This window comes from Mesorhizobium sp. RSR380A, assembly GCF_054719385.1.
Window position 1 is genome coordinate 4,905,806 of the sequence record NZ_JBTTIB010000001.1, and the last position, 445,736, is coordinate 5,351,541.

Sequence of the window (445,736 nt, forward strand, 5' to 3'; positions counted from 1 at the left end):
TTGAAGAGCAGTTCCTTGTCGTTCGAATATTTCACCAGCAACGGAATGCTGGCGCCGCCGATAACGGGGCCGAGATGGCCAAACGTCCCCTCGATGACGGAGAACGGCTCGGGGCGATCGACAAGGATCCGTGCCAGCTTTCTGCGCATGGCCTTGGCGATCTCCTTGCGCACGCCATTCGGTATGGCGCCGTCGATCACCACATTGTCGATGTCGAGCAAGGCAACGGCACTGCGGGCGGCATAGGCAAGCCCGTCCGAAACCTCATCGATCCACGCGGTGAGCGGCTCTCCAAGGTCGCCCCAGTCGTCGGGCGACGACCAGATGCGGCCGGCGCCCTCGTCCCCATTGTCCTGGTCGTTGAGCTTGCCGGCCAGCGAATGCAGCGAAGCGACGCGCAGCAACGGGGTCATCCCGTCGCCCTTGCGCCCCGGCGCGGGCACCGGCATGTCGCCCAGCGCCCCGGCCAGCTTGTTGCGGCCGGGGAACAAGTGATGATCGAGCACCAGGCCGCCGCCGATGAAGTGCCCGACATAGGCATAGAGAAAGTCGGCGCGCGATCCGCCGGCGCCAAACATCAGTTCGGCCGCGGCCGACACCGTGGCGTCGTTGTAGAGGAACACCGGCCAGTCGAACGCCCGGTCCAGTTCGGCGCGAATGTCGATTTCCTTCCAGGCATCCAGCCTGCCCGCCGGCACCGCGCCCTCTTCGCTTAGGTTCCACTGATGGAATGGCGAGGCGATGCCAAGACCCGCGATGCGGTCTTTTTCTATCGATCTGTGCTTGCGGCACATGCGCGCGATGGCGCCCTTGGCGAATTTCATCACCTCGACGGGCGTCGGATAGTCGAACAGCGTGCGTTCGAACGCCATCACGTTGCCGACGAAATTGACCAGGGCGACATCGGCGCTGCGATGGTCGACCTTGAGGCCGAAGGCGTACGCGGCTTTCGGGTTCAACGCATAGGGAACCGAGGGTTGCCCCAGCCGTCCGCGCAAAGGCTCCAGGCGCAGCAGCAGCTTGTTGTCGGCGGCGCGGTTGACGATGGTGGTGATGGTTTGCGCGGCCAGCCCGGTCAGCCGCGTCAAATCGGTCTTGGCCAGCTGGCCGTGCCGGCGGATCAGCGAGACGATCAGGCGTTCGTTGTAAATGCGGCTCTCGGCCTGCGTGGTTCCGCCGCTGCGCCCCTCGGCGATCTTTTCGAGACTGAAGAAGCTGGTGCCGGTCACGCTTTCCCCTGCGCAAGGAGTTTGGCCGCAAGGCGAGCCGATCAAAGCGCTGACGTAGCAATGCGGGCCTGGCAAGGCAACACTTAAATCCACCCGATGGAAAAATGTAGTTGACGCCAGCCGGCCTGCTGTCGTTCAAAGTATGCAAGCCTGGAGGAGCAATGCCGTGACGCAGACCCGGACCATCATGTGCTTTGGCGATTCCAATACCTATGGCGCCATTCCCACCCTGGCCCGCGTCGGACGGCACCGCTTCACGCCCGACCGCCGCTGGCCGGGCATCATGCGCCGCCAGCTCGGCAACGGATGGGATGTGATCGAAGAAGGGCAGGGCGGGCGCACCACCGTGCACGACGATCCGATCGAAGGTCTCCACAAGAACGGGCTCAAATCGCTCCCGGTGTGCCTGGAAACGCATATGCCGCTCGACCTCGTCATCCTGATGCTCGGCACCAACGATCTCAAGCATAGGTTCTCGGTAACGCCGAATGACGTCGCTGATTCCATTGAGATCTTGGCCAGAATTGTCCTGCGCAGCGAAGCTGGCCCCGCGGGCGTGGCGCCCGCGGTCCTGATAGTAGCGCCGCCGCCGATGCTGGAGGTCGACTGGTTCGGCCAGATGTTCCTGGGCGGCGCCGCAAAGTCGATGCACTTTGCCGGCCTGTTCCGCGATGCGGCCCGGCGCGCCGGCGCCGCGTTCTTCAACGCCGGCGATGTCGTCGAGTCGAGCGCGGTAGACGGCATTCACCTCGACAGCGACGCGCATCGCGTGCTCGGCACGGAATTGGCCAAAGTCGTCCAGTCGCTGATCGCCAAGGCGTGATCGCGTGGGCGAGTCACCCGACTATCTCTGATTAATTAATTCCACTGGAAAAAGTTTTGACTTGCGAGCGGGAAGGTGGGTATCTGGGGAGACTGGGAAGAGTAGCGACCGCGAGGCTTGCGATGCGCGGCAACAATCAACGACAGGGAGGAAGTAAAATGCGATCTGACAGGAACATGATGCTGGCGACGCTGCTCGGCGTTGCCGGTGTGCTCGCGGGCGGTACCATTCTGGCAAGCGCGCAGGACGGCCCGGCCGGGCTCACCAAGCCGGCGGTATTTGCGCCGTTCGATCCGAAGGCGCCGGCCTGCAGCCCACCGCCCGGCCTGAGCAAGGTGCTGGCCTTCGCGCAGGACAACGAGCGTGAATTCATGCAGGGCGTCGACCGCGGCCTGGCCGCCGCCGCCAAGGATCGCGGCCTGGAATATCGCCGCGCGCTTGCCAACAATGACGCCGCCAAGGGGGTCGAGCAGGTGCAATTGTTTCTCGCCTCCAAGATCGGCGGTCTGGTCGCAGCCCCCGTGGACCCGGCCTCGATGAGCCGCAGCCTGCAGGAGCTTATCTGGTCGGGCGCCTATGTCGGCACCATCGTGCCGCCGCCGGCGACGTCGCTGCTCAACGCGCCGCAATACGAGACCGGCAAGGTGCTGGCCGAAGCGGCCGCGGCCTACATAAAGGACAAGCTCGGCGGCAAGGCCAATGTCGTCATCCTGTCGCATGACAGCATGGAATTCCTGGCGCCGCGCTTTGCCGCCATGCGCGACATCTTCAAGGCTATGCCAGGCGTCACCATCGTCGCCGACATCTCGCCCAATCCCGTCAACAAGGAAGGCGGCTTTGCCACGATGAGCACCATTCTCCAGGCCCATCCCGACGTCGATGTCGTGCTCGGCGCCGACACGGTCGTGCTCGGCGCGCTGGCTGCCCTGGAAGCGGCGGGCAAGGCGCGGCCGGACCAGTTCCTTGGCGGCATCGACGGCGAACCGGAGGCAGTCGCCGCGATCAAGAAAGGCGGCGGTCCCTACAAGGCAAGCATCAGCCTGGCGTCGCCGGTCTTCGCTTATGCCATGGGCCAGCATGCCGCCGACTGGCTGGAGGGCAAGAGCATCCCGCAGGCGATGGATATCCTGCCCGTGGCGCTGACCAGCGACTACATGGCCCAGTACGAGGCCGATGTCGCCGACCCGGCCGCGGTCTACAAGGACCCGAAGCGCCGCGACATCTATCTCAGGATGTACGGCAACATCTGCTACGACACGCGCGACCAGTATGTGAATTTCCCCTGGTCATCCGAGGCAAAGTAGCGCCTGTTTTTCCCGCGCGATACGGGCGGGTCAGCCTGACCTGAAACCGCCCGCTTCAGTCAGAGGCTAGCATGAGCACAGACAGCCTTCGAACGGGGACGACACCGCTGCAAACGGGCCGGTTTTCATCCTTGCTGCCGGGCGTCAAGGCGCCGGGCGAAGCGTCTGGCCGCATCGGGCTGGCGCTGGTCGCGCTGGGCTTGATCATCGCCTTCTCGCTGTTGAACAAATCCTTCTTCAGCCTCGACAATTTCGTCGTCATTGGCGTCAACTCGACCTCGATCCTGATCGCCGTGCTCGGCACCTCCGCGCTGCTGATCGCCGGCTATGTCGACCTCTCCATCGGCAGCATGGTCGCCTTGATCGGCATCATCACTGCCAAGGTTGCGGTGGCGACGCAGAGCGCGCCGCTGGCAATCTGCGTCGGCCTGGGTCTGGGCCTTTTGCTCGGTCTGCTCAACGGTCTGCTGGTGCGCAGGCTGAGCATCTCGCCGTTGATCGTCACGCTGGCGATGCTGGCGCTCTATGGCGGCCTTGCCTTCGTCGTCTCCAGCACCGCGGTCTATGGTTTTCCCGAGGCTCTGCTCGAATTGGGGCGGGGCAAGATCTTCGGCATCCAGTACACCGTGATCATCGCCGCATCTGTCTTTGTCATCGGAGCCTTTGTCTTGACCAGCACGGTCACCGGCTTGAGGCTCTACGCCATAGGCGGCGACCCGCGCGCAGCCGAACTCTGCGGCATTCCGGTGGGGCGCACGGTGGTTGGCCTCTACGCCGCCAATGGCTTGCTGATCGGCCTGGTCTCGGTTCTGATCGCCGGTCGTCTCGGCAGCATCACGCCGACCATCGGCGTTCGCTTCGAGCTCGACGTGCTCACCGCTGCAATTCTCGGCGGCGTTGCGTTTTCCGGCGGCTCCGGCAGGCCGCTCGGCATCGCCATCGGTGTTGCCACCATCGGCATCCTAAATGCAGGATTGATCTTCGTCGGCCTGCAATCATGGTGGCAATCCATTTCGGTGGGAAGCATGCTGTTGCTGGCGTTGGTGGCCGACCAGGCTGCGATCGGTTTTCGCGGCCGGCGCGCTCGGGCCGCCGCGACCAACTTCACGGTGGCGGACAATGGTGCCGTCGCCTCGGCCGGCCCTGCCGTGACGGCGGGCAATGCAGAAGCCCCGCAAGGTCCGGCATTCTCGATTGCCGGCGCCCGCAAATCCTACGGCGCGCTGACGGCATTGGAAGAGGCGAGTTTCACGGTCGGCAAAGGCGAGATCGTCTGTCTGCTCGGCGACAATGGCGCCGGCAAGTCGACGCTGGTGAAGATTATTTCGGGCGCCATCCAGCCCGATGCCGGCGCGATGACCCTCGAGGGCCAGCCGATTTCCTTCAGGAGCCCGCAGGATGCACGCGGCGCCGGCCTGGAGACGGTCTATCAGGATTTGGCGCTCTGCCCGAACCTCAGCGTCGCCCACAATATGATCCTCGGGCGTGAGGAAACGCGGCGTTGGCTCGGTGTCTTCCCGGTTCGCGACGACCGAAAGGCCGCCGAGCAGTGTCGTGCCCGGCTTGCCGCGCTGGGCGTCACGCTTCGCGACGAAAACGTTCTGGTGCGCTCGCTGTCGGGCGGCCAGCGGCAGTCCATCGCCATTGCCCGCGCGCTTGCCGATCACGTCAAGCTGATCTGCCTCGACGAGCCTACCGCCGCGCTCGGCGTCAAGCAGACCGCGCAGGTCGTCAAGCTGATCCGTTCGATCGCCGCCAGCGGCACCGGCGTCATCCTGGTCACGCACGACCTGTCGACGGTCAGGGCGCTGGCCGACAGGATCGTCGTGCTCAGCCTCGGCAGGGTGGCTTACGACGGCTCGGCCAAACAGCTGACCGCCGATCAGCTCTGGGGCCTGATGGCAAGCGGGACGCTGGCGCCGGCCGCTGGGTAGGAATGCCGATCGCAGGATCTAAAGCTCGAGGCAGACCTTGCCGAAATGCCTTTGCGCTTCGTAGTGCCTGAAGGCGGCGGCGATATCCTGCAGTGGAAAGCTGCTGTCGATGACAGGCTTCAGGCGGTTGACCTCTATCGCACGGATCATGTCCTGCTGGTCGGCTTTGCTGCCGATGGAAATTCCGCTGATGCGGATCTGGTTTGAAAACAGCGCCGGGATTGAAACTTCTGCTGCAAAGCCGGTCAGGACGCCGATGAGTGCGATATGCCCGCCTGTCCGGCAGGCCGCTATCGACTGCGCCAGCGTCGCCGGTCCGCCGACCTCGATCACATGATCGACGCCGCGTCCGTCCGTCAGTTCCCTGGCCCTGCCGCCCCACTGCGGCACCGCCTTGTAGTTGATGACGCTGTCGGCCCCGAGTCGTCTGAGCTTCTCCAGCTTCCCTTCATCGGACGAGGTGGCGATGACCCTTGCGCCGGCGGCCTTGGCAAATTGCAGCGCAGACAATGACACGCTGCCGGTGCCAAGGATCAGCACCGTGTCGCCGGGCTTTACCTTGCCGCATGTCACCAGCCCGCGCCAGGCGGTGACGCCCGTGCAGGTCAGCGTTGCCGCCTCGAGATGCGTATAGCCCGCCGGCGCCCTGGTGAATGCGTGCGCCGGCATGCACACATACTCGCTGGCGAAGCCGTCGAAACTGTCTCCGGGAATGTCGCGGCTTGTATCGGATCTCATGTCGCCGGCCAGCCACCAGGGGTAGAAAACACTGACGACGCTGTCGCCCGGCTTGAACGTGTCGACGCCGTCGCCGATGGCGATCACCTCGCCGGCGCCATCCGACAGCGGCACGCGGCCTTCGGCGAGCGGCACCTTGCCTTGTACGGCGAAATCGTCGCGCATGTTCAGCGCGCAGGCGCGAATCCTGACCAGCATTTCTCCCGGCCCAGGCCGGGGCTGATCCACCTCGACCAGGTCGAGCTTGTCCAACCCGCCCGGCGCTCTCAGCCTGACCAGCTTCATAGTCTCTCTCCGACGTAAAGAGCGTTAGCATGGCGGCGGCGGTCCAGCCTATCGCCGGACCGGCCGGCCGGAAATCACGCGCAGCCAAGGCGCCAGATGGACGGCGCTCATCAAGAGATACATCAGCGGCATGCCGGTGAGCGGGGAGGCATCGGCCCCCAGGCACGACATGACGCCGTCGCCAGCGTGAATGCAGGTAAGCAGCGCCATCACGGCGAAAACAGGGGCCGCGGCGAGGCACAGCCAGTCGGCGGTGCGGAGAGAAACTGCATCGGAGCGTTTAGGGACCTCACTGTCGGTCCCTGTGCCGATATCGCTCATGGTCGTAATCCCTTGATGATCAATGCCCGGGTTTCCTGTCCCGTGAGGGACAGGAAACCAAGCTGGATGGGCGCCGCTCCAGGTCCTTACTTGCCGTCCTTGTTGCGGAACGCGGCTTCGCCGGCCGCCGACACTTCCTCCCACGTCTTGTCGGGTGCGGCGTCGTAATTGTCGTGCCAGTTCCACCAGCTGTAGAGCTCGGTCTGCGGATAGCCTTCGGGCGAATCCTCCCAGATTTCCTGGCGGCCGAGCGGCGTTGCGTCGAGGTAGCTCCAGACCGTGCCCATCTGCTCGTCGCCGCGGTTGTTGATGAAGTAGGTGCGATACACTTTCTTGCCGTCCTGGATGAACACGTTGTGGCCGTGCCATTCGTCGACGCCGAAATCCTTGTCGAAACTGTCGGTGATTGTGTACCAGGGCATCTCCCAACCCATCCGCTGCTTCAAGCTGGCAATGTCGGCCTGCGGCGCGCGGGAGGCATAGGCAAGCGTGGTGTTGCGGGCGTTGAGATGGGCGAGATGGCCGACCTGGTCGGCGCCGAGCGAACAGCCGCGGCAGGCATGTTCGGGCCAGCCGTGGACGCCGGGTTCGTAGAAGGCGCGGTAGACGATCAACTGGCGCCGGCCCTCGAACAAATCGAGCAGGCTCGCTTTGCCGTTGGGACCTTCAAACACATAGGCCTTGTCTACTTCCATCCATGGCATGCGCCGGCGCTCGGCCGACAGCGCGTCCCTGGCGCGCATCGTTGCCTTTTCCTTCACCAGCATCTTTTCGCGCTCGGCTTCCCATTCTTGCCTTGAAACGACCGGTGGGGTCTTCATTGCCACGTGCTTGGTCATTGCTTGTTTCCTTTGCCAGTTGTTGAGCCGTTGTGGCTTGTCGTTGCCTGTTGATCGTGAGGCAGGCTAGGGCCGCGAGGCGGCGAGGGCGGAGTTACAAATGTGACGGCATTTGCAGGCGGGCCACCGCAGCAGGGGTGGCGAGGCCGCACGGTGGGCTCGAAGTCCTCGGAAGCAGGCATGGTCGGTTTTTCCTTATTGAGAAGCTTAACGCGGCTGTCTGAGATGCTCAGGCTAGCGAATGCGAATATTGCCGTCAACGCAGGCCTGGGCGTCTTCAACCAGTCCAGATGGCTAGGTCGCCGTCCGCGGCTTGCTGCTTGGCGGTGGTGACTTAAGTTAGGGCCGATAAGGGGAGCGGTGGGAGTTACAAATGTGACGGGATTTGCATGGACTCGCTGATCACCGCGGCAGGGCTGGCGCTGGCGGCGGGCAATCCGCTGGCGGCACTCGACCGCGTCGCCTTGCGCGAGGATGCCCCGGCGCTGGCGTTGCGCGGCATTGCCATGGCGCAGCTCGGCGATTTCGATCGCGCCAAAGTACTGTTGCGTAGGGCCGGCCGTGCCTTCGGTCCAAAGGAGGCGGTGGCGCGCGCCAGGTGCGTTGTCGCCGAAGCCGAGATCGCACTTGTTTCGCGTGATCTCGGCTGGCCGTCCAAGGCGCTCGACGCGGCGCGGTCGACATTGGAAAAGCATGGCGACCGGCTGAACGCGGCGCATGCCGGGCATCTCAAAGTGCGCCGCCTGCTGCTGATCGGCCGCCTCGACGAGGCTGAAGACGTGCTGGCTGGGCTCGATCCGTCGCCGCTTCCGCCGGCCTCACGCGCCGCGCATGAACTCGCGGTTGCCGGCATCGCCATGCGGCGCCTGAAGACGAAGGCCGCGCGCGCAGCCCTTGAGTGGGCGCGCCATGCCGCCCGCCGGGCCGGCATTCCGGGTCTCATGGCGGAGGTCGACAGCGCCTTCCTGGCGCTGGAGACGCCGGCGGCGCGGCTGATCGCAGGCGGCGAGGAGCATCCGCTGTTGCTCGAAGAGGTCGAGGCGCTGCAGGCGTCGCGCGCGCTGGTCGTCGATACGTTCCGCTATATCGTGCACAAGCAGGAAACAACGATCTCGCTGGCAACGCGGCCGGTGCTGTTTGCGCTGGCGCGCGCGCTTGCCGAAGCCTGGCCGGCGGATGTGCCGAGGGCGACGCTGATTGCCCGCGCCTTTGGCGGCCGGCATGCCGATGAATCGCATCGCGCCAGGCTGCGGGTCGAGATCGGCCGGCTGCGCGCCGAATTGCGGCCGCTGGCGGGCATCGGCGCGACCAGCCAGGGCTTTGCGCTAAAGCCGCGCGAAGCAGGCTCCGTGGCGGTGCTGGCGCGGCCGATCGAGGAGCGGCACGCCGCGGTGCTGGCCTTCCTGGCCGATGGTGAATCCTGGGCCAGCTCGGCGTTGGCGCTGGCGCTGGGCGCCGGACAGCGCAGCGTACAGCGGGCGCTCGAGCAGTTGGCCGAGACCGGCAAAGTGCAGTCCTTCGGCCACGGCCGGGCGCGGCGCTGGATGACGCCCCCGGTCGCTGGTTTCACGACCACCTTGTTACTCCCGTCGCCGCTGCCGAACGGCTAGGAAAGGTGACCATGATCGAGGACCAGGACATGAAACATTCAGCAGCGGAAATCCTGCGCGAATACGGGCCCTTTCCTGATGTCGACACCGTGCACGGCGTGAGCTTCGACGGACAGAATGTCTGGTTTGCGACGGGCGAGCGGCTGACCGCCTTCGATCCGGCAAGCGGCGAGACGCTGCGCTCGATCGATGTCGCGGCACATGCCGGCACCGCCTATGACGGCCGGCATCTGTTCCAGCTCGCCGGGGACCGCATCCAGAAGATCGACCCCGATACCGGCAAGGTGCTCTCCACCATCCCGGCGCCCGGCGGCGGCCGCGATTCCGGCATGACCTGGGCCGAGGGCACGCTCTGGGTGGGGCAGAACCGGGAGCGCAAGATCCACCAGATCGATCCCGAGACCGGGAAAATCCTGCGCACCATCGACTCAAACCGCTTGGTCACCGGAGTCACCTGGGTCGATGGCGAGCTCTGGCACGGCACCTGGGAAGGCGACCAGAGCGATGTCCGGCGCGTCGATCCGCAAACTGGCAAGGTGCTGGAACGGCTCGACATGCCGGCGGGGGCGGGCGTTTCCGGGCTCGAATCCGACGGCGGCGACCGCTTCTTTTGCGGCAGCGGCCCCGGCGGCATGGTGCGATCGGTGCGTCGGCCGAAGTAAGGCCGTCAAGTATTGGGCCGGCAGCGTATTTCCTACGGTCATCCCGCCGAGATCATATCCCGGAGCCGTCGAGCAGCGGGACGTCTTCGCCTTGCCACGGACTTGGCATTGAAGCCCGGCTCAGATTGGCCGTCGGCAGCGGCATCCAGCATTTCAACTCCGGTTCGGGGTATTCGATCACCCGTCCTGGCGACGAATCGGAAGAGCGCCAGCCCTCCGTGCCGAACTGGTCGGCGCGCGACCAGTAAGCGAGGTCGACCTCGGCCGGCCCCTGCTCCGATGGCCTGACCGTGACCAGGATGCGGCTGCCGTCCTTGGGCGCGCTCGCCATGTGCCGCCAGCGATCGGGTTCGTCCATTCTCATGTCCTCCTGCACGTTGCAGGGATAGTCGCCGCGCTCTTGGCAGCGGTCAACCCGAACTTTGCCCAAGCACGAGATCTGTTTAGTACTCCCGCGCCGTCGGCCGAAACTGGATCTGGTTCATGTCGACCTCGTCGGGCTGGCTCACGGCGAACGCCCACATGGCGAAAGAATCCGGGTGCCGGGCCGCAACAAGAAAATCGAAGCCGGATGTGAACGGGCTCACATGCCGCCACTGCAAGGAACGCTATGGGACGTCCGGCCATGACAGGGGTTTCGGATGACACTTGCTGATCTGTCTTTTTATCTCTTCACTATTTTCAATGGCTTGCGCGTGGTGTCCTACCTGCCGCAGATCGTGCGGGTGGCCCGGGACAGGCACGGGGCGTCGGCGATTTCCTACGCGACCTGGCTGTTGTGGACAGGCGCCAACGCCACGACGGGACTCTACGCCCACATCAATCTGAACGATCCCGCGCTGGCGGCGATCAACTGGCTGAACGCCGTATGCTGCGTGCTGGTCATCGCGCTCACCGCCTACAAGCGCCATCGCGCACGGCTTCCGGTTGAGGAAGCCGCAAGCCGGTCGGAAGCGACCGCTCTGATGGTCGACAATGTCTGCTGAAGATCACCGCGGCAGATTGCGCTTTTCGAGGCCGCTCTCAGACATGCACGGTGCCATGCGAAAGCTCGCCCTCGTCGCTTGAGATGAGGAAAGCGGCTGCGAGTAGGCCGACATAGAACAGCCCGACCATGCACACGACATAGATGCCTGGAACCGGGCCGAGCTGCGCCACGCGCGCGGCGTCGAGAAATGACGCGCCCAAGCCTATCGGCGACCCTTCGCGCTGCAGACTGGGCGTCGTGATCTTCAGCACCCACGCCAGCATCAGGATCGTGTACATGAAAATGTAGTTGCGGCGCAGCCGGCGCACCAACGCCGCGCGTTGCGAGATCAGGAAGCGCGGCGAACGCAGGCCTTCGCCGACGATGGCCAGCCAGTTGGAGGCGTAGTCGGGCTGCGGCGAGAAGATCTGCGCGAAATAATAGCGCTCGAACTGGCGCACCCTGGCCCGGTAGACATCGAAGAAACGATAGCGCCGCGCCTCGATCCATAGCAGCAGCGTGGTCAGCAGCATGGCAAAGAGCAGCACCCCGTGATGGGCGCTGGGCGTCGAGAGTGAGACTGAGAGCATGGCGGCGACGACAGTAATCGCCCAGTTGCTGGTACGGTCCAGCCGGTCGCGCCAGCCGGCCATGCGGGCGATTTCGGCGCGGTGGAAATGCGACATGGTGGCCACGAATTCCGATGAGGTGAGCTTCAGCGCGAACGCATCAGAGGCCCGCGGCGCTGCAGCCGCTTCGTCGGTTTTCACGGTCTTGACCTGGGACATCCCTTGCCACGCGCCTCCCAACGCCATGGCCGGCCGAAACGACGCCGGTCATCCCCATCTGCGCAACGCGCAATCGGTTGAAAATGTTCCGTCGCCGGCCCGGGTCTCGGCGGTTTATCCGCAGTCAGATAGGCCCGTTATGCGATTCAGGTAAGGAGGAACCTGCGGCTAAGGAGGAACCTGCGGCGCGCCAAGGGAGCGTGGCGTGCAACCGATCTCGCCCGCAAACGTTATACCGGGCACAATGAGGGGGTGCATGTCCTTCGTGGTCAACCGGCGCCGGTCGGTCGCGCTTGCCGTGGCAGCTTTGGCATTCATGCCGGCCGCATCGTTGGCAGCCGAAAAGACCGGCATGTCCAGCGAGGGCATTTTCGTTCTCGAAATCCTCCTTCTGCTTCTCGTCGGCCGCGGCATCGGCGAGTTGCTGGAGCGTCTCGGCCAGCCGGCGGTGATGGGTCAGCTCATCGGCGGCATCCTGCTCGGGCCATCGCTGCTCGGCTGGCTATTGCCGGAAGCAGAACGCGTGATCTTTTCAGGCGACGCCACCCAAAAGAGCATGATCAGCGCCATCGCCCAGCTCGGCGTGTTGATGCTTCTGTTGCTCACCGGGATGGAGACGGATCTGCGGCTGGTGCGCAGGGTCGGCCGTGCGTGCTTTTCCATCTCCGCCGCGGGCGTCGCCGTGCCTTTCGCGCTCGGCTTCACCGCCGCGCAGTTCATGCCGGCCTCGCTGCTGGCCGACGGAACCGAGCGCATTGTCGCCGGTCTCTTCCTCGGCACGGCGCTGTCGATCTCCTCGGTCAAGATCGTCGCCATGGTGGTGCGCGAGATGAACTTCATGCGCCGCGATCTCGGTCAGACCATCGTCTCGTCGGCCATCATCGAGGACACGATCGGCTGGGTGATCATCGCCATCACCATCGGCATCGCCACCAAGGGGCGCATCGAGCTCGGCAGCCTTGCCTTCACCATTGTCGGCGTCGCCGCCTTCATGGGGTTTTCCTTCACGATTGGCCGCCGCATCGTCTTCGACGCCATCCGCTGGACCAACGATACGTTCCGCAGCGAATACGCCGTCGTCACCGTCATTCTCGCCATCATGGGCGCAATGGCGCTGATCACCGATCTGATCGGCGTCCACACCGTGCTCGGCGCCTTCGTCGCCGGCATACTGGTTGGGGAATCGCCGATCCTGTCGCGTCATATCGAAGGGCAATTGCGCGGCGTCATCATGGCGCTGTTCATGCCGGTTTTCTTCGGCGTCGCCGGTCTTTCGGCGGATCTCACCGTGCTTGTCGACCACGAGCTTGCGCTACTCACGGCCGCTTTGGTGCTGATCGCCAGCTTCGGCAAATTCGCCGGCGCCTTCATCGGCGCCGAGCTTGCCGGCATGAGCCGCAAGGAAGGCATCGCCGTCGGTTGCGGCATGAACGCGCGCGGCTCGACCGAAGTCATCGTCGCCTCGATTGGCCTGTCGATCGGCGTTCTGTCGCACAATCTTTTCACCATGATCGTGACCATGGCCGTCATCACCACGCTCGCCATGCCGCCGACCTTGCGTTGGGCACTCGGCCGCTTGCCGATGGGCGAGAACGAGAAGAAGCGTCTGGAGCGCGAGGAGATCGACCAACGCGGCTTCATCGCCAATCTGGAACGACTGCTGGTGGTGACCGATGAGGGCGTTGTCGGCCGCTTTGCTGCTTACCTCGCCGGAGTCGTGGGCGCCGGCAGGCCGACGACGGTGCTGCATGCCCGAGGCGAGGGGGAGGAGGCCGAGCCCGGCACGGATGCGAAGCTCGAGCCGATCGAAAAGGGTGCCGAGGACAGCCGCGAGGCCGCCAGGAGTTCGGACGAGGAGCTGGCCCGCGCGGCGCCTGTCACGCGGCGCCACGAGGCCGAGCTTTCGGCCGAAACGGTTGCCAAGGAGGCGCGCAAAGGCTATGGGCTGCTGCTGATCGGGCTCGGCCGCGCGGTCACGTCGAAAGGTGGGTTTGCCCGCCGCATCAACGAGATCGCCGGCGCCTTCGAGGGCCCGCTATGCCTGGTGCTGAAGGCGACCGGCGCCGGCCGCCAGATGCCAAGGCTAGGACCTGAAGGCGGGAAGATTCTGGTTCCGGTCAACGGCACCGCGATCGCCCGCCGGGGTGCCGAAATGGCACTGGCGATTGCAGCGGTCACGGGTGCGCGGGTCAAGATACTTTATGTCGCGCGCGTCGGCCGCGACGAACCGCGCGACACTGTCTCGCATCGCCGCAGGGAGGCGGTGCTGAAGGATACCGTCGCACTAGCCGACCGCTATGGCGTCGAGATCGAGACGGCCATCCGCAGCCGGGCCGCCGCCGCCGATGCCATTGCCCGCCAGGCCGGCAGGGGGGCGGCGCTGATCGTCATGGGCGTGGCGCGGCGCCCTGGCGAGGAACTCTTCTTCGGCGAGACGACCACCGGCGTGCTGCAGCGCTGCCAATGCCCGGTGGTGCTGATCTCGAACGCCAGGCTCAGCCGCGACGACGAGGGCAGGGAAGAGCTGCGCTCGGGAACGGGGACAGGGTGATGAGTATTTCCCCTCGAGGGGAAATTTCGCTCATGCCGCCTGCAGCCTCTCTCGGCCGGGCTGCGGCGGGAAGGCGATGGCGATGCCGGCAGCACCGAGGCCGATCAGCGCCGAGCCGATGAATAGCCAGGAATAGCTGGCATAGGCGTCGAAGATCATGCCGCCGGCGAGCGGGCCGAACGACATGCCGAGGCTGGACAACAGGGTCGCGGCGCCAAGTATCGTGCCGATGATGCGCGGCCCGAAATAGTCGCGCGCCAGAACCGCATAGAGCGGCATGACGCCGCCATAGGTGGCGCCGAAGATGATCGCCAGGAGATAGAACTGCTCGAGATTGCCGACGGCGAGATAGGCGGCGATCACCACCGCCTGGATGGCGAGGCCCACGATCAGCACCGGCTTGGCGCCCAGCCTGTCGCCGAGCACGCCGTAGAGCACGCGCCCGCCAAGGCCGGCAAGGCCCTCGACGCTGTAGATCGACACGGCTGCCATCGGCGCCACGCCGCACGACATGGCATAGCTCACCATGTGGAAGATCGGCCCCGAATGCGCCGCGCAACAGGCGAAGAAGGTCATGCCCAGCACCAGGAATTGCGGCGAGCGCAACGCCTGGCCGACTGACATGCCGGGGGCCGCGGCAGGCGCGGGCGCGCTGCCATCCGCTGCCGCGACCGCCGCCGACGGCTGGCGCACCAGGAAGACGGCCGGCAGCAACAGCACCCAGGCCATGATCCCGATGTCGAACATGGCGGTACGCCAGTCATAGGCCGTGATCAGCCAGCGTGCGAAGGGCGAAATGGTCATCGGCGCCACGCCCATGCCGGCCGAGACCAGCGACACGGCCAGGCTGCGATGGGTCTCGAACCAGGCGGTGGTCAGCGCGATCATCGGCGCGAAGAAGGCGCTGGCCGCCAGCCCGACGATGACGCCATAGCTCAGCTGGAAGACTAGCAGCGATTGGGCTCGGCTCGCCACCACCAGCGACAGGCCGAGCAGCACCGCGCCGGCAAAAACCACCGGGCGGGCGCCGACACGGTCATAGATGGCGCCCCAGGCGAAACCGCCTGCGCCCATCACCAAGAAATTCAGCGTCATGGCGCTGGAAATGCCGGTTCGCGACCAGTTGGTGTCGAGCGCCATCGGCTCGAGAAAGATCGCCAGCGAAAACATCGCGCCGAGCGCCACACAGGTCATCAGCGCGCCGCACGCGACGATCACCCAACGGTAGGAACTGTTCATGCTCTTCTCCCGAGATCGGTTTCGATGCGGCGCCACTCGCTCCAGCTCCGTTGCGCCGCTTGCGTCCGAAGGACGTTGGCGGGATTTCGAATCCGACAATCCGGTTGCATTTTTTATCCGGTCTGCGTGGAAGTCCATCCGGATATGACAAAAGCAGGTGTAAGGCTGCCAAGCGCGCCGACAAATAGACTGCCGAATTGACGAGCCGCTCCGCGGCGCTAGCTTTGTGGTCTCGCGACGGGAGATATCGCTCATGGAACTGCATCGCGGCCGCCTCATCGACCACGTCCAGCTGGTGGTCAGGGACCTCAAGGCGAGCCGGCGCTTCTATGAAGCCGTCTTCAAGGTGCTCGGCATTCCGATCGGCGGCGAGGCCGAGGACTATTTCTGGGCCGACGAACTGTTCATCTCAAGCCTCGACAGCCGGGCGGCGAGGGGACAACTGACCGGGCGCCATCATCTGGCCTTCCAGGCCAGGGATAACGCCATGGTCGATGCCTTCTACAGGGCCGGCCTCGATGCCGGCGGGGCCGACAATGGCGCGCCGGGTGAGCGGCCCTACCACCCCGGCTATTACGCCGCCTTCCTGCTCGACCCCGACGGCAACAACATCGAGGCGGTGTTTCACGGGCCGGCAAAGCGAAGTGCCGCTTCGGTCGAGATCAATTTCTAGCGCAGGTTCACGAGGAGCGGGTTGCGGTGATCCGTCCGGAGTTCTCGTAAAAACAAAGAGTTGAAGCGGTCCACGGATTCAATCGCTGAACTACTTCACATTGCCGGCGCGTAGCGGTTCACCACCATTCCGCAGGCATAGGCTTTAGAGCCGAGCAGGCGCAATTTCAGGAAGCCGCCACAGTCGAAAATCCGCTCGCCGTCGCCCAGCGCGGCCGGATTGATGAACAGCTGGAACTCATCGACCAGTCCCGCTGCAATCAGCGCCGAGGCAAAGCCGGCGCCGCCGAATACCGCCATGTCGCCTTCACCTTCAGCTTTCAGCGCCTTGACCTCGCGCGGCAGGTCGCCGCTGGCAAGCGTCGTGCGCTCCCACCGCGATGCCGCGAGCTTGTCGCTCAGCACCACCTTGCGCGCCTCGACGATGCGCTGCGCAAAGGCGTAGAAGGGATCGCGCGGATAGTTTTTTGCCGCATTGCCCCAATGGGTTAGATAGCCTTCTTCGGCCATCTTGCGGCTGAGCAGAATGGTATCGATGCCGGCGAACACCGCGTTGAAATCCTGCTTCAAGTCGTCGTCCCACGGGCAGTTGGCGCCCCATTCCCAGAGCTGCCAGTGCTCATCGCCGGCCGCGCCGACAAAACCGTCGACCGACATCTGCATCTGCAGGATCAGTTTTCTCATCGTTGTTCTCCTGATTGAGCTCTGGTGTCACCAGCGCCAGGTCAGGCGGCGTTGGTGATTGCTTTACTTTCGGAACCATTGACACGAGAGAAAAATGATGTCAATAGTAAAGTGATTTAGAAATGGAAGCATTGAGAATGTCGACCAGGGAAAGATCCGGCTGCCCCATCAGCCTGTCGCTCGAATTGCTCGGTGACCGCTGGACGCTGCTGATCATCCGCGACATGATTTTCGCGGGAAAAAGGCACTTCCGGGAGTTTCTGCTATCAGGCGAAGGCATCTCGTCGCGCACGCTGGCCGAGCGGCTGCAGACCTTGCAGGATGAGGGCATTGTCACCAGAAGCGACGACCCCACGCACAAGCTCAAGGCGATCTATAAGCTGACCGAGGCGGGCATCGACCTGTTGCCGGTGCTGGCGACGCTCGGCGCCTGGGGCAGCAAATACCGCAACGCCGATGACAAGCTGGCAAGGATCGCCGATGAACTGGCGACGGGCGGCGAGGCAGGCCTGGAGCAGATAAAGAAGAAGCTGCGCGCCGAGCATATCGGCTAGCGAGCAAGGCCAGCCCTCCCTTCGGGCCGATGGCGGGCTAGATCGACACGACGTCGCGCAGCCTCACCCTTCCCATCCCGCAAATCGCTGTGGCCGGAGCCATGTCTGCTTCGGATTGCCATCGCCCGAACCACGGCCTCTTCCAGCCAGCGCGCGGTGGCGGGGGCGGCATGCATGCCGATTGGGCCCATGCCGCCATGCACGTAGAGCTCTTCGACCGCGGTGCGGCCGGCGACAGGCAGCCCGTCCGACAGCATGGGCGATTGCCGGGATAGACATTCGTCACCGGGGGTGAGCCGAGACCGGCCAGGATGCGCAGCGTGCGCGCCGCGATGCGAAGGCGTCTCGGCGCTAGCGCGCCGATCCACCTTCTCCAACAAGGGGAGAAGGTGAGGCGCGCCTTGTCCCGCCAGCGCTTCTACGCGTAGCCTAAGGAGCTAGCGGGAGGAGAATCGCTTGGACACCACTGTCGTTATTGTCGGCGCCGGGCCCGCCGGCCTTGCGGTCGGTGCCTGCCTGAAGCGGGCAGGAGTGGATTTCATCCTGCTCGAAAAATCGCAGGAGATCGCGCCCGCCTGGCGGCGGCACTATCGGCGGCTGCATCTGCATACGGTCAAGTCGTTCTCGTCGCTGCCGTTCCTGCCCTTTCCCAAAAATTATCCGCGCTACGTGCCGCGCGAAATGGTGGTCCGCTATCTCGACGACTACGCGGAAAAATTCGATCTGCGCCCGCGCTTCGGTGTGACGGTGAAAGCCATTCGCCTCGGGGACGGCGGTTTTCTGGTCGAGACAGGATCGGACAACCTCAAGGCGCGCCATGTCGTTATCGCCAGCGGTAACAATGCCGAGCCGATCATCCCCCGGCTCCCTGCCATCGAGGCTTTCAAGGGCGAGGTGCTGCACAGCGCCGACTATAAGCAAGCGGCGCCCTTTGCCGGCCGCTCGGTGCTGATCGTCGGCATGGGCAACACCGGCGCCGAGATCGCGCTCGACTTGGCGGAAAGTGGCGCGCGTCCGACCATTTCGGTGCGCAAGGGCGTCCACATCGTGCCGCGCCAGCTGTTTGGCGTGCCGATCCAGATGGTCGGCATCGCCAGCCGGCCAATGCCGCAGGCGCTGAACGACTGGATGTTTCCGATCATCCTCGATTTCGCGCTGGGCAAGCTCGAGAAATACGGCATCGTCAGGCCGAAACAGGGCATCCTGCAACAGATCGACGAAGTCGGCCGCATCCCGGTCATCGACGTCGGCACGGTCGACGCCATCACCAAAGGCGCCATCAAGATCGCGCCCGACATAGCGGGCTTCACCGAGCGCGGCGCTGCGTTCACCGACGGCAGGCAGGAAAATTTCGACGCCGTCATCCTCGCCACCGGCTATCGCCCGGGCTACGAAAAGTTTCTGCCCGTGGAATTGCAGCCGGAGCGCAGTGGCGTCAACGCCCGCGCCTCGCAACTCGGCCTCTACCTCGTCGGCTTCTACAATCCGGTCACCGGTCTGCTCAGGGAAATTGGACGCGAGGCGAAGGCAGTGGCGGCCGACATTGCTCGGCGAGGCTGAAAGGGGCGGCGTCGGCCAAGCTGCGGATCTCCCGCCTTGCGGGGAGATCGGCTATCCATCACAGCCCCGCCGCGTCGCCCTCATCGAGCAGCCATTGCCGCACGGCTTGCGTCGGTTCTGGGTGCCGTTGCTTGCGCGGCATCACGACATAGAAATCGTGCGTCCCACGCATCTCTGCGTTGATCGGCTGCACCAGCCGGCCGGCGGCAATGTCGGCAGCGACGAGAAACCGGCTGGCCAGCGCGATGCCCTGGCCGGCAATGGCGGCGTCGATCGCGAGGCCTGTCTGGTTGAAGCGCATGCGTTTGGCCTCGGTGGCCATCTTCAGCCCGAGCGCTCTCTCCATGAATTCCGGCCACAGATTGTGCGCGTCGTGCAACAGGACATGATGCTGGATATCGGCCGTCGCGATCTCGTTCGCCTCGGTTGGCAGCAGGGCAGGGCTGCAGATGGCGACGATCTGCTGTGGGAACAACAGGTCGACCATCAGGCCGGCGCCGAAGGGCGGGCGGCCTTGCCTGACCGCAATGTCGACGCCGTCGGCCTGAAAACTCGACAGGCTTTGGCTGGCCAGGATGCGCAAATCGACGAGCGGGTTGTGGGCGACGAACTCCGGCAGTTTGGGGATCAGCCATTTGGTGGCAAAGCTCGGCGTGACGCTGATCGTCAGCCGCGCCGGCTCGGGCCGCAACAGCAGCGTTGCCTCGGAGATCAGCTCGAAGGCGCGGCGAATGTTCGGCGCATAGGCACGTCCCTCATCGGTCAGCGCCAGGCCGCGCGGCAGCCGGTCGAACAGCTTTGCGCCGAGATCCGCCTCCAGCCCGCGTATATGCTGCGCCACCGCCCCTTGCGTCACGTTCAGCTCCTGCGCGGCGATGCGGAAGTTGAGATGACGCGCGGCGGCTTCGAAGGCACGCAGCGCATTCAACGGCGGCAGGCTCAGGAAGGCTTCGGGCATGCAGGAGTTTTTCTACAGCTTGATTTCAGGCTTTCTGGTTCGAACCAGATGGCAAGACCGGCTATATCATCCTTTGAAGTCGCGAGACACACGCCGCAAAACCCCAAGGAGAGAAAAATGAGTGTAGAAAAAGTGGCAGTCGTCGTCGCGGGTGGCAGCGGTATGGGCGCGGCGGCGGCCAAGCGGCTGGCGGCGGACGGGTTCAAGGTCGCGATCCTGTCGTCCTCCGGTAAGGGCGAGGCTCTGGCCAAGGAGATTGGCGGCCTCGGCGTCACCGGCTCCAACCAGTCGAATGACGATCTGCAGCGGCTCGCCGACCTGACGCTCGAGCGCTTCGGCCGCATCGACGTGCTGGTCAACAGCGGCGGCCACGGGCCACGCGCGCCGATCCTCGAAATCACCGACGAGCAGTGGCACACCGGTCTCGACGTCTATCTGATGAACGTCATCCGGCCGGTGCGCATCGTGGCGCCGCAGATGGTCAAGCAGAAGGCCGGCGCCATCATCAACATCTCGACCGCCTGGGTGGTCGAGCCGAGCCCGATGTTCCCGACATCCGCCGTGTTCCGCGCCGGTCTTGCCGCCTACACCAAGATCTTCGCCAACACCTACGCCGCCGACAATGTGCGCATGAACAATGTGCTGCCCGGCTGGATCGACAGCCTGCCGGCCACCGAGGAGCGCCGCGACAGCGTGCCGATGCAGCGCTACGGCACCTCGGAGGAAATTGCCGCGACCATCGCCTTCCTCGCTTCCGAAGGTGCGGGCTACATTACCGGCCAGAACATCCGCGTCGACGGCGGCATCATCGGCGCGATCTGACCGCGCCGGTCGCCTCGCGTGAGCCGGCTCGTCACTCCTTCACCGCGCCGGTCATCGACGAGACATAGTGCTCGACGAAGAACGAATAGAGCACCACCACCGGCAGCGAGCCGATCAGCGCTCCCGCCATCAGCGCCCCCCATTCGTAGACGTCGGAGCGCACCAACTCGGTCAGCACACCCACCGGCACGGTCTTGTTTTCCGAGGACTGGATGAATGTCAGCGCATAGATGAACTCGTTCCATGACAGGGTGAAGGCGAATATGCCGGCGGAGATCAGGCCGGGCACCGACAGCGGCAGCACGATCTTGGTGAGGATCTGCCACCGGCTCGCTCCGTCTATCAGCGCGCATTCTTCCAGTTCGAACGGGATGGAGCGGAAGTAACCCATCAACAGCCACGTGCAGAACGGCACCAGGAAGGTCGGATAGGTAAGGATGAGCGCGAAGGGCGTGTCGTAGAGCCCGAGGTTGAACACCATCACCGACAGCGGAATGAACAGGATCGAGGGCGGCACCAGATAGGCGAGGAAGATGCCGAGGCCGACCTGCCGCGCCCCGGAGAAGCGCAACCGCTCGATCGCATAGGCGGCGAACACCGACGCCAGCAGCGACAGGAACGTGGCGGCGGTCGAGATGATGATCGTGTTGAGCAGCCAGCCCGGATAGGAGGTCTCGAACAGGAGATAGCGGATGTGCTCCAATGTCGGATGCACCACCCAGAACGGATTGAACTGCGCATAGTCGGTCATCTCGAGATTGGGCTTAACCGCCGTGATCGTCATCCAGTAAAACGGAAACAACAGCACGAAGACGAACACCAGCAGCGGCAGATAGACCGTCACCACGCGGCGCGGCAGGCTCTGCAGGTAGCCCATGCCGCCTTCGTCGATATCCCCACGTTTCGCCTTCCTTGTCGCGGCCGTCTTGACCATGTCAGTCTCCGCCGCCTTGTTGCCATTTGCGGCGTTGCAGGCCGAAATAGCTGAACAGGATCGCCGCCAGCAGGAACGGGATCATGGCCACCGCGATGGCCGCGCCCTCGCCAAGCTGGCCGCCGGAAATGCCGCGCTGGAAAGACAATGTCGCCATCAGATGCGTGGCATTCACCGGTCCGCCCCGGGTCAGCACGTAGATCAGCTGGAAATCGGTGAAAGTGAACAGCACCGAGAAGGTCATGGTGATGGCGATGATCGGCGTCAGCAGCGGCAGAGTCACATAACGAAACAACTGCCAGCGACTGGCGCCGTCGAGCGTGGCCGCCTCGTAGAGCGACTGCGGAATGGTCTGCAGGCCGGCGAGCAGCGTGATGGCGACGAAAGGAATGCCGCGCCAGACGTTGGCGGCGATAACCGAAGCGCGCGCATTCTCCGGATCGCCGAGGAAATTGATGCGGTGGTCGATCAGGCCCATTTGCTGCAGCGCCCAGGACAGGATGGAGAACTGCGAATCGTAGATCCACCAGAAGGCGATGGCTGACAGTACGGTGGGCACCACCCAAGGCAGCAGGACTATCGCGCGGAAGAACGATTTGAACGGCAGGTTTTCATTGAGAATGAGCGCCAGCCACAGGCCGAGCACGAACTTCAGGATCGAGGCGCTGACCGTGTAGAGCAAGGTGTTGAAGACGGACAGCCAGAAGACGGCGTCACTCCACAGATACTGATAGTTCTCGGTGCCAATGAAGATGCCGGGGCGGCCGATACGGGCATCGGTGAAGCCGAGCCAGACGCCCAGCCCGAGCGGATAGGTCAGGAAGACCAGCAGCAGCGCCGCCGCCGGCAGCATGAAGCCGAAGCCCAGCGCGTTGCGGCTTTCGGAGATCCGCGAAAGCATCGACGGACGCGGCTGGGCGGCAACGGACGGCACGGCCATGGACAGCTTCCTCAGGAGGTCTCCTTGGTCGGTGCGGGCGACCGCCAAGCTATTTCGGGCAAGCGATTTCAGGAACCGGACCGGGCAGCGCAATGGCTGCTGCCCGGCTCAGCTGTGCTCTTAAACGCGGTAGTAACGGTTGGCGCGCTTCTCCGCCTCCTCCATCGCCTCCTGCGGCGTCGCCTGGCCGGTCACCGCCTTGGCGAACATGTCGACCAGCACATAGTCGGCCATGGTCGCCGCCGAGGCATAGCCGAGCGGCCCGGCATAGCCGTTGGGGCGCAGCGTCGCCGAGGCCTTGGCATAGGCGGCATTGTTCGGGTCGGCCGTCCACACTGGATTGTTGTCGAAGGCCTTCAGCGTCTGGCAGCAATAGCCCGCCGAGGAGGTGATCCAGTCGGTCATCTGCGGATCCTCGAACATGAACTGCAGATAGGCCTTGGCCGCATTGGGGTAGGGCGTGTAGTTGAAGATGACGGCGGTGGTCACCTGGAACAGTTCGACCGATTTCCCGACGGGACCGATCGGCAGGTTGGTGGTGCGGATGTCCTTGGCGATCTCAGCCAGCTTCGGATCGTTGTCCTTGTTGATCTTGGCCGTATTGTAGGCGGAAATGCCGTTGGCGATGACGCCGAGTTCGCCGGCCAGGAAGGCGCGGTTGTTATTGACGTCGAGCCAGCTTTCGGTCCCGGGAATGAAGGTCTTGTAGAGTTCCTGCGCGTATCCGATCGCCTTTAGCGTCTCGGGGCTGTTGATCGCCACCTTGCCGCTCTCGTCGACCATCTGGCCGCCATGGCTCCACAGCAGCCAGTGCGCGTAATTGTTGCCGTCGCCGACGCCGTGGCCGTGCGTGAAGCCGGCCGGATGTCCCTTCGCCTGCAACGCCTTGCAAAGCTCGAGGAAGCCTGCCGTGTCCTTCGGAAATTCGGAGAAGCCGGCCTCCTTCACCCAGCTTTCGCGATAGACGATGGCATTGCCGATCGTGGCCAGCGGCAGGCCGACGAACTTGCCGTCCCGCGTCGCATATTGCTTTGGTCCGTCGTGCCAGCCGCCATATTTCGAGCCCAGATACTCGCCGAGCTCGGTCACGTCGTGCAGCTTGTCGGGATATTGATGCGGGTCGTCGAACCAGACGAACATGAGGTCCGGGCCGGAACCGACATTGGCGGCGACCGCTGCCTTGGGGCGAATGTCCTCCCAGCTTTCCTTGTCGACACGAACCTCGACACCTGTCGCCTCGGTGAAGCGCTTGGTGTTGGCCAGCCATTGATCCTCATCGCCCTTGACGAAGGGCGACCAGCGCAGCAGCCGCAGCTTTGCGCCTTCCTCGGGCTTGTATTTCAAGCCCTCCTGGGCAAAAGCCGGCGAGCCGACGAACCGGCTTCCCAGAGCTCCCGCCGCGGCACCTGCGGTCGTGCGGATTACATCGCGTCTCGTGAATTTCATGGTCGTCTCCTCCGGTTTATCTTCCTTGCTATGCGGTCCTTACCATCCGTTACGCGTTTCAAATCGTGTTCCGGTCTTGCCGTCAAAGAGATGAATCAGGCCAGGCGCGGCAGAGAGCCGTATGGATTCGCCCGGTGTTAAGGCATGGCGTTCGCGGAAATTGGCGACGATCTCGTCGCCGCCGGCGGTGCGGCCGATGATCTGCACTTCCGACCCGGTCGGCTCGACCACCGCGACGGTGACTGGAATGCCTTGGTCTGACGATAGCCGCAAATGCTCGGGCCGTATTCCCAGCACCACCGGATGACCGTTGCCAACGGCCGGCGCGCCGGCCAGCGGCACGGAAATTCCCCCGGCGCCGCGAAAGGACGGAGACCCGTCGGTGACGATCTCGCCCTTGATCAGGTTCATGGCGGGCGAGCCGATGAAACTGGCGACGAAGAGATTGTTTGGCCTGTCGTAGAGCTCCAGCGGCGGTCCGATCTGTTCGACGATGCCGTCATGCATGACGACGATCTTGTCGGCCATGGTCATGGCCTCGATCTGGTCGTGGGTGACATAGACTGTGGTCGTCTTGAGCCGCTGGTGCAGTTCCTTGATCTCGGCGCGCATCTGCACCCTGAGCTTGGCGTCGAGATTGGAGAGCGGTTCGTCGAACAGGAAAACCTGTGGATCGCGCACGATCGCCCGGCCCATGGCGACGCGCTGGCGCTGGCCGCCGGAAAGCTGGCGCGGATATCGCGTCAGCAATGGCACCAGCCCGAGGATTTCGGCGGCGCGCTGAATGCTGGTAGCGCAATCGGCCTTCGAAACACCTTTGAGCATGAGCGAGAACGCCATGTTCTCGGCGACCGTCATGTGCGGGTAGAGCGCGTAGTTCTGGAACACCATGGCAACGTCGCGCTCTTTCGGCGCAACGTTGTTGACGACCCGATCCCCGATCGCGATCTCGCCCCGAGAAATCTTTTCCAGGCCGGCGATCATCCTGAGAAGGGTCGATTTTCCGCAACCCGACGGGCCGACCAGCGTGACGAATTCGCCGTCGTCGATATCCACACTGACGCCATGCAGGACCTCGACGGTCCCGAACGATTTGTAAACATCGCCGATCGCGACAGACGCCATCGATCTCCTCCCGAATGCTTCTTGCGACGCCCCGAAGGAAACCGCTCCTCTCCCGCCTCGCGACCGTCTCCCATTCCCCCAACAGGTCGCGTGACGATCAGACGGTAGCGCTACCAAGCCTGCCTGTAAAGCGGCCATGCGGCCGGTGCTCTTGTCATTCGGAACACCGGCGCAATGACCGGTTCGCCGGCAAACTACCCCCCATTCACAAAAGCCAGCACCAGCTTCTGCAGGTTTCCGCCGGGGCCGAATTCGACCCGGTCGAAGTCGCGGCTCGCCTGCCGCTGAGCCAGCGAGATCTGGGCGAGTTGCCTCGTCAGCTCGGTTCTGATCTTGCTGCAGGCGGGGTCATCAGTAACGGTCAGGCCGACGCTCACCGCCTCGATCTTGCGCACCATCTCGGCGATGGCTGCGCCATGCACTCTCTCGTGGGCGGCGAGCCCGGCGATGAACACCGTCCAGTTCTTCTGGACGGAAGCCGGCAACGGTTCGGCCGGCTTCGGCAAGGTGTAGGTGATGATCAGTTTCGGGCGCGCCGATTTGAGCACGCAGGCGTCGCCTTGCGGCCTGTAGTCCCTGGTCCAGGTCAGCTTGAAATTGGTGTGCGCAATGACCCGACCCTTGCCGAGCAAGGGGCCGGCTTCGCCGATCGCGGCATAGAGTTCCGGGCCGGTCCGCCCTGCGATGGCGTAGGTCTCGACCTTTTCGACCGGCTTCCAGTCGGCGCGTGCCGGCGACGCCAGCAGGGAGGCCGCGAACAGGAGAAAGAACATGGCTGGTTTCATGGAAACGTCAGAGACACTGGGCTGAGGCAAAGATCAACCCGGCGCAATGCACTCAGGTCCCACGGCAGGCCGCGTCATAGTCGGCCAGCACCTGATCGACAGCTTCGAGAAGGATAGCCTCGGGATTGCCCGCCGGCCCGAGTTCGGCCGGCAGCGCCGGCAGGAATTGCCGCATCAGCGTTTCGGGAATGGCAACGTCGTCCAGCGCCTTGCGCAGGCGCTCGACGGCCGCGACAGCGGTGGGGTTGCTCCAATAATAGCGGATGCGGTCGCTGTAGCTGTAATGCCGCTGCACATAGAGCTCTGCTTCATTGCCATGATAGTGGCTGTGCCAATGGCCGGGGGCTGCCAGCATCGCGCTTTCCATGGTCCGGGCGAGCGACCGGTCGCCATAGTCCCTGGCCATTTCGGAGGCGATCAGGTCGAGCCCGTAAAGCGCCTCGCGCAAGACGAAGGTCAGGCCGGGGCCGACCTTGAGGATAGGAAAGCCGTTTGCGACCAGCGCGGTCAAAGCCGCACGGGTCTGGTAGTCGGTCGAATGCGCCTCGTAGACGAGCGACGGCTGCTCATCGAGCAAGCCGGTCAGGCCCTTGGATTTTTCGGGCGCGTAGGCGACGACATTTTGGCTGCCGAATTCCATGCCCGGCTGCACCACCACGGCCATGACGCGGCCGAACGCCTCGGTCAGGCCTTCGCGGGCAAAGATCTCCCGGTGAACCTCGATCGTGCGCCGCGCCGCCGCCGCCTCGGTCGGCTTCAACTCGCTGATCGCATGGTCGACGCCGCCGGGGGCGGGAACTTCGGTGCCGATGATGTAGACCGGCAAGGTGCTGCCTGCGGCGTGCGCGCCCGTTTCGGCCGCCTTTGCCAGCCGCGCCGCCCGGGTGGCGATGGTCTCGTCGTCAAGCGCCGCCGGCTCGCCGGCGCAGCCCATCGATGCGTCGAGATGGATCTTGGTGAAGCCGGCCGCGATATAGGCGCCGACCATGGCCTCGGCCTTGTCCATCGCCTGCGCCGCCGGCTCTGCGCGCCACGGGTTCGGTCCCAGATGGTCGCCGCCGAAGATGATACGCGAGGCTTCCAGCCCCTCGCGGCAGGCGATCTCCAGCACGAAGGCGACGAACAGCGCCGGGGTCATTCCGGTATAGCCGCCGAACTGGTTGACCTGATTGCAGGTTGCCTCAATCAGCAGGTTTTTCTCCCTGTCGGCAACGGCGCGCCTGATCGCCGTCTGGATCACCAGCGGATGCGCGGAGCAGATCGAGGTGATGCCGTAGGGCGAGCCGTTTTTGCGCGCGCTGGCGAGGCCTGCAAGCGGGTTGGCGCTCATGTCCGTCTCGCTGTTCCCTTGATGAATTGATCGAGTCCGTCGAAGCTGGTGACGCCCTCCATCGGGCCGCGCCGGGTGACGTTGCGGGCGCCGGCCGCATTGGCATAAAGCAGCGCCTTGCCGGGCTCCATCCCCTGGCGGCGGCAGGTCAGGTAGGTGGCGCCGAAACAATCGCCGGCGCCCGTGGGGTCGACTTCCTCGACCTGAAAACCGGCGCAGTCGATCCTGGCGCCGTCGGCGCCGAACCAGGAAGAGCCGCCAGCACCGCGCTTCAGCACGATCTCGCCGACGCCCCTGGCAAACAGCGCCGCCACCGCCCGGTGCTCGTCATCGACGCCCGCCGTAGCGAGCAATTCGTCGCCGGACGGCAGCAGCAGGTCGGCATCGTCGATGAGTGCGGAAAACAGTGCGCCGTCGGAGCCGTCGATCAGCTCCTTGCGCACATTCGGGTCGAATGAGGTCGAGCCGCCGCGGGCACGAACCGCCTGCACTGCGTAGCTGACGATCTCCTTCAGCCCTGCCACCGACAGCGTCGATCCCATGATATGCAGATGGCCGGCCCTGTCCGCCAGCAGGCGCGCAGCAGTGGTCAGGTGTATCTGCCCGGCGGCGGATTCGGCGATGTTGTAGACGAAGTCCCTGATACCATCGGGCCGGTAGCGCACGAAGGCGCATCCCGTCGGGAAGCGGTCGCTGATATCGACGGCTGAGACGTCGACGCCGTCGCGCTCCAGCCTGTCCAGGTTGAGCGTGCCGAAATCGTCGCGGCCGACGCAGCCGATAATGCCGGCGCCGCCTCCCAGCCGGGCGACCTGATCGATGAAGATCGCCGGCGCACCGCTGGGGAATGGCCCGACAAGCGATTGCGGCTCGAGGAAGCCGAAACCCCGTTCCGTCGCCATGATCTCGACCAGGATTTCGCCGGCGACAATCGTTGGCCCCACGGCCTCGGCGGCGATCTCGCTTCGGCGCGAAAGGCTCATGCTTGCGATTCCTCTCACACGCAAACTGATTGCTTGCCCGCGCAGTTATCCGACGCAAGTGTTTATCGGGTAAATCGCACATACAGCGAAGTCAATAAAACTCTACATGCGTATAGTTTATCTGTTTCCGCGCGTACACATTGCAGGATTCGGGTGGCTGGTATCGTGGCACCGTGCAAATCAGGCGTCGACCGCAGCGAAAGGACAGCCATGCTCACGCTTCATGATTATTTGCCGTCGCAAAACGGTTGGAAGGCGAGGGTCGTGCTCGGCCTGCTCAACATTCCCTATGAAAGCCGCCTGGTGTCGATTTTCGAGGGCGAGAGCCACACCGACGCCTTCCTGAAGCTCAACCCGGCCGGCGCCGTTCCTGTGCTCGAACTCGAGGATGGCCGTGCTATCGCCGAATCGAATGCGATCCTCATTTATCTCGCCGAAGGCACGCCCTTGCTGCCGGCGGATCGCTATGTCAGCGCGAAAGTTATGCAATGGCTGTTCTTCGAACAGTACCATGTCGAGCCGGTCATCGGCTCCCTGCGCTTCTGGACGCTGGCCGGAAGGCTGGAGCGCAACCAGGCGACGCTTCCGGCCAAGCGCGAAGCCGGCGCCCGCACGCTGGCAGCGCTGGAGCGCAGCCTGAACGACACGCCGTTCCTTGTCGGCGACATGCTCACCATCGCCGACATTGCTGTCTATGCCTACGGCCACCGTGCCGAAGATTGCGGCTTTGCGCTGGCGGCTTATCCGGCGGTTCGTGCCTGGACGGGCCGGGTACGCGACGCCATCGGTCCCGGCTATCCCGTGCATCTCTACAGCATCGATCGGCATTCGGCTGCTTGAAGGCAAAAGGCGCGTTCACCTTGCTTAGTCGAAAAGAAGACCCAGATTCTGCTTTGTCGGCGGCTTTCGCTCGCAATCCGTTGACTGGATGGCCGGATCCCGGCGTCAACTCGACGACCTGCCGGCACTTAGCATGGAGGTGACCATGACACGCGACGACATCATTTCGGTGTTGGGGCCGGTAGACGAGGCGGTCATAGCCGACATCGCGCTGACCGGCGCCACCCTTCAAGAACTGCGCGAGGCGTTCGCCTGGCTCGGTGCCGACGAGGCGCTGGTCAACGAGGGCCGCCCCTTGCCGGGAACGAAGGTGGCGCGGCTGATCGAAATTCTCGATATGCCGGACGACGAGGACGGCCGGCAAGCGGCGGCGCAGTAGGCTGTAGGCGTAGGGTATCGGTCTGCGCCACCTTATTCCCTATTCCCTACGGCCTATTCCCTCCCCTTACGCCCTCGACAGCAGCCGGCGCATGATCAGCGAGGCGTGGCCGCCAACGCCGTGCGCGGCCGTGCGGCGCTCGACCACTTCGAAACCGTGCTTGCGATAGAAGGCGATCGCCCGGTCGTTGCCCTCGATCACTTCCAGCGCAATGCTGGGGATGCCGGCATGCGCGACAAGCACCGCGTGCAGCAGGTCGGTGGCGAGCCCGCTGCCGAACTCTGTCTTGTCGATGTGCAGCCGGTCGAGCAGGACATCGCCACGATCGTCCATCGCCGCCATCGCGTAGCCGGCGATCGAACCGTCCGGCCGTTCGGCCACGAACGACATCTTGTTGTCGTCCGCAAGTTCCTCGGCCAGCCGCTCGGGCGCATGCTTGTCGTCCGAGAGCCGCGCAGTGGTCTCTGGCCCCATAATCGCCGAATAGGTGCGCCGCCAGGATTCCCCCAACAGCCGCGACACCGCCGCTATATCTTTCTCGGTCATCGCCCTGATCTGAACCATGGCCTAAATCCTCACCGCCTCACCCGCGACTTCAGCCAACGATCGAAGGCCACGGCGAGGATCAGGATCAGGCCGATGACGATGCTTTGTGTGTAGGACGAGACATTGTTGAACTGCAGCCCGTTCTGCAGCACGCCGATCAGTGCTGCGCCCACCACCGTGCCGCCGACTGAGCCGATGCCGCCGAATAGCGAGGTGCCGCCGATGACCACGGCCGAAATCACCGTAAGCTCGTAGCCGATGCCGGCCACGGCTTCGGAGGAGTTGAGCCGTGCTGACAAAACGAAGGCGGCCAGCCCGGCGAAGAAGCCGACGATGACATAGACCGAGATCAGAATGCGGTCGACGCGCAGGCCCGACAGGCGTGCGGCCTCGGCATTGCCGCCGACGGCATAGACGGCGCGGCCATAGCGCGTATAGCGCAGCACGATGTGGCACAGGATGGCCGCCGCCGCGAAGATGATCGCCGGCACCGGCACCGGTCCGATGAGCCCGGTGCCGAACCAGCGCATCGAGGCGTCGAAACCGGAGATCGGTCCGCCATTGGAGATGGTCAGCGTCAGGCCGCGAAACACGGTGAGCCCACCCAGCGTGACGACGAAGGGCGGTACTTTCAGCCGGGTGATGGCAAAGCCCTGGACGCCGCCGGCCAGCGCCCCGACGATGACGGCGGCAAGCAAGGCGGCGAACCAGCCATAGCCTTGCGTGCCCGTGGTCGACAGCGACAGCGTGTTGGCGGTGCCGCCCTTGGCCACCACCGCGGCCACCATGCCGCAGAAGGCGAGCAGTGAGCCGACCGACAGGTCGATGCCGGCAGTGAGGATGACGAAAGTCATGCCAAGCGCGATCAGCCCGGTGATCGAGATCTGCCGCAAAATGTTGAACAGGTTGATTGGATCGATGAAGCTCGGCTTCAGCACGGTGAAGATGACGATCAACACCGCCAGGAACATCAGCGGCCCAAAACTCATCAGAAGCCGCGCGATGCTGATGCCGCTGCGCCGGGTCTGTTCGGTGGTGCTGGTCATTGCGTTGCGTCCTGCTTGCGGTCGAGCGCCATCAGTTCCATCAGTTTTTCCTCGGTCGCTTCGATGCCCGGCATTTCGCCAGTGATACGGCCGCGCCGCATCGTAACGATGCGATCCGACACTGCCAGCACCTCCGGCAGCTCCGACGAGATCATCATGATGGCGATGCCGCGTGCGGCAAGCTGCACCAGGATCTGGTGCACTTCGGCCTTGGCGCCGACATCGACGCCGCGCGTCGGCTCGTCGACGATAAGTACTTTCGGGTCGCGCGCCAGCCAGCGGGCCAGGATCACCTTTTGCTGATTGCCGCCGGACAGGCCCTCGATCGCCTGCTCGGGCGAGGCCATGCGGATCGACAGTGCCTTGCGATAGCCGGCCAGCGCCTCGCGCTCGCGCCGTTCGGCCATGAAGCCGGCCCCATTGCTGTAGCGGCCGAGCGAGGCGATGGAGAAATTGTTGAGAATGCCAAGTGCTGCAAAAATCGCCTGGTGCTTGCGGTCTTCCGGCACCAACCCGATGCCGAGTTTGATGGCGTCGGCGGGGGAGGCCGGGGCGATCGGCTTGCCGTCGAGCGAAATCGTGCCGGCCGCGATGCGGTCGGCGCCGAAAATGGCGCGGGCAAGCTCGGTGCGGCCGGAACCGACGAGACCGGCAACGCCGAGGATTTCGCCGGCCTTCAGATCGAGGTTGACACCTTCGAGTACGATGGCATGCGGCGCCAACGGGTCGCGTACGGTCCGCAGCCCGCGCACCGAGAGCCTGACCTCGCCGGCGACATCGCGCTGCGTCGGCCGCGCGTAGAGCTCGGAGGCGGCGCGGCCGACCATCTTCTCGATGATCTTCGGGACCTGGATCGGCTGGCCGTCACGGTCGAGATGACCGGCCAGCCTGCCATCCCGCAGCACGGTCATGCGGTCGCAAATGGCGGACGCTTCCTCCAGCCGGTGGGTGACGAACATGATGGCGACACCGTCCTTGCGCAGCCTGTCCATGATCGACATCAGTTTCTGCACCTCGGTCTCGGTCAGCGCCGAGGTCGGCTCGTCCATGATGATCAGGCGGCTTTCCAGCGACAGAGCGCGGGCGATTTCGACCAGCTGCTGTTCGGCTACCGACAGCGAGGACACCGGCGTCGCCGGATCGATGTCGAGACCGACGCGGGCGATGATCGCGCGCGAGGCGTCCTCCATCCTGCGCCAGCTGACCAGCCCGAGCGGCCCGAGCGGCGCGCGGCCGATGAAAATGTTTTCCGCAACCGTCAGCGTCGGGATCAGGCTCAGTTCCTGATAGATGGTGACGATGCCATGCCGCTTCGCATCCTGCGGACTGGACGGCGCGTAGTCGGCGCCGTCGAAGACGATGCGGCCGCTTGACGGCGGCATCACGCCGGACAGGATTTTCAACAGCGTCGACTTGCCGGCGCCGTTCTCGCCGAGCAGGCCAAGGATCTCACTGGGCCGCACCTCGAGCGAAACGTCGATGAGCGCGGTGACGCCGGAAAAATGCTTGGTCACGCCTTCGACGGAAAGGAGCGGGGGCGATGATGCGGTGGGTTCAACGGCGGACAAGCATTGCTCCCGGATTGCGATAGGCAGCGGGACAGCGCCCCCCTCTGTCCTGCCGGACATCTCCCCCACACGGGGGGAGATCAGCAGTTTTGCCGGCAGCACTATTTCTATAACGTTGGCGATTGGCGAAAGCAGACGTGACGGCCAATCTCCCCCCAAGTGAGGGCGATGTCCGGCAGGACAGAGGGGGGCGCGACAGAGCGCGACCTCCACCCGTCATGGGCCCTACTTTCACTTCGTCTCGTTCAACCTCTCCGCCTTGTCGAGATTGTCCTTGCCGATGACGATCGGCGTCAACAGCACCAGCTTCTCCTTCGGCTCGGTCTTGTCCCTGGCGAAGGCGACCGCGATCTGCACCGCCTTGCGCGACTGTTCGCCGGGGAACTGCTCGACCGTGCCGGCGAGCTTGCCGTCGCGCACGGCGACCAGCGCTTCCGGCAGCGCGTCGAAGCCGTAGATCTTGACGTCGGTGAAGTTGCGCGCGGCACAGGCTTCGAGCGCGCCGAGCGCCATGTCGTCATTGGCGCAGATGATGGCGTCCGGCTTGCCGTTGGCGGCAAGCCCGGCCTCGGTCACCGACAACGCTTCGGCGCGGGCGAAATTAGCGGTCTGCTCGAAGATGATCTGGTACTTGTCCTTGAGCGGATCGAGCACATTGTGGACGCCTTTGTTGCGGTCGATCGCGGGCCCGGCACCCGGCTGGCCCTGCAAATGGAACAGCTTGGCGCCGTTCGGGAACGCCGCCACCATGGCCTGCGCCTCGGCTTCGCCACCCTTGACGTTGTCGGCGCCGACATGGGCGAGAATGCCCTCGACGCCGTCGACGCGGCGGTCGATCGTCACCACCGGAACGCCGGCCTTGACCGCTTCCTCGATCGCCGGCGCCAGCGCGTTGACGTCAAGCGGCGAAATCACGATGGCGTTGACCTTCTGCACAAGTGCGGCCTCGATGTCGGCGGTCTGCTTCGGCGCCGAGTTCTGGCCGTCGCTCTCGGTCAGATTGACGCCTTGCGCCTGCGCCTCCGCCTTGATCTCGTTCAGCATGTGCACAAAGAACGGAAAGCCGAGATTGGGCACCGAGCCCAATATGGTCAATTTGTCGGCGGCAAAGGCCATGGGCGCGGCCAGCGCCATGGCACCGGTCGCCACGGTCGACAACAGGAATTCGCGTCTGTTCATCAGATATCCTCCACATGAACGCAGGAGCCCGAAACCGGGAGCGGCTCGGGACGGTCCTTGCGTCAATTCAAAAATGGAGTGTCCTGTGACCGCCCCGAGGGGACGCGAGGCGCTCCAGCCGGTCCGCGGCAACGTTCTCCTCCGCACGGCGCCGACCCGAGGATGCTAGCCAAGGAAAATCGATTACGCAAGGTGAGGCGAGGGGCTGAAACTGCTAATCTCCCCCCTTGTGGGGGAGATGTCCGGCAGGACAGAGGGGGGCGCTGTCCCGCCGACATTGGCCAATTTCACTTACATCTTTGAGCTAACCTCTACGCAGAATACTTGATGCGGGCGATCCTTCGCGCCCCCCTCTGCCTTGCCAGGCATCTCCCCCACGAGGGGGGAGATTGGCAGCTTAGACGCCTCTACCTGTCGATCGTTGTCATCACCCGCTCATTGTAGCGCGGCCCTGAGACCTTGCCCGGCGCAAGGGCTGCGTCGAGCGCAGCTATCTCGGCCGCGTCGAGCGTGATCGCGGCCGCAGCAACATTTTCTTCGAGATACTTGCGCCGCTTTGTCCCCGGGATCGGCACGATGTCAATGCCGAAACCGTCGCCCTTGCCGAGCACCCAGGCCAGCGCGATCTGTGCGGGCTTTGCCCCTTTGGCCGCGGCCACCTCCTGCACCGCAGCCGCAGCCGCGACATTGGCGTCGTAGTTGGCGCCCTGATAGCGGGGGTCGCCGCGGCGGAAATCGCCTTCCGGATAATCCTCGGCGCGCTTGACGTCGCCGGCGAGGAAACCGCGGCCGAGCGGCGCGAACGGCACCAGGCCGATGCCGAGCTTTTTGAGCAGCGGGATGATCTCCGGCTCCAGATTGCGCTCCCAAAGCGAATACTCGCTCTGCAGCGCCGAGACAGGGTGCACGGCATGCGCACGGCCGATATTCGCCGCGCCCGCTTCCGACAGGCCGAAGAAGCGCACCTTGCCATCGGCAACCAGCCGGCCGACCGTGCCGGCGACGTCTTCCATCGGCACCGCCGGATCGACGCGATGCTGGTAGTAAAGGTCGATATGGTCGGTGCCGAGCCGCTTCAGCGAGCCCTCCAGCGCCTCGCGGATATGGTCGGGCCGGCTGTCACGCTCCGTGCCGACCTGTCTGCCGTTTTCGATGCGGAAGCCGAATTTGGTGGCAAGGGTCACCTCATCGCGCCGGCCCTTCAGCGCCCGCCCGAGCAGTTCTTCATTGGCATAAGCGCCGTAGACTTCCGCCGTGTCGAGGAAGGTACAGCCGAGTTCGATGGCTCGGTGCAGGGTGGCGATCGATTCCGCCTCGTCGGCAGGGCCGTAGGACTGGCTCATGCCCATGCAGCCGAGGCCGATCACCGAGACCTGCAGCCCCTGGCTGCCGAGTTTGCGGGTGCTGAGGGTCATTGCCGTTCTCCTTGGGGCTGAGGAAAACTATAGCGGCCGCTCCTCCAGTTTCCATAGCTGTTCGGCGGAAGAACAGCGCTTCCCTTGACAAAACCCAGCCGCAAGCGCCTTTGCTGGCGGCCATTGGGGGCCATGGGGATACCAATGAAGTAGATCTACGAGAAGCCGACGCGGAACCGGCGTCAGCAGCTCTCGCGCGTCACCGCGCTCATAATTCCTTCGGACCACTAACCGAATATTGTCGTCGCCATTGCAAAGCCCACTGCCGAGGCGCAGCGGTTTTTTGCTGCCGCCGGATCGTAGCGCTGCCAGAAGCAGGCGGTCAAAATTGACAGAGCAGCCGATCTCCAGCATCCTTATGCCGCCGCCATGTCTTGCGGTCTTGTGTATGAGTGAGCCATGGCCAGTTCCGTCACCAGCCAGAATTCCAAGCGCGCCGCGGTGCGCAAGGCGCTCGACCGCCACAAGGTCTACGTCACCGCGCAAAGCTTTTCCGGCGGCGTCTACTCGGCCCGCGTGCTGGTCGACGGCGAGGCCTACTGGGTCGACGAGTTCCGGCTGAGCCAGCTCCAGCAAGGGCTGTCCCCGGCCGAGCTAGACCTGACGCCGGCCACCGACGATTGAGTGTGAACGCCGTTCCTTCGCACCGCGCTGGGAAATTTGAAATGTTGGCGGGACAGCACTGTGCAGGAACGCTGCGCAGGGAAGGTTCGTCCGCCGCCGCCGCTCCCGCCTGACCCATGCCAACCCCGCCAACACTCAAGGCCTATCGCGCCAAGCGCGAATTTACGAAGACGCCGGAACCGGCGGGCGGGGTCATTTCAGGCGACGGCAACCGCTTCGTCGTCCACAAGCATCACGCCACCGCCGACCATTACGATTTGCGCCTGCAGGTCGGCGGCGTGCTGAAAAGCTGGGCGGTGCCGCGCGGGCCCTCGCTCAACCCGGCCGACAAGCGGCTCGCAGTCGAGACCGAGGACCATCCGCTCGAATATATCGACTTCGAGGGCGTCATTCCCGAAGGCGAATATGGCGGCGGGCCGATGATCGTCTGGGACACCGGCACCTGGGCACCGATGGACGATGTCGACAAGAGCCTGCGCACCGGCGCCTTCAAGTTCCGGCTGGCCGGCGACAAGTTGAATGGCGGCTGGATGCTGACCCGTCTGAAGCCCAAGCCCGGCGAAGACAGCGAGAAGAAAAACTGGCTGCTGTTCAAGGAGCGCGATCTCGCCGCCGATACCGGCCTCGACATCCTGGAAGCGCGGCCGGAAAGCGTGAAGTCCGGCAAGCGGATCGAGGAGCTGGTGGCGCCGCCGAGGAAGCCGGCCCGCCTGCCGCCCAAGCCCGGCGCGCTGAAACCCGGCGCGTTGTCCGGTGCGGTCAGGGGCGATCCGCCGTCGCGCATCGAGCCGCAGCTCGCCACGCAGGTGCCGAAACCGCCGGGCGGGCCGGTGGAAGACACAGGTGAACTCTGGCTGCATGAAATAAAATTCGACGGCTATCGTACCATGGCGCATGTCGGAGATGGCGAGGTCAGGTTGATCACCCGCGGCGGCATCGACTGGACGAAGCGTTACGGCGACCTGCCGCAAGCCTTTTCCCGGCTACCGCTCAGCCAGGCGATCATCGACGGCGAGATCATGGTGCTGGACGAGAAGGGCATCTCGCGTTTCGCGCTGCTGCAGGATGCGCTGTCGGCGGGTGCGGGCAGCAAGCTCCATTTCTATGCCTTCGACCTGCTGCATCTCGACGGCTGGGACCTCCGCAAGGCGCCGCTCGCAAGACGCAAGGCCTTGCTCGCCGAACTGCTAGCCGGGCAGGGCGCCAACTCCGCCATCCAGCTGAGCGACCATGTCGAAGGCGACGGGCAGGGGCTTTACGATCAGGCCTCGATCCTTGGGCTGGAAGGCGTCGTCTCCAAGCGCGCCAACGCCATCTACCAGAGCGGCCGCACCAAGACCTGGACCAAGGTCAAGGCGCTGGAGACCGGCGATTTCATCATCGCCGGCTACACCGTTTCCGACGCGGCCGAAGGACTGGCGGCAATCGGCATGGCTGAATTCGCGGATGGTGAACTGCACTATCGCGGCAAGGTTGGCACCGGCTTCGATGCCGCGACGGCGGGCGACTTGCTGGCCCGGCTGCAGCCGCTGCGCGACGGCGCGACAGCACCCGAGGGTGTGCCGCGCGAGATCATGCGCGAGATGAAATGGGTGCGGCCGATGCTGTCGGCCCGCATCCACTACGCCAACCGCACGGCGGACAATTCGCTGCGCCACGGTGTATTTCGCGGCCTCAGGGATGTCGGCCTGTCGACGCCGGTGTCGCCGAAGCGCAAGCGGCTGATCGCCGAAGCCGATCTCGCCACCATCTGGGTGACCAATCCGGAGCGGCGGCTGTTCGGCAAGACCGGACCGACCAAACTCGACATCGCCGTCTATTACGCGCTGGTCGGCGATTTCATGCTGCCGCATATCATGGGCCGCCCGGTGTCGCTGGTGCGCTGCCCGACGGGCCTGCCGAAGGACTGCTTCTTCCAGCGCCACGCCTTCACCGGCATGCCGCCGTCGGTGGTCACTTTTGATGCCACCAACTCCGAAGGTGAAACCAAATCCTATCTGTCGGTCGAGGGAGCAAAAGGTTATCTGGCACTGGCGCAGTTCGGCGTCGTCGAGTTCCACACCTGGGGCACGCATCGCTTGAGCCTCGACAAGCCCGACCAGATCGTTTTCGATCTCGATCCGGGTGAGGGCATCGCCTGGCGCGAAGTGGTCGAGGCCGCCGTCCACATAAAGGGCGAACTGGAACGGCTCGGCCTGGTGCCGTTCGCCAAGACATCCGGCGGCAGCGGCATCCACATAACCGTGCCGGTGACGCAAAAGCAGAACTGGAAGAAGCTGCACCAGGCGACCAGCGCCATCTCCACGCTTCTGGCGGCCACCGCGCCCGACACTTTCACCACCACAATGGGCAAGGAAAGCCGCAAGCGCCGCATCTTCATCGACTATCACCGCAACGCCCGCGGCCACACCTCCGCGGCGCCTTATTCGCTGCGCGCTCGCACCAACCTGCCGGCCTCGACGCCGGTGAGTTGGGCAGACCTTGAGACGATCGATGCGCCGCAGGATCTGAACTATTCGTCCTTGCCGGGGCTGTTGGCGACGTCGGGCGATCCCTGGGCGGACATGGAGGATTTCGCGAGAGATTTGCCGGTGTTTAAATAAGGTTCCTCGCCCCATTTCATGGGGGCGAGGAACCCAAGTCCATCGACGCTTCGGACAATTTGAATTATTCTCGACCTTGGACCTCCAAGGCGACTGGAAGATTTCGCTAGGGATTTGCCTGTATCGTGCGGGGTCGGTGTAGGATTTCCGCAGCACCATTCGTCCTTTGGACGAAGCGCTGCAGTAAGCATGATCCCGAACGTGGGAACCGGTTTTCGGATAAGATCATGCTCAGTCTGAAATGTCAGTGCGTGGCCGCGTAGGAGAGTATCATGGCGCCCAGGGCAAGTTGGAAAGGTTACCTCAAGCTCAGCCTCGTCAGCTGTCCGGTCCGGCTCTATCCGGCAACGACGACCAGCGAGCGCATATCGTTCAACCAATTGCACAAGAAGACCCACAACCGCATCAACATGAAGCCGGTCGACCCTGAACTCGGCCTCGTCGAGCGCGCGGACTTGGTCAAGGGTTACGAATACGAGGACAAGCAGTACATCATCATCGATGAGGCCGACCTCGAAGCAGTGCGCATCGAATCCAATCACACGATGAACATCGAGGCCTTCGTCGACGAAGACGAGGTCGACGTCATTTATCAGGATGCGCCGTACTACATGGCGCCGGATGGCGCCATGGCGGAAGAAACCTTCGCCGTGCTGCGCGAGGCCATGCGCAAATCCGGCAAGCTGGCCATTGCCCGCCTTGTCCTGTCCAGCCGAGAGCGCGTGGTGACGATCGGCGCGCGCGAGAACGGCATGTTCGTCTGCACCTTGAGGAACCCGAACGAAGTGCGCGGCACGGCTGAATATTTCGGCAACATCCCTGCCGGCAAGCCCGATCCCGAAATGCTGCAATTGGCCGAAGCGCTGATCAAGCAGAAGGAAACCACCTTCGATCCGAAGAATTATGAGGACCGCTACGAGATCGCGCTGATGACGATGATCCGCGAGAAACTGAAGGGCCATAAGCCGATCATTGCGGCGGCGCCCGAGCGTGGCAATGTCATCAACCTCATGGACGCGTTGAAGGCGAGCCTGTCGCAATCAGCCAAGCCGCCGGCCAAGTCGAAGAGCAAGGCCGACGACGCTGAAAAACCTGCCGCCAAGGGTAAGGCGGGTGCGGCCAAGGAAAACCCGTTGAAGGCCAATCTGCTCAAGGCCGTCGGCAAGAGCAAGGGGTGACGGCGCCTACCGGTATAATCCTGGGCGCCGTCTTCGGCGCCATCGGCGCGCTGGCGGCATTTCCGCTGCGGCTCGCGGCCCGTGAGGTGGAGCGTCAGCACGGCCAGTTGCGGCGCGGCGTCACCAGGCGCACCAGCCATGTTGTGTTCGGCCGAACGCTGATCGCCAAGGCCGGCACGGCGAAGGGCGGCGATGCCGAGATCGAGCGCCGCGTTGCAGCCGAGGGCTCCGCTGGCCGAACACTCCTTAGCGAAAATGGCTTCCTGCGCCTGCTTGGTCTGATGAAGGCGCCGGAGGCGTCTTCGCTGTCCAGGCAGTCTCTCGTCGACCAGTCCAGACTGTCCGGTGCCGACCTCGACCTGCTCAGCCTGTTCGACGCCTTCGAGCACGATTGTGAACCCTACTCGTTCCGCGATCTGATCCTTGCCCGCAAATATGCCGGGCTGGTCGCCGGCGGTGCATCCTGGGGCGCGATCGCGCGCTCCGTGCATCGCTCCGGTCCGGTCGCTTCGCTCACCGCCAAATCGCTCAATGTCGGCTCGCAGCATGGCCGGCCCGGTGCGATCTATCTCGAAGGCGGCCAGAGCGAACTCGACGGCCAGCTGCTGTTTGATCTCGGCAGTGCAGCCGGCGACGACACGCTGGAGGACCTGTTCGCCGAGGCTGAAAGCGCGGAGGAACAGGGCGATCACGAGCAGGCGGCGGCCCTTTACCAGCGCTGCCTTGCCATCGATCCGAGCGACGCCATCGCCGCCTTCAACCGCGCCAACTGCCTGCGCGGCGCAGGGCGTGTCAGTGAGGCCGCGCACGACTACGCCCGCGCGATCAAGCTAGATCCCGCATTCGTCGAGGCCTGGTTCAACCTCGCCGGCCTGATGAGTGAGCAGGGCAAGGTGCCTTCTGCGCGCCGCCATCTGCAAAAGGCGATCACGCTCGACAGGACTTATGCCGATCCAGTGTTCAACCTCGCCCGACTGGAATTCGACGCCGGGGATCTACTGGAGGCGCGGCGGAACTGGGTGCGCTATCTCAAACTCGATGCTGAGTCCGAGTGGGCGCGGATGGCGCAAAAGGGGATACAGTTCGTGGATCTGCAGACGGCGCGGACGGCGGGGTGAGATGTTGGCGCGCGAGCACCCCCCTCTGGCCTGCCGGCCATCTCCCCCTCAAGGGGGGAGATTGGGTGTCGCCATCGCTTTCGCCAATCACTATCGTCGCGAGGTCCGTGAGGCGCTGAAACTGCCAATCTCCCCCCTTGAGGGGGAGATGTCCGGCAGGACAGAGGGGGGCGCGAAGGAACTCGGCCTTTACCGGCAGCGCACCCCATGACCACCTTCCTCTTCGACGGCAATTACACCGCCCCCCTCACCATCCTGCTGGCCCACGGCGCCGGCGCGTCGATGGATTCCCCCTCGATGACCGACACCGCCAAGGCGCTCGCCACAGCCGGCTTCCAGGTTGCGCGCTTCGAATTCCACTATATGGCGGCGCGACGCTATGGCCAGCGCAAGCCGCCGCCGCGCGCCGAGACGGTCAACCCGGAATACATCAAGGCCATCGCCGATCTGAGGGCGAGGGGCGTCGCTGGTCCGCTCATCATCGGCGGCAAGTCGATGGGCGGGCGCGTCGCCTCGATGGTCGCCGACGAGATGTTCGCCAAGGGCGAGATTTCGGGCCTCGTCTGCCTCGGCTATCCCTTTCATCGGCCGGCCAAGCCCGAGCAACTCAGGACAAAACATCTCGCCGACCTCAAGACGCCGACGCTGATCTTCCAGGGCACCCGCGACGAGTTCGGCACGAAAGAAGAGGTCGCGACCTACGGCCTTTCCAAAGCCATCGAGGTGATCTGGCTGGAGGATGGCGACCACGACCTGAAGCCGCGCAAGAGCGTGTCGGGGTTTTCGACCGCCGATCATTTGAAGACGCTGGCCGGGACGGTGAAGGCGTGGACAGGGCGGATCGTTTCCTGATCGCCAAATGAAAATCGCCACCTTCAATATCAACAACATCAACAGCCGGCTGCAAAACCTGCTGGCGTGGCTGGCGGCAGCCAAGCCCGATGTCGTCTGCCTGCAGGAGCTGAAGACGCGCGACCTGCAGTTTCCGCGCACGGCACTGGCCGACGCCGGCTATGGCGCGGTGTGGAAGGGCGAGCCGACCTGGAACGGCGTAGCCATACTGGCGCGAGGAGCCGAGCCGGTGCTGACCCGTGACGAACTGCCCGGCGATACCGCCGACAAGCAGAGCCGCTACATCGAGGCGGCGGTGTCGGGCGTCGTCATCGCCTGTCTCTACGCGCCCAACGGTAACCCGCAGCCGGGGCCGAAATTCCAGTACAAGCTGGCGTGGCACGCGCGGCTGGAGGCGCATGCCGCAGAACTGTTCGACACCGGCCTGCCGGTGGCGCTGGTCGGCGACTACAACATCGTGCCCGAGCCGCGCGACATCTACGCCACCCGCTCCTATGACGACAACGCGCTGGTGCAGCCGGAAAGCCGGGCGTCATTCCAGCGTCTGCTCGAGCAGGGCTGGACCGATGCGCTGCGCAAGAAGCATCCGAAGGAAACGCTCTACACATTCTGGGACTACCGCCGCAACCGCTGGCCGCGCGATGCCGGGCTGCGGCTCGACCACATCTTGCTGTCGAAGAAACTGGCGCGCCGCCTCACTGCTGCCGGCATCGACCGCGATGTCAGAGGTGAGGACGGCGCCAGCGACCACGCGCCGGTATGGGTCGAATTGAAGTGAATTTGGCTGCGTGATCGCGCCCACTTTCGTGGGCGCAGTTTTGCGCTATTTGTTTCGCTGCGGCGGCCGCATGATGAGCAAGGTGCGGCACCGGAGGGGAGTCCGATGGACAGGTTGGCCGAAAGGCTGTTTGCGCTTCCGCTGCTGGCGGCCGCTTTGGCTTGTCTGGTGCGGGCGTATCTGCTGCTCGGCGACAGAGATTTCAGCTGGAGCGGGATCGACCACATGCTGCACGGCCCAGCCACGCTGCGACCGGTGGTGTTCCTGACCGTCGGCGGGCTTTGCCTGCTTGGCGCCCTGTTGTTCTGGGCCGGACTGCTGCCGGGTCGGCGAAGCCAGCCTGCTGGAACGCCGCTTTTTGGCCGCGACGCCGAGATGGAATCCAAGGGTCGCCCAGGCTGGCGGCGCGCCTTCCTCATGTTGCCGGTGCTCGCCGTGTTGGCGCTGCTGGCCGACCACTTCCCTTGGGCGCGTGACGCCGGCCCGGGCGCTGAGGTCGTCGCCCCGAGGGAGCCCAAAGCCGAGCCGAAGGGCCAGGATATCGCCGGCGTCCCACCGGACCTGGCGACGCCGGCGGTTCCACCGAGTTCGCCGCCGCTCGCCACGCCTCCCGAGCCAACCCCGCCTGAGCAGGCTGCCAAACCGCCGGAACCGGCGCAGCCTACGCCTCCGGCTGCTCCCCCTCGGCCGCCACAAGTCGCAGTCGCTCCGGCGACACCGCCACCGGAGACTGCTCCACCGCCGGCTCCGGCGACACCGCCACCGCAAACCGTCGCGCCGTTGCCGCCGCCTCCGCCGGCGCTGCCGACCGAGCCCGACGGCCATCGCGACGCCGTCGTCTGGCTCGCCGTCTCGGCCGATGGCCGCGACATCATGAGCGCCAGCACCGACCATATGATCAAGCTCTGGGACATCGCCGGCAAGCGGCTGATCCGCAACCTTGGTGAACACAAGGACATGGCGCGCACGGCGCTGTTCATGCCCGACGGCGCAACCGCGCTGACCGCCGGCGACGATGGCGAGATCGTGCTGCGAAAGCTTGCCGACGGCGCGGTGCTGCATGTCTTCTCGTCGGGCGCGAATGGCGGCGTGCGTAAGCTGGCGATCAGCCCGGACGGCAAGCGCGCCGTCAGTGGCCACGACACCGGCAACGTCATCGTCTGGGATCTCGTCAACAAATCGGTGCTGCATGTGATGACCGGACATGACTGGCCGATCAGCACGGTCGCAATCTCGCCCGACGGCACGCGCGCGCTGAGCGGCTCCATCGACGGCACGCTGAAATTCTGGGACGTCGAAAGCGGCAAGCAATTGCGAAGCTGGCACGGCCACGAGCAGGGCACTTACGGCGCTGTCTTCACCGCCGACGGCCATCATGTCGTCACCGGCAGCGGCGACTACACGATCAAGCTCTGGGACCTCGACACGTTTAGGGAATTGCGCCGCTTCGAGGGTCACGAAGGCACCGTCTATACGCTGGCGCTGTCGGCCGACGGCAAGCGCTTGGCCTCCGGCTCGCTCGACGGCACGGCGCGGCTGTGGGATGTCGGCACCGGCGGCCAGACCGCCATGTTCGACAGCCGCACCGGCCCGATCTACGCCGTTGCCTTCGCCACCGACGGCACGCTGCTCACCGGCGGCGACGATCGCACCATCAGGGATTGGCCGGCGGCTGGCGGCGATGGCGAAATCCTGTTCGCCGGCGCACCGCAGTAGCGACATCAAATGCTTTGGATATTCCAGAACAGCCTGGCTTGCGCTATGGATTACTGGTGGCTGCAAATGGATTGGGGACGGTGAGCAACAACGACTGGGCGCCCAAAGTGGATACACCTGTCTACAGCCCGCCCAAGTCGCGTCGCCGAGGGGTCCTTACCGTCGTTCTGGTGTTGCTGGCGGCTTTTGTGCTGCTCGGTCCTGGCCGAAATTACTATGTGCAGTGGTCAGCCATTAAGAAGATTCAAGCGGCTGTCCTGGCAAAGGATTATCGCGAGCAATTCGATCAGATCTCCGTGCTGGCCGACATGGGAAATGCTGACGCACAGTACAATCTGGGATTATTGTACTGGCGTGGCCAGGGTATTGCCCAAAATGACAGGCAGGCGACCTACTGGTGGGGCAAAGCAGCCGAGCAAGGAAATTCAGATGCGGCATCCTTGCTCGCTCAGGCCTATTCCCATGGCCGAGGTGTCGAAAGAAACGACCAACTGGCGTTAAAATTTGCCACACAGTCGGCCGACAAGAGCAACGCGAATGGTTACTATGCCATCGGCACCCTGTACGCGCAGGGCCAAGGTGTTCCGCAAAGCTATGAGCAAGCTCTCTCCTGGTGGCGCAAGGCAGCCGATGGCGGCAGTACCGAAGCTGCCTACTGCATCGGTCGATCCTATTATCTCGGTGAAGGCGTCGAGAAGGACGATCAGCTCGCCGTGATGTGGGTGCGAAAGGCGGTCGACATGGGTGAGCCGAATGCCCAGTCTTTGTTGGGCACGCTGTATTCGCTTGGTCACGGCGTCGGTCAGGATGACCGCCTGGCCTTCGAATGGTGGATGAAAGCCGCGATCGCCGGTGTGCCGGAAGCGCAATACTCATTAGCAAATGCGTATGAATTGGGAAAAGGCATCGGCAAGGACGACGCCCAGTCGTTCGCCTGGTTGGTCAAGGCGGCGGAACAGGACAATGTCCGGGCGCAGTCTGCGCTGGCCTTTGCCTATGCTACGGGCAAGGGCATTGCCACAAGTGATGCCGAAGCATCGTCCTGGTGGCTGAAGGCGGCGAGCCGGGGAGACGCCTATGCGCAGGCGAACCTCGGCCTTGCATATTGGACGGGCGCCGGACTGACTCAGAGCGACGCTGATGCCGTTTCGTGGTGGCTCAAGGCCGCAAAGCAGGGGGACGTTTCGTCTGAACTGTACCTGGCTGTTGCCTATGCCCGCGGCAGAGGGATAGCCAAGGATGAAAAATCCGCCGAATTCTGGTTGCTGGAGGCAGCCAAGGCGGGAAATGTCGAAGCAGAACTCAACCTTGGCAAGCTTTATTACACCGGGATCGGCGGCAAGCCGAACTATCCGGAATCTGCCAAGTGGTTTTCCACATCGGCAAGCCACGGAAACGCCGAGGCCAGGACCTTCCTCGAAATGATGAAGGAAAAAGGCCAGTTCGACAGCAAGACGCTGTGAGCTCAGGGTCAGGCAACGCCGATGATGTCGGTGAGGTCGTGTCATACAATGGACATCGGCAGCGGATACCAAAACTGTCTTTCATCAGTCAATTTCGGAGGCCACTTATGCCTGCCGGCCATCTCCCCACTTGGGGGAGATCAGCAGCGTCGCCGTCACACCTTCCGTTTGAGGCGTGACACTCGCATCGCACGATGCGAAGACTCATTTGCTGCTGCATCTCGAGAATCCCATGCCCCTCCACATCGTCGAAGCCTCGATCGCCGACCTGCGCCGGGCGCTGGAGGCCGGCACCGTCACCAGCGTCGAGCTGGTGGGCGCTTATCTCAGGCGCATCGCGCATTACGACCGCCATGGCATCGCGCTCAATGCCGTGCCGGTGCTTAACCCGGCAATGTTCGAGGAGGCGGCGGCGTCCGACCTGCGGCGGCGCAATGGTGCCACCCTCGGGCCGCTCGACGGCATCCCCTACACCGCCAAGGACAGCTATAAGGTGAAGGGCCTGACGGTGGCCGCCGGCTCGCCCGCCTTCGAGCATCTCGTCGCCAACGAGGACGCTTTCACCATTGCCAGGCTGAGGGCCGGTGGTGCTGTGCTGATCGGGCTGACCAACATGCCGCCTATGGCCAATGGCGGCATGCAGCGTGGCGTCTATGGCCGCGCCGAGAGCCCCTACAATGCCGACTATTTGACCGCCGCCTTCGCTTCCGGCTCGTCCAACGGCTCGGGCACGGCCACCGCCGCCAGCTTCGCCGCCTTCGGGCTGGGCGAGGAGACATGGTCTTCCGGCCGCGCGCCGGCGTCCAACAATGCACTTGTCGCCTACACGCCGTCGCGCGGCGTCATTTCGGTCAGGGGCAACTGGCCGCTGGTGCCGACCATGGATGTGGTGGTGCCGCACACGCGCGGCATCGCCGACATGCTGGAACTGCTCGACGTGATCGTCGCCGACGATACCGAGACGCGCGGCGATTTCTGGCGCGCGCAGCCCTGGGTCTCGATCGCGAAAAGCGCTGCTCTCGGGCCGCCAAGCTACACTACACTCGCCTTGGAGGGCTCGTTGAAAGGCAAACGCCTCGGCGTGCCGAAAATGTATATCGGCCGCGACGGCGGCGCGCCCAAACCCATCGAGACCCGCGCCCCGGTGCTCGACCTCTGGCGGCAGGCGGCGCGTGACCTGGAAAAGCTCGGCGCGGAGGTGGTCGAGGTCGATTTCCCCGTCGTCTCGAACTATGAGCGCGACCGTCCGGGCACAAAAACCATGGTCGAACGCGGGCTGGTGCCGGAAGCCTTTGCAGAGCGCGAAATCTGGGATCTCTGCATCTGGGGCTGGGACGATTTCCTGCGCGCAAATGCCGATCCGGTGGTCCCCGACCTGGCTGCGGTCGACGGCCCAAAGATTTTCCCGCAGCCGCCGGGCGCGCTGCCGGACCGCTATGGCGATGACGGTTTCGATCTGGCGGACTATGTCACACGCGCCAAACAGGGCGTGACGCCATTGCTGGATATTCCAATGCTGGCGGAGGGTCTGAAGGGATTGGAGGCGACGCGGCGCATCGACTTCGAGGACTGGCTGGACGCGAACCGGCTCGACGCCGTCGTGCTGCCGGCGGTCGCCGATGTCGGCGATGCCGACGTCAACGAGACCTCTGCAGCAATCGCCTGGCGCAACGGCACCTGGGTTGCCAACGGCAATCTGGTGTGGCGTCATCTCGGCATTCCGACCGTCACCGTGCCTATGGGAACGATGGCCGATATCGGCATGCCGGTCGGGCTGACCTTTGCGGGCAAGGCCTATGCTGATGCGGAGTTGCTGCGGCTCGCCGGCGATTACGAGCGCGCCACCCAACGCCGCACCAGCCCGCCGCGCACGCCGGAATTGCCGGACGATGTGTTTGCGGGGCGGCCTGGTGGATTGCGGGCCAGCGATGCGCCGGCGCCGAGGCTTACGCTTGTTGCCGAGACGACGCGGCGAGGAGACCAGGCCGAGATCGCCGTGACGGTTGAACTCGATGCGGAGACCGCTGGCGTCAAGGTTCACGTCAATGGCGAACCGGTCGCTCTGCGGCGCAGCGGCACAAGCTTTCACGGTCGCATCCTGGTGCCCGCCGGCGAGCACGAAAGAATGCACAGTGTGTGGCGAGGCGCTTACGGCTCGATCGTTACGGCCGTCATACGGCTGGAGGATGGACGCACGGCTGGTGCTTACGTGGTCGCGGGTGGAATCGGGTGAGGTACATGTAATCTCCCCAAGGGGGAGATCAGCAGCTTCGCCGTCTTGACCCTCCCATCGCCCGCGTTATCTTCTCGCCATGCCAAACCTCGCTCCCCTCATCGTCATCGATCTCCAGACCAACATGTTCGACGGGCGCGTCGAGCCGCCGATCCATGATGCGCCGGGCATAGCCGAGCGTACCCGCTCATTGATCGACTGGGCACGGCGCAGCGGGCGAAAAATCGCGTTCGTGCGGCATGACGGGCCGGCCGGCGATCCGCTGGCGCCGGGCGAGCCGGGTTGGCCGGTATGGCCGGAACTCGGCCAGGCCAAGGACGAGCCGACATTCTCCAAGACCGTCCGCAACGCATTCTCGAATGCCGAGCTTGGCGCCTGGGTGGCCGGGCAGGGGGCCGGCGAAGTCGTGCTCGCCGGAGCGCAAACCGATTTCTGCATCGCCGGCACCGTCAAGGGCGCCCTGGCCGAGGGCCTCGGCGTCACTGTCGTTTCCGATGCGCACTCGACGCTGGACACTGAAGGCGAAACCGCGACCGAGATCATCGCCCGGTACAATGCTGATTTCACCGATGCCGGCGTCACGCTGGTGACGACGAAGGCGCTGACCGGCGACTGAAGCACCGCGCTTCGAAGAGTGGGAGACTGCCGTGCCAACCCTGAAATTGCCGGCCGAAGGCGGATGCCGCTGCGGACGCGTGCGGCTCAAGATTTCCGCAAAGCCGCTTTTGACCATGGCTTGTCATTGCACCGGCTGCCAGACCATGTCGGCCAGCGCCTATTCGCTAAGCGCCGCCATTCGCTCCGACGGCTTCGAGATCACGCTAGGCGAGCCGGTGATCGGCGGGCTGCACGGCGCCTCGAAACATTTCTTCTGCCCACATTGCATGAGCTGGATGTTCACGCGCCCCGAAGGGCTCGACTGGTTCGTCAATCTGCGTCCGACCATGCTCGACGAGCCCGGCTGGTTCACGCCGTTCATCGAGACATGGACCAGCGAGAAGCTGCCCTGGGCGACGACGCCTGCGGTGCACAGTTATGAGGCGCTGCCGGCCTTTGAGGAATATGAGGGGCTGGTGGCGGAGTTTGCTGAAACCGCGAGTCTCCCCACTTGAGGGGAGATGGCGGCAGGCCAGAGGGGGTCGGTGCGACTGGGCTCGACGTCCTTGCTGCAGATGGAAGGTTGGCGCTTCACGCGCGGCGACCCCCTCTGTCGCCTTCGGCGACATCTCCCCCTCGAGGGGGGAGATAAGCCCCGCTAAAAATTTGCATCGAATCGATTGCGCAAACGTTTCGATGGCCCTAAACTCCCTCAAAATCCGCCATCAGAGCGGACGGGAAACGCATAGGGAGGAGCGCTTGCAGGCGCTTATTTGTCTTGCCGACAATGGCTGAAGTGGCGCGGCGCGCCGGTGTGTCGGTGTCGACCGTCTCGCATGTCGTCAACAACACGCGCTTCGTTTCGCTGGAAAAGGCGAGGCTGATCAACGACGCCATTGCCGCCATGGGCTACCAGCCCAACGAGCTGGCGCGCTCACTGAAGGCCTCGACCACCAACAGCGTCGGCCTGGCGATCTCGGCGATCTCCAACCCTTATTTCACCGACATCATCTGCGCGGTCGAGGCCGAATGCGCGCGGCTCGGGCTGATGGTCTTCCTGTCGGACACCCAGGAAGATCCCGACCGCGAACTGCAGGTGGTGCGCGCTTTTCATCAGCGCCGCGTCGACGGCGTCATCCTGGCGCCGTCGGGCTCGCCGCAGCGGGCCATCGACTATCTCGCCGACAAGAAGATGCCATGCGTTCTGATCGACCGTTTCGCCGACGAGCGCTTCGATCAGATCGGCGTCGAGAACGAAACGTCGATGCGCGCGCTGATCGACCATGTCGCCTCCTTCGGCCACAAGCGCATCGGCTATATCGCCGGACAGCCCGGCCTGACGACGACGCGCGAGCGCATCGAGGCGTTCCAGGCTTCGCTCGCCGCCAATGGACTTGAGTGCGTGACGCGCTATCTCTCGGCCGAGAATGTCGACACGGCGGCGGCGACCGCATCCACCCACGCCATCCTGTCGCTGCCGTCGCCACCAACCGCATTGGTCACCGGCAACAACATGACGACGATCGGAGCCGTCCGCGCCATCCGCGAAAAAGGCCTCACCATTCCGGGCGATCTGTCGCTGGCCGGCTTCGACGATTTCGAATGGGCCGATTGTTTCGAGCCGCGCCTGACGCTGGTGGCGCAGCCCTGCACCGAGATCGGCCGCCAGGCGGCAGCGCTGCTCAGTGCCCGTATAGCCGCGACCGCTTCAGCGCCGCGTTCGGTGCGGCTGCAGGCGACGCTGCGGGCGCGCGCCTCCTGCGGAAGGCCGACCCACAGGAGGCTAACATGAGCGCGCCGCTGCTGATAATGACCGGCGCCGTCAAACGCTTCGGCGGCGTGCAGGCGCTGCGCGGCGTCGACTTCGACCTCAAGGCGGGCGAAATCCACGCGCTGCTCGGCGAAAACGGCGCCGGCAAGTCGACGCTGATGAACCTTCTGTCGGGCGTCTACACGCCGGACGAAGGCACGATCGAGATCGACGGCAAACCGGTGCGCTTCAACAACCCGCGCGAGGCGCAAGCGGCAGGCATCGCCACCATTTTCCAGGAGCTCGACCTGGTGCCGTCGCTCGATGTCGCCGCCAACCTGTTCCTCGGCCGCGAATTGATGCGTCCGGGCGGCTTCCTCGACGTGCCGGCAATGCGCCGCGAGGCCAAGAAGCGGCTGGAAGCCATCGAGATCGCAATCGATCCGGCCGCCATGGTGGCGGACCTGTCGATCGGCCAGCGCCAGGTGGTGGCGATCGTCAAGGCGCTGTCCTACGCCTCGCGCGTGCTGATCATGGACGAGCCGACGGCCGCACTTACCGTCGGCGAAGTCGAGCGGCTGTTCGACATCATGAGAAAACTCGCAGCCACCGGCGTCGGCATCGTCTATATCTCGCATCGGCTGGAGGAAGTGCCAGGGATTGCCGACCGGGTGACGGTGATGCGCGACGGCCGCGTCGCCGGCATCACCGAGCCGCACGCGCCGCAGGCGGAGCTGGTCAGGCTGCTGGTCGGACGTCCCCTGGACGAGCTCTATCCGCAACGCGCCAAGGCCGCGGGCAAGCCGCTGCTCAGCCTGAGGAACGCCAGCTTCAAACTCGCCCGCGACAGCGCCGGCTGGCAGGCGCCGCAAGGCGTTTCGCTCGATGTCCATGAAGGCGAGATCGTCGGTCTTGCCGGCATCATGGGGGCAGGGCGCACCGAACTCTTGTCCGCGCTCTACGGCACCGGCCTGTCGGGCCGCTGGGAGGGCGAGGTCGCCATATCGGGCAAGCCGGTAAAACTGGATTCGATCAGCGCTGCCCGCCACGCCGGCATCGCCTTCGTCACCGACGACCGCAGGGGGTCGGGCCTGATGCTGCGCATGGCCGTCGGCCTCAACCTGGTGATGTCGGTCATATCCAGGATCTCGCCGAACTGGCTGGTCTCGCCGCGCCGCCAGGCCGAGGCGGTGAAGGAATCCTTCGGTCAGTTCGATATCCGGCCGAAGAACCCCGATATCGCCGTCGGCGCGCTGTCTGGCGGCAACCAGCAGAAGGTGGTGCTGGCCAAGGAGATCCTCGGCAATCCGCGCCTGTTGCTGCTCGACGAGCCGACACGCGGCGTCGATGTCGGCGCCAAGGGCGAGATCTACCAGCGGCTCAGGGCACTCGCGGCGCAAGGGCTGGGCATTCTGGTGGCGTCCAGCGAGATGCCGGAGCTGATCGGTCTGTGCGACCGCATCGTGGTGCTGCGCCAGGGGCGCAATGTGGCGGAATTTTTGGGCGGCGTCGACGAGCACACTGTGCTGGCCGCGGCTAACGGCAGGGAGGCCTGATGTCTCAGGACAACAATCCAGTGGCAGCGAGCCCAGTGACGGCGGCGCCTCAAAAGCATCGCGACCCGCTGGCGCTGATCGTGCGCTTCCAGAGCCTGATCGGCCTCGTGCTGGTGGCGATCGGCGGCATCATCTTCTCGCCGCGCCGCCACGGCGAGATCCTGTTCCTCAACCCCGACAACATCGCCAACATCGTGCGCGCGGTGTCGGAGACCGGCATCATCGCCATCGGCATGACCTTCGTCATCATCACCGCCGGCATCGACCTCTCCGTCGGCGCGGTGCTTGGCCTGTCCAGCGTCGTCACCGCATCGATGATGATCTCCGGCGGCTTCGGCCTGATCCCCACCATCCTCGCCGTGCTCGCTTTGGGCATCGTCTTCGGCGCCATCCAGGGTACCATCTCCACCCGTTTTAGGCTGGAACCATTCATCGTCACGCTGGCCGGCCTGCAGGCCGCGCGCGGCCTGGCGCTGGTCGTCTCCGGCAACCAGTACATCAACATTTCCTATGGCGAAGGGCCGGGCCTGGCGCCGCCGGTGTTCGCCGTGCTGGGCGAGCGGCTGTTCAACAACACCGTGCCGGTGGCGACGCTTGTGTTCGTCGTCTTTGCCGCGATCGCCACCATCGTCCTCAACACCACGCGCTTCGGCCGCTATGTCTTTGCCGTCGGCGGCAATGAGCGCGCCGCGCGCATATCCGGCGTGCCGGTGTCGATGGTGAAAATCTCGGTCTATGCCATCACCGGCTTTGCCGCCGCCCTTGCCGGCATCGTGCATGCCGGCCAGTTCAATTTCGGCAGCGCCAATGACGGCATGGGCTATGAGCTGACGGCCATCGCCGCCGTGGTCATCGGCGGCACCAGCCTGTTCGGCGGCGCCGGCTCGATGGTCGGCACCGTTGCCGGCACCATCATGCTGGGCGCACTCGCCAACATCCTGCAGCTCAACAACATCACGCCCGCCATGCAGCTGCTCGCGACCGCCGCGATCATCGTCCTGGCGGCAGTGCTTCAATCCCTCGTTCGCCGCCGCGAGGGGTTGGGTCGTTAGTGCATGTCGCGCAAAAGGTTTTGCGATGACGACATGCACAAACAAACAAGGAGGAGACGGCAACACGTGAACGTCAAACCAAGGTCTGGCCCCCCGGCCGGACGAGGAGGAGAGTGAGTTATGAAAACGACACTAAGAGGATCGACCCTCAAGGCCGTGCTGCTGGCCGGCGCCGGCCTGTGCATTGCAGGCTCCGCTTACGCCGCCGAGCCGCTGGTGAAAGCCTGCGCCAAGGACGGCCAGTTCGTCATCGGCTTTTCGCAGGCCAACAATGCCGAGCCCTACCGCCAGCACGTCAATGACGAGCTGGAGGCGGCCGCCAAGGAAGTGCCCGGTTTCACGCTGCAGATCGCCGACGGCGCCGGCAACGTCAACACGCAGACCTCGCAGGTCGACAATTTCATCACCCAGAAGGTCGATATCCTTTTGATCTCGCCCTTCGAGGCCGCACCGCTGACGCCGGCGGTGAAGCGCGCCATGGATGCCGGCATCCCGGTCATCGAGCTTGACCGCAAGACGGTCGGCGACCCCGGCAAGGACTACACCGCCTTCATCGGCGGCGACAATTTCAAGATCGCCGAGGAAGCCGGAAAGTACACCGCCAAGACGCTGCTGCCCGATGGCGGCGAGGCGGCGGTGCTGCAAGGCCTGCCGAGCTCGACGCCGGCGGTGGAGCGCCTCAACGGCTTCAAGGAAGGCGTGAAAGGCAACCCGAAGGTCCAGATCGTCGCCGAGCAGGCCGCCGACTGGGTGCCGGACAAGGCGCAGGTCGCCTTCGCCGCCATGCTGCAGGCGCACCCTGACATCAAGGTACTCTACGCCTCCAACGACATGATGGCCGCCGGCGCGCTGCTTGCCGCCAAGGGCGCGGGCAAGGACGTCAAGATCATCGGCACCGACGGCCTGCCAGGCCCGGCCGGCGGCATCGAAGCCGTCGCCAAGGGCGACTGGGTCGCAACCTTCACCTACCCGACGGGCGCCAAGGAAGCGATCGAGATGTCGAAAAAGATCCTGCTCGATTGCGCGACCGAGGTGGACAAGACGGTGACGGTGGAAACCACCGCGATCACGGCCGAGAATGCCAAGCAGATGATGGGGAAGTGAGGGCGGAAGAGCCCGGCACTGAGGTTTGTGAGCAAGGCCCCGGACGGGGCCTTGTTTGTTTGGGGGGAGCGCTGGCCCTGCCGAAGAAATGGCAGCGTCGCGCCTCATCTCGGTCGCGATGACCTGCGTTGCCATACCTGTTCGTTCGCCCCCCTTGGTCGCATGCTCGTCAACGAGTTCGTCAAAGCTCGTGGCGGTCTTGAACGGGCGATATGGTCGAGGCCAGAAAACAACTGAGGGAGGTACACGCTAGGATGCCGAAATACGTCCCCATTGTGGAGCCAGCCACTGCGAGAAGATCGGACTCTTGTTTATTCTCAACTTGGATCACCGTTCCGAGCGATCACCATGTGCCTCTTCATGGGATCGCTTGCTTAGCTGCTGCAAATGGAGTGTTCTGACCAGCATATGGCTCATTCTTTACGGCCGCTGACGATGAAGAGTCCTGCTCAAGCAATTCAGCTCGCTGGCGAGCGGCGCCAGGTAACTGCGCTCTTCTACGACGTCGTTGGATCGACAGAGCTGCTGCAGCGCAGTGATCCGGAAGAATTTTCCCGTTTACTGGCAGATTTTCACCGTGTTTCCGAAAAGATCATCCAGCGTCATGGCGGTTTGCTCCACCAGAAGCTGGGCGATGGGGGATGCAGCTACTTTGGCTATCCTGAGCAAGCGGAGGACGCCGCAGAAAAGGCCGTTCGGGCCTCGCTCGACCTGATCGATGGGTCGGTCAGACTTCAGAAGGCTCAGCATCATCCATTCAAAATCCGAGTGGGGGTGGCTACCAGCCTGGTCGTAATTTCCTCCGACGGCAGCGGGATCATCGGAACAGCACCAGTGGTGGCCGCTCGACTCCAGGCAGAGGCGGAGCCGAATTCGGTTGTTGTCGCCGACTCGACCTATCTACTGACGCGTAATCGATTTGACTACCATTTCCTCCGCGGTGCCCATCTCAAGGGCTTTGCCGACCCGATGCCAATCTGGCGCCCGCTTTCGACAATTGCCACGGCCCAGAGATTCTCGCCCAACCCGGAGCAGCGCACGCCAATGCGCGGCCGCGACGAAGAACTTGGCAAGCTGCGGGCAGCATGGCGTGCTGCCCGCGAGGGAAAGGGCCGGTCAATGGTGGTTCTGGGCGATGCGGGGATAGGTAAATCCAGGCTTGTGAGCGAACTTCGCCGTCAACTCCAACCCGAAAACGACTCCGCTTTCGCTTTGCAATGCCACGCGCGTCTCACCAGCCAGCCTTTACATCCATTCATCGGCTTTCTTGAGACGACCCTTGGGACGTTGGCACTTCAGAGTCGCGACGGCAGTGCGTTACGCAAGGCCCTGCGACAGGCGGGAATAGCGGTTGATGCCAACGCTGCAACAGTGATCGCCGACTTTGTGGGTGAACAACGAAGAGCGACGTCTGGGAGCATCTGGTTGGCCGATATGTCCGGCCAGCAACGCAGGAAAGAAGTGATTGACGCAGCCGCCCAACTGCTTTGCAGCAGGGCATCCAAGGGCCCACTCCTTGTTGCCGTCGAGGATGTTCATTGGGCCGACAATATGACCTTAGAGCTGCTCGACGTGCTGACAGCACACGTGCGGGAGCTGCCTATGCTCCTTGTCCAAACGTCCCGGTCGGCGGTCTCAGGTACAGGGCGTGAGACATTGACGCTTTCGGGTCTCGATCACACAGCGATGAGTCACTTGGTGGCCTCGATTTGGGGAGAAGCGCCGCCACCTGATCTGACTTCGTTTGTTCTGCAAAAATGCGATGGAATGCCCTTGTATGCTGAGGAACTTACCCTTTTCATGCGGACCCGGCACGCCTTGGCACAAGGGTCGTCAAGCTGGACGAAATTACTGAGTGAGAGCGGGGTCTCTACGCTGAATGATCTCCTTTCGGCCAGGCTTGCCGACGTCGGGCATGCCCGTCGAATCGCTCAGCTCGCAAGTGTCATCGGAAGGGAATTCAGCGCTGCTCTCCTGCGTGACCTTCTCGACGGCATTGACGTCTCTACGCTGGAGACCGATCTAAACGCCCTTACGTCGAGCCGCGTCATTGAGCGAAAGGAAACTAACGGCGATATTTATCGCTTTCGCCATGCCCTTCTGCACGAAGCGGCCTACGGGAGCCTTCTCAAGAGTGATCGACGCGACATCCACAAACGCATCGGACGTCTTCTGATTGAAGAAGACGTGCCGAGTCTGCCTGCAAGCGTCGCCGCTTGGCAGTGCGCGCAAGGGGGTATGCATGTCGAGGCTGTGCGCTTCGCTCTGAGCGCCGGCGAAGCATGCGTGCTGCATTCGGCGATGCAAGAGGCGGACCAATTGCTGGAGCTTGCAACTGAACAAATCGATGCGATGCCTCGGCAGCCCGCTCGCACCGTGCTCTTGCTAGACTTGCTACAGCTTCAAGGGGTCGTATCAGTTTCCCTCGAAGGAGAAGGATCTGAGAAAGCGCGCAAGATCTACGCGCGGGCCGTGTCACTCATGCGCCGGCAGCCCGTGGCTAACAGGGCCGAACGTTTTTCGCTGTATTGGGGGTGGTGGTTTACTGCATCGAACATTCGCACACAGCAATCGCGCGCACATTTGCTGGTCGACGAGATGAGGAGCGCCGAAGATGTCGAAACGCGTCTTCAGTCCTACCATTGCGCATGGGCGACAAGTTTTCAGGCGGCGCAACACGATTTCTGCTTGGACTGCGTCGCAAGAGGCCTCGCACTGTATGATCCTGACCGTGCCATCAGAGACCGCGCCTTCTACGGCGGGCATGATGCCAAGGTATGCGGATTGGGGGAGCGCGCCCTCTGCAACCTCCTTACGGGCGAGCATGCCTCCAGTGAGGTGGCAATCAGCCAGTGCTTGGAATGGGCAGCAGCGACCGACCACGTCGGCAGCATCGTGCACGCTCTACATTATACGATCGTGCTGCGTCGCTGTCAGGGCAGGTACCACGACGTGGCCAGTTTGGCGGAGCGTATGCGCTCGATATCCGAGCAACATGGATTAGCCGCGAGCCTCGCACGCGCCGACATCTATGGAGGGTGGGCTGAGGCCATGTCTTCCTCACTCGAGCGCGGCGCCAACCAGTTCGAGTCCGGACTCGACTTGCAGCAGAAGATAGGGACCGGGGACAATATGTCTATCCATATCGACATGCAGTCCGAGATCTTGCAGCGCTCGGGTAGGCCGGCTGAGGCGTCAGCGCTCGTCGACAAGGCGATCCTGCTCGGGCGGAAAGAGGGCCAATGGTTCTGGCTTTCGGAGCTGTATCGTCGCAGAGCGCAATTGCGGCAAGTATTGGGAGACAAGCCGCAGCGTGTCGTGAGCGACCTCCGTCGGGCCATCCAGACGGCAGAGAGCCAAGGCGCCAAATGGCTCGCGGTGCGAGCCGAGGATGACCTGCGCCTTCATGGGGGCTGAGGTGAGTGATCGGGCGAGGTGGATTCCGTCTGAGGAGGCACTTGATACTCTGCTGCAAGGGCCGTTCCCGGCCGCGGATGAGACGTGGGTTACGGTCAACCGGATTCTGGAGCGCAAGCGTGAATTCGGCATTACCAGGCTCGGGTCCATTACCGGACTGGACTGGATCGGTATCCCGGTTGTCCAGGTTGTCCGACCGGATTCGCGCTCGGTTGCCGTCAACCAGGGGAAGGGCCTGACTTACGCCCATGCTGCCATCTCGGGCCTCATGGAATCACTTGAGGGCTGGGCGTCAGAACGCATTTCGGCTGAGAAGACGTGGCAAGCTGGCCTTGCATCGGTTGACGGGGATGGCGCCTGGTCCCACTTGCTTGACCAACTCCTGCCGGCCGAACGCCATTCGCCACTGGGTTGGATCGAAGGTTGGGATCTCATGGCAGCCAGGCCATGCCCGGTGCCGCTTGCTCTGGTCGACACCGCGTACACCATTCCTTCACCGCATCCGCGCTGGTTGCTAAGGAATTCAGCCGGCCTCGCTGCTGGAACCAGTCTCCAGCAGGCTATGGCGCACGCCTGCTTGGAGATACTGGAACGCCATGCGCGTTGTATCGCGATGAGAACGCCGCATTTCTTTGACCGCTTCCAAGTCGAAACAGGAACCATCCATAACGGCACGGCAGCCGAGATCATCGAACGTCTGGCTCATGCTGGCTTTGCAGTCGGTGTTTGGTTACTCCCCTCCGCCCATGGGCTGCCTGTCTACTGGTGCCATGTCATGGAGGGAACCGGGCGACCTCCACTAGCACCACTCCCTGCTGCCGGTTTCGGCTGTGACGTTACTGATGACCGAGCGCTAGCCAAGGCACTTCTCGAAGCCTGCCAGTCGCGCCTCGGGGTCATTTCTGCTGCCCGTGAAGACGTAACTGGCAAGTTCTACGCGGCGCCCGCCGAGCGCGAACTTTCCGCGTGGCGTGAAATGCTGACAAGGTCCGGATCTCGCTATCCCGACGCTCGATCGCGTCCTGAGACCGCCAACCCGTTGAGAGCGGGCCTTGACGCCTTGCGGGTGGCGGGGGCCCGCGCGGTAGTGGCGGTGATCCTATTCTCGGACGAAAGCATTCCCGTTCATGTCGTTCGGGTCGTTGCCCCGCCTTTGCAGTCAAACCCGGAGTTTGAGGATGAGGTCTGATGTCGTTGTGTTTGTCGGGCCAACAATCGGGCCGATTGAAGCTCGGGCGCATCTTAATGCAATCTACTTGCCTCCAGTTAGCCAAGGCGACGTTGTGCGGGCCGTCCTCAAGCATCGGCCCGCTGCGATTGCCATCGTTGACGGTGAATTTGCGCAGCGACCTGCGGTTCGCCATAAGGAGATTCTGTGGGCTATGGCCGTCGGCGTGCAGGTCTATGGGGCGTCCAGCATGGGAGCAATCCGGGCGGCCGAATTGACCGACCAGGGGATGGTCGGGCACGGTTTTGTTTTCAGATGGTATCTACGCACCGTCATGGCCGATGACGCCGAAGTTGCCGTGGCCATGGCGCCGCCAGAGTTTGGCTCGTTTGCCTTGGGCGACGCGCTGCTGGACATAAGGCTGACACTCCGGAGAGCTGAACGCGAGCGCATCATCGGAAGGGAGTGTCGCCTTTACCTGGAGTATGAGGCGCAGTTACTCCATTTCACCGGCCGCAGCTATGACCAGATCCTCTCCATCGCCCTTTTGGGCTGTCGATATGACACGCAATTAAAAGACCTCAAAGGTTGGATCGCTCTCAATAAAGTCAGGCGAAAGCGAGCCGACGCGATTGGATTGCTTCGCCTCTTGGCGAACTTGTCCTTCCCTAGTGACGGTGTAGCGCCCCGCAGCCGCCCGTTTGAAGTCACGGAGGCGTTCCTTTTTGACCTTGAATATTCAGGCCTCTTGCAAGAATTCGTGACTTATCGGCCCCACTGAATATTGGCGTGACATTCGTACAAAGCCATGAGACATTCAAGGCAAGGGGTGGCTTGCATGGATGTGCACGCTGGACAGAAACTTGGCTTGGCCCTGGGCTCTGAGCGGGCGCTCGGCACTCGGTTTCTTATCTTTCCGCAAGCGCCGTTTGTGAAAGGGTATGAAAAGCCCGAGGTAGTTTGGTTGGCTCCGCCCGCTGGGTCTATCCTTGCCGGGCCTGCTGACGAGCGCATGTACGTTGTTGACCCGATCGAGCGGAAACGGCCGTATGCTTTCCCGGTCCTGCCGCCGTATATTGGCAATCAACGGCCGCCGGCAGTGCCAGGACCCGACGGACACTTTGATCACATAATTCCCAGCGCGCCGGCCTTTCTTTCAGCCCACAGCTACGCATGCGCACGCCATGTTCTGGACGTGTGCCAGGGCTATATCGGCCGCGATATAGTGTGGTTCTTTGAGCCGAACCTCAGCCGTCTTGAGATTGTTCCTTACATCCCTGACTGGGACAATGCGCATTCCGGTTTCGGGTTTCTCGAGTTGGGTGAGAACGATCCGGTCAGCCGGGCGTCCTGCTTCGCATTGAACTTTGATTCAATGGCGCATGAGATGGGACATCTCATCCTGCTGAGCGAGCTTGGTGTGCTGGAGGGAGACGGCGCAAATACCGATTTCTTCGCCTATCATGAGGCTGTTGCCGATTTTGTTTCTCTGCTTGGGCTTCTGCAATTCGATACAGCCGTCGATCGAATCCTTCGTCGCACAAGCGGCAATCTTCTTATCAACAATGAACTCGATCGCTTCGCCGAACTGAACGATGAAAAGCAGATCCGTTTGTTCAACAACTCGCTGCGAATTGGTGATGTAAGCGACGAAGTCCATGATCGTTCGAAGCCATTTGCGGCTGGCCTTTTTGACTGTCTGGTTGAGGTCTATCAGACACTTCTCTTCCAACGCGGACTGTCGGATGTCGATCCGCGGCGATATAGCCATCTGCGCCAGCAAATGGCTCCTTCAGTCATCGAAAAGAGCCTTCGCGACTCAAAAGCGGACTATGCAAACAAGCATTTCGCCAGCAAGGCCGCGCTGCAGGAAGCGCGGGATATCATCGGCGAATCGGTGGTCCGTTCCTGGTCTTACCTGGAGCCCGATAGCCTCACCTTCAGGACAGCAGCGCTGGCTTTCCTGGAGATGGCCGACCGCGGCCGGGGCCATCCTTACATGGATCAGCTCGAAGACTGCATGAAGTGGCGAAACATACTTTGACATCGAGGGAGCATCGAAATGATTGACTCGAACATACCAGCACCGCCGAGACCCGGCATCTACTACGCGGATTCTCTTCTACTATACGGAGCAAAAATGAACCAAAGGGAGGAGTATGGGCGGTTCAATGTGGGCCAAGGCGGCGACACGGAGCTGAGAGTCCAGATATTCAAGGCCAGGCAGGCTCAGACCAGCAAGGATTATTCGATCGTTCTCGCCTATGGCTATGCCTTCGAGGGGCATTGCTACAGACTGGATTCCAATCGCATTTTTATTGTCACCGGCCCCCCCGATGAAGACCCTGTTGGCTGCGGCTTCGAACCCCAGGTAGGCACTCCTGCACTCTATCGGATGTGGCGTATCAGAGCATCGACAGAACTGCTGGAGATCGCGACCAACTTTAGCGACGCCAAGACGCTCATTCTTGATGCCAATCTGCCTGGAAGGAAATCGCCGACCTCGTATGCCATCAATCAGACAATGGCACATCGAGACGGGCGCCTGACGCGCGACTAGGCTGAATAACGGTACGAAGGGAGAACAGTATGCCGATCACCGCGACAGTCAAATTCTGTGTTGATTTGACAAAGGTATCTATCACCGATGAAGTCTATGGTGGATATTGCAACGATACCACAGGTAAGCCGATTGATAATATAGATGCCCAGAGTGACAACCCTATCAGCTTCAGAGCTGTGCCGGACGACGATACTGACATGGGTTCGGTATCAATCGTTGGAACTGATGCCGCCAATGTAGAGTATAACGACACCTATACATTCAATGACGGCAACTGGTTCTTCTTTCCGAAATCGAAAGCGCCACCGGCCTTGGAAGTTATTACGCAAATGAAGAATTTCCAAGTATTCTCGGATCAATTTATTGTAAAAAAGTAGGCGCGTCGGCCAGCAACTGACGACGCCAACCTAGTGCCGAAATTCCCGAAGACCACAACTCGCGCTCGACCCGTTCTGCGAGGCCACAGACGACGTTGCTCTAGTTCCGCCATGTAGGCATTCGCAGCCCCAAGGGCCGCACGCCAACGTAAGACAAGCACGAACTGGCCCGGTTTGGCGCACCCAACTGAGCGCGCCAGCCCAGCCCCCCACTCACGGCGCAGCCGTGAACCCGCACTGCTTCTGTTCCATGTCGATCTGCTTGGTGATCCGGATGGCGTTCTGGGCGTAGGCTTCGGTCACCGAGCCGCTGTTGACGGTCTTGTCCTTCAGCGGGCTGACGGCCGCGCAGAGGTGGAAGACGTGCTCGGTGTCGGACTTCGCGGCGCCGTTTTCCGGCGCGATCCAGTAGACGATATCCTGGCCATTGGGGTGCGCCGCGTCCTTCGTCGCCGCGGCCACCGTGGTGGAGTCGGTGGCGATCGCCTGCGCCTGGGCGGCGACTTCGGGCGAACAGGCCGTGGTCGGCTGCCCCGCCTTGATCTGTTCCGCGCAGGTGTTCATGTCCTGCGTGTACTGCTCGACCGATGGCGGCTGGTAGCTGACCCCGATCAGCGTCGCCAGCACGGCCAGCACGGCGCCGATACCGCCGGCCACCTTCTTGCTCTTCGGGTCCATGTTCTTGTCGTTGAGGATCAGGATAACCAGCGGCAGGAAGGCAATCAGCGTGATGATCGCGCCGAGCTGGTTCTGGACGAAGAACCTGAACGTGTCGGATTCGCGGGCCGGGTCCTTCCGGTTGGCCGCCTTCCAGAGCAGGCTGCCGGCGATGGCGAAGATCGCGATGCCGACCAGGATGCCGATCAGCAGCGGCAGGTTTCCCTGGTCGAACTTGTGCTTGTAGAGCAGTACGATCCCGGCGATCTCGCCGCCAATGGCGATGACCCACGACAGCACGGCGAACAGGCGCAGCCGCGTGGCCCCGGACTTCTGGCCCTGTGTTGCTTGCCAGTCCTTGGTAACGTCTACGGTCGGCTTGTTGTCGGTCATGACCAGATCCCCCGGTATCGACACTTTTGCGGGGCGTCAAAGGCGCCCGGCGCAGCGTCATTGATCGAACGTCGCCTGCCCCGGCGCGAAAGCGCCACGGCAGACCCCATCCTTATTGCGCATGATGGGATTCGTCCATAGCCGAGGGGGCGGACGACGATGCCGGCGATGGCGCGGAGGAGGGCAGGGCAATCGCATAAGGGGCTGGCGCAATCCCATGCGATTGCCCGGGAAGAGGGAGTCACCCCTTGGCCTACACGAACCGGCCCAGCGCATCGACGATCAGATCACAGAGCTTCGCATGGTCGAGCTTCATCGCCACGCTATGGCGGAAGTCGGTCTGCTCGCTCGCCGTACCGCCGAAATGGTGCATCGCGCCCATTTTCTCGAAATTGCAGACCGTCATGCCCTTGGTCCAGCGTCCCGCAAGCTCGACGCGGATGTCGGCCCTTTGGACGCGGGCAGTCTGGCGCGGCCTCCTTAGCGACTCTCCCGTTCCCTGAATTGATTTGTATACAAATGTTTCTGGCGGGCATCGGTTTGTGAAGCGCTTCACCGTTGCCGCGCAATCGATCGGTTACAGAGGCCGTGCAAGAGCGGGCCTGAGGCAGCGCTCTGCTGCTGCATGGAGGTAACCGATGTTTGAAAGTCTCAGCAGAATTCGCGCTGCCCTGGCGCGCGCCAGCAAGCACAGGAAGACCGTGCGCGCACTGAATGCGCTGCCGACGGAGATCCAGAAGGACATTGGCTGGACGGAGTCGAGGTCGATCGATGAGATAAGGCTGCCGTTCTAGGGCCGCATCCAGCGTCGCTAATATATCGCTCGCCATCGATTGTTCGGAAGCGTACAGTGCAGCATCGTCGGCCACATCAATGGGCGCTGACGCTTGGGAGCGACCATCGCACTCCTGCCCCGACAGGAGGCATTGGAGCCATGGCGGAGCAACCGAGACAGTCCGGTCTGAGCGCCGAGGCGCTCGCGGCCTTGGCGCGGGAAACCGGGGCCTCCGAGCAGCAGATACAAGAGATCGCATCGCTGATCGGCAACGATCGCTCGTCCATCGTGCGCGAAGCGCGCATGGTTGCGGCTGACCGCCCGAAGCGCTGATCCAGGAAAAGCTGCTGGATTGATCCATGGGGCGTCGCCCCTGATTTGTCGGTTTTGTACGAAGTACAATGGCTGAATCCGAGTCAGCTATCGTCCAATGACCGTTTGCATTTGGGCAGGGCGCCGACGGCTGGGAGATTACATGTGCTCTTGCCCTTCGGGAGAGAGCGATGGACCAGTCGGTCAGCAAGGAGAAAAGCGGCCTCTTGCGCCGCATGAACCCGGCCGACTTCGCACTGCTTGCGCCGCATTTGCACCATCGTGTGCTCGATCTCAAAGCCCCGCTCGAAATGGCGGGCGAGCCGGTCGTCTCGGTATGCTTCCTGGAAAGCGGCCTGGCCTCGGTGGTGGCGAGGAACCGGCCGGGCCTGGACACCGAGGTCGGCATCATCGGCCACGAAGGCATGTCGGGCTCCGCTTTGGTGATGGGCGCCGACTGGGCGCCCCATGACTGCTACATGCAGATGCCGGGCGAGGCGGTGTGCATCGATTCCGAGCCGTTCAAGGCAGCGCTGCAGAAAAGCCCGACGCTTCGCGCCTTCCTGCTGCGCTATGCCCATTATCTGCACGGCCAGACCAAATCCACGGCGCTGAGCAATGCCCGCGCCAAGCTCGAGGATCGGCTGGCCAGATGGCTCCTGATGTGTGACGACAGGGTGGTCGGCCATCAGATCCAGATCACGCATGAGTTCCTGTCCGTCATGCTCGGCGTCAGGCGTCCGGGCGTCACCATCGGCCTGCAGATCCTGGAAGGGCGCGGCCTGATCCGGTCGCGGCGCGGCGAGATCGTCATCCGCGACCGGGATGGCCTGATCGCCGTCGCCGACGGCTTCTACGGCCAGGCCGAGGCCGAATACGAACGCCTGCTGGGCTGAGCCTGGCACGGGCTGGAAATGGCCGACGCGAATGCCGGTGAAAGCATGTTGCCAGAGCCGCGCCGGCCATTTGCGGCCATCTGGGGAGAGGCCGCCCGGCAAATCTAGCATCGGCGCAAAAGCGGGCAACGAACCGCAATGGCTTGGTAAAAAGCGTACATTCGAATTGTGTTGAACCTTGGTTCGGCAAGAGTATGAATCCGCTGTCGTCGACCATTGTATGGGGCGCTGGCGCCTGAGACTTCGACAGGCTCGCGCGCCCGATGTGAACGGGGAAAACCGAAATGGCAGAACTGCCTTTTCGATGTATCCGCCTTCGATTGCGCCATCCTGCGCGCCGCCTTCATCAAATCGGTGATGGAAGACAATGTCCCGGAAAAGCGGTGGCGCGCGCTCGCCGCCTCCCTGGTTCGCGACCTGACCGACCACGAAGACGTCGAGCCGGATCTGCTCGGCTGGATCACGCGCAAGTAGCGGTATCCTGACGGTCCGGCGGCTACCCCAGCCACCACCACAGCGCCGCGACCGCCGCAAGCACCGCCGCCACCGACAGCCCCAGCATGAAGTAGCTGCCCTTGATGATGTCGCCGATGATCTTCTTCACGCTTTCGCGGTCGTTGAGGTTGGGGAAAGGCTCGTTGGGCAGCGCCACGCCGAGGAAGCCGCAGAGCGGCGCCCAGCCATCGCTGACCTTGAACACCAGAAGCTTCTCCGGCGGCACGGCCGCTATCACCTCCTCGGTATAGGCGTTGTAGCGCGCCACCGCCTTGGCGCGGTCGTCCATCACGCCGGCAAGCGTGCGGCCCCAGATCAGTCTGTGCGACATGTCGCCGAATTTGCGGCCGAACGGCGTCAGCCATTCCAGCACCTTGAACTGCCACAATGTCTCGGTGAAGTGGATTGTGTCGATGGTGCTGTCGTACCAGGCCTCGGCGCCGCGCGGATGCAGGGTGAGCAGCACCTTGGCGTCGGGATAGGCGGCCATCAATTCGCGCCACACGCAGCATCCCGGATTGTCGACCGTCGCCTTGTAATTGGCAAAGACTCTGGTCCAGTCGTGCTGGCTGCCGGGCGGGCTGTTGGCCACCTTGCGCCAGAAGTCGAGATGGCCCTTGTTGGCCTTGTTGAGGATGACTTCCTGCATGTGATAGCTGGGAAGGCCCAGCCTGTTCAGCGCGGCAAAGGTCGACCATGTGCCGGTGCGGCCGAATCCGGCCCCGATGAGCTCAAGCGTCATTTTAACCCCCCTGGTTGAGACCGCTTTTCTTTTTATGCCGGTCCGCTCGGAATGAGGTTGCATCCGCGCCCCTCGGCGCGCAACAATTTTCCCTGTGCAGCGGCCAAAATGTGTTTGCTTTTTCGTCTGGGCCACGCGGAATGAGGGTCTGGCTATTCCAGCGGGTGAGGGAGCCTGATAATAGGTCAGTCAGATTGACCTAAATCGCATGGCCGGAACGGTCATGCTGGACCAGATGCCGTATCCCGGGAGGTGGGCTCGTGAGTTTGATGGACCTGTTGGCGTCGCGCGCCTCACGCATGAAGGCGTCGGAAATCCGCGAGCTGCTCAAACTGCTCGACCAGCCCGACATCATCTCCTTTGCCGGCGGCATCCCCGATCCGGCCTTGTTTCCGGCGCAGGCGATCGCCGATGCCTATGCCTCGGTGCTGGGCGGCGCGGAGGCGAGCGCAGCACTTCAGTATCAGGTCTCCGAAGGCTATCTGCCGCTCAGAAAATGGCTGGCCGGCCAGATGGGCAAGCTCGGCATTGCCTGCGACGAGCACAACATCTTCATCACCTCCGGCTCGCAGCAGGCGCTGGACTATCTCGGCAAGCTTTTCCTGTCGCCCGGCGACACAGCACTGGTAACATGGCCGACCTATCTCGGCGCGCTGCAGGCCTTCAACGCCTACGAACCGCGCTACGACCGGCTGACGCCGGACGGCGGCAACATGACGCCTGCCGCCTACCAGGCCGCTGCTGCCGCTGCAGGCGGCAAGGTGAAATTCGCCTATCTGGTGCCCGATTTCGCCAACCCGACCGGCGAGACGCTGAACCGCCAGCAGCGCGAGGCGGTGCTCGACCTCGCCGACGAGCTCGACATTGCCGTCATCGAGGACGCCGCCTATCGCGCGCTGCGCTATGACGGCGAGGGCCAGCCGCCGATCCTGGCGCTCGACTGCGAACGCTCAGGCGGCATCGAAAACGCCCGCACGCTATATTGCGGCTCGTTCTCCAAAATCCTGTCGCCGGGCATGCGCGTCGGCTGGGTCTGCGCGCCGCGCCGTGTCGTCGAGCGGCTGGTGCTGATGAAGCAGGCGTCGGACCTGCACAGCCCGTCGATCAACCAGCTGGTCATGCACCGCGTCTCCGAGGCCGTGTATGACGGCCAGGTGGAAAAGCTGATCGGCGCCTATCGCCAGCGCCGCGACGGCTTGCTTGCGGCACTCGAAGCGGAAATGCCGGATGGCGTCAGCTGGAGCCGACCGGAAGGCGGCATGTTCGTTTGGCTGACGTTGCCCGAAGGTGCGGACGCCACCGCGCTGCTCGCCCGCTCGGTCAAGGAAGCCCGCGTCGCCTTCGTGCCGGGCAACGCATTCTACGCCGACGGTTCGGGACGCAACACGATGCGGATGAGCTTTACGCTCGCAGATGAACGCGCCGTGGGTGAAGGCGTGCCGAGGCTGGCGAAATTGATGGGCTAATCTCCCCCCTCGAGGGGGAGATGTCGCCGAAGGCGACAGAGGGGGTCGCCGCGCGTGGAGCGCTAACCTTCATCAGTCGCAGGAGGTCGCGCCCAGTCGAGCCGACCCCCTCTGGCCTGCCGGCCATCTCCCCCTCAAGGGGGGAGATTAGCTCACTCCGCCACCACCAATTTATCCTGCGTCTTCGTCTCGAAATCGCTGGCGTCGTGGCGCTCGTGCAGTTGCATGGCGGGGTCGCCGAAGGCGCGGTTGACCATGCGGCCGCGTTGCACGGTCGGGCGGGCGTCGATCTCCCTGGCCCAGCGTTGTACGTGCTCGTAGTCCTGCACCGACAGGAACTCGGCGGAATCATTGTACATGCGGCCGAGCGCCAGGCCGCCATACCAGGGCCATACCGCCATGTCGGCGATCGAATAGAAGGCGCCGCCGAGATATTCGGTCTCTGCCAGCCGCCGGTCGAGCACGTCGAGCTGGCGCTTGGTCTCCATGGCGAAGCGGTCGATGGCGTATTCGAACTTTTCCGGCGCATAGGCGTAGAAATGGCCGAAGCCGCCGCCGAGATAGGGCGCCGAACCCATCTGCCAAAACAGCCACGACAAGGTTTCCGCGCGCGCCGGCTGTTCGGTCGGCAGGAACTCGCCGAACTTTTCCGCGAGATAAAGCAGGATCGAGCCGGACTCGAAGACGCGGACAGGCGTCTTGCCGCTGCGGTCGAGCAGCGCCGGGATCTTGGAGTTGGGATTGACCTCGACAAAGCCCGAGCCGAACTGGTCGCCATCGTTGATGCGGATCAGCCAGGCGTCGTATTCGGCGCCCTTGTGGCCGAGCGCCAGAAGCTCCTCCAGCATGACAGTCACTTTGACCCCATTCGGCGTCGCCAGCGAATAGAGCTGCAGCGGATGCTTGCCGACCGGCAGCACCTTGTCATGCGTCGGACCGGCAATAGGCCGGTTGATGCTGGCGAACGTACCGCCATTGGCTTTCTTCCAGCTCCAGACTTTCGGCGGGGTGTATTCGGTCATGCGGGAAATTCCTTGGGTTTGGCGGGCGAAACGACTTGCGCGACGGCGCGAGACTGATGGCGGAAAAGTCGGCGGAACCTAGATACGGGAACACATAGGTGCAATTCAGAAAGGTTCAACTTGTGTTGAACTATTATCGATGTCGGCGCCGCCCCTCATCGCCCTGCCGGGCACTTCTCCCCGTATAGTGACGGGGAGAAGGACGCTGTCGCCTACTGATTTCCCCAATTGCCAGCGTTGCCAAGAGCGCCGATGTTGCGGCCATCTCCCTTCTCCCCGTCACTATACGGGGAGAAGGTGGCGGTGTCCGAACCGGATAGATAGGTAACAGAATGGACCGATAGCATGGGTGACAGTTTTCTTGTCCGCCGGAGGACCGGCGATGGTTTGGCGAGAGACTGGCATCATGGACGAGCGGCTACGGTTTGTTGTGGAGTGTCTTTCTGGGGATGAGACGATGGTTGCGCTTTGTGCGGCCTACGGGATCTCACGCAAGAACGGCTACAATGGCTAGGACGCTATCGGACGTTTGGGCCTGAGGGTTTGCACGACCTGCCGCGAGCCCCGCTCAATCATGGCCGGGCGACAGCTCAGGATCTGGTTGAGCGGATTGTGGCGGCCAAGGAGCTGCATCCGCTCTGGGGTCCAAAGAAGATCGTGGCACGGCTCAGGCGCACGGCTCCCGAGTTCATGTGGCCTTCAGCCTCGACGGTCGGCGCGATCCTTGCGCGGCATGGGCTTGTCCGCGCCCGCAAGCGACCCCGCCTGCGGGCCTGCGGCAATGGACCCTGGCCACAGCCGCAAGAACCGAACGCGGTGTGGACTGGCGATCACAGGGCTGGTTCCGGACCCGCGACGGCTGGCGTTGCGAACCCTTGACGGTGATGGATGCGTCGAGCCGCTATCTTCTGGCGCTCGAAGCGACGGGGTCGACGGCCGATAGCGAAGCCTGGCCGGTGTTCGAACGGCTGTTTGAAGAGCATGGCCTGCCGGATCGCTTCAGAAGCGACAATGGCCCGCCCTTCGCATCGGCCGGCGTCACCGGGCTGACGCCGCTTGTCGTGCGCTTCATCAAGCTCGGCATCACCTTGGAGCGGATCGCACCCGGCAGGCCACAGCAGAACGGACGTCACGAGCGCTTTCACCTGACCATGCTGCCGATGGCCGAGGCACCGGAAGCCGACCGAACGGCACAGGGCCAGGCCTTCGAGACCTTCCGCCACAGCTACAATGAGGAACGTCCCCATGAGGCGCTGGGCATGGATACGCCCGCCCAGCACTACCGGTCCTCACAGCGCGCCATGCCCAGGACACCACCCGAGCCCGTCTATCCGGCCGAGGCCTCGGTCCGCCGCGTGCGCCACAATGGCGAGATCCGATGGAATGGCGGCTTCATATATGTCTCGCAAGCGCTGGCGGGCGAACCGGTCGCTGCGTTGGAGACCGAAGACGGACAATGGACACTCTCATTCCATGCCCACCCGCTCGGCATCATCGACACACGGCACATGAAGCTTGTCCGCCGCAGCGCCGCGCCAACCAATCCGCTTGGCGCTGCGGCGGACGCATAGGGGGAGAGAAGTGTCACCTATGTATCCGGTTCAAAGTGTTACCCATCTATCGGCTGGACACCGGCAGGCGGATGAGGGGCAGCGCCAGCCTCTGAAATGATTGCCTTGTTGCCTAAGCCCTTGCGCCCTGTGCAGCTCGGCATACCTATAGAGGATACTGCCCACGCATATCGGCCAGGATGAAAGCATGCCCATCGATCCCGTTTCCCCGCTCTTGCGCTCCGTCGTTGGCGTGCGCGCCATGGTTCCCGACGATGCCTTCACGGCCAATGCCTTGGGCACGCGCCGGGAAGGCAGCGGCGTCGTCATCCGCGGCGACGGGCTGGTGCTCACCATCGGCTATCTCATCACCGAGGCCGAGGAGGTCTGGCTGACCGACCAGGACGGCCGCGTCGTGCCGGCACATGCGCTGGCCTATGACCAGGAGACAGGCTTCGGCCTGGTGCAGGCGCTGGCGCCGCTCGGCCTGCCGGCGGTGGCGCTGGGTGACGCGTCAAAGGCCAAGATCGGCGACCCCGTGGTGTTTGCCGACGGCACCGGCCGCTCGGTCAAGGCACACATCGTCACCAAGCAGGAATTCGCCGGCTATTGGGAATATCTGCTCGACGAGGCGATCTTCATTGCCCCGGCGCACCCGTCCTGGGGCGGCGCGGCGCTCATCGGCCAGGATGGCAGCCTGCTCGGCATCGGTTCGCTGCTTTTGCAGATGAGCCGCAACGGCGAGGTCGCCGACATCAACATGGTCGTGCCGATCAACCTTCTGACCCCGATCCTCGACGATCTGCTGACGCGCGGCCAGGTGGCGAAGCCGCCACGCCCATGGCTCGGCGCCTTCTCGGCCGAGTCGAACGGCGCGGTCGTGGTGATGAGCGTCGCCGAAGGCGGCCCCGCCGCCAAGGCCGGCCTGCGCCAGGGTGACATCATCTCCGACGTTCGCGATGGCGAGGTCGACGGGCTCGCCGATTTCTACCGCAAGCTATGGCAGAATCCGGCGGGTTCGGAGATTCCTCTCAGGGTCGTACGCGACGGCCGCGAAACCTGGCTCAGGGTAAAATCCGCCGACCGCAACAGTTTCTTGAAGAAACCGCATCTGCAGTGAAAGCCAATCTCCCCCCAAGTGGGGGAGATTGGCTGCCCCCTCAATCTCCGCATACCCTAAAAGGCGTCCCTGTGTCCCACTCCGCGAAGGGCACGACCCGGCCTTCGACCGACACGACACTGTCCACCTTGCTGCCATCCTCCTGCGTCTTCATGCTTTTGCCTTTGCCGGTAAGCACATCGTAGTCGCAGCTGCTATCGATTATGTCGGTCTGGTATTTGTAACTGTCATAGGCCACGCCTGCGACGACGAAGGCTTCGTTGCGCCAGGCGATGGTCAGCGTCATGTCGGTCCGCTCGCCGGGGCCGATCAGCCCCGGCAGATAGATCTTGATCGAGCCGTTGGGCAGCAAGGTCAACTCAGGTTCGATGCCGGAACCCTCATAATGCGGCTGGTCGTAGTCGTTCCATTCGCCGTAGACCTGCTCATGCACGATGCCGGCGGGTTTCAGAAAATTGTACTTTTTGTCCCTGAGGAAGAAATGCATGTCCATGGTGCCATCTTCGGGCTCGGTCTCGACGATCATCGCCAGATCGGCGACGCCGTCGCCGTTGAAGTCGCCGGTCAGCGCGGTGATGATCTTCTGGGTTTCGATGGGTTCAGCGAGCGCCGAGGCCGGCAGCAGAAGGATGAGGCCGAGTAACATTGATCGCATGGCATTTCCCCCGAATGCAGTCTGCCTTGCCCGGCTCGACCAGCCGGGAAACTGCCATGAGCGCCGGCTTGGGCGCAAGCCGGCTCGCAATAGGCTAGGGGGTATCGACGCCGCTGACGGAAACTGGCATCGACAGCCGATACAGCCGGCCCGGCAACAACGAGGTGATGATGGCGCCGTTCAAGGTCGATCCCGACAAGGTTCATGAATTCCCCGATCCCGACAGTTTTTACGCCTGGCTGCGCGAAAATCATGCCGGCGAGAGCGAGGTCTGGATCAAGGTCCACAAGGTCGGCTCGGGCCTCGCCTCGATCACGCCGAAGCAGGCCATCGACGTGGCGCTGTGCTTCGGCTGGATCGACGCCATACGCAAGCCGCTCGACGACAAGAGCTTTCTGCAGCGCTACACGCCGCGCGGCAAGAAGAGCATCTGGAGCAAGATCAACATCGACAATGTCGCCCGCCTGGTCGAGGAGGGCCGCATGACCGAACACGGGCTGAAACAGGTCGAGGCGGCCAAGGCCGACGGCCGCTGGGACCGTGCCTACGGCTCAGCCATGAAAATTCCCGACGATCTCCGGGCCGCCATCGATGCCGAACCCGCGGCAAAAGAGATGCTGGCGAAGCTTTCCGCCCAAAACCGCTTCGCGCTCGCCTTCCGCACCCACAACATGAAGACGGAGGCGGGGCGCAGGAAGAAGATCGAGGCTTTCGTCGCGATGCTGAAGCGCGGCGAGACGATCTATCCGCAGAAGCGGTGAGGCGACGGCAAGCGGCTGCCATGGTGCGCGCAGCTAAAAACCCGCTTGTGAGGTTCTGGCCTCCCTTGCTCGGACATAACCTATTGTTTTTACGGTATTTTCCACTCCTCGTTCGGGTGATAGCTGCGATAGTGGAAAAAACATAACAACATGTTGTTAATTAAGAGTTTTCCACTATGTTGACTTGATCCTGACTTAAGAGTGGAAACCGATGCTGAGAGAGTTGACCGGCGAGCAGCGGCGCCAACTCATAGATACGCAACAGGTCTACGAGGCCTGGCAGCATGCTGATGACCAGCGCCAAAGGCGCTTTGCAGGCAGCATGCGCTGGGTTGAGCGCAACGGTGCTGAATACCTGCTGCGGAAGGTCCGGCAGGTCGAGAATTCACTCGGGCCAAAAAGCAGCCAGACGGAGAAGGCGTTCGCTGCGTTTTCCGAGGGCAGGGTGCAGAACAAGGATCTGCTGGCAGGTCTGGCCGATCGCCTGAACGGCCTGGCGAAAGTCAATGTGGCAATGGGGTTGGGCAGGGTACCGGCCATCGCCGCACGGATATTGCGGCGGTGCGCCGAAACAGACCTGCTGGGCAAGCAGTTGCTGGTCGTCGGCACGAATGCGCTGTTCGCTTACGAGGCTCTGGCGGGCGTCCAGATCACCAGCGGTCTCACGGCAACCGGCGACATCGACCTGCTCTTCGATTCCCGACGCCGCATCAGCTTCGTGACCGGCGAGAGGGTAAGCCAGTCCGGCCTGATAGGCGTGTTGCGTAAAGTGGACAGGTCCTTCAAGCCGCTCCAGCCCCGGGCCTTCAGGGCAGCGAACCGTGATGGCTATCTGGTCGACCTGATCCGTCCGCAGGCAAGACATGTCCTCAAGGACAACGCCACTACCTCGATTACACAGCTTGCCGACGATCTCGACAGCGCACCCATGGAGGGGCTGCAATGGCTCATCAACGCTCCAAAGGTGGAGGCTGTGGCGATCGATGAGCGTGGCTATCCCGTAAGCATGCCGACGGTCGACCCTCGAATGTTCGCTCTGCACAAGGCTTGGCTGGCCACGCTGCCTGATCGGTCTGCGGTCAAGGCAATGAGAGATCGTGAACAGGCGGAAGCGGCTGCACGCATTGCCACGGGCTATCTTGCGCTTCCGCTGGACAGCGAGCATCTCAAAGGGCTTCCGGGGGCACTGCTGGACGCTTCGGCCGCAACGCTCTCTCTGCCTGGCCCGAGCGGCTTTTCCGAAGACTCTCCAATTGAGCCCGACTGGTAGCGGCCGCGCTAGCACGCCATGCTACGAAAATAGCATTCTCGCCTCGCGAAATGTGATGCTACGGTTCCCGGCGCACCCAGGGCGGAGGGGTTGCCAAGAGGAGAAGTGGCGGGCGCTGGCCCGGATTTCAGCGAGAACCGGACGGAACTGTTGAACCATTGCAAGGCCGCCGCGTTTTCCAGCGTCGGCCACAAGGGAGGAACCACCTGTGAAAGCATCCTATCTCGTCTCAGCCGCGCTGCTTGCGGCGACTGCGATGCCGGCGGCGGCCGGCGAAATTTCCGACGGCAAGGTCAAGATCGGCATCCTCAACGACCAGTCGGGCGTCTATGCCGATTTCGGCGGCAAATGGTCGGTCGAGGCCGCCAAGATGGCGGTCGAGGATTTTGGCGGCAAGGTGCAGGGCGCGCCGATCGAGATCGTCAACGCCGATCACCAGAACAAGCCCGACATTGCCTCCAACATTGCGCGCCAGTGGTACGACACCGAGCAGGTCGACGCGATCATGGAACTGACGACATCCTCGGTGGCGCTCGCCGTCCAGGGGTTGTCCAAGGAAAAGAAGAAGATCGACATCGTTACCGGAGCGGCATCGGCCGACCTGACCGGCAAGCAATGCTCGCCCTACGGTTTCCACTGGGCTTACGATACCCACTCGCAGGCGGTCGGCACCGGCGGCGCGCTGGTGCAGCAGGGCGGCGACAGCTGGTATTTCATCACCGTCGACTATGCCTTCGGCTATTCGCTGAAGGAGCAGACCTCAAAGGTTGTTGAGGCAAGCGGCGGCAAAGTGCTGGGCGAGGTGCGTTACCCCTTGGGATCGACGGATTATTCCTCCTTCCTGCTGCAGGCGCAGTCCTCCGGCGCCAAGGTTATCGGCCTTGCCAATGCCGGCCTCGACACCTCCAATACCATCAAGCAGGCGGCCGAGTTCGGCATTGTCGCCGGCGGCCAGCGGCTGGCAGCCCTTCTGTTCACCCTTGCCGAGGTGCACGGCCTCGGCCTGCAGGCGGCGCAGGGCGTGGTGCTCACCGAAGGGTTTTACTGGGACCGCGACGACAAGAGCCGCGACTTCGCCGGGCGCTTCTTCAAGCGCACCAACCGCATGCCCAACATGATCCAGGCCGGCACCTATTCGGCGGTGCTGCAATATCTCAAGGCCATCGACAAGGCCGGCACCGACGAGACCGAGGCGGTCGCCAAGCAACTCCATGAAATGCCCGTCGACGACATCATCAACGCCAACGGCAAGGTACAGGCCGACGGGTCGATGGTGCACGACATGTATCTCTATCAGGTCAAGAAGCCCGAGGAGTCGAAGAAGGACTGGGACTACTACACCTACCTTGCGACCATTCCGGGCGACAAGGCCTTCATCAAGGCCGAAGACAGCGGCTGCCCGCTCGTCACCAAGTGACGCTGGCGCAAGCCGTGGCCGTCCAGCCGGACGGTGCCGAAATCAAGCCGCGGGTGGTGCTCTCCGCCCGCGGCCTGCGGCGCGATTTTGCCGGTTTCGTCGCCGTCAACAATGTCGACCTCGACGCCCATCACGGCCAGATCCATGCGCTGATCGGGCCGAACGGCGCCGGCAAGACGACGATCTTCAACCTCTTGACCAAGTTCCTGCAGCCGAGCAGCGGCAGGATCGAACTGTTGGGCAACGACATCACCCGCACCGCGCCGGCCAGGGTGGCGCGCATGGGTCTCGTCCGCTCGTTCCAGATATCGGCGATCTTTCCGCATCTGAGCGTGCTCGACAATGTCCGCGTCGCCTTGCAGCGGCCGAGCGGGCTCGGCTTCCAGTTCTGGCGCTCGCTGGCCGCGCTTGACCAACTGACTCCACGGGCGCGCGAACTGCTTGCCGTCGTCGGTCTCGACGATGTCGCGCATCGTCCGGCCGGCGATCTCTCCTATGGCAGGAAGCGCGTGCTCGAGATCGCCACCACGCTGGCGCTCGACCCGAAAGTGCTGCTGCTCGACGAGCCGATGGCCGGCATGGGGCACGAGGATGTCGGCGTCATTTCCGGCATCATCCGCTCGCTGGCAACGGACCGCGCCGTGCTGATGGTCGAGCACAATCTCACCGTCGTCGCCGACCTCTGCGACTGGATCACCGTCATGCAGCGCGGCCAGGTGCTCGCCGCCGGCGACTACGCGACGGTGAGCAACGATGAGCGCGTCAGGGTCGCCTACATGGGGACCGAGCAGGGGGACCGAGCATGAGTGAGCCGCTGCTTGCCGTGCGCGATCTCCATGCCTGGTATGGCGAGGGCCATGCGCTGCATGGCGTCAACCTCGACGTTTTTCGCGGTGAGACCGTGACGCTGCTCGGCCGCAACGGCGTCGGCAAGACCACAACGCTGCGCGCCATCATGGGGCTGGTCCGCAAGCGCAGCGGCAGCGTCGCGTTCGACGGCAGCGACCTGATGCGCCTGCCGCTGCATCGTGTTGCCCATCGCGGCATCGGCTTCGTGCCGGAGGAACGCGGCATCTTCGCCACGCTCACCGTCGACGAGAACCTGATCCTGCCGCCGGTGGTGGCCAAGGGCGGCATGAGCGTCGACGAGATCTTCGATCTCTTTCCCAACCTCAAGGAGCGCCGCAACAGCCCCGGCACCAAACTCTCCGGCGGCGAACAGCAGATGCTGGCCATCGCCCGCATCCTGCGGACGGGCGTGCAGATGCTGCTGCTCGACGAGCCGACCGAGGGCTTGGCGCCGGTCATCGTCCAGCGCATCGGCGAACTGCTGGCGACCTTGAAAAAGCGCGGCATGACCATCCTGCTCGTCGAGCAGAATTTCCGCTTCGCCGCCCGCATCGCCGACCGCTTCTACCTGATGGAGCACGGCAAGGTGGTGGAGGGTTTTGCCGTAAGCGAGCTTGCCGCTCACACGCAACAGCTGCACGAGGTGTTGGGGGTATGATGACGACAGCCCACGGCAGTACCCCCACCCCGCTGCTGCGCAGCGACCCTCCCCACAAGGGGGAGGGTGGAGAGCCACCGCCCTACCTCCCCCTTGTGGGGAGGTCGGACCGAAGGTCCGGGTGGGGGTACGTGCCGCACAGACGCATCCCGCTTGCAACACCCTCGGTGACGCCATGACCATGATCTTCGGCATCCCCGTCCAGGCCTTGCTCGGCCAGATGCTGGTCGGGCTGATCAACGGCTCCTTCTACGCCATGCTGAGCCTCGGCCTGGCCGTCATCTTCGGCCTGCTGCGGATCATCAATTTCGCCCATGGCGCACTCTATATGCTCGGCGCCTTCATCGGTTACCTGCTGCTCGTCCATCTCGGCATCGGCTACTGGCCGGCGCTGCTCCTGGTTCCGATCATCGTCGGCGTCTTCGGCATGGCGGTCGAGCGCGTGGCGCTGTCGCGGCTCTACCGCCTGGATCCGCTCTACGGGCTGCTGTTCACCTTCGGACTGGCGCTGGTCATCGAAGGCGTGTTCCGTTTCTACTACGGCGTGTCGGGCAACCCTTATGCCGTTCCGGCGCAGCTTGCCGGCGGCACCAATCTCGGCTTCATGTTCCTGCCCAACTATCGCGGCTGGGTGGTGGTGGCCTCGCTCATTATCTGCATCGGCACCTGGCTCCTGATCGAAAAGACCAGGCTCGGCTCCTATCTGCGCGCCGCGACCGAAAATCCCGAGCTGGTGCAGGCCTTCGGCGTCAACGTGCCGCTGCTGCTGACGCTCACCTATGGGCTCGGCGCGGCGCTCGCCGGCCTTGCCGGTATTCTCGCCGCGCCCGTCTACCAAGTCAGTCCGCTGATGGGCTCCGATATCATCATCGTCGTCTTTGCCGTCGTCGTGGTCGGCGGCATGGGTTCGATCCTCGGGGCCATCGTCACCGGCTATATGCTTGGCCTCGCCGAGGGCCTGACCAAGGTGTTCTATCCCGAGGCGTCGAACCTCGTCGTCTTCGTCATCATGGCGGTCGTGCTGCTCCTGCGCCCCGCCGGCCTGTTCGGAAGGGACGCCTGAGATGAGCGAGGCAACCCTTCACCAACAGCGCACCGCCGCCTCCGTGCGGCTGGAGCGGGTATTGCTGGCATTGGCCATACTGGCGCTGATAGCCGCGCCCTTCTTCGTCTATCCGATCTTCCTGATGAAGATGCTGTGCTTCGCGCTGTTTGCCTGCGCCTTCAACCTGCTGCTCGGCTACACCGGGCTGTTGTCGTTCGGCCACGCCACCTTCTACGGCGCCGCCGCCTATTTCTGCGCCTACGCCGTCAAGGCATGGGGCTGGCCGCCCGAGGCCGGCATCCTGCTCGGCACCGCCGGAGCGGCCGTGCTCGGCCTGGTCATGGGCTTCCTCGCCATCCGCCGGCAAGGCATCTATTTCTCGATGATCACGCTGGCGCTGGCGCAGATGTTTTATTTCTTCTGTGTCCAGGCGCCGTTCACCGAAGGCGAGGACGGCATACAGGGCGTGCCGCGCGGGCATCTGTTCGGCATCGTCGATCTCAACGTCACGCTCAACATGTATTTCGTCGTGCTTGCCGTCTTCCTCATCGGCGTCTTCGCCGTCTGGCGCATCGTCAACTCGCCCTTCGGCATGATCCTGCGTTCGATCCGCGAGAACGAGAACCGCGCCATCTCGCTGGGCTATTCGGTCGGCCGCTACAAGCTCGCCGCCTTCGTCATGTCGGCAGCCCTTGCTGGGCTTGCCGGCGCCACCAAGGCGATCGTCTTCCAGTTCGCGACGCTGACCGATGTCACCTGGCAGATGTCGGGCGAGGTGATCCTGATGACACTGCTCGGCGGCATCGGCACCATGGTCGGTCCTGTAGTCGGCGCCGGCCTGGTAGTCGGGCTGGAAAACACCCTCGCCACCTCCGGCTTCCCGGTGACCATCGCCACCGGCCTGATCTTCATGATCTGCGTGCTGGTCTTTCGCCGCGGCATCGTCGGCGAGATTTACGCGCGCTGGCTGGCGCCGGCCAACGGCGAGGAGGCCCGCGATCAATAGGTGATGGTCACCACCACCGTGTCGGTGTAGACGCCGGCCGAGGGCGTCGTCTGCGGCGGCACGCGGCCATAGACGGTGAGCGCCTGGGCGGTACCGGTTCCGGTGCCGGCCACCGTGCTTCCCGGCGTTCCGGCATCACCCCAGGGCTGCGCGCGCGCAATGTCCTTGTAGAGGCCGTAGGTGACCCGCTCGGCCCCCTTCGACATCTTGCGGTTGGTCGGCGTGCCCCCTGTCGTGCCGCCATTGAGGGAAACCGTGTACGCGGTCGACGGGGTGCAGGTGACCGTAACCTGGCCGGTGGCATCGGCATTGGCGTCGAGCACGCCCTTGGAGCCGAAATCGATGTTCTGGGTGGCGACCAGGCAGTTTGCCGCGACCGTGGCGTTGATGGTGAAGGTCGGACTGGTGCCCAAGTTGCCCGCGCCGGTGTCGCAGCTGCTGCTCAACAGGGTTGTCCGGGAGCGGAACTCGAGTTGCCCGCCCGAAAATGTCGACAGATAGGTGCCCGGCGGGACGGTCGCCTGGCCGCCGGGAACCCGGCCATAGAGCGTCAGGGTGTCGATTGAGTTGCCGAAGAGATTGGGGCTCAGCAGCAGCGGTGGCGGGCGCGAGGCATAGGCCCAGTTATAGGTGCCCCAGACAACGCTCATTGCGGGGTCCGAATAGAGTTGATAGTTGAGGCTGTTGACGCCGCTCGCCATCTGCCGGGCCGCCGCCGAGGTTGCACCGCCGGTGCCGGCGGCAATATGCGGACAGACCAGGACGGGCAGCAGCAATGGCAAACTGCCGCTGCAAGTCGCGGTGAAGGTGGCTGTCGATGTCGCCGCGGTGCCCGACAGCGTGTCGATGAGGCCGAAATTCAAACTGGTGACGGTGTAACTGCAGCTCTGCGCCCGGGCGAGCGACGGGAGCAGCACCAGCAGCAGGGCGATGATTACGGCGCGCAGCATTTTTCCTCCAGCTCTCATTGGCACACCACGTTCCCGATCACCACTTGCCGGCCGCGCGCCGCCTCGAAGGGAAACTCTGCCCGGCATGAACCGCCGTCAGCGCGCTCGACCTGCACTGAATTCTGCTTGCCGAGGCCCTTGATGTAGGCCTGCCCGTCATAGCCGACGACAAAGTCTTCAGTGCCGCCATCGACGCGTCCCGAGAGTCCGGCTTCGAGTGGCGTTCCGCTCGAGTCGACCAGCGTCACCAGCGCGGCCTGCGCCGCCTCGGACACGCCGAACTTCAGCACGACGCCGTTGCGGTCGGCTGGGACGACGGTCTCCTTGGTAGCCGGGACATCCGCGTCGACTGGTAGATTCTTCGGGTCGATGGAGACCGTGTTCAGCTCATAAGAGTTGAGCCCGGTGACCAGGATGCGGCCTTTGCTGTCGGTCCTGCCTACCGGCCGGTTCTGATGCAAGACCTCGACATCAGGCGTGCCGACATCGACGACGGCAAAGGCATCGTCGATGCGGTTGGTGGCGAACACCCCGCCGCCTGCGACCGCAATGGCGCCGTCCATCTGGCCGGTCACGCGAAAGTCCTTGTCGAATTGCTGGGCGCCGGCCTCGAAACGCGCAAACGGCGCGCGGTAGCTGACCGCTGCCGAACGATTGGGTACCTCGCCCTCCGAGGTGCGCAGCCGCCAGCCGATGCTGCCGTCCTCGGCCCGCTCCGATTTGGCGAGGTCGGCAGTGACATTGAGGCCGTCAGGGCCTTGCTCGACGCCTGTCGACGCCGAGATCTCGTCGTTGAACGGGATCGAAATCCCGGCGAACACGCCATAGCTGCTGTCGTCGTCGAGATCGGCGAAGGCGGTGGCATAGAGCGTGCTGCGCTTGAAGATCGCCTGGCTGTAGGACAGGCCGACGATCTGGCTGCTTTCGCCCTCGGCGCTCTTCAAATGCGTATAGGACAGGTTGAGGCTGGAGAAATCGATCGGCATCGGCACGCTGAGTGTCACCTGGTCGACCGCGCGCGGCACGCCGGCGCTGAAACGGGTGAAGTCGTCGGGGTCGAGAACCGGCTCCGCCGTCACCGAGGCGATGTCTTCATAGCCGCCAAAGGCCCGCTGCATGTGGGCGTTGATCGCCCAGCCGTCATAGCCGAATTCGACACTGGCATCGACCAGCGAGCCGGTGCGCCGGTCATGATGGCTGCCGGCGACCGCCAGCGAAGCTGCGCCATATGCCCCGAGCGGGAAGGCAGCACCTATGCCGCCATTGATCAGATCGGCGCCGCCCTCGGCATGGGCTTCCAATGTCAGCCGGTCGGTCACGCCGTAACGCGCGCTGGCGACCCCCATGACGCGGCCGTCATAATCGTCGGATGAGATGCCGAAATTGCGCCGCGCCATCCCTGCCTCGACGGAAAAGTCGAGCAGTCCCTGGCGCAGCAGCATGCTGGAGGCATAGAACGGCAAGGTGGCCGTGGTCTCGCGGCCGAGGCTGTCGCGCAGCACCACCTGCGCCTGTCCGGCGCCCGTGAACACCGGCAGATTGGTGACCTGGAACGGCCCGGGCTGGATGTCGCCGGAATAGGTGCGCACGTTCTGCGTATAGACCTCGAGCGTCGACGGCACCGCCGCCGTGCCGCCGAAGGACGGCAGAGGTAGCGTCACCAGGTCCGATCGCAGGTGGAAGTTGCGTTGCGCCTGGATGCCGCCGAGATAGATCGGACGCGTCCACGACAATCCACCGGAGATGAAGTCGCCGGCGCGGTAGGTCATCAGCCGGTCGGGGTCGGAATAGCTCCATGTCGTGTTGAGCCGCGTGAAGCCGCCCAGCCTGCCGTCGGAATAGCCGGCGATGAAGGATTGGCTGAGCGTTCCATAGGGGCTGAACGCGCGCGCATCGAAGCCGCCGGAAACGCCTTGGAACAGCTCGACGTCCTTGTCGAACAATGTGTTGGAGCTGGCAAACAGCGAATAGTTGAGAACCGCGCCCAAGCCCGATTGCGGCGCCGGCCGGTCCTGCAAGCGCAAGCCGAGATCGACCATGCGCGCCTCGCGGCTGTCATTGGCGGCGGTGACGTAGAGGCGCTGGGCTACCTCATCGATCCGAAACGAAACGTCGGCCAACTGGTCGAGCCTGACCAGGCCGCCGGCGTCGGCTATGTCCTCCGGCGGTTTCAGGCCGACCTCCTTCAGCTCTTGGGGCGCCGCCGCCAGCCCACCATCCGGCATCTCGATAAAATTGCCGACCAGCTTGGTCGAAACGTCGTTGATGAACACCTCGAGATAGAGGCTGCGGCCCGCTGGTAAAACGGAAGCCGGCTGTTCGAGGTTCGTCACGGCCGGAAATTCCTGCGAACGCACCGCCAAGCAAGGTGTGAAAGTCGCAACCGCGACGATGACAGCGACGCTACTTGCCCTTGACGGCAACGTTGGCATCGAAGGGTCCAAGATCGCTCTGTGCCTTCAAAAGCACGGAGCCCGCGGACAGTGATTTGCCGCTGCCGATCGGCCACTGCATGGTCGCGCCGCCCAGGACATAACCGACGAGCCCGTTTCGGTTGCCGAGCTTTTTGCCGTTCTGGGTCAGGGATAGGTTGGACAAGCGGAGACGACTTTCACCGGTATTGCTGGCTGTCAGCACAAGACTGCCGCCCTTGCGCGAAACACTCCAGGCGACTGCCGGCGCGGCCGCATCGGCGTCGCGGAAAAACACCGGCACGGAGTAGCGCAGCGCGAGCGCGACCGTACCGGCCTTCTTGCGCGACGGGTCGGGTAACTCGTCGACGATGACGCGGTAGCTTTCCTCGGCCCGCACCGGCGCCTTGCTGACGCGCACGACGCGAACCACGTATTGGGCATTGGGTCCGAGTTTGGTCGATGGCGGGCTGGCGACGACGTCGGTAGTCGGCGTCAGCGTCTCGATCCCGCCAGCCTGGCTCCAGGCGAAGACGCGTATCTGCACATTGATCGGCCGCTTGGGGTCATCGTTGCTGAGGTTGAGAACCGCCGAGGCGTCGGGCGAGATCAGCTCGAGACCTGTCGGCGCCACCCTGAGCGAAGCGGCTTGTGAGAGACCGGCGCACAGCAACAGAACAGCCGTGGCTCCGATGCGTGAAAGCATGGATCGCATGATCGTCCTCGTGTTGGTATCGATTGTCAGTACGTTATGGTGATCGCAACGGTGTCGGTGTAGAGGCCCGCCGCCGGTGTCGTCTGCGGTGGAACACGCCCGTAGACCGTCAGCGGCTGAATGGCGCCGTTGCCGGTTCCGCCGACCGTGTCGGTGGGGATCGTGGTGCCCCAAAGCTGCGTCCGGGTGCTTTCCCTGTAGATGGTGTAGTCGATCGTCGCCGACGCCGGCCCGGTCATCTTGCGAACAGCAACCGTTGCGCCCGCGCCCGCTCCGGCGCTCAGACCAACATTGTAGGACTTGCCGGTCGTGCATTGCACGTTGATGGTGCTGGTCTGGTCGACATTCGCATCAATGACACCGTGCGAGCCGAAATCGAGATCGCTCGCCGTCTGCACCTTGCATTCGTCGGTAATCGTGATGCGGACATTCATGCTGCCCGTCGCGGTCGCGGCGATCGCGGGCAGGATGGGAAGCAGCGACGCTCCCGCCAGCAGCGCATATTTCAGCAATCTCATGCGTGTTTCCTCCGTCGGGCAGACCGTTCCTCGCAACACAGTCTTGACCCGGATTTCACTCCTACAGCTCCTCCGTTGCATGCTTCGCAAGACATCAACGATACAGTAATGTCATAAGCGAACTGTGCAATGATTATTACAACTTAGATTCGGATTGCGACAGCGAATAACTTCGGTATGTATCGGATAATTTTGGTTAATATTTGGTTAACAGAGATGAAATGGACATTTTTCCGAAGTGAAAGTTTGTCTGTCGAAAATTTATTTTGCTTCTCGTGCCGAAAAGGCGAAATATCTGGCAAATCATCTTGATTTTGTAGAGTCTCACCTGTCGTCCTTTATTATCGATATTTCGCGGCGTGCACCGGCGCCAAGCAGCCATCGCCATAGCCGCGCCGGTAGCTGTTCGCGCCTGTCCAAGCCTTGCGGTCGTGCTGACAGGGCCGCATTCGCCAAAACCGTGTTCCGCCCGGCCCAAGCATGGCCGTCCCGGCTGAGATAAATCCACCGCCGTCGGATCGCGGCGAAACACATGCGAATCGTTCTTGCCACGCTGGCCCGGATTTCCTTCGGCGGCGCATCGGCCGGACGGGAGATGCGCCTGTTGTCCCTTGGAGCCATGATCCACGACCGGCAGCCGCGCGGACCGGCTGCCAGACGTCAGAAAAGGAAGAACGATGAAGAAGACCTATGAAAAGCCACAGCTCGAAAAGCGCCAGAAGCTGTCGCGTGTGACCGCTGTCGCCGGCCCATCAGTGACCAGTGAGAGCTGACGCCGTCGACCGGCATCGAACCACCAGCGGACAAGGAGAGCAGTCATGGATCAGCATGCGAACCCGTCACCCGGCTTCAGGCGCAATCCGGGCAAGGTGATCACCGTCGAGCCCTTCACCGGGCGTGTCGTCGTGTTTGCAAACGGCACCATCATCGCTTCCTCGGCAAAAGCCAAAATGGTGACCGAGCCGCCCCATCCCTTCTCCTTCTACATCCCGTTCGAGGACATCGACTTCCGCAAGCTCAAGAAGACGGAGCGGTCGACGCTGTGCCCCTACAAGGGTGACGCCAGCTACTGGAACGTGCTGCCGGCGGGTGAAACCGGCAACGACGCGATGTGGGCCTATGAGCAGCCTTTCGACGAGATGACTGAAATTCGCGACCACGGCGCCTTCTACCCACACCGGGTCACCATCGACGCCGCGCCGCGCTGAGCGCGTCATGCCTGTCGCCCAAAAGTGCCCAGCGTTTTTGGAGCCGACGACAGGCATGAACAGAGGAATTTTTCAGATCAGCCAAAGCTGTCCTCACCCGGGGGCGCAGCGGTTTTGCGGCAACGGCATGCCGAAACGAAGACAAAAGGTCATGGACGAAAAGCAGAGAGCAATTCTCGACGAAATCCCGCGCCTGCGCCGCTATGCGCGCTCGCTGCTGCGCGACCGCGATTCCGCCGACGATCTCGTCCAGGACTGCCTGGAGCGGGCGCTGCTGCGGCTGGACAACTGGCAGACGGGAGAGAGCCCGCGAAAATGGCTGTTCACGATCATGCATCATCTGTTCATCGACCAGATGCGCAAGGTGAACCGGCGAGGCGAGGCCTCGATGCTGCCGCTGGAGGCCGGCGAGGTGCAGGCCTCTCCCGCCGACCAGCTGGAGAATGTCGCGGCCCGCGAGATCATCGACGCGCTGCAGGCGATCAGCCCCGACCGCCGTGCCGCGCTGACCATGGTCGCCATCGAGGGCTTCTCCTATGCCGAGGCCGCCGAGATGCTCGGCGTGCCGGCCGGCACGCTGATGTCGCGCATCGCGCGCGGCCGTGAGGAACTGCGCGGCCTGCTCGAGGACAATGCGCGCCGCCGCGCGATAAGGATCGTCGAGCCAGGCCCGGGCAGGGCGGTTCCAATCAGGGCGCCAATGGCATGACGAGCCCCAATCGCATGATGACGCCTTACGGCATGGTCCGGCACGATTGCAGGCCTTGTCCGCACTGTGGGCGCGGCGCACCCGGTAACGCTTTCTTCTCTGCTTGCGTGCATAGTGGCGGCGACGGAGTGAGCGAAACCAGGGCATGGCTGAAGAGAAAATACGCAACGGCGAATTCTGGGCGCTTGCGCTCGAACGCGCTCATCTCGGCGTATGGGACTGGGATATTTTGAGCGGCGACTGTTTCTATTCGCCAACCTGGTCGCACATGCTGGGTTATGAGGATGGCGAGCTTGCCAACAGCGACGACCTCTGGCTGAAGCTGACGCATCCCGACGACCGCCAGCGGGCGCTGGCCAGCGGAGAGCGGCACATTTCCGGCCTGACCGCCTCGATCGAGACCGAGCTACGCCTCAAGCACAAGGACGGCCACTGGATCTGGGTGCTGGACCGCGGCGGCATTGTCGAGCGTGACGAGACGGGCAGGCCGGTCAGGCTGATGGGCGTACAGACCGACATCAGCCGGCAGAAAGAGGCGGAAGCCGAACTGGAGCGGGTCAATGTGCGCTTTCGCCTGGCGCTGGCGGCCAGCGGCACCGGCATCTGGCATCACGATATCGACGCCAACAAGAGCTATTGGGACGCCCGCACCAGGGAGATATTCGGCCTGGTCGCCGACACCGACGAGGTGGCCGCCGACCTCTGGCATTCCTATCTGCACCCCGACGACAAGGATGCCGCAGAGCGCGCCCATCTGGCGCCGCTTTCGACCGACGGCGTCGTCGCCGCGCAATACCGCATCGTCAGGCGCGACGGCGAAATCCGCCATGTCGAATCGCTGGTGCGCTTCATCGCGGCGCCTGAGACAGCGGGCCAGATTCTCGGCACCGTGCGCGATATCACCGAGGACAAGAAACGCGAGCGGGAACTCGCCTACGCCGCTCACCACGATGCGCTGACGGGCCTCTTGAACCGTGCCGCCTTCGACCGGCTGCTGGCCGTGCACATCGCCACCGAGCGGGCTTTGCCGCTGGCGGTGTTTTACGTCGATCTCGACTACTTCAAGGCGCTCAACGACTTCGCCGGCCACGCCGCCGGCGACCTGGCGCTGAAGGGTGTGGCCGCCGGTATTCTGGGCTGCCTGCCGGCATCGGCGCGTGCCGCGCGCCTCGGTGGCGACGAGTTCGCGCTGCTGGTGCCCAATTGCCAATCGGCCAAGGCCGAGGCGCTGGCCGGCGCGATTCTTGCGGCGGTCCGTGACGCCGACCTCGGACTGCCGGCGACCTCGCGAAAACTCGCGGCCAGCATCGGCATCGCCTTCGTCGAGGACACCACCACCACGGTTGCCGATGCGTTGGCCTGCGCCGACGACGCCTGCTATGCCGCCAAGGCGGCCGGGCGCAATCGCTTCGCGGTGTTTTCGGCCGATGCGGCGTCGGGCTCCGGCGGCCTCAACGCTGCGCGTGTCGCCGCCGACACGGTCGACGCCATGGATGAAGGGCGGCTGAAACTGTTCGGCCAGGAAATCCATCTGCTCGGCCAGCCCTGGCAGGAGAGCCGCCATGTCGAGGTGCTGGCGCGGCTTGCCGGGCGCAATGGCAAGCTGATCCCGCCCAACGAATTCATTCCGGTCGCCGAGCGCTTCGGCATTGCCTCGCGGCTGGACCGCTGGATCATCAGGACAGCGCTTTCGCAGCATGGCGAGGCGATGCGCTCAGGCGCCATCTTGCTCGGCTTCAACCTGTCGGCGCAGACGCTGAGCGATCCGCTGCTGTGGGATTTCGTCGACGCCGTCATCGCCGAGACCGGGGCGCCGCATTCCGGCATCGGCTTCGAGATCACCGAGACCGCGGCCGTAACCAATTTCGACGCCGCCGAGCAGTTCGTGCGCAAGGCGCGCGAGCGGCAATGCCGTGTCAGCCTCGACGATTTCGGCGCCGGCATGAGCTCGTTCGAATATTTGCGGCGCTTTCCGGTCGATCAGATCAAGATCGACGGCTCGTTCATCGAGAATATCGCGGAAAGCCGTTTCGACCGCGAGATCGTCTCGGCCATAGCGGGCATCGCCAAAAGTCTCGGCTGCGCGGTGGTGGCCGAAAAGATCGAGCAGCAGGAAGCGCTCGACATTCTGCGCGGCATGGGCGTGGCCTATGGCCAGGGTTTTCTGCTGCACCGGCCGGAGCCGCTTGAGGCGATCGTCGCGCGGGCCGGCGAACAGTCACCATCCAGCGGACAGTCACCGGAAAAGCGCTTCGGCTGACGGCTTGTCATCGCCCGAGCTGGCGACTTGTCCGGCTAACCGGCGTCGGCCTTTTCCTGCTTTCGCTGCGCCGCCTCCTTCTTGCGGCGCAACACCTCGTCGGTGCCGACAAGGTCCTTCGAGCCGCCGGAAATGGCGGTCGAGACGACGGCGGGCGGATCGCTGGCCGGAAAACTGTCTTCGAGGCCTGATTGCAACTGCTCCTCGAGCGTCTGCGGGTTCTCGGAGCGGCCTTCGGCGCGGCGCTCGCCAACGGCTTCGACATCGCTCTTGGTGTCGGGGTGAGCGCGGGCTTCCGATATCGTCGACACCACCAGCTCGATGGCGAACTCTTTCATCGCCTCGGCTTGCGGCCCATCGACATCGGAGTCTTCGATCAGGCGGATGAGCGACTTTTCCAGGGCGCCCAATTCCTTGACGCCCTGACACCGCGCCAGACGCTTGGTGAGCCAACCGATCAGCGCCGGGGCAAAGGTCGAATAGGCAAGCCTGCGTGTGTCGTCGACCTGCTCGGGATGAAGCTTTTGCAAGGACATAGATGCCTCCAGTCAATCAGCCGGGCAGCTTCTGCCGCTGGCCCCTCCTTAGGAAACAGAGGGGAGGGCAAGAGGTTCCATACAGTCCTCGACAGGGTCGACGAGTTCAACTCCACAGCGACGCCATGGTCAGCGACGCTTCGAATATCTGCTCCCTGTTCTCGTTCAGCATCTTGACGGTGATCCGCCGGTGGTCGCCCTCCGGTATCTCGTCGCGCGCCACATCGTGCAATATGCGCAGCGCTTCGGCTCCCGCACGCTCCCGGCTGGGAAAAAGCTGCCCCTCTTCGTCAATCTGGGTCTCGGCGTTGTACAAGTCGAAGTAGAACCGTTCCATATGTGCAAGTCCCTGCTGGAGAACGCTAAAGCGCGTCGCGGTTGAAAGGGCGCAGGCGACGCGCTTCAGGTCTGTGTTTTTGTGCATGTCGTTGTCTCAAAATCAGGGCCATTTTTGAGCGACATGGATTAAATCCCAACCCGCACCCATGGTTCCATGCGACTGTGTCCTGAGCAGATTTCCTGCCAGGAGCCGTCGCCGTGCCGGCCGATTGCAACCGCACCCGATCTCCGGCGTTTGGCTAGGCCACCAATGTCCATGAAATCTCGAACTGGATCCTCGATGCTAGAACCGCTTTATCTCAACCTTGGCCAGCATGACGCTTTGTCCGAGCAGGAAAAGGGGCTGCTGGCCGCCGCCATGACCATCGAGATGGATTTTGCCACTGGCCAGGACATCGTTTCCGAGGGGTCGAGGCCAGGCTACAGCACGCTCATCATCGAGGGATTGGCGGCGCGCTACAAAGTGCTGGAGGATGGCGGCCGCCAGTTCACCTCGTTGCAGGTGCCCGGCGATTTTGTCGATCTGCACGCCTTTCTGCTCAAGACAATGGACCATGGCATCATCGCATTGTCGCCATGCCGGGTGATCGCCGCCGACCACAGTCGGCTAAGGACGATCACCGAACAGGCGCCTCATCTCAGCCGCTTGCTGTGGCTGGACACGCTCGTCGATGGCGCCATTCACCGGGAATGGATCGTGGCCATGGGCCGGCGGTCCAAGACTTCGCATTTGGCGCATCTTGTGTGCGAGCTGTTCGTCCGGCTGCAGGTGGTCAAGCAGACCAACGGCATGAGTTTCCGGCTTCCCCTGTCGCAGGCGGAACTGGCCGATGTGCTTGGGCTTTCGGTGGTCCACATGAACCGGGTCATCGGCGCGCTGCGCAAGATCGGTGTGATCGGCTGGGCAAATTACATGGTGACCATTCTGGACTGGCAGCAGCTGGTGGAAATCGCCGAGTTCGACCCGACTTATCTCAGCATGAACCGCGAGCCGAGATAGGCTATCCGGCGTTCGCCATGACAGCGCAGGCAATCCGTCAGCCGGTCTTTCAACGATGCCCATCCAGCGACGCCAATTCGTCGAGCATGGCAAGGGCGGCACTTGGCTTGGCCGGCTTCAGCAAGCCCTGTTGGGCGGCGGCATTCTGGAAAGCGGCAAAGGCGATGTCCGGGCGGCAAATGCCGTTCAACGCGTCGTCCACCAGCCTGTCGGCCACCTTGTAGGCCGCCGTCTGCTTGTTCTTCCATGTTCCGCCGAGCGCCCTCCTGGCGTCGGCGATCGACGACACCGTCATCGCGCTTCCGTCCACGAATCTGATCGTCAGGGGCAGAAAACGGCTCATGCGCTCACCATCCAAACCATTCGCGTCTCGCCCGGATCGATCTCATCACTTGCCTCCTTGAAAACGGGATCGCCATAAACGAGGAAATCACAAACTGGTTGCAGCGCGAGCTACATGTTGCTTGCCGGCCAGATCGGCCGATGCGGACGATAAGGCGGCCGCGGCGCCGGCTTCAACGGGATGTCGGCGAGCGAGTTGCGGATCGGCCTGAACAGTATCGGCGAAGACGCGGCGCGGCGGTGCAATACCGCGGCCGACAGTTTGGCAATCAGATTTCGAACGTCCATGGGACACCTCGAGCGCGTTGAGAGTCCCCCCATCGCGATCACCTACCACCTCACGCCCAGCATCCGCATTTAACTTTGATATAGGCCGGACGAATACGCGCCGCGCGCAATGTCTGCCGCCACCTTTGCTGGTCACCCGTCCGACAAGCAGGCGGCGATGTCTCGCAATTCGGCGCCAAGAACCCCGATGAAGCGCCCGGCCCAGCCGGAGGAGATCGCGCCCGCCTATGTGTTCCTGGCCGCAATGTTCAAGCTACATCACCGGCGAGAGTCTGCCGATCGTCGGCGGCTGTTGAGCGGCGTCGCCAGGCTGGCGGTCACGCATCCCAGCAGCGACGTCGCAGACGCTGCTGCAACCGGATGAATTTTCGTGCATTCTTGTGCATGGCCACAATGCTTCGAACCGACACGCCGGCAAAATGCTGCTCCTATTGCGGTTCGCGAGAGCATGACTACGAGGATTGTCCGAAGCGCAAAGCAGAGGCGGAGCGGCAGTGGGAAGGCCAGGCAAAGCCCGGCGCCGAATCCGAGGCGACGGCCGAAGTCTAGCTTGGCTCGAACAGCTCGATCACGTTGCCGGACGGGTCTTCACAAAGAATCTGTCGCCCGCCCGGACCTTCGACGATCTGGTTGCGGAACCCCACGCCGGCCTCGCCCATCTTAGTCACGATTGACGGCAATTGCTCGACCTCGAGCACGAAGCGGTTCCATCCGCCCGGCTCGGGTGTCCGGCCGTCCGGCATCGGCCTGGCTGCCGACGCCAAGGGACCGGCGAGCCAGAGCGAGAGGTCGCCGCGCGTCAGGATGGCCATCGCCGGACCGAATTGCTGCTTCAGCGCGAAGCCCAGATGGCTCGTATAAAACGCGATGGACAGATCGACATCGCGGACCAGATATCGGACGGACACCATTCGCAGGCTCCCTCACAAACGCCCTCCCGAGAGATAGCTGGCGGGACAAGCTGGGGCAAGCCCGCGGCGCACGCTTCGGGCGCCTACGGTGCGATTGCGTGGTCGGCCTGTCTGTCTCTCACGAAGGCCGTCAGCAGCTCCACTCCCGCCGGCCAGTCGCCCAGCCCGCTATTGCTGTTGATGTGACCAAGCGGCCCGGCGATGTGCAGTTCGCTGCCCCATTGTGTGGCTTTCTCACCGGCATAGCCGTTCGGATCATAGGGATCGTCGGTGCTGGCCACGATCAGCGAGGGGAAGCGAAGCGGCCCGCGCGGCGTATCGGCGAAGGGAATTCCGTAAGCGGGATAGACCGGCGAGGCCGGGTCGGGAACCGCAACCAGAAACGCCCCGCCGATCCGACGGCTCGACACCGCCTGCCAATGCGCGACCAGCAGGCAGCTGAGACTGTGGGCGACGAGCACCGGCGGGGTCTGTGCCTGTGACACCGCGACGTCCAGCGCCGCCACCCAGTCGTCCAAATCCGGCAGCTCCCAGCTTGCCGGGCTGAAGCGGCGCATCGCCGGGTCGGCCTGTTGCCAGCGTGTCTGCCAGTGGGCCTCGCCCGATCCGCCGCTGCCCGGCAGAATGATGAAGTCGGTCATGGAAAATCCTGTTTCTTCGCCGCAGATGATGTCCCAATCCTAGGGCTTCTCCTTGTTCGCGGAATGAGAGATCATCGGAAAGCGACGAAGAATTCCGATGGATTGAAGGTGTTCATGACAAACGGCGATTACCGGCCACGGCTCGACCCCACCGACATGGCAATCATCGAGATCATGCAGGAGGATGGCCGCATCGGCATTTCCGAACTCGGCCGCCGCGTCGGCCTGTCCCAGCCCGCGACGTCGGAGCGGGTGAAGCGGCTGGAGGAGCGCGGCATCATCGCCGGCTACCGGGCCGCGATCGATCCCACCGCCCTCGGTCTCGGCACCATGGCCATGATCCGCCTGCGCACCACGCATGAGCACATCCAGACCTGCCTGAAGAAATTCGCCGCCATGCCGCAGGTGCTCGAGGTACTGCGGGTGACCGGCGAGGATTGTTTTCTGGTCAAGGTGGTCGTGCCGTCGCCGCCCGACCTCGAAAGCATCGTCGACGCCATCGGCCGCTACGGCGCGGTGACGACCAATGTGGTGCTTCGGGCCGAGCCGCCGAAGCGGCTGGGGCGGGAGCTGATGGCGAAGCTCTGAGCGGCCACTCGCGGCAAGAGGATTGCAAGCGCCTCCTTTGCGAGGTTCGGCTTTGCCGCGAAAGAATTTCGCGGGCTGGTGTAGGATCGGCGGCGTGGCGCCCGTCCTTGGGGCGAAACCCGTTGCAACCCTTGGAGGACATCATGGAAGCCGTTCAATCGCCATGGCAGACCGCGGCCATTCTCATCGCCCGCCTGACCCTGGCCGCCATGTTCGCGATGGGGGCAGCCTTCAAGTTCATGGATATGAACATGACCGCCGGCTACATCGCCGCCGCCGGCTTCCCGTTCCCGCTGTTTCTGGCCTGGTGCGCCGCGATCCTCGAAACGCTGCTGGTGATCGCCTTGCTGACCGGAGCGTTCTTCACGCCGGCCGCCGTGGTCGCCGCCGTCTACGTGGTCTTCCTAGGCTTTGCCTTCCACGGTCCGTCGCACTGGGCCGGCAACCAGGCCGAGTTCGGCGCCTTCATGTCCCATTTCCCGTTCGCCGCCGGCCTGCTGTTTGCCGCCGTGCATGGACCGGGCAGCGTGCTTGCCTCGAAACTTGGCCGAGGGTGAGGCCCCGCGTCGGCAGACCGCCTCACATCTGGTCGTTGTAGGGTTCCTTCATCTGGCCGACCATGCGGGCCAGTTTCGAGAAGGACGGCATGTCCGCCTCCGGCTGGCATTGATTGGCCAGTTCCAGCAGTCTGATCGGAAAGTTGACGGCGTCGCGGTTGGACTCCGACATGCCGTCGGACCGCTCCTCGCCGGTTTCGATGGCCTCGGCCTTGCGCAGCGCAATGTCGATATCCTCCACCGTGAGCAGGCCCTTGCGCACCAGCACCTGATTGATCGAGGCGACGGCCATCAGCAGGCCTTCGAGTTGCAGATTGGCGACGTTCATGGCTGTTGCTCCCATTTGGCTCACGCTCAACGCATGAGCCGCTGTTACGATCCGGACGGGATGCAAGCGATAGGCGTCGGCCGATGGCCTGCGCTACTCTTCCATCCAGCGGCGGCCATATTCGGCCCACAGCGCCTTGACCTCCCGGCTGCCGAGGCGCGGGGCCGAGCCGTCGCCATAGGCGATCGAAACGCCGCTGATGTCGTAATGGGGATGGGCGTCGATGACGAAGCGGATCGCCTCGCCGAGCGGCCTTCTGCCGATGACCGGATCGGCCTGGCCTTGGCCGACGCTGCGAACGCCCGAAACAGTGGCTGGCGCTTGCCGCATCCTGAACACGGATGCCATGGCTGGTTTGTCCATCCCGCTCTCCCCCGAGTTGGAGTGGAATGATTCCATAAGAGCCAGCTAATGACCAGTCGCTAGACGGCCTGTCGAAGGCTGCGTCTTGTATCCTGCAGCCGGTCGAAGGACTGTTCAGGCCAGCGGATCCGCCGCCGGCGGCCTGGCGGGAAGGCCGAGCCTTGTCCGCTCGCCGTCGGCAAACTCCTCGGCCGCTTCCTGGGCCATGAACAGATGCTGGGTCACCGTGCCATTCTCGGCAACCAGCACCGCCCATTGGCGGCGGTCGACACGTTCCACGCGAACGTCATTGGGCTCTCCGGCCACCACGATCGTCCTCCAGCAGGCGTACGGCACGGAGGGGGCGTGCCTTTACGCCTTGGTCTTGCTCTTGGCCGGCGCCTTGGCGGCCGGGGCCTCGGGTGTCCTGATGCCGAGCCCGAACTCCTTTGCCAGCTCCGAGCGCTTGGCGGCGTAGCTGGGCGCCGTCATCGGATAGTCACCGGGCAGGTCCCATTTGGCGCGATAGGCTTCCGGCGTCATGCCATGGGCGGAGCCGAGATGACGCCGCAGCGACCTGAACTTCTTGCCATCCTCGAGGCAGTAAATGAAATTCGGCGTTACCGAGCGCTTGCGGTTGACCGCGGGCTCAGGCGCGGGTTGCGGCGGAGCAACGGGATTGTCCACGGCCGCGAGCGCTGCATTGACGCTCTCGATCAACGCCGGCAGGCTATCCGGAGGCACTGAATTGTTGCGCACGAATGCCGCGACGATGTCGGCGGTCAGATTTATATTTCGGATTTTGTCCTCAGACATGGCTTCTTTTGCCCCCTTGATGCCAAAGGGCAAATTATCAGACAACATCCGCCGACGGCATGGCACTTTAGAACATATGCATATGACTTGACGCCGGATGTGGTAGCGCTAGCATCGCCGAGTCTCCGATCGACACCGATGTAGGAATTCTTTCCTGACATATCTTGACCGGTGAGGGCAGCTATGCTATGATTTGCCCATGGTGCTGATTTGCGCCGCCGACCCGCTGCCGAGGCGGGTTTTGTTTTTCAGGCCGGCTTGGAAGCGATGACGGCCAGTGACGCGAGTTTTCCCTCGCTCAGGCTGCTTATGTAGTTTTTTCGCCGATGCACGAACTCGGCGCCGAGCACGATCTCATTGGCCTGCTGCTGGGCGGGCGAGGGCACGATGCCGGAATTTGCCCGTTTCAACGCCAGCTCGACGTGATCGCCGGTTTCGTCGATGACATCGTCGACCCGGAATCCGGCTGAAGCAAACACAGCCCTCAGGGTCTCGCCGTCGACAAGATGACTGGCCGCCGACGACACCGCCCAAGGCAAGGGATAGTAGGGCTCGCCGTCCGCCAGCACCGCCTCGGTCCAGACAAGCCTGGCTTTCGGCTTCAGCACGCGCCACGCTTGCCCGATGACCGCCGCCTTGTCAGCGATATTCATGCCGACATAGAAGCAGATTGCCGCGTCGAATGTGTCGTCCGCAAAAGGCAGCCTTGTCGCATCGGCCTCATGGAAACGCACTTTGTCGCCTAGGCCGCAGAGCTCCGTCAATCGGCGGGATGCTTCGACGAACGCCTGCGTCAGGTCGACGCCGTCGACGCTGCAACCATAGGTCTCGGCAAGGAACCGGGCCGGGCCGCCAATGCCGCTGCCGATGTCCAGAACCCGATCGCCGGCGGAGGGCGCAAGACGCGCGGCATGGTCCTGCGTGGCGATCAGCTCGCGGCCATGAAGCTGGTCGAACGGATAGAGTTGTCTGGCTGCGAGGCTGCCGGCCTTGGCATCCGGCACAGCCGCCAGGATGCGCTCGACGATGCCGCCGCTGCCATAGTGACTGGTCACATCGCTCATTGCGCTCTCCGACGAGACGCAGCATCCCATCGATGCTGCCCTTGCGCAATGCGCGGCCGCGCCAAGACGCGGCTTTGACCGGAGTAGGAATTATTTCCTAATTATATACTTGACGTACCAGGAACGAAAATGTCTACTGAGTCGCGACAGGCCGGTACTATTGAAGCGTATGACGGGCGCGGTGTTTGGGTGCCCGAAGGACTGACGGCGCGCGACATCATGGAAGGTGCGAAGGTACTAGAACGCGACTTTGATGTCGCGCCGTTCACTTCCCGTGAGATGGTATGCCGAGTGCTTTCCGCGTTGCAGCTGGCGGCCAATCCTTCGGCCATAGACGCCCGTTGAACATGTGGAGTTCTACAAGCATATCGCCAAGGCGTTCGGTTAGGATGAGAAGTTCGTAACTTGAATACCCGTAGGCTGGCATTCCCTTGTCATCCTGCTTTCTTGCGACTTGCACGGGTGGAATGATTAGGAACCAGAGACTGGACGGGCTCGCTAGAGGCAAGCGGGCTCGCCAAAAAGTAAACCTACTGACTTCCATGACTATTCCGTGCGCGAACTCATTGCGGCGGTCAGAGAAGCCGGTGACCGCCGTCATAAGACGATTGAATTCCCCCTCGAATTCTTGGTGCGAGTTCTGGACAAACCATCTTTCGGCAGCGCGCTTCAAGATGTCCGCTCTTTCGCGGAAAATTCGACCTTCGCCATACCCTTTTATGGACCCTAGGGTCGTGTCACCGACGAAGAAGCTGTAGAGTGTTGACAACGAAAATTCGATCCGCTCCCACTCATTGATTGCGCGCCCCAGCCATTCAAAGACGCGGGAATCGTCGGTGTCGGCGGTTAGCGGCAACGGGAGTTCCCAGGGATTGGGCATGACGATGGAAGATCCAAAAGACAAAGACCAGGAGAAGGGCGACGAGGTTTTGCGCCGCCTGTTGAAGACGCCTCCAACGCCCCACGAAAAGTCTGAGAAGAAACAGTCTTCAGCAACAAAGGCGGCGAAGACAGCCTCGTCCAAGTCACCCAAGCAGAACTGATTCGCAACTGCCGCGCCATCGTGCTTCTATGTTACACATACATAGGGGGTGACATGCGCATTTGGTTGGCGGGTGTATTGGTGTGCGGGATTGTTTGCCCGTCCTTGGCGGCAGAAACGAGTTTCAACGCGCTGTACATACCGCCAAAAGGCGGCGCGGCCCCGAAAATTCTCGACTACGACACTGGCATGATGAGTTCTGTCTTGGGGACGTTTGAAGCGCGGCCCGCCGACTGCCCCAATGAAGCCTATTGGGTGCTTCTGAAAGACAAGAGCCTCGTCAACTGTGGCGACGGAAGCGCCTACCGCTTGGTGAAGCCTCCCGTCGCTTATTCCGGCTTTGAAGATGCGTTCAAGCTAGAAAAGATAACAGGCGACGGCACTGACGATGGTGGCCCAATGGCGCCAAAGGAGCCTGCTAAGTGACGGATATCTCCGACGAGGATTACCAGAAAAATCGCGCGAAACTTATAGAGGACGGGAAGGCTGTTACGGGCCGGATTAGCGACGCCTGCCGGTTGGTCGGCTTTGGCCTGCTGGCGGTTTTCTATGGAATTAAGACGGATGAGGGCGCTTTTGCCACCAGTATCAAGAGCGGACACGGATGTCTTTTTATGACCATAGGAGCTCTGGGCGTCCTTGCCATCGTTCTGGATTATTTACAGTACATGTTCGCCAACTGGTCCATAGAGGATGCCAAGAAGCGACCTGACCAGCTCTACGGCGAGAAGACGTTTTCCCGATTGGCAAGGACTGTCTGTTTCTACGCCAAACAATTGGTCATCCTCGCTGGATCCATTTCATTGGTTTGGTTGGTTGTGGCTTCCTAGTCAGTGTAAAAGATCTTGTCGTCCTTAGAGCCCTTCACAAGCGATATACTGTGAGTGCAATCCGATCGGTTGACGTAGCTTTCACTGCTGCGCGCAATTTCCTCGCCGTTTTTCGCGTAATAAATCCAATACCAATCCCCACTTTTGTCTTCTTTCTGCCAGTAACATGGATAGGTGACATCAGCCATGGAACGCTCTCCGCTTCGGCCGTATGGCCTTTCATTTACGCACGATGGGAAAGAATATGTATCCCACATCCTTGCACAGTCAGCGGACGCCGCCGCCGACCAATTGTCAAGTATGAGGCAGGCTATTCTAGTGGGGGAGCTTATCGAAGACGTTTCTGATTCTTGCACATCAGCTTTCGTGCCTTCTGCTTAGGCGTGACTGGCTTCACCAATCCGCCGATAGGTAAGGCGCTTGTCGCGGGCCATGCGAAGCAAATCTTCGGCGCGCTCTGCATCCGAGACTTTCAACGCCGTGCGGCGATTGTAGCGGAAATCGAACTCGGCAAGGTAGCGGTGCAAGTGGGCTTCGCCGCAATGCTGATAGACGCCGACCATGCCGCGCTTGAACACGGAAAACACGCCTTCAATCGTATTGGAGTGGATCGTCTCTTCGCCTTCGTAGCGCACGTATTCGCCGGCGGCATGATTGGTCGTCTTATGCGAAGCGTATTCCTCGCCAGTGCGCGTGTAGAGGCGCGACGAGTCGGTATAGAGCGTTGTATCGCGAGACACGTTGCGGACCAGCACATCGCGCACGATGGAGGCCGTGGCGTCGTTCAAATGGAACATGCGGGCTTTACCGCCGCGCTCGACCAGACCGACGACAATGCGCTTATGCGCGCCGCCGCCCTTGCCCTTCTTGGTGAAGGGGCGACCCTTGCGCTGCTCTGAAACGCGCGGCGTCTCGCGCTGGCCGATATAGGTCTCGTCGGCTTCAACGGTCTTGCCTTCGCCGCCCAGCGGACCGGCGGACTTAACGTCTTCCTTCATGGCTTCGCGAATGCGGTGCGCCATAAACCAAGCGGTCTTGTAGGTGACGCCGAGCATACGGTGTAGCTGGTGAGCGGACATGCCTTTCTTGGATGAGGCATACAGATGCGAAGCCAGCACCCACTTGTGCAGGCCGATCTTGGAACGCTCGAATACAGTGCCGACCGTGACAGAGAACGGCGCGCGGCATTCGTTGCACTTGTAGACGCCGGGGCGCGTGGACTTGCCCGCCAGTTTGGTAATGCGCTCAGGATTGGCATTGCCGCAATGAGGGCAGAACGGGCCGTGGGGCCAATGGATAGCCTCCAAATGCTCGCGGGCCTTGTCGGCGTCGTGGTAAATGGCGTTGGTCAGATCGAACATTGCGGTAACTCCTTGGATTCGTTATCACAAAATCCGTCTGGTACGTCAAGTATATAATTAGGAATTATTTCTTATTTGCCTTGACGGGTGAGGGCAGCTTTGCTATGATTTACCCATGGTGCTGATTTGCGCCAGCGACCCGCCCACAAGGCGGGTTTTGTGTTCTGATGCCCACAACGTGCGGATATCGGATGTCGGCGGGACAGCACCCCCCCCTCTGGCCTGCCGGACGTTCGTCGTTCGGAAAGCCAAGCAATTGGCTTTCCGTCCGCTGCGCGGACCACTCCTCAACCCCCACACGGGGGGGAGATCGGACTGCCGCCTTGCTTTCGCCAATCGTCAGCGCTGCAAATTGGTCGCGACCCTGGAGCTGCCAATCTCCCCCCTTGAGGGGGAGATGTCCGGCAGGACAGAGGGGGGCGTGAAGGAACGCTATCCTCGGTTCATTCTGCCTTATCCGCGAGGCCTCCCTTGTCCAACCGCTATGCCACCATCATCACCGACGATGACGGCCGCGAGGTCGTCAGCGCCATTGGCGTGTTCGAGGGCGCTGCCCCGCAGGCGCGCATCGGCCGTATCGAGCCGGTCGTGCCGGGCGTGCTGATCGGCATGGTTCGCGGCGGTCCCGTCGATGCCATCGGCGGCTTCGGCTTTCCGCGCGGCGCGCACGACGCAAGGGCGATCGCCAGGGCAAGCCTGAAAGCCCCGTCTGCCGGAAAGCGCCACGCGCCGGCCGCTGATGCAGCCCGCAAGGCCGCCCCAAAACGGTCAAGGGCAAAATCGGCACGGCGCAAGTCCGGCAAGATCAAGTCCGGCAAGATCAAGTCCGGCAAGATCAAGCGGGCAAGGTCGGCAAAGCAGGCGAAGCAGGCAGCGACCGCCGAGCCCGCCGGGATCTCGGATCATGGCTGACCGGACGGCGCCGCGTTCTCGTCCTGGCCGCAAGGCGACTGCCGCCGCTGCCAAGCCGAAGCGGACGAAGAAGACGCTTGGCGATGATTTCCTCGACGCGGTTCGCGCCGATTTCCGCGCCCATGGCGCCGGCGTCATTGCCGCGGTCCGGGCCGACAAGCCCGACCAGTATCTGAAGATCGTGCAATCGGTGCTGCCCAAGGATCTGGCCAAGGATTTGCATGTTTCATCTGACCTGGAAGCCCTGAGCGATGACGAGATCCGCCGCCGCATCCGCGGCCTCGAAGCCGTCCTCGGGCCGTTTGGCGACCAGCCTGAAGGCGCGCCGCCACTATCTGGCGCTGCTGCAGGAGCTGGACCGCAGGCGCAGGACTAACCAGCTTGCCGCCTACCGGCCTTATCCCAGGCAGGCGCAGTTTCACGCCGCCGGCGCGCAGAACCGGGAACGTCTGTTCATGGCCGGCAACCAGCTCGGCAAGACCAAGGCCGGCGGCGCCGAATGGGCCATGCATCTCACCGGCCGCTACCCCGCGTGGTGGCAGGGCAAGACCTTCGACACCCCCGTCAGGCTATGGGCTGCCGGCGTGACGGGCGAGGGCACGCGCGACAACCCGCAGCGCGTGCTGGTCGGCCCGCCGCAGCAGCAGGCGGCATGGGGCACCGGCATGATCCCGGCCAACGCCATTTTGCACACGACCATGGGCCGCGGCGCCCCGGGCGCGCTCGACAGCATCGTGGTGCGCTGGGGCGGCGGCGGCGACGTGCAGGCCGATGAATCGGTGCTTTCGTTCAAGAGCTATGAGAAGGGCCGCGAAAAGTGGCAGGGCGAAACCCTGCATGGCGTCTGGTTCGACGAGGAGCCGCCGCTCGATATCTATTCCGAAGGCCTGACCCGCACCAACGCCACCGGCGGCATCACCATCGTGACGTTCACGCCGCTGCTGGGCATGAGCGACGTGGTGTTGCGGTTCTTGACGGCGCAGGAGGTTCTCCCTTCCCCCCTTGTGGGGTGAGCAGCTGGTTCGCGAAGCGAATTCGTCGTGCCAGTGGCACGACGAAAGGCCGGCGAACGCCGGGACGCTGCGGAGCAGCGGGGACCCGGCGGGTTGGATCGGCCACCACCCGGCCCTTCGCAGGCTCAGGGCGTTCGAAGCTCGAAAAGCCAAGCAATTGGCTTTTCGTCCGCCACGCGGACCGCTTCTCACCCCACAAGGGGAGAAGGTAAGAACCGCCACGCCCGGCGCAAATATCGTGCGCGACAACATCATACGACATTACTTTGAATCAGTTCGGCAGGCTCTACGTCCTGTCACGTCGCTATCTTGACCCCGAGATCAGCGGCGCCTCAGGCGATTGCCGGCAATGATGATTGCCATACGGCGTGGTGCGATATCTGGTTGTGCTCGATGCAATCGGTTGCCAGTTTGCTGATTTCAGTATCGGCGGACGCCTGCGCCCATTCGACGAACGCGTCAACAACGACCAACCTCGCCCGGCTGGCCAGCCCCAGGCCGTAACGTCGCACTACCGGCTCTGAATGGTCGAGCATCGCACGGATCATGCCTGATGCATCATCTCGCCATTGCCCGGAGATATCGGCGATCGCCGAAAACGGCGTTTGCGGCCTGAGCAACGCGGCGTGCTGACGCGCAAGCTTTAACTGCCAGTCTTTTGCAAAGCGCACAAATTTGACGGCTCCCATGCGTACACCATCGTGATAATCATCAAGGGCAAACAACGCCTGCGCGAGATGCTGACCATCGTTCCGCGTACTGCATCGCAAGATAGACTCCACGGCATCGAAGCGCGTGCGCGGGTTGCTGTCCCCAAGCAGCGCGGCCAGCTCACCCACCATCGAACTTATGTTCTGGTTTTGAAAGGTGGCAATAAACGCACCCGCCGCTCGCGTCTCAGCATTGGCAGATGTCAGCAGGAGACGAAGGCTTTCCAACGGCACCGTCTTGCCGAGCTCGCCGAGAAGGTCGTTGGCAAGCGCGCCATCGTCATCATGCGGGGACGACAGCAGCCGCTCCAGCATCTCCTGACCTGTCATGGCATTTGTCGATTTGCCGAGTGGCAGCAGGATCTTACCGCCTTCGCTGAAAAAAAGATGAGCAACCTCGCTGTCCTCGGCGGACAGGCGCATCGCCTCGAATAGATCTGTCATGGCAAAGAGTGGCTGTCCCACCCGCGTAGAGTACAGGCCGCGCAGAATGCACCAGCCCAGACGCATCGATGTCGCCGATGCACGGCAAGACCTACCGCATAAAGCGATAAAGGAAAAGATGAGAGCGAAGCTTTCCCGTTTCGGCGCGTTGCGGAATTGCGAACCGCGACTAGACTGGTGGCCAGGTTGTCGAGGAACCAAGTCCATGAACAGGCGGCAGGTATTGACAGGCGGTTTGTCGTCGCTTGTCGTGTCGCCGGCGGGTGGTGCTGAGGTGTCAAAGCCCCAGGTGCCCAAATGGCGACCCTCGTTTTCACAACCCATCGATCGCATCGAGGAACGGTTCGGCTATTACTTCGACAGAGGCCGTGACTTTGCCATCCTTGAAAACGGCACCTGCGTGCTGACGGAAGCCGGCCTGTCCGATGAGGCGGCAGCCATGGCCGCCATCCAGACGCTTGCCATGATTTACAACTATCACCCGGACATGAAGCCGTCTGACATGGATGATGGCAACGTGCTGGTCAGCTACAATCATCCAGCCTTCAATGTCGTGCTTTCCGACGTTGCGAATGCGCATTGGCAAGAGATCGAGGCCCGCCACCAGGATGGGCTGGCTACGGGCGAGGTGCTGATCACGCCGCTGGGGCAGAATGTGTTCGATGAGCTCGGCAAAAAGGCGCTGCTTGGCAGGTGCTACATGTTCATGGATGCGCAGGCGCCAAAGGTGATCCGCATCAAACCCAGTTGATAAGTCGAATCAGGGGTATTTGGTGCCGGCAAGTTGCCTGGCACGACCTTCGGCGGTTGGCGATTTGCGCGTTAATGGGCCGCACAATATTTTCTCTCGACCGGTATACTGATATATATAGAGCATACAGGATTGATTGGGAGTGTCGGGGACGCAGACCTCGCGTTTGAACCCTGTTCCTGGATCGGTACGGGTTCTGCAGATTTTTTTACTAGTATCGTAAGGAACATTCGCCTGGCTGGTGCATGCCGATGCACTGGCGGCAATGCCGACAACGATTGCAATCCGAATCATGTGTTCCCCCAAGTCTTGGGTCAGCTTCGCATTGATGAGCGCTGGTATCAATGGCCACACTCTATTGGAGCATGCTTGCATGACCCGTCACGTCACCTTCATGACCATAGACGACGTCGAACACTATTCGCCGGACGAGCGTGCCGCGATCATCGCCGCCTATCCCGAACATGAGCGCGAAGCGAGGGCCAAGGGCATTCCGGTGCTGGGCTCCGGCCGCATCTTTCCGATTGCGGAGGAGCTGATTGCCTGCGAGCCGTTCCGGCTGCCGCGCTACTGGCCGCGGATCGGCGCCCTCGATTTCGGCTGGGACCATCCGTCGGCCGCGGTCGAGCTGGCCTGGGATACGGAGGCCGATGTCGTCTATATCTCCAAGGCGGCGCGGGCCTCGCAGCAGACGCCGGCCATGCAGGTACTGGCCCTGAAGCCGTGGGGCGAGTGGCTGCCCTGGGCCTGGCCGCGCGACGGCCGCCGCGAGACGCTGGAAGGGGCGGGCACCGCACTTGCCAGACAATATTCCGCGCATGGGCTGAACATGCTGTCGGGCCACGCCCGCTTCGCCGACGGCTCGGTCTCGGTCGAGGCCGGGCTGATGGAGATGCTCGACCGCATGCAGTCCGGCCGCTTCAAGGTGTTCTCGTCGCTGCTGCCCTGGTTCGAGGAATTTCGGCTTTACCATCGCAAGGACGGCAAGGTGGTGAAACTGCGCGACGATTTGATGGCCGCGACGCGCTATGGCGTGATGATGCTGCGGGAAGCGGTGGTTGATCCCGCGGAGTTCAAGAGCGCGAGGCGGACGACCGGGCAGAGTGATCCGCTGGGGGCGTTTCGGTGAGGGGCAAGCGCCCTCGATCTTTCCAAGAGTCTTCGATCCGACAAAGCCCGCGAGGCGGGCGGGCGAACGCGTGTGGTCCGGCCCTGCTGTGGTCGCCAGCGCTGCGCGCCTTTGTTCAAAGCCAGGGAGCAGCCAACAATGGTACACATCATCCCACTCTCCGTTGGTCGGCGACGGCTCGATACGGGGAACGCAGTGCAGTATCCGCAAGGGTCGCCCATCGGCGGCGCCATGCAGGGTTTTGGCGACGAGCTTTCCGCACTGGCCGAGCACTACCGGAAGATGACAGAGCGACAGGAGGCCTTCGACGCCGAGATCGCACGCCGCCAATTCAACGGCCGGATCGCGTTGGCCGAAGACGAGCTGGCGGCGAAGGCGCCGGCCGACGGCGCGGGCATGCACGAGGCCATGTACGGCCAGCTGGACCCGTATGACGGCCGAGCGGTGAAGCCCGGTCTGTTCGACAAGATGTTCGGCGAGGTCTTGCCGAGCATGCCCGAAAGCCAACGCGCCAACTTTGCCAAGCAGAAGGAGGCGATGCGCATGGCAGGCGCGGTGCGCATGGCGCAGCGGCAGCTCCAGCGGCGCAAGGATTATGAACAGAACCAATGGTCCGGGGTCCAGCGCGCCGACCTTGACGCCATCGCTCAAAGCAATCCCAACGACACTGTGGCTTTTAACGCCGCTCGCCGGCGCGGCCTCGATGTTCCACTACCAGAGGACTACTATTCAGCTTGGCCGTAAAATAGATCCATATCGGTGCCGCTCAGAAAGGGCCACCTCTTTATTAGGCGGTGTCCTTTATTGTGAAAACAATCATCATCCGTTCAGCTACGGCGCGCAGCCAACATCAACAAAATTTAGTAGTGGTTCGACGCCTTCATCGTCCCGAACGGTATAGAATGCATCTGGGTAAGTTTCAGCGGACCTCCAATTGAAGTTCTTGACTGTATCCGGACCTACCGCAAACATATAGGAAGGCATCGGACCACTGATAAATCCGTGGTCGCCCTCTTTCGTCACCAGCTCCGCCGCCGTGGCCGGCTGCAAAAGCTTCTTATCCGCCGTGAAGGCGGCTTTACCGGAACCTTGTCTGATGACGGTCACGACAATCCCCGACTCGAGTTCCTTGAAGAGCACGCCCTTTGGGCAGCTTTGCCACAGAGTGTCCGTCTTATCCACGTCGTCCGACTGAGCCGCGCCAAATGGCAACGCAAACACCGCCATCGCGGCGAGAATGAGCGATCGCAACGATACCTCCTATGGTTGTATTTGGAACGTTATAGCCCTGTTATGGTTGTGGCAAGCGCTGCGAAAGCATCGACGTCATCTTCCGACGCCTTTGATGGCAGGATTCCGAGGGTCTTCGCAACGCTGCCTCGCGCGGGATGGGATATCCATGGCCGTCCGCATCATTCCCGCCACGCTGCGCGATCTCTCCTACATCGCCGCCAATCTGCGTGCCGAGGACCGGGCCGAGATCGACTGCCAGCTTGACCATTGGTCGCCGGCCCTGCTGGCGGTCACCGCGCTGCAGGGCTTTGCCTATGTTGCCGAGCTAGACGGCAATCCGGAGGCCGGCTTTGGCGCTGCCGAACAGCGCGGCGGGCTGTGGATCGCCTGGAGCTGGGGCACGCGCCGCATGAAGCGCTGTGTGCCTGGGATTACCGCGCATTTTCATGCTGTGCTGGGGCCGCAGGTCGCGGCGCGGGGCGCGTGGCGGGTCGAGGCGCGGGCGCTCGCCGCCAACGAACTGGCTCTGCGCTGGCTCGGCCGGCTCGGCGCCACCCAACGCTGCCGGTTGCCTGGATATGGCCGCAACGGCGAAGATTTTTTCCTCTACGACTGGACAAGAGAAGGCTGGAACCATGTGTCTCTTTCAAAAGCCGCCGGCGCTGAAGCCGCTGCCACCGACCCCGACCATTGAAGACAAGGACGTGCAGGCGCGCGAGGCCGCCCTGCGGACTGAACTCGAACAGCGCCAGGGCACGGCGGCGACGGTGAAAACCGACCTCGCGCCCGGCAACCTCACCGGCCAGCGCCGCGTTCTGCTGGGGGTATGACCATGACCGCGATGAAACGCAGTTTCAGCAAGCGCGTGCTGGCGTGGTGGTACTGGCGACGGCATGCCAGGCTGGTGAGAAGGCGGTGACGCATCTTACCCTCCCCCTTGTGGGGAGGGTCGTAGGCTGAGCCGCACGGTACGTGCGGTTCAGCCTGCGGGGTGGGGTCTGCGCTGCACCCCAACCCCGTCTCCCTCGCTTTGCTTTGCAAAGCGAACTCGCCGACCCTCCCCACAAGGGGGAGGGTGTAGCAATTCGTCATCTCTCAGCGGCTTGACAATCGCTCCTCAGGCGCCATGCTGCAGTGCAACATGGCTAGCTACGAAACCAGCGTCATCAAGTCGTCGCGCATCGAATGCCTGGACGGGCTTCGCGCGCTTGCGGCGATCTGGGTGCTGGTCGGGCACTGCATGCTTTTGACCGGCTGGCAAGTTCCGATCGTCGGCGAGCCGGATCTCGGCGTCGGCCTGTTCATCATGCTGTCCGGCTTCCTGATGGTGTTCCACTATCAGCTGCGCCAGGAAAAGGAGCCTTGGCAAAGACCGGAAACCTGGCTGAAATTCTGGACGCGCCGCTATTTCAGGATCGCGCCGCTGTTCTATGTCATGCTTTTCCTGGCGCTGGCGCTTGGCCCCTATCTCTACGATTGCAGGATCATCATCGACGAGTTCCTCTCCAGATCGCACCAGGCGCCGGAACGCTACCTCGACGGCAGCCTGAAAAACATCGTCGCTCATCTCACCTTCCTGTTTGGGCTGGTGCCGAACCTCGCCTATCGCACGCCGCTGCCTGACTGGAGCCTGGGGCTGGAGATGCAGTTCTATGCCATGTTCCCGGCCGTCATGCTGCTGGTGCGCAAGCTGGACTGGATCAGGAGCGCCCTTGTGGTCGCGGCGGCCGGCTGCGTCATTGTATTTGCGATGCGGCTGTTGTCGATCCATTTTCCGATGCCGTCCTTTCTGCCGCTCAAGATACAGATATTCCTGTGCGGGATGCTGCTGGCCGGAGTCGTGCATCAGAGCCAGCCGCGATCTATCCTGTACTTGGCACTGGCGCTGCTGCTGGCGGCGCTGCCCTTTGGCGGCGACCAGGGGCTGGGCAAGCTCCTGGTGCGCGAAGCGCTGGTGGCGGGCTTCTTTGCCTTGGTTCTCTACCGCATGCTGCCTGGAAGGGCGGGAACGCTGGCGCGAGCGATCGCCGTGACGCTCAGCAACCGGTTCTTCCACCTGATGGGCGAGCTTTCCTTCAGCATCTACCTGATCCATCTGCTGGTGCTGCAGCCCGTCGCGGCGTTCGTCATCAGTGAGTTCGGCCACCAATTGTCGGCGCCGCTGCGCTTCGCCATCGTCGTTGCCGTTGTGCTGCCGACGGTGACGTTGCTGTCCTGGATCACCTACACTTTGATCGAGGTCCCCGGCCAGAAGGCGGGCCGCTTCGTCGTCCAGCGCTTTGGCCGGAAAACTGCGCCGGTGCTCGAGGGCATCAAGCGCAGCGCGTAGTCGGCTGACTCTGCCGATCTCCCCCCTCGAGGGGGAGATGTCGCCGAAGGCGACAGAGGGGGTCGGTGCGACCGGACGCGACCTCCCAACACCGACAGATGACGCTAGCGCTCTACGCGAGACGACCTTCTGGCCTGCCAGCCATCTCCCCCTCAAGGCGGGAGATTAGCTGCTTCGCCGTCCATTCACATCCTACCCAGCGAGCCCCCTCATGACCGATTCCCGTGCCCGCGATATCCTGTCTCGCCAATCCGAGCTCGAGACCGAGCGCTCTCAGTACGAGGCGGTGTGGGAGCAGGTGGCGGAATTTTGCGATCCCGATGCGCCCGATGTCTGGAGCGGCCGCAGGAGCGGCGGACCGGATTCGCAGGCCGAGCGGCAGGAGCGGCGCGGTGCCCGCGTCTATGCCAACACCATCAACTCGGCCGCCAATCGCCTCGCCGCCGGGCTCGAAAGCCTGATCATCCCGCAGTCGGAAAAATGGCACGGGCTGACCACCGCAGAAATGAACGACGAGGAGACCGATGAGGAGAAGGAATGGGCGGAGGGCTTGCGCGACTTCCTGTTTGCGCTGCGCTATTCCGCCAACTCCAATTTCGTGCCGGCCACGCAGGCCTGCCTGCGCAATGTCGTGCGCTATGGCCCGGCCTATCTCTATGCCGAGGAAGGCTTTGGCGGCACGCTGATCCGCTATGCCTCGATCCCCGTGGTCGAGGGCTATCTCGACCGCAACCGCTGGGGCCAGGTCGACATTTTCCACCGCCGCTACGAGCGCACGGCAAGACAGGCGGCGCAGCTGCTCGGCTACGAAAAAATGCCGGCGCGGATCAAGATGCTGGTCGACGATCCCGCCAAATGCGAGACGAAAATCTCGCTGATCCAGTGCATCCAGCCGCGCGACGAGCGCAAGATGTACCGGCTTTCCGGCGACTACCAGTATCTCGACACGGCATTCGCCTCCTATCACGTCATCGAGGACGAGGAGGAGATCGTCAGGGAAAGCGGTTTCCGCTCCTTCCCGGTGTCGACATTCAACTGGCGCCGCTACGAGGGCGATCCCTATGGTATCTCGCCGACCATCGAGGCGCTGACGACGGTGCGCGAGGAAAACGCGGTGCGCCGCTCGGGCCTGCGCGCCCTGCAGCAGATCACCGATCCGGCAACCGCGTCCAAGGCCAGGCTCGATTATGTCCCGGTGCTCAACCCCGGTGAGAATTATCCCGGCCTCATCGACGACAATGGAAGGCCGCTGATCCAGCCGATCGCGACCGGACAGAACCCGACCTATGCCTTCAACTATGCGGCGAGCCGGGCGGAGGAAATCCGCGACATGATGTTCGTCAATTTGTTCCAGACGCTGGTGCAGAACCCGCAGATGACGGCGACGGAGGCGCTAATCCGCCAGGAGGAAAAGGGCGCGCTGCTCGGCCCCTCGGGCTCGATCATCCAGGCCGGGTTTGCCAGCAATCTCGACCGCGAGCTCGGCATTTTGGAAGACAAGGGCCTCTATGACGAGGACAGCCGCTTCGCGCCGCCGGAAAGCCTCGCCGGCAAGTCGGTGCGGCCGACCTTCACCGGCCCGCTCGATGTGCTCAGGCGCTCGGCCGAAGCGCGCGACACCATCCAGGTGGTGACGACGGCCATGCAGATGGCGCAGTTCGATCCCGGCATCATGGACAATATCGACGGCGACGAGGCGCTGAAGATCGTGCAGAGCGCCGGCCGCAGCCCGCAGCGCATCTTTCGGCGCAAGGAGGAGGTGGAGGGTCTGCGTGGAGCAAGAGCACAGGCCCAACAGGCACAGGCCGGCATGGCGGCGATCGCCTCCGCCGGCAAGGTCGCCAAGGACGCGGTGCCGGCAGCGGTGCAGGCGCGCGACAGCGGGTTACTCGATGCATTGATGCTGCAGGCGGGCGCCGGCGGGCAAGCGACGGCCGTGCCGGCCGCGCCGGGCGCTGGCGGGAAGGCGACGGCCGTTCCGGCCGCGCCGGGGCAGGGCGCATGAGCGCCAAACGCTTCGCCCGCGCCAGTCAGGCCGGCGGCCCCGCCAAGGCGCGCGACGCGCTGACCAAGGCCTATCTCAGGGTGTTCTCCGGCGAGGACGGCGAAATGGTGCTGGCCGACCTCGCGGCAACCGTCGGCTACTACCGCCGCCCGTCCTATGGCGAGTGGATGGCCAGGACGAGGACGCCCAACGGCTTCGAACTGCACAGCGCGCTCAGCAACGCGCGGGCAGAAGTCGTGCAGCACATAATGGGGTTTCTGACGCTGGACGAGACGCAGCTGGCTGCGCTGGAGAAGGCGGCACGGGCGGAAGGGTAGGCGGCATCCGCAAAGCTGCCAATCTCCCCCCGTGTGGGGGAGATGTCCGGCAGGACAGAGGGGGGGCGCTGTCCCGCTAGCGTTTGCCGTGATTGCAGCTGCTCCAGGCAATATTTCGGGATATGCCTCCGGACCTGGCCACAAATGCACATGTCGCAGACGGCATGCCGATCCCCTCGGCTGGCCGTTTCTGGCCTTTAGATCCGGCCGGGATCATTCTTTTTCATCCCTTCCTCGACCATTGCTCGTTTCGCACCGCTACCTCAACCAATCACGCCGCATGGCTGGAAGATCACCGTCGCCAGTCGAATGGCGGCAATGCCTTCGCATTGCTTGGTGGTGCGCTCAATCATTCTGTTAGCCGCGTATGGGCTGGGTACTGGCAAAGAGCGGAATAGTATTGCAGAAGAGGCGATTGTTGAGATTCTGCTGAATGTGCCCGCGTGAATAGCAAAATTGGCCGGCATCCCCGTCTACCTTGGCAGGCAGATGACCCACAGCTCATTCTTTCGCACTGTCGATGGAGCGAGTTGAAGGGAACCTATAAAAAATCGGCAAAGGAGGCGGCTAGAGGGACAGAGATATACGAGCGCGCCAAGAAGCAGTTTGACGAAAGCGCCGCCGCTGATTTGGTCGACCAATGCGTGCGTCAGACTGTGGTTGAGCAGATAATTGATCTTGTTCTCGCCAAGAAGAAACCCGCTCGGATAGTGATTCCTCACCCGGAATATGATCCTCACGATATGGACGAAGGAGGAAATGCCCTTCGCCCGACAAATGCGCTTCCATTTGCCTACGCCGCATATCTCGCCCAAGAAATGGACTGCCCCATCGATGACCAGATCATCGAAACGGCGCGTCCGGGTCGCACGAAATTGAAGCGGTTCCCACGGTTTTTGTGGCAACCAGCCTTCGCGGGAGAGGTGCGACAAGATTGCACCTATGTCCTGGCCGACGACAATTGTACCCTTGGCGGCACGTTGGCGACGCTGCGGAACTACATCCTTTCGAAGGGTGGAACCATCGCGGCAGTTACAGCTTTATCAACCAATGACGGCCTACACTGTCGTTTTCCCATTGCTGGGAATACGGTTGATGTGCTTAAGTCGACTTATTCTGTGGACATTTCGTCCCTCTGGATAGAGGAAATTGGCCATGACATTCGGTGTCTTACAGAGAGTGAAGGAACATTTCTGGCCGACTGGCCAAAAAGAAACCCAAGCTCCGATGGGGCCAGCCCATTTCAACGACTCAGAGATCGCCTCGCTGCGGCAGCAGCTAAAGGCGAATAGCGATTCTGCGCTTAAAATCCGCGCCGCGCGTGGCCACAAGGTTAACCCCCGAATCTTAGCGGCACGCAAAGCGGGCGCTAACGTCTAAACTCGTCTCTCGACGCGCTCTGTCTCCTTGGCCTTCCGCTTTCGCCGCACCTTCGCGGTATTGACGCACTGCCTGATCCGCTCGACTAGCGACGGCTCCCAGCCCCTCAGTTGAACAATGCGCCGGGCCGTCTCCTTGCTGCCTTCCGCCTCGCACTTCAGGATTATCCGTAAAGCTCGCCTTTCCGGAAGCGGCAGGGCTGCCGCCGCAATGGCGCGACCTCCGCGCGATTCGCCACAAGCGTGTTTATCGCGTGTTCGTATCGGGTCGAGCGAACGATGGGGGCAGCTCTTGGCATTCCCGGATTTTATGTGAAGCCACCAGGTAGCGGCAGTCGGAATGTTGGTGCGTTTGCTACATAAGACCGCAATTTCGCGGATTGAGCTTCGGCAACGCCAGCTTTTCAGATGGTGGCGCCGCCCCTCATCCGCCCTTCGGGCACCTTCTCCCCGTGAACGGGGAGAAGGTGGAGCCATTCCTCAATAATCGTTATTGTAATACCGGTCGTCGCAAGGCGCCGTGTAGATCCGGCCGTAGCGGTCCTGGTAGCGGCACAGCTGTTCGCCGCGGCGCTGCGGCGTGGTCGACTGGCCGATAACGGCGCCGAGCAGGGCGCCGCCGGCGGCGCCGATCACGGTGCTCTTGGTGTTGCCGCCCAGCGCCTGGCCGGCGAGCGCGCCGACGCCGCCGCCGATGAGCGCGCCGTTGGTTGCCCTCTGCTGCTGTTCGGTCTGGGTCGCGCAGCCTGCCAGGGCGGCAGTCATGAGCACGGCGGCAATGGCTTGTCTGATGATCATCGTGGAACTCCTTTGAAGCCCCAAACGCGGATTGGAGCGAATGGTTGCCAGTTGCTGGCGCATTGCGGCCAAACGGCGGCATGCTGGCTCACGAAATGCGACATGGTTTCTCAGGCCTTGAAGATGATGGTCGCCAAAGCGGAAACGCCTTGCGCGAACAGGGCGATAGCGCCTCGGTTGAATCGATACGCCAGCGCTGATCCGGCGCTTTTTGAATAACGTCCTTCCAGCAATTTCCCGAATAGAAATGGAGATACCAATGACCCGAGGTCTTCCCCGGACGCTGTCGCGCGCCGCCGCCCGCGAGGCCGGATCTGCCCCGCCCAAATTCGGCCTCAAGGCCGTCACCACGGGGCAGGGCGGCTCGTACCGCACCGTCTTCACCCTTGCCGGCATGCAGGTGCCGGTCGCCGACGCGCTGGCCTATGCCAGCCAGAAACTGCTCGATTTCGCCGACGGCAAGGTGCGCATCAAGGGCGGCACGGCCAGACTGCAATTTGCGGTACTGACCACCCGCGCGGCGACCATCAACGACAATGCGGCGCTGACCTGGTCGCTGGGCTCTGTGGCGGCATCGAGTGCGACGCTGGCCGGCGCCATGGTCAATGTGCTGGCTTCGACGGCCCGCACACTGGATGGCCTGGGCGCCGCGCTGTCGACGGCCTCGACCGCGGATGTCGCGGCAGCCGCCACGCTGGACGGCACGGTGACGCCGGTCGACCTCTATCTCAACCTGGCGTTTGCGACCGGCGCGGATATCGACGCCGATGGCACGCTGGCGGTGACGGGCACGATCACGCTGCTGTGGGAGAACTGGGGCGACAACGCGTAGGCGGCGACACAGCCAATCTCCCCCCTCGTGGGGGAGATGCCCGGCAGGGCAGAGGGGGGCGCTGTCCCGCCGGCCTGTCCTGTCGATTTACACTTGCGTTATTCGGAGAGGCTTCGGCTGACGAAGTGCCCGAACGCTGGCGTTCCTTCGCGCCCCCCTCTGTCCTGCCGGACATCTCCCCCACAGGTGGGGAGATTGGCAGTTTCGCCGCCGGCTCCTTCTAACAACAATCAAAGGAATCCACTCATGACAGATCTGGCAGACGCCGGGTCCGTGGCGGCGCGTGCGCAGCCGGCGGGCAACCCAGTACGGCCACCGGCAGGCGCGGATAACGGGTCCGCCGCGCTTGGCGCCAAAAGTTGGTTTGACGGTCTTTCCGAAGGCAACCGCAAGCTCGCTGAAGCCAAGGGCTGGACCAAGGCCGAAAACCTCGATCGGGTTTTCAATTCCTATGCGGAACTGGAGCGGCAGCAGGGTGAGAGCCTGCGCGTTCCAGCACCCGACGCATCCCCGGAAGACTGGCAGAAATTTCATGCCCGGCTGCCGGAGACCATGCGTCCGCTGACATCGCCCGACAAGGTCGAGTACAGGCGGCCCGACGGCCTGCCTGAAAACTTCGCTTATTCGGACGAGCTTGCCCAGGCGTCCAAGGCCTGGGCAGTCGAGGCCGGCGCCACGCCCAAAGTGGCGCAGGCCTATCATGACCGCTTCGTCGGCTACATGGCCGAACAGGCCGCGCGCCAGGACATCGCGCTTGCCCGCTCGGTCGAGGCCACGCATGACGATCTCGTGCGCGACTGGGGACCGACCGACAGCGATGGCTTTCGCCAGAAGCTGGAGGTCGCCAACCGGGCGATGAAGAAGCTCGGACTGGTCGACGCCTATAAGGCCAAGGGCATCCTTCTGCCGGACGGCGCATTGACCGATCCGCAGATCGCCAAGGCGTTCCATGCCGTCGGCGAGGCGATGTTCAGGGAAGACACGATCGACGGCGGCGCGGCTTTGAGCGGCGGCAATCCGTTCAAGCGCAACGCCGCCGGTGACCGCAACATTTCGGCGATTTCAGCCCTTGTCAAAAGCGACCCCGCCCGCGCCCGGCGGCTGGCACGCGAGGCCGGTGAAAACCCGGACCTCTGGATGCCCAACAATCCCCTTTAGTCCTCCAAAGCTTGCCGCCACATTAAACCTCAAAGGAAGTGAAAAATGGCAGACGCCTATACCCGTATCGCGGACGCGATCGTTCCGTCCGTTTATGCCCAGTACTCGTTCGAGGAGCATGTCCAGTCGCTGGAAATCTTCCAGGCTGGCATCCTGTTCAACGACCCGGCCACCACCGCCAAGCTGTCGATGGGCGGCCGTTCCGTCGACATGCCCGGCTGGAAGGATCTCGGCAACGATCCGTCGGAACCCGTCAATGACGATCCGGCCGATTCCATCGAGATGAAGAAGATCGGCGCCCGCCGCGAGGTCGCCGCCCGCAATGTTCGCGCCCAGGCCTGGGGCGTTCCGGACCTGACCTCGATCCTGGCCGGCGACGATCCGCAGAAGCTGATCGTCAAGCGCCAGACCGAGTACTGGCAGCGCGCCAACAAGCTGACCCTGCTCGGCATCCTGAAAGGGGTCGTGGCCGACAACATCGCCAACGACGGCAGCGACCTGGTGCGCCTCACCGGCGCCTCCATCGTCGACACCGACATCATCGAGGCCGCCTATCTGATGGGCGACCGCGCGGACAAGTTCAAGACGATCTGGATGCACTCCAAGCAGATGAAGGCACTGAAGCTCGCCGATCTCATCGACTATGTTCCGTCGTCAGAGCAGGGCGGGCCGCTCATCCCCTACTACATGGGGCTGCGTTGCGTGGTCGATGACGACATTCCGGTCGCGGCCGGCGTCTACACCGCCTTCATGTTCAAGGACAAGGCGATCCTGTGGAACGAGCTTCCGGTCAACACGGAAGGCGGCCCGCTGGAGTTCGACCGCAAGCCGCGCCAGGGCCATGGCGGCGGCGTCACCGAGATGGTCGGCCGCAGGCACTTCGTCCCGCACGTGCCCGGCACCCGCTTCCTCGACGCGTCTTCGGCCGGCGAGTTCGCCACCGACGCCGAGCTCGCGCTGGCGGCGAACTGGGACCGCACGGCGTCCAGCGTCAAGAACATGACCTTCATCGCGCTGAAGACGACCGAGGCGTAGTACCTTTCGTCCGGCCAGCGGGTCGCCGAAACTGCTGATCTCCCCCCTTGCGGGGGAGATGTCCGGCAGGACAGAGGGGGGTGTGAAGGATCGCCAACTTCCGGTCCCTTTCAACCCCCTTCAACCCACAACCGCTTCTCCAAATTACGTCAGGTCGGCGGGACAGCACCCCCCTCTGGCCTGCCGGCCATCTCCCCCGCAAGGGGGGAGATTGGCGCTCCGCCATATGCCCCTGCCCAATCAACCACCATCCACGAGGCGCTGATCCATGGCCATCACCCCGCTCGACATCGCCAATATGGCGCTCGCCGTCCTCGACGAGGCGCCGATCGACAGTCTCGACCAGGACGTCAAGGCGGCGCGCCTGCTCAACCTGCATTTCGACCTGACGCGGGAAGCCGAACTCGCCAGGCACGTCTGGGTGTTCGCCATCCTTGCCGCCAGCGTCGCCGGCGCCGACACCGGCAGCGGCAATTGCACCTTGAACTTCGCCTATGAACTGCCCGCCGATTGCCTGCGGCCGCTGCCGCTGACCGCAAATGGCGAGCCGGACGGCGTACCGATCTCCTGGCGCCAGGAAGCCGGGCTGATCTATTGCGGCCGGTCCGGTCCATTGATCATCCGTTACATCGCCAACCTTACCGACCCGAACGACTGGGACGCGCTGTTCACCGAAGTGCTGGTCTCCGCCCTTGCCATCAAGATCGCGCATCCCTTGACGCACAAGGCGGGCATGATCGACATCGCCCGCTCCGCCTATGACCGGGCGCTGGACGCGGCCTTTGCCGCCAACGCCATCCAGCGCGGCGGCCGGCTCTACACCTCATCCTGGGCGCAGCAGCGCGGCGACTTCAGGGTGTCTGCCCGATGACCGCGCTCTACCCTATCCAGGACGTTTTCACCCGTGGCGAAATCAGCCCGCGCCTGCACGCGCGCGCCTCACTCGATCTCTATCGTGCGGCGCTGTCCAAATGTGAGAACTTCGTCACGTTGCCGCATGGCGGTATCCGCGCCCGCGGCGGCAGCTATTTCGTCAACGAGGTGAAGAATTCGGCCAGGAAGACGCGCGCCATCCCCTTCATCTTCTCCTCCGAGCAGGCCTACTGCCTGGAGTTCGGCGACCTCTATATCCGCGTCTATGCCTATGGCGCCCGCGTCGGCACGGTCGAGGTGGCCTCGCCCTATCTGGAGGCCGATTTGTTCGACCTCGCCTATGTCCAGTCAGCCGACCAGATGTGGATCACCCACAAGAACTATGCGCCCAAAGTGCTGACCCGCACCGCCCACACGACATGGACGCTGGCAGGTTACGAGTTCCTCGACGGCCCTTACGATCCAATCAACACGACCGGCACCACGATGACGCCGGCCAGTTACGGCTCGTACGTGCCGAAGATGACAGGCTTGACGGCTCCGGCCGGAACGGCTTTGGCCAGCAACGGTTCCGCGTCGGCGTGGGCGATTTTCGACAAGGACAGCAGAACAGGTGCGGAGATCGGTGCCGGCACCAATGGCTGGGTCCAATATCGGCAGGCGAGCGGAGCGCAGAAGGTTTGCAACGCCTACTGGGTGCAAGCCATGAACAGCGCGTCGGAAGCAGAAAACATGCCGACGCAATGGGAAATCCAGGGCTCGAACGACGGATCGACATGGACAACCATCGACTCGCGGATTGGCCAGATAGGCTGGGGTAACTCCGAGCGTCGGTTCTTCGAATTCTTCAACAAGGCCGCCTTTGAATATCTGCGCATGGACATGGACGGTGGCGGCGGCTCTGACAGTACCAGAACCGACCTCGCCGAATGGGCGCCGAACGAGGACGGCGACCTGATGACGCCGTTCAATCTGACGGCGTCATCGGTCATCGGCATCAACGATGATACCGGGTTCCAGACATCGGATATTGGCCGCGCCATCCGGCTGCTCGGTTCGGATGGGCGGTGGCGCTGGGCCAAGATTGCAGCGCGCACGAGCGCGACAGTCGTTACCGTTCGTCTGTATGGCCATGCCTTGCCGGATCTCAGTCCGATCAGTCGCTGGCGGCTTGGCACCTTCGTGCCCGGAAAATATGTCGAGGCGGGCTCGCTCTATGAGGAGCGGTTGGCCTTCAGTCGAAAATTCTCGGTCTATGCATCGGCGACCGGCGACTTCGATAATTTCGCGCTCGGCGAGGAAGATGACGACGCGCTGGAATTCGTCCAGGCCGGCGGCGGCCAGGCCAACGACATCGTCTGGATCGCCGATTCCGATGGTGCGCTGCTGATCGGCACGTCGGGCGGTATCAGGGCACTGTCCGGCTCCGGCATCGACGAGGCACTCACCCCGTCCTCGTTCAAGAACCGCCGTTCGCGCACCTTTGGCTGCGCCCGCATCCGCCCGGTCGATGCCGGGCAGTCCTTCCTCTATGTCACCCGCTCGCGCAAATCGATCGCCGAGCTGACGCAGAGTTCTACAGCCAGATTCACCTCCGATGACATCGGCCAGATCTCGGAACATATCCCCAAGCAAGGCGTGGTCGAACTCGCCTTCCAGACCGACCCCGACCCGATGCTGTGGTTTCCGCTCGAAAATGGCGAACTTGGCGGCTACACCCACCAGCCGAGCCAGGAGGTGCGCGGCATGCACCGCCATCGCTTCGGCGGCAGCTTCGCTGGATCCGCCCCCGGTCAACCCACTTGGGCGGTCGTTGAAAGCGCCGTGGTGACGCCTGGCCAGAACGGCGTCGACGACATCTGGCTGATCGTCAAGCGCACCATTGGCGGGGTGACCAGGCGCTACATCGAAATCATGACCACGCCATTCGAATACGGCATGCTGGAGGATGCCTTTCAGGTCGATTGCGGACTGACCTATTCGGGTGCACCCGTCAACGTCGTCTCCGGGCTCGGCCATCTCAACGGCCAACTGGTCGACGTGCTGGCCGGCGGCAAGGTCTATCGCGGCCTGCCGGTTGCCTCCGGCCAGGTGGCGCTGCCCGCCGGCGCCACAGCTGGGAAGTGGCAGGTCGGGCTGCCCTTCCAGTCCGAGGCCAACACGCTGGAACTCGACGTCGGCGGCCAGGACGGTTCCGTCATCGGCCGCCGCAAGAAGGTGGCGAAAGTCATCCTGTCGCTGCTCGAGACCGACACCACCGGGCTGCAGGTGCAGTCCTTCCTCCGCGGCCGCTGGGAGAGCGTGCGCATGCCGAGCATCGTCGCACCCGACGGCAATGCGAAACTCTACACCGGCAATGTCGATGTACCGGTCGACGACAGCTGGGAAGGGCAGGGCAGGGTCCGCATCCGCCACCTCAACCCGACGCCCTGCACGATCCGGGCGTTTACGCCGGTATTCGACGCCGAGCCGTAGAAAAATTTGATGCGGCAATAGTCAACGCCGAGCTCCCGCCCACCCCCCTCTGGCCTGCCGGCCATCTCCCCCGCAAGGGGGGAGATCAACGGCATCTTTGCCTTCGCTAATCGCTGACGTAGCAAGACTGGCGAGCCTGCTCGAGCTGCCAATCTCCCCCCATGCGGGGGAGATGTCCGGCAGGACAGAGGGGGGTGCTGTCCCGCCGACGTCACCATTCTCGCACCATTCCCACCAAGGAACCCACCCCAATGACCCCCCATGCCGAGACCCTCGGCAAGGCGCGGACGGCTGCCGATTTCGCGGCCGTCATCGCCTTGCTCGACACCGACATTAACGACGCCGTCGTCCGCAGGCGCGCGCTGGAGCAGGCCGAGGACCGGGCCGTCTTTGGCGACGGCGACCTGGCCGCGGCGCGCGCCGCGCTCGATGCCTGCAACGACGTCATCACCTTGCTGGAAAAAACCATCTGCGTCGCCGACACGCGCCGCATCGACGCCGCCGAGAGCGAAGCCCGCGCCGACATTGCCGCTCTTGGCGACGAGATTGCGGCCAAAGCCGCCACCCTGACCGAGCGCTGGCGCAACGCTGCCCGGCTGGTCGAGCTGCTGCGCCAGGAACTGTTCGAGGCCGATGCGCTCGTCCGTGCCATCGCCACCGCCAATGGCCTGTTCGACGCCGCCAGCGTCGCCGAGCTGAAGATAAACCTCACCGCTGCCCGCCGCGCCGCCATGGCCGGCGCACGGGCAGCCGCACCCGCTCGCCTCAGCCGCGCCGGGCTGCAGGTCGACCGGCTGCTTTTGTCCCTGCTCGCTGCCGGCGGTCCACTCGACCCGCGCCCGCAGCTTGGCGCGCCGGTCGCCGGCGTCAAAAGCAAGTTCATTCCCGCAATCAAACCCATTCCCGCGAGAAAACCCATTCCTGCAATCAAACCCCTGGGCGAACGAGGCTGACCATGTGCACACTTGCCCTTCTCGGCACCGTTCTTTCCGTCGGCGGCGCGCTGGCCGAGGGCCAGCAGTCGAAGCAGATGGCCGACTATCAGGCCAAGGCCTATGAGCAGCAGGCGCAGGCGGATGCTCAAGCCGCCGCCTTCGAGCAAGGCCAGGAGCGCGACAAGCAGGACCTGCTGCAGGCGCAGGCGCGCGCCCAGGCCGGCGCGTCCGGCGTCGGCATAGCCGGCTCGCCGACCGAGGTGCTGGCGGCGAATGCCAGGCAGGGCCAGGCGGATCTCGGCGCGCTGCTGTACGGCTCGAAGCTGCGCCAGAACAATCTCAACAGCCAAGCCGCCATCTCGCGCTTCCAGGGCAAGCAGGCGGTGACGGCGTCAATCTTCAACGCCGGCAGCGCGCTCGTTGGCGGCCTCTCCAAAATCTACGACCCGACGAAAGCGGCAGCGTCAAGCGCTGCGGCCGCCGCTGTGCCGGGCCGCTCCGTGATCTTCGGCAGTGCGGCCCTCAGGGCTCCGTGGGCGGGGAACACCTAGATGGTACACATCATCCCCCTTTCCGTCGGCCAGCGCCGGCTCGATACCGGCAACGCCGTGCAATATCCCCAGGGGTCGCCGATCGGCGGCGCCATGCAAGGTTTCGGCGACCACCTTTCCGCTCTTGCCGAACGCTACCAGCAGATGAAGGACCAGCAGGACGCGTTCGACGCCGAGCTGGCGCGTCGCGGCTTCGACGCGCGGATCGCGCAGGCCGAAGATGAAGTGGCGGCGAACGCGCCGGCGGATGGCGCAGGCATGCATGAAGCCATGTATGGCGAGGTCGACCTGCGCGCCGGCCGGGTGGTGAAACCAGGCCTGTACGATACGCTGTTCGACGATGCGAAACGGACGATGCCCGAAAGCCAGCAAGCCGCTTTCGCAGGTGAGAAGGAAAACAAGCGCGTCGTTGGCGCATACCGCATGGCGCTGCGGCAAAAGACCAAACGCGACGACTACGAGAAGGCCACCGTCGACACGACGCTGACAACCAATGCCATCGCCATAGCAAAAGGCGACCCGAACGACACCGCGAACTTCGAGGCGATCCGGCAGAGCGGGCTCGACCTGATCGCCAAGATCGGCAACCCGCTTGCCAGGCAAGCGGCGGAAGCCGCCTGGCGCACCAACGCGGCCAAGGCGCTGGTTCAGGCGATGATCGCCACGGACCCGAAGCGCGCTGCTGAAATGTTGGGTGCGGTGCCGGTCGCCGGCGGCGAGACCGCTGGCGATAGCGCGCAGGCTGCGGGCAACTCCTTTGTGGACGGCCCAAGGATGGCGCCCGGGAAAGAAGACCGCGTCGGCACGCAGACGCCGGATGACCGCATCGCGCAGGCGTTCAGGGACGATCTTCCGCAGGAGGAACAGGATGCGCTGGCCTTAAAGGCAAAGGTCGCAAAATTCAGTCAGGACATCCAGACGCGCGTCGAGATCGGTCGCGCCGAGAGGGAAGCGCCGGACGAGATAGCACGCACGGGCGCCTACTCCGGCCCAATGCCGGGCAAGGACGCCTACAGGACCATCTATGGCCTCGATGAGGGCGACAGGCGCCGGCAGGGTCTCGAATGGCGTACCAATGTCGGCAAGAAGATTTTCGACATGGCGACCATGTCGAACCAGGAGATCAATGCCGCCGTTGTCAGTGCCGAGCCGGGGCCGAACGCTTCACCGGCGGATCAGGCGGGCCACGATTCAACCGCTGCCGCGGCAAATCTGGTCCTGGAAAGGAGGCGAGTCTATCCAGGTGACTATGTCGATGGATTGTCTTCAGAAATCTCGGAGGGTTGGAAAGCCGTATTTGGCACTGGGCCCTCTGATTCAGAGGCTTTCGACCAAGATACTTACGACAAAACACTAGCCTTGTCTGTCGCCCAGCAAAATGCATTGGGCATCGCTGATGAAAATCTCCAACCCGTGCCGTTCTCTTTTCTCCTCAAGCTTGCCGAGCAGCGCGACAGCGGAAGCATGTACTTCATGGACAACTACGCGAAGGCGAGCGAGTTGTTCGCGCGCACGAAGGGTCCTGTCGCACGAGCAGCTTTGGTTCGGGAATTGGATGAGGCCGGCCTGGGCGGGATTCTTCCTGGCGGCAAGCCTGGCCTTTCGGCGATCGAGGTATTTCGATCGGAGGCCAGAGGCCTTGGCAAGGCAGGTGCGAATGCGGGGATATTCGCAGGCAAATTGATGAAGGGGATTGGCTACGGGGCTTCCCTTGGAACAAGCGATCCTCCCGATTTCAGCCAAGGCTACTTCGAGCCTTCGAACAATGCCGAGAAGGTGATGATGCGTCAGGGAAATGACGCATTGAGCTGGGCGATACCTGGGCCGGGCATTGGGCGAACTGCTGTTGCCGCGAAAGGGATACCTCGCACACTTGAGCCGTTGAGTGCCATGGCGTCGGGGCGCGCCGAAGGTCTCATCGCCAAAGAGCTTCCCGGTGAGTTGTCTAAGGAAGGCGCGGGACTCGTCGAAGGTGGCAGCGGACACCCGGCCGTCGCTCTCGATCTCCCCTCGGGCAGTTTCTCAATGTCAGATTGGGCAGATTATCCGATAGCGGTTGTGCCCAAGCCAGATGGATTATTCATACGGCTAGAAGGTACACAGCAAAAAGCTGCTAGAAAAGCGGCTGATCAGGCCAATCGCATTATCCGCCAAGAGCGAGGCCTTGTCGGCCAGCCCGTGGATGTGCATGAAATTAAGCCAGTGAAGTTTGGCGGGAGTCCGACCGATCCGTCCAACAAGGTCATTCTGCCCCGAGAAGTTCATCAGCAGCAGGTTACGCCCTGGTGGAACAAATTACTAAAAGACATTGGAGAATAGCAGTGGGATATGCACTAACTAAGGGACGTTTCGACCCACCGGCTCAAGCTGCAGTTGTCGATGGCCTGCCCGCAAGCCTGGGAGTGACGTTGCCGAAGGATTACGCCAATTTCCTTAGGGAGCATAATGGAGGTGAAGGCTTCATCGGCGACAGCTATATAATTTTTTTCAAGGCTGAAGAGTTGGTAGACTTCAATCGAGAATATGAGGTTGAGAAATACGCACCAGGCATCCTCTTGTTTGCGTCGAATGGAGGAGGGGAAGCCTATGGCTTCGACACCCACGATGTGGAAATGCCGATCGTGCGCATCCCATTCATATTTATGGAACGGCAATCCGCCGAGACGATAGCGCGTGACCTCGCCGGTCTATTTGCTGCGTTGGAGGACTTGAAATGAGCGTCCAAGGTACAGATTCGCGTTCCAAAGGCATGGAATTGTTCGAGATCAAACCGGTAGCGGTTGGCGGCGATCCAGTTAGCATGGAGAACAAGATCTGGTTGACCAGGCAAGAGCATTTTCAAGTGGTGCGCTTTTGGAATCGAACTATCGAAGTTCAGCGTAAGGCGGCACTGGAAAAGGCGGGACGAAACGGGGAATAGAGTGCAAGGAGCACGAGCCATGACCAGCGTCGGACGATCATTTGCAAATCCACCGAACCGCCGGCGCAAGCAACTCGTCCCTAGATCCCAACATAATAATGGTACCATCTTCCAGGAGGTTTTGCATCCGAATCGTGGCGGAGGGTTTCTCTTTGGGGCAAGTAGGCAGGCTGATAGACATAGTTGCAAGGCTGTCGGAGTTTGACGAGTACGACACGATTTATGCGTCGGAGCCTTGGACCGAGGATTCCGATGCGATGGTTGCTACCGGGCTGGACACGGGAAGATCGCCACCGGAGGCCGTCGAAGCCGGTTTGGAATATTTTCTTGAGATACATATCTGTCGAGAAGTCATCGAGGGTTGGCTTGCCTCAATAAAAGAAAAACCTAGCCTAGCGGGGGTTTGTCCAAGGCTTATCGAATACGCCATCAATGACGCATAGGAGAGATAGAGTGGAACATAACCCGCGCTATGACGGAAAGCCGCTGCTTAAACTATTGGAATTTTATGTTTTGTGGGTAATTGGTGAGCTGCCCGAAGAGGTGGATAAGTCCTTGAAGGCGATAGCTCTCAAACTGCACACTCTCTATGGCGGCGATGGACAGTGGCAGGGCGCAATTGCCGCATCTGTTCATTTTTCCGAGGAATACCGGCGGAAATCCGGGGTCTATGGGCGAGGAACCTCGAAATCGCTCGCGACAACGACGTAACGCTTTCGCCTCAGAAATTTGCCGAGATGTTCGTAGATGAAAATTTCGAGAATGATGGATTACGGTGACAGCGTATTTCTAGAGGTCCGCACCAGTGCAGGTAGAGCGAAAACTCTAAACTTGACAAATTGAAAAGAGTGCACTGTCACCGTAATTCCGAAGCATTGAGACGCATAATTCAGCTGGACAGCCTGATCGTGGGCGTTGGAGGAACTGCCGAGTTATACTTGTCCAGCGGACAAAGTGGCTTCAGTATGGACGGACCCGTTGAGAAGAACAGCAATGTCTATTAGATTCGCTGCGCTAGCGCCCACTTACATCTGAAGGGCTGGCCAGCGGTCACTTTGAAAATCGCATGGGACGGCGGCCTTGGGTCGCCGCAATGAACATAGGCAGGAAGATACTTCTCGGTGGAACCGTTTCCTATGACGACGACATCGAACTGAACAAGCGGCGGCAACACCCGACCATAGCCTGGTTGTGGCGGCTGGAGACATGTGATCCTTCGGAATGGCCAGAGCTACTGGCCAAATACGAAGACATCGGTCGCACAGTCATGCAGAGGGCGACGCCGAGGCAATGGCGCTGAGGATCGAGCTTGGGCTGCCGGCTGAACCGGAGAAAGTGCCGACCGAAGAAGAGCGTATTATGGCGGAGGCCGGGGATGGCTATGTGACGCCTGCGCAGCGCAAGCGGCTGCGCTACCTGCGCAAGAGGAGGGGTGATGCGCCGCGTCTAACTCTTCGGCCTTCATCACAGCGCTGATCGTCGCGCACCAAATTGGAACTTCTTTCAAGCCTCGCTTTCGCGGGGCTTTTTTCATGGAGCAAGCCTTATGGCCCGACCTGCAACTGCCGCCGTTCGCCTGTTGACCGGCGAGCGTGAACCCGTGCGCCTGGCGACGACAAGCAACATCACCCTTTACGGCCTGCAGACCATCGACGGCGTGCCGGCCGAGGTCGGCGACCGCGTGCTGGTCAAGAACCAGGCCGATGCCCGCGACAACGGCATTTATTCCGCCAGCGAAGGCGCATGGTTCCGCGCCGCCGATGCCCGCACGGCCCGCACCTTGCAGAAGGGCACGACGGTGCATGTGCAGCAGGGGGCGGTCTCGGCAGACTTCGTCTATGTTTTCGAAACGTTCGACCCGGTGATCGGCACCGACGCGGTCACGATCGCCTTTTACCTGTCGGAGGACACGCTGGGCGATGCGGTGGGCGCGGCCAGCGCTGCTGCCGCCAGTGCCGCTGCGGCGCTCACCTCGAAGAACGCTGCCGCCACCAGCGCCACCAATGCCGGCACCTCGGCCGGCGCCGCCGCAGGTTCGGCCACGGCCGCCGCCGGCTCCGCCACAACAGCCGCGACCAGCGCCACCAATGCAGGCAATTCGGCAACGGCGGCTTCCGGCTCGGCATCGGGCGCGGCGACCAGCGCCACCAACGCAGGCAACTCGGCTACGGCTGCAGCCGGTTCAGCGAGCGCTGCCTCGGGCTCGGCAACCGCGGCTTCCACCTCAGCCACCAATGCCGCGACCTCCGCTTCCAATGCGACGGCCAGCGCTGCGGCGGCATCAACCTCGGTGGCAGCTCTCGGCTACACCTTTTCCACGATCATAGCCGACGCCGATCCTGGCAATGGCACCTTGCGGCTGAACAATGCGAGCGCCGCCTTGGTGACCGCGGCCTATATCGACAATCTCGATGCCGGCGGCTCCACGGTGAGTGGCATCCTCGATGCCTTTGACGACAGCACCAACCCCATCAAGGGCCAGTTGACCCTGCGCTCGAAAGCCTCCACCGCTATCTCCTATGTCTACAACGTCAGTGGCGCGGTGGTGGATGGTAGCGGCTATCGCAAGCTGACGCTCGCCTATGTCAGCGGCGCCGGCACTTTGCCGACGGCGGCCAACGGCATCTGGCTGATGTTCGACCGGGCCGGCGACAGAGGCGCCGACGGGACGGGAGTAGGAGATTTTTTGGGGCCTGCGTCTTCGGCAACCGACAATATTGTCACTTTCGCGGGCACGACGGGCAAGGTGGGGAAGGATAGTGGGATCGCGGTGTCCAGCCTGGCGCCGAAGGCCAGCCCGACATTTACCGGGACGCCAACGGGGCCGACCGCAGCGCCTGGAACGAATACCACGCAATTGGCTACAACGGGGTTCGTCAAGGCTGGGTTTGATCTGAAACTTGATAGCCGACCCAACCTCGGTGTCGTCGCGCAGACGATCACCGATTGGAACAACGCCCTGGACAACGGCTGGTATATGGCCTCGGCGGCGGCTAATGCGCCAGACGGCGTAAATTGGTTCCTGGGGTTTGTGGAAGCGCACGGAAGCACTGGCTACCGGACGCAGACGGTGCATGATTTCGTCAACGACACTACGGCGGCAGACCAAAAGCTATGGCGGCGCAGGCAGGCTGGCGGTGCCTGGGGAGGATGGATCAAGCTGCAATGGTCGCAGGCCGAACAGGATGCACGCTATGTCCAGTCGTCCACGGCGTTGCTTCAGAAGTTTTATGAAAGCGCGCAGCAGACCATCACGAATGCCGGATCACTGACGCTAGCGCATGGACTCGGCGTCAAGCCAAAAAACTACTTTGCCGTGCTGCAATGCACTACGGCAGATGCCGGGTATTCCATTGGAGACGAAGTACTGGCTAATCCGGGCGGCGGTACAGGCAACAAAGGTCTATCGCTGGTCCCGGACGCCACCAACATCAATGTGCGGTTTTCGTCCACCGCTGTTGATATCACCGCCAAAGGCACCGGCGCAGGCACCACAATTACCAACAGTAGCTGGAGGCTCGTCGTGCGAGCGTGGGCCTAATTATTAGCGGCTTCTCTCCTGGCCTGCAGCAGATCCTGCTGAGCGCAGTATTTCTCGTAGGGCGACCCCGTATACCGGGAAATGATGTCTACATTACCGATACAGGCAAAACAGCCAAAAAGAAGCCGCCTGTCGATAGCAGCCATCCGGCACCGCAACATAGGCGCCAAGAGCGACAAGTGCCACCAGTCCAATTTGCAGGGACTGATACCGGTACAGAAGCCACATCTAAAAAGCCCTTTCCAATTTTGAGGCGACACCATGACAAAATACTCGTTGACGGCAATGGCGCCTATCTCGGCGGCTTTGATGGTGAAGACCTCGAGCTTCTGAAAATGGCATCGAAGTGCCTGAAGCCCCGGAAGATGCGCGTCAAATATGGGATGGCTAGGCTTGGAGTGCTGCCCCGGCAGTCCGCCACATTGTGCTGAAATCCATAGTGCAAGCCCGCATCATCGGCGGCGGCAAGATGCCGCAGGCCTATGGCATGCTCACCGGCAACCCGATCTATTTCGCCCGCTGGTTCGCTCCGGACGATCCCTCTCTCTACAGCGACGATCCTGATGCTGTGAACTTGGTCCGAGGGCTCGGGCTCGATCCGGCGGTAATCCTCGCCCCTAGCTCACAACCCCAAAAGAGGCACAAAATGAACCGCAACTTCGCGCGGGCGCTTGCGCTCGTCCTCAAATCGGAAGGCGGCTGGTCCGACAATCCGGCCGATCCCGGCGGCGCAACCATGAAGGGCGTGACGCTGGCCAATTTCCGCCGCTACGTGAAGGCGGATGCGACGAAGGACGACCTTCGCCATATCACGGATGCTCAGGTGGCCACGGTCTATCGCCGCTTCTATTGGGATGCCGCTGCGGGCGCCGAGCTTCCCGGCGGTGTCGACTATGCCGTCTTCGACTTCGCCGTGAACAGTGGGCCGGGCAGGGCGGCTAAATATCTGCAGGCGGCAGTTGGCACCGCACAGGACGGCAGGATCGGCCCGGCCACGCTCAAAGCTGTCGGCGCCAGGCCACTGGGCGCAGTCATCGACGATCTTTGCGATGCCCGCCTGGCATTCCTGCGGCGGCTGCCGACCTGGCCGGTTTTCGGCAAGGGTTGGAGCGATCGCATCCGGTCGGTCCGTTCCCAGGCGCTGTTGATGTCGGCACTACAGCCCGCGGCACCTTTGCCGGGCACCCCGCCCCAGCCATCAGCGCTCTCGCCGAAGCCCGGCAGTGCGATGCCGCCGGTGTCTACCGGCGGGCGCGTCAGCCCCGTCGAACGCCTGCCGTTCTGGCGTGCGCTGCTTCAAATCCTGAAATCGATTTTCGCAAGGAGTTCGACATGATCGCCGTCTTCATCCGCATCGGCTTGCGTTACGGCGCCGGTGTTCTGGTCGCGCGTGGCCTGCTCGGCGCCGACGACGCGGCGGCATTTTCTTCCGACCCCGACATTCAAGCTGGTCTGGAGATCGCCGCCGGTCTCGCCATCGCCTGGGTCACCGAGACCTGGCACTGGCTGGCCCGCAAATCCGGCTGGGAGCACTGACATGGAAGGGTTTCAACAACTGCTCATCGCCTATCTCGAAGCCGCGAAACCCTATGCTATCGGCTTTGCCGCCGGGCTTGTCGCCGGGTGGCTGCTGTGAGCGCGCTCCTCGCCGTCCTGCTTGGCAACAAAGCGCTGCTGGGCTTCCTGGCATCGGTCATCGCCGCCCTTTGCTGGGGCGCTCACCAGCGGCTGGCCGGCGCCAGGGCCGAGCGCGGCAAACTGGCGGCCGCTGAGGCCGCGGCGCGCGCGGTCGCTGAGCAGGTGCAGAACGACGTCGGCGCATTGCCGGCGGACGCTGTTCGAAAGGAGCTGAAATCATGGGCAAGGGACTGATGCTTGCGCTGCTTGTGGCGCTTGCCGGGTGCACGACTGCTTCGGGCGGCTTCTGCGCGATTTCAAGCCCGCTGCGCCTGTCGGCCGAAGCCGTCGACGTCCTGTCGGACGCCGAGGCGAGAGCGCTCCTGGCGCACAACCGCAAGGGACAAAAGCTCTGCGGATGGAGGCCTTAGCCGATGCACGACCTCTTCGACATACTCGGCATCAAGGGGCCGGTCGTCGCCGCCGGGCTAGCCGGCGGCGTGCTGCGAGCACTGTCGCGCCATCGCTACAAGCTGCGCGAGATGATTGCCTCGCCGATCTGCGGGGCGCTGGCGGCTGCGTATCTGACGCTGCCTGCCGTCGCCTGGTTCAGGGCAACCGGCATGCCTATCCCCGATCCGGCCGACGATACCACGACGCTCGCCGCCGCCTTTTTGATCGGCGTCTCGGCCATGTGGATTTCCGACATCGTCTTCGAGGTCATCGTGCGGCGGTTCGGCTCGGCCGGCAACGAGTGATGCACTTGAGATGCTGGAAGAAGCCAGCGACAATGCCTACCTAAGGAGCAATCCAATGGAGGTATGATATGGCGACGTCCACCGAACGTGCAGTCCTTGCCGGCGGCTGTTTCTGGGGCATGCAGGATTTGATCCGGCGCTATCCCGGCGTGATCTCTACCCGCGTCGGCTATAGCGGTGGCGATGTGCCCAACGCCACGTATCGCAACCACGGCAGCCATGCCGAAGCCATCGAGATCGTTTTCGATCCGGCCAGGATCAGCTTTCGCACATTGCTCGAATCCTTTTTCCAGATCCACGATCCGACCACCAGGAACCGCCAGGGCAACGATGTCGGAATGAGCTATCGCTCGGCGATCTTCTACACCAGCGACGAGCAGAAGCGCGTCGCCGAAGACACCATCGCCGATGTCGATGCCTCTGGACTGTGGCCGGGCAAGGTCGTCACCGAGCTTGCGCCGGTGGGCGATTTCTGGGAGGCGGAGCCAGAGCATCAGGACTATCTCGAGAAATACCCCAACGGCTATACCTGCCACTTTGTCAGGCCGGGCTGGAAGCTTCCGGTCCGCGAAAAGGCTGTTTCGTAACGCAGCCGCTATCGTCTGCTTATCTGGCGGTCGAACTATTCTTCCGCGCGATCGGTATGCCGGCCGCCTTGTTGAAGTGGCCGTGCTCGGGCTGCCCATAGATGAACGCGCCGTGGACGGGTTTGCCGTCGACCTCAGAGCCTGAGAACGCGACGGCCTCGATCTTCTTTGTTCCGGTCAGGCTCTGGTTTCGAAGATAGGCGAAGGTTCGCACCGCTTCTCCGACAATTCGATCGAGAAACGGTTTTGGCCGCCTCCCGGGCCGTCGCACGAGGCTTGGAAGGCGCTCTCGTCCCGAAACAAAATGGTGCTGTGCGCAAAGCGCCGGCATGATCTGATAGATTCGGTTGACCGAGCAGGTCATGAATCCTGGGTGAAAAAGAACGAAGTCGACCTCTCCTCTCAGATGCATGGTCCTGCGCAGCAATCTTTGCGCTGCCGATCTGGAGATGACATAGCCTGCGGCGCCCGCGTGCAGGCCATAAAGTCTGGCAAGCGAAAACCCATCATCGAGAGCGACTTCCTTGCGTCCGACCCTCACTTTGGCAAAATGCGTTTCCAGCTTGATCACATCGGCATCGCGCGGCACCCATCGATCGGAAGCAAGCAGCGAGCCGGCGCCCGCGCCGAAAACGACGTCGTCCTCGAAAACCGCGCCATATTGATCCGCGCCGTTCGCAACGATCTCCCAACACGAGCGGTGGCTCAGGAAACAGCAAACCTCAGCAGCGCTTAGCGGGCTTTTGGCGACAGAGCAGCAATCGGGGCAATCGATGGCGGAGACACGCTCAAATGGTACTCCGATCCGGCCGAACTCGGACGCGACATGCGCCAGCCGATCGCGAGAACGATCAAGATTGATCACCAGACACCTCATCAGCGCCCCCTTGTCCGGTGATCAGTGAATATCACGTTCCCGTGATTGCACAAAATTTGCTTACGTGCGGGGCAGTGGGTAGCGGCGTACGGTGCCGCCGGTTGGTTTTGGAGGTTGGGTGGACATTGACGGCGTCCCCCGCGTGGCGCGAGCCTTTACCGTGCGCGCCTAGACGAGTCGCCCTAGAAGCCGAAGAATTGCCGACCGATCATGTATCCGAGCGCGACGACCACAAGGGGAAACAGGGCGGGCGTCAGCCCACCAAGAGCGGAGGTCTTTGGCTGTTGCCTGGAGATGGTCCTGGGTGCATTGCCGAGATTCTTGGTCATCCGGTATAGTAGCAAGCGCTGATTAACGATTCCGTAACCCGATCGAGGCCGCCGCGGCTTTTTGCGTTTCTGGCGCGACCTTGACAATGCCCAGCCCGTGACGCAACTGGGCCGTCTTTGAGAGCATTGTGAGGCAAGGTCAATGCGGGTGACGCTCGTTTTGAAGGGCGTAATACCCTGCCGAGGTTACGGTGGGATTCAGCGTCAGGTCGAATGGCTGGCCACGGAGATGGTTCGTCTCGGACACGAAGTCGTGGTGATCGCTGGCCCTGGCTCCAGCCACCCGCTCTTCGAAGTCCGGCACGCTTCGACCGATGCCGAATGCCGGGCAGCCATTCCGCGCGACACGCAAATCGTCCACACCCATAGTTGGCCCGTCGAGGTGCCATTTCCAACGCTGAATACGCAGCGCGGCTTTATGCCGGACCAGCCCATGCCAGTTGCGAACTGGAGCTTTATCAGCGCCAATCATGCCCGCCAGCATGGGCGCGAGACATTCGTCTACAATGGCTTTCCGGTGGACGCCTATCGTTTGTCGGCTGCAAAGGGCGACCGCCTGCTATTTCTCGCCGGCGTTGCACGATCAAGCAAAGGCCTCAACCGCGCCGTCGATCTCGCCAAAAAATTCGATTTCGGTCTCGATATCGCCGGTGGCTCGCGTTGGAAACTGCTGGGCCGAAGTCAGACCCGCCGCGAAGGGTTGTTTTTCAAGAGCCTTGGCAGGCGATACCGTTTCCACGGAATCGTTGACGGCGAGCCGAAGCTTCGCCTTCTCGGCGAAGCGCGAGCCTTCCTCAACCCCATCGCCTGGGAGGAGCCGTTCGGCAACGCACCGGTCGAAGCCATGTTGTGCGGCACTCCGGTGCTGACGACGACGCGAGGCGCATTGCCCGAGACGGTCGATGCCGACAGCGGGCGCTTCTTTGAGACCGATGAAGAATTTGCGGCCGCTTTCGAGGCCGTCGCCGACCTTACGCCTCAGCAATGCCGCGAATCGGCCGCGACGAGATTTCCCATCCAAAAAGCGGCGCGCGGCTATCTGGATCTCTATGCCCGCATCCTTGACGGCGAAGCGCTTCCTTGACGACCGGCGATCCAATCCTCTTCGTCGGCTTCCCCGCGGTCGGCGACTTCGTCCGTTGCCATTCTGCCATCCAGATCATCGCTGCGCGATTTCCTGATCGCCCCATAGATGTCGTCACCTCGCCTGTCGCAGCGCCGCTGGCGCGCCTGATGCCGCATGTCAGGAAGGGCTGGGCGCTTGCCAAGCGTCATCAGCGCCCCGGTTTTGGCGAGCGCAGCCGCCTGGTTGGCGAGTTGCGCAAGGAAAATTACCGTACGGCCTATCTGATGACCAGCAGCACCAAGGCGGCGCTGATGGCGTTCATGGCCGGAATAGAGGAGCGCATCGGCTATCCGCAGGAGTTGCAATTCGGCCTCCTCAATCGCTTCCCCGCCGGCTGGTTGGCGCATCTATGGGCCTTCGGACCCCGCAAGACGCGGCTCTTCGAGGAGGTCTGCTCGATTGCCTCGCTTGGCGAAAAGCCGGCTGCGGGCGCAGAGTGGCCGGCGCCCCGGCTTGTGGTCGATCCGGCCGAGTTGGACGATTGGCGCCAGCACAAGAAGATCGATGCCGGCCGACCGGCCCTGGCGCTCTATACTGCCGACATTGAGAATTTCCGCTCATGGCCCGTCGAGCGCTTCATTTCGATCGCCAGAGACCATCATGATCGCGGCTGGGCAATCTGGATTGTAGGCGGACCGCGCGAGCACGCCGGTGCCGCAAAAATCCGCGCCGCCATTCCTGAGGCAATCGACTTCACCTCGACCCCGTCGATTGCTGACGCGATGTGCCAGATCGCTGCGTCGACCATGTTCCTCGGGGTTGATGGCGGGATTTCCCACGCCGCCGCTGCCCTGAACGTCCCATGCGCGCTTATCTACGGGCTGAATCGCCCCTATGTGCATGGGCCCGTAAACAACCATGTTCGCTTTATCGAACCACCGCTTTCGACGCCCAGCTGGGTCAAGGACACGCGGGGCATCAGCGAAACTCGGGTGAGGGAGGCTCTGGCTGACATCTCAGCCGGTATCGCCAACTGACCAATGGTCTCGCCGGCCCCAGGCGTCTGGTTAAAAACGCCCCGTGGGGGCAACCGTCGCCGCGTTTCGGTTACCCCATGGCCCTGCGGCTTTCGGGCTCGTGATTGCCGACCCAATGTGCACGGATGCGGTCGCTGGCTTCAAGGTAGGCCATGTCGATGAGATAAGTCAGAAGCTTCTCGCCGTCGGCTTCGGCTTTTTGCCTAAGCTCCCGCAGTATCCCTTGCGCGAACTGCAGGTTCTCCATTTTGCTCGGCTGGTCCATCGGTGCTCCCCCAACGTCTGCGTATGAACTTTGCGCTGGCTATGCTTGCATGAAGATTGCCGTGAAGTGGATATTGCACGTGCGGACCGCGATCCTGCGAAGGCGCTGGCTGCATGAAAGCCGCCCCATCCGGCTTCAAGATTCGCTACACTATGTGACGGAAAGAAAATAAACAAAGCGTTCTTTTGTACAAGACAGGAAGATTCCTTCAGTTCACACCACGAGATACTTGGACAGCATAGTTGACGTAACGATATTGCGTGGCCTTAGGCTCTCGTTTCGAAACAAAACGTAGCATCGTTGCAACCACAAGACGAATTCCAGCTGACCGGGGCCGCTCCGTAGTCAATCGCCGGTTACAAACGGCACCGGGTCTCAGCGCAGGGCTTTGGCCAACCCATCGTTCCACGGCAGCGCAGGCCGGATGATCTACCGCCCGCCTTGGCTTGACGCCAAGGCGGGCTTTTTGCGTTTGGCTTCTACCGGGTGAAATGTTGTCGGACCCGGTCCTGTCGGCATCGGGCGGTTTCGAGAATGAATTTCCTGCCTGCCGGCTTTCTGCGCCGCTCGCGCTAGGCCGACTTGCGTTGCGGCAAGCTAGACGGCGTCTCGACACCGTCAGAAATCGGTTCGGCTGTCCGGTTTGTCGGCTCGTCATCGACCCGGTCGTGCTCGAATTGCCGGGCGGCAGGCAAGGGTTGCAACCAGTGCTCACGGCGATTGACCCAGAGTTCATAGCTGGGCTCCAGCCCTTCGGTGGGCACCTCATCGAGGCTGCCAATCGTCACTTCCACCTCATTCTCACGAACCAAAGGGACCCGGCCGCCGCAGGTGGGACAAAAACTTCTGTCGCCGTAGCTATTGACGATACCCGTCGTTTCGAACGCCTCGAGCGGCCACACTGCAAACGCCGAAAAAGCCGACCCGCTAGCCTTGCGGCAGTCCTTGCAATGGCAAAGGCCAATCCGAAAGGGATCTCCCGTCACCGAAAACTGGATGCCGCCGCACAGGCAGCTGCCGCTCCGCCTTGTATCATTGGGCATGACCGCTCCTCCATCTGGTTGGGCATCACACCGCTACATCTTGCAGCGCCATGCGCACAATCAATTCACGCGCGGCGCAACGGTTCCATGTCGCCTCGCGCAATGCATTGTCTGGACCCGGCAGCGCCATGGCGACGACCGCCGCAAGGCTGCTGGACATGTCAGTTCGGGAAATCGAATACCGGTTCCCGGCACCAATAGACACGGCACTGGCCATCACGTGTCGGAACGGAGGCAGCGACCGGCACCTCCGGCCAGTCGCACTCGTTGCCGTATTGGCGGACATAGCGATCGTAAGTATTCCGGCCGGTCGTCAACACCGCCGAGTGATGGCTCTGGATCAGGCGCTGCGTTTCCTCGCAGGTCATCGAACGCGTGTTGGGTCGGGCGTAGGCCGTGCTTGTCGCGACAAACAACGCCGTTAAGATGATCCCTGCGATTGCTTGTGATGTCATGGCGATCCATATCCTAAAATATTGCCAGGTATTTCAACAGCGAAATAATGCCGATAATGATGACAACGATCTGCGCGATCTGCCTCGTGCGGCCATCGAGCGGCAGACGCTGGACGAGATAGAGCACCAGGATGATCACCAGGAAAGTGATCAGAATGCCGATAAGTACCGATGAAGCCATGTCCCTCACTCCGTCTGGCTACGTCTGAGAAGAGTACGCAGCGGCAAACGCTCTGGCCATAGATTGGTTCCTGTCGATGCGAAGCCGCCGGCGCAACGTAAAGGCTGCGAAACAGCGTTCCGCGGCCTTTGAAGCTGAACGCCGATCAGGGCCTGTTTGCCGCACGGTTGTCGTTTACCGTCGGCGACACCGTTTCCAGGCGACTTGTTGCTGGCGTCAGGCGAGCTAACGGGAGAACCGCCTCGGGTTGACGGGGTTCCGACAAAAACGGCCTGAGTTGCGCTTCGTTGTCGACATTTGCGCGAGCCCTGAGATCCGGCGCCGCCCGGCGGGTGATCGCTTTTTCGCAGGAGAACAATTGCCGTCCCAAGGGGACGACGGGAACCGAAACCTCGCACGTGCATCTCAGCTACCGCGGAACGGGCAAATCGAGCAGGTGGGGAATTTGGGGTAGGGGAATACGTCATCCAAACATGCGGGGATTGGAATCCCTGGAATTTGGGGAACAAGGCGTTGTCTGGACGCTCAAGGCGCCGCTGCGCTCGGTCCAAATCTCTCTCGCGGATTTTTGTCGATTGAAAGAGCGGGTCGCGCCTTAGGACAATCCCAGCAGGGGAGCGGGTTGGCCGCCTGTGGTGTCGGAATTGCCGATGCCAGGCAGTTCGTGCTTATCGTCGGCAAGCGAAGTCAATCTCCCCGCCTCGACGGAGGTCAGTCCGTCCAACTCCATCACCGCGCCGTAGAGTTGGGCCGTCTGCATCACAAGCCGCTCGACGTCTTCAAGGGCGACGTTCTCGTCCAGGTTACGCAATCGTATGTCCTCGGCAACCACCGCAATATTGACCATTCCGCGCGAGCGCAGCGCGCCCAGGACCCGTGAATTGAGATCCTCCCGTAGCCGAGCCGAATATCCGTAGCGCATGGAAACCTTCCTTTCAGGAGCCGGTTGTCCCGTCGTGATCAAGATGCGCTAACGACCTTCAGATGGCAAGAAGAATATAAAATATTCTCAACTAAATCAAATAGTTAGAAGACTACACTGGTTGTGCTATCGGCGTATCTCCCTCATCGTTGGTCTTGTATGTGAGTCACCCATCAGCCTCTCTTGACGCGCTGCACGGGGACCCCTAGCTATACTGCAATTGAGGCACATACTAACTCACCATATTTTTTGGTCTTGACGGTTGGAGGCGCGAATGGCCGACCTGGAACGACCCGAGCGACTGCAGATCATGCTGACAGCCGAGGAATTGGCTGCCTTGGAAAACTGGCGCTTCGAAAAGCGCATGCCAAGCCGGTCCGCGGCAGTGCGGGAACTGCTGCGGCGCGGCCTGGATGCGGATGGATTCCTGACTGCGGGACAAGGAACTAAGTCTCAGGACTTTGGAATTCTGGGCAGCAGTGTGACTGGCGACGGCCAGTCGGGCGAGTAATTCGACGGCGGTTAGCCAACAATCGCTTTTTCTGGAAGTGCCGCTACCAATTTATTGCGGTGGCGGAAACGCAAAGCGGGTCGGCTCTCGGCAGGGTACTGGTCTCAGCAGGGTACTCTTGGCGTATGGTTGCAAAGCCCGCTCCGGTTCGCCGGAGCGGGCTTTTTGCGTTTTCCCAACAGGAAATAGTCGCGATCGCTTCAGACACGCTCAAGGTTCTCTTCGCACTCCATGCACGCGACGCTGTGACCGGGGCAACTGAGCCGGTGTGTTCCTCCGGGGCAGCAATGGCCGTTCGAGCTCGCCCACCGGGCACAGACAAACACCTTGCGGGTTCCGTGGCATTGTGGACATTCCATCGGGCGGGCCAGCAGAGCCTCGTTTTCCGAGACACGGCATTCCCTCTCAAGAACCTGGACCATCTGAAACCCCAAGGCCGAAATACGGCTAAGCTATCCATACCCGGAAAGCCTAAATTAGAATTTAATCACATAGATCACGAGCCTTCCGAGGGGGAAGTTTCGCGGATGGCGATCTCAGTCCGCCGCAGTCCGCCGCGCGTGTCTCATTCCCAATTTCGGCCGTCTCAAGATCAAGCTCCGGTTGCTCCCGGCATCGGTCGACCCGCGATTTTGCCCACCGATTTTCGCATTCGGATCGTTATAGGCTTTCGCTTTGCTGGAGCGGCGTTAAAGCTGCCCGGCAAATGCCTGAGCGGGAACAGACCGTTCCTGCGTCGGTTCGTTTGGACAAGGATGTCTGCCAATGACATTGATGGGCGCAGCGGCACTTTTGATCCTTGTCCTGACTTATGCCGGCGTCGCAGTCGGGCGTATTCCAGGCCTCCGTCTCGACCGGGCAGGGATCGCCTTGCTGGGGGGGGCGGCGATGATCGCCATCGGCGCACTCAGTATGGAAGATGCCTATCGCGCCATCAATTTCGACACCATTACGCTGCTGCTCGGCATGATGATCGTGGTGGCGCATCTGAAGGTGTCCGGCGCCTTCCGGGCGCTTGGCGCCTACGCTATCGAGCATGCGCACGCGCCTTTCGTGCTGCTGGTGATGGTGACGCTGTTGACCGGCGTGTTGTCGGCGTTCCTGGTCAACGACGCCATCTGCCTGGTCATGGCGCCGATCGTCGTCCACGTCACCCGTGTCATCAATCGCAATCCCATTCCCTATCTGATCGCCACCGCCACCGCGTCCAACTGCGGCAGCGTCGCCACCATCACCGGCAACCCGCAGAACATGGTCATCGGCGCGCTGTCGGGAATTTCCTACCCAGCCTTTTCGGCCGCCCTGGCGCCGGTTGCCCTCTTCGGCCTCGTCGCGGTCGTCGTCATCGTGCGCATCGTCTACCGCGCCGAATTCGCCCGCCCCGCCGATCTCAACCCGGAAGTCTATCGCGGCCGCATGCTGCCGGGACAGGTGCTGAAGGCGGTGGTTGTCTGCATTGGCCTGGCCATCGCCTTCTTCGCCGGCGTTCCGGTTGCCAAGGCAGCGCTCATCGGCGGGGCCATCCTGCTGCTCACCCGCGCCATCAAGCCGGCCCGCATCTACCGCGAGATCGACGGCCCGCTGCTGTTCATGTTCGCCGGCCTGTTCATCGTTGTCGCCGGCGCCGAAAAGACGCTGCTGACGCCCGACATCATCGCCTCGGCCAAGAACCTCGGGCTGGACGACGTCTGGCGTCTATCGGGCTTCACCGCGGTGCTCTCCAACATCATGAGCAATGTTCCGGCCGTGCTGGCGCTGCGGCCATTCATACCCGGCCTTGAAAACCCCGGGCGTGCCTGGCTGGTGGTGGCGATGAGCTCGACGCTGGCGGGCAACTTCACCTTGCTCGGCTCAGTCGCCAACCTGATCGTCGCCGAACAGGCGCGGGCGGCCGGCACGCAGCTGTCCTTCTCAGCCTTCTTCAAGGTCGGCCTGCCACTGACGCTGCTGACCCTTGCCGTCGGGACGGCATGGCTGGCGGCTGGATTCTAGAGCAATTCCAGGAAAAAGTGTGAAGCGGTTTTTCGGTCCGGAATTGCGTCAAAACAAAGAGATAGCGTGTTTCGCCGTCTTCATTAAACGATGAACGCTCTAGCGGATAGTCGCCGATCCTGACCTTGCCCGAACCAGCGTTGCAGCGGCATGTCCGGCCGCCTCGACATAGTCGGGGTTGCGGTGGATCAGCATGATCGAGAACGCGCCGTCCATCAAAAGCACGATTTCGCGCGCCAGGGTCTGCGGCTCGTCGACGCCGTGGCCTGTGAGTTCGCCGGCCAGCCAGGTCTCGAAATTCTGCTTATGCCGCGCCCCCGCTTTAACGGCCGGGTGTCCGGGCATGGAAGCGAGTTCGGCTGCCGTGCGCAGAAAGCCGCAGCCTCTCCATTTCGGGTGCTTCGCCACGCGCGCCAGATTGGTGAAAATCGCCTCGACCTTGCGCTCGACATCGCCTTCGGCCGTCTCGAACCAGCCGGCCACCTGCTTGAGGTTCGGCTGGTCGCGACCGTCGAGATAGGCCGCGATCAAATCGTCCTTGCTCTTGAAATGATAGTAGAGCGTGCGCTTGGTCAGCCCGGCTTTTTCCGCCACTGCATCGACGCTGACGCGGCCGATCCCCTCGGCATAGAACAGCTTCGTTGCGGCATCGACAATGCGTTTGCGGGTGGGGTTCGGTGCTTCGCTCATAGGGCAAGTATACCGACTAGTGAATATACATACAACCGAAAGCCTGATCCTCTCCGGTCGACAAACACAGGGAAGGAAAAGACATGACCGAGCTTGTGCTCACCGAGGCCCGCGACGGGATCGCCATCCTCACACTTAATCGGCCGGAAAAGCTCAACGCCTTGAACTATGCGCTGATTGATCGCCTGCTTGCGCTCCTCGATGCCGCCGAGACCGACGATGCCATCCGCGCCATCATCCTCACTGGAGCAGGAGCGCGCGCCTTCTCCGCCGGCGCCGACATCCTTGAATTCTCAGGCAGCGTGGCCATCGGCGTCGACGTTGCCCTGCGCGACTTCGTCATGCGCGGACAGCGGCTGACTGCAAGGCTGGAGGCATTCCGCAAGCCCGTCATCGCCGCCGTCAACGGCATCGCCTTCGGCGGCGGCTGCGAGATCACCGAAGCCGTGCCGCTCGCTATCGCCAGCGACCGCGCCTTGTTCGCCAAGCCTGAGATCAACCTTGCAATGCCGCCTGCTTTCGGCGGCACGCAGCGGCTTCCGAGGCTGGCAGGGCGCAAGCGGGCGCTCGAGCTGCTGTTGACCGGCGATTGGTTCCCGCCGCCGCGCGCCCTCGAACTCGGCCTCGTCAATCAGGTGGTGCCGCATGAGGAGCTGATGCCCGCCGCAATTGATCTCGCCCGGCGCGTGACCAGGCATTCTCCTGCAGCAATTGCCTCGATCCTCACAGCAGTGGCGCGCGGCCTGAACCAGAGCATCGCGGATGGCTTGGCTGTCGAGGCCGAGCAGTTCGCCCGCATGGCTCCGACCGCTGATCTGCGCGAAGGGCTGGATGCCTGGATCGCACGCCGCCAGCCGGGCTGTCACGGCTCGTGGACGCACATCACCCGGCCGGATGAAGCCAGGCGAGCCTCAACGCAGCAGGACGGGCTTGCGGACCGCGATCAAGGCGCCGTCACGGCCAGATGACCTTTCATGTTGGGGTGGAAGCGGCAGAAATAGTCGACCGCTTCCGCCTTCTGCAGGGTCAGGCTCGCTGTTGACTTCGGCGGGATCATCACTTCCCAGCCGCCCTTGACGGTAGCCGTGTGGGCGAACACGTCATTGTTCACCCACTTGATCGTGTCGCCGACCTTCGCCTCGACGGTGGTCGGCGAAAAGACAAGCTTGTCGATGGTGACCTGGATGGTTTCGGCCTGCACGGGTGAGGTCCCGAAGACCAGCGCCAGTGCAATCCATAGCAGCCGTTTCGACATGGCCTGGTCCTTACTTCAGCATACCTGCAACATGCTCGGCGTGCTGTTCATGGCCCTGGAAAATCTTCAGGCCGGTCTGCAGCAGGCTCTTCAACTCGGCATTGCTGGCCGATGGGATCAAAAGGGTTTCAAGCGCGCCGTCGACCTGTTTGTGGTAGGCGATCTCGTTGTCGACATAGGCTTTGTCAAAGGCTGCGCCGTCGAGTTTGGCGAGCTTCGCCCGCTCCTCGGCCGCAGCCTTGGTCAGCGCCTGGCTGGTTGCGTTGTCTTCCGGCGTCACCTTCAGCTTCTTTACCAGTTCCAGTGCCTGCGCGTTGACCGCTTCGTGGTCGCGCACCATGTCGTTGGCGAAATCCACGACCTCCTTGGTCTTCGATTTCTTGATCGCCTGCTTGGCGGCTTCCACATCGATGACGCCTGCCGTGTAGGCGATGTGGGCGATCTGCGGGTCCGTCGGCTTGTCGGCGGCTTGTGCGAGCGGGGCAGCGCCAAGCAGCAGCAAGGCAGCGAGGGCGGCGGTGTGTCGGGTAAGCATGGCATCTCCTTCGCCCGGACGCGGGATCGCGCCGGGCCATGTTTTTCAGTTGACGGTCATTGGATGCGCAGCGGCGGCAAACGTTCCCGGGGAAATCGGCCAAATCAGCCGATGATCAGCTCTCCAGGCCGAGCCGCTGCATGACGGCGCTGGTCAGCCTGTCGCAGCGCCGGCCGGCAAACGGGAAGGCGTCGAGCAGCACCGGCCCGATCTGGTCGTCGAGTGCCTTGCGTACCAAGGCGCGGGCGCGGTGTAGCCTTGTCTTGACGGTTTCCGGCCGCACGCCAAGCAGCTCGGCGGTCTCCTCGATACTGAGCCCCTCGATAACCCGCGCCACGAACACCGTCCGATAAACATCGGGCAGGCTGTCGGTCGCCCGTTCCACCAACTCGAGGATCTGCCGCTGCGCCATCGTCCGCTCCGGATCGTCGCTGGGATTGAGGGGGAACTGGATGATTTCGGCTTGCGGGTTTTTCGCCACCGTCCGCCGCCTTTTGCGCAGACGGCCGAGCGCCTCGTTGATGACGATGCGCGACAGCCAGGTGGCCAATGAGGACTCCCCGCGAAAGGCATCGAGATGGGCAAAGGCTCTGACATAGGCCTCCTGGACGATGTCCTCGGCTTCGGCATCGTTGCGCACCACCCCGCGAGCGATGCGATAGAGCCGCTGATTATGGGTCTTCATGATGATGCGGAAGGCGTTGCCTTCGCGTGCCAGCGCGCGGCGCACGAGAAGCATCTCGCTTGAAGCAGCTGTGGGCATTGGTACAGACATAGCAGGCATGGTCAGTTCCTCGATCCAATCCCCGTCCGAAACCTCGATCAAGACATTGGATGACATCGCCGGCAAAAGGTTCCCGGCCATTTTCGCCCGGCTCCGACGGCGCCTAGAATACTGCTTCCGCCAGCGGCTTGTCAGCAGCCTGCGCTCGCGCCGTGGCCGCAAGCAGGTCGGTCTGCGTGATCAGGCCAAGGATGCGGCTGTCCCCGTCCAAGATGATGACTGCATGGGTGCGGCCGTCGGTGAGCACCGGTAGCAGGGCCATGGCGGGCGTACCGGCGGCGGCGGTCGACGCTGTCGAGGTAACGCTTCCGACGGCTTCGTCGGCTCGCGCCAATTCCCTTAATCCAACGGTGCCGACCAGCCTGGCGTCCTTGTCGACAACCGGCAGCGTGCGGATATTGTGGTCGAGCAGCAGATGACGCGCCCGATCGGCGGACGCGTGTTCATCGACCGAAATCACGTCGCGGGACATGATGTCCTCGCACAACATGGTTCGGTGTGCGCGCATCGTCGCTTGCAGTTCGACCTGTCGCAGCAGCTGTTCGAGATCGTTGCGGTCGATGTCGAAGGTCTCGTCGAGCGCAGCCAGCGCGGCATCGATGTCCTCGGCCCGGAAGCCGATGCGCTCCTGAGCCGGCGGATCGATGGTTCCGTGCGTGCTTTTCGGGGCAGGGGCCGGCACATGCGGGTAGCTGCGTCGCGACAGCCTGTGGAAAGCATAGCCGAGCGCGACCAGCATCATGGAGTTCAGCGCCACCGGCACGAACGGAAACAGGAAGCCCGCACCGATCACGGCCGGCCCGCCGAGCACGGCGGTCAGTGCGGCGGCTCCGCCCGGCGGATGCAGGCAGCGCGAGAACGACATGGCGGCGATCGCCATCGCCACGGCAATGCCCGTGGCGAGAACGGGCTGATGGACGAAATGGGCCACGATCACGCCGACCAGCGCCGATATTGTATTGCCGCCGATGATCGACCATGGCTGCGCCAGCGGGCTTGCAGGCACCGCAAACAGCAGCACCGCCGACGCCCCCATCGGCGCCACCAGCAGCGGCACATGCGGGCCATTGCCAAGCACCAGCGCGCCGATCGCGCCGGTCAGCGCAATGCCGATCATCGCCCCGATGCAGGCGATGAGGCGCTCGCGCAGCGTCGCGCCGGCGAGAATGGGGACAAAGAGACGAAAGGCCATGGCAAGCTCAGTCCGGCTGGAATTGTGCGCGCAGCGCCTGCAATGGCGTTGGACCGACGATTTTGAAAGTCAAACCGATCCGAAAAAGCGCGCATTGGGGAAATAACATTGCGCTTGGTTGACCGATGAGCGGCTTTGCGACGTCGATCGCCTGCGAAAGTCGCTCGCCAATCCTTTCAACGGGTTGGGCGGACCAGCGGAATCAGCTTCGCAAGTTTGCTGGTGTCATGCCGCAGCGGCCGCTTCCAGCCCGCGCAGGATATCGGCCTTGAGGTCCTCGACATCCTCGAGCCCGATCTGCAGCCGGATCAGCGGGCCGTCATAGGGGCCCTTGGCAACGGTACGGTCGCCAAGGAAGACCGGCACGGCAAGGCTCTCATAGCCGCCCCAGGAATAGCCGAGACCGAAGATTTTCAACGCATCGAGGAAAGCGTGCTGCTGTCTCTGGCCGCCGCCTTTGAGCACGATGGAAAAGATGCCGCTCGAGCCGGAAAAATCACGCTTCCACACCGCGTGGTCGGGGTGGCTGGGGAGCGCCGGGTGCAGCACGCGGGCCACGCCGGGCTGGCCTTCAAGCCAGACGGCAATGGCAAGCGCGCTCTTTTGATGGTGATCCAGCCGAACGCCCATCGTGCGCAGGCCGCGCAGGACTTGGTAGACGTCGTCGGGGCCGGCGCAGCAGCCCATCGTGTAGAACGTCTCGCAAAGCTGCTTCCAGCAGTTGGCATTGGCAGACACTGTGCCCAGCAGCACATCCGAATGGCCGGCCGGATATTTCGTCGCCGCATGGATCGAGATATCCACGCCGTGGTCGAGCGGACGGAAATAGAGCGGCGTTGCCCAGGTGTTGTCCATCATGACGATGGCGCCCGTTTCATGCGCCGCCTTGGCGATCGCCGGAACGTCCTGCACCTCGAAGGTGTTGGAGGCCGGTGATTCCGTAAACACGACTTTGGTGTTCGGCTTGATCAAGCTGGCGATGCCGGCGCCGGCATGCGGATCGTAATACTCGACGTCGACACCCAGCCGCTTCAGCATCGTGTCGGCGAAATTGCGGGTCGGATGGTAGACGGAATCGACAATCAGGATGTGATCGCCTGCCGAGAGAAACGCCAGCAACGGGACGGTCACCGCCGCCAGGCCCGACGGCACGATTATGGTACCGGCGGAGCCTTCCAGCGCGTCGATCGCATGCGCCAACGCATCGGTGGTCGGCGTGCCGCGTGTGCCATAGGTGTATTTCTGGCTGCGCGCCGCCATCACCGACGCGTTGGGATAGAGCACGGTCGAGGCATGCACGATCGGCGGATTGACGAAGCCGAAATAGTCGTGCGGATTGTTGCCCGAATGGGCAAGCCGCGTGTTGATACCCATTTCGTTGCCGTCAGTCGCCATTGCTCTTCGCCTTGTGGTGAAAGCGCTAGCCATAGAGCGGCGGCATTGGCCGTGCAACAGCGGGCGCCCGCCAGACGGTGCCCTTTGCATAGGCCAATTCCCCCATGAATAGTCTGGAATGCGTGGCGATCCAGAGCCGCGGATTTCATGAGTGGATGTGGATTAGCGTCGACGGACTTTGCCGGTTTTATTTGCGGGGCTTGCTGCTTTCCTGATGATGTTGTCTGCAATTCAGGCATTTGCGGCAATTGGTTTTCAAAGCTGTCGTGAAACGGTCATTTCCCTTGACCTCACAGAGATAATCGCCTTCGATGCAGTTCGTGAATGGGAGGGGCCGGGCGTCGGTTACGACGCGGGGTTCCGGGAATGAGCCGGATGGGAGCCGGGTTCACGCGGGAAAAGATCAGGATTTGCCTGAGGATCAGGGTTTACCTGAAAACAGAAAAGGGTCTGTGGGTTATGAAACACATTGCAATTGGCATTCTCGGCGCCGCTGCGCTTGGATGGATGGCTTCGGCCGCGTCGGCGAGCACGCTCGACGACGTCAAGGCGAAAGGCTTCATCCAGTGCGGTACCAACACAGGTCTTGCCGGCTTCGCTGCGCCTGACGACAAGGGTGAATGGAAAGGCATCGATGTGGATTTCTGCCGCGCGGTCGCGGCCGCCGTCTTCGGCGACGGCACCAAGGTCAAGTTCACGCCGCTCAGCGCCAAGGAGCGCTTCACCGCACTGCAGTCGGGCGAAGTCGACATCCTGTCGCGCAACACCACCTGGACCATCAATCGCGATACGGCACTTGGCCTGAACTTCGTCGGCGTCACCTATTATGACGGCCAGGGCTTCATGATCAACGCCAAGAAGCTGCCGGGCGTCAATTCGGCGCTGCAGCTTTCGGGTGCGGCAGTCTGCGTGCAGAGCGGCACCACGACCGAGCTCAACCTCGCCGACTACTTCAAGGCGAACAAGATGGAGTACAACCCGGTCGTCTTCGAAAAGCTTGAAGAGGTCAACGCCGCCTACGACGCGGGCCGTTGCGATGTCTACACCACCGACCAGTCGGGTCTCTACGGCATCCGCCTGACGCTCAGCGCGCCGGCAGACCATGTCGTGTTGCCCGAGATCATCTCCAAGGAACCGCTCGGCCCGGCCGTGCGCCAGGGGGACGACCAGTGGTACCACATTGTCAAGTGGACCTATTTCGCGCTGCTGCAGGCAGAGGAACTGGGCATCACCCAGGCCAATGTCGACGAGATGAAGACCTCGGACAACCCGGAGATCAAGCGCGTGCTCGGCCAGGAACCCGAAACCAAGATCGGCACCGATCTCGGCGTTAGCAATGACTGGGTCGTCAACATCGTCAAGGCAGTCGGCAATTACGGTGAGATGTTCGAGCGCAATGTCGGCACCGGCAGCCCGCTGAAGATCGCGCGCGGCATCAATGCGCTGTGGACCAAGGGCGGCCTGCAATACGCGCCACCGATCCGCTGATCGAAATGCGATCCGGAAGGCAGATTGTCTGCCTTCCGGTTTCTCTTTGCAGGGGATGGGCAATGGCGTCGCAGGAAGTCCTACGCGAGGAGCCGAGCCGCGGTTCCTTCATCAACGATCCAAAAGTCCGTGGAGTTGTCTTCCAGGCGGTGGTTGTCGTCTTGCTGGTGGCGAGCGTCTGGTGGATTGTCCACAACGTCATCGACAATCTGCAGCGCCTGCACATTTCTTCCGGGTTCGGCTACCTGAAAAGCCGTGCCGGCTTCGATATCTCAGTCAGCGCCATCCCCTACAACTCGGACGATACCTATGGCAAAGCCATTGTCGTCGGGCTGATCAACACCCTCATCGTCGCCGTTGCCGGCATCATCACCGCAACCATCATCGGCTTCATCGTCGGCATCGGCCGCTTGTCGCACAACTGGCTGATCCGCAAGATCTGCACGGTCTATGTCGAGATTTTCCGCAACATCCCGCCGCTGCTGGTGATCTTCTTCTGGTATTCGGGCGTGCTGGCGGTCTTGCCCGTGGTGCGTGAAAGCATCAACCTGCCATTCGGCTCGTTTCTCAACCAGCGCGGCTTCTATCTTCCTCGTGCAATCTGGGGTGATGGCTCCTGGCTGATCTTTGTCGCCTTGCTTGTCGGCATCGCCATGGCATGGTTCGTCGCCCGCACGGCGCGCCAGCGGCAGATGGCGACCGGTCAGCAGTTTCCCGTATTCTGGACGTCCCTGGCGCTGATCGTCGGCCTGCCGATTCTGGCCTATGCGCTGAGCGGCTTTCCCCTGACCTTCGATTTTCCGAAGCAATCGACCTTCAACCTGGCCGGCGGTTTCCACATCGGGCCGGAATTCCTGTCGCTCTATCTGGCGCTGTCCTGCTACACAGCCTCCTTCATCGCCGAGATCGTGCGTGCCGGCATTCTCGGCGTCTCGAAGGGCCAGTCGGAAGCGGCTGGCGCTCTGGGGCTGCGGCCGGGATCGATCCTGCGGCTAGTCGTCGTGCCGCAAGCCATGCGCATCGTCATCCCGCCGCTGACCAGCCAGTATTTGAACCTGACCAAGAACTCGTCGCTGGCCATCGCTATTGCTTACCCGGACCTGACGGCGACCGCCGGCACAGTGCTCAACCAGACGGGGCAGGCGGTCGAAAACGTGCTGATCATGATGGTCGTCTATCTCGTCATCAGCCTGGTGACGTCGGCGGTCATGAATGTGGTCAACGCCAGGATGGCGCTGGTGGAGAGGTAAGGCCATGCAGGAACATGATACCGCTTGGGTGCGGACCGAAATGGCACTGGCGCAACAGGCGCCGGCCGGCGTGCGGGGGCCTATCGCCTGGGTCCGCAAGAACCTGATCGGTTCGGTGGGCGACACCATCCTGACCGTACTGGGCATCGCACTGGTGGTGATGATCCTGCCGCCAATCATCAACTGGGCCTTCATCAGCGCCCAGTGGGTAGGGTCCGATCGCTCGGTATGCGCCACGGCGGCGCAAGGCGGCGTTCAGCCGGATGGCTGGTCCGGCGCTTGCTGGGCGTTCGTCAACGCCAAGTTCGGCCAATTCATGCTCGGCCGCTATCCTATTGAGGAGCGCTGGCGGCCGATCCTGGTCGCCATACTGTTCGTGGCGCTGCTGGTGCCGCTGCTGATCCCGCGCGTGCCGCGCAAGGGGCTGAACGCGATCCTGCTTTTCCTGGTGCTGCCGATCGTCGCTTTCGTGCTGCTGGTCGGCGGCATGTTCGGCCTGCCGCATGTCGAGACGCAGCTATGGGGCGGCCTGCTGGTGACGCTCAGCCTGGCCTTTGTCGGCATTGCAGTGTCGCTGCCGTTCGGCATCGTGCTGGCGCTTGGTCGGCGCTCGAAGATGCCGATAGTCAAGATGCTGTGCGTCATCTTCATCGAATTCGTTCGCGGCATCCCGCTGATCACCGTTCTGTTCTTTGCCAGCGTCATGCTGCCGCTGTTCCTGCCCCCCGGCGTTTCCTTCGACAAGTTCCTCAGGGCGCTGATCGGCTTCTCGTTGTTTGCCGCCGCCTACATGGCGGAGGTGGTGCGCGGCGGTCTGCAGGCGATCCCCAAGGGCCAGTATGAGGGGGCGGATTCGCTTGGTCTCGGTTACTGGCAGAAGATGAACCTGATCGTGCTGCCGCAAGCGCTGAAGCTGGTCATACCCGGCATCGTCAACACCTTCATCGGCATGTTGAAAGACACAAGCCTGGTTATCATCATCTCGATGTTCGACCTACTCGGTGTCGTCAAGCAGAACTTCTCCGATCCCAACTGGGCGACGCCGCAGACCACCAAGTCCGGCCTGATTTTCGCTGCCTTCGTCTTCTGGCTGTTCTGCTTCGGCATGTCGCGCTATTCGATGTATACGGAACGCCGGCTCGACACCGGCCACAAACGTTAAAAACAAAAAAGGGGAACCTGCCATGGTCATAGAAAACGCCGTCAGCGCCGAAGAGATCAAGGTCGATGCCAAGAAGATGCACATCTCGACCACCGATGTCGCAATCGACATCATCGGCATGCACAAATGGTATGGCGAGTTCCATGTGCTGAAGGACATCAACCTCAAGGTGATGCGCGGCGAGCGCATCGTCATCTGCGGTCCTTCGGGCTCGGGCAAGTCGACCATGATCCGCTGCATCAACCGGCTGGAAGAGCACCAGAAGGGCAAGATCATCGTCGACGGCAAGGAACTCACCAACGATCTCAAGAAGATCGACGAGGTGCGCCGCGAGGTCGGCATGGTGTTCCAGCACTTCAACCTGTTCCCGCATCTGACCATCCTGGAGAACTGCACGCTGGCGCCGATCTGGGTGCGCAAGACGCCGAAGAAGCAGGCCGAGGAAATCGCCATGCACTTCCTCAAGCGCGTCAAGATCCCCGAACAGGCCAACAAATATCCGGGCCAACTGTCGGGCGGCCAGCAGCAGCGCGTAGCGATCGCGCGTTCGCTGTGCATGAACCCGCGCATCATGCTGTTCGATGAGCCGACCTCGGCGCTCGATCCCGAAATGATCAAGGAAGTGCTGGAGACGATGGTGGGCCTGGCCGAGGAAGGCATGACCATGCTGTGCGTCACTCACGAAATGGGCTTTGCCCGCAAGGTCGCCAACCGGGTGATCTTCATGGATCAGGGCCAGATCGTCGAACAGAACACGCCGGCCGAGTTCTTCGACCATCCGCGCCACGAGCGCACGAAGCTGTTTCTGTCGCAGATCCTGCACTGAGCATTTTCATGCGAACCAAAAGAGCCCGGCCGTAATGCGGCCGGGCTCTTTTGCTATCTGGGGTCGGGGTTGATCTTCTCCATTGAAACGCAAAGCCGCCGCCGCATGAGAAAAGCCCTGCGTTTCCTGGCCATGCTGATTATCGTGGTCGCGCTCGCTGCCACGCTCGGCACGCTGGTGCCGCGTCCGCTGTGGCCGGCGTCAGCGGCGGGTGAGGGCACGCGCCATATTCTGGTGCTGGAGAATCCGATCCACACCGACATCGCCATTCCCGTCGATGACGAGGTGCGCCGGCGCTTCCATTTCCTGGTCGCTGCCGGCATCCCTGTCGACGCCCCGGAAGTGCGCTACATCGTCTTTGGCTGGGGCGGCCGGGCCTTCTATCTGGAGACGCCGAGCTGGTCGCAGCTGAAGACAGTGCCCGTCCTCAAGGCGCTGACACTGGACGCCTCGGTCATGCACGTCGATATCGCCGGGGCCATCGCCGAGCCGCACCCTGCTGCCACCGGTTTCGACATCGATGAGGAACGTTTTGCAGCGCTGCTCGACTATATCGACGCGAGTTTCCAGCAAGGGCCGCACGGTCCGGTGGTCATCGAGAACGCCGCCCATTCCAGCTTCGACCGCTTCTTCGAGGCGAACGGCCATTTCAACGCGCTTGTCGGCTGCAACACCTGGACAGCCGCCGGCCTGCGCACCGCCGGCCTGCGCACCGGCTGGTGGAACCCGCTGCCGGCCTCGCTGGGCTTGTCGATGCGGTTTTATAACTAGCAGTCCTTCATCGCACCGCGACAGTGTTGGATCTTTTGAAGCCAGCGGGACAGCACCCCCCTCTGGCCTGCCGGCCATCTCCCCCGCAAGGGGGGAGATCAGCCGTTTTGCCCGCGGCGCTCCTGCTGCAACGCCGGCGATTTTGGCGAAGGCGGCGGCGACATCCAATCTCCCCCCTTGCGGGGGAGATGTCCGGCAGGACAGAGGGGGGTGGGAAGGATCGCTACGTCGACGATCTAGACTGCCGAGTGTCCGCTCGCCATCCATAGAGCCAGTCGAGGTCGGCGGCGAGCTTGTCGGGCGAGCGCATGGCCAGGAACAGATTGCGGGCGATCGCCACCGGGCCGGCAGCATGCCAGGCGAGGCGGTTTACGGCCCCACGACGCGCGGCCTTGGCGACACGCGGCCGCCGAAGATTTTCCCAGATTCGAAAACTTCTGGGCAGATCGCCAGGGAAATCGGCGATAGCGTCGGCAAGCGTGATGGCATCTTCGATCGCCATCGCGGCGCCCTGTGCGGCAAACGGCGTCATCGCGTGCGCGGCGTCGCCGATCAGCGCGATGCCCTGCGGGCTCGTCCACCGCTGTTGTTCGACGGTGTGGATCGGAAAGGCCGTCCATGGGCCGGCCAGTGCCAGAAGCTTCGTCAGGCCCGGCGCGGTGCCGCGCAGGGCAGCCGTGAGGATCGCGGGATCGGCATGACCCGACCAACCTTCGGCCATGCGCTCACCCTTGGTGAAGGCGGCGAGATTGAAGGCCCGGCCTTTGCTGACGGGATAGGCGACCATGTGGAAGCCTGGATGCAGGAACGTGGTGACGCAGTCGGCGGCGCCGATCGCGGCAAAGGCTTCGCAGGCGGCGCTCTCGGCCGCGATCGTGACTCGCCAGGCGAGTTCGCCCGAAAAACGGCTTTTGACGAAGTCCTCGCCTGCGAGTTGCGCCCGGACCGCCGACCAGACGCCGTCGGCGCCGACCAGCAGTTTGCCGCGTGCCTCGATCTCGCGGCCGTCCACTTCGGCGGTCACGGCGACATATTGCGCGTCTTTGACGATGCCGGTCACGCGGGCGCCAGTGATGAGCTCAATCTCCGGCCGTTCAGCCATTTGCGCCAACAGCGCTGCCTGCAGATCTGCGCGGTGAGCAACGAGATAAGGCGACTGCCAGCGCGCTTCGGCGGCGTGCCCGAGCGGTACCCGCGCCAGTTCGCGCAGCGTCCCGGCGTCCTTGAGCACGACCGCTTCCGGCCGCAACGCTGCGGGCAGCAGTCGGTCGAGCACGCCGAGTTTTCCAAGAATGCGTGTTGCGTTGGGCGAAAGCTGGATGCCGGCGCCGGCCGCTTCGAGGTGCTGTGCCTGTTCGATAAGCTTTACCGGATAACCCCGTCCGGCGAAGGCAAGGGCAGCGGTCAGCCCGGCGATGCCGGCCCCGGCGATTATGACCTGCCGGGACCTGATGTCTTCCATCGGGCTTGTCGCGGAAGGATCAGGCGGCCTGGTCGATATAAAGGCAACCAGCCGGCAGCGTTTCCGTCGCCCTCAGCTTCGCCGAATAGCGGTAGAGCGTCGAGCAGTAGGGACAGACCTTTTCATTGTCGTCGCCCATGTCGAGGAACACATGTGGGTGGTCGAAGGGCGGGTTGGCGCCGGTGCACATGAATTCCTTGACGCCGATGTCGATTGCCGGATGGCCCGCATCGTTCTGGAAATGGGGAATGGAACCGCCTGCCATCGTCGTCTCCTTGATCTCGTCGAAAAGCATCTGGAACATAACAGGCCTGTTTGCAAGATCGATGAAATGAAACTGTCGCAAAAGCCTGTCAGAGGATACGGTGAGCCGGTTAAGTGCACGTCCCTGAAATCGGAATGGTTTTCGCCGAAGGGCCATGCGTCACAAAAGCGTGTTAGAGGCATGGCACGTCCAGCGGCGCTCCAAGGGACGGTTGGCGGGGAAGAGCAGGAACCATGAACGAACTGAAGCCGGTGCAGAGCGAATTCATCAATGTCGAAGTGGCGAGCCCCGAGGGCGGCAACCCCGATCGGTTCGTCAACCGTGAGTTCTCCTGGCTGCAGTTCAACCGGCGTGTGCTCGAGGAATCACAGAACGAGCACCATCCGCTGCTCGAACGCGTCCGTTTCCTGTCGATTTCGGCCGCCAATCTCGATGAATTCTTCATGGTCCGCGTCGCCGGCCTTGCGGGCCAGGTGCGCGAAGGCATTGCGCTCAAGAGCCCCGACGGCCGCACGCCGGAGCAGCAGCTGGAACAATTGCTGCGCGAGGTCGAGCGGCTGCAGGAGGACCAGCAGAACAGCCTTTCGGCGCTGATGTTGCTGCTCAACAAGGAAGGCATTGAGAGCATCACCCGCGATGCACTGACCAAGGATGAAAAAGTCTGGCTGGAAGACCATTTCCAGGACCAGGTTTTCCCGGTGCTGACTCCACTGTCGATTGACCCGGCGCATCCGTTTCCGTTCATTCCCAATCTCGGCTTCTCGATGGCGCTGCAATTGCGCCATCGCAAGAATGGCGAGGAGATGAGCGCGCTTCTACGCCTGCCGGTGGCGCTGAAGCGCTTCATCCGTCTGCCCGACCGCAAGCAGCACGTTCGCTTCATTCCGTTGGAGGAGGCTGTCGGCCTCTATATCGGCAAGCTGTTCCCCGGCTATGAGGTCAAGGGTTCCGGCACCTTCCGCATCATCCGGGACAGCGATATCGAGGTCGAGGAAGAGTCGGAAGATCTCGTGCGCCTGTTCGAGACGGCGCTGAAGCGGCGCCGCCGCGGTTCGGTCATCCGCATCGAATTCGACAAGTCGATGCCCGGCGAATTGCGCGAGTTCGTCGCCGGCGAGCTTGGCGTCTCTTCGAGCCGCATCAGCGTTCTGACCGGCCCGCTGGCGCTCAGCCAGATTTCCGAGATCGTCGCCGTGCCACGCGACGACCTGAAGTTCACCCCCTACAATCCACGCTTTCCCGAGCGCATCCGCGAGCATGGCGGCGACTGTTTCGCGGCCATCCGCGAGAAGGACATCGTCGTTCACCACCCCTATGAATCCTTCGACGTGGTGGTCCAATTCCTGCGCCAGGCGATGGCCGACCCCGAGGTGGTGGCGATCAAGCAGACGCTCTACCGCACCTCCAACGACAGCCCGATCGTGCGCGCCTTGGTCGACGCGGCCGAGGCCGGCAAGTCGGTAACCGCCCTGGTCGAGCTCAAGGCGCGCTTCGACGAGGAAGCCAACATTCGCTGGGCGCGCGACCTCGAACGCGCCGGCGTCCAGGTCGTGTTCGGCTTCCTCGAACTCAAAACCCATGCGAAAATGTCGCTAGTAGTGCGGCGTGAGGACGGCAAGCTGCGCAACTATGTGCATCTCGGCACCGGCAACTACCATCCGGTGACCGCGCGCATCTACACCGACCTGTCCTTCTTCACCACCGATCCGACGATCGCGCGCGATGTCGCCCAGCTGTTCAACTTCATCACCGGCTATGCCGAGCCGACCGATGAGATGCGGATCGCCATCTCGCCGTTTACGCTGCGCAGCCGTATCCTCAAGCACATTGCCGACGAGGTCGCCTACGCGCTGGCTGGCCGTCCGGCGCGCATCTGGATGAAGATGAACGCGCTCGTCGATCCCAACATCATCGACGCGCTCTATGACGCCAGCCGTGCCGGCGTCGAGATCGATCTCGTCGTGCGCGGCATCTGCTGCCTGCGGCCGCAGGTGCCTGGCCTGTCGGAAAACATCAGGGTCAAGTCGATCGTCGGCCGCTTCCTCGAACACAGCCGCATCTACTGCTTCGGCAACGGCCATGGCCTGCCGTCGGACGAGGCGATCGTCTACATCGCCTCGGCCGACTTGATGCCACGCAATCTCGACCGCCGCGTCGAGACCATGGTGCCGATCACCAATCCGACGGTGCATGAACAGATCCTTGGCCAGATCATGCTGGGCAACATCATGGACAACCAGCAAAGTTTCGACGTATTGGCTGACGGAACCTCCCGGCGCGTCGTGCTGGAGGAGGGTGAGGAACCGTTCAACGCGCAGGAATATTTCATGACCAATCCGAGCCTGTCGGGACGGGGTGACGCGCTGAAGTCGCATGCGCCCAAGCGCATCGCGCAGTTCAAGCGTCGCAAGAAGAACAGCGGCTGATGATTTCAACGTCCCAAGGCCGGCTGCAGGATCGCCGGCCGCTGTCCATCATCGACATCGGCTCGAACTCGATCCGCCTTGTCGTCTATGAAGGATTGGCGCGCTCGCCGACCTTGCTGTTCAACGAAAAGATGCTGGCCGGCCTCGGCCGCGGCATCGTTTCGACCGGCAGGCTCGACCCCGAGGCGGTGACGCGCTCGATGGAGGAGTTCCGCCGTTTCCGCGCGCTCTCCGACCAGGCGGGTGCGGAGCACATGTTTGTGCTGGCAACGGCCGCGGCCCGCGAAGCGATCAACGGCCCCGATTTCATCCACCGGGCCCAGGATGTGCTCAAGACCGAGATCCGCGTGCTCACTGGCCGGCAGGAGGCGCATTATTCGGCGCTTGGCGTCATTTCGGGCTTCCACCCCGCCAATGGCATTGCCGGTGATCTTGGCGGCGGCAGCCTGGAGCTTATCGACATCAATGGCGAGGCGATCGGCGACGGCATCACGCTGCCGCTGGGTGGCCTGCGGCTGCAGGACATGGCCAGGAATTCGCTCGCCCAGGCGGCAAAGATCACCCGCGACGAACTGGCGCGCGCCAAATTGTTGAAGGGCGGGCTGGGACGGCCCTTTTACGCCGTTGGCGGCACCTGGCGAAACCTTGCCCGGCTGCACATGGAAATGACCAACTACCCGCTTGGCGTCATGCACCACTATGAGATCGGTGTCGAAAGCGCCGCCAATTTCCTGAAGCAGGTGGCGAAAGGCGAGATCGAGAAGGTCAAGGGCATCGAAGGCGTGTCGAAGAACCGCCGCTCACTGCTGCCCTATGGCGCGGTCGTGCTGCAGGAGATCATGGCGGCGATGCAGCCGTCGAAGATCATCGTCTCGGCATTGGGAGTGCGCGAAGGGTTTCTCTATTCGCTGCTCGACCCTGCCGAGCAGAAGGCCGATCCGCTGGTCTCCGCTTCGGAGGAACTGGCGCGGCTGCGGTCGCGCTCGGTCACCCATGCGCATGAGCTTGTCGAATGGACGGACAAGACCTTTGCCGCCTTCGGCATCGACGAGACGGAGGATGAGGCGCGCTATCGCCACGCTGCCTGTCTGCTGGCCGATATAGGCTGGCGCGCACACCCGGAATATCGCGGCAAGCAGTCGCTCAACATCATTGCCCACGCCTCCTTCATTGGCGTCGATCACCCCGGCCGTGCCTTCCTGGCGCTGGTCGGCCTGTTCCGCCACGAAGGCGTGTTCAACGATGCGGCGCCGGAAATCCGCGGCCTGGCGACGCCGCGCTATCTCGAGCGCGCCCGCATCCTGGCGGCGGTGCTGCGCGTCGTCTATCTGCTGACTGCGGCCATGCCCGGCGTCATGCCGCGGCTGAAATGGGAAAACCGCGGCAATGGCACGTTGGCGCTGGTGCTGCCGGCCTCACTTTCCGATCTTTACGGCGAACGCCCGGCCGGACGGCTGGCGCAACTGGCGCGGATCACCAACCGCCGGCTGGTGCTGGCGGTCGAGGGTGGGCAGAGCGTGTCGGTGAAGTAGGCGCGGCCTGACAGCAAAACCATGTCGTCGTCGGCCTCGCGTTCGAGGACCGGCTTCCTCAATCCGTCGCTGCTTCGCACCGCCACCTTCCCCCTCCGGAGGGAAAGGAAGGGAGCCTCGTTGGAAAGCGTTGGCGGCAATAGGCTCGCGCCCTTCCTATACCCCGTCGATCGGGGAGAGGTGGCTCGGCGAAGCCGAGACGGAGTGGGGGTCGACCTGCCTCGGCGAGGAATCAACCTGGGACGATATTTGACGATATCAGACCGCGGCGCGGCGCCCGTCGATCGACCAGGCCCCGGCGCCGGCCATGGCTAGCGCCAGGAATCCACCGGCGATAGCAATATCCTTCATCAGCATCTGCTGGTGCAGGAAGGTGAGCATCGGGTCATCGCCGCCCTGGCCGTAGTGGCCGATGGAGCCTGCAACGACGCAGAAAGCGGCAAGAAGTATCGCAACGACCGGCGTCTGAAAGCCGACCAGTACCAAGAGACCGGCAATCAACTCGAACAGCCCGGTGCCCCAGGCAGCAAGCGTCGGCAATGGCATGCCGAGGCCGGCGAAATAGCCGGTCGTCCCGGCAATGTCGGCGAGCGCGTGGTAGCCGGAGGGAACGAGCAGGGCGGCGAGCAGCAGCCGGGAAATCAGAAGCAATGCATCGCGGGGCATGGTCATCTCCGTTGTCTGTCCGCCGGCTGTTTCGAGACCGACCCTAGCAGGGATGGGACGAGCGTGCGCTTGGGCAGACAACGAAAAAGCGGCGTGGAAAATTCCACGCCGCTTTTTTCAGGCTTGGGGAGGGAAAGCTCAGCCGCGCTTGGCGTCGATCGAGTAGGCGCCAGGGCCCGAGGAAGCCAGCAGCAGGAAACCGCCGGTGATGGCGACGTTCTTCAGGAAATGGATCATCTGGTTCTGGTCGGCCCAGGCGGTATGGGCGACAAAGGCCGAGGCGATGGTGAAAACCGCGAGCACCCAGGCGGCGATGCGGGTCTGAAAGCCAACGAGCACGGCAAGGCCGCCGAGCAATTCGATCAGGCCGACGACAATGGCCGTTATGGTCGGCACCGGCAGGCCCATGGCGCCGAAATAGCCGGCGGTGCCGGAAATGGCGGTGAGCTTGCCGAAGCCGGAAAGCAGGAAGATGGCGGCGAGCAGGATGCGGCCGAGCAGGATGGTGGTGGAGCTGTTGGACGCGATGCCGGCGCCGGCAGCGGAAGTGTTGATGGACATGGTGGCTCTCCGAAAAGGGTTGATGTCCCGTCAGATAGACCAAGCCGACTGTTCACCAAAGCCGCCAGTCCGGCGACACATTGTTCACAGGACGTACATTTCGGGATCGTTCGACCGACGCAAAATTCTTGTCGCGGCCAGCAGCGGCGGGAGCAAATTGTCCCGCCACACAATTCGGATTTCTAGTTGACGCAATTCCAAAGAGGAAGGGCTGCGCGCTTCGAGGAAGGCACTTCCCCTGGAACCGCTTAACCCGGATGCGTCATGTCCTCCGGCCGCACCAGCCGGTCGTAGTCTGCCTCGCTGACCAGCCCGGTGGCCAGTGCTTCCTCGCGCAAGGTGGTGCCCTTCTTGTGCGCGGTCTTGGCGATCTTGGCGGCATTGTCGTACCCGATCGTCGGCGCCAGCGCTGTCACCAGCATCAGCGAGCGGTCGAGCGCGGCTTTGATGTTGTCTTCGCGAGCCTCGATGCCGACGACGCAATTGTCGGTGAAGGAGATCGAGGCGTCGGCCAACAACTGCACCGACTGCAGGAAGTTGTAGGCCATCAGCGGGTTGTAGACGTTGAGCTCGAAATGGCCCTGGCTGCCGGCGAAGGTCAGCGAGGCGTTGTTGCCGAACACCTGGACGCAGACCTGCGTCAGAGCCTCGCATTGGGTCGGGTTGACCTTGCCCGGCATGATCGAGGAACCCGGCTCGTTTTCCGGCAGCGACAGTTCGCCGAGGCCCGAGCGCGGGCCGGAGCCGAGGAAGCGGATGTCGTTGGCGATCTTGAAGAGGGCGGCGGCCGCCGCGTTGATGGCGCCATGCGAGAACACCATGGAATCGTGCGCGGCGAGCGCCTCGAACTTGTTCGGCGCGGTGACGAAGGCGATGCCGGTGATTTCGGCGATGCGCGCCGCCACCTTTTCCGCAAAGCCGACCGGCGCGTTGAGGCCGGTGCCGACGGCGGTGCCGCCCTGCGCCAGTTCCTGCAGGCCGGGCAGCGTCATCTCGACGCGCTTGATCGAAGAGGCCACCTGCGCGGCGTAGCCGGAAAATTCCTGGCCCAGCGTGAGGGGTGTCGCGTCCTGCGTATGGGTGCGGCCGATCTTGATGATGTGGGCGAAGGCCTTCGTCTTGACCTCGAGCGCAGCGTGGAGATGCTTCAGCGCCGGCAGCAGATCGTGCACGATGCGCTCGGCGCACGCGATGTGCATGGCTGTCGGGTAGGTGTCGTTCGACGACTGGCTCATATTGACGTGGTCGTTGGGGTGCACCGGCTTCTTCGAGCCCATGACGCCGCCCAGAAGTTCGATCGCCCGGTTGGAGATCACCTCGTTGGCGTTCATGTTGGACTGCGTGCCCGAGCCGGTCTGCCAGACGACCAGCGGGAAATGATCGTTCAGCTTGCCGTCGATCACCTCTTGCGCCGCCTCGATGATCGCCTTGCCGACTGCCGGATCGAGCCGCTTCAACTCCATATTGGCTTCCGCCGCCGCTCGCTTGACGATGCCGAGCGCACGCACGATCGAGGCCGGCTGCTTTTCCCAGCCTATCCTGAAATTGCCGAGGGAACGCTGCGCCTGCGCGCCCCAGTAACGGTCGGCGGCAACCTCGATGGGGCCGAACGTGTCGGTTTCGGTTCTGGTCCTGGCAGCGGTCACTTGTATCTCCGACGATCGAATTCGGCAACGGCGTATCGCGTTGCACAATGGCCTTCAAGCAGAGATTGCGGCCGGCAGGCAGTAAATCGGTTGAAGCGGTAGCGCCGGCCTTCGGGATCCTGCACCCTCCACTTTCGTGTGAAGGAAATTGCTCCTCAGTGCGGCTTGATCCCATAAAGTGGACGGAAACTTGCGGATTTAGCTCGATGAGATCATGTCGAGCTGGCGGATTGCTCTACGCAAACTTCCCCCAGGATCAGCAATGCGCAATTCACGTCTACCTACGAGCGACGCTGCCACACAAACTACCATCCGTGCCGGCGTCTCACTGGCAACAGCAGCGATGAGGTAGCTTATGCACTTGTCCTTCTGTTGGTAGTGTGCTGAGAGTTCTGCAAATTCGCTGAGAGGGGGCGGTCATGGCAGGCTGGTGATTGTTCACGTCACCTGATTCCCGCGAAGGAACGCCACCATGACCAAGACTGAAGTTAAGACCGCCAGCGCTGCCGTCAAAGACATTTTGCTTTCGAACCCGGATGGATTGCACGAAGTGCTCCGTGCGGTGATGCAGGAGGTGCTTGAGGCCGAGATGGACGAGGCGCTGGGTGCCTCGAAGAGCGAGCGCACGCCCGAACGGCTTGGCTATCGCTCGGGCTATTACGGCCGCACCCTTGTGACGCGGGTCGGCAAGCTCGAGCTGCGGGTTCCGCAGGACCGGGCCGGGCGCTTCTCCACCGAGCTGTTCGAGCGCTACCAGCGTTCCGAGCGGGCCTTGGTGGCGACACTGGCGGAGATGTATGTGCAGGGCGTGTCGACCCGCAAGGTGAAGGCGATCACGGAAGAACTGTGCGGCCATGCCTTCTCGGCCTCGTCGATCTCGGCCATCAACAAGCGGCTGGACGAGAGCCTCGCTGCCTTTGCCAGGCGCCCCCTTCAAGAGCCGTTTCCTTACCTCATCCTCGATGCGCGCTACGAGAAGGTGCGTGAAGCCGGTGTTGTCATGAGCCAGGCGGTGCTGATAGCGGTCGGTATCGACTGGGACGGAAGGCGCCAGATCCTGGCCGTGGAGATGGCCAATCGCGAGAGCCGCTCGGCCTGGAGGGACTTCCTCGTCGGCCTCAAGGCGCGCGGCCTCAAGGGCGTCGAGTTGGTTGTGTCCGACGATCACGCCGGCCTGGTGGCAGCGATCGGCGAGGTGATCCCCGAAGCCGCCTGGCAACGCTGCTACGTGCACTTCCTCAGGAACGCGCTCGATCATCTGCCGAGGAAGCACGGCGACGACTGCCTGCAGGAATTGCGCTGGCTCTACGACCGGCGCGATCTCGCAGAGGCCAGGGCTGATCTTGCCGCATGGCTTGCCAAATGGTCGGCACGCTATCCGCGCCTGACAGGCTGGGCCGAGGATGCCATCGAACAAACCCTGACCTTCTTCAGGCTGCCCAGACAGCACCACAAGCATCTCAAATCCACCAACATGCTGGAGCGGCTCAACGAGGAAATCCGCCGGCGCACCTATGTCGTGCGCATCTTCCCCAATACCGAAAGCTGCCTGCGCCTGGTCAGGGCGTTGGCCGTCGAGACCAATGAAAACTGGATGGAGGCCAACCGATACATCAATATGGACGACCTGCGCGAGCACAAGAAGCTCGCTCTGCGCCAAGCCGCATGACCAGCATCATGGCCGCCCCATTTTGCAGAACTTGACGCACACAACCCTTCTGTTCAGTTTCCCGACCAAAATCCGGCATCGCATCCGGATCGAGCTTCGGATCGCGAAGCCGAGAATTTCAAGTCCACCCTGGGAGCGCCTCCACATAGCCTCGGAGATTTCCAAGATGCATGGCGGCAAGGTCGAAGCCGTCTCGACGTCGCAAAGACGCTCTTTGTCCTCCGTATTTTGCTGAAAGCGCGCCTGATCGCGGACCGTCAGCTCGGAACCTTTTTCCTCCAACGGCGCAGCTTTGTCCTGAGATAGGATCTGTAGCCGAACGGAAGTGTTCGCCGTCCGGAAGGCGTGCTTGTCCGCGCCTCCAGACGCTGGCGCACGACGCTCATCAGTCTGCAGAACGCGGGTGTTTCCAATGATTGCACCCGTTTGACGAGATTGTCGGGCAATGGCTTTGAGCGCCAGTCGAAATAAGCCTCGTAGTCTTGCGGCGTTGCGATCAGGTGCTGGAGATAGGCTGCAAGATCGCTGGCGCTGGCGAAGGCACTGGCGTCAATAAAGGAGTGCTCCGGAACGAACTCGTCCACATTGGGAGCGCCAAGGTAGATCGGCACCGTGCCGGCCATGAACGCGTCATAGATTTTCTCGGTGACATAGTCGGCCTCGATCGAGTTCTCCATGGCCAGGCAGAATTTGTGCCGCGCAATGGTTTCGATCTTGGTCTTCGAGCCCAGATCGGGGCCAGAGACCGATCGGTTGTTGCGATATCGGCCATAAGAATCGATCTTGATGTGGCGCGCCAGTTCGTTCGCCAAATCGACACGGCCGCTATAATTCAGGCCGGCCGACTGGAAGAGTGCGACCGGCGCTTCTTCCGTTTTCGGCACGATTGGTCTGGCCAGCGCATCTTTCCACCACACCGCACGCGGAAGGTAGGGTACCCAGACATCGGACCGGGATTCATGCGTCATGATGATATCGAAGTGCCGCATGATTTTGGGGTCAGCAAGTCGCTTGTAGTTTTGGCCGCATTCCATCGACCAGGCGACCCAATATTGACCAGGGTATTTGTAGGCATCGCCAACTTCGCGAAAGTTCGGAATATGGAAGACGACTGCCGCGGCCTCGGAAATCCGTCGTTTGTCCAGTGTCCACCGCCCGGGCATTTCGCACTGTATCGACGCGATATCGACGGGTTTGCTGAAGAACGTTGTGTAGAAGAGGATCAGTGGATCGATAGACGGCATGGCACCACGAATGTCTGAAGCATTGCTCATCTGCAGACAGACGCGGTATCGCAAGTTTGGTCAAGTGCTCCGCTTGTTCGAGGCAGAGGGCCGTCCAAACGGTCACCCCGCCGTATACCCGCCATCGATCGCGAAAATGCCGCCGCTGGTCCACGCCGCCTCGTCGCTGGCCAGATAGACGGCGATGCCGGCAAGATCGCTGGTCTGGCCGATGCGGCCGAGCGGGTAGCTGCGCTCGACATAGGTTTTCAGCTCGGCCTGCGCTGCCGCCGGCAGGTTGTCGATCGACTTGCGCCGCATGGCGGTGTCGACCGTGCCGGGCGCAATCGCATTGACCCTGATGCCGCGCGGACCAAGCTCGAAGGCCAGCGACTTGGTCAGCGAATTCAGCGCGCCCTTGGACAAGGAATACAGGCTCGACGGCCGCTTCGGGATCATCTTGTCGGCGAAGTAGGACGAGATGTTGATGACGGAGGCGTTGGCGCCGAGATGCGGCAGCAGCCGCTGGGTAAGGAAGAACGCCGCCGTCACATTGAGCGCGAAGGATTGCTGGAATTGGTGCTCGGTGACGGTCTCGAAAGGCACCAGATAAGCGACGCCGGCATTGTTGACGAGGATGTCGAGTGGGCCGGTTGCTTTCGCGCGATCGACCACGGCATCGATGCCGGAAGAGGTCGAGAGATCGGCCGACTGGGTGCCGACGTTGCCCGCCGCCGCAAGTGTCTCGCGGGCGGTCTCGAGCTTGCTGGTGTCGCGACCGACGATCAGCACGTCGGCGCCCTCGCGCAAGAAAGCTTCCGATATCGCCAGGCCGATGCCGTCCGAGCCGCCGGTCGCCAGTGCTCGTTTGCCAGAAAGTCTCATTGAAGGCCAAGTCGCATCGAATGCTCTCGCTGTTGCCCGCGTCACGAAGGCAATGCCGATCGGCGAGGGCGGTCAAGCCGCCGGCCTATCGCTCAGTATGAACTTCGGTTGGCCGCGTGCCGATCCGGTTACGCAGCAGCGACTGCGACGTCGGCGTCAGGCGCAAGGTTTCGGTCCGCCAGGTCACGTCGGCCGCTTGCCATTGGGGCGAAGCGACAACTGCGGCTTCGTAACTGGCATGCGCCTCGGGACTGTCGAAACCCGTCACCGCGATAAAGACGTTTTCGCTCAAGCGCACCGGCAGGCGGGGAAAGCTGTTTTCAGCGTGCTCGGTGATGAAGGCGCCAAGCAACCGTCCGCCGGCGCCGATAAGGATCGGAACGGCGTCCGTTTCGAAATTGCCGGCGAAATCGGCTTCGGCGCCAGACCGCAGATGATGAATCTGGATGACAACAACACCGGTCAAGCGATTGTCTGCGCTAAACTTTCCATCCGCCGGCATGGCGCCTCGCTGCGCGCCTGACAGATCGAAGCCGGCGCCTGGCCATGCCGGCTTCAAGAGCAGCACATCGTCGGAATCGATCATCGTCGCATTGGCGGCGTCGCGGTGCGCCGTCCACACCGGCCCGTCATAGAAGGCGGTGAGCGCCTGCTTCCGCGCTTCCATGCCATCGAAGCCGCGCAGCCAGACGAACATGTCGGGGCGGTCGAGGTCGCGGAACTGTCCGATGATGGTCATGCCGGCGTGTTCCTGGCCTTCGATGAACCGACTGTCGAAGATGTCGATCAGCGTCTCGCGCCGTCCCGGCTTCAGCGTGTACTGCCGCAACTCGACGACAGGCGAAGCGAGCAGGCTTGCCGTCGCAGGCGCATTCAGGGGTACGGTCATTGTGTCGTCTCCAAAAACAGGATGATCATCCGGTTTATAAAACAGACCGGTTGTCCTGTTTTGTCAATCTGCTATCGTTGGCAAATGTCAGCAGAGATTGCTCGGGCTCCGAAAGGGCCGCCGCGAAAACGCACCAACGATCCCGAAGGGCTGCGCAACAAGGTGCTCGATATCGCCGAAGCGTCGTTCCAGGCGCGTGGCTATCATGCATCCGCTCTTGGCGAGTTGATGACGACCGCAGGCGTCAGCGGCGGCGCGCTGCATCATCATTTCCCGACGAAGAAGGCGCTCGCTCTGGCGGTGATCGAGGAGCGCGTGGCAGCGGCCCTCGATGAAACCTGGATCAACCCTGTACGGGCGGCAGGCTCGGCGCGCGAAGGCGTGCGCGCGGTGTTCGAGGCGGTGGCGACCGAGCTTGAGCAGCAAGGCTTCGTGCGCGGCTGTCCGCTCAACAATCTGGCGCATGAACTGTCGCTCGCTGACCCGGATTTCCGCGCCGCTCTGGACGATATCTTTGCCGGATGGCGTCAGGCGGTTGCCGACAAGGTGCGAGCCGACCAGCAGTCGGGGAGGGAGCAGGGCACCGACCCCGAGCGCTTTGCGGCACTCGCCATCGCCGCCTATTCCGGCGCCATGTCGATGGCCAAGGCGGCACAGGATGCCAGCGTGCTGCGCGATTGCCTGGCCGAACTTCAGGGCAGCTCAACGCCGCCATTCCCGAGCAGAGCGAAGCGGCGTCGCAGGATCCTGCTGCGGCCGGGAAAACCTTGAGGCCGGAACTGCGCTGTTCTAGTTGGAAAGCGGCTTGATCGTCTCGTAACCGTTCACCGATTCCGCGCTGGTCCCTTCGTCGTAACGCCGGGCGAGAGACGCTTGCAGATCGGGAGCATAAAGCGCGGTGAATGTGTCCAGCGTTTCGCCGGCGCCGTTCTTGAAGGTCTCCGTGACCGCCAGCACGTTGTATTTGCAGCCGCCGACGCTGAACGTCTCCTTGCCCTTGACGACCAGGCTCAGTGTCTTGGTGCTCTTCGGCTGCTTGTTCGGCGACAACTCGACGAATTCGATCGTGCTCTTGGCTCCCGTCTTCAGCGGAAACAGTTTTCGCAGATCGGAAAACGGAATCGTCGCCACCCGTCCGGTATCGCTGTCGCGAAACACTTCGACCAGGCCGGCAAACAGGAACTGTGTCTGCGGCGATTGCGATTCGTAGTTGTTGGCGACGGACACCATGCCGCCGGCCACCGGCCGAAACTCGCTGCGGACGCCAGGCATTTCCAGAACGAAGCCGGCCTTGGCCGATTTTGCGTCGACACAATCGGCGGCATGCACCGCAGCCGCCGGTAGCAACCCAGCCAGCACCACGCCTATCGAAACGACTCTCATGAAATCCTCCCCCTCTGCTTGTATTTGCTACGCGCCAGCATGACCCAAGAAATGCCAGAGCCACAGTGCCGTGTCGACCTGCCATTCCTGGCAACTGGACGGTGGGGCGCCGGCTGTGCTGAATTTCAGGTCATGAATCGCAAGCTCGTCCTCTCCCGTCGCAATTTCCTCGCACAGGCAGCCGGCCTTGCCATGGCTGGCATGCTGCCGCGCGCCGCGCTTGGCCAGACCGGCAAGCGCATCCAGCCCATCGACGCCACCTTTCTGTTCATCGCCGACGTCCATGCCTGCCGCATGTCGAGCGGCCTCAGCCCCAACTGCCTGGAGGAAGGCAAGACCGACGCCGCCTTGCTGCGCAATGTCGCCGCTCTCAACGGCCTCGCCGACCGGCAATGGCCGGCCGAGATCGACGGCGTCGCCACTGGCCTGCATTCGGCCGGCAGCCGCATCGGCGCGCCGCTCGGCCTCGTCGTCGGCGGCGACATCACCGACGATGGCGGCGGCCAGATCACCGAGCCCAGCGAAGGCACGCAGCTTTTGCAGTTCAGCCAGCGCTATCAACAGGGCGTCGGCCCCGATCGCGTGCACATGCCGGTCTATGTCGGGCTCGGCAATCACGATCTCGACCAGAACGGCTCGCCGCCCCATGTCGACTGGTACCGGCGTGAATTGCGCGACTATGTCGAGATCAACCACCGCCCCGGCGTGTTCTTCAAGCCGCCGGTGCCGGCCACCGAATACGATGTCGACACCGACTGCTATTCCTGGGACTGGGGCGGCCTGCATCTCGTCCAGACTCACCGCTTTGCCGGCGACACCGGCCATGGCGCGGTGAGCAGCCTGCCGTGGCTGAAGCAGGATCTGGCGATCTACGCGGCGGATGGCCGTCCCGTCATCCTGTTCCAGCACTATGGCTGGGACACTTTCTCGGTCGAGCGCTGGGATCCGGCCAAGCGCACCTATGACGATGACGGCGCAGGCGCGCCGCATTGGTGGAGCGAGGCCGACCGCCAGGCGCTGCTGGGGGCGCTGAAGGGCTACAATGTCATCGCCATCTTCCATGGCCATCAGCACGAAGTGCCGATGATCTACAAAAGCGATGGCCTCGACCTGTTCAAGCCGAAGGCCGCCTATATGGGCGGCTTCGCGCTGGTGAGGGTAACCGGGGACAGCATGGACGTAGTGCTGGGCGAGGCGGCCGGCGACCAGGGCGAGGTCAAGTTCACCAGCGCCTTCAGCAAGAGCCTCAGCCTCTGACAAGAAAAAGGCGGCCTTGAGCCGCCCTCCTCATTGCCTGCGAGATCGGGTCAGAGCGCCTTTTTGATCTTGTCCTTCACGTCGCCATAGACCTTCTGCACCTTGCCGGCGGTCTTGTCGGCCGTGCCTTCGGCCTGGGTCTGCCTGTTGCCGGTCGCCTTGCCGCCGGCCTCCTTGACCGAGCCCTTGACCTGCTTGGCCACGCCGGCAACCTGATCCTTGTTCACCATCTTTACATCTCCTGGGGTTTCCGGGGATCCTTCGCAAGAGGCAAACGGGCCGGCTTGGCTTAGGTTCCCTGGGCGGCCGATCATCGTCGCATATGGTCGCTTATATGGTCGCCGAAACGCTTTGCCGCGTCGTATCATGTGACTAGTGTGACGAAATTTTGGGGAGACCGCCTTGGCTGAATTTACGCTCATCATCGCCAACAAGTGCTTTTCGTCCTGGTCGCTGAGGCCATGGGTGGCGATGAAGCATCTGGACATCCCTTTCGAGGAAGGTTTCGTGCGCCTGCGCACGCCCGAAACCTTTGCCGCTCTGGCGAAAGTCTCGCCCACCGGCCTTGTGCCAGTGTTGAATCACAATGGCAGGATTGTCTGGGAAACCCTTGCCATCCTTGAATATCTGGCCGACCTGTTTCCGGAGAAAAAGCTTTGGCCTCAGGATATCGGCGCCCGAGCGCTGGCCCGCTCGGTAGCGACCGAGATGCATTCCGGCTTTCGCGAGGTGCGCTATGGCTGGCCGATGAATTTGCGCCGGCCGAAGGGCCACAAGCCGCTCGACGCCGAAGGCGAAATGCAGCGCGCGCGCATCGAAACGATCTGGCGCCAGTGCCGGGAACAATACGGCAAAGGCGGCCCCTTCCTGTTCGGTCATTTCACCGCGGCCGATGCCATGTATGCACCTGTCGTCACCCGCTTCGACACCTATGGCGGCAAGCTCGCGCCCGACACGCGCGCCTACGTCGACGCCGTGTTGGCAACGCCGGCGATGCGGCACTGGTATGCGGAAGCAGCGAAGGAGACTTGGCCGGAACCCGGCCCGGACGAATAGGACCACTAATGACATCACGGTGAGTGACCGATGGCCAGCAATGATGGACCGCGTGAGACTACCGCGCCAACAATCTTCCACTGCCGGCTGATCCCGCCTCGGCCGGACTTCGCCTTCACCCTGACGGAGGAGGAGAGGGAGTTGATGGGCCGGCATGCCGACTATCTGCGCGGCAAGCTTGCCGAGGGCACCATGATCCTGGCCGGGCCGGTCGCCGACCCGGCCGGCCCTTGGGGTCTGCTGATCCTGCGTGTCGGCAGCGAAGCCGAGGCAAGAGCGGTCACCGACGGCGATCCGGTGTCGAGCTCCGGCCGCGGTTTCCGCTACGAGATCCTGCCGCTGATCAGCGCGATCCTGTAGGCCGCCAGCGTGAGTTTAAGGAAAGTGTGAAACGGTTTTCCCTTGGGAATTGCGTCAGACAACGGCACTTACAAGAACGCCTCTCGCACCGTTTAATGTGCGGGAGGCGTTCTTTTGCCAGCATTACCGAGATTGCTCTCTGAATTGCTGACACCACGGAAATGCGCCGGCTTGCGTTTGGTTCCGGGGCGTGGAATATTTTTGGAACGCCTCGAGCTCCGCCACCTCGTCAGTTGAGGCTTATGCCTCAGGCACCCTCAGGTTGAATTTGGGCTCCGGCCAAACCAGAAATTGACTCGGCGCTAAAAGAAGTCTATAAGAAACATGTCGATATTTGTTTGACCGACTTTTGTTATCCGCGCATGATGCGCGCCTTTGACGAACTTCCCCATCAAAAATCGAGACAAAACGCTGTTGTGCAGTCGCACGATGGTGAACGAATATTTGCCAGGGAAAGGGTTCTTCATGGCCACCGGCACAGTGAAATGGTTCAACGCCACCAAAGGTTTTGGTTTTATTCAGCCTGACGACGGCTCCGCCGACGTTTTCGTCCACATCTCGGCCGTAGAGCGCGCCGGCATGCGTGACATCGTCGAGGGTCAGAAGCTCGGCTACGAGATGACCCGCGACAACAAGTCGGGCAAGATGTCCGCCGACCAGTTGAAGGCGGCCTGATAAGGAATTCGGCCTTCCGGTGACCACGGATGTACTGGCACCGATGAAAGGCTGAAAGGAGCGCCTTGCGCATCCAACTGGATGCGCGGCGCTTTCATGGAAGGTCAGGCGGTGCCTGGCCTTTTTCATTTTGTGCGTCATGCCGCTAAAAGTGCGCCGCACGCCGGCCGGAACGTGCTAAGGGACGATCCAGCAATCTGAACCGCCCATACTGCCCCGCTGCCGTATTGCTTTGGTCGTAATCGAAGACCGCTCTCGCTCTATCGGCACCAGGCCCCCGACAGGAGAAAGTTTTGACCACTCAATCCAAGACCGCCGAACAGGCCGGCTCGCTGTTCAGCAAGACGCAAACCCAGTCGATGTCACTCAACCGCATCCTGTCCGAGCGTGATGCCGTCAGCGAGGCGCGCGAAGCCAAGACCGCGCGCTTGCGCGAACTGCGCAAGGAAAAGGAAGCCGACGACATGGCAGCGGCCGCAGCCCATGCGGCGCTGCCGAAGCGGGCAGGCAAACGCTGATGGCCACCAAGCGCGTACCGCCGACGCCGATCGATGCCGATGCGACCATAGCGTCCATGGTCCCGGGCCTGGACAAGCCGGTCGAATATGTCCGCCGTGTGCTGGAAAAGCTCGAGCGCTGCAAGCGCGCGCATGGCGATGCCCAGGTGCGCGTCGGCGTGCGCGGCCGTGCCGAAGCCCCGAACTATCTGGTCGAATATGTCCGCGAGGACAAAAAGACCCAGGAGCGCGTGACCTACCAGGATGCCGCCTATAGCGGCAGCACGCATCGCGAACTGGCGGCGCACCACATTGCCGAGGCGAGGAACTGGTCGCCCGAGGAAATGAACATCACAGCGGTCTCGGCGCTGATCGGCCGCTTGCGCAATCCGCGCGCACCATCATCCCGCTTTTCCGACGAGGACTGACATGGCCATAAAGTTTTCCACCAAGGACCAGCCGGCAGCGCCGGCTGCTGCCACTGCAAAGCAGGCCAAGCCCGCTGCCGCGCCGAAGGCCGCCGAACCGTCGGCAACCGATCTGTTCGAGGCGCCAGCCGCCACGCCCAAGGGCAAGGCAGGCAAGAAGAAATAGCGCCTTGCCGCACCAAGCCGATCGCAATCTCGCAGCACCTGGGCTGGTCGCGTTGGCCGCCAGGGATATCCGGTCGTCAAAACAGGACGACCAGCCGGTTTTCGATTGCCAGAGCTGCGGCGCCTGCTGTTCCTACTCGGCCGAATGGCCGCGCTTCTCGACCGAGGACGATGCGCAACTTGACCGGATTCCGGAAAAGTTCGTGTCCGCCGACCTGTCCGGGATGCGCTGCGAGGGCGTGCGCTGTTCGGCGCTTACGGGCGAGATCGGCAAGCACACAGCCTGCGGCATCTACGAGATCCGCCCGGACGTCTGCCACGCCTGCATGCCTGGCGGCGACGATTGCCTGATGGCGCGCAAGGCGCACGGGATGCCAACGATCTAGCCGACGCCCACCTTGCCTCATCCCACATCCCCCGATAGCTTCCACTACGGGCAGGGCGTTGGAGGAACCATGAGCATCGAATTCCTGTTGACGTCGCTGATCGTCGTGGCTTCGCCCGGCACCGGCGTTCTCTACACGCTGAGCGCCGGGCTTTCGCGAGGCGCGCGCGCCTCGATCACTGCTGCATTCGGCTGCACGCTTGGCATCATCCCGCATATGGCCGCCGCCATCACCGGCCTGGCGGCGCTGCTGCACACAAGTGCTGTCGCCTTCGAGACGCTGAAATATCTCGGCGTCGCCTATCTCCTCTACATGGCCTGGAACACGCTGAAGGAGAAGGGCGGCCTGAGCGTCGATGAAAACGCGGCACCCCGCTCGGCAGCCAAGGTCATCACCTCCGGCATCCTGATCAACATCCTTAACCCGAAGCTGTCGATCTTCTTCTTTGCCTTCCTGCCGCAATTCGTCAGCACGACCGAACCGAACGCATTTGCCAAGATGCTGGAGCTCTCGAGCGTCTTCATGCTGCTGACCTTCGTCGTCTTCGTCGCTTACGGCATCTTTGCCGCCTCGATCCGCAGCCATGTCGTGTCGCGGCCGATGGTGCTGACCTGGATGCGCCGCACCTTCGCCGGCGCCTTTGTCATGCTTGGGGCCAAGCTGGCGCTTGCTGATCGATAGAACAGGATCTGGCAGGCATCGGCCTACTCTTCGTCGGTTCCGGATCCGGTCCGGATGCCTAGACGCCAGGCGGAGGGCGGAAGGCCGATCATCTTCTTGAAGGCGCGGCTGAACGCTGCCTCGGATTCGTATCCGATTTCAGCGGCGATGCTGGCCATGTTGCTGGAGCCGGCGCTGAGCAGCTCCGAGGCGATCTGCATGCGCCATTTGGCGAGATAATGCATTGGCGGCATGCCGACCAGCCTGGTGAAGCGTTCGGCGAGCACGCTGCGCGACAGCGCGGAGTCCTTCGCCAGCGCCTCCACCGTCCAGTTATGCGCCGGTCCGGTCGTGGATCAGCGCCAGTGCCCTCGCCAGGTGCGGATCGCGCAGGCCAGCCAGCCATCCCGTGGTTTGTGGCGGCAGCGATTCCAAGTAGCGGCGCAACACGTCGACAAACATCAGTTCGCTCAGTTTGGTGAGCACCGTTTCACTGCCTGCGCGCTTTTGCGCCACCTCCGTGACAGCCAGGTTGATGAACTGGCTGAGCCAGCCGCCATCGCCTTTGGCATCTCCGGCCTTGATCACCGACGGCAAAGCCTCGAGCAGTGGATTGAAAGGCTGTGCATCACAGGCGAGATAGCCGCAAACCAGCCTGGCCGAGGCCGCGCCGTCGCCGGCGCAGTTGATGTAAAACGGCATCCGGCCGGCTGTTGCGATGTCGAGAACGTCGGCTGTCGGCGGATCGGCGCGCAACGCCGGATTGCTGGACATAATGTGCGGGTCGCTCCTGGTGAAGACGACGACTTCGCCGGCCTCCAGCGCGATCGCTTCCTGGCCGACGATGCGCGCGAAGCAGCGACCGGCCGTTACCACATGGTAGGAGATCAGATGGTCCGCACCGGGCAGGATCTTCGGCCGGATGGACGATGGCGCCGGCGAGCAGACGGCCCACGGCTCGTGGCCCTCAATGTCAAAAAACGTCGCGCCGGTAAGGCGTACCGTCCTCAACAGGTCAGACAGAGCATCCCCGGCCATTCCGTTTCGTCCCGCACCCGGCTAGCCGGTGAGCCATCCCTTTCGAGTTCCGGACGCGCTGTCAAGCGAGGCGGACGCCGTATCATTCAGTTCGCGGCCAGAACTCCTAAACCTGCACCGGTGCTCAAGCGCTGCCGAGAGTGGGCGCTGAGTGCTGTCGAAACCAACCAGGGACAAAAGTCAGGACGGTACATAAGGGCGGGTGTTTTTGCGGCGCCGTGGAAATCGAAGTGCACGGAGCCGCCGAGGCAATGGGCTATTGCCATTGCGGTTCTTGTCGATCGTGGTCGGCGTCTCCCGTGAACGCATTCACGCTGTGGAAGCCTCAGAACGTCAAGGTCACCGGGGGCGCGGAGTTCCTGTCCGGGTTCGAGAAGACCGAAATGAGCGATCGCCAGTTCTGCACGAAATGCGGTGGTCATCTGATGACCGTTCATCCGCCGCTCGGCCTGGTCGATGTCTATGCGGCAACGATACCAGGCGTGAAATTCACGCCTGGGGTTCACGTCAACTACGCTGAGACCGTGCTGCCGATGAAAGACGGGCTGCCCAAGCTCAGGGACTTTCCGGCTGAGCTCGGCGGCTCCGGCATCGCGGTGCCGGAATAAGGGCCCGGCCACTGCTCGCCATTTTTGACAACGACAATTCAAGACAGGAGATTGTTCATGGAAATCGCAACATTTCGCGCCACGCAGGAGCCGATCAAGGATCTCTATCGCAGGGATGCGAAGGCCGCGTTCCTCACCTTGAAGGCCAAAGGCGTCGCCGACGCGTCCACCGTCACCTGCCAGGTCGAGACCGGACGCGGGCTGGCGCTTGCCGGCATCCATCCGATGGCCGGGGGCAGCGGCCAGGAACTATGCTCCGGCGACATGCTGCTGGAGGCGCTGATCGCATGCGCCGGTGTCTCGATGCGCGCGGCGGCGGCCGTGCTCGAAATTCCGATCAGGTCCGCCGAAGTTTCCGCGGAAGGTGACGTTGATCTTCGCGGCACGCTCGGCGTGACTGCGGGTGTTCCAGTGGGCTTCAAGGAAATCCGCTTGCGGTTCGACATCGACACCGACGCTCCCCAAAGTCAGCTCGACCAACTGCTCGAACTCACGGATCGCTATTGCGTGATCTTCCAGACCATCCAGAACAGTCCCAGCACCACGGTGAAGCTGCACCGCGTCATCCAGTGACCAGAAAACCGGCCCGGAAACTCGACTTGAGCGAGATTCCGGGCTGGGAACGGTAGTGCCGTATCGGGCAACGCTTCTATCCCTTGACGTAACCCATCGCCTCGACGATCAGCCCGTCCGCGACACGCATCAGGTTGACGCCGCGGATGGAGTTGCCGTCGGCCATGAAGTAGCGCCAGCGGATCGTCGCCCGTTCGCCGGCGACGAAGGTTTCCTCGAGGTCGAAGCGCGTGCCGGGCTGGGTAGCGATCGCCGACCATAGGTCAATGCACGCCTCTTTGCCGGCATGGCGGGCGCCGTCCGGCGCCGGCACGGTGTTTTCGATAACGCAATCCTGCGCCACCAACTCGGCAAGCGCGGACGGATCGTGCAGCTGGAACACATCGTTGAAGCGATGCATGATCTCGGCCGTCTGCCGGGACAAATCATTCCCGGCTGCGTCCATGATAAGCTCCTGTTTCATCATATTCTCCCGGTTTCATTGATCTTTGACGGCTTTGACCAGCACGGCCTTTAGGGTGATCTGAGGCACGCCGGCCAAGGCGCGCGAGACGAGGCAAGTCGCCTTGGCCGACTGCGCCAGGCGTTCGAACTCGTCTTCGGCGAGATCCGTGACCTCCGCCTCCGTTTCGAGCTCGATGCGGGTGATCGTCGGCCCGGCGGCGGTCGCGCCGAGATGCACCTTGGCGACGGTGCGGATGGTGCGGGCGACGTGGCCTTCCTGGCCGAGGATGAAGGTCAGCGCCATCGAGAAGCAGCCGGCATGTGCTGCCCCGATCAGCTCTTCGGGATTGGTGCCCGGACCGTTCTCGAACCGCGACGGAAAGGAATAGGCGCCTTCGAAGACGCCGCTGCCAAGCCGCAGACGACCGCCGCCTTCCTTCAGCGTGCCTTGCCATTCTGCGGAAGCTTCACGGATGGTCATGGTCGTTCTCCTGGTTCGGGGTTGAAAAGCGGGCAATTGGGTCAGGCGCAGTCGATGACAACCTTCCCGAACACGTCGCCCTGCTGGAAGTGGCGGTACGCTTCGGGGGCTTCGGCAAAGGGGAAGACCCTGTCGACAACGGGCTTGAGGCGATGCTGCGACACGGCGCGCAGCATGGCCTCGAGATTGCTGCGGCTGCCGACGAACAGGCGGCTGATGGTGGCGAGGCTGCGCTGATAAAGCGCTGCCGGCATCTCGATCGATCTGCCACTGGCGTCCTGCAGCGTCAGCAGCACGATGTGTCCATAAAGCGTGCTGGCAATCAGCGACTGCGCGAAGGTGGCCGGGCCGCCGGTTTCGACGACGAGGTCGATGCCGCCTGTCTGCTCGCGCGCCCAGCCGCCCCATTCCGGTATGTCGGTGCTGGAGACAACGAGGTCGGCGCCCAGCGCCCGCAGCCTGTCGGCCTTCTCCGCGCGCGATGTGATGGCGACAACCCGGCAGCCGAGCAACTTGGCGAACTGCAGAGCAAACAGCGAAACGCCACCCGAACCGATGGTGAGAACCCATTGACCAGGCTTCGGAATCCGGGTCCCGGTCACCGCGTTCCAGGCCGTCACGCCGGCGCAGGTCAGCGTCGCCGCTTCGTGCCAGCTCAGATGATCGGGCAGTCGCGCCGCCCATTGTTCGTCGAGCACGGCAAACTCAGTCAGCATGCCGTCAAGCGTACAGCCGAGCTGGTCGATCAGACCGGCATTGATGCGGCCATCGATCCAGCGGGCGAAGTAGCTGCCGGTGACGCGGTCGCCGACGGCAAAACGGGTGACGGCATCGCCGATTGCGACGACGTCACCGGCTCCGTCGCTCAGCGGCACGATGCCTTGCCGCGCCGGCAAGGGATAGGTGCCGCCAAGGATCATCGTGTCGCGCCGATTGAGCGAGGCGGCGCGGACTCGCACCACGATCTCATGCGGTTTCGGTTCCGTCCGCGCCTCGTCGCGCATCGCCAGGGATTCGGTTCCACCAAACCCTTCGAGACGGTAGCTGCGCATGTCACTCTCCTTAATAGTATATAGACTGATCCACATATTATATAGACCGATTGTCATATTCTTGGCAAGGCCTATAATGCGTCACTGCTGACAGAGGTTGACATGGCCAACGACACCCGCACCCGCATACTCGAGACCACAGGCCTGTTGCTCAGGCAGCGCGGCTATCACGGCACCTCGCTCAACGACATTCTGGGCGCCAGCGGGGCGCCGCGCGGCTCGCTCTATTTTCATTTCCCAGGCGGCAAGGACCAACTGGTCATCGAGGTGACGCGCAACAGCGTTGCCGACGTCACGAAAAGGCTGGGCGAAGCACTGGCAGCCGAGAGCGATCCTGCAGTGGCCGTCCATCACATCTACCAGTCGGTCGGGCGCATGCTGGAGGACAATGATTTTTCGCTGGGTTGCCCCATCGCGCCGGTGGTGCTGGATTCACCCACCGATGTGCCGGAACTGGCGGAACTCTGCCGATCGGCTTTCGAGCAATGGATCGGCTTGCTGCGACAGGCCTTTGTCAGGGCAGGAGTGCCCGAACGCCGGGCGCATGCCCTGGCACTGCTGGTCGAATCCTCGCTGGAAGGGCTGATGGTGATTGCGAGGGCCACCCGCGATCGTGGCCCGGTGCTGGTGGTGGCCGACGAGGTGGCGGCGCTTGTCGAGCAGGCGGTGCTTGCAGGCAAGGTTGCGCGGCAGGCGGACAGCGCCGCCTAACCATCCGCTTTCCAAAACAAAAAGGGCGCCTCTCGGCGCCCTTTCCGTATGCATAAGCCGGATAGCTTGGATTAGAAATCCATGCCGCCCATGCCGCCCATGCCGCCGCCGCCCATGCCGCCAGGCATGCCGCCGCCAGCAGACTCCTTCTTGGGAGCCTCCGCGATCATGGCTTCGGTGGTGACGAGCAGGCCGGCGACCGAAGCCGCGTCCTGGAGAGCGGTACGAACGACCTTGACCGGGTCGACGATGCCCATGGCGATCATGTCGCCATACTCGCCGGTCTGGGCGTTGTAGCCGTAGGTCGCGCCCTTGTTGTCGAGGATCTTGCCGGCAACGATCGAAGCTTCAGCACCTGCGTTCGAAGCGATCTGACGGGCCGGAGCCTGCAGTGCACGACGAACGATGTTGATGCCGGCAGCCTGGTCGGCATTGACGCCGGTGACCTTGATGTTGGCCGAAGCGCGCAGGAGAGCGACGCCGCCGCCTGCAACGATGCCTTCTTCCACGGCCGCACGGGTCGCATTGAGGGCGTCATCGACGCGGTCCTTCTTTTCCTTGACTTCGACTTCCGTCGCGCCGCCGACACGGATCACCGCAACGCCGCCGGCGAGCTTCGCCAGACGTTCCTGCAGCTTCTCCTTGTCGTAGTCCGACGTGGTCTCTTCGATCTGCTGCTTGATCTGGGCAACGCGGCCCTGGATCTCGGCCTTCTTGCCGGCGCCGTCGACGATGGTGGTGTTCTCCTTGGAGATCGACACCTTCTTGGCGCGGCCGAGCATGTTGAGGCCGACATTCTCGAGCTTGATGCCGAGGTCTTCCGAGATGACCTGGCCACCGGTCAGGATGGCGATGTCTTCCAGCATGGCCTTGCGGCGATCACCGAAGCCCGGCGCCTTGACGGCGGCGATCTTCAGGCCGCCGCGCAGCTTGTTGACGACCAGCGTGGCCAGAGCCTCGCCTTCGACGTCTTCCGAGATGATAAGAAGCGGCTTGGAGGTCTGCACGACGGCTTCGAGAACCGGCAGCATGGCCTGGAGGTTGGACAGCTTCTTCTCGTGCAGGAGGATGTAGACGTCCTCGAGCTCGGCAACCATCTTGTCGGCGTTGGTGACGAAGTAGGGCGAGAGATAGCCGCGGTCGAACTGCATGCCTTCGACGACTTCCAGCTCGGTCTCGGCGGTCTTGGCTTCCTCAACCGTGATGACGCCTTCATTGCCGACCTTCTGCATCGCTTCGGCGATCATGGCGCCGACCGACTCGTCGCCATTGGCCGAGATCGTGCCGACCTGGGCAACTTCCTCGGAGGTCTTGATCTTCTTGGCAGCCTTGCCGAGAGCCGCAACGACTTCGGTGACGGCCAGATCGATGCCGCGCTTCAGATCCATCGGGTTCATGCCGGCGGCAACGGCCTTGTGGCCTTCCTGGACGATCGACTGCGCCAGAACGGTCGCGGTCGTGGTGCCGTCGCCGGCGATGTCGTTGGTCTTCGAAGCAACTTCGCGGACCATCTGCGCGCCCATGTTTTCGAACTTGTCTTCAAGCTCGATTTCCTTGGCGACGGTGACGCCGTCCTTGGTGATGCGCGGTGCGCCGAACGACTTGTCGATGACGACGTTGCGGCCTTTGGGGCCGAGCGTGACCTTCACTGCGTCGGCGAGGATGTTGACGCCGCGCAGCATGCGCTCGCGGGCGTCGCGGGAGAATTTTACGTCTTTAGCAGCCATTTTTTAGCTCCTGGCAGGGGGCTTGCGATCAAGCCCGAATTTAGTTGACGGTGAGGCCGATGATCAGCCGATGATGCCCATAATGTCGGATTCCTTCATGATCAGAAGGTCTTCGCCATTGAGCTTGACTTCGGTGCCCGACCACTTGCCGAACAGGATGCGGTCGCCGGCCTTGACGTCCAGCGGGACCAGCTTGCCGGCTTCGTCGCGAGCGCCGGAGCCGACGGCGATGATCTCGCCTTCCTGCGGCTTTTCCTTTGCCGTATCCGGGATGATGATCCCGCCGGCGGTCTTGGATTCGGATTCGACCCGGCGTACGACCACGCGGTCATGAAGCGGGCGGAACTTCGACTTTGCCATTTTTTCTTCCTCGAATGAGAACGGTGAGAGCTGTTCCTCGATCCGGCGGTGCCGGATGTGCGTTAGCACTCACCTGGGGAGAGTGCTAACGTGCGCTGAAATAAGCGCGTGGCTTTCGAGAGTCAAGGCGAACGGTGAGCACAATTGTGCCAATTGGAGCCGTGCCGCGATCCGACGGCAGACCCTACCGGCGCCGCGGCGATTTAAGCACCAGAAGCGGACAGCGTTCAGCCAGCCCATAGGTCCCTGTCGGCGCGAGGCGGACACTGTCAAAAAACCGGCTCGCCTCTTCGACCAGCGTCGCCGCCGGGGCGAAACTGTAGACAGTCTGCGAATTCGCATAGACATCGATGGTGCCGATGACCGGCATCTCCCATCCGGTCGTCGCGGCAAGGGCCTCCCGGTCGGCAAACAGCGCATCGAAGGCGTCGAGGATCGCCCGCACCGGAATGGCGCGGTCGGGATCGCCGCCGGCACAAGCCATGGCAATGCGCCATTTGAGTTCGTGGAAGGTCGCGACACCACCGGACAGCGTCAGCGCCCGGACCTCCTGCAGATCGTCCGGCACCTGAGGGCTTGCATAGGCGCGCAATGCAGCCCGCCCATCGGACTTCAGCACACGCGCGATCTCGGCAAGCAGCGCCTGCCGTGCAACCGAGGAGTCCAGCGCCGACAGACAGCCGTCGCCGATCACCGCCCCGGCGCTTTCGTCGCCCAGCGGCAACTCCAGCCAGTTGCCGATCACCGCCTTGCGTGAGGCGGTATCGCCCGGCCAGATGCCCGATATCATGGCAGTGGACTCGTCGATCGCGAGCATGGTCCTTCCGAGGCCGGCAAGCTCCGGCGTGACCCCGAGCAGCACCACATCGACTGATTGCAGGCTAAGTTCGCGCTCATAGGCGGCGACAGCTTCCGGGGGCGGACACAGCGGCGACCCGAGAAGCCGCCAATGACGGCGAATTGCGTCCCAATGCTCAGTCATGCGGAACGGTTTGGGGAAAGGCTGGACATATTTCCTTCCAGGCTGTTGGTTGCCTTGCGAGTTACCTCATGCAGGAAAGGCCATGGCCCGCATTGCCGTCATAACGCATGAATTTGACCGCTTCCAGAGCCGGCGGGGCCTCCTGCTGCGCCAGGACAGCCCCTACATGCTGTTCGACGTCCTGGCGGAGCTGAAACGGCGCGGTCACTCCGTGCAGATCATGCGTGGACCCTCGGCAAGTCATAACGCCGATATTGCCGTCCTGCATGTCGACGCGACAGTGACGCCATCGGACTATGTCGACTACGCGCGCGGATTTCCGATTTGTCTCAATCTTGGTGCAACCGACATTTCCAAGCGCCGCATCAGCGGTGCGATCCTCGAGGAGGGTGCCAACTGGAGCGGCCAGGTCATCGTCAAGAGCAACCTCAATCATTGGGGGACGCCCGAGGAGCAGCTCAACCGAAAATCCGTTCGCGCCGGCAAGGCAGTGCCTTTCCCGGGCGCTCAGACCTTCGACCGTTATCAGGTGCATGCCTCGCTGGCCGATGTGGCGCCGGAGATTTTCAGGCGTGCCGACCTGATCGTGGAAAAATTCATTCCCGAAATCGAGCCCGACGGGTTTGCGGCGCGGTTCTGGATATTCTGCGGCGATCGGGAGCGCTGCACCCGCTATGTCTCGCCGCAGCGCCTGGTCAAGGGCGACGACACCGTCCGCCGGCAGCCGGTTGCGGTTCCCGACGAACTGCGCGCCTTGCGTCGGAAGCTGGGCTTCGACTATGGCAAATTCGACTTTGTCGTGCATGAGGGCAGGGCCGTGCTGCTCGATGCCAACAAGACCCCAGGTCGCGCCAGGAACCTGTCGAAGATTGTTGCCGCCGGCACAGCCAACCTGGCCGACGGCTTCGAAAACCTCATCCACCAGACCGGACGGGGTCGAATCGGGCGCTAGAGAAACAGTCCCAACTGCGTATGGATGATCGACCGGTAGTCCTCGATGGTGTGGCGGCTTTCCTCCTGGTCCTGGGTCAGCGCCATACGCACGACGCCGCCGGCCAGCTGGAAGATCAGGAAAACCATACGGCCGAACTCATTGCGTCGCTCTGGCGCGAGAAAGGGGCCGACATGGTCGCAGAACATCGTCGCCTGGTGCCGGGTTTCGGCGATGTCGAGATTCTTCAGCGCCTTGTCAGCCTGGATGGCGTTTTGCAGGTCCTGAATGGCGGGGTCGCCGGCGACGCGCTCATGGTAGTCGTCGAGCAGCCGGTCGGCCGCAGCGATAACGTCGCTCAGCCCGCCGACGTCGGCAACGATCGCGGCAAGCCGGGCGCGGCTCACTTCGGAGAATCGCTCGTAGAGCATCGCCAGGATCGCCGACTTGTTGGGGAAGTAATGATAGACGGTGGCGATCGGCCCGCCGGCCTGTGCGCCGACTTCCTTCATGGTGACGGCGTCGATGCCTTTCTCGCCGATCAGCCGCATGGTCGTCGACAGGATGGCGTCGATGCGCTCGCGGCTGCGCTCCTGTTTGGGCCTGCGCCTCGGTTCGGTCGTCATCTGCACTGGTTCGTTCATGCCGCCATCCTCTCGATCGCCCAGACCATTCGATCGCCAAGACCATCCCCAGCCTTGTTGGTGCCAAGTCCCGCTACTGATTGACAAACGAATATGATCGAGTATCAGTTTCTAAATGCTGACAGACTGTCAGTTTTTTTGCCGTCAGGCAAGGACGTTGGGAGGCGACCGTGACTTCTGCTGGTAACGCGGATGCCGGGAACGGCGACTGGCTGGTCGGCAACCCCACTGGGGCGCAACTCGCCTCGGCATTGTGGATCGGCTCGGTCGGCCTGCTCATTCTCGGGCTGCAACCGGTGCTTCTCGGCGCGCTCTACAGCGAAGGGCATGTCAGCGGTGACGAACTCGCGCTGGTCGCCACGGCGGAGATGATCGCCATCGGCATCGGATCGGCGGCCATCGCCATGATGCTGTCCGCCCACAATATGCGCTTGAAAAGTGCCGTCCTTCTGCTCTTGCTGGCGCTGGCGAACGGGGCGACCGCCTATGCGCTGACCTCGACCTCGCTGATTGCCGCCCGCGCGGTGGCAGGCCTCGCCGAGGGTGGGCTGGTGGCGGTCGCCACGGAACTGATCGCCCGTTCACGCCGGGCCGAGCGCATCGGCGGCTTCTTCGTCACCCTTCAGACCCTGGCGCAATGCGCCCTTGCCCTGCTGCTGGCGCTTTACGTCATCCCGGCCGCCGGATCGGCGGGCGGCTTCATCGTTCTTGCCGTCGTCTGCATCGCCTCGGTGGCCGTCGCCTTCATCGTCCCGGATAGCTATGCCGACCTGCCCAAGGAGGAACAGTTCAGCAATGTGCTGACCGTTCCTTCGCTTGCCGCTTTGCTGAGCGTCTTCTGCTACTTCATGTTCTTCGGCTCGGTCTGGGCGTTTCTCGAGCCACTTGGCGCACAATACGGCATCGATGGCCGCACCGTCGGCCTGATCGTCTCGGCCAACCTCGCATTGCAGGTGCTGGGCGCAATGACGGCTACCGTCTTCGAGGCGCGCATCGATTACCGCTTCGCCATCGTGGCGATCGGCGTGGTCGCCGTCGCCAGTTCCGTGATGCTCGCCGGCAGCCCCGGCCTGACGGTTTTCTGGGTCGCGGCCTTGATCATGGGCTTCATCCTTCTGTTCATCGTGCCCTATCAGATCCGGCTGGCGATCACCGCCGACGAGACGCGCACGGCCGTGCTTCTGGTGCCGGCGGCCCAGCTTTTCGGTCTGGCGATCGGCCCGGTCGCGGCATCGCTGCTGATCGACGGCAAGGATTTTCGGCCGGTGCCGGAATTTGCCGCCGCCAGTGCTGCGGCCAGCGTTGTGCTGCTCGGCCTGTTCGTCCTGATCGCACGGCGCCGCCGCGCCATCGCCTGAGACACGACCGGGGGAGCATCTCCTCGATACTTGACTAAGTCAAATAAATGACCGATCGTTGATGGGCAGGAGGCTTCCCATGACGATCCATCATCAACCCGGCAAGGAACGCATCGACGCGGTGCGGGCTTTCAACCGCTTCTACACCCGCCAGATAGGTCTGCTCGACGAAGGCCTGCTGAAAAGCGCCTTCTCGCTGACCGAGGCGCGGGTGCTCTACGAACTGGCGCATCGCGATGGCCTGACCGCCAGCGATCTCATCCGCGATCTCGGCCTCGACGCCGGTTATGTCAGCCGGCTCCTGAAGAAGTTCGAGCACCTGCAGCTGATTGCGCGCGCGCCGCTGGCGTCGGATGCGCGGCAGTCGTCGATCACGCTGACGCCGGTGGGGCGGCAGGCCTTCGCGCCGCTGAACCGGGCTTCGCATGACCAGGTCGCGGCCTTGCTGGAGCGGCTTCCTGCTGCCGAACAGGACCGGCTGGTCAAGGCCATGCAGACGGTGCAGCAACTCCTGAGCGACAGCCCGGAGTCCAAAGTGCCGTATATGCTGCGCCCCTTGCAGGTCGGCGACATCGGCTGGGTGGTGCGCCGCCAAGGACAGATCTACGCACAGGACTATGGCTGGGACGAAACCTACGAGGCGCTGGTCGCCGAAATCCTCGGCGCCTTCGTAAAATCCTTCGATCCAGAATGGGAACGCAGCTGGATTGCCGAACGGCAAGGGGAGGTGGTCGGCTCGGTCTTCGTCGTGCGCAAATCCGACGCGGTGGCGAAGCTGCGCCTGCTCTATGTCGAACCATCGGCGCGCGGCCTCGGCATCGGCAAGCGGCTGGTTCAGGAGTGCATCGGCTTTGCTCGTGCCAAGGGCTACAAGACGCTGACCCTATGGACCAACGACATCCTGACCGCCGCCCGCCACATCTACGAGAGTGCCGGCTTCAGGCTGGTGGACGAAGAGCGCCATCACGCCTTCGGCAAGGATCTGGTCGGCCAGAACTGGAACCTGGAGCTGTAGCGGCGTTCAGGCCACCGGGACCCATATCTCCAGCCCGCCATTGCCGCTGCGCGGATCGAACTCCGGGCCGTAGCGCTCGAATTCGGGGCCGTCGGCTATATCGTGCCCCGAGGCCGGCAGCCATTTGTTCCAGATCGTGTTGACGGTGCGGCGGATGGTGGAGATGTGCTCGGCATGGGTGAACACGGCGTATTTCTGCGCCGGCACCCGCACCCGCGAAAGCTCCTTCGGCAGGTCCGAGAAATCCGAAACTTCGACCCCGGCGATATAGTCGAAATTGCCGGCATCGTCGCCATTGACGCAGACGCCATAGGCGACGTCGCCGGTCTCGCCCGGGATGTTGCCGATAAAGGGACCGAAGCGCTGCCACTGCATCGGAACGGCCGCACTGGTTTCGCAGCTGTAGCGCTCGCCGAGGCCGGCAATGAGGAAGGGACGGCCGGTCTCGAAGCGCGGCGGCGGCAGTGAGGCGAGGAAGGACTGGTCCATCAGGATCGGCTCCACCAGGTCGAGATTGCTGAGGCTGCCCTGCGCGCGCACCAGTTCCGGCGTCGTGCCGAACTGATCGCGGAAGGCGCGGGTGAAGGCTTCGTGCGAGGCGTAGCCGGCATCGAGCGCGACAGCGAGGATGTCGGGCGCGCCGGAAGCCAGCTTGCGCGCCGCTTCGGTCAGCCGGCGCGCGCGCATATAGCCCATCACCGAACGGCCGGTGGCGGCGCCAAAGGCGCGCGTCACATGAAAGCGCGAGACGCCGCTGCTTTGCGCGACATCCTCAAGCGAGATCGCTTCCGGCAAATGGCTCTCGACAAACCACAGCGCTTTCTCGGTCGGGTTCATGAGTCTCCTCTCATTTGGCCACTCCATGCTGCCGGCTTTTTGCGAGGCCAGTTTGATCGAAATTGCGCCTGTCGTAAAATCGAAGGGCGCTGGTCGACTGTGGCAGGTCACCATCGTGGAAAGCCGCTGCTGGGCGGCCTCGGCCTGGCTCGCTGGGACAATATCCGGGCGCGCTGGGTGCGGGCACCATCCTTGCCTATGCCCTGTGGAACCACCGCCGGCTCGATGCCTTCCCCGCCGGCGAAAGTGCCGCCGAAAGCCTAGGTGTGCCGGTGGCGAGGACGCGCAAGACGACCTTTCTCCTCGCGGCGTTCTCGACGGCAATTCACGTCACGGTCGGGAGGTCATCCGCAACCGTTATTGACTGTGCCATGACCGCATCTGCATGGCTGCCATCCCTCTTTTTCGGCTCTGGCGCAATGCGGCGCCTTGAATGGTAAGCACGCTTATAATATATACCGCTCATGGTTTCCGACGGCATAGATAGATTGGGCTTTTTGATCCACGACGTGCAGCGCCTCATGCGCAAGCGCTTCGAGGCGCGCGCCAGCGGTCTTGGCCTTTCCTCGGCACAATGGCGGCTTCTGGTTCGCGTCGCCAAGGAGGCCGGCGTCGCCCAGGCTCGCCTCGCCGAACTTCTCGAAATCGAGCCGATCAGCGTTTCACGCCTCGTCGACCGGATGGAGGAGGGCGGCTGGATCGAGCGGCGCTCCGACGCAACTGACCGGCGCGTGCGCATGATCTTCCCGACAGCCAAGGCGAACGCGGCCTATGCCGAGGTCAAAAGCCTTGCTGGCGAAGTTTATGAGGAATCGCTGGTCGGCGTTTCGCCGGACGACCGCCGCGTCCTTATCCGGGCGCTGGACACCATCGTGCAAAACCTGGCGGACGGCGAGACGTCGTCCTTGAAGAGTACGGAAGGGGCAGCAGCATGAACGCGGCAGCCAAGCTGGACGAGAATGTAACCAAGATCGAGACGCCGGCAAAGCCGGCCGCCGAAGCGCCTGCACAGCCGGCCGCAGCACCTGTCGCGGTGGCTCCCCCGGTTCAACCCGCTCCGGCTCCGGTCAAGAAGCGCCGCCTCGGCCGCTTGCTGCTGATGGTCGCCCTGCCGGCCGCGCTGGCCATTGGTGGCGGTTATGTCTGGGTGACCGGCGGCCGCTATCAGGAAACCGAGAACGCCAATTTGCAGCAGGCCAAGGTGTCGATCGCCTCGGACACCGCCGGACGCATCGTTCAGGTCGGCATCTCGGACAATCAGCAGGTCAAGCAGGGCGATGTGCTGTTTGCCGTCGACCCCGAGCCCTACCGGATTGCATTGGCGCAGGCCGACGCGGCGGTCGCAGTCGCACGCGTCGGTATCGAACAGCTGCGCGCCGCCTACAGCCAGGCGCTGGCGCAGGAAAAGTCCGATGCCAGCCAGGTCGACTACGCGCAGTCGCAGTATGACCGCGCCGCCGACCTTGCCCAGAAGGGCATCAACGCCAAATCGTCGCTGGACGAGGCCAAGAACGATCTCGACAAAGCCAGGCAGCAACTGGCCGTTGCCGAGCAAGGCATCATCAGCGCCAAGGCGGCTCTCGCCGGCAATCCCGATATCGAGACCGACAAGCATCCGACGGTGATGGCCGCACTCGCCGCGCGCGACAAGGCCGCCTACGATCTGGCGCAGACCACGGTCAAGGCGCCGGCCGACGGCGTCATCAGCCAGGCCTCCTCGTTCAAGATCGGCCAGTATGTCGGTTCCGGCACGCCGCTGTTTGCGTTGGTCGAGACCGGCGACACCTGGATCGATGCCAATTTCAAGGAAACCCAGCTTACCCACATGAAGCCTGGCCAGAAGGCCGAGATCGTCGTCGACACCTATCCGGGCAGAACTTTCGAGGCCACCGTCAAGGCGATCGGCGCCGGCACCGGCGCGGAGTTTTCGCTGTTGCCTGCTCAAAACGCCACCGGCAACTGGGTCAAGGTCACGCAGCGCATTCCGGTGCGCCTGGAGCTGACCGATGCCGACGCCAAAATGGCGCTGCGCACCGGTATGAGCGCCTCGGTTACGGTGGATACCGGCGTTGCTCGCGGGTTCCCCGCTATCTTCGGCCACGCCACCGCAGGCGAAGCACAATAGACTGTGAATGGACCGTGATCTCGAAAAGCAGGAACACGGCCCGGCAGAACGCCCGCCGCAGGCGAGGTGAAGTTGAGATGACAGGATCGGTCCGACGGCAGGTTGAACGAGGGGTGGATTGGACCGGGCCGCATCGCGGCCTGCCCAGAACCTGGACCACTTCGGCGCCCATCCTTCGGACCTTGGATTTCCGGGCGGCAAGCGCCTGATGTGTCGAGACCTTCGATCGATGTAACCCCCACATCGATAGGTCGCGTCCCACCGCGATGAGGGTCTCTTCACCAGAGAAGGCCTCGCCGCCCGGAAACCTAATGTACACGTTTTTGTTACCTGTCGGAAGTTCCGCATCATGACCAAACCAGAACCTTTCAAGGAAGTGCCGCATCGCGGCCTGATCACCGTGGCGCTGATGCTGGCGACGGTCATGCAGGCGCTCGACACCACGATCGCCAATGTCGCGCTGCCGACCATGACCGGCGACCTCGGCGCGTCGCCCGACAACATCAACTGGGTGTTGACCTCCTACATCGTTGCCGCCGCGATCATGACGCCGGTGACCGGCTGGCTGGCCGACCGCTTCGGCCGCAAGGAACTGTTCCTGGCGGCGGTTGTCGGCTTCACCGTGTTCTCGATGCTGTGCGGCATTGCCTGGAGCCTGGAGAGCATTGTGTTCTTCCGGCTGATGCAGGGCGTGTTCGGCGCAGCCATCGTGCCGCTGTCGCAGACCTTCCTGCTCGACATCAACCCCAGGGAACGCCACGGCCAGGCGATGGCCATCTGGGGCGCCGGCATCATGCTGGGGCCGATCCTGGGTCCGACGCTGGGCGGTTGGCTGACCGAGAATTTCAACTGGCGCTGGGTGTTCTTCATCAATTTGCCGGTCGGCATCATCGCCTTCCTCGGCATGGCAGCCTATTTGCCGGTCATTGCCAGGCGGATCCGCAGCTTCGATTTCTTCGGTTTCGCCATGATTTCGCTCGGCGTCGGCGCGCTGCAGCTGCTGCTCGACCGGGGCGGCGAGGTCGACTGGTTTTCCTCGGTCGAAATCTGGATCGAGCTTGCTCTTTCGATCACCGGCTTCTGGGTTTTCATCATCCATACACTGACGGCGGAACGGCCTTTCATCGACCCCAAGATCTTCCTCGACCGCAATTTCGTCACCGGTCTGGCCTTCATCTTCGTCATGGGCGTGCTGATCCTGGCCTCGATGTCGCTGCTGCCGCCGATGCTGTCGACCATCTTCGGCTATCCGACCGTCACCATCGGCGTCGTCCTGGGGCCGCGCGGTGTCGGCACGATGATTTCGATGCTTGTCGTTGGGCGGCTCATGAGCAGGATCGACGCCCGGATCCTCGTCGTCATCGGCTTTCTGCTCACCGCGCAGTCGCTCTACACCATGTCCTCCTTCACGCCGCAGATGGACGATTGGCTGATCCTCAGCTCCGGCGTCATCCAGGGCCTGGGCATGGGCATGGTGTTCGTGCCGCTGTCGACGGTGGCCTTCGCCACGCTCGACGTGCGCTTCCGCACCGACGCCACGGCCCTGTTCAGCCTGGTTCGAAATCTCGGTTCGTCGATCGGCGTGTCGGTGGTGACGGTTCTCATGGTGCGCAACACGCAGGTCAATCACACCGAACTGTCGGCTTTCATCAACCCGTTCAACCCCAATTTGTGGGCGGCCTCGCCGGCGGCAGCAGGCGGCGATCCGACGGCACTTTCGCAGGTGGACCGCATGGTCAACATCCAGGCGATGATGATCTCCTACGTCAACGACTTCAAACTGCTGATGGTGATGACGCTGGTTGCCATTCCGTTTGTCTTCCTGCTGCGCAAGCCGAAGACCGCTCCGGCCGGCGCGGCCGCTCCTGCCGCGCATATGGATTGAGGCGGGCGCCGGTCGCTGGCAGCAAGCTGGTTGCCCCTGATGATTTGTTGCTCGGATGATCGTCAAAACCCGCGTGTGCAAAAAAATATCGATAATGAGCCGTTGGAAGTTGATTTGGAATGACATTTGCACCTTTGGTATCTGGTTGCTGACGCATCCAATTCCGTTACAGTTCATCTTGAATTAGCACATCTGTAACATTGTCAGTCGACTTTCGTCTGGCGCGACAGAGGCCCTTTCTTGTTTCAGGTGCCAAACCGGAGGAGGTCTGTTTGGTCACGAAGTTATCCAGAAGATCCGTTGGGGCGCGCGGGCCGGTGGGCGTAGCCGCATTGGCAAGACTGGCTGATGTCTCCTACGATACGCTCGAGGGAGAACTTCGCACGACCATTGCGGGTCTCGAAGGGCAGACCCTGCGCTTCGAGACTGCGATCGAGAATATTTCGCAAGGCATCTGCTTTTTCGATGCCGATGAACGGCTGATCTTGAGCAACCGGCGCTATGCGGAAATCTACCGCATTGCGCCCGAGGAATTGCGGCCTGGCGTGACACTGAGCGAAATAGTCGAACGCCGCGTCACCGCCGGCACGGCGGCGACGGCCGCCGACACCTATCTCGCAACGGCTCGCTCGATCAATTCGGGCAAGGCTTCGCGGCTCTGGACCGCCAAACTTGTCGATGGTCGCACAATCCAGATCCGTAACCAGCCCATGCCCGATGGCAGTTGGATCGCCACGCATGAGGACATCACTGAACTCCTCGCCAATCGGCAGATCGTCGACGAGCGCATTTCGCTGCAGGCGCTGATCGACTGGGTGCCCGATTATCTCTGGGTCAAGGATACGCAAAGCCGTTTCGTCGTGGTCAACAGCGCCCTTGCGACCGATAGCGGCCGCAACAAGACCAGCGACATGATCGGATTGACCGATTTTGATCTCCACCCCCCGGAAGTTGCGCGGAAATTTCGCCTGGTCGAGCAGCGCCTGCTCAAGAGCGGACAACCAGTGATCGACGCGGAAGAGTTTGTCGTCGATGCGTCGGGGAACGGCAAATGGCTTTCGTCGACGAAGGTGCCGTTGCGCAATCGCCAAAATGAAATCTTCGGCCTGGTTGGCATTGCCCACGACATCACCGCCCGCAAGCAGGCGGATGTCCTTCGCAGCGGGCAGGCGCAGATCCTCGAAATGATTGCCACAAGCGCGCCGCTGGAGGACGTGCTCGACCGCCTCATGCGCTTCGTCGAGGCTCAGTTGAAGGGGATATTCGGTTCCGTCCTGCTGCTCGACAAGGACGGCATTCATTTGCGTCACGGTGCGGCGCCGGGCCTGGCGAAAGCCTATACGAGCGCCATCGATGGGGCGGCCATCGGTCCCAAGGTGGGATCCTGCGGAACCGCCATCTACCGGCGGGAACCGGTCATTGTTACCGATATTCTGCAGGATCCGCTTTGGGACGATTACCGCGAACTGGCGGCACCCCATGGCTATCGTTCGTGCTGGTCAACCCCGATCCTGTCGCATCGGGGCGTCGTGTTGGGCGCCTTTGCCATGTATTCGATGACCGTGCGCGAACCCACCCATGCCGAGACCCGCCTGATCGAATTCACCACACACATTGCCGGCATCGCGATCGAGCGCAAATTGGCGGAAGACCAGATCCACTTCATGGCCAACCATGATGCGCTGACCGGCCTGCCCAATCGCGCTTTGCTGGAGGATCGGCTTTCCCAGGCGGTCCTCTACGCGCAGCGATACAATCGCTGGATGACGGTGGTGTTCATCGATCTCGACAATTTCAAGCTGGTGAACGATACGCTTGGCCACAATGCCGGTGACGAACTCCTCAAGACCGTCGGCAGCCGTTTGGTTGGATGCGTGAAGGCCACCGACACCGTCGTGCGGCTTGGCGGCGACGAATTTGTCATCGTCCTGTTCGACCAAACCACCAATGTCGATGTGGTCTCGGAAACCCTGCAGACGATCAGGGATGCGATCGCGGAACCGGTTCTTGTCGGAGAGCATCGGCTGAGAACGACGGCCAGCATCGGCATCGCAAATTACCCGAAGGACGGGACCAGCCCGGATACGCTGTTGGCCAATGCCGACGCCGCCATGTATCGCGCCAAGGAATTCGGCCGCGACAATTTCCAGTTCTATGCCCCGGAGTTCAACTCAACTGCACATGAAAAATTCCTGCTTCAGGAGGAATTGCGAAACGCGCTCGCCCGGTCGGAATTCGCTCTGCACTATCAGCCACAGGTGGATCTGCGATCGGGGCAGGTTTTCGCCGTCGAAGCGCTGGTGCGCTGGAACCACCCGACGCGAGGCCTGGTTTCGCCGGCGATGTTCATCCCGACCGCCGAGGAGACCGGGCTGATCGTGCCGCTCGGCGACTGGATCCTGCACGAAGCCTGCCGGCAGAACAAAGCCTGGCAGCGCGCCGGTCTGTCGCCCGTAACCGTCTGCGTCAACGTGTCGGCGCGGCAGTTCCGGGAGAAGAACCTGATCGACCGCGTCGTCAACGCGTTGAAGGAAAGCGGCCTGGAGGCGAGGTATCTCGAGCTCGAAGTGACGGAAAGCCTGATCATGCAGGATTTCGAGCTGGCGGTCGCAACGATGAACGGACTGCAAAAGCTCGGCGTGCAGATATCGATCGACGATTTCGGAACAGGCTATTCCAGTCTCAGCGCCCTCAAGACGTTTCCGGTGGCGCGGCTGAAGATCGACAAGTCCTTCATCAACGATCTCGCGACCGACGAGAACGATCAGGCGGTCACTGGCGCCGTGATTTCCCTGGGGCAGAAGTTGAACCTTCGGGTGCTGGCCGAAGGTGTCGAAACGGAAGACCAGGTCGCCTTCCTGCGCAAGAACAATTGTGACGAGGTGCAGGGCAATTATTTCAGCAAACCCCTGTCGGCTGGGGATATCGGCGAGCTGATCGCGAAAGGCTGACGGCTGGGTCGCGCCGTAACCGCTGGCTGCTATTTTCCGAGCACCAGGCTCCAGTAGCGGATGGCGCTGTCGCGCCCGTCGCGTACATAGGCGAGGCCGAAGCGGCTGAAATCCGGATCGAGCATGTTGCGGCGGTGGCCGGCCGAATGCATCCAGATGTCGAACAGCTTCTGCTGGTCGAAGCGGCCCTCGGCGATGTTCTCGGCAGCAGCGCCCCGCACGCCATTGTCTTTCATCCGCGACGCGAAATCCTTGCCCCAGCCGGTCGTGTGGCTCATGCGTTCGCGCGAGGCCATATAGCCGGCCTGCTGCAGAGCGGCCTGCTCGAGCTGGGCGTCCGGCACCAGCGCCGGCAGTCCGGCCGAAGCTCGGATCCCGGCCAGCGTCGCGGTGGCCGAGGACGACACACCGGCGCCTTCGCCGGTCGGCACCGAGACCGTACTGCAAGCAGCGAGGCCGGCCATGGCTGCAAGGCCGATCAGCAGCAGGCGCCTGTTTGGTTTTGGACTTGCTGCGCCAGAGCGGGTTTGCGCGAGCGGATGATTGGTGGTGCAGATCATTGTCATGCCTGCCTGACTTAGCGGCGATCATGGCTTTTGCCGGGCAGGGCTGCGAAAATCTCAATCGCTGGCCTCCGTGCAGGTTCGGCCGGCCGATTCGAATGGGAAGGTCGGCGGCCGATGTAGTCTCGGCGCGCTGCGTCCGATCAGCGTTGCGCGTCGGTCGCCATTTTAAGCGCCAGCGCGGCAAGCACCGTGCCCATCATCCAGCGCTGGATGACCATCCATAGCGGCCGTCCGGCAAGAAAGGTGGCGATCGAACCGGCCGTTACCGCGATGATGGCATTGACGGTCAGGCTGATCGAGATCTGCGTGGCGCCGAGCACCAGAAGCTGCGACAGCACATGGCCGTTGCCCAGCGAGATGAACTGCGGCAGCAGCGACAGATAAAGCACCGCCACCTTGGGATTGAGGAGATTGGTCATTAGACCCATGGCGAACAGCTTGCGGGGCCTGTCCTTCGGCAGTTCGCGCACCTGGAATGGTGAGCGCCCGCCGGGCCGCACCGCTTGCCAGGCGAGCCATAGCAGATAGAGCGCGCCGGCAATGCGCAGTGCGTCATAGGCAAACGGCACGGCAAGCAGCAGCGCGGTGATGCCCAGCGCAGCCGACACGACATAGAACAGAAAGCCGACCGCCACGCCGCCGAGCGAGATCAGCCCGGCCTTCGGGCCTTGCGACAGCGAGCGCGAGATCAGGTAGATCATGTTCGGCCCGGGCGTCAGCACCATGCCCAGGCAGACCAGCGCGAAGGCGAGATGGTTGGCGGTTTCGGGCACGGGCAATCTCCGGGAAGCGGTGACGATACCGAGCACGCGTTTTGACTCACCGCAAGAGCATGATGGCCGGAGCCTTTGCGCCAGCATCGAAAAATGTCGAAAGCGGCGAAGCCGCCAATTTCCCCCGCAAGGCGGGGAAGATCAGCAGCTTCAACCCTCAGCTCACCACGCGCAGGTTCGAGAGCTCGTTGGCGATTTCCTTGAAATTGTCGGACAGCGTGGCGCCGGTCGCGTTCCAGAACAGTTTTGCAGGCTTGCTCGGGTCGGTCGGATCCTTGCGGAAGCGCGAGTCCGACGAGCACACCTTCAGTGCCTCCATCGCGCTCTTGTCGCCGGCGTCGGTCGTCGACATGTCGAGCGCCACCGTCATCACCATGATGTTGGCCGCCTTGGCGTTGTTGCACAGCGTCGCCATCTGCTCGTTGAGCGCGGCGGTGTAGTTGCTCGACGAATAGTTGAGCTGGCCGATGGCGCTCGACGTGCCGCCGAACAGGCGGGTGACCGCAGTGCCGTTGTAGCCGACGCCGGTATAGCCATAGGCGGCATAGGTCGACTTGTTGCCGGCGGGATCGCTGCTGGGCACCGCATAGGTGTTCTCGCCGTCAGTGAGCACGATGACCACCTTGTCGTTGCCGCGCTCCGTCTCAGGACGTCCTCCTGTGAAAGGCTCCGTGCTGGAGACGGTGCGCCAGCCCCAGGCCATGCCTTCCGGCACATTGGTGAAGCCGTTCGGCGCCATCAGGTCGATCGCAGCCTTGATCTTGGTCAGCCCGGCGGTGTTGGACACGTCGGTCAGCGGCGTGATCGGTGTCGTCGTGCAGCTGTAGTTAGGACCGGCACCGGCCGACAGCACCGGAGCATTGATCGGCCGTGGCTGGAAATACTTGGCCATGTTGGACTGCCTGGTCTTGCCGGTGGTGCTCGCCGGATCGTCGTTCCACCAGCTGTTGGCTGCGCCATAGGTCTTGGGGGCCACCTCGTCGGGGTCCTGCGTTATGTACCAATGATTGCCCGGCTCATCCGGCGCAAACATCGGCACGAACATGGTCGCGGGATCGCCGACGCCGGTGCCGGTGTTGTTCGGTCCGCCGGAGGCCGGCGCGTCGTTGACATTATAGGGATAGGGCCGCACTTCGACGCAGCCCTGCCAGCTGGCGAACGGTCCATATGTGTCGTTGTAGTCGTATTCGTTGTGGCTGTCCGAGCATGTATGATTGGCGCGATATTTGTCGCAGACCACGCGTTTGCTGCCGACGATGCGCTCGTGGCTGGTGACCACCTTCATGTCGCGGTAGAGCGAGAAGCGGGTCAGCATCTGCCCCTCCTGCTCACCCCAGCCAGTGCCTTTCTTGTACCAGATGCCGCCGATCTTCTGGGCATATTTGTCGGCTGCGTTAAGCGTCGACCAGGCGAAATTCTCGTTGTGGATGGGCGACAGCCCGTAGGCGTCGATCCATGACGCGTTGTCGTTGCTGGCGCCGACATTGACCGAGGCGGCGAACGGCACAAGGCTGAACTGGACCGGCTTGTCGATCTGCTTGATCATCGCGGCCTGCAAGGCAAGCGTGTCGACGAGCTGCTTGGCGGCTTGCTTGAGAAGGTCGATGCGCTTTTGTCCGGCACCCGTGCCCGTGTTCGACATCGACCCCGAATTGTCGAGCACCATGGCCACTTCCAGCGTGTTCTTCAGCCGGACTTGCGAACACACGGAGTACGTGACGTTTTCCGACGTCCTGCCGATCAGCATCGCCGCTGCCGGCAGAAAATAGGGCTTGTGGACCAGGCTGGCGCACAGCTTGACGATGCCGCCGCCGGTCGTGCTGCTGGGCAGCGCAACGCTGAGCGTCGTGTCGGCGGGATTGACGTCGTTGAGGTTTGCCTTGAAGAAGTCGAGCGCATAGGCCCGCAACTGGTCGTCGGTGGCGCCTTCCACCAGCCGGCGCGCTGTGGCGAAGTTGGCGGCGTCGAGCGCGTTGACCACCCTCTGCTTCTCGCTGACCACGCCGGTGTAGTCGACAGCCATTGCCACTCCGCCCATCAGTGGCACCATCGCCACAACGGTCATCAGAGCGTAATTGCCGCGGCGGTCACGCCAGAAGTCACGCCGGAATGTGCGCCAGAGTTCACGCATGTGATGTAAGCGGCCCCGCCTGCGGATTCTTCAATGCCGCCACAGTTTCACAAAACGTTGAAGGATGGGTTTGGGAAACTGCTCGATTGCGCGGATAGCGCTTCACCAGGCGCTAACCAAATGCACGGACACGTGAGCAACGCCGCAACAAAACGCCCCGCCGAGGCGGAGCGCCGTGTTCGAAAGATCGCGCCGATCAGCTGACGATGCGCAGGTTCGACAGTTCGTCGGCGATTTCCTTGAAACTTTGCGACAAGGTGGCGCCGGTCGCGTTCCAATACAGCTTCGCCGGTTTGCTCGGGTCGGTCGGATCCTTGCGGAAGCGCGAATCCGAGGAGCATTTCTTGAGCGCGTCTATGGCGGTCTTTTCCGCCGGCTTGGTGGTAACCAGGTCAAGCGAGACCGTCATCAAGAGAATGTTCGAATTCTTCGCATTGGTGCAAAGCGTTTGCATCTGCTGGTCAAGCGCGGTTGTGTAGTTGGCCGCCGTATAAGTTGTCTTGGGGACGGTCGTGTTGACGAAAAGGCGGGTCGCGGTTTCCCCCGTTTTCGGGCCGGTATAACCATAGGCGGCGTAGGTCGATCCGTCCTTAGCATAGCTGCTGGTCATGTCGTTTGTGGGGCCGATGCTGTAGGTGTTGGCCCCGTCGGTCAGCACGATGACGACTTTGTCGTTGCCCCTTTCAGTGTTCGGCCGGCCTTCTGTGAATGGCTCGTTGCTCGACACCGTCCGCCAGCCCCAGGCCAGCCCTTCCGGCACGTTGGTGTTGCCCGTCGGGGCCATGGCATTGATGGCATCCGTCAGGATTTTCTTGCCTTCGGTGGTGGTTATGTCCTGCAACGGCGTGATCGCGGCGGTCGTGCATGCCGAATTGGGCCCATCATCGGCCGCAGTACTCGATGCGTCCCAGGGCTTTGTCAGAAAATACTTTCGCATATCCGCCTGGCGTTTGGTGACAGTCAGCGTGTCGGAATAATCGATCCACCAATTGTTGGCGTAACCCCAGGTCGATGTGCTGGTGCGAGTGGTGTCGGTCCAGAAATTGCCAGCTTCGTCCGGCGCGAACATCGGCACGAACATGGTGGCGGGCGTGCCAGTGGTCGGCGACGTGTCGTCGTCATTATAGGGATACGGCCTCGCCTCCACGCAGCCCTTCCAGGCTTCGTATTGGGCGGTCACAGAGGTCTTGCAACTGCCGTTCGAGTTCTTTTTCGTACAGGTCGTGGCCTTCATGTCGTTTGCAAAGAGACTGAACCGCGTCGCCGTGGTATTTTGGCCGTATTGCCCGGTGCCCCAGCCACTGCCGCGCTTCCAGTAAGCACTGCCGACCTTTTCAATGTATTTATTCGAGTCATAACCAGACGACGCGTTCTTGTACATGAACTGCCAATCAAAGTTCTCGTGATGGATTGGCGAAATGCCGGTCGTATCCATCCAGGTTGCGTCCTTGTTGGCTGGGCCAACATTGACCGAGGCGGAAAACGGGACCAGCGAGAACTGCACCGGCCTGGTGACCTGCCTCATTTGTGCGGCCTGGAGCGCCATCGTATTGACAAGCTCGGTAGCGGCCTTCTTGAGCAAATCTATTCGCGGCTGGCCGGTGCCGGAGCCGTTGATGCTCATGGAGCCGGAATTGTCGAGCACGAGAGACACTTCCAGCGTGTTCTTGAGGCGGATCTCGGAGCACGCGGAGGTTTTGGCATCGGTGGACGTTCTTCCGATCAGCATGGCCGCCACCGGCAGGAAATAGGGGTGGAACGTCAAACTGGCGCACAGCTTCAGCGTGCCGCCACCTGCGTTGTTGTTGGGCAGCGTCACCGTCAGGGCCGTATTGGCCGAGCTGACCTTTCCGAGATTGGCTTCGAAGAAATCCTTCGCATAGGCCTTGACTGCCGTGTCGGTCGCCCCGGTGACGATCTGCTGTGCCGTGGCAATCCCAGCGGCATCCAGCGCGTTCAGCATGTTCTGCTTCTGGCGCAGGAGATCGGTGTAGTCGATTGCAAGCGCCAGCGCGCCCATCAAGGGCACCATGGTGATCACTGTCATCAAGGCATAGTTGCCGCGTCTGTCGTTCAGAAATCTGCGGATCATGCCTTCAGCACCCCTGCCAGGACCCAATATCGGTCCGAAGATGCCCACAAAATCGTTAAATTTCAGGTTGCTGAAATGCGTTCAACATAGGCCCATCTTTTCAAGGCTCGTTAACCACTCGGCCCTGGTGATCAGCGGTGCGACATTGTTTCGATCGACCGAAGCTGGGGAAGGGTGGTTCCTGCCTGTTGCAACCTTCGATCAGCCCGTTGCGCAACAGCCTGGCAAGTGCCGAAAAGCTGGTGACAGGATGAAACGCTTCGGTTAATGCGGGGCCGGTTGCGGCGGACCGTCGGCTGCAGCTCTCGCAATGATCGTCACAGCAGGAAAACGGCATGGCGGATTCGCCTGACATCATCGGCTCGCTCGCGGATTTGTCGGGCGCCTACTCGGCCATCCTGTGCGATGTCTGGGGCGTGATCCACAATGGCGAATGGCATTTTCCGGCGGCTGCCGAAGCGCTTGCCGCCGCGCGTGCGGCTAAGGTCCCGGTCGTCCTGATCACCAACTCGCCGCGCCGCAATGCCGATGTGGTGGCGCAGATGAATGCGATCGGCGTTCCCGCCGCCGCCTACGACCGCGTCGTGACCTCAGGCGATGTGACCCGCGACCTTATCGCCGAAGGCCCACGAAAAATCTTCCATATCGGCGCCGACCGCGATTTCACCCTCTATGACGGTCTCGACATCGAGCTCGTCGAGGAGTTCGAGGCCTCCGGCGCGGTCTGCACCGGGCTGTTCGACGACGAGGTGGAAACGCCTGAGGATTACGCCGATCTGCTGCGCCGGCTGCGCGCCAGGAACCTGCCTTTCATCTGCGCCAATCCCGACATCGTGGTCGAACGCGGCGAGCGCATGATCTGGTGCGCCGGCGCCTTGGCGCGCGACTATGCCCAGCTTGGCGGCCGCACGCTGATCGCCGGAAAACCTTATGCGCCGGTCTATGACGTAGCGCTGCGGGAGGTTGCCGTGCTTCTCGGCCGAGACGTCGCGCGCACCGAGGTGCTGGCCATCGGCGACGGCATGATGACCGACGTCAAGGGCGCCGCCGACAACGGCATCGACGTGCTTTACGTCTCGGGCGGCATTCACGCGCGCGACTATGGCGATCCCATGCAGCCGGACCCCGCCAGGCTTGCAGCCTTTCTGCAAAAGCACGGCTACCGGCCGGTCGCCGTCATTCCGAGACTGCGGTAGGGTTGCTGCATGAGCGCAGCTTTCGAACACATTTCAGCAACCGCGCCGCTGCCGCCGCATTTGCGCGGCGGCGTGGTGGCGATCGGCAATTTCGACGGCGTCCATCGCGGCCACCAGGCGGTGCTCGATCGCGCGCTTGCCGAAGCCGGGCGGCGCGGCGTGCCGGCGCTGGTGCTGACCTTCGAGCCGCATCCGCGAAAAGTGTTCAGGCCCGATATGCCGCTGTTCGTATTGACGCCGCCGCCGATGAAGGCGCGGCTGCTGTCGCATCTGGGCTTTGCCGCACTCGTCGAACAGCCGTTCACGCGCGCCTTTGCCGGCCTGTCGGCCGAGGCTTTCGTGACCGATGTGCTGGAGACGAACCTCGGCATCACCCATGCCGTCACCGGCTTCGATTTTCACTTCGGCAAGGACCGGCAGGGCGGTCCTGCGTTTCTGATGGCGGCAGGCGAGCGCCATGGTTTCGGCGTCACCCTGGTCGACGCCTTTCGCGACGAGGGCGCCGAGGTGGTGTCGTCGAGCCGTATCCGCGAGCTGCTCTGCGAGGGAGAGGTCGCCGAGGCAGCAGGCCTGCTCGGCTACCGCTTCACCGTCGAAAGCGAAGTGATCGGCGGCCAGCAGCTCGGCCGCACGCTCTGCTTCCCGACAGCCAACATGAGGCTTTCGCCGGAAACGACTCTGAAGGAAGGGATTTATGCCGTCCGCTTTCGCCGCGCCGACGGCACGCTCTATGATGGTGTCGCCAGCTTCGGGCGTCGCCCGACTGTCGACGACAATGGCGCGCCGCTGCTCGAAACCTTCGTCTTCGACTTTGCCGGCGATCTCTATGGTGAGATCTGCGACGTATCGTTCTTCGGCTTTTTGCGCCCCGAGGTGAAGTTCGATGGGCTCGATGCGCTAGTGGCACAAATGAAGCGCGACGAGGCGGAGGCGCGCGCGCTGCTGGCCGGCGTCAGGCCGCTTTCGGATCTGGACGGCGCCATCGCTTTTTGAGCCTTCCGGCCGCTTACCTCTTCAAGCCCCTACTTCTTCAACGCCAGTCCGAGAGCGATGAAGCTCCAGCCCTGGAAGATCAGGTCGATGGCCAGGAACAGGCCGAGCACCCACAGGCTGTTGACCGGCCAGCCCATGGCGATGGTCAGCCCCGCCAGCACGCTGATCAGGCCCGCCGCGACGACCCAGCCCCAGCCCTTTTCCGGTCGGTGGCTATAGCCGACCCAGGCCCTGAGCGCGCCTGAAGCGACCAGCGCCACCGCCAGCAGCAAGGTCAGCACCGTCGAGGCCAGAAGCGGATTGTCGAAGGCAAAGAAACCGGCAACGGCATAAAGTAGGCCGCTGAGCAGCCAATAGAAGAAGCGGCTCCAGCTTTTCACGCCGAAGGCATGCACGATCTCGATGATGCCGGCCATCAGCATCAGCCATCCCACGACATAGACCGAGGCGACGGTGGCGATGAACAGATTGCCGAAGGCAATGCCGCCGAAGATGAGCAGCAGCACGCCGAGCGCGACGAACCATCCCCATTTGTCTCGTGTCCGGCCGATCGCGTCTTTCAGGGTGTCACCGTGCAGGGTCATAGCCGCATCTCCTCAAAGTCACTTGCATCAAAGATCGCCTGGCTTGTCGCCGTCGCTGAGGTTAATCCCGGCGTCGGCACCCGTCCAGCGATGCCGGGCAGCTCCCAAGCCGCGATCTCTGTCTCGGATTTAAATCAAATTTTACCAAACGGCCGTCAAAGCTGGGGCAGGGCGCGGCTGTGTTGTGTTAGTGGAGTGACCATGAGTCCGGTCAGGAAAATGTCTGCGGTTGTGGCGGCGATCATGCTGGGTGCGCCCACTGTGGCAAATGCGGGCGAGGGTACTTCCGGCTGGCTCTCGGGCGACTGGTACCTGACGCTTGGCGCCACCGGTATGGTCGCGCCGAAATTCGAGGGCTCCAACAGCTATCTGCTCAGCGCATCGCCGATCATCTCGCTGGGCAAGGCCGGCCCGGCCGCGCGCTTTACCTCGCGCAACGACAACATCTCGCTGGCGCTGGTCGACGATGGCGGCGTCCGCGCCGGCCTGACCGGAAAGTTCCTGTTTTCACGCGACAGCAAGGATGAACTCAAGGGCCTCGGCCCGGTGCGCTGGGGCGGTGAGGTCGGCGGCTTCTTCGAATTCTACCCGACGGATTGGTTGCGCGCCCGCGCCGAATTGCGCCACGGCATTCGTGCCCATAATGGCTTTGTCGCCGACATCGCCGCCGATGCCTTCTACGATATCACGCCGACGGTCAGGATTTCGGGAGGCCCGCGCGTGTCCTTTGCCTCATCGAGCTATTTCCACTCCTATTATGGCGTCAACGCCAAGGAGGCTGTGGCCTCGGGCCTGAGCGAATACCATCCTGGCGGCGGCCTGAAATCGACCGGACTCGGCGGCGCCATCACCTGGAAGGTCACCGACCCGATGACCGCCAGCCTGTTCGGCGAATATGCGCGCCTGATAGGCCCGGCCGCCGATTCCAGCCTGGTCAAGGAGCGCGGCGACCGTAACCAGTTCACGGTCGGCGTCTCGACCACCTATCGCTTCGACTTCGCGATGTAAGTGAATCGAACAAGAGACGCTTTATTCCTACGGCTTTCTCCGCTAAAAGCCCGGGAATGACGAGCTTTTCACGCGTTCGCGCGCTGACGATACGAATTACAGGCCCGGTGTTCCGGGCGGCCTGAGCGCCGCCGGAGCCGCCGGGAGTTTTGCGCGCCCCCTCGCGCTTTTCCAATCATGATAGTTCACGCCCGAGCTTTTACGCCCGCCGGGCAATGCATATGGCAGACCAATGACCGACACTGTTGAAACGATCGACTATTCCAAGACGCTTTATCTGCCGCAGACGGATTTCCCGATGCGCGCCGGCTTGCCTGAAAAAGAGCCGCTGCTGGTCAAGCGCTGGCAGGATATGGACCTTTACGCCAAGCTGCGCGAGGCGGCCGCCGGCCGCGAAAAATACGTGCTGCATGACGGCCCGCCCTACGCCAATGGCAACATCCATATCGGCCACGCGCTGAACAAGATCCTCAAGGACGTCATCACCCGTTCGTTCCAGATGCGCGGCTATGACTCCAATTACGTGCCCGGCTGGGACTGCCACGGCCTGCCGATCGAATGGAAGATCGAGGAACAGTACCGCGCCAAGGGCAAGAACAAGGACGAGGTGCCGGTCAACGAGTTCCGCAAGGAATGCCGCGACTTCGCCGCGAACTGGATCACGGTGCAGGGCGGCGAGTTCCAGCGGCTCGGCGTCGTCGGCGATTTCAAGAACCCCTATACGACGATGGCTTTCCACTCGGAGTCGCGCATCGCCGGGGAGTTGTTGAAGTTCGCCATGTCCGGCCAGCTCTATCGCGGCTCCAAGCCGGTGATGTGGAGCGTGGTCGAGCGCACCGCACTGGCCGAGGCCGAGATCGAATACCAGGACTATGAGTCCGACACGATCTGGGTGAAGTTTCCAGTTGTGTCAGGATTTTGGAGCGTTGAGCACTTTGCATCAGACGCTGCACCGTCCATGCGCGTTCCGGAAAGCGTTGCACTTTTGGACAACGCCCACGTCGTCATCTGGACGACAACCCCGTGGACGATCCCCGGCAACCGTGCCGTCAACTATTCGTCACGGATCGGCTACGGCCTTTATAAAGTTACAGCAGCCGAAAATTCGTTCGGTCCACAGCCCGGTGAAAAGCTGATCTTTGCAGATGCGCTTGCCGAAGACTCCTCGGCCAAGGCCAAGGTCACCTTGAATCGGCTTCGCAGCGTTTCGGTCGAAGAGCTTGGAAGCCTTACACTTTCACATCCCTTCAAAGGTCTCGGCGGCGGCTACGAATTCGCCGTGCCGATGCTGGCCGGCGATCATGTCACCGACGACGCCGGCACCGGCTTCGTCCACACCGCGCCCGGCCATGGCCGCGAGGACTTTGATGCCTGGATGGATGCAGCATCGGATTTGCGCGCACGTGGCATCGACCCTGCCATCCCCTTCACTGTAGACGACGCCGGCTTCTTCACCAGAGACGCGCCAGGCTTCGGCCCGGACCGTGAAGGTGGCGCCGCGCGCGTCATCGACGACAACGGCAAGAAGGGCAATGCCAATCAGGCGGTCATCGACGAACTGATCAAGCGCAACGCGCTGTTCGCGCGCGGCCGGCTGAAGCATTCCTACCCGCATTCCTGGCGGTCGAAGAAGCCGATCATCTTCCGCAACACGCCGCAATGGTTCGTCTATATGGACAAGGACCTCGGCGACGGCACGACGTTGCGCAGCCGTGCGCTGAAGGCGATCGACGACACACGCTTCGTGCCGGCGGCCGGCCAGAACCGTATCCGCGCCATGATCGAGGAACGCCCGGATTGGGTCTTGTCGCGCCAGCGCGCCTGGGGCGTGCCGATCGCCGTCTTTGCCGATGAGGATGGCAACGTGCTGAAGGACGAAGCCGTCAACCAGCGCATCATGGATGCTTTCGAACAGGAAGGCGCCGACGCCTGGTTCGCTGCCGGCGCCAAGGAGCGTTTCCTCGGCAATCATGATGCCTCCAAATGGAAGCAGGTGATGGACATCCTCGACGTCTGGTTCGATTCGGGCTCGACGCATGTCTTCACGCTAGAAGACCGTCCGGACCTGAAATGGCCGGCCGACGTCTATCTCGAAGGCTCCGACCAGCATCGCGGCTGGTTCCACTCCTCGCTGCTCGAAAGCTGCGGCACCAGGGGCAGGGCGCCCTACGACACCGTCGTCACCCATGGCTTCACCATGGATGAAGAGGGGCGAAAGATGTCGAAATCGCTCGGCAACACCGTCGTGCCGCAGGACGTCATCAAGCAGTCCGGCGCCGACATTCTGCGTTTGTGGGTGGTGACGACGGACTATTGGGAAGACCAGCGTCTCGGCAAGAACGTGCTGCAGACCAACATCGATGCCTATCGCAAGCTCAGGAACACCATCCGCTGGATGCTGGGCACGCTCGCCCATGACGATGGCGAGGAAGTGCCGCTCGAAAAGATGCCGGAGCTGGAGCGGCTGATGCTGCATCGGCTGGCCGAGCTCGATGAGGTCGTGCGCTCGGGCTACGACGCGTTCGAGTTCAAACGCATCACCCGCACTTTGCTGGACTTTATGGTGGTCGAGCTGTCGGCCTTCTATTTCGACATCAGGAAGGACGCGCTCTATTGCGAGGGGCCCGGCAGCGTGAAGCGCAAGGCCTCGGTGCAAGTGGTGCGCCACCTCTTCGACTGCCTGGTGAAATGGCTGGCGCCGATGCTGCCCTTCACCACGGAAGAAGCCTGGCTCGACCGTCATCCGGATGCTGTCTCGCTGCATCTCGACCAGTTCCCCGAGATTCCGGCCGAGTGGAAGAACGAGGCACTGGCGGAAAAATGGCGCAAGGTGCGGCAGGTCCGCCGAGTCGTCACCGGCGCGCTCGAGATCGCACGCGCTCAGAAGGTCATCGGTGCCTCGCTGGAAGCCGTGCCGGTCGTGACCCTCGACGATGCCGCGCTTGAAGCCGCGATCGCCGATGTCGACATGGCCGAAATGGCGATCACCAGCGGTCTCGTCATCGCCCACGGTAAGGCGCCGGAAGGCGCCTTTGCGCTCGACGATGTCAAAGGTGTCGCGGTGGTGGTCGAAAAGGCCGAGGACCGCGGCTTGGTCAAATGCGCGCGTTCGTGGCGCTATACCGCCGATGTCGGGCAGGACGTGGAATTCCCCGACGTGTCTGCCCGCGATGCCGCCGTCCTGCATGAACTCAAGGCTCTGGGACGTTTGTGACTGCTCATAAGCCGGTGCACAAATGCCATGCCGCGTGGGCGAAAACCGCCCGCGCGTTGCCCTTAACGAGTGGTTGAGATAAACACGCGAAACTCCGGAAGACAAATTGTCGCCGGAATTCCGTCGCAAGAGCGTGGACGATGGGGACCGGGCCTTTGGCCGGTGACGATCGAGAGGCTGTCTAGAGTGGGACTTTTTGGCATGATCGACAGAACTTCCGTGCGCGTTGCGCTGCTGGCGCCGCTTGTCGCGTCCGGCCTCGCTCTGTCCGGTTGCATGGGCTCGCCTACCTACGGCACCGACAAGACGGCTGGCGAGCAGCTTGCCGGAGACCTTTCCGGCGCCTTCGCGATCACGCCCAAGCACAAGGAACAGATCGACTACAGGCCGCGTCCGGAGCTGGTAAAGCCGGCGCCGGGGCAGAAGGAAGTGCTGCCGCCGCCGCAGGAAAGCATCGAGACGGCGAGCACCGATTGGCCCGAATCGCCCGAGCAGCGCCGCGCCCGCCTGCGTGCCGACGCCACTGCCCACCAGGACGACCCGTCCTATCAGTCGGGGATCGTCGATGACGTGCAGACCGATCCGGCTTCCGTGAAGAAGGCGCTGGCGGATTCGGGCTCCAGCCACCCGCCGGCCTGGTCGCCGAAGGATTCAGACAAGGGCCGCGCCGCCGAGATCCAGCGCCGTACCGCAGAGCAAAAGCAGGGCGACCCCAACACTCGCAGATATCTGAGCGAGCCGCCTCTGGCCTATCGAGCTGCCTCCGACACGGCGCCGCAGGGCGAACTCGGCGAGGATGAATACAAGAAGGAACGCCGCCTCAAGAAGGAAGCGGCCGCCAAGGGCAAGAGCGGCGGGCTCTTCGACTGGCTGCCCTCCTGGTAGGAACCGTCGCCTTCGGTAGCTGAAGGCTCTACGTTTCGCGTCTTTCCCGAAAGAATTCCCTGAGCAGCAGCGCCGCGTCGGCCTCGGCCATGCCCGGATAGATGTCGGGCGTATGGTGGCAGGTCGGCGAGGCGAAGAAGCGCACGCCGTTGACCACCGCGCCGCCCTTCTCGTCGGCCGCGCCGAAATAGAGCCGGCGCAGCCTGGCGAAGGAAATGGCGCCTGCGCACATGGCGCAGGGTTCCAGCGTCACATAGAGGTCGTGGCCGGTCAGCCGCTCGCTGGAGAGCGTTTGGCAGGCCGCGCGGATGGCCAGCATTTCGGCATGCGCCGTCGGATCGGCAAGTTCGCGGGTGCGGTTACCGGCGGATGCCACCACCGTGTCGCCGCTGGCGATGACGGCGCCAACCGGAACTTCTCCGCGCAAGGCGGCGGCTTGCGCCTCTTTCAGCGCCAGCGCCATGAAATCCGGCCGCTTCACGCGGTTTCCATTCCGATTATCTCCTCGCCACTTGGCGGTGATCCTGTTATGGAGCGCGTCAACCCGAATATCGGAACAGATTTTCGGAAATGATCATGCGCCAAATCAAAGTGCTATAGCGTCCTTTGCGCGTCCGAAAGGATGCGCCACGCTGTAGCAGCGCAACAAGGCAAAGGCCACATGGACGACAACGACAAGAAATCTCCGCGCCACAAAGGCCCGGGCAAAAGCGGCCCTGGAGCCGCGGGGCCGCGCCGCGATGGCGCCGCCGGCAAAAGCGGCAAACCCTCCTTCGGGGCCAAGAAACCCTATTCACCGCGCGGCGCCCGGCCCGCAGCGGCTGAGGGCGAGCGGCCCAAGCGCGATTTCAAAAGTGGCGACCGGCCATTCAGCAAAGGTCCGCGTTCCGAAGGCAAGCCCTTCGAAAAGCGCGAGGGACCGCGCAAGCCATATGCACCACGCGGTGACCGGCCGATGGCAGCCGAAGGCGAGCGCAAGCCGTATGAAAAGCGCGAAGGGCCGCGCAAACCCTATGCGCCGCGTGGGGATCGCCCTATGGCGGCCGAGGGTGAACGCAAGCCGTATGAAAAGCGCGAGGGGCCGCGCAAGCCTTATGCACCGCGCGGCGATCGGCCGGTTGCGGCCGATGGCGAGCGGCCAAAGCGCGATTTCAAGGGCGGCGATCGGCCGTTCAGCAAGGGGCCGCGTCCCGAAGGCAAGCCTTTCGAAAAGCGTGAAGGGCCTCGCAAGCCCTACGCACCGCGTGGCGATCGGCCTGCTTCCGCCGAGGGCGAAAAGCGTTTTGACCGGCCAAAGCGCGATTTTGGCGATCGCCCGCAGCGCGACGCCGGAGATCGTCCCAAGCGTGACTTCAGCGATCGCCCCAAGCGCGATTTCGGTGGTGACCGGCCGCAAGCATCTGGCGGCGCCTTCAAGCCGCGCCCGCGTCCGGCAGATGCGGAAGAAGCCGGCGAGCGTATCGCCAAGCGGTTGGCCCGCGCCGGCCTGGCGTCGCGCCGCGACGCCGAAGACCTGATCGCGGCGGGCCGTGTCAAGGTCAACAACCGGGCTTTGACCTCGCCGGCCTTCAACGTCATGCCGGGCGACATCATCCATCTCGACGGCATGGAGATCCCGCCGATCGAGCGCACCCGCCTGTTCCTGTTTCACAAGCCTGCCGGCGTCGTTACCACCAACCGCGACCCCGAGGGCCGCAAGACCGTGTTCGACGTGCTGCCGGCCGAATTGCCACGGCTGATGACCATCGGCCGCCTCGACATCAACACCGAAGGCCTGCTGCTGCTCACCAACGATGGCGGTCTGTCGCGCGTGCTCGAACTGCCTGCCACTGGCTGGCTGCGCCGTTACCGCGTGCGCGTTCATGGCAAGGTCGAGGAAAGCATGCTCGCAGGCCTGCGTGAAGGCATTGCCGTCGACGGCGTCTTCTACGGCGCCATCGAAGCGACGCTCGATCGTGAACAAGGCACCAACGCGTGGCTGACGATCGGCCTGCGCGAAGGCAAGAACCGCGAAGTGAAGAACATCCTTGGATCGCTCGGCCTCGACGTGACGCGGCTGATCCGCATCTCCTACGGACCGTTCCAGCTCGACGATCTCGCCGAAGGCCATGTGCTGGAGATCAAGGGCCGCGTCTTGCGCGACCAGCTCGGCGAGCGACTGGTCGAGGAATCCGGCGCCAATTTCGACGCCGAGATCATCAAGCCGTTTTCCAACCAGCCGGTGCGGCGAGAGCGTGACGCGGAGCCGGAACGGCCGAAAGTCACCCGCGAGGGTGACCATCGGCCGATCGGCGAGGGCGGTCTTATCAAGAACCGCAAGCGCCGCGAAGGCAGCCGCGACGAAGCGCTCGGCAAGCTGTCGACCAGTCCCGAAAGGGGCGCGAGGCCGGAAAAGAGCTTTGGCGAACGCGGCCCGAGACCCGAGCGCAGCGAGTTTTCGGACAAGCCGCGCAGCGAGTTTCGCGAAAAGCCGCGCGGCGATTTTGGCGACAAGCCCCGTGGAGGCTTCGGCGACAAGCCGCGCGGCGCCTTTGGTGACAAACCGCGCGGCGGCAAGAAGCCCGAGCGCGAGCAGCGGCCGATCGATCCGCCGGGCCAGCGCAAGGCTAATGTCTGGATGGCGCCGGGCGCGCGTCCGATCGGCAAGGGCAGGGCGGAAGCCGATGCCGCCAAGGCGGCCGAGGCCAAGGCGCGCAAGGCGTCGTTCAAGCCGTCCTATGGCAAGCCGTCCGATGGCAAGCCGGGCGGAGCCAAGCCGTTCGGCAAGCCGGGTGGCGAGCGTCCGGATGGCGGTCGGGGCGGCGAGCGGCCACGCAACGGTCCCAAGGGCCCGAGGACCAGATGATGCCGGGACTTAAATGAGATCCGGCCTTAAATGAGACCCGGGCATAAATGAGAATCGTCGGCGGCCAATTTCGCGGGCGTCCGCTGGCGACGCCGCGCGACCATGCCATCCGCCCGACGACCGACCGCGCCCGCGAGGCCGTCTTCAACGTGTTGGCGCACCGCTTTGCCGACAAGCTCGACGGCGCGCGTGTGCTCGACCTTTTCGCCGGCACCGGCGCTCTCGGCCTCGAAGCGCTGTCGCGCGGCGCTTCCTATGGCGTCTTTATCGAAGAATCGGCCGAAGGGCGCGGCCTGATCCGCACCAATGTCGAAGCTTTTGGCCTTACCGGCCGCACCAAGATCTTCCGCCGCGACGCGACCGCCCTGGGTGAGGCCGGTACGCTTGCGGCATTCGGCCTGGTCTTCGCCGATCCGCCCTATGGCAAGGGCCTTGGCGAGCGCGCCCTGCGCTCGGCCAGGGATGGCGGCTGGTTGCTGCCCGGCGCGCTCTGCGTGATCGAGGAAGCCGCCTCGGCGCCCTTCGAGATTGGGCCGGAATTCTCGGTGGTTGATGAACGAAACTACGGCGAGACGGTGGTCCGGTTCATCGAGCTTGCGTAAGGGTGTGGCGATCGGCGCCTTCAAAATGACGCACAATTCACTTTGCCTCCGCGGCTGACCTTGCCTATCGTCGCGCGATAACAACCGGAGCCATCAATGACATCTCATACTGAATGGCTGCGGAGGGCCTTGCTCGCCACCGCGCTGACCATGGCCGGCCCGGCCCTGGCCGCGGATGATGGCAAGGTGGCCAACTTCCTGCTCGACAATGGCATGGAGGTGGTGGTCATTCCCGATCATCGCGCCCCCATCGTCACCCATATGGTGTGGTACAAGATCGGCAGCGCCGACGAGCCGCCAGGCAAGTCCGGCATAGCGCACTTCTTCGAACACCTGATGTTCAAGGCCACGACCAACCACGCCGCGGGCGAGTTCGACCGCGCCATATCGGCCATCGGCGGCTCCAACAACGCCTTCACCTCATATGACTACACTGCCTTCCACGAGACGGTGGCGCCCTCGGCACTTGGTGAGATGATGAGCTTCGAGGCCGATCGCATGCGCAACCTCATCTTGACCGACGAGGTCATCAAGACCGAGCGCGACGTGATCCTGGAAGAGCGCCGCGCGCGCATCGACAGCAATCCGCAGGCGGTGCTCGACGAAGAGGTCGACGCGACGCTCTGGCAGAACCAGCCCTACCGCATTCCGGTGATCGGCTGGATGCAGGAGATGGAGCAGTTGAACCGCACCGATGCGGTTGCCTTCTATGACAAATACTACCGCCCCAATAATGCGGTGCTGATCGTGGCCGGCGATGTCGAGCCGGAGGTCGTGAAGGCGCTGGCCGAAAAAACCTATGGCAAGGTCGCGCGCGGTCCCGACCTGCCCCCGCGCATCCGCCCGGTCGAGCCGGAGCAGAACACCAAGCGCACGGTGACGCTCACCGATGGGCGCGTTTCGGTGCCGAGCTTTTCGACGCAATGGGTGGTTCCGTCCTACCACACGGCAAAACCCGGCGAGGCCGAGGCGCTCGACCTGCTGGGAGAGATCCTTGGCGGCGGCAGCCGCAGCAGGCTCTACCAGCAACTCGTGGTCAAGCAAGGCATCGCATCGGCGACCGGCGCCTTCTTCCAGGGTACGATGCTCGACGCCACCAATTTCACCGTCTATGGCGCGCCGCGCGGCGACGCCAAGCTGAGCGACGTCGAGGCGGCCGTCGACGCCGAGATCGCCCGCATCGTCAAGGACGGCGTCACCGCCGATGAGCTGGAGAAGGCCAAGGCCCGCTATATCAGGGCCATGATCTTCGCCCGCGACAAGCAGGACGAGATGGCCAATCTCTACGGCGCCGAGCTCGCCACCGGCGGCAACGTCAGGGATATCGAGGAATGGCCGGACCGCATTCGCAAGGTCACCGCCGATGAGATCAAGGCGGTCGCCGCACGCTATCTGCTGCTCGATCGTACGACGACCGGCTATCTCTTGCCGCAGCAACAGGCGGGGAATTGATGATGACGAGATTGAGCGTTAGCGCTGCCCCTCACCTGCCTGCCGGCATCCTCTCCCCCTATAGTGACGGGGAGAGGGGCGCTGTCATCGTCGATTTCGCCAACCATCAGCGTCGTAAGAAGAGCGCCAGCGTCGCGGCGAGACCCCTTCTCCCCGTCACTATACGGGGAGAAGTGCCCGGCAGCGCGATGAGGGGCGGAGCTGACCTTGGCGATCAATGGCCTGATGCGATTACTCATAGGCGCATCGCGGTTCTCCACGTCTTCGCCACACTGTTCCTCGGCATCTTCTTCCTCATCCTGCCGGCGCTTGCCGCGCACGCGATGGACATTCAGCCGGTGACCTCATCGAAAGGCGTCAACGCCTGGCTGGTCGAGGACCACTCCATTCCGATCGTCGCCATCCGCTTCGTGTTCGATGGCGGCTCGACGCAGGATCCGGCGGGGCGGGAAGGGCTGGTCAATCTGATGACCGGCCTATTCGACGAGGGCGCCGGCGACCTCGACAGCGAGGCCTTCCAGATCAAGCTTGACGATGCCGGCGCCGAAATGGGCTTCGAAGCGGCGCGCGACGGCACCTATGGCGCGATGCGGATGCTGGCCGAGCAGAAGGATGCGGCCTTCGACCTGCTCAGGCTGGCGGTCACCAGCCCGCGCTTCGACCAGGCGCCGATCGACCGTATCCGCGCCCAGATCCTGTCCGGCATCATCGCCAATGAGCGTGACCCCAACACCGTCGCGCAAACCAAATGGCTGCGCGCCATCTATGGCGACCATCCGTATTCCAGGCCCGACCAGGGCACCAAGGACAGCATCGCCACCATCACGGCAGCGGATCTGGCTGCCTTCCACAAGGCCAATTTCGCCCGCAGCGGCCTGCATGTTGCGGTGGTCGGCGACATAGATGCCGCGACGCTGAAACGGAAGCTCGATGAGGTCTTCGGCGATCTGCCGGAAAAGCAGGTGCTGCAACCGGTTGCCGATACCGAGCTGAAGCTCGGCCAGCAGCTCGAGGTCGACTACGACCTGCCGCAGACCTCGCTGCAGTTTGCCTACCCCGGTGTGAAGCGCGATGCGCCGGATTTCTTCCCCGCGGTGCTGATGAACCAGATTCTCGGCGGCGGCACCTTCACCTCGCGCCTCTATGACGAGGTGCGGGAAAAGCGCGGCTTGGCCTACTCCGTCGATTCCAACCTGGTCGACCACCAGCATTCCAATGCGCTGATCATCACCACGGCGACGCGTTCCGACCGCGCCGCCGAGACGCTCGCCATCGTCAAGGAGGTGGTCAAGAAGATGGCGCAGGAGGGGCCGACCGAGGCCGAGCTGGACGCGACCAAGAAATACATGGTCGGCTCCTATGCTATCAGCAATCTGGATTCTTCCAGCGCCATTGCCGCGACCCTGGTGGAATTGCAGCTCGACAATCTCGGCATCGACTACGTGCAGCGCCGCGCGGCGCTCATCAACGGCGTGACGCTCGATCAGGTCAAGGCAGCGGCGAAGAAGCTGCTGACGCCGGCGCCCGCGATTATGAGCATCGGGCCGAAGCTGGAGGCCAAATGACAGGTCCGACTTTCGGTATCGCCTTTGGCGGCGGCGGCGCGCGCGGCCTCGCCCATATCCACATCGTCGAGGCGCTGGACGAGCTCGGCATCAAGCCCGTGGCCATCGCCGGCTCCTCGATCGGCGCCATCATGGGCGCCGGCATGGCCTCGGGCATGAGCGGAAAGGACATCGAGGACTACGCCCGCTCGATCCTCGGCCGCCGCGCCGAGGTGGCGGCGCGCATGTGGCGCTCGCGTCCCGGCACCATCGCCGAGGCGATGCAGGGCGGCATCCGCGTCAGCCAGTTCAACATAGAGCGCATCTTGAAGGCGTTCCTGCCGGAAGCCATCCCGGAAACCTTCGCCGAGCTGAAAATCCCGCTGAAGGTGACGGCGACGGACTATTTCGGTCACAAGCTGGCCGTCTTCGACGAGGGCGACCTGCATTCGGCGCTCGCCGCCTCGGCTGCCATTCCCGCCGTGTTCCGCCCGGTGACGCGCGACGACCGCGTGCTGATCGACGGCGGCATCTACAATCCGGTGCCGTTCGACCTCATCGAAAACGACGCCGACATCATCATCGCCATCGACGTCGTCGGCGCGCCGAGCGAGGCCGAGCGCAAGCACCCGACCACGGTCGACCTGATGTACGGCGCGACGCAATTGATGATGCAGTCGATCATCGCCCACAAGCTGAACCAGCGCCCACCAGACATATTGATCCGCCCGCCAGTGTCGAAATACCGCGTGCTCGATTTCATGAAGATCGACACGCTGATGGCCGAGACGCAGGAGGTCAAGGACGAACTGAAGCGCGAGGTGGAAAGAGTGGTCGAGGCGCGTGCCAAGGGCAAGCGGGGGAAGAAAGTAGGGTGAGCTGCCGATCTCCCCCCTCGAGGGGGAGATGGCCGGCAGGCCAGAGGGGGTCGTCTCGCGTGAAGCTAGACCTCCTACTGTCGATAGGAGGTTGCGTCAGGACGGACCGACCGCCTGTGTCGCCTTCGGCGACATCTCCCCTAAAGGGGAGATTACCCCACCAGCGTCTCACACCCTCCCAGCCGCATATTCCAGCGCCACCACGCCATTGCTGAACTGTACGGTCGAGATCGGCTCCAACGCCACCGGCATATCGGGCGGGAACAGCTTCTTGCCCTCCCCGACGGAGCCAGGGTAGCTCAGCAGCCTGACGCGATCGACCAGACCATGGCGCAGCAATTCCCGCGCGACGCTCAGGCTGCCATGCACATAGATGTTGCCGCCGCTGCCTTGCTTCAGCGCCCGAACCGCTTCCGGCAACACACCCTTCAGCAACTCGGCCGGTTTCCAGTCGAGTGCCTTCGGGCTTGTCGACGCGACATATTTCGGCAGCGCATTGAACCGGTCGGCGAAGTCTCCGGTTTCCTTGGGCCAAGAGCCGGCAAAAATCTCGTAGGTCGTGCGCCCCAGAAGCATGGCCCCGCTGTCGGCAAGCTCGTCCTCCTTGAACCTTTGCATCTCATCGTTCCAGGTCACGCTGGGCAGCTTCTCGACCTCGGCGATGCCATCGATGCTGATGAATTCGGTGACAATAAGGTTTCTCATGGCGCTCTCCTTCTTCTGTCAAAGGACGAACCGTGTGAGCCTTTTGCGACCGCTCTGCGAAAAAAAGCGCTTTGTTGAGCAGGCGTTGCTGTCGGGCGCTGGCCCATCGCGCTTAAAGGGGGGCGCTTCGGACACCATCGACAAACGCCAGAACGACCACACACGGAGCAACGCAGTAAACCAGTCTCGCTCTGCGGCCCGTCTTCGTCACAGCGTCGCTTGCGTCGAGATCGACGGTGATGTCCTCATAGCCCAGCACTTCGCCATCAAGCGGGTAGGCGGCCTTGTAGACAGCTTCCTTGGCGGCAAAAAGGATGCGACCGGCAAGATACAAGTCGGTTGCGTCGATCCGGTCAGCGGGGGCTGCAACCAGCGCGAAGATGTCGTCGGGCAGGGGCAAAGCGGGCTCGATATCGATGCCGAGCGAGGCGACGTGGGAGAGCGGCGCGACGGCCGCCACGGCCATCTCGTCGTCGTGAGCCAGCGACCCCGTTACTCCATGAGGCCATACCGGTGCGCCGGAGGAGCCGCGGAGGATAGCGACGTCGTTCAAGCCCATATCCGCCAGCAACTCGTGCGCGATCCACCGCGCCGCGCCACTCGCCCGCCGCATCAGCGGCAGGCGTGACGGGATGGAGCGTGCTTCCTGCGGCAGCAAATGGTTCTCATCGCCTTCGCGGATCGTGCGGCATCCGATCCGAACGCCGGCGGGTGCCATGGCGGCCATCGCCGCCAGCAACTGCGCCGACAGGCTGGCGCCGGCATCGAGCGGGCGCGTCATGGCTGTTCGCCCCGCAGAGCGAGGTCGGCGATCATTTCCCCGTCCTCGTCGGGCCCTTCTTCGACGAAACCGGCAGCGCGATAGAGGCGGCGTGCCGCTTCATTCCCAGGTTCGTAGCAGATCGAAACGTGGCTGATGTGGCCGAGCCGCATGATTTCATCCAGCACTTCGCGCAAAGCGGCCTTGCCGTAGCCTTGGCCCTGATGGACGCGATCGATCATGAAGCGGTAGATCCGCGCCTCGTCGTCGTCCTCTGGCGCCTCATACATCAGGAAACCGACGACGCGATCCCCTGCCATGACGACGCGCGGCCGTGCGTCCCCGTCGGTTTCGGCTTCGTCCAGCGACTCCGCATTGCTGGCGACAAAATCGATCTGATCCGCGGCCAGTTCCAGAGCCGCGACCAGGGCCCGGTTGGCCGCAGTCACCGAAACGAGACGGACGTCTGCGCCCATCAAGCCGTTGCCTTGACGCTATCCTCCGGCAGCGGCTCGACGAAGCGATGCAGCTTGGCCGGGTTGCCCCGCCAGATCGAGTTGGGCTCCAGCTCTTCGCCCTTCATCACGAAGGAGTCCGCGTCGACCATCGAGCCTTTGCCCATCACCACGCCGTAGTGGACAAAGGCGGAAGGCCCGAGCGTGCAGCCATCGCAGATGCGGATGAAATCGGACTTGAACGCGCCTTCTTCCAGCGAATGGGCCTGGATCACGCAGCCCTCGTTGAGCGTGACGTCGTCGCCGATCTCGACCAGCGAACGCTCGGTCAAATTGCTGCCGCCGTCATAGACCCGGCTGCCGACCTTGACGCCGAGCAGGCGCAGGATCATCGGCCGGAACGGCGTGCCGGCGAACAGGCGCACGATGGGCGAATCCGCCAGCTTCCAGTGGCGCTCGTGGCGCCAGAAGGCGACGTCGTAGATGGTCGTCATCTGCGGCTTCAAGCCGCGGAAACCAAGACTTGCCCGCTCGACCAGAATGTAGAACGGAATGGTGATCGCCGAGGTCAAGATGACGGCGGCGAACAGCGCCACCTCCGCCCATTCCGTATAGTAGTTCAGCGCCCGGTCCCAGATCGCCAGCGTGACGAACAGCATGACCCATTGCGTTGCCAGGAACAGAAGAATGGTCACCAGGTTGTGGCGGTTCTTGAACGGGATGCGCCGGCGCCGGTCTGCCTCGTCGACGCCCGCGATAAGCTCCTTGTCGCGGTTCACCATGCGCGGGATTTCAAAGGCGGGCGAACCGAGAAGGCCGACATTCTCGCGCAACGGCCCGTCGATGGGGATCATCACCTTGGTGCCGAGCAGGACGTTGTCGCCCGTGCGCCCGTCCGGCGGATAATAGATGTTGTTGCCGAGATAGTTGCGCTCGCCGATGCGCGTCGGCTCGAGCCTGAAGGCCGAGGCGGACTTGTGCATGTTGATCATGAACAGCCCGTCCGACACCATGGTCTCGGTGCCGATCTCGCACAGAAGCGGGTTTTCGTGCTGCTGGTTGGAGCCGAAATTGGAACCGGTCTGAACCACTCTGTTGAGGTTCCAGCCGATGGCGCGCATGTAGTGCACGATCGCCGAGCTGTCGCCGGCCAGGAGCCCGAGCACGCGGGAATTGCTGGCGAATTCGGCGACGGTCTGCAGCCAGTAGCGGAAACCGTAAAGCGTGTAGGTGCGGCCCGGCTTCAAGATCAGGCTCGTCAGGCGCGGCACCAGCGTCGCTGCCAGGAAAGCCGCCGCGATATAGCCGAAAAGCGTGACCGTGGTGCCGATTGCGACAAGGCCGATCGTCTCCTGATAGTCGTCGCCGACATATTCCCAGTAGCTGTGGAACAGGAGCGGCAGCGGGGTGACGAGGCCAAACAGGCCGACCAGCTGCAGCGCTTCATAGAGGAAGCGCCGGACCTGGTAAGGATTGACATTGCGCACCTTGCAATAGTCCGCCGTGGTCGGCACCGCCGGCGATCCATGCCAGTGCTCGCCGTCGGGAATGCTTTGCCCGCGATGCAGCGAGGACGAATGGCCGAGCTGGGCGCCGTTGCCGATCCTGGTGTCGATGTCGAGCGTGGAGCCGACGCCGACGAAGGCATCGCGGCCGATGGTCAGCGGCCCGGTGTGGATATAACCGGACTGGGCCCTGAAGCCGAGGATCATCGATTCCTTGCGCAGGATGGTGTTGGCGCCGATGGAAATAAGATCCGTGCAGACGGGCACGGACTTCGATTCGATGACGGCGTTTTTCCCGAGTTTGGTGCCGAGCAGCTGCAGATAGAGGCTGTAGAGCGGGCTGCCGCGGAACAGCACGACGGGTGCGGTGCGGATCAACGTCTTGACCACCCAGAAGCGGAAGTAGCGCACGCCCCAGATCGGAAACGCCTCGGCCTTCCAGCGGCCGATGAGCACCCATTTCGCCAGGACTGCAAAGCCCGACATGCCGAAGAACACGGCGGCCGAGAGCGCCACGCACCGGATATAGAGCTGCAGCGGATCGTCGAGCGCGTCATACATCCAGTTGAGGCCGTCATTGATCGCCCAGAGCGCCACGTAGCTGTAGAGGCCGTAGAACGAAAGCTGCGCCGCGCCGCAGGTCCAGTAGGCGAAATTCGAGGCCCGGCGGGTGAGGACCGGCTCGTTGGTTGCCGTCGTCATCTCCTCCGCTACCCCCAGATGCAGCGCCAGGCGCGCCACTGTGGGATAGAGATAGATGTCGCGCATCGACGTCGTCGCCCATTCCTTCCTGGTGCGCACGCGCGCGCAGAAATGCGCCATCAGCAAGGAGTTGGCGCCGAGATCGTCGAAGAAGTGATCCTCGACCGACACCGCGTCGAATTTCAGCACCGTGGCCAGCGCTTCCGCCAGGAAACGCTCGTCCTCATTGGCGGGCGGCACCATCGTGCGATCGGCCGAAAGCCGGATGCTCGTCGGCTTCGGCAGCTGGCGCAGGTCTACCTTGTTGGAGACGGTCATCGGGATGGCGGGCAGCTCCTCCAGATAGGCGGGCACCATGTAGTCGGGCAGCCGCCGCTTCATCGTCTGGGCGAGATCCGCACGGGAAACCGCCGCTACGCCGGTTTTAAGCGCGTAATAGGCAACGAGTTCGACGCGGCCGGGCTCGATCTCCCAGGTGGTCACGGCGGCCTGGGCGATCTCGGGCTGGTCGAGCAGCACCGCCTCGATCTCGCCGAGTTCGATGCGATATCCGCGAATCTTCACCTGCGTGTCGATGCGCCCGGCATACTCGATCTCGCCGCTATCGTTGATCCGGCCAAGATCGCCGGTGCGGTAGATGCGCTGCGACGGGTTGTTCGGCAGGCCGACGAAATCGGCGATGAATTTCTGGTCGGTCAGGTCCGGCCGGTTCAGATAACCGACGGCGAGCCCGATGCCGGCAATGCCGATCTCGCCCAGTTCACCGGGCTCGGCAAGTTGCGGCAGCGAAGCGTCGAGAATGACGATCGAGTAAGTCGGCAACGGCGCGCCGATTGTGACGGGACGGTCCGGCGTCAGCGCCCCCATCGTTGCGGTGACGGTCGCCTCGGTCGGCCCGTAGGTGTTGAGGATCTGCCGGCCCGGCTTCGACCAGCGCACCACCAGATTGTGCGGGCAGGCCTCGCCGCCCACCAGAAGCGTGCGCAGGCTGGGAACGTCCGATGTCATCGACGACAACAATGTCGGGCTGCAGGCCATGCAGGTGATGTCATGGAGGCGCAGGAAATCCGCCAGTTCCTCGCCCACCAGCGGCATCTGGCCAGGTGCCGGCACCACCGTCGCGCCGGCGACGAACGGCACCCAGATCTCTTCGGAGGAAAAGTCGAAGGCAATGGTCATGCCCTGATAGACCCGGTCGCCCGGCCGGTAGCCATAGGAGGCGGCGGCGACGTGTATGAAATTGACGAAACTCTGGTGCGTGATGACCACGCCCTTGGGCTTGCCGGTGGTGCCCGAGGTATAGAGGATGTAGCAGATGTCGTCGTTCGCCTGCGGCTTCAGCGGCGCGGGCGACTGTGCGGAAATTTCGGCGACGGCGCTGTCGATCAGCACATGGGGAACGGGCAGTTGACCGGCGCGCGACGCATAGGCGGCGATGGTGATGATCATGCTGACGGCGGCGTCTTCGATGATCAGCGCCATCCGCTCCTGCGGAAACGCGGTGGCCAGCGGCACGAAGGCAGCCCCCGCCTTCATCACCGCCAGCAACGCCACATAGGTTTCCGCCGATCGGTCGAGGATGAGCCCGACCCGGTGGCCCGGCCGCACGCCGTGCTTGATCAGCATGCGGGCGAACCGGTTGGCACGGCTGTTCAGCTCCTGATAGGTCCACACGCGTCCGTCGGAGATCACCGCCGGCAACGTGGCGAATGTCACGGCGAGCTGCTCGAACACCGTATCGAGCCGCTCACCCGGCTGCAGGGCAAAGTCGGCGCCCGTCAGGACCTGGCCGTCCCTTGCCGGGCCGCGAGCGATCCTTGCCAGCGCATCGATGCTTGCCAGGCTGCCGATCGCCGTTGCCGCGTCGCTGTCCAGTTCGGCGATATCGTAGTCCATTTCCATACTTTCTCGTCCTCGCCGGGCATTGCCCGGCTGTTCATGCCGCCGCCGCTGGAGGAGGCACTACGCCGCCGCTGCGATTTTGTTGGTGGAGGGCTTCCAAAAAGGAAGAACCCGGAATCCCGACCGGGAAGCTTATGCCACCCGATCTTTTCGCCGGTTTTTCCGAACTGTTGAATTTTGTTTCTGGAGTGTGTCTGGGCGGGGAGCTTGGCCGGCCGCTCGCTGCACCTTGCGGGGGAGGGCTTCAGCGTTGGTGGCAGCCCGGAAAGAGACTATGAGCGAACCTCATGCGGACGGCGCCGGCGAGCTGTCTACAATGGAGCGCTACGGCGACCCAGCAGCAGAGCGATGCCCAACGCCGGAAGCGTTGCCGCCGTGACCGCGAAGAAGACGAATTGCAGCCCGGTCGACGCGGCGACCAGGCCGAGCGCCGGACTGCCGAAGCCGAGCGCCACGTCGAGGAAGACGGTGTAGAGTCCCATGGCCAGGCCGCGGCTGCGCGACGGAAGACGGCCTACGGCCTCGGCGCCGAGGCCGGGATAGACCAGCGAGTAGCCGAGGCCAGTCAGACCCGCTCCGATTGCGGCGACAACAGGCCCGGTCGCAAGCCAGATCAGCATCAGCCCTGCCGCCTCGACCACAACGAAGATCACGGCGACGCGTGCGCCTCCAAGCCTGTCGGGCAGGTGGCCGAAGCACAGCCTTGCCACAATCAGAGACGCAGCATAGGCCGTGAAAGGAAGCCATACCGGCTGCCAGCCCTGCTCGGCGAAGAGCAGGGCGCCGAAGCCCAGAATAGCACCATAGCCGAGGCTGCTGAAAGCAGCTCCGACGCCAGGAAGCCAGACCGCTTTCGCCACGCTCCTCCATGACTGCGGCACGCTGCCCGAGGCGGCGCTGGTGCCGCGCATCGGCAGGATGGCAAGCAGCGTCGCCAGCGGCAGGATGATCGTCGCGAGCGCGATCGCGGTGAAACCGCTCGCCGCATAAAGCGCAGATCCGACCGGCGCCCCCAGCGCGAGCGCCGCAAACATCGCCGTGCCCACCCAGGCTATGACTTTTCCGGAGTTCTGTCCGCCCGCAACGGAGAGGCCCCAGGCGACGCCGCCGGTGATGATGAAGCTCTCGGACGCGCCCAGCACCGCCCGTCCGGCGAACAGCGCCGATGCGGACGCTACCGGCCGGTCGAGCAATGCCAGCGAGCCGAGGTAAAATAGCCCGGCAAGGGCAGCGGCAACGAGGCCGACGACGACGGCGCGCTTGCCGCCGCGTCCATCGGCATAGTTTCCAGCCCCGATGCGCGACAGCATCGAGGCGACGAACTGGCTGCCCGTCACCAGCCCGACTGCGAAGGGGCCGAAGCCGAGCTGCTGGTGAAGATGCAGCGGCAGGACGGGTAGCGCCAGGCCGATCAGCAGGAAGCCGGTGAAGACGGCCGCCATGATCGGCACCAGTTCCGCCATGACGCCATTTCGGTCTGACATCCGCGCCATTTTGGCCATCGGCAGCCCAACTGTTCGGATCAGTAGCGTTCGTAGGTTACGCGCCAGCCTTCGGCCGGGTTGTCAGGCGTGAGGACGAGTTTGTTGTCCGAGACCTCGAATTTGCGTTTCATGCTCTTCCCGACAAGGTTGCGGACCAGGGAGGACTCGATGGTGATGACGAAGGTCTTGTCCTGGTCGTTGATGGCGACCGGCCCGTAATAGGCTTCGTAGCCATTCGCCGTGTAAGGCGTGTCCGGCGCCTTGGGGTCGGGGTTCTGCGCCTGCACCGAGAGGGTGCCGGCCTCGGTGAAGATGACCTGGCCGGAATAGGACACGGGCTTCAGGTTTCCCTCGGAGCCGGCCTCGAGCGAAATCATGCGCCATGCGCCGATGATCGCGGATTCTTGCGAGAGAGCCGGCGTGGCGACCGAAAGGGCAAGCGCAAGGGCGGCAATCTTTAATCTCATAGTCATATGTCGTTGTTCCTTTTCTGAGTTGTGGGTGCGCACAGGCCGTCCGCCCGATCTTGCTCACACCGAAAGCATGACCTTGATGGCGCGACGCTCGTCCATGGCGCGATAGCCTTCAGCGACCTCGGCCAACGGCAGCTTGAGGTCGAAGACCTTGCCGGGCATGATCCGACCTTGCAGCACACGGTCCATCAGGTCGGGCAGGAAGCGGCGCACCGGCGCCGGGCCGCCCAGCATGCGTTTCTGGCCGAAGAATAGTTTTTGGCCGTCGAAGTTCACGCCGTGCGGCACGCCGACATAGCCGATGGTGCCGCCGGGGCGGGAGCAGGCCAGCGCCTGGTCGAAGGATTCTCCCGTGCCGACGCATTCCAGCACGGAGTCCGCGCCGACGCCCTTGGTGAGTTCCTTGATGAGGGCCACGCCTTCCTCGCCGCGCTCAGCGACGATGTCGGTGGCGCCGAACTCGCGGGCGAGCTTTTGGCGGCTGGCGTGCCGGCTCATGGCGATGATGCGCTCGGCGCCCATCTCCTTGGCCGCAAGCACGCCCATCAGGCCGACCGCACCGTCGCCGACCACCACCACCGTCGATCCTTCGCGGACCTCGGCTGCGTCGGCCGCATACCAGCCGGTGCCGAGCACATCGGACACCGCCAGCAGGTCAGGGATGAGGTCGGCCGGCGGCACCTCGGCGGTGGCGACCAGTGTGCCATCGGCCAAGGGTACGCGAGCGTAAGGCGCCTGCGCGCCCGACATGAACTCGCGCTGCACGCAAGACGACTGGAAGCCGAAGCGGCAATGCGGGCAGGTATTGTCCGAGAGGCAGAATGACCCGACGACGAACTGGCCGGGGCGGACCGTGCGCACCTCTGCGCCGACCTCGACGACGATGCCGCAATATTCGTGGCCCATATGCATCGGCCCCGCGACCGGCTGCAGCCCGCGATAGGGCCACAGGTCCGAGCCGCAGATGCAGCTTGCCGACAGCTTGATGATGGCGTCCGTCGGCCGCATGATTTTCGGATCGGCGATTTCCTCGCAGCGGATGTCGCCCGGTTTGTGAAGAACGGTTGCAAGCATGTTGGTTCCTTTCGAGGGGAGAGATCAGGCGCCGTAGTCGGCGTCGCTGACATGTTCCAGCCAGTCCACGACCTTGCCGTCCTTGACCTCCTGGAGGGCAATGTGGGTCATGGCGGTCCGAGGTGACGCGCCGTGCCAGTGCTTTTCGCCGGGCGCGAACCAGACGACGTCGCCCGGACGGATTTCCTCGACCGGGCCACCCTCGCGCTGAACTCGGCCGAGGCCGGAGACGACGATCAGCGTCTGGCCGAGCGGATGCGTGTGCCAGGCGGTGCGGGCGCCGGGCTCGAAGGTCACCTGTGCGCCTTGAACCCGCTCGGCGTCGAAGGGATTGAAGAGCGGATCGATCCGCACCGTTCCGGTGAACCAGTCAGGCGGTCCCTTGCCGGAAGGCCTGGTGCCGGCGCGAAGAATGTCCATGGTGATCTCCTTTGCGTCCTCAAATGCGCTCGATGCGAAGCGGGAATTTGCCGCGAATGTGCAGGGCCTGCTCGCCCTCGTCGAAGCGGCCAAGCCTGATCAGCCCGGGATGGCGGTAGTCGGCGTAGAACATGGCCAGGTTGCCCCAGGGCATGAAATAGCACAGGTCGTAGGGCTGCTCGTCGGCGAACGGACCGCTTCCCTCCTCGGTCAGCTTGCGCGGCAGATAGGCGATCTTCTCGTTATGGGCGTAATCCTCGATCTCGAGGTCGAGCGGCAGCATGGAGAAGAAGTCGCGCGCCGAGGGATTGTCGTAGAGCGTGGCGGTCATGGTGCGGCCGTTGAAAACCATCCTGATCTTCATGTCGGTGGGCTCCTGGCTGACGGGAGATTGGCCTTCCTGGCTGGCGGCTGTGCGAGGCAGTGCCGCCGCCGCGAGCGCGGCGCCGAGCAATGTCCGGCGGCTGAGCGGCGCATGTTCGATCGTCATGGCAAAGACCTCCGGGCCATATGCGCTGCGGCAAGGGCGGCGAGCGCCGATCCGCAGAGCAGCACCGCGCCCAGAGTGAACGGTCCCCACCAGCCGACCGTATCGAACAGCGTGCCGCCGATCGCGGCGCCGCCGGTGATGGCGAGCTGGATGACGGCAACCTGCAACCCGCCGCCGGCCTCCGCGTCGTTCGGCAACGTTCGGCTGAGCCACGTGCCCCAACCGACCGGCGCGGCCATGCCGAAGAAGCCCCATGCAACGAGCAGCAGCGCTGTGGGACCCGGGAGTGCACCGAGGGCGATGAGCGCGGCGGCCAGCGCAGCCATGACCAGCGGGATGGTGGTGAGGATGCTGAACAGACGCGTGCGCAAAAGCCGGCCGACGCACCATGTGCCGAGCACCCCGGCCAGCCCCATCGCCAGCAGGACCGCCGAGAGGGCGGCGATATCGAGCCGGGTGACGTTCTCGAGGAAGGGCCGCAGATAGGTGAAGAGCGCGAACTGGCCCATGAACAGCATCATGATCGACGCCATGCCGGTGGCGACGGGAAGACGGCCGAGCAGCGCCAGCGGATTGCCGGCACGCTTCCGCCGGCGCGGCGGCAGCGCCGGCAGGCTTGTCCACTGCCAGGCCAGCGCCAGGAGGCCAAACGGCACGACGAGGAAGAAAGCGCCGCGCCAGCCGACATAGGCGCCAAGGAAACTGCCCAGCGGCGCGGCGATGGTGGCCGCAATGGCATTGCCGGCGTTCAGCATGGCGAGACCCTTCGGAACCATGTCTTGCGGCACGAGGCGCATGACGATCGCGGTCGACATCGACCAGAACCCGCCGATCGCGATGCCGAGCAGCGCCCGGCCGACCATGAGCAACGCGTAGTTCGGCGCGAAGGCGACAGCCAGACCGGACACGATGAGGAGGAGGGTGAAGCCGGTCACGACCAGTCGGCGGTCGATGTGGCGCGTGAGGCCGGCGACCAGCAGGCTGGTCACGACGGCGAAAGCGCCCGAAATCGAGATCGCCTGTCCCGCGCGGCCCTCGGTGATGCCGAGATCGGCCGCTAGCGGCGACAGCAGGCTGACCGGCATGAATTCCGATGCGATGAGCACGAAAACACACAGCGCCATCGACAACACCGCGCCCCATGCGGCGCGGTTTTCAACAAGCCTTGTGTCGTACGTGGTTTCCATGATTGGCATCCTGGCAAAGCGACCGGATGGATCGGCCGCAAATTCCCGTCGCTGCCAGAAGGTATTGCAGGGGAACCCATTTAAGTAGACTAAGCAATCCGCATGGACTTATCTGCTCATGATATGAATGTCCGACGGGAGGTGCCCTATGCAGCGCGATGGCATGAAGGATCTGCTCTGGTTCGTGGCGGTCGCCCGGGAGCGCAGTTTCACCAGGGCGGCGGCCAAGCTCGGCACCTCGCAGTCGACCCTGAGTTCGACAATCAAGGAGCTTGAAGCTCGCCTTGGCGTCCGCCTGCTGACGCGTACGACGCGGAGCGTCTCTCCGACCGAGGCCGGCGAGCGACTTTTCCAATCTCTCGTTCCCCGCTTCGAGGAAATCGAATCCGACCTCGCAAGCCTGGTGGCCTTTCGCGACAAGCCCTCCGGAACGGTCCGCATCACACTGTCCGACCATGCGCTCCAGACGACCGTCTGGCCGAAGCTCCAGCCCTTGCTCAACGACAATCCCGACGTGCGCGTCGAGCTCTACAGCGACAACGGCATGAAGAACATTGTGGAGGAGCGCTTCGACGCAGGTGTGCGGCTCGGCGAGAGCATCGACAGGGATATGATCGCAGTGCGCATCGGGCCCGATTGGAGGCTCGTGGCCGTGGCTTCGCCGGACTATTTTTCCCGCCATCCGGTTCCGACCGTTCCCCAGGATCTGGTTGATCATGACTGCATCAATATGCGGCAGGCGACGTTCGGCGGACTGTATGCGTGGGAATTCGCCAGGGACGGCCGCGACCTTCGTGTGCGGGTGGAAGGCCAACTCACCTTCAATTCGTCCATTCCCATGATCGAGGCTGCGACAAGCGGTTTCGGGATCGCCTATGTCCCGGAAAACCTCGTCAGCCACCACATCGCCGAGGGACGCCTCAGGCTCGTGCTTGACGACTGGAGCCCGCCATTTGCCGGCTATCACCTCTACTATCCGAGCAGGCGACAACTCTCCCCTGCGATGGCAGTGATCATCGACGCGCTCCGCCATCGCATCTGACCCGAGACTGTTTGGATCATGAAGCTGAGCTTAAATGGCAGGTTCTACCGGGGCATCGCCCGGCTGTTCATGCCGCCGCTGCAGCAGGCACTGCGCCGCCGGCGCGATTTTGTTGGTGGAAGGCTTCCAAAAAAGGAAGAAACCCGGAATCCCGACTGGGAAGCTTATGCCACCCGATCTTTTCGCCGGTTTTCCGAACTGTTGAATTTGATTTCTGGAGTGTGTCTGGGGCGCGGGTGTTGCGCCGCCGCTCGTTGGCCCTTGCAGCGCGCCTCACTTGCTCTTTGGCATCGAAATACCGCGTGCTCGATTTGATAAAGATACCAAGGATAACCTCAAGCAGGAGATTCAGAAGGCGGTTGAGGCGAGGGCGGCAAGCGGAAGCGGGTAGCCGGTTCGACCGGCCGCCTATGACCCCAGACCAAACTCGCACAGGTGAAGGAGTACAGAACTGTTTGCGCTTCATCTTAGCCAAACGCGGTTGCTTGCGCCGACCTAAAAAGCGGCCGTTGACGCTGGCTGATCCCTAATAATGATGTAGTAGTGGTGAGTCGATTTTCTTGGAGGAGTCATGGCGGGCCAACCGCAGCATCAGGACACTAGCCGGGGACGGTAGGACGCGTGAAGTGAAGCACTGGTCCGAGTGGCTGAAACGTGTGCCCGCGATTAGGCGCAAGTTTTGCCGTTAGTCTAGTGATTTCGATCCATTCTACTGGAACGAGGCAGCAAGCGTGGCCGTTCTCGCAAACGCTGCATCTCAGGCTGGTTACTTGGCACATACCGAGTATGTCGCACTGAAGCGGGATTCAACGCGCGGCAGGCCATTCCGGCAGGGGCGGTGCGACTTGTGGGTCGCCGACGTCCAAGACGGGATTTCGTGGGCATTTGAGGTCAAGCAGCACTTCGCCGCCTCCAAGATACGGCAGGCGACGTTTGATTCAAGACTAGAACGGGCACGTAGAGATGCAAGTCACGTCGATCGCGAGGAAGCTGATCAACGTGTAGGCTGCCTTATTATGGTGCCGGGCGAACATACCTCTGAGTCGGAAGAGCTTGTCACTCATTTCGACAGCCTTTGTAAAAACGCGGATGTGGCGTTTCGCTTAAATGGGGGACTGCGCTCTATTTGGCTGGCGTTTGCGCTCGTTACTTAAAGAATAGACATTGTGGTCAGTGGCAACCAGGTAGGCCACGAGCGGAATGTCGGAAAACGGCACTCCAATGCTGGTTGACCGCAACGCGCCTCATGTCGGTCGTTTGGTAAATGTTGGACTTTATCTCAAAGCAGTCATCGCCTAGGCGTACCAATTAGGCCTTCGAAAAGTCGGCCGTATCCCCATTAAGCGGCCAGATCATTAAACTTCCTCATGAAGGCGCCCTGGAGCGATGCGTCGACCGTCAACGCCAAGCCGTAATCGTTGATATAGCCTTCGATAGTGGCCTGAAAGCTATCACGATAGACGATTTTCTTCTTACAATCGACGGGAACAGCGCCCGTAACCCAAATAATCCAGCCGTCTTTCGTTCTCGCCTCGTGCAGGAGCGCACAGCGAACATTGATGTAAAAATCTTCTGCGTCCCCTTCCGAAAATAGCTGGTCGAAAGGTGAGGTCTGGAACAGGAAATCGACAAAAAGTTTGCGGCTGTTTTGATATTCGTGCGGAGATTGAGCGTTCTTGTGCCTATATTTTTTCCCAGCACGCGTCGCCGCAAGAAACTCGATCAGCGCACACTGAACCGAAACGATGGTGAAGCCTTCGCCTTCCCATCTGCCGTTATCTCGCAGCATCCCTATAGGCCCAAGGTAGCGGCTCTGCAGTCTGGCGAGAAGATAGGTGTTGAAGGCTTCAGCCCAAACATTAGCATCGCCGCCAGGCACGAGAACCTTGGCAAATTTGGTCCAATCATTTTTCGTCTTGCCGGGAGCGATAATTTCGGACCGAGCGCTTGCAGCGGCAGCTATTTGGCTCAAGGCTGAACTCCTGACTGGCCGCTCAAGCGCACATGCACCGTCATGGCCGCTACACGCAGCTCTTGTAAGAGAACCGCTCCTCGGAGCCGTCTGTCCGCAATACCCAAAAACACTTAGTTCCATAGTCGGCCGACCGCACATCAAAGCTGCGTATGCCCGACCCTATCTTGGTTCTGGCCTCAGGGTGACGTTTAAGCGCTTCCGCGAGAAACGCCACGTCAGCCGCGCTTACAGCATCCCCCGGACGATAGCGATTGAGCATGATCTTCATGAATGCAAGCGCATCTGTCTTCCTCTCAAATTGGTACCCTGCAATCTCTAGGGGTTGTGCATTCGCCACCGACGTCTCCTAGGCTTGCCTAGAGCCATCGACCTTGCGCGGAAGAAAACCCAGGGTTCCTTCCTCTCGCGTAGAATGTCTCCCGACAAACAGCTCTGGCCTTATGTCAGGCCAGGGCATTGCGGTGGCAAGGATTATCTGGTGCTCGACGGGCGCCCGGTCAGAAATCTCGATAACCTGCTTCTGGAAGTTATGGCTTCGTGCCTGCTCAATCCCCTTGTCCTCGGTGATATCGATCATAAGGAACCGAGGGTGGCGAAACTGCCGATCATACAGGGCCGCCTTGAGGAAGCCGACTAGAAACGCGGCCTTCAGCACAACGCGGGAGCTGGCAGAGAAATAGGTATGCTCGTCTACCGTGATCGTGTTTTTCGCGAAGGAGAATAGAACATGCTCCGGGTTCTCGAAGGAATCCTGTCGTTTGAGATCGCCACGAAGGATTTCGATGATGTTCTTTTCAATACTGGCCTTTGCGGTCCGAAGTCGATCGGTTTGGCTAAGCTGGAGGCCACTGATGCGAGTTCCTAGCGCCTGAATGTCCTGATCCAGCTGCGACTTTCTGGCTGATAGATCGCCGATCTTGTTGGCAAGTTTCACTTGCGCTTCTATGTCCTCGATCGATTTGTCAATGTAGCCAAGCCTTCGCTGCATCTCACGGATTTCCTCGCGAGCTTTCGATGTTGGCACCGAACTGAGATCGGCGAGCTCCTTCGCCTTAAGCCGCCAAGCTGCTTGCAGCGCGTTTAGTTGAACCTGATGGGTTTTGAGACGCTCGGCTCTGATGTCCTGCAGCCGCTCGGACTGTTTTACTTGTATCGAAAGCTCGTTTATTATTCCGACGACCCGGTCTCGCCCACGTTCAGTGTCGAGCGGCGTCTTGCACAGATGGCACGCTTCAACGTCATGGTCATGATCAATGATCTCAGCATAACACGCCGGGCACGTTCCAAAGTGAACAGTGCCGACGACTTCGGCGGCAAGGTCAGCGTCGCGCAAAGCCTCAAGGCGTGCGTTTAGGGTTTTTATAAAAGCAGATGAATCCGAGAGCTCGAATTCCACGGAATCCATGTCGGCCTGCATCTGGCCGATGTCTACTTGCAGCTTCTGTACCTGCTTGTAGACGTCCCTTTGAGCATGAAGTGTAATCTTGTCGGACGACTGACTGGAATAGAACCCTTCCTCGGCTAGCAGGAGCTGGGCTGAGACAGCATCCCGCTCTTCGACCAACCCTTTGCGGCGTTGCTCGATCCAGTCGAGCGTCATGCTTTCGTCGCCACCACCAACGACCCTGAATATGCTTTTTAATTCAGCGGAGACGTCTGTAAATTCGCGCTCCTTCGTTCGTTTCAGCTGTTGCATTTCGTAGATTTCGGTGTCGAACGCACCGCATAGCAGGTTGCCTACAGCCTCACGCAGGTTCTCGGGATCGTAACCCTCAAACCGGAAAAGGCTCTCGGTCGGCGACAGCTGATCGGCGTACAGAAGGCGGAGAATCTGATGAATAGTAATGCTGGACGTGCCTTCCACGGCGACGTCCGGCATGTCGAGGAGGCGATAGATTGCCTGAGAGAAACTCTCTTGGTTCTTTGAGCGAGCGTAGGAGTATCGATGCCAAGCCTCGATTGGAGCCGAAACAGCTTGCTCATAGCGCCCGCCGAAGATTTCCATCGCAGATTGTGATGAGGCATCGATCTGACGGCGAAGGACGGCCGGATTTCCATTGAACTCCACCTCCAGCCACACATGCTCACACAACAGCGCATGCTCGCTCCAAGCCGAGCGATCGAGATCGCCCCCTAGCCCAAAGAAAACAAAGTTCATGATCGTCGATTTGCCTGAGGAGTTGTCTCCGCGGATAACGTTGACACCGGTATGAAACGCCTCGTCGTAGAGGATAAAGGCTCCGCGCTTCACGATGAGGCGCTTAACGATGAGACAGGGATCATACCGAGTCATATCGGTACTCCAAAAGCCCTGTTCTATCCTTCAGTCCGTCACGGCCTCCGAGCGGGTAACGCGCCTTAATCTGGCACAGGATATCTACGACATCTTTCATGCGGGTGTTCAGTTCTGAACAGCGCAGCTTCACCGTTACCGGGAGCGCATCGGTAGCGAATTTAACCTCGTTCGAGTCCCATGCGTCGGAAGCGAGGTAGCCACTGTGGACGAGGCTGGCCGCCGCCGCCCTTTGGAAAGGTTCCATTCGGGCAAAAATGGTGCTGTCGTCCGGCATCGCGCCGTATGGAGCCTGATCTTCATAGGATCGGCTTATCTTTCTCCAGCCCGTATCGCTCGAGAAAAGCTTCATCGCTTGAAGCCGAAATGGGAAGAGAAGATAAAAGTCCAATATGCGCAAAGTGTCGAACGGCAATTTGGCGCCGATATCGCAGGCGAGATGAAGTCTCAGGAATCTGAAGGCCGCATGGTAAGGGTCAAAGGCCTCGTTGTAGGTGAGCTGCGTCATGCCGCCGCCGCGCCTTGATGCCACTTGATGAAACACTGTTCCGCCAGCCAGTACACCATTCCCTGAACGAGGTTATGGTTCACGGACATCAGCTCGCCGCCGCATTCTTCAACAATTGGATTCACAATGCGGTCGATCACAAGAGCATTTATTTCTTCCAGATTCCTATTCGGAATTTGACTGTAGATCACCTGATTAAACTCGTTCTCGGCCCTGGCGAGGATGTGAACGAAAATTTGCTGAGCCGATGAATATAGAGACCACCTCTCCAGCAGCTTCGCGAACATTTCTTTCTTCTCGATTGCCTCATCATAATAATCAAAGCGCCCGCTCGCTTTGAGCTTGGCTTCGAGTCCGTCAATCCCATCGGCGGCACGACGGGTATGGTATCGCGCCAACTCGTCCATAGTCGTCTGGGTCTGTTCGCTGCAGTCGTACTGTTCCTTCAACTTGAGAAGCAGTTTTTCGACCAAGCCCTTTTTTGGTTCAAAGTTGTAGTAGTCGCGACCCGCAATGTTGCCGCCTGCTTGGGCGCCTTGCTGGTTGGAAATCGTACCGTCTTGGTCCGCGATGTTCATGGATGATATCGTGCCGCCAGCAAGCTAGCGCTTGTCTCGGCCCACAATGTCTCCACCGGCACGCGCACCCGACTGGTCGGTCGCCGTACCATGGCGGTCAGCGCGCACGTTCTTGGTGAAATGGAAGGTCAGCAGAGAGCCGCCAATCGCACCTGCAAGCAAACCCCCAAGAAAATTCCAAATATCAAAAGCCATTCGATTCCCCCCGATATCCGATCCCCAACAACGTTTGCCCGCCTTTTTGCCTAGTTGCAAACAGTTTTAGGATTGTGCACCACATTGCCTTAGTAGTCGCGAGAGGGCACAGGACCTTTCACGTGCGCAGAATGAGCCGGGGTTAGGGCTCAACGTCATCCCATTGTTGGACGGCTATAGCGTCCATGCTGCCGCGAACCTGCCAGCCACTTTCGGCCCAAGGGCGACATCAGAATATCTAATCGTCAAATGACCGCTTCTGGCGCAAAGGGTCATGACGAACAACCGCGTCGATCGCGTCGCCACCGCTATCCCCCTCTTGCCATCCCGGAATTCTCATCCTAGTCTCCCTTGAGAAAACGTTTTCCCAAACCCCGCAGCATCCGTCGATCCCCCGCATCGACACGCCAGAGACCCGTAAGAGAAAACCTTTTCTCAAACCGAGGACCGACACCCGAAATATGCCCCCCGACGCCTCGCCAGCACCCGCCAAACAACCCATCACCCTGCGTGAAGTCGCGGCGATGGCTGGTGTCAGTGTGGCCACGGCCTCGAAGGCGCTGAACGGGCAGGGGCGGATGACCGCCGAGACGCGGCAGCGCATTCGCGAGACGGCGCAGCGGCTCGGCTTTCGCCCCAACAGCCTGGCGCAGAGCCTGCTTCGGCGGCGCTCCTTCACGGTCGGCCTGTTGACCAACGATACCTATGGCCGCTTTTCCCTGCCGGTCATGTCGGGCATTTCGGATGCGCTGGTCGATGCCGGCGTGTCGGTGTTCCTGTGCAATGTCGAGGACGATCCGCGGCTGGCGCAGCTGCATGTCGAGGCGATGCTGGACAAGCGCATCGACGGCATCATCGCCAGCGGCAAGCGCATCGACCGCCATTTGCCGGTCGACCTCGCCAATCTCGGCGTGCCCGTAATCTACGCCTTCAGCCAGCCCGATCCCGATGCCATCGCCTTCGTCTCCGACGATGCCGGCGGGGCGCGGCTGGCGGTCGAGCATTTTTGCCGCCTCGGGCGGCGGCGCATCGCCCATGTCAGCGGTCCCGCCAGTTTTGCCGTGGTGAATGAGCGGGCACAGGCTTTTCGCGATGTGCTGGCCGCGCACGGCCTGCCGGTGACCGAGCCCTTGCTCGGCTCGTGGTCGGAAGCCTGGGGGCATGAAGCCGTCGGAAAGCTGTTCGACGGCCCAATGCTCTTCAACAAGAAGGGAGAGAAACCCGACGCCGTGTTCTGCGGCAACGACCAGATCGCGCGCGGCGTCATCGATGCGCTGCGCGAGCGCGGCTTAGGCGTGCCTGGCGACGTCGGCGTCATCGGCTTCGACAATTGGGAGATCGTGGCCGAGGCAACCCGCCCGCCGCTGACCTCGGTCGACATGAACCTGGCAGCGCTCGGCCGCGAGGCCGGCCTCACACTGCTTTCTCTCGTCGGCGGCCAACCCGCCGCGCCGGGCATTCGAAAACTGCCGTGCCGGCTGGTGGTGCGTCAGTCATGCGGCCGCCCATTGGACGGCTAGGAAAACGCGCGGCGCGATCTGGGAGAGCGCCGCAACATGGAGGAGAAGAAACCATGAGGAGGAAAACCATGAAGACCGTGATTACCGGGTTCGCGCTCGCCGCGAGCATCATTGCCTTGCCTGCAATGGCCGCCGACACCGCCAACATCTGGGTGCGCGCCGACGGCTCGAACTTCATGCCGCGCATCGTCGATGCCTTCAACAAGGGCCATGAGAACCAGGTCAAGCTGGACATCATTCCCAATGCCGAGATCATCCCGAAATATGGCGCCGCCGCCGCCGGCGGCACGGCGCCAGACGCGCTGTCGCTCGACCTGATCTACACGCCGTCCTTTGCCGCCGCCGGCCAGCTCGAAGACATCACCGACTGGGCGAAATCGCTGCCCTATTTCGCCAGCCTGTCGCCGGCGCATGTCAAGACCGGCACCTACAAGGACCACATCTACGGGCTGCCGTTCTCGGCCGACGCCTCGGTGCTGATCTGGAACAAGAAACTGTTCAAGCAGGCGGGGCTCGATCCCGACAAGGGGCCGGCCAACTGGGCCGAGATCGAGGCCGATGCCGAGAAGGTCAACGCGCTCGGCGGCGACATCAAGGGCTTTTATTTCTCCGGCAATTGCGGCGGCTGCAACATCTTCACCTTCACGCCGCTGGTGTGGGCCTCGGGCGGCGATATCCTCTCCGAGGACGGGTCGAAGGCGACGCTGGACAGCCCGCAGCTGCGCGGCGCCATCGACCTCTACCGCTCGATGGTCAAGAAGGACCTGGTGCCGGCCGGCGCGCAGACCGACACCGGCGCCAACTTCTTTGCCGCCTTCGCCACCGGCAATATCGGCATTTCGCCGTCCGGCGCCTTCGCCATCGGCGCGCTCAACACGCAGTATCCGGATATCGACTATGGCGTCACCTTCCTGCCGGGCAAGGACAGCGGCTGGTCTTCGTTTGCCGGCGGCGACAATTTCGTCGTCACCAAGGGCACCAAGAAGCTCGCCGTGGTGAAGGAGTTTCTCGACTTCGCCTATTCGCTCGAAGGCCAGACCATCCTGGCCAAATACGGCAGCCTGCCGGTGCGCGGCGACATCGCCAAGGAGGCGCTGAAGGATCTCGATCCGCGCTACCAGATCGCCGCCGAAGCCATGGCCAAGGGCCGCACGCCCTATTCCGTGGTGTTCAACGACCTGATCAACTCGGCCAACGGTCCGTGGACGCAGATGATCAACGAGGTCGTCTTCGGCGACGACGTCGATGGCGCCATCGCCAATGCACAAGAGACCATGCAGTCGATCATCGACCAGGCGCCGCAAAAGTAAGCGCCGCCCCTACCTCCCCCTCGAGGGGAGGTCGGACCGCAGGTCCGGGTGGGGTCGTTCCGGCAGTGCTCGACGTTCTTTTTCGTCGGCGCACTGCGCGGAGGACCCCACCCCCGGCCTGCGGCCGGACCCTCCCCTCGAGGGGGAGGGGGATCACCGCACCCGGAGCCCACGTATGACCGCAATCACCACCACCCCGCCACGCGCCAGAAAACTCGTCGGCGCCGGCCGCCGGCAGTGGATCGGCCTGCTCTATGTCGCGCCGGCAGTGGCACTGGTCGTCTTCTTCTTCATCATCCCGCTCGGCATGACCGCGTGGATGTCGCTGCACAACTGGCCGCTGATGGGCGAGCATTTTTATATCGGCTTCGACAATTACCGGGCGATCCTGCGCGACAACCGTTTCTGGAACGCGCTGAGCTTCACCGCCTACTACACCGTGATCGTCACCATCGTGATCTTCGCCGTCGCCTTTCCGCTGGCGCTGTTCATCGAAAAGCCCAGGCGGCTGACCGGTTTTTACCGGACATCCTTCTTCATGCCGGCGGTCGTCGGTTTTGCCTCGGCCAGCCTGCTGTGGTCGTGGCTGCTCAATGTCGATTCCGGCCTGTTCAGCCCTGCCGCCTACGATTTCGGCCTGACGGCGAAAAAGTTCAACCTCCTGGCGACGTTCCAGCCGGCCTTCTGGTCGATCATCGCCATGGTCGTCTGGAAGGTGGCGGGCTTCACCATGATCATCCTGATGACCGGCCTGCAGTCGATCCCGACCGACCTGCAGGAAGCCGCGATGATCGACGGGGCAGGGCCGTTCGCGCGCTTTCGCGCCATCACCCTGCCGCTGATGCGCCGCACGCTGGCGCTGGCGCTGATCCTGTCGATCGCCGGCTCGATCCTCGCCTTCGACCAGTTCTACATCATCCTGCGCGGCGGCCCGCGCAACCAGACGCTGACCGCCGTCTACTGGATCTTCAACCAGTCCTTCGTCTCGTTCAAGCTCGGCTATGGCGCCGCTTTGTCGATGATCCTGCTGGCCATATTGGTGGCGCTCAGCCTGGTCCAGCTGTGGCTGCTGCGCAAGCCGGAGGGCATCGACTGATGGCGCAGGCAAGAAGCCGCAGCAGCCGCCTCTGGCTCAGGATCGCCGAGCATTCGACCGGCATGATCGCCTCAGTGCTGTTCATCGCGCCGATCGTCTGGGCCGTGCTGTCGACCTTCAAGCCGGCGCAGGAGGCGCGCCAGCCGCCGCTGCCGCCATGGCCGACGACAGGCTTTTCGGTCGAGAACTACCGCACGCTCGACACCTTTGGCGACGGCCTCTGGCTGCCGGCGCAAAACAGCCTCTATGTCGCGTCGATGACGGTGATCCTGTCGGTCATCGTCAGCGTGCTGGCCGGCTATGGCTTTTCGCGCTTCCGCTTTCCCATGAAGGATGTGCTCTTCATTGTCATCCTGTCGACGATCATGATCCCGTTCCAGTCGATCCTGACGCCGATCTTCCTGGTGCTGACCAAGGTCGGCCTGCACAACACGCTGACCGGGCTGGTCCTGGTCTACACCACGCTGCAATTGCCGTTCTCGATCTTCATGATGCGCAACGCCTTCGACGCGGTGCCGCGCGAGATCGAGGAGGCCGCGCGCATGGACGGCGCCAACAACGTCACCATGCTGCTGAAGGTGATGCTGCCGCTGGTCTGGCCGGGCATCGTCACCATCGCGCTGTTTGCCTTCCTCGGCGCCTGGAACGAATTCCTGGCCGCCCTGGTGCTGATGACCGACCAGTCCAAATTCACGCTGCCTATCATGATGACCGCACTTCAGTCGGGCCGCTTCGGCGCCATCGACTGGGGCGCCGTGCAGGCGGGCGTCACCGTGATGATGGTGCCGTGCCTGGTGCTCTTCCTGTTGCTGCAGCGCTTCTACATCCGCGGCCTGATGGCCGGCGCGGTGAAATGACCCCCCGTGAAATGACCAATATCCAACGGAGTGACACGATGACCGTTCAACCATCCGCCAAGCCCGGCAAACTCGCCTTCCGCCCGCTGCCGGTGCCGCAGGTCGATGTCCGCGGCTTCTGGGGCGACCGTGTCGATGCCGTGGCGTCGCGCACCGCCGACATCCTCTACGAGCGCTGCGTCGAGGCGCGCATGCTGGAGCAGATCGACCCGGACCGGCCCTCGCCGGGCGTCGTCATTCCGTTCCATTCGCCGTCGCCCGACGAGGCTGCCAGCCCCGGCTTCACCGGCTCGACGGTGACGACGCAGATGTTCTGGGACTCCGATTGGGGCAAGACCATCGAGACCGCGGCCTATTCGCTCTACCGGCGCAAGAACGCGGCGCTCGAGAAGAAGATCGATGCCGTCATCGACCTCTACGGCAGACTGCAGCAGGAAGACGGTTATCTCTCCAGCTGGTACCAGCGTATCCAGCCCGGCAAGCGCTGGACCAATCTGCGCGATTGCCACGAGCTCTATTGCGCCGGCCATCTGATCGAAGGCGCGGTCGCCTACTACCAGGCCACCGGCAAGCGCAAGCTGCTGGATATCATGTGCCGCTACGTCGACCATATCGCCGACACCTTCGGTCCGGAGCCGGGCAAGAAGAAGGGCTATTGCGGCCATGAGGAGATCGAGCTGGCGCTGGTCAAGCTGGCGCGGGCGACCGGCGAGCAGAAATACATGGACCTGGCCAGGTATTTCATCGACCAGCGCGGGCAACAGCCGCATTATTTCGACGAGGAGGCGCGTGCGCGCGGCGCCGACCCGAAGGCCTATCATTTCAAGACCTATGAGTACAACCAGTCGCACAAGCCGGTGCGCGAGCAGGACAAGGTCGTCGGCCATGCGGTCAGGGCGATGTACCTCTATTCCGGCATGGCCGACATCGCCACCGAATATGGCGACGACACGCTCAGGGTAGCGCTCGACCGTCTGTGGAACGATCTCACCACCAAGAACCTCTATGTCACCGGCGGCCTCGGGCCATCGGCGCACAATGAGGGCTTTACCAGCGACTACGACCTGCCCAACGAAACCGCCTATGCCGAGACCTGTGCCTCGGTCGGCCTCGTGTTCTGGGCCAGCCGCATGCTCGGCATGGGTCCCAACGCCCGCTACGCCGACATGATGGAGCGGGCACTCTACAACGGCTCGATCTCCGGCCTGTCGCTCGACGGCTCGCTGTTCTTCTACGAGAACCCGTTGGAGAGCCGGGGCAGGCACAATCGCTGGAAATGGCATCGCTGCCCCTGTTGCCCGCCGAATATCGGCCGCATGGTCGCCTCCATCGGCAGCTATTTCTACAGCCTGTCGGACGACGCGCTCGCCGTTCATCTCTACGGCGACAGCACCGCGCGCTTCGACATATCGAACCGGGCGGTCAGTCTGATTCAGACCAGCAATTATCCTTGGGATGGCGCGGTCTCGATCCGGATCGAAGCCGACGCTCCGGTGGCATTCACCTTGCACCTGCGCGTCCCCTCCTGGTGCGGCAAGGCGGCGCTCAAGGTTAACGGCGCCGCGGTCGATCTGGATGACATCACCAGCGACGGCTATGCCGCGATCCGGCGCGAGTGGCGCCAGGGCGACCGGGTCGAACTCGATCTCGAAATGTCGATCGCCCGTCTGTTCGCCAATCCGGAGGTGCGTCAGGACATCGGCCGCGTCGCACTTGCGCGCGGTCCGCTGATCTATTGCGTCGAGGAGACCGACAATGCCGGCCAGTTGCATCGGATCGCTCTGCCGCGAACGGCAACAATCGAGGCGCATGCCGAGCCGAACCTGCTCGGCGGCATCGTCACGCTTTCGGCACTTGCCAGCAAGGAAGCCCAGGAAAACTGGGAAACCGGGCTCTATCGCACCGATCCGCCGGCGGTGAGCGAAACGAAAATCACCGCCGTCCCGTACTTTGCCTGGGACAACCGTGAACCCGGTGAGATGCTGGTCTGGCTGCGGGACGGATGAGTTACAGGCTGACGAACGCCGTCAGCGGCAAATGATCCGACGCAACCCGCGACAGCGGCGTGTCATGGGCTTCCACCGACGAGACCATGCCGTGCCGGTTGGCCATGATCCGGTCGAGCGCCAGCACCGGCAGGCCTGAGGGGAAAGTCGGCACCGCCGCCGGCGTGAAACCAAAGGTGGCGTGCAGCGTCTTGAGCGCCGAGCGGTTGCCCAGCCGCCATTCGTTGAGGTCGCCGAGCAGCAAGGTCGGCCTTTCATCCTGGTTGCTCATGATGTCGAGCACGACGCGGGCCTGCTCCGAACGCGAGCGGCGCAACAGGCCGAGATGCGCGGCGATGACGCGCAGAGTGCGCGTTTCGTCGAGGTCGATCTCGGCAACCAGCGCGCCGCGGGGCTCCAGTCCCGGAAGCTTGATCTGATGGACGTCGCGCACGGTGCCGCGCTTGAACAAAAGCACGTTGCCGCGCCAGCCATGGCCCTTGCCGCTTCCGGAAACCGGCACCGGCACAAGCCCGGTTTCGTGTTCGATCCGGGCAAGATCGAGCAGCCCGGCGCGATCGCCGAAGCGGTTGTCGGCCTCCTGCAGCGCGATGACGTCGGGGCCGATCTCGCGGATGACGCGGGCGGTGCGTTCGGGGTCGAACCTGCGGTCGGTGCCGATGCATTTGTGGACGTTGTAGGAGGCGACCACCATCTGGGCGCCTTCAATGTGCTTGCGCGGCGTCGCGTTCGCCTTGCGCGCTTTCCTGCCGCGGATCGACAGGAGCACTGTTTCAGGAAGGCTGCGTCCGTTTATGTCCATAGGCCTGCTATTCGATGTCCTGATTCTTTGTTCTATGCATATCGTTCTCTCACAACCGGGACCACTTCGAGGCGGTATGCATTAGAGATAGGGCGATCCCAGCCATAACAACCGGTCAAAAACCCGGATGAGAAATGGCCGCGCTTTCAAGGTTGCGAGTGTGACGGGTTTGGCGGAAGCGATTGCCGCTCCGATGCGCCCTTCGATCTCGGCGGCAAAGCCGGTATCCAGCACCTCCAGGTCGATTTCGAAATTCAGCCGCAGCGACCGGGCGTCGAGGTTGGAAGAGCCGACATAGGCCCAGACGCCATCGACCGACAACAGCTTCGAATGGTCGAATGACCCTTCATGACGCCAGACGCGGCAATAGTGCTTCAGCACCTGGTCGTACTGCGCCGTCATGGCGCGGCCGACCAGGAAGAGATTGTTGACCGCGGGCACGACGATGTCGATCTCGACGCCGCGCCGGGCAGCCGTGACCAGCGCGCTGACAAATTCCCGGTCCGGCAGGAAATAGGGCGACATGATGCGGATCGATTTGCGGGCGACGGAAAATGCCCCCGTCAGCAATTTGTGGTTGGTTTCGATGCTGGCGTCCGGCCCCGACGCCACCGCCCGCACCAGGATCGGCTGACCGGGAGGCGGCGAGGGCTTTGCCACGTGCCAGACCTCGTCCTTGAGGGCCTCGTTGCCGGCAAAACGCCAGTCCTCGGCGGCAACCGCGAACAGGTCGGCCACGACCGGCCCCGTGACCTGGAAATGCGTATCCGCCGAGCTGGCAGTGCCAGCGAATTCAGCCGAGAACCCCTTGCGGATGTTCATGCCTCCGGTGAATGCCACCGCGCCGTCGACGATCAGGATTTTCCTGTGCGTCCTCAAATTCGCATAGGGAAGTCTCAGGCCCATGACGATGTTGCCGTTGAACAGATCGACGGTGACGCCGGCTTCCCGGAGTGTCCCAAGAATGCTGGGCACGGAATAGCGCACGCCCACCGCATCGATCAGCACGCGAACCGTCACACCGCGCCGGACCGCTCCGGCCAGCGATCCGACAAAACGTCGTCCGATCTCGTCATTGTCGAAGATGTAGGTCTCGAGCAGGATGCTGCGCCGTGCGCCGTCGATCGCCCCGCACATTGCCGCGTAGGCTTCGTCGCCGGTCCTCAGGATGGTGATTGCATTTCCCGAAAGCAGGCCGCGCCGCGCCACCCTGTCGCCTAGCGTCTTCAGGCCGGCAAAGCGCTGGCCGAATTCGGCTGAGATGAGTGTTTCGAGCGCAATGTCGTGGTCGTGTTTGGCTGTCTCGGCTTCACCGGCGACGGGCCGCATGGCGCTGATCGTGGCGCGGCGGATGCGGTTGATGCCGGCAATGGCATAGATGATCGCGCCAAGGAACGGCGACAAGATCATCACGCCGACCCAGCCGGTGGCGGCGCGCACGTCTTCCTTGGTCATGATTGCGTGGACGATGCCGATGGCGGCCATCAGCATCGGAATGATCACAAGGATTAGAGGCCAGTAGGTCACAAAGGTCTGCCACATCGGCAGGACTATCGAGCCAGCGGCCGCAGAAGGCAATGCAACGGATCAACCAGGACGGAGGCGCTCGCGCCTCAGTCCTTCGCCCGCTCCACATAAGCGCCATCGGCCGTCATCACCACCACGCGGGTACCCGGCGCGATGTGCGGCGGCACCAGCGTGCGCACGCCGTTGGAAAGCACGGCCGGCTTGTATGACGAGGACGCCGTCTGGCCTTTGGTCGTCGGCTCCGTCTCGACCACTTCGAAAGTAGCGCGCTGCGGCAGCACCAGGGCTATGGCGATGCCGTTGAACTGCGAGATCTGCACCGCCATGCCTTCGAGCAGGTAGGGCGCCATGTCGCCGACCACGCTTTCCGGCACCGCGACCTGGTCGTAGCTTTCCGGGTTCATGAAGTGATACCCCTCGGCGTCGGCGTAGAGGAAGGTGTGCTCGCGCTCCTCGACATAGGCGCGCTCGACCTGCTCGGTGGTGCGGTAGCGCTCCGAAACCTTCACCCCGTCGGAGATGCGGCGCATGTCGAGCTGGGTGACCGGCGTACCCTTGCCAGGGTGGATGTTTTCGGCAAAGAGGATGACGTAAAGCTTGCCGTCCTTGTCGACGACATTGCCTTTACGGAGCGAACTGGCGATGACCTTCACCACGGTTTTCAATCCTAGACTTCGTTGGCCTGAAACGATCGTTCGGCGCAAATCGGCTGCGAGAGCCGTCGCCGTAGCGCATCTTGGCCCGAACCGCCAGCCCTGTCAGCAATTCCATTGCCCGGCAAACCCATGACTGGCGCTTCGCCCTGGTGGACGCCGGATGTTCACGCCGACCGCCGGCCGCGGCTGATGGCGCGCAACGCCATAGCTGCCGCCATGCGCGGCTGGTTTGGCGAGCGCGACTTCATCGAGGTCGAGACGGCGGCGCTGCAGATATCACCGGGCAATGAGGCGCATCTCTCAGCCTTCGCCACCGAGGCGATCGGCGCCGACGGCGCGCGCCGGCCGCTTTACCTCCACACCTCACCGGAATTCGCCTGCAAGAAGCTGCTTGCCGCCGGCGAACGGCGCATCTTCAGCCTGGGCGCTGTCTGGCGCAACCGCGAGCGCGGCCCTTTGCATCACCCGGAGTTCACCATGCTCGAATGGTACCGTGTCGGCGAAACCTATGAGAGCCTGATGGCTGATTGCGCCGAGCTGCTGAAGCTGGCAGCTGAGCGGGCCGGCGCCAAAACCTTCCGCTTTCGCGGCCGCGAGGCCGATCCGTTCGCCGAACCGGAACGCGTGAGCGTGGCGGAAGCTTTTGCGCGTTACGCCGGCATCGATCTTCTTGCCACCGTTTCTGCCGATGGCGGCACAGACCGCGCCGCACTCCATGATGCTCTGGTCAAGGCCGGCCTGCGCACGGCCGGCGATGACAACTGGGCCGATTTGTTCAGCCGGGTAATGGTCGAGAAGGTCGAACCGGTGCTGGGGCAGGGGCGGGCCACCATCTTGTACGGCTATCCGATCTCGGAAGCGGCGCTCGCCCGGCCGAGCGCGGAGGACCAGCGCGTGGCCGAGCGCTTCGAGCTCTATTGCTGCGGCGTCGAGCTCGCCAATGCTTTTGGCGAACTGACCGATCCGGCCGAGCAGCGCCGGCGCTTTGCCGCCGAGATGGACGAGAAGGAGCGCGTCTATGGCGAGCGCTATCCGCTGGATGAGGATTTTCTCGCCGCCCTCGCCATCATGCCGCAAGCCAGCGGCTCGGCGCTCGGCTTCGACCGGCTGGTGATGCTGGCAACGGGCGCGACGAGGATCGATGACGTGATCTGGACGCCGGTCGCCACTCCTTGAGTGGAAATCGGCCTTGGTTAAACTCACAAACCGTCAAGCCGCGCGTCTGTGGCGGCCGCTGCCGCGGATAGCTTTCGCGCTCCGCTTGGGCGCTATGCCGCAGCGGGACAATTGCCCGTGCGCCATTGCACAAGCCGCATTGGGACAATAGATGGTGCAACAGCCGCTACCGCCCGGCGCGGCTTCAGCCAGGACCACGCGCATGACCGATACATCAGAGGCAGCGAAATTGACCGACCGCGTCGCGGCACTGGTCGAGGCTGCCAAGCGGGCCGGCGCCGACGCCGCCGACGCGGTTGCCGTGCGCGGCCGCTCGATCGGCGTGTCGGTGCGGCTGGGCAAGGTCGAGAACACTGAGGCGTCCGAGGGCGACGATGTCTCGCTGCGCGTCTTCGTCGGCAACCGGGTGGCGAGCGTCTCGGCGACGGCGGCATCGGACCCCAGGGCATTGGCCGAGCGCGCCGTGGCCATGGCCAAAGTCTCGCCCGAGGATCCCTATCAGGGTCTCGCCGATCCGGCTTTGCTGGTCGGCAAGGTGCGCGACCTCGATCTGTTCGACGCCACCGAGGTTTCGGCCGATCAGTTGAAGGAAGCGGCCCTTGCCGCCGAGGAAGCAGCCCTTGCCGTCAAGGGCGTCACCAATTCGGCCGGCAGCGGCGCCAGCGCAGGCCTCGGCGGGCTGGTGCTTGCCACGTCGAACGGCTTCGTCGGCCACTATGTCGCGTCGCGCTTTTCGCGTTCGGCCAGCGTTATTGCGGGCGAAGGCACCGGCATGGAGCGCGACTACGAATACTCCTCGAACCAGCATTTTTCCGATCTGGACGCACCGGAATTGATCGGCCGCAAGGCCGGCGAGCGCGCCGTGCGCCGCCTCGGCGCCCGCAAGGCGGCGACCGGTCCGGTCAACGTGGTGTTCGATCCGCGCGTCGCGCGCGGCATTGCCGGTCATCTCGCCGGCGCCATCAACGGCGCTTCGGTGGCGCGCAAGACCAGTTTTTTGCGCGAGATGATGGGCAAGCAGGTTGCGTCGGCTGCCATCACCGTCACCGACGAGCCGCTACGGCGTCGCGGCCAGGCCTCGCGCCCGTTCGACGGCGAAGGCGTCGAGGGCGAAAAGCTGTTGATGGTCGAGAACGGCGTGCTGAAGCACTGGTTCCTGTCGACGTCCGCCGCGCGGGAATTGGGGCTGACCACCAACGGACGCGGCGCGCGCAGCGGCTCGTCGGTATCGCCGTCTTCGACCAATCTCGCCATCGAGCCGGGCGACAGGACGCCGGAAGACCTGATCAGGTCGCTAAAATCCGGCTTTTATGTCACTGAAGTGTTCGGCCAGGGCGTCGACATGGTGACCGGCGAATACAGCCGTGGCGCATCCGGCTTCTGGATCGACAATGGTGAGCTTGCCTATCCGGTGGCCGAGGTGACCATCGCCTCGAATTTGAAGACGATGTTCCTCAATATGGTTCCGGCGAGCGATCTTGACCGCGATTTCGGCACTGCCGCACCGACGCTGCTGATCGAAGGAATGACCCTTGCCGGAGCGTGACCCGGTCATATCGGCCGGGGCCTCGGAAGACCTCGATCTGCTGCGCGACGCCGCCCGCGAGGCGGGCGCGATCGCCATGCGCTATTTCGGCAAGAACCCGCAAGTGTGGATGAAGGGCGGCACCTCGCCGGTCAGCGAAGCCGACCACGCGGCGGACGCCTATCTGCGCGAGACCCTGCTTGCGGCGCGGCCGGACTATGGCTGGCTATCAGAGGAAACGACTGACGATCCGGCGCGGCTTCTGGCGCGGCGCACCTTTGTCGTCGACCCCATAGACGGCACCCGCGGCTTCCTCGAAGGTCTGCGCTCGTGGTGCGTCAGCGTCGCGGTGGTCGAGAATGGCCGCACGCTCACCGGTGTGCTCGAATGTCCGGCCAAGGGCGAAACCTATTGGGCGCTGCCTGGCCATGGAGCTTTCCGCAACGGCAAGCCGATTGCCGTGCGCGGCCTGGGTAAGACGGTCGAGATCGGCGGGCTGAAGCAGTTGATCGACCTGATGCCGGCGCAATGGCAGGGCCGGGTGCGGCGGGCGGCGCACATTCCCTCTCTCGCCTACCGGCTGGCGATGGTCGCCAACGGCACGCTCGACGCAACCTTCGTCAAGCCCAACGCGCATGACTGGGATATCGCCGCCGCCGATCTCATCTTGCGCGAGGCTGGCGGCGCCGTGCTCGACGGCCATGGCCGCGCGCCGCTCTATGCCGGGGAGATCATCCGTCACGGCGCGCTGGTCGCCGGCAGCGGGCAGTTGCTGACCGTGCTTGCCGGCGTCATTGCCGATACGGAAGCGTGATCGAAGGTTCCAAAGTCGGCAGCTTTGGGCTAGACCTGTCGCAAACTCACAATATGTGAAGGACCGAAATGGCCGCGGAAGACGGAAAGAAACAGCTTTTGCACCTGGTGTTCGGCGGCGAGCTGAAGAAGCTGGGAGGCACCGAGTTCCGCGATCTCGACGCGCTCGACATCGTTGGCGTTTATCCGGACTATCAAACCGCGCACACCGCGTGGAAGGCAAAGGCGCAAGCCAGCGTGGACAATGCCCATATGCGCTATTTCGTCGTCCATCTGCACCGGCTGCTCGACCCTGAAAGCAAGGCCGCCGGTTGACAGCGATGGAGCATGAAGCGGTGAAAGGGCAGCCCACCGGCGCCGCGGTCCGAAGAAGACGCGGCGGCAGTTCGAAGACATTCTGGCGCAAGATCCGCGAGCCGTTGGCGCAGTCGCGAATCGTCAAGAGCATGATCGTCAGCCTGCTCGCCCAGTTCGTCCGCCTGGTGCGCCTGACCAACCGCGTGGTCGAAGGCTCGGCTAAATTTTCAGGCGGCGACTACGCCGAATTCGAACCCGGCATCATCGCGCTCTGGCATGGCCAGCATCTGCTGACCCCAGCCTATTATCCCAAGGGACGGCCGCTGGTCGCCATGGTCTCGCGCAGCGCCGACGCCGAACTCAACGCGCTGATGATCGAAAAATTCGGCATCGAGGCGGTGCGCGGCTCCGGCGGGCGTGAAAGCACGAAGCATCTCGACAAGGGCGGCGCCAAGGCGCTCATCGCCCTGAAAAAGTCACTCGTGGCCGGCAAGAACGTCGCCATGATCGCCGACATTCCCCACGGCACGCCGCGCGACGCGGGGCTTGGTATCGTTCTGCTGGCACGCCTTTCCGGCCGGCCGATCATGCCTGCCGCCATCGCCACCAGCCGCCGCAAGGTGCTGGAAAGGAGCTGGGACAAGACCACCATCAACCTGCCGTTCGGCCGCTCCTCGATCGTCATCGGAACGCCGGTTTTCGTGCCGGCCAATGCCGACGAGGCCGAAATGGAGCGCAAGCGCCAGGAAGTCACGGCCGCGCTCAATGCCGCAACCGCCGAGGCCTATCGGCTCGTGGACGGCAGGCCATGAGCGTCGGCTGGGCGCGCGCCTTCCTGGCGGCCTACCGCCTTGCCGGTGCAGCCGCCTATCCGCTGATGGGTCCCTATGTCGCCTGGCGCACATCGCAGGGCAAGGAAGACCGCAGCCGCAGCCGTGAGCGCTACGGCGTTGCCGGGCGGCCGCGCCCCGAAGGGCCGGTGATCTGGATCCATGCGGCAAGCGTCGGCGAGACCCTTGCGGTCGTGCCGCTGGTGCAAAGCATCCTCGACTACGGTGTCAACATCGTGCTGACGACGGGAACAGTGACCTCGGCGCAGGTTGCCGACGAACGGCTGGGCGACCGCATCATCCACCAATATGTTCCGCTCGACCTCAAGCCGGCCGTCAGCCGCTTTCTCGATCACTGGCGGCCGGACCTGGCTATCATCGCCGAATCCGAGATATGGCCGATGACGATCCTCGAGCTCGGCGCCCGCCACGTGCCGCAGGTGCTGGTCAACGGCCGGCTCTCCGACCGTTCGTTCAAATCCTGGAAGAAGCGCGCCAACATCGCCGAGGCGCTGTTCGAGAACCTTGCACATGTCGTTGCCCAGTCGGATGTCGACGGCGAACGGTTTCGCGCGCTTGGCGCCCGGCCGGTCACCGTGTCCGGCAACCTCAAGGTCGACACCTTGCCGCCGCCCGTCGACGAACGGGCGCTGGCGACGCTGAAGCGCCAGATCGCCGGCCGCCCGACCTGGGCGGCAATTTCGACCCATGACGGCGAGGAGGTGGTCGCGGCGGAAGTCCACGCCACGCTCTACAAGCGCCACCATGGCCTGCTGACGATTATCGTCCCGCGCCATCCCGACCGCGCCGAAGCGCTGGCCGCACAGATTTCCGGCATGGGCCTGAAGCTGGCGCGGCGCAGCAAGGGCGACCGGATCACCGCCGACACCGATATCCTCCTTGGCGATACGATCGGCGAGATGGGGCTTTATCTCCGGCTGACGGAAATCGCCTTTGTCGGCCGCTCGCTGACCTCGGAAGGCGGCCAGAATCCGCTGGAGCCGGCCATGCTCGACACCGCTGTGCTGGCCGGCCGCAACGTCCAGAATTTTCGCGAGGCCTATCAGCGCCTGCTCGACAGTGGCGGCGCCAAGCTGGTGCGCGACCGCGACATGCTGGCCGGCGCCGTCAATTTCCTGCTGAGCAATGAAGTTGCGCGCCATGAGATGATGGCGGCCGGTGCCGCCACAGTCGACCAGATGCGCGGTGCGCTGGCGCACACGCTGAAGTCGCTCGAGCCTTATATCCAGCCATTGATCGTCAAGTCGCGCCTGAAGGGCGCCGACGGGCGATAGGTGGCGTCGGAAGCACCACCTTTCTGGTGGGAAGCGCCGGACTGGCGGGTCTTTGCGCTGTCGCCGCTATCAGCCGTCTATGGCATCGTCGCCGGCCGCCGCATGCATCGGGCGGTACGTGAAAAGATCGACGCGCCAGTGCTTTGCGTCGGCAACTTCACCGTCGGCGGCAGCGGCAAGACGCCGATCGCCATCGCGCTGGCCAAGCAGGCCCGGCGCATGCAGCTCAATCCCGGATTCCTGTCGCGCGGCCATGGCGGCTCGTTCGCGCAGCCGCATGTCGTCGATGCCAGTCACGACGCTGCAAAGCATGTCGGCGACGAGCCGCTGCTTTTGGCCGAGCACGCGCCGGTTGCGGTGAGCCCCAACCGCGCCGCCGGCGCCAAGCTGCTCCTGAAAGCCCATGGCTGCGATTTCCTGATCATGGATGACGGTTTTCAGAGCGCGCGCATCCATATCGACTATGCGCTGGTCGTCGTCGACGCCCGCTACGGCATCGGCAACGGCCGCGTCATTCCGGGTGGACCGCTGAGAGCCAACATCGTCGACCAACTGGTGTTCACCGATGGGCTGTTGAAGATGGGCGAGGGCGCTGCCGCCGACCAGGTCGTGCGCCAGGCGGCGCGCGCCGGCCGGCCAGTCTTCGAGGCGCATGCCGAGCCCGCGGCCAAGGAGCGGTTTGCCGGCCGGCGGTTCCTCGCCTTTGCCGGCATCGGCCATCCCGAAAAATTCTTCGACACGCTGCGCGGCACAGGCGCTGAGGTGGCGCTGAGCCGGTCGTTTCCGGACCATCACTTCTATGCCCCTGATGAACTCGCGGAACTGGCGGCAACCGCGCGCCGCGATGGACTAGGCCTCGTCACCACCGCCAAGGACGCCGCCCGGCTGCGCCATGGCGCTGCCCCGGCCGATTTCCTCGCTGAACTCGACGTGCTGGAGATCGACGCCACGTTCGAACTCGACACTGTGCCGGAGCGCATCATCAACGAGACGCTTGATGCCTGGAGGCAGCGCAGGCTGCGGGGGTAGGGCGTGCAGCGTCACGCGGAGATGCTGGCGGGACAGCACCCCCCTCTGGCCTGCCGGCCATCTCCCCCGCAAGGAGGGAGATCAGCAGCTTTGCCAATGGCGCTCATTCTGCAACGCTGGTGATTTGGCGAAAGCAAAGATGACATCCAATCTCCCCCCTTGCGGGGGAGATGTCCGGCAGGACAGAGGGGGGTGTGAAGGAACGCGACCAACGGCTCTGTGCGCGCCTTTAACCCCGGCTGCGCAGGTCCGGATGCATCTCGATCTCGCGGCGCAGCGAGGCGGCTGCGCTGACATAAGGCTCCTGCCTGGCGACGCTCCAATATTTGAGCTCGTCCAGCGGAATGCTCTCGCCGGTCACCGCGCAGCGCACGAAGGCGCCGGGGCTGGTGACCTGGAAGTCGCCGTCGAGATAGCGGATACGGGCTTCCTTGCCGCCGGGGCCTTCGAAGCGGTTCATCATGGGGTGGTGCCAAGGTTCATGCTGATTTCATCGCCATAAATTGCCGGCAAGGTCAAGCTTGACGCAATGCTGAGGCGCTATTGTCGCTCCAAACCATTCTTATGGGACCGGCATGGACATTTCATCCGCCCGCCTGACCGCGCTGCTGCGTGAGGCCATGATGTTGGCAGCGTTGCCGTCGGCGAAGGCCGATCCGGCGAAAGCAGCACTTATGAAGGCGCTGGTGCAGCCGCCGGCGCCGTCCGGCGCGCCTTTGAAGCCGGCAGCGGCGCCGGCGCTGCAGGCGCTGTTGTCCGCAGCCACCGCAAAGGGGCAGCAGACGGGTTCTGCCGAGATCCTCCAGGCCTATCTGGCCCTTGCCGAACCTGGCGTCGAGGCGCCAGACGAGGTCGCGCCGACCAGGGTCGTTGCGGGCTCGCCGGCAAATGACGACACACAGCGCGGTCTGCTTGTGCCGCCGGCCAAGGCCGAAGATGGCGCTGCCGCAAAGCCCGCAGGACTGCCCTGGTTTGCGCTTCTCGCACCCGTGGTTTCGCCGCAGCGCCGCGCTGCCACCGCCGATATGCCAATGAAGCGGGAGCAGGCGACGTCTGGGCCGAATGATGCGGCCCAGCCGGAAGGCCGACAGCAGACGCGTGTCGGTCTGATGGCGCTGGCAACCGGGTTTCTGGCCGTCGCCATTGTCGGGCTAGCCTTGCTGGTGCTTCGCTGAGCACCGAATGATCGCCGCTATCGCTCGGCTTCGAGGAACGCTTCCATCTTTTCCATCGCCAGCCCCGCCTCGACGGCGATTCGGCGAGAAAGTTCGGCGGCAGCCGTGCGCGGCCTCCCCAGCGGCCGGTCGAGCCAGTACGACACCGGGTTCAGCGCCGTGCGCTCGTCGACGGCGACGATGCGGCCCGACTCCAGCTGATGTCGGGTCAATGGCGGCCGCGCCAGCGCGATGCCGAGCCCATAGGCGGCAGCGTCGAGCACCAGATTATAGTCCTCGAAGCGGCGGTCCTGCGGGCGCGGGCGGTAGTCCATGCCTTGCGCGGCAAACCAGGCACGCCATCCGGAGGCGTCGGAATCGTTGATCAGTGGAAATTTGAGCAGCCGGGCCGGGTCGCCGCGACCGATCTCGCGGGCAAGGCCAGGCGCGGCGACGGGAAAGACATGTTCCTCGAACAGCTTCACCGAGATCCGGCCCGGAATGCCGCCGCGCCCGCAGCGGACCGACAGGTCGATGCCTTCATCGGCAAGGTCGGCCTGGCGGATGTCGACGTCGAGCACGATGCGCAGCTTGGTGGGATTGTTCTCCAGCGCCGCCATGCGTGGCATCAGCCACAGCCCGCTGACGGAGGGTATCGAGGTCAGCCGCACCACGGCGGTGCCGCGCGGCTCGACCCAGCGGTCGGAATGGCTGGAGATCAGCGCAAAGGCTTCCGCCGTGCGCAGATGCAGGCGGTTGCCCTCGATGGTCAGCGAGACGCCGCGCGCGCCGCGGTCGAACACTTTCAAGCCCAGCCAGTCCTCCAGCTTGGCGATCTGCCGGCTGACGGCGCCGTGGGTGATGTTGAGCTTCTCGGCCGCGGCCGAAAAGCTCCCCGTTCGCGCCGCCGCATCGAAGGCGCGCAGGGTCTCGAGCGGCACCATTGTGTCTGAGCTGTGATCCATAGTCACAGGTGATCCTCGATTTGATCGTTTGTCAACAGCGCCGAAAAGGCGCTTTCTGCCTTTCAACTCTGGGAACCCGAGGACAGGCAGATGAGCGCAACGACCAGCACGTCGAATCCGACACAGCGGATGGACACCACGGCGGCCATCGCCGTGGCGTTGACGGTGGTCGGCTGGGCCTCGGCCTTTCCGGCGATCCGTGCCGGCCTCGCCGCTTTCGGGCCGCTGGAACTCGGTGCGCTGCGCTTTGCCATTGCCGCGGTGCCGGCGGCGATCTTTCTTGCCGTCAAGCGCCCGGCGCTGCCGAGGCTCGACGAAGTGTGGCGCCTGGTCTTTGGCGGCGCCATCTTCGTCGCGCTCTACACTGTCATGCTCAATTTCGGCGAACTGACCGTGTCGGCGGGTGCCGCCGGTTTCATCATCAATGTCAGCCCGATCTTCACCGCCATCATGGCAATGGCATTGCTCGGCGAGCGCTTCTCAAGCTGGGCCTGGTTCGGCACGGCGATTTCTTTCGCCGGCATCGGCATCATCGCCGTGGCCGACGGCAATGGCTTGAGTTTCGACACCGGCGCGCTGCTGGTTCTTGGCTCCGCGCTGTGCTCGGCCGTCAACACGATCGTCCAGAAGCCGCTCTTTGCCCGCCATCACCCGCTGACCATTTCGGCCTCGAACATGATCCTTGGCGCGCTTTGCCTGGCACCCTTTCTGCCGAGCGGCTTTGCGCAGGCCGCGGTCGCCAACACGGCCGGTATCGGCGCCGTGATCTTTCTTGGCATCGTGCCCAGCCTGATCGCCTATGCCGCCTGGGCAACCGCACTGTCGCGTCTTCCGGCAGCGCGCGCCTCGAACTTCCTCTATCTGGTCTCGCCCATGTCGGCCCTGATCGGCTTCTTCTGGCTGGGCGAAGTGCCGACACTGCTCGGTCTCCTCGGCGGCGCGCTGGCGCTCGGCGGCGTCATCGTGGTGAATTTGAAGCGTTAAAACAAAAAGTTGGAACCGTTTCCGGACTCAAACCGGGAGCCGTATCCGCCAGCTGCAGACACCCGGAGGAAGGACCGTTATGGTGAGTTGCCTGGCTGGGGGATGGAATGGGAAAACTGTTCATATCGGCAATCTTTTGCGTTTTGCTGCTGACCGGGAAAGCCGTCGCTGGCTGGTACCAGGTCGAAAACTACGAAGGGTCCATCGGGCCTAATCCAGTCCATCTGTCACTGCAGAGATATGACAGTTTCGGCAGCGGGATTACGGTCGAAGGAAGCTATTTCTACGACGCGAAGCAAAGCCCGATAGCGGTGTACGGCAAGATCACCGGTACCAGCGTCTCCCTTTGCGAGATTGCGGACGACAAGGAATTCGACCGGGTCCTGGTCATTGGATCGAAAACGCCGGTCGACACCGCCCGATGTCCGTTTTCTCTCGACCTTGGCGAAAGCGGCGCAACGGGGACCTGGAACAGAGGCCTGGACAAGTTCCCGATCGTGCTGAAGAAGGTCGCAAGCCTCGACGATACCGGTGAGGCGAAGGTTGACGGCACCGTCGAGATCCCCTTCTGGGCGCAGACAGCCACCCACAGATTTGCCGGGGTCTACGAGAAAGCCGGCTTTCTCGTCTGCATGAGTAAGCTGCGGGTCATCGACAAGAAGAAAAAGAAGGTCGTTCAGGAGATCGTTTTCGATGACGACGATTGCGATGCCGGCATGCTGATGACTCCCATCTACATGAATGTTCAAAAGCAGGTTGGGGGAAGCTTCGAGACAATCTCCGTGAATTTTCGCGGCGGTAGCGCCGGCTACTCAAGGGATTACGTTTTCTCTCATAGATTCAAGGACTATCGCCTGTTGGTGAATTGAGCGTGTGCCCTGACCTGGCTTGTGCTCACCGCCGTCCGAACAGCCGCTCGATATCGGCAAGCTTCAGCTCGATATAGGTCGGGCGGCCGTGGTTGCAGGTGCCGGATCCCGGCGTCGCCTCCATCTGGCGCAGCAGCGCGTTCATCTCCTCGGCCTTGAGCAGACGGCCGGAACGCACCGAGCCGTGGCAGGCCATGGTGGCGGCAATCTTGTCCAGGCGCTCTTTCAGCGTCTCGACTGTATCATTGTCGGCGATCTCATCGGCAAGGTCGCGCACCAATTGCTGGACATTGGTTTCGCCGAGCATGGACGGCGTCTCGCGCACCGCCACCGCACCGGGGCCGAAGCGCTCGATGCCGAGACCGAACCGGGCAAGTGTCTCCGAATGCATGGCCAGCCGCTCGGCGTCTTCTTCCGGCAGGTCGACGATCTCCGGCAAAAGCAGCATCTGCGAGGGCACCGCGCGTAAGTGCAGCGCATTCTTCAGCGCCTCATAGACCAGCCGCTCATGCGCGGCATGCTGGTCGACGATGATCAGAGAATCCCGGGTTTGCGCGACGATATAGTTTTCGTGGACCTGCGCGCGGGCGGCGCCCAGGGCGGTGCCGAGCAGCGTCTCGGCCGGCTCGGCTAAGCCGGCACGCGCATCGGCGCTGGCGAGCGGACCGGCGTCGAATGCAGCCTGGTCGTTTTCGCGGAAGCCGGCGCCGTCAAATCCCATATCCAGCGGCCGCTGTGGCGAGCGGTCAAAGCCCGAGGCCCGGTAGGCCGCGTCAAAACTGCGATGACCGTTGGCAGGACCCGCATGGGCGTAGGAGGCGGCTCCCGGCCGGAACGCCGCCACCATCCCGGCGGCCCCGCTGGTGGCGGCGCGAATGCCGGCATTGGCCAGAGCCTCGCGGATGGCGCCGACGATCAGCCCGCGCACCAGGCCGGGGTCGCGAAAGCGCACATCGGCCTTGGCCGGGTGGACGTTGACGTCGACGGTCGCCGGATCGAGCGTCAGGAACAGCACGGTCACCGCGTGCCGGTCGCGAGGCAGCACATCGGCGAAAGCGCCGCGAATGGCGCCGGCAATCAGCTTGTCGCGCACCGGACGGCCGTTGACATAGGCATATTGCTGCAGCGCGTTGGCGCGGGTGAAGGACGGGATCGAGACGTGGCCGGTCAGGTGCACGCCGTCCCGGCTGGCGTCGATAGCGATGGAATTGTCGGGAAACTCGGCGCCCATGACTTGCGCAACGCGGCGCAGGCTGCCTTCCGCCGTGTCGTCGGTTGCCGGCAATTCCAGCGTCGAGCGGTCGGAGCCGGCGAGCGTAAAGCGCACGGCGGGGAAGGCGATGGCGATGCGCTTGACCACGTCGCTGGTGGCGGAGCTTTCGGCGCGCTCGCCCTTCATGAATTTGAGCCGGGCCGGCGTGGCGAAGAACAGGTCGCGCACCTCGACCGTTGTGCCGCGGTTGGCCGCCGCCGGTTTGACCGCCGAAACGCGGCCGCCTTCGATGGCGATCTCGGCGGCAGCGTCGCCTGCAGCCGAGCGCGAGCGAACCGACAGTCGCGACACCGAACCAATTGACGGCAATGCCTCGCCACGGAACCCGAGCGAGCGGATATCGTGAATGTTGTCGGCAAGTTTCGAGGTGCAGTGGCGCGCAATGGCCAGCGCCAGTTCCTGTTCGGGGATACCGGAGCCGTCATCGGTGACGCGGATCAGGTTCAGCCCGCCGCCGGCAGTGACGACCTCGACGCGGGAGGCGCCTGCGTCGAGCGCGTTTTCGACCAGTTCCTTCACCACGCTCGCCGGACGCTCGATGACTTCGCCGGCGGCGATCTGGTTGATCATCGTTTCGGAAAGCTGGCGAATGGGCATGGGGGTATTATAGGCGGATTCGAAGGGTGTGCGGAAGGCTTCAATGAATGCCGGACATTGGAGACGCCAGCGGGACAGCACCCCCCTCTGGCCTGCCGGCCATCTCCCCCGCAAGGAGGGAGATCAGATGTCACGACGGCTTTCGCCAATCTTCAATGCTTGAAGGGTGACGCGACATATGAACTGCCAATCTCCCCCCTTGCGGGGGAGATGTCCGGCAGGACAGAGGGGGGTGTGAAGGAACTCCGCGATAGTGACTACGCTGCAACCGATTTCAAGCCTGCGCCGCCAGCCAGTCCCTGACTTTCCGCGCATTCTCGCTCAACTCCCGGTTCTTCGGCCAAACCACATAGAACGCCTTGCCGGTCTTCAGCACGTGATCGGTCACCGGCACCAGCAACCCCGTGGCCAGCAGCCGTTCGGCAAGATGCCGCCAGCCAAGCGCGATGCCCTGGCCTTCCATGACGCCCTGGATCACGAGGCCGTAATCGTTGATGCGCAGGCCGCGCGCGGTGTTGTCGAGGCTGCCGCCCGCAGACTGGAACCATTCGTCCCAGCTAGCCGCCTCGCGGTAGGGCTCCTCGAGGTGGATCAGGCGATGCGTCGCCAGCTCCGCGACGCTCCTTGGCATGCCGAATTTCGCGAGATAGCTGGCGCCAACCACCGGAAAAATCTCCTCGTCGGCCAGCGGCAGCGAATGATAATCGGCCCAGTCGCGCGGTTCGCCGCCGCGAACGGCGAGCGGGATGCCCTCGGCGATGATGTCGAGATCACGGTCGGCGGTCTGGATGCGCAAGTCGATGCCCGGCAGTTCGTCGCGGAACTGCTGCAGGCGCGGCATCATCCAGAACGAGCCGAAGGCGGTCGACGCCGCCAGCGTGACATGGCCGCCGCTCGCCTGCAGGCGCAGATCCTCGGCCGATTTGCGGATATGCGACAGACCGAGCGAGACGTCGGCATGGAAGCGTTCGCCCGCTTCTGTCAGGACGACCTGGCGGTGGCGGCGCTGGAACAGCTGCGCGCTAAGCTGTTCCTCCAACCCGCGCACCGCATAAGAGACGGCGGCCTGCGTCATGCCGAGCTCGCGCCCGGCAGCGGTGAAGCTCGACAGCCGGCCCGCCGCCTCGAAGACGATCAGGCTGCCGGCCGAGGGCAGGAGGTGGCGCAGGCTTCGCATAAGCTGAGCTTATACAAGAGATCAGGATTTTCCAGCATCACATCCATATTTCCTCTCGCTAACTTGGTTGGACGGAATGAGGAGGCTCCATGAACGCACCGGCCGCTGAACTGACCGAGCAAACCCACCGCCGCGGCGGCGGTCGCCTCGGACGCAAGGCGCTGAGGAGCGCCCCCGTCACCTCGTTCCCGACGCTGGTCCGCGAGATCCCCACCTACCAGATGGTCCCGGACGAGGCGGTGGAACTGATCCACCAGGAGTCACTCGCCATCCTCGAAGAGGTCGGTTGCGAGTTCCGCGACGACGAGGCGATCGCCATGTGGAAGGCGGCGGGCGCCGACGTGTCCGAGACACGCGTCCGCATCGACCGCGGCCTGCTGATGGAACTGGTCGCGAAGGTTCCGTCCGAATTCACCCTCAATGCGCGTAATCCCGAGCGCACCGTGCGCGTCGGCGGCAAGAACTCCATCTTCGCGCCGATGTATGGCGCGCCTTACGTGCGCGACCTCGACAACAACCGGCGTTATGGCACGCTTGAAGACCTCAACAATTTCCACAAGCTCGCCTACATGGCCCCGGCGCTGCATTCGTCGAGTTCGATCATCTGCGAGCCGATGGAGATCGCGGTGCCGAAACGGCATCTCCACATCATCCATTCGGCGCTGAAGCATTCCGACAAGCCGTTCATGGGCATCGTTACTTCCAAAGACCGCGCCGAAGACACGATGGCGATGGCGGGCATCGTCTTTGGCGAAGATTTCGTTCGCGACAACCCGGTGCTGGTGTCGATTACCAACTGCAACTCGCCGCTGGTGTGGGACGCCACCATGCTGGACGCGATGAAGGTCTATGCGCGCAGCAATCAGCCGCTGATCCTGGCTCCCTTTGCGCTGTGCGGCGCATCGACTTCGGCCTCGGCCGTCGGCGCGGTGGCGCAGGTCAATGCCGAAGCACTGGCCGGCGTCGCTTTCACCCAACTGCTGCGCCCGGGTTCGCCGCAAATCTACGGCCAGTTCATGGTGACGGTCGACATGAAGACCGGCGCGCCGATGGGCGGCACGCCGGAAGCCGCCCAGATGATGTATCTGATGGGCGCGCTGGCGCGGAAATACAAACTGCCCTGGCGAACCTCCGGCTTCCATGTCGGCTCCAAGCTCAACGACGCCCAGGCCGGCTATGAATCCAACATGCTGATGCATGCCGCCATCCTCGCCGGCGCCAATTATATCTGGCACTCCGCCGGCTGGTTGGAGGCCGGGCTGACATGCGGCTATTCGAAATTCGCCACCGACTGCGAGCAGCTTGTCGGCTGGTATAAATATGCCGGCGGCCTGCCGTTCGACGATTTCAAGGAGGCCATGGCGGCGATCCGCGAAGTCGGGCCGCAGGGCCATTTCCTCGGCACCCAGCACACGCTCGATCATTACGTGTCGGCATTCTTCATGCCCACCATCATGGATTTCAACTCCTACGAACAATGGAAGGCTGGAGGGGCGAAGGACCACGACACGCGCGGCCGCGAGAAAGCCCGCAACATGCTGGCCGACTATGAAGAGCCGAAACTCGATGAGGGCATTGCCGAGGGCCTCAGGGACTTTATCGCGCAGCGCGAAGAGAGGCTGCCCGACAGCGTTAGCTAAGAGAACGACGAATGAGTTGATAACGGGCGAAGACCCGATGGGAAGCGCAAGGGAGAAAGACATGACACTTTTCAAAAGCAATGGCGATCGCGTGCCAACGGCCATCGAGGCGATGGCGCAAGAGACGCGTGCTGGCCGTATGGACCGGCGCGAGTTTCTTGCATTGGCAAGTGCGTTCGGCGCATCGACGGCGCTGGCCTACGGCATGATCGGCCTTGCCGCGCCGGGACAGGCCTTTGCCGAGGAGCCGAAGAAGGGCGGCACGCTGCATATATCGATGTCGGTCAAGGCGCAGAAAGACCCGCGCACCTATGACTGGGTGGAACTCGCCAACATCTCGCGCTGCTGGCTGGAGCCGCTGGTCCGCTACACCAGGGAATTCACTTTCGAGCCGGTGTTGCTCGAAAGCTGGGAGGTCAATGATGACGCCACCGGGTACACGCTGCATGTACGCAAGGGCATCACCTGGAACAATGGCGACGCCTTCAACGCCGATGACGTGGTCTTCAATCTGACCCGCTGGTGCGAGAAGAACGTCGCCGGCAATTCGATGGCTGCGCGTGTCGGCGGGCTGATCGACGCCAAGACCGGCAAGGCGAGGGACGGCGCAATCACCAAGGTCGACGACTTCTCGGTCAAGCTGACGCTCGCCGAACCCGACATTTCGCTGATCCCCAACCTCACCGACTATCCCGCGCTGGTCGTCCACCGAAATTTCGATGCCGACGGCGCCGACCCGATCAAGAAGCCGATCGGCACTGGGCCCTTCGAACTGGTCTCCTACGATGTCGGCCAAAAGGCGGTGGTCAAGCGTCGTGAAAACGGCAAGTGGTGGGGCGGCGAAGCGCCGCTCGACAGCGTCGAATTCATCGACTACGGCACCGACTTCAACGCTTCGGTGAACGCCTTCGATTCCGGTGAGATCGACCTCAATTTCGAGACGCCGTCCGACTTCATCGACATCCTCGACAAAATGGGCCTGCAGAAGTCAGAGGTCGCGACCGCGACCACGCTGGTTGCCCGCACCAACATCACCCACAAGCCCTATGACGACCAGCGCGTGCGCAATGCGCTGCAGATGGCGGTGGACAACAATGCGGTTCTCCAGCTCGGCTACAACGGGCGTGGTACGGTCGGCGAGAACCACCATGTCAGCCCGATCCATCCCGAATATTTTGCTCTGCCCAAGAAGACGCGCGACGCCGCCGGCGCCAAGAAGCTGATGGCGGATGCCGGGCAGGCCGACTTCGAGCACGAGCTGATCACCGTCGAGGACGACTGGCAGAAGAACACCGGCGACGCGATTGCCGGTCAGTTGCGCGACGCCGGCATCAAGGTGAAGCGCACCGTGCTGCCGGGGTCGACCTTCTGGAATGATTGGACGAAATACCCATACTCGATGACCATCTGGTACATGCGCCCGCTCGGCGTCCAGGTGCTGGCGCTGGGTTACCGCACCGGCGAGGCCTGGAATGAATCGGCCTACGCAAATCCCGATTTCGACGCCAAGCTGAAGCAGGCGCTTTCGCTCATCGACGTCGAGAAGCGCCGAGAGGTGATGAAGGATGTCGAGCAGATCCTGCAGGATTCCGGTGTCATCATTCAGCCGTTCTGGCAGAAGCTCTACAGCCACATGAACAAGAAGGTGAAGAACTACGGCGTCCACCAGACCTTCGAGATGGACCTGCAGAACGTCTGGCTGGATGGCTGAAACGGTGCACGCCAGGACTTCATGAGCCGCAAAAAAGCCGATATGCAGGATGTGTGGTATTGCCACCTTGCCGCCGAACATCCGGAGTCACCTGCATGAGACCGATAGTGCTGGCCGCTGCCCTTTCGATTGCCTTGCCCGCCGCCGCGCTGGCCGGGCCGGCTTCGAACGCCGTTAAGTTCTTTTATGTGCCTGAAGTGAAATTCGAAGGGGACGCCAAATACCGTGACCGCTTCGCCGAGCCGGTGACGAAACTCTTCGATCTCAACGACCAGGCACAGAAGAACAAGCCTGATGAGGTCGCCTGCCTCGACTTCGATCCTGGCCTCGACGCGCAGGATTTCGACCAGAAGACGATTGCCAAGACATTGAAGCTGGCCGAGACCGTCAACGGCGATACGGCCGAGGTGACGGCGACATTCAGCCTTTTTGCGGAAGGCGATGATTCCAAACGCGAAATGGCGTGGTCGTTGAAGAAAATCGACGGCAAATGGAAGGTCGCCGACATCACCTCCAAGACCAGCAACTGGACGCTGAGCGCACTGGAATGCATGCCCGACAAAGCACCGGAGTGATGCCGTGCCGCGCCGTCTCGCTTTGGCGTTGTCCACCTTATCGATGCTGGCGGCAGGGCTGAACGACGCTTCGACTCAAGGCCTGCTCGGTCCGCCACCTGCAAATGCCCCGGCCGAGACAGTGCCCGGCGGCGCATCGCCCGCAAATCCACCCGGGGTTGCGGTGGAGCCGACATCGCCACCCTTGGCATGGCCGCCATCCGAGCCGGCCGCGCCGGTCCTGCCGGGCTCGCCGACGGCAATCGTCAAGCCGTTCTACGAACATCTCGGGCTGGAGCTCGATCCGACCCAGCGCAAGAACTTCGTCGATCCGGCCAAGACCGTGCTCGACAAGAGCGATGCGCTGCGGGCGTCGGGGCAGGGCGAATGCCTCGACCCCAACATGGCGCTCGACAATGCCGATTACGACAAGCTTGCAATCGACAAGAGCCTGAAGAGCATCGAGGCCGTCAACGGTGATCAGGCCAAGGTGGTGGTCGCCTTTGTCGTCGAAGGCAATCAGCACCGGCTGGAGTGGAAACTGAAGAAGGTCGATGGCGCCTGGAAGGTATCCGACCTGCTCTCGGTGACCGGCGAATGGGCGCTCAGCCAGTATCAGTGCGAATGAGCCACCGATCGCTTCCGGGTGAGCGGCTATGAAGCTTCGCGTTTTGCTTGCGATCGTGCTGGTCGGGCTCGCCGCTGCCGCCTGCGTCGTCTACTGGCACATCGGCACCATGCTGATCGCGCGCGAGCCCCGGCAAGCTTTGGCGGCGCCGGATGACCTGCCGGTCGAGCACGTCGTGCTCAACCAAGCCGGCGCGCCCGAGCTTGTCGGCTGGGTGGCAGATCGAAAAGGCAGCTGCGGCGCGATCATCCTGTTGCACGGGCGCGGCGCCAACAGGCTGGCCCTGGTTCAAAGAGCGAAACTCTTGTTCGATGCCGGCTATTCCGTCGTCCTGTTCGATCTGTCGGGGCACGGCGAGAGCGGCGGCGCCATCCAGGGCTTCGGCTACACAGAAGGGCAGGACGCTGCCCACATCATTGCCTTTGCCAGGCAACGTTTTCCGGGTCAGAAACTTGGCGCTGTTGGCTCGTCGCTGGGCGCCGCTGCCTTTGTCTTTGCAGCACAGCAAGCGCCTGCCGATGCCTATGTGCTGGAGCAGCTCTATGCGAGTTTGCGCGAGACAACGGCATGGCGCATGCCTTTCCACTTCTGGCGCGGGTTCCAGACCGATGTGCTTTTGGCGCAGATGCCGCTTCGTCTTGGAGTGAGCGCTGACGACGCCAGGCCGGTCGATCGCCTCGGCAGGATCGGCGCGCCGCTGATGCTGCTGGCAGGCAGCATCGATCCCTTCATCGATCGCGGCCAGGTGCTGGCGCTACAGAACGCTGCCGCCGGCTCTGAATTGGTCTGGTTCGAAGGGGCAGGCCATGTCGACCTGCTGCGCTACGACCAGCCGCGCTATCGCGATGCGGTCCTTCCCTTCCTGGCGACAAAGCTGTGCCGGACCGGCGCCGGCAATGGCTGACATCAGTTCAGCCCCGTCCGCGATAAGGGGCAACGCCGGTGTCGGGCAGCCAGGCGCCTTCGGGCGGCGCCCCCGTCTGCCAGAACACATCGATCGGAATGCCGCCGCGTGGATACCAATAGCCGCCTATGCGCAACCACAACGGTTTGGTCGCCGCCACAATGCGGCGGCCGATCATCACGGTGCAGTCTTCATGGAAGGCGCCATGGTTGCGAAACGAGGTCATGAACAGCTTGAGCGACTTCGATTCCACAAGGGCGGCATCGGGCGCGTAATCGATGACGATATGGGCAAAGTCCGGCTGGCCAGTGACCGGGCAGAGCGAGGTGAATTCCGGGCAGGTGAAGCGCACGATTGCCGGCGGCCCGTCGCCGCGCTGGAATGGCACGGTCTCGAGGACCGCTGCTTCTGGGCTCTGTGGCGTCTCGACGTGGGTGCCGAGCTGGGTGAGGGTTTTGGTGTCGATCATGAGCAATATTCCTTGAATTCGTGGCGCTCATTAGCATCGGACCGAAAAGTGTGCAGCGGTTTTCGGATAAATCCGATGCTTAAAACAAGAACTGGAGCAGCGCGCTGCTCCGACACAATTTGAAAAAGCAGGAAGACGATGACCTCCAACGATCCGCTTCTCCAGCCCTATCAACTCAAGCACTTGACGCTGAAGAACCGGGTGATGTCGACCAGCCATGAGCCGGCCTATTCCGAGGACGGCATGCCGAAGCAGCGCTATCGGCTCTATCACGCCGAGAAGGCCAAGGGTGGCATGGCGCTGACCATGACCGCCGGCTCGGCCATCGTCTCGCGCGACAGCCCGGCCGCCTTCGGCAATTTGCATGTCTATGACGACCGCATCGTGCCGTGGCTGGCCGAACTGGCGGACGCATGCCACGAGCATGATTGCAAGGTGATGATCCAGATCACCCACCTTGGCCGCCGCACCGGCTGGAACAAGGCCGACTGGCTGCCGGTTCTGTCGGCCTCGCCGGTGCGCGAGCCCGCGCACCGCGCTTTCCCAAAAACCATCGAGGACTGGGACATCGAGCGCATCGTCGCCGACTATGCGTCCGCTGCGCAGCGCTGCCAGGCGGCCGGCCTCGACGGCATCGAGTTCGAATCCTACGGCCATTTGATGGACGGCTTCTGGTCGCCGGCGACAAACCAGCGCGACGACGAGTTCGGCGGCTCGCTCGACAACCGGCTGCGCTTCACCAGCATGGTGCTGGATGCGGTAAGGGCGGCGGTCGGCGAAAAATTCATCGTCGGCATCCGCATGGTCGCCGACGAGGATTTTGAAAAGGGCCTGTCGAAAGTGGAGGGCGTCGAGATCGCCAAACGGCTCGCCAACTCCGGCAAGGTCGATTTCCTTAACATCATCCGCGGCTCGATCGAGACCGATGCGGCGCTCACCAAGGTCATCCCGGTGACCGGCATGCGCTCTTCGCCGCATCTCGATTTCGCAGGCGAAATAAGGGTGGCGACGAAATTTCCGACCTTCCATGCGGCGCGCATTTCCGATGTCGCCACCGCGCGCCATGCCATCGCTACCGGCAAGCTCGACATGGTCGGCATGACCCGCGCCCATATCGCCGATCCGCACATCATCAAGAAGGTCATGGAAGGCCGCGAGCACGAGATCCGCCCTTGCGTCGGCGCCACCTATTGCCTTGACCGCATCTATGAAGGCGGCGAAGCGCTGTGCGTCCACAATGCGGCGACCGGTCGCGAGGCCGAAATTCCGCACATCATCGTCAAGACCGAAGGGCCCAAACGGAAAGTCGTCGTCGTTGGCGCGGGGGCAGGCGGGCTGGAGGCAGCCCGTGTCATGGCCGAACGCGGCCATCACGTCACGGTGCTCGAAGCTTCGGGCCAGGCCGGCGGGCAGGTTCGGCTGGCGACGCAGAACCCGCGCCGCAAGGAGCTGATCGGCATTATCGACTGGCGGCTGGCCGAGCTCGACCGGCTCGGCGTCGAGATCCGCTACGATACCTGGGCGGAGAAGGACGATGTGCTGGCGCGGGCGCCCGATGTGGTGGTGATCGCGACAGGCGGCCTGCCGCAGAACCCTCCGCTGACATCAGGCGATAATCTCGTGACCTCGAGCTGGGACATCATGGCCGGCAGCGTCAAGCCGGCGGAGAACGTTCTGCTCTTTGACGACAATGGCGGCCATCAGGGCATGGGCGCGGCGGAGCTGATCGCCAATGCCGGGTCGAAGCTGGAGCTGGTTTCGCCGGAACGCTTCTTCGCCCCGGAAATGGGCGGCATGAACCACGTTCCTTATATGCGTGCCTTCCAGGAAAAGGGCGTCACCATCACCATCAACACCAGGCTGCGCTCGGTGCGGCGCGAGGGCAACCAGCTGGTCGCCGAATTGGCCTCCGACTTTGCCGATGGTTGGCGCGGCGAAAGGCGGGTCGACCAGGTGGTGGTCGAGCATGGCACAGCCCCGCTCGACGATCTCTATCTCGCGCTGAAGCCGCTGTCGAAGAATGGCGGCGCGGTCGACTACGAGCGGCTGGTCGGCGGCGGCGATATCTTCCCCTCACGCAATCCAGAAGGCAGCTTCGTGCTGCTGCGCATCGGCGACGCCGTCGCCTCGCGCAACATCCACGCCGCCATCTATGACGGCATCAGGTTCGGCTTGCGGATCTGAATCGTCTTCTTCAGTCGATGGGTGGCGCGCAGCCAAACCTCTGTGCGGAGAGCCACCTTGCACATCCGTCCGAGCTGCGCGCCGCGTACGCCACCGGCGGGAGCCAAGCGACGTACGATGCGGAATGCTTCAACCGGGTGATAACGCGCGGCAGGGCTCAAATCATCCTGGCGGTCGCCATGCAAAGTACGGTGAGCACCAGCAGCCAGGCGGCGATGCGCTCGCCGCCAGCCATCTTGGTGCGCAAAGCCCTCTCCGTGGCGGCGTCCGCACCGGCAAGCTGCCGGCTGGTCTTGCGAACCACGACGCTGAGAACGCCGGCAGCCGCAAAGGCGGCCAGGATGCCCAGCGCCAGCACCATTTCCATCGACCCGAAATAGGCGCCATGGAAGAAATACCAGAGCAGTGCGCCGGTCACGAACACCACGCCCGCCGAGCCCATTTGCGGCACGATGAAGCGCTCCGCCTTGATCTCGGGATCGCGGGCAAGCGTGATCGTGGTGCCGGCCCAGAACACGCCGGCCATGACATGAAGGCCGATAATGACGATGTAGACATATTGCATGACCGTTTCCTCCTTGCCCGCCGCCTGTCCTTCGGGTCTCTGTCGAATGCAGGATAACACGCCCGGTAGATCGACAGACGTGATAATTAGGTATCGAATGATTCGATGTCAATGAATAATGCCGCGTTCCATCGCTCGGTGCCTTGTTCTACTGTCGGCTCATGACTCCCTTTGACCGCCCGCCCGTCGGCATGAATCTCGCGCGTACATCCAAGCTGGTGGCGCAGGCTTTTGACGCCGCTTTGGTCGACGCCGGCGGCACTCTGCCGGTGTGGCTGACCTTGCTTTCGGTCAAGTCGAGCGAACTTGCCAATCAGCGCGAGCTTGCCGGTATGATCGGCATCCAGGGCGCCACGCTGACCCACCATCTCAACGCCATGGAGGCGCAAGGCCTGCTGACGCGCCGCCGCGATCCCGACAACCGCCGGGTTCATCTGGTCGAGCTGACGCAAGCCGGCGAAGCGATGTTCCTGAAACTGCGCGCGGCGGCTCTCATCTTCGACAAGCGGCTACGCGCGGGATTGCCGGACGAAAGGCTGGCGGAGTTCGCCGAGGTGCTGGCAGCACTTCGGGCGAATGTCGCGCCGGCTAAATGACCCGCACCGGTGTGGCAAAAGTCTAGGCTAAATTGCCCTGCAGCACCTTGAGCTTGGCTTTCTTCGGGTTGCGCGCCAGCAGCCATTCGCGCGCCTTGTCCTGCGGCATCGGGAAGGCGATGGAATAGCCCTGCACCTGGTCGCAGCCGATCGCCATCAGCGAATCGAGCTCGGCCTCGGTTTCCGCACCCTCGGCGACGATCGAGATGCCGAGGCCACGCGCCAGCTCGGTGATGGCGCGCACGATCTTGCTGTTGTCGCCATTCTCGTTGATGTTCTGGACGAAGCGACGGTCGATCTTCAGCCGGTCGATCTCGTTCGGATTGACGTGGCTGAGCGAAGCATAACCGGTGCCGAAATCGTCGAGCTCGAGATGCACGCCGGCGGCGCGGATGTGGCGCAGCTTGGCCGCGATGCCGGTCTTCTCGTCATCGAGAATGACGGATTCGACGATCTCCAGCGACAGTTTCTGTGGCGCCAGGCCGGCCTTTTCCAGCGTGGCGAACAGGAAGCGGTCGAAGTCGGGCTCGCGCAGCTCGGTGCCGGATACGTTGACGGCAAGCCGCCCGAAGGCAATGCCGGCGCGATCCCATTCGGCTGCCTGCTCGATCGCCTTGGTAAAGACGATGCGGCCGATCTCGGGCATGAAGCCGCATTTTTCGGCGACGGGAATGAACTCGCCCGGCGAGATCATGCCGCGCTCGGCGTGTTTCCAGCGCACCAGCGCCTCGATGCCGCTGATCGCACCGTTGGTCAGCGATACCTGAGGCTGGAAATAGACCTGGAAGGCGCTCTCCGAAATGGCGACCTTGATGTCGTGCTCGAGCTGCTTGCGGTGGTCGAGCTCGCGCCTGAGTTCCTCGGAGAAGAACGAGAAGCTGCCGCCGCCGAGCTTTTTGGCGGAATAGAGCGCGAGGTCGGCGTGGACGAGCAGATCCTCGGCATTGTCGGCGTCGATGGGATAGACGGCAATGCCGGCGCTGGCCCCTGGAAGGATGGTCGTGCCCTGGAAGGTAATCGGCTCGTTGATCTCCTCCAGGATGCGCCGGGCCAGCATGTTGATGTCCTCGGGGCCGCCGGCGCCATTGAGGATCATCACGAATTCGTCGCCGCCAAGGCGCGCGCAGAGATCCGACGCACGGCAGGAATCGCGCATGCGCTGCGCGGTGACGACCAGCACATAGTCGCCGGCGGCGTGGCCGAGTGTGTCGTTGATCTGCTTGAACCGGTCGAGGTCGAGCTGGATGACCGCCAGCCTCTCGCGCCGGCGATGCGCGCCCTTGATCAGCGTTTCGAAGTGGTCGGTCAGGAAGGTGCGGTTGTGCAGGCCGGTCAGCCCGTCATGTACGGCGATGAAGGCCATCGAGTTGCGGGCATCGACAAGCTCGTGCGTCTTGCGCAGGATCGCCTTCGACATCGGCCGGAAGATGAAAAGCGCCACCAGGACGATGACGCCGATGGTGGCGTAGAACAAGGTGCGATGGAGATCGAGGAGCTTTTCCGACCGCTCGTCGGCGAATGCGGCGATGCGTTGGCCGAGCGCGGCATAACCCGACAGCGTCGCATTGGCGACGGAAGCATCGAGATTGACGCGCTCGCCGCCGCCCTTGTAGGCGGCATTGCCGGAGAGCTGGGATTCGAAGGACGAGATCAGCCTTTCGCCATTGGCGACCAGCCCGACCGAGAAATAGTCGAGGTGGAACGGCTTGCCGTAGAGCACGCTCTCGATCGACCTTGGGTCGGACAATGCCGGCGACAGCGGGTCGGCTCCCGTCTGTTTGAGGAGCAGGTCGTAGTTCGTCTCGAACTCGGCGGTCGCCTGTTTCAGCGCGGCAACTAGGGCCGGCTGCTTGTCACGCGCGGCGGAGCCGGTTGCGCTGGTCAAAAAGACGATGCGCTGCGACAGCGCCTTCTGGGTGCTGACGATGTCGAGCAGAGTATGGTTGTGCTGTTGCGCCGCCATCATCTGCTGCAGCAGGATGAAGGAGGCCATCACCATGGCGGCGATGATCAGCAGCGCCAGCCAGTAGCCGCTCTTGATCAGCAGGATGAGTTTGCCCGAGACGGTTTGCGCCGGCTGCTGCGACATATTCTAGGTGACCCCTCGGTCGACGGATTTCTGCCACCGATTCGTGGCAAGAACACCATCGCCTTGAAAGGGTTAACAGGTCTGGAAGCCGGCGGAACTGTTGCTTCGGCAGTAAACGAAAGCTGCCGAGATGGTTATCATGTTCTTTCGCGGCATAGCCGTATTCGCGTGCCTGCTACTCCAGCATGCGGGCCATGCGATCGGGTCGCGCCAGGGTTGAGCCCGCCGTGCCACCGAAACGGTCGCTTTTGCGATGGATTTTTAGTGCGCGTAGCGCGACAGTCGCGCCAATCTCAACAGGACCTGATCCATGAGCGCGGCATTCCTCTCCCATATCGACAACGAACTGCAAGGGCTGAAATCCGCCGGGCTCTACAAATCCGAGCGGGTGATCACCTCGACCCAGTCGGCTGAGATCGAAGTCGGCGGCGACAAGGTGCTGAATTTCTGCGCGAACAACTATCTTGGCCTCGCCGACAGCCCCGAATTGCGCATGGCAGCCAAAGGCGCACTGGACCGCTACGGCTACGGCATGGCCTCGGTGCGCTTCATCTGCGGCACGCAGGAAGAGCACAAGCAGCTTGAGGCCACGATCTCGTCCTTCCTCGGCTTGGATGACACCATTCTTTACGGTTCCTGTTTCGACGCCAATGGCGGCCTGTTCGAAACGCTGCTCAGCGAGGAGGACGCGATCATCTCCGATGCGCTGAACCATGCCTCGATCATCGACGGTGTGCGGCTGTCGAAGGCAAAGCGCTTTCGCTATGCCAACAACGACATGGCCGACCTCGAAGCCCGGTTGAAGGAAGCCAAGGATTGCCGCTTTCGCCTGATCGCTACCGATGGCGTGTTTTCCATGGACGGCATCATCGCCAATCTGAAAGGCGTCTGCGATCTCGCCGACAAATACGACGCCATGGTGATGGTCGATGACAGCCATGCCGTCGGCTTCGTCGGCGGACAAGGCCGCGGCTCGGCCGAGCATTGCGGCGTCGAGGGCAGGGTGGACATCATCACAGGTACGCTCGGCAAGGCGCTGGGCGGTGCCTCCGGCGGATACACTTCAGGCAAAAGCCAGGTGGTCGACTGGCTGCGCCAGCGTTCGCGGCCCTATCTCTTTTCCAACACGCTGATGCCGGCGATCGCCGGCGCTTCGATCAAGGTGTTCGACCTGATCCGCAATGGCGACGCCTTACGCGAGCGCCTATATGCCAATGCGGCGCGGTTCAGGTCCGAAATGGGCAAGCTCGGCTTCACGCTTGCCGGTGCTGATCATCCTATCATCCCGGTGATGCTGGGCGATGCCAGCCTGGCGCAGGAGATGGCACAGCGCATGCTGAAGCGCGGCATCTATGTCATCGGCTTTTCCTTCCCGGTGGTGCCGAAGGGCCAGGCTCGTATCCGCACGCAAATGTCGGCGGCGCATTCGATTGCCGACATCGACCGTGCTGTGGCGGCGTTTGCGGCAGTCGGCAAGGAACTGGGCGTCGTTGGCTGATAGTTTTACCCTCCCCCTTGTGGGGAGGGTCGACTTTCGACCGCTTGCGAAAGCAAGCGGGCGGGAGGCGGGGTGGGGGTCTGCAGGGTCACGACCGTCGCCAATTTGTTTGAGACCCCCACCCGGCCCTTCGGGCCACCCTCCCCACAAGGGGGAGGGTAAGGAGCTGTAGCATGTCGAACATGATGAAGGCGCTGGTGAAGGCCAAGGCCGAACCGGGCATCTGGATGGAAGAGGTGCCGGTGCCGAAGATCGGCCCCAACGACGTGCTGATCAAGGTCAAGAAAACGGCGATCTGCGGCACCGACGTCCACATCTACAATTGGGACCAGTGGGCGCAGAAGACCGTGCCGGTGCCGATGGTCACCGGCCATGAATTCGTCGGCACCGTCGCCGACTTTGGCGCCGCGGTCACCGAATACAAGGTTGGCCAGCGCGTCTCCGGTGAAGGCCACATCGTCTGCGGCCATTGCCGCAACTGTCGCGCCGGGCGAGGGCACCTCTGCCGCAACACGCTCGGCGTCGGCGTCAATCGTCCCGGCGCCTTCGGCGAATATCTGGCGATCCCGCAGCACAATGTCGTGCCGATCCCCGACGATGTGCCCGACGAGATCGCCGCGATTTTCGATCCGCTGGGCAATGCGGTGCATACCGCTTTGTCCTTCGACCTGGTCGGCGAGGACGTGCTGGTCACCGGCGCCGGGCCGATCGGCATCATGGGCGCGCTGGTGGCGCAATGTGTGGGTGCGCGAAAGGTCGTCATCACCGACATCAACCCGGTGCGGCTGGCACTGGCCAAAAAGCTTGGCGTCCAGCACGTCGTCGATGCCTCGAAGGAGAAGCTGCGCGATGTCATGCCGGCGCTGGGTATGACCGAAGGTTTCGACGTCGGCCTCGAAATGTCGGGCGCCGCGCCTGCCTTCCGCGACATGATCGACACCATGAACAATGGCGGCAAGATCGCCATTCTGGGCATTGCGCCGACCGGTTTCGAGATCGACTGGAACAAGGTCATCTTCAAGATGCTGCACCTGAAAGGCATCTACGGGCGAGAGATGTTCGAGACCTGGTACAAGATGATCGCCCTGGTGCAAGGTCCGTTGGATGTCTCCGGGCTGATCACGCACCGGATCGGCATCGACGATTTCCAGACGGGGTTCGATGCGATGCGCAGCGGCAGTTCGGGTAAGGTGGTGATGGACTGGTAAGCGCGTCGATAGAGACGTAGAGTTCCTTCGCGCCCCCCTCTGTCCTGCCGGACATCTCCCCCACAAGTGGGGAGATTGGCTGTTTCGGCGCGCCGCCCATTCTCCAACGTCGGCGATTGGCGAAAGCCGGCGTGACGGCCGATCTCCCCCCAAGTGGGGGAGATGTCCGGCAGGACAGAGGGGGGGCGCTGTCCTGCCAGCCTATAGGCTATATTTTCCTTCCAACACCGCTTCCAGCGCCGCTACGCCCGTCACAATCGCCGCCCGCTCCTCCGCGCTCAGCCTCTCCAGCAGATCCCGTTCAAACGCCTGCGCCAGCGGCACCATTTCGCGATAGGCGGCAAGCCCGGCCTTCGTCAGAGCCAGATGCTCCACACGCCGATCATTCTCGTCCGGCGTGCGCGTCAGCCAGCGCCGTCGTTCAAGCTCAGCCACCGCCCGCGAAACCTTGGTCTTGTGCATGGCCGATTGTTCGCCGAGCGCTGTTGCCGTCATGGTGCCGCGCTGTCCCAAGCCTGAAAGCGTGCGCCATTCCGGCCGGGTCAAGCCGTGGCGGTCGCGGTAGATTTTCGAGAATTCTCGGCTGACCGCATCGGCCAGCCGGTAGAGCCGATAGGGCAGGAAACTTTCCAGCTCGAGGATTTCCATCTGCGCACCATGGATGCGGCATTCGCCGTTGATAGTTACATTTTCGATGGTTACAAATGAAACCAGTTTGGTCAACATCGCCGGTGAGCCGTGTTTGGGCGGCTCAAGAGACCGGGATCAGGGAGGATCGGATGGCCTTTTCCTATATGCCGGGCTTCGGCAATGATTTTGAAACCGAAACCTTGCCCGGCTCGCTGCCCCAGGGGCGCAATTCCCCGCAACGGCCGGCTTACGGGCTCTATGCCGAGCAGCTTTCCGGCTCGCCCTTCACCGCGCCGCGCGGCACCAATGAGCGCTCCTGGCTTTACCGCATCCGGCCGAGCGTAAAACACACCGGCCGCTTCAAGGCGGCCAGCTATCCCTTGTGGAAGACCGCCCCCAATGTCGGCGACCACGAGCTGGCGCTCGGCCAATACCGCTGGAACCCGGTGCCGATGCCGAAGGAACCGACCGATTTCATCGCCGGCATGCGTACCATCACCACTGCCGGAGACGTGCTGGGGCAGAGCGGCATGGCGGCGCACGTCTATGTCGCCAACCGCTCGATGGTCGACGACCATTTTTTCAACGCCGATGGCGAGTTGCTGATTGTTCCCCAGGTCGGCGCCTTGCGCTTCGTCACCGAGATGGGCGTCATCGAGCTCAGGCCGGGCGAGATCGCCGTGCTGCCGCGCGGGCTGGTGTTCAAGGTCGAGCTCGTCGACAAGGAAGTGCGCGGCTATGTCTGCGAGAATTACGGCGCCAAGCTGACGCTGCCCGACCGTGGCCCGATCGGCGCCAATTGCCTGGCCAATCCACGCGATTTCAAGACGCCATGCGCCTGGTTCGAGGAGAAGGAGACGCCATGCCGGCTGACGGTGAAATGGTGCGGCAATTTCCATGTCACCGAGATAGGCCATTCGCCGCTCGACGTCGTCGCCTGGCACGGCAACTACGCGCCCTACAAATATGATCTGGCGACGTTTTCGCCGGTCGGCGCCATCCTGTTCGACCACCCGGATCCGTCGATCTTTACCGTGTTGACGGCGCCGAGCGGCGAGGAGGGCACCGCCAACATCGACTTCGTCATCTTCCCGCCGCGCTGGCTGGTGGCGCAGGATACGTTCCGGCCGCCCTGGTACCACCGCAACATCATGAGCGAGTTCATGGGCCTCATCCATGGCCAGTACGACGCCAAAGAGGAAGGCTTCGTGCCCGGCGGCATCAGCCTGCACAATCTGATGCTGGCCCACGGCCCCGACGCACCTGGCTTCGAAAAGGCCTCGCGCTCCGAGCTGAAACCGGTCAAGCTCGACAACACGATGGCCTTCATGTTCGAGACCCGATTCCCGCAAATGCTGACCCGCTACGGCGCCGAGCTTGAAACAAGGCAGGACAATTACATCGACTGCTGGTCCGATCTGAAGAAGCGCTTCAACGGCACTGTGGAGGGCGACTGGTCTTGAGATCAGCCCGATGAGCGACCGGCTGCTGCTTCTCGGCTCGAAAGGCGGCCCGGCATTGCGGCCGGGCGGGCCGTGGCCGAGTTCGTCGCTGCTGGAACTGGGCGGGCGAACCATTGTCGTCGATTGCGGGCTCGGCGTCACGCGCGGTCTGGTCGATTCCGCCGTCAGCCTGAAGGCGCTCGACCTGGTCTTCATCACCCATCTGCATTCCGATCATGTGCTGGAACTGGGCCCGTTGCTCCACACCGCCTGGACCGCCGGGCTCGCCAGCCCGGTGACGCTGTTCGGACCGCCCGGCACCGACCAATACTGGCGCCGTTTCTGCCAGGCGATGGAGTTCGACATCGAAATTCGCATCGTCGATGAGGGCAGGCCGGACATTCGCGATCTGGTTTCGATCGTCGAATTCGGCGAGGGCGAGATTCTCTCGAAGGGCGGCCTGAAGGTCTCGGCACTGCGCGTCGACCATCCGCCGGTGACCGACTGTTTCGCGTTGCGCTTCGAGCATGGTGCGAATAGCGTCGTGTTCTCGGCCGACACAGCCTTCTTTCCGCCGCTCGCAGGCTTTGCCCGAAATGCCGACATTCTCGTCCATGAGGCCATGCTACAAGAAGGCATCGAGGGGCTGGTCGCCAGGACCGGCAATGGCGCGCGGCTGAAAGAGCATCTGCTTGCCAGCCACTCATTTGCCGAGCAGGCAGGTCGCATCGCCAGCGATGCCGGGGTGAAGAGGCTGGTGCTCAACCACCTCATTCCGGCCGACGATGCCGAGATCGGCGAGGCCGACTGGGAGGCCGCCGTCAGGAAATCGTGGGCGGGTGACTTGACGATTGCCCGCGACGGCCTTGTTGTGAACTTAGACGGCGCCAAAGCCGCATCAGGAGAGGAAACCGTATGAAGCTTGCCACATTGAAGGACGGGACGCGCGACGGAAAACTCGTCGTCGTCTCGCGCGACCTGACGCGCTTCACCGACGCCTCGTTCCTGGCGCGAACACTGCAGGCGGCGCTCGACGACTGGCAGCGGATTTCGCCGCATCTGGCGACGATCGCCGAATCGCTGGAGAACAATGCGGTGCCGTCGGCACGCTTCCATGAGCATGACGCCCATTCGCCGTTGCCGCGCGCCTATCAATGGGCCGATGGCTCTGCCTATGTGAACCATGTCGAACTGGTGCGCAAAGCCCGCGGCGCCGACATGCCGGCAAGCTTCTGGACCGATCCGCTGATCTATCAGGGCGGCTCGGATTCTTTCATCGCGCCGCGCGAGCCGATCCGCATGGCCGACGAAGCCTATGGCATCGACATGGAGGCAGAGGTCTCCGTCATCGTCGACGACGTGCCGATGGGCGCCAGCCTCGACCAGGCGCGCGCCGCGATCCGCCTGGTCATGCTGGTCAATGACGTGACGCTGCGTACGCTCACCGGTCCCGAACTCGCCAAGGGCTTTGGCTTCTTCCAGTCGAAGCCGTCCTCGGCTTTTTCGCCGGTGGCGGTGACGCCGGACGAACTCGGCGACGCCTGGGATGGCGGCAAGGTCAACCTGCCTCTGCTCGCCGACGTCAACGGCAAGCCGTTCGGCCGTGCCAATGCCGGCGTCGACATGACCTTCGACTTCCCGGCGCTGATTGCCCATGCCGCAAAGACACGGCCGCTGGTTGCCGGCACCATCATCGGCTCCGGCACCGTCTCCAACAAGCTGGATGGCGGGTCGGGCAAACCGGTGGCGGCCGGCGGCGCCGGCTATTCCTGCATCGCTGAACTGCGCATGATCGAGACCATTGAGTCTGGCGAGCCCAAGACGCCGTTCCTGCGCTTTGGCGATACGGTGCGTATCGAGATGAAGAATAAAAGCGGAAACTCGATCTTCGGCGCCATCGAGCAGAAGGTCGAGAAGTCCCAGGCATAAGAGGGGGCAATGCAATGACGGGCGAGGCGTTCTACCTGCTGGCCGGCGTCTGGGCGTTGGCCATTCTGGTGGTCTTCATCCAGGCGATCCGGCTGAGCTACCGCATCGAGGCGCGCTCGCCCGATCTGACCAACCGCAGCGGCTACCCGCGCAAGGCGATGATGTTCCACACCATCACCAACACCAATGTGGCGCGGGACGAGGAGACGCAGGCGACGCGGCGGCGCATGAACCGGCTGCTGCTGATCGTTGTCGCCGGCTTCGCGGTGATGGCGGCTGGCATTGGCCTGATCAGACGAATGAACGCGTGACCCTGCTCGAGCATTTCATCCGCATGGCCGGCAACAATCTCTGGTCGAACGACCGGCTCTATCGCGCCGTGCTGCAGCTAAAGCCCGGCGAATTCGAAGCCGAGCGCACCAGCTTCTTCCCGTCGATCAAGGCAACGCTCAACCACATCCTCGCGGTCGATCATCTCTATCTCGATTTTCTCGAAGAAGGCGGAGTCGGTGCGGCCGCTTATGACGACTACGTGCCGTTCGATGTGCCGCAGGCGCTGTTTGCCGCCCAGGTCGCAGCAGATCGACGCCTAATCGCCTTTTGCGAGAAGCTGTCGGAGGCGGATCTCGACCGTCAGGTCATCACGGACCGGCGCGAGGACGGCATGATCCCCGAAAAGATCGGCGACATTCTCGCCCATGTCTTCCTGCACGACATCCACCATCGCGGCCAGGTTCACGCGATGCTCTCGGGCAGCTCGGTCGCGCCGCCGCAGCTGGACGAGTTTTTGCTCGATTATGATTTGAAGGTGAGGAAGGAGGAGGTCGAGCGGCTGGGCCTCTGACCTTTATCTGGTGTACTCGTTCCATTCAGGGCCGAGTTTGTCGAAATCGTCAGAAATCCAAATCTTGCCCTTCAGGGCACCTATGCGCGACAACAAGTCTTCTCGAACTTGGTGCCACGAGCCGCGCCGCGATCTTGCCGTGACGAGTGATGACTATCTCCTCGCCGGCCTCCGCGCGGCCGACGAGTTCCGATAGTTGGCCTTTGCTTCGGTTATGGAGACGTTCACGGCTTGACCCTTTTGATCGAAACTTAGATCAAGGCCGATCGAGCCGAAAACGGGGGTTCACGCCGCCTTGCCATCGACCTTGATTACGCCGCGCTTGATCTGGTCCTGCTCGATCGACTCGAACAGCGCGCGGAAATTGCCTTCGCCAAAACCTTCGTCGCCCTTCCTCTGGATGAATTCGAAGAAGATCGGGCCGATCACGGTTTTGGAGAATATCTGCAGCAGGATCTTGGTCATGCCGCCGTCGACCACGCCTTCGCCGTCGATCAGGATGCCGTGCTTCTTCATCCGCTCGATCGGCTCGTCATGCCCGTTCACCCTGTTGTACGACATGTCGTAGTAGGTCTCCGGCGGACCGGGCATGAACTTCAGCCCGTTGTCGGCAAGCTTGTCGGTGGCGGCGTAGATGTCGTCGGTGCCGACGGCGATATGCTGGATGCCTTCGCCATTGTACTTCTTCAGGTATTCGGCGATCTGGCTGGTGTCGTCCTTGGATTCATTTAGCGGAATGCGGATCTTGCCGCAGGGCGAGGTGATGGCGCGGCTGACCAGGCCGGTGATCTTGCCGTCGATGTCGAAGAAATGGATCTGCTTGAAGCCGAACAGCTCGCGATAAAAGTCCCACCATTTGTCCATCTGGCCGCGATAGACATTGTGGGTGAGGTGGTCGAGGAAATAGAAGCCGACGCCTTGCGGCCGCGGGTCGCGTTCGCCCAGCCACTCGAACTCGGCATCATAGGCCGAGCCCTTCTTGCCATAGGCTTCGATGAAATAGAGCAGTGAGCCGCCAATGCCGACAATGGCCGGCACGTCGAGCGCCTTGTCGTTGCCGTCGTAGGGCGTGGCGCCTTTCGATACCGCATGCTCGAACGCATGCTTTGCATCGACCACGCGCCAGGCCATCGAGGCGGCGCAGGGGCCGTGCTTGTCGACGAATTTCATCGCATGCGAACCCGGCTCGGCATTGACGACATAGTTGATGTCGCCCTGGCGCCAGACGGTGATGTCCTTCGTGCGGTGCTTGGCCACCGCGACATAGCCCATGCGGGTGAACAGCTCGGCGAGCTTCTGCGGCTCCGCATGGGCGAACTCGACGAACTCGAAACCGTCGGTGCCGGCGGGGTTTTCCTTGCTGATCTTGGCGGGCGGGGCGTCGTGCGGAAAGGGACCCATGGCATTGCTCCAAAACTGGCGGTGGCCGCAGCGGACCACGTGCAATCATAACGCGGAGCGGCTGCACGGTGCTTGCATTCAAACGCTTGAAATGATCAGATCGTGCGTGAATTGTGCACAAACGGGCCAAAGATCATGAATGAGACGCGCATCGATCAGTTCGACCGCAAGATAATGGCACTTCTGCAGGGCGATGCGCGGCTGACCAACAACGACCTGTCGGAGCGGGTGAACCTCTCCGCCTCCCAATGCTCGCGCCGCCGCCAGCGGTTGGAAGAGGACGGCTATATCAAGGGCTACCGGGCGGTGCTCGACCGCGACAAGCTCGGCTTCTCGCTGGTCAATGTCATCTCGGTGACATTGGCCACCCACAACCGCGACAATGCGCGGCGCTTCGGCGAATTGCTGGCGCGGCTGCCGGAAGTGCAGGAGGCGCACGCGCTGACCGGTGAGATGGACTACATCTTGAAAGTGGTGACCCCCGATCTGAAATCGCTGTCGGAATTCGTCAACGGCGTGCTGTTGCCGCACGACTCCGTGCAGCATGTAAAGACCGCGATCGTGCTGGAGACGCTGAAGGAGACCGGGGCGCTGCCGATCTAGTTTGAGAGAGTTTCAGTTGATACGTCGGCGAGACAGCACCCCTCTCTGGCCTGCCGGCCATCTCCCCCGCAAGGAGGAGATCAGCAGCTTTGTCCAGCGCTCATCCTGCAACGTCGGCGATTGGCGAAGAGCGAAGGCGACATCCGATCTCCCCCCGGGGGAGATGTCCGGCAGGACAGAGGGGGTGTGAGGGATCGCCAGCGCCTCAGGATGCTCACCCCTTGGACTGCTGAATCAGCCCGTAGAGATTGGTGCAGCGCGCGCCGGAGCGGCAATAAGCAAATACCGGGCCTTCGAGCGCGTCGAGCGCTTCGGCCTGATCTTCGACATTCTCGGCTGTGATCTGGCCGCTGATTACCGGGATGTAGCGGAAGGCCAGCCCCGCGGCTTCGACCGCCGCCTTGACGCTGTCGGCCGAAGGCTGGTCGGGCTGCTCGTCATCCGGCCGGTTGCAGATCACGCTCTTGAAACCGGCTTCCTTGATGGCGGCGGCATCTTCGGGCTGGATCTGGCCCGAGACCGAATAGTCCTCGCTGATTTCTCGATATTCCATGGCTCTCATCCTCTCAACCTGGTTTGGCGCGAAGTCTTGCCACTCTCACACGAGGTCGGCAATCCGCGCCGGAAAGAAATACCTCGGCGCAGATAGACATTTGCGGTCTAAGATCCAACCCAGGCTCAAGAGGTTTCGCGCTGTTGGCCTTGCCCGAAGCCGGCAGCGACTCTAAACAGGCGCACCGACAAACGAAGGAACCATCCCATGAGCATTCGTCGCATCGATGTTGGCCCGCGCATGAGCCAGATCGTCATCCACGGCAACACCGTCTATCTCGCCGGCCAGGTCGGAACGCCCGGCGCCAGCGTTGGCGAACAGACGAGGTCGATCCTCGCATCTATCGACGAACTGCTGGCCAAGGCCGGCACCGACAAGACCAAGATCCTGCAGGCGATCATCTGGCTGGCCGATATGGGCACCTTCGCCGAGATGAACAAGGAATGGGACAAGTGGGTCCCGCAAGGCAACACGCCCGCCCGCGCCACGGGTGAGGCCAAGCTTGCAGGGCCGGAATACACTGTCGAGATTATCGTTACGGCGGCGATTTAAAGTGCAGCCTTCTACCTCCCCCTTGTGGGGAGGTCGGACCGAAGGTCCGGGCGGGGGGCTGGCGCCGACCCCCACCCCGCTGCTTCGCAGCGACCCTCCCCACAAGGGGGAGGGTAAAGGAGCTACCCCTGCGAAGGCCTGAACCGCGCCACCAGCGTGTGGCTCTCCGCGGCATAAGTGAACCTCACCTGCGTCACCGGGTGCTCGGCGCTCCAGGTTCGGCGCTCGACCACCAGGCAGGGCGCGCCGGTTGCGATGTCGAGCGCTTCGGCAATATGTCTGTCGGCCGCGACCGCGCGGATACGGTGCTCTGCCTCGCTCCATGGCACGCGGCCGATCAGCCAAGGGCCGGGGGCGATGTCGAGAAACTCCTCCTCGGCGGCTTCCGCGACGGCGGCGAGATTGATCAGCCGCTGTTCGTGCGCGAATGGCCGCTTGCCGGCGAAATGCCGGCATTCAAGCGCCAGCACCTGTCCGGCTGCGTCCAGTTCCAGCAAGGCGCGATCCTCGGCGCTGCTGCGCCTTTTCTGCCGCGCCAAGCGCTCGTAACGATAAGCCAGGCCAAGCGACTCAACCTCGATCCTGATGTCGTGGATTTCCAGCACCGCGGCCTGCGACTGCGGCTGGCGGACAAAGCTGCCCGAACGGCGGCGGCGCTCTATCAGCCCGGCCTTGGCCAGTTGCGACAGCGCCTTGTTCACTGTCATGCGCGAGCAATTGTATTCGGCCGTCAACTCGTGCTCGAACGGGATGCGGTGACCCGGCGCCCAGGCGCCGGACATTATTTTCTCGCTGATGTCGGACAGGATGCGCTGGTGCAGCGAACCGCCGCCTTCCACCGCCGCTGTCTCTGATATGCTCATGCCGAAAGCGCCGTCATCACATGGCGAAAGCGCTCGGCGATCGTCTCACGCGCTGCATGCCGGCCGCCGCTGACTTGTTTTTTTCCGTGCACCCAGACGCAATCGACCTTGCCGCCATTGGCAAAGATCCAGGCGTCGAGGATCGCATCGCCACTTTTTCCGGCCAGCGAAGGATGGTTTTCGTCGAGTGAGACGAAATCGGCTGCGGCACCGGCGGCGATCCGCGACGGGCCGGCGCCGAGTGCAGTGCTGCCGCCATCGCGGGCCGCGTCGAACAGAGCCCGCCCGGTCGAGCCGCCGGCCACCGCCAGCACATTGCGGGCGCGGTGTGCGAGGCGCTGCGAATATTCGAGCTGGCGCAATTCATCCGGCAGGCCGATCAGCACGTTGGAATCCGAGCCGACGCCGAAGCGGCCGCCATGTTCGATGAACAGAGGTGCTGAAAAGGTGCCGTCGCCGAGATTGGCCTCGGTGATCGGGCAAAGCCCGGCAATGGCGCCGCTTCTGGCCATGCCGGTTGTCTCATCCTCGGTCATGTGGGTGGCGTGGATCAGGCACCAACGCTTGTCGATCCCGGCATTGGCGAGCAGCCATTCGACCGGTCGCGCACCCGACCACGCCAGGCAATCCTCGACCTCCTTCACCTGCTCGGCGACGTGGATGTGGATCGGTCCGTCCGGCGCAATGGCGGCAACAGCGCTGAGTTCCTCCGGCGTCGCGGCGCGCAGGCTGTGCGGGGCGACGCCAACGACAGCCTGATTCAACGCACGAACCGATTCGCGGCTTTTCTCAAGCAAGCGTTCGAACCGATTCACATTGTTGATGAATCGCCGCTGGCCTTCGTTGGGCGCAGCGCCGCTGAAGGACGAATGGGCATAAAACACCGGCAGCAGCGTCAGGCCGATCCCGGTTTCGCCGGCGGCCGCGGCAATACGTTCGGCCATCTCGGCAAGGTTGGCATATGGTTTTCCGTCGCGATCGTGGTGGAGATAATGAAATTCGCCGACGCGCGAGAATCCGGCCTCCAGCATTTCGACATAAAGCTGGGCGGCGACCGCCTCGACCTGGTCCGGCGTCATCGACAGCGCGAAGCGGTACATCACCTCGCGCCAGCTCCAGAAGCTGTCGGCGGAGGGACCGCGCAGTTCGGCAAGCCCGGCCATGCCGCGCTGGAAGGCGTGGCTGTGCAGGTTCGGCATGCCGGGCACCAGAATGGCGTGGCGTTCGTCACCGCTCCGCGGTGAAGAACCTGGCTCCACCTTCGCGATCTGACCGCCGCTCAGCGAGATCCGCACCTTGTCATGCCAGCCATCGGCCAGCAGCACCTGTTCCGCAAAGATCGCCGTCACGTTTTTCTCCGCATTCCATCAACAATGCACTTGCAGCGCGTTTCAATATGTATATACATAATCGCCATCCAAGCAACGGAAAAAGATGATGGCGGCACAAGACAAAAGCCGGGCAGGGGGCCTTCAGCTTTGGCGTAATGCGCGCCTGGCGACCATGGCCGAAGGCGTTGCCGGACTGGGCATTGTCGACAAGGGCGCGATCATCGCCCGTGACGGCGTCATCGTCTATGCCGGTCCGGAAGCCGAGATGCCGTCAGCGTTGGCTCAGGGCGGCGAGACTACCGATTGCGAAGGCCGCTGGATTACGCCCGGCCTGATCGACTGCCACACCCATCTCATCCATGCCGGCAACCGTGCCAACGAGTTCGAGATGCGGCTGGCCGGCGCCAGCTATGAGGAAGTCGCCCGTGCCGGCGGCGGCATCGTCTCCTCGGTCAAATCCCTGCGTGCCGCGAGCGAAGACGAACTGGTTGCGCAGACGCTGCCACGCCTCGATGCGCTGATGGCCGAGGGCGTCACCACGGTAGAGGTAAAGTCGGGTTACGGGCTCGATCTCGAAAATGAACAGAAGTCGCTTCGCGCCGCGCGGCAGCTGGACAAGCAACGCCCGGTCACGGTCCGCACCACCTTCCTCGGCGCGCATGCGCTGCCGCCGGAAGCAAAAGGCGACAAGGACGCTTTTGTCGATCTCGTCGCCAACACGATCCTGCCCGCAATCGCCGCCGGGGGCCTGGCTGACGCCGTAGACGGCTTTTGCGAAGGCATTGCCTTCTCGCCGGAGCAAATCGCCCGCGTGTTCGACAAGGCCAAGGCGCTTGGCCTGCCGGTAAAGCTCCATGCCGACCAGCTGTCGAACCTGCATGGCGCCGAACTCGCCGCCCGCTATGGCGCGCTGTCGGCCGACCATCTCGAATACACCGACGAGGCCGGCGCCGCAGCGATGGCCAAGGCCGGCACCGTGGCGGCCATCCTGCCCGGCGCCTACTATTTCATCCGCGAAACCAGGAAGCCGCCGGTCGGCCTGTTCCGCCGGCACGGCGTCAAGATGGCGGTCGCCACCGACAACAATCCCGGGACGTCGCCGCTGACCTCGCTGCTTCTGACCATGAACATGGCCGCGACGCTTTTCGGCCTGACCGTCGAGGAATGCCTGGCCGGCACCACTCGCGAGGCTGCCCGCGCGCTGGGATTGCTCGGCCAGACCGGCACGCTGGAGGCAGGAAAATCCGCCGACCTGGCGATCTGGGACATCGAGCGTCCGGCCGAACTCGTCTACCGCATGGGCTTCAACCCGCTCCATGCCCGCATCTGGAGAGGACAATGACCGAACTTAACCTGAAGCCCGGCAATGCGACGCTGGCCGACTGGCGCGCTATCTATCGCGGCGCCGTGCCGAAGCTCGACGCCTCCTGCCGGCCAAAAATCAAGGCCAGCGGCGAGGCAGTCGCCCGCATCGTCGCCAAGGGCGAGCCGGTCTATGGTATCAATACCGGCTTCGGCAAACTGGCCAGCGTCCGCATTCCGGCCGAGGATCTAGAGGCCTTGCAGCGCAACATCGTTTTGTCGCATGCCGCCGGCGTCGGCGAGCCGATGCCGGTCGCTGTGGTTCGGTTGATGATGGCGCTGAAGCTCGCCAGCCTGGCGCAGGGCGCGTCGGGCGTGCGGCCGCAAACGATCGAGTTGCTGGAAGCGATGCTGGCCAACGACGTCATTCCCGTGGTGCCGGCGCAAGGCTCGGTCGGCGCCTCCGGCGATCTCGCGCCGCTGTCGCACATGACGGCAGTGATGATCGGCGTTGGCGAATGCTTTACCCCGCATGGCCGCTTCCCGGCCAAGGTCGCTTTCGTCTCGCACGGCCTGGAGCCGGTGACGCTGGGCGCCAAGGAAGGTCTGGCGCTGCTCAACGGCACGCAGTTCTCCACCGCCTATGCGTTGGCCGCTCTCTTCGAGGCCGAAGTGCTTTACCAGTCGGCGCTGGTCGCCGGCGCGCTGTCGACCGACGCCGCCAAGGGTTCGGACGCGCCCTTCGATCCGCGCATCCATCTCCTGCGCAAACATCCCGGCCAGATCGAGACGGCGGCAGCGCTGCGCAACCTGATGGCCGGCAGCGCCATTCGTGAATCGCACCGCGTCGGCGACGAGCGCGTGCAGGATCCGTACTGCCTGCGCTGCCAGCCGCAGGTGATGGGCGCCGCGCTCAACGTGCTGCGTCAGGCCGCCGACACGCTTGGCACCGAGGCCAATGGCGTCACTGACAATCCGCTGATTTTCGCCGAGGACGACACAGCGCTCTCCGGCGGCAATTTCCACGCCGAGCCGGTGGCTTTCGCTGCCGACATGATCGCGCTTGCCGTCTGCGAGATCGGCTCGCTGTCGGAGCGCCGCATCGCCATGCTGGTAGACCCCGCGCTGTCCGGCATGCCGGCCTTCCTGACGCCGAAGCCCGGCCTGAACTCCGGCTTCATGATCCCGCAGGTGACGGCGGCGGCGCTCGTCTCTGAGAACAAGCAGAAGGCCTATCCGGCAAGTGTCGATTCCATCCCGACCTCGGCCAACCAGGAAGACCATGTCTCGATGGCCGCACACGGCGCTCGCCGGCTGATCGGCATGATCGAAAACGCCACGGCCGTCATCGGCATCGAACTCCTGGCCGCCGCGCAAGGCTGCGATTTCCATGCGCCGCTGGCGTCGAGTGCAGCTCTGGAAGCGGTTCGCAAGCTGGTCCGCGCCGAGGTGCCGCATCTCGACAATGACCGGCATTTCCACCCTGACATGGAAAAAGCCATCGCCATGGTGCGCAGCGGCGCTGCCATCAAGGCTGCGAGCGCGGTGACATTGCCTTCGATCTCGGGAGTCTGACATGACCGACTGGCTGACAGCGACGGAAGGCACGGCACCCCTGTTGGTGTCCATCCCGCACACGGGTATCGATCTCGCCGGCATCGACAATCGGCTGGTCTCGCCCTGGCTCGGCCGCCGCGATTGCGACTGGTGGATCGACAATCTCTACGATTTTGCCGCCGGCCTTGGCGCGACTGTCGTGCACACGTCGATCTCGCGCACCGTCATCGATGTCAACCGCGATCCTTCCGGCGCCTCGCTCTATCCCGGGCAGACGACAACGACGCTATGCCCGACCGAGACCTTCGACGGCGATCCGCTGTATCTGCCCGGCGCGGAACCGACGCCATCGGAGATAGACCAGCGCCGCATAGCGTATTTCGTGCCCTACCATGAAATGCTGGCGGCTCAGTCCGTCAGGCTGCGCGGCCTGCATGAGAAGGTCGTCATTTACGATTGCCACTCGATCCGGTCGGTGCTGCCGCGCCTGTTCTACGGCACGCTGCCGGTGTTCAATCTCGGCACCAATGACGGCCAGACCGCGGATCCTACGCTGCAGGCGCTGGTTGGCCAGATCATGGCCGAGAGCGGTGAAAGCAATGTCATCAACGGCCGTTTCAAGGGTGGCTGGATCACCCGCTATTTCGGCAATCCGCAAGGCGGCTACCATGCGCTGCAGATGGAACTTGCCGATCGCGGCTATTTGCGCGAGCCCAAGGGCAAGGGCGAACCGGACAATTGGCCGGTGCCTTATGATGCCGAGTTCGCCGCGCCGATGCGCGCCACACTGACGAAAATCCTCCAATCCGCCATTGACTGGGCCGGGCGCTGAGACGCCGCCTTACTCCAAAGGGACAATGATGAACAATCCTCGCCACAACATCCGCGAAGTGCGCGCGCCCCGCGGCGACAAGCTCAACGCCAAATACTGGACGACCGAAGCGCCGCTGCGCATGCTGATGAACAACCTCGATCCCGATGTCGCCGAAAACCCCAATGAGCTCGTCGTCTATGGCGGCATCGGCCGGGCCGCGCGCACCTGGAACGATTTCGACAGCATCGTCGCCTCGTTGAAGACCCTCAATGAAGACGAGACGCTGCTGGTCCAGTCCGGCAAGCCGGTCGGCGTCTTCCGGACGCACACCGATGCGCCGCGCGTGCTGATCGCCAACTCCAACATCGTGCCGCATTGGGCGACCTGGGATAAATTCAACGAGCTCGATAAAAAAGGCCTGATGATGTACGGCCAGATGACGGCCGGCTCCTGGATCTATATCGGCACGCAAGGCATCGTGCAGGGCACCTACGAGACCTTCGTCGAGGCCGGCCGCCAGCACTACAATGGCAACCTTACGGGCAAATGGATCCTGACCGGCGGCCTCGGCGGCATGGGCGGCGCCCAGCCGCTTGCCGCCGTCATGGCCGGCGCCTGCTGCCTCGCCATCGAATGCAATCCGGACTCGATCGATTTCCGGCTGCGCACCCGCTATGTCGACGAGAAGGCCGAGACGCTCGACGAAGCGATGGAAATGATCGAGCGCTGGACCAAGGCCGGCGAGGCGAAGTCGGTCGGCCTGCTCGGCAATGCGGCCGACATCGTGCCGGAAATGTTCAAGCGGGGCATCCGCCCCGACATGGTCACCGACCAGACCTCGGCGCATGACCCGATTAACGGCTATCTGCCCAAGGGCTGGACGATGGCTGAGTGGCGCGAGAAGCGCGTCTCCGATCCCAAGGCTGTCGAGAAGGCCGCCCGCGCCTCAATGCGCGAGCATGTCGAGGCGATGGTCGCGTTCTGGAATGCCGGCGTGCCGACGCTCGACTATGGCAACAACATCCGCCAGGTCGCCAAGGACGAAGGCTTCGAGAACGCCTTTGCTTTCCCGGGTTTCGTGCCGGCCTATATAAGGCCGCTGTTCTGCCGTGGCATCGGCCCGTTCCGCTGGGCTGCTCTTTCGGGCGATCCCAAGGATATCTACAAGACGGACGCCAAGGTGCGCGAACTCACCCCCGGCAACACCCATCTGCACAACTGGCTGGACATGGCACGTGAGCGCATCGCCTTCCAGGGCCTGCCGGCGCGCATCTGCTGGGTCGGCCTCGGCGACCGCCACAGGCTGGGCCTCGCCTTCAACGAAATGGTGGCCAGGGGCGAACTGAAGGCGCCCGTCGTCATCGGCCGCGACCACCTCGATTCCGGCTCGGTCGCTTCGCCGAACCGCGAGACGGAAGCGATGAAGGACGGCTCCGACGCCGTCTCCGACTGGCCGCTGCTCAATGCGTTGCTCAACACCGCGTCGGGCGCGACCTGGGTGTCGCTGCATCATGGCGGCGGCGTCGGCATGGGCTTCTCGCAGCATGCCGGCATGGTCATCGTCGCCGACGGCACGCCGGACGCCGCAAGGCGCCTGGAGCGCGTGTTGTGGAACGATCCGGCGACCGGCGTCATGCGCCACGCCGATGCCGGCTACGACATCGCCATCGAGTGCGCGAAGGAGCACCAGCTCAATCTGCCCGGTATTTTAGGCTGATTGGCTTAAATGATGCGCATCCTACGGGCCGCCGACTACCGCGTCATGCCGTGGAAGAATGGCGGCGGCACGACCACCGAGATCGCCGTCTCGCCGGACGGCGTCGGGCTGGACGATTTCGACTGGCGCGTTTCCATGGCGCGAGTCGAGGGCAGCGGCCCGTTCTCGGGGTTTGCCGGCGTCGACCGCACGCTTGCCGTGCTGGAAGGCGAGGGTATCGTGCTTGATATTGCCGGCCGTCCGCCGGCCGAAGTGACGGCGGCTTCCGCCCCGCTGTCCTTCCCGGCCGATGTGCCGACCTCGGCGGCGCTGATCTCCGGTCCGATCACCGATCTCAACGTCATGACCCGCCGCGGGCGGGCCACGCACTCGGTCGAGCGTCTGATGGTTTCGGTTCCGACCGATATCCGGCCGACCAGCGCTATGACCCTGATCCTGCCGTTCGACGGCGAGGTCGGCCTCAGCGGCCCGACATCGTCTCGTCTTGGACCCCTCGACACGCTGTTGCTCGGTCCGCAGGCGAAACTACGGGTTGAACCGGTACGGCCGACGACCGTGTTCGTCGTCCGGATAGCCAGGCTGGGCCAGCCGCACCGCCAGCACAACGATTAACGCCTGTTGCCAAACATGATCGCACGCCGGAGAAATCTGGCGTAAGCTGTTGTCTGGATCACGAAAAAGCCCGAATCCTTCCGTCGTTCCAAGGCGGACGGGAGGGCAGGGGTGCTCGTCCTTGAGTTGTCGAAAGCCCCACTTAAAATGTCGAAGGGATAACGCCTCTGGCGTGGTGCGAAGCAAAACTTTCGGCCAGTGTAATCATGCAACCAATTGCATTTGAATCGGTTTTAGGGACATTGCCGTGGCGGTGGCGCCGCATCGCGTCCCCCATGCGGAATTTTCAATGAATATCCAGACAAATCCTGCCCATATCGAAAAGTCCAGCGCCGGCTTCCCGGTCATCACCGAAGAGCCGATACGCTCCAATTTCCTGCCCGAAGAGCGGCTGCGCGCGCTGGGCGAAAGCCTTGCCAAGGGCGACATCAAGGACCTGTTCGGCCTGACGCCGTTCGATTTCCAGGCCCGCATCCGCGACAGCGCCAAGAAAATCCTCGAAGTCTACCGCTCGACCAATGCCGCCCAGGCCAAGGGCGAAACCATCACGCCTGCCGCCCAATGGCTGCTCGACAACAATTATCTCGTCGAGGAGACCATTTTTCAGGTGAAGCGCGACCTGCCGCGCCGTTTCTACCGGCAGTTGCCGACCCTGAAAGTGGCCGATCGCGCCGCGGTGCCGCGCGCGCTGGCCCTGGCCTGGAGCTATGTCGCCCATTCCGACAGTTCGGTTTCGGCGACCATGTTCAAATCCATCGTCGAGGGTTTTCAGTCGGTCGAGCCGCTCAAGATCGGCGAGCTCTGGGCGCTGCCGTCGCTGCTGCGCTTCGTTTTGATCGAGAATCTGCGCCGCATCGCCGTGCGCGTCGACCGCACCAGGCAGATGCGCCATATCGCCAACGAGGTCGCCGACCGCGTGCTGGCGACCGACGACAATGCAGACCGCCGGAAGATCCTGTCGGGCTACGGCGCGCATGCGCAGGACACCACCTTCGCCACCCAGTTGCTCTACCGCCTGCGCGACGGCTCGCAGAATGCCGGCAGGGCGCTGGAATGGCTGGAGGTCGAGCTCGAGAAAACCGGCTCCGACGCCGAGGAAATCATCATTTCCGAGCATCGCACGCTGTCCAGCGGCAATGTCACCACCGGCAATATCATCCGCGGCCTGCGCCTCATCAACGACGTCGACTGGACGGTGTGGTTCGAGGGCGTCAGCCGCATCGACACGCTGTTGCGCGAGCGCACCGATTTCGCCGCGCTCGATTTCTTTTCGCGCGACCAGTACCGCACGTCGATCGAGCAACTGGCGCGGCGCTCCGACCTGTCCGAATTCCGTGTCGCCGAAAAGGCCATCGAGCTGGCCAGCCATGTTCCCGGGGTCACCGATGCCTCCGGCGTGCCGGATGCATCAGCCGATCCGGCCATGCATACCGATGTCGGCTTCTTCCTGGTCGGCCCGCGCCGGCCGGATCTGGAAAAGGCGATCGGCTATCGGCCGCCCTTCCATGTGACCTTCAAGCGCGCCTTCACCGCCACGGGCTGGCTCGGCATCGTTGTGCCGGTCTTCCTGCTGACGGTGCTACTGCTGGTTGTCTCCGGCAATGCGCTTGCCCATCTCGGCCTGTCGGTGGAATCCATCACGCTGATGCTGGCGCTGTTTGCGGTGCCTGCCAGCGAAGGCGCGCTCGCCTTCTTCAACACCGTTGTTTCACTGTTCCTGAAGCCGACGCGGCTCGTCGGCTATGACTACAAGCACGGCATTCCGGCGGCATCACGCACCTTGGTCGTGGTGCCGTCGCTGATCGGCTCGCGCGATGATGTCGAGGAAAACATCCGCAACATCGAGGTGCATCACCTCGCCAACACGGCCGAAGAAATCCATTTCGCGCTGCTGTCCGACTGGCCGGATTCCAAGACCGAGATCGACGCCGCCGACATCGAGATCCTGCAATATGCGCGCGACGAGATCGCCAGGCTCAATGCCCGTTATCCCTCGGAAGGCGCGCCGCGTTTCTATATCCTGCATCGCCGCCGGCTCTACAACCAGGCGCAGGGCGCCTGGATGGGCTGGGAGCGCAAGCGCGGCAAGCTGCATGAGCTGAACCTTCTCTTGCGCGGCGACAGCGACACCACCTTCCTGCCGCTCGACGTGCCGCTGCCGGAAAAGGTCGTATATGTCATGACGCTCGACGCCGACACGCGCACCACGCGCGACGCCGTGTCGTCACTGGTCGGCAAGCTCGCCCATCCGCTCAACCGCCCGCATTTTGACGCGACAAAGCGCGTCGTTACCGCCGGCTACACCATTCTGCAGCCGCGCATCACAGCCTCGCTCACCAGCGGCGACGACGCTTCTTTCTTCCAGCGCGTCTTCTCGTCCAACAGCGGTCTCGATCCTTACGTCTTTGCCGTCTCGGATCTCTACCAGGACGTCTTCAGCGACGGCTCCTTCACCGGCAAGGGCCTTTATCACGTCGACGCTTTCGAGGCGGCGCTGCAGGGCCGCATCGAGGAAAACACCGTCCTCAGCCACGATCTGCTCGAAGGTGCGCTGGCGCGCGCAGCACTTGTCACCGACGTCGAACTGGTCGAGGACTATCCTACCCGCTACTCGGTCGACGCCTCGCGCCACCACCGCTGGGCGCGCGGCGACTGGCAGCTGCTGCGCTTCATCTTCTCGCCGCGTTCCGGCGTGCCGGCGCTGTCGCGCTGGAAGATGGTCGACAATCTGCGCCGCTCGCTGACCCCGATCTTCTGGGTGATGGCGGCGATCGCCGGCTGGACGCTGCTGCCCTTCACGCAGGCCGCGCAGTGGCAGGCGCTGCTGATCCTGTCGCTGTTCATGGCGCCGACCTTCGATGTCGTCAACGCCATCCTGCCCAAGAGCGGCGACCAGACGCCGCGCGGCCATTTCTCCGCACTGGCGCACGACACCGTCTTCGGCACGGCCCTTGTGGCGCTGAAAGTGCTGTTGATGGCGCACAATGCCTGGATGATGGGCGACGCCATCGTGCGCACGCTCTACCGCCTGTTCGTCAGCCGCCAGAACCTGCTGGAATGGCGCACCGCGTCGCAGGCGCACAAGGGCGGCGACAACGATATCGGCTCCTATTACAGCATGATGTATGGCGCCGTGATCATCGGCGTCGTCGGTCTCGCTATCCCCGTGCTGGCCGATTCCACCGGTGCCTTCGTCGCCTTCTTCTTCGCTCTGTTCTGGATCGGTTCGCCGGCGGTTGCCTGCTGGATCAGCCGCTCGGCCGAGACCGAGGACCGCCTGCGCATATCGCAAGCCGACATCCACGCGCTGCGCACCGTGGCGCGCCGCACCTGGCATTATTTCGAAACCTTCGTCACGGCCGAGCACCACAATCTGCCGCCCGACAATTTCCAGGAAAGCCCGGCGCCGGTTGTGGCGCCGCGGACGTCGCCGACCAATATCGGCGTCTACCTGCTGTCGGTGGTGTCGGCACGCGATTTCGGCTGGATTGCGCTCTCCGACGCCATCACCCGGATCGACGCCACCATGACGACCATCGAGAGCATGCCGCGCAACCGTGGCCACCTCTTCAACTGGTACGACACCACGACGCTCAAACCGCTCTATCCGCTCTACATCTCCGCCGTCGACAGCGGCAATCTCGCCGGACATCTGGTCGCGGTGGCGGCTGCCTGCGCCGAATGGGCGGAAGCCCCGTCCGTTCACCTGCAGGGCGATTTCGAAGGCGTCCTCGACACGGTGAGCATCCTCGACGAGAGCCTCGAGGAATTGCCTGACGACCGCCGGCAACTGCGGCCGTTGCGCCAGCGTCTGGCCGATCGCCTCGATGGCATGCGGCGCGCCGTCATGACCATCAAGGCGCAGCCGGAGATGGCCTCGATCCGCACCATCAACCTGGCCGTGCTTGCCGGCGAGATCCGCAAGCTCGCCACCGCCATCCACACCGAGGCCGGATCGCAGCGCAGCGACATTATCGCCGACTGGGCGGCACGGCTGGAAGCGACCTGCGAGGCGCATGTGCATGACTCGCACAGCGACGAAAACGCCGTCGAAGCCTTGCGCGCCAAGCTGCTGGCGCTGCGCGAACGCTGCCGCCGCTATGCCTTCGAGATGGATTTCTCTTTCCTGATGCGTCAGGAGCGCAAACTGCTGTCGATCGGCTACCGGGTCGAGGAGCATCAGCTCGATGAGAGCTGCTACGATCTGCTCGCCTCCGAGGCGCGGCTGACCAGCCTGTTCGCCATCGCCAAGGGTGACCTGCCGACGGAGCATTGGTTCCGGCTTGGAAGGCCGATCGTCGAGATCGGCTTCCAGGGTGCGCTGATGTCCTGGTCGGGCTCGATGTTCGAGTATCTGATGCCGCCACTGGTGATGAAGGAACCGCAGGGCTCGATCCTCAACCAGACCAGCAAGCTGATCATCAAGCGTCAGATCCAGTACGCGCGTTCGAAGAACGTGCCCTGGGGCATTTCGGAAGCGGCCTACAATGCCCGCGACCGCGAACTGACCTACCAGTATACCAATTTCGGCGTGCCCGGACTTGGGCTCAAGCGTGGCCTTGGCCAGAACACGGTGATCGCGCCTTACGCCACGATCCTCGCGGCGCAGTTCACACCGCGCGAATCCGTCCAGAATCTGGCCAGGCTGCGCTCCATCGGCGCTCTCGGCCGGCATGGCTTTTACGACGCCGTCGACTTCACGCCGCAGCGCGTGCCGGAAGGCACCGACCATGCCGTTGTCCTGAACTACATGGCGCATCACTCCGGCATGTCGATCGCCGCCGTTGCCGACGCCATCTTCGAGGGCCGGCTGCGCGACCGCTTCCATAGCGATCCGGTGATCGAGTCTGCCGAACTCCTGCTGCAGGAGAGGGCGCCGCGCGACATCCCGACCGCCACGGTCAGGACCGAAGCCGACGAGCGTTCGAAGGACGAGACCGAGGTCGAGAGCCCGGATTCGCGCATCGTCCTCGACCCGCTGAGGGCGTTGCGCGCCACCAGCGTCATGTCCAATGGCCGCTACTCCGTCATGGTCTCGGCCACCGGTTCCGGTTACAGCCGCTGGGGCGAACTCGCCGTCACCCGTTGGCAGCCCGACCCGACCGAAGACCGGCTCGGCTCCTACATCTTCCTGCGCGACGCCGGCAGCGGCGACTGGTGGTCGGCCACCGCGGAGCCGAAGCAGGCGACCGGCGAGAGAGTGCAGACGCTGTTTTCCGACGACAAGGCGAGCTTCGTCAAAACAGTGGGCTCGCTGCGTTCGGAGGTCGAATGCATCGTCATCTCGGAAGGCAATGGCGAGGGACGGCGCGTCACGCTCTACAATGACGGCGCCACTGACCGGCATATCGAGGTGACCTCCTTTGCCGAGCTGGTGCTGGGCAACGAAGCCTCCGACAATGCCCATCCTGCGTTCTCGAAAATGTTTATCGAGACCGAGATCGCTGCCAATAACGGCGCCATCTTTGCCACCAGGCGCAAGCGCGAGAAGAACGAGCCTGACGTTACCATGGTGCATTTCGTCACCGATCCGTCCGGGTCGGCGCGCGATGCCGAGGCCGAAACCGACCGCCGTGCCTTCATCGGCCGTGGCCGTACCATCGCGGAAGCGGCGGCCTTCGATCCCGGCGCCAAGCTTGGCGGTCACCACGGCTTCACCCTCGATCCGGTAGCGGCCCTGCGCCGCCAGGTGCGGGTGCCGGCCAACAAGAAGATATCGCTGACCTTCTGGACCGCCGTCGGCGCCAACCGCGCCGAACTGGACGAGGCCATCGCCAGGCTCGACCATCCCGAAAGTTTTGCTCGCCAGGCGATGCTTGCCTGGACGCGTTCGCAGGTGCAGACCCGCCATCTTGGTCTCAGCCTGACCGACGCCGCCAACGTGCAGAAGCTGGCGCGCTTCCTGATCTATCCCGATCCGTTCCTGCGCCTTCCCGGCGAATCCATCGCTTCGGGGCTGGGCAAGCAGTCCAGCCTGTGGCCGACCAGCATTTCGGGCGATTTCCCGATCTTCCTGGTCCGCATCGGCGACGTGGCCGACCTCGAAATTGTCGCCCAGGCGCTGCGCTTCCAGGAGTATATGCGCGCCCGCGGCATGATGATCGACTTCGTGGTCGTCAACGAGCAGGCATCGTCCTATGTCCAGGACCTGCAGCGCGCGGTCGAGACGCTGTGCGAAAACAGCCGCCTGCGCGGCAAGGAACTCGGGCCGCGCCAGCACATCTTCGCCGTGCGCCGCGACCTGATGGACGAGGCGACGTACAAGACGCTGCTGGCGGTTGCCCGCGTGGTTCTGCACACGCGCAACGGCACCATCTTCGACCAGATCGAACGCGCCGAGGCGGCAGCCTTGCAAGCACGCGATGCCCTGCAGCCGGTGGCCCCCGCGTCGCTGCGCGAGCCGTCTCTGCCGGTGCCGGCGGCGCCTGCATACCATGCCGCGTCCGACAGCAGCGCCGACGGCAGCGGCCTCAGCCAATGGAACGGCTTTGGCGGTTTCGAGGGCGACGGCCGCCACTATGTCACCCGCCTTGCCGGGCGGCGCTCGACGCCGCAGCCCTGGATCAACGTCGTCTCGAACGCCTCGTTCGGATTCCATGTCTCGGCCGAAGGCGCTGCCTTCACCTGGAGCCGCAACAGCCGCGATTACCAGCTGACGCCATGGTCGAACGATCCGGTCACCAACCGGCCGGGCGAGGGCATCTACATCTACGATCAGGCCAGCGGCAAGGCATTCTCGCCGCTTGCTGCCGTGGTCCGCGATCCCTCGATGACCTATGAGACATGGCACGGCCAGGGCTTCTCGACCTTCCGGTCCAAACGCGGCCCGCTGTCGATGGATCTGACGCACGTCGTCGATCCCGTCGATCCCGTGAAGATCACGCGCCTGCGCATCCAGAACTCGGGCTCGGCGCCGGCGCGGCTGCGCGTCTATGCCTATGCCGAATGGGTTCTCGGCAGCCATCGCTCGAGCACGGCTGCGACCATCATCCCGTCCAGGGATCCAGCGACCGGCGCGCTTCTGGCGCAAAACCCCTACGGTCTCGATTTCGGCGACCGGGTGGCCTTCCTGGCCGCCACCGGTCCGGTGCATTCGGTGACAGCCGATCGTGGCGAGTTCATCGGTAGGCACGGCACCAGCGCATTCCCGCACGCGGTCGTCAGCGGCGCCGGCCTGTCGGGCCGCGTCGAGGCCGGCGACGATCCGTGCGCAGCTGTCGCCAGCGAAATCGATATCCCTGCCGGCGGCGACGTCACGCTGGTCTGGCTGCTTGGCGACGCCGCCACATCAGCCGAGGCGAGCGCGTTGGTGCAGACTCATTCGGGCAAGGATTTCGACCAGCGGCTGGCCGACAATGAACGCGTCTGGCGCGGCTTCCTCGACACCATCCAGGTCGAGACGCCTGACAAGGCGCTCGACGCCATGGTCAATCACTGGCTGCCCTATCAGAGCCTGGCCTGCCGCATCCGCGCCCGCTCGGCCTTTTATCAGGCAAGCGGCGCCTTCGGCTTCCGCGACCAGCTGCAGGACACGCTGGCCCTGCTTGCGCATGATCCGAAACTGGCGCGCGACCAGATCCTCAATGCGGCGCGCCGGCAGTTCCCCGAAGGCGATGTCCAGCATTGGTGGTTGCCGCGCACCGACGCCGGCGTGCGCACCATGATCTCCGACGATGTGGTCTGGCTGGCGCATGCCACCAATCGCTACATCGAGGTGACCGGCGATACAGGGATCCTGAAGGAGCAGCTGCCTTTCATCGACGGGCAGGTGCTGGGCGAGGGCGAGCACGACGCCTTCTTCACGCCGGAAATCTCCAAGACGAACGCTTCGCTCTACGACCATTGCGCGCGTGCGCTCGACCTTGCGATCAAGCGCAGCAGCCCGGCCGGGCTGCCGCTGATCCTCGGCGGCGACTGGAACGACGGCATGAACCGCGTCGGCGAAGCCGGCAAGGGGGAGAGTGTCTGGCTCGGCTGGTTCCTTTTGAAGACGCTGGGCGACTTTACCACCGTGGCCAAGGGGCAGGGCGACACCAAGCGGGCGCAGGCCTGGACAAAACACGCTGATGTGCTGAAGCGGGCGCTGGAAAGCACCGCCTGGGACGGCCAGTGGTATCGCCGCGGCAGCTACGATGACGGCACGCCGCTTGGCTCGCACAATTCGGACGAGTGCAAGATCGACTCCATCGCGCAGTCGTGGAGCGTGCTCTCCGGCGAGGGCGACCCCGCGCGCTCGACCACGGCGATGCAGCAGGCGACGAACCTGCTGGTCGACGACAAGCTCAAGATCGTCAAACTGTTTACCCCGGCCTTCCAGAACACGAGAAAGGACCCTGGTTACATCAAGAGTTATCCGCCGGGCGTGCGCGAGAACGGCGGCCAGTACACCCATGCGGCGACCTGGTTCGTGATCGCGCTCGCCGAAATGGGCCGCACCGACGATGCCTATCGCTGCTTCTCGATGCTGAACCCGGTCAACCATGCGCTCGACGATGCATCGGCCGAGCATTATCGCGTCGAGCCGTACGTCGTCGCCGCCGACATCTATTCCGGTGAGGACAAGGGCGGTCGCGGCGGCTGGACCTGGTATACGGGCTCAGCGGGATGGCTCTACCGTGCTGCGGTCGAAGGAATTCTGGGCATTGAGCGGCGGGGCAAGCAGATCACGTTCCGGCCGAAACTGCCCAGCCATTGGGACGGCTATTCTGCCACGCTGAAGATGCTGGGGTCGGAGATCAAGGTTCGCGTCATCCGCGACAAAAAGGCCAAATCCATCTCGCTCGAAGTCAATGGAACCAAGACAAAGTCTTCCGGTTTTCAGCCGAAAGCCGGCGACAAGACCGAGGTGGTCGTCAAGATACCCGCGTAAAATCAAAGGCTTCAGGTTATTGACGCGCGCCTTTCGAGGCGCGCGTTTTCTACTTCGGCATGCTCCTGACGCAGAACGGCGTGCCTTCCCGATAACGGCGGTCCAAGCGTGCAGTGACTAAAAATGTGGCAGCGCCAGCTGCTGCCATGATTTTGCCGCAAGACTGACATTTCACCTTTTATCTCAAACCGTTAGGTGATCACGGCAGATTTCGCAACGTCGTCATCTTTTGTTCGCAGAATGGGAACGGAAGAGGTAGACGGGCATTGTTTTGCGACCCGTTAACCGGTACGTGTCAAGAAATGGTGCGGTGCACAATAATGTTTTGGGCGGAGTAGCTGAAGTGTCACTTCTGCAAATCTACTGGAGAGCGCTGGGTTATCTCGCAGCCGACAGGAAGCGCGTTGCGTTTATCTGCGGTGCGAATGTCGCGCTCGCCATTATCGCCATCCTCGAGCCGATCATGTTCGGCCGGGTAATCGACGCCATCTCCGATAAGGGTTCGGTGTTTTCGACGCTGGCGCTGTGGGCCGGTCTCGGCGCCTTTAACATCGTCGCCTTCGTGCTGGTGGCGCGCGGCGCCGACCGTTTTGCCCACAAGCGGCGCAGCGAGGTGCTGTGCCAGTCGTTCGAGCGCGTGATCACCATGCCGCTCGCCTGGCACCACCAGCGCGGCACCTCCAACGCGCTGCACACGCTGCTGCGCGCCGTCGAGACGCTGTTCAGCCTGTGGCTTGAATTCATGCGCCAGCATCTGTCGACGGCGGTTGCGCTGGCTCTGCTGATTCCGACCGCGATAAGCATGGATCTTCGCATGTCGCTGGTGCTAATGGCGCTGGGCGTTCTCTATGTCGGCATCGGCCGGCTTGTGATGAAGCGCACCAAGGCGGGCCAGGCCGCGGTCGAGCGCCACTACCATCAGGTCTTCGCGCATGTGACCGACTCGGTCAGCAATGTCGCCGTGCTGCAGAGCTACAACCGTCTCGGTCACGAGGCCGATACGCTGCGCCGCTATGTCAAGAACCTGCTCGACGCGCAGAACCCGGTGCTCGACTGGTGGGCGATGGCCAATGCGTTGCACCGCCTGTCGTCGACCATTTCGATGATGGTTGTGCTTTTGATCGGCGCCTATCTGGTCACCCATGGCCAGCTCAAGATCGGCGACGTCATCGCCTTCACCGGCTTTGCCACGCTGCTGATTGCCCGCCTCGACCAGATGTCGGCTTTCGCCAACCAGATTTCGGAAGCCCGCGCCAAGCTCGAGGACTTCTATCACCTCGAGGATTCGGCCGCCGACTCCGCCGAGCCGGACGGCTTGCGCGACCTCACCAACGTCACCGGCCACGTCCGCTTCGAGAATGTCGGCTTCGAGTTTGCCAATTCGAGGCAGGGCGTCGACGACGTCTCCTTCGAGGTCCAGGCCGGGCAGACGGTTGCCATCGTCGGCCCGACCGGCGCCGGCAAGACGACGCTGATCAACCTCTTGCAGCGCGTCTTCTCGCCGTCTCATGGCCGTATCCTGATCGACGGCATCGACACCCGCACGGTGACCCGCAAGTCGCTGCGTCATTCGATCGCCACCGTCTTCCAGGATGCCGGCCTGCTCAACCGCTCGATCGAGGACAACATCCGCGTCGGTCGTGCCGAGGCGACTTATGACGAGGTTCACGCCGCCGCCAATGCGGCTGCCGCGCAGGATTTTATCCTTGCCAAGAGCGCCGGCTATGACACCGTCGTTGGCGAGCGCGGCGGCCAGCTTTCGGGCGGCGAGCGTCAGCGCATCGCCATTGCCCGCGCCGTGCTCAAGGACGCACCGATTCTGGTGCTCGACGAGGCGACCAGCGCGCTCGATGTCGAGACCGAGGACCGCGTCAAGGAAGCCATCGACGAACTGAGGCGCAACCGCACCACCTTCATCATCGCCCACCGCCTGACCACCGTCCGCGACGCCGACCTGGTCGTGTTCATGGACAAGGGCAAGGTGGTCGAGATGGGCGGCTTCGCCGAACTGTCGCTGCGCAATGGCCGTTTCGCCAGCCTGCTGCGCGCCGGCGGCCTGCTCAACGACGAGGAAGTCCGCCGTCTCAGCCGCACGGTGAATATCGAAGCGGCGTAGCTTTTTTACCTCCCCCTTGTGGGGAGGTCGGACCCGTAGGGTCCGGGTGGGGGTAGTGCCCCACCACCCCCACCCCGCTGCTTCGCAGCGACCCTCCCCACGAGGGGGAGGGTAAATAAGACTGCGACACTCCCTCGATTGCCCCGAACGCGCCGCCGGTCTATCTAGACCTTATGAGCGATACCTCCTCACGCCTCGCCGGCTGGACCGACCTCGCCAACCCCACGCGCTTTGTCGGGCTGGCCGATAGGCTGGTGCCGTGGCTGGCGTCGATCGCCGCGATCCTGCTCGCCATCGGTCTCTATATGAGCTTTGCCGCGCCTGAGGATTTCCAGCAGGGCATCACGGTGCGCATCATGTATATCCACGTGCCTTTCGCCTGGCTCGCCATGATGTGCTACACGGTGATGGCCGTCGCCGCGCTCGGCACGCTGGTCTGGCGCCATCCCTTGGCCGATGTCGCGCTGAAGTCGGCAGCCCCGATCGGCGCCACCTTCACCGCGCTTGCGCTGGTCACCGGCTCGATCTGGGGCAAGCCGATGTGGGGCACCTGGTGGGTGTGGGATGCCCGCCTGACCTCAGTCTTCATCCTCTTCCTGATGTATCTCGGCATCATCGCGCTGACGCGCGCGCTGGATGACGCCAGCCGTGCCGCCTGGGCCGCCGCCATCATCACGCTGGTCGGCTTCATCAACATCCCGATCATCAAATTCTCGGTCGACTGGTGGAACACGCTGCACCAGCCGGCCTCGGTGTTCCGGCTCGGCGGACCGACGATCGATCCCAGCCTGCTATGGCCGCTGCTGGTGATGGCGCTCGGCTTCACCGTGCTGTTCTTCGCGCTGCACCTGACGGTGATGCGCACCGAGATCCGCCGCCGGCGGGTGATCTCCATGCGCAGGGTGGCGGCAAGGCAGGCCGACTAGCGCGATTTCAAACGGAAGGGACAGCCATGCGCCTGCCGCCAGAAACATTAGCATGTGCTGCTATGTTGCGGTGCGGCAACAAGAATTCTCAAAAGATCGTTCCCGACCTCGCTTTGCTCCTTGATCTCGTTTGCGTTCTTGACAGCTCGGCCGCCAAGCAAGAGTGATATTAGTCACTAGTTGTTGCGAGGGGATTCGACGATGAAACTGTGCCTGCTGGCTGGCGTTTCGACATTTGCATTGGCGCTTGGCTGGAGTTCGGCCTACGCCGCAGACGCGCTTGTCGACGTGCCGAGGGCGGAGGATCTCTGGTACGTCACGCTCTTCGGCGGCGCCAGCTTTGCCAACAATGTGAAGACGGACTACGATAGTGGTCGGTATTCCGTGGATCTTGACAGTGGGTTCGTGATCGGCGGCGCTGTCGGTCGGCGGATCAACGACACGTTCCGCGTGGAAGGCGAACTGTCCTACGCGCGCTACAAGGCAAGCGAGTACAGCTTCAGCTTCCCTCCTGCCGACCAAGGTTCCGGCCCAGCTTCCGGCAATCTGTCGGCCACCTATCTTCTCGCCAACGTCTGGGCCGATGTTGCGCATTTTGGTGATGCCAAACTCTATGTCGGCGGCGGTCTCGGCGCGGCCTATGTTACCGCCGATACTCATTTTGATGGCCACGCCTATGGATACGGGCCTGGCGGCTGGGGTTTCGCCGGCCAGGTGGGCGCCGGTGTTACCTACGCGGTAACGCAGAATGTCGACCTCGATTTCGGTTACCGCTTCAAGGCCGTGACAAGCGTGGATCTAGACGACAATGATGGCGGCGGCACATACGAGAACGCCAAATTGTACTCCCACAATCTCCAGCTTGGCGTTACCCTGAAGTTCTGATTGGTTCGTCGCAGGTCGCGACCGGGATCTGACGGATGCCGCTCTTGCCACGCCGGCAACCCCTGGGTCTGCCGGCAATGATCTCAGCCTCGCTGCCGACCGCCGGTGAGCCGGCGGAAAAGACATTGCAGCGCGGCATCGACCTGCAACGGCGCAAGCGTTTTCGCGAGGCCGAGTTCTGCTACCAGACGGTGCTTCGCACGCAGCCCAAAAATGCCATGGCGCTGAACCTGATGGGCACGCTCGCCATCGAGGCCGAGCATCATGACGCCGCCATTGCCTATATGGAAAGGGCGGTCAAGCTCGAACCGGACAACGCCATCTTCCGCAACAATCTCGGCAATGCCTACAATGTCACCGGCAACGTCGACAAGGCGCGCAGACATCTGAGAAAGGCGATCGAGCTCGACGGAGGGCTCATCGAAGCGCTGTGCAATCTCGGCCGCTCCTATCGTAGCCAGCTCGAGGGCGACATTGCCGAAGGGTTCTATCGCCAGGCGCTGGCTATCGACGGCCAGTCGGTGATGGCACTTGCCGGTATGGGCGATTTGCTCACCGACATTGGCCGTCCGGCCGAGGCGGTCGAATGCTTCAGCAAGGCCCTTGCCATCGACCCGGGCCATGTCGAGGCGCTGGCTGGAATGGCGCTTGCGCGCCGGGCGGTCAAGGACGATCCGACGTTGCCTTTGGTGCTGAAACGCCTGGAATTGCCGACAACCACCGATCGCGAGCGGGTAGTGCTGCACCACGCCGCCGGCAAGATGCTCAACGATCAGCGCGAGTATGGCCCGGCCATCCGCCATTTCGCGAGGGCCAAGGCGATTTCCGGCAATGATTTCGACATCGACCGGCACACCCAGCTTTACGACAGCTTCATCGACACTTTCGACGCTGGCTTCTTCAAGACGCGAGCCAGTTTGGGAAATCCATCCAGGCGCCCGGTCTTCATCGTCGGCATGCCCCGGTCGGGAACGACGCTGACCGAGCAGATATGCGCCAGCCATCGCGATATCTATGGCGCCGGCGAGTTGTCGACCATTCGTTCACTTGCCGGCGAACTTGGGTTCGACAAGCTCGACCCAGCCATTTTCACCAAGGGCATGGCGGCGCTCACTGCGGCCAAGGCCAAGGAGCTTGGATCGAAGTATCTCGACGATCTCAGCAGACGCAACAGCAAGGCGCGGCTTGTCGTCGACAAGATGCCGCATAATTTCGAGCTGCTGGCCTTCATCAGCCTGATCTTGCCGAACGCCCGCATCATCCATTGCCGGCGTGACCCGATGGACAATTGCGCGTCCTGTTTCATGCATAATTTTTCCGAGGCGCACGGCTATAATGCCGATCTTACCAAGCTTGGGCAGTATTACCGGCAGTATGACCGCCTGATGCGCCATTGGACCAAGGTCATCCCGCTGAATATCCACGACATGCCCTACGAAGAAACGGTCGCCGATTTCGAAAATCGCGCCCGTGGATTGATCGGATTCCTCGGCATCGAGTGGGACGATGCCTGCCTGCGTTTCAACGAGACCGAGCGCACCGTGCGGACGCCGAGCCGCTGGCAGGTGCGCCAGCCGATCTATTCATCCTCGGTCGAGCGCTGGAAGCTGTATGGCGACGCGCTGGATCCGCTGAAGGCGGCGCTGGGTCCGGTTTATCCGTCCTGATTTCAGTTGGCCCGAACAACCTCGCGCTCGACGCGCGCTGGCGTAGATTAGACCTGAGTTGCATCGTGCTTTGGGGCCAAATGAAAGCCGAATGCTTTCATGACCGCCAGTGTGGTTTCCAGCGTAGGATTACCGTTTTCGCTGAGCGAGGTATAAAGATGCTCGCGAGCCAAGCCGGTCTTTCTGGCAATGTTGCTCATCCCCTTGGCGCGGGCAACGACACCGAGGGCGGACGCGACGAATTTGGCGTCTCCGGTTTCCATTGCCTCTGCCAGAAACGCCTCGATTGCCGTATCGGAATCGAGCATTTCGGCGGGATCGAAATCATAGATTTTTTCAACCATTGTCGTCACTCCATTCTACGGCCAGGCGCTTTGCTGTCCGTATGTCGGTTTCTTGTGAACTTTTATCCCCGCCGCACAGGAGCAGGATGACCGTTTCACCGCGCTTATGAAATAAACGCGATAGCCGGGCCCATAGTGAATGCGCAATTCACTGATGCCTTCACCCACTGGGGCCACGTCGCCGGGATTTCCTACAATCAAACATTGCAGCCGAACGGCAATTGCCGCCTTGGCTCTTCCGTCTTTCAGCTTTTGGTGCCACCTCCGAAAGGTGGCTGTCTGCTTCAGGATTGCCATGGTGGCTAGTAAGTTATAAATTACAATTCGTCAATGTCGAAATAGGGCGAGCCTCCAAAACGAAAAGCCTCACTCCATCCGCCCACGCGCTTCCACCTTCAGCGTTTCCAGCACCTTGTCACCGTCGATCAGATGCACCTGGTCGAACAGGTTGGTCACGACGCAGCAATGATCAGGCACCACGCGCACGCGCTCGCCAATGCGAAGCTTCGCACCATTTCCAAGCGTGACCGTGCCATGTTCCTCGCTCAAGCTGGTGACGCGGGCGCCGGGCATGCCGAGCAGCTCGCCAAAATCGGGGAGCCCCAGCGTGTCGCTGGACAGCGCCTTGCTGCCGCTGTCGAGGATGGCGCGGGCCGGCGTCGGATGGCTGACCACGGTGGCGAGCACCGTCAGCGCACAATCGTCGAGCGTGCCGACGCCTTTGGCGACCTGGTAGCGGTCGAGATAGATGTAGGTGCCGGGGCGGTATTCGGTAACGACGCTGTCCTCGCCGGAGCGCCACATATCAGGCGTGCCGCCGCTTGAAATGCGATCACAGGCGAGACCCGAGGCCGCGAGCGTTTGCTTGGCGCCGGCCAGCCAGGATTCAGCCTCGGCGGCGCGGCCGGCCGCGGGGTAGGTCATCAGCCCGCCGAAGGTGAGCCCCTTGGCTTGGTCGATCAACTTCGCCAGTGCCAGCGCCTCGGCGGCGCTCTGCACGCCGCAACGGCCCATGCCGGTGTCGCATTCGACCAGGACGGGCAGGGGGTGCCCGGTATCGGTGAAGGTGGCGGCGAGCCCCTCCAGCGTTTCGAGGCTGTCGGCCGTCACTGACAGTGTCACGCGGCCATGCAGCGCCTTGAGGCGCTCCAGCTTGGCGCGGCCAAGGATGTTGTAGGGCAGGAAAATATCGGTCAGCCCGGCATCGGCCATCACTTCGGCCTCGCCGATCTTCTGGCAGGTGATGCCGACCGCGCCGGCCGCCATCTGCTTCTTCGCCCAATAAGGCAGTTTGTGCGTCTTGATGTGCGGCCTGAGTTTCAGCCCGTGGCGGTCGGCATGCGCCTGCGCTCGTGCGATGTTGGCTTCGGCGCGGGCCGCGTCGATGAGGATCGCCGGCGTGTCGAGGTCGTCTATGCCTTGCATGAATGTCACCCTGGGAAATCTGGCTGGACTTATGGCCCCGATCCGCATGGATGTCATGGGGCCAGCATGCAGTTTGCGTCGACACCGCAGCGCTGTTCGGCTATGCGCTTCAGATAACTCCAGGGAACGCGACGCGAAGGGATCACGATCATGAAACGCTCCACCGTCAACGACATCATCCGCGATGCAGACGCCTTCATCCGCTCGTTCGGCTACATCATGCCGCCCTTCGCCTACTGGAGCCCGGAAGAGATGAAGGCGCGCAAGGCCGACTCCGCCGCCATTTTCACCTCGCGGCTCGGTTGGGACATCACCGATTACGGCCAGGAAAAATTCGACGAACTCGGCCTGTTCCTGTTCACCGTTCGCAACGGCGTCTACGCCGACATGAAGAAGGGCATGGGCATGCTCTATGCCGAGAAGATCATGATCTCGCGCAAGGATCAGCTGTCGCCGATGCACCGCCACAACATCAAGGCCGAGGACATCATCAACCGCGGCGGCGGGAAGCTGGTGCTCGAACTGTTCATGCACGATCGCGACGGCGGCATCGATCCGAAGGCCGAAGTGTCGGTGCCGGTCGACGGCACCATCCACAGGCTGCCGGCAGGCGGGCTGCTGAAGCTCGACCCGGGCCAGAGCGTGACGCTGATGCCCGGCGTCTGGCACGCCTTCTGGGCCGAGGGCAAGGATGTGCTGATCGGCGAGGTCTCGACCGTCAATGACGACCTTACCGACAACGTCTTCCGCGAGCCGATCGGCCGCTTCTCCAACATCGACGAGGACGTCGCCCCGTTGCACCTGCTGGTGTCCGACTACGAGAAGTGGGTGGGGTAGGCGAGAGGCACTCCATATCCATCGGCTGGTGCTGCCCCTCATCTGCCTGCCGGCATCTTCTCCCCGTATAGTGACGGGGAGAAGGGGCTGACCGCAAACCTCGGCGTCCATTCTGCCGAGCTGGCAAAATCCTCGGCAACAGCCTCTTTCTCCCCGTCACTACGGGGCGAAATGCCCGGCAGGGCAATGAGGGGCGGCGCCGACGGTTGGACTCACCCATCGCAGCAGTGGGCCCCTCTTTCTACCGCTGGTACTTATCAGCCTTGCGCGTCCCCAGCAAAAGCTTGCGCTCAAGCTGTGCCCGCAGCTCGCCATAATAGGCGGTGAGGAAGGCCCTGGAATCGACCGGCTCGATTGTCATGCCGATCTTGCGCCCGATCGTTTCGGCCACGGCTTTCAGCGCGAAATAGTCGTCGCGGCGCAGCACCTCTTCCAGCTTGTGCAGTTCGGCGATGCCATAGGCATCGAGCTGCGCCTGGGTGAAGCGGAAGGCGCGGGTGGTGGTATCCTGGCGTTGCGACAGGTCTTCGACCAGCGCCAGCTTGGGCGCCTCCACCACCCAGGTTCCGGCCAGCAGGTCGCCGATGCGCATGCGGTCGCGGTTGAACAGCGGGAAGAGCGCAAACAGCAGCGTCCACACCAGCCCGAAGATCGTCGACAGCGTGTCGGCGAGCCCCATCTGGCTGCGGCCTAGGATGATCGACAGCGGCAGGAAGATCTCGATCTCGCGCATCAGGTTGCGGGCGATGACCTGATCCACCGACAGGCCGGCGCCGCTGCGCGAAGCCACCCGGATGCCGAGCATCCGTTTGCCGGGCGTGGCGGCGCGGCGGCCGGCCTCGAAGACGATGAAATAGGCGTTGCGCAGGAAGAAGATCAGGATGATCCAGACGATGAACAGCGGCTGCGCGCCTTCGCCTTTGAGGCCGGCCAGCCCGAACAGTGCAACGATCGAGATCACGATCGCCGTGACGATGATGATGACAAAGTCGAGCAAGAAGGCGGCGGCGCGAGTGCCGGCATCGGCGAGCTTGATCCGGAGATCGACCCCTTCCGGCGTGATCAGCGGCCGTATCGTCGAGACGGCAGCACGCCTAGCGGTCGCCATGCCGCACCACCCTGAACACATAGAAATAACAGAGCCACAGCGTCAGCATGCCGCCGCCAATGGCGTAGCGTGTCACGTCGCTGGTGATCACCTGCCTGCCGATGCCTTCGAGCAGGCCGGCAAACAAAAGCATGATCGTCACCCCGACCATGGTGGTTGCGGCCACGCGCCCGGCATCGGCTGCCGCCGTCATCCGCGTCAGTTCGCCGGGGAAGGCGATGCGCGTGCCGATGCGCATGCCGGCGGCGCCCGCCAAGGCGATCGCGAACATCTCGGTGGTGCCGTGGATGGACAGCCAGCCGCCCAGCTCCAGCCCGAGCCCCTTGGCGATGTAGATCTGGAACATCGCGCCAAGCAGGCAGCCATTCATCAGGATCAGGAGCACGCTCGGCACCGCGAAAGCAAAGCCGAGCGCGAAGGCAAGGATCGCCACCTGGACATTGTGCGTGAACAGATAGGCGGCGAAGCCCGACAGGAAATTGCTGTCGGCGCCGTCATAAAGCACCTGTCGCAGGACTTCGACTGAGGCATCCGGGTTGCGCCCGCCGGCCAGGCTCGGCGGAATGATGGCGTCGAACCAGCCCTTGTCTTTGGCCACCAGCCAGTAGCCGGCGCCGGCGCCGACAAAGGTCAGGACGACCGACAGCAAGGTCTCGCGCCACAAATCGCGAATGGCATGCGGCCAGTCATGCAGAAAGAAATCGCCGATGCGCTGCCGCAAGCCGCGACGCGCGCCATAGAGGTAGAAATAGCCGCGCAGGCACAGCGCTTCGAGATAGCTGACCAGCGCATTGTCGAGCGACGTCGCCCGCGCCACCGAAAGCGAGGACAGCGCCGAGCGGTAGAGCAGCGGCAGCGACAAAAGCTCGTCTTCCGACAGCGTGCGCGGCGCACGTTTCTCGACCCGGGCAAGCAGCGCCTCGAACGCCTTCCAGTCGGCCTCGCGCTCCGAACGGAAGCTCGCCAGCGACTGGCGCACCGCATCCTTGCCGACCAGCGCGTTCACAACAGATCCTCCCGCTTTAGCTCGAGATAGCGCTCGACCAGCGCCGGTCCGAGCCTCTGATGGTCGGCTTCGATGACATGCGCGCCGAGCAGCCTGAGCCTGCCGATGACGACCTGCCTTTCGCGCAGCAGCCCGCCGGCAACGACCGAGCGCGCCACATCCTCCGGTGCGTCCGGCGGCATGTCGGCCAGTGTCTCCAGTTCGACATCCTTCATCATCATGAACAGCACCAGATGCCGTTCGGTGAGCCGACCGACGGTGCGCAGCATCAGTTCGGCGCTGATCGGATCGACGAAGTCGGTGAAGATGATCACCAGCGAACGCCGGTCGAGCTTTGCTGCAAGGGTCGTCAGCGCCAGGGTGAAATTGGTCTCTTCGGTGGAATAGTCGATCTCCGCCGCCCGCTTCTGGATCATGGCGAAGCTGGCGGAGCCGCGCACGGCGCCGCTGGAGACGCGCGGCCGCGCATCGAAGCCGAACAGGGAGACCATGTCGCCGCCCTTCAGCGCAATGAACGCCGACAGCAAGGCGGCGGTGACCGCGCGGTCGACCTTCGGCACGCCGTCGACGGGCTCGCACATCAGCCGGCCGCTATCGATGGCTAGCACGATGTTGTTGTTCTCCTCGATACGGAATTCGCGCGCCAGAAGCCTGCCGTGGCGGGCGCTGCGCTTCCAGTCGATCATGCGCCGGCCCATGCCGGGCTGGTAGTCCTTGAGCGCCTCGAATTCGCGGCCCTGGCCGGCGCGGCGCTGCGCATGTCCGTCGGGCAGCGCCTGGCGCTGCAGAAGCGTGATCGCCTCGTCGCGGGCGCTGCTGACGTTGGGCAGCACCGCCACCTTGCCGTCCATCGGCAGAACCACCTGGTTCCAGACCAGCCCGAACGGCCCGCGCCAGCGCACCCACAGGCGATCGAACCTGGCAATGCCGCGCCGCAGCGCCTGAAATCTGAGATCGAGCGATGCGCTGCCGGCCTCGGCGGTCGATGCGCCGCCGGTGCCGCCCAGCGGTTGCAGCCGCTCGTCATGGCCAAGACGCGCCTGCACGGCGCGCGGCCGTCCGCCGAGCCTGGCGGTGACATTGACGGTGAGCTGGCCGCCGACGCTGACCTGCGGCGGGGCGTGGATGCTGGCGTTCAGAGAAGCCCGTCCGCGCCCGGCGGCCGCGTCCACGGCCAGGAAAGCAAGCAGCGCGCAGATCCACAAAAGGCCGAGATACCACAGCGACGGCAGCGCGAGCGCGATCAGGAAGGCCGGTATTGCACCGGCCGCACCTGCCCAGACTGCCCGGCCGCTCGGATAAATCAACGTGGCGCTTCCGTCTGGTCTACAAGGTCGGTCACGATCTGTTCGACCAGGCGGCCGTCGATCTGCGCCGCCGGCGACAGGATAACGCGATGGCGCAGCGCCGGCACGGCAAGCGCCTTGACGTCGTCGGGGATGACATAGGCGCGCCCGTCGAGCGCTGCCCGGGCGCGTGCGGCTCTCGCCAGCATGGCGCCCGCACGCGGGCTGGCGCCGACTTCCAGATCGGGGCTGGCGCGCGTGGCCCGCACCAGCCTTGCGATATAGTCCACGACGTCGTCGACAAGCGTGACCCCGCCGACGGTCGCCAACGCCTTTTCCAGCGTCTTGCGGTTGGCCTGGGCGGTGATGCCGTATTGCTTGATATCGTGCGAGGCGGTGCCGCCGCCATGGTGGATGATGATCGCCTTTTCCTCTTGCGCGCCGGGGTAGCTCACCCGGTGCTTGAACAGGAAACGGTCGAGCTGGGCTTCGGGCAGAGGATAGACGCCCTGATGTTCGATAGGGTTCTGCGTCGCCACCACCATGAAGTTCGGGCCGAGCGCATGAGTGGTGCCGTCGAAGGTGACGGCATGCTCCTGCATCGCCTCCAAAAGGGCAGCCTGGGTCTTGGGCGGCGTGCGGTTGATCTCGTCGGCGAGCAAAAGGTCGCAGAAGATCGGGCCGCGCGTCAGCGTGAATTGCCCGGTCTGGAAATTGTAGATGTTGGAACCGACGATATCGCCGGGCATCAGGTCGGGTGTGAACTGGATGCGGCCATAGGCGACGCCCAGCGCCTGGGCAAAGCAGCGCGCCGTCATCGTCTTGGCCGTACCCGGCGGTCCTTCGAGCAATATATGCCCGCCGGCGAACAATGCCGTCAGCATCAGATCGACCGTATCGTGTTGCCCGGTGATGGCCTTGGCCACCTCTTCCCTGATCTGTGTCGCCAGGGCCTTCACATCATCGACGTTCACCGAGCCTCCTTGCCGTCCAGTCGTGCAGCTTTTCGGCTGCATCATGCATTTGTGTCAGGGTCTTTGCCGCGTTCGCAGCTTGCAGGCGGGTCGTGAACCCGCCGGCTTCGTCCTTATCGCGGGAATCGAGCCAGCGGTCGAGCGCTTCGCCCTGCAAACCGTGCGGCGCGCCGAGCAGCGCGCCGGCGCGCACCCGCGCCAGGGTTCCATAGCGGTCGCCCAGTTCCTCCAGCCGGCCCGCGCGGCGCAACAGCATCGCCGTGGTGTCGACCAGCGCGCGTTTGCCGAAGGCGATGGCGCGCTGATCGGCCCGTGGCGGCCCGAACCGGCCAAGGCCATGCAGGAAGGCAAGTGCCGCCGCCGCCAGGATGGTCAGCGTCAGCGCCAGGAAGGGCGGCTCGACCAGAAGCTTGGCGAGATCGTATTTTCGCCCGACGCCATGCAGCGTCAGGTCGAACATGACGGCACCCTCTTCGGGCTGCAGGAGCTCGATCAGCTTGAGCGCCGCCGCCGCCTTGTCGGGATCTTTCAAGCCGGCGTTATTGATGAGATCGGGGTCCGTCAGAATGTAGAACCGCTCGTCTTCGACCTCGGTCAGCACGGCCTTACCGTTGCCGGCGGCAATCAGCGGGTGTTCGTCGGCCACCCATTGCAGCTGGTCGGGAACGCTGACCATTTGCCCTGAGACGTCGAGTTGCTTGACCGTGGTCTCACCTTCGCCGAGCTTGGCCTTGGCGATCCGGGCGAGCCAGTCGTTGACCACGACGTCAGGCAGCCGCTGGATCTTCATCTCCCACCCCTCGTGCTCGAACAGCGGCAAGGTCGCCCATTTGGGCAGCACGAACAGCGTATCCAGGCCCTTGCGAAGCTTGACGATGTTGGCAAGCGCATCCGGGTCGCTGTCGGGCGAAATCGTGACGATCAGGAGGTTCGTGTCGATCTGGAGATCGCTGTCGGACCGCGCCATGTCGGGCGCTTCGCCGGTCAGCTCCAGCCATTCCGCCAAGCCGGCATAGCCGATGCCGCTCTTCGAGAGCGGCGTTGCGCCACCGACGCTCGGCTGGCGAAAATCGGGGGCATAGGTGGACAAAAGGAAGAAGCCCGCCGCCGCGAGCAGGCTGGCGAAAATGCCCCAGAACACCGTCCTGCGGCTGAACGGTTCCTGCTGGGCGATGTCGGCTGTCGTGTCACTCACGTCCAGGCATCCCTGAAGACGAATCGCTCATAGGCGCTGCGCGCCTCCTGCCAGCCCTCTGGCCCGACCGGCCGGCGCGCGAACAGAGCGGCCTCGACGATGCGCGCGATCTGGGTAAAGGCGCCACGCGCCCGCGTTGGCAGCGACGCCGCTCCCGCGATATCGCGCGCGGTCAGCGACGGGCGCAGGAAGTCGGGCAGGCGGCCGGCAATGTCGGCAACGCTGCGGCGAAGCAGGAGATGCACCGCCTCGTCATACTCGCCCCGGGCGGCCAGCGCATCGGCTTCCGACAGCAGGACCTGCGCGGCGCCAATGTCGGGGTGCCATGTCGCTTCCGCCTCGGTCACGCTCTTTTTGCGCCACCAGGACAGGCGCCAGGCGACGCCTTTCACTTCAAGGACAATCAGCAGCAGAATGATCGCGGCACCTGTGATCACCGCGCCCCAGAACAGGTAGATCATGTACGGGCCGAGCAATTTCAGGAACTCGCCCAGCGGTCTCAGCCACTCGGGTGTCTCGGGTGGTCTGTAGGCCGGCAGGTCGAACTGGATCGAATCGTCTGACAGCAACTGCTTGTGCAGTTTGGCCAGCCATTCGGCTTGCGCAGCGTCCGGCTGTGCAGCAGTCACCTTTTCGCCCCCATGCAACCTGCGGTTCGCGGGCCGACACTGGCAATGCAGCGCAACATTTGCAAGTGGGCTAGACGCCAGTCGCTAATCTTGGCAAATTTACTACTGCGGTCGCCGGACAATATTCGGCGGTGAAACAGGGGGCGCATCATGACTTCGGCAACATTTGCACGGCCTGAGAAATTTCAGATCGGGAGGGTGTTCAACAACACCTTCTCCGTCATCGGCCGCAACATCGGCCTGAGCGTCGGCTTGGCCTTTCTGCTTGCGGGACTGCCGACGATCATCATGCAGCTCTGGATCGATTCGCGCATGCAGGCGATCCTGCAGGTCGATCCGGGCGTGGCGGCTGATCCCCTTTTCGCCTTTCGCAATTCCTGGGTCTCGATCGTCGCCGTTTTCATAAGTTCCATTTGCGCCCTGTTGCTGCAGTCGGCGCTGGTGCGTGCCGCCATCGAGGATCTGAACGGCAAGCGCCCATCCTTCGGCGACAGTATTCAGACCGCTATTCGCTTTTTGCTGCCGACCCTCGGGATCGGCATACTGGTTGGCCTGGGGTCGGGACTGGCCTTCCTCGCCTTGGCAGTGCCTGGCATCATCCTGTGGCTCGGCTGGTCTGTCTCAGTACCAGTTCTGATCCAGGAGCGGCTCGGCGTGTTCGGCTCCATGTCGCGCAGCCGCGCCCTGACCAAGGGCAGCCGCTGGTCGCTGTTCGGCCTGTTCTTGCTCCTCTTCGTCATCGCCATGGTCATCCAGTCGATGGTTGGCGTGGTTGTCTACCTGTTTCACGGCATTGCCGCGACCATCGTGGCGGGGCTGGTGCAGAGCGTGATGTCGATGGTGCTGTCGGTCGCCGCCGCCGTCAGCTATGTCGAGCTGCGCCAGGTCAGGGAAGGCACCAGCATCGACGAACTGGCCGAGATTTTCTCGTAAGCCGACGGGTTTGCACCGCCTTGACCCGGTCAGGTCAAGGCGGGTGCCAGGGCAGGAGGCATCGTGACGTCACTGGCGCAGGACCGACCGGAAAAATTCCGCATCGGCAGGGTCTTCAGCAACAGCTTCGCGGTTATTGGCCGCAATCTGGGTTTCCTTGCTGTGGTTGTCGGACTTTTCTCGACACTGCCCGCACTGCTGTACAACCTCTGGAACCTGTCCCGGGTGGCTACATCTGTGAACGTCGACAGCGCCGGGAACGCCGCCGCTTTCGAGACGTCGGCCATGGGAGACTACTCGGGCTTATCGATAGTCGCTTCCTTGATCATTTTCGTTCTGGCCTTGCTGGTGCAAGCGGCGCTTGTCAGGGCGGCAATCGAGGATTTGAACGGCAAGCGGCCGGTCATCGGCGACTGCATCCAGATAGCATTGCGCAGCTTCTTGCGCACGCTGGGCATAGGCATTCTGATCATTGTCACTCTGGTGGTGGCTGTTTTTGTGATGGTTTTCATCGCCTGGGTCATTCCCCCTATCGGGTGGCTGATCGGGCTTGCCCTGGCGTTTATCCCCGCTTTCATGTGGCTGATTTCCGTATCGGTTTCCGTGCCCATTGCGGTTCAGGAGCGGCTTGGCGTGTTCGGCTCGATATCGCGCAGCCGTGCCCTGACCAAAGGCAGCCGCTGGTCGATATTCTGGCTGCTGCTGATCATTGGCGTGGCGGCGATGCTCATCCAGGCGGTGTTCACTTTGGGACTGGCGGTCGCCACCACCGGCGGCATCACCGGCGTCGGTGTCCTGGTCGGAGCGCTCGGCAGCACTCTGGTGTCGACGATCTTTTCGACGATGCTGTCGGTGACCATTGCCGTCACCTATGTCGAACTGCGCCAGGTCAAGGAAGGCACCAGCGTGGATGAGTTGGCGGAGATTTTCTCGTAGAAGGCGAAGCCGACTCGGATGGTCGGGCGGCGGGATCTCAGTGACAGCAAGCGTGTTTCGCCTGCACGCTCGTCCGTGCTCCTTCCAGGTGAGGTTGTAAAAAGGCCCGGCGGCATAGGCGATGCCCCAATGCACGAAGGCGCAATCGGGGTCCGTATCCAGCGCCTTCTCGAAGCACTTTATGCCTTCCTCATGGTTGAAGCCGTAGCACCAGTTCAGCCCGATATCGAACCAGCGTTGCGTCTCGGCCGAGGTGGTGGAAATGGGGCGGCGATAGGTGCCGAGGTCGAAATGATCCATGCCTGATTCGCTGGGCCGAAAGTCGGTCAGGCGCAATCTGTGCCAAAATTCTTGCGCATGGCAAATGGCATTCGGCCGGCGTGGTCCCCCGAACCACCCCAGCCGTTTTCGTTCTGGAAAGGATCACCCCTCCAGCCACACCTTCTCAAAATGCTGTTCCAGCGACTGGTGCTGTTCGCAGCCTTGCACGCCCTTGCGATAGGTGCGGTAGACCGAGCGCCAGTAGGGCTGGATGATGATGCCGGCATCGCGCAAATTCTGCTCGATCCTGCCCATGATCTCCTTGCGCTGTGCGGCATCCGGCGTTGCCAGCGCCTTGTCGAGAAGTTCGTCGAACTCTTTGTTTGCATAAGCACTTTCGTTCCAGGCAGCGCCCGATTTGTAGGCGAGCGCCAGCACCTGGACGCCGAGCGGGCGGCCTAGCCATTCGGTGGTGGAGAAAGGGTATTTGCTCCAGTCGTTCCAGAAGGTCGCGGCCGGCAAAACTGTGCGCTTGATCTTCAGGCCGGCCTCGCGCATCTGCGCGGCGATCGCATCGCCGGTGCTCTTTTGCCATTCGATGTCGACCGAGATCAGCTCGAATTCGTGGTCCGTCTTGCCGGCCTCGGCGAGCAATTTCTTGGCCTGTTCCGTGTCGCGCTTGGCCGGGCCGATATCGGCGAATTCCGGATGCATCGGGCCGACATGGTGGTTGTCGGCGGGCTTGCCGCGACCGCCGAGGCCCAGCGCCAGCACGGCTGAATTGTCGACGGCAAGCTGGGCGGCGCGGCGCACCTTGACGTCGTCATAAGGCGCGTTGCCGACATTGAAGCGGGCAACGATGGTCGAGCCGGTGGCGATCTCGGAATTCAACAAGCCCATCTGTTCGGTCTGCGACACGGCGTCGGACGCGGTCTCATGGTCGGTGTCGATCTCGCCGGATTCGAACGCCGACAGCATCGCGTTGGGGTCGGAGCCGTAATCGACCCATTTGATGCGGTCGAGGTAGAAGTCGCCCTTCCACCAGGGCTTGTCCTTGCGCTTCACCTCCGCACTGGTCTCGGCATTCCAGCTGACCAGTTCGCAAGGGCCGGTGGTGATTGCGAGCGCCTTCATCGGATCGTCGCCGCCCTCATAGGAGCGGTGCATGATCAGCGCGGGATAGTCGGCCATCCCTGCAATCAGCGAAATGTCGGGTTTCGGCAGATTGAGCTTTACGGTGAAATCGTCGACCTTCTCGATGCCGCCGTCGACCGGTTTCTTGGTGTCGGCATTGATCAGCGCACCCATGCGCGCGGCGACCGAGTTGCCGGCGACGGAAGCATCGCACCAGCGGGTGAGATTGTGGATGACGTCGTCGGCGTTGAAGGTGTCGCCATTCGACCAGGCGATGCCCTTGCGCACATGCAGCGTCAGCGTCCTGGCGTCGTCGCTGGTTTCCCAGCTTTCGAGCAGCCACGGCTCGAAGGTGAAGTCGCGGTTCCAGCGCACCAGATATTCGTTGCAATGGCGCGCCACATTGGACATCTCGACACCGTCGAAGGTGCGCGGATCCTTGAAACCCTTGACGTTCATGGCGACGCGCAAGGTGCCGCCGCGCTTCGGCTCTTCGGCCCGGGCAGGTGACGCGCTGAGGCCGCCCAGCGCCAGCGCGCCGGCAGCACTGACGCCAAAGCCGGCCATGATGGCGAGATATTCGCGCCGGTTGACGCCGCCTTTCCTGAAATCATCGGCAACGGGCTTCGCCTGCGGGTGCAAATTACGGTCGGTCAGCATGAATTTCATCGTCGTTCCCTTTTTTGTTGGGCGCCCCGACGGTCCGCTTCCGCTGGGGCGGATGCGATCGCCGAGGCGCCGTTGCCTGAGCAGGTGATGATAAAGCGGGCCGACACCGGGAAATGTTCGCTTTTCCGCAATTCTTGTGCACTGCTCCGCAGTGGTAGATGGCCAATCTCCCCCCTTGTTGTGGGGGAGATGTCCGGCAGGACAGAGGGGGGCGCTGTCCCGCCATCCCGTCTGCCGACTGGAGTATCATCGCAGATAATCGTTGCGTTGATTTAGGATATTGAAGGGCCGCGATCCTTCGCGCCCCCTCTGGCCTGCCGGCTTTCGTCGTTCGGAAAGCCAAGCAATTGGCTTTGCATCCGCTAGGCGGACCACTCCTCAACCCCCATGAGGGGGAGATCAGCGCTTCGCCGCCTCAATATGGCCAGTCGTTCTTGCCGAGCACGGCGACGGCGGCGATGGCTGCAAGCGTGCACACGAACGCCTCGCCGGCGCGCTGAACACTTTTGCGGGCGCGCAGAAAACTGTGCACGAGGCGGTTCTCCTCATACCACCAGGCGCGGCCGCCTGCCGCAACGATGCGGTCGCGATAGGTCTCGCCGTCCGATGACAGCGGATCGCATTGGGCCGTGATGATGACAGTCGGCGGCAGGCCGGAGAAGTCATTGTCGCTCAGCGGCGAAAAAGTCGGGTCGTCGGGCGACTGTGCCGGGGCAGCGCGAATGGTGCGGTAGAACGCGATGTCGCGCAGTGTCAACAGCGGTGCCTCGGCATGTTCGACATAGGAGCCGGCACTCTCGTCGCCGCCAAGGCCGGGATAGATCAGCACCTGGCCGACCGCCCGGCGCAGGTGGCGGCGCGAGGCGTGCGCGACCGCGGCGGCAAGGTTGCCGCCGGCGCTTTCGCCGACAAGCACGATCGGCAGGTCCGTTGTCACCGCCGCCCATTCGAACACGGTCAGCGCGTCGTCGAAGGCGGCCGGGTGCGGATGCTCCGGCGCCAACCGGTAGTCGGCCGAGACGACGTCGAAACCGGTGCCGGCGCAGATTTCGGCGCAGATGTCGTCATGGCTGTCGAGCCCGCCAAGCACAAAGCCGCCGCCATGATAGTAGAGGATGACGGCGCGCACGGGCTTGCCCGCCATCCGGTAGTAGCGGATCGGGATGGCGTGTCCCTCATCGGCGGCGATGATGCCGTCGCTGGCCGAAACCCCCTTGGGATAACCCTGATGGAAGGCGCGGCACATCGCATCATAGACCGACCTTTGCTCGGCGATCGGAAGTTCGGCGATTTCTGGGGGGAACCAGTCATTGACTAGGTCGATATGCTCCCACAGCGCCGGGTCGAGCAGGGTGGCGTATTTCCCCCGCCTGGTGGTCTTGAGCTTGTGGACCGTGCCCATCTCTCAGAGCTCGCCGTAGAGACGTTCGGCGTTTTCAAAGGTGAAGCGCAGCGGCACCGAGCCCTCGACCCGCCATGCGCTGACAGTGTCGCCCGCCATCAGCCGGCACGCGTCTATCGTGTTGGTGACGGCGCCGCCATAGAGCCGGTTGGCAAGGTTGAGGATGGCGGTCTGGTGCATGGCGGCACTGCCGCTGCCGCAGGCATCCTTGACCAGAAGCACGCGAAAGCCGGATGCGACCGCGTCCTTCACGGTGGCGTCGATACAGGCCTCGGTCCAGACGCCGGCGACGATCAGCCATTCGATGCCGCGCGCCTTGAATTCGGTTGCGGCAGGCCCGGCGCCGAAGGCGCTGGCCTGCGTCTTGACCAGCATCGTCTCGCCGGCCGCGGGCGCCACCTCATGGCAAATCTCGGTCAGCGGATCGGTCTTGTCGGAAAAGGCAGACTTGCCGTCGGCGTCGAGCGGATGGAACGGACGCGCCTTGGCGGTATCGACGACATAGGCCCAGTGATAGAGCGGCACGAAGTTGCGCCGCGCCGCCGCCTGCAGGCGCTGGACGTTGGCCAGCACCTCGCCAAAACCTTCGACCAGATAGCGCTTGTCCTGCCGATGCTCTTCCTGGAGGTCGATGAACGCCGCGGCGACCGTGCCGCGTTTGATCGAGATGGGGCTTTTCATATGGACGGGCCTGGGTTCGCGACCGACGCCATTCCGTTCAGCGAAGTGGCGCAAACAGTGCTGATTGGCCGGTGCCTCCCCACCTTCGTCATCCACGGGCGAAGCAGGAGCGAAGCTCCGTCGCGGAGACCCGAGGATCCATGCCGTGACGCTAGCCGGAGAGTGCGGCGGAGCAGAACTTGCACCGTTGCGGCGCGGAGGAGTCCCGGCATGGATCCTAGGGTCTGCGCCGCGTCGCTGCGCTCCTTGCTTCGCCCTAGGATGACGACGGGATTGGCGTTCGCGATGGTTGCCAAGGGATGCGAAGCGACCATCAAACCTGCTTCTCCAGAAACTCATCCTCGTAGGGAAAGCGCGACAGAAGCTCGGTGCCGGTGTCGGTGATCAGGATCTCGTCCTCCAGCTTGACGCCCTCGCGGCCGCCTTTCTCGCCGATATAGCTTTCCACGCTCACCACCATGCCGGGCACGATAATGCCGTCGCGGCCATAGGTTTCATAGTCCATGGCGTGCGCAATGAACGGCGTCTCGCCATGCATGCCCACGCCATGCATCACCGAGGTATAGCGCTGGTCGACGAAACGGTCCGGGATTTTCCACGCCTTTTCGGCGATCTCGCGAAAAGCCATGCCCGGCCTGACGATCGAAATGTTGTGCTGAACCTGGTCGTGCGCCATGCGGTAGAGCGATTTCTGATAGTCGGTCGGCTTGCCAGGCCCGCAGCGGAAGGTGCGCGAAAAATCGGAATAATAGCCATAGCAGCCGATCGTGTCGGTATCGAGCGCCAGAAGCTCGCCCGGCCGGATCTTGCGGCCGCTGGCCTCGTTGAACCAGGGATTGGTGCGCTGTCCCGAGGTGAGCAGCCTCGTCTCGATGAACTCGCCGCCCTGGCGGATCACCTCGCCATACATGATGGCGAACAGATCGTTTTCGGAGACGCCGGGCTTGATCGCCTCGCGCACGGCGTAGACGGCGGCTTCCGCGCCGGCCATCGACACCTGCAGGCATTTGACTTCCTCGGGCGTCTTGACCGCCCGCACCCCCAGGATTTCGCCCTGGCAATCCCTGACGTCGCAGCCGCGCTTTTCCAGCGCCAGCGCCTGCAAATGGCTGCAGCGGTCGAGCCCGAGCTTCATCGAGCCGCCGCCGTGCTTCGTCAAAAGCTCGGCGATCTCGTCGGCGAAGGGACCAGCGGTTTCGTCGTCACGGCCCGACACCGAAGACCACACCAGCTTGGACGGCCGCGCCTCGTCGATCGTGTCGAGCACCATCGAGACATGGTAGCTCTGCGGGTACTCGAACAGCACGATCGGCCCGTCGGTCGGGATGAAGAAATACCGCGTCGAGTTGCGCAGGAAATAGCCGAACATGTTGCGCGAGCCGGTTGCGTAGCGCTGGTTGTAGGGGTCGAACAAAACGACGCCCCCATAGCCCGCCTCGCGCATCCAGCCGCGCAGCTTGGCCAGCCGGCCCTTGCGCAAGGCGTCGGCATCGATGAAGGACGGCTCGGTATCCGACAGCCACATGCCGCCGGCGGAGTCGGCCGCGACCGGGTGGCGCATGCGGTCCTTGAAATCCACATCCTCGGTGCTGTCCGGGTCGAAAACGACGATGCTCATGGTGCGCCTCCTGAAGGCCTGAACATAGCTACGAACCGCAGAATGTCTGTGCGAGAATCCGCAGATGTCGTGCGAAATGCCGCAGTAGAAGTCGTTCGGCAACGATCCGTCACACACCCCTCTGGCCTGCGGCCATCTCCCCCGCAAGGGGGGAGATTAGCAGCTTCGCTGGCCGCGTCAGCGCCCCAGCGTTGGTGATTTGCGAAAACCGCCGAGCTCCCAATCTCCCCCCTTGCGGGGGAGATGCCCGGCAGGGCAGAGGGGGGTGGGCGGGAACTCGGCGTGGCCGATAAGCGTCCCTAATGCCGCCGCATCGCCTTCGGCGCGTGCCCATGCTCCTCGCGAAACGCTCGGGCAAAACTTGACATCGAAGCAAAGCCGCAGGCCAGCGCCACGTCTCGCACCATCAGCGTCGAATGGGCCAACAGGTCGGCGGCGCGCCGCAGCCGGAGCCGCCGGTAATATCCATTGGGCGAAATGCTGAGCTGGGCGCGGAAATTGCGCTCCAACTTGTCGGAGGAGACGCCGAGACGGGCCGCCAGTTCCGTCATGCCAAGCCGCTCTTCCACCGCATCCTCCATGATGGCGATGGCCGACAGCACCAGTTCGTTCTGGACGCCGGTGCGCAGCCTGAGCGGCATCAGCTTGCGGTCGACGCTCGAACGCAAGGGGCTGTGCACGAACCATTCGGCAACGCCCGCCGCGAGCTCGCCGCCATAATCGTTGGTGATGATCTCCAGCATCATGTCGAGGCTGCCGACGCCACCGGCCGAGGTGAAGCGCTTGCGGTCGATGACATAGAGGTCGCGCCGAAGCTCGATATCCGGGAAGGCCTCGGTGAAGGCGGCCTGGCTGGTCCAGTGCAAGGTGCAGGCATGGCCGTCGAGCAGGCCGGCCCGGGCGAGGAAGAAGGCGGCATCGGCCACAGCGCCGATATGGGCGCCGGCGCGCAGGCTCCTGCGGATCCAGGCAACCGCATCGTCCGCGACAAGCAAGTCCGCATTGCCGCCGGAGCAGACGACGATGCGGTCGACCTTCGGCGCGCCGAACGCTGAGAATCCCGGTTGTATGACAACCCCGTTGGACGCCTCGACCGTTCCCTGGTCGGCGCCGACGATCACCCAGCGGTAACAATCGCGTTTGGCCAGCACATTGGCGGCGCGCAGCGGCTCGATCACCGAACTGAACGCCATCATCGGAAAGCCGGGAAAGACCAGCACGGCGAAGGTGAGGGGACCTTCGCTTGCTGCGGGTTGCGCCCGGTCGTGTGTTTGGCTGGCACGGTCGGTATTCACAATTGTGTATTTCCCGGGAGCATCATTGGTGGCAGACAGGAAATGTAGCGGGCTTTTTGGCCCGCCGGCAATGGAGACGACGCCATGTTTGCGGCCCAGACCATCGACAGCACCAACAAGCCAGCCTTCTACCGCGAACTGGCCACCCAGTTGAAGGCGCTGCTGGAAGGCGAGAGCGACTCCGTCGCCAACGCCGCCAACACATCGGCGCTGATCTTCCAGATGGTGCCCGATCTCAACTGGGCCGGCTTCTATTTCCTGGCGTCCGACGAGGAGCTGGTGCTTGGACCGTTCCAGGGCAAGCCGGCCTGCGTGCGCATCGCGGTCGGCAAGGGCGTGTGCGGCACCGCGATCGATCTCGAAATGTCGATGCTGGTCAAGGACGTGCATGAATTTGCCGGCCACATCGCCTGCGACGCTGACTCGCGCTCGGAACTCGTCGTGCTGCTGAGGGACAATGACGGCGTCTTCGGCCTGATCGACCTCGACAGCCCGACGCCCGGCCGCTTCGACAAGGACGACCAGGCCGGCATCGAGGCGCTTGCCGCTATTTATGTCGCGGCGAGTTCGTTCGAGGACTAAGCGAACTTCACCAGCATCAGGCTGAAGCCGCCGATGAACAGGAAGGCGCAGAAGGCGAGCGCCAGCGGGCGAAGGCCGCGCGAGCGCAGTTGCGAAATGTTGGCCTGCAGACCCATGGCGGCGAGCCCCATGGTCAGCATGATGGTGGTAGCGAACGCCATGGCCGACTTCACTTCGGCCGGCACGGCAACCAGGCTGTTCAGCGCCACGACGGCGATGAAAGCGGCGACGAACCACGGCATCGGCGGCCGCGGACCGGATTGGTCGCTTGGGCGATCGCCATTGCTCTTGCGGCGCGCCATCAGGCCGAGCGCGATGACCATCGGCGCCAGCATGGCGACGCGGGTCAGCTTGGCGACGGTGGCGATCTCGCCGGACTGGGCGCCGTTCTGGAAGCCGGCGCCGATGACCTGCGCCACCTCGTGGATCGAGGCGCCGGCCCACAGGCCGAATGCGTGCTGGTCGAGGCCGAGCACCGGCGCCAGCAGCGGGAAGCCGAGCATGGCGACGGTGCCGAACAGCGTGATCGAGGCGACGGCGTAGGTGACGTCCTCGTCGCGCGCATCGGTGACGATGTTGGTGGCGACAATGGCCGAAGCGCCGCAGATCGAAGTGCCGGCGGCAATCAGTTGCGCCAGCTTGGCGTCGACGCCGATCAGCCGGCCAAGCGTAATGGTGAAGACGAAGGTCGCTCCAAGGGTCAGCGCCACGATGCCGACGCCGCCGGCGCCGATGTAGACGACCTGGCCGAGCGTCAGCTGAAAGCCGAGCAGCACGATGGCAAAGCGCAGCAGGCGCTTCTGCGAGAAGGCAATGCCGGCCTTGGCGTGGGCGGGCGTGCCGAGCACGTTGGAATAGATCATGCCGGCGACGACGGCGAGGATCATCGGGCTGAACAGCGCGAAGCCGGAGACATTATGGGCCGAGAAGGCCACCCCCGTGATCATCGCCACCAGCACGATCCCGGGGATGACGCCATTCCACACGGAATCGAGCCGCTTCCGGCCCACGGCCAGGTCGGCCGATATCAGGCTGATCGGAATATCGTTCGCTAGCTGGGCGGCGGAAGACAATGCAATTCTCCACGCAAGTACCTCAGGAGAATGTCATTCCAGAATCGATCTTTCCAACGAATTGTTCTTATTGGAATGATCGATCTTTGCGAACGGTCGGCAATGCCTTCAATCTTGCCTGTGCCATGCAAACATAATGACTGGCTCGGTTATGCAGCTTGACGCTCTGCGTCTTGCACTCCAGCGTGGCGTCATGTCCATTTTCTCGCTCGCCATCGCCCAGCGACGTCGCCTCTGCACAGTGCGGAGCGGCAAGGCGCGACGACAAAGACCGGCACACTAAATCGGTTCGTTCGTTCCAGCCCCGCCCGCGACGTCTGCCGGCGGGGTTTTCATGTCTGGAGCCTTTGCCATGTCCAATTCTTCCATCCTGTTTCGGCCGGCCCAACCGGCGGACGCTGCCGCCATCAGGGACATTGTGCGTGCCGCCTATGCCAAATGGGTGCCTCTGATCGGCCGCGAGCCGCTGCCGATGCGCGCCGATTATGACAAGGCGGTCGCCGAACATCCGTTCGATCTCGCCATCGAAAATGGCCGCATTGTCGGCATGATCGAGACCATCCTGGCCGACGATCATCTCTGGATCGAGAATGTCTGCGTCGCGCCACAGGCGCAGGGCAGGGGAATCGGCCGGCTGTTGCTGGAACGGGCGGAGCAGAATGCGCTGGAGGCCGGCTGCTTCGAGCTGCGCCTGCTGACCAATGGCGCCTTCATGGCCAATGTGTTGTTGTACAAACGGCATGGCTATACGATCGACCGGGAGGAGCCGTTCATGAACGGCATGACGGTCTATATGAGCAAGAAACTGGGGTGATGGCCGATAACAGGGAGGATCGGATGGCAGTCAGGGTCCGGTTGAAGCCGCTCTCGGGGCGGTATGCGGTTTCGCGCCTCGAAGCAAAAGAGAGCATTCCCGGCTGGGCCGAAGGACCGGGCTTCGTCAGCATCACCAGGACAGAGGACGAGCTTTCGGTCGTCTGCCTGCAGGATCGGGTGCCGGACGGGGTGAAGCATGACAGGGACTGGGTCGCCCTGAAACTCCAAGGTCCCTTTGCCTTCGACGAAACAGGCATCGTGCTGTCGGTGATAAAACCATTGTCGGAAAACGAACTCGGCATTTTTCTGGTATCCACCTTCGATGGTGACCATCTGCTCGTCAAAGCCAAGGATGAAGCCGCGGCAAGGGGGCTTCTGGTCGCGGCGGGGCACACGCTTCTGTAGCCGTCGGCTCAATCGCCCGCCCTTGCGTTTGACATCGCTCTTGCCCCATCGTTATCCCTGAACCGATACGACGATCTGGCGATCGCCCCCCATCAATTCAGAAATCCCCCGAGGAGAAGCCCGTGTCACACAATCTGCAGTTCTATATTGACGGCGTGTGGGTCGATCCTGTCGTGCCCAGCACACTCGACGTCATCGACCCGTCAAACGAAGATGCTTTCGCGCAGATTTCGCTCGGCTCAACGGCCGATGTCGACAAGGCGGTTGCGGCCGCCAAGCGCGCCTTCGAGACATTCGGCTTCACTTCGGTCGAGGAGCGCCTCGATATCCTCAACCGCATAATCGAGGTCTACAAGAAGCGCAGCGCCGATCTGGCGCTGGCCGTATCGCGCGAGATGGGCGCGCCGCGCCAGATGGCACTCGACAGCCAGGTCGGCATTGGCCTGGCACATCTGCGGAAGATGGCCGAGGTGCTGAAGTCGTTCGAATTCCGCCACGTCAAGGGCTCGTCGCTGATCGTCAAGGAGCCGATCGGCGTCGTCGGCCTGATCACGCCGTGGAACTGGCCGCTGAACCAGATCACCTGCAAGGTCGGTCCTGCGCTCGCCGCCGGCTGCACCATGGTGCTGAAGCCCTCGGAAATCGCGCCGCTCGACGCCATCATCTTTGCCGAAATCATCGACGAGGCCGGCGTTCCCAAGGGCGTCTTCAACCTCGTCAATGGCGTCGGCCCGGGCGTCGGCCAGGCGCTGTCCAGCCATCCCGATGTCGACATGATGTCGTTCACCGGTTCGACTCGCGCCGGCATCCTGGTCGCCAAGGCGGCCGCCGACACGGTCAAGCGCGTGCATCAGGAGCTTGGCGGCAAGTCGGCCAACATCCTGTTTCCCGATGTCGATCTTGAAAAGGCCGTCAGCAAGGGCGTCGCCGGCTGCTTCAGCAACTCGGGCCAGTCCTGCAATGCGCCGACCCGCATGTTCGTGCCGCGCGACCGCCACGACGAGGCGACCGGCTATGCCAAGACGGCGGCCGAAAAATTGACCGTCGGCCCGGCCGATGCGGCCGGTACCAAGCTCGGCCCGGTGGTCAGCCAGATCCAGTTCGACAAGATCCAGGACCTGATCCAGGCCGGCATAGATGAAGGCGCGACGCTCGTTGCCGGTGGCCCCGGCCGTCCGGCCGAACTCAACCGCGGCTACTATATCCGCCCGACCGTGTTCGGCGATGTCACGCCCGACATGCGCATCGCACGCGAGGAAATCTTCGGACCGGTGCTGGCGATCATGCCTTACGACACAGTGGAAGAGGCGATCGGCACCGCCAACGACACCGTCTATGGGCTGGCGTCCTACATCCAGGCCAAGAATATCGAGAAGGCCCGCGAAGTCGCCGCCCGAATGCGCACCGGCAACGTCTACATCAACTATCCCCAATGGGACGCCGGCCTGCCCTTCGGCGGCTACAAGCAATCCGGCAACGGCCGCGAATACGCCGAATACGGCCTCGAGGATTTCCTCGAGATCAAGGGCATCGCCGGCTACGAGGCGGCGGAGTAGGGCTACCCCTTGGGGACCGGCAACCAGCCGGTCCCGAGGCTTCAGCTCTCAAAGGTGCGGCTTCACTCTTCCCGGAAAGCTTTCTGGATCTGATCCGACAGCGGCTTCACCAGATAGGAAAGCATCGTCCGGTCGCCCGTCGGGAAGAACACTTCGGCCGGCATGCCCGGCGCCAGCGCCAGCCCGCGCAGCTTGGCGACCTCGGTTTTGGGCAGCGTCACCCGCGCCACATAGAAGGCTGCTCCGGTGCGCTCTTCGATGGTGAGATCGGCCGAGATCCGCGACAGCGTCCCGGTCAGCTCCGGCGTGGTTTGCCGATTGAACGCCGACAGGCGCAAAATCGCATTCTGGCCCATCGTCACCTGGTCGATATCCTGCGGTGCGATATGCGCTTCAACGGTCAGGTCGTCCGTCACCGGTACGATCTGCATCACCTGTTCCCCGGGGGTGATGACCCCGCCGATCGTATGCACCGCCAACTGCAGCACCACGCCATCCTGCGGGCTGCGCAGATCGATGCGCTTCAACTGGTCCTCGGCCGCTACCTTGCGTTCGACGAACTCGGAGATCTTTCCCTGGGTATCGCGTAAATCGGTCGCGACCTCGCTGCGAAGATCCTGGTCGATCTGGATGATCTGCAGTTCGATCTCGGACGCCTTGCCTTTCACCTGGGCAATTCCCGCGGTCAACTGGCCATGCTCGCCTTCGAGCCGCACCGCGTCCCGTTCCAGCGACGTCATGCGGTCGATTCCTATCAGCTTGCGATGCCAGAGCGACCGCACACCTTCCAGCTCGATCTGGATCAGCTCGATCTCGCGGCGTTTCGCCTGCAGCTGCTCGGTCAGGCCGGCACTCTCCTGCTTCAACTGCGCGATCCGTTCGCGCAATTGCGATCGCTGGCCAGACCGCGCCTGGTGCCGGAAATCGAACAGCGATTGTTCTCCGGCCATCGATGCGGCGACACCGGCTTCGTCGCGCCGCGATGTCAAAACGTCCGGAAAGCTGATCGTGTCCTTGCCGTCACGCTCCGCCTCCAGGCGCGCCAACCGTGCATAAAACTCATCCAGACCTTTTGAGACGATCGCCAGATTGGCGCGTGTTGTCGTTTCATCCAGCCGCACCAGAATATCGCCCGCCTTGACCCGGTCGCCTTCACGCACCCTGATCTCGCCGACCACGCCGCCCGTCGGATGCTGAACCTTCTTTACATTGGAATCGACCACCAGCCGGCCAGCTGCGATCACCGCACCCGACATCTTGGTCACTGCCGCCAGGCCGCCAACACCTCCGACAAGCAGCAGACAGGTAGCAACGCCAGCCACGAGATAGCGGCGGACCTGCCGATGATGCAAAGCGGATCTGTCCTCGCTCATGCAGGAACGCCTCTCTCCGTGGCGGCAACGACCTTGAGCGGTGCCGCCGATCGGAAGACCTTGTTCAGCACCTCATCCTTCGGACCGACGGCCTGCACATGGCCATTGGCCATCACCAGCACGGTGTCGACATTGGCCAGCACACTTGACCGGTGCGCGACGACGATAACGATGCCGCCGCGGTCCCTGATGCCCTGGATGGCGGCGGACAAGGCCACTTCACCCTCTGAGTCGAGATTGGAATTCGGCTCGTCCAGGATGACCAGGAACGGATCGCCATAAAGAGAGCGCGCCAGCGCGACACGCTGGCGTTGCCCCGCCGAGAGCGAGGCGCCGGCTTCGCCAACCTTCGTGTCGTAACCGTCCGCCAGATGCACGACGAGATCATGCACGCCGGCGGCCTTGGCTGCCGCAAGCACCATGTCGGACGACGCATCCGGGTCGAAGCGGGCGATGTTCTGCGCGATCGTTCCGTCGAACAACTGCACATCCTGCGGCAGATAGCCGATGTGTTTGCCCAACTCCTCGGCCGGCCACTGGTCAAGCGTCGCGCCGTCCAGCCGCACGGCGCCGCGCGCCGGCAGCCAGACACCTGCAAGCGTACGCACCAGCGATGATTTGCCGGAAGCACTCGGGCCGATGACCCCCAGGCCTGCTCCCCTGGCCAGTGAAAAACTTGCATCCCACACCACCGGCGTGCGTTCGCCCGGCGGCGCGACACTGACATTCTCGACCGCCAGCGCGCTGACAGGCGCGGGCAGGGTCACGCCGGTTGCGCCTTCCGGCAGCGCGGACAGAAGCTGCTTCAGGCGTGCCCAGCTTTGCCGCGCCGAAATGAAACCCTTCCAATGCGCTATCGCCAGTTCGATCGGAGCCAGCGCCCTGCCCATCATGATCGAGCTTGCGATCATGATGCCGCCGGTCGCCTCTTGCTGGATGACCAGATAGGCCCCGATCGCCAGCATTGCCGACTGCAGCATCAACCGCAGGATCTTGGAAATCGTGCCAAGCGTTCCCGCGACATCGCTGGCTGCCGCATGGGCGTTCAGGTACTCGGCATTGACGGCAGACCACCGCTCGGCGATACGCCCGCCAAAACCCATGGCCTGCATGGCTTCGGCATTGCGCCTTGTCGCCTCGGCCAACGTGCTGCGGACGGCCGCGTGCTGTCCGGCGATCCTTGTCGGGCCGCGGGTCCGGAATTCGGCCAGAAGCGTCAGTGCAAACAGGACAACGGCGCCGGCAAGCGCGGTAACGCCGATCCAGAAATGAAAAATGAAACAGATGCCGATATAGAGCGGCATCCATGGCAGGTCGAACAAAGCGGTCGGTCCGGCACTGCCGATAAAGGAGCGGACCTGATCGAGATCCCGTAGGGGTTGCAGCCCGTCGCCGGAAGGCTTGGCGCGCAGCGGCAGGCGCATCAGCGCCGAATAGACCGACGGGCTCAGCTTTGCGTCCAGCCCCTGTCCCAGCCGCACCATCAGGCGAGAGCGGATCAGCTCCAGCACTCCCTGAAACACGAACAATGTTCCCGCAAGCACCGCCAGGCCGACCAGCGTCGGCACGCTGCGACCCGGAACGACGCGGTCATAGACTTGCAACATGAAGAACGAGCCGGTCAGGGTCAGCACGTTGACGACCCCGCTCATCAGGACGATGCCCGAAAACGCACGTCGAAAGGACGCCAGGATTCCGACCAGCGTAAGCGGCGTCGATGGCGTCAGCTGCATGCAGGCTCGCAATCAGGATATGGCATCTCGTCCTTCAATAGATAACTGCCTTGAGTGTGACATGGACGGGCAGGCCGGCCTGGAACTGCGCGCTGCCCCGCGCCACCAGCCAGCCGTCCGCACGCTCCAGGCGCGCAACGACCTGCAGCGTTGGTGAAGCGGTCGAGCTTGCGGGCAGGGGCAAGGAAAATTCTATCGTCTTTGAGCCGCCCTCGCTCTTGAGGCTGGTTTTGGCGGCGCGGCGTCGCCCACTGTCCTGAATGGCGGGATCCTCAAGATAGATCTCGAGATGACCTTCCGGGATAGCCTTGCCGCCCACAAAGGTGACGGCGCCGCGAATATCTGTTGCGCGAATATCTGGCGCGCGAATATCTGGCGATTGCGCTGCCGCTGCCCCGGTGGCCGCGGCGACTGCCGCAACTCCGGCGGCCATTAACACTGTGCGGCGGTCGGTCATCGCGTCCTCTCCCTTTTCACTGCGCTGGGGTATGCGGGAGGGGAGCCTGACGGCACCCCTCCCCCGGCAACGCGTTAGATGACGATGAAGTCTGCAGCCGAAAGATCCAGATTTGTGTTCAGGTGTGCAAACTGAACGGCTGCTCCCTGTCCGGAACCATCGGCGTCGTAAGACAATATTCCACCGTCGGTGTCGTAGATGATGCGGTCGTCGGCATCATGAGCAGCGCCGGCTGCGCTCTTGTAGAATGAGCCCAAAGCAAGGGCGCCGTCGCCGCCAACGCTGGCAAAGATGAGGTTGTCCAGCAGGATCGTATCGTCGGCGACCTTGAAGTCCTTGATCCAGTCGATATTGCCGTTCCCGAGTTCTGTCGAGAAGCGGAAATAGTCGTCGCCGGCGCCGCCGGTCAGCGTATCGGCAGCCAGCCCGCCATCCAAAAGGTCGCTGCCGCCGCCGCCGTTGAGCGTATCGGCGCCCGCAACGCCCGGCTGAGCTGGTGCCGGCGGGAATTCGACCGACACGTTCAGCTTGTAAGTCGAGCCCTCCGGCACGGATTCGACCCAGCCATCGCCAGGAGCCGAGTCCGACCATTCGCCCTCCACAATATAGTAGGTTCCGGTTTCCTGAACGATGAAGCTGGTGCTCGAATCGCGGCCGTTGTTGGAGCCGGGGTCGTTGCCGCCATCGTCGTTCTGGGCGACGATATTGCCATCGCTGTCCAGCACCCTGACGATGCTGTCATGGACATTGGGGTCGGCAATGCCATCGATGTCGATGGTGATGATCGTGCCGGCCGCCAGGTTGATGCTGTAATATCCGCCCAAGCCGTTTCCGGTGGCATTGACGGTGGTGTGAAGGGTGGTCGTCGAATCGAAGATGTCGGGGTCGGCGGTCAGCGAGAAGTTGTTCGAGATGTCGAAGGCGGTCGAGACCGAATTGTTGGTCGCGTCCGGTCCGAGCGTGGCGTAGCCGGTGCCCATGCCCGGGCGTGGCGGAGCATCGCCCTGATAGGCGAAATCGCCAAGCAGGGTGTCATCGCCGCCGCCGCCGTCGATCTTGTCGGCGCCGCCCTGGCCGGTCATCACATTGGCCGCGCCATCGCCGGTCAGGTGATCGTTGAAGCCCGAGCCAGCCAGATTTTCGATCGAGATATAGGTGTCGCCGCCGGATTTGCCGCCACCCAGTTTGAGGTTTTGCCCGCTGGCCGCGTCGGCGTAGTCCGCCGTGTCGCTGCCGGCGCCGCCATTCAATATATCGGCGCCGCCACCGCCGGTCAGCGTGTCGTTGCCGGCGCCGCCGGAAAGTTTGTTGGCCTGGGCGTTGCCGATGAGATGGTCGTCGAAGAACGACCCGACGGCGTTTTCGAAGCCGACCAGGATGTCGTGCCGGATAACGGTGCCGCGCCCGACGATCTGCACCGGGCCATCGCCGTCGCCGCCATTGGCCGTGCCATTGGCGAGGTCGATCGTCACGCCGGCGGAGCTGCCTTCGTAGACGACCGTATCGATGCCGGCGCCGCCATCCAGATAGTCCTGGCCGGCGCCGCCGATGATCGTGTCGTTGCCGGCTTCACCGTACAGGATGTCGCCGTCATTGCCGCCATCCAGTATGTCGTTGCCGCCGCCGCCGTTGAAATAGTCGCCGCCGCCCCGGCCCCAGAAATGATTGGCCGCCGACGTACCGATGAAACGGTCGATGCGGTCATCGGAGCCGATCAGGTTTTCGATGCTGTAGAAGGTGTCGCCGGTGGCGGTGCCGCCATTGGCAACGTTCGTCTCGAGGTTGACGAGCAGTTGGAAGGGGCTCTCCTTGCTGAAGTCTACCGTGTCGACGCCGGCGCCGCCCCGGAATATATCGACGCCATCCTGGCCGCTCAGCGTATCGTCGCCGTCGCCGCCGTCGAGGATGTCGTTGCCTTGGCCGCCGAGGATCGTATCGTTGCCGCGGCCGCCATAGAGCGTGTCATTGCCGTCGTCGCTCTCGGTCTGGTCTGGAAGGTCGGCGACATCGATGGTGTTGTTGATGTCGCGGCTGGCGAGCGAGTCGCGGCCGCCGATGATGAGGTCATCGCCGCCCTGGCCGAAGATCGTGTCGTCGCCGGCGCCGCCGTCGAGCGTATTGTTGCCATTGTCGCCGAAGATGACGCTGGTCATCGTGTTGTCGCCGATGGTCGGTGCGGTTTCGGTGCCGCCGTCTCCAGGCTGGAGTGTCGACTCGTCGGCGTAGATGATGTGTTCGACGTTGGCGATTTTCCGGATATTCAAGTTCCGGTTCAGCAGAACGACCGTGTCATTCCCGCCATTCGCTTCCTCGCGCACGATGTCGTCGAGGGAATCGACGAAATAGGTGTCGTCGCCGCCATTGCCGGCCATGCGGTCGCCGCCGCCGCGGCCATCCAGCACGTTGGCTCCGTCATTGCCAATCAGGACGTCGTCATAGCTGCTGCCGATGCCGTTCTCGATGTAATAGTCGGTGCCATCGGCGTTGTGCCCGGCAAAGATCGACACATTGTTGCTGTGGCCGTTGACGCTGGAGAACTGTCCGGCGCGCAAATCGAGGATCGTGCCGGCCGTCGAGCCGGAGAAGTCGATCGTGTCGGTTCCGCCGGTGTCATGGATGACAAAACCGATATCGTGCTGCATGCCCGAAGAGGTCAGCCGGTAGCCGTCCACGGCACTGCCGAAGCCGTAGACGTTGTCGCCCGTGTTGAGATCGATATGCTGATAGGTGCGCACGCCGTTCTCGTCGACGGTGGAGAAAAAGCGGCGGATGACAGCCTCGATGTCGGCCATCATCGGCGTTGACGCCGACCAGCGGCTGGTTTCACCGACATCGATCCCGTCGAAATAGGACATGACGCTGTATTGCTGACGGTCGTAGGTCCAGGTCGCATTGTTCAGATAATTGATCTGTACGCCGCCTGGGCCGCTGTAATTGTAGAGCCCGGGGTGGTTCAGCCCGAACTCATGACCGAATTCATGGATGAAGGAATCGAAGACATAGCCGCCAATATCCGTCTTGTTGACCTCGGTGTCGTGGAAACGCTGGCCGATGCTGACATAGCGGTCGTTGGAATAGGCGCTGCCGTCGTCCTCTTCGCCCAGTTCGGGGCTGACAACCTGCATCCAGTCCGTTGCGCTGTTGTATGGTGCATTGTCGACGATTTCGAACTTCAACGGGGTGACACTGGCCCACATCTGCAAGGCGCCGATCGCGGCGGCCTTGTATTCGGGATGGTCATTGAGCTCGGAGACATTTATCCTCAGCGTTCCCGCCGCGATCGCCGGCGTTATCGACCGGTCCAGCGCTCCAAGGTAGGTGAGGAAGGCCCCGTAATCTTCGCTTTTGCCGTACGGGTTGTCCGGCGTCTGGTCGTTGACCCACCATTGATCGCTGGTTTGGCTTGAGTTCGGCATCCTTGGGACTCCTTGGTCTCGCAGCCGTGGCAATTACGGCTGTACGGTTTAGCAGTTGCCAACCACCGACAAGCATCGTTTGCGCTTGCCGGTCGAGCCCCGTCCCAGTGCCAACAATGCTATTGGAATCTTCACTTGTCTAGCCTCAGTTCGCGCTCGGTACATATGAAGGTTCTTGGGCGCGCTTGTACCGGCGGGTTTTGAGATACTGGTTTGGTGTTAATTGAGCTATCGCTAATCTATGGTCGTACCTCGCCCGTAGGCACGAGGGGCTGAATGCGCAAGCGTGCTTCAGGAACCCGTCCGGCGCGCGAAATGTTCATATGTCACGCGCCAGGGGTCGCTCTCCGCTCGTCTCTCCTCACCGATCCAGTGAAAGCTGGCGGCGGTGATCTCGGTGAACCGCCACCGCGCCTGCAGGCCGCGCGAGTCGGCGCCCATCTGGACGATGTCCTTGCCTTCGGCCCGCCCGATCTGGCGCGAGTAATCCTGGTTGAGCGGATCGCTCCAGATAATGTGCCAGCCACCGATCCCGGGATCGAAGACGCGCAAGGTCGTGCCATACATGGTGGACGGGGCAGGGCGCCTGGGCCTGATCCAGATGTCCTGAATGGCGCGGCCTTCGAGCACCCAGCCAAAGTGACACTCGCCATCCGATTTCTGGATTGTGCCGTCGTTGCGGTGGTGAACCGTCTCCATGTCCCAGCTGCCAATCAACCATCCATAGAGGTCCATGTCTTTCGCCCGGTCGGCTGGCGGACCTTCGGATGCGAGAGCGGTGAGAAACGTCGTCATGATTGTCTCCAGGGCAAGCCTCGCGGAAACGCTGGGCGCCACAACCCTTGCAGCGTTGCGGGCCCGGGTCTTGGGAAAAATTGCTGTAGTGCCGCGGCTGCCGACCTTCCGCGTTCGCGCCATATCGCATCTATGCACCAATGCTAATGTAGCGTCGGCGGGTACCCCAATGCCCGCCTGGCCGGCGCCTCCTCAGGCAATCTCTTGGATGAGCGGCGCCGGCCGCTGGCTTGGGCGCAACCAAACTCCTGCCGGAGGAATATCAGGCCTGGTAGGCTGTTATTGCTGGGCAGTTTTGGCAGGCATTCCGATATCGGTCTGTATCCCCAGAACGCCAGCTGCCCAATCGCGCAGTTCTGGAGAAGCATCGCCCGATTCATGATCGACACGGCCAGCGCCGCCATGTCTGCAGGCGGCTTGTTGTGCGAGGTCACATAGGTGAAATAGCCGGCCATGATGAAATGACCGGCGGGACGATCTGGAGTGCCGCCAAAGCTATTGCGCGCCAGCGTTTGGGCGGGCCGGGTGCTGGAACGTCATCCTTGTCCACGAAATCGACCATTCTGCTCTGTCCAAAAGCCGGGAGAACACAATCCGAAAGGATGATCTACATTAGTTAAAATGCGGATAAATCCTTATGGGAGATGCTGTCGCTGCCCTAGTCGGTCCCTTCCGGCGGCGCCTCATCTTGCCAGCCGGCCAGCTCCGGCAGGTCGTCCAGCCAGCTTTTCTCCGTCATCAAGATTTCGCCGGCCTGTGGTGCCGCCTCAGTGGCGTTTTGAATAAGCCAGTCCATCCACTTTCGATAAGCGGCTGGGGCCAGTTCGGGCGGCAGCACCTTGGCCTTGGCCAGCATGCGTTTACGGAAGCTGAGCTGCCTGCGCAGTTTGGTCGTCGTGAATTTTATCGCCTTGCCCTGGTATTCCACCGTCCAGCGCCCATCCCCATGGCTGGTCAGCCGGTCGATGGCAAAACCCGCATCGACCGGCCTGTCGCGCCAGGGAAGCTCGATGGCATTTCGCCTCAGATCGAGTGCCCATCGCCGGTAGTCGGCACCGGTACGCTGCGGCGGCAGCACGCCAGCCTGTTCGAGGATTTTCCTGCGAAAGGTCGGCTGCTTCTTGATCTGGCCGGTCGTCAGTTCGATGCGGTGCCCACGCAATTCGACATGCCAGCGGATCCTGCCATTGCCGACATATTTGACCAGCCTGTCGATGACGAACTCGTCGTCGGACAACTCCACGCATCCTTGGCGGATGCGTTCGAGGATGTACTGGCTGTCAGTGGGCATGACGTGCCTTGGCTGGGGAACCTGGATTCGAACCAGGACTAACGGAGTCAGAGTCCGTGGGTCTACCGTTAACCTATTCCCCAGCAGGCGCTGTCGCGCTGGTGGGCCGCCGAAGCAGCCGCGCGTGCCTTGTAGCCGCCGCCGGAAAATAGTCAAGCCTAAGCTGCGTTTCAATCACAGCGTTTCATAGGGGCAATTACGCCCGGGTGGCGCGCCGCACCCAATGATCCTCAACTCTCCGTCCGGCTGTATTGCGAGTGCTCGAAGAACAGCACTACGCCAAGCGCGATCAGCAGCGGGATGATCAGGTAGAACAGCCGGAACACCAGAAGTGCCGCCAGCACGCCGACCGGGTCCATATCAGACAGGCCGGCGAGGAACACGACCTCGAACACGCCGAGCCCGCCCGGCGCATGCGAGATCTGCGCCACCGAGAACGAGACCAGGAACACGCCGAGGATGACGAAATAGCCGGGATTGCCGGCAACGGGCAGGGCAAAGAAGATGATCGCCGCCGCCGCCAGAAGCTCGATCGGGCCGATCAGCAGTTGCCGCGCCACGATCGGCAGCGCCGGATAGTGCAGCTGGAAGCCGGCGATTTTCAGCGGTTTCAGATGCAGCCAGCTGCCGAAGATGTAGGCGCCGACCAGGATCAGCAAAGCGAGGCCGGCGGCGATCGCCAGGCCGTGATGGGGCGCACCGGAAAAGCGGTCGATAATTGCAGGCTCGAACACCAGCACCAAGCCGCCAACCAGAATGCTGGAGAGCACGAAGGTGATCCAGCAGATCGCGACCAGAATGCCGACGTCCTGGCCGGTCAGCCCCCTGGTGCCATAGGCGCGATAGCGGATCACGGCGCCCGAAAACACCGAGCCGCCAATGTTGTGCGACAGCGCATAGGTGGTGAAGGAGCAGAAGGTGACGAACAGCCACGAGACCTTCTTGCCGATATGCAAGAGCGCTATGTGGTCGTAGCCGGCAAGCGAGGCGTAGGCGACCACCGAGCTCAGCGCCGCCAGCACCCAGCCGCGCGTCGGGATGGCTGATATGCCGTCCCAGACATCGTCGATCGAGATGCCGCGCAACTCATGCCACAGCAACAACAGCGACCCGATGACCGCCGCGACACCGATGACCGGCCACAGATAGCGCTTCCAATTCGTGGCCCCCCAATTCATGGAGTTGTCGTCATGTGTTGCTGCCCATCGCCCAGGCGGGCGTTAAAACGTCCGCGATTCACCAATTCCCCCTCATTTCAGAAATGCCTCATTGAAGCCGGCTATTCAACCGGCAAGGGTGAGCAGCCGGTTCGCCAACGGCGAATTCGTCGTGCCAGTGGCAAGATGAAAAGGCTAGCGAACGCCGGGACGCTGCAAAGCAGCGGGGACGTGGCAGGACGCAGCCGGCAAAATTTGGCCCCTTGCTCTTGGTGATCCGGTCCGGCGCTGCTACTCTGGCGGCAACTTAAAATTTTTAAGCGCCTGCTGCGTCCGGTTTTCCGGTTCGCGCGGCGCCGGAAGGAACTGAAGTGGAAGACCACGACACCGGCGCTGGCGCGCCGGAAGTGGGCGTGTCCAGGGCTTCGCCGCCGTCAGGCGGGCCAAGCCCATCCGCCGGGCGGCCCCGCCAGGCGGGGCCTCAGTCCGGTAACGGACAGGCCGGCGAAGCCCAGCATCAGCGAGGCAAGGCGAGAAAGCGGCGCAAGCGCCGGCGTGGGCGCAAGGTTTTTGCGCGCGACGACAGCCCTCTCGCAACGGCCGAAGCGGTTAGTGCGCCGGCCTCAGTCGGCCCGGCCGCTCCAGCGCCGGTGCCTTTGCCCTCGGCGCCACAATCCCGACCGGAACAGCCAATGCATCGTCCGCCGATGCAGGAACTGCCGGTGTTTGCCGCGCTCGATCTCGGCACCAACAATTGCCGGCTTTTGGTCGCGGTGCCGCAGCGCCATGGCCAGTTCCGCGTCATCGACGCCTTCTCGCGCATCGTCAGGCTGGGCGAGGGGCTGACGGCGAATGGGCACCTGAGCCAGGCGGCGATGGACCGCGCCGTCGAGGCTCTGAAGATCTGCGGCGACAAATTGCGCAACCGCAAGATCAGGAAAGCCCGGCTGATCGCCACCGAGGCCTGCCGCACCGCCGACAATGGCGTCGAATTCCTGCAGCGCGTCGAACGAGAGGCGGGGTTGAAGTTGGAAATCATCGACCGCCAGACCGAGGCGCGGCTTGCTGTATCCGGCTGCGGCTCGCTGGTCGAGCGCGACACGCAAGGCGTGGTGCTGTTCGACATTGGCGGCGGCTCGTCCGAAATCGCGCTGATCGACCTCACCGGCCAGCGCTCGCCGCGGCTTGCCAACCACATCGTGTCGTGGACGTCGCTGCCGGTCGGCGTTGTCTCGCTGGCCGAGCGTTTTGGCGGCCGCACGGTGACGCGCGAGATCTTTGCCGCCATGGTCGACGACGTCGCGGTGCGGCTAAAATCCTTTGATGGCCGCGACCGGTTGAGCCACGTGCTGGCCAGCCCGAAATTCCATCTGCTGGGCACATCCGGCACGGTGACGACGCTGGCCGGCGTCCATCTCGACCTCGAACGCTACGACCGGCGCCGCGTCGACGGGCTGTGGATGGACCGCGACAGCGTCGACCGCATGGTCGAAAAACTGGTCGGCTGGGATTTCCAGCAGCGCTGCGCCAACCCGTGCATCGGCGCCGACCGTGCCGATCTTGTGCTGGCCGGCTGTGCTATACTCGAAGCCATCCGCGCGGTATGGCCGTCGGAGCGCCTGCGCGTCGCCGACCGGGGCTTACGCGAAGGGATTTTGAGCGAGCTGATGGCCGATGACGGCGTCTGGCGCAACAGTGGGCGGGGCCGAGCATGATCCGCATTGCTTTGGTGAACGGTCGACCCCCACTCCGTCGAGCTTCGCTCGACACCTCTCCCCCGATCGACGGGGTAGAGGAAGGGCGCGAACTTATGCAGACCAGCGCCTTTCCTCTCCCTCCGGAGGGGGGAGAGGTGGCGCGGCGAAGCGGCGACGGAGTGGGGGAAGCCCTTCGCGAAACGCGAAGCCGCCGAAAAACGGCGGCAACTCGGCGAGTGCAAAAACTCAAACAAGAAAATAAGTCATGACAAAGAAGCCGGAAAAGCCGGGCTCCGCCAGCATTCGTGTCCTCAAGACGCGGATCAAGAAGAAGTCGGGCCTGAAAGAATCGTCGCGCCGCTGGCTGCAACGCCACATCAATGATCCCTATGTCCAGCGCTCCAAGGCCGACGGCTATCGCTCGCGCGCGGCCTACAAGCTGATCGAGATCGATGACAAGCATCATCTGCTGAAACCCGGCATGAAGGTCATCGATCTCGGTGCGGCCCCCGGCGGCTGGTGCCAGGTGGCGGCCGCGAGGACGAAATCGACGGCTGATAATCCACATGTCATCGGCATCGACTATCTCGAAATGGATGCGGTACCGGGCGCGCCGGTGCTGCTGATGGACTTCCTTAACCCCGAGGCGCCGCAAAAGCTCGCCGAAGCGCTGGGCGGCGACCCCGATATCGTGCTGTCCGACATGGCGGCGCCGACCACCGGCCACAAGCGAACCGACCACATCCGCACCATGCATCTGTGCGAAGTGGCCGCCGATTTCGCGCTGTCGGTGCTGAAGCCGGGCGGGCACTTTCTGGCCAAGACGTTTCAGGGCGGCGCCGAGAACGAGCTGCTGTCGATGCTCAAGAAGAACTTCCGCTCAGTGCATCACGTCAAGCCGCCGGCGTCGCGCGATGAGTCGGTGGAGTTGTATCTGCTGGCGAAGGATTTTAAGGGCAGAGACGGCACGGCGTGAAAGACGCTTCGTAGCGTTCCGTCCCTCTGTCCTGCCGGACATCTCGCCCGCAAGGGGGGAGATTGGCAGCTGCGACCGCCTCGCCATTCCTTCAAAGTTGCAAGATTGGCGAAAGCCGCGTGATATCCGATCTCCCCCCTTGCGGGGGAGATGGCCGGCAGGCCAGAGGGGGGTGTGAAGGATCGCCGACGTCGACGATTTTCGTCGCGCCGCCCCTTACTTCCCAGCCGTGCTCACCGGCTCCAGTGTCTTCGGCGTCGTCATCCGGCCATGACCCGACACGGCGTTGCCGGCATCCGGCGCCAGCCGCATGAACGATACCGACGCCGCCGCTGACACTGCCGCCACGATGAAGAAGGCAATGTGGAAATCGCCGAGCATCAGCGGGCCGCCATGGATCGAGGTCGAGACTTCCAGGATGCCGCCGGCCAGCGCCACGCCGAGCGCGATCGACAGTTGCTGGAACACCGCCGTGATCGGCGTTGCCTTGCTGGTGTCTTCAGCCGTCACCTCGGCATAGGAGAGCGCGTTGACGCCGGTGAAGAACATCGAGCGGATGAAGCCGCCGACCAGCAATATCGCCAGCATCAGCGCGTAAGGCGTCTCCGGCGTGAACAGGCCGTATATGGCGATCGATGCCGCGGCGATCAGCGAGCCCCAGATCAGCACCCGGCGGAACCCCGCAAGCCGGAAGATCAGCGCGGTAACGAATTTCATGCCGATGGCGCCGATAGCCGAGACGAAGGTGATCATGCCCGACTGGAACGGCGTCAGCCCGAAGCCGATCTGGAACATGAGGGGCAACAGGAACGGCACCGCCCCGATGCCGATGCGAAACAGCGAGCCGCCGAGCACCGAGGAGCGGAACACCGGGTTGCGGAACAGTTCCAGCGCCAGCAGCGGGTTCTTGGCGCGCCGCGCATGCAGGAGATAGAGCACGCCGGAAATCAGCCCGACCGCCACGGTGATGAGGCCGGTCGCCGGCGGCAGATAGGGCAGGCTGACCACCGACAGGCCGAAGATGACGCCGGAGGCCGCCAGCCCGCTCAGTACGAAACCGACGAAATCGAGCGGCGGCGTCTCCATCGAGTCGGTTTGCGGCAGGAAGCGCGTCGCCAGCCAGATGCCGATCAGGCCGATCGGCACGTTGATCAGAAAGATCCAATGCCAGGTGAAATAGGTGGTGATGAAGCCGCCGATCGGTGGTCCCACAAGCGGGCCGACCAGCGCCGGCACCGTCAGCCACGACATGGCCGCGACCAGCTCGCTCTTCGGCGTCGCGCGCACCAGGACCAGCCGGCCGACCGGCGTCATCATGGCGCCGCCTATGCCTTGCAGGAAGCGCGAGACGACAAAGGCCGGCAGTGAATTGGAGATGGCGCAGCAGACCGAGCCGACGATGAAGACGCCGATCGCGGCGCGAAAAATGGTCTTGGCGCCGAACCGGTCGGCCATCCAGCCGCTGATCGGAATGAAGATGGCCAGCGACACCAGATAGGCGGTCAGCGCCAGCTTGAGCGCGATCGGGCTGGTGTGGATGTCGACGGCGATCGCCGGCAGCGATGTCGCAATGACGGTCGAATCCATGTTTTCCATGAACAAGGCGACCGCCAGAATGAGCGGAATGATGCGGTTCAACGAACGCGTCCGAATTGGCCAAAATTGCGTGCCGGCCAATCCAGGCAATGAAAAGGCGGGGCAAGCGATACGAACCGGCGGTTATCACGCCTCAGGCGCGATGTCGCATTAATTTGCTGTCACTTTTGTGCGACCGTGGGCGGACAAGAGGCGTCGCTGCGTTTCGCCACATTGAATGAACTTGCGAAAATTGACCGGGTTCACTATGCTGTAGTGAATATAACTACTATATGGACAATGCCATGGAAGAAGCCGTTTCCGCAGCCGACGCCAACCGCAAATTCTCGCTCCTCCTGCGCGGTGTCCGCGAAGGACAGAGCTATGTCGTGACCAGCCATGGGCGTCCCGTGGCGCGGATCGTGCCTGCAGGGCAGCCCGACCCTGCGGCGTCTCGTTCGCGCACAGCGCTGCTGTCGCGCCTCGAACGCCAGCCTGTTGTAGAAGCCGGGCGCTGGAGCCGCGACGAGCTTTACGAGGACGAGCGGTGAAGGTCGCGCTCGATACCAACATCCTTGTTTATGCCGAGGGGATCAACGGAGCCGAGAAGCGCGACATCGTTTTCGGCCTGCTGCACGACATTGCGCAAGAGGCAGCCGTCATTCCAGTCCAAGTGCTCGGCGAATTGTTCACCGTTCTCACACGCAAGGCCGGACGATCACGTGCACAAGCGCGCGACGCCCTGTTGAGCTGGCGCGACGCGTTTCCGGTTGTCGGCACGACGCCGGAGGTGATGACGGTCGCGGCTGATCTTGCGACCGATCACCATTTCGGCATCTGGGATGCGACCATCCTGTCTGTTGCCTCGCAAACCGGTTGCCGGCTGCTGCTGTCGGAAGATCTGCAGGACGGCTTCACCTGGGGCGGCGTAACGGTCGTCAATCCTTTCGCGTCACCGCGCCATGTCTTGCTCGATGCCCTGTTGGGCAAGTCCGCCGAATAGGCCACGACCGGCTTTTCAACCACGCCGCGACGTGTTACCAGCCAGCGCCAATCCTGAAAGGGAAGAAACGAGTCGGCGCTGTCCATTTCGGTCCAGCGCTTTTTTGTATTCTCCCAGCGCTTTTCGTATCCGAGGACTGGCCATGGCAAAAATCATCGAAACGTCCACCGGCGCGCTGGCGCTGACCTTTGACGACGTGCTGTTGCAGCCCGGTCATTCCGAGGTCATGCCCGGTGAGACCGACATCCGCACCCGCATCGCCACCGACATCGACCTCAACGTGCCGATCCTGTCGGCCGCCATGGACACCGTCACCGAGGCGCGGCTCGCCATCGCCATGGCGCAGGCCGGCGGCATCGGCGTCATCCACCGCAATTTCTCGCCGGCCGAACAGGCCGAGCAGGTTCGCCAGGTCAAGAAGTTCGAATCGGGCATGGTCATCAATCCGGTCACCATCGGCCCCGACGCCACGCTCGCCGACGCGCTGGCGCTGATGCGCACCTATTCCATCTCGGGCATTCCGGTTGTCGAGAATGGCGGCACCGGCGGCCAGAAGATCGGCCGCCTGGTTGGTATCCTGACCAACCGCGACGTGCGCTTCGCCTCCGATCCGGGGCAGAAAGTTTACGAATTGATGACCCGTGAGAACCTGATCACGGTCAAGGAGAATGTCGACCAGGACGAGGCCAAGCGGCTGCTGCACCAGCACCGCATCGAAAAGCTCGTCGTCGTGGACAAGTCCGGCAATTGCGTCGGCCTGATCACCGTCAAGGACATCGAGAAGTCGCAGCTCAACCCGCACGCCACCAAGGATGCGCAGGGGCGCCTGCGGGCGGCGGCCGCCACCAGCGTCGGCGATGACGGCTTCGAGCGCGCCGAGCGGTTGATCGATGCCGGTGTCGACCTCCTGGTCATCGACACCGCGCATGGCCATTCGCAGCGCGTGCTCGATGCGGTGACGCGGGCCAAGAAGCTTTCCAATTCCGTCCGCATCCTGGCCGGCAACGTCGCCACCGCCGAAGGCACGCAGGCGCTGATCGACGCCGGCGCCGATGCCGTCAAGGTCGGCATCGGCCCGGGCTCGATCTGCACCACGCGCATCGTCGCCGGCGTCGGCGTGCCGCAGCTTTCGGCGATCATGTCGGCGGTCGAGACGGCGCATAGATCAGGCGTGTCGGTCATCGCCGACGGCGGCATCAAATATTCGGGTGACCTGGCCAAGGCGCTTGCCGCGGGCGCCAGTGCGGCCATGATCGGTTCGCTGCTGGCCGGCACCGACGAAAGCCCGGGCGAGGTCTATCTGCATCAGGGCCGCTCCTTCAAGGCCTATCGCGGCATGGGCTCTGTCGGCGCCATGGCGCGCGGCTCGGCCGATCGCTACTTCCAGGCCGAGGTTCGCGACACGCTGAAACTGGTCCCGGAAGGCATTGAAGGGCAGGTGCCCTACAAGGGACCTGTGTCTGGCGTGCTGCACCAGCTTGCGGGAGGGCTAAAAGCCGCTATGGGTTATGTCGGTGGCCGCGACCTTGCCGATTTTCGCGAACGCGCCACCTTTGTGCGCATATCCAACGCCGGACTTCGTGAAAGCCACGCCCATGACGTCACGATTACCCGCGAAAGCCCGAACTATCCTGGCGGAGCCTGACCGGCAGCCAGAGCGGTACATGCTCTGGCGCCACCAGGCGACGATCGTGCTGCGGCTGGCGCGCCATGCCGGCGCGCTGTGCTTTGCCGCCGCGGCGGTTTTCATCATCATGACGCTGCTGGAATTCTTCTATTTCCGCCGGCTGAGCGGTGGCCTGCCGTCGCTCGACGTGCGCCTTGGCGGGTTCACGCCCGATGAGGGCATGGCCTGGCTGACGGCACTCGGCCGACGCGGCAGCGAGATCATCCTGGTCTGGCACTATTTGACTTTCGACCTTCTCTTCCCGGCGCTGCTGTCGCTGACCATGGTCAGCCTGATCCTGGCAACGGGGCGGCGGCTGAAGAATTTTCGTGCCATGCCGGTGCAGCTTCAGGCGCTGTTCGCGCTGGTCATCGTGCTGCCCTACACATGCGCCGACTACGCCCAGAACATTGCGGTGGCGCGGCTCTTGTCCGATGCGCTGTCGGCCAACCCGGATTCTCTGTCTTTCGCCTCGTCGCTGATCGTCACCAAATTCGCGCTGCTGGCGATCCCCGTCATCGTCATCGCGTTTTTGATCCTTGCCGCCCAGCGGCGTCCACAGGCATGAACGACAGAGCAGGGGCAACGCCATGAGCCAGACCGCGATTTTCTGGCCGATGCTGGCGCAGGTGTTGCTCGTCTATATCGTCTATGTCGTGATGGGCCGGCGCCGCTACGGCGCGGTCAAATCGGGCGAGGCCAAGGTCGGTCAATACAAGGTGCGCACGACCGAGCCCGGGTCGAGCGTCACGGTTGCCAACAATCTCATCAACCAGTTCGAACTGCCGGTGCTGTTCTATGTGCTGTGCCTGGCGCTGCACGCGACCAATGGCGTCAATTATCTGACCCTGGCGTTGATGTGGATTTTCGTGATTTCCCGCTATGGCCACGCCTGGGTCCACCTCACCAGCAACAATCTGCGGTTTCGCAGCCGCGCCTTCTACGTCGGCGCGATCATTCTCTTGTTGGCATGGATCTGGTTCGCGCTACACCTGCTCGGAGCGGTGTAGGGCAGTCGTTTACCCTCCCCCTTGTGGGGAGGGTCGCTCCGCGCAGCGGAGCGGGGTGGGGGTCTACAAATCGAACACCGCGATCTTGCGCTTGTCGAACTTGATGCCGATTTCGCCGCGCACCAGCTTCAGTGCGGCTTCGCCGAACACGGCGCGTCGCCAGCCCTGCAGGGCCGGCACGTCGGCATCCTCGCCCTCGGCGGCGATGCGGTCGATGTCGTCGCTGGACGCCAGCACTTTCGAGGCGACGCCTTCCTTCTCGGCGACGATCCGCAACAGCACTTTCAACAGCTCGGAGGCGGCATTGGAGCCCTCGGGCGGCTGAAAGCTCTTGGGCAGCTTCGGCATTTCTTCGCGGGGCAAAGCGAGCGCCGTGTTGACCGCGCCGAGCAGCGCCGTTGCCGTCGATGACCGTTCCCAGCCTTTCGGCGTGGTGCGCAGCTTGCCAAGGGCTGCCGCATCGCGCGGCGCCTGCTGGGCGACCTCGTATATGGCGTCGTCCTTGAGCACCCGGCCGCGCGGCACGTCACGCTCGCGCGCCTCGCGTTCGCGCCATGCCGCCACCGTCTGCACGATCGCCAGCTCCTGCGGCTTGCGCAGCCGCATCTTCAGCCGCTTCCAGGCGTCTTCGGGGTGCGGATCGTAGGTCTCGCGCGAAGTCAGCACCTCCATTTCCTCGTTTAGCCAATGGGCGCGGTTTTCCCGCTCCAGTTCGGCGCTGAGATGCTTGTAGACGTCGATCAGATGGGTGACGTCGGCCAAGGCATAGTCGAGCTGCTTGTCCGACAGCGGCCGGTGGCGCCAGTCGGTGAAACGCGAGGATTTGTCGAGCCGTGCGCCGGTGATGCGCTGCACCAGCTGATCGTAGGAGACGCTGTCGCCGAAGCCGCAGACCATGGCCGCGACCTGGGTGTCGAACACCGGATGCGGCACCAGATCGCCGAGATGGACGATGATTTCAATGTCCTGGCGCGCGGCATGGAAAACCTTGACCACCGCTTCATTGGCCATCAGCCGGAAGAATGGGGCGAGGTTGATGTCGGGCGCCAGCGGGTCGACCAGCGCGGTGACGCCTGGCGCCGCCATCTGGATCAGGCACAGAATCGGCCAGAATGTCGTTTCGCGGATGAATTCGGTGTCGACGGTGACGAAATCCGACTTTTCAAAAGCGGCGAGAACGGACTCGAGCTCATTTTGGGTGGTGATGACGTGCATCAAATCGCTTTTTAGTAACGGGTAAGGTTCTCTTTCAATTTCAGCCATGGGCGCTTTCGTCAAGCCGCCCTTCGGTCAAGTATCAGCCGATCCGTCGGAATCGCCATTCCTGCGCGCCAGCCGCGCGAAGACGGTTGATGTGCGCAGCAGCGCCGTGAAGCGGCTGCGCTTGCCCGCCGGCACGCTGCCGCGCACCTGCATGCGGTAGAGAATGACGGCGATGAGGGTGGCGTAGACGACTGCGCTGAAGACAAACAGGGCGCCCGGTCCGAAATGTTGCATCACTGCGGACGCCGCGAAGGGGCCACCAATGGCGCCGAAGGAATAGAACAGCATCAAGGCGGCGTTGATCAGCACGAACTCGCCCTTGTCGGCGCGGTCGTTGGAATGCGCCGCCGACAGCGAATAGAGCGGCATGGCGAAGCTGCCGAAGATGAAGACGATGATCAAATTGAGGGTCGGATCGGCGCCGGCGACGAAGACCAGCGCCAGCGCCGCGAACATGGCGCCGCATGTCGTGGCCAAAAGCACCGCGCGCCGATCCCAGCGGTCGGAGAGGTAGCCCAGCGGATACTGGATGAGGGCGCCGCCGAAGATGCCGACGCTGACGAAGGTGACGACATCGGCCACCGACATGCCGATCTGTTCGGCATAGACTGGCGACAGCGTGCGGAACGCGCTGTTGGTGACGCCGACGCAGATGCAGCCGAAGCAGCCGAGCGGCGAAATCCGCCAGACGCGGGCGAGATCGAGCTTGACGTCTTCCGGCGGCGTCGGGTTGGAGCGGTCGCCGAGCGACACCGGAACCAGCGACAGCGTGATCATCATCGACATGATGGCGAAGATGGCAAAGCCGCCGGGGCCGAAGATCGGGATCAGGAACTGTGCGCCGGTCACCGAGCCGATATCGACCATGCGGTAGATGGCCAGCACGCGCGCACGATCCTTGTTTTCGACGCCGGAGTTCAGCCAGGCTTCCATGACGGTGAACAGGCCGGCAAAGCAGAAACCGCCGGCAAAGCGCACCGCGCACCACATCACCGGATCGATCACCAGCACCAGGAGCAGCGTACTGGCCGCGGCGATGGCGGCCAGTGCTGAAAACGTCCGGACATGGCCGACTGCCTTGAGGATACGGGTGACGGCCAGGCACCCCAACAGGAAGCCGGCGAAATAGAACGTGCCCATCAGGCCGATGTCGGAGGCCGAAAATCCTTCCTGCGCGCCGCGCAGCGCGATCAGCGTGCCCTGCAGCCCGTTGCCGCCAAGCAGGATGCCGGCGGCGATGAGGAGCGGGATCAGCGGGCGGATGGAGGACATACGGAACCGTTGCTTAGGTGGCTCCACAGTTCTGAACCATCGGTGTGGCCAATGCCAGTGGCTTGTCCCGCCGCCAACAGGTGTGTGGCTTTCAGGTAGGGCCGTTCAGGCTTCGTGAGCCCTCGTCAAAGCTTCATCCGCTTGTGCGGCCGGGCGGGACGCCCTTCGGCCAAGCGAGCCGGCGGTCAGCAGGCTGAGGATGATGAACGGAATGCCGATGCCGAAGGCCGAACGGATGCCCCAATGGTCGGAGACGAAGCCGAGCAATGGCGGGCCGAGCAGGAAGGCGACGAAGGAGATCTGCGACAGCGCCGCGACATTGATTGCCGCGGAGCGGTCCGTGCGTTGGGCCGCCGCCGAGATCGCCAGCGGAAAGATCGCGCTGCTGCCGATGCCAAGTAGCGCAAAGCCCAGCATCGATACGAGCGGGGCAGGCGAGAAGAAGACGAGCAGCACGCCCACCGCCATCGTCGCCAGCAGCACCCGCGCCACGACGCTCGGCGAGTGGCGGTCGACAAAGGAGTCGGCAAAGAAGCGCGTGCTCGCTTGCGAGAATGCAAACAGCGCCACGGTGAAGCCGGCGACGAAAGGGCCCGCATCGAACACGGTGCGCATGTAGATTGCCGACCAGTCGATGCTGGCGCCTTCCATCAGCATCGCCGACAGTGTCACCGCGACGAGGACGAGGATCGGCAGCGTCGGCCGCGCCAGCCTTGGCGCCGTCTCGTCATTGCCAGCGAAGCGGCTCGGCGCCGGTTCGTAACCGCCGAGAAACAGCGCGATTCCTGTCGCCACCATCGGTACGACAATCGCCAGGTGCAGTTGCGGCGAAATGCCGAGATGCGCAAGCGCGGCGCCGAACAGGCCGGCGCCGAAAAAGCCGATGCTCCAGAACGAATGCGCCCGGTTCATGATCCGGCGCTTGAGCAGGAATTCGGTTCTATCGGCCTCGACATTGAGAATGATCTCGACGCTGCCGATCATCAGGCCGACCGGAAACAGCATCAGGAACAGCGCAAGCGGCCCAGGCGCATGCACGGCAATGGCAAAGACAACCGACAAAAGCGGCACCAGCCCGAGCAGCGCGCGGCGGAAGCCGATGCGCTCCAGGATCGGCGCCGCCAGCGTCAGCGCGGTCAAGGTGCCGATCGGCGTCCCGATCAGGCTTAGCCCGAGCGTGCCGTCCCCGATGCCCATGGCGTGCTTGATGTCGGGCAGCCGCGGGAAGATTTGGCCCATGGCGAACGAATAGATCGCAAAGCCGGCGTAGACCCGGTGTTGCGGAGCGAGGCGGAGGCCAAAGGTCATGACGATGCTTTCGGGGAAGAGAGCCGGCGATTGTGGTTGATATTCTCTTATCTTGCACAAACATGCAAATCGTGCAAGAACGTGCACAAAGAAAACAGGATCATGCAATGCTGACCGATGAGCGGCATCAAATTATTCGCGATCGCCTGGCCGTCGAGGGAAGGGTGCTGGCCGGCGAGCTGGCAGGCCGCTTCGGCGTTTCGGAAGACACGGTTCGCCGCGACCTCAGGGAGTTGGCCAAGGCCGGGCAGTGCCGCCGCGTCTATGGCGGCGCGGTCGCGGCCGCACCCTTCGCCGCCACGCCGGTCGGCCTGCGCGCCGGCCATGCGGTCGAAGAAAAGACGCGGCTGGCCCGCGCGATCGTGGCATTGCTTTCGCCCGGACAGACCCTGTTCATCGACAGCGGCTCGACCAATGCCGCGATCGCCAGGGCCATTCCGCGCGACCTCGAACTGACCGTCGCCACCAATTCGCTCGAAATTGCCGCTGTCTTGTCAAACCACGCTTTGATCGAGCTGATTGTGCTGGGCGGCCGGTTCGACCGTCATCTCGGCGCCTGCGTCGGCGCCGACACGCTTGCCGCCGTCGCGCAGCTTGGGGCGGACCTGTTTGTTCTCGGCTCCTGCGGCCTCGATGCCTCACGCGGCGTGACGGCCTTCGATTCGGCGGAGGCCGAGGTAAAGCGTGCCATGGCCAAGAACAGCGCAGGCATCGTCATCGCCGTCACCAATGACAAGCTGGCCACAGCCGCACCCTACCGGGTCGCCAGGCCAGAGGCGATCCGCCATCTTGTGGTCGAAAAGACCGCGCCGGCCGCGATCCTCGCCGACTTCGAGCGTCAGGGCGCTGAAATCCATTTGGCTTAAACGGAGCTCGGCGCGCGGGCAGTCCGGGACGCAGCATGGGCGACGAACACTTCGACATCTTCCTTTGAATAGCCGAGAAGGGCTCCTTCAAGCCTCGCCAGATCATTCGATGTGAAGATGTCAAAGGCCTCTCCGCTGCGGCACATTCTGGAGATCAACAAGCTCAGTTTGCAGCGCCATTCTTCTGTCGGCAGGCAGTAGCAGCGCTCTTCCACTGAGGTTTTAGGAACAATCTGGGTGAACTTCAGGATGCGACCTTCGTCGACAAACGGTGCAAAACCTGCATCGCCAATATCATCGGCGTCCATACCCGGTTCCGCCCCGAATAGGGCCATTGGCTTGTCGCCTTGAAGCATCAGTTCCAACTCGCGGCCATTATGCGGCCCGACACCCGGCGGTACTGTGCGTTTTGGCATGAAGTATCTCCAGATCGCCTGATGACGGCACTGTCGCGAGAAACACTTCTGGCGGCAATGCGCCAAGCCTGTCAAAGACTTCAATGCTGACGATCGCATAGAGCGGCGACTCAAACCCGGCTTGCCTTGACAAATCAGGCCTCCCATGCGCTTTTCGCGCAAATTTTGGACCGGGCTTTGATGCTTCGGCCCGCAACCAGAACACCCCGGAATTTTGACATGACAATGCATCGTTACCGCAGCCACACCTGTGCCCAGTTGAGAAAGAGCGATGTCGGCTCTTCGGTTCGCCTGTCGGGCTGGGTGCATCGCGTGCGCGATCATGGCGGCCTGCTGTTCATCGATCTGCGCGACCATTACGGCCTGACCCAGATCGTCGCCGATCCGGATTCGCCCGCCTTCAAGGTGGCCGAGACGCTGCGTGGCGAATGGGTGATCCGCGTCGACGGCGAGGTCAAGGCGCGCCGGCCGGACACCACCAACGCCAACCTGCCGACCGGCGAGATCGAGATTTTTGCGCGCGAGATCGAGGTGCTGTCGGCAGCCAAGGAATTGCCGCTGCCGGTGTTCGGCGAGCCCGACTATCCCGAAGACATCCGCCTGAAGTACCGTTTCCTCGACCTGCGCCGCGAGACGCTGCACAGGAACATCGTGGCGCGCACGAAAATCATCGCCGAGATGCGCAAGCGCATGACCGATGTCGGCTTCACCGAATTCTCGACGCCGATCCTGACGGCCTCGTCGCCGGAAGGCGCGCGCGACTTCCTGGTGCCGTCGCGGATCCATCCCGGCACCTTCTACGCGCTGCCGCAGGCGCCGCAGCAGTACAAGCAGCTGATCATGGTTTCGGGCTTCGACCGCTATTTCCAGATTGCACCCTGCTTCCGCGACGAGGACCCGCGCGCCGACCGCCTGCCCGGCGAATTCTACCAGCTCGACCTCGAGATGAGCTTCGTCGAGCAGGACGACGTGCTGTCGACCATGGAACCGGTGATGCGCGGCGTCTTCGAGACTTTCGCCAACGGCAAGCCGGTGACGCAGACATTCCAGCGCATCCCGTACGATGTCGCGATGCGCAAATACGGCTCCGACAAGCCGGACCTGCGCAACCCGATCGAGATGCAGGCCGTCTCCGACCATTTCCGCGATTCCGGCTTCAAGGTCTTCGCCAACATCCTGGCCAACGATCCGAAGGCCGAAGTGTGGGGCATTCCGGCCAAGACCGGCGGCAGCCGCGCCTTCTGCGACCGCATGAACTCGTGGGCGCAGGGCGAGGGCCAGCCGGGACTGGGTTACATCTTCTGGCGCAAGGAAGGCGACAAGCTTGAAGGCGCCGGTCCATTGGCCAAGAACATCGGCGAGGAGCGCACCGAGGCGATCCGTCAGCAGCTCGGCCTTGCCGATGGCGACGCCGCCTTCTTCGTCGCCGGCGATCCGAAGAAGTTCGTCACCTTCGCCGGTGCCGCGCGTACGCGTGCCGGCGAAGAACTGAACCTTGTCGACCGCGAGCGCTTCGAATTGTGCTGGATCGTCGACTTCCCGTTCTTCGAATGGAGCGAGGAGGAGAAGAAGATCGACTTCGCCCACAACCCGTTCTCGATGCCGCAAGGCGGTATCGACGCGCTCAACGGCGACGACCTGCTCGGCATAAAGGCCTTCCAGTACGACATGGTCTGCAACGGCTTCGAGATCGCCTCTGGCGGTATCCGCAACCATTTGCCGGAAACCATGGTCAAGGCGTTCGAGACGGTTGGCCTCGACCGCGCCACGGTGGAAGAACGCTTTGGTGGCCTCTACCGCGCCTTCCAGTATGGCGCCCCGCCGCATGGCGGCATGGCGGCCGGCGTCGACCGTGTCGTCATGCTGCTGGTCGGCGCCAAGAACCTGCGCGAGATCACCATGTTCCCGATGAACCAGCAGGCCTACGATTTGTTGATGAACGCGCCTTCGGAAGCCTCGCCGCAGCAGTTGCGTGATCTGTCGCTGCGTGTCGCGGCAGTGAAGAAGGGCTGACGGCAGCGTTGCAGCTGCCCTTTCTCCCCGTCTCTATACGGGGAGAAATGTCCGGCAGGACAATGAGGGGCAGCACGCATGCAGGCGATTGGCGAACGGCCTTAGCAGTTGGCGCCTTCTGACAATCGGTTCAGCATCGAACTACAATTTGCAGGCGTTGGCGCCGCCCCTCATCTGCCTGCCGGCACCTTCTCCCCGTATAGTGACGGGGAGAAGGGAGCGAACTTCGATCAGTCTTCGTTGGCCTTGACATGGACGCCCAGCGTCTTGGTCAGGTCGGCCGGGTTGGACATGGCGCCGGCCATGATCAGCGCGAACGGCACCGCTGCCGGCGGCTCGGCCGAAATCTCGAGGCTCTTCGGATCGTCGAGGTACTTGCTCACCGCGGCCGTCACTTCGGCGGTCAGTTCGGGATTGTTGAGCTGCGCCATGCCGAACGGCACGATCGCCTTGGCCTGGTTGGCGATGTCCTTGCCCGACATGCCCTGCTGCTTGCCGACATATTCAAGCACCTTGCCGGTCAGCGAATCGTCGTCGAAGCGGATCGAGGCGCTGTTGAAGGAAAGCTGCTGCAAAAGGCCGAGCAGGGCCATGCCTTGCGCCGAATTGTCGGCGCCTTCGGGCTGCGCCGCCATCTTCTTCTGCATCTCCTGCAGCGACTTGACGAAGTCGACCGTGTAGCCGCCGAGGCCGAAGGTCATGCCGAGCGTGCCGGCATTCTCGACCGAGATGTCGTATTTCGACAGGTCCATCTTGCCGTCGCTCGGCTGCCAGGTGCCGCCGATCTCGATATTGCCCGTTATGTTCTGGTAGCCGAGGGCCTCGATGGCTTCCTTGGATTTCGCATCGTCGACCAGGGTCAGGTCGGCGTTGAACTTTTCCGTCGTGGCGGAAAACTCCATCGCCTTGCCGTCGGCCGGCGGCGTGATCTGGACAGCAAGCCCATCCACCGAGAAGGCGGTCTTGTCGGCAACCTTGACCGTCAGGTTTTCGAGTTCGGCTGACTTGTAGATCATCATCGAGCCGAGCGGGCCTGTAGCGCCCTCAGCCGGGATGTTGGCGTCGTGGATGACGAAGGGGGTGAGATTGAGCGTGACGCCGTCCTTGCTGTGCTCGAAGGCCGAAGTCGTGATGGTCGCGACATCGAAGCCGCCATTGGCTTCGGTCACGCCTTCGAGCTTGACGTCGCCGATCGGCAGCGCCTCCTTTTCGGCCGCCGGTTTGACCGACACGCCCTGCAGCACCATGCTGGAATTGTCGCCGGTAACGCCGGTCCAGGTGATATCGACGCCCTGGACGGCAAGTGCGGCCTTCAGTCGGTCGGCAACCGCCGTGTCTTGCGCAAAGGCGGCATTCAGCGGCAGCGTCAGCAAAAAGGTCGAAAAAGCAAGTTTCTTGAGTGTCGAACGTTGGATTGTCATCGCGAGTTCCCTGAGAGAGTCCTGAAAGAGTGTTTTCTCAATTCTACGCCATCACCATTCCGTGACGAACTGGACGGGAAAAAGGCGCTTTCCCGCAGAGTTGTCGAAAATCACGGCGAAAGGCAAATCGGAGCGGGAGCCTTCGCCCGATGCGGTGAATATGTCATGAAGGTCGGGCTCCCCTGCGTACCGTCTCCTGCCTTAGAGAGGGCGTGTAACAGATTGATGTTGGTTGGCAACAGCACTGCTACCGTTGCTGTTGCACAGGGACGGCAAGGGGGAACATGAAGTCCGTCACATCCATTGTCGGACCTTGAGCCGCCCTCGTAAGCCCAAAGGCTGCAAAGTGCGGATTTCCGCAGCCCCGCCTTGCCGCGAATCACCCGCTCGGCTAGTCCAGCCGTATGGGAAAAAGGATTTTGCCGCCTGAAAATGGCGGCGGTGACCACATCGAACCGGTCGATCTGAAGAAGGCGCTGGAAGAGCGCTATCTCGCCTATGCGCTCTCGACCATCATGCACCGGGCGCTGCCTGACGTGCGCGACGGGCTGAAGCCTGTGCATCGCCGCATCATGCATGCGATGCGGCTGCTCAGGCTCAACCCCGACCAGGGCTTTGCCAAATGCGCCCGCATCGTCGGCGACGTGATGGGCAAGTTCCATCCGCATGGCGACCAGTCGATCTACGACGCGCTGGTGCGCCTGGCGCAGGATTTCTCCATGCGCTATCCCCTCGTCGACGGGCAGGGCAATTTCGGCAATATCGACGGCGATAACGCCGCCGCCATGCGCTATACCGAGGCGCGCATGACCGAGGTGGCGAGCGATTTGCTTGCCGGCATCACCGAGGACGCCGTCGATTTCCGGCCAACCTACAATGAGGAGGACGAGGAGCCCGTAGTGCTTCCCGGCGCCTTCCCGAATCTGCTCGCCAACGGTTCCTCCGGCATTGCGGTCGGCATGGCCACGTCCATCCCGCCGCACAATGCCGCCGAGCTTTGCAACGCAGCGCTGCAGTTGATCGAGCAGCCGGACGCGCCGGTGACAAAGCTGATGGAGTTCGTCCAGGGGCCGGATTTCCCGACCGGCGGCATCATCGTCGACAGCCGCGCATCCATCCTGGAGGCCTATGAGACCGGCCGCGGCGGTTTTCGCGTGCGCGCCAAATGGGGCCAGGAGGATCAGGGCAGGGGCACCTGGAGCATCGTCGTCACTGAAATCCCCTACGGCATCCAGAAGGCCAGGCTGATCGAGAAGATCGCCGAGCTTTTGATCGCGCGCAAATTGCCGCTGCTCGAGGATGTCAGGGATGAAAGCGCCGAGGACGTCCGCATTGTGCTCGTACCGAAGAGCCGTTCGGTCGATCCCGGCATTCTGATGGAATCGCTGTTCAAGCTGACCGAGCTCGAAAGCCGATTTCCCCTCAACATGAACGTTTTGTCGCGGGGCAAGGTGCCTAACGTCCTGTCGCTGAAGGGCGTGCTGAAGGAGTGGCTCGACCATCGGCGCGATGTGCTGATCCGCCGCTCGAAGCATCGGCTTGGCGAGATCGAGAAGCGGCTGGAAATCCTTGCCGGCTACCTGATCGCCTACCTCAACATCGACGAGGTCATCAGGATCATCCGCGAGGAGGATGAGCCCAAGCAGGTGATGATGGCCCGTTGGTCGCTCACCGACACCCAGGCCGAAGCCATCCTCAACATGCGGCTGCGGGCCTTGCGCAAGCTGGAAGAGTTCGAGATCCGCAAGGAGTTCGACGGTCTCACCACCGAGAAGAAGCAGATCGAGGCATTGCTCGCATCCGACGCCAAGCAATGGTCGACGATCAAATGGGAAGTCACGCAGGTTCGCGACAAGTTCGGCCCCGAGACCGAACTCGGCAAGCGCCGCACCCAGTTCGCCGACGCGCCGGAGCATGATCTGACCGACATTGCCCACGCCATGATCGAGCGCGAGCCGGTCACCGTGGTGGTCTCGGAAAAGGGCTGGCTGCGGGCGATGAAAGGCCATTTGGCCGACCATTCCACGCTCACCTTCAAGGAAGGCGACAGCCTCAAGCTCGCCTTCCATGCCCAGACCACCGACAAGATCCTGGTCTTCACCACCGGCGGAAAATTCTACACCATCGGCGCCGACCGGCTGCCGGGCGGCCGCGGCCATGGCGAACCGATCCGCATCATCGTCGACATGGACAACGACCAGGACATCGTCACCGCCTTCGTCCACGACCCGAAGCGCAAGCTGTTGCTCGTCTCCTACGATGCCAATGGTTTCGTCGTGCCGGAGGAGGAGGTCGTCGCCAACACCCGAAAGGGCAAGCAGGTGATGAACGTCAAGGCGCCCGACGAGGCCAAGGCCTGCGTCCCCGTGTCAGGCGATCATCTCGCCATTGTCGGCGAGAACCGCAAGATGCTGGTGTTTGCGCTCTCCGAAATTCCCGAGATGGGCCGCGGCAAGGGCGTTCGCCTGCAGAAATACAAGGATGGCGGTCTGCTCGACCTGAAACCCTTCACGCTGGCGAGCGGCCTGTCCTGGCAGGATTCCGCCGACCGCACCTTCGTCAGGTCGCGCGAGGAGCTGGCGGAATGGATCGGCGCGAGAGCGTCGGCCGGACGGATGGTGCCGAAGGGATTCCCGCGGACGGGGAAATTTGGGTAGGGATCTCCCCCCTCGAGGGGGAGATGTCGCCGAAGGCGACAGAGGGGGTCGGTACGTCCTGACACGACACCCTTTCGCTGGCAGAGAAGGCTGGCGCTTCATGCGCGGCGACCCCCTCTGGCCTGCCGGCCATCTCCCCCTCAAGGGGGGAGATCCCAAGGCATTTGGACTATCGTCACGATTGCGGCACTATAACAGTGCATAAACGCTGTGTAGGCTGGGGAGAATTGACCGTTTGAAGGAAGCGAAGATCCAGAAGCCGGAACGTCAGCAGCGCCTGTTCGGCCTGTCGACACCGTTGCGATCCGCCGTCATTCCGCCGCTGTCGGCTGCGCGCTGGCTGTTGGTGCTGATCGTCGCCGCCGGCGTCTATTTCTTCCACGGGTTCCTGTTTCCCGTGCTGGCAGCCCTTGTCATTGCTTTTGCCAGCTGGCCGCTCTACCGCCGGCTGCTTGCCGGTGTCGGCGGTAACCGCACCGTCGCCGCGACGCTCGCCATCCTGTTCATCCTCGCCTTCCTGGTGGTGCCGATAGCGCTCGCCGGCACCTACGCCATCAACGAGGTCCGCGAATGGGTGGGCTGGGCGATCGAGACCAACAGGCACGGCGCGGTCACACCGCACTGGATCACCTCGCTGCCTGTCGTCGGCGAGTGGCTGAACGAACAGTGGATCGACAATTTCGGCCATCCCGGTGGCATCGGCGAGCTGATCCAGCTGGTCAGCGGCGCCAATATCGGCAGCATCTATCGCGGCGTGCTGGCTGCCGGCGGCAGCGCCTTCGGCCTGTTGCTGACGCTGCTGTTCATGATGATCGCGCTGTTCTTCGCCTACCGCGACGGCGAACACTTTGCCAGCCAGATCGACCGGCTCGGCGAACGCATCCTGCCGACGCGCTGGGAGCGGATTTCGCGCGTCGTGCCGGCGACCATTTCCTCGACCGTTACCGGCATGACCGTGATCGCCATCGGCGAGGGGCTGGTGCTCGGCATCGCCTACTGGCTGGCCGGGGTGCCGTCGCCGGTGACGCTGGGCGCATTGACCGGCGTGATGGCGCTGATCCCCGGCGGCGCGCCGCTGTCGTTTACGCTTGTGTCGATCTACCTCGCCGCCAGCGGCTCGCCGATGGCGGGCCTGGCGCTGTTCATCTGGGGCGCGGTGGAGCTGTTTATCGTCGACAAGACCTTGCGCCCGAAGCTGGTCGGCGGACCGATCAAATTGCCCTTCCTGCCCACCTTTTTCGGCCTGATCGGCGGCGTCAAGACGATGGGCTTTCTCGGCCTGTTCATCGGCCCCGTGCTGATGGCGCTGCTGGTGGCGATATGGCGCGAATGGCTGCGCGAGGTGGAACTGGCCGAAGACACCGTTCCCGACGCGGCGGCCGAGCTCGAAGGCGGGCCGCCGCAGATCGAGATTGTCGCCGGCCCGGCGAAGAAAAGTCAGGCTGGGTAAGCGACGGCGAGCGCTGCCCGGCGCTTGCGCCCTTCATGCAACTGCCACAGGGAATGGGCAACCAGCGTGACGATCAGGATCACGCCGCCGATCAAGCTGTTGCGCGACGGCGTCTCGGCAAAGATCATCCATATCCAGACCGGCGCCAAAACCGTTTCCAGGAGATAGAACATCGCCACTTCCGGGCCTGAAATGTATTTCGGCCCGTTGGCTAGGCAGAAGAAGGCGAACGGCATGATGACGGCGCCGTTGAAAACGATCCACCATGGCGCTTCCACCTGGAAACCGGTCCTGGAGACCATGAGCGCCGCCAGCCCGAACGGCAGCAGGACGCCGGTCAGCGCGGTGAATCCCATATCCCTGCCGCTGGCGCGTGAAACGGTGATGGCGCAGGCAATCGCCAAGGCCGAACACAGCGCCATCACATCGCCGAACAGATTTCCCGTGCCGACGGAATCGCCGACGATGATCGCGATGCCGACGATCATCAGCGCCATTGCCGCAAGCGTCAGCGGCTGTGGTCGCTCCTTCAGGAACAGCCACGACAGCAGCGCCGAGAACATGGTGGAGAAGGCCAGGATGAAAACCAGATTGGCGGTCGAGGTGTTGTAGACGGCAGTGATGAAGGCGATTGCGCCGAGCCCGTAGAGGGTGGCGACGACGAGCCCCGACCAGCCGGGTATCAGCTGCGGAGCATTCTTGCTGAACGAGCGCCAGATGGCCCATACGATCAGCCCTGCCACGAAGGTGCAGCCGGTGCGCAGCAAAAGGATCGTCCAGGCTTCGCCATGGGCGAGCCGGATCAGGGGAATGTCGATGGTCAGCGCCAGCCCGCCAAGCGCGGTGAGCAGAAGTCCTTTGGTGTGGGCATTGTGAGAGGACATGCAACGGCTTTCGCAATGATTTGAGCAGATGCCGGTCGGCGCAATCGCCCCGCCAACGGGCGGAAAGACCAGCATCGTCTCGGCTGAAAATGTTTAGATCAGGATTTGGTAAGAAGAAAAATCAGCTCGTGACCGCTTCGTGGTCGTAGCGTTCCCAGCCCTTTGGGCCGAGATGCTCCTGCGGCATGAAGCGCATTTTATAGTTCATCTTGCGCGAGCCGTTGACCCAGTAGCCGAGATAGACATGGGGCAAGCCCATGGCCCGGGCGCGGGCGATATGGTCGAGGATCATGAAGGTGCCGAGCGAACGGTCCTCGAACTCGGGATTGAAGTAGGAATAGACCATCGACAGGCCATCGGCCATCTTGTCGGTCAGCGCCACGGCGATCAGCTCGCCCTGGCCCTTGCCGGTGATGAATGTGTCGGGGCCGCGGCGCCGGTATTCGATCACCTTGGTGTCGACATGGGTATCCTCGACCATCATGGCGTAGTCGAGCACCGTCATGTCGGACATGCCGCCGCGGCGATGGCGAGCGTCGAGATAGCCGCGAAACAGCGAATACTGCTCGGTCGACGGCTGCGCGTCGTGCATGGCGCCGATCAGATCGGAATTGCGCTGGATCACCCGCTTCATGTTGCGGCTGGCGGTGAACTCCTGCGCCAGGATGCGCACCGAGACGCAGGCGCGGCAGGTCTCGCAGGCGGGACGGTAAGCGATGTTCTGCGAGCGCCGGAAACCGCCTTGCGTCAACAGATCGTTCATCTCCGGCGCCTTGTCGCCGACCAGATGCGTGAACACCTTGCGTTCGAACTGGCCCTCGAGATACGGGCACGGCGATGGCGCGGTCAGGAAGAACTGCGGCGACTGGGTCGGATGGTGCGTCATCGAACCTTGGGAACACTCCTGCGAATCGCTCTACCTTTGGCTTGGCTGGCGAAAAATTCAACAGGATTGTGAAGGCGGGGTTGAACGGACCCCTTCACATTTGCGCACAAATGCCTGTTGGCGTCGGTTGGACGCCGGTTCAACGGTCGCTGCGGCTGACGACCGTGCCAAGCAGCAGGTCGTGCAGTGTGCGCTTGCGATCGGAAAACAGCGTCACCAGGAGGACGAGCGGCGTCAGGATGACCGTGCTCGCCCAGAACAGCACCGAATGGACAACGGCGGTGAGGCCGTCGATACGGCTGCCGTCGAGACGATCGAGCCGAATGCCCATCATCTTCATGCCTGATGTGGCCTGGTTGCGACCGCCCAGCGTGTTCCAGATGTAGAGAATGGCGACCGCCGGCACGAGGATGGAATACAGCGCCCAGCCAAGACCGAATGTCAAAAGGCCAAGCACGGCCACCAGGATCGCGAACGGAATGGTGAGCAGCGCCACGATGCAATAGTCGATTATGAAGGCCAGGATGCGCCGCGTGCGCACACCGTCATAGGCCCTGACGTCGTCGAGCCTGCTGGTGATGATTTCGCCGTCAAGTACGCGCGCGTTCATGTCATGTCCTCGTAACAGGCGCCACGCTAGGGTGCGCCGCCACTGAAATGGTGAAGACCGCGGGCGGAATCAAGATCGGTTCGTCCATCGGTCCGGGTCGGCAGTGTGGCGCGGTTGAGCCGATTGAATTTGGTGGACGGATGGCGTTAGCTTGCTGCGGCGCAACAAGACGCCGAGGGGACGGGGTTACATGGATTACGACATGCTGGTCATCGGCAGCGGCCCTTCCGGGCGCCGCGCCGCGGTGCAATCGGCAAAGCTCGGCAAATCGGTGCTGGTGGTCGACAGGGGCCGGCGCCTCGGCGGCGTCTCGGTGCACACCGGCACCATCCCGTCGAAGACGCTGCGCGAGACGGTGCTGAACCTGTCCGGCTGGCGCGAGCGGGGCTTTTACGGCCGCGGCTACCGGGTCAAGCAGGACATCTCCATCGCCGACCTGGTCGAGCGGCTGCACAAGACGCTCGACCACGAGGTCGAGGTGCTGCAGCACCAGTTTATGCGCAACGCCGTCAAAAGCGTCCGCGCCATGGCGAAATTCGTCGGCCCAAACAAGGTCAGCCTGACGGCAGACAATGGCGACTACTCGGAGGTTGGTTTCACCAATGCGCTGATCGCGGTCGGCACCAGGCCGCACCGGCCGCGCGACTTGCCTTTCGACAAGATCCGCGTCTTCGACAGCGATGAGATGCTGGAACTCGACCATCTGCCGCGCACGCTGACGGTGATCGGCGCCGGCGTCATCGGCGTTGAATATGCGACGATCTTTTCGGCGCTCGACGTACCGGTGACGCTGGTGGAGCCGCGCAACACCATCCTCGATTTCGTCGACCGCGAGATCGTCGACGACTTCATCCACCAGATGCGCGACCGCGGCATGACCATTCGCCTCGGCAGTACGGTCAAGGAAATCGTCTCAAAACCCGACTATGCCGAAGTGACGCTCGCCGATGGCCGCACCATCCGCTCCGAGATCGTGCTTTACGCCGCCGGCCGCAGCGGCAATCTCGGCAGCCTCGGCCTCGACGTGGTCGGCATCGAGGCCGATTCCCGGGGCCGCATCAAGGTCGATCCGCAGACCTTCCAGACCAGTGCGCCCAACATCTATGCCACCGGCGACGTCATCGGTTTCCCCAGCCTTGCCTCGACATCGATGGAGCAGGGCAGGGTGGCCGCCTGCCACGCCTTCGGCGTGCAACTGCCACCGCCGCCGGAAACCTTCCCCTATGGCATCTACGCCGTGCCGGAAATCTCCACCGTTGGTCAGTCGGAGGAGCAGGTGCGCGAGAGCGGCGCTGCTTATGAAGTCGGTCTGGCGCGGTTCCGCGAAACCTCGCGCGGCCACATAATGGGCGTCAACTCCGGCTTTCTGAAACTGCTGTTCTCGGTCGAAACGCGCCGCCTGCTCGGCGCCCACATCGTCGGTGAAGGCGCCACCGAACTGATCCATATCGGCCAGGCGGTGATCAACCTCGGCGGCACGGTTGATTTCTTCGTCAACAACACCTTCAACTATCCGACGCTGGCCGAAGCCTACAAGATCGCCGGGCTCGATGCCTGGAACCGGATGGGACAGGGCTAGGCGACGAGCATCTGCTCAGCCGTTCCGCCGGGCGCCGATGCGGTCTACCAAGGTCTCTTAGCCTGCCTGGCGTGCGACCAATGCTGGTCCCGCCAGCCATTGCCGGACGATGGCGGCATCCGGGTCGCCGATTTCGTGACCTGAAGGCACGATGCGCGCATCGACCTCGGCGCCATGTTTGTTGAGCAGCCTCACCAGTGGCGGCGCAAACGGCCCGTAGGTCTCGTCCGCGGCACCAGCGACAATCAGGACGCGCCTTCCTGTCAGATCGGTTGCCGGCGCATCGTCAAGCACGGGCATTGCTCTCAGCAACGCCGCTTTTCGGACGAGGCCGGAGTTGAGCAGCATCAGGCTGGAAACCAGATTGGCGCCGTTGGAATAGCCGAGGAAAGTCGCCCGGGCGAGGTCGAGCCCGTGGCGCTTTGCGGCCTCGCTTGCGAAGGCGGCAAAGTACGATGTTTCGGCACGGATGCTCGCCTGTTCGAAACTGGTCGGCGTGATCCGCTCGAACCAGCGGAAGCCGTCTTCTTGGCGGATGCGGCCACGCACCGCGACCAGCGTGGCGTTAGGGGCGATCTGCCTCGCAATCGGGACCATCGTCGTTTCGTCGACACCCGATCCGTGCAGTAAAAACAGGCTCTCGCCGCCGGCATTCTCCGGCTTGAGGAGGCGGTAGGGAAAGGCCAGATCCTGATGCAGAAAGGCGTTCTCGTCGCTATATCGATGCACGCTCATATCTCGTTGTTTTCACGGAGACATTGGTCCTTTGCCAGCTTCAAAACGGAATATTTTCACGCTCCGCCAAATGTGATTGCAACAGGCTCATTTCAGACCGTTTCTGCGCCGATATGCTCCCTGCGGGAGGAATCGAAGCGGTGTGCGCCGATGGTCGCATCCCGGCATGAACAACGCGAGCATCCTTGCTCTCCTTTGAGGCCTTTTGTCGATGACCCTGCCAGTCCCGCCCGATCGCGCCCCGCGTATCGCCGATCGCGCTCCGCGTATCCCCGATCGCGACACGCGCATTGACGTGTTCCGTGCGCTCGCACTCCTGACCATCTATATCGACCACGTGCCGGGCACCGTCTTCGAAACGCTGACCTACAAGAATTTCGGATTCTCGGACGCGGCGGAAGCCTTCGTGCTGATTTCCGGCATGTCGGTCGCACTCGCATATGGCAACAAGTTCCAGCCGGGCGGCCGGCTGCTGGCGATGTTGAAGATGTGGCGCCGGGCCGGCGTGCTTTACAGTGCCCACATCGTCACCACCATGGTTGTGATGGCGTTGTTCTGCGCCGCGGCGGTGTACGGCCGGCGGCCGGAACTGCTCAAGCTGATCAACATCGAGCCGCTGATGAAGAACACGCCGGAGGTCATGATCGGCATTGTCACGCTCGGCCACCAGCTTGGCTACAACAACATCCTGCCGGTCTATGCGGCGCTGCTGTTGATGGCGCCGCTTTTCCTGCTCTTCGTCAGCTACCGGCCGCTGCCGGCGCTGGTCTTTTCCGGCGCGCTGTGGCTTGCCGCCGGCCTCTGGCAGATCGCGCCGCCGAACTATCCCGAGCCCGGCTTCTGGTTCCTCAACCCGCTGTCCTGGCAATTCCTGTTCAACATCGGCCTTGCCGGCATGCTGCATGTCAGGCGCGGCGGCACAATTCCCGTCAATCGTTGGCTGGTGGGCGCCGCGGCGACCTATGTCGCGGCAGCGGCGGTCTGGGTGCACAGCCCGCTCTGGGGCGAGATAACGTGGTTTAACCTGCCCGTGGTGATCGGCGGCTTCGACAAGACGTTCCTGTCGCTGCCGCGGCTCCTGCACATATTGGCGGTGAGCTATCTGATCGTCGCCCTGCCGGCTTTCTCGAACCTGTTCCGTCTCAGCCCGGACCATCCGCTTGCCCTGCTCGGCAAGCGCTCCTTGCCGGTGTTCCTCGCCGGCACGCTGATCGCCATGGCGGCGCAGGTGATGAAGCTGATCAATCCGGGCGGCTTTGCCTATGACGTCTTGCTGATTTCGGCCGGCATCGCCATGCAATTCGCGCTCGCCTTCTATCTTGAGTGGCTGTCCGGCATCGGCTTGGGCAAAAAGCCGGTTCGCAAAGAAGCGCCAGCCGTTCACCAGACCTTCGGCATGCCCGCGATGCCAAGGCTAAGCCGATGATCCCACATCAGCCGCCTAGCTAGCAGGCGAGGGGCCGGACGACCCCCGCACCACAAGATCGACCGGCAGCAATTGCCGGTGCTGCGAGCCGTCATTTTCGAGGATCGCCTTGACGGCCAGCCGGCCCATCTCGGCGATCGGCTGGGCGACAGTGGTTAGTGGCGGCTCGGAGTCGGCGCCTTCCGGCACGCCGTCGAAGCCGACGATTGACACATCGCCCGGCACGGCAATGTTACGCTCGCGCAGCCAGTCGAGCGCATGCAGCGCGATCTTGTCCGACATGGCCAGGATTGCCGTCGGCGTCTGCGGCAGCGCGAAAATATGATCGAGGCCGGCCCGAACGCTCGCCTCGTCATTGAGGGTTTCGTAGATTGGCACTTGCGAGACGTCGATGCCGAAGCGGGAGAGCTCGCCGAAATAGCCACGCAGACGGTCGCGTGTGCCCGAGTAGAGGGATGTCGTCTCGACTTGCTCCTGCGTGACGGGACCAAAGCCAGCGTCGGCAGATTCCAGGGCGAGTACGGCAAAGCTGCGATGGCCGAACTCGGCCAGATGGCGCGCCGCCAGACCCGCGCCGGCGACGTTGTCGACGCCGATCGCAGCGACCGCCTCATTTTCCGAATCGAGATCAAGCGCCACGAAAGGCAGTTTGCGTTCGCGCGCCAGTTCGACCAGCCGCGACCCACCCTCGATGCAGAACACGATGAAGCCGTCGACCAGGGCGCTCTGGATGTTCCAGGCGAGCTGCTCGCTGTTGGCGGCCGAGACCAGCGAAATTCCGGCGCCGGTGGCGTCGCAGGCCTGCGAAATGCTGGCCATCATGACGCGGGCAAAGGGATCGTCGAAGAAATAGGACAATGGTTCCGCCGTTGCCACGCCGATGGCGTTGACCTTGCCGGCGCGCAGCAGCCGGCCCTTGGGATCCGGGCCGGCATAGCCCATCGCTTCCGCCGCCGCCTTGACCCGCTCGCGGACCTCTTCGCGCACGATTTCCGGGCGAGCGAACACGTTGGACGCGGTACCGTGCGAGACCCCGGCCGCCTTGGCGATGTCGGCAAGCCGCACTGGTCTCGTCTTGCCGGAGGTCAATGCCGTCATTTTCGTCTCCTGAACCGGAGCCTGTTTAGCACTTTCGTTGGATCGGTTCAAATTTTCCCTTGATCGGACGGCGGAGAGAGTCTATATTTGAATCGATCCAAGGGATTCACCAAGTACAACTTGGATCGATTCAAGAGGAGGGTGCCATGCATCCCGTGAATTATCTGTTCGAAGACATCTATGGCAATGATTGGGGCATAGTCTCCGACGCCGCCACCCGCAAGCGCCGCGACAAGGTCGGGCCGTGGAGGCGTGACCTGCAATACCTTGTGAAACGCAAGCGCAGCTGATCGGCCCCGGCATTTTCGTGCCAGCTGATTGGATCGATTCAAGTTCTTAAAGAGGAGACGAACATGCATCCCGTGAAGCATCTGTTCGAAGACATTTATCGCAACTACTGGGGTATCTCGCCTGCCACGGAGCAGCCGGAAAGGCGGCGGCCGACCAAGTCTGCCAAGCGCAACCGCGACCTGCTGCCGCAAAACCGGCAGGATTAAGCCTCGTGTGATATCTGATGGGGCAGGGTTCTTGGCTCGTCAGGACCGTTGCCGCACGAGCGCCGAGGCCGCGATCACCAGCCAGCCCGCGATGAGCAAGGTGCCGCCGATCGGCGCCGACATCGGGAACAGCCGCGATCCCACGAAATCCCGTGCCAGCAGATCGCCGCAGAACAGAACAAGCCCGACGAGCAGCACCAGGCTGCCGATCCGCAAGATCCGGTTTGCGCCGGCGAGGCCGACGGCCAAAAACACCGGCGCATGCATGAGCAGGAAGGATGCGGCCGTGCCGACGAACGCGCCGCCGAGATGCGCTGAAGCCGCCGACAGCGCCACGCCCGCCGCGCCGGCAATGCCGCCGGCGAAAACGAGGATGCGCGCGCTGTTTGCTGGTGCTGACTCGGCGATGCTCATGTCTCGGGCTCCGTGATTGACGATAGGCGGCGCGACCTGTCTGTCAGGATTTTTCCGATATCGCCAGCATGTCGCGCGTGCGGCGCGCCTGGGCCAGCCAATTATACGCGGCACCGCCCGCCATCAGCACCGACGTGCCGAGAAACACCGCGCGCATGCCGAAATGGCCGCCGACGAAGCCGCCCAGCAGCGGCCCCGCGACCTGGCCGACATATTGCGCCGAGATTGCCAGGCCCAGCACATTGCCGCCGACCCCATCGGGAACATTGTGGCGGATGACGCTGGTGATGCAGGGCAACAGCCCGCCCAGCACCAGACCCATAAGGAACCGCAGCCCGACCAACTGCCAGCTCTCGGTGACGAAGGCCTGCGGTATCAACAGCAGCGCCGAGACGGCCAGCGATGCGACGATGACGTTCCAGTGGCCGATGCGGTCGGCGAGCTTACCCAGCCGTGACGCCGACAGGATGGCGCCCAGCGCCGCCGCCGACATGACGACACCGGAGACCAGCGTCACCCGGCTTGCGTCCGCGACCAGTTGCTGGACGTAGACGGTGATGATCGGCTCGATCGACATGTTGGCGAAGGTGAACAGCATGCCGGTCGCCAGCATGGCCACGACAGGGCGTTTGTCGGGGATCTGCGCCCAACTTCCCTTTGGTTTCTCCTCGCGTTTTGCCTGTACTGGCGGGCGAGGCATCTCCTTTATCAGGAACGTCGTCGCCAGCGCCGCCAGGAAAATGACGCCGCCCGCGATGAGGAAGGTGGCGCGAATACCGATCAATGGCGGCAGCGCGCCGCCAAGCAACGGGCCGACCAGGGAGCCTGCGGTGATGCCGGCCGACAGCACGCCAAGCGCCCAGCCGGAGCGCTCCTTCGGCGTCTGCATGGCGACAAGGATCGTCGAGCCTGAGGAATAACCGCCGGCAAAGCCGATCAACAGGCGCAAAAGCACCAATTGCCAGACGGTCTGCACCATGCCGGTCAGCGACATGCAGATCGCCATGCCGAAACTGGCGCGCACCAGCATCACCTTGCGGCCGTAGCGGTCGCCGAGCCGCCCCCACAGCGGTGCGACAAGGGCCGCGGCAAGGAAGGTGGCGCCGAAGGCGATGCCGGACCATTGCACGATCGCCGCGTGGCCCAGGGCGCCCAGCTGTTCGACATAGAGCGGCAGGAACGGCAGCAACAGCGTCATCGCCACAAGCGTGCTGAACGATCCGGCAAAGCACACGAGCAGGTTGCGCCGCCAATGAATGTTGTAGGTGGAAGGCGCTTCGGCGGCCTGCGCTGCACTGTCCTGCGGCATGTCCTGTCCTGTCCGCTTGCTGCGGATACCATTTTGGGATACCAACTTGGTACCTCATGGACGCAAAGCCCGGCTGCTGTCAATCAGGCGCTCTCAATGTGATCGGCAAGACCAACGGGCAAGGCCGATCGCCAGCAATGGAAGCAACTATGTCGCAGATGCAGATCGTCGAAAAAGCGCTTCGCGAGATGATCCTTGGCCTCGAGGTCGGTCCTGGCGAGCGGCTGACGGAGCGCTGGATCGAGAGCCGCTTCGGCGCCTCGCGCACGCCGGTCAGGGCAGCCCTGCTGCGGCTGGAGACGGAAGGGCTGATCTGCCGTGACGGGCGCGGCTGGACCGTGTCGCCGATCAACCTTGCCGAACTGGAACAGATCGCGGTGTACCGCGAAGCGGTCGAGGTCGCGGCGGTCAGGCTGACTTCGGCGCTGGCCGACAGGAGCGCAGCCGATGTCATCGAGGCGATGCTGGACTCCTGCGACACTGCCACGCCGCGCGAGGAATGGCACCGCGTCGGCATGGATTTCCATATCGAACTGGCGCGGCTCTCCGGCAACGAGTTCCTGTTTCGGGCCGTGCGCGATGCCATGACGCGGCTGTCGCGGGCGCGCTGGCTGGAGGTGCGCGACGAGGCGGCCCTTGGCCGCGCCTGGAGCGAGCATCACGCCATTCTGGCGGCGGTGCGGGCCGGCGATGCCGATGCGGCGGCGGCGCGACTTTCCGCCCATATCGCCGGCAGCCGCGCTCGCCTGGTGACCTCGTTGCACAATGACCGGCGCGGCCTGCGCGCCAGGGGTTTTGCCGTCGTCGCCGCTTGATACTGGTCACGAAAACGAAAGAACGCCGTCGCGATCCGCTTTCGGCCTCGCTTCGCGGACGCCGATGGCGTAAGAGGCGCCCATGGAAAACAACCGATTTGAAACACCCGTGACCGTTAAGTCGGGCACGGAGGGAAGCACTCAGCTCTTGCGTACGGTGCGCGAGGCTTCCGATTACCTGCTCAACAGCTGGCCCGGCAAGCGCAGCCCCAAGCACCGCGAAGCGCTGCAGGCCTGCCATGACGCGCTGGCCGGCGACAAGCCGGCGATGATCGCAAGACGCGCCTTCATCGCCGCCGCGCGCGAGGTCAACGTCTTCGTCAGCGACAAGGCCCCGGCCTGATCACATCGGCCTGATCAGACCGGCATTTTGCCAGGATCCGGCCCGTTTCGTGGGCCGGTGATCCTGTCTTGCCTATTTCTCTGTTTCGGTGTCGGTTTTCGAACTTGCCTCGTTCTCAGGCTCGGCGCGCTCCTTGGCCGCGACCTTGGCGGCGAGCTTCTCCGCCTTCTTGGCGGCCTTCTGCCGGTCGCGCTCTTTGCGTTCCTGACCGTAATTCGGTGGTCGAGCCATATCGTTTCCTTTCGCTGTGCCTGATCCTGCCTAGAAGCATTGGCCGGCAAACACAACAGCGCCGCGAGGGCAGATGCCAGCGGTTCTGGACTTGCGTGATGGCGAACACAATGGTTTAGAAAAGGCTGCGGGACAGTTGCTGGAGCCGCCGCCGACCGATTTCGAATCAAAACGACCGATGGCCACGCTTCAAAGAAACGCACAGAAGCTGATCTACTATGCGCGCAACGCCATGCGCGACATCGCGCCGCCGGTTCTTTTCCGGCGCCGGCTCGGCCGGCTGCTCGATCAGGCCAGGCTTTCCGACGCATCGGTCCGCCAGCGGCTCAATTACTACAACACGCTGCGGGAGCCTTTTAGCCCCAGCCCCGAGGCCGTGCCGGTCAGCCGGCTGCCGTCGGACCGCAGCATGTACTATTACGATCTGAAGGAGTTCACCCGTTATTTCGACCCAGATCTGCGCATCGACCTGGAATTCGGCGACGTCATCGAAGTGCCGAAGATGCCGTCGATCGTCAAGGACCGGCCGATAGCCGGCGACAACGGCAACGGCGTCCTGTTCAAGCTGAACAAGTTCCGTCATTTCTACATGCCGGCCGACGATGTCGCCTTCGCCGACAAGCATCCGCTCGTCGTTTGGCGCGGCGAACTCAACAATCCGATCCGCACCTTGTTGCTGGATGCAGCCCGCAATCTGCCGTTCTGCGATGTCGGCACGCCGAGGGCGACAGCACCTGCGGAATACCGCAAGCCCTATCTCAGCATCGATCAGCAGCGCCGCTACCGCTACATCATCTCGCTCGAAGGCAATGATGTCGCGACCAATCTGAAATGGATCATGAGCTCGAACTCGCTCTGCCTGATGCCGCCGCCGACTTACGAGACCTGGTTCGCCGAGGGGCAGCTCGAGCCCGATGTCCATTATGTGCCGCTGGCGCCCGACTTCAGCGATCTGGCCGAGCGGGTGCATCATCTCGAGCAGCATCCGGCCGAGGCCCAGCGCATCGTTGCGGCGGCCAACGCCTATTGCCGCAAATTCGCCGACGAGCGGGCCGAGCAGGCGATCTGCCTGCTCGTGCTCTACAAATATTTCGTGCTCAGCGGCCAGATCGAGCCCGATCCGCAGGTCTGGCGGTTTATCGCGGGCTAGCGGCTTCCGGCGCCCTTAAGTCAGATGACGCTGCGGTCCATAACCAGATCGGCCGGGCCGAAGCGGTCCTTCGCCGTAAACTGCTGGTGCCAGTAGGGATAGAGCACCGGCGGCCGGCTGACGGCATCGAGACGCTGGCGTTCATCAAAGGACAGCGTCAGGCTTGCCGCGGCGAGATTGTCTTTCAACTGGGCCTCGTTGCGTGCGCCAATCACCAGCGAACTGACGGCCGGCCGGCCAAGCAGCCAGGCCAGCGCCACCTGGGCCGCCGAGACGCCGCGAGTGGCGCCGATGTCGACCAGCACGTCGACGATCCGCCACAGCCGGCCCTCGTCGCGGATCGGCGGTTCCGACCAGCCGCCGATCTGGCGCGCCGTCGGACTGTCGCGGCGGTATTTGCCCGACAGCAGGCCGCCGGCGAGCGGGCTCCACACCAGCACGCCAAGGCCCTGGTCGACCGAAATCGGCAAGAGCTCATACTCGGCCTCGCGTGCTTCCAGCGTGTAGTGGATCTGCTGGGTGACGAAACGCGGCTGGTGCTGGCTGTCGCTGATGCCGAGCGCCTTCATGACCTGCCAGCCGGAATAGTTGGAGCAGCCGACATAGCGGATCTTGCCCTGGGCAACCAGCGTGTCGAGCGCGGAGATGGTTTCCTCGAGCGGCGTCGCGCCGTCCCATTCGTGCAGGAAATAGATGTCGATGACATCGGTCCTGAGGCGCTTCAGGCTCTTCTCGCATTCGCGGATCAGATGATGGCGCGACAGGCCTTCGTCATTGGGGCCCTTGCCGATCCGCATGCGCGCCTTGGAGGCGATCAGCACGTCGTTCTTGCGCTTGCCGCCGAGCGCCTCGCCGATGATCTCTTCCGACAGACCGTTGGAATAGACATTGGCGGTGTCGATGAGATTGATGCCGGCATCGATGCAAGTGTCGATGATGCGCGAGGCCTCCGCGAGATCGGAATTGCCGACGGCGGCGAACGGCCCGCTGCCGCCGAAGGTCATGGTTCCCAAGGTCAGCGCCGAAACTTTCAAGCCGGAACGGCCAAGCGTGCGGTATTCCATGTCAGATCCTCGTAGTTTTGGTGGGGAGGCGGTTTTAGCAGGAAAGGGCGGGGAAGCCCGAAGGGGTCCGCCAATTGTAGGACAATTTGAGCGGCTTGTCGCCATCCCAGGGCGATGGATCGGCAATGCTCGCTGGTTTGCAGTGATGACCGGCTGGCCGGCGGCTTGCAATAAAACCGTCATTGGCGGCCTATATCGAGTCGGCTCAGGGTTTCATGCCAGCCGGCAAGCGGAGCAGTGGAAATGACCGAGTTGAAGCAGAATTCTCCGGCCAGGGATTGGCTGGAAGCCGAACTCGCCGACATGCTCGACGAGGACTATGAGCTTGAAATGTCGGAGCCGGCGCTGTCGCTGGAGATCTCCAAGATCTACAAGAACGCGCATCCGCCGTCGATCGACCGCATGCAGTATTTCCGCGACCTGATCGGCTTGCAGTCGGAACTGATCAAGCTGCAGTCCTGGGTCGCCTACCACAAGAAGAAGCTGGTGGTGGTTTTCGAAGGACGCGATTCCGCCGGCAAGGGCGGCGTCATCAAGCGCATCACCCAGCGCCTCAACCCGCGCATCTGCCGCGTCGTGGCGCTGCCGGCGCCGACCGAGCGCGAAAAATCGCAGTGGTATTTCCAGCGCTACGTGCCGCATCTGCCGGCCGGCGGCGAGATCGTGCTGTTCGACCGCTCCTGGTACAACCGCTCCGGCGTCGAGCGGGTGATGGGCTTTGCCGAACCCGATCAGGTCGAAGAGTTCTTCCGCGACGTGCCGGAGTTCGAGCGCATGCTGGTCCGCTCCGGCGTCACGCTGGTCAAATACTGGTTCTCGATCACCGACGAGGAACAGCAGATGCGCTTCATGATGCGCATCCACGACCCGATGAAGCAGTGGAAGCTGTCGCCGATGGACCTGCAGTCGCGCGTGCGCTGGGAGCAGTACACCAAGGCCAAGGAAGAGACGTTTGCCCGCACCAACATCCCAGAGGCACCGTGGTACATCGTCGAAGGCAACGACAAGAAGCGGGCGCGGCTGAACTGCATCGACCATCTCCTCAAACAGCTGCCCTATGAGGACGTGCCGCACGAAGAAATCACGCTGCCCGAGCGGGTGTTCAACCCGGAGTACGAGCGCCAGGTCCTGCCGCGCGAGCTTTACGTGCCGGAGAAGTATTGAGCACTTTTCCTTCTCCCCGTTTCACGGGGAGAAGGTGCCCGAAGGGCGGATGAGGGGCAGCGCCGGCATCGACGAATTCACAGCCGTCGGACGCTGCTAACCTCCAAAAGCAGCGCTGCCCCTCATTGCCTGCCGGGCATTTCTCCCCGTAGAACGGGGAGAAAGAAGCCTGCGCCTATCACTTCGCCACTACACCCGCTTGATCGTCACATGCGTGGCGAGCGCTGTCGCCACCTGCTCGGTGCACTGGTAACCCAGCTTCAGCATATCCAGCCCGGCAAACAGGCTCTCGCCCCTCCCGAGCAACACCGGCGACACCGCCAGATGCAACTCGTCGATGAGCTTCTCTTGCAGATATTGCCGGATGGTGGAAACGCCGCCGCCGACGCGGACATCCTTGCCGCCGGCCGCGGCCTTTGCTTGTTCGAGCGCGGCGTGGATGCCGCCGGCAACGAAGTGGAAAACGGTGCCGCCTTCCATCACAATGGGGTCGCGCTTGTAGTGGGTCAGCACGAAGGTCGGCACGTGATAGGGCGGGTTGTCGCCCCACCAGCCTTTCCAGCTCTCGTCTGGCCATTCGCCACGGATCGGGCCGAACATGTTGCGGCCGAGGATCCAGGCCCCGACATTGTCGAAGCTGCGGACAGTGAACCGGTCGTCCACATCGGTGGTGCCGCCATCCTTGCCGACCATCTCATGGAAGGTGCGGGTGCCGGTCATCCATTTGTGCAGATATTCGCCACCAACGCCGAGCGGATTTTGCAGGTCCTGGTCAGGACCGGCGCCGAAACCGTCGAGCGACAAGGTGAAGGCATTGACGCGAAGTTTGGACATGGAGACTCCCTTTCGGTGACCAGTTGTGATTTGCAATCAGTATCCAAACCGATTGCATATCGCAAGTAGTTTTTAGAGGCAAGCCGATCTGTGGAATGCGCAGGGACCTCAAGCCGCCACGCGCTTCGGCATCACCGCAAACGGGCTGAGCCCAAGCCAGATCTGCATCTTGCCGGCGACGTCGAGATCGCCGGTCAGGCTGATCTTGTCGCGTTCCTTGTGAACTGTCGTCAGCCCCATCCAGATCGAGGTCATGGTGCACAGATCGGTCGAGACGTAGAGATCGACGTCGAAGCCCGGATCGTACCAGCAAAGATCGACCTCGCCCTGCTTTTCGACGATCAGCCACCACGATCGTTTTGACGCCGGCAGGTCATGGTACAGGAATTGTATCACGGTGCGCCCGTCCGGCAGCGGACTGGGGTTCAGATTGCGCCGCATGTCCCACATCAGCAGCGACGGATCGAGGTTTTTGAGCGACAGCCTGGCCTCGACCCATTTCTGGCCCCAAAACCCCATCGCCTCGACAACCGGGCGCAAATCCCGGCCCGCCTCGGTCAGCCGGTATTCGAACACGCCCTTCTCGGTCGCGATCTCGGTCCGCTCGACGATGCCGCCGGCCTCGAGGTCCTTGAGCCGTTGCGACAGAAGGGTTGGCGACATTTTCGGCACGCCGCGGCGCAAATCGTTGAAGCGGGTCGATCCCGCCACCAGTTCGCGCAGCAGCACCATGGTCCAGCGTGTGCAGAGCAGCTCGGCGGCCATGGAGAGCGGGCAGAATTGCTTGTAACCGGCTTGTGTCATGTGGTGAGCTCCAAAAGATGTTGCCGGACCTTATTCAGAAAACCTGAGTTCAGCCAGTACAGAAGCTGTACTGGCACCCCCGGTACAGTTCTGTGACTGGAGCGGTCCGGCGCCGCCATGCGAGGCAGCGGTCACGTCACCGGGCAGTCCGGTGCCGATCCATGAGGAGTTGGACAATGACCGCTTACGTGATCGCAGACATCAAGGTGAAGGACGACAAATGGGTGCCGGCCTATGCCGCTTCGGTGCATGACCTCGTCCACAAGCATGGCGGCAAGTATCTCGCCCGCAGCGGCAATGTGAAGACGCTGGAGGGCAAGCCGCTCGACACCAGCCTGATCGCCATCATGGCGTTTCCGTCGGCAAAGGCAGCCGAAGCCTTCACCAACGATCCGCAATACGCTCCGTTTGTGGCGGAGCGCCGGAAGGGCAGCGACAGCCGCTTCCAACTGATCGACGATACCGATCTCGCTGGAACGATCCCTTATTTGCCGAAGGCGTGAGGAAAAGCCGGAACCCGGTGTATCAGGGTTCCGGCTAACCCTTCAGCATTTGCGCCACTTCGGGCGCGAAGCAGGTGGACGGGTACTCTCACGCGATTTAGTCTTGAACTCGAAAGTCGGTAAACTGAGCAGGCGCGCACGTGACCATTATTTCACTCATTGCAAAACTGTTTGCCAACCGGAACCGCCCGCAGAATAGGCCAGCTCAAGTCCCAGAGCGGGTTTTCCGCAAAGAGGCGAAATTCAAGAAACATGGAAAATTCTTCCAGATCGGACCGACATATCGCGGCGGGTCCCATTGTCTTCAGCTGGAAAACGCCCAAGCTTTGGTGCCGCCACCCCGCATACTGCTCGGGCCGACGGAGTTTGGGGGATACGGCTTTCCTGAGTACCCGGAGACGCCCAGGCTACGGCCTGAAGCGACAGCCTATTGCAGGCCACCAAAAGACTTAGAAGATTTTCATTGTTACTGGCTTGTATCCGAGCGCCTGAAGGAAGTTCTGCAGTCAGTCGACCCCGATGGGGTCGTGTTTAACGACTGCGACGTATTCTATTTGAGCGGAAAGCCGATCGAACCAAAGCACTACCTTTGCGACATCGTTCGCAAGATTGATGCCGTGGATCTCGAATCGTCGAAGTTTAGGCTTTTGATCGGCGAGAATGGAGGCGTCCACTACGACCGCGCCGGAGGCGCGTGCTTCTATTTCAAGGAGGAGATTGTTGGCGATGCGCATATCTTCAAACAGAAGAACATGGGCATCGTCATTTGCACCGCCAAATTGAGAGAAGCCTGTGTCGAAGCAGGCATCAAGAATCCCGACTTGTTCCAAGACATGTCGGTTTGCGGGCGTGGTCGGCTGGACTTCGAAACAAGAAATGTCAAAGAGAGTTATGTGCTGGAGTGAATTTATCCCTTCAGCATTTGCGCCACTTCCGGCGCGAAGTAAGTCAGGATGCCGTCGCAGCCGGCGCGCTTGAAGGCGAGCAGGCTCTCCAGCATTGCCTTTTCGCCGTCGATCCAGCCATTGGCGGCCGCCGCCTTGATCATCGAATATTCGCCTGACACCTGGTAGGCGAAGGTCGGCATCTGGAACTCGTCCTTCAGCCGGCGGATGATGTCGAGATAGGGCAGGCCGGGCTTGACCATCAGCATGTCGGCGCCCTCGGCGATATCCTGCTCGGCCTCGCGCACCGCTTCGTCGGAATTGGCGTGGTCGAGATAGTAGGTCTTCTTGTCGCCCTTGAGCAGGCCGGCGGTGCCGACCGCCTCGCGGTAGGGGCCGTAGAAGGCGGAGGCGAATTTCGTCGCATAGGACATGATCGCCACATCCGAAAAACCGTTGGCGTCGAGTGCGTCGCGGATGGCGCCGATGCGGCCGTCCATCATGTCGGACGGCGCGATGATGTCGGCGCCGGCCGCTGCCTGGATGACGGCCGCGGCGGTCACCTGTTCCACTGTCTCGTCATTGACGATGATGCCGTCGCGCAAGATGCCGTCATGGCCGTGCGAGGTGAACGGATCGAGCGCGGCATCGGTGATGATGCCGATCTCGGGCACTGCGTCCTTGATGGCGCGGGTGGCGCGGTTGATTATGTTTTCCGGGTCGAGGATGTGCGATCCCGTCTGGTCGCGCAGGCTGAGTTCAACATTGGGGAAGGTGGCGATCGCCGGAATGCCGAGCTTAGCGGCCCGCTCGGCCTCCTTGACGGCGAGGTCCAGCGACAGGCGGAAGACGCCGGGCATGGCGGCGATCGGCTCGCGCGTGTTCTTGCCGTCGATCACGAAGATCGGCCAGATCAGATCGTTCACCGTAAGCCGGTTTTCCTGCACCAGGCGGCGCGACCAGTCGGCCTTGCGCATGCGCCGCAAGCGGCGGCTGCCGGTGATCTCGTCGACGCTGCGTGCGCCGAGCTTTGCCGGCGGGAATTTGTTGCTCGTCGCGGGGGTGAATTTGTTCATCGCAAAAACTCCGGGTCGAGGCGGCTTTTACCACGAGGCCTTGCCGCTGACCAATGCGACACGATTGTGCCAGCCGATGACGCGGTGCTTACGGCTTTGGCGGCCACGCCAGTTCTGGGCCGGTTTTGTAGAACGACACATTGTTGGTGAAGGTGCTCTCCGGGGCGAGCCGGATCAGGCGCCCGTCCGGATGGCCGATGTCGGCGACATTGTCGATGAACCAGCGGTTCCAGGTCGCCTCCGGGCCGAGATATTTGTGCAGCAGCCGTTTGAAGCGGTTCGGCGCCATAGCTTCTATGGTGGCGACGCCGCGCAGGCCGAGATGCAGCAGGATGCCGGCCTCATTGTCGACGATCTCCACGGCGCAGCGCGGGTCACGTTCGAGGTGTTTGACAGCACTTGCGCCGGTCGAGCCGAGCAGCCAGATCGCAGCGTCCTCCCAGATGAACCACATCGGCGCGTTGCGCGGCGCACCGTCAGCGGTCACGGTCGCCAGATTGGCCATCAGCGGGCGGCTGAGAACATCATCCGGGTCGAACTTTTTCGGCATCTCCCAGCCATGGCTCGGCGCTGCGGTTTCAAGCGTCATGCGTTTGTCCCTGCATCAGAAGAAAGGCTGTTTTGCCCGGCAATTTTGCGCGCATTTCTGTCGGGGGCAAAGCACGGTCGCGTTCCCTTGCGAAAATCCAAACCGCGCCCGCCGGTTGACGCACCCATGCGCCACCTTTAGCACTTCAGTCCCGCAGGCGCGGGGAGGGATTCTCTGACGATGGTTTTTGGCGGCGGCGACAAGATCCGCTTCGAACGGTTGGGCAAGGCAGGCGTCGTCACGCTGACGCGGCCGCAGGCGCTCAATGCGCTGACACATCGCATGATCAAGGCGCTGGACAAGGCGCTCGACGCTTTTGAGCGCGACGTCGGCATCGATGTCGTCGTCGTCAAGGCCGAGGGCAGGGCGTTTTGCGCCGGCGGCGACATCATGCACGTCTACGAGGCCCGCGCCGGGAAGCCGCCGGTCGAGTTCTTCGCCGACGAATACCGGCTCAACGCCCGCATCAACAGTTACAAAAAGCCCTATGTCGCGCTGATCGACGGGATCGTTATGGGCGGCGGCGTCGGCATCTCTTTCCACGGTTCGCAGCGTGTGCTGACCGAGAACGCCCAGTTCGCCATGCCCGAAGTCGGCATCGGTTTCTTCCCCGATGTCGGCGGCAGCCATCTTCTGCCTGACCTTGGCGGCAGCTTCGGCATGTATCTGGCGCTGACCGGCAACCGCATTCGCTATGGCGATGCGCTGTGGTCTGGCCTGGCCACCCACACCATCAAGGCCGCCGACCAGGCTGCCTTTCTCGATCGGCTCTGCGCCAATGGCGATCCGGAATCGGTGCTGCGCGGCTTTTTCGTGCCGGCCAGGCGGGAGACCGGCCAGCCGGTGCTGGAAGCCATTGCCCGGCATTTTTCCCAACCCTCGCTCGCCGAAATCCTCGAGAGCCTGGAGCGCGCGGCAGGCGCCGACGAGTTTGCCGCCAAGACGCTGGCCACCATCCGCACCCGCTCGCCGACCAGCCTCAGTGTCGCGTGGCGCCAGATCAGCGCCGGGCTGACGCTGTCGATGGAAGCCTGCATGAAGATGGAGTTCCGCATCCTCAACCGCATGCTGGCCGGGCACGACTTCTATGAAGGCATCCGCGCCGTCCTCGTCGACAAGGGTTCGACGCCGCAGTGGCGGCCGGCAAGCCTGGCCGAGGTCGACGCTGCTTCGGTGGACGCCTATTTCGCGCCGCTCGAACGGGAACTCGAACTGTGAGCGAGGTCACGTCGCGGCGCATCGTGCTGCAGCCCTCGGGTGTCGAGATCATCTTCGCCTGGTTCCAGCGCGTCATAGCGGGCTATTGCCTGCTGTTCGGCATCCTGTACTGGATCCGGCTGATCGGCTTTTATCCCGGCCCGCTGTGGCGCTTCGACCTGATGCCGGTGCACTGGCAGGTCGTGGCGGTGATGCTGGCCGTGTTCTTCCCCTTCGCCGCCGCCGGCCTCTGGATGCTGGCGTCGTGGGGCCCGGTGATCTGGTTCATCTGCGCGGTGACCGAGACCATCATGTATGCCGGCTTCCCCGATCTGTACGGCCACCGGCCGCTGATCGTCTTCTCGCATGCCGCGGTGGCGCTGCTCTACATCGCCTTCCGCGTCGTTATCTGGATGCGCAAGCGCCCCGCGCGCGCCTGAAACGCCGCCCCGCAGCCATTGGGTAAATCTTTAGGTTAATTATCCTTGCTCGGGTGACCGTTCGTTAAGCGTCTTGCGAAACCTATTACCGGTAAGCTCTTGTTAGCCCTAGCGTTTAAGTCGAATTTTATGAGTATTCGATAGTGTCGCAATCAAGGTGAAAAACAAAAAATCACCAGGGCGACAAACGAGAGGCAAAGACAATGATCAATTCGCGTCCGGCGGCGAAGACCGCCAACGTATCCGACGATCGCCGCGAGGCTATCCGTTCGCTTTACATGGAATCGCTGCAACTGGTGGAGCGTCTGCATCGCCGTCTGCTTGACGTGATCAAGGACGAGTTCGACCGCAACGGCCGTTCCGACATCAATGCCATCCAGGCGCTGCTTCTGTTCAATATCGGCAATTCCGAACTGACCGCCGGCGAGCTGCGCTCGCGTGGCTACTATCTCGGCTCGAACGTCTCCTACAATCTGAAGAAGCTGGTCGATCTCGGCTTCATCAACCACCAGCGCTCGCGCATCGACCGCCGTTCGGTCCGCGTTTCGCTGACGCCGAAGGGCAATGAAGTGGCGGAAGTCGTCGCCGGTCTCTATGAGCGCCATGTCGGCTCGATCGAACAGGTCGGCGGCATCAACAGCGAAGAGTTCAAGCAGATGAACCGCGCGCTGCAGCGCCTCGACCGCTTCTGGAACGACACGATTGCCTACAGGATGTAATCAGCGGGCCATTGAATAGCAGCTGCGCCGGAAGAAGCGCGGCCGGAGGAAAGTCTCAGCCAACAGGCCGGTGCCGAAAAGCACCGGCCTTTTCTTTTCGAGCCGCCGGCGCTTCCAAATTCGGCGCAAAGCCACGTTGCCGCCATATTCGCGGTGGAAGCGAGGGGTGTGGGTATGCGGCGGCGAAAGCTGTTCGCGCGCCTGTAACGTCGCATCGCCGTCCGCTTTTTACGGCCAGGTGACGCAGGTCATGGTTGGCTAATTCTTAACAATGCCAACTTTAAAGTGCGGGCGATATCGCCCAAAATCGAGCACGTAGCCGAACGCTGCAACAGCCAAACGCTACAAGCCAACACGACAAGAATGTCTGGAACGTCCATGAGAACCAGCCGCCGCTTTTTCCTTTCCGGAGCTTCCGCGCTCGCCGTTGCCATGGTTGCCAATGCCGCCAGCGCGCAGGATGTGATCGACGATATCCTGAAGTCTTCGAACCGTGGCAATTGGGACGACCAGTTCGACGCCCGCGCCTCAAAAGGCGGCAAGGTCGCCTCGACGCTGCCGATCTTCAGCCTACAGACGGTCGCCTTCACCGAACAGGCTGTGGCGCAGTATCAGAACATCGTCGCCCAGGGCGGCTGGGGCGAGGTGCCGGCGACAAAGAAGCTGCAGCTTGGCGTCGACGATCCGGACGTGGTGCCGCTGCGCAAGCGGCTGATGGTTTCGGGCGATCTGGCGCAGAGCGCCGGCATTTCGACGTCGTTCGATTCCTACGTCGACGCCGCGGTCAAGCGCTTCCAGGCGCGCCATGGCCTGCCGGCCGACGGTGCCATGGGCAAGTACACTTATGCGGCGATGAACGTTTCGGCGCAGATCCGCCTCGGTCAGCTGCAGACCAATCTGGAGCGCTTGCGCGAAAAGGCCGGCACGCTGGGCAGCCGTTATGTGCTGGTCGATATCCCGGCGGCACAGATCGAGGCGGTCGAGAACGATCGCGTCGTGCTGCGCCACACCGCAATCGTCGGCAAGATCGACCGCCAGACCCCGGTGGTCAATTCCAAGATCAACGAGATCATCGTCAATCCTTACTGGAACGCGCCGGTCTCGATCGTGCGCAAGGACATCATTCCGCTGATGCGGAAGAACCCCGACTATCTCAAGGACAGCCATATCCGGCTGTTTGCGCCTGATGGCAGCGAAGTCGATCCGATGACTGTCGACTGGTCGACGGATGATGCCGCGAAATACCGCTTCCGCCAGGATCCGGGTTCCGGCAACGCCATGGCCTCGGTGAAGATCAACTTCCCCAGCCCCGACGGCGTCTACATGCACGATACGCCGCAGCAAAGCCTGTTCGGCAAGATGATGCGCTTCGATTCCTCGGGCTGCGTGCGTGTCCAGAACGTGCGCGACCTCGTCACATGGATCCTGCGCGACACACCCGGCTGGGACCGCCAGCATTTCGAGGCTACCATCAAGACCGGCGAGAACACGCCGGTGCAGGTCGTCAACCCGGTTCCGGTCCACTTCCTCTATGTGTCGGCCTGGTCGACGGGTCCGGGCGTCGTGCAGTTCCGCGACGACGTCTACGCGCTCGATGGCGCCAGCGAACTGCAGATCACCTCTTCGCTCTAGGTGCCTGAATTGTTTATGAAAAGGCCGCCGTGAGGCGGCCTTTTCCGTTCGACATCCCAACAGAAGAAGACTGGTGGCCGCCAGCCATGCAGGCCATGAACACTGCCGGACGTTGCGCCGCAGGCCCATCTGGACGGACTAACGGCAATTGCGCATGGTCCTCAAAACAGCCGGAATCGCGCCATGCAGGTCGCAATCTTCATCCTCGCCGTGCTGGTCTTCGTCGCTCTTTCCGGCGCACTGGTGCGGTTGGTTCGGGTGCCGCTGCCGGTGCTGCAGATTGCCATCGGCGCCGCGCTCGCATGGCCGGTGAAAGGCATCCATGTCGAGATCGACCCCGAACTCTTCCTGCTGGTGTTCATCCCGCCGCTTTTGTTCGGCGATGCCTATGGAGCGCCCAAACGCGAGCTGATCGCGCTGCGCGGACCGATCCTCGATCTGGCCATCGGGCTGGTCTTCTTTACCATTGTCGGCTTCGGTTATGCCTTGCACTGGTTGGTGCCGAGCATCCCGCTGGTCGTCGCCTTCGCGCTCGCTGCCGTGCTGTCCCCGACCGACGCCGTGGCGGTGTCCTCGATCGTCGACAGAAGCCTGGTGCCGGCGCGGCTGATGCATATTCTGGAAGGCGAGGCGCTGCTCAACGACGCCTCGGGCCTGGTCATGTTCCGCTTCGCCGTCGCCGCCGCCGTGACCGGCAGCTTTTCCTTCGCCGATGCATCGCTGAGCTTCGTTTATGCCGTCGCCATCGGCATCCTGGCCGGCATCGCCGCGTTGTTCATCGCCGCCAGGCTCCTGCAGCTTCTGAATCGCATCGGCGGCGTTCCGGCCGAGGCGCAGGTTCTGGTCATGGTCCTGCTGCCCTTCATTGCCTATCTCGTCGCCGAACATCTGCATGCCTCAGGCATTCTGGCGGCGGTCACCGCCGGGCTTTTGACCGGCGGCTCCGGCGTCTTCCGCTTCCTCGGCGTCTCGGCGCGCATGCAGACGATCTCGCTGTGGACGACCTTGTCCTTCGTCTACAATGGCGCGCTGTTCATCGTGCTCGGCATGCAGCTTCCCGAAATCATTCGCCGCGTGCCGCCCGAACTGACTGGCCATTACCCGATCATCCAGCCGGTCGCGACGGTGATTGCGCTGACGCTGTGCCTGATCGCGCTGCGCTTCCTCTGGATCTGGGTCGGCGACATCGCGGCAGGCCTCAAGGCAAAATGGGGAAAGCGCAAGGCCGAGCCGTTCGGGATGCGTGTGCGGCTTGCCGGCTCGGTGGCGGGCGTGCGCGGCGCGATCACGCTGGCCGGCATCCTGTCGCTCCCGCTCGCCATGCCGGACGGCTCGCCTTTTCCCGCGCGCGACCTGGTGATCTTCCTCGCCGCCGGCGTCATCATCTGTTCGCTCGCCATCGCCAGCGTGGCGCTGCCGAAGATAGCGCGCGGGCTGGTCGAGCCGGGCGAGGATGGCAGCGCCATCGAGGAGCGTCTCGCCCGCATCGGCGCCGCCAAGGCGGCCATCGCCCGCGTCGAAAGCATGGCGGGCGCCAGCGACGACGACCAGGGCGAGGTGCCCGGCGCCAGGCTTGCCGCCGCCGAAAACATCGTCGCCGGCTACCGGCGCCGGATCGCCACCTCGGACGAGGCCGACGACGCCCGGGCAGAGGCCCGCGAAGCCGGGCGGCTGGAGCTCGAAATGCGGCTTGCCGGCATCGAGGCCGAGCGCATCGCCGTGCGCGACATGTTAAGCAGCGGCGCGATCAACGACCATACGGCGCGGGCGCTGTTTACCGAGATCACGCTCACCGAAGCCTTGCTGCAGGGGCGGCAGGAGCGAAAATAGCGGTACAGGGCCGCTCTGGCGCAATCCGGCCAGCAAATTTCGCGCTGCAAACGTGGCGAGGCGAAAACAACTGTGTTAATGGCGCGGCAATGCATGTCGCCCGGAACCGTGCAGCGGTTTCGGGGCAACGATATGCATAGATAAATGCCCCGAACCGAAGGATTTCAGGCCATGGCAACTGCAGCGGCAGCGTCGAACAAGTTCGAATCCTTCTTCGAAACCACGCTGGAAGATGCCGATCCGGAGATCTTCGGCTCGATCCGCAACGAGCTTGGCCGCCAGCGTCACGAGATCGAGCTGATCGCCTCGGAAAACATCGTTTCGCGCGCCGTGCTCGAGGCGCAGGGCTCGATCATGACCAACAAATACGCCGAGGGTTATCCGGGCAAGCGCTATTATGGCGGCTGCCAGTTCGTCGACGTCGCCGAGGAACTCGCTATCGAGCGCGCCAAAAAGCTGTTCGGCTGCAACTTCGCCAATGTCCAGCCGAATTCCGGCAGCCAGATGAACCAGGCGGTCTTCCTGGCGCTGCTGCAGCCGGGCGATACCTTCATGGGCCTCGACCTGAACTCCGGCGGCCACCTGACGCACGGCTCGCCCGTCAATATGAGCGGCAAATGGTTCAAGGTCGTTTCCTATGGCGTGCGCAAGGACGACCATCTGCTCGACATGGACGCGATCGAAAAGACCGCGCATGAGACCAAGCCGAAGCTGATCCTGGCCGGCGGCACCGCCTATTCGCGCATCTGGGACTGGAAGCGCTTTCGCGAGATCGCCGATGCGGTCGGCGCCTATCTGATGGTCGACATGGCCCATATCGCCGGCCTGGTTGCCGGCGGCGTGCATCCGTCACCGCTGCCGCACGCCCATGTCGTGACCACGACCACGCACAAATCGTTGCGCGGCCCGCGCGGCGGCATGATCCTGTGCAATGACGAGGACATCGCCAAGAAGATGAACTCGGCGGTTTTCCCCGGCCTGCAGGGCGGGCCGCTGATGCATGTCATCGCCGCCAAGGCGGTCGCCTTCGGTGAGGCGCTGAAGCCGAGCTTCAAACTCTATGCCGAGAGTGTCGCCGCCAACGCGAAGGCGCTGGCGTCGAGCCTCAAGGAAACCGGCCTCGACATCGTCTCCGGCGGCACAGACAACCATCTGATGCTGGTCGATCTCAGGCCCAAGAACGCCACCGGCAAGCGCGCCGAGGCAGCGCTCGGGCGCGCCAACATCACCTGCAACAAGAACGGCATCCCGTTCGATCCGGAAAAGCCTTTCGTCACCTCTGGCGTGCGTCTGGGCACGCCGGCCGGCACCACGCGCGGCTTCGGCCAGGCCGAGTTCCGCGAGATCGGCAAGCTGATCGCCGAAGTGCTGGACGGGCTGAAGGTCGCCAATTCCGACGAAGGCAATGCGGCGGTCGAGGCGGCGGTGAAGGCAAAGGTCGTGGCGCTGACCGATCGTTTCCCGCTCTATCCCTATCTCGGTTGACCACCAGCGGCGCTTCGTCTTTTATCCCGCGCTCTGCGCGTCTTGCTGTCCGGGCGGCGCGGCCTGTTGGAGATCTGACGATGCGCATATTCCGTCCTGCCGTTCTGGCCTTCATCGGCTCGCTTGCCGCTTTCACCGCGTCAGGCGCGATAGCCCAGGAGCAGACGCAGCCGGGCACGGATATCCCGGCCACCAACACCTTTGGCAGGTGGACTACCATCATCGATGAGCTCGACACCGGCCAGGATTCGCACAAGACGTGTGCGGCCTCGACAGCCTTTGTCGACGGCAACGGCAATGCCGGCACGCTGACGCTTTCGATCTCGACTGGCGACGCCCTGCCGCCCGATGCCTATCCGGCGATCATGTTCACGATCGCCAACAAGGAGCTGCCGACCGGCAAGAAGATCGCCGCGACCTTTGGCGACCCCGGCGTCAAGGTTTCCGCGACCGTCTATTCCAATGATGCCGGCCGCCCGAGCTGGACCGTCGACAACCAGGCCAAGACCAGTCTCGCTTTGTTGCGTGCCATGCGCCAGGTCATCTCGCTCGATGTGACGTTCGGCAAGCAGGCTGTCGCCAGCATCCCGATGGATGGCTTCACCAAGGCCTACCGCAACCTCGGAACGTCCTGCGGCTTCCCGACCAAGGACGTCGCCCCCTGACATATCTGGCGCGGCTGGCAATTTTCCTCCCGCCTCGCTATCTCTGAGGGCGCGAGCGGCCGTTGCCGAACCTTTGCCGTCCCGGCAAAAACCTCTAAGCCTATCGTTCCGCCAGAATCGCCAATCCGAAGGCTCTCCATGCGCTGTCCCTATTGCCAGTCCGAAGATACGCAGGTGAAGGATTCGCGCCCCGCCGAGGATGGCGCCGCGATCCGCCGGCGGCGCGTTTGCCCCGATTGCGGTGGCCGTTTCACCACCTTCGAGCGCGTCCAGTTGCGCGACCTCGTGGTGGTCAAGAAGTCCGGCAGAAAGGTGCCGTTCGACCGCGACAAGCTCTTGCGTTCGGTGGAGATCGCGGTGCGCAAGCGCAATGTCGATCCCGAGCGCATCGACCGCGCCGTCACCGGCATCGTGCGCCAGCTCGAAAGCTCCGGCGAGACTGAAATCGCCTCGGGCGAGGTCGGCCGGCTCGTCATGGAAGCGCTGAAGTCGCTCGACGACGTCGCCTATGTCCGCTTCGCCTCTGTCTATCGCAATTTCCGTGAGGCCAAGGATTTCCACGATGTGCTGGGTGAGCTCAAAGGCGACGAGTTCAAGGGCGACGAGCTGAAGAGCGAAGAGGACGCCGGCTGAGCATGGCAACCCAAACGTCAGGGAAGGCCGATCAGCAGGCTCTCGATCGCGGTTTCATGGCGGCAGCGCTGAGACTCTCGCGCCGAAATGCCGGCCGCACCTCGACCAACCCTTCGGTCGGCACCATCATCGTTCGCGACGATGGCGCCGGGCCGATGATCGTCGGCACCGGCGTCACCGCTGTTGGCGGCCGGCCGCATGCCGAGACCGAGGCGCTGGCTCAAGCCGGCGAGTTGGCCCGCGGTGCCACCGCCTATGTCACGCTGGAGCCCTGCGCCCACCATGGCCGCACCCCGCCTTGCGCCAACGCGCTGGTCAATGCCGGAGTGGCGCGGGTCGTCGGCGCCGCCAGCGATCCCGATCCGCGCGTCTCCGGCAAAGGCTATGCCATCCTGCGCGCCGCCGGCATCGAAGTGGTCGAAAAGGTGCTGGCCGAGGAAGCCGCCGAGCAGATGGCCGGCTATTTGATTCGGTCCCTGAAAAAGCGCCCGGAAGTGATTCTGAAGCTTGCGCTTTCCAGCGACGGCAAGATCGGCAGGCACGGCGCCGGCCAGGTCGCGATCACCGGCGATATCGCCCGCCGCGAAGTCTATCTGATGCGCGCCGAAGCCGATGGCATACTGGTCGGCATCGGCACGGCGCTGGAGGATGATCCGGCGCTCACCGTGCGGCTGCCGGGGCTGGAGAACCGCTCGCCGGCGCGCATCGTGCTCGACCGCCAGATCAGGCTGCCGGAAGCCTCGAAGCTGGTCTCCGGCACCGACCGAGTGCCGCTCTATGTCGCCGCGAGCCTGGGGGCCGATCCGCTACGGCGGTCGGTGCTGGAGCGTGCCGGTGTGCGCTTCATCGGCACCGAAACCCATGAAGGCGGCGTGGCCTTGCCGGAACTGCTCGAGGATCTCGGCGCGCTCGGCATGGCCAGCGTTCTGGTCGAAGGCGGCGCCAAGGTGGCCAGCGCCTTCCTCGCCGAAGGACTGATCGACCGCATCGTGCTGTTCCAGGGGCCGGAAGCGATCGGCGAGGGCGGCATTGTATCGCCCGTCGACGCCAACCATATCCCGGCAGGCTTCCGCAAATTGCGCGAGATGCGCTTCGGGGAAGATGTCTATGCGGAATGGATAAGGGACCTCTAGGGATCAGCATCGATGTTTACCGGAATTGTCACCGATATCGGCACCGTCGCGGCCGTCAAGCCGCTGAGCGAAGGTGTCGGCCTGCGCATCGACACTGCCTATGATCCCGCGACCATCGCCATTGGCGCCTCGATCTCTTGCGGCGGCGTCTGCCTGACGGTCACGGCTTTGCCCGACGATGGCTCGAACGCCCGCTGGTTCGAGGTCGAAGCCTGGGAAGAGGCACTGAGGTTGACCACGGCGTCGGGCTGGAAATCAGGCACCAGGGTCAATCTGGAGCGGGCGCTGAAGATCGGCGACGAGCTCGGCGGCCACATCGTCTCCGGCCATGTCGATGGCATGGCCGAAATCGTCGAACGCAAGGACGAGGGCGATGCGGTGCGCTTTACGCTGGAGGCGCCGCGCGAACTGGCGAGATTCATCGCGCCAAAAGGCTCGGTCGCACTTGATGGCACCTCGCTTACCGTCAACAAGGTCGAAGGCACCCGTTTCGACGTGCTTTTGATCCATCATTCGCTGACCGTGACCACTTGGGGCGAGCGCAAGGTCGGCGACAAGGTCAACCTCGAGATCGACACCATGGCCCGCTACGCCGCGCGCCTAGTCGAGGCGGCGAAAGAGGGGCTTTGATGGCCGCAAGACTCACAATCGAACAGAAAAAGCGGCTTACGCGCAAAGCAATGGCCGATGTAGACGGGGGTCGTGTAGTGGATCACGAAGCTGTTCTCGTCTGGGCTGAAAGCCTCTGCAGCGAGTGCCCGCTACCGACGCCCAGCCCAAAGACGCGCTAGGCCAGGCTTCGCCTCCAGCAATCTTCCGCTTGCGATCAAACCGGCTTCGGCCTAAGTCACCGGCTACCCCCGGAGACATTTATGGCTGGCACATCCCAACACGGCAAAGCGTTCATTCGCCCGAAGAAGAAGGCCCACCTTCTGATCATCGAGGCGCGCTTTCATGACGATCTTGCCGACGCGCTGCTCGACGGCGCGACGAGCGCGCTCGACGAAGCTAGCGCGACCTATGACGTCGTCACCGTTCCCGGTTCGCTGGAAATTCCAGCCGTGATCACTTTTGCGCTCGACGGCATGGGCGAGGGCGGCAAGGACTATGATGGTTTTGTCGCGCTCGGCACCATCATCCGCGGCGACACTTATCATTTCGACATCGTCGCCAATGAATCGAGTCGCGCGCTGATGGATCTCTCGGTCCAGGAAGCGATTGCGATCGGCAACGGCATCCTGACCACCGAGAACGACGCGCAGGCCTGGACGCGCGCCAAGCGCTCGGAGGGTGACAAGGGCGGCTTTGCCGCGCGCGCGGCGCTGACCATGATCGCGCTCAAAGAGAAGCTGGGAGCGCAATCGTGAGCGAACCCGCTTCGCCCGGCCAGCCCGCGATACGCCACGCCAACAAGCGTGGCGCCGCCCGTCTGGCCGCCGTGCAGGCGCTTTACCAGATGGACGTGGCCGGCAGCGGCGTCTTCGAGATCACCGCCGAATACGAGGCGTTCCGGCTCGGCAAGGAAGTCGACGGCGCGCTTTATCGCGAGGCCGACGCGCAGTGGTTCCGCGCCATCCTGGCCGGCGTCGTCGAGAACCAGACGACCATCGATCCGATTATACGCCAGGCGCTGACGGAAGACTGGCCGCTGTCCAGACTCGATTCGACGTTGCGCGCAATCCTGCGCGCTGGCGTCTACGAACTGATGAAGCGCGACGACGTGCCGGTGGCCGTCATCGTTTCGGAATATGTCGACATCGCCAAGGCCTTCTACGAGGAAGACGAGCCGAAGCTGACCAACGCCGTGCTCGACCGTGTGTCGCGCCGGGTGCGGGGCGAGGGGCGCGGCAAGGACGCATTGTGACCGGCACCGTCCCCGGCGCAGCAAGGGAAGCGCGCCGCACGGCGATCATCCTGGCGACGTCGCAGGCGATTATCGGTTCGGCCGCGCCGATTGCCATTTCCATGGGCGGGCTGGCCGGGCAATATCTGCTTGGCCCCGATAAGTCGCTGGCAACGGCGCCAATCACCGGCTTCAACATCGGCGTGGCGCTCGGCGCGTTGCCGGCCGCGGCCATCATCCGCTGGCTCGGCCAGCGCGGCGGCTTCATGACCGGCACCATCGTGACCGCGCTTGGCGGCGTCATCTCCACGCTGGCACTGTTCCACGCCAGCTTCTGGCTGTTCGCTTTCGCGCTGCTGGTGATCGGCGTCGGCGGCGCCTTCGTCCAGCAGTTCCGCTTCGCCGCCGCCGATAATGCTCCGCCCGAATTCAAGGCGCGCGCCATTTCCTTCGTGCTGGCCGGCGGCGTCATCACCGCGATCCTCGGGCCGCAGATCGTCATCTTCACCCGCGAATTGCTGGCGCCGGTGATGTTTGCCGGCTCGTTCGTGGCCATTCCGGTTCTGGCGGCGGCCGGCGCCATCATCCTGTCATTCCTGCGCATCCCGGCCAAGGCTCCCGGCCACGCGGAAGTCGCGTCAAGCGACGCCCGGCCGCTGTCCGATATCGTCACCCGGCCGCGTTTTGTCGCGGCGCTGTTTTGCGCCGTCGGCAGCTATGCGCTGATGAGTTTCGTCATGACCGGCGCGCCGCTGGCCATGGTCGGCTGCGGCCTGTCGACAGACGACGCCACGCTCGGCATTTCCTGGCATGTGATGGCGATGTTTGCGCCGAGCTTCTTCACCGGATCGCTGATCCATCGCTTCGGCGCCGAACGCATCGTCGCCACCGGCCTGGTCCTGCTCATCGGCTGCGCCGCGGTGGCATTGTCCGGCCTGCATTTGTGGCAGTTCTGGACGGCGCTGATCCTGCTTGGCCTCGGCTGGAATTTTGCCTTCATCGGCGCCACCTCCATGGTCGCCGACAGCTACCATCCGTCCGAAAAGAGCAAGGTGCAGGGCTTCCACGACTTCGTCCTGTTCGGCTCCGTCGCCTTCGCCTCGCTAATGTCGGGCGCCATCTATAATGCCTGGGGCTGGGAGATGCTGAACTGGCTGGTTTTCCCGGTCGTCGCCCTCTGCTTCGTCGCCCTTGGCGCGCTCAAACTGACCGGATCGCGCAAAGCCCGCGCCTGATCCGGTTCTATCTTTGGCTTGGCACGACGTGTCAGCATGGCGGCGGCCGAAATCGCGGCGACCGCACAAAATTATTGCGTCTGTACCCATTGTTATGAAACCGTGTGCCCCGACGGGGCGTTGAAGCCATGCTCATATGCGGCCACCGCATTTCGGTCCAAAGCAAGGGGTTTTCACAATGTTTTCAGTCAAGATTCTGACCGGCGCGGCGTTGGCGCTCGGCATCACGGCCGCCTCCGCCAATGCCCAGGTGGTCGTCTCCTCGAAGATCGACACCGAGGGCGGCGTGCTCGGCAACATCATCCAGCTTGTGCTCAACGCCAACAACATCAAGACCACCGACCGCATCCAGCTCGGCGGCACGCCGGTGGTACGCAAGGCGATCACTGCCGGCGAGATCGACATCTATCCCGAGTACACCGGCAATGCCGCTTTCTTCTTCGAGAAGGCCGACGATCCGGTCTGGAAGGATGCCGCCAAGGCCTATGAGACCGCCAAGAAGCTCGACTATGACGCCAACAAGATCGTCTGGCTGTCGCCGTCACCGGCCAACAACACCTGGGCGATCGCGCTGCGCAAGGAGGTTGCCGAGACCAACAAGCTGGCGACCCTGACCGACTTCGGCAAATACGTCGCCGGCGGCGGCACGGTGGTTTTGGCGGCGTCGGCTGAGTTCGTCAATTCGGCGGCAGCCCTGCCGGCGTTCCAGACCACTTACGGCTTCACGCTGAAGCCGGAGCAGTTGATCACGCTTTCGGGCGGCGACACCGCCGCGACAATCGGTGCTGCCGCCAACCAGACCAACGGCGCCAACGCCGCCATGGTCTACGGCACCGACGGCGGCATCGCGCCGTCCGGCCTGGTCGTGCTCGCCGACGACAAGGGCGTGCAGCCGGTCTACCAGCCGGCGCCGATCATCCGCGAAGCGGTGCTGAAAGAGCATCCGGAGATCGAGACGCTGTTGAAGCCGGTGTTCGCCAAGCTCGACCTCGTCACGCTGCAGGAACTCAACGGCCGCGTCCAGGTCGGCGGCGAGCCGGTCAAGGGTGTCGCCGAGGACTTTTTGAAGAAGAACGGGTTTTTGAAGTAGTCAGCGCATAGCTGATCGTGACGCTGGTGCGAGACACCCCTCTCTGGAAGCTGCTGATCTCCCCCCTTGCGGGGGAGATGTCCGGCAGGACAGAGGGGGGTGCTGTCCCGCCGACCTCACAACCGGTAGCAGGTGCGTGCCTCGACAGGGTTGCTTCCGAACAGGCCGACGCTCGAGAGCTGACGATCCTTCACACCCCCCTCTGGCCTGCCGGCCATCTCCCCCGCAAGGGGGGAGATCGGACTTCGCGTCGGCTTGCGCCGATCACCAGCGTAGTCTGCGCAACGTGGAAAATCGCTCCTCATGGGGGGCATCCATGACCCTGCGTTTCGACAAGCTCGGCATGGTTATCGCGGCGATCGTTGCCTATGCGGCGTTTCTGGCTCCGTTCGCCACCTTCCGCGCCAATCGTATCGTTCCCGGTCAGGCGCGCTCGATCCTGGAGGCGCTGCCGGCCACAGTCGGGCCGCTACTGCTGGCGATCGTCGTCGTGGCCGCAATTGTTGCCTTGCTGAAAACCCCGCTTGTCCTGCGCCTGGCCGCAAGCGTCGTGGCGCTCGCCGCCCTTGCCATGCTGATCGGTGTCGCCGGCACCTTCCTGATGCCGGCCGGCAACACCTTCGCCCGCATCTCGCCGGCTTCCGGGTTCTGGCTGTTGATCTTTGCCTTCACATTGTTGCTCGCCGACGTGCTGACCAGGCTCAACCTGTCGCCACCGGCCCGCGTCGGCGTGCTCGTCGTCGCGGCGCTGGCCATCGGCTTGTTGCTGATATCGGGGCAGTGGGACAGCCTGTCGATCCTCAAGGAATATGCAAACCGCGCCGATAGTTTCTGGGCCGAAGGCTCCAAGCACATCACACTGGCGCTGGGGTCGCTGGCGGCGGCGGTGATCGTCGGCCTGCCGCTCGGCATCCTGTGCCACCGCGTCGAACGGTTGCGGGCCGGCGTGCTCAATGTGCTCAACATCGTCCAGACCATACCCTCGATCGCGCTGTTCGGCCTGCTGATCGCGCCGCTGGGCTGGGTCGCCGCGCATGTTCCGGGTGCCGCAGCGCTCGGTATCAGAGGCATCGGCACCGCGCCCGCCTTCGTGGCTTTGTTCCTCTATTCGCTGCTGCCGGTGGTGGCCAACACCGTGGTCGGGCTTGCCGGCGTACCCCGCGCGGCCAATGATGCAGCGCGCGGCATGGGCATGACCGATGGCCAGCGCCTGTTCGGCGTCGAGTTTCCGTTGGCCTTTCCGGTGATCCTCACCGGCATCCGCATCGTGCTGGTGCAGAACATCGGCCTGGCCACCATCGCAGCACTAATCGGCGGCGGCGGCTTTGGTGTGTTTGTGTTTCAGGGCGTCGGCCAGACCGCAATGGACCTGGTGCTGCTCGGCGCCGTGCCGACGGTGGCGCTGGCCTTCGCCGCGGCCATCATCCTCGACGCAGTGATCGAAATGACCGCCACCAGGCGCAGGGTTGAAACGGCATGATCGAGATCGAAGGCATTACCAAGCGCTATGACGCGACGACCGTGGTCAACGACGTGTCCATGGTCGTCGAGCCGCGTACGGTTTGCGTCATTGTCGGTACCTCCGGTTCCGGCAAGACGACGCTGCTGCGAATGATCAACCGGCTGGTCGAGCCGACCGCCGGCGTCATCAAGCTCGACGGCAACGACAACCGCTCGCTGCCCGGCTACGAACTGCGCCGCAGCATCGGCTACGCCATCCAGGGCCACGGCCTGTTCCCGCACCGCACCGTTGCGCAGAACATCGCCACCGTGCCGGTCCTGCTGGGCTGGGACAAGGACCGCATCAAGGCCCGCGTCGATGAGTTGATGACACTCTACCAGCTCGACCCCGAGGCCTATGGCCAGCGCTACCCGCACGAACTGTCCGGCGGGCAACAGCAGCGTGTCGGCGTCGCGCGCGCGCTCGCCGCCGAGCCCAATGTGCTTCTGATGGACGAGCCGTTCGGCGCACTCGACCCGATCATCCGCACCAAGGCGCAGGAAGATCTGCTGGCGATCCAGAAGCGCTTCGGCACCACCATCATCCTCGTCACCCACGACATGGAGGAGGCGGTCCATATGGGCGACAAGATCGCCGTCATGGATGCCGGAAAGCTGGTGCAATACGCCAAGCCGGAAGAGATCCTGGCGCGGCCGGCGAACGCCTTCGTCGAAACCCTGGTCGGCGCCAGCGAAAAGCCGTTCCGGCTCTTGTCGCTCGGCCGCGTGCGCGACGCCGTGGAAAAGGGGTCTGCCGAAGGCGAGGCGATCCCAGGCGACGCCAGCCAGCGCGACGCGCTGGCCGAGCTTCTGTGGTCGGGCCGGCCGGCGCTGCCGGTCAAGGGCGAAGACGGCAAGCCTCTCGGCCGCGTCACCGTCGACGGGCTGGTGAAGCGCGCGGCGAGACCGGCATGAAAGGGGCCGGTCTAAAAGCCTGGCTGCCTTCGCTGCTCAGGCTTGCCCTGGTGGTGCTTCTCATAGCCTTCGTTACCAATCCCGGCTGGTTCGAGCCGCTGTTGAAGCCGCTGACCGAAAACAATGCGCCGGCGATCTACAATCAGGGCAGCCTGCTGACGCTGACCCTGCTGCATCTCAGGACCGTGCTGATCGCTACCGTCGCCGCAACCATCGTTGCCGTGGCGCTTGCCATCCTGGTGACCAGGCCGGCGGGCGCCGAATTCCTGCCGCTGTCGCGCAGTCTGGTCAATATCGGCCAGACCTTTCCGCCGGTGGCGGTGCTGGCGCTGGCGGTGCCCGCCGTCGGTTTCGGCGAGAAGCCGACGCTGATTGCGCTGTTTCTCTACGGCCTGCTGCCGATCTTCGAGAACGCGCTGACCGGCCTAACGACGCTGCAGGGCAACATCATGGAGGCCGCGCGCGGCGCCGGCATGACCGGCTGGCAAAGGCTGATCAAGGTTGAATTGCCGCTGAGTGCGCCGATCATTCTGGGCGGCATAAGGCTGTCGGTGGTGATCAGCCTGGCCACGGCGACGATCGGTTCGACGGTTGCCGCCAAGACGCTGGGCGAGGTGATCATCGCCGGCCTGCTGTCCAACAATCTCGCCTTCGTCCTGCAAGGCGGCCTGATCGTCGCGGCGCTGGCGGTGCTGATCTATGACGGACTGTCCGCCATCGAGCGCTATACGGCGCGCAAGATGGGGCAGGAGACTGGCGACTGACCTTCGCTGGACTGCGGGCAAAGCATTGACTGACGCGGCGTCATTTCAATCGATCTAATAGCAGGGCATCGGCAATGGGAATGTTGTGGCCTAAACCTTTTGGCTGAAAGCGGGGCAAAAACCGAACAATATCTTGACGTTCCGAGCCGTGTTTCGCATACACCGCTGCGAAGGACGGATTCCGCCTAGGCTTATCCGCTCCCCGCACCAACGGCCCAGGGAGGGGTTCTTTTGGGCCATCAATCGAGGAAAATTCGGCAATGACCATCATTTCTGCCGTCATCGCCTGCGGCTTGCTTTCAATCCTTTACGCCATCTGGGCGACACGATCGGTTCTTGCAGCCGATCAGGGCAATGCACGCATGCAGGAAATCTCCGCCGCCATCCGCGAAGGCGCGCAGGCCTATCTGGCGCGCCAGTACACCACCATCGCCATCGTCGGCGTGGTCGTGCTCGTGCTCGCCTGGTGGCTGCTTTCGATCACCGCCGCAGTCGGCTTCCTGATCGGCGCCGTGCTTTCGGGCGCCGCCGGTTTCATCGGCATGCACGTCTCGGTGCGCGCCAATGTGCGCACCGCGCAGGCGGCGTCCAACAGCCTCGCCGCCGGTCTCGACATCGCCTTCAAGTCGGGCGCCATCACCGGCATGCTGGTGGCTGGCCTGGCGCTGCTCGGCGTGTCGATTTACTACTATATTCTGACCGGCCCGATGGCCCTGCAGCCCAATGACCGCATCGTCATCGATGCGCTGGTTTCGCTCGGCTTCGGCGCTTCGCTGATCTCGATCTTCGCCCGTCTGGGCGGCGGCATCTTCACCAAGGGCGCCGACGTCGGCGGCGATCTCGTGGGCAAGGTCGAAGCCGGTATTCCCGAAGACGATCCGCGCAACCCGGCCACCATCGCGGACAATGTCGGCGATAATGTCGGTGATTGCGCCGGCATGGCCGCCGACCTCTTCGAGACCTATGCGGTGACCGTCGTTGCCACCATGGTGCTGGCTGCCATCTTCTTCGGCGGAACCGCCGCTCTGGGTGCGGCGATGCTCTATCCGCTCGCCATCTGCGGCGCCTGTATCCTGACCTCGATCGTCGGCACCTTCTTCGTCAAGCTCGGTTCCAACGGCTCGATCATGGGCGCCCTCTACAAAGGCCTGATCGTCACCGGCCTGCTGTCGATCGTCGGTCTCGGCGTCGCTACCTCGGCAACTGTCGGCTGGGGCGAGGTCGGCACCGTCGCCGGCATGACCATCATCGGCAAGAACCTGTTCATCTGCGGCCTGATCGGTCTCGTTGTGACCGGTCTCATCGTGGTGATCACCGAATACTATACCGGCACCAACAAGCGCCCGGTGAACTCCATCGCCCAGGCCTCGGTGACCGGTCACGGCACCAACGTCATCCAGGGACTTGCGGTGTCGCTCGAATCGACCGCACTGCCGGCAATCGTCATCGTCGGCGGCATCATCTCGACCTACCAGCTCGCCGGCCTGTTCGGCACGGCGATCGCGGTCACCACCATGCTCGGCCTTGCCGGCATGATCGTCGCCCTCGACGCCTTCGGCCCGGTCACCGACAATGCCGGCGGCATTGCCGAAATGGCCGGCCTGCCCAAGGAAGTGCGCCACTCCACCGACGCGCTCGACGCGGTCGGCAACACCACCAAGGCGGTGACCAAGGGCTATGCCATCGGTTCGGCCGGTCTTGGCGCGCTGGTGCTGTTTGCGGCCTATTCGAACGATTTGAAGTTCTTTGCCGCCAATGGCGACAAATATCCATACTTCCAGGGCATGGGCGATGTCTCCTTCGACCTCTCCAATCCCTATGTTGTCGCCGGCCTGATCTTTGGCGGCCTGATCCCGTACTTGTTCGGCGGCATCGCCATGACGGCGGTCGGCCGCGCGGCGGGCGCCATCGTAGAGGAGGTGCGCAAGCAGTTCCGCGAGGACCCGGGCATCATGGCCGGCACCTCCAAGCCGAACTATGCCCGCGCCGTCGACCTTCTGACCAAGGCGGCGATCCGGGAAATGATCATCCCCTCGCTGCTGCCGGTGCTGGCGCCGCTCGTCGTCTATTTCGGCGTGCAGCTGATCTCGGGCTCCAAGGCGTCCGCCTTTGCGGCACTCGGCGCCTCGTTGCTCGGCGTCATCGTCAACGGCCTGTTCGTCGCCATCTCGATGACTTCGGGCGGCGGCGCTTGGGACAATGCCAAGAAGTCGTTCGAGGACGGTTTTGTCGACAAGGACGGCGTCAAGCACCTCAAGGGCTCCGAAGCGCACAAGGCTTCGGTCACCGGCGACACGGTTGGCGATCCCTACAAGGACACCGCCGGCCCGGCGGTCAACCCGGCGATCAAGATCACCAACATCGTGGCGCTTCTGCTGCTGGCCGTGCTCGCGCACGGCTAAGGCAACGCCACTGCTTCAGGAACAAACCCGCGGGAGCGATCCCGCGGGTTTTTGTTTGAGATTTACGCTGGTGGCAGTCAACCCTCATCCGGCTCGGTCCCCACATCGCCGCGCTTGCTGTAGCGATCCAGCAATTCGCTCACGCCAGGTTCGCGCTCAGGCATCGGCGCCAGGCCACGCAGGCGCCGCAGCTTGGCAAGGAAGGCGCCTCGCTTATACTTGCGGCGGAAGGCGCGGGCGCGGGGATGGATGCCAAGAGCCGCCATCAGCCTGCGCCTGAGATAACTCGATGCCGCCAGGCGAATGGGTTCGCCCGCGCAGCCAAGGATTTTCACGCGCAAGGCGTCCGGCGTCTGCATGGCATCCAGAAGATCCTTCTGTTCCTGCGCATTGTCGCCGAGATAGGAACCCTTGCGTATGCCGGAATGCAACTTGATCACCGTGAGGTGCGGCATCGTCGCGATCACCGCGCCCTTTCGCCATGCCCGAAACAGCCAGTCCTGCGAGCTTTCGCAAAAGCACTGGCTGGCGGATCGCCAAGGTCCGAGCAGGCTGAACGAAGCGCGGCGAAACATGTGTGCCGAGCCAAATCCTTCCGTCGTGACGGGGTCGTAAAAACCGTCCCTGCCGATCCCGAAGATCGAATTGACAGGATTGCCGGCCGCCGACGGCGGCTGGATGACGGCGCCGCGCGCCAGCACCACGTCGGCGCCCGAGGCGTCGATCCAGCCGGTCATCGCCGCCAAATGGTCGGGAAACCACAGATCGTCGTGGTTGAGCAAGGCGACGAAGCGGCCACGCGCCCTGGCAAAGCCGATATTGTTGGGACCGGACTGTTCGCCGAAATTGACAGGAAGATCGATGTAGACGATGCGGGCATCGTCAAATTCAGCGACAACGGCCGCCGTATCCGGCCTGCAACCGTCGCCGATGACCAAGGCTTCCCAGTCTTGCAACGTCTGGCGCATGACGCTGGTCAATGCCTGCCGCAGTGCTGCCGGCCGGTTGTGCGTCGCGATCACGATCGAAACCAGCGGTTCGCCGCCGGCCTGATCGCGCTGCGCCGATGCTTCCACGCTACACCAGTCTGTAGGGAATGTGGTCGGTGTCTGGCGGCAGGCGCCAATGGTCGGGCTGATCGTAGGCATAGGCTTTGTCGACGAGGTTGAGCAGCACCGCCGTCTCCGCTCCGAGCGAAACAACACCGTGCCATATTCCGGGTGGAATGATGACGACCGCCGGGCGCAACGGGCCGATAATCTTGTGCCAGACGGCGCCGAAGGTCGGCGAGGCCTTGCGTCCGTCAAACAGCGAAATGCGAACGCTGCCGACGCAGCAGAACAGCCGGTCGGTGGTCACCGCGTGTGCATGCCAGCCAGTCACCGCGCCGGCATACAAGGTCCGTTGGAAGACCTGGCCGACCGGCTCCGAATCGAGCTCCCACTCCTCGCGAAAGATCTCGGTCAGATAGCCGGTGGAGGTTGCGACCGGCCTGATCTCCTTGACCCTCACGCCATCGATCGCCACCGGCTCGATGGGTATCCAGTCAGGCGTGACCACCTGGCCGTCAGCCGTTCCGGTCGCCATCCAGCCTGTCGGTTTTGTCCGGGTTTTTTCCGGCACGGATGCTCCTCCCAATTCAGCGTGATGCGCCATTGGCCAGCACGGTCTGATACGAATTTGACCGGTCGCTGGCAAGTACGCGTCAAGGTTTGCTGATAGGCTTCGATCTCACGGCACTTGATGTTTCCGACGCAATCGGAGGGCCGCATTGCCCAAAACATCGTTCCATCCTACCCAAGCCCGGACCGTTCGCCTGCTTTAATACCCCGGCCATTGGCCAGGACATTGCGATCGACGCGGTGTCGGGCTCGCCTCTGCGGCGATTTTGGCCAGGGAAACGACATTCGGGCAGGGAAAAGACATGGACATTTTCTTGATGGCGGCTTCGCTTGCGCTGGCTGGAATTATTGCCGGCATCTACGTCTCGGGTGTAATCCACGATTTTCGCATCGATGATCTTACCGCCGGCCAATACATGGCCATGCATCAGATGCGCGACCGGACGTTTACCCGGGTGATGCCGTTCGTCAGGCTGACGACGCTGGTGCTGATCGCGGCGATGGCGATGTTTGCGGTCGATGCCGGCCTGCCGCGCATCCTGACCATCGTCGCCGCGGCACTGGTGGTGATCGACATTGGCTTCACCGTCAGCCGTCAGGTGCCGCTCAACAAACAGGTGCAGAGCTGGACGCCGGTGACCATCCCCGATGATTGGGCGCAGACGCGCGACAGCTGGGCGGCCAACCACAATTTGCGCCTTGTGCTTGGACTGGCCGAATACGCCTGCCTGTTTGCCGCGGTCATCCTGACGCTCAGCCGGTGATTCAGTTTTTGCGGAACGCCGCGGCATGGGTCGGCACTTCTGCCGGCCGCCGCCGTTGAAAACAGGAGTATTGCCATGCTGCATCACGCTTCATTCAACGCCCGCGATCCGCAGGCCGTCGCCAGCGTCCTTGCCGAAATGCTTGTCGCCACCGCGGTTCGTGCGCCGTCGCCGCCATTTCCTGAGGGCGCATGGTTTGTCTGCCTCGGCGACGATTTCGGCTCGCTGATCGAAATCCTGCCGTGCGGCACGGTTCTGGATCAGCAAGCGCCGCTCGGCATCGGCTTCGATCCGAATATGCGCCTGCGCTCCGGCTCGCATGTGCTGCTCAGCACGCCCAATTCGACCGAAACCATCCAGGGCATTGCCGCCCGCATGGGCTGGCATAACGAGCTGATCGATGCGCGCCTGTTCAAGGTGCTCAAGGTCTGGGTCGAGGACGAAACCCTCGTCGAATTCCTGACGCCCGAGATCGCACCGCTATACCGCGCGACATTCGCCTGGGGCGGCATGGCGACACTCGACGCCAAGCTGCGCGAGCTGGAGAGCCAGATGGCGGCAGCGCTTGCCGCCAAGGCGGCGAACCAGTCGGGCCGCAAGGATGAGCAACTGGCCGATACATGAGTCCGTGAGCCCCGACGCCTTCCGATGAGAGCTCCTGGACGGCCGCCGAGGTCAACCGTCGCCGGTGTTGTCGCCGGCTTCCGCCTTCAGCCAGTTGATGAACGATCTGGCAGGCTCCCAGGCGGAGATGGACGGGTGGACGACGACGTAGTGGTTCCAGTTCGTCGGTATGTCCGTCGTCAGGAGGCGCACGAGCCTGCCGGTGCGCAAATCGCTCTCGACCAGCGACTTCCTCGCGATGGCGACGCCCAGTCCGCTGGCCGCCGCTTCGACCGCCAGCAAGGTGCCGTTCAGATTCATGCCGTCGCCAACCGTATCCAGCGGCAGATTGTTTCTCTCGAACCAGTGGCGCCAATTGGCGCCGCTCTCGTCATTTTCGGCCGTCGTGTCGAGGATGCGAAACAGTCGCAGCACATCGTGCTGGTCTCTGACCGGGCCGTTGGCGGCGAGATAGTCGGGACTGACGACAGGAAAGATCGCATCTGCCATCAGCCATTCGGTCTCGACGGCCGGATAGTGTCCGCCGCCGAAGCGCAATGCGATGTCGACTGTTCGCTGCGAAAGGTCGACGACTGCAAGATCCGCATTGATGTCGATCTCTGTTTCGGGATGCTTTTTGCGAAACCTGTGCAGACGCGGGGCCAGCCAGCGCACGGCATGCGAAGGAATGGCGGTGACCCTCAGCCTCGTGCGCTCGTTGCGCGCGACACTCGCGATCGTGCTCTGGATTTCCAGCAGTGCGCGTCGCACGCCCGCGGACAATCTTTCGCCTTCAAGCGTTAGTTCGACGCGGCGGACATGGCGGGTGAACAGAAGCACGCCGAGATCGGCTTCGAGATCGGCGATGCGGTGGCTGAGCGCGCTTGGCGTAACATTCAGCTCATCGCCGGCGCGCTTGAAGCTGCCCAGCCGGGCAATGACCTCGAAAGCACGAATGGATTCCAGTTGTGGAAGCCGTCTTGTCATTTGCCGTTACCCGATCCCGCCATGGGTTCCTTAGCATGAATGAACAAAGCTCATCCATAGCTTCGTAAATAGTCTTTTGTCCAAGTGCGCAAATCATTGTAGCCATCCAGTGCCCCCCGATTGCCGCCGTCGGATGAGAGGCCGTTCATGGAACGAGCCTCGACTACGAACGACAGTGAAATGAAGACAATCGCTTGGGAGTACCCCATGACTATTCGACCCCCCGAGGCTGCGCATGCGCGCTTTTCGACCGCAATGTGGCCGCGAGCGGAATTGGCGAAACGTCTATTGCGACCTGTTGCGCCGGATGGTGACCGACATGGATTTTAACGTCACGGAGGAAGAGCTCTCCATCGACGCGACCATCCTGCGGCTGCCGGACGTCGGCATTGCCGATTCGAGGACCACCGCCTTCCGCACCATCCGTTCCCGCGCCATGGCCAAGGGGACCGATGATTACATTTTCTTCATGTGTCTGGAGGGCGCTGCCACCTTCTCGCATCTCGGCCGCGAGGCCAGCATCGAGGCCGGCCAGGCAATCCTTCTGTCCTCCTCTGATCCGCATGTGATCGAGCGGGCGATGTCGCATCATCTCTTCATCACCATCCCCAAGGCAGCGCTCGGGCCCATGGCTGCGAATGCGGATGCCGCCCTGATGACGCCGATGTCATGCGTGGGCGAAAAGTTCTTGCTGCTGACCAGCTATGTCCGTCTGCTGATGCAGGAGCCGAACCTGGCCGCATCCGAATTGCGCTGGCTTGCCGCCAAGCACATACAGGACCTTGTCGCGGTCGTGGTCGGGGCAACGCAGGACGCCACTGGGGTCGCCGCAGGCCGCGGCATACGCGCCGCGCGGCTGCGCGCCATCAAAGCCGATATCGAAAGCAATCTGGCTTCCGGCGATGTCGGGTCCGACGCGCTGGCCGGGCGCCACCGCGTCAGCGCGCGCTATATCAGAAAGCTGTTCGAGGGTGAGGGTACCTCGCTGTCGCAGTTCGTGCTTGGCCGGCGGCTGGCGCTGGTTTGCAGCAAGCTATCCGACCTGCGCCTGGCACACCGCACCATCGGCGCCATCGCCTTCGACGCCGGCTTCGGCGATCTCTCGACCTTCAACCACGCCTTCCGCCGGCATTTCGGCATGACGCCTTCGGAAGCGCGGCAGAGTGCGGCTGTGCACCGCGCCTCGCTGGAGCCCGGCGGCCGAACAGGCCACGCGCGGCAAAGCGCGACGGGTGTTGCGGCCGCATGACCTCAAAACAAAAGCCCGCAGGATCGCTCCCGCGGGCTTTTGGTCGCCTGAGAAGGTGTCGCTTCGGGGGAAGCAAAAATCTGAGGAAGGCGGTCGCTTCTTAGGCGCCGCCGCCAGGAATGGGGGGCGCCAGCTTGCTGGCGCCTTTGATGATCTGGCTGAGGAAGTTCTGGTCCTTGCCGCCGGTCGGCGTGGTGCGCGAGATGAAGTCGAAAATCTTACCGTCCTTCAGACCGTAATTGGCAATCTGGGTGACGCGCCCGTCCTCGCCAAAATAGACCGCGAGCACTTTCTGGTCGACCAGGCGCGGCTTGTCGAAAGCGACATAGCGCTTGCGCGTCTGCGAAATGTAATAGAACGCCTCATTGTCGAAGGTGGCTTTCGTCGATGGCGTGCCGAGCGCCAGAAGCACCTGTTCGCGGCTGGAGCCCACCGGCACCGAATCGACCGCCTGCTGGTCGATAACATAGCCCTGCGTCAGCGTCTCGCTAGGGTTAAGGTCGCCGAACATCTTGGACGAATTGCAGCCCGACAGCGCGGAAGCCACCAGCACCAGCGAAACCGCGGCGGTGGCCCCAGGCAGAAAAGTCGACTTGAATTTCAGCGCGCGCAACAACAACTCCATTAGCTGGCCGCAACTTGCGCTGGGCGGCAAAACCGGTAAACCAGCTTGCTTGCCGATGCAACAAGGCCCATTCAAACAATCGGTCCCCAGGAGACCACCCTCAATGTTCCAGCGCCTTTTTGGCCGCGAACGCAACGCCAACCGCGCTATCACCGAGGCGCTTTACGCACAAATCGTGGCGGCGGCGCGGCAGACCGTGTTTTATTCCCACTGGAATGTGCCGGATACGCCGCTCGGCCGTTTCGAGATGCTGTCGCTGCACATGTTCCTGTTTCAGCACCGGCTCCGCGGCGAAGAGGGCGTCGCGCATGAGGTCGCGCAGGTGCTGATCGACGAGTTCTTTCTCGATGTCGAGCATTCGCTGCGGGAACTGGGCGTTGGCGATGTCGGCGTGCCCAAGCGCATGAAGAGGCTGGCCAAAATGTTCTACGGCCGTACCGCCGCCTATGACGACGCGCTGGAACGCAGCGACCGCGACGCGCTTGCTGCCGCCCTGGCGCGCAATGTCAGACCCGATGCCGGCGCCTGGCCGCAAGCCTTGCCGCTGGCGTCCTATGTAATCGATGCCGCAAGGCAGCTTGAAGCACAGCCGTCCGAATCGATCGTTTCCGGTGCCGTGGCGTTTCCCGTCGCGAAAGCGGAGTGAGGAGGGGAGACCAAGATGAAACATGTGGACACGCCTAGCCCGGTCTCATTCGCGGCCAATGTCGGCCGCCTGCCGCACAAAGGTTTGCAGGTGGTGATCGACGCCGACGCCGCGCAGCGCGCAATGCTTGCGCGCGAGCACGAGCTGCTTTCGGTCGAAAACTACCGTGCTGAGCTTTTGGTGGCGCCGTGGAAGCGCAATGGCGTCAAGGTCAGCGGCCGCGTCGAGGCTGATATCACCCAGGCCTGCATCGTCACCCTTGAGCCGGTCGCGGCCCATATCGACGAAGAGGTCGAGGCGCTGTTCCTGCCCGAACAATCTAAACTCGGACGGCAAGGTTTCGAAGGCGGTGGCGAAATCCTGCTCGACGCCGAAGGGCCGGACAGCCCGGAAACTTTCTCCGGCGACACGATCGACGTCGGCGCGCTCGCCGAACAGTTCTTCGGGCTGGCGATCGATCCCTATCCGCGCAAGGCAGGCGCCTCGCTCGATGCCGCCGGCCCGAACGAGCCCGTCGAGAATGAATTCCAGCAAAAGCTGCGATCCTTGCTTGGAAAATCCTAAAACACGAAGCGATCGGAGAAAAGCCGGTTGTGCGGCAGCCCAAAACCGCTATTTTCGCCGAACCTTCGCGAGCCCCTGAATTTCGCGAGTTTCGTATTTCTTTCGCGGGCCATGTGCCCTGGCCCAAGCTAGTGAGATAAAGACCGCGTGATCAGGATTTCCATCGATGCCATGGGTGGCGATCACGGGCCAAACGTGGTCATCCCGGCACTCATGACGGTCGCCGTCAGGCGTCCCGACATCCGCTTCGTCATATATGGGCGCGAGGAATTGGTGCGCCCCGAACTCGCCAAATTCCCCAAACTGGCCGAGGTCAGCGAGTTCCACCATTGTGAAGTCGCGGTCAGGATGGACGACAAGCCGAGCCAGGCGCTGCGCCACGGCCGCTGGAAGTCGTCGATGTGGAAGGCTGTCGAAGCAGTCAAGAGTGGCAGCGCGCAGGCCTGCATTTCGGCCGGCAATACCGGCGCGCTGATGGCGATGTCGAAATTCTGCCTGCGCACGATGGCGACCATCGACCGTCCGGCGATCGCGGCGATCTGGCCCACGATGCGCGGCGAGAGCGTGGTGCTGGATGTCGGCGCCACCATCGGCGCCGATGCGCACCAGCTGATCGACTTTGCCATTCTCGGCACCGGCATGGCGCGCTCGGTGTTCGGCATCGACCGGCCGAAAGTCGGCCTGCTCAATGTCGGCGTCGAGGAGATCAAGGGACAGGAAGAGGTCAAGGAAGCCGGGCGCATGCTGCGCGAGGCCAACATGGCCTCGATGAATTATCATGGCTTCGTCGAGGGTGACGACATCGGCAAGGGCACGGTCGACGTGGTCGTCACCGAGGGCTTTGCCGGCAACATCGCGCTCAAGACGGCAGAAGGCACTGTGCGCCAGATCTCAGGCTATCTGCGTGCCGCGATGAACCGCACGCTGATGGCCAGGATCGGCTATGTCTTCGCCAAGGGCGCTTTCGACCGCCTGCGCGAAAAGCTCGATCCAGGCCGCTCCAATGGCGGTGTTTTCCTGGGTCTGAACGGCATCGTGGTAAAGAGCCATGGCGGCGCCGATTCGGACGGTTTCGCGGCGGCCATCGAGCTTGGCTACGACATGGTGCGCAACAATCTGATCGACCGCATCGAGGCCGATCTCGACCTGTTCCATGCGCGCAACCCGCATGCCCAGGCAAACAGGAAATCCGACGCCACCGTCGACGAAAAGGAATAGGAAAGAGCTTTGATCAGATCAGTCGTGCGCGGCACCGGTGCTGCGCTGCCCCGCCGCATCATGAAGAATGCCGATTTCGAAGGCATGGTCGAGACCTCGGACGAGTGGATCGCCCAGCGCACCGGCATCCGCCAGCGTCATATCGCCGCCGATGACGAGACGACGGCGTCGCTGGGCGAGGCGGCGGCGCGCGCAGCGCTCGACAATGCTGGTCTTACGCCTGCCGACATCGACCTGATCGTGCTGGCGACCTCGACGCCCAACAACACCTTTCCGGCGACCGCCGTCGAGATCCAGAACCGGCTCGGCATGCATCACGGCTTTGCCTTCGACCTGCAGGCGGTGTGCTCGGGCTTCGTCTATGCGGTGACCACCGCCGACCTCTACATCAGAGGCGGCCTCGCCAAGCGCGTGCTGGTGATCGGCGCGGAGACCTTTTCTCGCATCCTCGACTGGAGCGACCGCTCGACCTGCGTCTTGTTCGGCGACGGCGCCGGCGCGCTGGTGCTGGAAGCGGATGAGGGCACCGGCGGCATTGCCGACCGTGGCGTGCTGGCGATGAGCCTGCGCTCCGACGGCGCCCACAAGGACAAGCTTTTCGTCGATGGCGGTCCCTCGACCACCGGCACGGTCGGCCATCTCAGGATGGAAGGCCGCGAAGTGTTCAAGCACGCCGTCGGCATGATCACCGATGTCATCGAGGCGACGTTTTCGCAGGCCGGCATAACCGCCGACGACCTCGACTGGTTCGTGCCGCATCAGGCCAATAAACGCATTATTGACGCTTCGGCCAAGAAGCTCGGGATTGCTGAGCAAAAGGTGGTGGTCACCGTCGATTTGCACGGTAACACCTCGGCTGCTTCCGTGCCGCTGGCGCTTTCGGTGGCCCTCGCCGACGGTCGCATCAAGAAGGGTGATCTCGTGCTCCTGGAAGCGATGGGCGGAGGCTTCACCTGGGGCGCGGTTCTCGTTCGCTGGTAAGTGCCGAACGGTCCGGTTTCGGTCCTTGACCTTGCCGGATCAATTACTTAGGCTCTGCCTTTACCTGTATCGATTTATGTTTTTTGAACTGATGGGACGGTCGCATGGGGGGAAAGACACTTACGCGCGCCGACCTTGCCGAAGCTGTTTACCGTAAGGTCGGCTTGTCACGGACTGAATCGGCAGAACTCGTCGAAGCGGTGCTGGACGAAATCTGTGAAGCCATCGTACGCGGCGAGACGGTGAAGCTGTCGTCCTTCGCCACCTTCCACGTCCGTTCCAAGAACGAACGCATCGGCCGCAATCCCAAGACCGGCGAGGAAGTGCCGATCCTGCCGCGCCGGGTGATGACCTTCAAGTCGTCGAACGTGCTGAAAAGCCGTATCCTGCGCTCGCACCAGAACAGCAAGGCCAAGGGCGGCAAATAGGTTCTGCCGCAGGCTTCGGTTGAAAACGCCGGGCCGTTTTGACGCCGGGCTTGAATATTGTTTCATAAACCGCTGAAATGATACCCGATTCGGCAGACTGGGCCGGATCGCCGTCCAGCGTGAGGATTTCGCCCATGGACAAGAGCCCCGACGCTTTCCGCACCATCAGCGAGGTCGCGGAGGATCTCGATCTGCCGCAGCACGTGCTGCGCTTCTGGGAAACCCGTTTCAACCAGATCAAGCCGATGAAGCGCGGCGGCGGCCGCCGCTACTACCGGCCGCAGGATGTCGAACTGATCAAGGGCATCCGCCACATGCTCTACGACCAGGGTTACACGATCAAGGGCGTGCAGAAACTGCTGCGCGAGAACGGCAACCATTTCCTGGTCGCCATCGGCAATGGCGACATGGCTGCCGTCGAAGCGATCTCGCAGCGCAGGCAGGCCGATCAGGTGCCGCTGACGCCAGCCGCCCAGCCGCGCGGCATGGATGACGAGATGCTGGTCGGTCAGCCCAAGGTAAAACCCAGCCGCCGCTTTTTCGGCCTGGGCAAGACCGAGGAGGAAGGTCCGGTCCAGCCCGGCGCATCGAAACTGTCGCGCGACAACCGTGCCTTGCTGCAGGAGGCGCTGTTTGACCTCCTGGAGTGCAAGCGCCTGCTCGACCAGGTGCGCTAACCTTTCCGCTGCCCTCGGGCAAGCAGACCGGAACCGGTTCTGCGGCCATGCGTTTGGCCTTCTCTCAAAAGAAGGAAAAACAATCATGGTATCGCTTTCGACCCTCTCCGATCTCGATCTCGAAAAGCAGGTCGCGACCCTTTCCAAAGAGCTCGCCGCGTTGCGCAAAGTCGTGGCCAAACGCGGCGGTGCTTACTACGAGGACGGGCGCGATGCCGCTTCGGACTATTATGGGCAGCTTGCCGACCTTGTCAGCGATGCGCTGCCGGCGATCAGGAAGCAGGGCAGGGCGATCGAAAAGACGGCGCGCGATCGTCCGGCAACAGCCGCTGCTGTTGGGTTGGTCGTGGTTGGCCTTCTCGCCAGCTTGTTGCTCAGCCGGCGCTAAAACAATTCACGAAAACAAAAAGAAAATGGCGGCCGTCCCGCGGACGGCCGCCATTTCCCTGATCTGCGGCCGATTACTTGGCGAGCTTGATCTTGGCCTGCGGCGAAACCTGCGCGGTCTGGCTGCACTTGCCATAGACAGTGCCATTCTTGTCCGTGGCGTCGGTATAGGTGCCTTTGCACTCGATCGAGAGCACCAGGCAATGACCGGAGCCCTTGCAAACCGCGCCGCCGTCGCCCGTGGGATGCGTGCCGTTGGCGAAAGCCGAGGTCGGAACGGAAGCCGAACCGAAGGCCGAGACGATGAGGGCCGCGGCGAGCGTGATGCGCTTGAAGTTGGTCATTTGAGCATTTCCTTCTCTGGATCGAGGATCGCCACCATGGCGTCCTTCTGTGTTGGGATCGCCTTCTCGGCGTCCATGCCGGTTAGTGCGGCCTCCAAAGCAAAGGTTCATGCGTGGTTCGAATTTTCTTCGCGTTTTTTCGCGACGTCGATTTTTAGCCTTCGCCAACGGACGGCGCCTGGCGGGGCCGGCATCGATCATGCATTTTCGCGTGAAGGCCGCTGAGGTAGCGGCGCGGCATCCCATGCGAAGGTCACACCGTGGCGTGCCCAAATGGCCGGCCAAGACCTAGTCCGCGCCCGGCTCTTGTCAGGTAGCGGCAGCAGTCATTGCCGCCACTTGGCACCGCGCTTTCTGCCACTCCCGGCTGCGACTATAACGCCAGTCCAAAGGTACCGGCGGAGGAGACGGGCGTGGTCGCAAATTACATCGACGAGTTCATCATGTTCTGCGCTGGGCTGTGGATGACAGGCGTTGGTTTTCGGCTGCTCCAAAGTCCTTTTCAGGCCCAGAAAGGTCAGCAGCCATGGTGGCTGCAGGTCGCGAAGCATTTCAAATGGATGGGACCGCTTTTGATTTTGATCGCAATAGTGCTCGCGTTCGCGGCGCCGTCCTAGCGGGTTCCGACAGCATTGAGAGACCCGTGGTGTCCTGCAACTGGCAACCGCTGTGTTGTCGGCCTTGCGCCTGATACGTTCGTTGGGGTGCGCTGTGGTTGCTCGCGTTCTGGCGCATCGGCGCCATCGAATCCTGCCTTCAGCTTTTCCACGTGTCGCCTGGCAAAAACCAACGGGAAGGCGGCCTTGGCGAGGACTCCAGGGCCAGCCTTCCCGTTGGGCAAGTCGGCCGTGTCAGGCCTTCTTGGCCTCCACCTTCTTGTGGTGGTGGTGGTGGTGGTGGTGGTGATGGTGATGGCGGTGATGCTTGTTGTGATGATGATGATGGTGGTGATGCTTCTTGTGCAGCGGTGCTGCGTCGGCGCTGCTGGCGCCGATGAGCGGCAGAGAGACAGCCAGGGCAAAAGCCAGCCCGAGAGCCGACAGGAGGGACTTCTTCATGACTTCGTTTCCTTTTCTGCGCGGGCTGAATTTGGCCGTCACCGAGCAAGATCGGTGCCGGTGAACCCCGCAGTCATGACTATCGCCTCCGAACTTTTCGACAGTTTTTCCGGACTGTAGAATTTTGTTTCTGGATTGTGTCTGGCGGCTTCGTCGGCAACTTACATCGGCGGAATGACGCCGTTGGTGCCGACAACGACCCGGCCCGCGGTCAGCTTGCCGTCGCTGCCGCGCTCGGCGTTGACGAACACCACAGCGCCAGGCTTGAGGTCGGCGGGCGTCGCCGGCGCGAAGGTCACCACCGGCGTCGTCTGCGGGATCGCGATCTGCTTTTTCTGGCCATTGTCGTAGGTCAGCATCACCGTGCGATCTGCAATCTCGGTGACATCGGCGACCGTGCCGTTGGTCATCCGGCTGTTGGGCTCGAGATCCCACGGGCGGTCGCCTTCGCCGGCGCCCTTCAGCGCGGCCGGGAAGATCACCACCTCAAGCGCGCCGCTGCCGCCATCGGCCTTCGAAACAGAGGCAATGCCGAGGAAATCGCCTTGCTTGATATCCCCGGCATCCGCCTTGGCGACGCCGGAAATCTTCCACCCTTCAGCCAGCGCGATGGCGTCGGTAGCGCCTTCGCGGGTCTTCACCGTCAGCGTCGCTCCGGCAAAGGCGGTCGCCGTGCCGCGAATGCGCACGGCCTCGGCGGCTTGCGCCGCGACCATGCTCGCGCCAGCGAGGCCTGAAATCGTGGCGAGCACGATGGCTGATGTCTTGAATGTCATGGATCTGATCCTCTTGGGAAAAGCTGGCCCGATGCGGCTGCCAGCAACATCAGGTTAACGCGCGAGCGGCGCAAAAGCGCTGAACACTTCGGCGTGCGGCCCTTCAAAAGAACTTGATTGGGAGATCGGGGCGGAGATCCTATATGTGCCCTGGCGCCTGCGGTTTTGACGCCGGTTCACGATGCTGTGACGGTCGGTTTGGGCCTTGGCAAATCGCCGTCAAGCGGGCATTGTCCCGGCTCTCAGGCAACACCCTATCATTTGATCCAAAACTCTTTAGCCCCATGGAGTTGCCAATGCCCCAAACTGCAAAACACGAACCCTTCTCCAGGCTGGCGGCCGATGTTGCGGCCGACGTTGCGCTCGAGCACCCCGGCCTCAAAGCCATCCGGGAGACAAAGGGATACAGTATTGAAGAGCTTTCCCTGACCTGCGGTCTGTCGACCAGCGAGATTGCCGACATAGAGAGCGGCAAGGACACCGATCCGACGAAACTTCGCCGGATCGCCGCAGCATTGCAATTGCCGGAAACGGCCCTGATCGATGCCCCGGCGCCCACGGCGCCTGTGGAAAACCGGTCCGTTTCATAAACAACGGCCAAGCGTCGTTCAACAAGCCCGCCATGGTTTGCCCTGGCGGGCTTGTTGCATTCGCCCAACGGCGAATGTCACTTCTTGCTCGGATCGTCCGCCGGGTTGACGTAGGTGATCGCGAACGGCCCCTCGCCATGAACCTGGACGATCGTAGCGCTTGTCGTCCAGGCGTAATGGTTCATTCCCTGTGGGGCTACGCCGAAGCCGCCGGCGGTCAGTTCGATGCCCTTGGTCTCGTCGAGCTTGTCGCCCATGCCGATATGAAAATTGCCGGAAATCACCGTCACATATTCCGAGGTGGGATGGTTGTGCGCGGCAATCCTGTAGCCGGCCGGCAGCTTCAACCGCAGCACGTAGATGCCATCCTTCGAGGGGTCCCCGGCGATGACAGCCATGTCCGCGCCGGCGGGCAGCACAGCAGGAGCAGGGCCCCATTTGATGGCGTCCACGTTCATCGGCATGTCGTCGGCAAGCAGCGGTGCCGTCCCGATAAGCAGCAGCGCCAGAGCCGAGGCGAGCTTGAGCATGATGATCTCTCCGGTTGGTCGTGGGAGCACAGCATCAGCGCCGGCCCTGATCCATTGCGACCTACCAATGCAGCAGCCCGAACACATCTCCCGCACGGGGGATGCGCCTTGTGTTGCTGACATGCGGCGCGACCCGCCCGGCCTGGTACCGCTGCAGCCGTCGAGGGGCGGGGAGGTTGCCGCCGACCGAGCGTGAAGCTATCCAGTGTGAACGCTAACCGTTTTCGAATGGGACAATGCCGAGATGAGCCTTGAATCCGTGCGCGCCTTCCTGGCTGCCCATGCGCCCGATGTCGAAGTGCTCGTCACCGAAGCGAGTTCCGCGACGGTGGCGCTGGCGGCTGAGGCGCATGGCGTGGAGCCGGCGCAGATCGCCAAGACCATCTGCCTGCGCGTCGGCGGTGAGACCATGCTGATCGTGGCCGGCGGCATGTCGAGGCTCGACAACCGCAAGTTCAAGGACCGTTTCGGCGGCAAGCCGCGCATGCTTGACGCCGACGAGGTTGTCGCGATTACCAGCCATCCCGTCGGCGGCGTCTGCCCATTCGGCCTGCCGGCGCCGCTGCCGGTCTATTGCGACGTCTCGCTGCGCGCCTTCGATGAAGTCGTGCCCGCGGCCGGCGCCACCAACGCCGCTGTAAGGCTCAGCCCGCAGCGCATGGCACAGATTGTCGATGCCGAATGGGTCGATGTGTGCCAGTAGTGAATCGTCGGCTGATTTCAGCAGGAGATTTCTGGGAGCAAAACGACTGCGAGCGCAGCTAGTAGAAGATTGAACGACCCTTTATACGTGGCGGAATGAACGACGTTTTTGGTTACATCGCCTATGGTGAGAACGAGCTTTACCATCGCGGCGCGCTACTCAGCGCCCTCAAGCTTTTGCACCATTGCCCGACCTCCAGAATAGTCGTCGCAACGGACAGGACTGACCTCTTTCGCGCTTATCCTGTTGAGACAATGCTCATAACGGCCGAACAGAAAGACCAGTGGTCTTTCGGCGGAAGCTACCATTTCGGTATCAAGGCCGGGGCTATGCGTGAGCTTTTGCAGCGAGCAGATCGGCTCCTTTTCATGGACACCGACATGTACCCGGTGGGTGACCCGTCGAAGGGCTTCCGCTCGATCTCTGCGACCCATTCCTCTATGCGCCTGTGCGAAGGGCCGCATCGCATCTATCAGAACGCGCTGCCGGGCAAGAACATCAGCGTCGGCGGCCAGGTCCTGACCGGCCAGGAACCGATGTGGAACAGCGGCATCGTCGGGATCCACCGGGACAACCTCACAGCCATGGTGGACGCCTTCGCCGCTATCAAGGCCGTTCATGAGGTGACCGACACTTGGGCGCCCGAGCAGTTCTGCCTCGGGGTAGCCCTTTCTCAAAACGGCCGAACCATAAGCCCTCATAGCCTGCCGATCCGACACTACAATACCCGAGGCAAAAAGCAGTTCGCTGAGCCGCGTGTTCATGCGTTCTTTAACGCGTACGGCATGGCGCCAGTCGGCCAGCAGGTTGAAAAGGCCAGTCGATATCGTCTATGGCGGACTCCCGCGGATCTCTTGCTCCAGAAGCTTAAGAGGTCACAGTGACGGGGTGGCTGCGCACGAGGAATCTGTTTCGATCCAAGCTGCCCCCAAGCGTGACCGTTGGACGTCACACCTATGGGGTGAGCCGGAAGAAGGTGCTTGGAGCGTCTGCCGCCACTCCGTTGGCCCTTGGGGCGTTCTGTTCGGTCGCCGGCAACGTGAGCTTTGAATGTTCCGGGGGAAGCCACGTGCCTTGGGCTGCAACCACTTTTCCGATCCACAGCCGCATGATGGACACGACTGATCTCAATGCGCACGGCGGCAAACCCGTCGGCATTACCATCGCCAATGATGTCTGGATCGGCCGCCAAGCGCTGATCATGCCAGGCGTCCACATCGCGGATGGCGCTATTGTTGCGGCCGGCGCCATTGTCACCAGGGATGTGCCGCCATACGCGATCGTCGGCGGGGTCCCGGCCAAGCTTATCCGGTATCGCTTTTCACAGGATGTTATTGCGAAATTGCTGGCGATCCGGTGGTGGGAATGGAGCGACGAGAAGATCAAGCAGGAGGCTGCTTTTCTCACAGGTCCCATCGAACTCTTTGTCGAGCGGCACGCCAGCATGACGGCTTAAGAATGCATCTTGTTTGCGGGAAATCGAAAAGACGGTGGTAGTGTGCTGAGAGTTCTGCAAATTCGCTGAGAGGGGGCGGTCATGGCAGGCTGGTGATTGTTCACGTCACCTGATTCCCGCGAAGGAACGCCACCATGACCAAGACTGAAGTTAAGACCGCCAGCGCTGCCGTCAAAGACATTTTGCTTTCGAACCCGGATGGATTGCACGAAGTGCTCCGTGCGGTGATGCAGGAGGTGCTTGAGGCCGAGATGGACGAGGCGCTGGGTGCCTCGAAGAGCGAGCGCACGCCCGAACGGCTTGGCTATCGCTCGGGCTATTACGGCCGCACCCTTGTGACGCGGGTCGGCAAGCTCGAGCTGCGGGTTCCGCAGGACCGGGCCGGGCGCTTCTCCACCGAGCTGTTCGAGCGCTACCAGCGTTCCGAGCGGGCCTTGGTGGCGACACTGGCGGAGATGTATGTGCAGGGCGTGTCGACCCGCAAGGTGAAGGCGATCACGGAAGAACTGTGCGGCCATGCCTTCTCGGCCTCGTCGATCTCGGCCATCAACAAGCGGCTGGACGAGAGCCTCGCTGCCTTTGCCAGGCGCCCCCTTCAAGAGCCGTTTCCTTACCTCATCCTCGATGCGCGCTACGAGAAGGTGCGTGAAGCCGGTGTTGTCATGAGCCAGGCGGTGCTGATAGCGGTCGGTATCGACTGGGACGGAAGGCGCCAGATCCTGGCCGTGGAGATGGCCAATCGCGAGAGCCGCTCGGCCTGGAGGGACTTCCTCGTCGGCCTCAAGGCGCGCGGCCTCAAGGGCGTCGAGTTGGTTGTGTCCGACGATCACGCCGGCCTGGTGGCAGCGATCGGCGAGGTGATCCCCGAAGCCGCCTGGCAACGCTGCTACGTGCACTTCCTCAGGAACGCGCTCGATCATCTGCCGAGGAAGCACGGCGACGACTGCCTGCAGGAATTGCGCTGGCTCTACGACCGGCGCGATCTCGCAGAGGCCAGGGCTGATCTTGCCGCATGGCTTGCCAAATGGTCGGCACGCTATCCGCGCCTGACAGGCTGGGCCGAGGATGCCATCGAACAAACCCTGACCTTCTTCAGGCTGCCCAGACAGCACCACAAGCATCTCAAATCCACCAACATGCTGGAGCGGCTCAACGAGGAAATCCGCCGGCGCACCTATGTCGTGCGCATCTTCCCCAATACCGAAAGCTGCCTGCGCCTGGTCAGGGCGTTGGCCGTCGAGACCAATGAAAACTGGATGGAGGCCAACCGATACATCAATATGGACGACCTGCGCGAGCACAAGAAGCTCGCTCTGCGCCAAGCCGCATGACCAGCATCATGGCCGCCCCATTTTGCAGAACTTGACGCACACAACCAAGACGGTAGCCACCTTGGGGGAAGCGGCCAACTATTTGTTTGGTCGGAGTGGCCGGATTCGAACCGACGACCCCTTGACCCCCAGTCAAGTGCGCTACCGGGCTGCGCTACACTCCGGACCGCGCAAAGCCATATATTTTCAAGGGGTATGGTGCAAGCGCTAAAACGGCGCGCCGGACCTGAAAGTCGCCAGGCATTCGGCCTTGTCGCCGCAACGGCAAGGCGATATGGCTCGCGCAGTATCGATACGAAGGATTGCGCGTGGCAAATTCCTGTTTTTTTCTGGCGGCCGACGCCAATTATTTTCCGTATGCATGCTTGGCGGCGCGCAGAATTCTGGATGTTTCGGGAGAGGCAACACCGGGATTCATCCTGCATGTCGGCGCACGCGATGCCGATATGCGTGTTGCTGAACGCCTGCTGACGAACCGTCTTCGCATAGTGGACGTTTCGGGGCTGTTTGCGGAGGCTGGCCATACTTTCCGGCCAAGCAATGTCGGCACTTTTGTTCGGCTTTTCGCCGACCAACTGCCTCAGTTCGCGGACTATGACCGCATCGCCCATGTCGATTGTGATGTTCTGTTCAATCGGGATATAGGTGACCTGGTGGGCCAGACACTTCATGCCCCATTGTTGGCCGCCCATGACGATTATATGTACTTCCGCCCAGGCTACCGGCACAAATTGTCGATGCAGCCGGGAGCGCCTTACTTCAATGCCGGTATCATCGTCTTCAACATGCCGCTGGTGCGTGAACAGGGACTTTTGCACCGCGCCAGAGATGTCGCCGTTGCCGGGCAGATGAACGATCAGAACGCGCTGAACATCGTCTTCGAGGGCAAGTGGCAGACGATGCATCCGAACTGGAATTTGATGTCCAACGATACGAAGGAATTTCGGTTCGCCCAAGCCTATGCCCGGCATTTCGCCGGCGGCAAGCCGTGGGGGAGCCAGGTCGACGTGGAACTTGAGGCGCTTGCCGTCTGGCGCGGTCTGGCAAGGGATACGCCTTGGCTCCAGCCCTTCCGGCAGCGCATTCCCTTCGAGCGAGGCGTCATGAGGCGATTCGCTCGCAGATTCGACGGCATCATGGGGATGTTGCCTGCCAAGGATCGGTATCGGCGGCGGGCAAGGTATGATGGAAGCAAGGTGCATAGGATTTATGCCGAGCATGCCCTTGCCGGTGCGATGGCCGTGCAGTTTCCTGAAATACTCGGCGGTTTCGCTTGAGATATTCGCGACTTTGATCCGTAAGGCGCAGGGCAGGAGAATTAGACTGTGTCGCAAAAGCCATGCTTCTTTTTCGCCGCCGATCAAAGGTATTTTCCGTACACCTGCTTGGCGGCGCGCCGTGTGTTGGATTTGTCCGGCGCCGTCGAAGGCTTTATTTTGCACACCGGCGTCATTCCCAGTGACGACCGGTCTGCCGGTGAGCGTTTGCTCGAGGGGAGGATCGGCATCATCGACGTAACGAAGTTCATGGAGGCGACGAACTTCAATCGTGGAACGCATCCCACGCTTGCGACCTACATCAGGCTGTTCGCCGATCAATTGCCTCAATTCGAGCTATACGACCGCATCGCCTATTCCGACGCCGATGTGCTTTTCAACCGATCGATAGCAGATCTCTGCAACACCCCGCTCAACGCTCCGCTGCTGGCCGCACACGACGAGCAGACCTATTTCGACGTAAAGTATCGACAGCATTTGCCGATGCAGCCAGGGGCGCCGAAGTTCAATGCCGGCGTGCTGGTGTTCAACATGCCGCTGGTCAGGCAGGAGGGGCTTCTGGAGCGTACCCGGCAGTTGGCCTCCGAGCAGGTTTACGGGATGGATCAAGGTGCGTTGAACGTGGCTTTCGAGGGCAGGTGGCAGACGATGCACCCGTTCTGGAACGTGATGACCAACTACACCAGCCAGATCCCTTTCAGCCGCTGCTACGCCCGCCACTTCGCCTGGGGCAAGCCCTGGGACCGTCCGCCGATCGGTGTCGAGGTCGACGCCATGGCGATCTATCGCGATCTGGCGAAAGGCACTCCCTGGGCCGGCCGTTTCAGCAGCAGCTGGCCGATCAAGAGAGGCATACTGAAAAACCTCGGCCGCAAGTTCGACGCCATCAGCGGGATTTTGCTCAACGACGAGAAGCGCAAGCGACGGGCGCGGTTCGACGCCGAAAAGGTCAGCGCCATCTTTGCCGATCACGCCGACAAATCGATGCTGGCAGTGCGGTATCCCGAGCGGGTGACCGGTATCGCGAGATAGACAAAATCGTCGGTCGCAATTCGTTCTGAAGGCGAAGTCATCCGAACTCGGCGGCTTTCCCATCGGTTTAGCTTGCCGCCACCGCCCGCAACCCGCGCTGATGCCTGTATTCCAGCGCGATCGCGCCCCAGATCAGGCCGAGCAGCAGGTAGACATGGCGCCAGTGGTCGATATCGATGAATGTGCCGAGCCCGATATTGCCGATGAAAGCGACGTAGGCGCAGAGCAGATAGGGCTGCCACGGCCGGTCGCGCAAAAGGATGCGGAAGCCGGCCGGGATCGTCCACAGCGTCAGCGACAGAAACGAGACGAAGCCGAGCCAGCCATAATCCATCAGCGTCTTCAGCCAGATGTCGTGCGTGTCTTCGCCGAAAATGGTGCCGAACACCAGCGGGCCGATGCCGAGCGGATGTTCGAGCGCCATCTCGAAGCCGATCGTGTAGCGGGCAAAGCGGCCAAGGCGCGCCGTGTCGTAGCTCTGTTCGAGCTGGGCGCGGCTGGAAAACATCTCGCCGACGCCGGGCAGCTGCAGGATGACGACCATGGCGACCACCAGCAGGGTGACGGCGGCAATGCTCATGATGATGACGCGCAGCCGGAACTTGCCGCTGTTGCTTTGCAGGAACAGGGCGCCGGTGAGCAGGATGGCCGAGACGGCGAACATGCCCCAGGCGCCGCGCGAGAAGGAGAAGAAAATGCCGGCGGTGATGATCAGCAGCGGCACCGCCAGAAGCGGCATGCGCGCGATCGAGCCGGTCAACAGGAGATAGAGCAGATAGATGCCGGGCAGCACCAGGAACGGCCCGAACACGTTCGGATCCTGGAAGGCGCCCTGGGCGCGGTCGTATCTGGTGAAGATTTCAGCGCCCGGGAAAGCGTGGAAATAGCCGGCAATGCCGAGCAGCGAGGTCACCACCGCGGAGACGACATAGGCGATGAAGATCAGCCGGTAGAGGCCGGGCTGCACCGCAGTCACCGACGAGAAGAACACCGCGGTGAAAGCGAGAAAAAGCGACACGGCGAGATAGAGCGGTGTGTTGGCGAGATCGGCCATCTGCGTCATGGCAATCATGCCGCCGATGTTCATCGTGATCAGCAGCACGAGCAGCGGCGCGGCGGCACGCGATATGCGCAGTCCAAACAGCCCCCACACCGCGATCAGCCCGACCATGAAAAGATCGTAAGGCGCCGGCTCGTCGATGACGAAGCCTGACAGGAAGACGCCGAAAAACACCGCGCCCGAGGATATCAGCGCGATCAGCTTGGCATTGACCGCAGCCTGCGGCACATCATGGGAAATCGCGCTCAATAGGCGTTTTCCGTGTTGAGCAGCCGCAGCGGCGTCATGAGCAGGATGCGCAGATCGAACAGCATCGACCAGTTCTCGATGTAATAGAGGTCGTATTCCGTGCGCATGCGGATCTTCTCATTGGTGTCCATCTCGCCGCGCCAGCCATTGATCTGCGCCCAGCCGGTGACGCCGGGCTTGACCTTGTGGCGGGCGAAATAGCCGTCGACCACCTCGTTGTAGAGAAGGTTGTGCGACTGCGCGGCAATCGCATGCGGGCGCGGGCCAACCAGTGACAGCGTGCCGAACAGCGAGTTGAAGAACTGCGGCAGCTCGTCGATCGAGCTCTTGCGGATGAAGCGGCCGACGCGGGTAACGCGCGGATCGTTCTTGGTCACCGTCTGCTTGGCGCTCGGGTCCGAGCGGTCGGTGTACATGGAGCGGAATTTGTAGACCTCGACGATCTCGTTGTTGAAGCCGTGCCGCTTCTGCTTGAACAGCACCGGACCCTTGCTGTCGAGCTTGATGGCGATGGCAGTCGCCAGCATCACCGGTGAAAACAGGATGATGCCGATCAGCGAGAAGACGATGTCGAAGGCGCGCTTGGCGACCGAATCCCAGTCGTTGATCGGCCTGTCGAAGATGTCGAGCATCGGCACCGAGCCGATGTAGGAATAGGCGCGCGGGCGAAACTGCAGCGCGTTGGAATGCGCCGAGAGCCGGATGTCGACCGGCAGCACCCAGAGCTTCTTCAGCAGTTGCAGCACGCGCGTTTCGGCAGTCAGCGGCAGCGACACGATCAGCATGTCGATGCGCGCGATGCGGGCGAATTCCATCAGCTCCGAAATGGTGCCGAGCTTGGGATAGCCGGCCACGAGCGGCGGCGAGCGCTTGTCGCCGCGGTCATCGAAGATCCCGCAGATGCGGATGTCGTTGTCTGGCTGCTTCTCGACCGAGCGGATCAGCATCTCGGCCGCCTTGCCGCCGCCGACGATGACGGCGCGCCGTTCCATGCGGCCGTTGCGCGCCCAGCGCCGGATCAGCTTCGACATCACCAGCCTGAGGCCGAACAGCAGAAGCAGGCCGACGACAAACCAGGTGCCGAACAGCAGACGCGAATAATCCTCCGACATTTTCATGATGAAGGCCGTCAGCGCCATCAGCGCGAAGGTGCCGGCCCAGACCATCAGCACGCGGCCGAGATTGGAGATCGGTCGCATCAAGACGGAGATCTGGTAGCAATCGCTGACGTCGAGCAGCACCACGGCCACGAATGACGCCGCGGCAATGGTCAGCGGATATTGCCAGGCGAGATAGTTGAAGAAGCCGACAAAGTGGAAGTAGAGCGCGAGCCCCGACAGGAACAGCAAGCCGAATTCGACGATGCGCAATACGCCGCTGACCATGACCGGCGACATCGTATCGCGCCGGTATTGCGAGGCGACCTGGCGGGCAACACTGTTCATGCCGCCGGGCGTGGGGCTCTCGGCAGGACTGTCGAATTTGCGCACCGCATCGGCCGAAAAGCGGCGCGTGGGGTCGGTCTCGTTCATCGGGTTTCCCACAAGCTTCCGCGATGACGATAGCAGAAAGAGAGCTAAAAAAACCTTGAGACAACTTGTGGTTTTGGACGGTCGTCTATCTGTTGAGCGCGGCGAAATAGGCCTTTTCGATTTCGGCGGCCATCACATCGGCGCCGAATCGCGCCTTGAGGCTGGCGGTATCGGGCATGACGCGCCGGTAGGCGTCGAGATCGCGCAGCGCTTCACCCATCTTGTCGCCGAGTTGGCGCGGATCGGGACGGATCAGGGCAGGGGATCCCTCACCGAAGATTTCGGGAATGCCGCCGACGGCCGTGGCGATCATCGGCCTGCCGGCCGCCAGCGTCTCCAGCACGATATAGGGCATGGCTTCCGCGCGGGAGGGGACGACGACCAGATCGGCCAGCGAAAATGCCTCCCTGGCCGGCATCGGCGGCAAGAAGCGGACCTGTTTTCCGAGGCCCAGCCGTTTCACCTGCGCATGGTAGCGCGGCAGGTCGTCGCCACCGCCGACCATGACCGCGGTCAAGCGGCGCTCAAGCTGGGACCCGGCCAGCACCAGCGCGTCGATGAAAATGTCAGGCCCTTTGAGGTCGCGCATCATGCCGATGTAGAGCAGGTCGGCCGCGTCGGGCTGTGCGACCACCGGTTCGAACTCGGCGGCGCGCAGGCCGTTATAGACCAGCGTGTTCGGGATAGGCGGTTCACCGACCTTCCTGCGATAGGTGCGCCGCTCATAGTCGGAGACGAACAGCAGGCAGTCGGTGAAGCGCGCCATGAAGCGCTCGAGCGCGAAGAACAGCTTCCCGGTCGTCGTCGTTTCATCATAGTGGAGGGAGCCGCCATGCGGCGAATAGAGGCGGGCTACGCGAGACCTAGATACCCGCAGCAATGAACCGAACAGACGGGCATAGGCGCCACCTTTGGCGCCATGTCCGTGCAACACGTCCGGCTGCAATTCCTTGATGATCCTGTAAGTGCGCCAGGCCGAGGCGAAGTCGCCCGGCCCGACATGGCGCTGCATCGGCGTGCGATGGATGCCGAGCGCCAGGCTGTCCTTCATCTGGTCGAACAGGCGTTCCTCGTATTCGCCGCCGGTGGTCGAATCGCAGACGATGCCGACAACATGTCCGGCGGCGAGCTGGGCCTCCGTCAGGTCGCGCACATGCCGGAAGATCCCGCCGACGGGTGAGCGAAAGCAGTGGACGATCCTGAGCTGGTCCGCCACGTTGATGTCAGAACAGGCGTTCGCGAACGTAGACCGTGTCGCCCGGCAGCAGCGGATCGGAGGTAACCACCCGGCCTGTCATCACCTTGCCGTTGATGTCGCGGGTGATGTCGACGCTTTCCTGGTTGGCGCGCGGCGAGAAACCGCCGGCAATCGCGATGGCCTTCTGCACGGTGAGGCCCGGCACGTAGGAATACTGGCCGGCGGCGCCCACTTCGCCCATGACGAAGATCGGCCGGTAGCGATCGATCTCGACCGACACGTCGGGGTCGCGCAGATAGCCTTGGCGCAGTTTGTCGGCGAGCGCTTTTTCCAGCTGCTGGGCCGTGTGGCCGCGCGCCGGCACCGCGCCGACCAGCGGGAAGGACATGTAGCCGGACTGATCGACACTGTAGGTGTTGGTCAGACCGTCCTGTTCGAACACGGTGACGCGGACACGGTCGCCGGCGCCGAGCCGATAGGGCTGGTCGAGTACCTCGTGGAAGGCCGCCGGCGTCGGCCGGTAGCTGGAGCAGCCGGCGAGGATCGACACGGCCAGCAGAGCGCGAAACAGACCAGCAGCGCTTTTCATGATCGGACACACACCTTCGTCGCTATGGCCGCCAGGACACGGCGGCAAACCTTAAGGATCTGGGTTCGTTATCATCCTGTTAGGGTTAATGGCCGGTAAAGGGACGCGGCCGATTTGGCGGCAATCGACAAAAAGCCGTATAGTTTTGCTGGCTTTGTTTACCGGATGTCAGCAAACCCTAACAGCTGCTTACCGCGATCTTAACGGCTGAGTTACCATAGTTGTTTACGCTACCATCTAGCCTCATGTTCCGGAGCAGGAATGCATGTCCGACCAGTCCGCGGCCGCAGATGTCGATGTCGACCTGAGACAGCTCTTCGCCAGCCTGGCGCGGAACTGGCTGCGCATTCTTGTGATCACGCTTCTCGTCACTGGTCTCGCCTTCGCGTTCGCGTGGCTTGCCACGCCGCATTACAAGGCGACGACGCAGCTGAAAATCCAGTTGAGCGAATCGGCCTATACGCGGCCTGCCGGTACCAATGAAGACGACAAACCTGTGCTCGATGCGGAAGGTGTAGCAACCGAGGTTCAGGTCATTTCCTCGTCCGACATTCTCAATAAGGTGGCTGGCAATCTGCATCTGGGCGACAAGCCCGAGTTCAACGATGCGCTCGGCATGTCGCCGGTAGCCCGACTTCTTGTCATTGCCGGACTGAAAAGTGATCCGGCAGAGATTCCGCTCGAAGAGCGCGTGCTGACTAAAATGCGCGACAAGCTAAACGTCTATGGCGTGGAGAAGACGCGTGCCATCGCCGTCGAATTTTCCTCGGAAGATCCCCAGCTTGCCGCTGACATTCCGAACGCCATCGCCAAGGCCTACCTGGCCTATCAGGCGGACGCCAAGACCACGTCGAACGCCGCCGCGACCGCCTTCCTCGGGCCGGAGATCGAGGAGCTGCAGAAGCAGGTCAGGGATGCAGAGGCCAAGGTCGCGGCCTTCCGCTCCGCTCAGTCGGACCTGTTGATGGCTGGCAACAATTCGGTGCTGGCGACACAGCAATTGTCCGAGCTGTCGAGCGAGCTGTCGCGTGTGCGCGCCAGCCGCGCTTCGGCCGAGGCAACGGCCGAAAGGGTGCGCCAGGCTTTGCAGAATGGCGGTTCGCTGGACGCTGTACCCGAAGTGCTGTCGTCCGATCTGATCCAGCGGCTGCGTGAGCGTCAGATCGAGCTCAGGACCAACATTGCCGATCTTTCCACCACTTTGCTCGACAACCATCCGCGCCTGCGGGCGATGAGGTCGCAGCTTGCCGATCTCGACGGCCAGATCCGCAACGAAGCGCAAAAAATCATGCGCGGGTTGCTGACGCAGGCGCAGACCGCCCAGGCGCGCGAAAACCAGCTGATATCGGACGTCAACAAGCTGAAAGCGGCGTCGTCGCGGGCCGGCGAGGAGCAGGTCCAGCTGGATGCGCTGCAGCGCGAGGCGAACGTCCGGCGCCAGCAGCTTGAATCCTATATGGCGAGCTTCCGCGAAGTGTCCTCGCGCAAGAATTACCTGCCGGTCGATGCCAGCGTGTTTTCCGAGGCGCGCGTGCCGTCGGAACCCTATTTCCCCAAGCTCGTGCCGATCGTCGGCGCCGCCTTAGTCGGCTCGCTGCTGCTGATGTCGGTCATCACGCTGCTGCAGGAGCTGTTTTCCGGCCGCGCCATGCGCCCGGCGCCCGGCGCCCGCTTGGACCGCATCGAACAGGTTGCGATGCCGGCAATGTCGGCGCCGGTCGTCGACCCGGAACCGGCCGCAGTCGTGGCCGAGGAGGTGGTCGATCAGCGGACGGCCATGGAGTCTGAACTGGCGCCCGAGCCGGAGCAGGAGCCGGCTCCTTCAGTGCTGGAAGGAGCAGCGGCTGCCGATCCAGAACCGCAATCCGAACCCGAGCGGGTACGCTCCAGCCTTGGCGAGATCGATGTCGAGAAGGCGGCGGAAAAGCTGATCGCCAGCGGTGCTGCGCGCGCCATCTTCGTCTCGCCCGAAGGCGATGAGGCCGCCGCCTCGGCAGTGCTGGTAGCGCGCGAAGTCTCCGACGCCGGCCTGCGCGTGCTGCTGCTCGATCTCACGGCGTCAGGTGCCGCCTCGCGGCCGATGCTGGACAGCGGACTTTTCCCCGGCATCACCAATCTGCTGGCTTCGGAAGCGCAGTTCAGCGACGTCATTCACGCTGACCTCTATTCCGACTGCCATGTCGTTCCCGTCGGCACCGCCGATCCGGTTCGCGCCATGCGCGCCGCCGACCGGCTGCCAATCATCATGCAGTCGCTGACCACCGCCTATGATCTGGTCATCGTCGAATGCGGACCGGCCGATGCGCAAGGCATCAGCCGACTGGTCGGCGACAGCACCGAGGTCTTCATGTCCATGCTGCAGGCGGACGATGAGGTGGCGCAGGCCGCCGTCGAGCTGATCGAAAGCGGCTATCCCGACCTCACTCTGGTGACGCCGATCGGCCACGAGACGCCGGGTAACCCGGTGCCGGGACAACGTAGCGCCGCCTGAGACATCGGACAATTCAACTTAGGCGGCGCTACTACAGATTGGCTCGTCCATCGCCCGCCGGCTCCCGAAAAACCAAGCCTGTCAGTCGTGCGCCGGGATCTACCCCAACTCCAGGGTTGTCACGCCAAATATTCGGCGCGAGTCGACCTTCGGAGGCGGGCCCTTGTACATGCGCGTGGTGGTGAAGGTCGGCCTGAAACCAATTGCTGAAAGCGCCGTGGTGAAATCGAAATTTTCGGCAGGAACGTCGATATGCAGGTCGCTACCTTCGCATGCGGCAGCCAGACTGCCCATGAGCTGCATCGCCGTCTCGGTGTCGTCGGCAAACAGCGGGCCGATCTTGTAACCCGAACGGCAGGGACGAGCCACGGCGTAGCCTATGGTGCCGAGTGAACTGATCGCGGCGAACCCGCAATGCGGCGGCTGCGCCCAGCGGTGCAGGAAGGCTCGTCGAGGCGCGGGGAAACAGCGGGCGTCATAGGCGATGATGTCGGGCACGAGTTGCGTGGTTATCATGCGCACCCCTTCGCTTCGGACGGGCGGGGTCGCGATACGGCCGCTGAAGCGGATGGTTTCGTACGCCGAGCTGAATCCCGTGCGGCGATAATTCGCCAGCTGCGCGGCGACCCCGTCGAGGCCGACCGTTCGGCCGCCAGCCTGGCCATGCCCGCATTCCAGACTGCTTTGCCATGGCCTTTGCCGCGCATGTCTGGTCGGCAGATGTAGAGACCGATGAAACCGAAGTTGCCGCCATAGGCGACAGCCGAGATGGCGGCGGTCATCTCGTTGTCGACAAAAGCGCCGATGAATCCTTCAGGATCGGTTGGCCGGAACGCGGCGGCATCATCAAGGCCAGGGTTCCAGCCTTCAGCCGCCGCCCAGTCGATAAGAACGGCCAGTTCCGGCGGAGACAATGCGCGGACGGTAGGCTTCATAGCGTTCACTCCGCGGCGATCACCCCCGGCGAGAAGGATTTCAGCACGCCGCGATAGGGCTTGGCCAGCGGACTGGCATAGGCGCCGCGCTTCGAGGTCGACAGGCCCAATGCGATCAGCGCCTCGGCCTGTTTGAGGGCGGCGCCGACGCCGTCGATGACGGGCAGGTCGAACTCTTGCTGCAACCGGTGTGCCAGGTCGGCCATGCCGGCGCAGCCGAGCACGATGGCCTCGGCGCGGTCTTCCGCTATGGCGCGGGCGATCTCGGCGCGCAGTTTCTCGACCGCGCCGGAAGCAGCGTCTTCAAGGGAGAGTACGGGAATGTCGGCGGCGCGCACGCGGACACGCCCGGCCATGCCGTAGCGCTGCACCAGCCCTTCGACAGGGACACGCGAGCGTTCGGTGGTCGTCACCACTGTGAAGCGCTGGGCAATGTAGGAGGCGACACTGAGTGCGGCCTCGCAGATGCCGATGACCGGAATGGAGGCCATGGCGCGTGCCGCATCCAGGCCGGTATCGTCGAAGCAGGCGATGATGGCGGCCTGAGCCCCGGCACGTTCGCCGGCGGCGATCTCCATCAAAAGGCCGGGCACGGCCAATGCCTCGTCATAATAGCCCTCGATCGAGGCCGGGCCCATCGAGGAGGTGACCGCGATCACCTCGGTCTCGGCGCCGGCAACGCCGCGCGCCGCCGCCGCGATCGTCTCGGTCATGCTCGCCGTTGTGTTGGGGTTCACCACCAGTATCTGCACAATCAAACCCTGGCCCGCCTGCGGCCAACATAGAGGATGGCGCCCAGTGTGGCCAGGATCACCAGGAAGGAGAACACGGTGGTCACCGTGCCCAGCGCGTAGAGCACCGGCGTCGTGACATTGGTGGTCATGCCGTAGATCTCGAGCGGCAGCGTGTTGAAGGTGCCCGACGTCATCAGCGTGCGGGCGAACTCGTCATAGGACAGCGTGAAGCCGAACAGGCCGACGCCGATCAGGCTCGGCGCGATCATCGGCAGCACGACATGGGCGAAGGTCTGCCAGGAGTTGGCGCCCAGGTCACGCGCGGCTTCCTCATAGGCGGGCGAGAAGCGGTTGAAGACGGCGAACATGATGAGCACGCCGAAGGGCAAGGTCCAGGTCAGGTGCGCGCCGAAGGCCGATGTGTACCAGGCTGGGCGGAAGCCGACCTGCTGGAAGACGACGCCGATGCCGAGCGAAATGATGATCGAGGGTACTACGAGGCTGGCGACCGCCAGGTAGAACAAAGCGGTGGCGCCGCGAAATTTTTGCCGGAAAGCGAGCCCTGCCAGCAGCGACACGACGACGGTGACGATCATCACCATAAGGCCGAGCACGAGCGAGCGCTTGAAGCTGCCGCCGAAATCGCCGACCGCCTGGCGCTCGAACAGATTGGCGAACCAGTGCAGCGACACGCCATTGAGCGGGAAGGTGAGGCCGCCGGTCTCGCCTTGGAAAGAAAGGATCAGGATCGCCGACAGCGGGCCGTAGAGGAACAGCACGAACAGAGTGAAGAAGACCGCAAGCACATAGAATTCTAGGGTGCGTTTTTCGTGGCTCACCTCAAAGCTCCTTGCGGATGTCGACGATGCGCAGGATGCCCGCGACCATCAACAGTACCAACACCAGCAACACTACGGCATTGGCGGCGGCTGCGGGATACTGCAGCAGCGACATCTGGTTCTTCATCATCAGTGCGACCGACGCGCTCTGGCCGCCCGACATCACCTGCACAGTGGAGAAATCGGCCATCACCAGCGTGACGACGAAGATGGTGCCGATCGCCATGCCGGGCTTGGCCAGCGGGATGACGACGTTCCACAAGACCTGCCAGCCGGACGCGCCGGCATCGCGCGCGGCCTCGACCAGCGAGCGGTCGATGCGCATCAACGTGTTGAAGATCGGCGTTACCATGAACAGCGTGTAGAGATGCACCATGGCCAGCACCACGGCGAATTCCGAATAGAGCAGCCATTCGATGGGTTTTGGCACCAGCCCCAATTGCACCAGCGTCGAGTTGATCAACCCGTTACGGCCAAGCACCGGGATCCACGAGATCATGCGGATGATGTTGGAGGTCAGGAACGGCACCGTGCAGACAAGGAACAGCACCATCTGCATGGCGATGGTACGGATATGGAAGGCGAGGAAATAGGCGACCCAGAAGCCGATGAACAAGGTCAGCGCCCAGACGATGGCAGCGAATTTGATGGTGTTGAGATAGGTCTTCCAGGTGACCCATGATCCCAGCACGTCGGAATAGTTCGTCGTCAGGAAATCCGGATACATGGCGGCGAAGTCATAATCCCAGAAGGAGACGACGACGATCATGATGATTGGCAAGAGCAGGAACGCACCGAGGATGAGCGCCAGCGGCGCCGATTGGAGGTAGGGCGTGACGGCACTGATGGAGAAGCGCCGGCGTCTGGCGGGCTTGGCTGCTGCGATGGCGGGGCGTTCGAGCGCGACTGTCATTGGGAAAATCCTCCGCGTGATCGCGATGACTTGCGATCCTTCGCGCCCCCCTCTGTCCTGCCGGACATCTCCCCCACGAGGGGGGAGATCGAACTCTCATAACGGCCTTCGCCAAACTCCAACGTTGCTAACGAAGAGCCGGCCATGACGCTGCCAATCTCCCCCCAAGTGGGGGAGATGTCCGGCAGGACAGAGGGGGGCGCGAAGGATCGCAACATCACAGTGAACGCGTCCGCTCTACGCCGCGATGAACTCGTTCCAGCGCTTCACCATGTAGCGGTCCTCGTCCATGACCGAGTTCCAGCAGGCGACCTTGCCCATGCGCTCTTCGAACGAGCCGCCGTCGCGCACGGCGCCGGCCTTTTCCATGACGGTGCCGTCCGGCGCCTTGATCTCGCCCTTGGCCGGCTTGCCTTCGATCCAGTAGCCCCATTCGTCGTCGGACATGAACTTCTTGGCCGAGACCATATTGGCGGAATAGTAGCCCTGGCGGTTGAGATAGCCGCCGACCCAGCCCGACGTATACCAGTTGATGTATTCGTAGGCCGCGTCGAGTTCGGCGCCCTTGAGATGGGCGGCAAGGCCAAGGCCGCCGCCCCATGAGCGGTAGCCCTCCTTGAGCGGCTGGAAGCGGCAGGCGATGCCTTTGGAGCGGACGGCGGCGACGGCCGGCGACCACATCGACTGGATGACCACTTCGCCCGATGCCATCAGGTTGACGCTCTCGTCGAACGACTTCCAGAAGGCGCGGAACTGGCCGGCCTGCTTGGCCTTGATGAGGAAGTCGATCGTCTTGTCGATCTCTTCCTTGGTCATGTTGCCCTTGTCGGCATATTTGATGCTGCCTGTGGCCTCCATGATCATGGCCGCATCCATGATACCGATGGACGGGATGTTGAGGATCGCGGTCTTGCCCTTGAAGGCCGGGTCCATGATGTCGGCCCAGGTGGTGATGTCGCGGCCGACGAGGTCGGGCCGGATGCCTAGCGTATCGGCGTTGTAGATCGTCGGCACCATGGTGAACCACTTGGTCGGCGCCTTGGCGAAGGTCTTTGAGTCCTGCGCTTCGACATAGCCGACCGTGTGCGGCGCGGTGCCCTGGGCAATGATGCTGTCGGGCGTCAGCTTGCCGGTTTTGAACAACGGCACCAGCTCGTCGTAGTATTTCAGCTTACTGACATCCATCGGCTGCAGCACGCCGCTCGGGAACACCTTCTTGCAGATCCAGTATTCGATGTCGGCGATGTCATAGCTGTCGGGCTGGGTCACGGCGCGCTGGGCGGCCGCGTCCGAATCGGTCGCCGTCATTTCCAGCGTGATGCCGAGGTCGGCCTTGCACTTGTCGGCGATCGCGTTCAGGTTCGACACGCCGGTGCCGAACTGGCGCAGCGTGATGTTGGACTGCGCCCAGATGGTCGGGAAGCCTGTAATGGCGCCCGAGCCTGCGGCGAGGCCGACGGCGGCCGCACCTGTCTTGAGCAACGAACGGCGCGAAATTCCGGTCTTTGTTTCTACTGTTTTTGTCATTCCTATTCCCCTGTTTTGTTTTGCGAACTCATGAATGAAGGCGCCCGAGGACGATGGCGTCCTCGGAATCCCAGGCGAGCGGTACGGCGCCGCCAAGGGCGACGGGTTTGGCGAAGAAGTCGGAATCGTCGATGATGACCGTGAAATCGTCGATGCCGGCATCGGTGACCGACAGCTTCACCGTGGCGCCGCGATACTCGATGTTGGAGACGATGCCGGTGAAGCCGAGGCCGGGAGAGGGTGCTTCGCCGATGCGCACATGGTCGGTGCGGATGGCGATGTCGATCGGCGTGCCCACCTCCTGGCCCGCCTCCCGGCCTTGCCCGCGGGCGGCGAGCGAGGCGCCACCATTGACGTCGAAGACGACCATGCCGTCGCGCGCGCCGGTGACCCGGCCGGAGATGACATTGTGGTCGCCCATGAAGCGCGCGACGAAGGCGGTGGCCGGCCTTTCGAACACATCTCGTGGCGGCGCAGCCTGTTCGATGCGGCCGTCATTCATCACCACGATCAGGTCCGCCAATGCCATGGCCTCCTCCTGACTGTGGGTGACGTGGACAAAGGTGATGCCGAGCGAGGTCTGCAATTTCTTCAGCTCGGCGCGCATGCGTATCTTCAGGAACGGGTCGAGTGCCGACAGCGGCTCGTCGAGCAGCAGCGCCTCGGGATCGGTGATCAGAGCGCGGGCGAGTGCAACACGCTGCTGCTGGCCACCGGAAAGCTGCGCCGGCCGGCGCGTCGCATAGGCCTCCATCTGCATCAGCTTGAGCATGTCGAGCGCCTTGGCACGGCGCTGCTCCTTGTCGACGCCCTTCATCTTCAGGCTGAAGGCGACATTGTCGACAAGGTCGAGATGCGGAAACAGCGCATAGGACTGGAACATCATCGCCGTGCCACGCTTTGCCGGCGGCAGGTCGGTGACGACAATGTTGCCGAGGCGGACATCGCCCGACGAAATGCTTTCGTGGCCGGCGATCATGCGCAGCGTCGAGGTCTTGCCGCAGCCGGAGGGGCCAAGCAAGCAGCAATAGGTGCCTGCCGGTATTTTCAGGCTGATGGCCTCGACGGCAGTCGTCGTTCCGTACACTTTCGAAACGGACACGATGTCGATCTCGGCGGCTTTGGACATTCAGGCTTCCCCGTTTGGTCGCATTACCCAATGCATTATGCGTGCCAATCGGCGGCAACCGGCCCAAGCGTTTGAATCGACAGAAAAATCGGGGTTCTTGCCCACTGCCTAGCCGGTAGGCTATCTTGTGCATTGCACAAATTATGGGCGATTGTGCGCGATCTGCACAAGAATCGTATGCAATCTTTTTTGGCTTCGTGTCCACTTTGCCTCTCGTGCGCAGGCGACGAGTTGCGCTAGAAGAGGCTGGGAACCATCATCGCCATGAACATTGCCGATCAGATCCATTCCGCCGACAGCGCCAACCAGGATCGCGCCCAGGCGATTCGCGACAATCTGCGGGACGCCATCGTCGACCGTCGGCTGACGCCCGGCACCAAGCTGTCGGAAGGCGAGGTCGGCACGCTGTTCGACGTCTCGCGCACCGTCGCGCGCGCGGCGCTGCAGATGCTGTCCTTCGAGGGGCTGGTGCGTACCGAGCGCAACCGTGGCGCCTTCGTCGCCAACCCTTCGCCCGAGGAAGCGCGCCAGGTGTTCGCATCGCGCCGGCTGATCGAGCCGGGCATAGCCATTGCCGCCTGTGGGCGGGTCACAGCCACCGATATCGCTGCGTTCCGCGCGCAGCTCGACGAGGAAGGCCGCTTCCTCGCCGAGCGCGGCCCAACCGCGCGGCGCTCCGAAATCAAGGCGTCGGGCGATTTCCATCTGCTGCTCGCCTCCGTCGCCGGCAATGCCATCCTGCAGCGCTTCATGGAGGAGCTGGTGGCGCGTTCGTCGCTGGTGATCGCCCTTTACGGACGATCCGGGGTGTCGGCCTGCGGGCACAGTGAGCACACGGAAATGGTCGGCGCGCTGGAGAGCGGCGATTGCGGGTTGGTGAGCCGGCTGATGCTGCACCATATCGACCACATCGAGGCGGATCTCGACCTGCGGGTCAGGGCCGGCCCGGCGCTCCGCGAAGCGCTGAATTTCTGAACGCTAGTTTTCGTCGTCCGTGGGAGCGGGCGCTGCCTGTCCGGCGGCCTTGCGGCGCAGCATCTTGGTCAGTTTCCAGACCGTCGGGTTGTTCTTGATGAAGGCTTTCGCCCGTGCGCCCTGCCGCAGCGCCGACGCCAGGGCGCGTCCCTTCAGCGTCAGGGGCGCCAGCACCTCGAAATGCTGGGTCTCGATATCGCACCAGAGCCGCTTGTAGGGCTCGTCGCCGACCGAGAAATCATAGACATCGAAGCCTGTTTGGCAGGCTTCCTCGATGATGTCGAAGAAAAGGAAATCGCCGGGGCTGGTGTGGCCGAGATCGTCCTCGGCGATGGCGCCGAATTCGCAGATCAGGCGTTTGCCCGAGCGGCTCGAGCCGGTGATTGCGCGCAGCTTGCCGGCCACTTCGAGCCCATGCAGCACAAAGGCCGGTTTCTCCTCGGCCAGCGCGCCGGCGAAGAGGGCACGGAAGAAAGCCCGCACCTCCGGCTCGCCGAAGACATTGGCGATGCCCATCTTGGCGAAGCGGAACTCCTTCATCTCGAAGAAAGCGTCGAGCAGCCGGTTCACGTCTTCCGGTGTCTGCGCCTCGATGCGGCGATGAACGCCGACCGCCTCGAACTTGCGTGTCTGCGAACGGTGCTTCTTGCGCTTGCGCTTGCCGCCCACACGCGACAGCAGCACATCGAAACCACCGTCGAGATTGACGGCGAGCGACAGGTTTGGGCTCGGAAAGTTGGAGAACGCCGCCAGCGGATTGGCAACGCCATCGAGGTCGGGGAGCAGCCTTTCCAAGGCAACGAGATCGATGTCGGGACGCGCCTTGCCGATCGCCGTCACCAGCCTGCGGATCCCCCCAGCATCGGCCTTTGCCAGCCATGCCGGATCGGCGGCGGCGAAATTGCCGTTGGCATGGCGCCCGCCCATGAAGCGGGCGACGCGGAATGGACCAGTTCGCGTGATTTCCAGTGCCAGTGCAAAGACCGGCCTGTCCTCGATTTTGAGCGTGGCGACGACTGCATCGGGATTGGCCTGCGCCGTCCAGGCACGAACCCAGGCCGCGCTTTGCGCCGGCGCAAACAGCGCCGAACGGCAGAATTCGCCGTAAGAGGCGAGCGCGGCAGCATCTGCGATCGACACCGACAGACTGGTCTGGTCGGCAGCCGGCGTGCGCGCAGACGCCTTGCTTGCGGCGAGCCGATTGCCGTCAAATGACGCGGTGGCGTCAACCATACCTCAATCCTTAAGGCGTATTCGTCGCGATCAGGAGTTCGCGTCGGCGCGTTCCGTGCTTGGATCGAGCCTAGGCGCAAAAGGTGAATGAATGATCGACGGTGGTGAGGCAGTTCGGAAACTGGCGCTTAATATCGCCCGCTTTACCGGCCTTGCACCGCTGGCCAAGCCGTTTGTCGGCGGCATTGGCGCCATCCTCATGTTGCATCGGGTCACCGCCACGCCGGAGAAGCCGGACGGCGTTAACCGCCACCTCAACATCGCCCCGCGATTCCTCGACGCTCTCGTCGCCGACATGAAGTCGAGGGGCTATGCCTTCGTCACCCTCGACGAGGCGATCGAGCGCATCAAGGCCGGCGGCAAGGACGGCCAGTTCGCCACCATCACCGCCGACGACGCCTATCGCGACAACATGACCGAAGCGCTGCCAGTGCTCGAAAAGCACGACGCGCCGATCACCATCTATGTCGCGCCGGGTCTGATCGACGGCAGCGCCGATTTATGGTGGGACGTGGTCGAGGATATCGTCAACGCGCGGGAGCGTTTGACGCTGGCGACGCCGAAGGGGCCGGTGACCATCGACTGCTCGACCCACGGCAAGAAACTCCACGCCAATGCGCGTCTGCATGCCTATCTGACGCTCGAGGTGCGCGAGGAGGATCAGCGCGCCGTGCTGCGCGATCTGGCGCGCTCGAACGGCATCGACCTCGATGGCTTGCGCCCAAGCACGCTAATGACTTGGGACGATATCCGCGCCGTGGCCGGGCACAGGCTGGTGACGATCGGCGCGCATACGGTCAACCACCGCAATCTGAAGCGGCTCGACGAAGCCGATGCGCGCCATGAAATCGTCGACGTCAGGCGCCAGCTGCAGGCGCAGCTCGGCGAAGACCCCCGTCATCTCGCTTACCCCTATGGTTACGCCAGCGCTGTCGGCTGCCGCGAAGTGGGCTTTGCCCGCGACGCCGGCTACGCCTCGGCGGTGACCACTCGCCACGGCGTGCTGCACGCCGAACATGCCGGCTTCCTGCACGCGCTGCCGCGCATTTCGATCAACGGCCGCTACCAGAGTGTCGCCCATATCCGCACCATGTTGTCGGGCGTGACGACGCCGCTGGCCAATGCCGGCAAAATGGTCGTCACCATCTGACCTGGGTCGGGCGCTTCAGCCTTTCGGCGGCGGCTCCAGGATCAGCCATTTGATGATGCCCATCGCAGGCAGCACCCAGAACAGGCCGCTGAACAGGAAGAACAGGAAATGCACCAGCGGGCTGGATTGCGACAGCTGCGCGACCGCTATGATCGACGCGACCAGCGCATAGATGATGACCAGCGCCACCAGTAGGAAGGTTCCGATCAGCTTTTTCAGGCGGATGGGCATGAGCGTTCTCGTTGATCGCCTCCGCTTAGGCCCAACCGGGGGCGCGTGCAACCCGTGACTTGCGGCGCGACGGCGTGCCGCGCCGTCCGGTCTTGTCAGCCGGGTTGCGATGGTTCACCAATCCGCCACGTCAACCTGCCGGGACCAACCCATGGCCGCCATATCAGCCGCCGCGCCTTACATTGACCGCGATCGCGATCTGCAAAACCGGGCTCTGCTGCGCGGCTGGCTTTATGTCGTGCTTCTGGTGCTGTTTGCGCTGGTGCTGGTCGGCGGCGCCACCAGGCTCACCAATTCCGGCCTGTCGATCACCGAGTGGAAGCCGATCCACGGCGTGATACCGCCGCTCAACGACGCCGAGTGGCAGGAGGAGTTCCAGCTCTACCAGAAGATTCCGCAATATGCCGAGCTCAACAAGGGCATGAGCCTGGACGCCTTCAAATCGATCTTCTGGTGGGAGTGGGCGCACCGTATCCTGGCGCGCAGTGTCGGCCTGGTCTTCGGCCTGCCGCTGCTGGTCTTGTGGGCGACGCGCCGCATCGAGCGCGGCCTTGGGCCAAAGCTGGTCGGTATTCTGCTGCTTGGTGGCCTTCAAGGCGCCATCGGCTGGTGGATGGTGGCCTCCGGCCTGATCGACCGGATCTCCGTCAGCCAGTACCGCCTGGCCACGCATTTGACGCTTGCCGCCCTGATCTTCACCGCCACCATGGTGGTCGCGCGCGGGCTGGCGCCGCATTCGGAGCCTGCCGCCGACCGGCCGACACAAAGGCTGGCCGGCTTCATCGTGCTGCTGGTGCTGGTCCAGATCTATCTCGGCGGCCTGGTCGCAGGGCTCGACGCCGGCCTGAGCTACAACACCTGGCCGCTGATGGACGGCAAGGTGATCCCGTCAGATTTGCTTCTGCTCGAGCCGGCCTGGCGCAACTTGTTCGAGAACCCGAAGACGGTGCAGTTCGTCCACCGACTGGGCGCCTACACGGTCTTTGCCGTCGCGCTCTGGCACATGATCGCGACACGCCGGCGTTTACCAGGCACGACACACGCACGCCGCGCGACGCTGCTGTTTCTGCTGGTGCTGGTCCAGGCCTCGATCGGCATCGGCACGCTGCTGATGCAGGTGCCGCTGCACATGGCGCTGACCCATCAGGCCTTCGCGCTTGTCCTGCTGGGATTTGCCGCCGCCCACTGGCGCGGCAACAAGGGCGCCTATCCACTGCCAACGCGGCCGCCCATGAACGCAGGTACATCGTCTACGGTGTCTTGGCCGTCGCAATAATCTATTTCGCGAACGAACTGCCTCGCTACGTCTAACGCGCGAGGCTGCGCCGGTCAGAAGCTGAGCCGCACCTTTCGGATCACTCCCGCAACCGACAGCTCGCGGTTCTCGTCGACCGCATTCTCGTCCTCATGATGCCATGCGGCCGACAGGCAGCCATAGGCGATGGCATGGTCGAGAGTGGCAGCCGGCGTCTGGCCGAGTGTCCTGGCGAAGATCTCGGCCATATGCGCGATGCGCTCGGGATCGAGGCAGAGGTCGTCGCGCCCCAGTGGGTTGTAGAACAGATTGGCGGCGTCGAAGCCGGGATCGCCGAGCACGCCCTTCGGGTCGATCGCCAGCCAGCCGCGCGCACCGTGCAAAATGTTGTCGTGATGCAGGTCGCCATGCAGCGGCTTGACCGCATGCGGGGCATCGAGCAGCCGGTCCGCGATTTCGGCGGCCTCGATATAGAGGCTGTGCTCTCCGGCGTCGCGATCGGCTCCGGCCTTTTTGAACAGGCTGGCAAACCGTGTCCGCAGCGGCTGCAGGTCCGGCGGGTCAGGGTGTCTTGTGGGCGAGAACAGTCTCCCCATCAACTCGGCCGCGATTGCGGTCGCGGGGTTGTCGCCTTCTTTGGCCAGAACGTCGGAAAGCAGGGTGTCGCCGGCATATTCGAGCAGCATGCGGTGGCCGTCCCGGCCAAGCAGCCGCACCGCGCCTTCGCCGCGCCGCCATGCGAGATAGTGCTCGCCGCGCAACTCGTCCTCGACATCGTCGAATGGTTTGAGCGCCTTGACGATGGCCGGCGAGCCGTCCTCACGCCGCACCTTCCAGATGCGGCTCGAAAACGTCTCCGCAATGAGCTCGGGCGCGCTGATCTTCCAGCGCTTTGGAAATGCAGGCGCGTCCATTCAGAGCGTGATGCCGAAAAGTGTTAAGCGGTTTTCGGGCAACATGCTCTCTCCAACTGAATTAAAGGCCGAGCATCAGATCCATGTTCTGAACGGCAGCACCCGAGGCGCCCTTTCCGAGATTGTCATAGACCGCAATCAGCAGCGCCTGCGCCCTGTCGTCATTGGCAAAGACATAGACCTTCATCCGATTGGTGCCGTTATAGACCTCGGGATTGATCTCGGGCAGGCGCTCCACGTGCTCGTAAGGAGCTACCTCGACCACGCCGCCCTTGATGGCGGCAAAATGGTCGGCGATTGCCGCGTGCAGTTCGGCGCCGGCCGGCACATGGTCAAGCCCGCCGAGCTGCAGCGGCACCACCGTGATCATGCCTTGGGCGAAATTGCCGACCGCCGGCTGCATGATCGGATCGTGCGACAGCTTCGCATAGGTGCGCAGCTCCGGCACATGCTTGTGCTGCAGGGTCAGCCCATAGACCTGGAATTCAGAGGCATCCTCGCCCTTGGCGACATAGTCCTCGATCATCGGCCGGCCGCCGCCCGAATAGCCCGAAATGCCATTGACGGTGATCGGGAAATCCGCCGGCAGCAGGCCGGCGGCGACCAGCGGCCGCAGTGTCGCGATCGGTCCTTGCGGCCAGCAGCCGGGATTGGCGACGCGTTTTGCATTGGCGATGATCTTGGCCTGGCCCTTTTCCATCTCGGCAAAGCCATATTCCCAGCCCTCGGCGACGCGATGCGCCGTGGAGGCGTCGATCACCTTGGTGGTGTCGTTGGCAATCAGCGATACGCTTTCCTTGGCAGCCGTATCCGGCAGGCACAGGATGGCGACATCGGCTGCATTGAGGAACTCGGCGCGCGCCGCCGTTTCCTTGCGGCGCTCGGCCGGGATCGAGATGATCTCGAGGTCGCCGCGCTCGGCCAGCAGCGCCCGGATCTGCAGGCCGGTGGTGCCGTGTTCGCCATCGATGAAGATTTTCGGTTTCATGTGCCCGTCAATTCCCTGCTAATTCAGGCCTATATGCCCTGGCCATGGTTTGCCGCGCCATGGTTGCCGCTGTTCAGCTCTTCCGCCCGCGCTTTTCGCTCGGCCACCAGGCCGAGATAGTGCATGGCCACCATCGAGCCGGCGATCGCCGTTATATCGGCGTGATCATAGGCCGGCGCAACCTCGACGACGTCGGCGCCGACAATATCGACCTGGCCGAGCTGGCGCAGCGTCGACAGGATTTTCGCCGAGGACGGTCCGCCGGCAACCGGCGTGCCGGTGCCGGGCGCAAAGGCCGGGTCGAGGCAGTCGATGTCGAAGGTGAGATAGGTCTTCCTGCCGCCGGTGCGGTCGACGATCGCATAGGCGATGTCGGAAGCCCGCATCTCCTCGATCTCGTGACCGTAAAGGATCTTGATGCCGAACGTATCGGGGGCATGCGTGCGGATGCCGATCTGGATCGAGCGGTCAGGGTCGATGATGCCTTCATTGACGGCGCGGCCGACGAACGAACCATGGTCGATGCGCTTGCCATCGTCAGGCCAGGTGTCCTGGTGCGCATCGAACTGCACCAGCGCCAGCGGCCCGTGGATGGCGGCATGTGCCTTGAGCAGCGGCCAGGTGACGAAATGGTCGCCGCCGAGCGACAACAGGAAGGCGCCCGATTTCAGGATTTTCGCCGCCTCGCGCTCGATCGTGCCTGGCGTCTTCTGGTGATTGCCCGAATCGAGCAGGCAATCGCCATAGTCGATGACGGCGAGATGCTCGAACAGGTCGCGCGAGAACGGATATTGCGGGTCGTTGTCGAGGATCGCCGAGGCGCGGCGGATCGCCTGCGGCCCAAAGCGCGCGCCCGGCCGGTTGGTGACGGCGGCATCGAACGGAATGCCCCACACGACGGCGTCCGCGCCCTTTGCATCCTTGGTGTATTTGCGCCGCATGAACGACAGCGCGCCGGCATAGGTCGGCTCGAAGGAAGGCCCCGTCTTGGAGCGGGCGGTGAACGCGTTGTCGATGGTCTGGTTCGCCATTACGGGTCCTTCTTTGTTCATCGGGCTGCCACAACTACAGAACCGGCACGCAAGATGCCAGTCACAGCTTGGCGAAGGACTTGTATCGCCAAGGTGCAAGGCCCGGCGGCTTCCTCTCCGGCGGCTGCGGCGATGAACTGGCGGTGCAGGCCGGCATGCCGGCCGAGACCACGGTTTCTGGGCCGAACGCGGCGCCACCATCATCCAGACCGACGAACCGAAGGCTGCCATTGGCTGGCTGGGGGCCAACGGGTTTAGGGTGCCTTATGTGGATGAGGCGAAGCCGGCCGAGCCGCGAATACGGCGAGTATCAATTAGAAATCGTACGTCGGCGCCATCACCCCACCCGGCGCTGCGCGCCGAGGGGAGGTAGGGCGTTGGCGCTTTAGATTCCGACAGTCGTAGCGATTGCGAGGCATGCAAGGCTGCCGCGACCTCCTACCTCCCCTCGATGGGGAGGTCGCGCCGAAGGCGCGGGTGGGGTGACAGCGCCGCCCGCAAAATCTTCACGCCGCTTTCGCCACCCCATCCAATTCCCTTAGCACATCGGCCGACAGCTCCAGTTCCGCCGCCGCCAGGTTCTCTCTCAAATGCCCGATCGACGACGTCCCCGGGATCAGCAGGATGTTCGGCGAGCGGCGCAGCAGCCAGGCGAGCGCAACCTGCAAGGGTGTGGCGCCGAGCCGCGCGGCCACATCCGACAAGGTCGACGACTGCAGCGGGCTGAAACCGCCGAGCGGGAAGAACGGCGTGTAGGCGATACCGGCGCGCGCCAGTTCATCGATCAACCCGTCGTCGTCGCGATGCGCCAGATTGTACTGGTTCTGCACGCAGACGATCTCGGCGATCCCACGGCCTTCCTCGACCTGCGCTGGGGTGACGTTGCTCAGGCCGATATGGCGCACCAGACCCTTGCGCTGCAGTTCGGCAAGCGCGGTCAACTGCGGCTCGATCGAGCCCTCGGCGGGACCCATCACCCCGAACATGATGCGCAGATTGACGACATCCAGCACCTCAAGACCGAGATTCCTGAGATTATCGTGCACGGCCTGCTCAAGTTCCTTGGCGGAATAGGCAGGCAGCCATGAGCCGTCGCTGCCGCGCCGCGCCCCGATCTTTGTGACGATGACGAGGTCTTGCGGATAGGGCGCCAGCGCTTCGCGGATCAGCTGGTTGGTGACATGCGGGCCATAATAGTCGCTGGTGTCGATGTGGTTGACCCCGGAGGCCACCGCTTCGCGCAGCACTGCAATGGCCGCGTCATGATTCTTCGGCGGACCGAAAACGTGCGGGCCGGCAAGTTGCATGGCGCCGTAGCCGAGCCGTTTCACGGTGTGGCTGCCGAGGGTGAATGTGCCGGATTTTTGGATGGTGGACATGGTCGGTCTCCTTTGAGGAGGCGAAGATAGACGCTGCTCAACCTCGGGATAATAAGGTACAATCCGTACAGCTTGTGCGGAATGGCGAACAATGATGGACCTTGGCGACCTGAACGCTTTCGTGACGGTGGCGCGTGCCGGCGGCTTTCGCGAAGGGGCTCGCGCCGGCGGCGGCAGCGCGTCGGGCCTGAGCGAAGCGGTGCGCCGCCTGGAGACGCAGCTCGGCGTCAGGCTGTTCAACCGCACGACACGCAGCGTCGTTCCGACCGACGCAGGTCTCAGCCTGCTCGGACGGCTTGGCCCGGCGCTGTCGGAGGTGGAGGCGGCCCTCGACGTGGTCAATGGCTTTCGCGACAGGCCGGCTGGTTCGCTGCGCCTCAACGTCCCGGTCAGCGCCGCGCGGCTGATATTGCCCGACATCGTTCCGGGCTTCCTCGCCGCCTATCCCGGCATTCGGCTGGAGGTCATCGCCGATGAGAACTTCGTCGACGTGCTGGCGGCGGGCTGCGACGCCGGCATCCGCTATGACGAGCGACTGGAGCAGGACATGATCGCGGTGCCGATCGGACCGCGCGTCCAGCGCTTCGCCACTGGCGCCAGCCCCGCCTATCTCGAGCGCCATGGGCGGCCGCAGCACCCGAGCGACCTGCTTGGCCATGCTTGTCTGCGCGGTCGTTTTGCCAGCGGTGCGATGCTGCCGTGGGAATTCGAGCGCGACGGCGAGGTGGTGCGTGTCGACACGACGGGGCCGTTGATCGTGCGGATCGGCGGGGCGAGCGATCTTGCCGTCCATGCGGCCATTGCCGGCAGCGGCATCGTCGCTCTCTTCGAGGGCTGGCTTCGCCCTCACTTCGAAAGCGGCGCCCTGGAGCCCGTGCTCGAACCGTGGTGGCAGAGTTTTCCCGGACCATTTCTGTACTATCCCGGACGGCGTCTGGTTCCAGCGCCGCTACGGGCGTTTATCGATTACATCAAGGCCGGCAAGTTCTGAGACTTGAACCGAGGCCGGCGCCATCACCCCACCCGGCGCTTCGCGCCGACCTCCCCATCGAGGGGAGGTAGGGTGCCGCGTTTTTATGGTCGAACTGGTTTGCTAGCCGCTGGACCATCGTGGATTGTCCGGGCGGCAAAACTGCCGCGACCTCCTACCTCCCCTCGATGGGGAGGTCGGCGCGAAGCGCCGGGTGGGGTGACTGCCGAGACCCAAAAGAAAAGGCCGCCCGGAGGCGGCCTTTCGATGTCTGGAACGTCGCAGCGCTTAGCGCTTCGAGAACTGGAAGGAACGACGGGCCTTCGCCTTGCCGTACTTCTTGCGCTCGACGACGCGGCTGTCGCGGGTCAGGAAGCCGCCCTTCTTGAGCACGGCGCGCAGTGCCGGCTCATAGTAGGTCAGCGCCTTGGAGATGCCGTGACGAACGGCACCGGCCTGGCCGGACAGGCCGCCGCCGATGACGGTGGCGACGATGTCGTACTGGCCGGCGCGGTTGGAAGCGATGATCGGCTGGTTGAGGATCATCTGCAGGACCGGACGCGCGAAATAGGTCGCGAATTCCTTGTCGTTGACGACGATCTTGCCCGAACCCGGCTTCACCCAGACGCGGGCGATGGCGTTCTTGCGCTTGCCGGTGGCATAGGCGCGGCCCGACTTGTCGAGCTTCTGGACATGGACGGGTGCTGCCGGCTGGGTGTTGGTGTTGCCGGTGGCGGCGCCCAATTCTGCGAGCGAGGAAAGCTCAGCCATCTTATGCAACCTTCTTGTTCTTGGCGTTCAGCGCGCCGACGTCGAGGGTGACGGGCTGCTGGGCGACATGCGGATGTTCCGTGCCTGCATAGACGCGGAGGTTCTTCATCTGACGACGGCCGAGCGGCCCGCGCGGGATCATGCGTTCGACGGCCTTCTCGACGACACGCTCGGGGAAACGGCCCTCGAGCAGCTGGCGCGCGGTGCGCTCCTTGATGCCGCCGGGGTGACCGGTGTGCCAGTAATAGACCTTGTCGGTGAACTTCTTGCCGGTGAACACCACCTTGTCGGCATTGATGACAATGACGTTATCGCCGTCGTCGACATGCGGGGTGAAGGTGGGCTTGTGCTTGCCGCGAAGATGATTGGCGATGACAGTGGCGAGACGGCCGACGACGAGACCCTCGGCGTCGATCAGCACCCACTTCTTCACCACATCCGCAGGCTTCTGCGAAAAGGTTGCCATGGATTTTCTGCTTTCGATTTTGACCTTCCGAAGAAGGCGTTTCTTGTTGCTTGGATTGGCGACAAGGCACTTGCCCGCCGCCAATAACAAAACGGCGGCCTTTGCGGGCCGCTGCTTCGTGACGGCTTATAGGCGAGGGGGTGGTGCACGTCAAGGCGCGGGAAAAGCACGTCTGCTCGTAAAGTGTAATAAAAACAAAGGTTTGATCAAAAGGTATTATTTTACCACATCGGCGGCGCGCTTCGGCGGGATCGAATAGGTGCCGGTCGCATGCGCTACCGTGTGTCCCTTCGGTCCGGCGACGATGTCGATATCGAACACCATCAGGCTCTTGCCCAGCTTCAGGATGCGGCAATGGCCGTCGATCGGCCCGGCTTCGGCCTTGCGGACAAAATTGATGTTGAGGTTGACGGTAACCGAAAGCGCATCCGGCCCGGCATGGCTGAGCACGCAGACATAGCCGCCAATGTCGGCCAGCGTGAACAGCGAGGGCCCGGACACCGTGCCGCCGGGACGCAAATGCCGTTCGCTGGCGTTGAGCCGCACCGTGCAGCCGCCGGGAAACACATCGAGCGCCTCATACGACGTGAACTCGTCGTTGAGCTGGGGGTAGACGCTGGCCATCAGCGCATTGACTTCAGCCGCCGTCAGCACCGGCTTGAGATTGTCCTGGGCGGGCATGTCGGTCTCTCGTTCTATGCCGGGCCTGTATGAACGCAATGATGCGCTTCTGGCAACACCTCTGGCGCAAGCGATGGGTGTTGATGAAACTCGATCCGATATTAGATAGTCTGGCGGCGCCCGGCGGAATCGCGGAGACCCTTGTCATGGCCGAAATCCTTTCGATCAAACCTGTTGCCATAGACGGGCCGGTCATCGCCGGGCTGGACAAGGGCGTGCTGCGCCTGACGCTCGCCAATCCGCCCGCCAATGCCTTGTCGCTTTCCGTCATGGCGGCATTGAGCGCCGAGCTCGACCGTGCCAAGGCCAACAAATCGGTCCGCGTCATCGTCTTGGCGGCCGCCGGGAAAGTCTTCTGCGCCGGTCACGATCTCAAGGAAATGACCGCGCGCCGCGCCGACGCCGACAAGGGCAAGGGGTTTTTCGAGCAGACATTTTCGGCTTGCGCGGCGTTGATGCAGCAGATCGTGCGCCATCCGCTCCCGATCATCGCCGAAGTCGATGGCCTAGCCACCGCTGCGGGGCTGCAACTGGTTTGCAGTTGCGACCTCGCCATTGCCTCGCATGAAGCGACCTTCTGCACGCCGGGCGTCAATATCGGCCTGTTTTGTTCGACGCCGATGGTGGCGCTGTCACGCAACGTGTCTCACAAGCACGCCATGGAAATGCTGCTCACCGGCGAGACCATCGATGCCGCAACCGCCAAGGAATTCGGCCTGGTCAACCGCGTCGTGCCGCGCGAATACCTGAATCAGATCGTCACCAAATACGCGCAAACCATTGCCTCCAAATCATCTCTGGTGGTCAAGACCGGCAAGGAAGCCTTTTACGCGCAGGCCGAGATGGGGTTGGCGGACGCGTATGCCTATACCGGCCGCGTCATGGTCGAGAACATGCTGGCCCGCGACGCCGAGGAAGGCATCGGCGCCTTCATCGGCAAGCGCAAACCGGAATGGACGGACGAATAGGTTTTCGATCCATGGAACCGCGCATCTCCATCATCACCATCGCCACCGACGATCTCGAGCGCGCCGTGCGCTTTTACGAAGGCATGGGCTTGAAGCGCCACGCCGGCATCACCGATGGCGTCGCCTTCTTCCAGATGGGCGGCGCCATTCTCGGCCTGTTCCCGAGGCCAAGCGCCGAGGAGGATTCAGGCATTGCCTTCGCCGCAGCACCGTCGGCGGTCTACCTCGCCTACAACACCCGCTCCGATGCCGAAGTCGACGACGTGCTGGCGGCCGCCGAGAAGGCCGGCGGCAGGATCGTCAAGCCGGCAGGCCGCGCCTTCTGGGGCGGCTGGTATGGATATTTCGCCGATGCCGACGGCCATGTCTGGGAAGTCGCACACAATCCGGCCTTCCCGATCGCGGATGACGGCACCATCTCGCTGCCGGACTGAGCGTCCGCATGGGCTATCGCAAGCAACTGACCCGGCTTAAGGCGCCTTATCTCAAACGCATCCTGATTGACCCCGAGCGCGTGGAAGATTGGGACAAGTATCCCTGGAACCTGCCTCTGTTCCGCGGCCGCGAATTCGAGCTCGAATTCACCACGCCGATCACCATCATTGTCGGCGAAAACGGCACCGGCAAATCGACGCTGCTGGAAGCGATCGGCGCGCTGGCCGGTTACGACGAAGCCGGCGGCGGCAAGGGCTACATGCCCGTCGACCACTCCGGCGCCATCGACGAGAGTGGTGCAGCGCTTGCCGACACGTTGCGCGGCCACTGGCTGCCGAAGGTCACAGCGGGTTGGTTCTTCCGCGCCGAATCTTTTTACTCGGTTGCCCGCTATCTCGATCAGGCGGCGCTGGAATCTGGCGGGGCGCCGCCGGATTTCCTGTCCTGGTCGCATGGTGAAGGGTTCATCCGCTTCTTCGAGGAGCGCTGCCGCCGGCAAGGTATCTACATCCTCGACGAGCCCGAAAGCGCGCTGTCGCCATCGCGGCAGATCGAGCTGCTGAAGATGCTGCGGCGCATGGACCGGTCCGGCACGGCTCAAGTGATCATGGCGACGCACTCGCCGCTGCTGATGGCCTGTCCGGGCGCGCGGCTGTTCCGCATCAGCCGCTTCGGCCTCGACCCCACAGATTTCACCGATACCGATCATTTTCGCATGATGCGCGACTTCTGCACGGACCCGCAGTCCTTTATGGAGGAAGCACTGAGGGAGACCGACGAGTGAATCACGATAGCTACGACAATGCCTACATCGGCGGCATCCTCAATTCTGTGAAGACCATCGCCATGGTCGGCGCGTCGGCCAACGATGTCAGGCCGAGCTTTTTCGTGCTGAAATACCTGCTGGCCAAGGGCTTTTCGGTGTTTCCGATCAATCCGGGGCAGGCCGGCAAGGAAATCCTCGGCCGCATGACCTATGCCAGCCTTGCCGATCTGCCTGAACCGGTCGACATGGTCGACATCTTTCGCGCCTCCGCAGCGGTGCCCGGCATTGTCGATGAGGTGCTGAAGCTCGACCCCTTGCCGAAAGTCGTCTGGATGCAGCTTGGCGTGCGCGATGACGAGGCGGCCGCGCGTGCCGAGGCGGCCGGTATCAAGGTGGTGATGAACCGCTGCCCGAAGATCGAATATGGCAAGCTGTCGGGCGAGATCGGCTGGACCGGCGTCAACTCCGGTGTGCTTTCGTCGAAGAAGCCGCTGATGCGGTCGGGATTCCAGAGTTTCGGTGTGCGCCAGAAGTAAGGCAGTGAATGGTGAATGGTGAATAGAAGGATTTTCCTGGAAGCCGGGTAAAGCCGCATATGAGCGGCTTGCAATCAAGGTGGGACTGGCCGACTTTGCGACCACCATTCATCGCTCACCATTCATCATTTCACCATTCACACGTTTACCGCTCAGGGAGGTTTTCGATGACCCGCACGCCCGGTTTCAACACGCTCGCCGTCCATGCCGGCGCCAAGCCCGACCCGGCAACGGGCGCACGCGCCACGCCGATCTACCAGACGACCTCCTTTGTGTTCGACGATGCCGACCATGCCGCCTCGCTGTTCGGGCTGAAGGCCTTCGGCAACATCTACACCCGCATCATGAACCCGACCCAGGCGGTGCTGGAAGAGCGGATCGCGGCGCTCGAAGGCGGCACGGCTGCACTTGCCGTTGCTTCCGGCCATGCCGCACAGGTGATCGTGTTCCACAATCTCATGCGGCCTGGCGATAATTTCGTCGCCGCCACAAGGCTTTACGGTGGTTCGATCAATCAGTTCGGCCATGCCTTCAAGAATTTCGGCTGGGAGGTGCGTTGGGCCGACACCAACGACGTCTCCACCTTCGAAAGCCAGATAGACGACAAGACCAAGGCGATCTTCATCGAGAGCCTGGCCAATCCCGGCGGCACCTTCGTCGACATAGAGAAAATCGGCGACATCGCCCGCAAGCACGGCTTGCCGCTCATCGTCGACAACACGCTGGCCTCGCCCTATCTGGTGCGGCCGATCGAGCATGGCGCCGACATCGTCGTCCATTCGCTGACCAAGTTCATCGGCGGCCACGGCAATTCGATCGGCGGCGCCATCGTCGATGGCGGCACGTTCGACTGGTCGAAATCCGGCAAATATCCGATGCTGTCGGAGCCGCGCCCCGAATATGGCGGCCTTGTCCTGCACGAAACCTTCGGCAATTTCGCCTTCGCCATCGCCGCGCGCGTGCTTGGCCTGCGTGACATCGGCCCGGCGATTTCGCCGTTCAATGCCTTCCTGATCCTGACCGGGCTGGAGACCTTGCCGCTCAGGATGCAACGCCATTGCGACAATGCGATCACCGTAGCCGGCTGGCTGTCCAACCACCCCAAGGTCGCCTGGGTCAACTATCCCGGCCTGCCCAGCGACAAGAACAACGCGCTGCAGAAGAAATACTCGCCGCAAGGCGCCGGTGCTGTCTTCACCTTCGGCCTGAAGGGCGGCTACGAGGCCGGCATCAAGTTCGTCGAGGCGCTCGAACTGTTCTCGCACCTCGCCAATGTCGGCGATACCAAGTCGCTGGTCATCCATCCGGCCTCGACCACGCATCGCCAGCTTTCCGACGAGCAGAAGGTCAAGGCGGGTGCCGGACCGGACACGGTCCGGCTTTCCGTCGGCATCGAGGATGTCAACGACATCGTCGCCGATCTGGAACAGGCTTTGGCCAAGGTTTGATTTTTTGAGTGAGTAGTGAGTAGTAACCGGTATTCATTAGTTAGCAGTGATTAGTGACTAGCCACCCGCTCGAGGGAGCGCTTTCCGCTCACTACTCACTACTCACTACTCACTACTCACTACTCACTACTCACTACTCACTACTCACTAGTCACTACTCACTAACCTGTTGGAGGCAAATCCTGTCCGCGCATTACCTGGCCATATGGACCGACAGCGTCGACGCCGAGATTGGCGCCCCGGCGCCGGATCGTCTGATTGCGGGCGATCCGAAATTCCGCACCTGGAATGTCGAGGAGCGCGATGGCCGCCTCTATGCCGGCATCTGGGAAGCGACGCCGGGCAAATGGCGCATCGAATATGACGAATGGGAGTTCTGCCACATCCTGTCCGGCGTCTCGGTGGTTGCCGAGGACGGCGGCGAGGCCCGCACGGTGCGCGCCGGCGACAGTTTCGTGCTCAGGCCAGGCTTCAAGGGCAGCTGGGAAGTGCTTGAAACGACCCGCAAGGAGTATGTGATCAAGCTCTGACGCTCGGTCGCGCTTGGACTTCACAAAAGCCGATCGATGTCAGTGTCGGAAAAGCCGTATCCGCTCATCATCTCCCCGTGCCAGGGACTTCCAAGCAAATCACTGAGACATAAATCGACGCGCTGGAGCAGGGTGGCACTGCCTTTGGCGAGAGCGAAAGCGCCGGGCGCTGGCTGTTTTTCGACTGCCGGGACGTCGACGACGTGGAGAGGCGCGTCGGGTCGCCGGCTCAGATAGCCGCGATGCGCGAGCGCTGCACTCGCATAGGCATGCACCACGCCGGCCGCGACGGCGTTAGCTGCTTCGGCCTGAGTGGCAAATATCCTTAGCCGTTCGGGCTGAATAGCGTTTTGCAGGGCCGTCCGGTGCTGGATCTGGCCCGATATGACGCCGATCAGCGCCGTCCGATCATTGGCGACGGACCGATAGCCATCGAAGGCGCGGGGATTGTCTTTCGCGACCAGCAATCCATCCGCAGCATCCAGATCGGCCTTGTGAAGTCGACCAGCTTCCGGCGGTCGTCGGAAATGAACAGGCCGGTGGTTATGTCCCACCGATGTTCGGCAAGCCCAGGCAGCAGTTCGGCAAACTCGGTCTCGGTGGGCAAAAGTTCCAGCCCGAGCGTCAGGCAGACCTCTTGGCCAGTTGGGCATCGCTGCCGCCCAGACGTCCCGATCCGTCGATAAAGCAGAAGGGTGGTTCCTGTAGAAAGGCGAATCTCATTTTCTCGGGCATGCGTCGGCTCCGCCGTCCTCACAAGCTCACAATGAGCCTTTCCAGCCCATGGAAATGATAGGTGTCGCGGAAGCGCGGCTGCTCCGCAAGATGGAGTTGCGGCTGCCGCTCGAACAGGGTTTTCAGCGACACCTGCAATTCCAGCCGCGCCAGCGGCGCACCAATACAGAAATGGATACCGGCGCCGAACGAGACATTCTTCTGGTCTGGTCGGCCGGGCCGGAAGGCGCCAGGTTCGGCAAAGGCAAGCGGATCATGATTGGCCATGCCGAGCAGCAGGCCGACCGTCTCGCCCGGTTGTACGACAACCCCGGATGTCACCTCGACCTCCTGATAGGCGTAGCGGGTGAACATGTGCAGCGGCGCGTCGAAGCGCAGGCACTCCTCGACCGTCGCAGCGGTTGCTTCCGGCGAGGTGAAGAAACGGCCGGGGTCGCCGCCTTGCGCCAGCAACGTGCGCACGGCGTTGCCGGTTTGATGGACGGTCGCCTCGTGGCCGGCATTGAGCAAAAGGATGGCGGACGACACCAGTTCGTCCTCAGAAAGCTTCTGGCCATCCTCCTGCGCCGCGATCAGCAGCGACAGCAGGTCGTCGCCAGGCTTCTTGCGCCGCTCGGTGACATAGCCGCGCAAAAAGTCGGAAAAATCGCGCGCGGCGCGATTGGCCGCTTGCTCGGTCTCGCGCGTCCGGCCATGCATGTACATGGCCACCATCCGGTGCGACCAGTCGAGCAGTTGCGGCCCCATTTCGACCGGCACACCGAGCATTTCGGCAATGATGGTGATCGGCAAAGGTGCGGCGAAGCTGGGCAATAGATCGACGTGGCGCGGTTCGAAACGGTCGATCAGCTCATTGGCCAGCGCCTCCACGCGCGGCCGCAGCCGCTCGACCTGGCGCGAGACGAAGGCGCGGTTGACCAGGGTTCTGAGCCTGGTGTGCACCGGCGGCTCCAGCTCCAGCATCGAATTGCTCTCGATGCCGTCGAAAGCGGCCAAATGCGAGCGATCCTCGCCGATGCCGCGGCTGTCGGGAATGCCGGCCGGGTTCTGGCGGCCGAAGCGGCGGTCGCGCAACAGCCGGTTGACGTCGTCGAAGCCGCCAAAGCACCAGGAGCCGAATTCCTCCCAGAAGAAGGCATTCGATGCGCCATGCAGGACGGCATAGGCGTCGTAAGGGTTCTGGAAAAACGCCGGTTCGTGCGGGTCGAGCCGCAGGCGGCGCGTGGCTGGATCAAAGGCGAGGTAGGGCGGCATGGATGTGGTCATGCCAGACCATTACCGCGGCTTGCCGGCTTGGTGCCAGACCGGATGTTGGCACCCGACGGCCCTATGGATTGAGCCAACCGAGGCGGACCTCGGCGAAGTACCGAAGTCTAATCCTCGCAATGCCTGGCAATATGCACGCGGCGCCAGCTGGTCGAGCCTTCCTGCACCACCACCCGGCGCGCCATCCTCTGGTATGACGGCGCTATCTGGGTGACGTGCCGCCGCTCGGGCCGCACCAGCACTTCATGGGCGACGCTCTCATATTCGGCCGGCAGCACAACCCGGCGGGTGCGCTCCGGTTCAACCACCACCGTTTCGGCCACACGCGCGTAGCGGGCCTTGCGCCACACCTTGCACAGCACCTTGCGGCCGTGGATGACGCGCCATTCCCAGGCATAGCCGCCATCGTCGACCTGGACCGTGCGGTAAACGGTGCGGGTTCTCGCCGGTACGATGTCATAGGTGACTCGGGGCGGCGCGATCTGCTCGACGCGCTCCATGGTGCCATAGATCGGCGGATCATAGTCGACCAACTGCCCGCCGGGTCTGACCATGACGTCTTCATAGACGGTGTCATAGAGCGCCGGCCTGTGCACCGGCTCATAGCATTCGGCGGCCCGGCCGTCGGCAACCGCATCGGACACCATGCCGAGACCGGCAAGGCCGGAAATGGCGAGGCAAACAGTTTTCCTGATCATGGCACTCCCCCTGTTTGAACGCGAGAAGGTGAGGTTCAACGTTGAACTGTAGGGGATGGTTCTCCGGGGGAAAGCGGTTTCGCCGCGTTTCGTTAAGCGACGCGGTTAAGGAATTGCTACACCGCAAAAACGCCGCTGGCCGCGTTCGGACTTTCCCTTGCGCGGAAACCTTGATTCGACTTAACCAGATGGCTAGGAGGAGGCGGCCTTGCGCTAGGGTGAGCCGGCATCCTATTTACATTCTAACCGTCAAGAACCGATTCTGCCCGATGTTCCGGCGCCGGAATCCCCATCTCCAAAAAGGGTAGTCCATGAAGAACCCCGTCGAAACCTACATGAACCTCGTTCCGATGGTGGTCGAGCAGACCAATCGCGGCGAGCGGGCCTACGACATTTTCTCGCGCCTGCTGAAAGAGCGCATCATTTTCATCACCGGCCCGGTCGAAGACGGTATGGCGACGCTGGTTTGTGCACAGCTTTTGTTCCTCGAGGCCGAGAACCCGAAGAAAGAGATCAATCTCTACATCAACTCGCCGGGCGGCGTGGTGACCTCGGGCATGGCGATCTACGACACCATGCAGTTCATCAAGCCGGCAGTGTCGACGCTGTGCATCGGCCAGGCGGCGTCGATGGGCTCGCTGCTTCTGACCGCCGGCCACAAGGACATGCGTTTTGCCACGCCGAACGCCCGTATCATGGTTCACCAGCCTTCCGGCGGTTTCCAGGGCCAGGCCTCCGACATCGAGCGGCACGCGCAGGACATCATCAAGCTGAAGCGCCGCCTCAACGAGGTCTACGTCAAACACACCGGTAAGAGCTACGAAGACATTGAAAAGACGCTTGACCGCGACCATTTCATGACAGCCGACGAAGCCAAGGATTTCGGCCTCATCGACAAGGTCATTTCGTCGCGCGAGCCGGTCGAAGGCGCTGCGGCATAAGCGCTGCATGGCAGTTGCGTGGCTGGATAACGCGCTTTTGCTGGGATTTGCGGCATTTCGGCCACAATTGGCTGTTCCCTCGGTGGATGGGATTGCCTACGTTAAGGCTATGTTGATTTTCGACGGCTTAGCTTTGTGCAGGGTTGGCGCGAATCATTGCGACGTTTTCTGATTTGTGTTTCGTACGGAATGCGTTGCGGGAGCCGGGACACTGGCGGCGGCGAATTCCCGCGATAGATAGAATATGCGCCCTTTCAGCCAGACCATCGGCGGGCGGCCATGAAAGGACAGGAAAATGAGCAAAGTCGGCAACAACAGCGGTGATTCGAAGAACACGCTTTATTGCTCGTTTTGCGGCAAAAGCCAGCACGAGGTGCGCAAGCTGATCGCCGGCCCAACGGTGTTCATCTGCGACGAGTGCGTAGAGCTGTGCATGGACATCATCCGCGAGGAGAACAAGACCTCGATGGTGAAGTCGCGCGAGGGCGTGCCGACCCCGCAGGAGATCCTGAAGGTTCTCGACGACTATGTCATCGGCCAGCCCTACGCCAAGCGCGTGCTGTCGGTGGCTGTCCACAACCACTACAAGCGCCTGGCGCATGCCGGCAAGAACAACGACGTCGAATTGGCGAAGTCCAACATCCTGCTGATCGGCCCGACCGGCTGCGGCAAGACGCTGCTTGCCCAGACGCTGGCCCGCATCATCGACGTGCCCTTCACCATGGCCGACGCGACGACGCTGACCGAAGCCGGTTACGTCGGCGAGGACGTCGAAAACATCATCCTGAAGCTGCTGCAGTCGGCCGACTACAATGTCGAGCGCGCCCAGCGCGGCATCGTCTACATCGATGAAATCGACAAGATTTCGCGCAAGTCCGACAACCCATCGATCACCCGCGACGTGTCGGGCGAGGGTGTGCAGCAGGCGCTTCTGAAGATCATGGAAGGCACCGTTGCCTCCGTGCCGCCGCAGGGCGGCCGCAAGCATCCGCAGCAGGAGTTCCTGCAGGTCGACACCGCCAATATCCTGTTCATCTGCGGCGGCGCCTTCGCCGGGCTGGACAAGATCATCTCGGATCGCGGCAGGAAGACTTCCATCGGCTTCGGCGCCATCGTGGCTTCGCCCGAGGATCGTCGCACCGGTGACGTGTTCCGCCTGGTCGAGCCCGAGGATCTCTTGAAGTTCGGCCTCATCCCCGAGTTTGTCGGCCGTCTGCCGGTCCTGGCGACGCTGGAAGACCTCGACGAGCCGGCGCTGATCCAGATCCTGACCGAGCCGAAAAACGCGCTGGTCAAACAGTATCAACGGCTGTTCGAGATGGAGAGTGTCGACCTGACCTTCCACGAGAATGCGTTGTCGGCGATCGCCAAGCGCGCCATCGAGCGCAAGACCGGCGCCCGTGGCCTCCGCTCGATCATGGAAGCGATCCTGCTCGACACCATGTTCGAACTGCCCGCCCTGGAAGGCGTGCGCGAAGTGGTGATTTCGGAAGAAGTGGTGACCGGCAGCGCCCGGCCGCTCTACATCTATTCCGAGCAGAAGGAAAAGAAGGGCAACGTCAGCGCCTGATCTGGCATCTGGCCTAACCTTTTTATGGAACGGCGCCCGCGGGGCGCCGTTTTGCTGTGGTGAGGTACCGATCCTTGTGACGGAGTGGATGAACGAACGTGTCGACCCTTGATCTTTGCCCCTCGTGCATCCAACTAACATCGGAAGGCCGTGGTGCCGAATTCTGTGCTGTAAAACTCCCGTCACAAACGGTGGTAGGCGGAACGATCCCCGGTCGTTAATATGAGATTCGCGGTTGGCTCGATTAGCGGCCGCGACATGAAAGGTTGGACAATGGCCAAAATATCCAAGGCTCCCAGCGACGGCGTCTTCGCAGTCCTCCCACTGCGCGACATCGTGGTGTTCCCGCACATGATCGTTCCGCTCTTTGTCGGGCGTGAAAAGTCGATCAAGGCGCTGGAAGAGGTTATGGGTCAGGAAAAGCAGATCCTGCTTGCCACCCAGATGAATGCCGCCGATGACGATCCCGAGCCGGATGCGATCTTCGACATCGGCACGCTCGCCAATGTGCTGCAATTGCTGAAGCTGCCCGACGGCACCGTCAAGGTGCTGGTCGAAGGCGCGTCGCGTGCCAAGATCGTCTCGTTCACCGACCGTCCGGACTTCCACGAAGCTACCGCCACGGCGCTGGTCGAGCCGGAGGAGGAAGAGGTCGAGGTCGAGGCGCTCGCCCGTTCGGTCGTCACCGACTTCGAAAACTACGTCAAGCTGAACAAGAAGATCTCGCCTGAAGTGGTGGGCGCCGCCAGCCAGATCGACGACTATTCCAAGCTCGCCGATACGGTTGCTTCGCACCTCGCCATCAAGATCCCCGAGAAGCAGGAGATGCTGGCCACGCTGTCCGTCAAGGAACGGCTGGAAAAGGCGATGGGCTTCATGGAAGCCGAAATCTCCGTCCTGCAGGTGGAGAAGCGCATCCGCTCGCGCGTCAAGCGCCAGATGGAGAAGACGCAGCGCGAATATTACCTCAACGAGCAGATGAAGGCGATCCAGAAGGAGCTCGGCGAAGGCGAGGACGGCCGCGACGAGGCCGCCGAGATCGAGGCGCGCATCAAGAAGACCAAGCTCTCCAAGGAGGCCCGCGAAAAGGCGGAAGCCGAGTTGAAGAAGCTGCGAACGATGTCGCCGATGTCGGCGGAATCGACCGTCGTGCGCAACTACCTCGACTGGATCCTGTCGATCCCGTGGGGCAAGAACTCCAAGGTCAAGCAGGACCTGGCGTTTGCGCAGAACGTGCTCGACACCGATCATTTCGGCCTCGACAAGGTCAAGGACCGCATCGTCGAGTATCTCGCCGTGCAAAGCCGCCAGAAGAAGCTGAAGGGGCCGATCCTGTGCCTCGTCGGCCCTCCCGGCGTCGGCAAGACCTCACTCGGCAAGTCGATCGCCAAGGCGACCGGCCGCGAGTTCATCCGCATGGCGCTTGGCGGCGTGCGTGACGAGGCCGAGATCCGTGGCCACCGCCGCACCTATATCGGCTCGATGCCCGGCAAGGTCATCCAGTCGATGAAGAAGGCCAAGAAGTCCAACCCGCTCTTCCTGCTCGACGAGATCGACAAGATGGGCCAGGACTTCCGCGGCGATCCGTCATCGGCTTTGCTCGAGGTGCTCGATCCCGAGCAGAACTCGACGTTCATGGACCATTACCTCGAGGTCGAATACGACCTGTCGAGCGTGATGTTCGTGACGACGGCGAACACGCTGAACATCCCTGCGCCCCTGATGGACCGCATGGAGATCATCCGTATCGCCGGCTACACCGAGGACGAGAAGATCGAGATCGCCAAGCGTCACCTGATGCCCAAGGTGATCCGCGATCATGCCCTGCAGCCGAAGGAATTCTCCGTCGGCGAGGACGCGATCCGCGGCATCATCCAGACCTACACCCGTGAAGCGGGCGTCAGAAGCCTGGAGCGCGAGCTGATGAAGCTCGGGCGCAAGGCGGTGACCGAGATCCTGAAGACGAAGAAGAAGACGGTGAGCATCACGGCGGCGAACCTCGCCGATTACCTCGGTGTTCCGCGCTTCCGCTTCGGCCAGGTCGAGGCTGACGATCAGGTCGGTGTCGTCACCGGTCTTGCCTGGACGGAAGTCGGCGGCGAGCTGCTGACGGTCGAAGGCGTCATGATGCCCGGCAAGGGCCGCATGACGGTGACCGGCAATCTGCGCGACGTGATGAAGGAATCGATCTCGGCGGCGGCCTCTTATGTCCGCTCGCGGGCCATCGATTTCGGCATCGAGCCGCCGCTGTTCGACAAGCGTGACATCCACGTCCACTTGCCCGAAGGCGCCACGCCGAAGGACGGTCCGTCTGCAGGTGCTGCCATGGCGACAGCCATCGTGTCTGTCATGACTGGTATTCCGGTCCGGGCCGATGTGGCGATGACTGGCGAGATAACGCTTCGCGGCCGCATCTTGCCGATCGGCGGCCTCAAGGAGAAGCTGCTCGCCGCATTGCGCGGCGGCATCAAGAAGGTGCTGATCCCGGAAGACAACGCCAAGGATCTGGCGGAGATACCGGACAATGTGAAGAACGGTATGGAGATCATTCCGGTCTCACGTGTCGGCGAGGTTCTGAGGCACGCGCTGGTGCGCATGCCGGAGCCAATCGAGTGGGTCGAGCCGGTCAATCCGCCGGCTTCCACCGATACCGTTGACGATGCTGGAAAGTCGCTTGCACATTAGAAACTACTAAAGTTGCAGTGCACAAAGAGAGAGCCGGGCCTTGAGCCCGGCTTTTTCATGTGAAAAACCCACCATTTCCGGGCTTTTTTCAACTTTTTTCCGGCTTTTTGACTTGGGTTTGCGAGCGCTTCTTTCTAAAGTCCCTCTCCTGCCGGATGAGTCGAAAGTTCCGGTTTTCTCATGGAAGGGAATTTTTATGAACAAGAACGAACTGGTTTCCGCTGTCGCTGAATCCGCGAGCATTTCGAAGGGTGACGCACAGTCGGCGGTTGAGGCGGTGTTCTCCGTCATCACTGGCGAACTGAAGAAGGGCGGCGATGTACGGCTCGTCGGCTTCGGAAATTTCACCGTCTCCAAGCGTGCGGCATCGACTGGCCGCAACCCGCAGACTGGCGCGGAAGTGAAGATTCCGGCGCGTACCGTGCCGAAGTTCTCGGCCGGCAAAGGCCTCAAGGACGCGGTCAACTAAAAATTTTTCAGAGAATGTTGAAAAGCCGGGTTCGCCCGGCTTTTCTTTTGCCTCGATGGCGGCAGGCCGTCAGCCGGCTGAGGCGAGCCTTCAGCCCACCGGCGCATCCGCGCGCATCAGGCCTTCCTGCTTGAGGTCCGCCCACAGCGCCGCAGGCAGCTTGGCATCGAGCAGGGCGCGGTTGCTTTCGACTTCACTCGGCCGCTGGCCGCCGGGGATGACCGACACCACGGAAGGGTGCAGCAGCGGAAACTGCAGCGCCGCCTCGATCAGCCTGACGCCATGGCGCTGGCAGACGGCCTCGATGCGCCCGACGCGATCCATGATGTCCCTTGGCGCCTCGGAGTAATTGTAATAGGCGCCTGGCTTCGGCCCGGTCGCCAGGATGCCGGAATTGTAAGGACCGCCGAGAACGATGCCGATGCCGCGTTGCTCACAGAGCGGCAGGAAGGTGGCAAGCGCTTCCTGTTCCAGCAGCGTGTAGCGCCCGGCCAGCAGGAACAGGTCGAAGTCGCCACGCTCCGCCAGCGTCTGGCAAACCTCCCATTCGTTGATGCCGCCGCCGAAGGCCTTGATCACGCCCTGGTCGCGCAGTGCAACCAGTCCGTTGTAGCCCGAGGCCATGAATTCCTCGATGCGCTGGTCTGACGCCTCCTTGCTGCCATGGGTGAAGATGTCGAGGTCATGGACGAAAAGGATGTCGATGCGGTCGACGCCAAGCCGTTCCAGCGACGCCTCGAACGAGCGCATGACGCCGTCATAGCTGTAGTCGTAGACCTCCTTGCGCGTCGGTGTGTCGAAGAACTTGCCGATGCCGGTTCGTTCCTCCGGCGGGCAGGCGCGCAACAGGCGACCGACCTTGCTCGACAGCACATAGTCGTCGCGCTTCCTGCCGCGCAGGAAGGCATTGAGCCGTGTTTCGGCAAGGCCCAGGCCATAGAGCGGCGCGGTGTCGTAGTAACGGCAGCCGGTCGCCCACGCCGCCTCCAGCGTCGCGTTGGCATCCTCGTCGGGGACGGCGCGGTAAAGGTTGCCGAGCGGCGCGCTGCCGAAGCCAAGCTCGGTAAAGTCGAGGCCGCCATTGCCGATGCGGTCGAAATGCCGTGTCTTCATGTCGTGCTGAT

General features: G+C 63.0%; 444 protein-coding genes, 2 tRNA genes and 8 pseudogenes (1 of these 454 cut by a window edge). 258 read left to right on the forward strand and 196 right to left on the reverse strand.

The window, feature by feature from the left end; translation table 11 throughout:
• Window positions 1-1,229: the 5' portion of an ROK family protein gene (locus ACYG9Z_RS23650; protein ID WP_023751880.1), read on the reverse strand. It extends 7 nt beyond the left edge of the window; 1,229 of the gene's 1,236 nt are visible here — the first part of the coding sequence; its start codon is at window positions 1,227-1,229; its stop codon lies beyond the left edge, outside the window.
• 166 nt (window positions 1,230-1,395) lie between these two features.
• On the opposite strand from ACYG9Z_RS23650, the gene ACYG9Z_RS23655 reads away from it, so the two are divergent.
• The 3 genes from ACYG9Z_RS23655 (at window position 1,396) to ACYG9Z_RS23665 (ending at window position 5,290) form a co-directional block, all read left to right on the forward strand.
• Window positions 1,396-2,052 carry an SGNH/GDSL hydrolase family protein gene (locus tag ACYG9Z_RS23655; protein ID WP_023695479.1) on the forward strand — a complete coding sequence of 219 codons (657 nt, stop codon included), beginning with the start codon at window positions 1,396-1,398 and terminating at the stop codon, window positions 2,050-2,052.
• 158 nt (window positions 2,053-2,210) lie between these two features.
• On the forward strand, window positions 2,211-3,356 hold the full coding sequence (locus tag ACYG9Z_RS23660; RefSeq protein ID WP_032895848.1) for a sugar ABC transporter substrate-binding protein: 1,146 nt from the start codon (window positions 2,211-2,213) through the stop codon (window positions 3,354-3,356).
• Window positions 3,357-3,427: 71 nt separating this feature from the next.
• Window positions 3,428-5,290 (forward strand): ATP-binding cassette domain-containing protein, encoded by a 1,863-nt coding sequence (locus ACYG9Z_RS23665; RefSeq protein WP_084566284.1) that lies wholly within the window; start codon window positions 3,428-3,430, stop codon window positions 5,288-5,290.
• Window positions 5,291-5,308: 18 nt separating this feature from the next.
• Here the strand turns inward: ACYG9Z_RS23665 and ACYG9Z_RS23670 are convergent, their stop codons facing one another.
• The 3 genes from ACYG9Z_RS23670 to ACYG9Z_RS23680 form a co-directional block, all read right to left on the reverse strand.
• Window positions 5,309-6,313 (reverse strand): zinc-dependent alcohol dehydrogenase family protein, encoded by a 1,005-nt coding sequence (locus tag ACYG9Z_RS23670; RefSeq protein ID WP_023751882.1) that lies wholly within the window; start codon window positions 6,311-6,313, stop codon window positions 5,309-5,311.
• A gap of 48 nt (window positions 6,314-6,361) precedes the next feature.
• A complete protein-coding gene (locus ACYG9Z_RS23675) occupies window positions 6,362-6,634 on the reverse strand; it encodes a hypothetical protein (RefSeq protein ID WP_023672530.1) in 273 nt (90 codons plus the stop codon).
• Between the two features lie 86 nt (window positions 6,635-6,720).
• Window positions 6,721-7,473: a DUF899 domain-containing protein gene (locus tag ACYG9Z_RS23680; protein WP_023695474.1), complete on the reverse strand. Its 753-nt coding sequence runs from the start codon at window positions 7,471-7,473 to the stop codon at window positions 6,721-6,723.
• A gap of 389 nt (window positions 7,474-7,862) precedes the next feature.
• On the opposite strand from ACYG9Z_RS23680, the gene ACYG9Z_RS23685 reads away from it, so the two are divergent.
• Together ACYG9Z_RS23685 and ACYG9Z_RS23690 are read left to right on the forward strand one after the other, a co-directional pair.
• Window positions 7,863-9,083 (forward strand): hypothetical protein, encoded by a 1,221-nt coding sequence (locus ACYG9Z_RS23685; protein ID WP_023685490.1) that lies wholly within the window; start codon window positions 7,863-7,865, stop codon window positions 9,081-9,083.
• A 29-nt stretch (window positions 9,084-9,112) separates the two neighbouring features.
• The gene (locus ACYG9Z_RS23690; protein ID WP_023751883.1) at window positions 9,113-9,745 is read left to right on the forward strand and encodes a Vgb family protein; all 633 of its coding nucleotides are present in this window, start codon (window positions 9,113-9,115) and stop codon (window positions 9,743-9,745) included.
• 52 nt (window positions 9,746-9,797) lie between these two features.
• Here ACYG9Z_RS23690 and ACYG9Z_RS23695 read toward each other — a convergent pair whose 3' ends face one another.
• Entirely contained in the window at window positions 9,798-10,103 is a 306-nt protein-coding gene (locus tag ACYG9Z_RS23695) for a hypothetical protein (RefSeq protein ID WP_023689804.1), read from the reverse strand.
• Between the two features lie 283 nt (window positions 10,104-10,386).
• On the opposite strand from ACYG9Z_RS23695, the gene ACYG9Z_RS23700 reads away from it, so the two are divergent.
• On the forward strand, window positions 10,387-10,731 hold the full coding sequence (locus tag ACYG9Z_RS23700) for a PQ-loop domain-containing transporter (protein ID WP_023673886.1): 345 nt from the start codon (window positions 10,387-10,389) through the stop codon (window positions 10,729-10,731).
• Window positions 10,732-10,768: 37 nt separating this feature from the next.
• Here ACYG9Z_RS23700 and ACYG9Z_RS23705 read toward each other — a convergent pair whose 3' ends face one another.
• Entirely contained in the window at window positions 10,769-11,500 is a 732-nt protein-coding gene (locus tag ACYG9Z_RS23705) for a DUF2270 domain-containing protein (protein ID WP_023673885.1), read from the reverse strand.
• 256 nt (window positions 11,501-11,756) lie between these two features.
• On the opposite strand from ACYG9Z_RS23705, the gene ACYG9Z_RS23710 reads away from it, so the two are divergent.
• The gene (locus tag ACYG9Z_RS23710) at window positions 11,757-14,051 is read left to right on the forward strand and encodes a cation:proton antiporter domain-containing protein (protein WP_023751884.1); all 2,295 of its coding nucleotides are present in this window, start codon (window positions 11,757-11,759) and stop codon (window positions 14,049-14,051) included.
• A 30-nt stretch (window positions 14,052-14,081) separates the two neighbouring features.
• Here the strand turns inward: ACYG9Z_RS23710 and ACYG9Z_RS23715 are convergent, their stop codons facing one another.
• A complete protein-coding gene (locus ACYG9Z_RS23715; RefSeq protein WP_023708705.1) occupies window positions 14,082-15,290 on the reverse strand; it encodes an MFS transporter in 1,209 nt (402 codons plus the stop codon).
• Window positions 15,291-15,534: 244 nt separating this feature from the next.
• Between ACYG9Z_RS23715 and ACYG9Z_RS23720 the strand changes: the two genes are divergently transcribed.
• A complete protein-coding gene (locus ACYG9Z_RS23720; protein ID WP_156931523.1) occupies window positions 15,535-15,963 on the forward strand; it encodes a VOC family protein in 429 nt (142 codons plus the stop codon).
• Between the two features lie 95 nt (window positions 15,964-16,058).
• On the opposite strand, the gene ACYG9Z_RS23725 is transcribed toward ACYG9Z_RS23720, so the two are convergent.
• Window positions 16,059-16,646: a dihydrofolate reductase family protein gene (locus tag ACYG9Z_RS23725; protein ID WP_023673464.1), complete on the reverse strand. Its 588-nt coding sequence runs from the start codon at window positions 16,644-16,646 to the stop codon at window positions 16,059-16,061.
• 137 nt (window positions 16,647-16,783) lie between these two features.
• On the opposite strand from ACYG9Z_RS23725, the gene ACYG9Z_RS23730 reads away from it, so the two are divergent.
• Both ACYG9Z_RS23730 and ACYG9Z_RS23735 read left to right on the forward strand, forming a co-directional pair.
• On the forward strand, window positions 16,784-17,200 hold the full coding sequence (locus ACYG9Z_RS23730) for a winged helix-turn-helix transcriptional regulator (RefSeq protein ID WP_023673465.1): 417 nt from the start codon (window positions 16,784-16,786) through the stop codon (window positions 17,198-17,200).
• Between the two features lie 456 nt (window positions 17,201-17,656).
• Window positions 17,657-18,760, forward strand: a complete 1,104-nt coding sequence (locus ACYG9Z_RS23735) for a flavin-containing monooxygenase (RefSeq protein WP_023751886.1) — start codon at window positions 17,657-17,659, stop codon at window positions 18,758-18,760.
• A 58-nt stretch (window positions 18,761-18,818) separates the two neighbouring features.
• Here ACYG9Z_RS23735 and gcvA read toward each other — a convergent pair whose 3' ends face one another.
• Complete coding sequence (gcvA, locus tag ACYG9Z_RS23740; RefSeq protein ID WP_023685899.1) at window positions 18,819-19,718, reverse strand: transcriptional regulator GcvA; 900 nt, start codon at window positions 19,716-19,718, stop codon at window positions 18,819-18,821.
• Between the two features lie 117 nt (window positions 19,719-19,835).
• On the opposite strand from gcvA, the gene ACYG9Z_RS23745 reads away from it, so the two are divergent.
• On the forward strand, window positions 19,836-20,540 hold the full coding sequence (locus tag ACYG9Z_RS23745; RefSeq protein ID WP_023715144.1) for an SDR family oxidoreductase: 705 nt from the start codon (window positions 19,836-19,838) through the stop codon (window positions 20,538-20,540).
• A 31-nt stretch (window positions 20,541-20,571) separates the two neighbouring features.
• Here ACYG9Z_RS23745 and ACYG9Z_RS23750 read toward each other — a convergent pair whose 3' ends face one another.
• The 7 genes from ACYG9Z_RS23750 to ACYG9Z_RS23780 form a co-directional block, all read right to left on the reverse strand.
• Window positions 20,572-21,474 carry a carbohydrate ABC transporter permease gene (locus tag ACYG9Z_RS23750; RefSeq protein WP_023673469.1) on the reverse strand — a complete coding sequence of 301 codons (903 nt, stop codon included), beginning with the start codon at window positions 21,472-21,474 and terminating at the stop codon, window positions 20,572-20,574.
• A 1-nt stretch (window position 21,475) separates the two neighbouring features.
• Window positions 21,476-22,375 (reverse strand): carbohydrate ABC transporter permease, encoded by a 900-nt coding sequence (locus tag ACYG9Z_RS23755; protein WP_444849008.1) that lies wholly within the window; start codon window positions 22,373-22,375, stop codon window positions 21,476-21,478.
• 159 nt (window positions 22,376-22,534) lie between these two features.
• The gene (locus ACYG9Z_RS23760; RefSeq protein WP_023693796.1) at window positions 22,535-23,860 is read right to left on the reverse strand and encodes an ABC transporter substrate-binding protein; all 1,326 of its coding nucleotides are present in this window, start codon (window positions 23,858-23,860) and stop codon (window positions 22,535-22,537) included.
• Between the two features lie 39 nt (window positions 23,861-23,899).
• Window positions 23,900-24,985: an ABC transporter ATP-binding protein gene (locus ACYG9Z_RS23765; protein WP_023673472.1), complete on the reverse strand. Its 1,086-nt coding sequence runs from the start codon at window positions 24,983-24,985 to the stop codon at window positions 23,900-23,902.
• Between the two features lie 194 nt (window positions 24,986-25,179).
• Window positions 25,180-25,770 carry a DUF922 domain-containing Zn-dependent protease gene (locus ACYG9Z_RS23770; RefSeq protein ID WP_023673473.1) on the reverse strand — a complete coding sequence of 197 codons (591 nt, stop codon included), beginning with the start codon at window positions 25,768-25,770 and terminating at the stop codon, window positions 25,180-25,182.
• Between the two features lie 52 nt (window positions 25,771-25,822).
• Window positions 25,823-27,100, reverse strand: a complete 1,278-nt coding sequence (locus ACYG9Z_RS23775) for a D-tagatose-bisphosphate aldolase, class II, non-catalytic subunit (protein ID WP_023673474.1) — start codon at window positions 27,098-27,100, stop codon at window positions 25,823-25,825.
• Window positions 27,097-28,083 (reverse strand): tagatose kinase, encoded by a 987-nt coding sequence (locus ACYG9Z_RS23780; RefSeq protein ID WP_023751887.1) that lies wholly within the window; start codon window positions 28,081-28,083, stop codon window positions 27,097-27,099. Before ACYG9Z_RS23780 ends, ACYG9Z_RS23775 begins: the two co-directional genes overlap by 4 nt.
• Window positions 28,084-28,293: 210 nt before the next feature.
• Between ACYG9Z_RS23780 and ACYG9Z_RS23785 the strand changes: the two genes are divergently transcribed.
• Window positions 28,294-28,923 (forward strand): glutathione S-transferase family protein, encoded by a 630-nt coding sequence (locus ACYG9Z_RS23785; protein ID WP_023703088.1) that lies wholly within the window; start codon window positions 28,294-28,296, stop codon window positions 28,921-28,923.
• A 145-nt stretch (window positions 28,924-29,068) separates the two neighbouring features.
• The gene (locus ACYG9Z_RS23790; RefSeq protein WP_031193476.1) at window positions 29,069-29,302 is read left to right on the forward strand and encodes a hypothetical protein; all 234 of its coding nucleotides are present in this window, start codon (window positions 29,069-29,071) and stop codon (window positions 29,300-29,302) included.
• Between the two features lie 66 nt (window positions 29,303-29,368).
• Here the strand turns inward: ACYG9Z_RS23790 and ACYG9Z_RS23795 are convergent, their stop codons facing one another.
• The 5 genes from ACYG9Z_RS23795 to ACYG9Z_RS23815 form a co-directional block, all read right to left on the reverse strand.
• On the reverse strand, window positions 29,369-29,866 hold the full coding sequence (locus ACYG9Z_RS23795) for a GNAT family N-acetyltransferase (RefSeq protein ID WP_023703086.1): 498 nt from the start codon (window positions 29,864-29,866) through the stop codon (window positions 29,369-29,371).
• A gap of 11 nt (window positions 29,867-29,877) precedes the next feature.
• Window positions 29,878-30,894 (reverse strand): ABC transporter permease, encoded by a 1,017-nt coding sequence (locus tag ACYG9Z_RS23800; RefSeq protein ID WP_023751889.1) that lies wholly within the window; start codon window positions 30,892-30,894, stop codon window positions 29,878-29,880.
• Window positions 30,891-32,522 carry a sugar ABC transporter ATP-binding protein gene (locus ACYG9Z_RS23805; protein ID WP_460222853.1) on the reverse strand — a complete coding sequence of 544 codons (1,632 nt, stop codon included), beginning with the start codon at window positions 32,520-32,522 and terminating at the stop codon, window positions 30,891-30,893. Before ACYG9Z_RS23805 ends, ACYG9Z_RS23800 begins: the two co-directional genes overlap by 4 nt.
• A 171-nt stretch (window positions 32,523-32,693) precedes the next feature.
• Window positions 32,694-33,641: a substrate-binding domain-containing protein gene (locus ACYG9Z_RS23810; protein WP_023673481.1), complete on the reverse strand. Its 948-nt coding sequence runs from the start codon at window positions 33,639-33,641 to the stop codon at window positions 32,694-32,696.
• Window positions 33,642-34,048: 407 nt separating this feature from the next.
• On the reverse strand, window positions 34,049-35,056 hold the full coding sequence (locus ACYG9Z_RS23815; protein ID WP_023742427.1) for an aldo/keto reductase: 1,008 nt from the start codon (window positions 35,054-35,056) through the stop codon (window positions 34,049-34,051).
• 399 nt (window positions 35,057-35,455) lie between these two features.
• On the opposite strand from ACYG9Z_RS23815, the gene ACYG9Z_RS23820 reads away from it, so the two are divergent.
• From ACYG9Z_RS23820 to ACYG9Z_RS23920, 21 genes are all read left to right on the forward strand, one after another.
• The gene (locus tag ACYG9Z_RS23820) at window positions 35,456-35,680 is read left to right on the forward strand and encodes a hypothetical protein (protein WP_023699154.1); all 225 of its coding nucleotides are present in this window, start codon (window positions 35,456-35,458) and stop codon (window positions 35,678-35,680) included.
• Between the two features lie 116 nt (window positions 35,681-35,796).
• Window positions 35,797-38,283 carry a DNA ligase D gene (gene ligD, locus ACYG9Z_RS23825; RefSeq protein WP_023751891.1) on the forward strand — a complete coding sequence of 829 codons (2,487 nt, stop codon included), beginning with the start codon at window positions 35,797-35,799 and terminating at the stop codon, window positions 38,281-38,283.
• Window positions 38,284-38,555: 272 nt separating this feature from the next.
• A complete protein-coding gene (gene ku / locus ACYG9Z_RS23830) occupies window positions 38,556-39,461 on the forward strand; it encodes a non-homologous end joining protein Ku (protein WP_023685883.1) in 906 nt (301 codons plus the stop codon).
• On the forward strand, window positions 39,458-40,579 hold the full coding sequence (locus tag ACYG9Z_RS23835; protein ID WP_023715150.1) for a tetratricopeptide repeat protein: 1,122 nt from the start codon (window positions 39,458-39,460) through the stop codon (window positions 40,577-40,579). Before ku ends, ACYG9Z_RS23835 begins: the two co-directional genes overlap by 4 nt.
• Before the next feature lie 207 nt (window positions 40,580-40,786).
• On the forward strand, window positions 40,787-41,431 hold the full coding sequence (locus ACYG9Z_RS23840) for an alpha/beta hydrolase family protein (protein WP_023751892.1): 645 nt from the start codon (window positions 40,787-40,789) through the stop codon (window positions 41,429-41,431).
• Between the two features lie 7 nt (window positions 41,432-41,438).
• Window positions 41,439-42,209: an exodeoxyribonuclease III gene (locus tag ACYG9Z_RS23845; RefSeq protein ID WP_023751893.1), complete on the forward strand. Its 771-nt coding sequence runs from the start codon at window positions 41,439-41,441 to the stop codon at window positions 42,207-42,209.
• 105 nt (window positions 42,210-42,314) lie between these two features.
• Window positions 42,315-43,925: a WD40 repeat domain-containing protein gene (locus tag ACYG9Z_RS23850; RefSeq protein WP_352515048.1), complete on the forward strand. Its 1,611-nt coding sequence runs from the start codon at window positions 42,315-42,317 to the stop codon at window positions 43,923-43,925.
• An 80-nt stretch (window positions 43,926-44,005) separates the two neighbouring features.
• Entirely contained in the window at window positions 44,006-45,388 is a 1,383-nt protein-coding gene (locus ACYG9Z_RS23855) for an SEL1-like repeat protein (protein ID WP_155922508.1), read from the forward strand.
• 232 nt (window positions 45,389-45,620) lie between these two features.
• On the forward strand, window positions 45,621-47,621 hold the full coding sequence (locus ACYG9Z_RS23860; protein ID WP_031244083.1) for an amidase: 2,001 nt from the start codon (window positions 45,621-45,623) through the stop codon (window positions 47,619-47,621).
• 79 nt (window positions 47,622-47,700) lie between these two features.
• Window positions 47,701-48,237: an isochorismatase family protein gene (locus tag ACYG9Z_RS23865; protein WP_023685909.1), complete on the forward strand. Its 537-nt coding sequence runs from the start codon at window positions 47,701-47,703 to the stop codon at window positions 48,235-48,237.
• A gap of 31 nt (window positions 48,238-48,268) precedes the next feature.
• Window positions 48,269-48,733: a GFA family protein gene (locus ACYG9Z_RS23870; protein ID WP_023715154.1), complete on the forward strand. Its 465-nt coding sequence runs from the start codon at window positions 48,269-48,271 to the stop codon at window positions 48,731-48,733.
• Window positions 48,734-48,996: 263 nt separating this feature from the next.
• Entirely contained in the window at window positions 48,997-50,010 is a 1,014-nt protein-coding gene (locus tag ACYG9Z_RS23875) for a LacI family DNA-binding transcriptional regulator (protein ID WP_023751896.1), read from the forward strand.
• Window positions 50,007-51,524, forward strand: coding sequence for a sugar ABC transporter ATP-binding protein (locus ACYG9Z_RS23880; protein WP_023715156.1), 1,518 nt, complete (start codon window positions 50,007-50,009; stop codon window positions 51,522-51,524). Before ACYG9Z_RS23875 ends, ACYG9Z_RS23880 begins: the two co-directional genes overlap by 4 nt.
• Window positions 51,524-52,576 carry an ABC transporter permease gene (locus ACYG9Z_RS23885; protein WP_023671400.1) on the forward strand — a complete coding sequence of 351 codons (1,053 nt, stop codon included), beginning with the start codon at window positions 51,524-51,526 and terminating at the stop codon, window positions 52,574-52,576. Before ACYG9Z_RS23880 ends, ACYG9Z_RS23885 begins: the two co-directional genes overlap by 1 nt.
• A 120-nt stretch (window positions 52,577-52,696) precedes the next feature.
• Entirely contained in the window at window positions 52,697-53,680 is a 984-nt protein-coding gene (locus ACYG9Z_RS23890; protein WP_023685914.1) for a substrate-binding domain-containing protein, read from the forward strand.
• Window positions 53,681-54,088: 408 nt separating this feature from the next.
• On the forward strand, window positions 54,089-57,097 hold the full coding sequence (locus ACYG9Z_RS23895; protein WP_245259888.1) for an ATP-binding protein: 3,009 nt from the start codon (window positions 54,089-54,091) through the stop codon (window positions 57,095-57,097).
• Complete coding sequence (locus tag ACYG9Z_RS23900) at window positions 57,072-58,286, forward strand: YcaO-like family protein (protein ID WP_023685916.1); 1,215 nt, start codon at window positions 57,072-57,074, stop codon at window positions 58,284-58,286. Before ACYG9Z_RS23895 ends, ACYG9Z_RS23900 begins: the two co-directional genes overlap by 26 nt.
• Window positions 58,276-59,046, forward strand: coding sequence for a TfuA-like protein (locus tag ACYG9Z_RS23905; RefSeq protein ID WP_023685917.1), 771 nt, complete (start codon window positions 58,276-58,278; stop codon window positions 59,044-59,046). The genes ACYG9Z_RS23900 and ACYG9Z_RS23905 overlap by 11 nt, the downstream gene beginning before the upstream one ends.
• Window positions 59,047-59,103: 57 nt before the next feature.
• The gene (locus ACYG9Z_RS23910) at window positions 59,104-60,309 is read left to right on the forward strand and encodes a gluzincin family metallopeptidase (protein WP_023715157.1); all 1,206 of its coding nucleotides are present in this window, start codon (window positions 59,104-59,106) and stop codon (window positions 60,307-60,309) included.
• A gap of 96 nt (window positions 60,310-60,405) precedes the next feature.
• Window positions 60,406-60,825, forward strand: coding sequence for a hypothetical protein (locus tag ACYG9Z_RS23915; RefSeq protein ID WP_023685919.1), 420 nt, complete (start codon window positions 60,406-60,408; stop codon window positions 60,823-60,825).
• A 29-nt stretch (window positions 60,826-60,854) separates the two neighbouring features.
• Window positions 60,855-61,205, forward strand: a complete 351-nt coding sequence (locus tag ACYG9Z_RS23920) for a hypothetical protein (protein WP_023715159.1) — start codon at window positions 60,855-60,857, stop codon at window positions 61,203-61,205.
• 213 nt (window positions 61,206-61,418) lie between these two features.
• Here ACYG9Z_RS23920 and ACYG9Z_RS23925 read toward each other — a convergent pair whose 3' ends face one another.
• Together ACYG9Z_RS23925 and ACYG9Z_RS23930 are read right to left on the reverse strand one after the other, a co-directional pair.
• On the reverse strand, window positions 61,419-62,255 hold the full coding sequence (locus ACYG9Z_RS23925) for an SLC5/6 family protein (RefSeq protein ID WP_023751898.1): 837 nt from the start codon (window positions 62,253-62,255) through the stop codon (window positions 61,419-61,421).
• Between the two features lie 253 nt (window positions 62,256-62,508).
• On the reverse strand, window positions 62,509-62,661 hold the full coding sequence (locus ACYG9Z_RS23930; RefSeq protein WP_023751899.1) for a hypothetical protein: 153 nt from the start codon (window positions 62,659-62,661) through the stop codon (window positions 62,509-62,511).
• Window positions 62,662-62,893: 232 nt separating this feature from the next.
• Here ACYG9Z_RS23930 and ACYG9Z_RS23935 point away from each other — a divergent pair, with 232 nt between their 5' ends.
• From ACYG9Z_RS23935 to ACYG9Z_RS23945, 3 genes are all read left to right on the forward strand, one after another.
• Window positions 62,894-63,049, forward strand: a complete 156-nt coding sequence (locus tag ACYG9Z_RS23935; RefSeq protein ID WP_023671409.1) for a DUF1127 domain-containing protein — start codon at window positions 62,894-62,896, stop codon at window positions 63,047-63,049.
• Between the two features lie 140 nt (window positions 63,050-63,189).
• On the forward strand, window positions 63,190-63,363 hold the full coding sequence (locus ACYG9Z_RS23940; protein WP_023689840.1) for a hypothetical protein: 174 nt from the start codon (window positions 63,190-63,192) through the stop codon (window positions 63,361-63,363).
• A 170-nt stretch (window positions 63,364-63,533) separates the two neighbouring features.
• The gene (locus ACYG9Z_RS23945) at window positions 63,534-64,238 is read left to right on the forward strand and encodes a Crp/Fnr family transcriptional regulator (protein ID WP_023751900.1); all 705 of its coding nucleotides are present in this window, start codon (window positions 63,534-63,536) and stop codon (window positions 64,236-64,238) included.
• A gap of 496 nt (window positions 64,239-64,734) precedes the next feature.
• Here the strand turns inward: ACYG9Z_RS23945 and ACYG9Z_RS23950 are convergent, their stop codons facing one another.
• The gene (locus ACYG9Z_RS23950; RefSeq protein ID WP_023751902.1) at window positions 64,735-65,475 is read right to left on the reverse strand and encodes a sulfotransferase family protein; all 741 of its coding nucleotides are present in this window, start codon (window positions 65,473-65,475) and stop codon (window positions 64,735-64,737) included.
• A gap of 269 nt (window positions 65,476-65,744) precedes the next feature.
• Here ACYG9Z_RS23950 and ACYG9Z_RS23955 point away from each other — a divergent pair, with 269 nt between their 5' ends.
• Window positions 65,745-66,941 (forward strand): aminotransferase-like domain-containing protein, encoded by a 1,197-nt coding sequence (locus tag ACYG9Z_RS23955; RefSeq protein WP_031244084.1) that lies wholly within the window; start codon window positions 65,745-65,747, stop codon window positions 66,939-66,941.
• Between the two features lie 152 nt (window positions 66,942-67,093).
• Here the strand turns inward: ACYG9Z_RS23955 and yghU are convergent, their stop codons facing one another.
• Window positions 67,094-67,963, reverse strand: coding sequence for a glutathione-dependent disulfide-bond oxidoreductase (gene yghU / locus ACYG9Z_RS23960; protein ID WP_023751904.1), 870 nt, complete (start codon window positions 67,961-67,963; stop codon window positions 67,094-67,096).
• A gap of 382 nt (window positions 67,964-68,345) precedes the next feature.
• On the opposite strand from yghU, the pseudogene ACYG9Z_RS23965 reads away from it, so the two are divergent.
• Both ACYG9Z_RS23965 and ACYG9Z_RS23970 read left to right on the forward strand, forming a co-directional pair.
• Window positions 68,346-69,534, forward strand: a pseudogene (locus ACYG9Z_RS23965) (integrase core domain-containing protein).
• A gap of 187 nt (window positions 69,535-69,721) precedes the next feature.
• Window positions 69,722-70,633, forward strand: coding sequence for a S1C family serine protease (locus ACYG9Z_RS23970; RefSeq protein WP_023671416.1), 912 nt, complete (start codon window positions 69,722-69,724; stop codon window positions 70,631-70,633).
• Window positions 70,634-70,673: 40 nt separating this feature from the next.
• Here ACYG9Z_RS23970 and ACYG9Z_RS23975 read toward each other — a convergent pair whose 3' ends face one another.
• Window positions 70,674-71,288: an FG-GAP repeat protein gene (locus tag ACYG9Z_RS23975; RefSeq protein WP_031244295.1), complete on the reverse strand. Its 615-nt coding sequence runs from the start codon at window positions 71,286-71,288 to the stop codon at window positions 70,674-70,676.
• Window positions 71,289-71,458: 170 nt separating this feature from the next.
• Here ACYG9Z_RS23975 and ACYG9Z_RS23980 point away from each other — a divergent pair, with 170 nt between their 5' ends.
• The 7 genes from ACYG9Z_RS23980 to ACYG9Z_RS24010 all read left to right on the forward strand — a co-directional run bounded on the left by ACYG9Z_RS23980 (window position 71,459) and on the right by ACYG9Z_RS24010 (window position 78,294).
• Entirely contained in the window at window positions 71,459-72,049 is a 591-nt protein-coding gene (locus ACYG9Z_RS23980) for a YdeI/OmpD-associated family protein (RefSeq protein ID WP_031244294.1), read from the forward strand.
• A 211-nt stretch (window positions 72,050-72,260) separates the two neighbouring features.
• The gene (locus tag ACYG9Z_RS23985; protein WP_023753176.1) at window positions 72,261-73,319 is read left to right on the forward strand and encodes a GSU2403 family nucleotidyltransferase fold protein; all 1,059 of its coding nucleotides are present in this window, start codon (window positions 72,261-72,263) and stop codon (window positions 73,317-73,319) included.
• Window positions 73,320-73,527: 208 nt separating this feature from the next.
• Complete coding sequence (locus ACYG9Z_RS23990) at window positions 73,528-74,736, forward strand: ABC transporter substrate-binding protein (protein WP_023743303.1); 1,209 nt, start codon at window positions 73,528-73,530, stop codon at window positions 74,734-74,736.
• A 14-nt stretch (window positions 74,737-74,750) separates the two neighbouring features.
• Window positions 74,751-75,542, forward strand: a complete 792-nt coding sequence (locus ACYG9Z_RS23995) for an ABC transporter ATP-binding protein (protein WP_460222854.1) — start codon at window positions 74,751-74,753, stop codon at window positions 75,540-75,542.
• Window positions 75,539-76,243: an ABC transporter ATP-binding protein gene (locus tag ACYG9Z_RS24000; protein WP_023671422.1), complete on the forward strand. Its 705-nt coding sequence runs from the start codon at window positions 75,539-75,541 to the stop codon at window positions 76,241-76,243. The genes ACYG9Z_RS23995 and ACYG9Z_RS24000 overlap by 4 nt, the downstream gene beginning before the upstream one ends.
• 175 nt (window positions 76,244-76,418) lie before the next feature.
• A complete protein-coding gene (locus ACYG9Z_RS24005; RefSeq protein WP_023753174.1) occupies window positions 76,419-77,306 on the forward strand; it encodes a branched-chain amino acid ABC transporter permease in 888 nt (295 codons plus the stop codon).
• A 1-nt stretch (window position 77,307) separates the two neighbouring features.
• A complete protein-coding gene (locus ACYG9Z_RS24010) occupies window positions 77,308-78,294 on the forward strand; it encodes a branched-chain amino acid ABC transporter permease (protein WP_023707120.1) in 987 nt (328 codons plus the stop codon).
• On the opposite strand, the gene ACYG9Z_RS24015 is transcribed toward ACYG9Z_RS24010, so the two are convergent.
• From ACYG9Z_RS24015 to ACYG9Z_RS24030, 4 genes are read right to left on the reverse strand one after another with little or no spacing between them, the layout of a single operon-like run.
• A complete protein-coding gene (locus ACYG9Z_RS24015; protein WP_023753173.1) occupies window positions 78,288-79,244 on the reverse strand; it encodes a Csu type fimbrial protein in 957 nt (318 codons plus the stop codon). The two genes, ACYG9Z_RS24010 and ACYG9Z_RS24015, sit on opposite strands and share 7 nt — an antisense overlap.
• A gap of 14 nt (window positions 79,245-79,258) precedes the next feature.
• Window positions 79,259-81,676 carry a fimbria/pilus outer membrane usher protein gene (locus tag ACYG9Z_RS24020; RefSeq protein ID WP_031244293.1) on the reverse strand — a complete coding sequence of 806 codons (2,418 nt, stop codon included), beginning with the start codon at window positions 81,674-81,676 and terminating at the stop codon, window positions 79,259-79,261.
• On the reverse strand, window positions 81,648-82,370 hold the full coding sequence (locus ACYG9Z_RS24025) for a fimbrial biogenesis chaperone (RefSeq protein ID WP_023715167.1): 723 nt from the start codon (window positions 82,368-82,370) through the stop codon (window positions 81,648-81,650). Before ACYG9Z_RS24025 ends, ACYG9Z_RS24020 begins: the two co-directional genes overlap by 29 nt.
• Before the next feature lie 26 nt (window positions 82,371-82,396).
• On the reverse strand, window positions 82,397-82,888 hold the full coding sequence (locus ACYG9Z_RS24030; RefSeq protein ID WP_023685937.1) for a Csu type fimbrial protein: 492 nt from the start codon (window positions 82,886-82,888) through the stop codon (window positions 82,397-82,399).
• A gap of 818 nt (window positions 82,889-83,706) precedes the next feature.
• On the opposite strand from ACYG9Z_RS24030, the gene ACYG9Z_RS24035 reads away from it, so the two are divergent.
• From ACYG9Z_RS24035 to ACYG9Z_RS24045, 3 genes are all read left to right on the forward strand, one after another.
• Window positions 83,707-84,096: a DUF427 domain-containing protein gene (locus tag ACYG9Z_RS24035; protein WP_023693752.1), complete on the forward strand. Its 390-nt coding sequence runs from the start codon at window positions 83,707-83,709 to the stop codon at window positions 84,094-84,096.
• Window positions 84,097-84,247: 151 nt separating this feature from the next.
• Window positions 84,248-84,805 carry an RNA polymerase sigma factor gene (locus tag ACYG9Z_RS24040; protein ID WP_023693751.1) on the forward strand — a complete coding sequence of 186 codons (558 nt, stop codon included), beginning with the start codon at window positions 84,248-84,250 and terminating at the stop codon, window positions 84,803-84,805.
• 145 nt (window positions 84,806-84,950) lie between these two features.
• Window positions 84,951-87,065, forward strand: a complete 2,115-nt coding sequence (locus ACYG9Z_RS24045) for an EAL domain-containing protein (RefSeq protein ID WP_023715168.1) — start codon at window positions 84,951-84,953, stop codon at window positions 87,063-87,065.
• 35 nt (window positions 87,066-87,100) lie between these two features.
• Here ACYG9Z_RS24045 and ACYG9Z_RS24050 read toward each other — a convergent pair whose 3' ends face one another.
• A complete protein-coding gene (locus ACYG9Z_RS24050) occupies window positions 87,101-87,601 on the reverse strand; it encodes a hypothetical protein (protein WP_023753171.1) in 501 nt (166 codons plus the stop codon).
• A 106-nt stretch (window positions 87,602-87,707) separates the two neighbouring features.
• Window positions 87,708-88,025 (reverse strand): DUF6894 family protein, encoded by a 318-nt coding sequence (locus tag ACYG9Z_RS24055; RefSeq protein WP_023753170.1) that lies wholly within the window; start codon window positions 88,023-88,025, stop codon window positions 87,708-87,710.
• 195 nt (window positions 88,026-88,220) lie between these two features.
• On the opposite strand from ACYG9Z_RS24055, the gene ACYG9Z_RS24060 reads away from it, so the two are divergent.
• A complete protein-coding gene (locus tag ACYG9Z_RS24060; protein ID WP_023671436.1) occupies window positions 88,221-88,940 on the forward strand; it encodes a Crp/Fnr family transcriptional regulator in 720 nt (239 codons plus the stop codon).
• A gap of 49 nt (window positions 88,941-88,989) precedes the next feature.
• Here ACYG9Z_RS24060 and ACYG9Z_RS24065 read toward each other — a convergent pair whose 3' ends face one another.
• On the reverse strand, window positions 88,990-89,283 hold the full coding sequence (locus tag ACYG9Z_RS24065) for a DUF982 domain-containing protein (protein WP_023753169.1): 294 nt from the start codon (window positions 89,281-89,283) through the stop codon (window positions 88,990-88,992).
• Between the two features lie 110 nt (window positions 89,284-89,393).
• Window positions 89,394-89,570, reverse strand: a complete 177-nt coding sequence (locus tag ACYG9Z_RS24070; protein WP_023671438.1) for a hypothetical protein — start codon at window positions 89,568-89,570, stop codon at window positions 89,394-89,396.
• Between the two features lie 133 nt (window positions 89,571-89,703).
• Here ACYG9Z_RS24070 and ACYG9Z_RS24075 point away from each other — a divergent pair.
• Window positions 89,704-89,866, forward strand: a pseudogene (locus tag ACYG9Z_RS24075) (SDR family oxidoreductase); the annotation flags it as partial.
• An 88-nt stretch (window positions 89,867-89,954) separates the two neighbouring features.
• Window positions 89,955-90,119 (forward strand): hypothetical protein, encoded by a 165-nt coding sequence (locus ACYG9Z_RS24080; RefSeq protein ID WP_023685945.1) that lies wholly within the window; start codon window positions 89,955-89,957, stop codon window positions 90,117-90,119.
• Here the strand turns inward: ACYG9Z_RS24080 and ACYG9Z_RS24085 are convergent.
• Together ACYG9Z_RS24085 and ACYG9Z_RS24090 are read right to left on the reverse strand one after the other, a co-directional pair.
• Complete coding sequence (locus ACYG9Z_RS24085; protein WP_023753167.1) at window positions 90,116-90,481, reverse strand: VOC family protein; 366 nt, start codon at window positions 90,479-90,481, stop codon at window positions 90,116-90,118. The two genes, ACYG9Z_RS24080 and ACYG9Z_RS24085, sit on opposite strands and share 4 nt — an antisense overlap.
• An 83-nt stretch (window positions 90,482-90,564) precedes the next feature.
• Window positions 90,565-91,122, reverse strand: coding sequence for an RBBP9/YdeN family alpha/beta hydrolase (locus tag ACYG9Z_RS24090; protein WP_023740024.1), 558 nt, complete (start codon window positions 91,120-91,122; stop codon window positions 90,565-90,567).
• 114 nt (window positions 91,123-91,236) lie between these two features.
• Here ACYG9Z_RS24090 and ACYG9Z_RS24095 point away from each other — a divergent pair, with 114 nt between their 5' ends.
• Window positions 91,237-91,710, forward strand: coding sequence for an Lrp/AsnC family transcriptional regulator (locus ACYG9Z_RS24095; RefSeq protein WP_023747791.1), 474 nt, complete (start codon window positions 91,237-91,239; stop codon window positions 91,708-91,710).
• A 143-nt stretch (window positions 91,711-91,853) separates the two neighbouring features.
• Window positions 91,854-92,267, forward strand: coding sequence for a DoxX family protein (locus ACYG9Z_RS24100; protein ID WP_023693743.1), 414 nt, complete (start codon window positions 91,854-91,856; stop codon window positions 92,265-92,267).
• A 22-nt stretch (window positions 92,268-92,289) separates the two neighbouring features.
• On the opposite strand, the gene ACYG9Z_RS24105 is transcribed toward ACYG9Z_RS24100, so the two are convergent.
• The 6 genes from ACYG9Z_RS24105 to ACYG9Z_RS24130 form a co-directional block, all read right to left on the reverse strand.
• Window positions 92,290-92,595 carry a hypothetical protein gene (locus ACYG9Z_RS24105; protein ID WP_023671444.1) on the reverse strand — a complete coding sequence of 102 codons (306 nt, stop codon included), beginning with the start codon at window positions 92,593-92,595 and terminating at the stop codon, window positions 92,290-92,292.
• Between the two features lie 93 nt (window positions 92,596-92,688).
• Window positions 92,689-92,958, reverse strand: coding sequence for a hypothetical protein (locus ACYG9Z_RS24110; protein WP_023697755.1), 270 nt, complete (start codon window positions 92,956-92,958; stop codon window positions 92,689-92,691).
• Window positions 92,959-93,072: 114 nt separating this feature from the next.
• Window positions 93,073-93,267 (reverse strand): hypothetical protein, encoded by a 195-nt coding sequence (locus ACYG9Z_RS24115; protein ID WP_023689866.1) that lies wholly within the window; start codon window positions 93,265-93,267, stop codon window positions 93,073-93,075.
• Window positions 93,268-93,309: 42 nt separating this feature from the next.
• Window positions 93,310-93,753: a Ros/MucR family transcriptional regulator gene (locus ACYG9Z_RS24120; protein ID WP_023671447.1), complete on the reverse strand. Its 444-nt coding sequence runs from the start codon at window positions 93,751-93,753 to the stop codon at window positions 93,310-93,312.
• Between the two features lie 248 nt (window positions 93,754-94,001).
• Window positions 94,002-94,817, reverse strand: a complete 816-nt coding sequence (locus tag ACYG9Z_RS24125; protein ID WP_023715171.1) for a class I SAM-dependent methyltransferase — start codon at window positions 94,815-94,817, stop codon at window positions 94,002-94,004.
• A 265-nt stretch (window positions 94,818-95,082) separates the two neighbouring features.
• Entirely contained in the window at window positions 95,083-95,850 is a 768-nt protein-coding gene (locus tag ACYG9Z_RS24130; RefSeq protein ID WP_031244292.1) for a hypothetical protein, read from the reverse strand.
• A 63-nt stretch (window positions 95,851-95,913) separates the two neighbouring features.
• On the opposite strand from ACYG9Z_RS24130, the gene ACYG9Z_RS24135 reads away from it, so the two are divergent.
• Both ACYG9Z_RS24135 and ACYG9Z_RS24140 read left to right on the forward strand, forming a co-directional pair.
• On the forward strand, window positions 95,914-96,285 hold the full coding sequence (locus ACYG9Z_RS24135; protein WP_023753164.1) for a hypothetical protein: 372 nt from the start codon (window positions 95,914-95,916) through the stop codon (window positions 96,283-96,285).
• Entirely contained in the window at window positions 96,282-96,689 is a 408-nt protein-coding gene (locus tag ACYG9Z_RS24140; RefSeq protein WP_023753163.1) for a hypothetical protein, read from the forward strand. Before ACYG9Z_RS24135 ends, ACYG9Z_RS24140 begins: the two co-directional genes overlap by 4 nt.
• On the opposite strand, the gene ACYG9Z_RS24145 is transcribed toward ACYG9Z_RS24140, so the two are convergent.
• Both ACYG9Z_RS24145 and ACYG9Z_RS24150 read right to left on the reverse strand, forming a co-directional pair.
• Window positions 96,686-96,877: a YegP family protein gene (locus ACYG9Z_RS24145; protein WP_031244290.1), complete on the reverse strand. Its 192-nt coding sequence runs from the start codon at window positions 96,875-96,877 to the stop codon at window positions 96,686-96,688. The two genes, ACYG9Z_RS24140 and ACYG9Z_RS24145, sit on opposite strands and share 4 nt — an antisense overlap.
• Window positions 96,878-97,066: 189 nt before the next feature.
• Window positions 97,067-98,050 (reverse strand): IS1595 family transposase, encoded by a 984-nt coding sequence (locus tag ACYG9Z_RS24150; protein ID WP_023753162.1) that lies wholly within the window; start codon window positions 98,048-98,050, stop codon window positions 97,067-97,069.
• Between the two features lie 471 nt (window positions 98,051-98,521).
• Between ACYG9Z_RS24150 and ACYG9Z_RS24155 the strand changes: the two genes are divergently transcribed.
• From ACYG9Z_RS24155 to ACYG9Z_RS24165, 3 genes are read left to right on the forward strand one after another with little or no spacing between them, the layout of a single operon-like run.
• Window positions 98,522-98,962 (forward strand): hypothetical protein, encoded by a 441-nt coding sequence (locus tag ACYG9Z_RS24155; protein WP_023753161.1) that lies wholly within the window; start codon window positions 98,522-98,524, stop codon window positions 98,960-98,962.
• Window positions 98,955-99,338 (forward strand): hypothetical protein, encoded by a 384-nt coding sequence (locus ACYG9Z_RS24160; protein WP_023747786.1) that lies wholly within the window; start codon window positions 98,955-98,957, stop codon window positions 99,336-99,338. Before ACYG9Z_RS24155 ends, ACYG9Z_RS24160 begins: the two co-directional genes overlap by 8 nt.
• Window positions 99,265-99,975 (forward strand): terminase large subunit domain-containing protein, encoded by a 711-nt coding sequence (locus ACYG9Z_RS24165; RefSeq protein WP_023753160.1) that lies wholly within the window; start codon window positions 99,265-99,267, stop codon window positions 99,973-99,975. The genes ACYG9Z_RS24160 and ACYG9Z_RS24165 overlap by 74 nt, the downstream gene beginning before the upstream one ends.
• Window positions 99,976-100,307: 332 nt before the next feature.
• Here ACYG9Z_RS24165 and ACYG9Z_RS24170 read toward each other — a convergent pair whose 3' ends face one another.
• A complete protein-coding gene (locus tag ACYG9Z_RS24170) occupies window positions 100,308-101,195 on the reverse strand; it encodes a HEAT repeat domain-containing protein (RefSeq protein WP_023753159.1) in 888 nt (295 codons plus the stop codon).
• A 139-nt stretch (window positions 101,196-101,334) separates the two neighbouring features.
• Between ACYG9Z_RS24170 and ACYG9Z_RS24175 the strand changes: the two genes are divergently transcribed.
• The 3 genes from ACYG9Z_RS24175 to ACYG9Z_RS24185 all read left to right on the forward strand — a co-directional run bounded on the left by ACYG9Z_RS24175 (window position 101,335) and on the right by ACYG9Z_RS24185 (window position 103,753).
• Window positions 101,335-101,880: a hypothetical protein gene (locus tag ACYG9Z_RS24175; RefSeq protein WP_023734733.1), complete on the forward strand. Its 546-nt coding sequence runs from the start codon at window positions 101,335-101,337 to the stop codon at window positions 101,878-101,880.
• A gap of 373 nt (window positions 101,881-102,253) precedes the next feature.
• Window positions 102,254-103,009 (forward strand): phage terminase large subunit family protein, encoded by a 756-nt coding sequence (locus ACYG9Z_RS24180; protein WP_023753158.1) that lies wholly within the window; start codon window positions 102,254-102,256, stop codon window positions 103,007-103,009.
• Between the two features lie 138 nt (window positions 103,010-103,147).
• Window positions 103,148-103,753: a hypothetical protein gene (locus ACYG9Z_RS24185; protein ID WP_156931624.1), complete on the forward strand. Its 606-nt coding sequence runs from the start codon at window positions 103,148-103,150 to the stop codon at window positions 103,751-103,753.
• Between the two features lie 87 nt (window positions 103,754-103,840).
• Here the strand turns inward: ACYG9Z_RS24185 and ACYG9Z_RS24190 are convergent, their stop codons facing one another.
• Window positions 103,841-104,260, reverse strand: a complete 420-nt coding sequence (locus tag ACYG9Z_RS24190; protein WP_156929835.1) for a hypothetical protein — start codon at window positions 104,258-104,260, stop codon at window positions 103,841-103,843.
• Between the two features lie 148 nt (window positions 104,261-104,408).
• Here ACYG9Z_RS24190 and ACYG9Z_RS24195 point away from each other — a divergent pair, with 148 nt between their 5' ends.
• From ACYG9Z_RS24195 to ACYG9Z_RS24225, 7 genes and pseudogenes are all read left to right on the forward strand, one after another.
• The gene (locus tag ACYG9Z_RS24195) at window positions 104,409-104,936 is read left to right on the forward strand and encodes a hypothetical protein (RefSeq protein ID WP_023693735.1); all 528 of its coding nucleotides are present in this window, start codon (window positions 104,409-104,411) and stop codon (window positions 104,934-104,936) included.
• A 10-nt stretch (window positions 104,937-104,946) separates the two neighbouring features.
• Window positions 104,947-105,072, forward strand: a complete 126-nt coding sequence (locus ACYG9Z_RS24200; RefSeq protein ID WP_023693734.1) for a hypothetical protein — start codon at window positions 104,947-104,949, stop codon at window positions 105,070-105,072.
• A 311-nt stretch (window positions 105,073-105,383) separates the two neighbouring features.
• Window positions 105,384-106,571, forward strand: coding sequence for an acyltransferase family protein (locus tag ACYG9Z_RS24205; protein WP_031244286.1), 1,188 nt, complete (start codon window positions 105,384-105,386; stop codon window positions 106,569-106,571).
• A 211-nt stretch (window positions 106,572-106,782) separates the two neighbouring features.
• On the forward strand, window positions 106,783-108,576 hold the full coding sequence (locus tag ACYG9Z_RS24210) for a portal protein (RefSeq protein WP_460222855.1): 1,794 nt from the start codon (window positions 106,783-106,785) through the stop codon (window positions 108,574-108,576).
• Window positions 108,573-108,893 carry a Bbp19 family protein gene (locus ACYG9Z_RS24215; RefSeq protein ID WP_031194382.1) on the forward strand — a complete coding sequence of 107 codons (321 nt, stop codon included), beginning with the start codon at window positions 108,573-108,575 and terminating at the stop codon, window positions 108,891-108,893. Before ACYG9Z_RS24210 ends, ACYG9Z_RS24215 begins: the two co-directional genes overlap by 4 nt.
• A gap of 269 nt (window positions 108,894-109,162) precedes the next feature.
• A pseudogene (locus ACYG9Z_RS24220) lies at window positions 109,163-109,291 on the forward strand (IS1595 family transposase); the annotation flags it as partial.
• Between the two features lie 132 nt (window positions 109,292-109,423).
• Window positions 109,424-110,185, forward strand: a complete 762-nt coding sequence (locus ACYG9Z_RS24225) for a phosphoribosyltransferase (RefSeq protein WP_023739166.1) — start codon at window positions 109,424-109,426, stop codon at window positions 110,183-110,185.
• Between the two features lie 567 nt (window positions 110,186-110,752).
• Here the strand turns inward: ACYG9Z_RS24225 and ACYG9Z_RS24230 are convergent.
• Window positions 110,753-111,070, reverse strand: a complete 318-nt coding sequence (locus ACYG9Z_RS24230; protein WP_023735878.1) for a YMGG-like glycine zipper-containing protein — start codon at window positions 111,068-111,070, stop codon at window positions 110,753-110,755.
• A 259-nt stretch (window positions 111,071-111,329) separates the two neighbouring features.
• Between ACYG9Z_RS24230 and ACYG9Z_RS24235 the strand changes: the two genes are divergently transcribed.
• The 19 genes from ACYG9Z_RS24235 to msrA all read left to right on the forward strand — a co-directional run bounded on the left by ACYG9Z_RS24235 (window position 111,330) and on the right by msrA (window position 128,352).
• Window positions 111,330-111,902, forward strand: a complete 573-nt coding sequence (locus tag ACYG9Z_RS24235; RefSeq protein WP_023753152.1) for a hypothetical protein — start codon at window positions 111,330-111,332, stop codon at window positions 111,900-111,902.
• Window positions 111,903-112,148: 246 nt separating this feature from the next.
• Window positions 112,149-113,060: a hypothetical protein gene (locus tag ACYG9Z_RS24240; protein WP_023753151.1), complete on the forward strand. Its 912-nt coding sequence runs from the start codon at window positions 112,149-112,151 to the stop codon at window positions 113,058-113,060.
• Between the two features lie 45 nt (window positions 113,061-113,105).
• Window positions 113,106-114,095 carry a hypothetical protein gene (locus ACYG9Z_RS24245; protein ID WP_023753150.1) on the forward strand — a complete coding sequence of 330 codons (990 nt, stop codon included), beginning with the start codon at window positions 113,106-113,108 and terminating at the stop codon, window positions 114,093-114,095.
• 268 nt (window positions 114,096-114,363) lie between these two features.
• A complete protein-coding gene (locus tag ACYG9Z_RS24250; RefSeq protein ID WP_023753149.1) occupies window positions 114,364-114,966 on the forward strand; it encodes a phage connector family protein in 603 nt (200 codons plus the stop codon).
• Window positions 114,963-117,443, forward strand: a complete 2,481-nt coding sequence (locus tag ACYG9Z_RS24255; protein WP_023753148.1) for a phage tail protein — start codon at window positions 114,963-114,965, stop codon at window positions 117,441-117,443. Before ACYG9Z_RS24250 ends, ACYG9Z_RS24255 begins: the two co-directional genes overlap by 4 nt.
• 251 nt (window positions 117,444-117,694) lie before the next feature.
• The gene (locus ACYG9Z_RS24260) at window positions 117,695-118,396 is read left to right on the forward strand and encodes a hypothetical protein (protein ID WP_023739173.1); all 702 of its coding nucleotides are present in this window, start codon (window positions 117,695-117,697) and stop codon (window positions 118,394-118,396) included.
• 2 nt (window positions 118,397-118,398) lie between these two features.
• Window positions 118,399-118,929, forward strand: a complete 531-nt coding sequence (locus ACYG9Z_RS24265) for a hypothetical protein (RefSeq protein ID WP_031244285.1) — start codon at window positions 118,399-118,401, stop codon at window positions 118,927-118,929.
• Window positions 118,930-121,248: a hypothetical protein gene (locus ACYG9Z_RS24270; RefSeq protein ID WP_023753145.1), complete on the forward strand. Its 2,319-nt coding sequence runs from the start codon at window positions 118,930-118,932 to the stop codon at window positions 121,246-121,248. It begins immediately after the preceding gene.
• A gap of 2 nt (window positions 121,249-121,250) precedes the next feature.
• On the forward strand, window positions 121,251-121,646 hold the full coding sequence (locus tag ACYG9Z_RS24275) for an SMI1/KNR4 family protein (RefSeq protein WP_023735867.1): 396 nt from the start codon (window positions 121,251-121,253) through the stop codon (window positions 121,644-121,646).
• Entirely contained in the window at window positions 121,643-121,849 is a 207-nt protein-coding gene (locus ACYG9Z_RS24280; protein WP_023734799.1) for a hypothetical protein, read from the forward strand. Before ACYG9Z_RS24275 ends, ACYG9Z_RS24280 begins: the two co-directional genes overlap by 4 nt.
• 453 nt (window positions 121,850-122,302) lie before the next feature.
• The gene (locus ACYG9Z_RS24285) at window positions 122,303-122,560 is read left to right on the forward strand and encodes a hypothetical protein (protein WP_155924307.1); all 258 of its coding nucleotides are present in this window, start codon (window positions 122,303-122,305) and stop codon (window positions 122,558-122,560) included.
• 579 nt (window positions 122,561-123,139) lie between these two features.
• Window positions 123,140-123,325 (forward strand): hypothetical protein, encoded by a 186-nt coding sequence (locus ACYG9Z_RS24290; RefSeq protein WP_023753141.1) that lies wholly within the window; start codon window positions 123,140-123,142, stop codon window positions 123,323-123,325.
• Between the two features lie 103 nt (window positions 123,326-123,428).
• Entirely contained in the window at window positions 123,429-125,390 is a 1,962-nt protein-coding gene (locus ACYG9Z_RS24295; protein WP_156931622.1) for a pyocin knob domain-containing protein, read from the forward strand.
• A gap of 439 nt (window positions 125,391-125,829) precedes the next feature.
• Window positions 125,830-126,726 carry a glycosyl hydrolase 108 family protein gene (locus ACYG9Z_RS24300; protein ID WP_023684350.1) on the forward strand — a complete coding sequence of 299 codons (897 nt, stop codon included), beginning with the start codon at window positions 125,830-125,832 and terminating at the stop codon, window positions 126,724-126,726.
• Window positions 126,723-126,926 carry a hypothetical protein gene (locus ACYG9Z_RS24305; RefSeq protein ID WP_023684349.1) on the forward strand — a complete coding sequence of 68 codons (204 nt, stop codon included), beginning with the start codon at window positions 126,723-126,725 and terminating at the stop codon, window positions 126,924-126,926. The genes ACYG9Z_RS24300 and ACYG9Z_RS24305 overlap by 4 nt, the downstream gene beginning before the upstream one ends.
• A gap of 96 nt (window positions 126,927-127,022) precedes the next feature.
• Window positions 127,023-127,262 (forward strand): hypothetical protein, encoded by a 240-nt coding sequence (locus ACYG9Z_RS24310; protein WP_023684348.1) that lies wholly within the window; start codon window positions 127,023-127,025, stop codon window positions 127,260-127,262.
• On the forward strand, window positions 127,247-127,438 hold the full coding sequence (locus ACYG9Z_RS24315; protein WP_023671459.1) for a hypothetical protein: 192 nt from the start codon (window positions 127,247-127,249) through the stop codon (window positions 127,436-127,438). The genes ACYG9Z_RS24310 and ACYG9Z_RS24315 overlap by 16 nt, the downstream gene beginning before the upstream one ends.
• A gap of 3 nt (window positions 127,439-127,441) precedes the next feature.
• Window positions 127,442-127,765 carry a hypothetical protein gene (locus ACYG9Z_RS24320; protein WP_023753139.1) on the forward strand — a complete coding sequence of 108 codons (324 nt, stop codon included), beginning with the start codon at window positions 127,442-127,444 and terminating at the stop codon, window positions 127,763-127,765.
• 68 nt (window positions 127,766-127,833) lie between these two features.
• Window positions 127,834-128,352: a peptide-methionine (S)-S-oxide reductase MsrA gene (msrA, locus tag ACYG9Z_RS24325; protein WP_023671461.1), complete on the forward strand. Its 519-nt coding sequence runs from the start codon at window positions 127,834-127,836 to the stop codon at window positions 128,350-128,352.
• A gap of 19 nt (window positions 128,353-128,371) precedes the next feature.
• On the opposite strand, the gene ACYG9Z_RS24330 is transcribed toward msrA, so the two are convergent.
• Window positions 128,372-129,217, reverse strand: coding sequence for a glycosyltransferase family 25 protein (locus ACYG9Z_RS24330; protein WP_050586903.1), 846 nt, complete (start codon window positions 129,215-129,217; stop codon window positions 128,372-128,374).
• A gap of 483 nt (window positions 129,218-129,700) precedes the next feature.
• On the opposite strand from ACYG9Z_RS24330, the gene ACYG9Z_RS24335 reads away from it, so the two are divergent.
• Together ACYG9Z_RS24335 and waaF are read left to right on the forward strand one after the other, a co-directional pair.
• Complete coding sequence (locus ACYG9Z_RS24335; RefSeq protein WP_031244282.1) at window positions 129,701-130,642, forward strand: glycosyltransferase; 942 nt, start codon at window positions 129,701-129,703, stop codon at window positions 130,640-130,642.
• The gene (waaF, locus tag ACYG9Z_RS24340; protein ID WP_023684344.1) at window positions 130,639-131,661 is read left to right on the forward strand and encodes a lipopolysaccharide heptosyltransferase II; all 1,023 of its coding nucleotides are present in this window, start codon (window positions 130,639-130,641) and stop codon (window positions 131,659-131,661) included. The genes ACYG9Z_RS24335 and waaF overlap by 4 nt, the downstream gene beginning before the upstream one ends.
• 70 nt (window positions 131,662-131,731) lie before the next feature.
• Here the strand turns inward: waaF and ACYG9Z_RS24345 are convergent, their stop codons facing one another.
• The 6 genes from ACYG9Z_RS24345 to ACYG9Z_RS24370 form a co-directional block, all read right to left on the reverse strand.
• Window positions 131,732-131,926 carry a hypothetical protein gene (locus ACYG9Z_RS24345; protein WP_023684343.1) on the reverse strand — a complete coding sequence of 65 codons (195 nt, stop codon included), beginning with the start codon at window positions 131,924-131,926 and terminating at the stop codon, window positions 131,732-131,734.
• Between the two features lie 572 nt (window positions 131,927-132,498).
• Window positions 132,499-132,969 carry a GFA family protein gene (locus ACYG9Z_RS24350; RefSeq protein WP_023715175.1) on the reverse strand — a complete coding sequence of 157 codons (471 nt, stop codon included), beginning with the start codon at window positions 132,967-132,969 and terminating at the stop codon, window positions 132,499-132,501.
• Window positions 132,970-132,994: 25 nt separating this feature from the next.
• On the reverse strand, window positions 132,995-133,129 hold the full coding sequence (locus ACYG9Z_RS24355; RefSeq protein ID WP_023684341.1) for a hypothetical protein: 135 nt from the start codon (window positions 133,127-133,129) through the stop codon (window positions 132,995-132,997).
• A gap of 1 nt (window position 133,130) precedes the next feature.
• Window positions 133,131-133,424 (reverse strand): hypothetical protein, encoded by a 294-nt coding sequence (locus ACYG9Z_RS24360; RefSeq protein WP_023684340.1) that lies wholly within the window; start codon window positions 133,422-133,424, stop codon window positions 133,131-133,133.
• A gap of 13 nt (window positions 133,425-133,437) precedes the next feature.
• On the reverse strand, window positions 133,438-133,605 hold the full coding sequence (locus ACYG9Z_RS24365) for a Thivi_2564 family membrane protein (protein WP_023684339.1): 168 nt from the start codon (window positions 133,603-133,605) through the stop codon (window positions 133,438-133,440).
• Window positions 133,606-134,200: 595 nt separating this feature from the next.
• Window positions 134,201-134,527, reverse strand: coding sequence for a hypothetical protein (locus ACYG9Z_RS24370; protein WP_023715176.1), 327 nt, complete (start codon window positions 134,525-134,527; stop codon window positions 134,201-134,203).
• Window positions 134,528-134,801: 274 nt separating this feature from the next.
• On the opposite strand from ACYG9Z_RS24370, the gene ACYG9Z_RS24375 reads away from it, so the two are divergent.
• Together ACYG9Z_RS24375 and ACYG9Z_RS24380 are read left to right on the forward strand one after the other, a co-directional pair.
• Window positions 134,802-135,038, forward strand: a complete 237-nt coding sequence (locus ACYG9Z_RS24375; RefSeq protein ID WP_023684337.1) for a hypothetical protein — start codon at window positions 134,802-134,804, stop codon at window positions 135,036-135,038.
• A 765-nt stretch (window positions 135,039-135,803) separates the two neighbouring features.
• The gene (locus ACYG9Z_RS24380) at window positions 135,804-137,030 is read left to right on the forward strand and encodes an anion transporter (protein WP_031194071.1); all 1,227 of its coding nucleotides are present in this window, start codon (window positions 135,804-135,806) and stop codon (window positions 137,028-137,030) included.
• 99 nt (window positions 137,031-137,129) lie between these two features.
• Here ACYG9Z_RS24380 and ACYG9Z_RS24385 read toward each other — a convergent pair whose 3' ends face one another.
• The gene (locus ACYG9Z_RS24385; RefSeq protein WP_023753136.1) at window positions 137,130-137,720 is read right to left on the reverse strand and encodes a TetR/AcrR family transcriptional regulator; all 591 of its coding nucleotides are present in this window, start codon (window positions 137,718-137,720) and stop codon (window positions 137,130-137,132) included.
• A gap of 83 nt (window positions 137,721-137,803) precedes the next feature.
• On the opposite strand from ACYG9Z_RS24385, the gene ACYG9Z_RS24390 reads away from it, so the two are divergent.
• Window positions 137,804-138,688: a crotonase/enoyl-CoA hydratase family protein gene (locus ACYG9Z_RS24390; RefSeq protein WP_023743016.1), complete on the forward strand. Its 885-nt coding sequence runs from the start codon at window positions 137,804-137,806 to the stop codon at window positions 138,686-138,688.
• On the opposite strand, the gene ACYG9Z_RS24395 is transcribed toward ACYG9Z_RS24390, so the two are convergent.
• The 5 genes from ACYG9Z_RS24395 to ACYG9Z_RS24415 all read right to left on the reverse strand — a co-directional run bounded on the left by ACYG9Z_RS24395 (window position 138,664) and on the right by ACYG9Z_RS24415 (window position 142,881).
• Entirely contained in the window at window positions 138,664-138,975 is a 312-nt protein-coding gene (locus ACYG9Z_RS24395; protein ID WP_023743015.1) for a cupredoxin domain-containing protein, read from the reverse strand. The genes ACYG9Z_RS24390 and ACYG9Z_RS24395 overlap by 25 nt on opposite strands.
• Before the next feature lie 10 nt (window positions 138,976-138,985).
• Window positions 138,986-139,510: a DUF4142 domain-containing protein gene (locus ACYG9Z_RS24400; RefSeq protein WP_023697729.1), complete on the reverse strand. Its 525-nt coding sequence runs from the start codon at window positions 139,508-139,510 to the stop codon at window positions 138,986-138,988.
• A 115-nt stretch (window positions 139,511-139,625) separates the two neighbouring features.
• Entirely contained in the window at window positions 139,626-140,294 is a 669-nt protein-coding gene (locus ACYG9Z_RS24405) for an RNA polymerase sigma factor (RefSeq protein WP_023743964.1), read from the reverse strand.
• A gap of 103 nt (window positions 140,295-140,397) precedes the next feature.
• The gene (locus tag ACYG9Z_RS24410; RefSeq protein WP_023715181.1) at window positions 140,398-141,486 is read right to left on the reverse strand and encodes an HPP family protein; all 1,089 of its coding nucleotides are present in this window, start codon (window positions 141,484-141,486) and stop codon (window positions 140,398-140,400) included.
• Window positions 141,487-141,711: 225 nt separating this feature from the next.
• Window positions 141,712-142,881 (reverse strand): cystathionine beta-lyase, encoded by a 1,170-nt coding sequence (locus ACYG9Z_RS24415; RefSeq protein WP_023753134.1) that lies wholly within the window; start codon window positions 142,879-142,881, stop codon window positions 141,712-141,714.
• Window positions 142,882-143,059: 178 nt separating this feature from the next.
• Here ACYG9Z_RS24415 and ACYG9Z_RS24420 point away from each other — a divergent pair, with 178 nt between their 5' ends.
• From ACYG9Z_RS24420 to ACYG9Z_RS24445, 6 genes are all read left to right on the forward strand, one after another.
• On the forward strand, window positions 143,060-143,251 hold the full coding sequence (locus tag ACYG9Z_RS24420; RefSeq protein WP_023753133.1) for a hypothetical protein: 192 nt from the start codon (window positions 143,060-143,062) through the stop codon (window positions 143,249-143,251).
• Window positions 143,252-143,340: 89 nt separating this feature from the next.
• Window positions 143,341-144,369 (forward strand): amino acid ABC transporter substrate-binding protein, encoded by a 1,029-nt coding sequence (locus ACYG9Z_RS24425; RefSeq protein WP_023684327.1) that lies wholly within the window; start codon window positions 143,341-143,343, stop codon window positions 144,367-144,369.
• A 62-nt stretch (window positions 144,370-144,431) separates the two neighbouring features.
• Entirely contained in the window at window positions 144,432-145,619 is a 1,188-nt protein-coding gene (locus ACYG9Z_RS24430) for an amino acid ABC transporter permease (protein WP_023684326.1), read from the forward strand.
• Between the two features lie 4 nt (window positions 145,620-145,623).
• Window positions 145,624-146,781: an amino acid ABC transporter permease gene (locus ACYG9Z_RS24435; RefSeq protein WP_023684325.1), complete on the forward strand. Its 1,158-nt coding sequence runs from the start codon at window positions 145,624-145,626 to the stop codon at window positions 146,779-146,781.
• 22 nt (window positions 146,782-146,803) lie between these two features.
• Entirely contained in the window at window positions 146,804-147,607 is an 804-nt protein-coding gene (locus ACYG9Z_RS24440; protein ID WP_023671483.1) for an amino acid ABC transporter ATP-binding protein, read from the forward strand.
• Between the two features lie 105 nt (window positions 147,608-147,712).
• Window positions 147,713-148,378 (forward strand): TIGR02117 family protein, encoded by a 666-nt coding sequence (locus ACYG9Z_RS24445; RefSeq protein ID WP_031244281.1) that lies wholly within the window; start codon window positions 147,713-147,715, stop codon window positions 148,376-148,378.
• A gap of 223 nt (window positions 148,379-148,601) precedes the next feature.
• Here the strand turns inward: ACYG9Z_RS24445 and ACYG9Z_RS24450 are convergent, their stop codons facing one another.
• Together ACYG9Z_RS24450 and ACYG9Z_RS24455 are read right to left on the reverse strand one after the other, a co-directional pair.
• A complete protein-coding gene (locus tag ACYG9Z_RS24450; protein ID WP_023753131.1) occupies window positions 148,602-149,840 on the reverse strand; it encodes an FAD-dependent monooxygenase in 1,239 nt (412 codons plus the stop codon).
• A gap of 19 nt (window positions 149,841-149,859) precedes the next feature.
• Window positions 149,860-150,105, reverse strand: a complete 246-nt coding sequence (locus tag ACYG9Z_RS24455) for a zinc-finger domain-containing protein (protein WP_023705697.1) — start codon at window positions 150,103-150,105, stop codon at window positions 149,860-149,862.
• Between the two features lie 233 nt (window positions 150,106-150,338).
• On the opposite strand from ACYG9Z_RS24455, the gene ACYG9Z_RS24460 reads away from it, so the two are divergent.
• Together ACYG9Z_RS24460 and ppx are read left to right on the forward strand one after the other, a co-directional pair.
• Window positions 150,339-152,531, forward strand: coding sequence for an RNA degradosome polyphosphate kinase (locus ACYG9Z_RS24460; protein ID WP_023753130.1), 2,193 nt, complete (start codon window positions 150,339-150,341; stop codon window positions 152,529-152,531).
• On the forward strand, window positions 152,531-154,063 hold the full coding sequence (gene ppx, locus ACYG9Z_RS24465; RefSeq protein WP_023753129.1) for an exopolyphosphatase: 1,533 nt from the start codon (window positions 152,531-152,533) through the stop codon (window positions 154,061-154,063). The genes ACYG9Z_RS24460 and ppx overlap by 1 nt, the downstream gene beginning before the upstream one ends.
• 258 nt (window positions 154,064-154,321) lie before the next feature.
• Here ppx and ACYG9Z_RS24470 read toward each other — a convergent pair whose 3' ends face one another.
• The 3 genes from ACYG9Z_RS24470 to fumC form a co-directional block, all read right to left on the reverse strand.
• On the reverse strand, window positions 154,322-154,729 hold the full coding sequence (locus ACYG9Z_RS24470) for a DoxX family protein (protein ID WP_031244280.1): 408 nt from the start codon (window positions 154,727-154,729) through the stop codon (window positions 154,322-154,324).
• Between the two features lie 138 nt (window positions 154,730-154,867).
• Window positions 154,868-155,290, reverse strand: coding sequence for a DoxX family protein (locus ACYG9Z_RS24475; protein WP_023753127.1), 423 nt, complete (start codon window positions 155,288-155,290; stop codon window positions 154,868-154,870).
• Window positions 155,291-155,538: 248 nt separating this feature from the next.
• Complete coding sequence (gene fumC / locus ACYG9Z_RS24480; RefSeq protein WP_023753126.1) at window positions 155,539-156,936, reverse strand: class II fumarate hydratase; 1,398 nt, start codon at window positions 156,934-156,936, stop codon at window positions 155,539-155,541.
• Between the two features lie 472 nt (window positions 156,937-157,408).
• On the opposite strand from fumC, the gene ACYG9Z_RS24485 reads away from it, so the two are divergent.
• Window positions 157,409-158,605 (forward strand): IS256 family transposase, encoded by a 1,197-nt coding sequence (locus tag ACYG9Z_RS24485; RefSeq protein WP_286456782.1) that lies wholly within the window; start codon window positions 157,409-157,411, stop codon window positions 158,603-158,605.
• Between the two features lie 257 nt (window positions 158,606-158,862).
• On the opposite strand, the gene ACYG9Z_RS24490 is transcribed toward ACYG9Z_RS24485, so the two are convergent.
• The 3 genes from ACYG9Z_RS24490 to ACYG9Z_RS24500 form a co-directional block, all read right to left on the reverse strand.
• Window positions 158,863-159,879: a glycosyltransferase family 10 domain-containing protein gene (locus ACYG9Z_RS24490; protein ID WP_023752090.1), complete on the reverse strand. Its 1,017-nt coding sequence runs from the start codon at window positions 159,877-159,879 to the stop codon at window positions 158,863-158,865.
• A gap of 72 nt (window positions 159,880-159,951) precedes the next feature.
• Window positions 159,952-160,713 carry an SDR family NAD(P)-dependent oxidoreductase gene (locus tag ACYG9Z_RS24495; protein ID WP_023752089.1) on the reverse strand — a complete coding sequence of 254 codons (762 nt, stop codon included), beginning with the start codon at window positions 160,711-160,713 and terminating at the stop codon, window positions 159,952-159,954.
• An 85-nt stretch (window positions 160,714-160,798) separates the two neighbouring features.
• A complete protein-coding gene (locus tag ACYG9Z_RS24500; RefSeq protein WP_023752088.1) occupies window positions 160,799-161,602 on the reverse strand; it encodes an NIPSNAP family protein in 804 nt (267 codons plus the stop codon).
• A gap of 84 nt (window positions 161,603-161,686) precedes the next feature.
• Between ACYG9Z_RS24500 and ACYG9Z_RS24505 the strand changes: the two genes are divergently transcribed.
• Window positions 161,687-162,373: a TetR/AcrR family transcriptional regulator gene (locus ACYG9Z_RS24505; protein WP_023689911.1), complete on the forward strand. Its 687-nt coding sequence runs from the start codon at window positions 161,687-161,689 to the stop codon at window positions 162,371-162,373.
• Window positions 162,374-162,391: 18 nt separating this feature from the next.
• Here ACYG9Z_RS24505 and ACYG9Z_RS24510 read toward each other — a convergent pair whose 3' ends face one another.
• Window positions 162,392-162,985: a hypothetical protein gene (locus ACYG9Z_RS24510; protein ID WP_023752087.1), complete on the reverse strand. Its 594-nt coding sequence runs from the start codon at window positions 162,983-162,985 to the stop codon at window positions 162,392-162,394.
• A 132-nt stretch (window positions 162,986-163,117) separates the two neighbouring features.
• Here ACYG9Z_RS24510 and ACYG9Z_RS24515 point away from each other — a divergent pair, with 132 nt between their 5' ends.
• Window positions 163,118-164,242: a metallophosphoesterase gene (locus tag ACYG9Z_RS24515; protein WP_023752086.1), complete on the forward strand. Its 1,125-nt coding sequence runs from the start codon at window positions 163,118-163,120 to the stop codon at window positions 164,240-164,242.
• A gap of 50 nt (window positions 164,243-164,292) precedes the next feature.
• Here ACYG9Z_RS24515 and ACYG9Z_RS24520 read toward each other — a convergent pair whose 3' ends face one another.
• Window positions 164,293-164,472 carry a CsbD family protein gene (locus tag ACYG9Z_RS24520; protein WP_023671498.1) on the reverse strand — a complete coding sequence of 60 codons (180 nt, stop codon included), beginning with the start codon at window positions 164,470-164,472 and terminating at the stop codon, window positions 164,293-164,295.
• A 172-nt stretch (window positions 164,473-164,644) separates the two neighbouring features.
• Here ACYG9Z_RS24520 and ACYG9Z_RS24525 point away from each other — a divergent pair, with 172 nt between their 5' ends.
• The 8 genes from ACYG9Z_RS24525 (at window position 164,645) to ACYG9Z_RS24560 (ending at window position 168,490) form a co-directional block, all read left to right on the forward strand.
• Window positions 164,645-165,298: a glutathione S-transferase family protein gene (locus ACYG9Z_RS24525; RefSeq protein WP_023689914.1), complete on the forward strand. Its 654-nt coding sequence runs from the start codon at window positions 164,645-164,647 to the stop codon at window positions 165,296-165,298.
• Window positions 165,299-165,328: 30 nt separating this feature from the next.
• Entirely contained in the window at window positions 165,329-165,658 is a 330-nt protein-coding gene (locus ACYG9Z_RS24530) for a YciI family protein (RefSeq protein ID WP_023723612.1), read from the forward strand.
• A 465-nt stretch (window positions 165,659-166,123) separates the two neighbouring features.
• Window positions 166,124-166,333: a cold-shock protein gene (locus tag ACYG9Z_RS24535; RefSeq protein WP_023671502.1), complete on the forward strand. Its 210-nt coding sequence runs from the start codon at window positions 166,124-166,126 to the stop codon at window positions 166,331-166,333.
• 293 nt (window positions 166,334-166,626) lie between these two features.
• Window positions 166,627-166,851: a hypothetical protein gene (locus tag ACYG9Z_RS24540; protein ID WP_023715195.1), complete on the forward strand. Its 225-nt coding sequence runs from the start codon at window positions 166,627-166,629 to the stop codon at window positions 166,849-166,851.
• On the forward strand, window positions 166,851-167,258 hold the full coding sequence (locus tag ACYG9Z_RS24545; protein WP_023671504.1) for a hypothetical protein: 408 nt from the start codon (window positions 166,851-166,853) through the stop codon (window positions 167,256-167,258). The genes ACYG9Z_RS24540 and ACYG9Z_RS24545 overlap by 1 nt, the downstream gene beginning before the upstream one ends.
• A 1-nt stretch (window position 167,259) precedes the next feature.
• Window positions 167,260-167,424: a hypothetical protein gene (locus ACYG9Z_RS24550; protein ID WP_023671505.1), complete on the forward strand. Its 165-nt coding sequence runs from the start codon at window positions 167,260-167,262 to the stop codon at window positions 167,422-167,424.
• Between the two features lie 52 nt (window positions 167,425-167,476).
• A complete protein-coding gene (locus ACYG9Z_RS24555; RefSeq protein WP_023671506.1) occupies window positions 167,477-167,809 on the forward strand; it encodes a YkgJ family cysteine cluster protein in 333 nt (110 codons plus the stop codon).
• Window positions 167,810-167,878: 69 nt separating this feature from the next.
• Window positions 167,879-168,490, forward strand: coding sequence for a LysE family translocator (locus ACYG9Z_RS24560; protein WP_023689918.1), 612 nt, complete (start codon window positions 167,879-167,881; stop codon window positions 168,488-168,490).
• Between the two features lie 23 nt (window positions 168,491-168,513).
• Here ACYG9Z_RS24560 and ACYG9Z_RS24565 read toward each other — a convergent pair whose 3' ends face one another.
• On the reverse strand, window positions 168,514-168,795 hold the full coding sequence (locus ACYG9Z_RS24565) for a helix-turn-helix domain-containing protein (protein ID WP_084566301.1): 282 nt from the start codon (window positions 168,793-168,795) through the stop codon (window positions 168,514-168,516).
• Window positions 168,796-168,802: 7 nt separating this feature from the next.
• Window positions 168,803-169,507 carry a cupin domain-containing protein gene (locus tag ACYG9Z_RS24570; RefSeq protein ID WP_084566300.1) on the reverse strand — a complete coding sequence of 235 codons (705 nt, stop codon included), beginning with the start codon at window positions 169,505-169,507 and terminating at the stop codon, window positions 168,803-168,805.
• Window positions 169,508-169,647: 140 nt separating this feature from the next.
• Here ACYG9Z_RS24570 and ACYG9Z_RS24575 point away from each other — a divergent pair, with 140 nt between their 5' ends.
• Entirely contained in the window at window positions 169,648-170,115 is a 468-nt protein-coding gene (locus ACYG9Z_RS24575) for a GFA family protein (protein ID WP_023752085.1), read from the forward strand.
• A 57-nt stretch (window positions 170,116-170,172) separates the two neighbouring features.
• Window positions 170,173-170,688, forward strand: coding sequence for an OsmC family protein (locus tag ACYG9Z_RS24580; protein WP_023684308.1), 516 nt, complete (start codon window positions 170,173-170,175; stop codon window positions 170,686-170,688).
• A 76-nt stretch (window positions 170,689-170,764) separates the two neighbouring features.
• On the opposite strand, the gene ACYG9Z_RS24585 is transcribed toward ACYG9Z_RS24580, so the two are convergent.
• Genes ACYG9Z_RS24585 through ACYG9Z_RS24595 form a run of 3 tightly spaced genes read right to left on the reverse strand, consistent with a single transcriptional unit; the run spans window position 170,765 to window position 172,665 of the window.
• Window positions 170,765-171,151 carry a nuclear transport factor 2 family protein gene (locus ACYG9Z_RS24585; RefSeq protein WP_023752084.1) on the reverse strand — a complete coding sequence of 129 codons (387 nt, stop codon included), beginning with the start codon at window positions 171,149-171,151 and terminating at the stop codon, window positions 170,765-170,767.
• A gap of 15 nt (window positions 171,152-171,166) precedes the next feature.
• Window positions 171,167-171,613 carry an OsmC family peroxiredoxin gene (locus tag ACYG9Z_RS24590; protein ID WP_023689922.1) on the reverse strand — a complete coding sequence of 149 codons (447 nt, stop codon included), beginning with the start codon at window positions 171,611-171,613 and terminating at the stop codon, window positions 171,167-171,169.
• Window positions 171,614-171,654: 41 nt separating this feature from the next.
• The gene (locus tag ACYG9Z_RS24595) at window positions 171,655-172,665 is read right to left on the reverse strand and encodes a zinc-dependent alcohol dehydrogenase family protein (RefSeq protein WP_023689923.1); all 1,011 of its coding nucleotides are present in this window, start codon (window positions 172,663-172,665) and stop codon (window positions 171,655-171,657) included.
• A 102-nt stretch (window positions 172,666-172,767) separates the two neighbouring features.
• Between ACYG9Z_RS24595 and ACYG9Z_RS24600 the strand changes: the two genes are divergently transcribed.
• Window positions 172,768-173,376: a TetR/AcrR family transcriptional regulator gene (locus ACYG9Z_RS24600; RefSeq protein WP_023697706.1), complete on the forward strand. Its 609-nt coding sequence runs from the start codon at window positions 172,768-172,770 to the stop codon at window positions 173,374-173,376.
• 71 nt (window positions 173,377-173,447) lie between these two features.
• Here ACYG9Z_RS24600 and groL read toward each other — a convergent pair whose 3' ends face one another.
• The 3 genes from groL to ACYG9Z_RS24615 all read right to left on the reverse strand — a co-directional run bounded on the left by groL (window position 173,448) and on the right by ACYG9Z_RS24615 (window position 176,445).
• Complete coding sequence (gene groL, locus ACYG9Z_RS24605) at window positions 173,448-175,103, reverse strand: chaperonin GroEL (RefSeq protein WP_023709705.1); 1,656 nt, start codon at window positions 175,101-175,103, stop codon at window positions 173,448-173,450.
• Window positions 175,104-175,166: 63 nt separating this feature from the next.
• On the reverse strand, window positions 175,167-175,463 hold the full coding sequence (gene groES, locus ACYG9Z_RS24610; protein WP_006203049.1) for a co-chaperone GroES: 297 nt from the start codon (window positions 175,461-175,463) through the stop codon (window positions 175,167-175,169).
• A 184-nt stretch (window positions 175,464-175,647) separates the two neighbouring features.
• Window positions 175,648-176,445, reverse strand: a complete 798-nt coding sequence (locus tag ACYG9Z_RS24615; protein ID WP_023689544.1) for a class I SAM-dependent methyltransferase — start codon at window positions 176,443-176,445, stop codon at window positions 175,648-175,650.
• An 82-nt stretch (window positions 176,446-176,527) separates the two neighbouring features.
• On the opposite strand from ACYG9Z_RS24615, the gene ACYG9Z_RS24620 reads away from it, so the two are divergent.
• Window positions 176,528-177,397: a hypothetical protein gene (locus ACYG9Z_RS24620; protein WP_023715203.1), complete on the forward strand. Its 870-nt coding sequence runs from the start codon at window positions 176,528-176,530 to the stop codon at window positions 177,395-177,397.
• On the opposite strand, the gene ACYG9Z_RS24625 is transcribed toward ACYG9Z_RS24620, so the two are convergent.
• Entirely contained in the window at window positions 177,394-178,020 is a 627-nt protein-coding gene (locus ACYG9Z_RS24625; protein WP_023752083.1) for a TetR/AcrR family transcriptional regulator, read from the reverse strand. The two genes, ACYG9Z_RS24620 and ACYG9Z_RS24625, sit on opposite strands and share 4 nt — an antisense overlap.
• Before the next feature lie 170 nt (window positions 178,021-178,190).
• Here ACYG9Z_RS24625 and ACYG9Z_RS24630 point away from each other — a divergent pair, with 170 nt between their 5' ends.
• Together ACYG9Z_RS24630 and ACYG9Z_RS24635 are read left to right on the forward strand one after the other, a co-directional pair.
• The gene (locus tag ACYG9Z_RS24630; RefSeq protein WP_023752082.1) at window positions 178,191-179,378 is read left to right on the forward strand and encodes an MFS transporter; all 1,188 of its coding nucleotides are present in this window, start codon (window positions 178,191-178,193) and stop codon (window positions 179,376-179,378) included.
• Between the two features lie 79 nt (window positions 179,379-179,457).
• A complete protein-coding gene (locus ACYG9Z_RS24635; protein ID WP_023752081.1) occupies window positions 179,458-180,393 on the forward strand; it encodes a bifunctional helix-turn-helix transcriptional regulator/GNAT family N-acetyltransferase in 936 nt (311 codons plus the stop codon).
• A gap of 6 nt (window positions 180,394-180,399) precedes the next feature.
• Here ACYG9Z_RS24635 and ACYG9Z_RS24640 read toward each other — a convergent pair whose 3' ends face one another.
• Window positions 180,400-181,230: an AraC family transcriptional regulator gene (locus ACYG9Z_RS24640; RefSeq protein WP_023752080.1), complete on the reverse strand. Its 831-nt coding sequence runs from the start codon at window positions 181,228-181,230 to the stop codon at window positions 180,400-180,402.
• 129 nt (window positions 181,231-181,359) lie between these two features.
• Here ACYG9Z_RS24640 and ACYG9Z_RS24645 point away from each other — a divergent pair.
• The 5 genes and pseudogenes from ACYG9Z_RS24645 to ACYG9Z_RS24665 all read left to right on the forward strand — a co-directional run.
• Window positions 181,360-181,568: pseudogene (locus tag ACYG9Z_RS24645) on the forward strand (iron chelate uptake ABC transporter family permease subunit); the annotation flags it as partial.
• Window positions 181,569-181,694: 126 nt separating this feature from the next.
• Window positions 181,695-182,165 (forward strand): MarR family winged helix-turn-helix transcriptional regulator, encoded by a 471-nt coding sequence (locus ACYG9Z_RS24650; RefSeq protein ID WP_023705728.1) that lies wholly within the window; start codon window positions 181,695-181,697, stop codon window positions 182,163-182,165.
• On the forward strand, window positions 182,162-183,355 hold the full coding sequence (locus tag ACYG9Z_RS24655) for an HlyD family secretion protein (RefSeq protein ID WP_023671526.1): 1,194 nt from the start codon (window positions 182,162-182,164) through the stop codon (window positions 183,353-183,355). The genes ACYG9Z_RS24650 and ACYG9Z_RS24655 overlap by 4 nt, the downstream gene beginning before the upstream one ends.
• A 349-nt stretch (window positions 183,356-183,704) precedes the next feature.
• Complete coding sequence (locus ACYG9Z_RS24660) at window positions 183,705-185,240, forward strand: DHA2 family efflux MFS transporter permease subunit (RefSeq protein WP_023752079.1); 1,536 nt, start codon at window positions 183,705-183,707, stop codon at window positions 185,238-185,240.
• Window positions 185,241-185,572: 332 nt separating this feature from the next.
• Window positions 185,573-188,191 carry an EAL domain-containing protein gene (locus tag ACYG9Z_RS24665; RefSeq protein WP_245259904.1) on the forward strand — a complete coding sequence of 873 codons (2,619 nt, stop codon included), beginning with the start codon at window positions 185,573-185,575 and terminating at the stop codon, window positions 188,189-188,191.
• A gap of 29 nt (window positions 188,192-188,220) precedes the next feature.
• Here ACYG9Z_RS24665 and ACYG9Z_RS24670 read toward each other — a convergent pair whose 3' ends face one another.
• The 4 genes from ACYG9Z_RS24670 to ACYG9Z_RS24685 all read right to left on the reverse strand — a co-directional run bounded on the left by ACYG9Z_RS24670 (window position 188,221) and on the right by ACYG9Z_RS24685 (window position 193,753).
• Window positions 188,221-188,751, reverse strand: a complete 531-nt coding sequence (locus tag ACYG9Z_RS24670; protein ID WP_460222856.1) for a CAP domain-containing protein — start codon at window positions 188,749-188,751, stop codon at window positions 188,221-188,223.
• Window positions 188,752-188,897: 146 nt separating this feature from the next.
• A complete protein-coding gene (locus tag ACYG9Z_RS24675; RefSeq protein ID WP_023715207.1) occupies window positions 188,898-189,530 on the reverse strand; it encodes a LysE family translocator in 633 nt (210 codons plus the stop codon).
• 157 nt (window positions 189,531-189,687) lie between these two features.
• Window positions 189,688-191,661, reverse strand: a complete 1,974-nt coding sequence (locus tag ACYG9Z_RS24680; protein ID WP_023752078.1) for a Tad domain-containing protein — start codon at window positions 191,659-191,661, stop codon at window positions 189,688-189,690.
• A gap of 196 nt (window positions 191,662-191,857) precedes the next feature.
• Window positions 191,858-193,753: a TadE/TadG family type IV pilus assembly protein gene (locus ACYG9Z_RS24685; RefSeq protein WP_023682977.1), complete on the reverse strand. Its 1,896-nt coding sequence runs from the start codon at window positions 193,751-193,753 to the stop codon at window positions 191,858-191,860.
• Between the two features lie 335 nt (window positions 193,754-194,088).
• On the opposite strand from ACYG9Z_RS24685, the gene ACYG9Z_RS24690 reads away from it, so the two are divergent.
• Entirely contained in the window at window positions 194,089-194,949 is an 861-nt protein-coding gene (locus tag ACYG9Z_RS24690; protein WP_023715209.1) for a TIGR01459 family HAD-type hydrolase, read from the forward strand.
• 9 nt (window positions 194,950-194,958) lie between these two features.
• Window positions 194,959-195,942 carry a bifunctional riboflavin kinase/FAD synthetase gene (locus ACYG9Z_RS24695; protein ID WP_023752077.1) on the forward strand — a complete coding sequence of 328 codons (984 nt, stop codon included), beginning with the start codon at window positions 194,959-194,961 and terminating at the stop codon, window positions 195,940-195,942.
• Window positions 195,943-195,971: 29 nt separating this feature from the next.
• On the opposite strand, the gene ACYG9Z_RS24700 is transcribed toward ACYG9Z_RS24695, so the two are convergent.
• A complete protein-coding gene (locus ACYG9Z_RS24700; protein ID WP_023715211.1) occupies window positions 195,972-196,526 on the reverse strand; it encodes an HdeD family acid-resistance protein in 555 nt (184 codons plus the stop codon).
• A 201-nt stretch (window positions 196,527-196,727) separates the two neighbouring features.
• On the opposite strand from ACYG9Z_RS24700, the gene ACYG9Z_RS24705 reads away from it, so the two are divergent.
• From ACYG9Z_RS24705 to ACYG9Z_RS24715, 3 genes are all read left to right on the forward strand, one after another.
• The gene (locus ACYG9Z_RS24705) at window positions 196,728-197,534 is read left to right on the forward strand and encodes a MipA/OmpV family protein (protein WP_023682975.1); all 807 of its coding nucleotides are present in this window, start codon (window positions 196,728-196,730) and stop codon (window positions 197,532-197,534) included.
• A gap of 232 nt (window positions 197,535-197,766) precedes the next feature.
• On the forward strand, window positions 197,767-200,748 hold the full coding sequence (ileS, locus tag ACYG9Z_RS24710; RefSeq protein WP_023752076.1) for an isoleucine--tRNA ligase: 2,982 nt from the start codon (window positions 197,767-197,769) through the stop codon (window positions 200,746-200,748).
• A gap of 201 nt (window positions 200,749-200,949) precedes the next feature.
• Window positions 200,950-201,633 carry a hypothetical protein gene (locus tag ACYG9Z_RS24715; protein WP_023682973.1) on the forward strand — a complete coding sequence of 228 codons (684 nt, stop codon included), beginning with the start codon at window positions 200,950-200,952 and terminating at the stop codon, window positions 201,631-201,633.
• A 28-nt stretch (window positions 201,634-201,661) separates the two neighbouring features.
• Here ACYG9Z_RS24715 and ACYG9Z_RS24720 read toward each other — a convergent pair whose 3' ends face one another.
• Window positions 201,662-202,114 carry a nucleoside deaminase gene (locus tag ACYG9Z_RS24720; protein WP_023694762.1) on the reverse strand — a complete coding sequence of 151 codons (453 nt, stop codon included), beginning with the start codon at window positions 202,112-202,114 and terminating at the stop codon, window positions 201,662-201,664.
• Between the two features lie 180 nt (window positions 202,115-202,294).
• On the opposite strand from ACYG9Z_RS24720, the gene ACYG9Z_RS24725 reads away from it, so the two are divergent.
• From ACYG9Z_RS24725 to ACYG9Z_RS24745, 5 genes are all read left to right on the forward strand, one after another.
• Window positions 202,295-204,478: a pseudouridine synthase gene (locus ACYG9Z_RS24725; protein WP_023752075.1), complete on the forward strand. Its 2,184-nt coding sequence runs from the start codon at window positions 202,295-202,297 to the stop codon at window positions 204,476-204,478.
• 47 nt (window positions 204,479-204,525) lie between these two features.
• Complete coding sequence (gene rsmD / locus ACYG9Z_RS24730) at window positions 204,526-205,080, forward strand: 16S rRNA (guanine(966)-N(2))-methyltransferase RsmD (protein WP_023697689.1); 555 nt, start codon at window positions 204,526-204,528, stop codon at window positions 205,078-205,080.
• Between the two features lie 96 nt (window positions 205,081-205,176).
• Window positions 205,177-206,532, forward strand: a complete 1,356-nt coding sequence (locus ACYG9Z_RS24735) for a M16 family metallopeptidase (RefSeq protein WP_023750501.1) — start codon at window positions 205,177-205,179, stop codon at window positions 206,530-206,532.
• Window positions 206,533-206,720: 188 nt separating this feature from the next.
• Window positions 206,721-208,097 (forward strand): M16 family metallopeptidase, encoded by a 1,377-nt coding sequence (locus ACYG9Z_RS24740; RefSeq protein WP_023697687.1) that lies wholly within the window; start codon window positions 206,721-206,723, stop codon window positions 208,095-208,097.
• Complete coding sequence (locus tag ACYG9Z_RS24745; RefSeq protein WP_023712767.1) at window positions 208,094-208,954, forward strand: patatin-like phospholipase family protein; 861 nt, start codon at window positions 208,094-208,096, stop codon at window positions 208,952-208,954. Before ACYG9Z_RS24740 ends, ACYG9Z_RS24745 begins: the two co-directional genes overlap by 4 nt.
• A 168-nt stretch (window positions 208,955-209,122) precedes the next feature.
• Here ACYG9Z_RS24745 and ACYG9Z_RS24750 read toward each other — a convergent pair whose 3' ends face one another.
• From ACYG9Z_RS24750 to ACYG9Z_RS24795, 10 genes are all read right to left on the reverse strand, one after another.
• A complete protein-coding gene (locus ACYG9Z_RS24750; RefSeq protein WP_023712768.1) occupies window positions 209,123-209,659 on the reverse strand; it encodes a dihydrofolate reductase family protein in 537 nt (178 codons plus the stop codon).
• Between the two features lie 112 nt (window positions 209,660-209,771).
• Window positions 209,772-210,440, reverse strand: coding sequence for a 4'-phosphopantetheinyl transferase family protein (locus ACYG9Z_RS24755; RefSeq protein WP_023752074.1), 669 nt, complete (start codon window positions 210,438-210,440; stop codon window positions 209,772-209,774).
• A complete protein-coding gene (locus ACYG9Z_RS24760; protein ID WP_031199606.1) occupies window positions 210,437-210,895 on the reverse strand; it encodes a GNAT family N-acetyltransferase in 459 nt (152 codons plus the stop codon). The genes ACYG9Z_RS24755 and ACYG9Z_RS24760 overlap by 4 nt, the downstream gene beginning before the upstream one ends.
• Complete coding sequence (locus tag ACYG9Z_RS24765) at window positions 210,895-214,983, reverse strand: Pls/PosA family non-ribosomal peptide synthetase (protein WP_023752072.1); 4,089 nt, start codon at window positions 214,981-214,983, stop codon at window positions 210,895-210,897. Before ACYG9Z_RS24765 ends, ACYG9Z_RS24760 begins: the two co-directional genes overlap by 1 nt.
• Window positions 214,984-215,294: 311 nt before the next feature.
• A complete protein-coding gene (locus tag ACYG9Z_RS24770) occupies window positions 215,295-216,467 on the reverse strand; it encodes an arabinose transporter (protein WP_156931546.1) in 1,173 nt (390 codons plus the stop codon).
• Window positions 216,468-216,505: 38 nt separating this feature from the next.
• Window positions 216,506-216,940 (reverse strand): lipocalin-like domain-containing protein, encoded by a 435-nt coding sequence (locus ACYG9Z_RS24775; RefSeq protein WP_027049660.1) that lies wholly within the window; start codon window positions 216,938-216,940, stop codon window positions 216,506-216,508.
• 57 nt (window positions 216,941-216,997) lie between these two features.
• Window positions 216,998-218,014, reverse strand: coding sequence for a zinc-dependent alcohol dehydrogenase family protein (locus ACYG9Z_RS24780; protein WP_023682961.1), 1,017 nt, complete (start codon window positions 218,012-218,014; stop codon window positions 216,998-217,000).
• A gap of 24 nt (window positions 218,015-218,038) precedes the next feature.
• Complete coding sequence (locus ACYG9Z_RS24785) at window positions 218,039-218,434, reverse strand: (R)-mandelonitrile lyase (protein ID WP_023697679.1); 396 nt, start codon at window positions 218,432-218,434, stop codon at window positions 218,039-218,041.
• Between the two features lie 19 nt (window positions 218,435-218,453).
• Window positions 218,454-218,924 (reverse strand): cyclophilin-like fold protein, encoded by a 471-nt coding sequence (locus ACYG9Z_RS24790; protein WP_023752070.1) that lies wholly within the window; start codon window positions 218,922-218,924, stop codon window positions 218,454-218,456.
• A complete protein-coding gene (locus ACYG9Z_RS24795; protein ID WP_027049656.1) occupies window positions 218,921-220,111 on the reverse strand; it encodes an MFS transporter in 1,191 nt (396 codons plus the stop codon). The genes ACYG9Z_RS24790 and ACYG9Z_RS24795 overlap by 4 nt, the downstream gene beginning before the upstream one ends.
• A 148-nt stretch (window positions 220,112-220,259) precedes the next feature.
• On the opposite strand from ACYG9Z_RS24795, the gene ACYG9Z_RS24800 reads away from it, so the two are divergent.
• The 3 genes from ACYG9Z_RS24800 (at window position 220,260) to ACYG9Z_RS24810 (ending at window position 222,307) form a co-directional block, all read left to right on the forward strand.
• On the forward strand, window positions 220,260-221,153 hold the full coding sequence (locus ACYG9Z_RS24800; protein ID WP_023752068.1) for a LysR family transcriptional regulator: 894 nt from the start codon (window positions 220,260-220,262) through the stop codon (window positions 221,151-221,153).
• An 18-nt stretch (window positions 221,154-221,171) separates the two neighbouring features.
• The gene (locus ACYG9Z_RS24805; RefSeq protein WP_156931544.1) at window positions 221,172-221,468 is read left to right on the forward strand and encodes a hypothetical protein; all 297 of its coding nucleotides are present in this window, start codon (window positions 221,172-221,174) and stop codon (window positions 221,466-221,468) included.
• Between the two features lie 530 nt (window positions 221,469-221,998).
• Window positions 221,999-222,307, forward strand: coding sequence for a hypothetical protein (locus ACYG9Z_RS24810; protein WP_156931542.1), 309 nt, complete (start codon window positions 221,999-222,001; stop codon window positions 222,305-222,307).
• Window positions 222,308-222,492: 185 nt separating this feature from the next.
• Here ACYG9Z_RS24810 and ACYG9Z_RS24815 read toward each other — a convergent pair whose 3' ends face one another.
• The 6 genes from ACYG9Z_RS24815 to ACYG9Z_RS24840 all read right to left on the reverse strand — a co-directional run bounded on the left by ACYG9Z_RS24815 (window position 222,493) and on the right by ACYG9Z_RS24840 (window position 226,702).
• Entirely contained in the window at window positions 222,493-223,125 is a 633-nt protein-coding gene (locus tag ACYG9Z_RS24815; RefSeq protein ID WP_023742963.1) for a hypothetical protein, read from the reverse strand.
• 49 nt (window positions 223,126-223,174) lie between these two features.
• Window positions 223,175-223,396 carry a DCL family protein gene (locus ACYG9Z_RS24820; protein ID WP_023742962.1) on the reverse strand — a complete coding sequence of 74 codons (222 nt, stop codon included), beginning with the start codon at window positions 223,394-223,396 and terminating at the stop codon, window positions 223,175-223,177.
• 78 nt (window positions 223,397-223,474) lie between these two features.
• Window positions 223,475-225,421: an AAA family ATPase gene (locus ACYG9Z_RS24825; protein ID WP_023752065.1), complete on the reverse strand. Its 1,947-nt coding sequence runs from the start codon at window positions 225,419-225,421 to the stop codon at window positions 223,475-223,477.
• Window positions 225,408-225,929 carry an ABC-three component system middle component 5 gene (locus tag ACYG9Z_RS24830; RefSeq protein ID WP_023742960.1) on the reverse strand — a complete coding sequence of 174 codons (522 nt, stop codon included), beginning with the start codon at window positions 225,927-225,929 and terminating at the stop codon, window positions 225,408-225,410. Before ACYG9Z_RS24830 ends, ACYG9Z_RS24825 begins: the two co-directional genes overlap by 14 nt.
• Window positions 225,926-226,507 carry an ABC-three component system protein gene (locus tag ACYG9Z_RS24835; protein WP_023742959.1) on the reverse strand — a complete coding sequence of 194 codons (582 nt, stop codon included), beginning with the start codon at window positions 226,505-226,507 and terminating at the stop codon, window positions 225,926-225,928. The genes ACYG9Z_RS24830 and ACYG9Z_RS24835 overlap by 4 nt, the downstream gene beginning before the upstream one ends.
• Before the next feature lie 24 nt (window positions 226,508-226,531).
• Entirely contained in the window at window positions 226,532-226,702 is a 171-nt protein-coding gene (locus ACYG9Z_RS24840) for a hypothetical protein (protein WP_198020714.1), read from the reverse strand.
• A gap of 461 nt (window positions 226,703-227,163) precedes the next feature.
• Here ACYG9Z_RS24840 and ACYG9Z_RS24845 point away from each other — a divergent pair, with 461 nt between their 5' ends.
• From ACYG9Z_RS24845 to ACYG9Z_RS24865, 5 genes are all read left to right on the forward strand, one after another.
• Complete coding sequence (locus ACYG9Z_RS24845; RefSeq protein WP_023752064.1) at window positions 227,164-228,222, forward strand: LacI family DNA-binding transcriptional regulator; 1,059 nt, start codon at window positions 227,164-227,166, stop codon at window positions 228,220-228,222.
• A gap of 68 nt (window positions 228,223-228,290) precedes the next feature.
• Window positions 228,291-229,532, forward strand: coding sequence for an ABC transporter substrate-binding protein (locus ACYG9Z_RS24850; RefSeq protein WP_023752063.1), 1,242 nt, complete (start codon window positions 228,291-228,293; stop codon window positions 229,530-229,532).
• 175 nt (window positions 229,533-229,707) lie between these two features.
• Window positions 229,708-230,628 carry a carbohydrate ABC transporter permease gene (locus tag ACYG9Z_RS24855; RefSeq protein ID WP_023752062.1) on the forward strand — a complete coding sequence of 307 codons (921 nt, stop codon included), beginning with the start codon at window positions 229,708-229,710 and terminating at the stop codon, window positions 230,626-230,628.
• Window positions 230,628-231,485: a carbohydrate ABC transporter permease gene (locus tag ACYG9Z_RS24860; RefSeq protein WP_023712775.1), complete on the forward strand. Its 858-nt coding sequence runs from the start codon at window positions 230,628-230,630 to the stop codon at window positions 231,483-231,485. Before ACYG9Z_RS24855 ends, ACYG9Z_RS24860 begins: the two co-directional genes overlap by 1 nt.
• 38 nt (window positions 231,486-231,523) lie before the next feature.
• Complete coding sequence (locus ACYG9Z_RS24865) at window positions 231,524-233,491, forward strand: glycoside hydrolase family 127 protein (protein ID WP_023752061.1); 1,968 nt, start codon at window positions 231,524-231,526, stop codon at window positions 233,489-233,491.
• A gap of 1 nt (window position 233,492) precedes the next feature.
• Here ACYG9Z_RS24865 and ACYG9Z_RS24870 read toward each other — a convergent pair whose 3' ends face one another.
• The 3 genes from ACYG9Z_RS24870 to efp all read right to left on the reverse strand — a co-directional run bounded on the left by ACYG9Z_RS24870 (window position 233,493) and on the right by efp (window position 236,476).
• Window positions 233,493-234,293, reverse strand: coding sequence for an endonuclease/exonuclease/phosphatase family protein (locus ACYG9Z_RS24870; protein WP_023671569.1), 801 nt, complete (start codon window positions 234,291-234,293; stop codon window positions 233,493-233,495).
• Window positions 234,294-234,374: 81 nt separating this feature from the next.
• Window positions 234,375-235,835, reverse strand: a complete 1,461-nt coding sequence (locus ACYG9Z_RS24875; protein WP_023752060.1) for a phospholipase D-like domain-containing protein — start codon at window positions 235,833-235,835, stop codon at window positions 234,375-234,377.
• Window positions 235,836-235,906: 71 nt separating this feature from the next.
• A complete protein-coding gene (efp, locus tag ACYG9Z_RS24880; protein ID WP_023682947.1) occupies window positions 235,907-236,476 on the reverse strand; it encodes an elongation factor P in 570 nt (189 codons plus the stop codon).
• A gap of 129 nt (window positions 236,477-236,605) precedes the next feature.
• On the opposite strand from efp, the gene epmA reads away from it, so the two are divergent.
• The 7 genes from epmA (at window position 236,606) to lpxK (ending at window position 243,441) form a co-directional block, all read left to right on the forward strand.
• Window positions 236,606-237,652: an EF-P lysine aminoacylase EpmA gene (epmA, locus tag ACYG9Z_RS24885; RefSeq protein ID WP_023682946.1), complete on the forward strand. Its 1,047-nt coding sequence runs from the start codon at window positions 236,606-236,608 to the stop codon at window positions 237,650-237,652.
• Between the two features lie 202 nt (window positions 237,653-237,854).
• Window positions 237,855-239,198 (forward strand): TldD/PmbA family protein, encoded by a 1,344-nt coding sequence (locus tag ACYG9Z_RS24890; RefSeq protein ID WP_023682945.1) that lies wholly within the window; start codon window positions 237,855-237,857, stop codon window positions 239,196-239,198.
• The gene (locus tag ACYG9Z_RS24895; RefSeq protein WP_023682944.1) at window positions 239,185-239,991 is read left to right on the forward strand and encodes a 3'(2'),5'-bisphosphate nucleotidase CysQ; all 807 of its coding nucleotides are present in this window, start codon (window positions 239,185-239,187) and stop codon (window positions 239,989-239,991) included. Before ACYG9Z_RS24890 ends, ACYG9Z_RS24895 begins: the two co-directional genes overlap by 14 nt.
• A 68-nt stretch (window positions 239,992-240,059) precedes the next feature.
• Window positions 240,060-240,305 carry a DUF4170 domain-containing protein gene (locus tag ACYG9Z_RS24900; protein ID WP_023682943.1) on the forward strand — a complete coding sequence of 82 codons (246 nt, stop codon included), beginning with the start codon at window positions 240,060-240,062 and terminating at the stop codon, window positions 240,303-240,305.
• A gap of 5 nt (window positions 240,306-240,310) precedes the next feature.
• Window positions 240,311-241,099, forward strand: a complete 789-nt coding sequence (locus ACYG9Z_RS24905; protein WP_023682942.1) for a lysophospholipid acyltransferase family protein — start codon at window positions 240,311-240,313, stop codon at window positions 241,097-241,099.
• On the forward strand, window positions 241,096-242,412 hold the full coding sequence (waaA, locus tag ACYG9Z_RS24910; RefSeq protein WP_023671577.1) for a lipid IV(A) 3-deoxy-D-manno-octulosonic acid transferase: 1,317 nt from the start codon (window positions 241,096-241,098) through the stop codon (window positions 242,410-242,412). Before ACYG9Z_RS24905 ends, waaA begins: the two co-directional genes overlap by 4 nt.
• On the forward strand, window positions 242,413-243,441 hold the full coding sequence (gene lpxK / locus ACYG9Z_RS24915; protein ID WP_023682941.1) for a tetraacyldisaccharide 4'-kinase: 1,029 nt from the start codon (window positions 242,413-242,415) through the stop codon (window positions 243,439-243,441).
• A gap of 229 nt (window positions 243,442-243,670) precedes the next feature.
• Here the strand turns inward: lpxK and ACYG9Z_RS24920 are convergent, their stop codons facing one another.
• Window positions 243,671-243,904, reverse strand: a complete 234-nt coding sequence (locus tag ACYG9Z_RS24920) for a DUF2093 domain-containing protein (RefSeq protein ID WP_023694434.1) — start codon at window positions 243,902-243,904, stop codon at window positions 243,671-243,673.
• A gap of 112 nt (window positions 243,905-244,016) precedes the next feature.
• On the opposite strand from ACYG9Z_RS24920, the gene ACYG9Z_RS24925 reads away from it, so the two are divergent.
• Window positions 244,017-244,616, forward strand: coding sequence for a hypothetical protein (locus tag ACYG9Z_RS24925; protein ID WP_023682939.1), 600 nt, complete (start codon window positions 244,017-244,019; stop codon window positions 244,614-244,616).
• A 17-nt stretch (window positions 244,617-244,633) separates the two neighbouring features.
• Here ACYG9Z_RS24925 and ACYG9Z_RS24930 read toward each other — a convergent pair whose 3' ends face one another.
• On the reverse strand, window positions 244,634-245,560 hold the full coding sequence (locus ACYG9Z_RS24930) for a LysR substrate-binding domain-containing protein (protein ID WP_023752059.1): 927 nt from the start codon (window positions 245,558-245,560) through the stop codon (window positions 244,634-244,636).
• A gap of 90 nt (window positions 245,561-245,650) precedes the next feature.
• Between ACYG9Z_RS24930 and ACYG9Z_RS24935 the strand changes: the two genes are divergently transcribed.
• Together ACYG9Z_RS24935 and ACYG9Z_RS24940 are read left to right on the forward strand one after the other, a co-directional pair.
• The gene (locus ACYG9Z_RS24935) at window positions 245,651-246,544 is read left to right on the forward strand and encodes a DMT family transporter (protein WP_023715225.1); all 894 of its coding nucleotides are present in this window, start codon (window positions 245,651-245,653) and stop codon (window positions 246,542-246,544) included.
• A 107-nt stretch (window positions 246,545-246,651) separates the two neighbouring features.
• Complete coding sequence (locus tag ACYG9Z_RS24940) at window positions 246,652-247,413, forward strand: hypothetical protein (RefSeq protein WP_023715226.1); 762 nt, start codon at window positions 246,652-246,654, stop codon at window positions 247,411-247,413.
• Between the two features lie 25 nt (window positions 247,414-247,438).
• Here the strand turns inward: ACYG9Z_RS24940 and mutL are convergent, their stop codons facing one another.
• Complete coding sequence (mutL, locus tag ACYG9Z_RS24945) at window positions 247,439-249,283, reverse strand: DNA mismatch repair endonuclease MutL (protein ID WP_023752058.1); 1,845 nt, start codon at window positions 249,281-249,283, stop codon at window positions 247,439-247,441.
• Between the two features lie 274 nt (window positions 249,284-249,557).
• Window positions 249,558-250,460: a LysR substrate-binding domain-containing protein gene (locus ACYG9Z_RS24950; RefSeq protein WP_023752057.1), complete on the reverse strand. Its 903-nt coding sequence runs from the start codon at window positions 250,458-250,460 to the stop codon at window positions 249,558-249,560.
• Between the two features lie 89 nt (window positions 250,461-250,549).
• On the opposite strand from ACYG9Z_RS24950, the gene ACYG9Z_RS24955 reads away from it, so the two are divergent.
• The 5 genes from ACYG9Z_RS24955 to ACYG9Z_RS24975 all read left to right on the forward strand — a co-directional run bounded on the left by ACYG9Z_RS24955 (window position 250,550) and on the right by ACYG9Z_RS24975 (window position 255,897).
• Window positions 250,550-252,100: a trimethylamine methyltransferase family protein gene (locus ACYG9Z_RS24955; RefSeq protein ID WP_023752056.1), complete on the forward strand. Its 1,551-nt coding sequence runs from the start codon at window positions 250,550-250,552 to the stop codon at window positions 252,098-252,100.
• 61 nt (window positions 252,101-252,161) lie between these two features.
• Complete coding sequence (locus tag ACYG9Z_RS24960; RefSeq protein WP_023752055.1) at window positions 252,162-253,811, forward strand: ABC transporter substrate-binding protein; 1,650 nt, start codon at window positions 252,162-252,164, stop codon at window positions 253,809-253,811.
• A gap of 95 nt (window positions 253,812-253,906) precedes the next feature.
• Window positions 253,907-254,386 carry a DUF3828 domain-containing protein gene (locus tag ACYG9Z_RS24965; protein ID WP_023752054.1) on the forward strand — a complete coding sequence of 160 codons (480 nt, stop codon included), beginning with the start codon at window positions 253,907-253,909 and terminating at the stop codon, window positions 254,384-254,386.
• Window positions 254,387-254,390: 4 nt separating this feature from the next.
• Window positions 254,391-254,993 carry a hypothetical protein gene (locus tag ACYG9Z_RS24970; RefSeq protein ID WP_023752053.1) on the forward strand — a complete coding sequence of 201 codons (603 nt, stop codon included), beginning with the start codon at window positions 254,391-254,393 and terminating at the stop codon, window positions 254,991-254,993.
• 28 nt (window positions 254,994-255,021) lie between these two features.
• A complete protein-coding gene (locus tag ACYG9Z_RS24975; protein ID WP_023752052.1) occupies window positions 255,022-255,897 on the forward strand; it encodes an alpha/beta hydrolase in 876 nt (291 codons plus the stop codon).
• Between the two features lie 7 nt (window positions 255,898-255,904).
• Here ACYG9Z_RS24975 and queF read toward each other — a convergent pair whose 3' ends face one another.
• Window positions 255,905-256,366, reverse strand: coding sequence for a preQ(1) synthase (gene queF / locus ACYG9Z_RS24980; protein ID WP_023752051.1), 462 nt, complete (start codon window positions 256,364-256,366; stop codon window positions 255,905-255,907).
• A gap of 138 nt (window positions 256,367-256,504) precedes the next feature.
• On the opposite strand from queF, the gene ACYG9Z_RS24985 reads away from it, so the two are divergent.
• The gene (locus tag ACYG9Z_RS24985) at window positions 256,505-258,550 is read left to right on the forward strand and encodes an NADH:flavin oxidoreductase (protein ID WP_023752050.1); all 2,046 of its coding nucleotides are present in this window, start codon (window positions 256,505-256,507) and stop codon (window positions 258,548-258,550) included.
• A gap of 157 nt (window positions 258,551-258,707) precedes the next feature.
• Here ACYG9Z_RS24985 and ACYG9Z_RS24990 read toward each other — a convergent pair whose 3' ends face one another.
• Window positions 258,708-259,115, reverse strand: coding sequence for a hypothetical protein (locus ACYG9Z_RS24990; RefSeq protein WP_023752049.1), 408 nt, complete (start codon window positions 259,113-259,115; stop codon window positions 258,708-258,710).
• 191 nt (window positions 259,116-259,306) lie between these two features.
• Between ACYG9Z_RS24990 and ACYG9Z_RS24995 the strand changes: the two genes are divergently transcribed.
• Window positions 259,307-259,711 (forward strand): MarR family winged helix-turn-helix transcriptional regulator, encoded by a 405-nt coding sequence (locus tag ACYG9Z_RS24995; RefSeq protein ID WP_245259902.1) that lies wholly within the window; start codon window positions 259,307-259,309, stop codon window positions 259,709-259,711.
• 22 nt (window positions 259,712-259,733) lie between these two features.
• Here ACYG9Z_RS24995 and ACYG9Z_RS25000 read toward each other — a convergent pair whose 3' ends face one another.
• Complete coding sequence (locus ACYG9Z_RS25000; protein WP_023752047.1) at window positions 259,734-261,800, reverse strand: putative bifunctional diguanylate cyclase/phosphodiesterase; 2,067 nt, start codon at window positions 261,798-261,800, stop codon at window positions 259,734-259,736.
• 310 nt (window positions 261,801-262,110) lie between these two features.
• Between ACYG9Z_RS25000 and ACYG9Z_RS25005 the strand changes: the two genes are divergently transcribed.
• The gene (locus tag ACYG9Z_RS25005) at window positions 262,111-263,298 is read left to right on the forward strand and encodes a glycine C-acetyltransferase (protein ID WP_023752046.1); all 1,188 of its coding nucleotides are present in this window, start codon (window positions 262,111-262,113) and stop codon (window positions 263,296-263,298) included.
• Between the two features lie 173 nt (window positions 263,299-263,471).
• Window positions 263,472-264,506 carry an L-threonine 3-dehydrogenase gene (tdh, locus tag ACYG9Z_RS25010; protein WP_023752045.1) on the forward strand — a complete coding sequence of 345 codons (1,035 nt, stop codon included), beginning with the start codon at window positions 263,472-263,474 and terminating at the stop codon, window positions 264,504-264,506.
• A gap of 201 nt (window positions 264,507-264,707) precedes the next feature.
• Here tdh and ACYG9Z_RS25015 read toward each other — a convergent pair whose 3' ends face one another.
• On the reverse strand, window positions 264,708-265,154 hold the full coding sequence (locus tag ACYG9Z_RS25015) for a MarR family winged helix-turn-helix transcriptional regulator (RefSeq protein ID WP_023752044.1): 447 nt from the start codon (window positions 265,152-265,154) through the stop codon (window positions 264,708-264,710).
• A 131-nt stretch (window positions 265,155-265,285) separates the two neighbouring features.
• Here ACYG9Z_RS25015 and hmgA point away from each other — a divergent pair, with 131 nt between their 5' ends.
• The 5 genes from hmgA to ACYG9Z_RS25040 are packed head-to-tail and all read left to right on the forward strand — an operon-like array spanning window position 265,286 to window position 269,351.
• On the forward strand, window positions 265,286-266,599 hold the full coding sequence (gene hmgA, locus ACYG9Z_RS25020) for a homogentisate 1,2-dioxygenase (protein WP_023752043.1): 1,314 nt from the start codon (window positions 265,286-265,288) through the stop codon (window positions 266,597-266,599).
• A 10-nt stretch (window positions 266,600-266,609) separates the two neighbouring features.
• Window positions 266,610-267,497, forward strand: coding sequence for an MBL fold metallo-hydrolase (locus ACYG9Z_RS25025; RefSeq protein ID WP_023730503.1), 888 nt, complete (start codon window positions 266,610-266,612; stop codon window positions 267,495-267,497).
• On the forward strand, window positions 267,494-268,507 hold the full coding sequence (locus ACYG9Z_RS25030; RefSeq protein ID WP_023752042.1) for a fumarylacetoacetate hydrolase family protein: 1,014 nt from the start codon (window positions 267,494-267,496) through the stop codon (window positions 268,505-268,507). The genes ACYG9Z_RS25025 and ACYG9Z_RS25030 overlap by 4 nt, the downstream gene beginning before the upstream one ends.
• A 14-nt stretch (window positions 268,508-268,521) precedes the next feature.
• Window positions 268,522-268,818: a hypothetical protein gene (locus tag ACYG9Z_RS25035; RefSeq protein ID WP_023734217.1), complete on the forward strand. Its 297-nt coding sequence runs from the start codon at window positions 268,522-268,524 to the stop codon at window positions 268,816-268,818.
• The gene (locus ACYG9Z_RS25040) at window positions 268,815-269,351 is read left to right on the forward strand and encodes a DinB family protein (protein WP_023734216.1); all 537 of its coding nucleotides are present in this window, start codon (window positions 268,815-268,817) and stop codon (window positions 269,349-269,351) included. Before ACYG9Z_RS25035 ends, ACYG9Z_RS25040 begins: the two co-directional genes overlap by 4 nt.
• 49 nt (window positions 269,352-269,400) lie before the next feature.
• Here ACYG9Z_RS25040 and ACYG9Z_RS25045 read toward each other — a convergent pair.
• Together ACYG9Z_RS25045 and hppD are read right to left on the reverse strand one after the other, a co-directional pair.
• Window positions 269,401-269,514 (reverse strand): annotated as a pseudogene (locus ACYG9Z_RS25045) (hypothetical protein); the annotation flags it as partial.
• A gap of 122 nt (window positions 269,515-269,636) precedes the next feature.
• Window positions 269,637-270,752: a 4-hydroxyphenylpyruvate dioxygenase gene (gene hppD, locus ACYG9Z_RS25050; RefSeq protein ID WP_023694412.1), complete on the reverse strand. Its 1,116-nt coding sequence runs from the start codon at window positions 270,750-270,752 to the stop codon at window positions 269,637-269,639.
• Between the two features lie 135 nt (window positions 270,753-270,887).
• On the opposite strand from hppD, the gene ACYG9Z_RS25055 reads away from it, so the two are divergent.
• The gene (locus tag ACYG9Z_RS25055) at window positions 270,888-271,355 is read left to right on the forward strand and encodes an Lrp/AsnC family transcriptional regulator (protein WP_023689628.1); all 468 of its coding nucleotides are present in this window, start codon (window positions 270,888-270,890) and stop codon (window positions 271,353-271,355) included.
• A gap of 214 nt (window positions 271,356-271,569) precedes the next feature.
• Here ACYG9Z_RS25055 and ACYG9Z_RS25060 read toward each other — a convergent pair whose 3' ends face one another.
• Entirely contained in the window at window positions 271,570-271,908 is a 339-nt protein-coding gene (locus ACYG9Z_RS25060; RefSeq protein WP_023672907.1) for a protein tyrosine phosphatase family protein, read from the reverse strand.
• Between the two features lie 207 nt (window positions 271,909-272,115).
• On the opposite strand from ACYG9Z_RS25060, the gene ACYG9Z_RS25065 reads away from it, so the two are divergent.
• Window positions 272,116-272,460 (forward strand): RidA family protein, encoded by a 345-nt coding sequence (locus tag ACYG9Z_RS25065; RefSeq protein WP_023672906.1) that lies wholly within the window; start codon window positions 272,116-272,118, stop codon window positions 272,458-272,460.
• A gap of 122 nt (window positions 272,461-272,582) precedes the next feature.
• Here ACYG9Z_RS25065 and hutC read toward each other — a convergent pair whose 3' ends face one another.
• Both hutC and ACYG9Z_RS25075 read right to left on the reverse strand, forming a co-directional pair.
• Complete coding sequence (gene hutC / locus ACYG9Z_RS25070) at window positions 272,583-273,323, reverse strand: histidine utilization repressor (protein ID WP_023724862.1); 741 nt, start codon at window positions 273,321-273,323, stop codon at window positions 272,583-272,585.
• Window positions 273,320-274,672, reverse strand: coding sequence for a formimidoylglutamate deiminase (locus ACYG9Z_RS25075; protein WP_023734214.1), 1,353 nt, complete (start codon window positions 274,670-274,672; stop codon window positions 273,320-273,322). Before ACYG9Z_RS25075 ends, hutC begins: the two co-directional genes overlap by 4 nt.
• An 88-nt stretch (window positions 274,673-274,760) precedes the next feature.
• Here ACYG9Z_RS25075 and hutI point away from each other — a divergent pair, with 88 nt between their 5' ends.
• The 10 genes from hutI to ACYG9Z_RS25125 all read left to right on the forward strand — a co-directional run bounded on the left by hutI (window position 274,761) and on the right by ACYG9Z_RS25125 (window position 295,119).
• Window positions 274,761-275,996: an imidazolonepropionase gene (hutI, locus tag ACYG9Z_RS25080; protein ID WP_023734213.1), complete on the forward strand. Its 1,236-nt coding sequence runs from the start codon at window positions 274,761-274,763 to the stop codon at window positions 275,994-275,996.
• A complete protein-coding gene (gene hutH / locus ACYG9Z_RS25085) occupies window positions 275,993-277,531 on the forward strand; it encodes a histidine ammonia-lyase (RefSeq protein WP_023752041.1) in 1,539 nt (512 codons plus the stop codon). Before hutI ends, hutH begins: the two co-directional genes overlap by 4 nt.
• A 1-nt stretch (window position 277,532) precedes the next feature.
• Complete coding sequence (gene hutG, locus ACYG9Z_RS25090; protein ID WP_023734211.1) at window positions 277,533-278,345, forward strand: N-formylglutamate deformylase; 813 nt, start codon at window positions 277,533-277,535, stop codon at window positions 278,343-278,345.
• 25 nt (window positions 278,346-278,370) lie between these two features.
• Complete coding sequence (gene hutU, locus ACYG9Z_RS25095) at window positions 278,371-280,044, forward strand: urocanate hydratase (RefSeq protein WP_198020713.1); 1,674 nt, start codon at window positions 278,371-278,373, stop codon at window positions 280,042-280,044.
• 12 nt (window positions 280,045-280,056) lie between these two features.
• On the forward strand, window positions 280,057-280,656 hold the full coding sequence (locus ACYG9Z_RS25100; RefSeq protein WP_023734209.1) for a HutD/Ves family protein: 600 nt from the start codon (window positions 280,057-280,059) through the stop codon (window positions 280,654-280,656).
• A 289-nt stretch (window positions 280,657-280,945) separates the two neighbouring features.
• Window positions 280,946-289,525, forward strand: a complete 8,580-nt coding sequence (locus ACYG9Z_RS25105; RefSeq protein WP_023752040.1) for a GH36-type glycosyl hydrolase domain-containing protein — start codon at window positions 280,946-280,948, stop codon at window positions 289,523-289,525.
• 343 nt (window positions 289,526-289,868) lie between these two features.
• Window positions 289,869-291,641, forward strand: a complete 1,773-nt coding sequence (locus ACYG9Z_RS25110; RefSeq protein WP_023672897.1) for a glucan ABC transporter ATP-binding protein/ permease — start codon at window positions 289,869-289,871, stop codon at window positions 291,639-291,641.
• A gap of 173 nt (window positions 291,642-291,814) precedes the next feature.
• Window positions 291,815-292,567, forward strand: a complete 753-nt coding sequence (locus ACYG9Z_RS25115) for a heme ABC transporter permease (RefSeq protein WP_023672896.1) — start codon at window positions 291,815-291,817, stop codon at window positions 292,565-292,567.
• A gap of 201 nt (window positions 292,568-292,768) precedes the next feature.
• Window positions 292,769-293,452 carry an outer membrane protein gene (locus ACYG9Z_RS25120; RefSeq protein WP_023672895.1) on the forward strand — a complete coding sequence of 228 codons (684 nt, stop codon included), beginning with the start codon at window positions 292,769-292,771 and terminating at the stop codon, window positions 293,450-293,452.
• A gap of 77 nt (window positions 293,453-293,529) precedes the next feature.
• Window positions 293,530-295,119: a tetratricopeptide repeat-containing sulfotransferase family protein gene (locus tag ACYG9Z_RS25125; protein WP_023705781.1), complete on the forward strand. Its 1,590-nt coding sequence runs from the start codon at window positions 293,530-293,532 to the stop codon at window positions 295,117-295,119.
• A gap of 47 nt (window positions 295,120-295,166) precedes the next feature.
• Here ACYG9Z_RS25125 and ACYG9Z_RS25130 read toward each other — a convergent pair whose 3' ends face one another.
• From ACYG9Z_RS25130 to ACYG9Z_RS25140, 3 genes and pseudogenes are all read right to left on the reverse strand, one after another.
• Window positions 295,167-295,463: an addiction module antidote protein gene (locus tag ACYG9Z_RS25130; protein WP_023672893.1), complete on the reverse strand. Its 297-nt coding sequence runs from the start codon at window positions 295,461-295,463 to the stop codon at window positions 295,167-295,169.
• Window positions 295,456-295,760, reverse strand: a pseudogene (locus tag ACYG9Z_RS25135) (type II toxin-antitoxin system RelE/ParE family toxin). The gene ACYG9Z_RS25130 and the pseudogene ACYG9Z_RS25135 overlap by 8 nt, the downstream one beginning before the upstream one ends.
• A gap of 69 nt (window positions 295,761-295,829) precedes the next feature.
• Complete coding sequence (locus ACYG9Z_RS25140; protein WP_023711607.1) at window positions 295,830-296,888, reverse strand: D-TA family PLP-dependent enzyme; 1,059 nt, start codon at window positions 296,886-296,888, stop codon at window positions 295,830-295,832.
• A 150-nt stretch (window positions 296,889-297,038) separates the two neighbouring features.
• On the opposite strand from ACYG9Z_RS25140, the gene ACYG9Z_RS25145 reads away from it, so the two are divergent.
• The gene (locus tag ACYG9Z_RS25145) at window positions 297,039-297,725 is read left to right on the forward strand and encodes a D-lyxose/D-mannose family sugar isomerase (protein ID WP_023711606.1); all 687 of its coding nucleotides are present in this window, start codon (window positions 297,039-297,041) and stop codon (window positions 297,723-297,725) included.
• 241 nt (window positions 297,726-297,966) lie between these two features.
• Here the strand turns inward: ACYG9Z_RS25145 and ACYG9Z_RS25150 are convergent, their stop codons facing one another.
• From ACYG9Z_RS25150 to ACYG9Z_RS25175, 6 genes are read right to left on the reverse strand one after another with little or no spacing between them, the layout of a single operon-like run.
• Window positions 297,967-298,833: an RDD family protein gene (locus ACYG9Z_RS25150; RefSeq protein WP_023698034.1), complete on the reverse strand. Its 867-nt coding sequence runs from the start codon at window positions 298,831-298,833 to the stop codon at window positions 297,967-297,969.
• Window positions 298,820-299,839 (reverse strand): stage II sporulation protein M, encoded by a 1,020-nt coding sequence (locus ACYG9Z_RS25155; RefSeq protein WP_023698035.1) that lies wholly within the window; start codon window positions 299,837-299,839, stop codon window positions 298,820-298,822. Before ACYG9Z_RS25155 ends, ACYG9Z_RS25150 begins: the two co-directional genes overlap by 14 nt.
• Entirely contained in the window at window positions 299,836-301,146 is a 1,311-nt protein-coding gene (locus tag ACYG9Z_RS25160) for a DUF58 domain-containing protein (RefSeq protein ID WP_023711604.1), read from the reverse strand. The genes ACYG9Z_RS25155 and ACYG9Z_RS25160 overlap by 4 nt, the downstream gene beginning before the upstream one ends.
• A complete protein-coding gene (locus ACYG9Z_RS25165; protein WP_023711603.1) occupies window positions 301,143-302,099 on the reverse strand; it encodes an AAA family ATPase in 957 nt (318 codons plus the stop codon). Before ACYG9Z_RS25165 ends, ACYG9Z_RS25160 begins: the two co-directional genes overlap by 4 nt.
• Complete coding sequence (locus ACYG9Z_RS25170) at window positions 302,086-303,294, reverse strand: hypothetical protein (RefSeq protein ID WP_023747704.1); 1,209 nt, start codon at window positions 303,292-303,294, stop codon at window positions 302,086-302,088. Before ACYG9Z_RS25170 ends, ACYG9Z_RS25165 begins: the two co-directional genes overlap by 14 nt.
• Entirely contained in the window at window positions 303,291-303,923 is a 633-nt protein-coding gene (locus tag ACYG9Z_RS25175) for a DUF4129 domain-containing protein (RefSeq protein WP_023752039.1), read from the reverse strand. The genes ACYG9Z_RS25170 and ACYG9Z_RS25175 overlap by 4 nt, the downstream gene beginning before the upstream one ends.
• Before the next feature lie 150 nt (window positions 303,924-304,073).
• Between ACYG9Z_RS25175 and ACYG9Z_RS25180 the strand changes: the two genes are divergently transcribed.
• Window positions 304,074-304,856 carry a hypothetical protein gene (locus ACYG9Z_RS25180; RefSeq protein ID WP_023752038.1) on the forward strand — a complete coding sequence of 261 codons (783 nt, stop codon included), beginning with the start codon at window positions 304,074-304,076 and terminating at the stop codon, window positions 304,854-304,856.
• Between the two features lie 63 nt (window positions 304,857-304,919).
• Window positions 304,920-305,792 carry a hypothetical protein gene (locus ACYG9Z_RS25185; protein WP_023752037.1) on the forward strand — a complete coding sequence of 291 codons (873 nt, stop codon included), beginning with the start codon at window positions 304,920-304,922 and terminating at the stop codon, window positions 305,790-305,792.
• Window positions 305,793-305,858: 66 nt separating this feature from the next.
• On the opposite strand, the pseudogene ACYG9Z_RS25190 reads toward ACYG9Z_RS25185, so the two are convergent.
• The 6 genes and pseudogenes from ACYG9Z_RS25190 to ACYG9Z_RS25215 all read right to left on the reverse strand — a co-directional run.
• A pseudogene (locus ACYG9Z_RS25190) lies at window positions 305,859-306,092 on the reverse strand (hypothetical protein); the annotation flags it as partial.
• Window positions 306,093-306,215: 123 nt separating this feature from the next.
• A complete protein-coding gene (locus ACYG9Z_RS25195; protein ID WP_023752035.1) occupies window positions 306,216-307,856 on the reverse strand; it encodes an ABC transporter substrate-binding protein in 1,641 nt (546 codons plus the stop codon).
• 415 nt (window positions 307,857-308,271) lie between these two features.
• Window positions 308,272-309,258: an alpha/beta hydrolase gene (locus ACYG9Z_RS25200; RefSeq protein WP_031244096.1), complete on the reverse strand. Its 987-nt coding sequence runs from the start codon at window positions 309,256-309,258 to the stop codon at window positions 308,272-308,274.
• A 3-nt stretch (window positions 309,259-309,261) separates the two neighbouring features.
• Window positions 309,262-309,939 (reverse strand): isochorismatase family protein, encoded by a 678-nt coding sequence (locus tag ACYG9Z_RS25205; RefSeq protein WP_023752033.1) that lies wholly within the window; start codon window positions 309,937-309,939, stop codon window positions 309,262-309,264.
• Between the two features lie 313 nt (window positions 309,940-310,252).
• The gene (locus tag ACYG9Z_RS25210) at window positions 310,253-311,557 is read right to left on the reverse strand and encodes a M24 family metallopeptidase (RefSeq protein ID WP_460222857.1); all 1,305 of its coding nucleotides are present in this window, start codon (window positions 311,555-311,557) and stop codon (window positions 310,253-310,255) included.
• Between the two features lie 299 nt (window positions 311,558-311,856).
• Window positions 311,857-312,753: a GlxA family transcriptional regulator gene (locus ACYG9Z_RS25215; RefSeq protein WP_245259905.1), complete on the reverse strand. Its 897-nt coding sequence runs from the start codon at window positions 312,751-312,753 to the stop codon at window positions 311,857-311,859.
• A 183-nt stretch (window positions 312,754-312,936) separates the two neighbouring features.
• Between ACYG9Z_RS25215 and ACYG9Z_RS25220 the strand changes: the two genes are divergently transcribed.
• A complete protein-coding gene (locus ACYG9Z_RS25220) occupies window positions 312,937-313,434 on the forward strand; it encodes a GAF domain-containing protein (RefSeq protein ID WP_023752029.1) in 498 nt (165 codons plus the stop codon).
• Here ACYG9Z_RS25220 and ACYG9Z_RS25225 read toward each other — a convergent pair.
• On the reverse strand, window positions 313,431-314,507 hold the full coding sequence (locus ACYG9Z_RS25225; RefSeq protein WP_023752028.1) for a YeiH family protein: 1,077 nt from the start codon (window positions 314,505-314,507) through the stop codon (window positions 313,431-313,433). The genes ACYG9Z_RS25220 and ACYG9Z_RS25225 overlap by 4 nt on opposite strands.
• A 352-nt stretch (window positions 314,508-314,859) precedes the next feature.
• Between ACYG9Z_RS25225 and ACYG9Z_RS25230 the strand changes: the two genes are divergently transcribed.
• The 3 genes from ACYG9Z_RS25230 to ACYG9Z_RS25240 all read left to right on the forward strand — a co-directional run bounded on the left by ACYG9Z_RS25230 (window position 314,860) and on the right by ACYG9Z_RS25240 (window position 317,284).
• Window positions 314,860-315,321 (forward strand): GNAT family N-acetyltransferase, encoded by a 462-nt coding sequence (locus tag ACYG9Z_RS25230; protein WP_023752027.1) that lies wholly within the window; start codon window positions 314,860-314,862, stop codon window positions 315,319-315,321.
• Between the two features lie 23 nt (window positions 315,322-315,344).
• A complete protein-coding gene (locus ACYG9Z_RS25235) occupies window positions 315,345-315,728 on the forward strand; it encodes an ACT domain-containing protein (RefSeq protein WP_023752026.1) in 384 nt (127 codons plus the stop codon).
• Window positions 315,729-315,850: 122 nt separating this feature from the next.
• Window positions 315,851-317,284, forward strand: a complete 1,434-nt coding sequence (locus ACYG9Z_RS25240) for an aldehyde dehydrogenase family protein (RefSeq protein WP_023752025.1) — start codon at window positions 315,851-315,853, stop codon at window positions 317,282-317,284.
• A 62-nt stretch (window positions 317,285-317,346) separates the two neighbouring features.
• Here the strand turns inward: ACYG9Z_RS25240 and ACYG9Z_RS25245 are convergent, their stop codons facing one another.
• The 9 genes from ACYG9Z_RS25245 to ACYG9Z_RS25285 all read right to left on the reverse strand — a co-directional run bounded on the left by ACYG9Z_RS25245 (window position 317,347) and on the right by ACYG9Z_RS25285 (window position 327,527).
• Complete coding sequence (locus ACYG9Z_RS25245) at window positions 317,347-318,657, reverse strand: HlyD family type I secretion periplasmic adaptor subunit (protein WP_023689671.1); 1,311 nt, start codon at window positions 318,655-318,657, stop codon at window positions 317,347-317,349.
• Window positions 318,654-320,390: a type I secretion system permease/ATPase gene (locus ACYG9Z_RS25250; RefSeq protein WP_023752024.1), complete on the reverse strand. Its 1,737-nt coding sequence runs from the start codon at window positions 320,388-320,390 to the stop codon at window positions 318,654-318,656. The genes ACYG9Z_RS25245 and ACYG9Z_RS25250 overlap by 4 nt, the downstream gene beginning before the upstream one ends.
• A gap of 34 nt (window positions 320,391-320,424) precedes the next feature.
• Window positions 320,425-320,847: a hypothetical protein gene (locus ACYG9Z_RS25255; RefSeq protein WP_023682883.1), complete on the reverse strand. Its 423-nt coding sequence runs from the start codon at window positions 320,845-320,847 to the stop codon at window positions 320,425-320,427.
• Window positions 320,848-320,921: 74 nt separating this feature from the next.
• Window positions 320,922-324,263 (reverse strand): M10 family metallopeptidase C-terminal domain-containing protein, encoded by a 3,342-nt coding sequence (locus ACYG9Z_RS25260; RefSeq protein WP_023752023.1) that lies wholly within the window; start codon window positions 324,261-324,263, stop codon window positions 320,922-320,924.
• A gap of 291 nt (window positions 324,264-324,554) precedes the next feature.
• On the reverse strand, window positions 324,555-325,058 hold the full coding sequence (locus ACYG9Z_RS25265) for a hypothetical protein (protein ID WP_023682882.1): 504 nt from the start codon (window positions 325,056-325,058) through the stop codon (window positions 324,555-324,557).
• 143 nt (window positions 325,059-325,201) lie between these two features.
• Window positions 325,202-325,513, reverse strand: a complete 312-nt coding sequence (locus ACYG9Z_RS25270; RefSeq protein WP_023752022.1) for a hypothetical protein — start codon at window positions 325,511-325,513, stop codon at window positions 325,202-325,204.
• A 203-nt stretch (window positions 325,514-325,716) separates the two neighbouring features.
• The gene (locus tag ACYG9Z_RS25275; protein ID WP_023752021.1) at window positions 325,717-326,349 is read right to left on the reverse strand and encodes a hypothetical protein; all 633 of its coding nucleotides are present in this window, start codon (window positions 326,347-326,349) and stop codon (window positions 325,717-325,719) included.
• Between the two features lie 9 nt (window positions 326,350-326,358).
• Window positions 326,359-326,432 (reverse strand) — tRNA-Gln (locus tag ACYG9Z_RS25280).
• 147 nt (window positions 326,433-326,579) lie between these two features.
• A complete protein-coding gene (locus tag ACYG9Z_RS25285; RefSeq protein WP_023752020.1) occupies window positions 326,580-327,527 on the reverse strand; it encodes a lysylphosphatidylglycerol synthase domain-containing protein in 948 nt (315 codons plus the stop codon).
• A 350-nt stretch (window positions 327,528-327,877) separates the two neighbouring features.
• Between ACYG9Z_RS25285 and ACYG9Z_RS25290 the strand changes: the two genes are divergently transcribed.
• A complete protein-coding gene (locus tag ACYG9Z_RS25290) occupies window positions 327,878-329,221 on the forward strand; it encodes a Ppx/GppA phosphatase family protein (protein ID WP_023682433.1) in 1,344 nt (447 codons plus the stop codon).
• A gap of 247 nt (window positions 329,222-329,468) precedes the next feature.
• The gene (locus ACYG9Z_RS25295) at window positions 329,469-330,179 is read left to right on the forward strand and encodes an RlmE family RNA methyltransferase (protein WP_023682432.1); all 711 of its coding nucleotides are present in this window, start codon (window positions 329,469-329,471) and stop codon (window positions 330,177-330,179) included.
• 216 nt (window positions 330,180-330,395) lie between these two features.
• Here the strand turns inward: ACYG9Z_RS25295 and ACYG9Z_RS25300 are convergent, their stop codons facing one another.
• Window positions 330,396-331,817: an MFS transporter gene (locus tag ACYG9Z_RS25300; RefSeq protein ID WP_023752019.1), complete on the reverse strand. Its 1,422-nt coding sequence runs from the start codon at window positions 331,815-331,817 to the stop codon at window positions 330,396-330,398.
• Between the two features lie 242 nt (window positions 331,818-332,059).
• Here ACYG9Z_RS25300 and ACYG9Z_RS25305 point away from each other — a divergent pair, with 242 nt between their 5' ends.
• From ACYG9Z_RS25305 to ACYG9Z_RS25325, 5 genes are all read left to right on the forward strand, one after another.
• On the forward strand, window positions 332,060-332,305 hold the full coding sequence (locus tag ACYG9Z_RS25305) for a type II toxin-antitoxin system Phd/YefM family antitoxin (RefSeq protein WP_023673036.1): 246 nt from the start codon (window positions 332,060-332,062) through the stop codon (window positions 332,303-332,305).
• Window positions 332,302-332,757, forward strand: coding sequence for a PIN domain-containing protein (locus ACYG9Z_RS25310; RefSeq protein WP_023673035.1), 456 nt, complete (start codon window positions 332,302-332,304; stop codon window positions 332,755-332,757). The genes ACYG9Z_RS25305 and ACYG9Z_RS25310 overlap by 4 nt, the downstream gene beginning before the upstream one ends.
• Window positions 332,758-332,899: 142 nt before the next feature.
• Window positions 332,900-334,402, forward strand: a complete 1,503-nt coding sequence (gene guaB / locus ACYG9Z_RS25315; RefSeq protein ID WP_023734161.1) for an IMP dehydrogenase — start codon at window positions 332,900-332,902, stop codon at window positions 334,400-334,402.
• A 19-nt stretch (window positions 334,403-334,421) separates the two neighbouring features.
• The gene (locus ACYG9Z_RS25320; protein ID WP_023749016.1) at window positions 334,422-334,991 is read left to right on the forward strand and encodes a hypothetical protein; all 570 of its coding nucleotides are present in this window, start codon (window positions 334,422-334,424) and stop codon (window positions 334,989-334,991) included.
• A 22-nt stretch (window positions 334,992-335,013) separates the two neighbouring features.
• The gene (locus tag ACYG9Z_RS25325) at window positions 335,014-335,433 is read left to right on the forward strand and encodes an MAPEG family protein (RefSeq protein WP_023673032.1); all 420 of its coding nucleotides are present in this window, start codon (window positions 335,014-335,016) and stop codon (window positions 335,431-335,433) included.
• Between the two features lie 63 nt (window positions 335,434-335,496).
• Here the strand turns inward: ACYG9Z_RS25325 and rnd are convergent, their stop codons facing one another.
• The 3 genes from rnd to ACYG9Z_RS25340 all read right to left on the reverse strand — a co-directional run bounded on the left by rnd (window position 335,497) and on the right by ACYG9Z_RS25340 (window position 339,276).
• Window positions 335,497-336,648, reverse strand: a complete 1,152-nt coding sequence (rnd, locus tag ACYG9Z_RS25330; RefSeq protein WP_023705815.1) for a ribonuclease D — start codon at window positions 336,646-336,648, stop codon at window positions 335,497-335,499.
• A 75-nt stretch (window positions 336,649-336,723) separates the two neighbouring features.
• On the reverse strand, window positions 336,724-337,968 hold the full coding sequence (locus tag ACYG9Z_RS25335; protein ID WP_023750462.1) for an MFS transporter: 1,245 nt from the start codon (window positions 337,966-337,968) through the stop codon (window positions 336,724-336,726).
• Between the two features lie 105 nt (window positions 337,969-338,073).
• Window positions 338,074-339,276, reverse strand: coding sequence for an MFS transporter (locus tag ACYG9Z_RS25340; RefSeq protein WP_023752017.1), 1,203 nt, complete (start codon window positions 339,274-339,276; stop codon window positions 338,074-338,076).
• Between the two features lie 107 nt (window positions 339,277-339,383).
• Between ACYG9Z_RS25340 and ACYG9Z_RS25345 the strand changes: the two genes are divergently transcribed.
• A complete protein-coding gene (locus ACYG9Z_RS25345) occupies window positions 339,384-340,142 on the forward strand; it encodes a DeoR/GlpR family DNA-binding transcription regulator (protein ID WP_023752016.1) in 759 nt (252 codons plus the stop codon).
• Here the strand turns inward: ACYG9Z_RS25345 and ACYG9Z_RS25350 are convergent.
• Window positions 340,139-340,558, reverse strand: a complete 420-nt coding sequence (locus ACYG9Z_RS25350) for a hypothetical protein (protein WP_023752015.1) — start codon at window positions 340,556-340,558, stop codon at window positions 340,139-340,141. The two genes, ACYG9Z_RS25345 and ACYG9Z_RS25350, sit on opposite strands and share 4 nt — an antisense overlap.
• A 225-nt stretch (window positions 340,559-340,783) precedes the next feature.
• Between ACYG9Z_RS25350 and aspS the strand changes: the two genes are divergently transcribed.
• Window positions 340,784-342,571, forward strand: a complete 1,788-nt coding sequence (gene aspS, locus ACYG9Z_RS25355) for an aspartate--tRNA ligase (RefSeq protein ID WP_023752014.1) — start codon at window positions 340,784-340,786, stop codon at window positions 342,569-342,571.
• A 230-nt stretch (window positions 342,572-342,801) separates the two neighbouring features.
• Here aspS and ACYG9Z_RS25360 read toward each other — a convergent pair whose 3' ends face one another.
• Complete coding sequence (locus ACYG9Z_RS25360) at window positions 342,802-343,992, reverse strand: hypothetical protein (RefSeq protein ID WP_023734156.1); 1,191 nt, start codon at window positions 343,990-343,992, stop codon at window positions 342,802-342,804.
• Between the two features lie 404 nt (window positions 343,993-344,396).
• On the opposite strand from ACYG9Z_RS25360, the gene parC reads away from it, so the two are divergent.
• Together parC and ACYG9Z_RS25370 are read left to right on the forward strand one after the other, a co-directional pair.
• Entirely contained in the window at window positions 344,397-346,649 is a 2,253-nt protein-coding gene (gene parC / locus ACYG9Z_RS25365) for a DNA topoisomerase IV subunit A (RefSeq protein WP_023694915.1), read from the forward strand.
• A gap of 235 nt (window positions 346,650-346,884) precedes the next feature.
• Window positions 346,885-348,099: an AI-2E family transporter gene (locus ACYG9Z_RS25370; protein WP_023682419.1), complete on the forward strand. Its 1,215-nt coding sequence runs from the start codon at window positions 346,885-346,887 to the stop codon at window positions 348,097-348,099.
• On the opposite strand, the gene ACYG9Z_RS25375 is transcribed toward ACYG9Z_RS25370, so the two are convergent.
• From ACYG9Z_RS25375 to ACYG9Z_RS25385, 3 genes are all read right to left on the reverse strand, one after another.
• Window positions 348,087-348,983: a DMT family transporter gene (locus ACYG9Z_RS25375; RefSeq protein ID WP_023689526.1), complete on the reverse strand. Its 897-nt coding sequence runs from the start codon at window positions 348,981-348,983 to the stop codon at window positions 348,087-348,089. The genes ACYG9Z_RS25370 and ACYG9Z_RS25375 overlap by 13 nt on opposite strands.
• 121 nt (window positions 348,984-349,104) lie before the next feature.
• On the reverse strand, window positions 349,105-349,869 hold the full coding sequence (locus tag ACYG9Z_RS25380; protein ID WP_023673021.1) for an arginyltransferase: 765 nt from the start codon (window positions 349,867-349,869) through the stop codon (window positions 349,105-349,107).
• A 139-nt stretch (window positions 349,870-350,008) separates the two neighbouring features.
• Window positions 350,009-350,479, reverse strand: coding sequence for an RDD family protein (locus ACYG9Z_RS25385; protein ID WP_023673020.1), 471 nt, complete (start codon window positions 350,477-350,479; stop codon window positions 350,009-350,011).
• 190 nt (window positions 350,480-350,669) lie between these two features.
• On the opposite strand from ACYG9Z_RS25385, the gene sthA reads away from it, so the two are divergent.
• Complete coding sequence (sthA, locus tag ACYG9Z_RS25390) at window positions 350,670-352,058, forward strand: Si-specific NAD(P)(+) transhydrogenase (protein WP_023734155.1); 1,389 nt, start codon at window positions 350,670-350,672, stop codon at window positions 352,056-352,058.
• 57 nt (window positions 352,059-352,115) lie between these two features.
• Here sthA and ACYG9Z_RS25395 read toward each other — a convergent pair whose 3' ends face one another.
• Entirely contained in the window at window positions 352,116-352,787 is a 672-nt protein-coding gene (locus ACYG9Z_RS25395) for an alpha/beta hydrolase (RefSeq protein WP_245259901.1), read from the reverse strand.
• 217 nt (window positions 352,788-353,004) lie between these two features.
• Here ACYG9Z_RS25395 and ACYG9Z_RS25400 point away from each other — a divergent pair, with 217 nt between their 5' ends.
• Window positions 353,005-354,219: an OpgC family protein gene (locus ACYG9Z_RS25400; RefSeq protein WP_023734154.1), complete on the forward strand. Its 1,215-nt coding sequence runs from the start codon at window positions 353,005-353,007 to the stop codon at window positions 354,217-354,219.
• Window positions 354,220-354,234: 15 nt separating this feature from the next.
• Here ACYG9Z_RS25400 and ACYG9Z_RS25405 read toward each other — a convergent pair whose 3' ends face one another.
• On the reverse strand, window positions 354,235-355,317 hold the full coding sequence (locus ACYG9Z_RS25405; RefSeq protein WP_023682412.1) for a LacI family DNA-binding transcriptional regulator: 1,083 nt from the start codon (window positions 355,315-355,317) through the stop codon (window positions 354,235-354,237).
• Window positions 355,318-355,463: 146 nt separating this feature from the next.
• Between ACYG9Z_RS25405 and ACYG9Z_RS25410 the strand changes: the two genes are divergently transcribed.
• Complete coding sequence (locus tag ACYG9Z_RS25410) at window positions 355,464-355,607, forward strand: hypothetical protein (protein ID WP_023705079.1); 144 nt, start codon at window positions 355,464-355,466, stop codon at window positions 355,605-355,607.
• Window positions 355,608-355,670: 63 nt separating this feature from the next.
• Window positions 355,671-355,814, forward strand: a complete 144-nt coding sequence (locus ACYG9Z_RS25415) for a hypothetical protein (protein WP_023673014.1) — start codon at window positions 355,671-355,673, stop codon at window positions 355,812-355,814.
• A gap of 39 nt (window positions 355,815-355,853) precedes the next feature.
• Here the strand turns inward: ACYG9Z_RS25415 and ACYG9Z_RS25420 are convergent, their stop codons facing one another.
• Together ACYG9Z_RS25420 and ACYG9Z_RS25425 are read right to left on the reverse strand one after the other, a co-directional pair.
• Window positions 355,854-356,228, reverse strand: a complete 375-nt coding sequence (locus ACYG9Z_RS25420) for a DUF423 domain-containing protein (RefSeq protein WP_023673013.1) — start codon at window positions 356,226-356,228, stop codon at window positions 355,854-355,856.
• A 43-nt stretch (window positions 356,229-356,271) separates the two neighbouring features.
• A complete protein-coding gene (locus ACYG9Z_RS25425) occupies window positions 356,272-357,537 on the reverse strand; it encodes a multidrug efflux MFS transporter (RefSeq protein WP_023752013.1) in 1,266 nt (421 codons plus the stop codon).
• A gap of 149 nt (window positions 357,538-357,686) precedes the next feature.
• Here ACYG9Z_RS25425 and ACYG9Z_RS25430 point away from each other — a divergent pair, with 149 nt between their 5' ends.
• Together ACYG9Z_RS25430 and ACYG9Z_RS25435 are read left to right on the forward strand one after the other, a co-directional pair.
• Entirely contained in the window at window positions 357,687-358,352 is a 666-nt protein-coding gene (locus ACYG9Z_RS25430) for a GntR family transcriptional regulator (protein ID WP_023689520.1), read from the forward strand.
• 109 nt (window positions 358,353-358,461) lie between these two features.
• Window positions 358,462-358,695, forward strand: coding sequence for a DUF982 domain-containing protein (locus ACYG9Z_RS25435; protein ID WP_245259900.1), 234 nt, complete (start codon window positions 358,462-358,464; stop codon window positions 358,693-358,695).
• 72 nt (window positions 358,696-358,767) lie between these two features.
• On the opposite strand, the gene ACYG9Z_RS25440 is transcribed toward ACYG9Z_RS25435, so the two are convergent.
• Window positions 358,768-358,926, reverse strand: coding sequence for a hypothetical protein (locus ACYG9Z_RS25440; RefSeq protein ID WP_023673009.1), 159 nt, complete (start codon window positions 358,924-358,926; stop codon window positions 358,768-358,770).
• Between the two features lie 178 nt (window positions 358,927-359,104).
• On the opposite strand from ACYG9Z_RS25440, the gene ACYG9Z_RS25445 reads away from it, so the two are divergent.
• Window positions 359,105-360,076: a glycosyl transferase family 90 gene (locus ACYG9Z_RS25445; protein WP_023700560.1), complete on the forward strand. Its 972-nt coding sequence runs from the start codon at window positions 359,105-359,107 to the stop codon at window positions 360,074-360,076.
• A gap of 20 nt (window positions 360,077-360,096) precedes the next feature.
• Here the strand turns inward: ACYG9Z_RS25445 and ACYG9Z_RS25450 are convergent, their stop codons facing one another.
• Window positions 360,097-361,140, reverse strand: a complete 1,044-nt coding sequence (locus tag ACYG9Z_RS25450; protein ID WP_023700559.1) for an aldo/keto reductase — start codon at window positions 361,138-361,140, stop codon at window positions 360,097-360,099.
• 243 nt (window positions 361,141-361,383) lie between these two features.
• Between ACYG9Z_RS25450 and ppk2 the strand changes: the two genes are divergently transcribed.
• On the forward strand, window positions 361,384-362,304 hold the full coding sequence (gene ppk2 / locus ACYG9Z_RS25455) for a polyphosphate kinase 2 (protein WP_023682405.1): 921 nt from the start codon (window positions 361,384-361,386) through the stop codon (window positions 362,302-362,304).
• A gap of 189 nt (window positions 362,305-362,493) precedes the next feature.
• On the opposite strand, the gene ACYG9Z_RS25460 is transcribed toward ppk2, so the two are convergent.
• Complete coding sequence (locus tag ACYG9Z_RS25460; protein ID WP_023697456.1) at window positions 362,494-363,138, reverse strand: dihydrofolate reductase family protein; 645 nt, start codon at window positions 363,136-363,138, stop codon at window positions 362,494-362,496.
• Window positions 363,139-363,246: 108 nt separating this feature from the next.
• Window positions 363,247-363,942, reverse strand: coding sequence for a winged helix-turn-helix transcriptional regulator (locus ACYG9Z_RS25465; RefSeq protein WP_023682403.1), 696 nt, complete (start codon window positions 363,940-363,942; stop codon window positions 363,247-363,249).
• A 176-nt stretch (window positions 363,943-364,118) separates the two neighbouring features.
• Here ACYG9Z_RS25465 and ACYG9Z_RS25470 point away from each other — a divergent pair, with 176 nt between their 5' ends.
• Both ACYG9Z_RS25470 and ACYG9Z_RS25475 read left to right on the forward strand, forming a co-directional pair.
• Complete coding sequence (locus tag ACYG9Z_RS25470) at window positions 364,119-364,445, forward strand: DUF1330 domain-containing protein (protein WP_023673003.1); 327 nt, start codon at window positions 364,119-364,121, stop codon at window positions 364,443-364,445.
• A gap of 140 nt (window positions 364,446-364,585) precedes the next feature.
• Complete coding sequence (locus ACYG9Z_RS25475; protein WP_023715392.1) at window positions 364,586-365,350, forward strand: imm11 family protein; 765 nt, start codon at window positions 364,586-364,588, stop codon at window positions 365,348-365,350.
• Between the two features lie 2 nt (window positions 365,351-365,352).
• On the opposite strand, the gene hemB is transcribed toward ACYG9Z_RS25475, so the two are convergent.
• Together hemB and ACYG9Z_RS25485 are read right to left on the reverse strand one after the other, a co-directional pair.
• Window positions 365,353-366,405, reverse strand: a complete 1,053-nt coding sequence (gene hemB / locus ACYG9Z_RS25480) for a porphobilinogen synthase (RefSeq protein ID WP_023682401.1) — start codon at window positions 366,403-366,405, stop codon at window positions 365,353-365,355.
• A gap of 88 nt (window positions 366,406-366,493) precedes the next feature.
• Entirely contained in the window at window positions 366,494-366,994 is a 501-nt protein-coding gene (locus ACYG9Z_RS25485) for a pyridoxamine 5'-phosphate oxidase family protein (protein ID WP_023752012.1), read from the reverse strand.
• Window positions 366,995-367,174: 180 nt separating this feature from the next.
• Between ACYG9Z_RS25485 and ACYG9Z_RS25490 the strand changes: the two genes are divergently transcribed.
• The 18 genes from ACYG9Z_RS25490 (at window position 367,175) to ACYG9Z_RS25575 (ending at window position 386,477) form a co-directional block, all read left to right on the forward strand.
• Window positions 367,175-368,212 (forward strand): enoyl-CoA hydratase/isomerase family protein, encoded by a 1,038-nt coding sequence (locus ACYG9Z_RS25490; protein ID WP_023682399.1) that lies wholly within the window; start codon window positions 367,175-367,177, stop codon window positions 368,210-368,212.
• Window positions 368,209-368,631 (forward strand): DUF6163 family protein, encoded by a 423-nt coding sequence (locus ACYG9Z_RS25495; RefSeq protein ID WP_023682398.1) that lies wholly within the window; start codon window positions 368,209-368,211, stop codon window positions 368,629-368,631. Before ACYG9Z_RS25490 ends, ACYG9Z_RS25495 begins: the two co-directional genes overlap by 4 nt.
• Before the next feature lie 203 nt (window positions 368,632-368,834).
• On the forward strand, window positions 368,835-369,350 hold the full coding sequence (gene ldtR, locus ACYG9Z_RS25500) for a transcriptional regulator LdtR (protein ID WP_023672997.1): 516 nt from the start codon (window positions 368,835-368,837) through the stop codon (window positions 369,348-369,350).
• A gap of 378 nt (window positions 369,351-369,728) precedes the next feature.
• Window positions 369,729-370,982 (forward strand): L,D-transpeptidase family protein, encoded by a 1,254-nt coding sequence (locus ACYG9Z_RS25505; RefSeq protein ID WP_023752011.1) that lies wholly within the window; start codon window positions 369,729-369,731, stop codon window positions 370,980-370,982.
• Window positions 370,983-371,165: 183 nt separating this feature from the next.
• Window positions 371,166-372,812 (forward strand): Na+/H+ antiporter, encoded by a 1,647-nt coding sequence (locus ACYG9Z_RS25510; RefSeq protein WP_023752010.1) that lies wholly within the window; start codon window positions 371,166-371,168, stop codon window positions 372,810-372,812.
• Window positions 372,813-372,983: 171 nt separating this feature from the next.
• The gene (gene glyA / locus ACYG9Z_RS25515) at window positions 372,984-374,297 is read left to right on the forward strand and encodes a serine hydroxymethyltransferase (protein WP_023669349.1); all 1,314 of its coding nucleotides are present in this window, start codon (window positions 372,984-372,986) and stop codon (window positions 374,295-374,297) included.
• Window positions 374,298-374,377: 80 nt separating this feature from the next.
• Complete coding sequence (locus tag ACYG9Z_RS25520; protein ID WP_023682395.1) at window positions 374,378-374,962, forward strand: invasion associated locus B family protein; 585 nt, start codon at window positions 374,378-374,380, stop codon at window positions 374,960-374,962.
• 138 nt (window positions 374,963-375,100) lie between these two features.
• Window positions 375,101-375,595 carry a transcriptional regulator NrdR gene (gene nrdR, locus ACYG9Z_RS25525; RefSeq protein ID WP_023682394.1) on the forward strand — a complete coding sequence of 165 codons (495 nt, stop codon included), beginning with the start codon at window positions 375,101-375,103 and terminating at the stop codon, window positions 375,593-375,595.
• 2 nt (window positions 375,596-375,597) lie between these two features.
• Window positions 375,598-376,728 (forward strand): bifunctional diaminohydroxyphosphoribosylaminopyrimidine deaminase/5-amino-6-(5-phosphoribosylamino)uracil reductase RibD, encoded by a 1,131-nt coding sequence (gene ribD, locus ACYG9Z_RS25530; protein WP_023682393.1) that lies wholly within the window; start codon window positions 375,598-375,600, stop codon window positions 376,726-376,728.
• 12 nt (window positions 376,729-376,740) lie between these two features.
• Window positions 376,741-377,358, forward strand: coding sequence for a riboflavin synthase (locus tag ACYG9Z_RS25535; RefSeq protein ID WP_023682392.1), 618 nt, complete (start codon window positions 376,741-376,743; stop codon window positions 377,356-377,358).
• Window positions 377,359-377,600: 242 nt separating this feature from the next.
• A complete protein-coding gene (gene ribH / locus ACYG9Z_RS25540; protein WP_023682391.1) occupies window positions 377,601-378,095 on the forward strand; it encodes a 6,7-dimethyl-8-ribityllumazine synthase in 495 nt (164 codons plus the stop codon).
• Window positions 378,092-378,592 (forward strand): transcription antitermination factor NusB, encoded by a 501-nt coding sequence (gene nusB / locus ACYG9Z_RS25545; RefSeq protein WP_023682390.1) that lies wholly within the window; start codon window positions 378,092-378,094, stop codon window positions 378,590-378,592. Before ribH ends, nusB begins: the two co-directional genes overlap by 4 nt.
• The gene (locus ACYG9Z_RS25550; protein ID WP_023682389.1) at window positions 378,589-379,806 is read left to right on the forward strand and encodes an MFS transporter; all 1,218 of its coding nucleotides are present in this window, start codon (window positions 378,589-378,591) and stop codon (window positions 379,804-379,806) included. The genes nusB and ACYG9Z_RS25550 overlap by 4 nt, the downstream gene beginning before the upstream one ends.
• 178 nt (window positions 379,807-379,984) lie before the next feature.
• Window positions 379,985-380,896, forward strand: coding sequence for a glycine betaine ABC transporter substrate-binding protein OsmF (osmF, locus tag ACYG9Z_RS25555; RefSeq protein WP_023682388.1), 912 nt, complete (start codon window positions 379,985-379,987; stop codon window positions 380,894-380,896).
• Window positions 380,897-381,212: 316 nt separating this feature from the next.
• Complete coding sequence (locus ACYG9Z_RS25560; protein WP_023752009.1) at window positions 381,213-382,376, forward strand: ABC transporter permease; 1,164 nt, start codon at window positions 381,213-381,215, stop codon at window positions 382,374-382,376.
• A complete protein-coding gene (locus ACYG9Z_RS25565) occupies window positions 382,373-383,311 on the forward strand; it encodes an ABC transporter ATP-binding protein (protein WP_023752008.1) in 939 nt (312 codons plus the stop codon). Before ACYG9Z_RS25560 ends, ACYG9Z_RS25565 begins: the two co-directional genes overlap by 4 nt.
• The gene (locus ACYG9Z_RS25570; protein ID WP_023700549.1) at window positions 383,308-384,075 is read left to right on the forward strand and encodes an ABC transporter permease; all 768 of its coding nucleotides are present in this window, start codon (window positions 383,308-383,310) and stop codon (window positions 384,073-384,075) included. Before ACYG9Z_RS25565 ends, ACYG9Z_RS25570 begins: the two co-directional genes overlap by 4 nt.
• 260 nt (window positions 384,076-384,335) lie before the next feature.
• On the forward strand, window positions 384,336-386,477 hold the full coding sequence (locus ACYG9Z_RS25575; RefSeq protein ID WP_023752007.1) for a sodium-translocating pyrophosphatase: 2,142 nt from the start codon (window positions 384,336-384,338) through the stop codon (window positions 386,475-386,477).
• 77 nt (window positions 386,478-386,554) lie between these two features.
• Here the strand turns inward: ACYG9Z_RS25575 and ACYG9Z_RS25580 are convergent, their stop codons facing one another.
• Both ACYG9Z_RS25580 and ACYG9Z_RS25585 read right to left on the reverse strand, forming a co-directional pair.
• A complete protein-coding gene (locus ACYG9Z_RS25580; RefSeq protein WP_023752006.1) occupies window positions 386,555-387,553 on the reverse strand; it encodes a glycosyltransferase family 2 protein in 999 nt (332 codons plus the stop codon).
• A gap of 1 nt (window position 387,554) precedes the next feature.
• A complete protein-coding gene (locus ACYG9Z_RS25585) occupies window positions 387,555-388,100 on the reverse strand; it encodes a dTDP-4-dehydrorhamnose 3,5-epimerase family protein (RefSeq protein WP_245259899.1) in 546 nt (181 codons plus the stop codon).
• Window positions 388,101-388,401: 301 nt separating this feature from the next.
• Here ACYG9Z_RS25585 and ACYG9Z_RS25590 point away from each other — a divergent pair, with 301 nt between their 5' ends.
• Together ACYG9Z_RS25590 and ACYG9Z_RS25595 are read left to right on the forward strand one after the other, a co-directional pair.
• Complete coding sequence (locus ACYG9Z_RS25590; RefSeq protein ID WP_023669364.1) at window positions 388,402-388,863, forward strand: anthrone oxygenase family protein; 462 nt, start codon at window positions 388,402-388,404, stop codon at window positions 388,861-388,863.
• A 75-nt stretch (window positions 388,864-388,938) separates the two neighbouring features.
• A complete protein-coding gene (locus tag ACYG9Z_RS25595; RefSeq protein ID WP_023752005.1) occupies window positions 388,939-389,487 on the forward strand; it encodes a hypothetical protein in 549 nt (182 codons plus the stop codon).
• A gap of 51 nt (window positions 389,488-389,538) precedes the next feature.
• Here the strand turns inward: ACYG9Z_RS25595 and ACYG9Z_RS25600 are convergent, their stop codons facing one another.
• A complete protein-coding gene (locus tag ACYG9Z_RS25600) occupies window positions 389,539-390,453 on the reverse strand; it encodes a LysR substrate-binding domain-containing protein (protein WP_023730859.1) in 915 nt (304 codons plus the stop codon).
• A gap of 235 nt (window positions 390,454-390,688) precedes the next feature.
• Here ACYG9Z_RS25600 and ACYG9Z_RS25605 point away from each other — a divergent pair, with 235 nt between their 5' ends.
• Window positions 390,689-391,702 (forward strand): helix-turn-helix domain-containing protein, encoded by a 1,014-nt coding sequence (locus ACYG9Z_RS25605; protein ID WP_084566294.1) that lies wholly within the window; start codon window positions 390,689-390,691, stop codon window positions 391,700-391,702.
• 100 nt (window positions 391,703-391,802) lie between these two features.
• Here ACYG9Z_RS25605 and ACYG9Z_RS25610 read toward each other — a convergent pair whose 3' ends face one another.
• Window positions 391,803-392,315, reverse strand: a complete 513-nt coding sequence (locus tag ACYG9Z_RS25610) for an outer membrane protein assembly factor BamE (protein WP_023669368.1) — start codon at window positions 392,313-392,315, stop codon at window positions 391,803-391,805.
• A 115-nt stretch (window positions 392,316-392,430) separates the two neighbouring features.
• On the opposite strand from ACYG9Z_RS25610, the gene ACYG9Z_RS25615 reads away from it, so the two are divergent.
• From ACYG9Z_RS25615 to ACYG9Z_RS25645, 7 genes are all read left to right on the forward strand, one after another.
• Window positions 392,431-392,973, forward strand: coding sequence for a ubiquinol-cytochrome C chaperone family protein (locus ACYG9Z_RS25615; RefSeq protein WP_023669369.1), 543 nt, complete (start codon window positions 392,431-392,433; stop codon window positions 392,971-392,973).
• 15 nt (window positions 392,974-392,988) lie between these two features.
• Window positions 392,989-393,537 (forward strand): YceD family protein, encoded by a 549-nt coding sequence (locus ACYG9Z_RS25620; protein ID WP_023715400.1) that lies wholly within the window; start codon window positions 392,989-392,991, stop codon window positions 393,535-393,537.
• Between the two features lie 147 nt (window positions 393,538-393,684).
• Complete coding sequence (gene plsX / locus ACYG9Z_RS25625) at window positions 393,685-394,755, forward strand: phosphate acyltransferase PlsX (RefSeq protein ID WP_023669372.1); 1,071 nt, start codon at window positions 393,685-393,687, stop codon at window positions 394,753-394,755.
• Window positions 394,756-394,764: 9 nt separating this feature from the next.
• Entirely contained in the window at window positions 394,765-395,736 is a 972-nt protein-coding gene (locus tag ACYG9Z_RS25630; RefSeq protein WP_023752003.1) for a beta-ketoacyl-ACP synthase III, read from the forward strand.
• A gap of 104 nt (window positions 395,737-395,840) precedes the next feature.
• Complete coding sequence (locus ACYG9Z_RS25635; protein WP_006201891.1) at window positions 395,841-396,164, forward strand: integration host factor subunit alpha; 324 nt, start codon at window positions 395,841-395,843, stop codon at window positions 396,162-396,164.
• Window positions 396,165-396,298: 134 nt separating this feature from the next.
• Window positions 396,299-396,841, forward strand: coding sequence for a MerR family transcriptional regulator (locus tag ACYG9Z_RS25640; protein WP_023669374.1), 543 nt, complete (start codon window positions 396,299-396,301; stop codon window positions 396,839-396,841).
• An 85-nt stretch (window positions 396,842-396,926) separates the two neighbouring features.
• Window positions 396,927-397,229 carry a hypothetical protein gene (locus ACYG9Z_RS25645; RefSeq protein ID WP_023669375.1) on the forward strand — a complete coding sequence of 101 codons (303 nt, stop codon included), beginning with the start codon at window positions 396,927-396,929 and terminating at the stop codon, window positions 397,227-397,229.
• 73 nt (window positions 397,230-397,302) lie between these two features.
• Here the strand turns inward: ACYG9Z_RS25645 and ACYG9Z_RS25650 are convergent, their stop codons facing one another.
• Entirely contained in the window at window positions 397,303-397,572 is a 270-nt protein-coding gene (locus ACYG9Z_RS25650; protein WP_023669376.1) for a hypothetical protein, read from the reverse strand.
• 413 nt (window positions 397,573-397,985) lie between these two features.
• On the opposite strand from ACYG9Z_RS25650, the gene ACYG9Z_RS25655 reads away from it, so the two are divergent.
• Window positions 397,986-398,189, forward strand: a complete 204-nt coding sequence (locus ACYG9Z_RS25655; protein ID WP_023752002.1) for a hypothetical protein — start codon at window positions 397,986-397,988, stop codon at window positions 398,187-398,189.
• A 234-nt stretch (window positions 398,190-398,423) separates the two neighbouring features.
• Here the strand turns inward: ACYG9Z_RS25655 and ACYG9Z_RS25660 are convergent, their stop codons facing one another.
• The gene (locus ACYG9Z_RS25660) at window positions 398,424-398,630 is read right to left on the reverse strand and encodes a hypothetical protein (RefSeq protein WP_084559020.1); all 207 of its coding nucleotides are present in this window, start codon (window positions 398,628-398,630) and stop codon (window positions 398,424-398,426) included.
• Window positions 398,631-398,791: 161 nt separating this feature from the next.
• Complete coding sequence (locus ACYG9Z_RS25665) at window positions 398,792-399,406, reverse strand: hypothetical protein (protein ID WP_023752000.1); 615 nt, start codon at window positions 399,404-399,406, stop codon at window positions 398,792-398,794.
• Window positions 399,407-399,702: 296 nt separating this feature from the next.
• On the opposite strand from ACYG9Z_RS25665, the gene ACYG9Z_RS25670 reads away from it, so the two are divergent.
• The gene (locus ACYG9Z_RS25670; RefSeq protein ID WP_023682373.1) at window positions 399,703-399,996 is read left to right on the forward strand and encodes a helix-turn-helix domain-containing protein; all 294 of its coding nucleotides are present in this window, start codon (window positions 399,703-399,705) and stop codon (window positions 399,994-399,996) included.
• Window positions 399,997-400,073: 77 nt separating this feature from the next.
• Here the strand turns inward: ACYG9Z_RS25670 and ACYG9Z_RS25675 are convergent, their stop codons facing one another.
• Window positions 400,074-400,526, reverse strand: a complete 453-nt coding sequence (locus ACYG9Z_RS25675; RefSeq protein ID WP_023742841.1) for a cupin domain-containing protein — start codon at window positions 400,524-400,526, stop codon at window positions 400,074-400,076.
• Window positions 400,527-400,770: 244 nt separating this feature from the next.
• On the opposite strand from ACYG9Z_RS25675, the gene ACYG9Z_RS25680 reads away from it, so the two are divergent.
• The 4 genes from ACYG9Z_RS25680 (at window position 400,771) to ACYG9Z_RS25695 (ending at window position 404,016) form a co-directional block, all read left to right on the forward strand.
• Window positions 400,771-401,229: a YbaK/EbsC family protein gene (locus ACYG9Z_RS25680; protein ID WP_023751999.1), complete on the forward strand. Its 459-nt coding sequence runs from the start codon at window positions 400,771-400,773 to the stop codon at window positions 401,227-401,229.
• Window positions 401,230-401,324: 95 nt separating this feature from the next.
• Window positions 401,325-402,113, forward strand: a complete 789-nt coding sequence (locus ACYG9Z_RS25685) for a hypothetical protein (RefSeq protein WP_023751998.1) — start codon at window positions 401,325-401,327, stop codon at window positions 402,111-402,113.
• Window positions 402,110-402,685 (forward strand): CatB-related O-acetyltransferase, encoded by a 576-nt coding sequence (locus tag ACYG9Z_RS25690; RefSeq protein ID WP_245259907.1) that lies wholly within the window; start codon window positions 402,110-402,112, stop codon window positions 402,683-402,685. The genes ACYG9Z_RS25685 and ACYG9Z_RS25690 overlap by 4 nt, the downstream gene beginning before the upstream one ends.
• A gap of 134 nt (window positions 402,686-402,819) precedes the next feature.
• Entirely contained in the window at window positions 402,820-404,016 is a 1,197-nt protein-coding gene (locus tag ACYG9Z_RS25695; RefSeq protein ID WP_286456782.1) for an IS256 family transposase, read from the forward strand.
• An 87-nt stretch (window positions 404,017-404,103) separates the two neighbouring features.
• Here ACYG9Z_RS25695 and ACYG9Z_RS25700 read toward each other — a convergent pair.
• Window positions 404,104-404,180: transfer RNA gene (locus ACYG9Z_RS25700), tRNA-Pro, on the reverse strand.
• Window positions 404,181-404,324: 144 nt separating this feature from the next.
• Here ACYG9Z_RS25700 and ACYG9Z_RS25705 point away from each other — a divergent pair.
• Both ACYG9Z_RS25705 and ACYG9Z_RS25710 read left to right on the forward strand, forming a co-directional pair.
• On the forward strand, window positions 404,325-405,293 hold the full coding sequence (locus ACYG9Z_RS25705) for a glycosyltransferase family 8 protein (protein WP_023752910.1): 969 nt from the start codon (window positions 404,325-404,327) through the stop codon (window positions 405,291-405,293).
• 48 nt (window positions 405,294-405,341) lie between these two features.
• Window positions 405,342-406,325: a glycosyltransferase family 8 protein gene (locus tag ACYG9Z_RS25710; protein ID WP_023715406.1), complete on the forward strand. Its 984-nt coding sequence runs from the start codon at window positions 405,342-405,344 to the stop codon at window positions 406,323-406,325.
• 67 nt (window positions 406,326-406,392) lie between these two features.
• Here ACYG9Z_RS25710 and ACYG9Z_RS25715 read toward each other — a convergent pair whose 3' ends face one another.
• From ACYG9Z_RS25715 to ACYG9Z_RS25730, 4 genes are all read right to left on the reverse strand, one after another.
• Window positions 406,393-407,634: an O-antigen ligase family protein gene (locus ACYG9Z_RS25715; RefSeq protein ID WP_023752912.1), complete on the reverse strand. Its 1,242-nt coding sequence runs from the start codon at window positions 407,632-407,634 to the stop codon at window positions 406,393-406,395.
• Window positions 407,631-409,166 (reverse strand): undecaprenyl-phosphate glucose phosphotransferase, encoded by a 1,536-nt coding sequence (locus ACYG9Z_RS25720; RefSeq protein ID WP_023752913.1) that lies wholly within the window; start codon window positions 409,164-409,166, stop codon window positions 407,631-407,633. The genes ACYG9Z_RS25715 and ACYG9Z_RS25720 overlap by 4 nt, the downstream gene beginning before the upstream one ends.
• 85 nt (window positions 409,167-409,251) lie before the next feature.
• Window positions 409,252-410,382, reverse strand: coding sequence for a glycosyltransferase (locus ACYG9Z_RS25725; protein WP_023752914.1), 1,131 nt, complete (start codon window positions 410,380-410,382; stop codon window positions 409,252-409,254).
• 7 nt (window positions 410,383-410,389) lie between these two features.
• Window positions 410,390-410,953 carry a polysaccharide biosynthesis/export family protein gene (locus tag ACYG9Z_RS25730; protein ID WP_023682330.1) on the reverse strand — a complete coding sequence of 188 codons (564 nt, stop codon included), beginning with the start codon at window positions 410,951-410,953 and terminating at the stop codon, window positions 410,390-410,392.
• A gap of 265 nt (window positions 410,954-411,218) precedes the next feature.
• Here ACYG9Z_RS25730 and ACYG9Z_RS25735 point away from each other — a divergent pair, with 265 nt between their 5' ends.
• The gene (locus ACYG9Z_RS25735) at window positions 411,219-413,444 is read left to right on the forward strand and encodes a GumC family protein (RefSeq protein ID WP_023752915.1); all 2,226 of its coding nucleotides are present in this window, start codon (window positions 411,219-411,221) and stop codon (window positions 413,442-413,444) included.
• Between the two features lie 99 nt (window positions 413,445-413,543).
• Here the strand turns inward: ACYG9Z_RS25735 and ACYG9Z_RS25740 are convergent, their stop codons facing one another.
• The 7 genes from ACYG9Z_RS25740 to ACYG9Z_RS25770 form a co-directional block, all read right to left on the reverse strand.
• On the reverse strand, window positions 413,544-413,960 hold the full coding sequence (locus tag ACYG9Z_RS25740) for a GNAT family N-acetyltransferase (protein WP_348524875.1): 417 nt from the start codon (window positions 413,958-413,960) through the stop codon (window positions 413,544-413,546).
• Complete coding sequence (locus tag ACYG9Z_RS25745) at window positions 413,957-414,379, reverse strand: GNAT family N-acetyltransferase (RefSeq protein ID WP_348524876.1); 423 nt, start codon at window positions 414,377-414,379, stop codon at window positions 413,957-413,959. The genes ACYG9Z_RS25740 and ACYG9Z_RS25745 overlap by 4 nt, the downstream gene beginning before the upstream one ends.
• A 5-nt stretch (window positions 414,380-414,384) precedes the next feature.
• Window positions 414,385-415,131 (reverse strand): aspartate/glutamate racemase family protein, encoded by a 747-nt coding sequence (locus tag ACYG9Z_RS25750; protein ID WP_023752916.1) that lies wholly within the window; start codon window positions 415,129-415,131, stop codon window positions 414,385-414,387.
• A 2-nt stretch (window positions 415,132-415,133) separates the two neighbouring features.
• Complete coding sequence (locus ACYG9Z_RS25755; RefSeq protein WP_023669394.1) at window positions 415,134-415,952, reverse strand: ABC transporter permease; 819 nt, start codon at window positions 415,950-415,952, stop codon at window positions 415,134-415,136.
• Window position 415,953: 1 nt separating this feature from the next.
• Window positions 415,954-416,865, reverse strand: a complete 912-nt coding sequence (locus ACYG9Z_RS25760; protein WP_023752917.1) for an ABC transporter permease — start codon at window positions 416,863-416,865, stop codon at window positions 415,954-415,956.
• 237 nt (window positions 416,866-417,102) lie between these two features.
• Window positions 417,103-418,392 (reverse strand): ABC transporter substrate-binding protein, encoded by a 1,290-nt coding sequence (locus ACYG9Z_RS25765; RefSeq protein WP_023715413.1) that lies wholly within the window; start codon window positions 418,390-418,392, stop codon window positions 417,103-417,105.
• A 28-nt stretch (window positions 418,393-418,420) separates the two neighbouring features.
• Entirely contained in the window at window positions 418,421-419,521 is a 1,101-nt protein-coding gene (locus ACYG9Z_RS25770) for an ABC transporter ATP-binding protein (protein ID WP_023752918.1), read from the reverse strand.
• Between the two features lie 264 nt (window positions 419,522-419,785).
• Between ACYG9Z_RS25770 and ACYG9Z_RS25775 the strand changes: the two genes are divergently transcribed.
• Window positions 419,786-420,496: a GntR family transcriptional regulator gene (locus ACYG9Z_RS25775; protein WP_023752919.1), complete on the forward strand. Its 711-nt coding sequence runs from the start codon at window positions 419,786-419,788 to the stop codon at window positions 420,494-420,496.
• Between the two features lie 3 nt (window positions 420,497-420,499).
• Here the strand turns inward: ACYG9Z_RS25775 and ACYG9Z_RS25780 are convergent, their stop codons facing one another.
• Complete coding sequence (locus ACYG9Z_RS25780) at window positions 420,500-421,729, reverse strand: GNAT family N-acetyltransferase (protein ID WP_023752920.1); 1,230 nt, start codon at window positions 421,727-421,729, stop codon at window positions 420,500-420,502.
• Between the two features lie 91 nt (window positions 421,730-421,820).
• On the opposite strand from ACYG9Z_RS25780, the gene ACYG9Z_RS25785 reads away from it, so the two are divergent.
• On the forward strand, window positions 421,821-422,879 hold the full coding sequence (locus tag ACYG9Z_RS25785; protein ID WP_023752921.1) for a polysaccharide deacetylase family protein: 1,059 nt from the start codon (window positions 421,821-421,823) through the stop codon (window positions 422,877-422,879).
• Between the two features lie 15 nt (window positions 422,880-422,894).
• Here ACYG9Z_RS25785 and ACYG9Z_RS25790 read toward each other — a convergent pair whose 3' ends face one another.
• Window positions 422,895-423,110: a DUF2842 domain-containing protein gene (locus tag ACYG9Z_RS25790; RefSeq protein ID WP_023669401.1), complete on the reverse strand. Its 216-nt coding sequence runs from the start codon at window positions 423,108-423,110 to the stop codon at window positions 422,895-422,897.
• Window positions 423,111-423,261: 151 nt separating this feature from the next.
• Here ACYG9Z_RS25790 and ACYG9Z_RS25795 point away from each other — a divergent pair, with 151 nt between their 5' ends.
• Window positions 423,262-424,386, forward strand: coding sequence for a COX15/CtaA family protein (locus tag ACYG9Z_RS25795; protein ID WP_023752922.1), 1,125 nt, complete (start codon window positions 423,262-423,264; stop codon window positions 424,384-424,386).
• A 53-nt stretch (window positions 424,387-424,439) separates the two neighbouring features.
• Here ACYG9Z_RS25795 and ACYG9Z_RS25800 read toward each other — a convergent pair whose 3' ends face one another.
• From ACYG9Z_RS25800 to speB, 3 genes are all read right to left on the reverse strand, one after another.
• A complete protein-coding gene (locus ACYG9Z_RS25800; protein WP_023752923.1) occupies window positions 424,440-425,279 on the reverse strand; it encodes an aminoglycoside phosphotransferase family protein in 840 nt (279 codons plus the stop codon).
• Window positions 425,280-425,340: 61 nt separating this feature from the next.
• Window positions 425,341-426,267: an N-acetyl-gamma-glutamyl-phosphate reductase gene (gene argC, locus ACYG9Z_RS25805; protein ID WP_023752924.1), complete on the reverse strand. Its 927-nt coding sequence runs from the start codon at window positions 426,265-426,267 to the stop codon at window positions 425,341-425,343.
• A gap of 29 nt (window positions 426,268-426,296) precedes the next feature.
• A complete protein-coding gene (speB, locus tag ACYG9Z_RS25810) occupies window positions 426,297-427,298 on the reverse strand; it encodes an agmatinase (protein ID WP_023669405.1) in 1,002 nt (333 codons plus the stop codon).
• Between the two features lie 98 nt (window positions 427,299-427,396).
• Between speB and ACYG9Z_RS25815 the strand changes: the two are divergent.
• Window positions 427,397-427,616 (forward strand): annotated as a pseudogene (locus ACYG9Z_RS25815) (glycerophosphodiester phosphodiesterase family protein); the annotation flags it as partial.
• A 188-nt stretch (window positions 427,617-427,804) separates the two neighbouring features.
• Here ACYG9Z_RS25815 and ACYG9Z_RS25820 read toward each other — a convergent pair.
• The gene (locus ACYG9Z_RS25820) at window positions 427,805-428,677 is read right to left on the reverse strand and encodes an aldo/keto reductase family oxidoreductase (RefSeq protein WP_023689475.1); all 873 of its coding nucleotides are present in this window, start codon (window positions 428,675-428,677) and stop codon (window positions 427,805-427,807) included.
• 91 nt (window positions 428,678-428,768) lie between these two features.
• Here ACYG9Z_RS25820 and ACYG9Z_RS25825 point away from each other — a divergent pair, with 91 nt between their 5' ends.
• Window positions 428,769-429,668, forward strand: coding sequence for a LysR family transcriptional regulator (locus tag ACYG9Z_RS25825; RefSeq protein ID WP_023693291.1), 900 nt, complete (start codon window positions 428,769-428,771; stop codon window positions 429,666-429,668).
• Between the two features lie 267 nt (window positions 429,669-429,935).
• Here ACYG9Z_RS25825 and rpsI read toward each other — a convergent pair whose 3' ends face one another.
• The 3 genes from rpsI to ACYG9Z_RS25840 all read right to left on the reverse strand — a co-directional run bounded on the left by rpsI (window position 429,936) and on the right by ACYG9Z_RS25840 (window position 431,565).
• Complete coding sequence (rpsI, locus tag ACYG9Z_RS25830; protein ID WP_023669408.1) at window positions 429,936-430,418, reverse strand: 30S ribosomal protein S9; 483 nt, start codon at window positions 430,416-430,418, stop codon at window positions 429,936-429,938.
• Window position 430,419: 1 nt separating this feature from the next.
• A complete protein-coding gene (gene rplM / locus ACYG9Z_RS25835) occupies window positions 430,420-430,884 on the reverse strand; it encodes a 50S ribosomal protein L13 (RefSeq protein ID WP_023669409.1) in 465 nt (154 codons plus the stop codon).
• 216 nt (window positions 430,885-431,100) lie between these two features.
• On the reverse strand, window positions 431,101-431,565 hold the full coding sequence (locus tag ACYG9Z_RS25840) for a PaaI family thioesterase (RefSeq protein ID WP_023693292.1): 465 nt from the start codon (window positions 431,563-431,565) through the stop codon (window positions 431,101-431,103).
• Window positions 431,566-431,711: 146 nt separating this feature from the next.
• On the opposite strand from ACYG9Z_RS25840, the gene ACYG9Z_RS25845 reads away from it, so the two are divergent.
• The 6 genes from ACYG9Z_RS25845 (at window position 431,712) to ACYG9Z_RS25870 (ending at window position 436,248) form a co-directional block, all read left to right on the forward strand.
• The gene (locus ACYG9Z_RS25845) at window positions 431,712-432,533 is read left to right on the forward strand and encodes an enoyl-CoA hydratase (protein WP_023689473.1); all 822 of its coding nucleotides are present in this window, start codon (window positions 431,712-431,714) and stop codon (window positions 432,531-432,533) included.
• 11 nt (window positions 432,534-432,544) lie between these two features.
• Window positions 432,545-432,967 carry a VOC family protein gene (locus tag ACYG9Z_RS25850; RefSeq protein ID WP_023689472.1) on the forward strand — a complete coding sequence of 141 codons (423 nt, stop codon included), beginning with the start codon at window positions 432,545-432,547 and terminating at the stop codon, window positions 432,965-432,967.
• Between the two features lie 8 nt (window positions 432,968-432,975).
• The gene (locus ACYG9Z_RS25855; RefSeq protein ID WP_023693294.1) at window positions 432,976-433,752 is read left to right on the forward strand and encodes an AAA family ATPase; all 777 of its coding nucleotides are present in this window, start codon (window positions 432,976-432,978) and stop codon (window positions 433,750-433,752) included.
• A complete protein-coding gene (locus ACYG9Z_RS25860; protein WP_023669414.1) occupies window positions 433,749-434,270 on the forward strand; it encodes a CoA-binding protein in 522 nt (173 codons plus the stop codon). Before ACYG9Z_RS25855 ends, ACYG9Z_RS25860 begins: the two co-directional genes overlap by 4 nt.
• Before the next feature lie 167 nt (window positions 434,271-434,437).
• Window positions 434,438-435,718 carry an O-acetylhomoserine aminocarboxypropyltransferase gene (locus ACYG9Z_RS25865; RefSeq protein ID WP_023682310.1) on the forward strand — a complete coding sequence of 427 codons (1,281 nt, stop codon included), beginning with the start codon at window positions 434,438-434,440 and terminating at the stop codon, window positions 435,716-435,718.
• A 182-nt stretch (window positions 435,719-435,900) separates the two neighbouring features.
• Window positions 435,901-436,248: a cupin domain-containing protein gene (locus ACYG9Z_RS25870; protein ID WP_023752925.1), complete on the forward strand. Its 348-nt coding sequence runs from the start codon at window positions 435,901-435,903 to the stop codon at window positions 436,246-436,248.
• 20 nt (window positions 436,249-436,268) lie between these two features.
• Here the strand turns inward: ACYG9Z_RS25870 and ACYG9Z_RS25875 are convergent, their stop codons facing one another.
• From ACYG9Z_RS25875 to ACYG9Z_RS25890, 4 genes are all read right to left on the reverse strand, one after another.
• Complete coding sequence (locus tag ACYG9Z_RS25875) at window positions 436,269-436,715, reverse strand: type 2 periplasmic-binding domain-containing protein (protein WP_348524877.1); 447 nt, start codon at window positions 436,713-436,715, stop codon at window positions 436,269-436,271.
• Window positions 436,643-437,005 (reverse strand): transporter substrate-binding domain-containing protein, encoded by a 363-nt coding sequence (locus ACYG9Z_RS25880; RefSeq protein WP_348524878.1) that lies wholly within the window; start codon window positions 437,003-437,005, stop codon window positions 436,643-436,645. The genes ACYG9Z_RS25875 and ACYG9Z_RS25880 overlap by 73 nt, the downstream gene beginning before the upstream one ends.
• Window positions 437,002-438,249 (reverse strand): cytochrome P450, encoded by a 1,248-nt coding sequence (locus tag ACYG9Z_RS25885; protein WP_023682308.1) that lies wholly within the window; start codon window positions 438,247-438,249, stop codon window positions 437,002-437,004. Before ACYG9Z_RS25885 ends, ACYG9Z_RS25880 begins: the two co-directional genes overlap by 4 nt.
• A gap of 107 nt (window positions 438,250-438,356) precedes the next feature.
• Window positions 438,357-438,947, reverse strand: coding sequence for a hypothetical protein (locus tag ACYG9Z_RS25890; RefSeq protein WP_023682307.1), 591 nt, complete (start codon window positions 438,945-438,947; stop codon window positions 438,357-438,359).
• Window positions 438,948-439,258: 311 nt separating this feature from the next.
• Between ACYG9Z_RS25890 and clpP the strand changes: the two genes are divergently transcribed.
• The 4 genes from clpP (at window position 439,259) to ACYG9Z_RS25910 (ending at window position 444,612) form a co-directional block, all read left to right on the forward strand.
• Window positions 439,259-439,888, forward strand: coding sequence for an ATP-dependent Clp endopeptidase proteolytic subunit ClpP (gene clpP / locus ACYG9Z_RS25895; RefSeq protein WP_023682306.1), 630 nt, complete (start codon window positions 439,259-439,261; stop codon window positions 439,886-439,888).
• 295 nt (window positions 439,889-440,183) lie between these two features.
• Entirely contained in the window at window positions 440,184-441,458 is a 1,275-nt protein-coding gene (gene clpX, locus ACYG9Z_RS25900; protein ID WP_023682305.1) for an ATP-dependent Clp protease ATP-binding subunit ClpX, read from the forward strand.
• Window positions 441,459-441,731: 273 nt separating this feature from the next.
• Window positions 441,732-444,143, forward strand: coding sequence for an endopeptidase La (gene lon, locus ACYG9Z_RS25905; RefSeq protein WP_023682304.1), 2,412 nt, complete (start codon window positions 441,732-441,734; stop codon window positions 444,141-444,143).
• A 196-nt stretch (window positions 444,144-444,339) separates the two neighbouring features.
• Window positions 444,340-444,612, forward strand: coding sequence for an HU family DNA-binding protein (locus ACYG9Z_RS25910; protein WP_023669423.1), 273 nt, complete (start codon window positions 444,340-444,342; stop codon window positions 444,610-444,612).
• 90 nt (window positions 444,613-444,702) lie between these two features.
• Here the strand turns inward: ACYG9Z_RS25910 and ACYG9Z_RS25915 are convergent, their stop codons facing one another.
• Window positions 444,703-445,725, reverse strand: coding sequence for an aldo/keto reductase (locus ACYG9Z_RS25915; RefSeq protein ID WP_023682303.1), 1,023 nt, complete (start codon window positions 445,723-445,725; stop codon window positions 444,703-444,705).
• Window positions 445,726-445,736: the final 11 nt, after the last annotated feature.

Bases quoted from the DNA above. Each gene is read 5' to 3' on its own strand.
- ACYG9Z_RS23660 (WP_032895848.1), top strand. From the start codon at position 2,211: ATGCGATCTGACAGGAACATGATGCTGGCGACGCTGCTCGGCGTTGCC.
- ACYG9Z_RS23665 (WP_084566284.1), top strand. From the start codon at position 3,428: ATGAGCACAGACAGCCTTCGAACGGGGACGACACCGCTGCAAACGGGC.
- ACYG9Z_RS23670 (WP_023751882.1), bottom strand. From the start codon at position 6,313: ATGAAGCTGGTCAGGCTGAGAGCGCCGGGCGGGTTGGACAAGCTCGAC.
- ACYG9Z_RS23675 (WP_023672530.1), bottom strand. From the start codon at position 6,634: ATGAGCGATATCGGCACAGGGACCGACAGTGAGGTCCCTAAACGCTCC.
- ACYG9Z_RS23680 (WP_023695474.1), bottom strand. From the start codon at position 7,473: ATGACCAAGCACGTGGCAATGAAGACCCCACCGGTCGTTTCAAGGCAA.
- ACYG9Z_RS23685 (WP_023685490.1), top strand. From the start codon at position 7,863: ATGGACTCGCTGATCACCGCGGCAGGGCTGGCGCTGGCGGCGGGCAAT.
- ACYG9Z_RS23690 (WP_023751883.1), top strand. From the start codon at position 9,113: ATGAAACATTCAGCAGCGGAAATCCTGCGCGAATACGGGCCCTTTCCT.
- ACYG9Z_RS23695 (WP_023689804.1), bottom strand. From the start codon at position 10,103: ATGGACGAACCCGATCGCTGGCGGCACATGGCGAGCGCGCCCAAGGAC.
- ACYG9Z_RS23700 (WP_023673886.1), top strand. From the start codon at position 10,387: ATGACACTTGCTGATCTGTCTTTTTATCTCTTCACTATTTTCAATGGC.
- ACYG9Z_RS23705 (WP_023673885.1), bottom strand. From the start codon at position 11,500: ATGTCCCAGGTCAAGACCGTGAAAACCGACGAAGCGGCTGCAGCGCCG.
- ACYG9Z_RS23710 (WP_023751884.1), top strand. From the start codon at position 11,757: ATGTCCTTCGTGGTCAACCGGCGCCGGTCGGTCGCGCTTGCCGTGGCA.
- ACYG9Z_RS23715 (WP_023708705.1), bottom strand. From the start codon at position 15,290: ATGAACAGTTCCTACCGTTGGGTGATCGTCGCGTGCGGCGCGCTGATG.
- ACYG9Z_RS23725 (WP_023673464.1), bottom strand. From the start codon at position 16,646: ATGAGAAAACTGATCCTGCAGATGCAGATGTCGGTCGACGGTTTTGTC.
- ACYG9Z_RS23730 (WP_023673465.1), top strand. From the start codon at position 16,784: ATGTCGACCAGGGAAAGATCCGGCTGCCCCATCAGCCTGTCGCTCGAA.
- gcvA (WP_023685899.1), bottom strand. From the start codon at position 19,718: ATGCCCGAAGCCTTCCTGAGCCTGCCGCCGTTGAATGCGCTGCGTGCC.
- ACYG9Z_RS23745 (WP_023715144.1), top strand. From the start codon at position 19,836: ATGAGTGTAGAAAAAGTGGCAGTCGTCGTCGCGGGTGGCAGCGGTATG.
- ACYG9Z_RS23750 (WP_023673469.1), bottom strand. From the start codon at position 21,474: ATGGTCAAGACGGCCGCGACAAGGAAGGCGAAACGTGGGGATATCGAC.
- ACYG9Z_RS23755 (WP_444849008.1), bottom strand. From the start codon at position 22,375: ATGCTTTCGCGGATCTCCGAAAGCCGCAACGCGCTGGGCTTCGGCTTC.
- ACYG9Z_RS23760 (WP_023693796.1), bottom strand. From the start codon at position 23,860: ATGAAATTCACGAGACGCGATGTAATCCGCACGACCGCAGGTGCCGCG.
- ACYG9Z_RS23765 (WP_023673472.1), bottom strand. From the start codon at position 24,985: ATGGCGTCTGTCGCGATCGGCGATGTTTACAAATCGTTCGGGACCGTC.
- ACYG9Z_RS23770 (WP_023673473.1), bottom strand. From the start codon at position 25,770: ATGAAACCAGCCATGTTCTTTCTCCTGTTCGCGGCCTCCCTGCTGGCG.
- ACYG9Z_RS23775 (WP_023673474.1), bottom strand. From the start codon at position 27,100: ATGAGCGCCAACCCGCTTGCAGGCCTCGCCAGCGCGCGCAAAAACGGC.
- ACYG9Z_RS23780 (WP_023751887.1), bottom strand. From the start codon at position 28,083: ATGAGCCTTTCGCGCCGAAGCGAGATCGCCGCCGAGGCCGTGGGGCCA.
- ACYG9Z_RS23785 (WP_023703088.1), top strand. From the start codon at position 28,294: ATGCTCACGCTTCATGATTATTTGCCGTCGCAAAACGGTTGGAAGGCG.
- ACYG9Z_RS23790 (WP_031193476.1), top strand. From the start codon at position 29,069: ATGACACGCGACGACATCATTTCGGTGTTGGGGCCGGTAGACGAGGCG.
- ACYG9Z_RS23795 (WP_023703086.1), bottom strand. From the start codon at position 29,866: ATGGTTCAGATCAGGGCGATGACCGAGAAAGATATAGCGGCGGTGTCG.
- ACYG9Z_RS23800 (WP_023751889.1), bottom strand. From the start codon at position 30,894: ATGACCAGCACCACCGAACAGACCCGGCGCAGCGGCATCAGCATCGCG.
- ACYG9Z_RS23805 (WP_460222853.1), bottom strand. From the start codon at position 32,522: ATGTCCGGCAGGACAGAGGGGGGCGCTGTCCCGCTGCCTATCGCAATC.
- ACYG9Z_RS23810 (WP_023673481.1), bottom strand. From the start codon at position 33,641: ATGAACAGACGCGAATTCCTGTTGTCGACCGTGGCGACCGGTGCCATG.
- ACYG9Z_RS23815 (WP_023742427.1), bottom strand. From the start codon at position 35,056: ATGACCCTCAGCACCCGCAAACTCGGCAGCCAGGGGCTGCAGGTCTCG.
- ACYG9Z_RS23820 (WP_023699154.1), top strand. From the start codon at position 35,456: ATGGCCAGTTCCGTCACCAGCCAGAATTCCAAGCGCGCCGCGGTGCGC.
- ligD (WP_023751891.1), top strand. From the start codon at position 35,797: ATGCCAACCCCGCCAACACTCAAGGCCTATCGCGCCAAGCGCGAATTT.
- ku (WP_023685883.1), top strand. From the start codon at position 38,556: ATGGCGCCCAGGGCAAGTTGGAAAGGTTACCTCAAGCTCAGCCTCGTC.
- ACYG9Z_RS23840 (WP_023751892.1), top strand. From the start codon at position 40,787: ATGACCACCTTCCTCTTCGACGGCAATTACACCGCCCCCCTCACCATC.
- ACYG9Z_RS23845 (WP_023751893.1), top strand. From the start codon at position 41,439: ATGAAAATCGCCACCTTCAATATCAACAACATCAACAGCCGGCTGCAA.
- ACYG9Z_RS23850 (WP_352515048.1), top strand. From the start codon at position 42,315: ATGGACAGGTTGGCCGAAAGGCTGTTTGCGCTTCCGCTGCTGGCGGCC.
- ACYG9Z_RS23860 (WP_031244083.1), top strand. From the start codon at position 45,621: ATGCCCCTCCACATCGTCGAAGCCTCGATCGCCGACCTGCGCCGGGCG.
- ACYG9Z_RS23865 (WP_023685909.1), top strand. From the start codon at position 47,701: ATGCCAAACCTCGCTCCCCTCATCGTCATCGATCTCCAGACCAACATG.
- ACYG9Z_RS23880 (WP_023715156.1), top strand. From the start codon at position 50,007: ATGAGCGCGCCGCTGCTGATAATGACCGGCGCCGTCAAACGCTTCGGC.
- ACYG9Z_RS23885 (WP_023671400.1), top strand. From the start codon at position 51,524: ATGTCTCAGGACAACAATCCAGTGGCAGCGAGCCCAGTGACGGCGGCG.
- ACYG9Z_RS23890 (WP_023685914.1), top strand. From the start codon at position 52,697: ATGAAAACGACACTAAGAGGATCGACCCTCAAGGCCGTGCTGCTGGCC.
- ACYG9Z_RS23895 (WP_245259888.1), top strand. From the start codon at position 54,089: ATGGCTCATTCTTTACGGCCGCTGACGATGAAGAGTCCTGCTCAAGCA.
- ACYG9Z_RS23900 (WP_023685916.1), top strand. From the start codon at position 57,072: ATGACCTGCGCCTTCATGGGGGCTGAGGTGAGTGATCGGGCGAGGTGG.
- ACYG9Z_RS23905 (WP_023685917.1), top strand. From the start codon at position 58,276: ATGAGGTCTGATGTCGTTGTGTTTGTCGGGCCAACAATCGGGCCGATT.
- ACYG9Z_RS23910 (WP_023715157.1), top strand. From the start codon at position 59,104: ATGGATGTGCACGCTGGACAGAAACTTGGCTTGGCCCTGGGCTCTGAG.
- ACYG9Z_RS23915 (WP_023685919.1), top strand. From the start codon at position 60,406: ATGAACCAAAGGGAGGAGTATGGGCGGTTCAATGTGGGCCAAGGCGGC.
- ACYG9Z_RS23920 (WP_023715159.1), top strand. From the start codon at position 60,855: ATGCCGATCACCGCGACAGTCAAATTCTGTGTTGATTTGACAAAGGTA.
- ACYG9Z_RS23925 (WP_023751898.1), bottom strand. From the start codon at position 62,255: ATGACCGACAACAAGCCGACCGTAGACGTTACCAAGGACTGGCAAGCA.
- ACYG9Z_RS23930 (WP_023751899.1), bottom strand. From the start codon at position 62,661: ATGACGGTCTGCAATTTCGAGAAAATGGGCGCGATGCACCATTTCGGC.
- ACYG9Z_RS23935 (WP_023671409.1), top strand. From the start codon at position 62,894: ATGTTTGAAAGTCTCAGCAGAATTCGCGCTGCCCTGGCGCGCGCCAGC.
- ACYG9Z_RS23940 (WP_023689840.1), top strand. From the start codon at position 63,190: ATGGCGGAGCAACCGAGACAGTCCGGTCTGAGCGCCGAGGCGCTCGCG.
- ACYG9Z_RS23945 (WP_023751900.1), top strand. From the start codon at position 63,534: ATGGACCAGTCGGTCAGCAAGGAGAAAAGCGGCCTCTTGCGCCGCATG.
- ACYG9Z_RS23950 (WP_023751902.1), bottom strand. From the start codon at position 65,475: ATGACGCTTGAGCTCATCGGGGCCGGATTCGGCCGCACCGGCACATGG.
- ACYG9Z_RS23955 (WP_031244084.1), top strand. From the start codon at position 65,745: ATGGACCTGTTGGCGTCGCGCGCCTCACGCATGAAGGCGTCGGAAATC.
- yghU (WP_023751904.1), bottom strand. From the start codon at position 67,963: ATGACCGAATACACCCCGCCGAAAGTCTGGAGCTGGAAGAAAGCCAAT.
- ACYG9Z_RS23970 (WP_023671416.1), top strand. From the start codon at position 69,722: ATGCCCATCGATCCCGTTTCCCCGCTCTTGCGCTCCGTCGTTGGCGTG.
- ACYG9Z_RS23975 (WP_031244295.1), bottom strand. From the start codon at position 71,288: ATGCGATCAATGTTACTCGGCCTCATCCTTCTGCTGCCGGCCTCGGCG.
- ACYG9Z_RS23980 (WP_031244294.1), top strand. From the start codon at position 71,459: ATGGCGCCGTTCAAGGTCGATCCCGACAAGGTTCATGAATTCCCCGAT.
- ACYG9Z_RS23985 (WP_023753176.1), top strand. From the start codon at position 72,261: ATGCTGAGAGAGTTGACCGGCGAGCAGCGGCGCCAACTCATAGATACG.
- ACYG9Z_RS24000 (WP_023671422.1), top strand. From the start codon at position 75,539: ATGAGTGAGCCGCTGCTTGCCGTGCGCGATCTCCATGCCTGGTATGGC.
- ACYG9Z_RS24005 (WP_023753174.1), top strand. From the start codon at position 76,419: ATGACCATGATCTTCGGCATCCCCGTCCAGGCCTTGCTCGGCCAGATG.
- ACYG9Z_RS24010 (WP_023707120.1), top strand. From the start codon at position 77,308: ATGAGCGAGGCAACCCTTCACCAACAGCGCACCGCCGCCTCCGTGCGG.
- ACYG9Z_RS24015 (WP_023753173.1), bottom strand. From the start codon at position 79,244: ATGCTGCGCGCCGTAATCATCGCCCTGCTGCTGGTGCTGCTCCCGTCG.
- ACYG9Z_RS24020 (WP_031244293.1), bottom strand. From the start codon at position 81,676: ATGCCAACGTTGCCGTCAAGGGCAAGTAGCGTCGCTGTCATCGTCGCG.
- ACYG9Z_RS24025 (WP_023715167.1), bottom strand. From the start codon at position 82,370: ATGCGATCCATGCTTTCACGCATCGGAGCCACGGCTGTTCTGTTGCTG.
- ACYG9Z_RS24030 (WP_023685937.1), bottom strand. From the start codon at position 82,888: ATGAGATTGCTGAAATATGCGCTGCTGGCGGGAGCGTCGCTGCTTCCC.
- ACYG9Z_RS24035 (WP_023693752.1), top strand. From the start codon at position 83,707: ATGGATCAGCATGCGAACCCGTCACCCGGCTTCAGGCGCAATCCGGGC.
- ACYG9Z_RS24040 (WP_023693751.1), top strand. From the start codon at position 84,248: ATGGACGAAAAGCAGAGAGCAATTCTCGACGAAATCCCGCGCCTGCGC.
- ACYG9Z_RS24045 (WP_023715168.1), top strand. From the start codon at position 84,951: ATGGCTGAAGAGAAAATACGCAACGGCGAATTCTGGGCGCTTGCGCTC.
- ACYG9Z_RS24050 (WP_023753171.1), bottom strand. From the start codon at position 87,601: ATGTCCTTGCAAAAGCTTCATCCCGAGCAGGTCGACGACACACGCAGG.
- ACYG9Z_RS24055 (WP_023753170.1), bottom strand. From the start codon at position 88,025: ATGCACAAAAACACAGACCTGAAGCGCGTCGCCTGCGCCCTTTCAACC.
- ACYG9Z_RS24060 (WP_023671436.1), top strand. From the start codon at position 88,221: ATGCTAGAACCGCTTTATCTCAACCTTGGCCAGCATGACGCTTTGTCC.
- ACYG9Z_RS24065 (WP_023753169.1), bottom strand. From the start codon at position 89,283: ATGAGCCGTTTTCTGCCCCTGACGATCAGATTCGTGGACGGAAGCGCG.
- ACYG9Z_RS24070 (WP_023671438.1), bottom strand. From the start codon at position 89,570: ATGGACGTTCGAAATCTGATTGCCAAACTGTCGGCCGCGGTATTGCAC.
- ACYG9Z_RS24080 (WP_023685945.1), top strand. From the start codon at position 89,955: ATGGCCACAATGCTTCGAACCGACACGCCGGCAAAATGCTGCTCCTAT.
- ACYG9Z_RS24085 (WP_023753167.1), bottom strand. From the start codon at position 90,481: ATGGTGTCCGTCCGATATCTGGTCCGCGATGTCGATCTGTCCATCGCG.
- ACYG9Z_RS24090 (WP_023740024.1), bottom strand. From the start codon at position 91,122: ATGACCGACTTCATCATTCTGCCGGGCAGCGGCGGATCGGGCGAGGCC.
- ACYG9Z_RS24095 (WP_023747791.1), top strand. From the start codon at position 91,237: ATGACAAACGGCGATTACCGGCCACGGCTCGACCCCACCGACATGGCA.
- ACYG9Z_RS24100 (WP_023693743.1), top strand. From the start codon at position 91,854: ATGGAAGCCGTTCAATCGCCATGGCAGACCGCGGCCATTCTCATCGCC.
- ACYG9Z_RS24105 (WP_023671444.1), bottom strand. From the start codon at position 92,595: ATGAACGTCGCCAATCTGCAACTCGAAGGCCTGCTGATGGCCGTCGCC.
- ACYG9Z_RS24110 (WP_023697755.1), bottom strand. From the start codon at position 92,958: ATGGACAAACCAGCCATGGCATCCGTGTTCAGGATGCGGCAAGCGCCA.
- ACYG9Z_RS24120 (WP_023671447.1), bottom strand. From the start codon at position 93,753: ATGTCTGAGGACAAAATCCGAAATATAAATCTGACCGCCGACATCGTC.
- ACYG9Z_RS24125 (WP_023715171.1), bottom strand. From the start codon at position 94,817: ATGAGCGATGTGACCAGTCACTATGGCAGCGGCGGCATCGTCGAGCGC.
- ACYG9Z_RS24135 (WP_023753164.1), top strand. From the start codon at position 95,914: ATGCGCATTTGGTTGGCGGGTGTATTGGTGTGCGGGATTGTTTGCCCG.
- ACYG9Z_RS24145 (WP_031244290.1), bottom strand. From the start codon at position 96,877: ATGGCTGATGTCACCTATCCATGTTACTGGCAGAAAGAAGACAAAAGT.
- ACYG9Z_RS24150 (WP_023753162.1), bottom strand. From the start codon at position 98,050: ATGTTCGATCTGACCAACGCCATTTACCACGACGCCGACAAGGCCCGC.
- ACYG9Z_RS24160 (WP_023747786.1), top strand. From the start codon at position 98,955: ATGGCTGACCGGACGGCGCCGCGTTCTCGTCCTGGCCGCAAGGCGACT.
- ACYG9Z_RS24170 (WP_023753159.1), bottom strand. From the start codon at position 101,195: ATGCGTCTGGGCTGGTGCATTCTGCGCGGCCTGTACTCTACGCGGGTG.
- ACYG9Z_RS24175 (WP_023734733.1), top strand. From the start codon at position 101,335: ATGAACAGGCGGCAGGTATTGACAGGCGGTTTGTCGTCGCTTGTCGTG.
- ACYG9Z_RS24180 (WP_023753158.1), top strand. From the start codon at position 102,254: ATGACCCGTCACGTCACCTTCATGACCATAGACGACGTCGAACACTAT.
- ACYG9Z_RS24185 (WP_156931624.1), top strand. From the start codon at position 103,148: ATGGTACACATCATCCCACTCTCCGTTGGTCGGCGACGGCTCGATACG.
- ACYG9Z_RS24195 (WP_023693735.1), top strand. From the start codon at position 104,409: ATGGCCGTCCGCATCATTCCCGCCACGCTGCGCGATCTCTCCTACATC.
- ACYG9Z_RS24205 (WP_031244286.1), top strand. From the start codon at position 105,384: ATGGCTAGCTACGAAACCAGCGTCATCAAGTCGTCGCGCATCGAATGC.
- ACYG9Z_RS24210 (WP_460222855.1), top strand. From the start codon at position 106,783: ATGACCGATTCCCGTGCCCGCGATATCCTGTCTCGCCAATCCGAGCTC.
- ACYG9Z_RS24215 (WP_031194382.1), top strand. From the start codon at position 108,573: ATGAGCGCCAAACGCTTCGCCCGCGCCAGTCAGGCCGGCGGCCCCGCC.
- ACYG9Z_RS24230 (WP_023735878.1), bottom strand. From the start codon at position 111,070: ATGATCATCAGACAAGCCATTGCCGCCGTGCTCATGACTGCCGCCCTG.
- ACYG9Z_RS24235 (WP_023753152.1), top strand. From the start codon at position 111,330: ATGACCCGAGGTCTTCCCCGGACGCTGTCGCGCGCCGCCGCCCGCGAG.
- ACYG9Z_RS24240 (WP_023753151.1), top strand. From the start codon at position 112,149: ATGACAGATCTGGCAGACGCCGGGTCCGTGGCGGCGCGTGCGCAGCCG.
- ACYG9Z_RS24245 (WP_023753150.1), top strand. From the start codon at position 113,106: ATGGCAGACGCCTATACCCGTATCGCGGACGCGATCGTTCCGTCCGTT.
- ACYG9Z_RS24250 (WP_023753149.1), top strand. From the start codon at position 114,364: ATGGCCATCACCCCGCTCGACATCGCCAATATGGCGCTCGCCGTCCTC.
- ACYG9Z_RS24255 (WP_023753148.1), top strand. From the start codon at position 114,963: ATGACCGCGCTCTACCCTATCCAGGACGTTTTCACCCGTGGCGAAATC.
- ACYG9Z_RS24260 (WP_023739173.1), top strand. From the start codon at position 117,695: ATGACCCCCCATGCCGAGACCCTCGGCAAGGCGCGGACGGCTGCCGAT.
- ACYG9Z_RS24265 (WP_031244285.1), top strand. From the start codon at position 118,399: ATGTGCACACTTGCCCTTCTCGGCACCGTTCTTTCCGTCGGCGGCGCG.
- ACYG9Z_RS24270 (WP_023753145.1), top strand. From the start codon at position 118,930: ATGGTACACATCATCCCCCTTTCCGTCGGCCAGCGCCGGCTCGATACC.
- ACYG9Z_RS24280 (WP_023734799.1), top strand. From the start codon at position 121,643: ATGAGCGTCCAAGGTACAGATTCGCGTTCCAAAGGCATGGAATTGTTC.
- ACYG9Z_RS24290 (WP_023753141.1), top strand. From the start codon at position 123,140: ATGGCGCTGAGGATCGAGCTTGGGCTGCCGGCTGAACCGGAGAAAGTG.
- ACYG9Z_RS24305 (WP_023684349.1), top strand. From the start codon at position 126,723: ATGATCGCCGTCTTCATCCGCATCGGCTTGCGTTACGGCGCCGGTGTT.
- ACYG9Z_RS24315 (WP_023671459.1), top strand. From the start codon at position 127,247: ATGGGCAAGGGACTGATGCTTGCGCTGCTTGTGGCGCTTGCCGGGTGC.
- ACYG9Z_RS24320 (WP_023753139.1), top strand. From the start codon at position 127,442: ATGCACGACCTCTTCGACATACTCGGCATCAAGGGGCCGGTCGTCGCC.
- msrA (WP_023671461.1), top strand. From the start codon at position 127,834: ATGGCGACGTCCACCGAACGTGCAGTCCTTGCCGGCGGCTGTTTCTGG.
- ACYG9Z_RS24335 (WP_031244282.1), top strand. From the start codon at position 129,701: ATGCGGGTGACGCTCGTTTTGAAGGGCGTAATACCCTGCCGAGGTTAC.
- ACYG9Z_RS24345 (WP_023684343.1), bottom strand. From the start codon at position 131,926: ATGGACCAGCCGAGCAAAATGGAGAACCTGCAGTTCGCGCAAGGGATA.
- ACYG9Z_RS24350 (WP_023715175.1), bottom strand. From the start codon at position 132,969: ATGCCCAATGATACAAGGCGGAGCGGCAGCTGCCTGTGCGGCGGCATC.
- ACYG9Z_RS24355 (WP_023684341.1), bottom strand. From the start codon at position 133,129: ATGTCCAGCAGCCTTGCGGCGGTCGTCGCCATGGCGCTGCCGGGTCCA.
- ACYG9Z_RS24360 (WP_023684340.1), bottom strand. From the start codon at position 133,424: ATGACATCACAAGCAATCGCAGGGATCATCTTAACGGCGTTGTTTGTC.
- ACYG9Z_RS24365 (WP_023684339.1), bottom strand. From the start codon at position 133,605: ATGGCTTCATCGGTACTTATCGGCATTCTGATCACTTTCCTGGTGATC.
- ACYG9Z_RS24370 (WP_023715176.1), bottom strand. From the start codon at position 134,527: ATGCGCTACGGATATTCGGCTCGGCTACGGGAGGATCTCAATTCACGG.
- ACYG9Z_RS24375 (WP_023684337.1), top strand. From the start codon at position 134,802: ATGGCCGACCTGGAACGACCCGAGCGACTGCAGATCATGCTGACAGCC.
- ACYG9Z_RS24380 (WP_031194071.1), top strand. From the start codon at position 135,804: ATGACATTGATGGGCGCAGCGGCACTTTTGATCCTTGTCCTGACTTAT.
- ACYG9Z_RS24385 (WP_023753136.1), bottom strand. From the start codon at position 137,720: ATGAGCGAAGCACCGAACCCCACCCGCAAACGCATTGTCGATGCCGCA.
- ACYG9Z_RS24390 (WP_023743016.1), top strand. From the start codon at position 137,804: ATGACCGAGCTTGTGCTCACCGAGGCCCGCGACGGGATCGCCATCCTC.
- ACYG9Z_RS24395 (WP_023743015.1), bottom strand. From the start codon at position 138,975: ATGTCGAAACGGCTGCTATGGATTGCACTGGCGCTGGTCTTCGGGACC.
- ACYG9Z_RS24400 (WP_023697729.1), bottom strand. From the start codon at position 139,510: ATGCTTACCCGACACACCGCCGCCCTCGCTGCCTTGCTGCTGCTTGGC.
- ACYG9Z_RS24405 (WP_023743964.1), bottom strand. From the start codon at position 140,294: ATGCCTGCTATGTCTGTACCAATGCCCACAGCTGCTTCAAGCGAGATG.
- ACYG9Z_RS24410 (WP_023715181.1), bottom strand. From the start codon at position 141,486: ATGGCCTTTCGTCTCTTTGTCCCCATTCTCGCCGGCGCGACGCTGCGC.
- ACYG9Z_RS24415 (WP_023753134.1), bottom strand. From the start codon at position 142,881: ATGGCGACTGACGGCAACGAAATGGGTATCAACACGCGGCTTGCCCAT.
- ACYG9Z_RS24425 (WP_023684327.1), top strand. From the start codon at position 143,341: ATGAAACACATTGCAATTGGCATTCTCGGCGCCGCTGCGCTTGGATGG.
- ACYG9Z_RS24430 (WP_023684326.1), top strand. From the start codon at position 144,432: ATGGCGTCGCAGGAAGTCCTACGCGAGGAGCCGAGCCGCGGTTCCTTC.
- ACYG9Z_RS24435 (WP_023684325.1), top strand. From the start codon at position 145,624: ATGCAGGAACATGATACCGCTTGGGTGCGGACCGAAATGGCACTGGCG.
- ACYG9Z_RS24440 (WP_023671483.1), top strand. From the start codon at position 146,804: ATGGTCATAGAAAACGCCGTCAGCGCCGAAGAGATCAAGGTCGATGCC.
- ACYG9Z_RS24445 (WP_031244281.1), top strand. From the start codon at position 147,713: ATGAGAAAAGCCCTGCGTTTCCTGGCCATGCTGATTATCGTGGTCGCG.
- ACYG9Z_RS24450 (WP_023753131.1), bottom strand. From the start codon at position 149,840: ATGGAAGACATCAGGTCCCGGCAGGTCATAATCGCCGGGGCCGGCATC.
- ACYG9Z_RS24455 (WP_023705697.1), bottom strand. From the start codon at position 150,105: ATGGCAGGCGGTTCCATTCCCCATTTCCAGAACGATGCGGGCCATCCG.
- ACYG9Z_RS24460 (WP_023753130.1), top strand. From the start codon at position 150,339: ATGAACGAACTGAAGCCGGTGCAGAGCGAATTCATCAATGTCGAAGTG.
- ppx (WP_023753129.1), top strand. From the start codon at position 152,531: ATGATTTCAACGTCCCAAGGCCGGCTGCAGGATCGCCGGCCGCTGTCC.
- ACYG9Z_RS24470 (WP_031244280.1), bottom strand. From the start codon at position 154,729: ATGCCCCGCGATGCATTGCTTCTGATTTCCCGGCTGCTGCTCGCCGCC.
- ACYG9Z_RS24475 (WP_023753127.1), bottom strand. From the start codon at position 155,290: ATGTCCATCAACACTTCCGCTGCCGGCGCCGGCATCGCGTCCAACAGC.
- ACYG9Z_RS24485 (WP_286456782.1), top strand. From the start codon at position 157,409: ATGACCAAGACTGAAGTTAAGACCGCCAGCGCTGCCGTCAAAGACATT.
- ACYG9Z_RS24490 (WP_023752090.1), bottom strand. From the start codon at position 159,879: ATGAGCAATGCTTCAGACATTCGTGGTGCCATGCCGTCTATCGATCCA.
- ACYG9Z_RS24495 (WP_023752089.1), bottom strand. From the start codon at position 160,713: ATGAGACTTTCTGGCAAACGAGCACTGGCGACCGGCGGCTCGGACGGC.
- ACYG9Z_RS24500 (WP_023752088.1), bottom strand. From the start codon at position 161,602: ATGACCGTACCCCTGAATGCGCCTGCGACGGCAAGCCTGCTCGCTTCG.
- ACYG9Z_RS24505 (WP_023689911.1), top strand. From the start codon at position 161,687: ATGTCAGCAGAGATTGCTCGGGCTCCGAAAGGGCCGCCGCGAAAACGC.
- ACYG9Z_RS24510 (WP_023752087.1), bottom strand. From the start codon at position 162,985: ATGAGAGTCGTTTCGATAGGCGTGGTGCTGGCTGGGTTGCTACCGGCG.
- ACYG9Z_RS24515 (WP_023752086.1), top strand. From the start codon at position 163,118: ATGAATCGCAAGCTCGTCCTCTCCCGTCGCAATTTCCTCGCACAGGCA.
- ACYG9Z_RS24520 (WP_023671498.1), bottom strand. From the start codon at position 164,472: ATGGTGAACAAGGATCAGGTTGCCGGCGTGGCCAAGCAGGTCAAGGGC.
- ACYG9Z_RS24530 (WP_023723612.1), top strand. From the start codon at position 165,329: ATGGCCAGCAATGATGGACCGCGTGAGACTACCGCGCCAACAATCTTC.
- ACYG9Z_RS24535 (WP_023671502.1), top strand. From the start codon at position 166,124: ATGGCCACCGGCACAGTGAAATGGTTCAACGCCACCAAAGGTTTTGGT.
- ACYG9Z_RS24545 (WP_023671504.1), top strand. From the start codon at position 166,851: ATGGCCACCAAGCGCGTACCGCCGACGCCGATCGATGCCGATGCGACC.
- ACYG9Z_RS24550 (WP_023671505.1), top strand. From the start codon at position 167,260: ATGGCCATAAAGTTTTCCACCAAGGACCAGCCGGCAGCGCCGGCTGCT.
- ACYG9Z_RS24560 (WP_023689918.1), top strand. From the start codon at position 167,879: ATGAGCATCGAATTCCTGTTGACGTCGCTGATCGTCGTGGCTTCGCCC.
- ACYG9Z_RS24570 (WP_084566300.1), bottom strand. From the start codon at position 169,507: ATGGCCGGGGATGCTCTGTCTGACCTGTTGAGGACGGTACGCCTTACC.
- ACYG9Z_RS24580 (WP_023684308.1), top strand. From the start codon at position 170,173: ATGGAAATCGCAACATTTCGCGCCACGCAGGAGCCGATCAAGGATCTC.
- ACYG9Z_RS24585 (WP_023752084.1), bottom strand. From the start codon at position 171,151: ATGAAACAGGAGCTTATCATGGACGCAGCCGGGAATGATTTGTCCCGG.
- ACYG9Z_RS24590 (WP_023689922.1), bottom strand. From the start codon at position 171,613: ATGACCATCCGTGAAGCTTCCGCAGAATGGCAAGGCACGCTGAAGGAA.
- ACYG9Z_RS24595 (WP_023689923.1), bottom strand. From the start codon at position 172,665: ATGCGCAGCTACCGTCTCGAAGGGTTTGGTGGAACCGAATCCCTGGCG.
- ACYG9Z_RS24600 (WP_023697706.1), top strand. From the start codon at position 172,768: ATGGCCAACGACACCCGCACCCGCATACTCGAGACCACAGGCCTGTTG.
- groL (WP_023709705.1), bottom strand. From the start codon at position 175,103: ATGGCTGCTAAAGACGTAAAATTCTCCCGCGACGCCCGCGAGCGCATG.
- groES (WP_006203049.1), bottom strand. From the start codon at position 175,463: ATGGCAAAGTCGAAGTTCCGCCCGCTTCATGACCGCGTGGTCGTACGC.
- ACYG9Z_RS24615 (WP_023689544.1), bottom strand. From the start codon at position 176,445: ATGACTGAGCATTGGGACGCAATTCGCCGTCATTGGCGGCTTCTCGGG.
- ACYG9Z_RS24620 (WP_023715203.1), top strand. From the start codon at position 176,528: ATGGCCCGCATTGCCGTCATAACGCATGAATTTGACCGCTTCCAGAGC.
- ACYG9Z_RS24625 (WP_023752083.1), bottom strand. From the start codon at position 178,020: ATGAACGAACCAGTGCAGATGACGACCGAACCGAGGCGCAGGCCCAAA.
- ACYG9Z_RS24635 (WP_023752081.1), top strand. From the start codon at position 179,458: ATGACGATCCATCATCAACCCGGCAAGGAACGCATCGACGCGGTGCGG.
- ACYG9Z_RS24640 (WP_023752080.1), bottom strand. From the start codon at position 181,230: ATGAACCCGACCGAGAAAGCGCTGTGGTTTGTCGAGAGCCATTTGCCG.
- ACYG9Z_RS24650 (WP_023705728.1), top strand. From the start codon at position 181,695: ATGGTTTCCGACGGCATAGATAGATTGGGCTTTTTGATCCACGACGTG.
- ACYG9Z_RS24655 (WP_023671526.1), top strand. From the start codon at position 182,162: ATGAACGCGGCAGCCAAGCTGGACGAGAATGTAACCAAGATCGAGACG.
- ACYG9Z_RS24660 (WP_023752079.1), top strand. From the start codon at position 183,705: ATGACCAAACCAGAACCTTTCAAGGAAGTGCCGCATCGCGGCCTGATC.
- ACYG9Z_RS24670 (WP_460222856.1), bottom strand. From the start codon at position 188,751: ATGATCTGCACCACCAATCATCCGCTCGCGCAAACCCGCTCTGGCGCA.
- ACYG9Z_RS24680 (WP_023752078.1), bottom strand. From the start codon at position 191,661: ATGCGTGAACTCTGGCGCACATTCCGGCGTGACTTCTGGCGTGACCGC.
- ACYG9Z_RS24685 (WP_023682977.1), bottom strand. From the start codon at position 193,753: ATGATCCGCAGATTTCTGAACGACAGACGCGGCAACTATGCCTTGATG.
- ACYG9Z_RS24690 (WP_023715209.1), top strand. From the start codon at position 194,089: ATGGCGGATTCGCCTGACATCATCGGCTCGCTCGCGGATTTGTCGGGC.
- ACYG9Z_RS24695 (WP_023752077.1), top strand. From the start codon at position 194,959: ATGAGCGCAGCTTTCGAACACATTTCAGCAACCGCGCCGCTGCCGCCG.
- ACYG9Z_RS24700 (WP_023715211.1), bottom strand. From the start codon at position 196,526: ATGACCCTGCACGGTGACACCCTGAAAGACGCGATCGGCCGGACACGA.
- ACYG9Z_RS24705 (WP_023682975.1), top strand. From the start codon at position 196,728: ATGAGTCCGGTCAGGAAAATGTCTGCGGTTGTGGCGGCGATCATGCTG.
- ileS (WP_023752076.1), top strand. From the start codon at position 197,767: ATGACCGACACTGTTGAAACGATCGACTATTCCAAGACGCTTTATCTG.
- ACYG9Z_RS24715 (WP_023682973.1), top strand. From the start codon at position 200,950: ATGATCGACAGAACTTCCGTGCGCGTTGCGCTGCTGGCGCCGCTTGTC.
- ACYG9Z_RS24725 (WP_023752075.1), top strand. From the start codon at position 202,295: ATGGACGACAACGACAAGAAATCTCCGCGCCACAAAGGCCCGGGCAAA.
- rsmD (WP_023697689.1), top strand. From the start codon at position 204,526: ATGAGAATCGTCGGCGGCCAATTTCGCGGGCGTCCGCTGGCGACGCCG.
- ACYG9Z_RS24735 (WP_023750501.1), top strand. From the start codon at position 205,177: ATGACATCTCATACTGAATGGCTGCGGAGGGCCTTGCTCGCCACCGCG.
- ACYG9Z_RS24740 (WP_023697687.1), top strand. From the start codon at position 206,721: ATGAGGGGCGGAGCTGACCTTGGCGATCAATGGCCTGATGCGATTACT.
- ACYG9Z_RS24745 (WP_023712767.1), top strand. From the start codon at position 208,094: ATGACAGGTCCGACTTTCGGTATCGCCTTTGGCGGCGGCGGCGCGCGC.
- ACYG9Z_RS24750 (WP_023712768.1), bottom strand. From the start codon at position 209,659: ATGAGAAACCTTATTGTCACCGAATTCATCAGCATCGATGGCATCGCC.
- ACYG9Z_RS24755 (WP_023752074.1), bottom strand. From the start codon at position 210,440: ATGACGCGCCCGCTCGATGCCGGCGCCAGCCTGTCGGCGCAGTTGCTG.
- ACYG9Z_RS24760 (WP_031199606.1), bottom strand. From the start codon at position 210,895: ATGGGCGCAGACGTCCGTCTCGTTTCGGTGACTGCGGCCAACCGGGCC.
- ACYG9Z_RS24765 (WP_023752072.1), bottom strand. From the start codon at position 214,983: ATGGAAATGGACTACGATATCGCCGAACTGGACAGCGACGCGGCAACG.
- ACYG9Z_RS24770 (WP_156931546.1), bottom strand. From the start codon at position 216,467: ATGTCAGACCGAAATGGCGTCATGGCGGAACTGGTGCCGATCATGGCG.
- ACYG9Z_RS24775 (WP_027049660.1), bottom strand. From the start codon at position 216,940: ATGACTATGAGATTAAAGATTGCCGCCCTTGCGCTTGCCCTTTCGGTC.
- ACYG9Z_RS24780 (WP_023682961.1), bottom strand. From the start codon at position 218,014: ATGCTTGCAACCGTTCTTCACAAACCGGGCGACATCCGCTGCGAGGAA.
- ACYG9Z_RS24785 (WP_023697679.1), bottom strand. From the start codon at position 218,434: ATGGACATTCTTCGCGCCGGCACCAGGCCTTCCGGCAAGGGACCGCCT.
- ACYG9Z_RS24790 (WP_023752070.1), bottom strand. From the start codon at position 218,924: ATGACGATCGAACATGCGCCGCTCAGCCGCCGGACATTGCTCGGCGCC.
- ACYG9Z_RS24795 (WP_027049656.1), bottom strand. From the start codon at position 220,111: ATGGAAACCACGTACGACACAAGGCTTGTTGAAAACCGCGCCGCATGG.
- ACYG9Z_RS24800 (WP_023752068.1), top strand. From the start codon at position 220,260: ATGCAGCGCGATGGCATGAAGGATCTGCTCTGGTTCGTGGCGGTCGCC.
- ACYG9Z_RS24805 (WP_156931544.1), top strand. From the start codon at position 221,172: ATGAAGCTGAGCTTAAATGGCAGGTTCTACCGGGGCATCGCCCGGCTG.
- ACYG9Z_RS24820 (WP_023742962.1), bottom strand. From the start codon at position 223,396: ATGAAGATCATGCTCAATCGCTATCGTCCGGGGGATGCTGTAAGCGCG.
- ACYG9Z_RS24825 (WP_023752065.1), bottom strand. From the start codon at position 225,421: ATGACTCGGTATGATCCCTGTCTCATCGTTAAGCGCCTCATCGTGAAG.
- ACYG9Z_RS24830 (WP_023742960.1), bottom strand. From the start codon at position 225,929: ATGACGCAGCTCACCTACAACGAGGCCTTTGACCCTTACCATGCGGCC.
- ACYG9Z_RS24835 (WP_023742959.1), bottom strand. From the start codon at position 226,507: ATGAACATCGCGGACCAAGACGGTACGATTTCCAACCAGCAAGGCGCC.
- ACYG9Z_RS24840 (WP_198020714.1), bottom strand. From the start codon at position 226,702: ATGGCTTTTGATATTTGGAATTTTCTTGGGGGTTTGCTTGCAGGTGCG.
- ACYG9Z_RS24845 (WP_023752064.1), top strand. From the start codon at position 227,164: ATGCCCCCCGACGCCTCGCCAGCACCCGCCAAACAACCCATCACCCTG.
- ACYG9Z_RS24850 (WP_023752063.1), top strand. From the start codon at position 228,291: ATGAAGACCGTGATTACCGGGTTCGCGCTCGCCGCGAGCATCATTGCC.
- ACYG9Z_RS24855 (WP_023752062.1), top strand. From the start codon at position 229,708: ATGACCGCAATCACCACCACCCCGCCACGCGCCAGAAAACTCGTCGGC.
- ACYG9Z_RS24860 (WP_023712775.1), top strand. From the start codon at position 230,628: ATGGCGCAGGCAAGAAGCCGCAGCAGCCGCCTCTGGCTCAGGATCGCC.
- ACYG9Z_RS24865 (WP_023752061.1), top strand. From the start codon at position 231,524: ATGACCGTTCAACCATCCGCCAAGCCCGGCAAACTCGCCTTCCGCCCG.
- ACYG9Z_RS24870 (WP_023671569.1), bottom strand. From the start codon at position 234,293: ATGGACATAAACGGACGCAGCCTTCCTGAAACAGTGCTCCTGTCGATC.
- ACYG9Z_RS24875 (WP_023752060.1), bottom strand. From the start codon at position 235,835: ATGTGGCAGACCTTTGTGACCTACTGGCCTCTAATCCTTGTGATCATT.
- epmA (WP_023682946.1), top strand. From the start codon at position 236,606: ATGACTGGCGCTTCGCCCTGGTGGACGCCGGATGTTCACGCCGACCGC.
- ACYG9Z_RS24890 (WP_023682945.1), top strand. From the start codon at position 237,855: ATGACCGATACATCAGAGGCAGCGAAATTGACCGACCGCGTCGCGGCA.
- ACYG9Z_RS24900 (WP_023682943.1), top strand. From the start codon at position 240,060: ATGGCCGCGGAAGACGGAAAGAAACAGCTTTTGCACCTGGTGTTCGGC.
- ACYG9Z_RS24905 (WP_023682942.1), top strand. From the start codon at position 240,311: ATGGAGCATGAAGCGGTGAAAGGGCAGCCCACCGGCGCCGCGGTCCGA.
- waaA (WP_023671577.1), top strand. From the start codon at position 241,096: ATGAGCGTCGGCTGGGCGCGCGCCTTCCTGGCGGCCTACCGCCTTGCC.
- ACYG9Z_RS24920 (WP_023694434.1), bottom strand. From the start codon at position 243,904: ATGATGAACCGCTTCGAAGGCCCCGGCGGCAAGGAAGCCCGTATCCGC.
- ACYG9Z_RS24925 (WP_023682939.1), top strand. From the start codon at position 244,017: ATGGACATTTCATCCGCCCGCCTGACCGCGCTGCTGCGTGAGGCCATG.
- ACYG9Z_RS24930 (WP_023752059.1), bottom strand. From the start codon at position 245,560: ATGGATCACAGCTCAGACACAATGGTGCCGCTCGAGACCCTGCGCGCC.
- ACYG9Z_RS24935 (WP_023715225.1), top strand. From the start codon at position 245,651: ATGAGCGCAACGACCAGCACGTCGAATCCGACACAGCGGATGGACACC.
- ACYG9Z_RS24940 (WP_023715226.1), top strand. From the start codon at position 246,652: ATGGGAAAACTGTTCATATCGGCAATCTTTTGCGTTTTGCTGCTGACC.
- mutL (WP_023752058.1), bottom strand. From the start codon at position 249,283: ATGCCCATTCGCCAGCTTTCCGAAACGATGATCAACCAGATCGCCGCC.
- ACYG9Z_RS24950 (WP_023752057.1), bottom strand. From the start codon at position 250,460: ATGCGAAGCCTGCGCCACCTCCTGCCCTCGGCCGGCAGCCTGATCGTC.
- ACYG9Z_RS24955 (WP_023752056.1), top strand. From the start codon at position 250,550: ATGAACGCACCGGCCGCTGAACTGACCGAGCAAACCCACCGCCGCGGC.
- ACYG9Z_RS24960 (WP_023752055.1), top strand. From the start codon at position 252,162: ATGACACTTTTCAAAAGCAATGGCGATCGCGTGCCAACGGCCATCGAG.
- ACYG9Z_RS24965 (WP_023752054.1), top strand. From the start codon at position 253,907: ATGAGACCGATAGTGCTGGCCGCTGCCCTTTCGATTGCCTTGCCCGCC.
- ACYG9Z_RS24975 (WP_023752052.1), top strand. From the start codon at position 255,022: ATGAAGCTTCGCGTTTTGCTTGCGATCGTGCTGGTCGGGCTCGCCGCT.
- queF (WP_023752051.1), bottom strand. From the start codon at position 256,366: ATGATCGACACCAAAACCCTCACCCAGCTCGGCACCCACGTCGAGACG.
- ACYG9Z_RS24985 (WP_023752050.1), top strand. From the start codon at position 256,505: ATGACCTCCAACGATCCGCTTCTCCAGCCCTATCAACTCAAGCACTTG.
- ACYG9Z_RS24990 (WP_023752049.1), bottom strand. From the start codon at position 259,115: ATGCAATATGTCTACATCGTCATTATCGGCCTTCATGTCATGGCCGGC.
- ACYG9Z_RS24995 (WP_245259902.1), top strand. From the start codon at position 259,307: ATGAATCTCGCGCGTACATCCAAGCTGGTGGCGCAGGCTTTTGACGCC.
- ACYG9Z_RS25000 (WP_023752047.1), bottom strand. From the start codon at position 261,800: ATGTCGCAGCAGCCGGCGCAAACCGTCTCGGGCAAACTCATCCTGCTG.
- ACYG9Z_RS25005 (WP_023752046.1), top strand. From the start codon at position 262,111: ATGAGCGCGGCATTCCTCTCCCATATCGACAACGAACTGCAAGGGCTG.
- tdh (WP_023752045.1), top strand. From the start codon at position 263,472: ATGTCGAACATGATGAAGGCGCTGGTGAAGGCCAAGGCCGAACCGGGC.
- ACYG9Z_RS25015 (WP_023752044.1), bottom strand. From the start codon at position 265,154: ATGGAAATCCTCGAGCTGGAAAGTTTCCTGCCCTATCGGCTCTACCGG.
- hmgA (WP_023752043.1), top strand. From the start codon at position 265,286: ATGGCCTTTTCCTATATGCCGGGCTTCGGCAATGATTTTGAAACCGAA.
- ACYG9Z_RS25025 (WP_023730503.1), top strand. From the start codon at position 266,610: ATGAGCGACCGGCTGCTGCTTCTCGGCTCGAAAGGCGGCCCGGCATTG.
- ACYG9Z_RS25030 (WP_023752042.1), top strand. From the start codon at position 267,494: ATGAAGCTTGCCACATTGAAGGACGGGACGCGCGACGGAAAACTCGTC.
- ACYG9Z_RS25035 (WP_023734217.1), top strand. From the start codon at position 268,522: ATGACGGGCGAGGCGTTCTACCTGCTGGCCGGCGTCTGGGCGTTGGCC.
- hppD (WP_023694412.1), bottom strand. From the start codon at position 270,752: ATGGGTCCCTTTCCGCACGACGCCCCGCCCGCCAAGATCAGCAAGGAA.
- ACYG9Z_RS25055 (WP_023689628.1), top strand. From the start codon at position 270,888: ATGAATGAGACGCGCATCGATCAGTTCGACCGCAAGATAATGGCACTT.
- ACYG9Z_RS25060 (WP_023672907.1), bottom strand. From the start codon at position 271,908: ATGGAATATCGAGAAATCAGCGAGGACTATTCGGTCTCGGGCCAGATC.
- ACYG9Z_RS25065 (WP_023672906.1), top strand. From the start codon at position 272,116: ATGAGCATTCGTCGCATCGATGTTGGCCCGCGCATGAGCCAGATCGTC.
- hutC (WP_023724862.1), bottom strand. From the start codon at position 273,323: ATGAGCATATCAGAGACAGCGGCGGTGGAAGGCGGCGGTTCGCTGCAC.
- hutI (WP_023734213.1), top strand. From the start codon at position 274,761: ATGGCGGCACAAGACAAAAGCCGGGCAGGGGGCCTTCAGCTTTGGCGT.
- hutH (WP_023752041.1), top strand. From the start codon at position 275,993: ATGACCGAACTTAACCTGAAGCCCGGCAATGCGACGCTGGCCGACTGG.
- hutG (WP_023734211.1), top strand. From the start codon at position 277,533: ATGACCGACTGGCTGACAGCGACGGAAGGCACGGCACCCCTGTTGGTG.
- hutU (WP_198020713.1), top strand. From the start codon at position 278,371: ATGATGAACAATCCTCGCCACAACATCCGCGAAGTGCGCGCGCCCCGC.
- ACYG9Z_RS25100 (WP_023734209.1), top strand. From the start codon at position 280,057: ATGCGCATCCTACGGGCCGCCGACTACCGCGTCATGCCGTGGAAGAAT.
- ACYG9Z_RS25105 (WP_023752040.1), top strand. From the start codon at position 280,946: ATGAATATCCAGACAAATCCTGCCCATATCGAAAAGTCCAGCGCCGGC.
- ACYG9Z_RS25115 (WP_023672896.1), top strand. From the start codon at position 291,815: ATGAGCGATACCTCCTCACGCCTCGCCGGCTGGACCGACCTCGCCAAC.
- ACYG9Z_RS25120 (WP_023672895.1), top strand. From the start codon at position 292,769: ATGAAACTGTGCCTGCTGGCTGGCGTTTCGACATTTGCATTGGCGCTT.
- ACYG9Z_RS25125 (WP_023705781.1), top strand. From the start codon at position 293,530: ATGATCTCAGCCTCGCTGCCGACCGCCGGTGAGCCGGCGGAAAAGACA.
- ACYG9Z_RS25130 (WP_023672893.1), bottom strand. From the start codon at position 295,463: ATGGTTGAAAAAATCTATGATTTCGATCCCGCCGAAATGCTCGATTCC.
- ACYG9Z_RS25140 (WP_023711607.1), bottom strand. From the start codon at position 296,888: ATGCAAGGCATAGACGACCTCGACACGCCGGCGATCCTCATCGACGCG.
- ACYG9Z_RS25145 (WP_023711606.1), top strand. From the start codon at position 297,039: ATGAAACGCTCCACCGTCAACGACATCATCCGCGATGCAGACGCCTTC.
- ACYG9Z_RS25150 (WP_023698034.1), bottom strand. From the start codon at position 298,833: ATGGCGACCGCTAGGCGTGCTGCCGTCTCGACGATACGGCCGCTGATC.
- ACYG9Z_RS25180 (WP_023752038.1), top strand. From the start codon at position 304,074: ATGACTTCGGCAACATTTGCACGGCCTGAGAAATTTCAGATCGGGAGG.
- ACYG9Z_RS25195 (WP_023752035.1), bottom strand. From the start codon at position 307,856: ATGAAATTCATGCTGACCGACCGTAATTTGCACCCGCAGGCGAAGCCC.
- ACYG9Z_RS25200 (WP_031244096.1), bottom strand. From the start codon at position 309,258: ATGGGCACGGTCCACAAGCTCAAGACCACCAGGCGGGGGAAATACGCC.
- ACYG9Z_RS25205 (WP_023752033.1), bottom strand. From the start codon at position 309,939: ATGAAAAGCCCCATCTCGATCAAACGCGGCACGGTCGCCGCGGCGTTC.
- ACYG9Z_RS25210 (WP_460222857.1), bottom strand. From the start codon at position 311,557: ATGAGCATCGTCGTTTTCGACCCGGACAGCACCGAGGATGTGGATTTC.
- ACYG9Z_RS25215 (WP_245259905.1), bottom strand. From the start codon at position 312,753: ATGATGGCGTTCAGTTCGGTGATCGAGCCGCTGCGCGCCGCCAATGTG.
- ACYG9Z_RS25220 (WP_023752029.1), top strand. From the start codon at position 312,937: ATGTTTGCGGCCCAGACCATCGACAGCACCAACAAGCCAGCCTTCTAC.
- ACYG9Z_RS25230 (WP_023752027.1), top strand. From the start codon at position 314,860: ATGTCCAATTCTTCCATCCTGTTTCGGCCGGCCCAACCGGCGGACGCT.
- ACYG9Z_RS25235 (WP_023752026.1), top strand. From the start codon at position 315,345: ATGGCAGTCAGGGTCCGGTTGAAGCCGCTCTCGGGGCGGTATGCGGTT.
- ACYG9Z_RS25245 (WP_023689671.1), bottom strand. From the start codon at position 318,657: ATGAGCGAGGACAGATCCGCTTTGCATCATCGGCAGGTCCGCCGCTAT.
- ACYG9Z_RS25250 (WP_023752024.1), bottom strand. From the start codon at position 320,390: ATGCAGCTGACGCCATCGACGCCGCTTACGCTGGTCGGAATCCTGGCG.
- ACYG9Z_RS25255 (WP_023682883.1), bottom strand. From the start codon at position 320,847: ATGACCGACCGCCGCACAGTGTTAATGGCCGCCGGAGTTGCGGCAGTC.
- ACYG9Z_RS25260 (WP_023752023.1), bottom strand. From the start codon at position 324,263: ATGCCGAACTCAAGCCAAACCAGCGATCAATGGTGGGTCAACGACCAG.
- ACYG9Z_RS25265 (WP_023682882.1), bottom strand. From the start codon at position 325,058: ATGACGACGTTTCTCACCGCTCTCGCATCCGAAGGTCCGCCAGCCGAC.
- ACYG9Z_RS25270 (WP_023752022.1), bottom strand. From the start codon at position 325,513: ATGGCCGGCTATTTCACCTATGTGACCTCGCACAACAAGCCGCCTGCA.
- ACYG9Z_RS25275 (WP_023752021.1), bottom strand. From the start codon at position 326,349: ATGCCCACTGACAGCCAGTACATCCTCGAACGCATCCGCCAAGGATGC.
- ACYG9Z_RS25285 (WP_023752020.1), bottom strand. From the start codon at position 327,527: ATGAATTGGGGGGCCACGAATTGGAAGCGCTATCTGTGGCCGGTCATC.
- ACYG9Z_RS25295 (WP_023682432.1), top strand. From the start codon at position 329,469: ATGACAAAGAAGCCGGAAAAGCCGGGCTCCGCCAGCATTCGTGTCCTC.
- ACYG9Z_RS25305 (WP_023673036.1), top strand. From the start codon at position 332,060: ATGGAAGAAGCCGTTTCCGCAGCCGACGCCAACCGCAAATTCTCGCTC.
- guaB (WP_023734161.1), top strand. From the start codon at position 332,900: ATGGCAAAAATCATCGAAACGTCCACCGGCGCGCTGGCGCTGACCTTT.
- ACYG9Z_RS25320 (WP_023749016.1), top strand. From the start codon at position 334,422: ATGCTCTGGCGCCACCAGGCGACGATCGTGCTGCGGCTGGCGCGCCAT.
- ACYG9Z_RS25325 (WP_023673032.1), top strand. From the start codon at position 335,014: ATGAGCCAGACCGCGATTTTCTGGCCGATGCTGGCGCAGGTGTTGCTC.
- rnd (WP_023705815.1), bottom strand. From the start codon at position 336,648: ATGCACGTCATCACCACCCAAAATGAGCTCGAGTCCGTTCTCGCCGCT.
- ACYG9Z_RS25335 (WP_023750462.1), bottom strand. From the start codon at position 337,968: ATGTCCTCCATCCGCCCGCTGATCCCGCTCCTCATCGCCGCCGGCATC.
- ACYG9Z_RS25340 (WP_023752017.1), bottom strand. From the start codon at position 339,276: ATGACCTTTGGCCTCCGCCTCGCTCCGCAACACCGGGTCTACGCCGGC.
- ACYG9Z_RS25345 (WP_023752016.1), top strand. From the start codon at position 339,384: ATGCTGACCGATGAGCGGCATCAAATTATTCGCGATCGCCTGGCCGTC.
- ACYG9Z_RS25350 (WP_023752015.1), bottom strand. From the start codon at position 340,558: ATGCCAAAACGCACAGTACCGCCGGGTGTCGGGCCGCATAATGGCCGC.
- aspS (WP_023752014.1), top strand. From the start codon at position 340,784: ATGCATCGTTACCGCAGCCACACCTGTGCCCAGTTGAGAAAGAGCGAT.
- ACYG9Z_RS25360 (WP_023734156.1), bottom strand. From the start codon at position 343,992: ATGACAATCCAACGTTCGACACTCAAGAAACTTGCTTTTTCGACCTTT.
- parC (WP_023694915.1), top strand. From the start codon at position 344,397: ATGGGAAAAAGGATTTTGCCGCCTGAAAATGGCGGCGGTGACCACATC.
- ACYG9Z_RS25375 (WP_023689526.1), bottom strand. From the start codon at position 348,983: ATGTCCTCTCACAATGCCCACACCAAAGGACTTCTGCTCACCGCGCTT.
- ACYG9Z_RS25380 (WP_023673021.1), bottom strand. From the start codon at position 349,869: ATGACGCACCATCCGACCCAGTCGCCGCAGTTCTTCCTGACCGCGCCA.
- ACYG9Z_RS25385 (WP_023673020.1), bottom strand. From the start codon at position 350,479: ATGAACGCGCGCGTACTTGACGGCGAAATCATCACCAGCAGGCTCGAC.
- sthA (WP_023734155.1), top strand. From the start codon at position 350,670: ATGGATTACGACATGCTGGTCATCGGCAGCGGCCCTTCCGGGCGCCGC.
- ACYG9Z_RS25400 (WP_023734154.1), top strand. From the start codon at position 353,005: ATGACCCTGCCAGTCCCGCCCGATCGCGCCCCGCGTATCGCCGATCGC.
- ACYG9Z_RS25405 (WP_023682412.1), bottom strand. From the start codon at position 355,317: ATGACGGCATTGACCTCCGGCAAGACGAGACCAGTGCGGCTTGCCGAC.
- ACYG9Z_RS25410 (WP_023705079.1), top strand. From the start codon at position 355,464: ATGCATCCCGTGAATTATCTGTTCGAAGACATCTATGGCAATGATTGG.
- ACYG9Z_RS25415 (WP_023673014.1), top strand. From the start codon at position 355,671: ATGCATCCCGTGAAGCATCTGTTCGAAGACATTTATCGCAACTACTGG.
- ACYG9Z_RS25420 (WP_023673013.1), bottom strand. From the start codon at position 356,228: ATGAGCATCGCCGAGTCAGCACCAGCAAACAGCGCGCGCATCCTCGTT.
- ACYG9Z_RS25425 (WP_023752013.1), bottom strand. From the start codon at position 357,537: ATGCCGCAGGACAGTGCAGCGCAGGCCGCCGAAGCGCCTTCCACCTAC.
- ACYG9Z_RS25430 (WP_023689520.1), top strand. From the start codon at position 357,687: ATGTCGCAGATGCAGATCGTCGAAAAAGCGCTTCGCGAGATGATCCTT.
- ACYG9Z_RS25440 (WP_023673009.1), bottom strand. From the start codon at position 358,926: ATGGCTCGACCACCGAATTACGGTCAGGAACGCAAAGAGCGCGACCGG.
- ACYG9Z_RS25445 (WP_023700560.1), top strand. From the start codon at position 359,105: ATGGCCACGCTTCAAAGAAACGCACAGAAGCTGATCTACTATGCGCGC.
- ACYG9Z_RS25450 (WP_023700559.1), bottom strand. From the start codon at position 361,140: ATGGAATACCGCACGCTTGGCCGTTCCGGCTTGAAAGTTTCGGCGCTG.
- ppk2 (WP_023682405.1), top strand. From the start codon at position 361,384: ATGACCGAGTTGAAGCAGAATTCTCCGGCCAGGGATTGGCTGGAAGCC.
- ACYG9Z_RS25460 (WP_023697456.1), bottom strand. From the start codon at position 363,138: ATGTCCAAACTTCGCGTCAATGCCTTCACCTTGTCGCTCGACGGTTTC.
- ACYG9Z_RS25465 (WP_023682403.1), bottom strand. From the start codon at position 363,942: ATGACACAAGCCGGTTACAAGCAATTCTGCCCGCTCTCCATGGCCGCC.
- ACYG9Z_RS25470 (WP_023673003.1), top strand. From the start codon at position 364,119: ATGACCGCTTACGTGATCGCAGACATCAAGGTGAAGGACGACAAATGG.
- hemB (WP_023682401.1), bottom strand. From the start codon at position 366,405: ATGAACAAATTCACCCCCGCGACGAGCAACAAATTCCCGCCGGCAAAG.
- ACYG9Z_RS25485 (WP_023752012.1), bottom strand. From the start codon at position 366,994: ATGACGCTTGAAACCGCAGCGCCGAGCCATGGCTGGGAGATGCCGAAA.
- ACYG9Z_RS25490 (WP_023682399.1), top strand. From the start codon at position 367,175: ATGGTTTTTGGCGGCGGCGACAAGATCCGCTTCGAACGGTTGGGCAAG.
- ldtR (WP_023672997.1), top strand. From the start codon at position 368,835: ATGATCAATTCGCGTCCGGCGGCGAAGACCGCCAACGTATCCGACGAT.
- ACYG9Z_RS25505 (WP_023752011.1), top strand. From the start codon at position 369,729: ATGAGAACCAGCCGCCGCTTTTTCCTTTCCGGAGCTTCCGCGCTCGCC.
- ACYG9Z_RS25510 (WP_023752010.1), top strand. From the start codon at position 371,166: ATGCAGGTCGCAATCTTCATCCTCGCCGTGCTGGTCTTCGTCGCTCTT.
- glyA (WP_023669349.1), top strand. From the start codon at position 372,984: ATGGCAACTGCAGCGGCAGCGTCGAACAAGTTCGAATCCTTCTTCGAA.
- ACYG9Z_RS25520 (WP_023682395.1), top strand. From the start codon at position 374,378: ATGCGCATATTCCGTCCTGCCGTTCTGGCCTTCATCGGCTCGCTTGCC.
- nrdR (WP_023682394.1), top strand. From the start codon at position 375,101: ATGCGCTGTCCCTATTGCCAGTCCGAAGATACGCAGGTGAAGGATTCG.
- ribD (WP_023682393.1), top strand. From the start codon at position 375,598: ATGGCAACCCAAACGTCAGGGAAGGCCGATCAGCAGGCTCTCGATCGC.
- ACYG9Z_RS25535 (WP_023682392.1), top strand. From the start codon at position 376,741: ATGTTTACCGGAATTGTCACCGATATCGGCACCGTCGCGGCCGTCAAG.
- ribH (WP_023682391.1), top strand. From the start codon at position 377,601: ATGGCTGGCACATCCCAACACGGCAAAGCGTTCATTCGCCCGAAGAAG.
- osmF (WP_023682388.1), top strand. From the start codon at position 379,985: ATGTTTTCAGTCAAGATTCTGACCGGCGCGGCGTTGGCGCTCGGCATC.
- ACYG9Z_RS25560 (WP_023752009.1), top strand. From the start codon at position 381,213: ATGACCCTGCGTTTCGACAAGCTCGGCATGGTTATCGCGGCGATCGTT.
- ACYG9Z_RS25565 (WP_023752008.1), top strand. From the start codon at position 382,373: ATGATCGAGATCGAAGGCATTACCAAGCGCTATGACGCGACGACCGTG.
- ACYG9Z_RS25570 (WP_023700549.1), top strand. From the start codon at position 383,308: ATGAAAGGGGCCGGTCTAAAAGCCTGGCTGCCTTCGCTGCTCAGGCTT.
- ACYG9Z_RS25575 (WP_023752007.1), top strand. From the start codon at position 384,336: ATGACCATCATTTCTGCCGTCATCGCCTGCGGCTTGCTTTCAATCCTT.
- ACYG9Z_RS25590 (WP_023669364.1), top strand. From the start codon at position 388,402: ATGGACATTTTCTTGATGGCGGCTTCGCTTGCGCTGGCTGGAATTATT.
- ACYG9Z_RS25595 (WP_023752005.1), top strand. From the start codon at position 388,939: ATGCTGCATCACGCTTCATTCAACGCCCGCGATCCGCAGGCCGTCGCC.
- ACYG9Z_RS25600 (WP_023730859.1), bottom strand. From the start codon at position 390,453: ATGACAAGACGGCTTCCACAACTGGAATCCATTCGTGCTTTCGAGGTC.
- ACYG9Z_RS25605 (WP_084566294.1), top strand. From the start codon at position 390,689: ATGCGCGCTTTTCGACCGCAATGTGGCCGCGAGCGGAATTGGCGAAAC.
- ACYG9Z_RS25615 (WP_023669369.1), top strand. From the start codon at position 392,431: ATGTTCCAGCGCCTTTTTGGCCGCGAACGCAACGCCAACCGCGCTATC.
- ACYG9Z_RS25620 (WP_023715400.1), top strand. From the start codon at position 392,989: ATGAAACATGTGGACACGCCTAGCCCGGTCTCATTCGCGGCCAATGTC.
- ACYG9Z_RS25635 (WP_006201891.1), top strand. From the start codon at position 395,841: ATGGGGGGAAAGACACTTACGCGCGCCGACCTTGCCGAAGCTGTTTAC.
- ACYG9Z_RS25640 (WP_023669374.1), top strand. From the start codon at position 396,299: ATGGACAAGAGCCCCGACGCTTTCCGCACCATCAGCGAGGTCGCGGAG.
- ACYG9Z_RS25645 (WP_023669375.1), top strand. From the start codon at position 396,927: ATGGTATCGCTTTCGACCCTCTCCGATCTCGATCTCGAAAAGCAGGTC.
- ACYG9Z_RS25650 (WP_023669376.1), bottom strand. From the start codon at position 397,572: ATGACCAACTTCAAGCGCATCACGCTCGCCGCGGCCCTCATCGTCTCG.
- ACYG9Z_RS25660 (WP_084559020.1), bottom strand. From the start codon at position 398,630: ATGAAGAAGTCCCTCCTGTCGGCTCTCGGGCTGGCTTTTGCCCTGGCT.
- ACYG9Z_RS25665 (WP_023752000.1), bottom strand. From the start codon at position 399,406: ATGACATTCAAGACATCAGCCATCGTGCTCGCCACGATTTCAGGCCTC.
- ACYG9Z_RS25670 (WP_023682373.1), top strand. From the start codon at position 399,703: ATGCCCCAAACTGCAAAACACGAACCCTTCTCCAGGCTGGCGGCCGAT.
- ACYG9Z_RS25675 (WP_023742841.1), bottom strand. From the start codon at position 400,526: ATGCTCAAGCTCGCCTCGGCTCTGGCGCTGCTGCTTATCGGGACGGCA.
- ACYG9Z_RS25680 (WP_023751999.1), top strand. From the start codon at position 400,771: ATGAGCCTTGAATCCGTGCGCGCCTTCCTGGCTGCCCATGCGCCCGAT.
- ACYG9Z_RS25685 (WP_023751998.1), top strand. From the start codon at position 401,325: ATGAACGACGTTTTTGGTTACATCGCCTATGGTGAGAACGAGCTTTAC.
- ACYG9Z_RS25695 (WP_286456782.1), top strand. From the start codon at position 402,820: ATGACCAAGACTGAAGTTAAGACCGCCAGCGCTGCCGTCAAAGACATT.
- ACYG9Z_RS25720 (WP_023752913.1), bottom strand. From the start codon at position 409,166: ATGAACGAGACCGACCCCACGCGCCGCTTTTCGGCCGATGCGGTGCGC.
- ACYG9Z_RS25730 (WP_023682330.1), bottom strand. From the start codon at position 410,953: ATGAAAAGCGCTGCTGGTCTGTTTCGCGCTCTGCTGGCCGTGTCGATC.
- ACYG9Z_RS25735 (WP_023752915.1), top strand. From the start codon at position 411,219: ATGTCCGACCAGTCCGCGGCCGCAGATGTCGATGTCGACCTGAGACAG.
- ACYG9Z_RS25740 (WP_348524875.1), bottom strand. From the start codon at position 413,960: ATGATAACCACGCAACTCGTGCCCGACATCATCGCCTATGACGCCCGC.
- ACYG9Z_RS25745 (WP_348524876.1), bottom strand. From the start codon at position 414,379: ATGAAGCCTACCGTCCGCGCATTGTCTCCGCCGGAACTGGCCGTTCTT.
- ACYG9Z_RS25760 (WP_023752917.1), bottom strand. From the start codon at position 416,865: ATGACAGTCGCGCTCGAACGCCCCGCCATCGCAGCAGCCAAGCCCGCC.
- ACYG9Z_RS25765 (WP_023715413.1), bottom strand. From the start codon at position 418,392: ATGACAAAAACAGTAGAAACAAAGACCGGAATTTCGCGCCGTTCGTTG.
- ACYG9Z_RS25770 (WP_023752918.1), bottom strand. From the start codon at position 419,521: ATGTCCAAAGCCGCCGAGATCGACATCGTGTCCGTTTCGAAAGTGTAC.
- ACYG9Z_RS25775 (WP_023752919.1), top strand. From the start codon at position 419,786: ATGAACATTGCCGATCAGATCCATTCCGCCGACAGCGCCAACCAGGAT.
- ACYG9Z_RS25780 (WP_023752920.1), bottom strand. From the start codon at position 421,729: ATGGTTGACGCCACCGCGTCATTTGACGGCAATCGGCTCGCCGCAAGC.
- ACYG9Z_RS25785 (WP_023752921.1), top strand. From the start codon at position 421,821: ATGATCGACGGTGGTGAGGCAGTTCGGAAACTGGCGCTTAATATCGCC.
- ACYG9Z_RS25790 (WP_023669401.1), bottom strand. From the start codon at position 423,110: ATGCCCATCCGCCTGAAAAAGCTGATCGGAACCTTCCTACTGGTGGCG.
- ACYG9Z_RS25795 (WP_023752922.1), top strand. From the start codon at position 423,262: ATGGCCGCCATATCAGCCGCCGCGCCTTACATTGACCGCGATCGCGAT.
- ACYG9Z_RS25800 (WP_023752923.1), bottom strand. From the start codon at position 425,279: ATGGACGCGCCTGCATTTCCAAAGCGCTGGAAGATCAGCGCGCCCGAG.
- argC (WP_023752924.1), bottom strand. From the start codon at position 426,267: ATGAAACCGAAAATCTTCATCGATGGCGAACACGGCACCACCGGCCTG.
- speB (WP_023669405.1), bottom strand. From the start codon at position 427,298: ATGGCGAACCAGACCATCGACAACGCGTTCACCGCCCGCTCCAAGACG.
- ACYG9Z_RS25820 (WP_023689475.1), bottom strand. From the start codon at position 428,677: ATGTCCACCATCCAAAAATCCGGCACATTCACCCTCGGCAGCCACACC.
- ACYG9Z_RS25825 (WP_023693291.1), top strand. From the start codon at position 428,769: ATGATGGACCTTGGCGACCTGAACGCTTTCGTGACGGTGGCGCGTGCC.
- rpsI (WP_023669408.1), bottom strand. From the start codon at position 430,418: ATGGCTGAGCTTTCCTCGCTCGCAGAATTGGGCGCCGCCACCGGCAAC.
- rplM (WP_023669409.1), bottom strand. From the start codon at position 430,884: ATGGCAACCTTTTCGCAGAAGCCTGCGGATGTGGTGAAGAAGTGGGTG.
- ACYG9Z_RS25840 (WP_023693292.1), bottom strand. From the start codon at position 431,565: ATGCCCGCCCAGGACAATCTCAAGCCGGTGCTGACGGCGGCTGAAGTC.
- ACYG9Z_RS25845 (WP_023689473.1), top strand. From the start codon at position 431,712: ATGGCCGAAATCCTTTCGATCAAACCTGTTGCCATAGACGGGCCGGTC.
- ACYG9Z_RS25850 (WP_023689472.1), top strand. From the start codon at position 432,545: ATGGAACCGCGCATCTCCATCATCACCATCGCCACCGACGATCTCGAG.
- ACYG9Z_RS25855 (WP_023693294.1), top strand. From the start codon at position 432,976: ATGGGCTATCGCAAGCAACTGACCCGGCTTAAGGCGCCTTATCTCAAA.
- ACYG9Z_RS25865 (WP_023682310.1), top strand. From the start codon at position 434,438: ATGACCCGCACGCCCGGTTTCAACACGCTCGCCGTCCATGCCGGCGCC.
- ACYG9Z_RS25885 (WP_023682308.1), bottom strand. From the start codon at position 438,249: ATGACCACATCCATGCCGCCCTACCTCGCCTTTGATCCAGCCACGCGC.
- ACYG9Z_RS25890 (WP_023682307.1), bottom strand. From the start codon at position 438,947: ATGATCAGGAAAACTGTTTGCCTCGCCATTTCCGGCCTTGCCGGTCTC.
- clpP (WP_023682306.1), top strand. From the start codon at position 439,259: ATGAAGAACCCCGTCGAAACCTACATGAACCTCGTTCCGATGGTGGTC.
- clpX (WP_023682305.1), top strand. From the start codon at position 440,184: ATGAGCAAAGTCGGCAACAACAGCGGTGATTCGAAGAACACGCTTTAT.
- lon (WP_023682304.1), top strand. From the start codon at position 441,732: ATGGCCAAAATATCCAAGGCTCCCAGCGACGGCGTCTTCGCAGTCCTC.
- ACYG9Z_RS25910 (WP_023669423.1), top strand. From the start codon at position 444,340: ATGAACAAGAACGAACTGGTTTCCGCTGTCGCTGAATCCGCGAGCATT.
- ACYG9Z_RS25915 (WP_023682303.1), bottom strand. From the start codon at position 445,725: ATGAAGACACGGCATTTCGACCGCATCGGCAATGGCGGCCTCGACTTT.